This is a genomic window from Paenibacillus sp. M-152 (genome assembly GCF_003856555.1).
Lineage (GTDB): Bacteria > Bacillota > Bacilli > Paenibacillales > Paenibacillaceae > Paenibacillus > Paenibacillus polymyxa_C.
In genome coordinates, this window is record NZ_CP034141.1 from 4,507,501 (window position 1) to 4,852,500 (window position 345,000).

318 protein-coding genes, 17 tRNA genes, 1 rRNA gene, 3 pseudogenes, 5 riboswitches and 2 other annotated features (2 of these 346 cut by a window edge) are annotated in these 345,000 nt (G+C 46.3%); of the genes and pseudogenes, 97 read left to right on the top strand and 242 right to left on the bottom strand.

Translation table 11 applies throughout. The features are described 5' to 3' along the window. From ilvE to EGM68_RS19845, 44 genes are all read right to left on the bottom strand, one after another. Nucleotides 1–829 carry the 5' portion of a branched-chain-amino-acid transaminase gene (ilvE, locus tag EGM68_RS19630; protein WP_040103050.1) on the bottom strand. The gene continues 56 nt to the left of window position 1, outside the view, so 829 of the gene's 885 nt are visible here — the first part of the coding sequence; the start codon lies at nucleotides 827–829; its stop codon lies off the left edge, out of view. Between the two features lie 17 nt (nucleotides 830–846). Continuing rightward, nucleotides 847–1,746, bottom strand: coding sequence for a prephenate dehydratase (gene pheA / locus EGM68_RS19635; protein ID WP_129549860.1), 900 nt, complete (start codon nucleotides 1,744–1,746; stop codon nucleotides 847–849). Further along, entirely contained in the window at nucleotides 1,743–2,711 is a 969-nt protein-coding gene (gene thrB, locus EGM68_RS19640; RefSeq protein ID WP_013372657.1) for a homoserine kinase, read from the bottom strand. The genes pheA and thrB overlap by 4 nt, the downstream gene beginning before the upstream one ends. Before the next feature lie 27 nt (nucleotides 2,712–2,738). Continuing rightward, the gene (locus EGM68_RS19645) at nucleotides 2,739–4,025 is read right to left on the bottom strand and encodes a homoserine dehydrogenase (protein ID WP_025678439.1); all 1,287 of its coding nucleotides are present in this window, start codon (nucleotides 4,023–4,025) and stop codon (nucleotides 2,739–2,741) included. A 43-nt stretch (nucleotides 4,026–4,068) separates the two neighbouring features. After that, nucleotides 4,069–4,506 (bottom strand): ACT domain-containing protein, encoded by a 438-nt coding sequence (locus EGM68_RS19650; RefSeq protein WP_013372659.1) that lies wholly within the window; start codon nucleotides 4,504–4,506, stop codon nucleotides 4,069–4,071. Between the two features lie 157 nt (nucleotides 4,507–4,663). Continuing rightward, nucleotides 4,664–5,974, bottom strand: a complete 1,311-nt coding sequence (gene obgE, locus EGM68_RS19655) for a GTPase ObgE (RefSeq protein WP_025678440.1) — start codon at nucleotides 5,972–5,974, stop codon at nucleotides 4,664–4,666. Nucleotides 5,975–5,987: 13 nt separating this feature from the next. Then, nucleotides 5,988–6,725 (bottom strand): Spo0B domain-containing protein, encoded by a 738-nt coding sequence (locus tag EGM68_RS19660; protein WP_040103049.1) that lies wholly within the window; start codon nucleotides 6,723–6,725, stop codon nucleotides 5,988–5,990. Nucleotides 6,726–6,871: 146 nt separating this feature from the next. After that, nucleotides 6,872–7,189 (bottom strand): 50S ribosomal protein L27, encoded by a 318-nt coding sequence (rpmA, locus tag EGM68_RS19665; protein WP_013311590.1) that lies wholly within the window; start codon nucleotides 7,187–7,189, stop codon nucleotides 6,872–6,874. A gap of 5 nt (nucleotides 7,190–7,194) precedes the next feature. Next, nucleotides 7,195–7,533: a ribosomal-processing cysteine protease Prp gene (locus tag EGM68_RS19670; protein ID WP_040103048.1), complete on the bottom strand. Its 339-nt coding sequence runs from the start codon at nucleotides 7,531–7,533 to the stop codon at nucleotides 7,195–7,197. Between the two features lie 13 nt (nucleotides 7,534–7,546). After that, on the bottom strand, nucleotides 7,547–7,858 hold the full coding sequence (gene rplU, locus EGM68_RS19675; RefSeq protein ID WP_013372663.1) for a 50S ribosomal protein L21: 312 nt from the start codon (nucleotides 7,856–7,858) through the stop codon (nucleotides 7,547–7,549). A gap of 13 nt (nucleotides 7,859–7,871) precedes the next feature. After that, nucleotides 7,872–7,958: a sequence feature (ribosomal protein L21 leader region), on the bottom strand. A 96-nt stretch (nucleotides 7,959–8,054) separates the two neighbouring features. Continuing rightward, nucleotides 8,055–9,239, bottom strand: a complete 1,185-nt coding sequence (locus EGM68_RS19680) for an Rne/Rng family ribonuclease (protein ID WP_040103047.1) — start codon at nucleotides 9,237–9,239, stop codon at nucleotides 8,055–8,057. Nucleotides 9,240–9,286: 47 nt separating this feature from the next. Then, on the bottom strand, nucleotides 9,287–10,165 hold the full coding sequence (locus tag EGM68_RS19685; protein ID WP_013372666.1) for a M50 family metallopeptidase: 879 nt from the start codon (nucleotides 10,163–10,165) through the stop codon (nucleotides 9,287–9,289). After that, a complete protein-coding gene (locus EGM68_RS19690; protein WP_013372667.1) occupies nucleotides 10,158–11,003 on the bottom strand; it encodes a peptidoglycan DD-metalloendopeptidase family protein in 846 nt (281 codons plus the stop codon). Before EGM68_RS19690 ends, EGM68_RS19685 begins: the two co-directional genes overlap by 8 nt. Nucleotides 11,004–11,342: 339 nt before the next feature. Next, on the bottom strand, nucleotides 11,343–12,140 hold the full coding sequence (gene minD / locus EGM68_RS19695; RefSeq protein ID WP_129549861.1) for a septum site-determining protein MinD: 798 nt from the start codon (nucleotides 12,138–12,140) through the stop codon (nucleotides 11,343–11,345). Between the two features lie 3 nt (nucleotides 12,141–12,143). Next, a complete protein-coding gene (minC, locus tag EGM68_RS19700; RefSeq protein ID WP_013372669.1) occupies nucleotides 12,144–12,806 on the bottom strand; it encodes a septum site-determining protein MinC in 663 nt (220 codons plus the stop codon). An 82-nt stretch (nucleotides 12,807–12,888) separates the two neighbouring features. After that, nucleotides 12,889–13,419 (bottom strand): rod shape-determining protein MreD, encoded by a 531-nt coding sequence (mreD, locus tag EGM68_RS19705; RefSeq protein WP_013372670.1) that lies wholly within the window; start codon nucleotides 13,417–13,419, stop codon nucleotides 12,889–12,891. Next, entirely contained in the window at nucleotides 13,419–14,240 is an 822-nt protein-coding gene (gene mreC / locus EGM68_RS19710) for a rod shape-determining protein MreC (protein ID WP_013372671.1), read from the bottom strand. The genes mreD and mreC overlap by 1 nt, the downstream gene beginning before the upstream one ends. A 55-nt stretch (nucleotides 14,241–14,295) precedes the next feature. After that, nucleotides 14,296–15,330, bottom strand: coding sequence for a rod shape-determining protein (locus EGM68_RS19715; RefSeq protein WP_013311600.1), 1,035 nt, complete (start codon nucleotides 15,328–15,330; stop codon nucleotides 14,296–14,298). Between the two features lie 106 nt (nucleotides 15,331–15,436). Continuing rightward, nucleotides 15,437–16,129, bottom strand: coding sequence for a RadC family protein (radC, locus tag EGM68_RS19720; protein ID WP_013372672.1), 693 nt, complete (start codon nucleotides 16,127–16,129; stop codon nucleotides 15,437–15,439). A 14-nt stretch (nucleotides 16,130–16,143) separates the two neighbouring features. After that, nucleotides 16,144–16,752, bottom strand: a complete 609-nt coding sequence (locus tag EGM68_RS19725) for a Maf family protein (protein ID WP_129549862.1) — start codon at nucleotides 16,750–16,752, stop codon at nucleotides 16,144–16,146. A gap of 22 nt (nucleotides 16,753–16,774) precedes the next feature. Beyond that, nucleotides 16,775–17,017: a DUF4321 domain-containing protein gene (locus tag EGM68_RS19730; RefSeq protein WP_013372674.1), complete on the bottom strand. Its 243-nt coding sequence runs from the start codon at nucleotides 17,015–17,017 to the stop codon at nucleotides 16,775–16,777. Between the two features lie 121 nt (nucleotides 17,018–17,138). After that, nucleotides 17,139–18,416 (bottom strand): SPOR domain-containing protein, encoded by a 1,278-nt coding sequence (locus tag EGM68_RS19735; protein ID WP_129549863.1) that lies wholly within the window; start codon nucleotides 18,414–18,416, stop codon nucleotides 17,139–17,141. A 165-nt stretch (nucleotides 18,417–18,581) separates the two neighbouring features. Continuing rightward, on the bottom strand, nucleotides 18,582–19,961 hold the full coding sequence (gene murC / locus EGM68_RS19740; RefSeq protein ID WP_129550350.1) for a UDP-N-acetylmuramate--L-alanine ligase: 1,380 nt from the start codon (nucleotides 19,959–19,961) through the stop codon (nucleotides 18,582–18,584). Nucleotides 19,962–19,967: 6 nt separating this feature from the next. Beyond that, nucleotides 19,968–21,344, bottom strand: coding sequence for a bifunctional folylpolyglutamate synthase/dihydrofolate synthase (locus tag EGM68_RS19745; RefSeq protein ID WP_058830518.1), 1,377 nt, complete (start codon nucleotides 21,342–21,344; stop codon nucleotides 19,968–19,970). A gap of 36 nt (nucleotides 21,345–21,380) precedes the next feature. Next, nucleotides 21,381–24,047: a valine--tRNA ligase gene (locus tag EGM68_RS19750; RefSeq protein WP_013372679.1), complete on the bottom strand. Its 2,667-nt coding sequence runs from the start codon at nucleotides 24,045–24,047 to the stop codon at nucleotides 21,381–21,383. Nucleotides 24,048–24,482: 435 nt separating this feature from the next. Further along, nucleotides 24,483–25,814 carry a LysM peptidoglycan-binding domain-containing protein gene (locus EGM68_RS19755; RefSeq protein WP_129549864.1) on the bottom strand — a complete coding sequence of 444 codons (1,332 nt, stop codon included), beginning with the start codon at nucleotides 25,812–25,814 and terminating at the stop codon, nucleotides 24,483–24,485. 125 nt (nucleotides 25,815–25,939) lie between these two features. Then, entirely contained in the window at nucleotides 25,940–26,851 is a 912-nt protein-coding gene (locus EGM68_RS19760; protein ID WP_025678453.1) for an RluA family pseudouridine synthase, read from the bottom strand. Then, the gene (gene hemL / locus EGM68_RS19765; RefSeq protein WP_058712267.1) at nucleotides 26,848–28,152 is read right to left on the bottom strand and encodes a glutamate-1-semialdehyde 2,1-aminomutase; all 1,305 of its coding nucleotides are present in this window, start codon (nucleotides 28,150–28,152) and stop codon (nucleotides 26,848–26,850) included. Before hemL ends, EGM68_RS19760 begins: the two co-directional genes overlap by 4 nt. 31 nt (nucleotides 28,153–28,183) lie before the next feature. Continuing rightward, complete coding sequence (gene hemB, locus EGM68_RS19770; RefSeq protein ID WP_013372683.1) at nucleotides 28,184–29,182, bottom strand: porphobilinogen synthase; 999 nt, start codon at nucleotides 29,180–29,182, stop codon at nucleotides 28,184–28,186. Between the two features lie 49 nt (nucleotides 29,183–29,231). Next, nucleotides 29,232–30,788 (bottom strand): uroporphyrinogen-III C-methyltransferase, encoded by a 1,557-nt coding sequence (gene cobA / locus EGM68_RS19775; RefSeq protein ID WP_025678459.1) that lies wholly within the window; start codon nucleotides 30,786–30,788, stop codon nucleotides 29,232–29,234. 4 nt (nucleotides 30,789–30,792) lie between these two features. Continuing rightward, nucleotides 30,793–31,719: a hydroxymethylbilane synthase gene (gene hemC, locus EGM68_RS19780; protein WP_025678460.1), complete on the bottom strand. Its 927-nt coding sequence runs from the start codon at nucleotides 31,717–31,719 to the stop codon at nucleotides 30,793–30,795. Nucleotide 31,720: 1 nt separating this feature from the next. Then, entirely contained in the window at nucleotides 31,721–32,368 is a 648-nt protein-coding gene (locus tag EGM68_RS19785) for a precorrin-2 dehydrogenase/sirohydrochlorin ferrochelatase family protein (RefSeq protein WP_129549865.1), read from the bottom strand. 8 nt (nucleotides 32,369–32,376) lie between these two features. After that, nucleotides 32,377–33,204, bottom strand: a complete 828-nt coding sequence (ccsA, locus tag EGM68_RS19790; protein ID WP_013372687.1) for a cytochrome c biogenesis protein CcsA — start codon at nucleotides 33,202–33,204, stop codon at nucleotides 32,377–32,379. 16 nt (nucleotides 33,205–33,220) lie between these two features. Further along, on the bottom strand, nucleotides 33,221–34,615 hold the full coding sequence (hemA, locus tag EGM68_RS19795; protein WP_058712263.1) for a glutamyl-tRNA reductase: 1,395 nt from the start codon (nucleotides 34,613–34,615) through the stop codon (nucleotides 33,221–33,223). A gap of 249 nt (nucleotides 34,616–34,864) precedes the next feature. Beyond that, the gene (gene speD / locus EGM68_RS19800; protein WP_025678464.1) at nucleotides 34,865–35,263 is read right to left on the bottom strand and encodes an adenosylmethionine decarboxylase; all 399 of its coding nucleotides are present in this window, start codon (nucleotides 35,261–35,263) and stop codon (nucleotides 34,865–34,867) included. Between the two features lie 265 nt (nucleotides 35,264–35,528). Continuing rightward, the gene (locus EGM68_RS19805) at nucleotides 35,529–36,116 is read right to left on the bottom strand and encodes a hypothetical protein (RefSeq protein WP_013372690.1); all 588 of its coding nucleotides are present in this window, start codon (nucleotides 36,114–36,116) and stop codon (nucleotides 35,529–35,531) included. Between the two features lie 285 nt (nucleotides 36,117–36,401). Continuing rightward, the gene (gene yihA / locus EGM68_RS19810; protein ID WP_013372691.1) at nucleotides 36,402–37,013 is read right to left on the bottom strand and encodes a ribosome biogenesis GTP-binding protein YihA/YsxC; all 612 of its coding nucleotides are present in this window, start codon (nucleotides 37,011–37,013) and stop codon (nucleotides 36,402–36,404) included. 18 nt (nucleotides 37,014–37,031) lie between these two features. Beyond that, a complete protein-coding gene (lon, locus tag EGM68_RS19815; protein WP_129549866.1) occupies nucleotides 37,032–39,368 on the bottom strand; it encodes an endopeptidase La in 2,337 nt (778 codons plus the stop codon). Between the two features lie 110 nt (nucleotides 39,369–39,478). Continuing rightward, nucleotides 39,479–41,206, bottom strand: a complete 1,728-nt coding sequence (gene lonB, locus EGM68_RS19820) for an ATP-dependent protease LonB (protein ID WP_016324658.1) — start codon at nucleotides 41,204–41,206, stop codon at nucleotides 39,479–39,481. A gap of 217 nt (nucleotides 41,207–41,423) precedes the next feature. Further along, on the bottom strand, nucleotides 41,424–42,542 hold the full coding sequence (gene ispG, locus EGM68_RS19825) for a flavodoxin-dependent (E)-4-hydroxy-3-methylbut-2-enyl-diphosphate synthase (RefSeq protein WP_013372694.1): 1,119 nt from the start codon (nucleotides 42,540–42,542) through the stop codon (nucleotides 41,424–41,426). 110 nt (nucleotides 42,543–42,652) lie between these two features. Then, nucleotides 42,653–43,909: an ATP-dependent protease ATP-binding subunit ClpX gene (clpX, locus tag EGM68_RS19830; protein WP_013372695.1), complete on the bottom strand. Its 1,257-nt coding sequence runs from the start codon at nucleotides 43,907–43,909 to the stop codon at nucleotides 42,653–42,655. Nucleotides 43,910–43,921: 12 nt separating this feature from the next. Next, entirely contained in the window at nucleotides 43,922–44,512 is a 591-nt protein-coding gene (clpP, locus tag EGM68_RS19835; protein ID WP_016324659.1) for an ATP-dependent Clp endopeptidase proteolytic subunit ClpP, read from the bottom strand. Nucleotides 44,513–44,919: 407 nt separating this feature from the next. After that, nucleotides 44,920–46,233: a trigger factor gene (gene tig / locus EGM68_RS19840; protein ID WP_013372696.1), complete on the bottom strand. Its 1,314-nt coding sequence runs from the start codon at nucleotides 46,231–46,233 to the stop codon at nucleotides 44,920–44,922. A 143-nt stretch (nucleotides 46,234–46,376) separates the two neighbouring features. Next, nucleotides 46,377–47,309, bottom strand: a complete 933-nt coding sequence (locus tag EGM68_RS19845) for a hypothetical protein (protein ID WP_129549867.1) — start codon at nucleotides 47,307–47,309, stop codon at nucleotides 46,377–46,379. 238 nt (nucleotides 47,310–47,547) lie between these two features. On the opposite strand from EGM68_RS19845, the gene EGM68_RS19850 reads away from it, so the two are divergent. Together EGM68_RS19850 and EGM68_RS19855 are read left to right on the top strand one after the other, a co-directional pair. Continuing rightward, a tRNA-Arg gene (locus EGM68_RS19850) sits at nucleotides 47,548–47,621 on the top strand. 214 nt (nucleotides 47,622–47,835) lie between these two features. Further along, entirely contained in the window at nucleotides 47,836–48,600 is a 765-nt protein-coding gene (locus EGM68_RS19855; RefSeq protein ID WP_025678474.1) for an exodeoxyribonuclease III, read from the top strand. 112 nt (nucleotides 48,601–48,712) lie between these two features. Here the strand turns inward: EGM68_RS19855 and EGM68_RS19860 are convergent, their stop codons facing one another. Continuing rightward, nucleotides 48,713–50,059: a GH1 family beta-glucosidase gene (locus EGM68_RS19860; protein ID WP_129549868.1), complete on the bottom strand. Its 1,347-nt coding sequence runs from the start codon at nucleotides 50,057–50,059 to the stop codon at nucleotides 48,713–48,715. 364 nt (nucleotides 50,060–50,423) lie between these two features. Between EGM68_RS19860 and EGM68_RS19865 the strand changes: the two genes are divergently transcribed. After that, on the top strand, nucleotides 50,424–51,464 hold the full coding sequence (locus EGM68_RS19865) for a LacI family DNA-binding transcriptional regulator (protein WP_129549869.1): 1,041 nt from the start codon (nucleotides 50,424–50,426) through the stop codon (nucleotides 51,462–51,464). 86 nt (nucleotides 51,465–51,550) lie between these two features. Here EGM68_RS19865 and glpK (EGM68_RS19870) read toward each other — a convergent pair whose 3' ends face one another. After that, on the bottom strand, nucleotides 51,551–53,044 hold the full coding sequence (gene glpK, locus EGM68_RS19870; RefSeq protein ID WP_058830507.1) for a glycerol kinase GlpK: 1,494 nt from the start codon (nucleotides 53,042–53,044) through the stop codon (nucleotides 51,551–51,553). Nucleotides 53,045–53,075: 31 nt separating this feature from the next. Continuing rightward, nucleotides 53,076–53,900: an MIP/aquaporin family protein gene (locus tag EGM68_RS19875; protein ID WP_129549870.1), complete on the bottom strand. Its 825-nt coding sequence runs from the start codon at nucleotides 53,898–53,900 to the stop codon at nucleotides 53,076–53,078. 316 nt (nucleotides 53,901–54,216) lie between these two features. On the opposite strand from EGM68_RS19875, the gene EGM68_RS19880 reads away from it, so the two are divergent. From EGM68_RS19880 to EGM68_RS19900, 5 genes are all read left to right on the top strand, one after another. Next, the gene (locus EGM68_RS19880) at nucleotides 54,217–55,698 is read left to right on the top strand and encodes a PTS transporter subunit EIIC (protein ID WP_129549871.1); all 1,482 of its coding nucleotides are present in this window, start codon (nucleotides 54,217–54,219) and stop codon (nucleotides 55,696–55,698) included. A gap of 197 nt (nucleotides 55,699–55,895) precedes the next feature. After that, nucleotides 55,896–57,179 carry an ABC transporter substrate-binding protein gene (locus EGM68_RS19885; RefSeq protein WP_129549872.1) on the top strand — a complete coding sequence of 428 codons (1,284 nt, stop codon included), beginning with the start codon at nucleotides 55,896–55,898 and terminating at the stop codon, nucleotides 57,177–57,179. Between the two features lie 32 nt (nucleotides 57,180–57,211). Continuing rightward, a complete protein-coding gene (locus tag EGM68_RS19890; protein WP_013372705.1) occupies nucleotides 57,212–58,087 on the top strand; it encodes a carbohydrate ABC transporter permease in 876 nt (291 codons plus the stop codon). A gap of 21 nt (nucleotides 58,088–58,108) precedes the next feature. Then, the gene (locus EGM68_RS19895; protein ID WP_040103042.1) at nucleotides 58,109–58,936 is read left to right on the top strand and encodes a carbohydrate ABC transporter permease; all 828 of its coding nucleotides are present in this window, start codon (nucleotides 58,109–58,111) and stop codon (nucleotides 58,934–58,936) included. Nucleotides 58,937–59,083: 147 nt separating this feature from the next. Beyond that, nucleotides 59,084–60,256, top strand: coding sequence for an iron-containing alcohol dehydrogenase (locus EGM68_RS19900; RefSeq protein ID WP_058830501.1), 1,173 nt, complete (start codon nucleotides 59,084–59,086; stop codon nucleotides 60,254–60,256). Nucleotides 60,257–60,313: 57 nt separating this feature from the next. Here EGM68_RS19900 and EGM68_RS19905 read toward each other — a convergent pair whose 3' ends face one another. Both EGM68_RS19905 and EGM68_RS19910 read right to left on the bottom strand, forming a co-directional pair. Then, nucleotides 60,314–61,732 (bottom strand): alanine/glycine:cation symporter family protein, encoded by a 1,419-nt coding sequence (locus EGM68_RS19905; protein WP_016324662.1) that lies wholly within the window; start codon nucleotides 61,730–61,732, stop codon nucleotides 60,314–60,316. Nucleotides 61,733–61,877: 145 nt separating this feature from the next. Continuing rightward, a riboswitch (glycine riboswitch) is annotated at nucleotides 61,878–61,973 on the bottom strand. 11 nt (nucleotides 61,974–61,984) lie between these two features. After that, nucleotides 61,985–62,069, bottom strand: a riboswitch (glycine riboswitch). A 168-nt stretch (nucleotides 62,070–62,237) separates the two neighbouring features. Continuing rightward, the gene (locus tag EGM68_RS19910; protein WP_129549874.1) at nucleotides 62,238–63,695 is read right to left on the bottom strand and encodes a glycoside hydrolase family 1 protein; all 1,458 of its coding nucleotides are present in this window, start codon (nucleotides 63,693–63,695) and stop codon (nucleotides 62,238–62,240) included. 91 nt (nucleotides 63,696–63,786) lie between these two features. On the opposite strand from EGM68_RS19910, the pseudogene EGM68_RS19915 reads away from it, so the two are divergent. From EGM68_RS19915 to EGM68_RS19935, 5 genes and pseudogenes are all read left to right on the top strand, one after another. Next, a pseudogene (locus EGM68_RS19915) lies at nucleotides 63,787–64,550 on the top strand (IS5 family transposase). Nucleotides 64,551–64,737: 187 nt separating this feature from the next. Next, nucleotides 64,738–65,709 carry a LacI family DNA-binding transcriptional regulator gene (locus EGM68_RS19920; protein ID WP_129549875.1) on the top strand — a complete coding sequence of 324 codons (972 nt, stop codon included), beginning with the start codon at nucleotides 64,738–64,740 and terminating at the stop codon, nucleotides 65,707–65,709. 234 nt (nucleotides 65,710–65,943) lie between these two features. Continuing rightward, nucleotides 65,944–66,792, top strand: a complete 849-nt coding sequence (licT, locus tag EGM68_RS19925) for a BglG family transcription antiterminator LicT (protein WP_013372719.1) — start codon at nucleotides 65,944–65,946, stop codon at nucleotides 66,790–66,792. A 225-nt stretch (nucleotides 66,793–67,017) separates the two neighbouring features. Further along, on the top strand, nucleotides 67,018–68,874 hold the full coding sequence (locus tag EGM68_RS19930) for a beta-glucoside-specific PTS transporter subunit IIABC (protein ID WP_013372720.1): 1,857 nt from the start codon (nucleotides 67,018–67,020) through the stop codon (nucleotides 68,872–68,874). Nucleotides 68,875–69,008: 134 nt separating this feature from the next. Further along, the gene (locus tag EGM68_RS19935; protein ID WP_013372721.1) at nucleotides 69,009–69,521 is read left to right on the top strand and encodes a thioredoxin family protein; all 513 of its coding nucleotides are present in this window, start codon (nucleotides 69,009–69,011) and stop codon (nucleotides 69,519–69,521) included. Nucleotides 69,522–69,720: 199 nt separating this feature from the next. Here EGM68_RS19935 and EGM68_RS19940 read toward each other — a convergent pair whose 3' ends face one another. After that, complete coding sequence (locus EGM68_RS19940) at nucleotides 69,721–71,076, bottom strand: sugar phosphate nucleotidyltransferase (protein WP_013372722.1); 1,356 nt, start codon at nucleotides 71,074–71,076, stop codon at nucleotides 69,721–69,723. A 161-nt stretch (nucleotides 71,077–71,237) separates the two neighbouring features. Between EGM68_RS19940 and EGM68_RS19945 the strand changes: the two genes are divergently transcribed. Further along, nucleotides 71,238–71,933, top strand: coding sequence for a response regulator transcription factor (locus EGM68_RS19945; RefSeq protein WP_013372723.1), 696 nt, complete (start codon nucleotides 71,238–71,240; stop codon nucleotides 71,931–71,933). 41 nt (nucleotides 71,934–71,974) lie between these two features. Here the strand turns inward: EGM68_RS19945 and EGM68_RS19950 are convergent, their stop codons facing one another. The 3 genes from EGM68_RS19950 to EGM68_RS19960 are packed head-to-tail and all read right to left on the bottom strand — an operon-like array spanning nucleotide 71,975 to nucleotide 78,629. Beyond that, nucleotides 71,975–76,402 (bottom strand): hypothetical protein, encoded by a 4,428-nt coding sequence (locus EGM68_RS19950; RefSeq protein ID WP_129549876.1) that lies wholly within the window; start codon nucleotides 76,400–76,402, stop codon nucleotides 71,975–71,977. 50 nt (nucleotides 76,403–76,452) lie between these two features. Then, entirely contained in the window at nucleotides 76,453–78,186 is a 1,734-nt protein-coding gene (locus tag EGM68_RS19955) for an ATP-binding protein (RefSeq protein WP_129549877.1), read from the bottom strand. After that, complete coding sequence (locus EGM68_RS19960) at nucleotides 78,183–78,629, bottom strand: hypothetical protein (RefSeq protein WP_013372726.1); 447 nt, start codon at nucleotides 78,627–78,629, stop codon at nucleotides 78,183–78,185. Before EGM68_RS19960 ends, EGM68_RS19955 begins: the two co-directional genes overlap by 4 nt. A gap of 45 nt (nucleotides 78,630–78,674) precedes the next feature. Between EGM68_RS19960 and EGM68_RS19965 the strand changes: the two genes are divergently transcribed. Then, complete coding sequence (locus EGM68_RS19965) at nucleotides 78,675–79,379, top strand: response regulator (RefSeq protein WP_013372727.1); 705 nt, start codon at nucleotides 78,675–78,677, stop codon at nucleotides 79,377–79,379. On the opposite strand, the gene EGM68_RS19970 is transcribed toward EGM68_RS19965, so the two are convergent. The 4 genes from EGM68_RS19970 to EGM68_RS19985 are packed head-to-tail and all read right to left on the bottom strand — an operon-like array spanning nucleotide 79,347 to nucleotide 83,819. After that, nucleotides 79,347–80,258, bottom strand: coding sequence for a glycosyltransferase family A protein (locus EGM68_RS19970; protein WP_129549878.1), 912 nt, complete (start codon nucleotides 80,256–80,258; stop codon nucleotides 79,347–79,349). The genes EGM68_RS19965 and EGM68_RS19970 overlap by 33 nt on opposite strands. Continuing rightward, entirely contained in the window at nucleotides 80,218–81,444 is a 1,227-nt protein-coding gene (locus EGM68_RS19975) for a glycosyltransferase family 4 protein (protein ID WP_129549879.1), read from the bottom strand. The genes EGM68_RS19970 and EGM68_RS19975 overlap by 41 nt, the downstream gene beginning before the upstream one ends. Beyond that, nucleotides 81,428–82,693, bottom strand: coding sequence for a polysaccharide biosynthesis protein (locus tag EGM68_RS19980; protein WP_129549880.1), 1,266 nt, complete (start codon nucleotides 82,691–82,693; stop codon nucleotides 81,428–81,430). The genes EGM68_RS19975 and EGM68_RS19980 overlap by 17 nt, the downstream gene beginning before the upstream one ends. A 4-nt stretch (nucleotides 82,694–82,697) precedes the next feature. Continuing rightward, nucleotides 82,698–83,819: a glycosyltransferase gene (locus EGM68_RS19985; RefSeq protein ID WP_013372731.1), complete on the bottom strand. Its 1,122-nt coding sequence runs from the start codon at nucleotides 83,817–83,819 to the stop codon at nucleotides 82,698–82,700. Between the two features lie 397 nt (nucleotides 83,820–84,216). On the opposite strand from EGM68_RS19985, the gene EGM68_RS19990 reads away from it, so the two are divergent. The 5 genes from EGM68_RS19990 (at nucleotide 84,217) to thiE (ending at nucleotide 89,317) form a co-directional block, all read left to right on the top strand. Next, nucleotides 84,217–85,944: an NAD-dependent malic enzyme gene (locus EGM68_RS19990; protein WP_129549881.1), complete on the top strand. Its 1,728-nt coding sequence runs from the start codon at nucleotides 84,217–84,219 to the stop codon at nucleotides 85,942–85,944. Between the two features lie 63 nt (nucleotides 85,945–86,007). Further along, nucleotides 86,008–86,109, top strand: a riboswitch (TPP riboswitch). A 134-nt stretch (nucleotides 86,110–86,243) separates the two neighbouring features. Further along, nucleotides 86,244–86,933 (top strand): thiaminase II, encoded by a 690-nt coding sequence (tenA, locus tag EGM68_RS19995; protein ID WP_040103031.1) that lies wholly within the window; start codon nucleotides 86,244–86,246, stop codon nucleotides 86,931–86,933. Between the two features lie 25 nt (nucleotides 86,934–86,958). Next, nucleotides 86,959–87,804, top strand: a complete 846-nt coding sequence (gene thiM, locus EGM68_RS20000; RefSeq protein ID WP_013372734.1) for a hydroxyethylthiazole kinase — start codon at nucleotides 86,959–86,961, stop codon at nucleotides 87,802–87,804. Beyond that, nucleotides 87,801–88,631 (top strand): bifunctional hydroxymethylpyrimidine kinase/phosphomethylpyrimidine kinase, encoded by an 831-nt coding sequence (gene thiD / locus EGM68_RS20005; RefSeq protein ID WP_129549882.1) that lies wholly within the window; start codon nucleotides 87,801–87,803, stop codon nucleotides 88,629–88,631. The genes thiM and thiD overlap by 4 nt, the downstream gene beginning before the upstream one ends. Next, complete coding sequence (gene thiE, locus EGM68_RS20010; protein ID WP_129549883.1) at nucleotides 88,628–89,317, top strand: thiamine phosphate synthase; 690 nt, start codon at nucleotides 88,628–88,630, stop codon at nucleotides 89,315–89,317. Before thiD ends, thiE begins: the two co-directional genes overlap by 4 nt. Nucleotides 89,318–89,731: 414 nt before the next feature. On the opposite strand, the gene EGM68_RS20015 is transcribed toward thiE, so the two are convergent. After that, nucleotides 89,732–90,073: a winged helix-turn-helix transcriptional regulator gene (locus tag EGM68_RS20015; protein ID WP_013372737.1), complete on the bottom strand. Its 342-nt coding sequence runs from the start codon at nucleotides 90,071–90,073 to the stop codon at nucleotides 89,732–89,734. Between the two features lie 104 nt (nucleotides 90,074–90,177). On the opposite strand from EGM68_RS20015, the gene EGM68_RS20020 reads away from it, so the two are divergent. Continuing rightward, entirely contained in the window at nucleotides 90,178–91,089 is a 912-nt protein-coding gene (locus EGM68_RS20020; RefSeq protein ID WP_129549884.1) for an arginase family protein, read from the top strand. Nucleotides 91,090–91,279: 190 nt separating this feature from the next. Here EGM68_RS20020 and EGM68_RS20025 read toward each other — a convergent pair whose 3' ends face one another. Continuing rightward, nucleotides 91,280–92,248 carry a LacI family DNA-binding transcriptional regulator gene (locus tag EGM68_RS20025; protein ID WP_040103028.1) on the bottom strand — a complete coding sequence of 323 codons (969 nt, stop codon included), beginning with the start codon at nucleotides 92,246–92,248 and terminating at the stop codon, nucleotides 91,280–91,282. A 187-nt stretch (nucleotides 92,249–92,435) separates the two neighbouring features. On the opposite strand from EGM68_RS20025, the gene EGM68_RS20030 reads away from it, so the two are divergent. Beyond that, a complete protein-coding gene (locus tag EGM68_RS20030) occupies nucleotides 92,436–93,779 on the top strand; it encodes a 6-phospho-beta-glucosidase (protein ID WP_058830489.1) in 1,344 nt (447 codons plus the stop codon). A gap of 206 nt (nucleotides 93,780–93,985) precedes the next feature. Here the strand turns inward: EGM68_RS20030 and EGM68_RS20035 are convergent. Further along, nucleotides 93,986–94,059 (bottom strand) — tRNA-Arg (locus EGM68_RS20035). A 174-nt stretch (nucleotides 94,060–94,233) separates the two neighbouring features. On the opposite strand from EGM68_RS20035, the gene EGM68_RS20040 reads away from it, so the two are divergent. Beyond that, nucleotides 94,234–94,527, top strand: a complete 294-nt coding sequence (locus EGM68_RS20040) for a magnetosome magnetite crystal formation protein family (protein ID WP_016324668.1) — start codon at nucleotides 94,234–94,236, stop codon at nucleotides 94,525–94,527. A gap of 309 nt (nucleotides 94,528–94,836) precedes the next feature. Here EGM68_RS20040 and EGM68_RS20045 read toward each other — a convergent pair whose 3' ends face one another. After that, entirely contained in the window at nucleotides 94,837–95,196 is a 360-nt protein-coding gene (locus tag EGM68_RS20045) for a hypothetical protein (protein ID WP_058710323.1), read from the bottom strand. Nucleotides 95,197–95,359: 163 nt separating this feature from the next. Here EGM68_RS20045 and asnB point away from each other — a divergent pair, with 163 nt between their 5' ends. Continuing rightward, entirely contained in the window at nucleotides 95,360–97,204 is a 1,845-nt protein-coding gene (asnB, locus tag EGM68_RS20050) for an asparagine synthase (glutamine-hydrolyzing) (RefSeq protein ID WP_129549885.1), read from the top strand. A gap of 167 nt (nucleotides 97,205–97,371) precedes the next feature. Here asnB and EGM68_RS20055 read toward each other — a convergent pair whose 3' ends face one another. The 3 genes from EGM68_RS20055 to EGM68_RS20065 all read right to left on the bottom strand — a co-directional run bounded on the left by EGM68_RS20055 (nucleotide 97,372) and on the right by EGM68_RS20065 (nucleotide 99,917). Beyond that, entirely contained in the window at nucleotides 97,372–98,004 is a 633-nt protein-coding gene (locus EGM68_RS20055) for an XTP/dITP diphosphatase (protein ID WP_013372746.1), read from the bottom strand. Next, nucleotides 98,004–98,765, bottom strand: coding sequence for a ribonuclease PH (rph, locus tag EGM68_RS20060; RefSeq protein ID WP_013372747.1), 762 nt, complete (start codon nucleotides 98,763–98,765; stop codon nucleotides 98,004–98,006). Before rph ends, EGM68_RS20055 begins: the two co-directional genes overlap by 1 nt. Before the next feature lie 93 nt (nucleotides 98,766–98,858). Further along, complete coding sequence (locus EGM68_RS20065; protein ID WP_013372748.1) at nucleotides 98,859–99,917, bottom strand: GerMN domain-containing protein; 1,059 nt, start codon at nucleotides 99,915–99,917, stop codon at nucleotides 98,859–98,861. Between the two features lie 153 nt (nucleotides 99,918–100,070). On the opposite strand from EGM68_RS20065, the gene EGM68_RS20070 reads away from it, so the two are divergent. Together EGM68_RS20070 and EGM68_RS20075 are read left to right on the top strand one after the other, a co-directional pair. Continuing rightward, nucleotides 100,071–100,628, top strand: a complete 558-nt coding sequence (locus EGM68_RS20070) for a phosphatidylglycerophosphatase A family protein (protein WP_013372749.1) — start codon at nucleotides 100,071–100,073, stop codon at nucleotides 100,626–100,628. A 75-nt stretch (nucleotides 100,629–100,703) separates the two neighbouring features. Further along, nucleotides 100,704–101,141, top strand: a complete 438-nt coding sequence (locus EGM68_RS20075) for a GNAT family N-acetyltransferase (protein WP_019688451.1) — start codon at nucleotides 100,704–100,706, stop codon at nucleotides 101,139–101,141. Nucleotides 101,142–101,297: 156 nt separating this feature from the next. On the opposite strand, the gene EGM68_RS20080 is transcribed toward EGM68_RS20075, so the two are convergent. From EGM68_RS20080 to EGM68_RS20100, 5 genes are all read right to left on the bottom strand, one after another. Then, the gene (locus EGM68_RS20080; protein WP_013372751.1) at nucleotides 101,298–102,083 is read right to left on the bottom strand and encodes an SDR family NAD(P)-dependent oxidoreductase; all 786 of its coding nucleotides are present in this window, start codon (nucleotides 102,081–102,083) and stop codon (nucleotides 101,298–101,300) included. A 103-nt stretch (nucleotides 102,084–102,186) separates the two neighbouring features. Continuing rightward, on the bottom strand, nucleotides 102,187–102,825 hold the full coding sequence (locus EGM68_RS20085; protein WP_129550351.1) for a TetR/AcrR family transcriptional regulator: 639 nt from the start codon (nucleotides 102,823–102,825) through the stop codon (nucleotides 102,187–102,189). Nucleotides 102,826–102,992: 167 nt separating this feature from the next. After that, nucleotides 102,993–103,628 (bottom strand): NAD(P)-dependent oxidoreductase, encoded by a 636-nt coding sequence (locus EGM68_RS20090; RefSeq protein ID WP_129549886.1) that lies wholly within the window; start codon nucleotides 103,626–103,628, stop codon nucleotides 102,993–102,995. A gap of 90 nt (nucleotides 103,629–103,718) precedes the next feature. Next, nucleotides 103,719–104,729 carry an MBL fold metallo-hydrolase gene (locus EGM68_RS20095; RefSeq protein ID WP_129549887.1) on the bottom strand — a complete coding sequence of 337 codons (1,011 nt, stop codon included), beginning with the start codon at nucleotides 104,727–104,729 and terminating at the stop codon, nucleotides 103,719–103,721. 23 nt (nucleotides 104,730–104,752) lie between these two features. Then, a complete protein-coding gene (locus EGM68_RS20100; RefSeq protein WP_058710318.1) occupies nucleotides 104,753–105,538 on the bottom strand; it encodes a class I SAM-dependent methyltransferase in 786 nt (261 codons plus the stop codon). Nucleotides 105,539–105,802: 264 nt separating this feature from the next. Here EGM68_RS20100 and EGM68_RS20105 point away from each other — a divergent pair, with 264 nt between their 5' ends. Then, nucleotides 105,803–106,681: a DUF72 domain-containing protein gene (locus EGM68_RS20105; RefSeq protein WP_058710317.1), complete on the top strand. Its 879-nt coding sequence runs from the start codon at nucleotides 105,803–105,805 to the stop codon at nucleotides 106,679–106,681. Here the strand turns inward: EGM68_RS20105 and EGM68_RS20110 are convergent. From EGM68_RS20110 to EGM68_RS20130, 5 genes are read right to left on the bottom strand one after another with little or no spacing between them, the layout of a single operon-like run. Continuing rightward, nucleotides 106,673–107,788, bottom strand: a complete 1,116-nt coding sequence (locus EGM68_RS20110; protein WP_040103008.1) for a glycosyltransferase family 2 protein — start codon at nucleotides 107,786–107,788, stop codon at nucleotides 106,673–106,675. The two genes, EGM68_RS20105 and EGM68_RS20110, sit on opposite strands and share 9 nt — an antisense overlap. Next, nucleotides 107,785–108,660 (bottom strand): class I SAM-dependent methyltransferase, encoded by an 876-nt coding sequence (locus tag EGM68_RS20115; protein ID WP_129549888.1) that lies wholly within the window; start codon nucleotides 108,658–108,660, stop codon nucleotides 107,785–107,787. Before EGM68_RS20115 ends, EGM68_RS20110 begins: the two co-directional genes overlap by 4 nt. Continuing rightward, nucleotides 108,653–110,002 (bottom strand): nucleotide sugar dehydrogenase, encoded by a 1,350-nt coding sequence (locus EGM68_RS20120; protein WP_013372759.1) that lies wholly within the window; start codon nucleotides 110,000–110,002, stop codon nucleotides 108,653–108,655. Before EGM68_RS20120 ends, EGM68_RS20115 begins: the two co-directional genes overlap by 8 nt. A 2-nt stretch (nucleotides 110,003–110,004) precedes the next feature. Further along, entirely contained in the window at nucleotides 110,005–110,985 is a 981-nt protein-coding gene (locus EGM68_RS20125; RefSeq protein WP_064963390.1) for a polysaccharide biosynthesis protein, read from the bottom strand. Between the two features lie 19 nt (nucleotides 110,986–111,004). Then, entirely contained in the window at nucleotides 111,005–111,712 is a 708-nt protein-coding gene (locus EGM68_RS20130; RefSeq protein WP_013372761.1) for a glycosyltransferase, read from the bottom strand. Between the two features lie 215 nt (nucleotides 111,713–111,927). Between EGM68_RS20130 and EGM68_RS20135 the strand changes: the two genes are divergently transcribed. Beyond that, a complete protein-coding gene (locus EGM68_RS20135; RefSeq protein ID WP_129549889.1) occupies nucleotides 111,928–112,641 on the top strand; it encodes a GT-D fold domain-containing glycosyltransferase in 714 nt (237 codons plus the stop codon). Nucleotides 112,642–112,894: 253 nt separating this feature from the next. After that, nucleotides 112,895–114,022 carry an SGNH/GDSL hydrolase family protein gene (locus tag EGM68_RS20140; protein WP_129549890.1) on the top strand — a complete coding sequence of 376 codons (1,128 nt, stop codon included), beginning with the start codon at nucleotides 112,895–112,897 and terminating at the stop codon, nucleotides 114,020–114,022. A gap of 221 nt (nucleotides 114,023–114,243) precedes the next feature. Here the strand turns inward: EGM68_RS20140 and EGM68_RS20145 are convergent, their stop codons facing one another. After that, on the bottom strand, nucleotides 114,244–114,660 hold the full coding sequence (locus EGM68_RS20145; RefSeq protein ID WP_129549891.1) for a hypothetical protein: 417 nt from the start codon (nucleotides 114,658–114,660) through the stop codon (nucleotides 114,244–114,246). A gap of 164 nt (nucleotides 114,661–114,824) precedes the next feature. Between EGM68_RS20145 and EGM68_RS20150 the strand changes: the two genes are divergently transcribed. From EGM68_RS20150 to EGM68_RS20165, 4 genes are all read left to right on the top strand, one after another. Next, nucleotides 114,825–116,804 carry a methyl-accepting chemotaxis protein gene (locus tag EGM68_RS20150; RefSeq protein WP_129549892.1) on the top strand — a complete coding sequence of 660 codons (1,980 nt, stop codon included), beginning with the start codon at nucleotides 114,825–114,827 and terminating at the stop codon, nucleotides 116,802–116,804. A gap of 57 nt (nucleotides 116,805–116,861) precedes the next feature. Next, nucleotides 116,862–117,038: a YjfB family protein gene (locus EGM68_RS20155; protein ID WP_129549893.1), complete on the top strand. Its 177-nt coding sequence runs from the start codon at nucleotides 116,862–116,864 to the stop codon at nucleotides 117,036–117,038. A 188-nt stretch (nucleotides 117,039–117,226) separates the two neighbouring features. Continuing rightward, nucleotides 117,227–118,582, top strand: a complete 1,356-nt coding sequence (locus EGM68_RS20160; protein WP_129549894.1) for a dipeptidase — start codon at nucleotides 117,227–117,229, stop codon at nucleotides 118,580–118,582. A 220-nt stretch (nucleotides 118,583–118,802) separates the two neighbouring features. After that, on the top strand, nucleotides 118,803–119,690 hold the full coding sequence (locus EGM68_RS20165) for a putative RNA methyltransferase (RefSeq protein ID WP_129549895.1): 888 nt from the start codon (nucleotides 118,803–118,805) through the stop codon (nucleotides 119,688–119,690). Nucleotides 119,691–119,761: 71 nt separating this feature from the next. On the opposite strand, the gene EGM68_RS20170 is transcribed toward EGM68_RS20165, so the two are convergent. The 4 genes from EGM68_RS20170 to EGM68_RS20185 all read right to left on the bottom strand — a co-directional run bounded on the left by EGM68_RS20170 (nucleotide 119,762) and on the right by EGM68_RS20185 (nucleotide 122,062). Next, complete coding sequence (locus tag EGM68_RS20170) at nucleotides 119,762–120,148, bottom strand: hypothetical protein (protein ID WP_240664085.1); 387 nt, start codon at nucleotides 120,146–120,148, stop codon at nucleotides 119,762–119,764. A gap of 128 nt (nucleotides 120,149–120,276) precedes the next feature. Then, nucleotides 120,277–120,768, bottom strand: a complete 492-nt coding sequence (locus EGM68_RS20175) for a hypothetical protein (protein ID WP_013372771.1) — start codon at nucleotides 120,766–120,768, stop codon at nucleotides 120,277–120,279. A gap of 165 nt (nucleotides 120,769–120,933) precedes the next feature. Beyond that, nucleotides 120,934–121,416, bottom strand: coding sequence for a hypothetical protein (locus tag EGM68_RS20180; RefSeq protein ID WP_025678785.1), 483 nt, complete (start codon nucleotides 121,414–121,416; stop codon nucleotides 120,934–120,936). Between the two features lie 418 nt (nucleotides 121,417–121,834). Continuing rightward, nucleotides 121,835–122,062, bottom strand: coding sequence for a helix-turn-helix domain-containing protein (locus tag EGM68_RS20185; RefSeq protein ID WP_013372773.1), 228 nt, complete (start codon nucleotides 122,060–122,062; stop codon nucleotides 121,835–121,837). Nucleotides 122,063–122,370: 308 nt separating this feature from the next. Here EGM68_RS20185 and efeO point away from each other — a divergent pair, with 308 nt between their 5' ends. Genes efeO through EGM68_RS20200 form a run of 3 tightly spaced genes read left to right on the top strand, consistent with a single transcriptional unit; the run spans nucleotide 122,371 to nucleotide 126,472 of the window. Then, nucleotides 122,371–123,249, top strand: coding sequence for an iron uptake system protein EfeO (efeO, locus tag EGM68_RS20190; RefSeq protein ID WP_044787347.1), 879 nt, complete (start codon nucleotides 122,371–122,373; stop codon nucleotides 123,247–123,249). A gap of 4 nt (nucleotides 123,250–123,253) precedes the next feature. Continuing rightward, nucleotides 123,254–124,618, top strand: coding sequence for an iron uptake transporter deferrochelatase/peroxidase subunit (efeB, locus tag EGM68_RS20195; protein WP_129549896.1), 1,365 nt, complete (start codon nucleotides 123,254–123,256; stop codon nucleotides 124,616–124,618). 24 nt (nucleotides 124,619–124,642) lie between these two features. Then, nucleotides 124,643–126,472, top strand: a complete 1,830-nt coding sequence (locus tag EGM68_RS20200) for an FTR1 family iron permease (RefSeq protein WP_025678789.1) — start codon at nucleotides 124,643–124,645, stop codon at nucleotides 126,470–126,472. An 87-nt stretch (nucleotides 126,473–126,559) separates the two neighbouring features. Here EGM68_RS20200 and EGM68_RS20205 read toward each other — a convergent pair whose 3' ends face one another. The 12 genes from EGM68_RS20205 to EGM68_RS20260 form a co-directional block, all read right to left on the bottom strand. Further along, nucleotides 126,560–127,837, bottom strand: coding sequence for a type III PLP-dependent enzyme (locus EGM68_RS20205; RefSeq protein ID WP_129549897.1), 1,278 nt, complete (start codon nucleotides 127,835–127,837; stop codon nucleotides 126,560–126,562). 83 nt (nucleotides 127,838–127,920) lie between these two features. Next, the gene (locus EGM68_RS20210) at nucleotides 127,921–129,009 is read right to left on the bottom strand and encodes a Gfo/Idh/MocA family protein (RefSeq protein WP_129549898.1); all 1,089 of its coding nucleotides are present in this window, start codon (nucleotides 129,007–129,009) and stop codon (nucleotides 127,921–127,923) included. Beyond that, nucleotides 129,006–130,157 carry a UDP-glucuronosyltransferase gene (locus tag EGM68_RS20215; RefSeq protein WP_129549899.1) on the bottom strand — a complete coding sequence of 384 codons (1,152 nt, stop codon included), beginning with the start codon at nucleotides 130,155–130,157 and terminating at the stop codon, nucleotides 129,006–129,008. Before EGM68_RS20215 ends, EGM68_RS20210 begins: the two co-directional genes overlap by 4 nt. Before the next feature lie 17 nt (nucleotides 130,158–130,174). Then, on the bottom strand, nucleotides 130,175–131,707 hold the full coding sequence (locus EGM68_RS20220; RefSeq protein ID WP_129549900.1) for a hypothetical protein: 1,533 nt from the start codon (nucleotides 131,705–131,707) through the stop codon (nucleotides 130,175–130,177). A 49-nt stretch (nucleotides 131,708–131,756) separates the two neighbouring features. Then, nucleotides 131,757–132,569, bottom strand: a complete 813-nt coding sequence (locus EGM68_RS20225; protein ID WP_129549901.1) for an ABC transporter permease — start codon at nucleotides 132,567–132,569, stop codon at nucleotides 131,757–131,759. Nucleotide 132,570: 1 nt separating this feature from the next. Further along, the gene (locus EGM68_RS20230; protein ID WP_025678798.1) at nucleotides 132,571–133,377 is read right to left on the bottom strand and encodes an ABC transporter permease; all 807 of its coding nucleotides are present in this window, start codon (nucleotides 133,375–133,377) and stop codon (nucleotides 132,571–132,573) included. Beyond that, entirely contained in the window at nucleotides 133,367–134,359 is a 993-nt protein-coding gene (locus tag EGM68_RS20235) for an ABC transporter ATP-binding protein (RefSeq protein WP_040102991.1), read from the bottom strand. The genes EGM68_RS20230 and EGM68_RS20235 overlap by 11 nt, the downstream gene beginning before the upstream one ends. A 71-nt stretch (nucleotides 134,360–134,430) precedes the next feature. Further along, nucleotides 134,431–135,507 (bottom strand): hypothetical protein, encoded by a 1,077-nt coding sequence (locus tag EGM68_RS20240; RefSeq protein ID WP_206099035.1) that lies wholly within the window; start codon nucleotides 135,505–135,507, stop codon nucleotides 134,431–134,433. Continuing rightward, a complete protein-coding gene (locus EGM68_RS20245) occupies nucleotides 135,500–135,745 on the bottom strand; it encodes an acyl carrier protein (RefSeq protein ID WP_040102989.1) in 246 nt (81 codons plus the stop codon). The genes EGM68_RS20240 and EGM68_RS20245 overlap by 8 nt, the downstream gene beginning before the upstream one ends. A 17-nt stretch (nucleotides 135,746–135,762) precedes the next feature. Next, nucleotides 135,763–137,139 (bottom strand): preATP grasp domain-containing protein, encoded by a 1,377-nt coding sequence (locus tag EGM68_RS20250; protein WP_040102988.1) that lies wholly within the window; start codon nucleotides 137,137–137,139, stop codon nucleotides 135,763–135,765. A gap of 67 nt (nucleotides 137,140–137,206) precedes the next feature. Then, on the bottom strand, nucleotides 137,207–138,400 hold the full coding sequence (locus EGM68_RS20255) for a radical SAM/SPASM domain-containing protein (RefSeq protein ID WP_013372787.1): 1,194 nt from the start codon (nucleotides 138,398–138,400) through the stop codon (nucleotides 137,207–137,209). 46 nt (nucleotides 138,401–138,446) lie between these two features. Further along, on the bottom strand, nucleotides 138,447–138,725 hold the full coding sequence (locus tag EGM68_RS20260; RefSeq protein ID WP_013372788.1) for an acyl carrier protein: 279 nt from the start codon (nucleotides 138,723–138,725) through the stop codon (nucleotides 138,447–138,449). Between the two features lie 363 nt (nucleotides 138,726–139,088). Between EGM68_RS20260 and EGM68_RS20265 the strand changes: the two genes are divergently transcribed. From EGM68_RS20265 to nagA, 3 genes are read left to right on the top strand one after another with little or no spacing between them, the layout of a single operon-like run. Further along, nucleotides 139,089–139,955: a MurR/RpiR family transcriptional regulator gene (locus tag EGM68_RS20265; RefSeq protein WP_058712477.1), complete on the top strand. Its 867-nt coding sequence runs from the start codon at nucleotides 139,089–139,091 to the stop codon at nucleotides 139,953–139,955. Between the two features lie 2 nt (nucleotides 139,956–139,957). Then, nucleotides 139,958–140,686 (top strand): glucosamine-6-phosphate deaminase, encoded by a 729-nt coding sequence (gene nagB, locus EGM68_RS20270; protein ID WP_129549902.1) that lies wholly within the window; start codon nucleotides 139,958–139,960, stop codon nucleotides 140,684–140,686. Next, entirely contained in the window at nucleotides 140,683–141,909 is a 1,227-nt protein-coding gene (gene nagA, locus EGM68_RS20275) for an N-acetylglucosamine-6-phosphate deacetylase (protein ID WP_129549903.1), read from the top strand. The genes nagB and nagA overlap by 4 nt, the downstream gene beginning before the upstream one ends. A 95-nt stretch (nucleotides 141,910–142,004) precedes the next feature. Here the strand turns inward: nagA and EGM68_RS20280 are convergent, their stop codons facing one another. After that, nucleotides 142,005–142,988 (bottom strand): YhcN/YlaJ family sporulation lipoprotein, encoded by a 984-nt coding sequence (locus EGM68_RS20280; RefSeq protein ID WP_058830468.1) that lies wholly within the window; start codon nucleotides 142,986–142,988, stop codon nucleotides 142,005–142,007. 194 nt (nucleotides 142,989–143,182) lie between these two features. On the opposite strand from EGM68_RS20280, the gene EGM68_RS20285 reads away from it, so the two are divergent. Continuing rightward, nucleotides 143,183–144,763, top strand: a complete 1,581-nt coding sequence (locus EGM68_RS20285; protein WP_013372793.1) for an esterase/lipase family protein — start codon at nucleotides 143,183–143,185, stop codon at nucleotides 144,761–144,763. 115 nt (nucleotides 144,764–144,878) lie between these two features. Here EGM68_RS20285 and EGM68_RS20290 read toward each other — a convergent pair whose 3' ends face one another. The 3 genes from EGM68_RS20290 to EGM68_RS20300 form a co-directional block, all read right to left on the bottom strand. Next, nucleotides 144,879–145,544, bottom strand: coding sequence for a hypothetical protein (locus tag EGM68_RS20290; protein WP_129549904.1), 666 nt, complete (start codon nucleotides 145,542–145,544; stop codon nucleotides 144,879–144,881). Nucleotides 145,545–145,615: 71 nt separating this feature from the next. After that, nucleotides 145,616–145,756 (bottom strand): hypothetical protein, encoded by a 141-nt coding sequence (locus tag EGM68_RS26235; protein ID WP_230493740.1) that lies wholly within the window; start codon nucleotides 145,754–145,756, stop codon nucleotides 145,616–145,618. Nucleotides 145,757–145,779: 23 nt separating this feature from the next. Then, nucleotides 145,780–146,142 carry a hypothetical protein gene (locus tag EGM68_RS20300; RefSeq protein ID WP_040102982.1) on the bottom strand — a complete coding sequence of 121 codons (363 nt, stop codon included), beginning with the start codon at nucleotides 146,140–146,142 and terminating at the stop codon, nucleotides 145,780–145,782. 187 nt (nucleotides 146,143–146,329) lie between these two features. Between EGM68_RS20300 and EGM68_RS20305 the strand changes: the two genes are divergently transcribed. Then, nucleotides 146,330–146,533, top strand: coding sequence for a hypothetical protein (locus tag EGM68_RS20305; RefSeq protein WP_013372797.1), 204 nt, complete (start codon nucleotides 146,330–146,332; stop codon nucleotides 146,531–146,533). A 74-nt stretch (nucleotides 146,534–146,607) separates the two neighbouring features. Here EGM68_RS20305 and EGM68_RS20310 read toward each other — a convergent pair whose 3' ends face one another. Genes EGM68_RS20310 through EGM68_RS20325 form a run of 4 tightly spaced genes read right to left on the bottom strand, consistent with a single transcriptional unit; the run spans nucleotide 146,608 to nucleotide 150,771 of the window. Further along, a complete protein-coding gene (locus tag EGM68_RS20310; RefSeq protein ID WP_129549905.1) occupies nucleotides 146,608–147,546 on the bottom strand; it encodes a DUF4340 domain-containing protein in 939 nt (312 codons plus the stop codon). Then, nucleotides 147,543–148,934, bottom strand: a complete 1,392-nt coding sequence (locus EGM68_RS20315) for a GldG family protein (RefSeq protein ID WP_129549906.1) — start codon at nucleotides 148,932–148,934, stop codon at nucleotides 147,543–147,545. The genes EGM68_RS20310 and EGM68_RS20315 overlap by 4 nt, the downstream gene beginning before the upstream one ends. A gap of 5 nt (nucleotides 148,935–148,939) precedes the next feature. After that, nucleotides 148,940–149,662 carry an ABC transporter permease gene (locus EGM68_RS20320; RefSeq protein WP_013372800.1) on the bottom strand — a complete coding sequence of 241 codons (723 nt, stop codon included), beginning with the start codon at nucleotides 149,660–149,662 and terminating at the stop codon, nucleotides 148,940–148,942. Next, entirely contained in the window at nucleotides 149,659–150,771 is a 1,113-nt protein-coding gene (locus EGM68_RS20325) for an ABC transporter ATP-binding protein (protein WP_129549907.1), read from the bottom strand. The genes EGM68_RS20320 and EGM68_RS20325 overlap by 4 nt, the downstream gene beginning before the upstream one ends. Nucleotides 150,772–150,864: 93 nt before the next feature. Here EGM68_RS20325 and EGM68_RS26425 point away from each other — a divergent pair, with 93 nt between their 5' ends. Further along, on the top strand, nucleotides 150,865–150,987 hold the full coding sequence (locus EGM68_RS26425) for a hypothetical protein (RefSeq protein ID WP_276311660.1): 123 nt from the start codon (nucleotides 150,865–150,867) through the stop codon (nucleotides 150,985–150,987). 612 nt (nucleotides 150,988–151,599) lie between these two features. Then, nucleotides 151,600–152,694 (top strand): glycosyltransferase family 4 protein, encoded by a 1,095-nt coding sequence (locus EGM68_RS20335; protein ID WP_129549908.1) that lies wholly within the window; start codon nucleotides 151,600–151,602, stop codon nucleotides 152,692–152,694. A 125-nt stretch (nucleotides 152,695–152,819) separates the two neighbouring features. Here the strand turns inward: EGM68_RS20335 and EGM68_RS20340 are convergent, their stop codons facing one another. Together EGM68_RS20340 and EGM68_RS20345 are read right to left on the bottom strand one after the other, a co-directional pair. Further along, a complete protein-coding gene (locus EGM68_RS20340; protein ID WP_129550353.1) occupies nucleotides 152,820–154,673 on the bottom strand; it encodes a beta-glucoside-specific PTS transporter subunit IIABC in 1,854 nt (617 codons plus the stop codon). 75 nt (nucleotides 154,674–154,748) lie between these two features. Then, nucleotides 154,749–156,029: a glycoside hydrolase family 140 protein gene (locus tag EGM68_RS20345; protein WP_129549909.1), complete on the bottom strand. Its 1,281-nt coding sequence runs from the start codon at nucleotides 156,027–156,029 to the stop codon at nucleotides 154,749–154,751. 215 nt (nucleotides 156,030–156,244) lie between these two features. Between EGM68_RS20345 and EGM68_RS20350 the strand changes: the two genes are divergently transcribed. Beyond that, the gene (locus EGM68_RS20350) at nucleotides 156,245–157,276 is read left to right on the top strand and encodes a LacI family DNA-binding transcriptional regulator (protein ID WP_129550354.1); all 1,032 of its coding nucleotides are present in this window, start codon (nucleotides 156,245–156,247) and stop codon (nucleotides 157,274–157,276) included. A gap of 74 nt (nucleotides 157,277–157,350) precedes the next feature. On the opposite strand, the gene EGM68_RS20355 is transcribed toward EGM68_RS20350, so the two are convergent. Further along, nucleotides 157,351–158,259 (bottom strand): NAD(P)/FAD-dependent oxidoreductase, encoded by a 909-nt coding sequence (locus EGM68_RS20355; RefSeq protein ID WP_129549910.1) that lies wholly within the window; start codon nucleotides 158,257–158,259, stop codon nucleotides 157,351–157,353. A 111-nt stretch (nucleotides 158,260–158,370) separates the two neighbouring features. Then, entirely contained in the window at nucleotides 158,371–158,769 is a 399-nt protein-coding gene (locus tag EGM68_RS20360) for an Rrf2 family transcriptional regulator (protein ID WP_129549911.1), read from the bottom strand. A gap of 158 nt (nucleotides 158,770–158,927) precedes the next feature. Here EGM68_RS20360 and EGM68_RS20365 point away from each other — a divergent pair, with 158 nt between their 5' ends. The 5 genes from EGM68_RS20365 to EGM68_RS20385 all read left to right on the top strand — a co-directional run bounded on the left by EGM68_RS20365 (nucleotide 158,928) and on the right by EGM68_RS20385 (nucleotide 164,600). Then, a complete protein-coding gene (locus EGM68_RS20365; protein ID WP_129549912.1) occupies nucleotides 158,928–160,853 on the top strand; it encodes a BglG family transcription antiterminator in 1,926 nt (641 codons plus the stop codon). Between the two features lie 200 nt (nucleotides 160,854–161,053). After that, a complete protein-coding gene (locus tag EGM68_RS20370; protein ID WP_013372812.1) occupies nucleotides 161,054–161,422 on the top strand; it encodes a PTS lactose/cellobiose transporter subunit IIA in 369 nt (122 codons plus the stop codon). Between the two features lie 16 nt (nucleotides 161,423–161,438). Continuing rightward, nucleotides 161,439–162,734, top strand: coding sequence for a PTS sugar transporter subunit IIC (locus EGM68_RS20375; protein ID WP_129549913.1), 1,296 nt, complete (start codon nucleotides 161,439–161,441; stop codon nucleotides 162,732–162,734). A 72-nt stretch (nucleotides 162,735–162,806) separates the two neighbouring features. Next, nucleotides 162,807–164,243 (top strand): glycoside hydrolase family 1 protein, encoded by a 1,437-nt coding sequence (locus tag EGM68_RS20380; protein ID WP_129549914.1) that lies wholly within the window; start codon nucleotides 162,807–162,809, stop codon nucleotides 164,241–164,243. Nucleotides 164,244–164,273: 30 nt separating this feature from the next. Then, nucleotides 164,274–164,600 (top strand): PTS sugar transporter subunit IIB, encoded by a 327-nt coding sequence (locus EGM68_RS20385; RefSeq protein ID WP_013372815.1) that lies wholly within the window; start codon nucleotides 164,274–164,276, stop codon nucleotides 164,598–164,600. A gap of 69 nt (nucleotides 164,601–164,669) precedes the next feature. Here EGM68_RS20385 and EGM68_RS20390 read toward each other — a convergent pair whose 3' ends face one another. Continuing rightward, nucleotides 164,670–165,599 carry an NAD-dependent epimerase/dehydratase family protein gene (locus EGM68_RS20390; protein WP_129550355.1) on the bottom strand — a complete coding sequence of 310 codons (930 nt, stop codon included), beginning with the start codon at nucleotides 165,597–165,599 and terminating at the stop codon, nucleotides 164,670–164,672. Between the two features lie 362 nt (nucleotides 165,600–165,961). Between EGM68_RS20390 and EGM68_RS20395 the strand changes: the two genes are divergently transcribed. The 4 genes from EGM68_RS20395 (at nucleotide 165,962) to EGM68_RS20410 (ending at nucleotide 170,103) form a co-directional block, all read left to right on the top strand. Then, nucleotides 165,962–167,164 (top strand): glycosyltransferase family 4 protein, encoded by a 1,203-nt coding sequence (locus tag EGM68_RS20395; RefSeq protein WP_165264059.1) that lies wholly within the window; start codon nucleotides 165,962–165,964, stop codon nucleotides 167,162–167,164. A 211-nt stretch (nucleotides 167,165–167,375) separates the two neighbouring features. Further along, on the top strand, nucleotides 167,376–168,092 hold the full coding sequence (locus tag EGM68_RS20400; protein WP_013372818.1) for a glycosyltransferase family 2 protein: 717 nt from the start codon (nucleotides 167,376–167,378) through the stop codon (nucleotides 168,090–168,092). 12 nt (nucleotides 168,093–168,104) lie between these two features. After that, the gene (locus EGM68_RS20405; protein ID WP_129549915.1) at nucleotides 168,105–169,499 is read left to right on the top strand and encodes a glycosyltransferase family 2 protein; all 1,395 of its coding nucleotides are present in this window, start codon (nucleotides 168,105–168,107) and stop codon (nucleotides 169,497–169,499) included. Nucleotides 169,500–169,710: 211 nt separating this feature from the next. Further along, nucleotides 169,711–170,103, top strand: coding sequence for a hypothetical protein (locus tag EGM68_RS20410; protein WP_129549916.1), 393 nt, complete (start codon nucleotides 169,711–169,713; stop codon nucleotides 170,101–170,103). A 151-nt stretch (nucleotides 170,104–170,254) separates the two neighbouring features. Here the strand turns inward: EGM68_RS20410 and EGM68_RS20415 are convergent, their stop codons facing one another. The 17 genes from EGM68_RS20415 to EGM68_RS20495 form a co-directional block, all read right to left on the bottom strand. Then, on the bottom strand, nucleotides 170,255–170,974 hold the full coding sequence (locus tag EGM68_RS20415) for a glycosyltransferase (protein WP_129549917.1): 720 nt from the start codon (nucleotides 170,972–170,974) through the stop codon (nucleotides 170,255–170,257). Then, nucleotides 170,971–171,999 carry an NAD-dependent epimerase/dehydratase family protein gene (locus tag EGM68_RS20420; protein ID WP_129549918.1) on the bottom strand — a complete coding sequence of 343 codons (1,029 nt, stop codon included), beginning with the start codon at nucleotides 171,997–171,999 and terminating at the stop codon, nucleotides 170,971–170,973. The genes EGM68_RS20415 and EGM68_RS20420 overlap by 4 nt, the downstream gene beginning before the upstream one ends. Further along, nucleotides 171,960–172,814, bottom strand: a complete 855-nt coding sequence (locus EGM68_RS20425) for a dTDP-4-dehydrorhamnose reductase family protein (RefSeq protein ID WP_129549919.1) — start codon at nucleotides 172,812–172,814, stop codon at nucleotides 171,960–171,962. Before EGM68_RS20425 ends, EGM68_RS20420 begins: the two co-directional genes overlap by 40 nt. Further along, nucleotides 172,811–173,797 carry a polysaccharide biosynthesis protein gene (locus tag EGM68_RS20430; RefSeq protein WP_013372825.1) on the bottom strand — a complete coding sequence of 329 codons (987 nt, stop codon included), beginning with the start codon at nucleotides 173,795–173,797 and terminating at the stop codon, nucleotides 172,811–172,813. The genes EGM68_RS20425 and EGM68_RS20430 overlap by 4 nt, the downstream gene beginning before the upstream one ends. Further along, nucleotides 173,790–174,881, bottom strand: a complete 1,092-nt coding sequence (gene wecB / locus EGM68_RS20435) for a non-hydrolyzing UDP-N-acetylglucosamine 2-epimerase (RefSeq protein ID WP_129549920.1) — start codon at nucleotides 174,879–174,881, stop codon at nucleotides 173,790–173,792. Before wecB ends, EGM68_RS20430 begins: the two co-directional genes overlap by 8 nt. Nucleotides 174,882–175,026: 145 nt before the next feature. Continuing rightward, complete coding sequence (locus EGM68_RS20440; protein ID WP_129549921.1) at nucleotides 175,027–176,652, bottom strand: glycosyltransferase; 1,626 nt, start codon at nucleotides 176,650–176,652, stop codon at nucleotides 175,027–175,029. 56 nt (nucleotides 176,653–176,708) lie between these two features. Continuing rightward, nucleotides 176,709–177,842 carry a CgeB family protein gene (locus tag EGM68_RS20445; protein ID WP_040102962.1) on the bottom strand — a complete coding sequence of 378 codons (1,134 nt, stop codon included), beginning with the start codon at nucleotides 177,840–177,842 and terminating at the stop codon, nucleotides 176,709–176,711. Nucleotides 177,843–177,875: 33 nt separating this feature from the next. Continuing rightward, nucleotides 177,876–178,967 (bottom strand): CgeB family protein, encoded by a 1,092-nt coding sequence (locus tag EGM68_RS20450; protein ID WP_129549922.1) that lies wholly within the window; start codon nucleotides 178,965–178,967, stop codon nucleotides 177,876–177,878. Nucleotides 178,968–179,149: 182 nt separating this feature from the next. After that, complete coding sequence (locus tag EGM68_RS20455) at nucleotides 179,150–179,509, bottom strand: FliH/SctL family protein (RefSeq protein WP_155617182.1); 360 nt, start codon at nucleotides 179,507–179,509, stop codon at nucleotides 179,150–179,152. Beyond that, the gene (locus EGM68_RS20460; protein WP_129549923.1) at nucleotides 179,457–179,807 is read right to left on the bottom strand and encodes a hypothetical protein; all 351 of its coding nucleotides are present in this window, start codon (nucleotides 179,805–179,807) and stop codon (nucleotides 179,457–179,459) included. The genes EGM68_RS20455 and EGM68_RS20460 overlap by 53 nt, the downstream gene beginning before the upstream one ends. Continuing rightward, nucleotides 179,807–180,139: an alpha-helical endospore appendage domain-containing protein gene (locus EGM68_RS20465; protein WP_013372833.1), complete on the bottom strand. Its 333-nt coding sequence runs from the start codon at nucleotides 180,137–180,139 to the stop codon at nucleotides 179,807–179,809. Before EGM68_RS20465 ends, EGM68_RS20460 begins: the two co-directional genes overlap by 1 nt. A gap of 29 nt (nucleotides 180,140–180,168) precedes the next feature. Continuing rightward, nucleotides 180,169–180,456, bottom strand: coding sequence for a hypothetical protein (locus tag EGM68_RS20470; RefSeq protein ID WP_013372834.1), 288 nt, complete (start codon nucleotides 180,454–180,456; stop codon nucleotides 180,169–180,171). A 118-nt stretch (nucleotides 180,457–180,574) separates the two neighbouring features. Further along, entirely contained in the window at nucleotides 180,575–182,038 is a 1,464-nt protein-coding gene (locus EGM68_RS20475; protein WP_129549924.1) for a glycosyltransferase family 2 protein, read from the bottom strand. A gap of 72 nt (nucleotides 182,039–182,110) precedes the next feature. Beyond that, nucleotides 182,111–182,842: a sugar phosphate nucleotidyltransferase gene (locus EGM68_RS20480; RefSeq protein ID WP_090738364.1), complete on the bottom strand. Its 732-nt coding sequence runs from the start codon at nucleotides 182,840–182,842 to the stop codon at nucleotides 182,111–182,113. Continuing rightward, a complete protein-coding gene (locus EGM68_RS20485; RefSeq protein ID WP_013372837.1) occupies nucleotides 182,839–183,639 on the bottom strand; it encodes a glycosyltransferase family 2 protein in 801 nt (266 codons plus the stop codon). The genes EGM68_RS20480 and EGM68_RS20485 overlap by 4 nt, the downstream gene beginning before the upstream one ends. Next, a complete protein-coding gene (locus EGM68_RS20490; RefSeq protein ID WP_025675930.1) occupies nucleotides 183,636–184,571 on the bottom strand; it encodes a glycosyltransferase family 2 protein in 936 nt (311 codons plus the stop codon). Before EGM68_RS20490 ends, EGM68_RS20485 begins: the two co-directional genes overlap by 4 nt. After that, entirely contained in the window at nucleotides 184,568–185,506 is a 939-nt protein-coding gene (locus EGM68_RS20495) for a glycosyltransferase family 2 protein (RefSeq protein WP_016324685.1), read from the bottom strand. Before EGM68_RS20495 ends, EGM68_RS20490 begins: the two co-directional genes overlap by 4 nt. 556 nt (nucleotides 185,507–186,062) lie before the next feature. On the opposite strand from EGM68_RS20495, the gene EGM68_RS20500 reads away from it, so the two are divergent. Beyond that, the gene (locus tag EGM68_RS20500; protein ID WP_025675931.1) at nucleotides 186,063–187,841 is read left to right on the top strand and encodes a M4 family metallopeptidase; all 1,779 of its coding nucleotides are present in this window, start codon (nucleotides 186,063–186,065) and stop codon (nucleotides 187,839–187,841) included. Nucleotides 187,842–188,006: 165 nt separating this feature from the next. Here the strand turns inward: EGM68_RS20500 and EGM68_RS20505 are convergent, their stop codons facing one another. The 4 genes from EGM68_RS20505 to EGM68_RS20520 all read right to left on the bottom strand — a co-directional run bounded on the left by EGM68_RS20505 (nucleotide 188,007) and on the right by EGM68_RS20520 (nucleotide 192,790). Beyond that, entirely contained in the window at nucleotides 188,007–189,797 is a 1,791-nt protein-coding gene (locus tag EGM68_RS20505) for a helix-turn-helix transcriptional regulator (protein ID WP_025675932.1), read from the bottom strand. Between the two features lie 4 nt (nucleotides 189,798–189,801). Further along, nucleotides 189,802–190,392, bottom strand: coding sequence for a sensor domain-containing protein (locus EGM68_RS20510; protein ID WP_025675933.1), 591 nt, complete (start codon nucleotides 190,390–190,392; stop codon nucleotides 189,802–189,804). Between the two features lie 337 nt (nucleotides 190,393–190,729). Beyond that, a complete protein-coding gene (locus EGM68_RS20515) occupies nucleotides 190,730–191,512 on the bottom strand; it encodes a WIAG-tail domain (RefSeq protein ID WP_025675934.1) in 783 nt (260 codons plus the stop codon). Nucleotides 191,513–191,626: 114 nt separating this feature from the next. Continuing rightward, the gene (locus tag EGM68_RS20520; RefSeq protein ID WP_040102954.1) at nucleotides 191,627–192,790 is read right to left on the bottom strand and encodes a glycosyltransferase family 4 protein; all 1,164 of its coding nucleotides are present in this window, start codon (nucleotides 192,788–192,790) and stop codon (nucleotides 191,627–191,629) included. Between the two features lie 206 nt (nucleotides 192,791–192,996). Here EGM68_RS20520 and EGM68_RS20525 point away from each other — a divergent pair, with 206 nt between their 5' ends. Then, complete coding sequence (locus EGM68_RS20525; protein WP_090738357.1) at nucleotides 192,997–194,124, top strand: YheC/YheD family endospore coat-associated protein; 1,128 nt, start codon at nucleotides 192,997–192,999, stop codon at nucleotides 194,122–194,124. A gap of 88 nt (nucleotides 194,125–194,212) precedes the next feature. Then, the gene (asd, locus tag EGM68_RS20530) at nucleotides 194,213–195,010 is read left to right on the top strand and encodes an archaetidylserine decarboxylase (RefSeq protein ID WP_025679164.1); all 798 of its coding nucleotides are present in this window, start codon (nucleotides 194,213–194,215) and stop codon (nucleotides 195,008–195,010) included. Between the two features lie 141 nt (nucleotides 195,011–195,151). Here asd and EGM68_RS20535 read toward each other — a convergent pair whose 3' ends face one another. Next, a complete protein-coding gene (locus tag EGM68_RS20535) occupies nucleotides 195,152–195,937 on the bottom strand; it encodes a helix-turn-helix domain-containing protein (protein WP_016820055.1) in 786 nt (261 codons plus the stop codon). A gap of 180 nt (nucleotides 195,938–196,117) precedes the next feature. On the opposite strand from EGM68_RS20535, the gene EGM68_RS20540 reads away from it, so the two are divergent. Further along, the gene (locus tag EGM68_RS20540; RefSeq protein WP_025674060.1) at nucleotides 196,118–197,416 is read left to right on the top strand and encodes an aminotransferase class I/II-fold pyridoxal phosphate-dependent enzyme; all 1,299 of its coding nucleotides are present in this window, start codon (nucleotides 196,118–196,120) and stop codon (nucleotides 197,414–197,416) included. A 104-nt stretch (nucleotides 197,417–197,520) separates the two neighbouring features. Here EGM68_RS20540 and EGM68_RS20545 read toward each other — a convergent pair whose 3' ends face one another. Then, the gene (locus EGM68_RS20545) at nucleotides 197,521–198,798 is read right to left on the bottom strand and encodes an ATP-binding protein (RefSeq protein WP_129549925.1); all 1,278 of its coding nucleotides are present in this window, start codon (nucleotides 198,796–198,798) and stop codon (nucleotides 197,521–197,523) included. A gap of 206 nt (nucleotides 198,799–199,004) precedes the next feature. Here EGM68_RS20545 and EGM68_RS26240 point away from each other — a divergent pair, with 206 nt between their 5' ends. Further along, nucleotides 199,005–199,121, top strand: a complete 117-nt coding sequence (locus EGM68_RS26240; protein ID WP_013372853.1) for a hypothetical protein — start codon at nucleotides 199,005–199,007, stop codon at nucleotides 199,119–199,121. 122 nt (nucleotides 199,122–199,243) lie between these two features. On the opposite strand, the gene EGM68_RS20550 is transcribed toward EGM68_RS26240, so the two are convergent. The 5 genes from EGM68_RS20550 to EGM68_RS20570 all read right to left on the bottom strand — a co-directional run bounded on the left by EGM68_RS20550 (nucleotide 199,244) and on the right by EGM68_RS20570 (nucleotide 204,025). Further along, nucleotides 199,244–200,467 carry an ABC transporter permease gene (locus EGM68_RS20550; protein WP_129549926.1) on the bottom strand — a complete coding sequence of 408 codons (1,224 nt, stop codon included), beginning with the start codon at nucleotides 200,465–200,467 and terminating at the stop codon, nucleotides 199,244–199,246. Nucleotides 200,468–200,469: 2 nt separating this feature from the next. Next, nucleotides 200,470–201,216, bottom strand: a complete 747-nt coding sequence (locus tag EGM68_RS20555; RefSeq protein ID WP_013372855.1) for an ABC transporter ATP-binding protein — start codon at nucleotides 201,214–201,216, stop codon at nucleotides 200,470–200,472. Between the two features lie 18 nt (nucleotides 201,217–201,234). Continuing rightward, nucleotides 201,235–202,626, bottom strand: coding sequence for a DEAD/DEAH box helicase (locus EGM68_RS20560; RefSeq protein WP_040102951.1), 1,392 nt, complete (start codon nucleotides 202,624–202,626; stop codon nucleotides 201,235–201,237). A 121-nt stretch (nucleotides 202,627–202,747) separates the two neighbouring features. Further along, nucleotides 202,748–203,527 (bottom strand): SDR family NAD(P)-dependent oxidoreductase, encoded by a 780-nt coding sequence (locus EGM68_RS20565; RefSeq protein ID WP_040102950.1) that lies wholly within the window; start codon nucleotides 203,525–203,527, stop codon nucleotides 202,748–202,750. A 39-nt stretch (nucleotides 203,528–203,566) separates the two neighbouring features. Next, a complete protein-coding gene (locus tag EGM68_RS20570; RefSeq protein WP_025365744.1) occupies nucleotides 203,567–204,025 on the bottom strand; it encodes a chemotaxis protein CheX in 459 nt (152 codons plus the stop codon). A gap of 424 nt (nucleotides 204,026–204,449) precedes the next feature. Here EGM68_RS20570 and EGM68_RS20575 point away from each other — a divergent pair, with 424 nt between their 5' ends. The 3 genes from EGM68_RS20575 to EGM68_RS20585 all read left to right on the top strand — a co-directional run bounded on the left by EGM68_RS20575 (nucleotide 204,450) and on the right by EGM68_RS20585 (nucleotide 207,153). Continuing rightward, nucleotides 204,450–205,352 carry a LysR family transcriptional regulator gene (locus tag EGM68_RS20575; RefSeq protein WP_013372859.1) on the top strand — a complete coding sequence of 301 codons (903 nt, stop codon included), beginning with the start codon at nucleotides 204,450–204,452 and terminating at the stop codon, nucleotides 205,350–205,352. Between the two features lie 60 nt (nucleotides 205,353–205,412). Further along, nucleotides 205,413–206,222: a histidinol-phosphatase gene (locus EGM68_RS20580; protein WP_129549927.1), complete on the top strand. Its 810-nt coding sequence runs from the start codon at nucleotides 205,413–205,415 to the stop codon at nucleotides 206,220–206,222. 190 nt (nucleotides 206,223–206,412) lie between these two features. Continuing rightward, nucleotides 206,413–207,153, top strand: a complete 741-nt coding sequence (locus tag EGM68_RS20585; protein WP_013372861.1) for a GTP pyrophosphokinase — start codon at nucleotides 206,413–206,415, stop codon at nucleotides 207,151–207,153. 6 nt (nucleotides 207,154–207,159) lie between these two features. On the opposite strand, the gene EGM68_RS20590 is transcribed toward EGM68_RS20585, so the two are convergent. The 9 genes from EGM68_RS20590 to EGM68_RS20635 form a co-directional block, all read right to left on the bottom strand. Beyond that, the gene (locus EGM68_RS20590) at nucleotides 207,160–207,576 is read right to left on the bottom strand and encodes an alpha/beta fold hydrolase (protein ID WP_129549928.1); all 417 of its coding nucleotides are present in this window, start codon (nucleotides 207,574–207,576) and stop codon (nucleotides 207,160–207,162) included. A gap of 233 nt (nucleotides 207,577–207,809) precedes the next feature. Continuing rightward, nucleotides 207,810–208,085: an MFS transporter gene (locus EGM68_RS20600; protein WP_058830431.1), complete on the bottom strand. Its 276-nt coding sequence runs from the start codon at nucleotides 208,083–208,085 to the stop codon at nucleotides 207,810–207,812. 296 nt (nucleotides 208,086–208,381) lie between these two features. After that, on the bottom strand, nucleotides 208,382–208,990 hold the full coding sequence (locus tag EGM68_RS20605) for a GNAT family N-acetyltransferase (protein WP_058830430.1): 609 nt from the start codon (nucleotides 208,988–208,990) through the stop codon (nucleotides 208,382–208,384). A 52-nt stretch (nucleotides 208,991–209,042) separates the two neighbouring features. Continuing rightward, nucleotides 209,043–209,783, bottom strand: a complete 741-nt coding sequence (locus tag EGM68_RS20610; protein WP_129549929.1) for a metallophosphoesterase family protein — start codon at nucleotides 209,781–209,783, stop codon at nucleotides 209,043–209,045. 105 nt (nucleotides 209,784–209,888) lie between these two features. Continuing rightward, nucleotides 209,889–210,833, bottom strand: coding sequence for a metallophosphoesterase (locus tag EGM68_RS20615; RefSeq protein WP_129549930.1), 945 nt, complete (start codon nucleotides 210,831–210,833; stop codon nucleotides 209,889–209,891). 68 nt (nucleotides 210,834–210,901) lie between these two features. After that, entirely contained in the window at nucleotides 210,902–211,711 is an 810-nt protein-coding gene (locus EGM68_RS20620) for an AAC(3) family N-acetyltransferase (protein WP_013372868.1), read from the bottom strand. Between the two features lie 169 nt (nucleotides 211,712–211,880). Beyond that, a complete protein-coding gene (sdhB, locus tag EGM68_RS20625) occupies nucleotides 211,881–212,648 on the bottom strand; it encodes a succinate dehydrogenase iron-sulfur subunit (RefSeq protein WP_013372870.1) in 768 nt (255 codons plus the stop codon). 19 nt (nucleotides 212,649–212,667) lie between these two features. Beyond that, entirely contained in the window at nucleotides 212,668–214,413 is a 1,746-nt protein-coding gene (sdhA, locus tag EGM68_RS20630; protein ID WP_129549931.1) for a succinate dehydrogenase flavoprotein subunit, read from the bottom strand. Nucleotides 214,414–214,506: 93 nt separating this feature from the next. After that, entirely contained in the window at nucleotides 214,507–215,181 is a 675-nt protein-coding gene (locus tag EGM68_RS20635) for a succinate dehydrogenase cytochrome b558 subunit (RefSeq protein WP_025674087.1), read from the bottom strand. Nucleotides 215,182–215,407: 226 nt separating this feature from the next. On the opposite strand from EGM68_RS20635, the gene EGM68_RS20640 reads away from it, so the two are divergent. Then, nucleotides 215,408–216,313 (top strand): LysR family transcriptional regulator, encoded by a 906-nt coding sequence (locus EGM68_RS20640; RefSeq protein ID WP_058711984.1) that lies wholly within the window; start codon nucleotides 215,408–215,410, stop codon nucleotides 216,311–216,313. Between the two features lie 5 nt (nucleotides 216,314–216,318). Here EGM68_RS20640 and EGM68_RS20645 read toward each other — a convergent pair whose 3' ends face one another. After that, entirely contained in the window at nucleotides 216,319–216,996 is a 678-nt protein-coding gene (locus tag EGM68_RS20645) for a potassium channel family protein (protein WP_129549932.1), read from the bottom strand. Between the two features lie 18 nt (nucleotides 216,997–217,014). Next, nucleotides 217,015–218,355 carry a TrkH family potassium uptake protein gene (locus EGM68_RS20650; protein ID WP_013372876.1) on the bottom strand — a complete coding sequence of 447 codons (1,341 nt, stop codon included), beginning with the start codon at nucleotides 218,353–218,355 and terminating at the stop codon, nucleotides 217,015–217,017. A gap of 408 nt (nucleotides 218,356–218,763) precedes the next feature. Further along, nucleotides 218,764–218,916: riboswitch (cyclic di-AMP (ydaO/yuaA leader) on the bottom strand. A 261-nt stretch (nucleotides 218,917–219,177) separates the two neighbouring features. Between EGM68_RS20650 and EGM68_RS20660 the strand changes: the two genes are divergently transcribed. After that, complete coding sequence (locus EGM68_RS20660) at nucleotides 219,178–220,908, top strand: CPBP family intramembrane glutamic endopeptidase (protein WP_129549933.1); 1,731 nt, start codon at nucleotides 219,178–219,180, stop codon at nucleotides 220,906–220,908. Here EGM68_RS20660 and uvrC read toward each other — a convergent pair. From uvrC to EGM68_RS20680, 4 genes are all read right to left on the bottom strand, one after another. Further along, nucleotides 220,877–222,961, bottom strand: a complete 2,085-nt coding sequence (uvrC, locus tag EGM68_RS20665; protein WP_058711981.1) for an excinuclease ABC subunit UvrC — start codon at nucleotides 222,959–222,961, stop codon at nucleotides 220,877–220,879. The genes EGM68_RS20660 and uvrC overlap by 32 nt on opposite strands. A 159-nt stretch (nucleotides 222,962–223,120) precedes the next feature. Further along, the gene (gene trxA / locus EGM68_RS20670; RefSeq protein ID WP_010347861.1) at nucleotides 223,121–223,438 is read right to left on the bottom strand and encodes a thioredoxin; all 318 of its coding nucleotides are present in this window, start codon (nucleotides 223,436–223,438) and stop codon (nucleotides 223,121–223,123) included. A gap of 125 nt (nucleotides 223,439–223,563) precedes the next feature. Then, entirely contained in the window at nucleotides 223,564–224,511 is a 948-nt protein-coding gene (dnaI, locus tag EGM68_RS20675; RefSeq protein ID WP_129549934.1) for a primosomal protein DnaI, read from the bottom strand. A 98-nt stretch (nucleotides 224,512–224,609) separates the two neighbouring features. Then, nucleotides 224,610–226,127 carry a replication initiation and membrane attachment family protein gene (locus tag EGM68_RS20680; protein WP_129549935.1) on the bottom strand — a complete coding sequence of 506 codons (1,518 nt, stop codon included), beginning with the start codon at nucleotides 226,125–226,127 and terminating at the stop codon, nucleotides 224,610–224,612. Nucleotides 226,128–226,471: 344 nt separating this feature from the next. On the opposite strand from EGM68_RS20680, the gene hemQ reads away from it, so the two are divergent. Beyond that, nucleotides 226,472–227,251: a hydrogen peroxide-dependent heme synthase gene (hemQ, locus tag EGM68_RS20685; protein WP_013372883.1), complete on the top strand. Its 780-nt coding sequence runs from the start codon at nucleotides 226,472–226,474 to the stop codon at nucleotides 227,249–227,251. Nucleotides 227,252–227,370: 119 nt separating this feature from the next. Here hemQ and EGM68_RS20690 read toward each other — a convergent pair whose 3' ends face one another. Next, complete coding sequence (locus tag EGM68_RS20690; protein ID WP_058711979.1) at nucleotides 227,371–228,561, bottom strand: NAD(P)/FAD-dependent oxidoreductase; 1,191 nt, start codon at nucleotides 228,559–228,561, stop codon at nucleotides 227,371–227,373. 236 nt (nucleotides 228,562–228,797) lie between these two features. Between EGM68_RS20690 and EGM68_RS20695 the strand changes: the two genes are divergently transcribed. Next, entirely contained in the window at nucleotides 228,798–229,802 is a 1,005-nt protein-coding gene (locus EGM68_RS20695; RefSeq protein WP_013372889.1) for an NAD(P)/FAD-dependent oxidoreductase, read from the top strand. Nucleotides 229,803–229,961: 159 nt separating this feature from the next. Here EGM68_RS20695 and sda read toward each other — a convergent pair whose 3' ends face one another. Beyond that, a complete protein-coding gene (gene sda, locus EGM68_RS20700) occupies nucleotides 229,962–230,105 on the bottom strand; it encodes a sporulation histidine kinase inhibitor Sda (protein WP_007431918.1) in 144 nt (47 codons plus the stop codon). 282 nt (nucleotides 230,106–230,387) lie between these two features. Continuing rightward, entirely contained in the window at nucleotides 230,388–231,044 is a 657-nt protein-coding gene (locus EGM68_RS20705) for a YheC/YheD family protein (protein ID WP_129549936.1), read from the bottom strand. A 220-nt stretch (nucleotides 231,045–231,264) separates the two neighbouring features. Between EGM68_RS20705 and EGM68_RS20710 the strand changes: the two genes are divergently transcribed. After that, nucleotides 231,265–232,800, top strand: coding sequence for a Ppx/GppA phosphatase family protein (locus EGM68_RS20710; protein WP_129549937.1), 1,536 nt, complete (start codon nucleotides 231,265–231,267; stop codon nucleotides 232,798–232,800). Here EGM68_RS20710 and ppk1 read toward each other — a convergent pair. Further along, nucleotides 232,760–234,868 carry a polyphosphate kinase 1 gene (ppk1, locus tag EGM68_RS20715; RefSeq protein WP_129549938.1) on the bottom strand — a complete coding sequence of 703 codons (2,109 nt, stop codon included), beginning with the start codon at nucleotides 234,866–234,868 and terminating at the stop codon, nucleotides 232,760–232,762. The two genes, EGM68_RS20710 and ppk1, sit on opposite strands and share 41 nt — an antisense overlap. A gap of 297 nt (nucleotides 234,869–235,165) precedes the next feature. On the opposite strand from ppk1, the gene EGM68_RS20720 reads away from it, so the two are divergent. From EGM68_RS20720 to EGM68_RS20730, 3 genes are all read left to right on the top strand, one after another. Next, on the top strand, nucleotides 235,166–235,411 hold the full coding sequence (locus tag EGM68_RS20720) for a hypothetical protein (RefSeq protein ID WP_025674119.1): 246 nt from the start codon (nucleotides 235,166–235,168) through the stop codon (nucleotides 235,409–235,411). Between the two features lie 203 nt (nucleotides 235,412–235,614). Continuing rightward, nucleotides 235,615–236,274, top strand: a complete 660-nt coding sequence (locus EGM68_RS20725; protein WP_129550357.1) for a futalosine hydrolase — start codon at nucleotides 235,615–235,617, stop codon at nucleotides 236,272–236,274. Next, nucleotides 236,275–237,132, top strand: a complete 858-nt coding sequence (locus tag EGM68_RS20730; protein ID WP_129549939.1) for a 1,4-dihydroxy-6-naphtoate synthase — start codon at nucleotides 236,275–236,277, stop codon at nucleotides 237,130–237,132. 161 nt (nucleotides 237,133–237,293) lie between these two features. On the opposite strand, the gene EGM68_RS20735 is transcribed toward EGM68_RS20730, so the two are convergent. The 5 genes from EGM68_RS20735 to EGM68_RS20755 all read right to left on the bottom strand — a co-directional run bounded on the left by EGM68_RS20735 (nucleotide 237,294) and on the right by EGM68_RS20755 (nucleotide 240,274). Next, the gene (locus EGM68_RS20735; protein WP_013372898.1) at nucleotides 237,294–237,614 is read right to left on the bottom strand and encodes a hypothetical protein; all 321 of its coding nucleotides are present in this window, start codon (nucleotides 237,612–237,614) and stop codon (nucleotides 237,294–237,296) included. A 313-nt stretch (nucleotides 237,615–237,927) separates the two neighbouring features. Further along, complete coding sequence (locus EGM68_RS20740) at nucleotides 237,928–238,218, bottom strand: hypothetical protein (protein WP_013372899.1); 291 nt, start codon at nucleotides 238,216–238,218, stop codon at nucleotides 237,928–237,930. A gap of 18 nt (nucleotides 238,219–238,236) precedes the next feature. After that, nucleotides 238,237–238,563 (bottom strand): hypothetical protein, encoded by a 327-nt coding sequence (locus EGM68_RS20745; RefSeq protein ID WP_013372900.1) that lies wholly within the window; start codon nucleotides 238,561–238,563, stop codon nucleotides 238,237–238,239. An 81-nt stretch (nucleotides 238,564–238,644) separates the two neighbouring features. Next, nucleotides 238,645–239,259 carry a hypothetical protein gene (locus tag EGM68_RS20750; RefSeq protein ID WP_129549940.1) on the bottom strand — a complete coding sequence of 205 codons (615 nt, stop codon included), beginning with the start codon at nucleotides 239,257–239,259 and terminating at the stop codon, nucleotides 238,645–238,647. Nucleotides 239,260–239,344: 85 nt separating this feature from the next. After that, the gene (locus tag EGM68_RS20755) at nucleotides 239,345–240,274 is read right to left on the bottom strand and encodes a DMT family transporter (protein WP_129549941.1); all 930 of its coding nucleotides are present in this window, start codon (nucleotides 240,272–240,274) and stop codon (nucleotides 239,345–239,347) included. Between the two features lie 146 nt (nucleotides 240,275–240,420). Here EGM68_RS20755 and EGM68_RS20760 point away from each other — a divergent pair, with 146 nt between their 5' ends. Together EGM68_RS20760 and EGM68_RS20765 are read left to right on the top strand one after the other, a co-directional pair. Continuing rightward, the gene (locus EGM68_RS20760; protein WP_013372903.1) at nucleotides 240,421–241,299 is read left to right on the top strand and encodes a LysR family transcriptional regulator; all 879 of its coding nucleotides are present in this window, start codon (nucleotides 240,421–240,423) and stop codon (nucleotides 241,297–241,299) included. Between the two features lie 82 nt (nucleotides 241,300–241,381). After that, nucleotides 241,382–241,747, top strand: coding sequence for a nuclear transport factor 2 family protein (locus EGM68_RS20765; RefSeq protein ID WP_013372904.1), 366 nt, complete (start codon nucleotides 241,382–241,384; stop codon nucleotides 241,745–241,747). Between the two features lie 154 nt (nucleotides 241,748–241,901). Here EGM68_RS20765 and EGM68_RS20770 read toward each other — a convergent pair whose 3' ends face one another. Beyond that, nucleotides 241,902–242,669 carry an S-layer homology domain-containing protein gene (locus tag EGM68_RS20770; protein ID WP_025674131.1) on the bottom strand — a complete coding sequence of 256 codons (768 nt, stop codon included), beginning with the start codon at nucleotides 242,667–242,669 and terminating at the stop codon, nucleotides 241,902–241,904. A gap of 194 nt (nucleotides 242,670–242,863) precedes the next feature. Next, nucleotides 242,864–243,223, bottom strand: a complete 360-nt coding sequence (locus tag EGM68_RS20775; RefSeq protein ID WP_013372906.1) for a HesB/IscA family protein — start codon at nucleotides 243,221–243,223, stop codon at nucleotides 242,864–242,866. Nucleotides 243,224–243,595: 372 nt separating this feature from the next. Between EGM68_RS20775 and mqnE the strand changes: the two genes are divergently transcribed. Together mqnE and EGM68_RS20785 are read left to right on the top strand one after the other, a co-directional pair. After that, the gene (mqnE, locus tag EGM68_RS20780) at nucleotides 243,596–244,702 is read left to right on the top strand and encodes an aminofutalosine synthase MqnE (protein ID WP_013372907.1); all 1,107 of its coding nucleotides are present in this window, start codon (nucleotides 243,596–243,598) and stop codon (nucleotides 244,700–244,702) included. A gap of 205 nt (nucleotides 244,703–244,907) precedes the next feature. Further along, nucleotides 244,908–245,975, top strand: a complete 1,068-nt coding sequence (locus tag EGM68_RS20785; RefSeq protein ID WP_013372908.1) for an NAD(P)/FAD-dependent oxidoreductase — start codon at nucleotides 244,908–244,910, stop codon at nucleotides 245,973–245,975. A 112-nt stretch (nucleotides 245,976–246,087) separates the two neighbouring features. Here the strand turns inward: EGM68_RS20785 and EGM68_RS20790 are convergent, their stop codons facing one another. Further along, nucleotides 246,088–246,345 carry a YuzB family protein gene (locus tag EGM68_RS20790; RefSeq protein ID WP_013372909.1) on the bottom strand — a complete coding sequence of 86 codons (258 nt, stop codon included), beginning with the start codon at nucleotides 246,343–246,345 and terminating at the stop codon, nucleotides 246,088–246,090. A gap of 88 nt (nucleotides 246,346–246,433) precedes the next feature. Here EGM68_RS20790 and EGM68_RS20795 point away from each other — a divergent pair, with 88 nt between their 5' ends. Then, nucleotides 246,434–246,679 carry a NifU family protein gene (locus tag EGM68_RS20795; protein ID WP_013372910.1) on the top strand — a complete coding sequence of 82 codons (246 nt, stop codon included), beginning with the start codon at nucleotides 246,434–246,436 and terminating at the stop codon, nucleotides 246,677–246,679. A gap of 90 nt (nucleotides 246,680–246,769) precedes the next feature. Here EGM68_RS20795 and EGM68_RS20800 read toward each other — a convergent pair whose 3' ends face one another. From EGM68_RS20800 to EGM68_RS20835, 8 genes are all read right to left on the bottom strand, one after another. Then, the gene (locus tag EGM68_RS20800; protein ID WP_013372911.1) at nucleotides 246,770–247,534 is read right to left on the bottom strand and encodes an SDR family oxidoreductase; all 765 of its coding nucleotides are present in this window, start codon (nucleotides 247,532–247,534) and stop codon (nucleotides 246,770–246,772) included. 143 nt (nucleotides 247,535–247,677) lie between these two features. Beyond that, entirely contained in the window at nucleotides 247,678–248,520 is an 843-nt protein-coding gene (locus EGM68_RS20805) for a MetQ/NlpA family ABC transporter substrate-binding protein (protein WP_013372912.1), read from the bottom strand. 74 nt (nucleotides 248,521–248,594) lie between these two features. Continuing rightward, a complete protein-coding gene (locus tag EGM68_RS20810; RefSeq protein ID WP_058830398.1) occupies nucleotides 248,595–249,263 on the bottom strand; it encodes a methionine ABC transporter permease in 669 nt (222 codons plus the stop codon). After that, nucleotides 249,250–250,281 carry a methionine ABC transporter ATP-binding protein gene (locus tag EGM68_RS20815; protein WP_129549942.1) on the bottom strand — a complete coding sequence of 344 codons (1,032 nt, stop codon included), beginning with the start codon at nucleotides 250,279–250,281 and terminating at the stop codon, nucleotides 249,250–249,252. Before EGM68_RS20815 ends, EGM68_RS20810 begins: the two co-directional genes overlap by 14 nt. Before the next feature lie 136 nt (nucleotides 250,282–250,417). Then, a riboswitch (SAM riboswitch) is annotated at nucleotides 250,418–250,556 on the bottom strand. Nucleotides 250,557–250,685: 129 nt separating this feature from the next. Beyond that, nucleotides 250,686–251,405, bottom strand: a complete 720-nt coding sequence (locus tag EGM68_RS20820) for a Cthe_2314 family HEPN domain-containing protein (RefSeq protein WP_058830397.1) — start codon at nucleotides 251,403–251,405, stop codon at nucleotides 250,686–250,688. 56 nt (nucleotides 251,406–251,461) lie between these two features. Beyond that, nucleotides 251,462–253,228 carry a UbiD family decarboxylase gene (locus EGM68_RS20825; protein ID WP_025674143.1) on the bottom strand — a complete coding sequence of 589 codons (1,767 nt, stop codon included), beginning with the start codon at nucleotides 253,226–253,228 and terminating at the stop codon, nucleotides 251,462–251,464. A 130-nt stretch (nucleotides 253,229–253,358) separates the two neighbouring features. Then, on the bottom strand, nucleotides 253,359–254,291 hold the full coding sequence (locus EGM68_RS20830; protein ID WP_129549943.1) for a COX15/CtaA family protein: 933 nt from the start codon (nucleotides 254,289–254,291) through the stop codon (nucleotides 253,359–253,361). A gap of 215 nt (nucleotides 254,292–254,506) precedes the next feature. Further along, complete coding sequence (locus EGM68_RS20835) at nucleotides 254,507–254,851, bottom strand: thioredoxin family protein (protein ID WP_013372917.1); 345 nt, start codon at nucleotides 254,849–254,851, stop codon at nucleotides 254,507–254,509. Between the two features lie 235 nt (nucleotides 254,852–255,086). On the opposite strand from EGM68_RS20835, the gene EGM68_RS20840 reads away from it, so the two are divergent. Beyond that, the gene (locus EGM68_RS20840; protein WP_129549944.1) at nucleotides 255,087–256,376 is read left to right on the top strand and encodes a DUF2515 family protein; all 1,290 of its coding nucleotides are present in this window, start codon (nucleotides 255,087–255,089) and stop codon (nucleotides 256,374–256,376) included. An 18-nt stretch (nucleotides 256,377–256,394) separates the two neighbouring features. On the opposite strand, the gene EGM68_RS20845 is transcribed toward EGM68_RS20840, so the two are convergent. From EGM68_RS20845 to EGM68_RS20875, 7 genes are all read right to left on the bottom strand, one after another. After that, nucleotides 256,395–258,029 carry a putative polysaccharide biosynthesis protein gene (locus EGM68_RS20845; RefSeq protein ID WP_013372919.1) on the bottom strand — a complete coding sequence of 545 codons (1,635 nt, stop codon included), beginning with the start codon at nucleotides 258,027–258,029 and terminating at the stop codon, nucleotides 256,395–256,397. A 133-nt stretch (nucleotides 258,030–258,162) separates the two neighbouring features. Continuing rightward, complete coding sequence (locus EGM68_RS20850) at nucleotides 258,163–258,642, bottom strand: DUF456 domain-containing protein (RefSeq protein WP_129549945.1); 480 nt, start codon at nucleotides 258,640–258,642, stop codon at nucleotides 258,163–258,165. Between the two features lie 50 nt (nucleotides 258,643–258,692). Then, nucleotides 258,693–259,442, bottom strand: a complete 750-nt coding sequence (locus EGM68_RS20855; RefSeq protein ID WP_013372921.1) for a Cof-type HAD-IIB family hydrolase — start codon at nucleotides 259,440–259,442, stop codon at nucleotides 258,693–258,695. A gap of 81 nt (nucleotides 259,443–259,523) precedes the next feature. Then, entirely contained in the window at nucleotides 259,524–261,602 is a 2,079-nt protein-coding gene (locus EGM68_RS20860) for a peptidoglycan D,D-transpeptidase FtsI family protein (RefSeq protein ID WP_129549946.1), read from the bottom strand. 184 nt (nucleotides 261,603–261,786) lie between these two features. Continuing rightward, nucleotides 261,787–263,868, bottom strand: a complete 2,082-nt coding sequence (locus EGM68_RS20865) for a peptidoglycan D,D-transpeptidase FtsI family protein (protein ID WP_129549947.1) — start codon at nucleotides 263,866–263,868, stop codon at nucleotides 261,787–261,789. Nucleotides 263,869–263,888: 20 nt separating this feature from the next. Beyond that, a complete protein-coding gene (locus EGM68_RS20870; protein WP_129549948.1) occupies nucleotides 263,889–265,040 on the bottom strand; it encodes a transglutaminase domain-containing protein in 1,152 nt (383 codons plus the stop codon). Nucleotides 265,041–265,056: 16 nt separating this feature from the next. Then, nucleotides 265,057–265,539, bottom strand: a complete 483-nt coding sequence (locus EGM68_RS20875; protein WP_013372925.1) for a hypothetical protein — start codon at nucleotides 265,537–265,539, stop codon at nucleotides 265,057–265,059. A gap of 222 nt (nucleotides 265,540–265,761) precedes the next feature. Here EGM68_RS20875 and EGM68_RS20880 point away from each other — a divergent pair, with 222 nt between their 5' ends. Next, on the top strand, nucleotides 265,762–266,931 hold the full coding sequence (locus EGM68_RS20880) for an MFS transporter (protein WP_129549949.1): 1,170 nt from the start codon (nucleotides 265,762–265,764) through the stop codon (nucleotides 266,929–266,931). A gap of 415 nt (nucleotides 266,932–267,346) precedes the next feature. Next, nucleotides 267,347–267,688, top strand: coding sequence for a toprim domain-containing protein (locus EGM68_RS20885; RefSeq protein ID WP_040102932.1), 342 nt, complete (start codon nucleotides 267,347–267,349; stop codon nucleotides 267,686–267,688). A gap of 89 nt (nucleotides 267,689–267,777) precedes the next feature. Here EGM68_RS20885 and cyoE read toward each other — a convergent pair whose 3' ends face one another. Then, the gene (gene cyoE / locus EGM68_RS20890) at nucleotides 267,778–268,722 is read right to left on the bottom strand and encodes a heme o synthase (protein ID WP_013372928.1); all 945 of its coding nucleotides are present in this window, start codon (nucleotides 268,720–268,722) and stop codon (nucleotides 267,778–267,780) included. A 203-nt stretch (nucleotides 268,723–268,925) separates the two neighbouring features. Between cyoE and EGM68_RS20895 the strand changes: the two genes are divergently transcribed. After that, complete coding sequence (locus tag EGM68_RS20895; protein ID WP_013372929.1) at nucleotides 268,926–269,909, top strand: metal-dependent hydrolase; 984 nt, start codon at nucleotides 268,926–268,928, stop codon at nucleotides 269,907–269,909. 250 nt (nucleotides 269,910–270,159) lie between these two features. Here the strand turns inward: EGM68_RS20895 and EGM68_RS20900 are convergent, their stop codons facing one another. Next, the gene (locus EGM68_RS20900; protein WP_013311857.1) at nucleotides 270,160–270,381 is read right to left on the bottom strand and encodes an alpha/beta-type small acid-soluble spore protein; all 222 of its coding nucleotides are present in this window, start codon (nucleotides 270,379–270,381) and stop codon (nucleotides 270,160–270,162) included. A gap of 120 nt (nucleotides 270,382–270,501) precedes the next feature. On the opposite strand from EGM68_RS20900, the gene EGM68_RS25815 reads away from it, so the two are divergent. Next, on the top strand, nucleotides 270,502–270,669 hold the full coding sequence (locus EGM68_RS25815; protein WP_016324694.1) for a hypothetical protein: 168 nt from the start codon (nucleotides 270,502–270,504) through the stop codon (nucleotides 270,667–270,669). A gap of 43 nt (nucleotides 270,670–270,712) precedes the next feature. On the opposite strand, the gene trpS is transcribed toward EGM68_RS25815, so the two are convergent. Next, a complete protein-coding gene (gene trpS / locus EGM68_RS20905; RefSeq protein ID WP_013372932.1) occupies nucleotides 270,713–271,702 on the bottom strand; it encodes a tryptophan--tRNA ligase in 990 nt (329 codons plus the stop codon). Between the two features lie 55 nt (nucleotides 271,703–271,757). Continuing rightward, nucleotides 271,758–272,015: a binding site (T-box leader), on the bottom strand. A 141-nt stretch (nucleotides 272,016–272,156) separates the two neighbouring features. Here trpS and EGM68_RS20910 point away from each other — a divergent pair. Next, nucleotides 272,157–273,122, top strand: coding sequence for an aldose 1-epimerase (locus tag EGM68_RS20910; protein ID WP_016324695.1), 966 nt, complete (start codon nucleotides 272,157–272,159; stop codon nucleotides 273,120–273,122). A gap of 90 nt (nucleotides 273,123–273,212) precedes the next feature. After that, nucleotides 273,213–273,449, top strand: a complete 237-nt coding sequence (locus tag EGM68_RS20915) for an alpha/beta-type small acid-soluble spore protein (RefSeq protein ID WP_013372934.1) — start codon at nucleotides 273,213–273,215, stop codon at nucleotides 273,447–273,449. A 124-nt stretch (nucleotides 273,450–273,573) separates the two neighbouring features. Here the strand turns inward: EGM68_RS20915 and EGM68_RS20920 are convergent, their stop codons facing one another. Next, on the bottom strand, nucleotides 273,574–273,975 hold the full coding sequence (locus EGM68_RS20920; protein ID WP_013372935.1) for a hypothetical protein: 402 nt from the start codon (nucleotides 273,973–273,975) through the stop codon (nucleotides 273,574–273,576). Between the two features lie 258 nt (nucleotides 273,976–274,233). Beyond that, on the bottom strand, nucleotides 274,234–276,021 hold the full coding sequence (locus EGM68_RS20925; RefSeq protein WP_129549950.1) for a M3 family oligoendopeptidase: 1,788 nt from the start codon (nucleotides 276,019–276,021) through the stop codon (nucleotides 274,234–274,236). A 98-nt stretch (nucleotides 276,022–276,119) separates the two neighbouring features. Here EGM68_RS20925 and EGM68_RS20930 point away from each other — a divergent pair, with 98 nt between their 5' ends. Both EGM68_RS20930 and EGM68_RS20935 read left to right on the top strand, forming a co-directional pair. Continuing rightward, on the top strand, nucleotides 276,120–276,290 hold the full coding sequence (locus tag EGM68_RS20930) for a YycC family protein (RefSeq protein ID WP_013372937.1): 171 nt from the start codon (nucleotides 276,120–276,122) through the stop codon (nucleotides 276,288–276,290). After that, nucleotides 276,287–276,523 (top strand): hypothetical protein, encoded by a 237-nt coding sequence (locus EGM68_RS20935; RefSeq protein WP_013372938.1) that lies wholly within the window; start codon nucleotides 276,287–276,289, stop codon nucleotides 276,521–276,523. Before EGM68_RS20930 ends, EGM68_RS20935 begins: the two co-directional genes overlap by 4 nt. Nucleotides 276,524–276,615: 92 nt before the next feature. On the opposite strand, the gene EGM68_RS20940 is transcribed toward EGM68_RS20935, so the two are convergent. After that, on the bottom strand, nucleotides 276,616–277,326 hold the full coding sequence (locus tag EGM68_RS20940; protein WP_017427265.1) for a DUF2225 domain-containing protein: 711 nt from the start codon (nucleotides 277,324–277,326) through the stop codon (nucleotides 276,616–276,618). Nucleotides 277,327–277,368: 42 nt separating this feature from the next. Beyond that, nucleotides 277,369–277,746, bottom strand: a complete 378-nt coding sequence (locus EGM68_RS20945) for a globin domain-containing protein (RefSeq protein WP_013372940.1) — start codon at nucleotides 277,744–277,746, stop codon at nucleotides 277,369–277,371. A gap of 411 nt (nucleotides 277,747–278,157) precedes the next feature. Between EGM68_RS20945 and ylbJ the strand changes: the two genes are divergently transcribed. Together ylbJ and EGM68_RS20955 are read left to right on the top strand one after the other, a co-directional pair. Further along, the gene (gene ylbJ, locus EGM68_RS20950; protein ID WP_090738322.1) at nucleotides 278,158–279,456 is read left to right on the top strand and encodes a sporulation integral membrane protein YlbJ; all 1,299 of its coding nucleotides are present in this window, start codon (nucleotides 278,158–278,160) and stop codon (nucleotides 279,454–279,456) included. A gap of 66 nt (nucleotides 279,457–279,522) precedes the next feature. Then, nucleotides 279,523–280,326, top strand: a complete 804-nt coding sequence (locus EGM68_RS20955) for an NAD kinase (protein WP_013372943.1) — start codon at nucleotides 279,523–279,525, stop codon at nucleotides 280,324–280,326. 133 nt (nucleotides 280,327–280,459) lie between these two features. On the opposite strand, the gene EGM68_RS20960 is transcribed toward EGM68_RS20955, so the two are convergent. Together EGM68_RS20960 and lipA are read right to left on the bottom strand one after the other, a co-directional pair. Further along, entirely contained in the window at nucleotides 280,460–281,323 is an 864-nt protein-coding gene (locus EGM68_RS20960; RefSeq protein ID WP_058710781.1) for a YutD family protein, read from the bottom strand. A 24-nt stretch (nucleotides 281,324–281,347) separates the two neighbouring features. Next, nucleotides 281,348–282,250 carry a lipoyl synthase gene (lipA, locus tag EGM68_RS20965; protein ID WP_016324696.1) on the bottom strand — a complete coding sequence of 301 codons (903 nt, stop codon included), beginning with the start codon at nucleotides 282,248–282,250 and terminating at the stop codon, nucleotides 281,348–281,350. A 243-nt stretch (nucleotides 282,251–282,493) separates the two neighbouring features. On the opposite strand from lipA, the gene EGM68_RS20970 reads away from it, so the two are divergent. Then, complete coding sequence (locus EGM68_RS20970) at nucleotides 282,494–283,600, top strand: M23 family metallopeptidase (protein WP_013372946.1); 1,107 nt, start codon at nucleotides 282,494–282,496, stop codon at nucleotides 283,598–283,600. Between the two features lie 46 nt (nucleotides 283,601–283,646). On the opposite strand, the gene yunB is transcribed toward EGM68_RS20970, so the two are convergent. The 16 genes from yunB to EGM68_RS21050 form a co-directional block, all read right to left on the bottom strand. Beyond that, a complete protein-coding gene (gene yunB / locus EGM68_RS20975) occupies nucleotides 283,647–284,396 on the bottom strand; it encodes a sporulation protein YunB (protein WP_013372947.1) in 750 nt (249 codons plus the stop codon). 196 nt (nucleotides 284,397–284,592) lie between these two features. After that, nucleotides 284,593–285,525 carry an aldo/keto reductase gene (locus EGM68_RS20980; RefSeq protein WP_013372948.1) on the bottom strand — a complete coding sequence of 311 codons (933 nt, stop codon included), beginning with the start codon at nucleotides 285,523–285,525 and terminating at the stop codon, nucleotides 284,593–284,595. 83 nt (nucleotides 285,526–285,608) lie between these two features. Next, on the bottom strand, nucleotides 285,609–286,445 hold the full coding sequence (locus EGM68_RS20985) for a carbohydrate ABC transporter permease (protein ID WP_129549951.1): 837 nt from the start codon (nucleotides 286,443–286,445) through the stop codon (nucleotides 285,609–285,611). Nucleotides 286,446–286,447: 2 nt separating this feature from the next. Beyond that, a complete protein-coding gene (locus tag EGM68_RS20990) occupies nucleotides 286,448–287,350 on the bottom strand; it encodes a carbohydrate ABC transporter permease (protein ID WP_013372950.1) in 903 nt (300 codons plus the stop codon). A 32-nt stretch (nucleotides 287,351–287,382) separates the two neighbouring features. Next, nucleotides 287,383–288,744, bottom strand: a complete 1,362-nt coding sequence (locus tag EGM68_RS20995; protein ID WP_058710777.1) for an ABC transporter substrate-binding protein — start codon at nucleotides 288,742–288,744, stop codon at nucleotides 287,383–287,385. 98 nt (nucleotides 288,745–288,842) lie between these two features. Next, nucleotides 288,843–290,699 carry a sensor histidine kinase gene (locus EGM68_RS21000; RefSeq protein ID WP_129549952.1) on the bottom strand — a complete coding sequence of 619 codons (1,857 nt, stop codon included), beginning with the start codon at nucleotides 290,697–290,699 and terminating at the stop codon, nucleotides 288,843–288,845. A gap of 23 nt (nucleotides 290,700–290,722) precedes the next feature. Beyond that, nucleotides 290,723–292,318 (bottom strand): response regulator transcription factor, encoded by a 1,596-nt coding sequence (locus EGM68_RS21005; protein ID WP_129549953.1) that lies wholly within the window; start codon nucleotides 292,316–292,318, stop codon nucleotides 290,723–290,725. Nucleotides 292,319–292,388: 70 nt separating this feature from the next. Then, nucleotides 292,389–293,078, bottom strand: coding sequence for a DNA alkylation repair protein (locus tag EGM68_RS21010; RefSeq protein WP_129549954.1), 690 nt, complete (start codon nucleotides 293,076–293,078; stop codon nucleotides 292,389–292,391). Nucleotides 293,079–293,097: 19 nt separating this feature from the next. Further along, nucleotides 293,098–293,715: a DNA-3-methyladenine glycosylase family protein gene (locus EGM68_RS21015; RefSeq protein ID WP_129549955.1), complete on the bottom strand. Its 618-nt coding sequence runs from the start codon at nucleotides 293,713–293,715 to the stop codon at nucleotides 293,098–293,100. A gap of 62 nt (nucleotides 293,716–293,777) precedes the next feature. After that, nucleotides 293,778–294,593, bottom strand: a complete 816-nt coding sequence (locus EGM68_RS21020; protein ID WP_013372956.1) for an SPL family radical SAM protein — start codon at nucleotides 294,591–294,593, stop codon at nucleotides 293,778–293,780. A 14-nt stretch (nucleotides 294,594–294,607) separates the two neighbouring features. Further along, complete coding sequence (locus tag EGM68_RS21025) at nucleotides 294,608–295,141, bottom strand: methylated-DNA--[protein]-cysteine S-methyltransferase (RefSeq protein WP_013372957.1); 534 nt, start codon at nucleotides 295,139–295,141, stop codon at nucleotides 294,608–294,610. Further along, complete coding sequence (locus EGM68_RS21030) at nucleotides 295,122–295,727, bottom strand: bifunctional transcriptional activator/DNA repair enzyme AdaA (protein ID WP_129549956.1); 606 nt, start codon at nucleotides 295,725–295,727, stop codon at nucleotides 295,122–295,124. The genes EGM68_RS21025 and EGM68_RS21030 overlap by 20 nt, the downstream gene beginning before the upstream one ends. A gap of 153 nt (nucleotides 295,728–295,880) precedes the next feature. Next, nucleotides 295,881–297,371, bottom strand: a complete 1,491-nt coding sequence (locus tag EGM68_RS21035) for an alanine/glycine:cation symporter family protein (RefSeq protein ID WP_013372959.1) — start codon at nucleotides 297,369–297,371, stop codon at nucleotides 295,881–295,883. Between the two features lie 221 nt (nucleotides 297,372–297,592). Continuing rightward, nucleotides 297,593–299,482 (bottom strand): beta-glucoside-specific PTS transporter subunit IIABC, encoded by a 1,890-nt coding sequence (locus tag EGM68_RS21040; protein WP_013372960.1) that lies wholly within the window; start codon nucleotides 299,480–299,482, stop codon nucleotides 297,593–297,595. Between the two features lie 250 nt (nucleotides 299,483–299,732). Next, nucleotides 299,733–300,563, bottom strand: coding sequence for a BglG family transcription antiterminator LicT (gene licT / locus EGM68_RS21045; RefSeq protein WP_013372961.1), 831 nt, complete (start codon nucleotides 300,561–300,563; stop codon nucleotides 299,733–299,735). Between the two features lie 275 nt (nucleotides 300,564–300,838). After that, nucleotides 300,839–302,278: a 6-phospho-beta-glucosidase gene (locus EGM68_RS21050; RefSeq protein ID WP_025674191.1), complete on the bottom strand. Its 1,440-nt coding sequence runs from the start codon at nucleotides 302,276–302,278 to the stop codon at nucleotides 300,839–300,841. Between the two features lie 426 nt (nucleotides 302,279–302,704). Between EGM68_RS21050 and EGM68_RS21055 the strand changes: the two genes are divergently transcribed. The 9 genes and pseudogenes from EGM68_RS21055 (at nucleotide 302,705) to EGM68_RS21095 (ending at nucleotide 313,261) form a co-directional block, all read left to right on the top strand. Next, nucleotides 302,705–304,165, top strand: a complete 1,461-nt coding sequence (locus EGM68_RS21055; RefSeq protein ID WP_058830369.1) for an L-fucose/L-arabinose isomerase family protein — start codon at nucleotides 302,705–302,707, stop codon at nucleotides 304,163–304,165. Between the two features lie 23 nt (nucleotides 304,166–304,188). Next, nucleotides 304,189–305,034, top strand: a complete 846-nt coding sequence (locus EGM68_RS21060; RefSeq protein WP_013372964.1) for a transketolase — start codon at nucleotides 304,189–304,191, stop codon at nucleotides 305,032–305,034. A gap of 3 nt (nucleotides 305,035–305,037) precedes the next feature. Then, nucleotides 305,038–305,973 (top strand): transketolase family protein, encoded by a 936-nt coding sequence (locus EGM68_RS21065; RefSeq protein ID WP_013372965.1) that lies wholly within the window; start codon nucleotides 305,038–305,040, stop codon nucleotides 305,971–305,973. Between the two features lie 15 nt (nucleotides 305,974–305,988). After that, a complete protein-coding gene (glpK, locus tag EGM68_RS21070) occupies nucleotides 305,989–307,530 on the top strand; it encodes a glycerol kinase GlpK (protein ID WP_129549957.1) in 1,542 nt (513 codons plus the stop codon). A 131-nt stretch (nucleotides 307,531–307,661) separates the two neighbouring features. Further along, entirely contained in the window at nucleotides 307,662–309,608 is a 1,947-nt protein-coding gene (locus EGM68_RS21075; RefSeq protein WP_129549958.1) for a BglG family transcription antiterminator, read from the top strand. Between the two features lie 188 nt (nucleotides 309,609–309,796). After that, nucleotides 309,797–310,153, top strand: a complete 357-nt coding sequence (locus EGM68_RS21080; RefSeq protein WP_064963492.1) for a PTS sugar transporter subunit IIA — start codon at nucleotides 309,797–309,799, stop codon at nucleotides 310,151–310,153. Then, nucleotides 310,150–310,449, top strand: a complete 300-nt coding sequence (locus EGM68_RS21085) for a PTS sugar transporter subunit IIB (protein ID WP_129549959.1) — start codon at nucleotides 310,150–310,152, stop codon at nucleotides 310,447–310,449. Before EGM68_RS21080 ends, EGM68_RS21085 begins: the two co-directional genes overlap by 4 nt. A 155-nt stretch (nucleotides 310,450–310,604) precedes the next feature. Then, on the top strand, nucleotides 310,605–311,906 hold the full coding sequence (locus EGM68_RS21090; RefSeq protein ID WP_025674200.1) for a PTS sugar transporter subunit IIC: 1,302 nt from the start codon (nucleotides 310,605–310,607) through the stop codon (nucleotides 311,904–311,906). Nucleotides 311,907–311,981: 75 nt separating this feature from the next. Beyond that, nucleotides 311,982–313,261 (top strand): annotated as a pseudogene (locus EGM68_RS21095) (glycoside hydrolase family 140 protein). 133 nt (nucleotides 313,262–313,394) lie between these two features. On the opposite strand, the gene EGM68_RS21100 reads toward EGM68_RS21095, so the two are convergent. From EGM68_RS21100 to EGM68_RS21175, 15 genes and pseudogenes are all read right to left on the bottom strand, one after another. Then, complete coding sequence (locus EGM68_RS21100; RefSeq protein WP_013372974.1) at nucleotides 313,395–313,871, bottom strand: RNA polymerase sigma factor; 477 nt, start codon at nucleotides 313,869–313,871, stop codon at nucleotides 313,395–313,397. A gap of 39 nt (nucleotides 313,872–313,910) precedes the next feature. Next, nucleotides 313,911–314,285 (bottom strand): annotated as a pseudogene (locus tag EGM68_RS21105) (polysaccharide deacetylase family protein); the annotation flags it as partial. Between the two features lie 142 nt (nucleotides 314,286–314,427). Continuing rightward, on the bottom strand, nucleotides 314,428–315,642 hold the full coding sequence (locus EGM68_RS21110; RefSeq protein ID WP_129549960.1) for an ABC transporter permease: 1,215 nt from the start codon (nucleotides 315,640–315,642) through the stop codon (nucleotides 314,428–314,430). Next, a complete protein-coding gene (locus EGM68_RS21115; RefSeq protein WP_090738285.1) occupies nucleotides 315,639–316,376 on the bottom strand; it encodes an ABC transporter ATP-binding protein in 738 nt (245 codons plus the stop codon). Before EGM68_RS21115 ends, EGM68_RS21110 begins: the two co-directional genes overlap by 4 nt. Next, entirely contained in the window at nucleotides 316,373–317,833 is a 1,461-nt protein-coding gene (locus tag EGM68_RS21120; RefSeq protein ID WP_090738283.1) for an efflux RND transporter periplasmic adaptor subunit, read from the bottom strand. Before EGM68_RS21120 ends, EGM68_RS21115 begins: the two co-directional genes overlap by 4 nt. Nucleotides 317,834–317,868: 35 nt before the next feature. Next, the gene (locus EGM68_RS21125) at nucleotides 317,869–318,978 is read right to left on the bottom strand and encodes a TolC family protein (protein WP_090738281.1); all 1,110 of its coding nucleotides are present in this window, start codon (nucleotides 318,976–318,978) and stop codon (nucleotides 317,869–317,871) included. A 182-nt stretch (nucleotides 318,979–319,160) separates the two neighbouring features. Continuing rightward, nucleotides 319,161–321,173, bottom strand: a complete 2,013-nt coding sequence (locus EGM68_RS21130; protein ID WP_090738279.1) for an ABC transporter permease — start codon at nucleotides 321,171–321,173, stop codon at nucleotides 319,161–319,163. Further along, nucleotides 321,139–321,918 (bottom strand): ABC transporter ATP-binding protein, encoded by a 780-nt coding sequence (locus EGM68_RS21135; protein WP_013372981.1) that lies wholly within the window; start codon nucleotides 321,916–321,918, stop codon nucleotides 321,139–321,141. Before EGM68_RS21135 ends, EGM68_RS21130 begins: the two co-directional genes overlap by 35 nt. A 101-nt stretch (nucleotides 321,919–322,019) precedes the next feature. Next, the gene (locus EGM68_RS21140) at nucleotides 322,020–323,006 is read right to left on the bottom strand and encodes a sensor histidine kinase (RefSeq protein ID WP_058830357.1); all 987 of its coding nucleotides are present in this window, start codon (nucleotides 323,004–323,006) and stop codon (nucleotides 322,020–322,022) included. Next, the gene (locus EGM68_RS21145; protein WP_013372983.1) at nucleotides 323,003–323,704 is read right to left on the bottom strand and encodes a response regulator transcription factor; all 702 of its coding nucleotides are present in this window, start codon (nucleotides 323,702–323,704) and stop codon (nucleotides 323,003–323,005) included. The genes EGM68_RS21140 and EGM68_RS21145 overlap by 4 nt, the downstream gene beginning before the upstream one ends. Nucleotides 323,705–324,814: 1,110 nt before the next feature. Then, on the bottom strand, nucleotides 324,815–325,039 hold the full coding sequence (locus EGM68_RS21155; RefSeq protein ID WP_481854695.1) for a helix-turn-helix domain-containing protein: 225 nt from the start codon (nucleotides 325,037–325,039) through the stop codon (nucleotides 324,815–324,817). A 107-nt stretch (nucleotides 325,040–325,146) separates the two neighbouring features. Further along, nucleotides 325,147–326,217 (bottom strand): hypothetical protein, encoded by a 1,071-nt coding sequence (locus EGM68_RS21160; protein WP_129549961.1) that lies wholly within the window; start codon nucleotides 326,215–326,217, stop codon nucleotides 325,147–325,149. Continuing rightward, the gene (locus EGM68_RS21165; RefSeq protein WP_013372986.1) at nucleotides 326,207–326,782 is read right to left on the bottom strand and encodes a sigma-70 family RNA polymerase sigma factor; all 576 of its coding nucleotides are present in this window, start codon (nucleotides 326,780–326,782) and stop codon (nucleotides 326,207–326,209) included. The genes EGM68_RS21160 and EGM68_RS21165 overlap by 11 nt, the downstream gene beginning before the upstream one ends. Nucleotides 326,783–327,605: 823 nt before the next feature. Further along, nucleotides 327,606–328,394, bottom strand: a complete 789-nt coding sequence (locus EGM68_RS21170) for a TrmH family RNA methyltransferase (RefSeq protein ID WP_025675775.1) — start codon at nucleotides 328,392–328,394, stop codon at nucleotides 327,606–327,608. Nucleotides 328,395–328,471: 77 nt separating this feature from the next. Next, the gene (locus tag EGM68_RS21175) at nucleotides 328,472–329,134 is read right to left on the bottom strand and encodes a potassium channel family protein (RefSeq protein ID WP_013372989.1); all 663 of its coding nucleotides are present in this window, start codon (nucleotides 329,132–329,134) and stop codon (nucleotides 328,472–328,474) included. Nucleotides 329,135–329,296: 162 nt separating this feature from the next. Here EGM68_RS21175 and EGM68_RS21180 point away from each other — a divergent pair, with 162 nt between their 5' ends. After that, complete coding sequence (locus tag EGM68_RS21180; protein ID WP_013372990.1) at nucleotides 329,297–329,530, top strand: small acid-soluble spore protein SspI; 234 nt, start codon at nucleotides 329,297–329,299, stop codon at nucleotides 329,528–329,530. 152 nt (nucleotides 329,531–329,682) lie between these two features. Here the strand turns inward: EGM68_RS21180 and EGM68_RS21185 are convergent, their stop codons facing one another. The 3 genes from EGM68_RS21185 to EGM68_RS21195 form a co-directional block, all read right to left on the bottom strand. Then, on the bottom strand, nucleotides 329,683–331,263 hold the full coding sequence (locus EGM68_RS21185) for a peptide chain release factor 3 (protein ID WP_013372991.1): 1,581 nt from the start codon (nucleotides 331,261–331,263) through the stop codon (nucleotides 329,683–329,685). Between the two features lie 298 nt (nucleotides 331,264–331,561). After that, complete coding sequence (zwf, locus tag EGM68_RS21190; protein ID WP_013372992.1) at nucleotides 331,562–333,118, bottom strand: glucose-6-phosphate dehydrogenase; 1,557 nt, start codon at nucleotides 333,116–333,118, stop codon at nucleotides 331,562–331,564. Between the two features lie 187 nt (nucleotides 333,119–333,305). Next, nucleotides 333,306–334,070 (bottom strand): YwmB family TATA-box binding protein, encoded by a 765-nt coding sequence (locus EGM68_RS21195; protein ID WP_058830353.1) that lies wholly within the window; start codon nucleotides 334,068–334,070, stop codon nucleotides 333,306–333,308. A 245-nt stretch (nucleotides 334,071–334,315) separates the two neighbouring features. Here EGM68_RS21195 and EGM68_RS21200 point away from each other — a divergent pair, with 245 nt between their 5' ends. Beyond that, nucleotides 334,316–334,774, top strand: coding sequence for a hypothetical protein (locus tag EGM68_RS21200; RefSeq protein ID WP_058830352.1), 459 nt, complete (start codon nucleotides 334,316–334,318; stop codon nucleotides 334,772–334,774). 76 nt (nucleotides 334,775–334,850) lie between these two features. Here the strand turns inward: EGM68_RS21200 and EGM68_RS21205 are convergent, their stop codons facing one another. The 25 genes from EGM68_RS21205 to EGM68_RS21325 form a co-directional block, all read right to left on the bottom strand. Next, on the bottom strand, nucleotides 334,851–335,501 hold the full coding sequence (locus EGM68_RS21205) for a response regulator (protein ID WP_013372995.1): 651 nt from the start codon (nucleotides 335,499–335,501) through the stop codon (nucleotides 334,851–334,853). Continuing rightward, a complete protein-coding gene (locus tag EGM68_RS21210; protein ID WP_013372996.1) occupies nucleotides 335,479–336,558 on the bottom strand; it encodes a sensor histidine kinase in 1,080 nt (359 codons plus the stop codon). Before EGM68_RS21210 ends, EGM68_RS21205 begins: the two co-directional genes overlap by 23 nt. A gap of 16 nt (nucleotides 336,559–336,574) precedes the next feature. Further along, nucleotides 336,575–337,222, bottom strand: coding sequence for a cell wall-active antibiotics response protein LiaF (gene liaF, locus EGM68_RS21215; protein ID WP_016819934.1), 648 nt, complete (start codon nucleotides 337,220–337,222; stop codon nucleotides 336,575–336,577). A 147-nt stretch (nucleotides 337,223–337,369) separates the two neighbouring features. Next, on the bottom strand, nucleotides 337,370–338,074 hold the full coding sequence (locus tag EGM68_RS21220) for a PspA/IM30 family protein (RefSeq protein ID WP_013372998.1): 705 nt from the start codon (nucleotides 338,072–338,074) through the stop codon (nucleotides 337,370–337,372). Then, complete coding sequence (locus tag EGM68_RS21225) at nucleotides 338,074–338,559, bottom strand: PspC domain-containing protein (RefSeq protein WP_129549962.1); 486 nt, start codon at nucleotides 338,557–338,559, stop codon at nucleotides 338,074–338,076. Before EGM68_RS21225 ends, EGM68_RS21220 begins: the two co-directional genes overlap by 1 nt. A gap of 7 nt (nucleotides 338,560–338,566) precedes the next feature. Further along, on the bottom strand, nucleotides 338,567–339,235 hold the full coding sequence (locus EGM68_RS21230) for a PspA/IM30 family protein (protein ID WP_058712545.1): 669 nt from the start codon (nucleotides 339,233–339,235) through the stop codon (nucleotides 338,567–338,569). An 88-nt stretch (nucleotides 339,236–339,323) separates the two neighbouring features. Further along, complete coding sequence (locus EGM68_RS21235; RefSeq protein ID WP_016324716.1) at nucleotides 339,324–339,635, bottom strand: LiaF transmembrane domain-containing protein; 312 nt, start codon at nucleotides 339,633–339,635, stop codon at nucleotides 339,324–339,326. Nucleotides 339,636–339,762: 127 nt separating this feature from the next. Next, entirely contained in the window at nucleotides 339,763–340,989 is a 1,227-nt protein-coding gene (locus EGM68_RS21240; RefSeq protein ID WP_013373002.1) for an MFS transporter, read from the bottom strand. A gap of 144 nt (nucleotides 340,990–341,133) precedes the next feature. After that, the gene (locus EGM68_RS21245) at nucleotides 341,134–341,691 is read right to left on the bottom strand and encodes a TetR/AcrR family transcriptional regulator (RefSeq protein WP_129549963.1); all 558 of its coding nucleotides are present in this window, start codon (nucleotides 341,689–341,691) and stop codon (nucleotides 341,134–341,136) included. Between the two features lie 232 nt (nucleotides 341,692–341,923). Beyond that, nucleotides 341,924–342,002 (bottom strand) — tRNA-Leu (locus tag EGM68_RS21250). Nucleotides 342,003–342,013: 11 nt separating this feature from the next. Then, nucleotides 342,014–342,088: transfer RNA gene (locus EGM68_RS21255), tRNA-Cys, on the bottom strand. Between the two features lie 11 nt (nucleotides 342,089–342,099). Beyond that, nucleotides 342,100–342,171, bottom strand: a tRNA-Gly gene (locus EGM68_RS21260). 6 nt (nucleotides 342,172–342,177) lie between these two features. Further along, nucleotides 342,178–342,252: transfer RNA gene (locus tag EGM68_RS21265), tRNA-Gln, on the bottom strand. A 9-nt stretch (nucleotides 342,253–342,261) separates the two neighbouring features. After that, a tRNA-His gene (locus EGM68_RS21270) sits at nucleotides 342,262–342,334 on the bottom strand. Between the two features lie 18 nt (nucleotides 342,335–342,352). Continuing rightward, nucleotides 342,353–342,426: transfer RNA gene (locus tag EGM68_RS21275), tRNA-Trp, on the bottom strand. 7 nt (nucleotides 342,427–342,433) lie between these two features. Further along, nucleotides 342,434–342,519 (bottom strand) — tRNA-Tyr (locus EGM68_RS21280). Nucleotides 342,520–342,523: 4 nt separating this feature from the next. Continuing rightward, nucleotides 342,524–342,599, bottom strand: a tRNA-Thr gene (locus EGM68_RS21285). 22 nt (nucleotides 342,600–342,621) lie between these two features. Next, nucleotides 342,622–342,694, bottom strand: a tRNA-Phe gene (locus EGM68_RS21290). A gap of 37 nt (nucleotides 342,695–342,731) precedes the next feature. After that, nucleotides 342,732–342,808 (bottom strand) — tRNA-Asp (locus EGM68_RS21295). Nucleotides 342,809–342,823: 15 nt separating this feature from the next. Further along, nucleotides 342,824–342,900: transfer RNA gene (locus tag EGM68_RS21300), tRNA-Met, on the bottom strand. Nucleotides 342,901–342,925: 25 nt separating this feature from the next. Continuing rightward, a tRNA-Val gene (locus EGM68_RS21305) sits at nucleotides 342,926–343,001 on the bottom strand. Between the two features lie 68 nt (nucleotides 343,002–343,069). Next, nucleotides 343,070–343,141 (bottom strand) — tRNA-Glu (locus tag EGM68_RS21310). Between the two features lie 17 nt (nucleotides 343,142–343,158). After that, nucleotides 343,159–343,250, bottom strand: a tRNA-Ser gene (locus EGM68_RS21315). 3 nt (nucleotides 343,251–343,253) lie between these two features. Continuing rightward, nucleotides 343,254–343,329: transfer RNA gene (locus EGM68_RS21320), tRNA-Asn, on the bottom strand. Between the two features lie 64 nt (nucleotides 343,330–343,393). Next, nucleotides 343,394–345,000, bottom strand: a 23S ribosomal RNA gene (locus EGM68_RS21325) (it continues 1,323 nt past the right edge of the window).

The window sequence follows — 345,000 nt, forward strand, 5'->3', positions numbered from 1 at the left end:
GGAGCTCTAAAGTCACTGGACCAGCAACACCGGAGCCGATCGTACGACCATCTACTTCATAAGCTGCAATCACTTCTGCAGCGGTTCCCGTAAAAAACACCTCATCCGCCACATATACATCATGCAATGTAAAAGGTTGCTCCTTAAGCGAATATCCAAGCTTGGCACACAAATCGATGATAGCATTACGTGTAATCCCCTCAAGCGCTCCCAAATAACAAGGCGGTGTATATAACACTCCATTTTTGACAATGAAAATGTTATCAGCAGAACCTTCCGTCACATATCCTTGGGAATTGAGCATAATAGCCTCACCTACACCAGCATAATTAGACTGGATCTTCACCAGGATATTGTTGAGGTAGTTCAATGATTTTATCTTTGGATTCAAAGCATCCGGGATGTTGCGACGTTGAGAAACAGAAATTGTCTTCAGACCTGTCAAATAAGCTTCTTCCGGATAAATGGTGAGCTGCTCGACAATAATGATGACACTCGCCTTTGCACAACGAAGGGGATCCAAACCTAGATTTCCAGCACCCCGGGATACAACCAATCGGATATATCCATTGCGCATTTCGTTAAGACGAATCGTTTCAGCCATTGCTTCCAACATTTCATCAGGAGACAACGGAATGTTCAACTGAATAGATTTCGCAGAATCATACAGCCGCTCTAAATGCTCCTTACATTTAAAAATATTGCCGTTATAAATACGAATACCCTCAAATATACCGTCTCCGTACAGGAAACCATGATCATATACAGAAACCTTTGCGTTCTCCTTAGTCACATGCTGTCCATCCAGATAGATCCATTGTTCTGCCATTACAACCACACCTCCGATTAATGTTCCTTCAAAATAGGTTCGATCGCTGCTTCAACATACTTGTAGCTTGGATAAGAGCCAAGAATACGTACATGGCACCCCAAAGCCTCGATCTCTGCAAAGGCTGCCGGAAGCAAAACGGAATGCAGAGATTCCAGAACTTCAATGTAAAAATAATAATTCCCCAATTGCTTTTTGGTCGGACGCGATTCAATACGAGACAGATTTAACCTGCGCCATGCAAATGCGGATAAAACCTGATGTAGCGCTCCTGGGAAATCCTGCGGCGGCGTAACCAGAATACTGGTTCGCTGGCCTTCAGGCGTACGCGGGAACCTTACAGGTTGATGTCCAATCAAGACAAAGCGGGTGAAATTGTTATCATGATCCGTCACTTTGCTGGCCAAAATATCTAACCCGTGTTTGGCAGCCGCAAGCTTGGTTCCAAGAGCGGTCCAACCTTTACCTGGGTTATGTTTAACAATTTCGACGGCCTCTGCCGTACTTCCTGCACTCTCCAGCTCGGCTTGAGGAGCGAAAGTTTGTATGAATTCTTTACATTGGGGAAGCGCTACAGGATGGGACATAATTTTGACCACTTTGCTCAAATCAAGCTTGTCCTGATCCCCGAGAAATTCACTACGATGTCCAATAAGATTTTGAATTGAAGGATATACCCATTCCGCCTGCATTGGAATGTCTACCTCATGCACAAGCCAGTCCATATGCAAACTTACAGAGCCATCAATCGTATTTTCTATAGGAATTACACTATAGTCTGCCTGTCCCTTGTCTATTGCCTGAAATACGTCTGCTATATGCTTGTAAAACAGTAGTTCACAGGGTGTATCTCCTAACAAATATTTAATTGCTTCATGAGAAACAGTCCCCTCAGGAAGAAGTGCAATTCGCATCATATCGTAAGTTCCCCTTTAATCATATCCATAAAAGGGTGTGTATTCCCTTCCGTATATACTTTAGCTCCTTCAATCTCCGGGCGCAAATTTAAAACAGACGCCGTGATCCCTTCTTTGTTCATTGTCTCCGTTAAATACTGTTCAAGCTCCGCTTTACGATTTTCCCGTTGATCCGTCAATGCCAGCAATGTCGGTCCAGCACCGCTAAGGGCCACACCTAATGCACCATAATGGTACGCATTCTGTAGGATCTCTGTCATACCCGGTACAAGTGCCGCGCGGTAAGGCTGATGAAGCTGATCACGCATCGCTTCGGCGATTAGATCTGTTCGGCCCGATGCCAATGCCGCTACCAGCATTGAAGCATGGCTTATATTGTATACAGCATCCTTCAAGGATACATGGGTAGGCAGGACCTCTCTGGCCTTCGACGTGGACAGTTGAAAATCTGGAATAACTACCATTACCTCTAGATTAGCATCCGGTTCAATCCGTAAGTGCTTGGCATGTTTGCCATCCCACACGGCAGTAATAATACCGCCAAACAAAGAGGCCCCGACATTGTCCGGATGCTTTTCAATAGCGCTTGCCATATCAAATAGCTTGGAATCCGACAGGGGCGAGCCAATCAGCGTATTAGCAGCCACCAAGGCACCTACAATAGCGGAAGCGCTACTGCCCAAACCACGGGTAAGCGGAATATCCGAGTACATCGAAATTTCCAGCTCAGGAACAGATACACCTGCTTCACGAAAAACCATTTGTGCTACCTTGTAAATCAAATTGGTTTTATCTTGGGGAACGCCATTCATTTGATCCCCGTATAGATGGAAAGCTGTCTGCTCGGCCTCTTTTAATTCAATCCATGCGTATAGAGACAACGCCATGCCCAATGTATCAAAGCCAGGTCCTAGGTTAGCCGTACTCGCAGGCACGCGCACTCTTGCTGTTTTCAAAACGGTCATACAGATGATTCCTCCTGCTTTTATTAACTATCCCTCTACCCGATATACACTCTTGATGCGGCGAATCACGTCCAAAGTTTCAAAATGCTCCAACACCTTTTTCATACTTGCTTTACTAGCTAAATGAGTCACGATAATAATCTCAGCATCGGGATTAGTCTCATTCGGCTGCTGCACGACAGATGCCAAACTGACATTGAATTCAGCAAATACCTGCGTAATCTGTGCCAATACCCCTGCTTTATCATCAACGTGTAAAAGCACGAAATTTTTGAAATACACGTCTTCGTCATTGCAAATTTTTTTAGGATTGTAGGGTACGATTGCTTTTAGCCCATTTACGCCAAGTTTGAGGTTTTTCACTACAGCTACCAGGTCAGCCACTACTGATGTAGCTGTTGGCATTTCGCCTGCACCTGCACCATAAAACATGGTTTCTCCCACTGCTTCACCATGTACATAAACTGCGTTGAATACCCCGTTCACCGATGCCAATGGATGCTGCTTGCGCACCATAGTCGGCTGAACATTAATCGTAAATTCATCACCTTGGCGTTCTGCAATACCAAGCAACTTCATTTCATATCCTAGTTTTTTAGCAAAGGCAATATCTTCACTGGTTACCTTTGAAATACCGCTCACGCTTACATCCTTGAGCTCTACATTAGAGCGGAAACCGAGGGTTCCCAGTATTGCCATCTTGCGCGCCGCATCCAATCCTTCGACATCTGAGGTCGGATCAGATTCTGCGTATCCAAGTTCTTGAGCTTCCTTAAGAACCTCCTCGTACGAGGCTCCTTCCTGACTCATTTTAGTTAAAATAAAGTTTGTTGTACCGTTCACAATCCCCATAATGCGCGTAATACGGTCAGAGGAGAACCCTTCAATGAGTGTACGAATGATCGGGATACCGCCTGCCACACTAGCCTCATAAAAAATATCACATTGTTTTTCCTGTGCTTTTGCCAATACTTCAGAACCGTGCAATGCCATTAAGTCCTTGTTGGCTGTTACAATGTGTTTGCCTCTCTCTAACGCTTCTAGAATGTACTCCTTCGTCTGATCAATCCCACCCATGACTTCGATAATCACATCAATTTCAGGGTCTCGAATGACTTCCCACGGGTCCTCAGTAAGTTTGGCGGTGTCTACTTCTATGGAACGATACTTATCTATGTTTTTTACAGCTATTTTTTCAATGATGATCGGTGAACCTACTTGTCTGCTCAAGTCTTCCTGATTGCCCTCAACGATTCGAACGACTCCCGTACCTACAGTCCCTAAGCCTAACAATCCTACTTTGACCGGTTTCATCCATTCCCCTCCTGCTAACTTTTATCTAACGAACTGTATCGCCTCAGCCTTGCCCAATCAGGCGGACCCGCTTGACTCCAGAAATGCTTTCCAAGCCCTCCAGCAGAACACCCAATTCATCACTAAGCCTGGACATTTCGACTGAGATAACTACATTGGCTCTACCTTGCAGTGGAATACTTTGCTGGATCGTCAGCACATTACCTCCGTAATCCGCCACTCTGCCGAGCACCCTGGACAGCATGCCGGATTGATGCTCTAGATCGATAGAGATATTGACAATTCGCTCACGCTCTAACTGGTTAACCAAATGTATGCCATCTTTATATTTATAAAAGGCGCTTCGGCTTAGCCCAACTTGCTCCACAGCATCATGTACGGTTTTAACATCTCCCGAAGCCAGCAGCAGTTTTACCTGTATGGTCTTAACAATAGCTTCAGGCAAAATATCTTCCCGTACCAAGTAATAGCGCTCTTTCAAGAACGTCCTCTCCTCAAAGACTTATGTTTTTGTATAGAGGACATTATATCTAAACTCATGAAAATCGGCAAGCTCACAATACAAAAAAACGGCTACTGACTTCTATAGAATTCCCTATAGTGCAGTAACCGTTCAGGTTTTAAAGCTTTATTTAATTTTAGTAGTAGCTGCTGCCTTCTACGAATTCGAACTCGAAATCAGCGATGCGTACAGATGTACCATCTGTGGCACCACGTTTGCGTAGCTCAGCATCCACACCCATATGACGCAACGTTCTTGCTAATTTCAAGATGGCATCATGCGAATTCATCTGCATGCGCTTCATCATGCGCTCAATTTTGGGGCTGTGCACCACGAATGTGTCGTTTTCACGCACAATCGTAAAGCCCTCGTCTTCGGTCGTATCCAACTTAAATACCTTGCGTTCATTAACTTCTGCTACTTCCTCAACAACCGGCTCGTCCGGTATTTGATCCAACAGATCAGCAGCCCGATAGAGCAGTTCCTTTACACCCTGACGTGTCAGAGAGGAAATAGGCATGATTTCAAGGTCAGGACGTATCGTAGCAATCTGCTCTTTGAAGTGAGCAAGATTTTCTTCAGCTTCCGGCATATCCATTTTATTGGCCGCCACAATTTGTGGACGCTCAGCCAGAGCTGCATTATATTGCTTCAATTCGTCGTTTATTTTGGTCCAGTCTTCGAACGGGTCACGTCCTTCAGAGCCGGCCATATCCACAACATGGATAATAATTCGCGTCCGCTCAATGTGCCGCAGGAATTCATGGCCCAGTCCAGTGCCTTCATGGGCTCCTTCAATCAAACCAGGCAAATCGGCCATCACAAAGTTCCGCTGATCCCCCACATCCACGACACCCAGATTTGGGGTAATCGTTGTAAAGTGGTATGCGCCAATTTTGGGTTTTGCAGAAGATACAACTGACAACAAGGTAGACTTTCCTACACTAGGAAATCCGACCAAGCCTACGTCAGCCATCACTTTTAACTCAAGCGTAATATAACGCTCTTGCCCCTCCGCACCGTTTTCAGCCAATTCAGGCGCTGGATTACTCGGTGTTGCAAAACGAATATTGCCGCGTCCTCCGCGTCCTCCTTTAGCTACAACGACCTGTTGGCCATGACGAGTCATATCTGCCAATACTTCACCTGTGTCATCATCCATGATAACTGTTCCCGGTGGTATACGGACAATCATGTGCTCAGCGTTGGCTCCGTGTTGGCTTTTGTTGCGACCTTTTACCCCACGCTGGGCTTTAAAATGCCGTTGGTACCGAAAATCCATCAAGGTACGCAAACCCTCATCTACACGAAAAATTACATCTCCACCGTTCCCTCCGTCACCACCAGCTGGGCCGCCATTAGGAACATATTTCTCACGGCGAAACGCAATTAATCCGTCTCCACCGTCACCGCCTTTAACAAAAATCTTCGCTTTATCTACAAACATGGTTACACCTTCCTTATGTCTGGCACTGCATTCGAATTTGAAGCATATCGCCCGTAGGGAGCTTCTCTGTTCGAAGGCGTTCACTTCCAAGTACGGATCTGACGTGCTTTAGTATATTTAAATCGGCAGGTATGTCACTTCCTTCAAACCGGACGATAACATCATTCTGATCCATACCGAAATAAAGTGTCAATCTGCGCACTTCTCCCCAGGACGACCGGCCCCCGCCATATTGATACGCACGCACCGTTTGTATGACGGCCGAGGCAAGCGACTCGCCGTCTTCGGGAGACATGACAGCGTCTAACTTTAAATCCTCCTCAACCTGTACCGACAATTGTAAATTTCCGGCGTTCACGCGAAAAGACTGCAAATAAAACACCAGCGAGGGAATACCCAGCTTAGATATTTTACTGTCTTCCGACACCCGCCCCTTTATTATTTCCACATAAGCAGCTGATTTATCATGCTTATTCATACGAATATAGCCATAAAGCACCTGTAAATCATTCATCCAGTCATGCCGATGATGGTTAAGCGTTGCTATCGCTGTACGCTCAAAAGAACGCAAAGCAGCTTTCCGCTCATGTTCAACCTGTCTATGTGTATACCACATACCAAAACAAGCAGCAGCTACAGCCCACACAGCTAGTATGATAATCGTTAATGCTTTGGGATAGAGCAGTGAAAAAACCAAAGGAATCAGAATGGAACCCAACGCCAGATAAGGCGCTCTTATCCGCTGGAACATGGCTTCTCTCCGTTCTGCGATAATTAAATGGACTAGTCAACAACCTTTATCCAGTATAGCACAGACTAACTTTCCAGTTCATTACCATCATGCAAAAAAGCCTCCGACAAAAGTGCCGGAGGCTTTTCAGCGTGTCTAAGCCGCTATTAAGCTTCTACAGTAGCTGCTACTGGAGCAACGTCGATCGGGTAGATGCTCACCTTTTTGCGATCACGGCCCCAACGTTCGAACTTCACAACGCCATCCACTTTCGCGAACAGAGTGTCGTCCTTACCGATGCCCACGTTCGTGCCCGGGTGAATTTTCGTTCCGCGTTGACGAACCAAGATGCTACCGCCGGTAACTGCTTGACCGTCAGCACGTTTCACTCCAAGACGTTTCGATCTGCTGTCACGTCCGTTTTTTGTGGAACCTACACCTTTTTTCGATGCGAATAACTGAAGATCCAATGTCAATTTCAACATGATGTCTACCTCCTTCTTTGTTTATTTTCTATTTGAATATACTTACCGTATGATTCAGCAATGCTTGTCAGCATAATCACCATGGACTCCAACAACAGTTGAACCTGTGCGTTCGTATCATGATAACTTTCAGGAGAAAGATACGCGCTTAAAAAGCCGTTTTCCATTTCCGTTTCCATTTCAACGTCCGTAAGAGCTACAATCGAATTGACAGTTCCTACCGTTACCGCTGAAACCCCAGCACATACGATATCCTCGCCAGATTTAGCAAAATTCGCATGGCCTTTAACAGAAAACCCCTGTATGCTGCCATCCTCCAGCCGTATAATACGCACGATAATCAATTATCGCACCCTCTTACGCTTGGATTTTTTCAATCGTCACTTTCGTGTACGGTTGACGATGACCTTGCTTCACATGGTAGTTCTTTTTAGGTTTGTATTTGTATACAACGACCTTTTGACCTTGACCATGCTTCTCAACTTTAGCTGTTACAGAAGCTCCAGAAAGAAGCGGTGTACCTGCTGTCAAGCCATTGTCGCCGGACACTGCCAGAACACGATCGAACGTTACAGTTTCACCATCATTAGCTTCCAACTTCTCGATGAACAATACATCGCCCTCTTGAACTTTGTATTGCTTACCACCAGTTTCGATAATTGCGTACATTTGCTTGCACCTCCTTATGTCTCAGACTCGCCTAATTGCAGGTGACAGTTTCCTTAGGATACTGCACTTCAGTACCTGATTGGAGCGGTTACAGCATGTGCAGCCAATCTTACGCATCACACATACTAAATAATTGTAGCATAAGCTTCGTACACATTCAACCTTTAGTTTTGAAATAATTTTGATTACGCACGTTCTACACGAGAGTCTTTTCTTCACGCACTTTTTTGCGGGTCATTTCCAGTAAACCTAACCGCGTCCAACCGACAACATATGATTTAGTCCGGTCCTTTTTTAATCTTGCCTCCAGCACAGAAGATACTTCCCTACGATTCTCCTCTTGTTCCATATCGATGAAATCAATGATGATAATACCTCCAATATCACGTACACGTACCAGGCGGGCAATCTCTTCTGCTGCTTCAATGTTAGTCTGGGTCACCGTCTCTTCCAAATTACTGCCGCCCGTAAACTTCCCAGTGTTCACATCCACGACGGTCAATGCCTCCGTATGATCAATGACAATGTATCCGCCACCCTGAAGCCATACCTTTCGTGCAAAATCGCGTTCCAGCTGCTCATGAATGCCATAAGCTTTGAAAATCGTTTCTTCTGCACTGCGAAATATACTTACATGAGCTTTCGCAGAACCAATCTGTTGCAGCATTACTTCTGCATCCTTTGCTTGCTCCTCGCTGTCAATGACCAGTTCATCCTGCTCAGGTGTAAACACATCGCGAATTAAACGCTGAACGATACTCAGATCTCGGTGCAATTCACACGGTGCGGAGTGTTCACCCGCTTTGCGCTGAATAGCCACCCATTGCTTACGTAGTTGATTCAGATCATTTTCAATCGCCTCTATACTCATTTCCTCTGAAACCGTACGAATGATGAGCCCTTCCTCACCCGTGCGTAGCTGCTCTCCCATGGCTTTCAAACGGGCACGTTCTCCCTCACGCTCAATCTTCTTGGATACGGCCACATAATCAGCCCGGGGCATGTATACAATCCAGCGGCCCGGAAGTGAAAAATGAGTGGTCACCCTGGCTCCTTTGCTACCAACCGCCTCTTTTAATACTTGTACTACAATTTCCTGCCCCACCTTTAACAGTTCAGAAATGGACGGCTTTACCTCTGGCTGCTTGTCCAAATGAGCATGAAGTACGTCATCCACATACAAAAAGGCATTCTTGCGCTGTCCAATGTCAACAAAGGCGGCTTGCATTCCTGGTAGCACATTGACCACCCTCGCTTTGAAAAAAGAACCTAGAATTCCCCGTTTTCGCGGTAGTTCAGCCGCATATTCAACCAATCGTCCCTCTTCCAACAGTGCCATTTGGGTCATCTGCTGTTGGCATTGTACAATCATTTGCTTCATGGTTTTTCAACCTCTCTGAATACAGCCTCTTCCTTATTTCATAAACATTATTTGGGTTTGGATTCTCCACCATTTGGCGGGCGTGCCGCAAAATAAGAACGTATAAGTCGTTGTTCCGGCAATACAGCTACAATCCGTCCCTGTTCATTCATAACGTAAACCATATGATATCGATCTCTTCTGAAAAGACGCAAAACAGGCTCCAAATGTTTCACGGGCAGGGATACAATAGGTAAGGCAATGCTTCCTTTAGCCGCTTCGCGGTAAAAAAGCTCGTCCCTCCCCAGCAAAAAACGTATAAAACGGTAAGGGATATTCCGATAATCCACAATATTAGAATAAAGCAAAAAAATCCCTACCGCCAGCAGATTTAAATGTAAAGGCTCATCTTGCCTTAATAACGGCGAAATACCATACAGGCAAAATAGCAGACTTGTTATGATACTGGCTCTAAAAGTCCATACTAATGTGCGGTGATAAGAGAAGAATAAGCTAATCAGCGACTGCAATATTTTTCCACCATCAAGCGGTAAAATTGGCAACAAATTAAACAATGCAATAACAGCATTTCCCTGAATTATATAATTTACATAATCATGCTCCAACCCACTCACATTCCTAAGCCACAAAAGAATGATGATCATGATTCCGTTTTGCAGGGGGCCTGCTAGAGCAATGACAATCTCCTTCCACGCATTGAGCTTCCCTTGATCCTCAATGACAGCCACTCCTCCAAAGGGTAACATCTGTATGGAAAGTAACCGCGCCCCCAACAACGAAGCAGCTGTCGCATGACCTAGCTCATGTATAAACACCAGTGTAAATAAGGTCATGATCTCGATGAAATGTCCAGTTAATACAGAGGTCAGCATAACCAGTACAAACAGTGGATGCAGTGATAAGGTCACCCCTCGGACATTAATCAAGGGCTACCACTTCCGACGGGTCAATGTATTGATCCCCTCTTTGAATTGCCAAAAATAAAGTCGCCGCCTCGCTACCGCCGTGACTTGCTGGCAATACACCGATCTCTTCACCCTCCTGAACCCAATCGTTCACTTTTAAGGTAGAGCGTGAGAGCCTTCCGTAAGTTGCTGTGATACCGCCAGTGTGACGAATTGTAACTGAAATCCCACTTTTGGGATGGTTTAATACGTCTAATACACGTCCTGCATCTATACTTTTAACAGCGATTGCCCCGTTATCGGCAACATTCGGCGTAATTTCTACTCCTTTAAGACTCAGTACAAACGGCTGTGTTATATTGCCTTCAATCGGTGGAGAGCCCTTTCGACTTGCGTCTACCTGTTTCGTTTCATGCTCCTCGCCAAAAATCGGTAAGAAGGAAGGAGCTCCGTCAAAATAAGTTTTATACCATTGTCCGGCGGCTGCAAAATCCATGTCCTTATTCAAGGCATCCGCGACAAACATTCTCAAATTTACTGCATAGGGGATATCCCAGCGAAATAAGCCCCACACCACTCCAAATAACACTGCTGCTATGACAGTTCTACGCCAAAAGGAACTCCAAAAAGACGGACCACGATTTGCCCCAAAAGATTGCTGCCAACGTTGTCGATCATTTTTCCACTCGGTTTCTGGGTCTCTGGGCGAGTTGGCACTGACTACAGGCATCGATTTCATTTCTCTGTACCCGTACCTGTTCTGATCTATGCCTGAGGAATACGCCTCCGCTTTGTTTCCCTCGATTAGCTGCTGTATACGTTCTTTTCTGCGCTGCTTGATTCCGGAATTTTTGTCCATCCTGTTCAGCCCCCTCAGCGAGGTAAGTTTATTACATCTTATGAGGACGGGCTTCAACTTATGTTGTCCGGTTGGGGATTACATACCCTAAAAATCAAAAAAACCGGCGCTAGCGCACCGGATATGTTTTGCATTTATAACATTTATGTAATGATCTAAATTTACGAACCAGAATTATAGAAATTTAAAAAAGCAAACCAAAAACACTTAAATAAGTGGTGACTTATTTAAGTGTCTAGTATTACAAATGAATGCTACTGTAACACTTCCCTTAGAAATCAGTGAAAATATCTCACTAGAAAAGGCCAAGCAACCACCAGCAATAACTTCCTGTTTTCCTTATCCACCCATACCAAAAAACTTCTTAAAGCGTGTCATCACACTCTTCTTCTGGTCCAGCTGCATAAGAGGCACAGTATCGCCCAAGATTCGTCTCGCAATGTTCCGATAGGCAATCGCTGCCTGTGCATCCGGATTCATAACAGTAGGCTCTCCTGTATTAGCTGCTTTAATTACCATTTCATCATCCGGTACAATCCCAATAAGGTCTATGCTAAGCACTTGTAAAATTCCGTCAATATCTAACATATCTCCGGATTTAACCATACTATTGCGAATGCGGTTAACCACCAACTTAGGTGATATCACGTGCGAACTTTCCAGTAAACCAATTACCCGATCTGCATCGCGTACAGCAGCATTTTCTGGAGTAGTCACAACAATGGCCTGATCCGCACCGGCAATGGCATTTTTAAAGCCTTGCTCAATACCCGCAGGGCAGTCGATCAATATATATTCAAAATCCTTTTTAAGCTCCAAAATAATATCCTTAACCTGCTTCGGCGTAACAGCACTCTTGTCCTTGGTTTGAGCAGCTGGTAGCATATACAGCTCCTCAAAACGCTTGTCCTTAACCAGTGCCTGATTTAGACGGCAACGACCTTCCGCTACATCAACAAGGTCATAAATAATCCGGTTTTCCAGACCCATCACAACGTCTAGATTACGCAAACCGATATCCGTATCCACCAAACACACCTTTTTGCCGAGCAGTGCAAGCGCTGTTCCTATATTGGCTGACGTCGTCGTTTTGCCGACGCCGCCTTTTCCTGAAGTGACGACGATAGCCTCTCCCATGTGCTACACCCCTTTGAACACGTTAAAATCGCGGCCCAGACGCACAATATTGCTCATTTTATCTATTTGCATAGCGCCATCCTTGAGATACGCAAATTCCATGCCGGATTCACGTGTCTCCCATTCATCTGGTGGACGGCTAATCATTTCGGAAATTCGCAGCTGTGTTGGTGCAAAATAGGAGGCCGCGATAATCGCTTCACTATTTCCCTCCATCCCTGCATGCGCCATACCCCGCAGAGCGCCAAGGACATAGATATCACCGGTACAAGTTATAATTCCACCCGGGTTAACATCTCCCAAAAAGAGTAAGTTTCCATCGTGATGAAGCACTTGTCCTGAACGGATAATCCCTGTCACCGTGTGAATGGGGGGCTTGCCCTGCACTACCACAGGCAATCCGGGTGATTCTACAGACCTGATGAGCAGATTCCCCTTCTGCTTCAAAATCTCCAGAATACTTTCCTTTTGCTCCTCAGTTACTTCCCGACTTCCCAGTTTAATATCCACATGAATGATCGGACCAGTTAAAATATTTTGATGACTGTGCTCCAGCTTAAAACGCAGCTCACCCAGCAAATCCTCAAATTCGCATTGATCGTCCAGCAGGAATACCAGGCCATCTTTGATGCCTTTAATCGTGACATGATTCGATTTCACCGCCATTAGCCTGTCCCTCCTATCTCAATCATTTCGTCCCCGGGACGTCAAATCCCTGCTAACCCGGACAAAATGTGTGTAAAAAGACCTAGACAGTCTCTTCCTTTTTCACACGGGTACCCAAACGCTGCAATTGCTTGCGAACTGGGACATAAATGATGAGGGCGAACAGAAAATGGATAAACAAATCAGGAATCATATACTGAGCAAGTGCCCAATTGAAAGTCTGATGATTCAGTTGAAACAGCTGATCAATGGCAAAAAGCATAGAATCCAGCAGGAAACTACCAATCAATACGGCCGCCATCATAATGGGCATCGGTGCACGTCTAGCAGTAAACACAAGCCCTAATAAGTATGCAGACAACCCCATTGCAAAAGAATAAGGGCCAATGATAAACCCGTAGTACACTACATCATGAATAAGTCCAAAAACAATACCTAGCACCAACGCTGTATGACGGCTGTAATACACAGATACAAACAAAATTACGACATACACAAAATTTGGAACCATTCTTGAATGCCAACTATCCGGGAGAAGCCACGGAAGAATCGTTCCTTCAGCTATAAACAGGACAAACAGCAGCAGTATCAGAACCTGACCGCGCATCTTCATTATTCCGGTACCTCAGGAGTGTAGAGGACGAGCAGTTCTTTCCAATCCACAAAGCTGGCTGCCGGTTTAATAATCGCTGTCCGTGTTTTGCCGAACTCTCCAACCTGAATTTTCTCCACCGTTCCAATCATTAGGTTTTTGCGGAACTTCCCGCCTGCACCAGACGTAATAATCTGATCACCCTTTGCGATTGGATCTTTTTCTTCAATGCGAGTCATTTGAAATGTGTTCGTACCCGGATCATAGCTTTCAATCATACCAAACGATTGATTTTCCTTACCCAAGACTGTCGCTGCAATGGCATAAGAATTCGGATTTTTAGGATCCAATGTAGTCAACAGCGTAACGGTAGACGTAAAATTCCCCGTGCGGCTAATGACCCCAACAAACCCTTCAAGTGAACTGACCTCCTGACCGACCTTGGCTCCGTCCTTCTCACCAATATCAATCACGAGTGTTTTGGAATCATTGCTAACACTGTTCACTTGTGCAACACGATAATCATAATTATTTTTCGCCTTTTGCGTTTGGGTGAACTTCAGTTCATTCTGCAATCTAGCATTTGTTTCAACATAATTATGAGTCTGAATCTGGTCACGAGTCAGCTTGGCCACGGCTATTTTTAAGCGCTCATTTTCTTCGTAAATACTACGCATATTACCGATATCTTCAAAGAAGCCCGCTATTGCTGAAGCGGGCCTGTAAAAGATACCTTGCACAAAGCCAATTGAATCTCTGGCAAACTTCTCGGGCCAGGTTAAGGAATTTCTCTGTCCAAGTGTAATCCCCATAAGGGCAATAAACAGAACGATTCCGATCAATAGAACAAATAGTCTTTTATTGCCAAACAGCTTAAACAGTTCCTACACCCCCGATTCAACGTTTGGAACGGACGGCAGAACTGCTGCGCGATTTGAACAAATGGATATTTTCCAGTGCTCTACCCGTACCGATTGCCACACAATCCAGAGGATTTTCCGCTACGATCACCGGCATTCCGGTCTCACCTGCCAACAGCTTATCCAGGTTGCGCAGTAGTGCTCCACCACCAGTCAGTACAATTCCTCTATCCATGATGTCCGCTGCCAGCTCGGGAGGGCATTTTTCCAATGTTACTTTAACTGCATCCACGATCGCATTAACGGTATCCGATAATGCTTCGCTAATTTCATCGGAGGTAATCGTAATTGTCTTCGGCAAGCCTGTTACCAGATCGCGTCCGCGGATTTCCGATGTTTCCACTTGCTCTAATGGCATAGCTGAACCAACTTCCATTTTCAGCTGCTCAGAAGTCCGTTCACCAATCATCAGGTTGTATTGACGTTTCACGTATTGAATGATGGACTCGTCCATTTCATCGCCAGCTACACGTACAGAACGACTTGTTACGATCCCTCCCAAGGAAATGACCGCAACTTCGGTTGTACCTCCACCGATATCGACAACCATACTGCCTGTAGGCTCCCATACCGGCAGATCAGCGCCAATTGCCGCTGCAAACGGCTCTTCAATCGTGTACGCCTCTCTTGCGCCTGCTTGCTTGGTCGCATCTTCAACAGCACGCTGTTCCACTGCAGTAATGCCCGAAGGCACGCAAACCATCACGTTCGGATGGCGCGGAAACAATGAACGTTGTGCTTGCGCCTGACGGATGAAATATTTGATCATCGTTGCAGTCGTATCAAAATCAGCAATGACACCATCCTTCATTGGACGAATTGCACGGATATTTCCCGGTGTGCGACCGATCATTTTTTTCGCAGATTCCCCAACAGCCTCAATGGTTTTTGTATCTGTACGCAAAGCAACTACAGATGGTTCACGAACCACGATTCCCTTACCTCTTACGTATACAAGCGTGTTTGCCGTTCCTAAGTCAATTCCCAAATCTTTTGTAAAGCCACCCAGCATGATGTTAATCTCCTTTTCTCTTCCCTGAAATCTGTTATCCCTGTATAAACGGTTTATTCAGGCCGGTTTATCCGGTCATGTTTAAATGTTTGATTTAAATATTATATTATATCAGACCTTGTTCCTTCAAACTTACAAAGGTCCCGTCCCCGATCACAATATGATCAAGCACGTCGATGCCCACGATGTTGCCCGCTTCCATCAGGCGGCGAGTCAACTGGACATCTTCCGGGCTTGGCTTCGGATCACCGCTCGGATGGTTATGAGCGCAAATAATCGAAGCACTGCTACACTTGATTGCAGCCCGAAATACTTCACGAGGATGCACGATGGCGGAATTCAGGCTGCCCATAGATAGCGTTTCCTGAGCAATGACATGGTTTTTGGTATTTAAAAACAGGCAAACAAAATGCTCTTTCTGCAAATAGCGAAGCTGTTCAAACAGCAGATCTGCCACATCCCGTGGGCAACTAATCACCGGGGTCTCCAAGTGGCGTGACAATGCTAATCGACGCCCGAGTTCGATCCCCGCTTTTAGCTGTATCGCTTTAGCATTTCCAATGCCCTTAATCTGGGTCAACTCGCTCAGACTCATATCCACCAGTTGACGCAAATTCCCTGCTTGCTGCAAAATACGCTGCGCTAAATGCAGAGATGATTCACTTTGTGTTCCTGTACGCAGTAGTATTGCTAGCAACTCCGCGTTGCTCAAGGCATCCGCCCCATATGTCATCATGCGCTCTCTTGGTCGTTCTTCATGGGGGAGGTCGCGAAGCATCAGTATTGGCGACTCCAGCATATGTTTATCCCCTTTTATGGACGCAGCACATTCACTCCAAAATCGGACAGCATGTCCGACAGCAAAGAAAGCGGCAATCCTACGACGTTAAAATAACAACCCTGAATAGATTCCACCAACGTAGCACCCATGCCTTGAATGCCATACGATCCTGCTTTGTCAGACGGTTCACCAGTATTTACGTATGCCACAATTTGCTCTTGGTTCAGAGGCTTCATTGTGACCTCCGTTTGGCGATGTCTAACAAGCATCTTACCGGTTCCGGTATGTATGCAGGCTACCCCAGTGTACACACGGTGTGTTCTTCCCTGCAATGCAGTCAACATACGAACCGCGTCCGCATGGTTAGCAGGCTTGCCCAATACCGAATCCTCCAGCACGACAATCGTATCACTGCCAATCACCAATCCAGCTTCCTCGGACTGTGCGGCAGTGCGCACGACCGCTTCGGCTTTGCGGGCCGCAAGGGTCTCCACGATTTGCTGAGGCGTCCAGCTCTCAGGCGTGCTTTCATCCGCATGACTCGGCACCACCTCAAAGGGGAGTCTCAAATATGCGAGTAATTCCTTCCTTCTTGGTGAAGTCGATGCCAGAATAATGCGGGGCGTAATTTTCCCGTCCATAAGGGAAGCTCCTTTTCATCAGTTAGAGCCTGCGATACAGCCAGAATGCGGCGATGATGCCGATCAGACTAAGCAGGCTCAATTCAAAATTTATCGTTATGTTGTAGCTGATAATATCCAAATCCGCTCTCGGCGACCAGGATATCGTAGTGGGGTGGGTCAGAAAGGAAAGGACTTTGACCGATTGAAGGGCCTTAGCAATCCAGGCACCCAAAAGCCAACCGAGCAACAAAAACAGTATAAGCATTCCTACATTTTTTTTCATCCTGATCTTCCCTCGCCATTTTTTGACACCTTCATTATTATACGGTGATTTGTACTGCAATACAAACAGAAATCCGGCATGGGGAACTATTTCCAGTTCCTTGCCGGAAAGTATGGTTAGTCTACTGTTTTATGAATTGGATAAATTCCTTCTCACGCAAAACATATTCCATCATGGAGGACTGAATCTCCCAAATGTGTTCCTTGGCTGTGTTCTTGTTATATTCTCCAAGTGCAGAGACTGCGCTGTTCATCGCCTTTTCAAGCGAAGTTGCGGTGGTAGCCGCTTCCTTCGGAAGACCAGTGGGAATTGCAGCGATATTTTGTGTCCACTGCTGATGCAGGTCGTTCAGCTCGCTCATGTCGGAGGCTGGCACCGTATTTGGGCCTTCTTCTCTGAGCAAAGTTGAGGAAAGTCCGCTCAGCTTGCCCACTAATGAGTTGCTTAACTGAAAAAAGGTAGTGAGTTTATCACCATTACCTCCGTAAGCCGCTTTTTCGAATCCGGGTAATTCGAGCTCGCGGACATACAATTCCACTCCTTGTGTCTTCAATTGATTACTAAGCAACTTGGCTTGCTCCCTATCCGACGATATTCCTGCATATACTCGGTTTTGATCCTCGCTATCCCCTCCTGCTGCAATGCCTGCCTTCAACAGTTCTTCCTTTGCCTGTAAAGCCCTCTCTGGAGTGCTGAAAACCCCGTATTGCAGCAAGTAATAGGTTTGTGGAGGCACTTGAGTTGCTACGATGGTGACAGGGGCAGCATTCTCTTTTGCAGACGTTGTATCGACATCAACAGATTCTTTGAAAACGGCTACAGCCTCATTATCCAAAGAATCAGATCCCGGGACCATACTACCTCCGTTAAACAGTAACAACATAATATATCCGAACATGCCCCCAGTCACCAACGCACTGGCTACAGAACCGATCAACCTCCATCTGGAAGGGTGTGGTGGACGCTTTCTATACTCTTGACCGGAATAATAGGCCTCCTCAACCTCAACATCATCCTCTTCTGGACTTTCCGGTAGAACGTCCGCATCTGACCAGGAAGCTGCCGAACGACCAAAAGGGTCGTCCCATCCCTCTTGTACCCTCAATGTTGGAGTAAAGCGCCGAGTTGCAGTGCGTTTATTCGTCTCCACAGGTTTGCCGAGCTCTGAATGTTGTGTAGTTCGAGTATGTTTCTCCATACTACTAGTCCGTTCCATTCCTTTACGCTGGTTATCAGTTTGATAAAGCTCATCATCGTGGTGTAACTCCGTATCTCTAATCATGTCACGCTGTCCGTTCGTAAACGACTCATTTTTGTTCGGAAGCACCTGTAGCTTAGCCTCCCGGCTTGTTTCCGGCAACTGTTGATCGAACCGGAATGTCATCTTGGCCTTGTTCATGGATGCATTCCCTCCTTGTCCCATACTTCCTCATAGTCTGTTGTATGAGTCAAGCTGAGGAAATATGCCACAGCATTACAAAAAAGGGTATCCCGAAACACTTTCTGCTCGGAATACCCTTCAAAGCTATAATTCATTGGCGTAACAGCCCATGTTTATACGTAATTACACTTGTTGCCCGCGAAGATGGCGTGCTAATGCGTCGCCAGCTTTCCAGATATCCCCTGCTCCCATTGTCAGCACAAGATCGCCCGGCTGTAACCGATCTTTCAACTCTTCGATCACGGCTTCTTTGGTCGGTAAATAGACTGCATTCGCGTTGCTGTTTTGGACGATTAAATCCACCAGTTTGGAAGAATGCACACCTGCAATCTGTTTTTCTCCCGCTGGTGAATAAATATCGGTAATGATCACTTCATTAGCCTCGCTAAACGCACGGCTGAACGCATCCAACAGGAAAAAGGTACGGCTGTAGCGTTGTGGCTGGAACACGGCAATAATACGCTTCCCAGTCGCTCTCGCTGCACTGATCGTAGCCTCAATCTCTGTTGGGTGATGCGCATAGTCATCAATAATCAAAATGTCATTGCCTTCACCTAGCACTTGAAAACGACGTTTTGCTCCGTGAAATTCCACAATAGTTGCAGCAATTTGATCAAATGGAATCCCTGCTTCCAAACATGAAATCACGGTAGCCATCGCATTATACATGTTATGTTTACCCGGTACAGACAATTCAATCGTTCCGAGTGCTGTTCCCTTACGACTCATCGTAAAGCTTAATCGGCGGTCACCTAGTTGGATATCTGTCGCCATGTAATCCGCTTCATGCTCTACCCCATAAGTAATGACCCGAGTTTGGAGCTGAGGCAACATCTCTCGGATGTTCTGATCATCTGCGCATACAATAGCTGCTCCATCCGGCCGAATTTGACTCAAAAACTGTACGTAAGCACTTTTCAGCCGATTAAAATCGCCATCGTAATTTTCCAAATGATCCGCTTCAATATTGGTTACGATACCCTGCCAAGGATGATATTGCAGGAAAGAACCATCGCTCTCATCCGCCTCGGCAACGACAAACTCGCTTTTACCCGCTTTGGCGTTCGTTCCCAAATTCGTGATTTCGCCGCCAATAATATACGTTGGATCAACGTTACATCTCTCCATAACCAGAGCGATCATGGAAGAGGTTGTCGTTTTCCCATGCGCACCCGCAACCGCTATTCCCTTACGTTCGTTAAGCAAGCGAGCCAGCATCTGCGAACGGTGCAGTGTTGGAATATTCAATTCTTCCGCTGCCACCCGCTCTACATTGTCACGTGACAATGCTGTTGAATAGACAACAATATCTGCGCCTGCAATATGTTCAGGCGTGTGTCCAATATATATTTTTGCGCCTTTTGCCGCCAGTTTTTCTGTCAGCTCCTGTGATGCCACATCTGAGCCAGTCACGGTATATCCCATCTCCAGCATGACCCGAGCAATCGCGCTCATCCCGTAGCCGCCGATACCGATAAAATGAACATGTTCCGAAGTAATCAACAAATTTCACCAACCTTTTTCCGAATCGGTTTGATACATAAGGGTAGCCCGTACATCCGCAATAAGATACAGCGTGCCGGACACCACCCCCAGATCTTCCGCTTCCGTATGTGACTGAAACAGGCTTAAAGCCTTTTTCCAGTCACCTTCTACAATAATTTTTAAATCCGTTTTGGCATAAGACGGCCGCAGCTTCTCCACGAGATGAGCCAAATCAGCGGCATTCATTTTGCGGCGAAAATCGGGCTCGGTCAGGATAAGCGTATCCACTAGTGGCAGTATATGCTGCAAGTATGCCTCATGATGCTTGTTTGACAGCATTCCCATCATTAAAACCAATTTTTTGTACGAATACACTTGTGGGAGACTCTTGGCCAGCGTCTGCGCCCCTTCTGGATTATGAGCCCCATCAAGGACAATTCTCGGCGAGGTACTGACTTGTTCGAGACGCCCTGCCCAGGCAGCTTGCCTAAAGCCCTTCAGCAGATCCGCATCATCCAACACAAAAGCCATATACTGACGTAGGACTTCAAGTGCCATCATAGCTCCTGCCGCATTAGAACATTGATGCTCGCCTAACAACGTGATGTCGATTTCCATATGCCGGAAGGGTCCAGCGAATGAAAAGGTCTGACCTGTTTCATTCCCATTTAACCGTTCATACGTAAATTGTTCTCCTGCCAGGTACAAGGTAGCTCCTTGCTTGGCCGCCGTTTCACGTATGACCTGAATAGCCTCGGGCTGGGAAACACAACTGACGACAGGTACACCCGGCTTGATGATCCCAGCCTTTTCTCTTGCAATCTGTTCCAGTGTATCTCCCAAAATGTCCGTATGGTCATAGCCGACATTCGTAATAACCGAGACGATAGGACTCACGATATTAGTTACATCCATCCTTCCCCCGAGACCTGTCTCCCATACCACAACATCTGGAAAAGATACCGTAGCATAGTACAAAATAGCCAACGCTGTGGACACCTCAAACATCGTAGGTGATCCCAACTCACTATCTGCGATTTCTTTCACCAACGGATACAAGCGATTGGCGAGTGAAACCAGCGTTTCATCTGGAATATCGGTCCCATTGAATTGAAAACGGTTCGTAAATCGGGTGATGTACGGAGAAGTAAAGGTCCCAACATCGTATCCACATTTCAGAAGCACAGAGGTTAGAAAGGCACAAGTTGAGCCCTTACCGTTGGTTCCCGCAATATGAATAAATTTCAGATGTCGTTGGGGATCACCCAGTCTACTCATCAGCTGTTCGATTCGTTCCAGTCCGGGTCTAATGCCAAACGGAATCAACCCGTTAATCCATTCCACTGCTTCATCATAACTTTGTAAAGGGGCTATGTCGCCGCCCCTGATCGTATCTGACATCCTCTTCACCTTCAGGTCATTTTATTGTGAGTGAAATTATCCCTTGAGTTCTTCAATACGTGCGATAACTTTAGCGCGCTTATCTGAGTAATCGGCTTGCTTGGCCTTCTCTTCCTCAATGACTTTGGCTGGTGCCTTTGCCACGAAGCCTTGGTTGGAAAGCTTTTTCTCCACGCGCTCCACTTCACTGTTCAAATGCTGAAGTTCTTTTTCGAGTCTGCTAATTTCCTGGGCAATATCTAGCAGTCCGGCTAACGGCAGGTATAGCTCTGCGCCGCTAACAATAGATGTCATGGCTTTATCTGGAGCGGTGAACTCTAATCCCGCGTCGAATTCAGACGTATTACAGAATCGACGTACATACTCCCCATTGCGGTTAATGATATCAAGAACGGCTTGATCGCCGGGTTTTATGAGCAATTCAATTTTTTTACTCATCGGCACGTTGACTTCAGCGCGGATATTGCGCACAGCACGAATCACGTCGATCAGCAAATTCATTTCAGCGACCGCATCCTTATCCTCGAAAGCAGGATCGTAAGCAGGCCAAGCAGCTAGTGTGATCGTTTCTCCCTCATGCGGAAGATGCTGCCATATTTCCTCGGAGATAAAAGGCATGAACGGATGAATCATGCGCAGTGTCCGATCCAAAACATAAGCAAGGACGGATTGTGTTTTCTTTTTCGCCTCTGCATTATCGCCATATAGGGAAAGCTTCGCAAACTCAATGTACCAGTCGCACAAATCATCCCAAATAAAGTTGTACAGAAGGCGGCCTGTCTCGCCAAATTCATAAGCATCTATTAGACGCGTGATGTCGCGTGAAGTTTCGTTTAGACGGTGCAGAATCCAACGATCAACGGTGCTCAAGTCACCGGTAATGTCTATATCTGCCGCAGTGACGCCTTCCAGATTCATCAGCGCAAAGCGTGATGCATTCCAGATTTTATTGGCAAAGTTACGCGCCTGCTCCACACGTTCCCAGCGGAAACGAAGGTCTTGTCCAGGCGTGCTGCTGGTGGAGATCATATAACGCATAGCATCGGTACCATATTGTTCGATCACGTCGAGCGGATCAACACCATTGCCCAGGGATTTGGACATTTTTCTTCCGTCCGCGTCACGAACCAGACCGTGCATAAGTACGTCCTTGAACGGAATCTCTTCCGTAAATTCCAGCGCGGTAAAAATCATACGCGATACCCAGAAATAAATAATGTCGTAGCCTGTAACTAGAACATTAGTCGGATAATAGCGTTTGAGATCCTCTGTCTGCTCAGGCCAACCCAGGGTCGAAAACGGCCACAAAGCAGAGCTGAACCAAGTATCGAGTACATCCTCATCCTGTTTGAGCTTTCTACCGGCATATTCAGGCAAAGTGGTAGGGTCCTCCGCCGATACAATCACTTCTCCGGTTTCTTCATCATACCAAGCCGGAATACGGTGTCCCCACCATAATTGACGGGAAATACACCAATCTCGCACATTTTCAATCCAATGCAGATAAGTACGCTCAAAGCGATCCGGCACAAAGTTTACACCGTTGCCAGCCTTCTGTGCTTCAATCGCCTTAGCTGCCAGAGGCTTCATTTCCACGAACCATTGCGTGGACAGATAAGGTTCTACAACTACACCTGAACGCTCACTATGGCCTACTTGGTGTACATGCTCTTCAATACGAATTAGTACACCCTGCTCTTTCAAATCAGCGACGATTTGCTTACGGCAATCGCTGCGATCCAGTCCCTGATATTTGCCTGCTTCAGCATTCATGGTTCCCGTCTCGTCCATCACCGTAATTTGTGGCAACTGGTGACGTTGTCCCATTTCAAAGTCATTCGGATCGTGAGCCGGTGTGATTTTAACAGCGCCGCTACCGAAATCTTTATCCACATAGTCATCCGCAATGACCGGAATTTCACGCCCGATGATTGGAAGCACAAGCGTTTTGCCGATCATTTGCTTGTAGCGTTCATCTTCCGGATGTACAGCTACAGCCGTATCGCCCAGCATCGTTTCAGGACGTGTGGTGGCTACAGTAATAAATCCGCTACCGTCTTTCAGTGGGTATTGCAGGTGATATAGATTTCCATTCACCTCTTTGTATTCCACCTCAATATCCGACAACGCAGTACGTGCAGCAGGGTCCCAGTTAATGATGCGTTTACCGCGATAAATCAGGCCCTTTTTGTACAGTTTAACGAATACTTCGCGTACCGCTTTGGACAGTCCCTCATCCAATGTAAAACGTTCACGGGAATAATCGAGAGAAAAGCCCATTTTTTCCCATTGATTGTGGATATTGTCCAGATAAAGATCCTTCCACTCCCACACTTTTTCCAAAAACTTCTCACGGCCCAAATCATAGCGAGTCAGGCCTTCTTCACGCAGCTTCTGCTCTACTTTTGTTTGAGTAGCAATACCTGCATGGTCTGCCCCTGGCAGCCACAAGGCATCATAACCCTGCATCCGCTTGGCGCGGATAATAATATCCTGCAAAGTAAAGTCAAGAGCATGTCCAATATGCAACATACCCGTAACATTGGGTGGTGGAATAACGATTGTAAAAGGCTCTGCCTCTGGATGTTGCCCGGCGCGGAAATAGCCCTTCTCCATCCACGTTTTGTACCATTTTTGTTCTGCTGATTTGGGATCATACGTTGTTGGCATTTCCAAGGTTGTCTTGTTGTCTTGTTCTGACATATCAGGATACCTCCATGATTTTTCAATTGGCAAATAAAAAAAGCCCTTCATCCTCAAAGGACGAAAGGCTGTTCTCTCGCGGTACCACCTTTGTTTCACCCCTAGTGTATGTATCCACTGATCCATTACACATGGTGTGACACTTTATGCAGATAACGGTTGCGGACCGGCCTTATTCTACCGTGAACCTCTTACCTTCCGAAGGAATGAAATGAGGAACCGTTCAAACAGGCGACTCCCGGGTGACTTCGGCCAGTAGCTTCCTGCGGAACCTCACAGCGCTGCAATTCCACTCTCTGAAGGGCTTGCTGCCTACTCTTCCCGATCTCAGTCTTTCAATAACTATACCACATCATACATTTCCCATTGACTATAGTCAACACCCATTTCTCATTGACTATAGTCAGCACTTCGTCGCATGTTTCAGCAACCGAATCAAGGGATGTACAATACTTGCCCTTCTTCTACATGATGCTCTGCCAATCTGTTATACAATTGAAGCTCCCGTGTGCTGAGTTGATAACGGTCTGCTATCGTTTCCAGTGTATCCTCGCGCTGTACAATGCATAACCTTACCTTGCGGAAAGGCGTTTCATCCTGTGTATGGAAAAAAAGATTTTTCCACTTGGCATCCTCACGCTCTTCGTCGACTTTCTGATCCTGACCTTGCGGTTCATGTTCCAGTTGCTGCTGGTGTTCCGCTTCTTTTACCGAACGGCTGGATTGAAGCAATGATGAGTAGACAACCGGGTCCGGCTCGTCTGCTCCTTCATCCTTTTTACTGTTAAAAGCCACGCGCATCTCTGGCTTTTCCTCAGTAAAGGTATCATGAACTTCATGGTTTACCTGTTCTGACGCCTCAGGCCTGAAGTCAAAGTCATTCCCCTGACTTGCTTCCAACTGCGGCTCCAAATAAATCTCCGACTCTGTGTCAGAATGCGGCTCCGACAGCAAAGAGTCGTATGCTACATTGGGAGATGTAGAAGATACTTTAGGCTCATCTCCTATCGTCCCTACTGCCTCTTGCTGAATTCCCCACACTTCCGGTGACTCCTGCTCATGCTTCACTTCGGAAGAACTGTCTTCAATTGCTTTTCCCGTCCATGGCTCATAATATCGATTCGGATCTACTATCGGGTCATAAGTCTGCTGCTCCAATGATGACTTCTGTTCAAGTTGATCCTCTGACGACTGTTCCCAGTAAGCTGACTCCTGTTGCGCTGCTACTGTGTATGAAGTTTCCGAGTCTGTATAGTTGTTGAATGCCGAGTCTTGGGTAGAATAGGCCTCTTCGTGACGATGCTCCCCATCGCCGGAAAGAGATGGAGCCGGATGCTCAGGCGCATGCACTACAGTAAACTCCTCATCCAGCCAAACCGCTGTCTCCTCTGCATGAGAGCTTTCCACCCCATGCAAAGAAAGAACCCCTGTAATGTTTAGACTGCGTAAAGAGAGCAGGTCCACATCAAAATTTTCAATCTCCACGGAGATATCTTCCAATCTTCCTACCCGATTTAGCGGAATGGTAATTTCCACAGGGATCAAATGATGAAGCTCGCTCGTGATCTGTTCAGGTGTGCGGTACACGCCCTCCAGCAGCAAATGCCCTCGCAAAGCGGCATGGTCGCCGTGGGTTACAACCTGAATGCGTGGCAGAAGCTCAATTTCCTCCAACTCGGCAATCCCGGCAGCTTCCTCCGTCAAATGAATGCGTTCATAAATATCAAAACGCAAGCCTTGCGGCTGATCATTCTGTTGTTTATTCAAGGATGGCATCCTCCTTTGGGCAGCCTCCGCACATCCTCTGACTCGTGTCAGACGCACGGAAACTCCATATTGCAAACCGTTTCTAGGTTCAAGTATATGCGCCAAAATAGAAGGCATGCCATCTTTTATAGCTGTTTGTGCAGCTTTTGAAAATCATCCGGCCAAGCATCCTCCACGGTTATCGTTTCGCCGCTCAGCGGATGACAGAAGGTAAGGCGCTCTCCGTGAAGGGCCTGCCTACCAAAATCAACAGCACGACCGCCGTATAATACGTCCCCAAGCAAAGGATAGCCAGCATGACTAAGATGTACGCGAATCTGGTGCGTCCGACCCGTCTCCAGCGTCAGATACACGAGACTGACCGCACTCGGACCACTCCCCCATACTTCACCAACTTCCACATGGGTAACCGCCTTCTGCCCGGTTGGGGATACACGGCGGCGCTGTTTATGATGCCTATCCTTGCCAATCGGCCAATCCAACGTCCGCAGCGATGGAGGTACTTTCCCTCGTACCAAAGCTACATAACGACGACCGATGTCCTTAGCTCGCATTTGTTCGTCCAGCTTGAGCAACGCAAATTCATTTTTGGCATATAGCACCGGGCCTGTCGTGTCCACATCCAGACGATGTACATGCCGTACTGCTGTATGAATGTCGTTAATTTCATAATAGGATGCGACAGCATGATCCAACGTCAGCGGACCATCCTTTACACCACCGTCTGGATGGACCGCCATACCCGCTGGTTTGTGTACGACCAAGCAAAAATCATCCTCGTATAGTATCTTCAAATCATACCAACGTGGGATGACGCCGAGGTCCACTACAGGAAAAAGGGCCAGCCGCAGCCGGTCCCCTGTAAGTTCAATCCCTTTTTCATGCCGTAGCCTGCGCCACAGCTTGTCTGGTAATCCCAGACGGTTCAACAACCAGCGGTCCACAGCTTCAGCGCGATTTTCATCAGTTGCAATTTCTCGCCCCGGTGTGACTTCCAGCCACGGTCCTCTTCTCTTCCAGGTGCCTTTCCAACTCATAGACGTTTGAGCGCGCGATAGTTCGCTTCAATGGTAGCATCAATATCCTCAACTGTATGCACACCTGATACGAACATGCCCTCAAATTGAGATGGAGCTACACTAACGCCCTCATTCACCATTTCAGTAAAGTAACGGCGGAAGTGGTCCTGATTACTCGTTTTAGCAGTGTCAAAATTGACAACCTTCTCGTCTGTGAAGAACGGACACACCATAGAACCTACACGGTTGATCGTGACAGGAATCCCCAGCTCTCGCGCGTTACGTTCGAATCCGGCCTGAAGTCGTGCTGCCCGCTCTTCCAAGCGATCATATACTTCTGGTGTCAGCAATTTAAGCGTCGAATAACCTGCTGCCATAGCCAGCGGATTTCCGCTAAGCGTACCCGCTTGATAGATGGGGCCAGATGGCGCGATTTGCTCTAGAATGTCGCGACGACCGCCATATGCACCTACAGGTAAGCCACCACCAATCACTTTGCCTAGACACGTAAGATCCGGCGTCACACCAAAGCGCCCTTGAGCGGAATGAAGTCCCACCCGGAATCCAGTCATCACTTCATCAAAAATTAGTAGACTTCCGTGCTGCTGGGTTACCTCACGCAAACCTTCCAAAAATCCAGGCTGTGGTGGTACAACACCCATATTGCCAGCTACCGGCTCGACAATAATAGCAGCAATCTCTTCACCAAATTTCTCAAAAGCCAGCTTCACCGATGCCAAATCATTATAAGGGACGGTGATTGTATGTGTGGCCACGACTTCAGGTACACCCGGACTATCAGGTAGACCTAAGGTCGCAACACCAGAGCCCGCTTTAATCAGCAAGCTGTCCGCATGACCGTGATAAGAGCCTTCAAATTTAAGAATTTTGCTACGTTTTGTAAATCCACGCGCGAGTCGTATCGCACTCATCGTCGCCTCGGTTCCCGAGTTGACCATGCGAACAATGTCCATAGAAGGAACACGCTCACATACGAGCTTCGCCATTTCCGTTTCCGCCAACGTTGGGGCTCCGAAGCTGGTTCCTTTTACAACAGCAGCCTGTAAAGCTTTAACCACTTCGGGATGCGCATGGCCCATAATAAGTGGTCCCCATGAACATACATAGTCTAGATAGGATTGACCATCGATATCATATACACGCGATCCTTCTCCACGATCGATATATACCGGTGTTATACCTACGGATTTAAAAGCTCGAACCGGACTGTTCACGCCACCCGGAATATACTGTTTTGCCTCATCAAAAGCTGCTTTGGAACGCGTATCCTTGCGTACTGTTCGTTGTTCGTCGATCATTCTAATCACTCCTGTCTTCTAAAAAATACACTTATTGCTTCAACCATCTTGCCGCATCCTTGGCAGAATAGGTAATAATCATATCCGCACCGGCACGCTTCATGCTTGTCAGAATCTCCAGTACCATCGCTTTTTCATCAATCCAGCCTTGGAGGGCTGCCGCTTTGACCATTGCATATTCACCACTGACGTTGTAAGCCACCATAGGCAAATCAAATTGGTCCTTAATGGTGCGCATTACATCCAGATAAGAAAGAGAAGGCTTCACCATCAGCATGTCCGCACCCTCCATCACGTCAGACTCCGCTTCCCGCAACGCCTCACGTGCATTGGCAGGGTCCATCTGATAGGATTTGCGGTCACCGAACTGCGGCGCAGAATCAGCAGCTTCCCGAAAAGGACCATAAAAGGCAGACGCATATTTAACGGAATACGACATAATCGGAATATGTGAAAAACCTTCCAGATCTAGTCCTTGCCGAATCGCCTGTACAAAACCGTCCATCATATTAGAAGGAGCGATAATATCTGCACCGGCTCTCGCCTGAGAAACGGCTGTACGTACCAGCACCTCCAGAGATTCATCATTCAATACTTCACCGCATACCTCACCATCATGCTCATGCATGTGCACCATACCGCAGTGTCCATGGTCCGTAAACTCACACAAGCAAGTGTCTGCCACGACCAGCAGTTCGGGATAACGTGACTTGATCAAACGAGTAGCTTCCTGAACAATACCGTTGTCCACAAAAGCTGAAGTCCCTACACTGTCTTTGGTTTCTGGTATGCCAAACAGGAGCACAGCAGGAATGCCAAGCTCACTAATTTCTTTCAGCTCTTCTTCCAGCCGATCCAAAGAAAAACGGTATACGCCTGGCATGGAGCTAATCTCCTGTTTCACTCCAGTACCAAATGTTACGTAGATCGGTTGGATAAAGTCAGCCGGATTCAATACCGTTTCACGCACCATGCTGCGAATGGCAGCCGACTGGCGCAAACGACGATGTCTAGTAAAAGGGACACTCATAGTTACAAACCTCCATTTTTTTATACATTCATTTAATAAAAATTAAAATTTATAATGTCATAACCGTACTTGATTGTTTCCAGTCACATAGCGATTGAATTAGACTTTCAATGGTCGCCTTCTCTGACATCAAACTGACAGTCAAGCCAGCTTGGGTTGCTGTCTCACCAGTCAAGGGACCGATCACAGCGATCGTAACTCCCTCCAGCAGGGAGACTGGATCACTGATCCCCATTTGTCTGAGGGCTTCCAGGAAAAAGGTTACGGTTGAGGAACTGGTAAAAGTAATCGCATGAATGGCACGCTCCTCCAGCAGCTTGAGCAGTTCATCATCCTGTGTGTTGGCCGCCAGCACCGTTTGATACAAATCAGCCTCGGTCACACGAAGTCCCATTTCCCTCAGCTGATCTGGCAGCCAGGAGCGAGCGAGATCACCTCTTGGAAGAAATACGTTTTGCCCTGCTTGCAAATCTTGCTCAAACGCTTCAAGCAAACCCTCTGCCTGAAAAGGACCTTCGATCTGTTCTGCTACAATTCCGTGCGCCCGAAGCGCGTCTGCTGTAGCTGGTCCGACCGCGGCAATACGTGCTTTGTATAGCGCACGTACATCCTTGCCCTGTTCCTTTAAGTGAGTGAAAAAGTACTCCACTCCGTTAACGCTGGTAAAAAACACCCAGTCATATTCAGGAAGCCGCGCAAACGCCTCTTTGATTTTCTGTTTTGCCTGCTCGTCCGAAGGGACGACGGTCTGGATAACTGGGAACTCATAAGGTTCGCCTCCAAGCTCCTCAATCCGGTGAACCAGACTACTGGCCTGCGCGCGTGCGCGAGTAACCAAAATTCGCTTCCCGAACAAAGGCATATCCTCTGCCCATTTTAACTGTTCACGCTGATTGACCACTTCACCGACAACAATAACAGCCGGCGGTTGAAAATTCGCTGCCTTCACCTTGGCTTCAATATCCGCCAGCGTGCCCACTAGCGTATCTTGCTCGGCGCGGGTCCCCCAACGGATCAATGCAACTGGAGTATCGGACGGCTTACCGTGCTTTATCAGCTGATCACTGATATAGCCGATCTTCGCTACACCCATCATAAAGATCAGTGTCCCCGTTGCGTTCGTTACTTTATCCCAATGAATACTTTTATCGAGTTTATCCGGACTTTCATGACCTGTAATAATAGACAGCGACGAAGCCATATCCCGATGTGTAACGGGAATGCCTGCATAGGCAGGCACGCTGATAGCTGATGTGATGCCAGGTATGATTTCATAGGAAATGCCGTGTTTACGCAGCAGCCCGGCTTCCTCGCCGACTCGACCAAAAATGGTGGGGTCTCCCCCTTTGAGCCGGACGACTGTCTTTCCTTCCAAAGCTAAATCCACCAGCAGCTGATTAATTTCCTCTTGCTTCATGGTGTGACGATCTGGCAGCTTGCCGACATATATTTTTTGGGCCCCTGGCTTCATCAGCCCCAAGAGGCGAGGGCTTGCCAGTCTGTCATACACAATGACATCGCCCAGTTGAATGCACTCCCAACCCTTAACCGTAATTAATCTTGCATCTCCGGGTCCTGCACCTACTAAATATACCTTTCCCACCATTCCATTATCCCCTCACCTGCGCCAGAATCTGTTCCGCTCCTTTGGCTATCAAACTGGCCGCCACCGCTTCTCCCAGCTTCTGCGGATCATTTCCCTGGAGCGTTTCCTTCAAAATAACCTCGCCATCTGGCGAGCCTACCATCCCTGTGAGACTGATTTCTTGACCAGCCCAGACTGCATGAGCGCCGATTGGCACTTGGCATCCCCCATTTAACACACCCAGAAAAGTTCGTTCTGCCTCAACCGTAGCCGAGGTATCCTGGTGGTTGTAGAGACGCAGCAATGCCAACAGCTCTTCATCGCTCGCACGGCATTCAATACCGAGCGCTCCCTGTCCCACTGCCGGCAAACATGCCTCCTCTGGTATATAGGACGTAATTCGGTCTTTCCAGCCCATCCGGTGCAAGCCTGCTGCTGCCAAAATGATGGCGTCAAAACCTTCCGTCTCCAGCTTTTTCAGACGGGAATCAATATTGCCACGTACTGGCTCCAATTGTAGATCAGGACGCATGGACTTGATTTGACTGGCTCTGCGCAAGCTGCTTGTGCCCACCTTGGCTCCTGGAGGCAAATCCTCCAGACTCTTAGCGCCCAATGTGATTAGGCAATCGCGTGGGTCCTCACGGCGCGGTACAGCGCCATTGACAAGACCCTCCGGCAATTCGGACGGCATATCCTTCATACTATGTACTGCCATATCAATTTCACCAGCCAGCATGGCCTGTTCAATCTCTTTGACAAAAAGCCCTTTGCCACCCACTTTGGACAAGGTTACATCCAATATCCGATCACCCTTGGTCAGGATTTTTTTGATGACAAATTGCAAATCCAATCCATGCTCCGCGCACAGCGCATTCAAATCCTCAATGACATGCCCGGTTTGAGTTAACGCCAGAGCGCTCTGTCTGCTGCCTACCACAATTGTTCGCATGTTATTCCTCCTGATTTTGCGCAATCCATAGATCTATTTCTTTTTCGGTCCAAGCCATAAATTCATGACGTCGTATTTGTTCCAAAATTCCGCTACTCGCCAAGCGTCTTAATAGTTTGGTCCTTTGCTGTGGGGAACTTATCTTGCGTTTGATGATCTGCCGCATATCGTGCATGAAATCCAGATAAGGCTCATATTCGCTACCGAACAACGTATTCAAGGCTGATGTAATATCAGCGGTCACAGCGGGGCCTGCCCCTTCTGTGGAAATACTAATCGTCAGTCTCCCTCGTCGGATGATACCCGGCGTTATGAAATCTCCCTCTTCCGAGCGATCCGCCACATTTACCAGTATACCCCTTTGTCTGGCCTCATGCGCAACCTTATTATTCACTTCTCTCTGGTTCGTAGCGGCATATACAAGAAAGGCTCCCTGGAGGTCACCCTCGCGATACACGCGATTTACCCAGTGGAGCTGCTTGTGATCGGCCAGGACCTGTAAATCCGGCGTTATATTCGGGCTAATGACGGTAATGGACGCCCCACTTTCCATCATCCCCTTAACCTTTCGTTCCGCAATCCTGCCGCCGCCTACAACACAACAGAGCTTATTGTTACAATTCAACGAAATCGGGACAAAATGCTGCAAGTGGCTTTTCACTCTCCCGTCCACTGATGAAATACAGACCAGGAATTCAGCAAAAAATTAAGAATTAGTAGCGTGTAGCCAACCAAAGACCACTTTGCCATGACAAGGCCTGAACGCTGGTTCAATCTTTTGCTCACTAAAAATACAATATACACGCATAAGGCAATCGCTGTCATCAGCACTTTGGTATCTAGTAAAAGACGCCAGCGTTCCTCGGCAATAATAGAAATGACAGCCACGACAATAGAAACTCCCAGCAGAGGAGTACCAATTAACAGCGCCATATGTGTATACCGATCCATCATTTCCAGACTCGGCAGGCGCTTGATCGTGTCATTCCATTTCTTGACTTTCAATTTACGATGCAAAAACAGATACAAGCCCGAAAATACAGCCGCTACCGTCATCGCGACAAAGCCAAGATTAGCCAGCGCAATATGAATCAGAAGCAGCCCATGTACGGTATGCCAATTTCCAAGCGGGTTGTCGATCGGCTCCATCCATATATTGTTGAGCACAAGAACAGCAAAGCTAATGATATTAAGCAGCAATACCGCAAATTCCGATCGCTGATAACGTGACAGAAACAAAGAAATCAGCACCAGAATAAATGAGAACAGAAACAGAAAGTCGTAGGTCACGAAAATGGGAAGATGCCCTTCATTCCAGGTTCTCATTCCCATAAAAACAAGCTGGAGCACTACAACGACAAGAAGAAGCCCTGTACCTGTCCGTTTAGCATTCGCATTGCGACGAATTCCATCCGAAAATACAAACAGAAGGCTCAGGGCAAAAACATAAATCATTGAATCATATATAAGCATGCCTGAGGCCATGTCTGTTCACCCACCTTTACAGGCTGGCCGGCGCAAACGACGCTGGCAAAGCCTGAGCCTGACCGGTTTTTCCATGAACACCAGCCTCCGGTTTTATCAACGCAGATGCATCGCTTTTATCTACTTTCTGAGCAGCGTCCTCCAAACGATCCTCCAGAGCAAAAATGTGGCTAAACATGTCTAACGCCTCATTTCCCTGCTTTTGGACAGCCAGTTCCTTAACCCGATTGATAGGATCATGCATCATCTGATTCAGCATACTTTTTGTCAAGCGGCTTATCACTTTACGCTGCCGTTCATCCAGCTCGGGAAGCTTGTTATACAAGCTTTCCAGCGTATCCTGATGTATAGACTCCGCTTTTTCCTGTAATGCACGAATCACCGGACGCACTCCCATCGTTTTCAACCATTGATAAAACTCGCTAAGCTCATCTTCGATCATATGCTCGATTTTTGCAGCTTCAGTACGACGCATTTCCAGGTTGCTCTCCACGATCCCTTCCAGATCATCAATATCATATAGGAAAACATTCTGCAATTCGCCAATAGCCGGATCCAAATCGCGCGGAACCGCGATATCAATCATAAACAAAGGACGAGACTGACGACGTTTCATACTGGCTTCGACACGGTTGCGATCCAGAATATACCCCTGAGCACCAGTCGAGCTAATCACAATATCCACATCCGACAACCGATTCATGCCTTCCTCCATCGTAACTGGTGTTCCATTAAACTTGGAGGCCAGATCCTCGGCGCGGGACAAAGTTCGATTTGCTACAATAACCTCGGCAGCTCCGCCGCTGTACAAATGCTTAACGGTAAGCTCACTCATTTTACCAGCACCGAGGATTAATACCTTTTTATCCGTAAACATCCCGAAAATCCGTTTGCCCAGCTCAACGGCTGCATAGCTAACAGATACGGCACTTTCTCCAATAGACGTCTCCGAATGGGCACGCTTGCCCAATGTGACGGCCTGCTTAAATAGCATATTAAACCACGTTGCTGTAATTTTCTGAGATTGAGCCTGGAGAAAAGCATTCTTTACCTGACCCAAAATTTGTGTTTCTCCGATGACCATGGAATCCAGACCACAAGTCACACGGAACAAATGCCGAATTGCCTGCTCGTCTTCATATATATATAAATGTTGTGTAAACTGATCACGAGGAATACCAAACCATTGCTCCATAAAACTGCGTATAAAATAACCGCACATGTGAAGGCGGTCGACCACAACATATATTTCAGTCCGATTGCAGGTTGCGACAACTACGCCCTCCAACACACTTTTGGTAAGTTTGAGTTGCTCCAGCGCTTTTGGCAAATCCTGTTCTGCAAATGTAAACCGTTCTCTGACTTCCACAGGCGCCGTACGATAATTCAACCCAACAACGACGATGTGCATTGTAAAATTCACCTGCCTAAACTGTAATAAGAATACTCATTGTTATCATAAACTATGTTAATTATATCACAGAAGTCCGAATCCCCTTCGGCTGTTTTATGAATTGTTTATGAAAATTGGATAGCTTTCATAAACATCCAGCACGTTCTGTATGTTTTAGTTTAGTTTGAACTACTTTTAAAACAAATAACCATGGAATTGTTCCATGGTTATAATATAGGACGCACAAAAGGCTCCATAAAAAAAGATTTATACCAACTCAGCTAACTTGCACTTCGGTGATTCCACCTGAAGTTCTCCCAAGCCGCGAATTAGCTTCTTCGCATATGTTTTTTTCGGTTTTAGAACGGATACCAGGTAATCAATAGCCAGCTGCGGATCAACAGTCTCACCGCAAGTATAACAATCAATAGCGGCAAACCCTCTCTCAGGATACGTATGAATAGAGAGATGACTCTCCGACAACAGTACAAGCACGGTAGCTCCCTGTGGTTCGAATTGCTTGGATTGAACGGACATCACCGTTGCTCCGCAAGCTTCAGCAGCTTCAACTAATTGAGCCTCCAGAAACTGCGCATCATTCAGTAATTCAAACTCAACACCCCAAGTATCTACGGCAACGTGTCTTCCGAAAGTTGAGTATTCCAATTCCATCTTTCGGTTCCCCCTTCCTAGGAATAAAATGTTTGAAAAAAATTTCATCCGCTAGGACCTACGTCATTCACTTCCCGAGGGATAACCTCTCGCAACATTCAATGTCCTGAGTGAATCCTGGTTCCTATATTCATTTTCAACGAGATTAAAAATAACATCTATGTGCAGCAAATGCAATCATTTTTTTGGAATAAAAAAGCCCCTTTCGGCAAAGAAAGGGACTACACTGTATAACAATTCATTCCATATATTCAGCCTTTTAAGCTTCCAGTGCAAATAATTTGGAGCAACTCATCCGAAGCTTATGGTCAATCTGTTCCAGCTCAGAGAAAGTACGCGCCAAATTCCGCTCGTCAAGTAACGAATTAATGAGGTTGTATATATCTGCTATTTCATTTTCGACGTTCTGATGTTGAAAAAGCTGTTGCAGTTCTTGCACTGTATTTCTATATTCAAACACCAGCCTAGAGCCTTCCGCATTCTTTTCCATAATTTTGCGGACCGCACCTTCATTATAAAAATACACCATAGTGAATCCTTGATACATGCGGTAAACAATACCTTCACCCTTAAAGCGAACAAATAGTTGGCGTATAAACAGAGTTAGCTGTGGATGAACTAAGCGGCAAGTTAATTCACAAACAAACGCTCCCTCTTTGGCTTCAAAAAATAAATGAACTTCCTCACCCGCAATATGCTCTAGAACGATTTCCTGTCTTCCGTTATCCAGAACTTTAATGCGGTAATGCACCTGGGGATCATCCACTGCCTGCAAAAATTCGTCCATTTGGGTTTCTGACAAGGTCAAAGTGGTTTTTACATACTCTGTGGCTAACCGCTGTGCCATACCAATCTCCTCAATTCTTTCCTGAACCTTTAGTGTAAGCTTTATACTTTATTATACATCAGACCTGTTGCGCTTTCTTGCGTATCAAATCATAAATATCCGCCATTCATCGAAGATAAACGGAAAATACCGGAATCGCAGCTGTATTATCCTCCATATGCTCACTTTTATGCTTAAATCCCACGATTTCCTTTGTTTATTATATATTATTCCTACCTTTTTAGTGAGTTTAATGTTTTGAATCCAACTTCATAAAAAAAGGCGCCCTTAAGGACGCCCCTAACCTTACAATTCCGTCTGCTCTTCGTCGTCATTCTCGATATAACTGGAGATGACCGACCACAGCTCTTCCTTGCCCATGCCTTCTTCGGATGAAAAGGGGATAAACAAACCCCCGGGAAGTATTCCAAGTTCCTGCTTGATTACCTTATAGTGCTTTTCTCGACGTGTTTTAGGGATTTTATCTGCTTTTGTACCTACAACACAGACAGGAAGCCCGTTATGACGCAGCCAGTCGTACATCATGATATCATCCTTGGACGGTGGGTGGCGCAAATCTACCATTTGTAGCACCAGCTTGAGCGGCTCACGTTCCAGCAAATAAGACTCAATCATTTGTCCCCAAGCCTTACGTGACGTTTTGGATACCTTAGCATAACCGTAACCGGGAAAATCGACAAAATAAAGCTCATCATTAATCCGGTAATAATTGAGTTGCTGAGTTTTACCCGGCGTAGAACTGGTACGCGCCAAATTTTTACGGTTAATCATCCGATTAATCAGTGATGATTTTCCAACATTGGAGCGCCCCGCCAGAGCAATCTCTGGCAAAGCGTCCACAGGAAACTGATCCGGACCAACCGCACTTATTATAAATTCTGCTTTTGTTACTTTCATTGTGTCTTTAATTCCTCTCTAATGTACCCTTGCCTGCTCAACCAAAGCATGCTTTAACACCTGATCCATATGGGCAACGGGGACAAATTCAACATCCTGCCGGATACTGTCGGGAATATCCTTCAAATCCCGTTCATTATCTTTGGGAAGCAGAATTTTTTTGTAACCTGCCCGATGGGCAGCCAGCGATTTTTCTTTCAAACCACCAATCGGCAATACGCGACCGCGCAGGGTAATTTCGCCCGTCATCGCTACATCCTTGGATACATGACGGTTGGTCAAAGCCGAAATTAATGCGGTAGCAATCGTGATTCCGGCAGATGGGCCATCCTTCGGAATTGCTCCCTCAGGAATATGAATATGGATATCATTTTTCTCATAGAAATCCAATTCGATGCCCAGATCGACTGCTTTGGAACGAGTGTAGCTGAATGCCGCCTGCGCGGATTCTTTCATGACGTCTCCTAGTTTACCCGTAAGAATCAGTTTCCCGCTCCCAGGCACGACCGTCACTTCAATCATCAGTGTTTCACCACCGACCTCTGTCCACGCCAAGCCTGTAACCGTACCGATCTGATCCTCCAGTTCTGCTACACCGTAACGGAATTTGGCGATACCCAAATAATCTTTCAAATTATCCGGTGTGATTTCAATCGGCCCTTCGCCACCGGATACAACTGACTTCGCCGCCTTGCGGCATAGAGAAGCCATTTGCTGTTCAAGATTACGCACACCAGATTCACGGGTATATTCACGAATGACACGCAGCAGCGTATCCTCCCCAATAACCAACTGTTCCTCTCCCAAGCCATGCTCCCTCTTCTGCTTGGGCAGGAGATACCGATTGGCGATTTCCAACTTCTCCAGTTCGGTGTAGCCGGGAATATAGAGCGTCTCCATACGATCCATCAGCGGACGCGGGATATTATGTGCAGCATTGGCTGTCGTTACAAACATCACGTTGGACAGATCAAACGGCAACTCAACAAAATGGTCACTGAACGTGTTGTTTTGTTCAGGATCGAGCACTTCGAGCAATGCCGCCGATGGATCGCCCCGGAAGTCGGAGGCCATTTTATCAATCTCATCCAGCAAAAAGACTGGATTAGATGTTCCTGCGGTCTTCATTCCCTGAATAATCCGACCAGGCATCGCGCCAACATAAGTCCGGCGGTGACCACGGATTTCCGCTTCATCCCGCACACCTCCGAGAGAGATGCGGACAAATTCCCGACCCATGGATTTGGCAATCGAGCGAGCCAGCGAGGTCTTGCCGACTCCTGGCGGACCTACGAGACACAGAATGGGTCCCTTAATGGTCTTCACCAGTTTGCGCACAGCCAAATACTCCAACACCCGCTCCTTGGGCTTATCCAGCCCGTAATGGTCGTTATCGAGTATTTCTTCTGCTTTGATAATATCAAGATCATCATCGGTGAACTTGTTCCACGGCAAGCTTAACAGCCAATCGACGTAATTGCGGATGACACCACCCTCGGCAGAGCTTGCCGGCATTTTTTCCAGACGGTCAATTTCCTTTTCGACCTTCTCCTTCACCGGAACCGGCAACTCTCGTTCACTTAGCTGGTTGCGTAGTTCTTCAACTTCTCCTGCGCGACCTTCCTTCTCACCAAGTTCCTTCTGAATCGCCTTCATTTGTTCACGCAGATAATACTCCTTCTGCGTCTTTTCCATCTGCTTCTTCACACGCTGGTTGATTTTACGTTCCAGCTCCAGCACTTCACGCTCATTGTTTAAAATATCTAGAAGCTTCTCCAGACGCTGAGTTACGTCGATCGTCTCCAATATATCCTGCTTTTCCTTAATTTTGAGCGTCAAATGGCTTGTGATCACATCAGCCAGGCGTCCTGGCTCCTCAATATCAGATACCGCAGCGAGAGTCTCCGGTGTTACCTTTTTGGACAAATTGATATAATGCTCGAACTGAGTTAATACAGTGCGCATAAGCGCATCCGTTTCAGGCTGCACATTTTCTGCCTCGTGCAGTTCCTTCGCCATTACCTCGTAATATTCTTCATTGTCCGTATATTGAATAATCTCAGCACGTTCCAGCCCTTCCACCAATACTCGAATGGTTCCGTTGGGAAGCTTGAGCATTTGGCGTACTTTGGCTACCGTGCCGACTCGAAAAATATCCTCTTGTGTGGGTTCTTCAATATTAACTTCTGATTGAGAACACAGGAGAATCAAATTGTCTTCAACCATCGCTTTTTCCAAAGCCTTGACCGATTTTTCCCGGCCCACATCGAGATGCAGAACCATGCTCGGGTAAACCAGAAGTCCTCTTAAAGGCAGCAAAGGAAAACGACGACCTTTTGTCTTGGTGGGTCCCATCGCTTTCGCACCTCCAGTGATTCTCAGGTTCCGGATTTTACAATCCTCACGTTGCTATCTTTCATATTTTATCAAATGTTTTATAAAAAAACCAATGAAAGACTAGTTCATTAGCAAGATCCTGTATCTGAAATCGTCCCATTATGCGTTCCATCCGCCTGTAACAAGGAGGACTGGGATGGGCGAAAAGTCTCAATTGGCGCATGTACAGGCGCATCCGTCGTCATCTCTTCTCCGAACACATGACGGAACACTTCGGTCACCGACTGTACAGGGATGACTTTTAGGCCTTCAATGCTATCAAAAAGAGCTTGCCAGTTGTCCTGCGGAATGATCACTTTTTTGGCTCCAGCCTGAAAAGCAGCTTCGACCTTGGCTAATACGCCGCCAATCGGCTTGACTCGGCCATGGATGCTAATCTCGCCAGTCATGGCAATTTCATGATCCACCGGAATTCCCCGCATTGCAGAGGCAATAGCTGTTGCCATTGCAATCCCTGCCGACGGACCATCTACTGGCGTCCCCCCAGGAAAATTGATATGCAGATCGTAATTGGAGGGGGATAAACCGAGCGTACGCAAAACAGTCAGAACATTTTCTACAGAGCCTTTAGCCATGCTCTTACGACGCAGTGTTCGGGAGTTACCTCCGATCTCTTCTTCATCCACAACACCCGTAATATTATAGCTTCCCTTTCCTTCGGGAACCGGAACCGCAGTAACTTCAATTTCCAGCAGCATCCCCATGTTCGGACCGTATACGGCTAATCCGTTAACGAATCCGATTTGCGGCAAGCCCGGTATTTTCCGATCAGGACGGGGTTGAATTTGGCTGCTACCCGCTACCCATTCCACGTCCGAAGCATCGAGTCGTTCCCTTTTCTCGGTAAGTGCCAAACCAGCAGCAAGCTGGATCATATTGACTGCCTCCCGGCCGTTGGTCGCGTAACGCTGTACAACCTCTACTGCCTCTGGACAAGGGCCAAAGCCTAGCTTGTGTACAGCATCTTCAGCAATACGAGCAATCTCCTGCGGCTGCAGGGCACGGAAATAAATTTCCATACACCGGGATCGAATAGCAGGTGGCAGCTCGTGCGGCGAACGGGTCGTCGCACCTACCAAACGGAAATCCGCTGGCAAACCGTTTTGGAAAATATCGTGAATGTAAGCAGGCGTATGCGAATCTTCTGAATTGTAATATGCACTTTCCAAAAATACCTTTCGGTCCTCCAGCACTTTCAACAGCTTATTCATCTGCGTTGGATGCAGCTCGCCAATCTCATCAATAAACAGCATCCCTCCATGAGCCTTCGTTACAGCTCCGGGTTTAGGTTGAGGGATACCTGCTACACCCATCGCTCCTGCCCCTTGGTAGATTGGATCATGTACTGAACCAATTAACGGGTCCGCAATACCACGCTCGTCAAAACGGGCCGTTGTGGCATCAATTTCCGTGAATTTAGCATCACCTTTGAATGGGGAGGACTGATTCTTCTTGGCCTCTTCCAGCACCACACGTGCGGCAGCCGTTTTCCCTACACCAGGGGGGCCATAAATAATGACATGCTGCGGATTCGCACTGCATAACGCCGCCTTGAGCGCACGTAGCCCGTCCTTCTGACCGACGATATCCTGTAACGTGGCAGGACGTGTGCGTTCAGCTAGCGGCTTAGTAAGTGAAATAGAGCGCAATTTGCGCAACTTATCCAATTCCTTCCGAGATTCCCGATCCACCGCACTACGGTTCGTTTTCTGGCTCCGTAGAAGGTTCCAGAAATACAGACCAATAACAATCCCGAAAAACATTTGCACCAATAACAATATCATAGTCAAGTCCATCGTATTCCCTCCGTTTCTCATCTCAGCAATTTGAAAATGCTGTTCTATGAAAGACAGTATTTCCTTTTCCACGAGAGCTAAACGGCTGTCTTTCAAAAGATCAGAGAGAAATACAAAAACACCGCGAAGAACAGTTCTGTAGCAGAGCTGCTCTCCACGGTGTTTAAACAATGACAATAGTTTATGATTATACCTATTTTAAAATAACCGCTTATGCCTACACTTTCTCGGCAGTGTGACGCTCTTCACGTCCGGGTATTTTACCTGTTTCCTCATAAGCTTTGACGATGATATCAATTTCTTTTTTCAATTCGTCAACCATTTCAGCCTCAGGGACTTTGCGAATCATCTTTCCATAACGGAACAATAGACCTTCTCCGCGTGCTCCGGCAATTCCGATATCAGCTTCCTTCGCTTCACCCGGGCCGTTAACTGCACAACCTAGTACAGATACTTTAATCGGCACCTTGAGTTTTGCAATGTAATCCTCTACCTCGTTCGCAATAGAGAACAGATCAATATCCAGACGCCCACAAGTCGGACAAGAAATCAATGTAGCTGCGTTCGTGATCAACCCAAACGTTTTGAGCAACTCCCGTGCTACCTTCACTTCTTCTACCGGATCGGCACTTAGCGAAATACGCATGGTGGACCCGATACCTGCTGCCAACAGAGCTCCCATACCTGCCGCGCTTTTAACCGTTCCAGTAAAGAGTGTACCGGCTTCGGTGATGCCCAAATGGAGGGGATACTTAATAATTTCAGCTGCCTTGGTGTAAGCGGCAATCGCCATTGGAACGTCAGAAGCCTTCAGTGATACGATAATATCATGGAAATCAAGCTCTTCCAGTATCCCGATATGGTACAGTGCACTTTCTACCATCGCTTCTGGCGTAGGGTAGCCATACTTATCCAGTAAATGCTGTTCCAATGATCCGGCGTTTACACCAATCCGAATCGGAATCCCCTTTTCTTTACATGCCTTAACGACAGCTTCCACTTTTTCACGTCGTCCAATGTTGCCTGGGTTAATGCGAACCTTGTCAATCCCATTTTCAATTGCCAGTAGAGCCAGCTTGTGATTAAAGTGAATATCTGCAACCAGCGGAATATGAATCCGCTTCTTAATTTCTTTAATAGCTGCGGCAGCTTCCTCATTGTTGACGGTAACCCGCACTATCTGACATCCGGCTTCTTCCAAACGAAGAATCTCGGCTACTGTAGCTTCCACATCTGCCGTCTTGGTTGTGCACATGCTTTGGATGATGACTTCATTGCTGCCGCCAATCGTCAGATTCCCGACTTGAACGGGACGTGTGTCTTGTCTTAAGAACATATACTTTTCTCTCCCATTAACGCCAAACCTCCACCCCATAAAACCTCATACAGGTTTCGTGAAGTGGAGATCTGGCTTCTCATGTTGTAGAGATCGCGAAGTATCAATCCTTAGGCGCTCTCTTCTTGTTTTTTATCCTTATCTGTACCACCGAGTTCCGGTGCAATTTTGTCTTTTACTACCTGCTCGTTGATGACGCAAGTCGTCACATCATCACGGGAAGGAACTTCGTACATAACGTCAAGCATAATACCTTCAATAATTGCGCGAAGGCCACGAGCACCCGTGTTACGCTTGATCGCCTCACGAGCAATGGCTTCCAGAGCATCTTGTTTAAACTCCAGCTGCACATTGTCCAGTTCCAGCATCTTCTGGTATTGCTTGGTCAACGCATTTTTCGGTTCAGACAAAATACGAACCAATGTCTTCTCATCAAGTGGCTCCAGCGTCGAAATGACTGGCAAACGTCCTACGAATTCCGGAATCAGACCGAACTTCAACAGATCCTCAGGCAATACCATGGAGGTATATTCGCCTGGTTTCAGATCTTTTTGTTCACTAGTCGCGTTAAAGCCGATGACCTTCTTACCGATACGACGTTTGATCATTTGCTCCAGACCATCAAAGGCACCGCCACAAATGAACAGGATATTCGTAGTATCAATTTGAATGAATTCTTGATGTGGATGCTTGCGACCGCCTTGCGGAGGTACAGAAGCAACCGTGCCTTCCAAAATCTTAAGCAATGCTTGCTGTACACCTTCACCCGATACGTCACGCGTAATGGACGGGTTTTCAGATTTACGAGCTACTTTATCAATTTCGTCAATGTAGATAATGCCGCGTTCTGCTTTTTCTACATCATAATCGGCAGCTTGAATCAATTTCAGCAAAATGTTTTCAACGTCTTCACCCACATAACCCGCTTCCGTAAGGGAAGTGGCATCTGCGATAGCAAATGGGACGTTCAAAATTTTAGCCATGGTTTGCGCAAGCAACGTTTTACCCGAACCTGTAGGTCCAAGCATCAAAATGTTACTTTTTTGCAGTTCCACATCATCAATTTTGTTTTGTGTATTAATACGTTTGTAGTGATTATATACCGCAACAGACAATGATTTTTTCGCTTGATCCTGACCAATAACATATTGGTCCAGAATTTCACGGATTTGCATTGGTTTTGGAATATCTTTCAGATCTACTTCTTCTTCATGACCCAATTCTTCCTCCACAATTTCCGTGCACAACTCGATGCATTCATCACATATATATACGCCCGGTCCGGCAACAAGCTTGCGAACCTGATCCTGAGATTTACCGCAGAAAGAACATTTTAATTGTCCTTTTTCATCATTAAATTTAAACATAGAGCCACCCCTTTACAGATTAATCGGTTTAGACAGCACCTGGTCAATGATACCGTATGCTTTTGCCTCTTCCGCTTCCATGAAGAAATCCCGGTCAGTATCACGTTCGATTTTTTCGAGGGGCTGACCTGTACGCTCCACATAGATTTGATTCAGCTTGGCACGTGTTTTGATAATCCAGTCCGCATGAATCAGCATGTCGGAGGCTTGCCCCTGAATGCCGCCGAGCGGCTGGTGGATCATAACTTCACTATTGGTAAGTGCATATCTTTTGCCTGGTGCACCAGCTGTGAGCAATAAAGAACCCATACTAGCAGCCATACCTACACAAATCGTCGATACATCCGGCTTAATGAATTGCATTGTATCATATATACCCATGCCTGCAGTAACAGAACCGCCTGGCGAGTTAATGTACAAATTAATGTCCTTCTCCGGGTCTTCCGCAGAAAGGAACAATAGCTGTGCAATGACGAGATTGGCGACATCGTCATCAATCGGGCCACTTAGGAAAATGATGCGATCCTTAAGCAACCGCGAGTAAATATCGTAAGATCGTTCTCCTCGATTCGTTTGTTCCACAACCATAGGGACGAGACTCATCACGACCAACCTCTTTTCTTTATTAAAATGAACACCTGTATTCATCCGCTTCCTTTTGTCCCATTAAAACGGAAGCGGCAATCATGAAACGTGAACACCTTACAAAATATTTTAACATGTTCAGAGTCTCGTGTCATATTTGCCTGCTCATATATGAAGTGCAGGCTATTTACAGACACCCTGCCGAGACCTTCTCATATTTAACCATGTTTCGTATGTATGTGCAAATGTACGGTAGTGACTTATGTAAAACAGAAAACACCATTCACAGCGCTTTCCATAAACGACTAAAATTTGGGTTGTCTAAGGTAAAAATAAGGCACGTAACTTTCACTACGTGCCTTATCCTTATCTAATTACTACGTTGCAGCCTGTTATAGCCTACACCGTATATTTTATCGTTTAAATTACTCAGCAGCTGCAGCTGGCGCTTCAACTTCTTTGCTGTTTTCCACCAGCAAAGCGATTGTTTTGCGCAGGGAGATCTCTTCTTTCAAGTTAGCGAACGAGCCGTTACTTTCCAGAATGCTGCGGATCTCTTCTACAGAACGTTTGTAAGTGTCAGCCATGTTTTGCAGTTCTTCATTAATTTCCGCTTCGGAAACTTCGATGTTTTCTGCTTTAGCCACTTGCTCCAGCACGAGGTTGTTGCGTACGCGCTTCTCAGCATCTGCTTTCATTTGCTCTTCCAGGTCTTCTTTGCTTTGACCGGAGAAGCCGAGGAACATTTCAAGGTTCATGCCTTGGCTGCGCAGACGGTTGTCGAAATCGCGAACCATGTTTTGCACTTCACTCTTGACCATTGCTTCAGGAATGTCGATTGTTGCATTTTCAGCAACTTTCTCCACTACAGCGCCCTCACGAGCTGCTTTAGCTTCGTTTTCTTTGCGCTCCAGCAATTGCTTTTTCAAGTCTTCCTTGAATTCAGCAAGTGTGTCAAATTCACTTACATCTTTAGCAAATTCATCGTCCAATTCAGGAAGAACTTTGCGTTTCAGTTCATGAACTTTCACTTTGAATACAGCTTGTTTACCAGCGAGGTCAGCAGAATGGTAGTTCTCAGGGAACGTTACTTCAACGTCCTTGGAATCACCAGTGTGCAAACCAATCACTTGGTCTTCAAAGCCAGGGATGAAGGTATTGGAACCCAGTTCCAGAGAATACTTCTCAGCTTGTCCACCTTCGAATTGTACGCCGTCTACGGAACCGTCGAAGTCAATGATAGCTGTATCGCCGGATTGAGCAGCATCTTCATCAACAACAACCAATTCAGCATGACGTTGTTGCAGGCGCTCCAGCTCTTGAGCCAGTTCTTCGTCGCTTACTTCGTTTTTGCTTACAGGCACTTCTACGCCTTTGTAATCGCCCAAAGTTACTTCAGGTTTAACCGTAACTTTTGCTTTGAATTTGAAAGATTCGCCTTTAGCAAATTGATCAATTTCAACATCAGGGCTATCTACTGGGAAGATGTCTGTTTGCTCTACAGCTTGGCTGTATGCTTCTGGCAACAGGAAGTCAATTGCATCCTGGTACAGACTTTCAATACCATAACGTTTTTCAAAGATAGGACGTGGTACTTTACCTTTACGGAATCCTGGTACACTTACTTGTTTAACCACTTTATTAAAAGCTTTGTCGAGTGCAGCGGCTACACGATCCGCGTCTACCTCAACTTCAAGAACCCCAAGGTTCTTCTCTATTTTCTCCCAAGTTGCTTTCATTTTATGCTTTCCCCTCCAACAAAATCTTCACTTAGTTTTCATTACAATCAACGCACACAAAATAACCACTATAGTATATCTAACATTACTGTCTTTTTCAAGGGCAGCCCTTGAATGCTTTAACAGGTAAACGTTTCCGGTCATTAAGGAGTGTTCATTCCCGCCGCGACGAATAATCGCATCGACCGATACGCTTGCTCAAAACGGAAGCGTAGTGCATCTGTAATGCCATATATAGCGCGGGTTTCTTCCTCATTATTGTTCCCGTTCAAACTTTCCGAAACGGTCTGATGGAGTGCTGCTGCCCAAATATCCGGCATCCCGTCCTCTTCCACCAACATTGATCTATAATCTTTCGTACCGTACACTGCCATCACAAACTGTGACCATAGCTCCTGTGCAAAATAGAATAGTGTAGGCTCATGCACTTCAGTCTGGTCAGCAACCCGTTCCAAAATACGCATAATCGCCTCTGGAAACTCATCGGGCTGTAACGGAACCGTTTCAATATCGATTTCCGTCTTTTCATCACCCCGTCTGATTTCTATCGTCCCTTCCATTCCACGGCGTCTCATTGTCTGTAGAACACGGAATTGGAGAAGAGGATGGATTTCCCGTTCAGTAATCCAGCGAAGCAAGGCATCGTCGATCTCCGGCAGTTCCAAGTAGGATAGCTGTTCCAAAGCTAGAATCGTCTGTTCGGATAACGGTTGATCCATAGCCATCTGCAAAAGCTTGTTACCGTAGCCTGCATCCTGTTCCTGCTTAAAGCGTGCATGACGGCGAGCCAACTCAACTTCACTGACTTCGTCTTCTTCCACATTGTCCGTTGCCGCCCCGCTGTCAGCGTACTGTGGAAATGCAGCTTCCAGCCATTGTAACAGAGCGTTCCATTCATCGTATTGTTTCTGCTCCTGTCCCTGACACTGCATCAAAAAACGCAGCATCCCCATCGCCTCTCCGTAACGTTCGTTCTCAAGCATCACCGTAAGTTGAATTTGATAGTAGTCCAGTGTCTTCGGAAACAATACGATATTATTTTCTTTTGTCGTCACCTTGGAGTCCTTTATTTTCAAGGCACCCCCTCTCCTCCGCAAGCTAAAGTATTTGTAGATTATATGAGAAACAGCAGCCGAAGTTCAACCACTCGTCTTCAACATATTCACCTGTATTCTAACATACCCTTTTATAAGGCAAAAAAAACGATGTGTATTCTGAATTTATGTGGTGTAGAGCCCAAATAAGCGATATATGCAAAATAAGACTTGTATCTTTTTCATCCATATGATATATTAATATTCGCTTGAATTTTATGTCCCAGTAGCTCAGCTGGATAGAGCAACGGCCTTCTAAGCCGTCGGTCGGGGGTTCGAATCCCTCCTGGGACGTATAGCCGAAGCTTCCTATTTAGGAAGCTTTTTTTATTTTCCAGCGAAATAGGACCCACTGTGGATGTTGAAGCCTAGCATCGTATTACAACCTATTTTAATGTAGAAAAGGCTGTTTCCGCAGCGCTGTTTGAGCGCTTGTCTGGGACAGCCTTTTATCGAGGGTATACCATTACACCGCTTGACTGCGTAGAGTAGTAAGGAGTTTAATCAAATGAAATTAATATCTTGGAATGTAAATGGCTTAAGAGCCTGTGTAACCAAAGGATTTTATACTTATCTAAAAGAAACGAATGCTGATATTTTTTGCGTACAGGAAACGAAGCTTCAAGAAGGACAAATCCTCATGGAGAACATGGAGGAATACGCTCAATACTGGAATTACGCTGAGAAAAAAGGGTACTCCGGCACAGCTATTTTCACCAAAATCAAGCCGCTCTCTGTGCATTATGGACTTGAAGAAAATGAAGAGCCAGAGGGTCGAACTATTACACTAGAATTCGAAAAATTTTACCTCGTCAATGTGTACACACCAAATACGAAACGAGACTTATCGCGATTGCCATATAGACTGGAATGGGAAGACCGTTTTCGCAGCTATCTGCAACAACTAGACGCTCAGAAGCCTGTCATCATTTGCGGAGACTTGAACGTGGCTCATCAGGAGATTGACCTTAAAAATGCCAAAGCCAACTACGGTAATGCTGGCTTCACACCCGAGGAACGAGACCGCATGTCACAGCTCCTCAACGCCGGATTTATAGATACCTTCAGATATTTTTATCCTGATCGGACAGATGTTTATTCCTGGTGGTCCTACATGCCAAAGGTGAGGGAACGGAATATCGGCTGGCGGATTGATTACTTCCTCGTCTCAGAGAGGCTTCGTCCGCTATTAATGGATGCGAGTATTGATTGCCATATTACAGGCAGTGACCACTGCCCTGTTATATTGGATTTGCAAGATATTTCTGCATAGATCCCCTACCTGACGCAAGGATTTATAAAATTAAAAAGCCGTCATGCTCTGTTTTACAGCATGACGGCCTACATAAATTGAAGCTATTGCTAACTTGCACCTGGTTTTCTGTTTAAAACCCGTTCTTCTCCATCATTTGCTTGAACCACAGCGCACTTTGTTTGGGGGTCCGTTCCTGCGTCTCGTAATTGACATGTACAATACCAAAACGCTTGCTATATCCCCAGGCCCATTCAAAGTTATCAAAGAAAGACCAGACAAAATAGCCCTTGAGCTGACCTCCCTCCCGGATAAAGCGATGACACGCCTTTAAATGCTCTTCAATATAGCACTGACGCCCGGTATCTTCAATCTGTCCATTCACCAGTTCATCCTTCATCGCTGCTCCATTTTCCGTAATCAGAATGGGTAAGCCCTTGCTAAAATCCTTTTCAATCCGCGTCAGCAGCTTATAAAAGGATTCAGGGTGAATCTCCCATCCCATGTCTGTTACTGGCTCCTCCATGTGAATCTGCTCCACTTGCAGTAGCGAAGAGTCGTTAGTTGCTCGAATGACGCTGCGGGTATAATAGTTAATGCCTACAAAATCTCCCGGTTGCTGAATCAGCTCCAGATCACCAGGCTGTACAAAATCCAATCCATTCAGATACGTTCCGTACCATTCCACCATATCTTCAGGATACTTTCCGTTAAACAATGGCTCAGCAAACCAACGATTAATAAAGCCATCCCTTCTGGCAGCAGCAGCTATGTCCTCGGGTCGCTCGGAAGCGGCATCCACATGTTCCATGTTTAGCGTAATGCCAATTTTACCTGTTAATCCTTTTTCCTTATGCAAATTGATCGCAATCCCATGACACATCAAAATATGATGGGCAGCAGTAAAGGCTTCGCTCCAGTTCTCATGACCAGGAGCATGCTCCCCTGTACCATATCCCAAAATAGAGGCGCAATAAGGCTCGTTTATCGTATTCCACCAGTTTATTCGCTCGCCAAATCGGTCCATGATCACAGAGGCATACGTTTTAAAATGTTGGATAATCTCTCGCTGCGTCCATCCACCTTCGTCCTCAATCCACTGCGGTAAATCCCAGTGATACAGAGTCAGCATTGGAATTAGCCCGGCCGACTCAAGCTCATCCAGCAGATGCTCATAGAAGAGCAGCCCTTGTTCGTTGACCACGCCGGGCGCGGGCATAATGCGCGGCCAAGCTACAGAAAAACGATAATGTAAAAAACCAAGCTGTTTCATTAATTGCACGTCTTCTTTAAAGCGGTGAAAATGGTCACAAGCCACTTCTCCACAGTCCCCTTCGATCACCTTCCCGGGTATTTGACAGAAAGTATCCCAAATGGAGGGCGTTCTGCCGCCCTCATTTGTGCCACCTTCAATTTGATAGGAAGAGGTTGAAGTTCCCCACATAAACGTATCAGGAAATACAAAGATATTCTCGCTCATACTCGGTACCTTCCTTTCAGAAATAAAGACTTCACAGCTCCGGCCATTGCACCGCCGACAATAAAGCGCTGGAGGAAAATATGCAAAATAACCAGCGGTAAATGCATTCACTTTTACGAAAGCGGTTTAGTTAATTACAGCTACTATTATGTATCGAATAACCTGTATTTGTAAATAGAGAATTATGAAATATCAAAAAAATATAATAACCGTTAAATTATCGTTGTTACTCCTTAAAATATTAGGATAAATCCTTTATTAACTCTGTTGACTCCCATCTATGAGGTAGCATAGAATACGAGTAATCATTGAATTTGAAATACAAAGTCAATTCAACTAAATCAGTTTAGTTGCGGAGGATTCCATGAATATAAAAACAATAGCTAGTATGGCAGGCGTTTCAGTAGCGACGGTTTCGAAAATCATAAACAATTACACAGATATCAGTGAGGAAACCCGGCAGCGAGTACTTAAAATTATGGAGGAAACAGGCTATAGACCTTCCTCCTCGGCTAAAACACTTGCTACCAAAAAATCCAATCTGGTAGGCGTTATATTCGCTGGCAAGCTGAATGTCGATTTTAGTCATCCTTTTTTTGTGGACATCATTAATGTTTTCAAAAAGCAGATTGGCTTGCTCGGTTATGACCTGCTGTTTTTTTCAAATGAAAAATTTCTAGATAATGGAGAGGACTATTGGGCTCGCTCGAAATATTTTTCAGTGGACGGGTGCATTATTATTGCTGGGGACGAAGTGGAGAAAAGTGTTTTCGATCTCGACGCCAGTCCTATCCCCTGCATCGGTGTCGATATTGAGCTAACCGGAGCCAGTTCCTGCTACATTATGTCCGACAATCAAAAGATCTCAATGAAGGTTGTTGAGCACTTTTACATGAATGGATACCGCGAGATGGGTTTTATAGGCATTGAACGCCCCTCCTTGGTTATTAAAGAGAGAGAGGAAGCGTTTATCGCTTCACTAAAGCGGTTTAGCCTTGATTTCAGACCTGAATGGATCGTGTATGGTAAGGACTATGCGGCAGAGGATGGATACCAGATCGCGAAGGCGTGGATACAGCAAGGAGATTTACCAAGAGCTGTTTTTGCGGCTACCGACCTGCTTGCCTTTGGTGCCATCCGTGCTTTTAAGGAAAGCGGCTTGAGGGTACCCGAGGATATTGCTGTAGTAGGCTGTGATGATATTGAAGCCTGTCGTTATACCGATCCTCCATTGACGACTGTAAAACAAGACAAGCAAAAAATAGGTCGTCTAGCCGCCATGGTGCTGTTTGACCTGATGAATAAACAAATGGATACGAAATGTATTAAAGTAGAGCCCGAACTAGTCATTCGTACCTCTTGCGGAGCCCGGCAAAATTGGAACCATACGAGGATCAAGGGATAGCATATACCTTAAAAAGGGTGACTCCTGTTGAATTCAGAAGTCACCTTTTTACAGTTTAAATATATAGAGCCTCTTCGTTTAAGCTATTACTTATAGGCCATCGTTGCATTCACGGCCTTTTTCCAGCCTTCATACAGGCTGTCACGTGTTGCTTCATCCATCGTAGGGGTAAAGGAAGTTTCCACCCTCACTCGCTTACGAAGTTCATCTGTACTCTTCCAGTATCCAACCGCCAAGCCTGCCAGACATGCGGCACCCAGCGCTGTTGTCTCATGGATGACCGGCCGTTCCACCGTCGCATCCAGAATATCGCTCTGGAATTGCATCAGAAAATTGTTCAACACAGCTCCACCATCCACTCGCAACATCTTCACCGTAATACCTGAGTCAATCTCCATAGCTGTAAGCACATCCTTGGTCTGATAAGCGAGCGACTCCAAGGTGGCGCGGATAAAATGCTCTTTTGTGGTTCCCCGCGTCAGACCGAACATCGCTCCACGCACCTCGCTATCCCAGTAGGGGCTGCCTAGTCCGACAAAAGCGGGTACAAGATACACCCCTTCTGTAGAGGAAACACGGGCCGCATAAGGCTCACTGTCCTTCGCCTCACGGAACATGCGCAGCCCGTCTCGCAGCCACTGGATCGCCGAGCCCGCAACAAACACACTCCCCTCAAGTGCGTATTGCACTTTGCCTTCCTCCAGTCCCCAAGCGATGGTCGTGATCAGACCGTGCTTGGATTCAACAGGCTGATCCCCCGTATTCATCAGCATAAAGCAGCCTGTGCCGTAAGTGTTTTTGATCATTCCTTTTTCATAACAAGCCTGACCGAACAAGGCTGCCTGCTGGTCACCTGCTGCACCAGCGATCGGTACATTCTGACCAAAAAAATGATAATCCACGGTGTGCGCATATACCTCGGAAGAGGGCCTTACCTCAGGCAGCATGATTTTTGGAACACCCAGAATGTCCAGCAGCTCTTCATCCCACTTGAGCTCATAAATATTGTACATCAGCGTTCTGGCCGCATTGGAGTAGTCTGTTACATGAGCCTTTCCACCGGATAGTTTCCAGATTAGCCACGAGTCAATCGTACCGAATAACAAGTCACCTCGTTCCGCCTTTTCGCGCGCGCCTTCTACATGATCCAGTATCCACTTTACTTTAGTGCCTGAAAAATACGGGTCGATCAATAACCCTGTTTTGCTGTGAAACAACTCCTCATGCCCTTGCCGCTTCAATTCTTCGCAAATATCCGAGGTTTGGCGTGATTGCCATACGAGTACGTTATACACGGGTAATCCTGTATTTTTGTCCCACACGACCACCGATTCACGCTGATTGGTAATGCCGATGGCAGCAATTTGGTTTGCTTTTACACCCGATTCGGAAAGACAGGAGGCAATAACGCCCAGAATAGAGCTCCAGATTTCATTCGCATTCTGCTCTACCCAGCCGGGGTGAGGAAAATATTGCGGAAATTCCCGCTGGGCTGAGTACACCACATCTCCTTCGCTATTGAACAAAATCGCTCTTGAACTTGTCGTTCCCTGGTCTAGTGACAAAATATATTTTCCCATGTTCATCTCTCCCCGTGTAAATCCATCGTTTTTACGCTGTTAGCTTATGATTCATTTTATGATTTTTATAAGTACGACTGATACGGAAGGTAATCAAAAGTACCACCGCGATGACCCCTAATAAAATCCAGAAAGCCGAAGTTACACTCCCCTTAAAAATGGCCTGATAAAATGGCCCTGCGAAAGATCCCCCCAATAGCGGTCCTACAATGGGCACCCATGCATATTTCCAGTTGGATGCTCCCTTGCCGGGAATCGGTAGCAAATAATGCATCAGACGCGGTCCAAAATCCCTCACTGGATTGATGGCATAACCCGTTGTACCTCCAAGGGATAAACCGATACTGACAACCAAAAAACCAACAATCAGCGGTTTCAGGCCGTCTGTAAATGAATTGGCACCAAACGACAGTAAGGCAAGGACAAAGATAAAAGTACCTATCATTTCACTAAGCACGTTGGCAAACGGATGATCAATAGCTGGTCCTGTCGCAAATACACTGAGTTTGGTTGCTGCGTCCTCCGTCTCTTTCCAGTGGGGCCAATAATGCAAAATGACGATCACTGCACCCGCCATGGCCCCAAAAAGCTGGGCCACAATATAGCCGGGAACATCCTGCCATGGAAAACTACCCTGAAATGCCAACGCGAGTGTAACTGCCGGATTCAAATGCGCTCCGCTGATTTGACCCACCGCATACACCGCAATAGCTACCGCGAGCCCCCACCCCATTCCGATCACAATCCAGCCGGAAGCGTGAGCAAATGACTTTTTCAGGGACACCCCTGCGCACACTCCGCCACCTAGGGCAATAAGAATCATTGTCCCTATGAATTCGGCTGCGTATGGCGACATACAACCAACCTCCTCAATAGATCCTCCGATTTTGATCGTTTTCATCGCGCAAAAAAAGAAAAGCCATCACAAACCAACCCTGTGCTGTACATGGGATGTCTGCGTGGCTCTCTCGTCTCCGTCACGATTATTAACTTAAATTTGATATTATATAAGCATGTAAGCGATGTCAACTACGGATTTACGTCTTTTAGTATTCTAAAATAATCGTTGACCATGTTAGATTGCGCGATTTATGATGTAAAAAAATGGCTGGACGTAAGGATTTCAGGATGAATACGACACTCCCAAACTTGATGAAGAAGGGAAGAATGTTATGCTGAAATTTCTACAAAAAATCGGCAAGTCGTTAATGCTTCCAGTAGCTACTTTACCCGCCGCAGGGATTTTGCAAGGGCTAGCTCTCATTAATTATGAAACAGACATTCCGCTTGGTCCTGGAATGGGTGGATTTCTCAATCATTATGTCACTCCTTTTCTGAACGAAGGGGCGGGTGCTATCTTCGGCAACCTGGCGCTCATTTTCTCGATCGGTGTTGCCATTGGCCTGGCAGGCGACGCAGTAGCCGCACTTTCAGCAGTCATTGCTTACTTGGTGCTGACCCGTATTTTGGCGGCCGTACCGGGTATATTTGCGTATATTCCAGACGACGTCAAGCTGGACATGGGCGTATTGGGTGGTATTTTTATCGGCGGATGGTCTGCTTACCTGTTCAAAAAATATCACAATATTCAGCTTCCAGATTGGCTTGGCTTTTTTTCGGGCAAACGTTTTGTCCCCATGATTACCGCCTTCACGACCATGATTCTAGCCATTCTGCTCGGCATGGTCTGGAGTCCGATACAAGATGGAATTGCAGCCTTCGGCAACTGGATTGTCGGCTTTGGCGGAATCGGGTCAATGGTGTTTATGATTGCCAATCGGCTGCTGATCCCGCTCGGTTTGCATCATGTGTTGAACTCGATCGCATGGTTTCAAATTGGTGACTATACCAATGCTGCAGGTGAAGTTGTTCATGGTGATCTGACGCGTTTTTTTGCAGGTGATACATCGGCAGGTATGTTCATGTCCGGCTTCTTCCCCATTATGATGTTCGCTCTGCCGGCGGCGGCTCTCGCATTCATCCATACGGCCAAACCGGAAAAACGTAAAGCTGTCGCTTCCATCTTTATTGGTTCTGCGCTAGCGTCGTTCCTGACCGGAATTACTGAGCCCCTCGAATTTTCGTTTATGTTCATTGCACCATTGCTTTACGGCGTTCATGCTCTGCTGACAGGGCTGAGCGGTCTGGTCGTATACCTATTGGATGTCAAACTCGGCTTTTCTTTTTCAGCAGGTCTCATTGACTATCTGGTCAATATGAAGCTCTCTACCCATCCATTGCGAATGATCCCGATCGGGCTTGTCTTCGCCTTCGTGTATTATTTTCTATTCCGCTTCATCATTCTCAAATTCAACCTAAAGACTCCCGGGCGTGAAGACGATGCAGATGACAATCTCCTATCTGAGGCTAACGAATCCATACCCCACGGAAAGGCAAGCACCCTATCCGACATTCAGTCCAGTCATGCAGACAAGGTCCTAACCTATCTCGGCGGTTCAGACAACATCCAAAGCATTGATGCCTGTATCACACGGCTACGCCTTGTCGTCAAAGACGACAAAGCGGTTAACGATCAAGCTCTTAAGCAGCTCGGAGCGTCAGGAATTATCAGGCTTGGGAACGGTACCCTGCAGGTTATTTTCGGTACTCGGTCCGAAACTCTGAAAGATGAGATACAACGATTGATGTCATGAAGCTAATCTCCTGACTTAAACACGTGCGATCTTCCTATAACAGACGCACGTGCTTTTTTTTATGGATAAACGTTTCAAATTTTTTGTTTTTGGTTAAGGCAATGCACATAAATGGGTAACAGCTTCATATGATGGAGCTAAACCATTTACAACTTGTTCAGTAGGCAGATTATTCAGACAGCAAGGAGGGAAATGATGTGAAGACAGTACAATGGCTGATATTATGTCTTGCTTTTCTCACTATGATTAGTGGTTGTAGTGGGTCCCTGTCCTCTGAAGGCCAATCATCTGAAACTAATTTGTCAAACGAAAAAAAGATAACGCTTACATTATGGTATTGGAATCGTTCTATTGATGATGAATTGCTCGCCCAGGCGGAAAAACAGTTCCCCGACATTGAATTAAAAACTCAAAAAATAGGCGGTGACTTTAAAGCCAAACTGAAGACAACGCTCGCAGCTCGTTCCGGTGAACCAGACATCGTAGCTCTGAACGACTGGATGGTGGAGCTGTTCCCCAGTGCGGATCGTTTTTATGATTTAAGGGAACTCGGAGCAGACCGCCTGAAGGATCAATATTTGGAATGGAAATGGAATCAGGGGATCACTCCTGATGGTAAAATGATTGCATTTCCTATGGACACTGGGCCCACCGCCCTCTTCTATCGTAGCGACCTATTTGAACAGGCGGGCTTACCTAGTGATCCTGAACAGGTCAGTTCCTCTATCCGTACATGGGATGATTACATGGCAGCCGGAGAACAACTTCGTCAGAAATTCGGAAGTCGTTCGTTTTTGGCTGATAATATTGTAAACGTTTACAATCAAGTGCTTGCTCAGCATACGACCCTATACTTCAAGCCGGACGGAAGTTATGTCGGCAATCAATCTCCTGACATCCGCCTAGGCTGGAAAACCGCTGTGGATTTCCATAGGAAGCATCTGCTCGCCAATGCGGATGGCTGGACTCCCGAATGGAACGCTTCGGTCAATAACGGTAAAATCGCCTCGTTCGTAGGGGCAATCTGGATGAAGCAAGTTCTCACAGAGGCTGCACCGGATACAGCAGGCAAATGGAGAGTCGCTCGGGCTCCTGGAGGAGACGGCAATCTGGGAGGTTCTTTCATCTCTATCCTCAAATCCAGCCAACACCCCAAAGAAGCCTTTGAAGTCCTGACCTGGCTGCAAAACCCGGAACACCAACTGGAAGCCTACCACAAAATCGGGCTGTTCCCATCCACTCCCGGCGTCTATGACGATCCAGTCATGGAGACACCCGAGCCTTTCTTTGGTGGTCAGGCCACTGGTCTCATTTTTGCCGCCTCCGCGCGTCATGTGAAAAGCAGCTATTTCGGCGAGCGCTATCCTGTCATCCATGGCATAGTGACCCGCCGCCTTTCCAATGTGGCCAAACAAGATGCCGATCCCGACGCATTATGGTCGGAAACGATGCAACGAATTGAACGGGAATTACAGCGGTAAAAAACAAAATCCAAAAAAGGCGTGTGGACAATATGCTGAGAGAAATCTGGAAGCACCGGGCCGTATATGCTGCGATCTCGCCATTTTATCTGCTGTTTGCCATCTTTGGCTTGTTTCCGATTGGCTTTTCATTGTACCTGGCGTTTCACAAATGGGACGGGATCGGAGACATGACCTATAACGGTTGGGGTAACTTTCGTTACCTTGTGACAGACACCGAATTTTGGCAGGCTGTAGGCAATACGTTTGTGATCTGGGTGTATGCCACGATTCCAATGCTACTTCTAGCCCTTATTGTTGCCTTTCTGCTTTATGCCCCTTTTGTGAAATTGCGCACCTTATGGCGAGTTGGATTCTTCCTGCCCAATGTGACGTCTATTGTTGCTGTTGCCATCATCTTCGGCGCCTTATTTGCCAACAATTTTGGATTTCTCAACTATCTTCTGCAGCTTTTGGGGCTACCTATGATCCAATGGCTCAATGTGCCGTGGGGTATCCAAATCGCCATTTCTTCCATGGTCGTCTGGAGATGGATGGGCTACAACGCCATCATCTATCTGGCTGGACTCCAGAGTATTCCGCATGTGCTGTATGAGGCCGCCAAAATAGACGGCGCAACCGGAGCACAGGCTTTTTTCCGCATCACCATTCCCATGTTGCGTCCAGTCATTTTGTTTACGGTCATTACGTCCACCATCGGCGGTATGCAGCTCTTCACTGAGCCACAGGTTCTGGTCGGTAATGACGGCGGTTCCGGGGCAAGTGGCATGACCATCGTTTTATACCTGTACCGCGAGTCGTTCATCAACAACTATTTTGGATATGGTGCTGCCGTCGGATGGGGTATGTTTCTCATCATTGCCGTATTCTCCATCATCAATTGGAAACTCGTTCAAGGTAAAAAATAACGATGGAAGGAGCGTCACAACATGATGCAGACACGTGCAAAATCCATTGTTCTATATGCCGGGCTGTTGGTGGGGATCATCCTGTCGATGTTTCCGTTTTACTGGCTGATCGTCATGGCGACCCGTACAACCTCAGACATCTATCGTTTTCCGCCACAATTGTGGTTCGGTAGCCACTTCCTGGATAACATAACGAGAGTATTGCAGCAGATTGATTTTGCTGGAGCTTTTTTTAATACCCTTTTTGTAGCCAGTTCTGTTACCCTATTGGTGCTGTTTTTTGATTCACTGGCTGGTTTTGCATTCGCCAAGTTTGATTTTCCGGGCAAAAAGGGGCTATTCGTCATACTGCTTGCAACAATGATGGTCCCTTCACAACTTTCGCTCGTCCCCTCCTTTGTCATGATGGCTTCCTTTGGATGGGTAGGTACGTTCAAAGCGCTCATCATCCCGGGTATGGTAAATGCTTTCGGGATTTTTTGGATTCGCCAGTATGCAGAAGAATCCATTCCCAAAGAGTTGCTGGATGCGGGGCGTATGGACGGGTGCAGCTTTTTCCGGCTGTACTGGAATGTAGCACTGCCGATTTTAAGACCTGCGTTCGCTTTTCTCGGCGCATTTACCTTTATAGGAGCTTGGAATGATTACTTATGGCCGTTAATCGTTTTAACGGATGAGCGCAAATTTACGCTCCAGATTGCATTGTCCCAGTTGAACGGGATTTACAATACGGACTATGCGATGGTCATTGCTGGCACCCTGCTGGCTGTACTCCCTCTTATTATTTTGTTTCTTTTTATCAGCCGCCAGTTTATTTCCGATCTTGCCGCTGGAGCGATCAAAGATTAGCTTCACTTGATTCCCCTTATTCTTTTCATATATAATTGTTAATCGTCATTTCAAATATCTTACATGGCCAAGTCAGATATTAACGAGCTAGTCAAGATAAGAGATTACAATTTGAACATGAACTATGAACCGAGGGGAACCTTCCAGATGAACAAATTCACATATTATAATCCCACCAAATTAATTTTTGGAGACAATCAAATTGAACAATTGCAGCAAGAGCTGTTGAATTACGGCAAAAACATTTTGCTGGTATATGGAGGCGGAAGTGTCAAGCGAAATGGTTTGTATGACCAGGTATTAAACGCGTTAGAGCCTCTGCACCTCTACATTCATGAATTGTCGGGCGTTGAACCCAATCCGCGCTTGTCTACCGTTAAGAGGGGCATCGAGATTTGCCGAAATGAAAAGATAGACTTCCTGCTTGCAGTTGGCGGCGGAAGCGTTATTGATTGCACCAAAGCCATCGCAGCAGGGGCTGAATATGACGGCGATGTGTGGGATATTATCAACAAAAAACATATGCCAATCCAGGCTTTGCCCTTCGGTACCATCCTTACACTCGCCGCCACGGGTTCGGAAATGAATCCGGATTCTGTCATCACCAGCTGGGAAACGAACGAAAAATACGTGTGGGGCAGCGCGGTGACGCATCCTAAATTCTCCATCTTGGACCCGAAAAACACCTTTTCTGTGCCACGTGATCAGACGGTTTATGGCATGGTGGATATGATGAGCCACGTCTTTGAACAGTACTTTCACAATGTTAAAAATACACCGCTGCAAGATCGTATGTGCTTTTCTGTGCTGCAAACCGTGATTGAAACGGCACCTAAGCTGCTGGAGGATTTGCACAACTATGAGCATCGCGAAACGATATTATATGCTGGGACGATTGCCCTGAACGGTACGCTGCAAATGGGCTACTTCGGGGATTGGGCTTCGCATACCATTGAACATGCACTATCTGCTGTATATGATATTCCTCATGCTGGCGGTCTAGCGATTCTGTTTCCCAACTGGATGAGACATACAGTGGATCAGGACGCTGCACGCATGAAGCGGCTGATGCTCAGTATGTTCGACTTGAACACTGTAGGTAAAACTGACAGAGAAATTGCCTTGGAAGGTATTGACCGTCTAAGTGCGTTCTGGACAAGTCTTGGTGCCCCTTCTACCCTGGCCGATTACAACATTAATGATGAACAATTGGAAAACATCGCAAGCATTGCGGCCCGTGAAATGGAGCACGGAGGTTTCGGTAATTATCAAAAGCTGAAACAGGAAGATATTTTAGCTATTTTGCGTGCATCGTTATAACAATTAAAAGGGAGTGTCCTCAAGCCTGTGATGGCTGAGAGCACTCCCTTTTATTATTTATGAATTGATCGTTTGTCCTTTTTCTTCTACTTGGATAGCCGCCCCTACATTGGCACCTGCAAGAATGCCCTTTTTCTTATTAGGGTACAAAGAGTTCATATAGGTTCGGGTTTCTGCAACGACAATGCCTGACAAGCCGAGCAGTGCAATCAGGTTCGGAAAAGCCATCATTGCGTTAAAAATATCTGCCAGCAGCCAGATGGCATCGAGCTTGATGAACGCGCCTCCGGCAACCAGTATGATGAACAGATAACGGTATGGTTTAATCCACTTGACCCCAAGCAAATATTCAACACAGCGTTCCCCGTAGTAGTTCCAGCCAAGTATCGTTGTGAACGCAAATAAAATAAGGCTAATCGTCACGAGCTCTGCTCCAGCCGGAAAGGCACTGGAAAACGCATGTTGAGTCATCAGACCTCCATCATCATTTCCACTCCATATTCCCGTAACCAGCAATGTAAATCCTGTCAAATTACAAATAATCATCGTATCGATAAAAACGCCCGTCATGGATATTAGTCCTTGTTCTGCGGGCCATTTCGTCTTAGCTGCTGCTGCTGCGATTGGCGCACTTCCCAAACCAGCTTCATTTGCAAAGATCCCTCTGGCAACTCCGCTTCGCATCGCCAGCATAATCGTGGCTCCGGCAAATCCACCCGTCGCAGATGTTGTCGAGAAAGCCCCTTGTAATACTAGTGCGATCGCATGAGGAAGCTCTCCTGCAAACTTAATGAGTACGATTAAACAAACCACGATATAGAGCCCCGACATGAATGGAACAATCTTTGTGGATACCTTGGCGATACTTTTGAGTCCTCCAATCGTAACAACAGCCGTCAACACGGAAATAATGATTGCTGTAACTACTGTTGGCACGCCAAAACTACTTTCCGTAGAAGAAACGATAGCCTTTACTTGCGGAAAAGTACCGATTCCAAATAGTGCTACAAGAATACCAGAAAAGGCAAACAACATCGCCAGCGGCTTGAAACGGCGGCCAAGCCCGTTTTCAATATAATACATCGGTCCACCCGAAAATTGTCCGTTCCGGTCTTTAACACGGTATTTAACGGATAATAACCCTTCCGCATATTTGGTTGCCATCCCGAAAAAAGCTGCAACCAGCATCCAGAATAATGAACCGGGCCCACCCAGTTTGATCGCTGTTGCGACACCGACGATACTTCCCGTACCTACAGTAGCTGCGAGTGCCGTACTCAATGCTCCAAAGCTACTGACATCCCCGCTGCCTTCGTCCGGCGCTTTACCAATTAGCTTGAGCGCTAAGGGCAATCGAATAATCTGAAGCATCTTCAGACGGATCGTTAGCCACAACCCAGTGCCCATGACGAGAATTAGAAGCGGCGCTCCCCACATCCAACTGTCAATTGTTTCTAATAAATGTACCAAATTCATTTCAACCCGCTCCTCCAGCATATTAAAAAACAAAAAAGAGTCAAATCCGTTGATTCGACTCCTGGAGAGGTTAAAGGCACGAAAAACAAACCAATTTGTACAGGATTTTATCTCTAAAAGCGTAGAGTATTCCCTGTCACAGGTTATTCGCGTCTCTGTCCTTTTGCCTGAGAGTTTAAGCAGATAATAATCTGCGGTGCACCTTCGGCGCCCAATTAAGGGTCTCTCCAGAGTTCTGTCCGTTTACGGTCCCTGCTTGTTGCTGTAAATCAGCTTAAGCACCTGAGAGTTTTGCCCCTTCGGTCGGAACTTTCGTTCCATCTCCCGCAAACATCAACCAGACATATGAAATTTTTATTTATTATACAGAAAACTTTCAGCGTATTACAAGTGAAAAATTTGTGAAGCCCTCTGACAAATTAATAGGGTGTCTATACAAAAAGCGGGTACAGCAGATTGCATCCTAAGGATTTTCTCTGCTGTACCCGCCCAAAACGATATAGAATTACAATTCTTCACCATTGGTTGCTATCACATTTTTATACCAGTTAAATGAGTCCTTTTTGGAGCGTTGGAGCGTTCCGTTACCGTCATCATCCAAATCAACGTAAATAAATCCGTAGCGCTTGGACATTTCGGAAGTAGACATGCTCACAAGGTCGATAGGACCCCAGCTGGTGTAACCAATCAGATCAACACCGTCAGCAATGGCTTCCTTCATTTGGGCAATATGCTGACGCAAGTAATCAATGCGATACGTGTCATGCACAGAGCCGTCCTCTTCTACCTTATCGTACGCACCCAGGCCATTTTCCACGATGAACAGCGGCTTTTGGTAACGGTCATAAAACGTATTTAGTGTAACACGCAGGCCGATCGGATCAATCTGCCATCCCCAATCGGAGGACTGCAAATACGGATTTTTCACACCGCCAATCAGGTTCCCTGCTGCCTTTTCTCCTTCTGGACCTACCGATACGGTCAAGGTCATGTAGTAGCTAAATGAGATAAAATCAACCGTATTATTTTTCAAAATTTCAGCATCGCCGGGTTCTGTCTGGATCACAATATTATTTTCTACAAAATAGCGGTTCATATAGTTGGGATACTCCCCACGAGCATGCACATCCGTAAAGAACAGATTCATTTGATTTTCATGCTGTGCTTTCAGAATATCCTCTGGGTTACACGTATGTGGGTAGCTTTCAATGCGAGCCAGCATACAGCCGATCTGAGCATCCGGAATGATCTCATGTCCCCGTTTGGTCGCCAGTGCACTTGCTACAAATTGATGGTGCAATGCTTGATATATCGCTTGTTGCTTGTTTCCTACACGGTCAATAACCACACCGCCGCCAGTAAACGGACTCATAGTCATGACATTGATTTCGTTAAAGGTCAGCCAGTATTTTACTTTATCCTTATAGCGTGTAAATACCGTTTCGGCATATTTTACGTAATGATCTACGACTTCGCGTCCCAACCAGCCATTATACTTCTGTGTCAGACCTAGCGGTGTTTCATAATGTGACAATGTTACCAACGGCTCAATACCATACTTGCGCAGCTCATCGAATACATTGTCGTAAAATTGCAATCCTGCTTCATTCGGCTCGGCATCATATCCATTCGGGAAAATCCGCGACCAGTGGATGGACATCCGGAATACTTTAAAGCCCATTTCTGCAAACAAAGCAATATCTTCTTTGTAGCGGTGGTAGAAGTCCACTCCTTCACGCTTTGGAAAACGGGCGTTTACCTTCCCTGCCAAGATGTCCTCCAGTCGTTCAGACGAAATTTCTATAGCATGATCGTTTTTACGTTCTGCCTTAGGTACATAGGCTATCATGTCTGCGCTGGACAGGCCTTTTCCATCTACGTCAAAAGCACCTTCCAATTGGTTGGCTGCAGTTGCCCCGCCCCATAGGAAGTTTTGCGGGAATCCTTTTAGCGTCTTCGTCATGGTATAAAAACCTCTTTTCTTATCTAATGTTTTCACTCTAGGGTGTGTCTTCAAACTGTTTAACAAAGCTTAAATAGGTTAAATAAAGTAGATGAGTACACGATACGAAATCCAAGATCAACAATGGCGGCTAATTCAAAAGCTGTTTCCACCCGAACGTAAACCACAAGGAGGACGTCCTACTGTGGACAATCGATGGATGTTAAATGCCATGCTTTGGGTCGCTCGTTCGGGTGCCCCATGGCGGGATCTACCAGACACCTTTCCCCATTGGAAATCGGTATATACTCGCTTTCGGCGCTGGCAGAAAGCAGGGATTTGGGATAAGGTTCTAGAGCATGTTTCGCTTGATCTCGACGAAGAAAGCATAATGATTGATGCCACGATCGTGCGGGTCCATCAGCATGGATCAGGCGCAAAAGGGGGCAAGACAAGCAAGCAATCGGACGATCCCGAGGGGGACTAAGCACGAAAATTCATGCCGTGGTTGATGCGTTGGGAAATCCACTTCGTTTCGAATTGACGGGAGGACAGGCCCATGATTCTGTCCAGGGATACAAAATACTCCAAACCATTGAACTAACCATGAAGCAAGTCTTAGCTGACCGGGCGTATGACACCAACGCTATCCGATCTCTTTTGAAAGAGCATGAAGCGATCCCGGTGATCCCAGGGAAGAAAAATCGGCGGGTGAAACCGAAATACGACCACGATCTCTACAAAGAGCGTCATTTGGTGGAATGCTTTTTTAACAAGGTGAAAAAATATCGTCGACTTGCTACTCGCTATGATAAATTAGCCTGCACTTTCCAGGCTTTTTTAACGCTGGCTTCCATTCTCGTATGGCTTGCTTAGGTTTGAAGACACGCCCTAGTCAATAACCCATCAGGTGCTGCAATGCGAATCAATAACTAACGGTGACCGTTATCCTTTGAAATGCACCGATAGATGCTTTAAAATAGACGTAATGCCCTCATAAGCATCCTAATTGTTGTAACGCGTTTCATGTCAAGTATTTTTTTCTTAGGTGAGGAGAAGCATCATGTCGAATCTTGATCAAATTGCAAAACTGGCGGGCTTTTCCAAAGCTACGGTATCCAGAGTGTTAAATCAGTCCCCCCATGTAAGCCACGAAACCAGAACTAAAATTTTAAAAATCATGCAGGAATTAGATTATGTTCCTAATCGGAATGCGATTTCTTTATCCAAGGGCCAAACGCTTCAGATTGGTATCATCACATCAACTATTAATGAAATTGTTCTGGCATTTCTGGACAGCTTTGTAGAAATCGCAGGACAATATGAATTTCAAACCATTATTTATACTTCGGGAGAAGACAAAAAGAAAGAGCTTCAAGCTTTCGAGGATTTAAAAAGAAAAAGAGTCGATGCGCTGGTCATCATTTCCTGCGTGAATGACACTGATTTTTTGAGTACTTATTGCAAATATGGACCGATCGTGGCATGGCAACGAATGGAGCATACCGGTATTCGCTCCGTCGCAATGGATCAGTATGAAGGATATATGTTAGCGCTCAAACATTTGATACAAAAAGGTTATACACGTATAGCCAATGCTTTTGGTCGTCCGAGCAGCATCAATACTCACAGCAGACAACGTGCTTATGAGCAGATCATGAGTGAACACAATCTGCCAGTGTTGCAGCACTGGAACTATTCTTCTATTTATAACATTCGTGACGGCGAACAGGTTGTGCGCAATTTATTACAGCATCGTGAGGAATTTCCGGAGGCTATTTTGTGTGCAAACGATTATGTAGCAGTGGGCATTCTCTGCGAAGCGCGCAGACAATTGCTGAAGGTACCAGAAGATCTGGCGATTATTGGGTTTGATAACACGGAGCTGGCGCACACGATGGGAATTACAACGGTTCAAAATCCCATAATGGCTCAGGCACAAAATGCTTTTTTCATGCTTTCTCCTCAGCTGATTGGACGCCAGATGGAGCTTCATTCACTGGAGTACAGCCTCATTGAGCGTACAACCACTTAAGAGCACAGTTGGCTCGCAAACTAGGCAAATGGGCCTTAATATAAAATATTTTTTGTCGAAAGAGAATAAAATATGTTGAAATCGCTTTTTTTTGTGCTACAATAGCACTATATCGAAGGATTGTGACCGGTGATGCGGGCAATGCCTGAGTTCAATTGAGTGCTATTGCTAACAATAGTATTGAATTGTGCTTGGGCATTTTTTATTGGTAAAGGATGGGAGGGGGGAACTTCAATGATTATTGAGAAGGTGCTCAATAACAACGTCCTGTTGACTAAAAACGATAAAGGCAAAGAGGTCATCGTCATGGGAAGAGGTATTTCCTTCAAAAAGGTGGCTGGCGACCCAGTCGATGATCATAAAATAGATAAGATTTTCATGTTAAATGAAAACGAGTTCACGGCCAGACTAACTGAGCTGCTGAACGATATTCCCGTGTCTCATCTGGAGGTCGTGAATGAAATCGTGACCCATGCAGCAGAAGTGCTGGATACGGAGTTAAGTGATAACATTTATTTAACATTGACCGACCATATTCATTTTGCCATACAGCGGGAAGAAAAAGGATTAGCACTCAAAAACGCGATGCTGTATGAAATTAAACGCTTTTACAAAAAAGAATTTGCAGTTGGACTGGATGCTCTGCAAAAAATAGAAAATACGCTCGGTGTAAAATTGGGCGAAGACGAAGCGGGATTTATTGCATTGCATATGGTGAATGCACGGATCGACGGTAACGAGATGAAGGCTACACTGAAAATGACCGAGATTGTCCAACACATATTGAACATTATTACGTATCATTATGGGATTGTGCTGGATGAGTCTTCTTTTAGCTATTCGAGATTTTTGACCCATTTGCAATATTTTGCAATGCGAGTGATTCGCAAAGAGGTTATTCACAGTGGTGAAGAATTTTTGTACAACCAGGTAAAGCAAACCTATACCGAAGCTTTTGCTTGTACCCAAAAAATTAATGAATATCTAGAAAAAACATATGATCAATATTTAAGCAAAGATGAATATGTATATCTAACGATTCACATTCATCGGGTAACTGAGCGTAATAACATATCAGGCTAAAAATTTCATATCCTCATCGTTCATGGATTGTGACTGGTAAGGCAGGCAAAACCTAAACTGATGGTGAAATCAACGTTCCCTCATAGAAGGAGTGCGTCGTTTTCACCACGAGTTTAGGTTTTTCTTGTTTACAAGGTTATAAAGATGCACGCCGGCGCATCTTAGCAACAGCTGTAAACGGTAAATCCTATCAGTAGCAAGAATAACACTTAAGGAGTTCTGAACATGAGTGATAAAGAGCTATCCAAAAAAATAGTGACTCTCGTTGGCGGCGAAGAGAATGTCAATTCGGTATTTCATTGCGCTACACGCTTGAGATTTAAATTAAAGGATCGCACAAAAGCGGACAAAGCTGCACTGGAAGCTACGCCTGGTGTCATTACAGTGGTGGAAAGCAGCGGACAGTTCCAAGTGGTCATCGGTAACAATGTAGGCCAAGTCTTTGAGCATATGATGGCAGAAACAAATCTGCAGGATGCGGATAATCCAAATGCGAAAAAAGAAGAATCTTCCGAAAAAACGAATTTTCTCGGCAAAGCGGTCGATATCATTTCCAGCATTTTCTCCCCTCTCTTGGGTGCTCTTGCCGGAGCAGGTTTGCTCAAAGGGATTATGGCCTTAATTGCGTCGCTCCATTGGATTGATACTGCAAGCGGTACGTATCTCATTCTGAATGCCGCTTCGGACAGCGTATTTTATTTCTTGCCTATATTCCTAGCTATTACATCGTCCCGTAAATTTAAGACCAATGCCTTTGTATCAGTCGCAGTTGCTGGAGCACTCGTGTACCCGGATGTTATTGCAGCGGTGGACAATCCGGCAAAACTGGCTTTTCTCGGGATTCCAATCATTCTGATAAAATACAGTTCCAGTGTAATCCCAATTATTCTCGCGGTATGGGTACAATCCTATGTGGAACGCTGGTTTAATTCCTTTGTTCATCAATCAGTTAAAAACATTATCGTACCTATGCTATCACTGCTGGTCGTTGTTCCATTGACGTTTTTGGCCTTTGGTCCAGTCGGTAACCTGATTAGTCAAGGCTTGGCGAACGGTTTTACATGGGTATACAATTTAAGCCCATTGATTGCCGGGGCTGTTGCCGGGGCGTTCTGGCAAGTATTTGTTATTTTCGGCGTACACTGGGGCTTCGTTCCTATTATGCTGTCCAATATTCAAACATTGGGTTATGACACGATGCTTCCAATGCTTACAGCAGCCGTACTTTCTCAAGCTGGTGCAACACTGGGGGTATTCCTGAAATCACGAAATACTCAAATGAAGGCTTTGGCTGGTTCCTCTACACTGGCAGCTGTATTCGGGATTACTGAACCTACGATTTATGGTGTAACTTTGAAATTGAAAAAGCCGTTCATTTATGCTTGTATTTCTGGTGGTATTGGGGGCGCGATTATCGCTTCCGGTGGAGCGACTGCAAAATCCTTCTCCCTGCCTAGTTTACTGGCGCTTCCAACTTATTTTGGAGCTGGATTCTTGTGGGTTGTCCTCGGCTTACTTGTTGCCTTTGTACTCGCAGTTGTATTGGTTATGATTTTGGGCTTTGATGATCCAAAAGAAGAAGCTGTAAAAACAGAAACAGCACCCGTAAAAAAAGAAGTAACAATCGAAAAGGAAATCCTCGTAAGTCCGTTGCAAGGTAAAGTGCTGCCATTGGAACAATCTTCTGATGTTGCTTTTGCTTCAGGCGCTATGGGGAAAGGAATCTTGATCGATCCTACAGAGGGTGTGCTGACATCTCCGGTTAACGGAACGATTACGACCGTATTCCCGACCGGACATGCCATCGGTATTACTTCCAATGACGGAGCAGAAATTCTGATTCACGTTGGTGTTAATACGGTGAAGCTGAAAGGACAATTCTTTGACAAGCGCGTCAAAGAGGGTGATGTGGTGAAGCAAGGGCAGTTGTTGCTTGAATTTGATATCGAACAAATTAAGGCGGCAGGCTATACAACGACTACGCCGATCATCGTAACCAATTCCGCTCAATACCTGGATGTACTGAACACCATGGAAACTGAAGTGAAACGTGAGGATTACTTATTGACTGTTGTAGTCTAACGTTTAACTTTCAGACTAAAAGAAGCTTTCCTAATGGAAAGCTTCTTTTTTATACATCATGAGACAAGTGTTACAGCGAAAAATGGAAATATCATATATTGTAAGTTTGAGATTGTAAAAAAAGGAGGATTTCTGTGAAAAAAGGATATATCGCCGGGTTAAGTGTCATTGTGTTGCTTATCATTGGTATCGCTATTTCAGCTGTAGTTAAATTTCAAGACCTAGAGCAGGTAGTTCAGCAGAAAGATAAAGAGATCCAAGCGAGCAAAAGCAATTACCCCGAAATATATGACCACTTGAATGCGGTTACAATTGATGGTTTTAAACAATTCATTCAGCAGGATCAAAGTGTATTTGTTTATGTTGGCAGACCCAGTTGTGGCGACTGCAACCGATTTGAGCCTAACTTTAACAAGATGATCGAACAGTATGATCTGGGCTCCAAAATTACGTTTTTGAACGTTCACAAAATTCATAAGGACAAAGCCCAATGGAATAAATTCAAAGCAGATTACAACGTAAAATACACCCCCACGATTGCAGAATTCAGAAACGGCAAGCTGGTGGATAAAATAGAATGGATGCCGAAAAGAGACCTCAGTACAGATGCCGTAAAAGAGTGGCTAACCTTCAAAAAACTCATTTAATAAGCCTCTTTCCTATCCAATTCATTAAGAACAATACGAGTTGTTCATGCAAAAAAGGTATTCAAGCGAACAACGCATGAATACCTTTTTATTGAGCATTTCCAGCCATCAAGCTTGATTAAAAAATAGTTCCTAGCGCTCTTCACTGGCTTCAGATGAACCTCGTTCTTACCCGTTCGTTCCTATATTACAGGCACCTTTATACAGTACGAGCATCAATCCAATCGGGAAATTCATATCGGATAATATCCGTTTCGGATACGATATGTCCGATTTGTGACTCAATGAATTCCAAATCTCCCTCTACGGCTCCTATAAAATGCTTGGTACCAGGTTCTACAACGATGACCATACCGGGGCTGACGGTCTGTGTCATCCCATTGATACAGACGCTTCCGGTTCCTGAAACGATGGTCCAAACCTCTTTTCGAAACTGATGCTCATGATAGCTGATAAATCTCCCCTTCGAAATGACAACCCGTTTGGTGACCGTTTGTAACCCGCTTGCTGCTTGTTGATGGGATAAGACCGTTTGCTTACCCCAAAAGCGCTCCTCAAAACGCGGCCCAATTTCAATTTCTGCCACCATATCCTTAATTCCTGTTGATGATTGTCGATCCGTAACCAACACGCCATCCGGTCCAGCAACGACAATAATGTCTGGGACATTCCAGATGCTGACCGGAATCTCCAGTTCATTGATGATATGCGAGTCATGTGATGCTTCTGAAATATATCCGGGACCGCTCAGCTTTGAACTCACTTCCCGCACCAACGAATCCCATGTTCCTAAATCTCTCCATTCTCCATGATATGGGAGCACGGAGAGCTTACGAGTGTGTTCTACTACCGCAATATCAAAGCTGGTTTTAGGCAAGTCTGCGTAATTTGTCGAAAGTGTTTCATAATCGGCTGGTAAACCCATTTGCGTCAGCACATCCAATAAAAATCCGATTCTAAAAGCAAACACTCCGCAATTCCATAACGCTCCTTCACGGATCAATACTTCGGAGCGAATCAGATCAGGCTTTTCTACAAATGAACTCACTCTATAGTATTCCTGGTCAGACAAAGGAGATGAAGGCACAATATATCCATATTTGTCCGAGGGCTCAGTTGGAACAGCCCCCATCAATGCGATATGGCTTCCTGATTGCTCTAATATCGAAGGAAGCCTGCGCAGATGCTCGAAAAATTCATCCCCCGCATAGCCATCCACCGGCATGACCCCTACGATTTCGTCGCGTGATGCGCCTGCAACATCATGCAAGTAAGCCGTAGCCAGGGAAATAGCCGGAAAGGTATCCCGCTGAGTCGGCTCCTCAATCACCACAGCGTCTCCGCCAATTTGCCCCTGAATCAGTTCGATCTGAGTTCCACTCGTAGAAAAATAAGCTTGATCTGCCAAATCAGCTTCATCTAACTGTCTCCATATCCGTTGCAGCATACTTTCCGGTCGCTCGTCATGACGTAGGATGGAAAGAAACTGCTTGGGGCGGTTCACATTGGATAAGGGCCATAGTCGTTTACCCGAACCTCCGGATAATAAAATCATTCGCAAAGATGCAACCTTCTTCCTTTAAATTCATATTTTCCTTACATTATAGGACTGTTTGCTTTTCGTGCTTTTGCCGAATACATAAGTATGTAACATCGTAGAACATACATAGTTATGCAATGTTAATTGTATCTTTGTCCGTACAGGAGATGTCTGTCATGCCTACAAAAATACTCATCATTGAAGGTCAAAAAAGTTTGGCTGATATGATTGCTCTTCATCTTCAAGAGGAAGGCTATCATACCGAACTAATCTATGATTGTAAACTCGCAATTCCTACATTAATGCACTTTAAGCCGGACATTATTGTGACCGCGCTAATGTTTTCCGGTAAAGTCGAATGTGAGCTGATCAGCCACATCCGCCAATTTACTACGGTTCCTGTGCTCGTCATCTCTAATAACACCCTGCTGAACACAAGAATAAAGGCTCTAGACGACGGAGCGGATGACTTTTTATGCAAGCCCTTCAGTCTGAGAGAGTTAAACGCCCGCATCAAAGCCTTGCTGCGCCGCAGTGGCAGCAACATGCTCACTGAGACACCAACGATAACCCAAAAGCTTAAAAAGGTAAGAGTCTGGGTGAATGATTACCGTCATAGCCTGTTGGTCGATGACCAGGAAATCGAAGTTACTCACATCGAATTTTCTATTATAAAAGAGATGTCCTGCAATCCAGGGAAAGTTTTTACCCGTAGCGAATTGATGGATCGGGTCAAAGGCGGCGATGGCGCTTATCTGGATCGTACCATCGACGTACATATCTCCAGCCTCCGCAAAAAAATTGAACGTGACCCTAAAAATCCTCAGCATATCCGTACCGTTTGGGGCAGAGGCTACAAATACGAGATGTAGCCGTATAGTAACGGTCTGGTTCCCTCTGGGCAGCTTGCTTCTTATGGAAGCTTCCGCTTTGTCCATCGCCGATAAGGAAGAAAACAAGCTGCTCCACCCAATATCCCTATGACAAACAATACCCAGCCAAAACGGTAGGCTGAAGCCAGAATAATGACAACCTTACCGTTTCCGCTGCCATTCGTTATGAATCCGGTCGTTACTCCATTCACAGACAGACGTGCTCGCTGATTTTCGCTACCCAGCCTGAACTCCCATAATGGATTGGGTGATTCTGTCTCCCGGATCAGCACCTGCTGATGCATTGGATTATATAGTGTAAAGCTGCGTTCCATGGAATTTTCACGAGTAGCCTGAATGCTTTCCGAAGCGTGTGGTGCCATAAAAAAGGTTTCCATATCCGTTCCCTCAAACAGCGTAAATTGATCCACTGTAATCATCGCTTGATAAGGGATGATGGAATATTGCCTCATTTGAAATAAGCCTGATTGCTTCTTGTGCGCATGCGCCAATATCTGAAACTGCATCAAGACGGTTCCTGCTGGAGCCTTCACTATTTGATCATAATGATTCCATTGCTCCTTATCTCTCTCCTCTACCTCATCAATATAGGAGGTTTGAAGAATCTGGGACGCTTTATTTAAGAAAATGACCTTCATGTGCCGACTTCCAATTTGTTCTGATCGCGCATCCAACTGCACCACGTACTCTTGCAGCGGCTCTGCCTTCATTTTTTTGGACGCATAAATATTCCAGTCACAGGAATAGCTAGGTGCGTAACGAATAGACAGTTCTTTGTCCTGGATGGACAGATTCGTCTGACCAGGCCGAATATCTGCTACACATCCAACATCCGAGCCCAATGATTCCTTCGTGTCCTGCCCAGGCATTACCGTCACTTCCTGCCCGTCCATTCGATGAATATCTGCAAAATGGCTCAATGACGGCACCTGACTGTCCAGGGCAAGGGTTAAGCGATATTTTCCCTTGGTTAAGAATAAATTTTTGAACTCTACTCGGCCATAGTCGTTCAGCAGATCGGGAATTTGTATGATTTTCTTGGCAAAACCATCCTGATTGGGCACCGTTTCAATAACCTGCTTTTCGGATAATGAGGTAGCGGATAACCGCTTATATGACTCACCCGTACGAATTGTTCTGGTCAGCACCTCTCCAGTCTCTTCATTCTTCCATTTCATTGCTAATGATCCTTCGTATCCGGCAGGTAGATTAGCCAAAATTGCTGTGCCATAGGTTCCCGTTTTGGTGACTTCCACCTCTCTGCTTAACGTCCCTTTTTGGTAACTGATTCCCCGTCCCATACTAAGTCTTGGTAACGCACGTTCCGTCTGCACATTCCCTTGGGCATTAAAATCGCTCTCTGCCTCCAAGGTGAAAAAGAGCTTGCCCCGCTTTAATGCCTGCTCCACCGGAAAAGATAACTGATCCAGTTGATCCACAGGAACAATCGCAAATTGATTGACCGCATTAAAGCCTTGCAGGTTATTAACCGTGACTGGGTTATCTCCTTTTGGAAAAACATGTTCTCCCAGATCGACCCATTGGAATTGGTTTAATCCCTCATCATGGGTCTTGATGTTAGTCACTCCATCCGGCAGTGTGACTTGCAATTTCCCGCCTGCCTTATTCATGAACACTCTAGCATATACATGTGAGGTTTGAGGCTGGTCCATCTTTTTATGCATCGTAAACGTGTTAGGCTTACTGTATTGCCCCAAATCACGCAGCTGAATATCGTGAATCCACCAGTAATTTTTTTGCTGCGGACGCTGGAGGGTTAACAAATCCATTCGCATCCAATAGCTACCAGGTGGTGAAACGTATTCCCCGTAAAATTTTACACTGTCAAAATTATAGCCCTCTGAAGGTGCCACAACATAGCTGACCCCCAGCTCACGCATTTGCTTATCATAAAACCTCATTTTTACATGCATTTTGTTCGTCCCACGGCCAGAAACGGTGATGTGGAACTGATATGGATTATTTTCCTTGGCTTCTAGCAATCCAGATCTGGCGACCTGCCATATATTACTCGGATCTCCCTTCATAATCTCGCCATGCAGAGTCGGCACATCGTTTGATTCCTCTCGGGGGTTAGCCTGCACACTGAACAACTGCGGATTATCAGGCTTGAAAAAGGTTTCCGTTCTCAGCATAGAGTCAAAATCCAGCACCGTATTCCCTTCAATGCTGCTCATCTGATACGGTGCTACATCCAGCTTCTTACTGGCAAAGGTGACTGCAATCCCTGCATCCATCTCCATATCAAACGGGAAGTTCCGTATATTTTGGGAGGATAAATACCACAACCAATCGTTGGTTGATGCAAAAGTTTTGGACCATTTCAAAAAAGCATTGCCATCCTCAATCGCATCAAAAGGCCGCAAGTAATTCTCTGCCGGGAGCTGTGACAACAGCAAGTCATTGAAGGAGACTGCCTCCACATAATCCCCTTTGTTGACCGTCTGAATGGTGTTTAGCTCAGGCTTCAACGCGCTGAACAGCACTCCAAAACGGCTGAAATCAAAACCAGGCAAATGACTATAGCTCTCCAGCCGGCTAAATCCGTAAGGTGTCACAATTTTACTTGCAAGGATATTCATATAGGGCGGTGCCTGATCAAGATTGAATATGGAAAATAAGTCGTTCTTATACGTACGTTTCAACCCGGTCTGACCTTCCAGCTGAGACAGGTGGAAATCCTGCCGCTTCTCCTGTCCCTCATATTCGTCATGGTAGACCAACTGGTTGACCCCAAAAGTAGAGAATAGCCAGCCTAATCGCGAGCTTAATCCGTTGTCCATAACATACTGCAGAAAATTCATATAGTATGTAATACCGGGATCATTGCCTTCATGATGAAAGATCGTATTTTTAGGAGAAGAGTATACCTGAAAATCTCCAGTCGCCTTCTCGGTTGCCGTCTTTCCTTTATTCCATTTGGGCGTCGCTACTCCGTTATAGCTTTGAATCATATTATCAGCAATTGGAAAATACAGTGCCTTGCTGTCAAAACGATCTGAGTCAGTCAGCTTTTCAGCCATTTGACTATAATCCTCCGGCACTTGTACCGGCTTGTAATACCCCTCAATGAACTGCGTACGCAAGGGAGCCAAATACACGCCCAGGCACAAAACGACGATAACAACCGCCAGCTTTTTATACCCACGCTGTAGCGGTGATGATCCAAACCATTCCATACATTGAATGACGCCAAAGGTCAGCAACACTCCGAAATTAAGGGAGAGCAGTCCAATAAATTTGTTAGGATCACGGAAAACCGAACCAATCACAGGGGTTTTCGTAACCAGAATGACAAACCACTTGGCAATGGACGGAAATGTCGTTCCAGTCGCTGCAACCATAAATAACAGCGTAAGGAGCGAGAAGATCAGAATGATCGGATTTTTATGTGAACGTGTCACCATCGCGTACCCGATCAATAGCAACAAGAATCCCCCACCTACATAAAACATCGCAGGCAGCGAGGAAAACGAGAACATGGGCCACCAATAGCTCAGTAAATAACCCACATTATATAAACTGCTGTTACGGCTGAATAGAGACAACGTATCCACGACGTTGATATTATGCTGAGACGCTTGAGCGTCCATCAACATGCTGCCTACATACAGGGACAACCAATAAAAACTGAGCAGACCGAAAAACACGCCAAAAATCATACCTTTACGCAAAAAATTACCGTATAAGGGCTGTAAATAGGCGCGCCCTGCCTTACGATGGGTCCAGGTCAGTTTGAGCAGGAGCAACATGGTGAACAATCCCAAATAAATCATCCCAAAGAAAAAATAATGAATGGCCGCAGCACTCACGGTGAATACTGCAGCCAGCAGGAACAGGTCAATCCAGTTCCGCTGATACAATTTATGGGGATGATAGTTTTTAATTTGTTGAATTTGAAACTTGGGGTCCACCGCACTGAAAAAAAATCGCAGCATTAACGGAAACAAACTATAGCCACAAAGCAAATAAATATGCTGGATGCGAAAAATAACCCACGGATTCAGTGCATAAAACAACGAACCCACCACAATGGCAAAAATACGGGTTTTCGTAAAGCTTGGTGAATAATACACGCTGACCAGTCGCTTGGCAAAGGCATACATCGAAAAAGCCGAAACAAATAACAAGCCTGTGATAAACGACTTGAGCAAGACCGGACCGCTTTCGTCAAATAATAATGAAAGTCCATAGAAAGGCAAGATGTACAGAATGCGTGGAGCGTTAAACAGGGTCGAGGTAGACCATCGTTCGTTCCATACCCCGGTTATTTCCTCCAGATACCGATGAGAGGTGGCTCCAAAGGCAATGTCACTGAACACGATTTGTCCAGGTCCATAGATGGGGGCAAGATACGCAACGATCGAAACCAGCATCCATATGATTGCCGCCATATCGTAGCGATAGCGAAATATCCACTTTTTCATGCTTGTCCCCCTCTCTTGAACTTCTTGTGTATCTGTTGGTTATCTAGGACCTATCTTCTCAAATGAACGATGGCCTGCAATCCCTGATCGGTATTACGCAGCTTTAAGCGACCACCTATAGTCTTCAGATATGCATCCATATGATACAGACTGAACGTATGCTCCTGCGCATTTTGGGAATAATCCGGCTGGAAATAGCTCCAACGCATCTTATCATCAATCCCGCCGCCTGTGTCTTCAATGATAATCATAATTTCAGCTTCCTCCAAGCGTGAGCTAACCTTAAGCATAAGAGATTGCCGCTTGGACCGCAGACCCGTTCGGCCCCGTTCCTGACCCTCTAGCTGCTCTCCATCTCGGTTCATGGCCTCTACTGCATTTTCCAGCAACCCCTGAATCGTTTTGTACAGCATAGGTGCTTGTGCTGCAATGGATGGAACTGGCTCTTGCCGCGTGATCACTTGAATGTGCTTCATATTCAGCGAACGGTTCGCCCATTTCAGTGATTCGGACAATACCTCGTTCATATCCGTGAAGCTAATTCCACTATTATCATGCATTTTCTCTTCCAGCTCATCACGTAAGCTACGGACACCTGTCAGTAACTCTCCAAGTGAGGATTCCTGTCTGAGACGGCCCTGGATGAAATTTTCATTCAGCTCGCGGAAATACTCCAGTTCCTCATGAGATGCTCCTTTTCCCTGACTGGAAGCCACTTCAAAGCGGTTGGCTAGATCTTGGTAAAATCCCAACAGCTTTAAATCATCGCCGCCCGTGAGACGGCTAGTCTGTTCTTGCAGCTCTTGCAGCTGCTGCTCAATCGTCTGCATTAACGGCAAATAATACGTGTCCTGCTGCTGTCGCATATCTTCATCCCGCCGCTGGTCACGCACTTGATTGTTCACGATGGCATCTTTCACAATCCGTTTGCGGAACTGGATGAGCATGGCCCACAGAATCATGAGTATTAGAGCCATCACCATCCACAACTGTTTGCGAAAGGAGCTAATTCGCTGGGCAGTGTCCTGACTAATATCCTTAACCGATATGTAAAGGGCCTCTTCCCCAATGCGGCTGAATCCTATTCCGTATTTCTCTCCACGATCTTCAACGATACCCGTATTGCCCTCCAGCAGCTTACGGGTTACACCCGTGATGTCCGTCCGGTTGATATCCGGAGTATTTCGGGAAGCTACGATCTTGAATTGACCGTTATAAAATAAAGTATCATGCTGATTCACCGGCTTACTTTTAATAATTCCACTAAGCATCTCAGCGTCAACCGTACGCACCATAAAACCGCCCGTCTGCGCCCCTTGAATCCTGCACGCTATGTACTGGGCAGGCTGATGATCCTCAGTCACAAAAGAGCTTACCGCACAACCATTTTGCAGCCACTTAATCTGCTGGACTGCACTCTTCATCTCACGATTGCCACGTCCGGCCATCACATGATACTGTTCATCCAGCACATAAAAAGACCCGCTTTCACGCTTAAACCCCTCAGCATACTGGCGTGTTCCCTGATTCAGTATCTCTCTGCCCAGACTGGACGACAGCTCTTTCAGTTCAGCCTGCCATGCGGCATAACGCTCCGTTATGCTGCCAGACAGTTCCTGTACCTCGTACTGGAGCTGCTCATTCTGAATCTCCGCCAACTGACCGCTGAATTGCCGCATGACAAACCATTGTAGCACAGCGGCCAAGAACACGGTCACACACAGGACGATCAGGTACAGGATCAGCTTTTGCCAGCTTGGTCTCAACAAAGCCCATTGCTTCATGCCCTGTCCCCTCCATTTTGTTCAAGACGGCTCAAAATTGCTTGCATCAGGCATTCCAGCTCGTAGCTGACCAGCGGTAGACGCGCGCATAGCAACCGGGGAGTGCGACGCTGGAGTGCGGCAAACCTCGCAGCGGTTTCCGTTGCCCCGTCCGTCAGCAGAATCAACTCGCATGTTTTTGCGATATACAGGCGATCCAAATCTTCCTCGCTGTATGCTCGCAAATCAACAACGTAAATATCATGACGGTCGTCCATATGCTGAAGTGCGCTGGAGACAGCCAAGGTCACCCCTGTATGTCGCGCAGCATGATATTCGTGAAGAAGACGCATCCCTTTTTCCCAGAGCGCATGTTCAGCCGAATCAAATCGTTCACAAAAAAGACGCAACGCCCGTTCTGTACTGACATCTTTCAAAAATGCCAAAACGCTGATATTATACATGTAGTTCCTCATTTCTTACTTCCTGATTGGAGTTGCGCAGTTCTTATGACACCCCAAAACATTCTATTTGTTGACGACAGTCCAATGGTTCTGTCCCTGCTTGAACGGACATTGATGCAAGAAACATTCACCTTACATACCGCTCACACGCCTAAAGAAGCCCTGCAAGTGCTGGAAAAGTATCCGATTGATGTAGTCGTTTCCGATCTGCTTATGCCTGGTTTGGACGGAATTACGTTCCTTCGTATGATTAAGAAGGATTATCCGCATATCGTACGCATCATTTTATCTGGTCACCTGCATACGCAGTCTATTTTATCGGCCATTAATCAAGTCGGCGTGTTCCGTTTTCTAACGAAACCGCTCGAGCTGGATGATGATACGCTAAAAAAGATACTGTATGAGGCGCTTGATCAGGCTAGGCTCAATCGAAACAGCCTCTATGCAAACCAGAACGTCGCATCTGACCTATCGGTATTTATAAACAGCATTTTGAATGCTCCGTACCGACCGTATGTACTGCTGAATGATCAAGATATCGTAACTGCCGTACACATTGCACTTGCTGAGCTGTATCCTGTCGGCTGCTCACTGCGTCATCCTGACGGTGAAGGTATTCAGTTAACTCCGCATTCATTATATATACCGTATGAGGAGCCGGAATCTTCCGATCCCGACTTGTACTCGCTGGATACGCTGACCCTCGGTCATTCATCGTTACGCCTTATCCGCCTTAGCGAGATCGCCTGAGTGACGGGTGCCGCCCTTTAACATGGCGGCTACCCCAATCACAGTCAGGCAGGTATACATCCACAACATCCCCGCCGTCAGCAGCGGATGGCGGATGTAGTTTTTCACATTCCTCCATGTATACAACACCGGACGGAAGAAGTACCAACGTTCCAACGCCTTTCGCAATCCGCCCTCTTCAGATGACATTGTACGATCCATTACCGAGAAGTAGTAGGCTTTTTTACGTAATACATCCTGCAGATATACCTGTTTTTCGTCATGATATACCCGTGTAAAAACCGCCCGGCGAATGACTCCGCCAGACTCTATATAGCGCAAGGTCGGCTGTATTTCTTCAAAAGCAATCTGCTCCGCATTAAATCCGCCTGTCGATTCGTAAGCGCTCATTCGCCAGAAGCGTGCTGCTTCAATGGAGCGTTTTCCCAAGGTCTCTCCCGCGTTGTTAATGACATTTCGCTCGAAAACTTTCACTTTGGAAAAAAAATTATTTGCTTCCGAATATGCCTCCTCCGGAACAACCAAGGCGCCAATATCTTGATGATTGTCAAAAAAGTCGATGCTCTGCTGAATCAGATGTTCGGCTAAAATCATATCGGAATCCAATACAAATATGTATTCAGCCCCCAAGTGTTTCGCTTCCTCAACCGCCCTGACCCTCGCAACTCCCCGCTCTCCATGAGGAAGCTCTAGTATCGTTACGGGTACCGAACTTCCTGCTGACAGCATACGAATCGTCTCAACCGTCCGGTCATTGGAGCCATCATCAGCAACTACAATATGCAGATCCTTGTAATTTTGCCCTAAACAGCTTCGCAAACAAGGCTCTATCGTACGTTCATTGTTGTACGTGGAGAAGAGAATGACCACTTTGTCCACTCTGTTCCGCCTCCTCTGTCCAATTCTCCATCAACTGCTCAAACGCGGCAGCTGTATGATCAAAATGGAATCTTAGCGCATATTGATACGCTCGCTCACGGATGGCCATGTAATCTTCGCCACCCTTTGCTGCTCTTTCCATTTGTTCAGATAATCCCCGAATATCGCCGTGAAAGCATAAATATCCGCTTTTTCCGAAATCCGTCGCATCCACCAGACCGGGTGAATTGCTGACAATACTGGGCGTTCCAACGGCTGCCGCTTCCGTAATCGTTAACCCCCAGCCTTCACGCAGGGAGGGAAACACAAGCGCATGGGCACGACTCATCAGCTCCAGCTTATGCTCTGCTGAAACAAATCCGTAAAAGGTAATATCTGCTTGGGATTGTCCTTGTTCATCCGGTTCTCCGTATGTCAATTCATACCGCTCTATAATCGGTAATAATTGTTCTGTCACATAGGTTTTATCGGTTTTTCCAGCAATCCATAACATAGCCTGGGGGAACTTTTCCTTGAGCTGCCCAAAGGCTTCAACGACCAGATCAATGCCTTTATATTTAACGAAGCGTCCGGCATACATAAAGGTCGGGTTAGACTCCTTTATTAAAAATTGTTCACGCGGCCAATGATCAAACTCAATGCCTTCCGGTAAAAGGTGAACACGATCCGGGTGAAAGCCCAGCTTAAGCAGATCATACCGGGTAGACGGGGATACGGTGAGCGTCCGATCCTTCCGAGCCAGCTTAAGCATCAGGGGCTCCATATGAAATCCAATCATATTTAGCGGAAATCGAGCATTTTCATACCATATTTCCCTTGTTAGCTGGTGTATGAAAAAGATCCGCTTGGAGGCCTCCACCCAAAATCGGGTAAAGAACTGATGCGTATTCGCCTGATTAATTACATAGTCAATCTGCTGCCGATGAAGACGGTAATAGCGCATCGCATAATAAATAACACTGTATATGTTTCCTTTTCGAATATACGTAATACCGTCAATGACTTCATGCTCAGGCATCCCCTCAAATTGGGGTGAGAAATGAATGAACTGAAAACGGCCTTGCTGTGTGCGTTTCAGCATTTCATGGGTGAAAATTTCTGCTCCCCCGCTTTTCGGAGAACGAATGTCACGCCAGGAAAGCAATAGAACGACGGTTTTACCGTTCTGTTCAAGTATGGTATTCATGGGGTGAATCCCCCCTTATCTTTATTTTGAATAAATATATATAGGCATCTATCACAAAATAGAGAGACATTGCCCCATAAACAATGAACTCTGACAGCAAAAAATCTACTGGGTCTGTGTGAGACATATGAAAGGCTGCTACTAAAACAGCTGCTCCTGCTACCAGACTAAATATAAATTTGCGTCTGCCCACCAATACGTGCACATGCACAAAAAACATCACGATGGAAAATAGCCAGTACACCCAACCCCCCCATGGAATATAGACCTCAGCTAACTGGTAAGAAGCTCCGAATAATATGGGAATAGACGTTGGGAACACAAAGGTCGTGCCCACATATACACACAGCGCAGCAACAGCCATTAACCCAGCATAGATGGCAATTAACTTGCCCAAAGCCTGGCGGTCATGCCCCTGCGCACCGATCTTGGGAATAAAGGCCGCGATCAGGCTGTAGGAAACGTAATAGACCAATTGGCTGTACTTCAGCGCAATGGCATAGCTGCTGGCTTGCTCGGGAAAGTAATGCTGTACATACAACATGTCGATGGAGATACAAAATAGAATGAATAAATTCGTCATAAGGCTATCGGTAAAATCCTGACCTAGCGACTTCCATAACCCAGAAGGGATACGTTCTCCACTGTGTGTAGATAAGGATAAGCCACGAGCCGAAACGATCCAGCCGTGAAGCAGCGACAGCAACATTCCTCCGCAACTTGCCAACAGTAGCGCTTCTAGCTTTAAACCTAGTGCGGCCAGGACAAAAAACAGGCTCAGTTTCCCTAATACCTCAGTGTAATAATTCACATTGAGCGCTAGCATGCGTTCCCTACCCTGTAAATCTCCGCGACATGAACTCACGAGAATATGCAATCCGATCAAGGCATACAGCATGAACAGTGGGCCAGACTCAACACCCAATAGCGAGCGCAGCAACGGATGAACGGAAAGTAAAATGATCATGGCAAGCACAGTTAGCACTAGAGGTGCTTTTAGTAATAGAGAACCGAGCGGTAAGCTGCGTAGCGGAAGCTTCTTGTCACCCTTGGATACCAGCTTGGCGGTTAATAGCTGGATGGATAAGCCCAAAACGGACAGCAGTGCAAAGAGGGCCAGCAGCGCGTTCGCCTGACCATAGGCTTGTCCGGTAAGATACCAGCTCGCTGCAATGTGGAAGAAAAAATTAAATCCGTTAAGCAGCACATTAAAGAGGGGAAACATCAACGAACGCAGTCGGTTGTTCACGTGGTTATCTCACCCGCCGATCCAGTCGCCAAATCTCAATGATAGAGCGCAAAAAACGAATGGAATCTTTCCAGACATGAATGTGCGAGCCATCTCGGTCAATGCATTTGACGGGTAATTGCAGCACACGGAGCTGAAGTCGCTTGGCAATAAACATCATCTCCAGATCCAGCGCCAGTCCGAGTTGTTCCTTCAAATGTGGAAACATCCGCTTCACGGCAACCGAACTCATCACTTTAAGACCCGTCTGGGAATCTACCACACCTGTTGGTAAAAAGGGGCGAGAAACGACCCTTTTGCCAAAGCTGACGATAGATCGCAATAAAGAGCGATTCTCGGCGGTCATATCTTTGGTTCCAATCACAACATCATAGTAGCCCTGCTGAACAACATTAATCATTCTGGCAATGTCCTCAATAAAAAAGGAATCGTCCGCGTCCACAAATACGTAGTAATCCGCACCGATGGTCCGCATTCCTTCGAGATACGTCCCTGCCTTGCGCGTATTGCGTCCCAATTCCCTTGTTTGAAGCAGCGGACTCAGGTTCTGGTTAATCCGGTTTACGGACAAGTCAGTTGCCGCCTCCAGCGCTTTAATCAAGGCATTCGTGCCATCGTGACTACCATCATCAATGAGATAAATCGAACCCTCTATAATATGGCTGCGGATAAAGGTTTGCAGTCGCTCAGCAAAGGTTTTGACATGAACAAAACGTTTCTCTTCGTTATATACAGATAAGATGAATGCAACATGTTGGCTTTTGGTCGAATACTCGGGATAGAGCAAGCTTTGTATTTCAGAAATGATTTCTTCGGTATCATTGGCTTGCCAAAATAGCAGACGCAATCGGCCTACTCCGATAATTTGCACCATATGCTGATCACTGAACGGAAAGGTTACATCCGTCACCAATAGCAATGGCATTTGCGGAAATTGGCTACGGATCTGATTAGCTTTCCGCACGGCTTGCCCCGGCTCCCTATAATCAATCAGGCAGCAACATGCATCCTCGTAGACTGAAGCGGTCTCCGTGTCCTCGCACTGTATATATTGGTAAAAACAAATCACATTGGGATAATCAATAGCCCTGTTGTTATCGCTAAAAATGGCTATAGGTCCCTGCACACAAACCTCTCCTTTTCCTCCGAATAATTCTATTTTGTTGAAAAAGAATTAAAAATGTTTGCTTAGCAAGATTAAATTAATGTCCAAATACTTCATATTTTCTTAACAAAATAGCTCACATCCCTTGATATATAAACATTTAAGAGAAGAAAAATCTATTTTCATATTTGATAAAAACAGAGTATTTGGACCTGATTCATTAGGACTATAAACGTGCGAATTACAAGATGAATCCGAAACTGAAATTAGTTCTATAAGATTAATAAGAAGATATATATATGGTCTTTTTGTCATAGATAAATAGAAGAATAAAACCAATTTGCATGTCCATACTATGGATAACATGTCATCTTTCATCATGAATAATTATCAAAATACAGGGAAAGAAGGTCTTTTTATGGAAGCATTCCATGTCAATCGTGATGGGTCATTATCTACTCCCTTACGAGGAAAGGACGTGCTAGCAAACCCTCTTTTGAACAAAGGAGTGGCATTTACAGAAGAAGAACGCAAAGAACTGGGCCTGGAAGGAATTCTTCCTCCCACTGTCCTTTCATTGGAGAAACAGAGCGTTCGGGCATATCAGCAATTCTTGGCACAACCCACCATGCTGCGTAAAAATGCCTCACTTAACGACCTTCACAATCGAAATATCGTACTCTACTATCGACTGCTAACCGACCATTTGAGTGAAATGCTGCCCGTAGTCTACACACCGACTGTAGGAACCGCCATTCAAGAATACAGCCATGAGTACAACCGCCCTGGGGGCGTATATTTATCGATAGATAATCCGAACGGTATTGGACAGGCGTTTTATAATACCGGTTTGAGTAGTGAGGATGTTGACCTGATCGTCGTGACGGATTCGGAAAGTATTTTGGGGATTGGTGACTGGGGTGTCGGGGGAATTAACATTGCTATTGGCAAACTCGCTGTATATACAGCTGCGGCAGGCATTCACCCCGGGCGGGTGCTGCCCATTGTACTGGATGTCGGCACGAATAACGAGAAGCTGCTGAATGATCCCCTGTACATCGGAAACCGCCATAAACGAGTTCGCGGGGAAGCCTATAATCAATTTATTGGTACCTTTATCAGCAAAACGTTAACACAATTCCCGAAGGCGCTTTTGCATTGGGAGGATGTGGGTAGCGTGAACGCACGACACATTATAGGGAAGTACGGTCAAAACATTCTCACCTTCAATGATGATATCCAGGGCACAGGAGCAGTGACATTAGCTGCGATTGTTTCGGCGGTAGGTGTCACTAAAACTCCGCTACGTGAACAAAAAATACTTGTCTTTGGTCCAGGGGCAGCAGGAATCGGTAACGCCGACCAAATACGGGGTGCAATGATCGAGGACGGGCTTCCTGAAGAAGATTCATTCAAGGCATTTTGGGCCTTTGATTATCGCGGACTGTTAACAGACGATATGGAAGATGTACTGGATTATCAGAAACCATATGTGCGTAAAAAGGAAGAAATCAGCTCATGGGCCCGATCGGAAGATGATAAAATACCGTTGCTGGAGGTCATCCGTCAGGTAAAACCCACAATCTTAATTGGAACTTCCGGTGTAGCGGGTGCCTTTTCTGAAGAGATTATCAAGGAAATGGCAAAGCATGTGGAACGACCGATCATTATGCCCATGTCTAATCCTACCAACCTTGCTGAAGCGGTACCCGAAGATTTGATACGATGGACTGATGGCAAAGCATTGATTGCTACCGGAAGTCCCTTTGAGCCCGTCACCTATAACGGTACGAAGTTTGAAATTGGACAGGCGAATAATGCCTTTGTCTTCCCGGGGCTAGGTCTGGGCGCAATTGTGGTCAAGGCCAAAAGAATCACCCCTTCCATGTTTACCGCAGCAGCTGATTCCGTTGCCAACGCCGTAGATTCGAATGAACTTGGCGGTGCACTGCTGCCTCATATCCAAAAATTACGTGATGTTTCGTTCGCGGTTGCGGTTGCGGTAGCGAAGGCTGCAATTCAGGATCAGGTAGCTCAGGCACACATTTCAGATATTGAACAAGCCATTCGGGATGCGATGTGGAAACCGGAATATGTAAGGGTCAAAGCCGTGGAAAGTGTAATCCAGCACCCTCATAATCCTTGACTGGAATCAAAGCAGTTTGACATAACCTAGGAACGAATGTACAGTATTAGTCAAAAGAATAGGAAAGTCCACTAGGGGAGCCATTATGGCTGAGACAAGAATGAACTTGGACCCTTTGAACCTGATCTAGTTCGTACTAGCGTAGGAAAGTGGAGCCTTCGTATATAAGGTTTCAAGCGTTTTCTGCGCATTGAACCTATGTTGAAGCCGCTCCAGTTTTCGGGGCGGCTTTTTGGCGTTGTTCCGAGAATTGTATCTTACGGGACTTCTTGTTCTCCATTTTTATTGGAGGTGGGGAAATGAGTTTTTCGCAAGAACTTCGTCGGCAGGCGGATGGCATTTTTCAAGCCATTTATGAGCATCCCTTTGTGAGAGGTATTGCTGAAGGAAATTTAACAAAGGAGCAGCTGATTCACTATGTAAAACAAGACTTTGAATATTTGAACGCCTACATGCGGATTTACGGCATCGCGATCTCCAAAAGCACAAGCCGGGAGGATATGGCTGTATTTAACGAACAGATCTCTTTTATTCTCAACAGCGAGGTTCATCCGCATCAAAACTTTTGTGCTATCGCAGGTGTCACCTATGAAGAGATGCAGGGATATCCACTCGCTCCGTCCGCTCATCATTATATCCGCCATATGCTGACAGTCGCACATGAAGGTAGTCTTGGAGAAATCATGGCCGTGCTGCTGCCATGTCCATGGACATATCTTGAGATTGGACGCAGGCTAATGGATGAGGTAAGACCGGACGAGTCTCATCCATTCTATGAGTGGATTTGTTTCTATGGAAACCAGATTGAAGATGTAACATCCAAATATCGCGAGCGTGTGGATGCTTGGGCGAATGTCGCCACGGCTGCCGAGCAAGAGCGGATGATTGAGCATTTTATGCTAAGCTGCCAGCTGGAATATATGTTCTGGGATATGGCTTATAAGCAGGAACAATGGCCCGTCCAGATGCGCGCTACGGTCTTGGAATAATCAGTAGAGATGAGAGAGGATAAACATGATGAGTATATGGGAACAAAGTTATTCGGATCTCCTGACAAAGGTACAAAATAGCAACCCCCTCGTTCATAATATAACCAATGTGGTGGTCACCAACTTTACAGCCAACGGCCTGTATGCGCTGGGCGCTTCCCCGGTGATGGCTTATGCACCCGAGGAAGTAGCAGATATGGCAAAAATAGCGGGCGCCGTCGTGTTAAATATCGGTACGCTGAACCGCGAGCTGGTAGATGCCATGATCATTGCTGGACAATCAGCGAATGCTCATGGTGTTCCAGTTCTGCTGGATCCGGTTGGTGCGGGAGCGACGAGCTTTAGAACCGAGTCAGCACTGCGGATCCTAAAAGAAGTAAAAATCTCACTAGTGCGAGGCAATGCAGCCGAAGTCGCCCATCTAATCGGAGAAGTCCGAGAGATTAAAGGGGTAGATGCAGGCAACAGTGCTGACAGCAGTAATGTCGATCTGGCAGTTCGGGCTGCACAAACGCTCCATACCATGGTTGTCATCACTGGAAAAGAGGACGTCATCACCGATGGGGTCGAAGTACGATTGATTAGTGGCGGAGACGCGCTGCTTACGAAGGTAACCGGAACAGGCTGCCTGCTGACCTCTGTGTTGGGTGCGTTTGCAGCAATTGAACCCAACCTGCTGCTCGCAGGTACAGCAGGTTTGGCATTTTACGGTGCAGCAGCTTCCCGAGCCGCAGCACATACCGCAAAACTGGGGCCAGGCAGCTTCCAGATAGCCTTTCTCGACGAGCTTGCCAAACTACATACTGGTTCGCTGGAGGGGCATGTCACGATCCGTGAAGCTGGAACAAGTACAACAGGTGGTGCGCGATGAGAGACGTGCATGTACCGAGAGCGCTGACGATTGCCGGTTCAGACAGCGGCGGCGGAGCTGGAATTCAAGCCGATCTCAAAACCTTTCAGGAGCTTGGCGTATACGGCATGTCGGCTATTACAGCCATTACGGTACAAAATACCTTGGGAGTTCACGGTGTATATCCGTTGCCACAGGAAGCAACAGCGCAGCAAATCGAAGCTGTAGGATCAGATCTTGGAGTCGATGCCCTGAAGACTGGCATGCTGTTTGACGCGGGCATCATCCGCCTTGTGGCCGAGCAAATTCGAAAGTTCGGCTGGGAAAAGGTTGTCGTCGATCCTGTAATGATTGCCAAAGGGGGCGCAAAGCTGTTGCAACCGGAAGCGGTGCAGGCGTTGAACGACGACCTGCTCCCCTTGGCCTTGGTCGTCACACCAAATATCCCGGAAGCGGAAGCCTTAACCGGGATAAGCATTCGTACGATGAAGGATCGCCGCGAAGCTGCGAGACATATTAGCAGCCTAGGACCCAAGTTCGTTGTGATCAAAGGCGGCCATGATGAGGAGAGCGAAAACAGCGGCCAAGTTGTTGACCTGCTCTTTGACGGAACAGCCTTCACCGAGCTGGGCGGCAAGCGGGTGCGAACTGTCCACACACACGGAACAGGATGTACGTTCTCAGCAGCGATTACCGCTGAATTAGGGAAAGGTGTGTCTGTACCGGAAGCTATAGTGAATGGAAGAGCCTTCATTCAGGCGGCGATTGAGGATACGTTGTATCTGGGCCAGGGACACGGTCCAACCAATCATTGGGCCTACCGCCGTCGTCAGGAGATACCCCAATGAGCGGCCGAATATTACCTGAGATCATGCGGCGGCATTTACAGATGTATCTGGTTGTTGGAAGCGTGAACTGCCTCGCGGAACCAAGTCGGGTTGTGCAGGAGGCTCTTGCTGGCGGTACCACCATGATCCAGTTCCGGGAAAAGGGCCGTAGCGCGTTAACAGGGGTTCCTATGCTCGAACTAGCGCGTCAGCTACAAGATCTGTGCCACTATGCTGGTATCCCTTTTATCGTCAATGACGATGTGGAGCTGGCTCTTGAGCTCAACGCCGACGGTGTTCACATCGGTCAGGACGATGAATCGGCTGATTCTGTGCGCGCCCGAATCGGAAACCGAATCCTTGGCGTCTCCGCCCATACGATTGAGGAAGCACGCCGGGCCATCCTGCATGGTGCGGACTATCTCGGCGTCGGCCCCATCTATCCCACCATCTCAAAGGATGATGCTCATGCGGTGCAGGGTCCAGCCATTTTGCATGAGATGCGCAAATCAGGAATTGATCTGCCCATCGTCGGGATCGGTGGCATTACGGTAGACCGTGTGGGGGAAGTAGTAGGTGCGGGTGCCGATGGTGTAGCGGTGATTTCGGCCGTGACGCAGGCAGAACAGATTCGAGTTGCTGCAGAGGTATTAAAGAAAAAGGTAGTGCTAAGCATCAAACATCCGGGGATGTCCCAAAAGCTATAAAATGCTATGTCCCTTCCTTCACCCCATTATGTCACTTTTATTGTTTACGCAAGAGCCTCATTTCCACTAATAAAGTAGAAATGAGGCTCTATGTTGTCATAAAATTAATCTTTTACAACTTGATTTCTTGTGTTCTTTTTCTCAGCAATAAGTAATCCTAGCAAAATGTACCCCCTGTACAATATTCCCATGAGCAGAACAATACCAACGATTGAAACAAGAATAAGTAGAATATTCGCTACAAATAAAATAATTGCCATAGTCAAAATATCATATCCCCCAAATGATACTGATTTTTAAGCGTTCCTATCCCCAGTGCACTTGAGCTCGTTGAATACCTGATTAACTATAAATATATGTCAATCGTCTTTTCTAATATTCGTATAGCATTCGAGAACAATTAGAAAACGATATTTAATTATATTGGTTTTTGGTTCCCCACTCACATAACCCTTCCAAAACAGGCAATAGTGTTTCCGCTTTTTCTGTGAGACTGTACTCGACTTTAGGCGGAACTTGAGGATACTCTTTCCGGTTCACCAATCCATCCGCTTCCAATTCCTTTAGCTGTGAACTCAATGTTTTGTATGTAATAGCTCCGATTTGTCTTTTCAGATCATTAAAGCGAACCACTTGGTTTTCGGCCAGAAGATAAATAATAACCATTTTCCATTTACCACCAATGACTGACACTGTATAACCAAAAGGTGTATCTTCAATATTTTTAACTTTACCTTTAAATTCAGCCATACTCATATTCACACTATCCTTTCGGGTAGTACCTATCAAATTAGTGCGTACTACGTTTTTATTTGCGTTCAGTTTATACTAACCGTAATTTGAAGTAAAGGAGAGAAAATATGACTAAAACAATACGCCTCTTAATGCCGCAATGGCAAGGAGGAAACAATCCTAACTACTCTTTTGGAGCTGAACTGCTGGCTTGGCTAGCCCCAGACAATGATCAACCCCTTATTCATGTTCCAGTTCAAGCTTATGATGGAACTCCGCTTGCCAACGAGAACGGTATGTATGGGAGAAAACAGCTACTTGAACAATTAGAGGCTGCTCAACATATCATTGACGCTCATAAGCCAGATCGCATTGTAATGTTTGGTGGTGACTGCTTAGTCGAACAAGCCCCGTTTGCCTATTTGAACGAACGATACGGTGGAGAATTAGGGCTAATTTGGATCGATGCTCACAGTGATTTAGTTAGATATGTGGGCTATGATAACGGACATACATTACCGCTTGGAAATCTATTAGGAGAAGGAGATGAGGAGTTCGCAAAACATGTGAAAGTTCCTCTTAAGCCTGAAAATGTCTTTATCGCTGGATTAGCGGCTCCTACAGAAGAAGAGACAAAAGCATTTTCAGAAACATTTCAAAAACTAGGTGTTACTACTATAGAAACAGATGCTGAAGTAATTCAAAGATTAGGGATTCGAACTGCTGGAACCAAAGAGTTGACGATCAGTACCGAATCAATAAAAGAGTGGATTACAGAAAGCGGCATCAAGCACCTGGCGATTCACCTTGATTTAGACGTACTTGATCCAAAAGCATTTCGTTCTTTATTATTCGCCAACCCTGAAGCTCCCTATAATCTTTCTCCTGCAGGAACCATGCAAATATCTCAACTACTTCATCTGATTAAAGAACTATCTGAAGAAACTGATGTAGTTGGGTTAGGTATAACCGAACATATGCCGTGGGATTCCATTAACTTGAAAAATCTGCTTGAGGAAATACCTATTTTAAATAATTAATTCTACTTACGAACTGTGTATGTATTTTGACGTTAATTTTCGTAATGGAATTATGAGAAATTCGTTTGAATTAGAGTATTGTGTAAAGAAAGGACTCCTCGGGGAATTATGCTGTTATGGAGTCCTTTTTTATTTTTATTTACTAATCCCTGAATAGCACACCGATAAGCGAAAAAGAATAACCAGGATATTAGGTGGTCGCTCGCTCTACTAATTTGAATTCCAAAGGATGTAATTCTTCATGAAGCCCCTCTAGGGCATTTCGAATCATGATGAATGCATTTTCCGCTTGTTTGTCAATCGGGTAATGAATGGTGGTTAAATCAAGCAAATGCGAAATTTCGATGTTATCAAAGCCCACCACTGCAACATCACTTGGTACAGAAACACCGAGCCTACGTGCTTCAGTCAAAAGCCCTGCAGCCAAATAATCGGTAGAACAAGCGAAGGCATCAGGCTTATTGGGCTGTTCGCTCCACCAGTGAGCAATTTGTTCACCCGCTTCGATTGAATTTAAATCATAAAAATGCGGGAAGGCATCAGCGTTCAAATCATATTTTTTGCAAAAATCATGATAAGCCCGTATGCGCTCCTTCGTATTCAGTCCCCTCATATTCCCGTATACATTCACAATGCTGCGGTAGCCTCTGGCATACAGATGCTCCAGCGCAAGCATGTACCCCTGATACTGATCCATAAATACAGATGGGATTGCATCAATGTTTACACGCTGCCACGTCACAATTGGACCATATTTGGTATAGTGTTCAATCACGCTCCATTCATTGACGCGAATCATACAGACCAAGGCGTCCAGTTGCTTTCTCCGCAGCATTTCCAGTGCTTCAAGCTCCCGCTCCTTCTCTCCATTCGTAATAAATAGTGCCATATTAAAACCATGCTCCTGAGCATAGGTTGTAAATCCACGCACAAATGAACCCAATGAATCATTAAAAGAAATTGAAATAATTCCTATGAGCTTGGTCATGCCCTTTTTTAATGAAACCGCATTCAAATTAGGTACATAATCCAGTCGGTCTATGACCTCCTGTACACGCTGCCTTGTCGGTTCACTTACGTACGGATGGTTATTAATGACACGGGACACCGTTGCCGAGGATACGCCCGCCAGCTTTGCAATTTCATGAATATTTGCCACATTTCTCACCTCGTTCTTTCTATTTTAGCATGTTCGTGTTTAGCATGTTCGTGGTCCCGTCCCTACAATTGTCACCTTCCCCAAATAAGTTTTTTAAAAGCGCTTGACCTGTAATGCATTACAGGGATTACAGTGAATTTGAGCTTAAGAAAGCGGTTTTAAAAAACATACTCAGGAGGCACTAACCATGAAAAAAGGCATAAAGATCGCAACCATTGGCGGAGGCTCCAGCTATACACCAGAATTAGTAGAAGGCTTTATCAAACGCTATGCAGAGCTTCCCATTCGGGAATTATGGCTGGTAGATATTGAGGCAGGACGCGAAAAGCTGGAGATCGTGGGGGCCATGGCCCAACGGATGGTGAAGGCCGCAGGCATTGATTGTGAAGTACATTTGACACTGGATCGTCGGGAAGCCTTGAAGGATGCCGATTTTGTCACAACACAATTTCGGGTAGGCTTGCTGGAAGCCCGGATTAAGGACGAAAGTATTCCGTTAAAACACGGCATGATCGGTCAAGAAACTAATGGGGCTGGCGGGATGTTCAAAGCTTTTCGTACCATCCCCGTTATCCTCAGTATCGTTGAAGATATGAAAGAACTGTGTCCGAATGCATGGTTGATTAACTTCACCAACCCTGCGGGTATGGTCACCGAAGCGGTACTTCGTTATGGTAAGTGGGATAAAGTCATCGGATTATGTAATGTTCCAATCGGCGCGATCAAGAGTGCATCGGCTGTACTGGACAAATCGGAAGAAGAGCTGTTCTTTAAATTTGCAGGAATTAACCACCTTCATTGGCACAAAGTTTATGACAAAACCGGAGAAGAATTAACAGAGCAAGTCATCGAAGGATTGTACGCACCTGGTGCAAAACCGGAGAAGGTTGTTGAAAATATTAAGAACATGCGCTTCCTGTATGATCAGGTTCGTCAATTGAAAATGCTGCCTTGTCCTTACCATCGGTATTACTACATGACCGACAACATGCTCAAGGAAGAATTAGAGGAGGCCAAAAACGAAGGAACTCGGGGCCAAGTCGTCAAACGTCTGGAAGAAAGTTTGTTTGAATTGTACAAAGACCCGAATCTGGATTACAAACCAGAGGAATTATCCAAACGCGGCGGTGCACATTACAGCGATGCTGCCTGTGAAATCATTAATTCCATTTATAACAACAAAGGCACATTGATGGTGGTTAGTACACGTAACAATGGTGCGATTGATGATGTCCCTTATGATAGCGCCATCGAAGTAACCAGTGTCATTCGCGCGCATGGTGCAGAGCCTGTAAACTTTGGCAAATTCCCACCAGCACAGCGGGGCCTGCTGCAAGTCATGAAGGCGATGGAAGAGCTGACCATTGAAGCGGCGGTCACTGGTGACTATGCGACAGCACTGCAAGCCTTCACCCTGAATCCGCTCGTTCCAAGCGGGGATATCGCCCAAACCGTGCTGGATGAATTGCTGGAAGCACACAAAGAACATTTGCCGCAATTCTTTGCTCATAAGGAAAAGGCGACAGTATAAACCAGAATCAATCATGCTGCCGGGATACAAAAAAGCTTCCTACATGTAGGAAGCTTTTGCTATACGTCCCAGGAGGGATACTCTCCCTACGGTCGAGACTGCGAAGTTTATGCTAACGATGCTTAGCTCCGACGTCCCCCCAAGGGGTTCTCATCCCACTGGAACACAAAAAATCTTCCTAATATTGAATTAGGAAGATTTTGCTACGTCCCAGGAGGGATTCGAACCCCCGACCGACGGCTTAGAAGGCCGTTGCTCTATCCAGCTGAGCTACTGGGACAAGATGACAATCAATAAAACCTTATGTATTCAGTGCATTAATTATTATATCACATTTTGACCAACTGTCAAAAGCATTTTTTCATTATACAGGAAAGCAGGCTGCAAAAGGAATCATTTGGACGCTAATGGGGTATTATGTACAAAGAACGATGCCAAAAAGGAGGGGTGATCCGTGAGGGGCCTTTTGTCTTCACTTTGTTATTTCAGCATTTTTTTCGCACCTTTTCTGGTGCCGGTCATTGTGTGGATCGCAGTCCGGGATGAATATGTTCAGGGACACGCGAAAAAAGCCATTTTATCGCACATTTTCCCCATTATTGCGGCGATTCCGCTAGTGTATTTTATTATCACTGCCAATCATGCAGGTTCAGTTATCGGGTTTGTACTGCTATTTGTAGTGGTCTATCTCGGCGTTTTTGTTTATAACATCTACAAAGGGATCATGACGCTGCGTGAAGCGGCCTAATTCTAAAAGAAGCCTCCCATATTCGCAAATTTGACGAATACGGAGGCTTCTTTGGGATCAACTTTGATGAGTTGCTTTAGTTCACTGGTAGCTTATTTATTCCCAAAGCGTTTAGGACTTCTGCGTACTTCATGTCTTACGTTTTTCTCCAGCACTTCTTCCGCGAACTCATTGTTATGAATATAACTGCTGCCTTTGTTTTTCTTATACTTCGCTTTGCCGTCTATGATTTCCCCCTCCTTTCACGCTGATCCGGCGATGGCGCCGGTGCCCAAATCAACAAAAGCCGAGGTATAGTACACCATATTCTCATGTCCCGAACTCCTTGGCAAACTCTGTACTAAGCTGCCCATAGGAAAGCAATTCCCTTTTGAATTTTTCCCGTTCCTCACCAGCGGTAATGTGCGTAGAGTCAGTAAAAGCCTTGTCGGTCACTTCCTCAAATGCCGAATGCAGATTATTGTCATACCAATCCAGCTCCAGATCGGCATCATTGCGGATGATCCTTACCATGTCATAGCCAGGCTGACCATCCTTCTGATTCGAGGCTGTGATATAAACCAGCAGTTCCGGGTCATCTGCGGCACCGGGACGCACTTCTACCTCAGCGCAGCGCACTCCGTCAAGTTCAGTGAAGCGGCGTATTTTGGCATCCTTGATGTAGTACATTGTCTCCCTCCTTCCTCACGAGTAAACGGGTTGCCCCATCTGTAGTTTTCGGAACGGACAGACATTTTATGCTTCTTTTCGGCATATATACTGATGAACTGGGGATTTAGTTTTTGATTCATTCCAACACTGGATGAACACGACAAAGAGAGGATGAATAGACATGTGCGGAATTACAGGTTTCATACAGTGGAACGGAGACTTGATGCATCAATCTGAGTTGCTGCTAAATATGACGCAAACGCTCTCCGATCGCGGACCGGATGCTGCGGGTACCTGGATATCCAACCCGTGTGCCTTCGGACACCGAAGACTAAGCGTAATGGACCCGGAAAACGGCGCTCAGCCTATGATCCGGCAGCTTGAGGATATCACTTATACGATTGTATATAACGGGGAAATATATAACGCGCCTGAGCTGAAAAAAGAGCTGCAACAGCGCGGGCATTTTTTCCGTACACAATGCGACACAGAGGTACTGCTCGAATCCTATATCGAATGGGGCCCGGATTGTGTAGATCGGTTGAACGGCATCTTTGCGTTTGCGGTCTGGGATAGTGAGCGGGAGCAGGTATTTCTGGCACGAGATCGCCTGGGAGTGAAGCCGTTATTTTATAGCCAAACCGAAGATGTATTCGTATTTGGCTCCGAACCCAAAGCACTACTCCAGCATCCAGCCGTGGAGGCCGCCGTAGACGCCGAGGGACTAGCAGAAATTTTTATCATTGGGCCTGCACGCACTCCCGGACACGGCGTCTATTCATCGATGAAGGAGCTGCGTCCCGGACATACCCTAACCTACAGCCGTGACGGCGTACGCATCCAAGCCTACTGGAAGCTCGAAAGCATTGCACATGAGGATAACACCGAAGAAACGGCACTCAAGGTACGAGAGCTGTTGATGGATACCGTGGAGCGGCAGCTTATTTCGGATGTACCGGTATGTACCTTATTGTCTGGCGGGCTGGATTCAAGCGCCCTGTCCGCATTAGCCGTCGATTATTACAAACGTACCGGGCAGGGACAAGTTCATACGTATTCGGTCGATTATGTGGACAACGACAAGCATTTTAAAGCCCATGCGTTTCAGCCCGGAGCTGATGCCCCCTGGATACAGCGAATGGTCGATGAATTAGGGACAAATCATCACTGGATTGAATTCGATACACCAGAAGTTGTAGCAGCTCTGAACAACTCCACGCTAACGCGGGATTTACCCGGAATGGCGGACGTGGATTCGTCACTGTATCTCTTTTGCCGGGAGATTAAAAAGGGCGCTACGGTTGCTATTTCTGGTGAAGCAGCAGATGAAGTGTTTGGCGGATATCCATGGTTCCATCGGGAGGATATGCTGAACTCAGGCACATTTCCGTGGGCAGTTGCTCCCGATATGAGAGCGAGTCTGCTATCCCCAGAAGTGCGGGACTGGATCAAACCGCTGGAGTATTTGAACGACCGCTACTCAGAAGCAGTCGGAGAAGTACCAAAGCTACCGGGTGAAACAGGAAAAGCTGCGCAAATGCGCGTCATGTCTTATTTGAACATCACCCGCTTTATGCCTACCCTACTGGATCGCAAGGATCGGATGAGTATGGGGGTGGGACTCGAAGTACGGGTGCCGTATTGCGATCATCGGCTGGTGCAATATGTATGGAACATTCCGTGGAGCATCAAAATTACAGGCGGACGTGAAAAAGGTATTTTACGCAAGGCGCTGGAGGGTGTATTGCCGGATGATGTGCTGTATCGCAAAAAAAGCCCGTATCCCAAAACGCATAATCCCTCCTATCTTGCCGCTGTGAAAAAGCAGGCGCTGCAACTGCTGGACGATTCCTCTTCCCCACTGCTCAAGCTGATCGATGCGCAAAAGGTACGGGATATTGCCGCCTCACCGGAGGCATCCACCAATCTACCTTGGTTTGGCCAGCTGATGTCGGGTCCGCAGTTATTTGCTTACTTGACGCAAGTGGATAATTGGCTTCGCACCTACAAGGTGGCAATTCGATAAAATGTGCTAACTGCCTAAGCCGTAAAGTACGAGGTGGCAACCGCCCATCTTTCTTGATGCATACGATACGTGGAACAGAAAATACCAAAAAGGCTATCCGCAGCCTATGACTGACGGATAGCCTTTTTTTCGTATATGACAGGTATATTATTCGCCCTGCTACCAAACTATGCCTGCGGATTTCCTAGCTTTGTTGCCAAATTACGCAGGGCTATGCCCCGATGACTGATAGCCTGCTTTTGTTCCAACGTCAGCTCTGCCATTGTCTTTTCAAACTCTGGCAAATAGAACAGCGGATCATACCCAAACCCACCGCTGCCCGCGGTTTCAGTCGTAATCCAGCCCTCCACGGAGCCCGTCGATTCCAACGTCTCCCCAGTCTGTGGATTATACAGAATCAAGGTACAGACAAATTGAGCCGGGCTTAGCAAAGGCTGTCCGGTATCATCACCAAGCTGCTTCGATTCCAGAACGTCGAGTAGCTTGATATTGTTTTCGTGATCGCTGGCACCTTCTCCAGCATAACGAGCCGAATATACGCCCGGCGCACCATCCAGCAAGTCCACGCACAGACCGGAATCATCGGCCAGCACAGGCAATCCGAGCACATCTCCCACCGCTTTGGCTTTTTTTAACGCATTTTCGGCAAAGGTTGTGCCATCCTCAACGACATCAGGAATGTCGGGATAATCGTACATACTTCTGACTTCCTTGCCAAACGGCGCAAAAGCATGTGCAAATTCCCGCACCTTCCCTTTATTCTTCGTAGCGACAATGACAACCGGACCATCCAGTCGCATTAGGCCCCAGCTCCTGTACGTCCAGCACCAATCTTATCAGCAATCGGTCCGAGCACTTCTTTTTGGCGCTCAATCATTTGCAGAATCCCTTGTTCGCCCAAGCTAAGCAGCTGATCCAGTTCCTGACGGTCGAATGGACTTTCTTCCCCTGTACCTTGCAGCTCAACGTACTTTCCACTGCCAGTCATGACGAGATTCATGTCCACCTTGGCCTTGGAATCCTCTTCATAATTCAGATCCAGCAGCGCCTTGTCACCAACAACCCCTACGCTGACAGAAGCTAGGAAATCCGTAATAGGGAAAACAGGCAACTTGTGCTGGATCGCAATTTTATTTACTGCAATCGCCAATGCTACGAAAGAACCGGTAATGGAGGTTGTACGTGTCCCGCCGTCCGCCTGAATGACGTCACAGTCCAACGTAATCGTCCGTTCACCAAGCGCCTGCAAATTGACAACCGAACGCAACGCTCTTCCGATCAGACGCTGAATTTCCATAGTACGGCCTGTCAACTTGCCGCGCGCAGCTTCACGCTGATTGCGGCTATGTGTCGCCCGCGGAAGCATGGAATATTCGGCGGTCACCCAGCCTTTTCCTTGGCCCTTCATAAAGGGAGGAACGCGTTCTTCCACTGTAGCCGTACAGATGACTTTCGTCTCGCCAACCTCTATAAAAACAGAGCCCTCCGCGTATTTATTTACTCCTGCTGTCAATTTCATCGGGCGCAGCTCATCACCGTTTCGTCCGTTAGATCTACTCATGCTTTTTCCTCCTACGTCGTATGCAACCTGTTCTTATATGTTTATTTTACCAAAGTGTGCAGGCAAAAGCACCCCAAGGACGATTCCCTGTCCTTAAAGAGGAATTTCGTTAATGTGCTGCGGCTTGGCTACAGGCTCTCCATAATTTTGATTATTTTGTCCAATCACGCTTTTCTCACCATTCAGTTCAATCCGAATCTTCGTTTTGACCGCATCATCCGAATTGTCCGCCGCTGTCAGTACGACCGATTCCAAAAATTCAGCAGGTACGGCCTCTCCTTTGGCAAACATATCATCCGAGAGTGATACCGTAATGACGTTATCTTTGGAGCGTTCTACCGATTTCAGCGCCGTCTCCCCTGTCATCACTTCCTGCAATCCATCCTTGGTCTGTGGCCCTTGAATTAATTGATGCAGAGCTGACTGGACACGATCTTTTTCCGGACTGACCAGTCGTGTTACAGGTACATAATATTGTACCCCAGCAGGAGAAGATGAAGAGAAATACACGGTGACTGGACTGGAATCCAGGGGGGTCACGCCATGACCGACCTCCAAATTAATCCCTACTGCGCGCGTCAGCGGATGGTCGAGCGGTGTGCCGCCAACAGGCATTTCGTTCAGCTTTTTACCATCCACCCAAATCTGTACGCTCTTAATATCGGGACGATCGGTCAGGGTCCAGGTCAAGCTTTCCATTAATTTGCGTTCTTCCTGTGGCTTATAGTTGGCGAAAGATTTGTTAAATTCGACAACTGCCAGCTTGTTATTCTTGTCCACTGTCACACTTTTCACTTCTGTACCCTGAGGCAGTACACCTTTAAATCCTTCTGGTAATAATCCGGCATAAGGCCCGCCCTCAACCAGTGTTTCCAGCGCCGACTTGGCATCTGCCTGTACATCGCCTGAAGCAATCGGTAAAGATACAGGGGCCAGCAAGCCGTTATGATCTTGCAAAAAGACAGCCCTCAACTGCCCGGTCGTGGCAGGTGCTTTTCCAGTTACAGCCTTAATCATGGACTGCTCTGTCGTGGACGGCGGAGGGTCAATGGACGCGGCTTCGTTGCCGAAAAGGCTGCATCCGGACAACAACAGGGGCAGGGATAGCAGCCCGGCTACAGAGGTCATACGCCATGGGTGTTTTATGTTCATAAATGAAGTTCCTCCCTAACAATTTTGTACAGATTGTACTAATATGTATACGAGCCCCGCGTAAAAAATAACTATTTTTTTAGCAGACTGGACACACTGGTCATAATTGCAGTAGAAAATTAGGATCTACACGAGGAGGGTAACTTCAACTTTATGGACAAGAAAAAAGTACCTTACAGCCTGAATAGTAAAAAGGTAGCCGATGCCACCCGTGAGTGGCTGCACAAGCGTGGTGTAAGTATGACTGAAATCGCAGAACTGGTTATGCTTCTACAGAAAAAATATTACCCGAACCTAACGATGGAAGAATGTTTAGAGAATGTGGACAAGGTGTTGATGAAGCGCGAGGTTCAAAATGCCGTGCTTACGGGCATCCAGCTAGATATTCTTGCGGAACAGGGTGCTCTTCTTCCCCCATTGCAGGATATGATTGAGCATGATGAGGGATTATACGGAGTGGATGAAATTCTAGCCTTCTCCATCGTTAATGTGTACGGCAGTATTGGATTTACCAATTACGGTTATGTCGATAAGCTCAAACCGGGTGTGCTGGAACGCCTGAACGATAAAAGCCTTGGACCGATTAACACGTTTCTGGACGATATTGTGGGTGCAATCGCAGCCTCGGCCAGCAGTCGTATCGCCCATCGCAAGCAGGCAGAGCGCGAACAGGAGCTTGGAGAAGAAAGCGCACCGAATACAACACGGTAAACAATGACACGCTAATTGCAAACAATGCGTTGGCGTACAATAGATATATACAAGGGTAAGAGGAGAACTAGAGACATGGCAAGCGTAACTGATGGATATACATTCCGTACGATGCAGGCTGACGATTATGATCAAGCTATTGCACTATGGAATGGCTTAGACGGGTTAGGATTGAGTGAGGCCGACTCACCGGAGCGGATTGCACGATTTTTGCAGCGAAATGAAGGCCTTAGCTTTGTCTGTGAGTACGCTGGAAACATCATAGGCACGATTTTAGCAGGCCATGATAGTCGCAGAGGGTTTCTGTATCATCTGGGTGTAGCCACAGAACATCGTGGTCATGGGATTGCGCCCAGACTGGTAGATAAAGCGTTATCCGCTTTACTCAAGGAAGGCATTGATAAATGTCATCTGTTTGTGATGGAGCATAATATAGGAGGTCAACGCTTCTGGTCAGCTAACGGCTGGGAGAAGCGAGATGGGATTTTATTATATTCGCGAGATCTGGGATAGCATCTGAACGCTTGATCTATGTAAATAGGAACGCCGGGCCTGATTTCTTCTAGTTCAATTGAGCTGGAAGAAATCAGACCCGGCGTATAAAATTTCAGCTTATTGAGCGGTAATTCTGACGATTAAGGATAGGCTATCTTGATTCATGAATTGCAATCAATTTTGAGGTCGTAGCGTACGTTCTACAATGTTAAGTGTGGATTGACGAGAGAAAAATCGGGATACTTGAGCTACCCAATAGTTCTGTCGACCAGATATCATATGACTGCGCCCTTTTTCAAATGCTTTCAAGGCATTATGGACGACAGTCTGGGGTGTTTCTCTGGAACCCACAGAGGCTTCACTGGAGCCTACTACATCAAAAAATGAGGTTTCGGTTGCACCTGGACAGAGGGCGAGCACTTTGAGTCCCCGTTTTCGATTTTCGGCCCACAGCGCTTCGCTAAAAGAAAGTACGAATGCTTTGGTTGCTCCATATACGGCCATATAGGGATCGGGCTGAAATGCAGCGGTGGATGAAACATTGATGAGTCCACCATCTCGGTTACGCAATAAATCAGGCATAAATGCATGTGTGATATCGACTAAAGCAGCCACATTGAGCATCACTTCCTCATGCTGTCTTTCTCCTGAAACCTGCTCAAAGTACCCGTAGGTGGCAAAACCGGCGTTGTTAATCAGAAGATCTACCTTGAGTTGTTGGTACTGAACCTCTTGATGCAATGTTTGAGGAGCTCCTGGTGAGGATAAATCCAGCGCAATCACCGTAGCTTTTACGTTATATTTAGCGGAGAGTTCTTTCGCCAGTGCTTTTAATTTGGTTTCATTGCGCGCTACCAAAATGAGATTACATTTCTTAGCCGCGAGCGAATAGGCAAATGCCTCGCCAATTCCGGATGAAGCCCCTGTGATGAGTGCTGTTTTGTTTGCATACATAAACATGATGATGACCTCCATAGTATCGTCGTTTTATTTTGGAAACATTGTTACCACTACTATATAATGAACTGAAGCCATCACGAAGACGACCTCAGCCACTTCATATTTACGCTGGAGATGACGAGGGTTTACATACATCGAGCGTATTCCTCAGTGTAAATGCATATACCTCTTGTGCCATGTCCACAGTCAAAAAATGACCTGCAAATTGTAGATGTATCACCCCGTGTAAAGCTGACCATAGCATTCGGACAACCAGCAGCGGGTCCTGCTCTTTCAGTGCTCCCAGCTCCATAGCGTGTATGACGGTTTGCAGGATTCGCGATAATGCCGTTGTGGTGCCCTCCAAACTCTGTTCATCTGGCTTAAAATCAGATAATGCCCCGCCAAACATCATTTTGTAATAGGCTGAATGAAGCCGCGCAAATTCCCAATATGCCCAGCATAATGCTTCCAGATCAGCGAGTACATTTTGGGTAACAGGTACTTGTTGAAAGGTTTCGGCCAATAGCCGGCATCCATCCAGATACATCTCATTGGCAAGACCATCCTTACTGCCAAAAATACTGTAAATGATCTTGGTGGAACAGCTTAATTTCTGTGCAACTCGCCGTACAGTCACAGCCTCAGGCCCTTCTTCTGCAAGAAGGATGCATGCGGCATCAATCACATTTTTACGGAGCAATTGCTGTTGCTGTAACTTCACCTCAGAATAGGTTCTATAAGGTTGCGATGGCTCAGACATCATTCAATGCACTTCCTTTGCTTATCTCAGAAACACTGTTTCCTTATAGAACCATAGTACTCAATCCCGGAATGTTTGTCAAACAAAAAAGAGCGCAACATAAGTAGATACACTTACTGCGCTCTGGTTGGATGCTTATCAATAAAGCTATGTTTTGCGTTCCACGATCAATAGGCAATACCCACCCTTGTACGGATAAAATCGCAACTCTTCCATTGACGATAGGTAAAATCAGCTGTATCCGCAGTGGTAATTTGTGAGCCGTCTTCGGGTAGAAAGTCTTTTTCCACGCGATATACACCTGTACGTCCGCCATCTGGCAGATAGGTCGGACATACGATTGTCCAGTCTAGTGCCGATTCACGCAGCAATTCGTACACCCGCCGATGCTCCTCGGCCGCACGGGTGCTGCGTCGCCGGGTATCGGAGGACTCGTACCGATACAAGCTCGGTTCGGTCCGGCTTTGCAAAATCCCTGCCGTTCCTACCGTTATGAGCCGGTGAATGGACTGCTCCTGCATCAGTCGAATCAGCAGACCTGTGCTAACGGATAAGGTGGTGGTTCCATCTGTATTCAGCGCACTGATCACAACTGCTGGCCCGCCCTTCAGCGCTTGTGCTATATCCTTCGCGTTGGTGGCATCACCCTGTACGATTTGCAGCTGTGTCCCGCATTGGGATGCGAAATCCTCCAACTTGTCCGGTGAACGAACTAGGGCAGTTACGGTATGACCATCCGTTAACGCATAATCTAATATAAAACGGCCCACACGTCCGGTAGCTCCCAGCAGCAGCAAATTCATAAAAGCCTCTTCCCCGGCATGCATGCCGCTTTGTCATGTTGTTCTGTCATGTTGCTTTGTCATATCGCTATATTCATTAACTTTCCGCCATTATGGACGGCAAAAGGAATGAAAGCTCGCGATGGGATTCTCCTCGCTCATAGAGGCCCGTTCACGGCGCACCAGCTCCACCAGATGGGCCAGCGTCTCGGACATGGCAAACCTTAGCTGGTGAATCCCCAGCTTGTCGCCGAACACGGCAATGCACAGCTCATAGGCTGTGCTGCCTTCCGGTTGGATCAGCTGCCAGAATTTCTCCAGCCGTTCTTCATGATGCGCCAGCAATGTTTGTGTCCGTTCGCGAAAATACCCAAACGGATTGCGATGCCCGGGATATGCCCAGGCGACCTCTAGCTCACCTAGGCGCTGCAAGCCGTCTATATAAGACTTCAGCGGCTGGGCATCGCTGCCCGGCAGCAGACTGATATTAGGAGAAATCTGCGGCAACACCGCGTCACCGCACAGAATAACGCCGCTATTCGGCTCATATAAGGACACATGCCCAGGCGCATGCCCTCCTGTCTCAACGGGCAGCCAGAACTGTCCGCCTAATTCCAGACGAGCGTCTATTCCGGTAGGAATGAAGGTAATCTCAGGCTGCGGATTCACTTGCAAATAAGCCTGCTGCATATGTGATTCCAAGGCTGATACCTGTTCCAAAGGAAAGCCATGCTGGACAAAAAAGCTAGGCAGTCGTTTCTCCATAGCGGTCGTCAATTCTGGAGCGTCCCACATCATCATCGCTTCCTTATGGCTGCGAGCTGACATATGTACGCGAGCCCGACCTTGCTGCTGCATCCACCCCGCCAATCCATAATGATCGGGGTGATGATGCGTCACCACAATGTCCGAAATATCCCCAAAGGACATACCCAGCTGTTGAAACACAAATGCCCATTCTGCCTCTGTATCCAGATTGCGCGGACCCGGGTCTACAATTGTAAAACCATGCTGTCCCTTGATCACATAGCTATTCACCCAGCGCAGCGGAAAAGACATGGATATTTTGACCTGAAAGCCTCCGTCTATTCGCTCACACGGCGTAAGCTCTGGCAATTTCATGGCTTCCCATCCGCCCTTCTGTTTCAAGCCCGCACACCGACAAAAATCATTCGGGGCGAAGCATCTTCTATATATTGATCTTCATCATAACTTCCGTGCACCTGCTCTACGGATAGCCCGGCTTGTTCTAGCAAATCACGGAACTTTTCATACGGATATAGCTTTACTCGCTCATAGTACACACGCACGGGTTCTGCGTCAGCGTGAGTGGTACCCAGCTCTGAGGCTGCTTCTGTAGTCGTCACAGATGCGGCTGACCGAATGGCAATTTGCTTTTTCACAAATCCATCTTCAATGACCCGGTGCTCCTCAATCCAATTTCCTTCATCCTCCCGGGACGAATGCGGTACCAAATGAGCAGCTACGTAGGAAGGGTTCAAATAATCTATAATAAAACGGCCTCCCGGTTTCAATAGACGATAAATTTCCTTTAATACTTTAAGCTGCTCCTCATCCTTTTCAAAATAACCGAAGGAGGTGAACAAATTCATCACTGCGTCATAACTTTCATCCAGCGGCACCTCTCTCATATCCCCTTGATGCCAACTTACCCGCCCTTCGGAATCAGCTGCACGAGCCTCTCTCAGTAGCACATTGGAAAGGTCCACACCTGTCACCTTATAACCTGCATCTGCGAGCGCAAGCGAATGACGTCCCATCCCACAGCATAAATCCAATACGCTGGAGCCTTGCGGTAATTTGAGCCAGGAGATCATTTTTTGCACTTCCTGATAGGCTCCCTGAAAGTCGCGATGCTTGTATACCAATAAATAATCTTCCCCAAAGCTTTGCTCGTACCATTCTGCCATATCGTTTCTCCTCCATGAACTCATTTCGCTCTATTACATACTATATTAGCTTTTTCAAACTGGAAACTCAAAAACATTACGAATAAGCATTTTTTAAAAGCACAAAGCTTCCTGTCATGAGAGCATGTTACAATAACCGTATTTGAGCTTAAATAATCATAGGAACTTCATACCAACTTCATGTGATTTACCCCATTTTATCATTAAAATGAATCATGGGAACGCCTTTATAGAGGTTTCATGCAGGAAAGGAGCGGCAAAGTTATGATTCAAATTGGACTGACGGGTTGGGGCGATCACGATGACTTATATCCAACGGGCACTAAAGCTAACCAAAAACTAAGTGTCTATGGAAGCCATTTTCCGATAGTAGAGATGGATAGTTCTTTTTATGCAGTACAGCCTACGGATCGTATGGCGCGCTGGGCGGCGGAAACTCCAGACTCCTTTTCATTTCTCGTCAAGGCCTATCAAGGCATGACCGGACACACCCGCGGCAAACAGCCTTACTTCAAAACGATAGATGCCATGTACGAAGCACTGCATGCATCCATACTACCTCTTCGCGAAGCGGGCAAGCTTAAAGCCGTGCTGTTTCAGTACCCGCCCTGGTTTGACTGCACACGTGAGAATGTCGCCATACTGCGAGACACGAAAAATAGGATGGGAGAGGTCCCATCCGTACTTGAGTTTAGACATCAAAGCTGGTTCACAGCAGATTTTCGGAAGCAAACGCTGGCATTTATGCGTGAGGAAGGCTGGATACATAGCGTATGCGACGAGCCGCAGGCAGGTCCTGGGTCAGTTCCCATTGTGCCGCAGGCTACAGACAGCAACCTGACCATCGTACGTCTCCACGGACGTAACGTATCAGGCTGGAATCAAAGCTCTGCGCCTAATTGGCGGGAGGTTCGTTATCTGTATCGGTACAATGAACAGGAATTGACCGAATGGAAAGACAGATTGCTGGAACTGGAGCAGCAAAGCCGTGAGGTATGCGTGATATTCAACAACAACTCAGGTGGAGACGCTGCTGCCAACGCCAAGCAACTCATGACCATGCTGGGCATGGAGCCTAAGCCTTTTCCACCTCGCAAGCCGCCTGATGCGGATCACGGGCCAGAACAGCTTGAATTATTTTGAGGACCGGGCTGTGGATGAATGATTGGGGATTACCTTCCTGAGCTTGCGTTCGTTATCCAGCAAATGCGGATCATCAGGCAAATAACGTAAAGCGGCTTGGTTGTGCTCATACGAAGCTTCCAGCTTACCCATATGTGCAAAGCAATGACTGAGCCGCACATGAGGTAACCAAGAGTAGCATGGCAGTGGGACAGGTCGCATACCAGGAAGGTGATGCTGTTGCTCCGTTGCTCTTTCATACCAATATGCGGCAGTATTCCATTCGTTTCTTGTGAAAAACCAGTCCCCGATCATGCAACACAAGTCTGCTTGCGGCACCCCGTATCGAAAAGAACGTAGCAGACGATCCAGCTGTTGCTCGGGCTTCCCGAGATGGAGATAGCATTCAGCCGATCGCGCACAAGCAGTAATCCGATCCTCCCGGTAGCCGCTCGGCTCCTCCAGCAGATGGTCGAAGGCTTCTGCTGCCTCGGCATATTCCTTGCGGTCAAAGCATTCATTGGCGTGAAAATACAGTAAACGCCCTTCCAGCTTGCCGCTTTCGCTGATCCACCGGGCGAGAATACGTTGGTTACGGAGCGTATGGTCTTGCATTCGGCGATGTGTCACTGCCACATCCGAATGTACGATTTGCCCCTGAGGTATCACCAGATCCTCATGCAGGCGCCCTTCCCAGCGGTATTGTTGATCCCGCTTCACAAGGCGTATACGGCGTGAGGTGAACAACAGTTCACCCTGCTCACCCTCTGCCAAGTGAAGTGGCATCACCACCGCGTCGATATGCTTAGACAATCGCTGCTTTAAGGAACGCAGACGTTCACGATCGGGTTCCAATAGCACATCATCCGCATCCAGCCACATGATATAGGAACACGTTGCCTTGTCAAACGATTCATTACGAGCGGCGGCAAAATCATCCATCCATTCAAACGTATATATCCGATCCGTATAGCGGGCTGCTATCGTCTTTGTCTGATCCGTCGATCCCGTGTCCACGATGATGATTTCATCCATCAGGTCTGCGACCGAATCCAGACACCGGGCCAGTGTCTGCTCCTCATTTTTTACAATCATACACAAGCTGATGGTCATTAGATGCTCAGTCATGACTTCACGTCATCCCCTTTACCGTTGGCTGATTCTTCCGTTGTTTTTCCGGTAGACTTGCCATCAGTATATGCACCTCTCCTCTCATCCTGCGTCTTGTCTATCTGTTCGACACGCGTAACCCTCTCCAATGAAAATAGTTGTTGCTCCATATACCGGATTCGCTGTACCGCCTTGTCGAGTGCAGCCTTTCGCTGATTCATTTTGCGAACATGCTGCTGCTCTACCCGTCGAAACTGCTCCTCATCCAGTTTCATCCACTCATTCAGTTGCTCTGCTCCTGGCATAGCCTCACGCAGCTCTTTTGGCTTCTTGTGACCTGCAAAGCACAAATATTTATGATGTACCTCCAGCGCTTGTTCTTTAAAGTAAGGATACAGCACACGGGAGAGACTTCCGGCATAGTAAGTCCGTTTGTGATCGTGAAATGGATGATATCCATAAGGTACAGACAGGACGAGCGTCCCCTTTTTATTCAACAAGCGGTAAGCATGGGCCAGCAGGGTGTCGGGATGCGCAAAATGTTCCAAAATCTCTCCTAAAATAATAGTGTCAAAACCACCGGGAGGACGTTCAAATTGTGAAATGTCCTTTAACTGAAAATGGACTCGTCCCCTGACGGGTGCAGATTCCTGACGAAGTTCTTTTTTCGCATAAGAAATGCTCTCTTCTTCCAAATCAATCGCCGTTACCTCAAAACCTTCCCGCGCAAGCAAAATGGACGTTATCCCCTGACTGCATCCAACATCCAGCACGGTACGACCCTGTACATGGCGACAAATCCAATGAATTCTATTGCGGGTGGCTTCATGAGATTCCTCTGAATTAATCTGTCCGTAATAACGTTCGTTTACCTGATCACGGTTAGCCAACAGCGGCGCCCCCTCCGTCACCAGGATGCCCCAAAATCACGACATGTCCACCTGTGCAATGTGCAGTCGCATTACGTGTATCGAAGACCAGCCGAGCATGGTCAACCAACTGTTGGTAGTTCACCACAGAATGGTCTGTCGTGATGACCACAATATCTGCACTTTCCCACAGCTGGGCATTTGCCGTCCGAGATGGGATTTCTTCACCGTTCAGCTTAAAACTCGATACATACGGGTCGGTGAAGCTAACCGAAGCACCCATTTTTGTTAGATGCTCGAACAGGACAAGAGCCGGGGATTCCCGAACATCATCAATGTCCTTTTTGTAGGCTACACCCGCCAGAATGATGTTGGCCTTGTTTATGGCTTTCCCTTCCTGAGCTAGCATGGATTCGATTCGCTCCGCGATATACAGTGGCATACGCCGATTCATGCGGTCTGCCAGATCCACGAATTCCAGCGGAAAACCGTGCTGCTCCGATTTCCACGACAGGTATAGAGGATCAACCGGGATACAGTGTCCCCCAATGCCTGGTCCCGGATAAAAAGGCATGTAGCCGAACGGCTTGGTTGCGGCTGCATCCAGTACCTCCCATATATTGATGCCAATTTTCTCACAGGCCGCTGTCAGCTCATTGACCATTCCAATGTTGACACTGCGAAACGTATTCTCAAACAGCTTGGCGGCTTCAGCCACGGTTGTTGAGCTAACCGGAACAATCTGATCCAAAAAAGACCCGTAAAAACCTGCTCCCGCTGCCAGACAATCCGGTGTGCAACCGCCGATCACCTTAGGGGTGTTGCGAATGTTAAAATGGACGCTGCCCGGATCGACACGTTCCGGTGAAAAGCACACATAAAAATCCTTACCCACTGTCCATCCCCTGCGCTGCTCTATCACTGGCCGAATCAGTTCTTCGGTCGTTCCAGGATAGGTGGTACTTTCCAGAATCAACAGCGTTTGTCTACGCAAATGAGGTATGGCCTGATCAATAGCCGTCTCAATATAGGACGTATCCGGTTGATGTCCATCCGTCAGCGGCGTAGGCACACAAATCACGACGATATCCGCATGCTCCAGCACCTTGATATCCGTAACTGGATGCAATTGCTGTCCGATCAGACCTTCCAATGCATCATCGCCAATGTCTATGATGTACGACTTTCCTTGAAGCAGCTTGGCTACTTTGACAGGATCGGAATCCACACCATATACGTCATAACCAGCCTGTGCCATTTCCACTGCCATGGGCAGCCCTACATAACCGAGGCCGATCACAGCCACCTTTACAGTTCCTTTTGTGATTTTTCCCATAAGCTGCAAAATACCCACCTCTTTCATCGTTACTCCATACCTTGCAGTAACTCAGCAATTCCAGCGCGATCCATTAACTCATCGTCCGAGCGATATTGTTCGAAGCTCACCCGCTCCAATCCACCATATTGACTCAACAAACGCTTGTCTGCTTGCTGGGGAAGAATAACAAAATAACGATCATCATAGCGATACGTGTGCGGCACCTCATAGGGCGAAATCAGCACCTCATGCAGCTTCTCTCCACCACGTATACCAATTTCTTTCACTTTTAACTTAGGCTGTCCCGCCTGTTCTTTCATCACCTCTGCCAAATCCGCAATATTGCAACCCTTCATTTTCATGACTAGCGTCTCTCCACCAATCGCCGTAACAGAAGCCTTTAGCAGCAAGCCAATTGCCTCTCCGAGCGTGAGGAAGAAACGTGTCATATCTGGGCTCGTCAGCGTTAAATTCTGACCTTCCGCGATCTGGCGTTTGAACAGGGGCACGACACTTCCACTTGTCCCTAGCACATTGCCGCCGCGAATACACACAAAGCGAGTACGCTCACTTAAGGCGTTGGCGCGGATCATCAATCTTTCGCCAATCGCCTTCGTCATCCCATATACATTCACCGGGTCCACCGCCTTGTCTGTAGAAACATCAATGACCTTGGCGACTCCCTGCTCTATGCTGGCCCGAATCACATTTTCCGTACCATGTACGTTCGTCTTGAAAGCCTCTTCCGGCTGTTTCTCACACACAGGGACATGCTTTAATGCCGCCAAATGGAACACATAATCTACCCCGTGACAAGCCTCCTGCAATGCCTGAAGGTCCCTGATATCTCCAATCATGAAATTCAATCGGGGATCAGACTGAAATTGCCGCTGCATGGCAATCTGTGCAAATTCGCCGCGTGAGAAAATACGAATTTCCGTCGGTCCCTCCTTCAGCAATTCAGCCGTTAGGCGTTGCCCCCAAGACCCCGTTCCTCCGGTCACCAGCAGTTTTTTTCCTTTGAACAATATAATCTCCTCCTGACCGTTACGAATTGGCAATGCCTGTGCCCAAAAATTCAGCCAGCACCGCGTTCATTTCATTTTCTGAGAGTCGATCCTTTGCCGGCACCTTTTTCACCGAAGTATTGGCGGCATGAATGACATTCACATAGTTGCGAAGTGGAATCACCTCATGTGGCAGCTCCGTTACATATCCGTGTGTGCCTTTCCCAGGAATAACGACACGGTAATCATTCAGAAATTCCTCTACTTGATAGCGAAACACATAAAAGGAAGGCGAGCGGTGAAACACCGGTGCCATCTGTCCCTCAACCGCATCCCATAAGTACCCCATTTGATTTACCAGTGCAACTGTATCCGGTTGAAACTTGTAATCATGCAACTGCTGTACAAATGACTGGTGGTACAAATCGTCGGAATCAATTCTAGCAATGAGCAGTTCGTCCGCGCCTTCGATATACGCATTGATACGACGTTTACTTTCAATGCTCGTACCAAAACGGATGTGCTCGGGAATGGGTTCACGTTGGGCCAGTTCCTCTTCCACAATGTCGCTGCATCCACCCGCCAACTTGACGACAGATAAAAAATCCGCATTCGTCTGATTGAGCAGACTCCGCAGTGTAAAGGTTCTGAATATATCCAATCGCTCGCTAATCCACTCACGTGTCAGGCGGTTGGGATTCATCCCATAGTTATTAAAGTTAATTTCAATCACAATCTTGCGATTCATTGAACTTCCTCCCTTTCATCCGTCTTCTCTCAAGTTATGAAGACGCTCCTGAAACGGCACGTACAGATGCAACAACTCTTGCAAAAATAGGTAGAATCGAAAAAGAATAGCCGTTCATACAAAAACCTTTTTACTTTCGACATATGATAGAATACGAAGTTTTTTGCTCTATTTGAAAAGTCGAACAAGCAGGACTGACAGGGAGGAAACAAGATATGACGGATCCAAAATATCTGGAGATTGACGAGGTATTGAAACGTTTGAAGCTAGCACTCGATCAGCACCAGCCCTTCTCACTCATACGTATTGGAGATGGCGAAAATTTGGTATTGGCTCAAGACACCGTCTGGCCGATGGAAAAGGTGTTACAGGAACGCTGGGCGGTCAAAGCCAATCTCGGCCAAAAGGGACTATTTCTGCCCAATACGGAACTACGAGACGCAGTGGCAGAGGCAGTGAGCAAAGCCAGCATAGCTGGCATTTTGCCTTATGATGACGAATCTATTAAAGCACCATCCTATATGAAGCGGGAGCTGACCGATCAGGTCTTTGCTCACTATGATCTTTCTCCCGCGCTGACTTGCCATGCCTGCCTGAATCGATATTTGGCGGATACACCCGCTTTCTGGAACATCCTGAAAAATCGACGCATTCTACTGGTAACCCGGACAGCCGCTGAAGTAAAGCCTGTTCTTGAAGCCGAGCCGTACGGGCTGCATATCGCGCACACGATCGCATTTCATCAATATGAACAGATGCCGGAAACACTCGGGTGGATCGCAGCACACAAAGATGACTTTGATATTGCGCTGTTCTCTTGTGGTGTCAACGCAGTGGTATTGGCGCAAAAAACAGCAGAATTAACTGGCAAAGTAGGTATAGACTTCGGCAAGGCGATTAATATCGTCATGTTCGGCAAAGCTAATTAAAGAATGAAAGTAATATCTGAAAAAAAATCAAATTCGGTAACTGTGCTCTGAATATCAAAAAAGCATCAGCAAAATGAAACCTGCTGGTGCTTTTTGCTATCCATTGCTGCCATAAAGTTCGTATTTGCTCAAAATCATTCATATAAAGCCTTAAACCCTGACTTCTTAAAATAGAATTTGAGATTCCCTGTCACTTCTTTTACAATATTACAGAAAATAGCATTCATTCGAAATCATGAGGAGGATGTTGAGTATGTCGCATAACAAGAGATTGAAGACATATCCACTTGCAAAAGCAAAGCAAGTAAAGGTTCATGGCCGAACTACGCCAACACTTACACCTCTCACTCTATTTTGGACAGGCAGCGGCATTGAATTGAATATGAAAGGCTCAGAGCTATGGATTGAAATCGAAGCCGATTATCAGATCTATGAGTCTTGGATCAGTATTGTCGTCAATGGTGTCCCGATGAGTCGCCTGATGGTGACCGCTGGTCGGCATTGGATCTGTCTTTTGAGAGGTTCGAACTCTGACACGATCAAAAATGTTCGTATCGTCAAGGATGTCCAGCCTATGAGTTCGGACTCACGCTGCTTGTTGCAAATTCATGCCCTGAAGGTTGACGGAGAATTGCTGCCGGTCCCGGATAAACCTCTTAAGATAGAATTTATCGGTGACAGCATTACTTCAGGAGAAGGAACAATTGGAGCAAAGGAAGAGACAGACTGGGTTCCTATGCTGTTCACGGCCCTACGCAATTATACAGCCATAACAGCCGAGGCACTGAATGCGGATTACCGAGTGTTCTCACAAAGCGGATGGGGTGTGCTAACAAGCTGGGATAACAATCCACATGGGAATATACCGGCATATTATGAGCAGATATGTGGTGTACTCACCGGCGAGAGAAATGAAGCATTAGGGGCCTTTGCCGATCATGATTTTACCTCTTGGCAGCCGGACGTGGTCGTAGTGAATTTGGCGACTAATGACGGTGGGGCCTTTTATTCTCCAGCATGGACAGACCCGGTAAGTGGGAAAGTGTATAAGCAACGTTTGAATGAGGATGGCACGTTCAATGAAGAAGATTTACAAGCTTTTGAAAACGCTACCGAAGATTTCCTTGTCAAGCTTCGGAGCTGCAATCCTACTGCCCATATTGTGTGGGCTTATGGAATGCTTGGTACCCCAATGATGCCAGCGATCTACCGGGCGGTAGACGCGTACAAGAAAAGAACGAAGGATCGGAAGATGTCGGTATTCCAACTGCCTAACACGACAGAAGAAACGATAGGGTCTCGCAGCCATCCCGGACTGTCCGCCCATACTAAAGCAGCAGAAGAGTTGGCTGGGTATTTGCAAGAAATTTTAAAGAATTAAAAACCGGGAAACACAATCAAACTTTATAGAATACACTCCGAGGGAAATCACAACAACCAGATCATTTGTGTTCTGAGTGTTGTGGTTAAAGATCATAGCCATAGCCTGCGGCAAATATCTGCCCCAGGCTGTGGCTGGTAGGCTTGAAGCGCAGCCGCCTAATCCAGGAAAACCATGAATAGGTAGCAAACCTGAACCAAGGAATACTTGTCTGATATATTTTACAAAAACGGAGTTGAAGCGATGCCCGTGAATACCTCAGGACCATTACGAACAGTGGTCGATACACCCGAAATATAAGAAGAATATACCGTTTGTATTGCCCAAGGAGCGGACAAATCCTGTGCATTAAAAGCTTGCGTTTCATTTGATCCTGTCACGCCCAGCACCCCCTCGGCGCGGTAGACTACCTTGCTCGGATCATAGTCGGCTCCACGCACGATTTCAACCGCATACGTATCACCAAGCTCACCGATCAGACCAATCGAACCACTAAAAGACACAATCGGATTCGGCACAAGAAAGGTTCGTAGCGTAATCATACCGAATCGCTCTGGTACAGGACCCAATTGAATATCGGGACCCTCCCCTGTTTTTGATGAATTGGTGGAGCTTCTCATATCTAGAAAAAAACCCATACCTTATCCCTCCAATTGCAAGATACTCCATGCTATGCAAGCAATTTCTTAGACGTATTGGACAAATTAGCAATAAATCTATCAATTCAGCTCGAAAAAACCGATAGTAAATACATATGGTGTAAGCTTTTGAAATGAATATATAGATAGAAAGCAGGGGTTTGATGAAACAACTGAAACGACTGAAAACATTAACACTACGCAAGAAATTGACAGCAGCATTCCTGCTGGTCATGCTTGTTCCTAGTATTATTGTGGGCTCTTTCTCTTATCAGGCAGCATATAACCAGACTGATCGCCAATTACAGGACAGTGCGACATCTAGCGTTACCGCATCTGATCGTGCAGTTACTCAAACGATTCAAGCCAAACTCGCCGATCTGGAATATTACTCTACAACGTTGACGGCTAGTGATGACAGCGCTGAGGCAGATGATGCCATTCTAAAAAGATTACAAGTGTATTTGAAAATGCATACGGAAGTTGTTGATATGTTTGTAGGAACTCCCGAAGGTAAACTTATCATTGGCAAAGCCGTAGGCTCCACAAACGATCCTCGAGAGCGTCCGTGGTATAAACAGGCCATGGAGAAACCCGGTCAAACCGTAATCAGCCCTGTCGGGCTCAATACGGCCAAGGTCCCCGTTGTGTACATTTCACGTACACTTCCCGACAACAGCGGTGTTCTCGGTCTTTCTCTGAATTTGAATAATTTAAAAGAAATCACAAAGCTAAGAATCGGACAAAATGGATATATTGTGATATTTGATAGTACCAAACGTATCGTTACCCACCCGACAGAAGTCAGTGGGAGTACCGAAATGGGAGAAAAAACACCTGAATTGTTTGCCTCCAAGGAAGGCAGCTTCGATCACAATGATGCTGGCGTAGCTAGACATCTGATCTTCAAAACCAATGAGCTGACAGGCTGGAAAATTGCCGGAACGATGGACAAATCAGAAACCCGTGCCTCCGCCCAACCGATTCTTCTCACGACAATCGTAGTGTTGGTCATTGCAGCCATCATCATTGGTGTGCTCGCAATGTGGCTAATCAGCAGCATACTTAAACCTATCCATAGATTGCGTAACTCTATGGATGCCATCAGCCAAGGTAATCTATCGATTAACGTGGCTACGAACAGCACAGATGAAATTGGTGAACTATCGAGATACTTCCAGCAAATGGTGGATAATCTGCGTAACATCATTAGAGAAATTCAGGCAATGACAGGCAATTTGTCAGCATCCTCGCAAGAGCTTGCCGCAGGTGCAGAACAAACGACCCGTGCCATCGAGCATGTGACCATAGCCATTCAGGATGTCGCTGCCGGCAGCGAACGTCAGGTGGACAGTGCTAAAGATAATCAGGAACGAGTTAGCGGCATGTCTGCTGACATTACAGCTATGACCGACACCATGGCAGAAATGACCACTTATTCCGCACAAGCTATTCAGGCATCGGATGCAGGCAGTGAGCATATCGGCAATAGTGTCATCTCCATCGATGGTATTCGCACTACCGTGGAAGAGCTCGATACGATTATCAGCGCTTTGAGTGACCGGTCCGGACGAATCGGAACGATTGTCACCGTCATTACGGAAATTGCTAGCCAGACTAATCTGCTCGCACTGAACGCTTCTATTGAAGCAGCACGCGCAGGGGAGCATGGCAAAGGTTTTGCTGTCGTAGCAACAGAGGTTCGCAAGCTGGCTGAAAACTCAGCTTATTCCGCACAGCAAATTCGTGAACAAATTCAAGGGATACAGAGCGGTGTATCTGAAGCTCTAATCGCTATGGAATCTGCCAAGGAACGTGTAACTGAAGGCATCAATTCCATTGATCTATCCGGTCGCTCCTTCTCGCGCATCCGTAGGGCGGTAGCCAAATCAGCGAAGCAACTCGATAACGTGGCCGCTTCTACCGCCGGAGTCGCCAATGGAACGAGTGCAGTCGTTAGCAGCATGGAGGAAATTACACGCATCGCTGAAGAAGCAGCCTCTCATACAGAGACTGTGTCCGCAGCCGCAGAGGAACAGCTCGCCTCCATGGAAGAGATCGGCTCGTCTGCCGCAGATTTGACCCGTCTGGCAGAGCAGCTTCAAGATTTGCTGACACAATTCCAATTGGATGAAACAAAATAACCATTCCTACCGATAAATACAGAGAAAGCGAATTATCAAAATGAAGGAGGATGGGACATGGATATCGCAGCATTATCCATAGGTATGAGTCAGGCCAGCTTGGCTCAAGCCGTAAGTGTGAAGGTATTGGGTATGGCTAAGGATCAGGGTAGTGAACAAGGACAAGCTTTGGTACAGATGATGGAAAAAAGCGTACAACCACATCTTGGGGGTCAACTGGACATCCGGGCATAAGTACATCCTATTCATGATGAAAGACGATTCTACTCAGGTCTGTACAGACCCGGGCAGAATCGTTTTTTTATCTCCCTATTTTTCGTTCAGCATAAAACGTAGTAAACTAGACATATCGTCCACGACCTCGGTTCGGAGGATAGCGCAATATAAACACAATTTACATTTAAAAGGAGGATACATAGTTTATGAGTTATACTGAATATTTTGAAAAAGCCAGAGAACAACAACTGGGCGAACTACAGGAATGGCTATCCATTCCCAGTATCTCCGCATTATCGGAGCACAAAAAAGACATTAACCAAGCAGCCGAATGGCTAGCAGCCAAACTGACTGCTGCAGGCTTGGAAAACGTTGAAATTATTCCGACCAAAGGCCACCCGCTGGTGTACGCCGACCATTTGCATGCACCTGGCAAGCCAACCATCCTCGTGTATGGACACTATGATGTACAACCTGTAGACCCGCTTCACCTGTGGGAAACACCACCATTTGATCCATCCATTCGCGATGGAAAATTGTATGCGCGCGGAGCGACAGACGATAAGGGGCAAGTTTTCTTGCACATTAAGGCAGTTGAGGCCATTTTGAAGCAGGAAGGCAAATTGCCGCTGAACATCAAATTCTGCATTGAAGGCGAGGAGGAAGTGTCCAGTCCGAACCTGCTTGAGTTTTTGCACACCGGTGCTGAACGTCTGGCAGCCGATGCTGTACTGGTGTCTGACACCTCTCTAATCGAAAAAGGGAAGCCTGCGATTTGCACTGGTTTGCGTGGACTGTGCTCACTGGAAGTCGCCATTCACACGGCGAACACGGATCTGCATTCCGGCTCCTTCGGTGGCGGTGTGCCGAATGCCCTGCATGCTCTGGTGTCCCTGCTGGCAACCCTGCATGACGATAAAGGCCGCGTTAGCGTCGAAGGATTCTACGACGATGTTGCTCCATTATCGGCAGACATGAAAGAAGAATTCGTGAAGCAAGGCTTCAATGAGAGCAAACTGCAACAAGATCTTGCACTTGATTCCCTCTATGGCGAAGAAGGATTCAGCTTCGTCGAGCGTGTTGGGGCTCGTCCTACACTGGAGCTGAACGGCGTATATGGCGGCTTCCAGGGTGAAGGTACGAAAACCGTCATTCCGAAGGAAGCTCATGCTAAGATCACCTGTCGCCTGGTAGCTAACCAGAATCCACAAGATATTCTGGACAAAATCGAGCGCCATTTACGCGCCCACGTTCAGGCAGGAGCTACTCTGGATATTCAACAAGGTGAGAAAGCGAACGCCTTTAACATCGACCCGTCACATGCGTTTTTACAAGCAGCAGCGGATGCCTTTGAGAAGGTATACGGTGTACGTGCCCTATTTACCAAGGATGGAGGCTCCATTCCGATCGTGGAAACCTTCTCCCGTGTACTGAGTGCTCCAGTTGTATTGATGGGCTTCGGCTTGCCGGATGAAAACCTGCATGCACCAAACGAGCATTTTAATTTGGAGAATTTCGATAAGGGTATGCTGACGATTGTGGAGTTTTTGAAATCTGTGTAAGCATATGACAACTTCTAATAGCTAAGTTACAATAGAGAGGGCGAAAGCCCTTTCTATTTTTTTAGAGGAGCGCTGCACAATATGATTATTCAGTTCATTCGTTTACGGTAATGTGAGGTACAGTTCATGAAAACTCAACCATTTTTTTCGAGGATGGGTTGGGTTTATTTGGCTGTGCCTTTTTTCATTCACCCAATACGAATGAACGAGGTGCTTTTCTATGTCCAAATGGAATAAACACGAGATGAAGGCCAGCCTGATCGGGAAGCATCAACATCTTTTTAGTTGTCCTGTATGCTCTCAACCCATGTGTATGGTGGAAGGCAAAAGCCTCCTATGTACGAATCAGCATTGCTATGATCTTTCAAAACACGGGTATTTACATTTATCCGCCCGATCCCATAAAACCAAGTATGATAAACAACTATTTAACTCCAGAAGAATGATGTGCAATAACGGATTTTTCGATCCTTTAAATGAAGCCATAAGCTGCACGATGATGAAGTTGATGAAGCCACTGTTCGATCAAAAATCACATCTGTACTTGCTGGATGCAGGTTGCGGGGAAGGCTCCCATTCAACCCACATTCAGGACAAGCTTATCGGGAAGGGAATCACCGAGCTTACAAGCGTAGGTATGGATTTGTCTAAAGAAGGTATTGTGGCCGCAGCCAAAGCATATCCTCATACTCTTTGGTGTGTTGCCGATCTGGCTCATTGCCCATTTGCAAATCAACAATTTGACAGTATACTCAATATTCTGTCCCCTTCTAATTATGCTGAATTTAAAAGGATTCTTTCGGAGGATGGCTGCATCCTAAAGGTCATTCCCGAACAATATTACCTTCAGGAATTGAGATGCTTGTATGAACAGAAAAAGCCAGCTTATTCAAATGACAATATAGTAAGCCGATTTAAAGATCAATTTAATCTTCTATCCGCCGAACGAGTAACCTATCGCTTTATGCTAAATGCCGACCTCGTGGAGCCTTTGCTCCATATGACTCCCTTATCGTGGAGAGCTACGAAAGCAGACTGGCAGCGAATGCAGGCAATAGATTTACCGTATGTCACAGTAGATTTGCTCATCTTATGCGGTAAAAAATAACATACTAAAAAGCATTCACGGCATGTGATTATACATGCTTCGTGAATGCTTTTTTCCGTTAATGCTGTCGCTTAAGAAAAACGAGTGTAGCGCAACAGGTGAACCAGCCGATTTAACCGTTCTATCTCCCGATCCAACTCATGCAGCGGCTGTCCCGCCAAAGCAGCGTTCGCTCTCTGATCACGTAGCGGGTTTATTTTCCGACCCATGAGTTTCAGCACCGTGGCCTTTCCCATGTTATTGACCACCACATATTGCGTTAGCGGATCAAGCTCAAGCCACAATACATGATGCTCTTGAAAAAATGACAGTAATTGCTTTTTTAACTTCTCCAGCTCAAGAGGCTCACCTACAATATGTGGATGATGATGAAAAGCCACATAGCCCAGCACGCGCAGGTCACTTATGATTTGTTCCAAATGAAGCGTTTCGTTTATGTACACATGGTTCGTGCTCACGCGATTTCTTACACCATTCGTATGATGTTCCCGGATGATATTCACCACCTGACTATCGTTTATATTATGACTTATCTTTCCCCTTGTTCACTATAGCGCAATCGGCTTTGAACAAAAAAACAACCGGCTTATACGCCAGTTGTTTCCCGTTCCACAAAATACTTATTGGTCATATAATGAGCCTTGCCTCTGGAAGTATCAACCATTCCCTTTTTATTGTCGAGAAAAACAATCTCCCGGCATTTGGTACAGTACCACTTGGTCCGCTTAAAGGGGGATTCTGTTACATACGATGTACCACATTTGCAATCTACTTTAATTAAGGTTTCTGTTGATTTGTAAGCTTGAGACAGCTCTCTTAAGCCAGTATCCGGCTGTTGAATCGGGATAATGACCTCCTGATAGCTTGAATACTGATTGTGCACTTTAAAGTCAGCCACCAGTTCCGCATGCAGTCCAAAGTACTCTTTGCCAATCTCGGTTACAAATTTCTTACCGATTCTGTAACACTCAAGCCATTCCTGTATCTGTTGATTAGACAAAGGCACCGTGCCCTTGATACCACTATTTAATGTGTAAGTCATGATGTATAAAGTATCATCTTGTCTATGTCCGTACATGAGAAGCCTCCTTATAATACACTTGATAATGTACTACAAAGCGTACAAAACATCAATTTTATTATTTGGCAAAAGATATAGTAGCATTTCCAGGTATGGATTTAATATATCGTGAAATGCACCAAAGACGCGTGCGAGTCTGTTAGAAAAGCAACTGACAATCCGTCAGTTGCTTTGTCTTTCTACATAGTATTTGTTGGTCATGTACCAGGCCTTACCTGTATTCGTATCCACCATGCCCTTTTTACGATCCAGGAACACAATATTGTTGCATTCCTTGCATGACCACTTGGTTCTCTTATGAGGTGATTCTTCTATATAGGAAGCACCACATTTACATTCTACCTGAATTAATGTTTTATACTGACTATACGCTTCTACCAGTGGGTCCAGATCTACAGCTTTGTGTTCCATTACAGGCTGTATCATGGATATGTGCTCTCTCTGCTCCGAGTATTCATTATGTACCTTGAAATCTGCTACCAACTCAGGGTTTAAACCAAAATATTGTTTGCCCACAACCGTTACAAATTTGCTGCCAATTCGATATGCTTTAATCCATTCCTGCACCTGTTTACTGGTCAGGTCGACAGTCCCCTTTATACCGCTGTTCAGCGTATAAGTCATCAAGTGTTGGTTGGGTGTCATGTGTCTTATTGTTCACCTCCGATCAAGAATATACCACAGGTAGCTCTAGGCAAAAACCTGATTCATCTTCCATCCTGTCGCCATGCTGAGTACTGCTTTTGTAGGGATTTATATCCTTAGACTATCACTAGATGCATTTCTATCTAAACATAACTTTGTGGTACAGCTTTCCACCTCAATTAATCATATAATTTATTGGCAAACACATGGTATTTTCTTCCTTATCTATATAGTACACCACTTACACACAAATTCCCATATATTTCAGCGGTTTAATCGTTTTTTTCGTTATATATTCACCTTTGCTAGTTTAGATATATTGTGTCAGCTAACTTATCACAAAACAAAAGCCTTCCCGACCATCCTTCATTGTTGAAGGATCATTGAGAAGACTTTGTACCCCGCAAGGAACGAGAGGTCAGATTTTTAATTCGCCAAGCCTGATTAATTCTACGACCGCCTGTGAACGACCTTTTACGTTCAGTTTCTGCATTACGTTGGAAATATGGTTACGCACCGTCTTCTCACTAATAAATAGTTGTCCGGCGATGTCACGCGTCGTTTTGTCCTGCACGAGCAGTTCAAATACTTCACGTTCACGGTGAGTTAACAAAAACTTGTTTTTCTGGTCGTTACCCTTCGTCAATTTCACCCCTCCTTGCTCGGGTTTTGTGTGGTGTAACAAGGTTAAGGGATACAGTCAACACATTTTATGTCATGTGCTCAGGTATGGTTCAATGTGCGGATAAAAATGGGCATAGGCACCTTACTTGTAGCTTTAATGACGAGTTGGACTTTGTGTCTAAAATATGTATTGACAGGCATATAGGGCAGCCTTATGATAAGGAAAAATGCGACTGATAATCATTATCAAAAAAATGATAATTCGATATAGAGATCGCGCTATAGACTATGGTTCAGGGCCAGTTTGGCCAGAAAGGGTGTTCATTGATTATGAAACTACGTTATGCCGTGCCGGCCGGAGTGCTGGTCTCTTCTATTCTATTTGCAGGTTGCGGACAAGCCGGAACTGCGGATCAGCAGCCCGCCGCAACACCCAAAGATACAGGAGCAACAACACAGACCACGACTCCTGCGGCGACTGCTCCCAATTTTGATCAAGCGGTTGCGGCTTATCGTACCTATGCAACTGAGCAGTGCGATACGTTTGTGAAAAAGACAGAAGAATTCACTAACGCAGTCAAAGCTGGCGAGCTGGACAAAGCCAAGGCTTTGTATGCTCCAGCACGTATGTACTATGAACGAATTGAACCGATAGCGGAAGCACTAGGCGATCTGGACCCGAATATTGACGCTCGTGACGGTGATGTGGAGGCAGCGGATTGGCGCGGCTTTCACCGTATTGAGAAAACATTATGGGAAGAAAACACCACCAAAGGGTTGGACGAGTTTTCCGACCGCCTGCTGAGTGATGCCAAGCTGCTGCGTGCCAAAGTAGAAACAGTTAACATTGATGCCAGCTTGATGGTAACAGGTGCAGTCGAGTTGCTGAATGAAGTATCTACCTCAAAGGTAACGGGTGAAGAGGAGCGTTATTCTCATACAGACTTGTACGACTTTGCGGCCAATGTAGAAGGTGCTCAAAAGATTTATGACATTTTGAAAACAGATCTGAACCAAAAAGACGCGGCGTTGGAAAAACAAATTGGTGAGCGCTTTACAGCCTTACAGCAGGAGCTGGCTCCTTTCAAAGACGGCGAAGGCTATGTATCGTATACCAAACTGAAACCGGAAGAAATTAAAAAACTGAGCCAGAACCTCGATGCTTTGGCAGAACCGTTGTCCCAAATGGGAAAATTGTTAGGAGTGTAATGATATGAAAGGCTTTAAGCGGCAAAAAGGACAAGAAAAGCCGCAGTATGCGGAATCCCGTAATGAAGAGTCTGATCTGACAGAAAAGGATGCTCAGTCCGCGGATGATGAGCGATCAGGAAAAAGTAAATCCGTATCACGTCGTGATCTATTGAAGCTGGCTGGGGTAGGTGGATTAGGTCTACTGCTTGGCGGCGGTGGCGTGGGCGCTGTGCTGTCAGCCAGTCAACGCCTCGAAAGCATGATGACGGAGGCAGATACCAAGGATGTGGTTCCTTTTTACGGCAAACATCAGGCGGGTATTGTAACTCCAGCACAAGATTTTATCTGTTTCGCTGCTTTCGATCTAACGACTCGCGACAAGGAACAGGTGCGAAATCTCTTCAAGGCCTGGACGGAAGCAAGCGCTACAATGACTTCTGGTGTGCTGCTTGGCACTGATAATGAAAATCTCAACCTCCCTCCTTCCGATACGGGCGAAGCAGCAGGATTGTCTCCGTCCCGGACGACGATCACCTTTGGTGTGGGTCCATCCTTTTTTGATGGACGGTACGGCCTGGCAAGTCTCAAGCCTGCCGGGTTCAGTGAGCTGCCTCGTTTTCAAGGTGACGCCCTGGATGAGCAATGGTGCGGCGGTGATATCGGAGTACAGGTATGTGCCAATGACTTGCAGGTAGCTTTCCATGCCCTGCGTAATTTGGCGCGTATCGCCAGAGGAACAGCGGTACTTCGTTGGACGCAGGAAGGCTTCCAGCGGACGGCACAAGCTGATCCTGCGGGAAGCACCCCGCGCAATTTGCTTGGCTTCAAGGACGGCACGGGAAACCCGGACACGTCCAAGGCAGACGAAATGAACCGGTTGGTGTGGACACAGACCAATGACGGACCGGCATGGATGGGCAACGGTAGCTATATGGCTGTACGCCGTATTCGTATGCGGGTAGAGGTATGGGATCGTTCAACATTAGGTGACCAGGAGGATACCTTTGGACGCCATCGCAGCAGCGGTGCCCCACTGGGCAAAAGCAAAGAGTTTGACAAGCTGGATCTGGCGGCTACAAGTCCGGAAGGCAAGCCGCTTACGCCCCCTACCTCTCATGTGGCATTGGCTCATGGGAACGGGAGTATTAATATTTTGCGGAGGTCTTATTCCTATTCAAGCGGATTAGACAAGCAAACAGGACAGCTCGATGCCGGACTGCTGTTCATCAGCTACCAGCGTGATCTGTTCAAGCAGTTCGTCCACATTCAGGAGAAGCTTGCACGCAATGACAAGCTGAACGAATATATTGTTCACAAAGGCAGTGCGGTGTTCGCCTGCTTCCCAGGTGTATCGCAAGGCGGATATATCGGGGATACGTTATTTTAGCAGCAGGCAAGGAAGGGGATTTATATGAATCGGCGCAATAAAAGCTTGGGGTGGATGTTTGTACTGGTAGCAGCTCTGCTGCTGACAGTAACTCCCTTCATATCCGGCTCCGGGTCGGCCGCTTTCGCACAATCAAATGCTAAAGCTGTCTCTAATGATCAGCTAATGCCTGTGGTCGGCGGAGCACTGGTAGAGGCGGGACAAGACCAATGGACGGAAGCCTCCAAGGACCTAAAGGAATTCCGTGGTTTGTGGGAAGCCGCCAAAGCAAACGGCGGGGATTCAGCCCATATCGCGGCCGTAGATCAAGCTCTGACCGATGCGGAAAAGGCTCTTTCCCATGGCGGCGGAGATTCAGCGAAAGCTGCGTTATCTGTGCTGGCGCGCTCGGTCAATGAGTACGTGACTGCTGCCGAAGGAGATAAACCGGCTCCAGCCGGAGCCAAAGCAGCAGAAAAACTGCTTCCTATGGCGAAGGGCAGTCTGACTGCCATGCAAAAAGGCGATTGGGCTGCTGCGCGGGTGGATTACGACCGAATCGTTAAAGCATGGTATCAGGTGGAGACACCGATTCGTCTGGATCATTTTTCAGTATACAGTTCGCTTGAAACGAAAATCAGCCTCATCCGCATCTCTATGCAAGCAGAGCCCATACGTCAAGCACAGGCTCTCAAGGAAATGCAGGAGTTAACGACACTGCTGTCTGATTATAGTCAGGGCAAACTTAAGAACACAGATCAAGGAGCAGATGCAGGCAATGCCGCTGCCGGAGCGGCGAATGGTTCAACAGCTTCCCTGGGCGATGCAGTCACCCTGCTTGAATCCGCACGCCAAGATGTTGTAGCTAATCAGCCAGAGCAGGCCGCAGACAAGGTAGGGCAGTTTATCGCTCTATGGCCTTCCGTCGAAGGACATGTACAAATTTCCGATCCGGCGTCTTACACTGCAATTGAAAATCAAATGACAGAGACTTCCGGATATCTGCTGTCTTCTCCACCGAATACGGATAAAGCCCTGCAGACTCTTGATCAGATGCTGGACAGGCTCCGTCCGTTGACAGAAGAACGTTCTTATACTGCATGGGATGCCGCACTGATTTTGCTGCGTGAGGGCCTGGAGGCCATTCTCGTGCTCGCAGCTCTGCTGGCGTATGCCAAAAAAAGCGGCGAAGCCGTGGCTGGACGCTGGATATGGGCAGGAGCTGGTACAGGACTGGTGCTAAGCGGAATACTGGCGGTGCTGTTCACCTCGCTGGTGGCAGCTGCTGCATCGGGCAGCATGCGTGAGCTGCTGGAAGGTGTCACCGGGCTGGTGGCTGTTGTGCTGATGCTAACTGTCGGTAACTGGCTGCATAGCAAATCCAATGCTGCTGCGTGGAACCGCTTTGTGGAAAACAGCGTAGGCAATGCGCTGGCACGGGGTAGCCTATGGTCGCTCTTTGCGGTTTCTGCGCTCGCGATTCTACGTGAAGGGGCCGAGACAGCTATCTTTTATATCGGTATGGCTCCAGCCATCGAAACCTCGCAATTGCTGATCGGCATTGGCTCGGCAACGGTTATACTGGTCGTTCTTGCATTTGCAATCATCAAGTTCAGTGTACGGTTACCAATTCGCGCCTTTTTCCTGACCGCCACTGTACTGATTTACTATCTCGTATTTCGTTTTCTGGGTGAAAGTATTCATTCGCTTCAGGTGGCTGGCAAGCTTCCGGGACACACCGCGTCCTCGCTTCCATCCATTAGCTGGTTGGGAATGTATCCAACCTGGGAAACATTTACCCCACAAGCCCTTGTGCTGATCTTTATGGTATGGCAGCTTGTTCGTCAGGAGATACGCAGTTCCAAATCACGTTAAATCGATACTACAATACTGAAAATGAAAAAACGCCAAATCACAGGTCCGTTTGATACCGGATCCCATGATTTTGGCGTTTTTTCATACTTACATTACATCCTCAGGCAACGCAATCATACGCTGATGATGCAGAAGGTCCGTGCGATCACCGTGTTCACGAATGATATGCACTTTCCCGCGATAATCGAGCAGTTCCGCCGGAGTAGCATGTCCCAAAAAATATAATGGGCTGTAGCTCAATCCATAGGCTCCTGCATTCGGAAAAGCAATATAATCGCCCTCTTGAATCGGGGGCAACTCCGCTTTTTTCACTATACAATCCTCGGGTGTACACAGCGGACCAACAATGCTTACCGTCTCCAGCTCCGTAGAAACCTCTGCTGATTGTCTGCGCATAATTCGCACAGGGTAATTGTCCCTTAAACGGCGTCCCCGAAAGGTAGCTGCGACATAGTGGTTCATGCCGCCATCAGCTACGACAAACTTCTCTCCCTTGGATTTCTTGGTATACAACGCCCGGCAGACATACATGCCTGATTGAGCGACCAGATACCTGCCGCTTTCGATGATCAGCCTAACCCCCGGCATGCGGGATCGGGTCTGCTCCGCGAGTGCATTAAGTCCATCAATGACGTGATCCATATCAAGCGGCTGCTCATGGGCAAAATAAGGTACACCAAACCCGCCGCCCAAATTGATCGTATGCATCGCCACACTATACTGAGCCTGCACCCGTTCTGCCAACTGCAAGGTATTCGCAAATGAAGCTAAAATCTGATCCGCTTTCAGCATTTGCGTACCTGTATATACTTGAATGCCTTGAAAATATACGTGCGGGCAATCTTCCAGCACCTTAAAAAAGTGATCCAGTTGCCCTTCATCGACTCCAAAAGGGCGCGGAACACCGCCCATTTTAATCGTTGCGCCCGACAGGTCATTATCGGGATTGATTCGAACCGCAGCCCTGACAAACACGCCCGTTTGGGCGGCAATGTCCTCCAGTAGACGCAGCTCTCTCACCGATTCGACATGAATGCAGCCGATCCCACAGGTTATCGCCTCACGCAGCTCAGCTATTGTTTTCCCCGGTCCAGCGTACAGTACGTCCTCCGCAGCATACCCGGCCTCCATGGCGACGAACATTTCTCCAGCCGAAGCAATCTCGACACCGCAACCTAACGAGCGCAGCAACCCAGCCAAGGCCACGTTACCATTAGCCTTGAGCGCGTAATGTACACGCACGGCCGGGTGTAGCCGGGCCAGCAACGAGCTGACGTGAGCATGCAGCGCGTCTCCATCATAATAATAAAAGGGTGTCGGATGCTCGCCGAATCGCTCCAGTAAAACTTCGTCCTTTTGATCCATCTGCTGAATCCCCTCCTCTCTTTGCTTGAATATTCCGTATTTTGCATTATTCGAATCTCACCGATTGAAAACCACGACCATACTTATACTGCATAGATCGCCTCGCCTGAGCGCGCTGCTTTATGAATAGCTGCCAGCAGTCTGACGCGTTCAGCAGCCTCATGAAATGGAATAGGCTCCGTTTCACCCCGGATGATGCTGCAGAAGGCATCCAACTGATTGACATAATAGTTCATAGGCTCAAAAACTGTTTTAGTAGGCAAGGATGACTGTGATAGCGCAGACCGTGCTTCCACATCCGATATATTCAACGCGATATCCTTCTTTATTTCCGTCTTGAGTGTCATTTTATAGAAACCCAAATTCGCTCGAAAGCAATCCTTTAAGGTGACTACTGCCGAATCAAAGGTCAGTACATGAGCACAGCGATAAGGACGCTCAAATGAGAAGAGGGCAGATGCCTCTAGTCCGCTCGGGTAACGGGCTTGCGCATGAAATGTCCAGTCACAACCATGAGGGCCAGCGAAATCCGATTGACTGTGGAATTCCGCCTGCTCCAATCCAACAACGGCCTGAAGAAACTGGAGCCAGTACACACCCAAATCCCAAAAGCATCCCCCACCCTGCTCCGGACGGGATCGGTAATTGTCCGCATGCCCTTCTTTTGCCGGAATGCATAGACTCGTTTCTATGGAGCATAAGCGACCATAACGACCTGATTCTATGATTCTTCGCAGTTCACGCTGCCAAGGGTGATGCTGCACCATGACTCCCTCCAGCAGATAAGCGTTGCTCTGTTCGACGATAGCCGCCAAGGGAGCCAGATCAGCTGTATTCAGGCATAACGGTTTTTCCACCAGCACGTGCTTGTGAGCTTGTAAGGCTCTGCCGATCCACTCAGCATGTAAATCGTTGCTGAGCGCAATATATACAGCGTCGATGTCCGGGTCTTTAAGCATATCCTCAGCATGACCATAAACGACATTGACTTCATAACGCTCTGCCATTTCTTGGGCCTTGGTAACCGTACGATTCGCAAGCGCGGTCACGCGTGCTCCTGCAACATGTCGGATCGGTTCCAGCAACGCACGAGGGGCAATGGCAGAACAACCAATGATCCCGAAGCGAATATCTTGCATCGCAGGTTCTTGCGCAGCCGCGGCAGCGTTCATGATCCCTGCTCCATTCCTGATGGCACTTGAATGCTCTTCATATAGGATTCTATATAACGTGGCGTCCGACTGCGCAGCTCTACGATTCTCCGATGCATTTCCTCCAGGATCTGGGCACTGCCGCCATAGGTTTCTATCCATGTCTCGTAGCGCATGCCTAACCCCAGACGTTCCCATAGATCCGCATTATGCTTCTCATGCACGCCAAACGGTTCCAGCATAATCAGCGGAGTAGCTGTAGCGAACGAATCGGTCAGGCTGCCGCCACCGGGCTTGCTGACAATGGCCTGGGCATGACATGCTCGGTCCAGCATGCAATGGTAATCCGGTCCGACCTGATACACCGTTTCATCACCTATTTTCACCTCTCCGAAAGGTGGAAATGTATGCTCCCCGGCTTCATTTCGCTGCCATGTTCTCCACTGCGGGTCCATCCGAAAATAGCGTATACTGTCCCGCTCTTCATCTGGTTGATCCTGATCATACAACAACAGATCCAGTTCCCAGCCCGCTTCTTCTAACCGTCCAACCTTCTCACGGTAGGTACCCATCCCCCAACCGCCGCCATGTACGAATAAACGGGCTTGCCGTGCTTCAAAAGGGATATGCTCCACTGCCGGGATGTCAATATAGTGGCTGACTCTATTTTTATCATTTTCAAACAGGGTCGTTTCTCCACAGCCATCAGCAAAATGCGGGTTATGCTTGGCTAGATTTTTCCAGGAAGGAGAAGGTGTCGAATCCATATACACAATGTCCACATGCACCGACTCCGACTCTCTGCGCTTGCGATACTCCTCCAGTACATACATCCAATGACCGGATAAGCATATAAAATACTGCCGATCCTCTTCTATCCATTGGTTCAGCAGTACTTCCATCGCTGCAGGGTCCAGTGAATTACGCATATCCTGCGGAACCTTCTGCGACATTAAGGCCACTGCAAAATTGTCATGGTAAGCTTTCCGGCTTTTGTCGACCTTGAGTCGGGCCGATTCCGGCAGTACATTTTCAAATACATGGATCGCCGTATCCATGCCCAGCCTGCGAAGACCCGCTTGCAGCAGCAAGCCAGGGGTATAAAAGCCCAATCCGAAACCGGAACACAAAATCGTTACCTTCATAAGCTTCTCCGTACTCTTACGCATGCTTATACGCCTCCCGTTTAATTCAGCACTGTAAAATGTCGCTCTGCCAAAAAACGCTCCAGCTTTGTAGTCAATCGCATTTTTTCCTCATCACTCGCAGCAACCAGTTCCAAATAAAGCCGGCCTTTGCCTCGTGCCCGTTCATTTCCATCAGCTTCTTTTGTACCACTCAAGTCAGGCTGACCCATGCCGTTCCCTTCTGATCCGCCATCGCCGGCTCCAATCCCACTTATACGAACCTGCTTGGCAGATGATCTGCCTCCGCGCCCGGTTGCATTTCTGCTTGGCACAGGGGTATGGCCTACAATCCTGTTCTCACCGTCACGTCCACCTGTGTTTACATATAACGTATTGGCTCCCAGAGGCATGACACCTTCCTCACGTTCACCTGTAAACAGCAATCCCTCGCCTTCTAGCCCTAACAGCAGTTCTTCATAAGATAGACTGCCATCATGGGAAAGCGAATAATTCGTCAACGTGCCACGCATATTTTTCCCGGCCAGATAGGTATCAAGCTGATGCTTAATCAAACTCATCGACTTTCTGGCATTAATTTCGATAATGGGCTCCAGCTTTCCACCACGAAGTGTCATGGAGTCTATGCATACATCGCCGTAATATCCATCCCGATACAATTGCTGTCCCACATCCTGCATTAAGCTAAAATAGCCGTCACGCTCCAGACGCTCCATAAAAGCCCTGTCCGGCGATAGGGATTCCCGATAGGCGAATTGAGTATTGGCCAGCCATTGCACAGATACGATGTCGACACGCCCATCATCGCCAATCGTAAATTGGCATGAAAAATCCTGCTCTTTCTCCAGAAAAGGCTCCAGCAAGAACAGTACCCGTTTGCCTTTGCGCTCCTGTCCACGCAAATACGATACGACCCGATCCAGCATTTGTGTCGAAGTAATGTGCAGATTGCCTTTGCCCGATACGCCAAAATCATCCTTGATTAAAAAGCTTCCATCCCGCAGCAGTTTACGCCCTGCTTCAGCGACATCCGCAAACGAAGTCACAATATGACCAGGGTTGCGCAGACCAAGACTGCGTTTCAGCTCAGAGGAATAGGTTTTGGCATTTACCTTGCGAATCGTTTCCAGCGGCGGCTGATGCAATGTAATTCCCCAAGCACGTGCAGCCTCCTCCACATGCGGCAACCCCGCAAACGGACTGAGCACGCAGCCTTCCAGTTGAGGAAAACCTCCCCCGGCATCCGTCTTGCGACTGCTCAGCAGCTCAAAAACAGAAGCGGCCGCCACATTGCCCGCCTGTTCCATTCCGTCAGTCAAATCCCGTTCGTTTACAGCCGGATGAAAGCCCAACTGCGCGATATACTGACGATGTACGGGCGAAATGGCGTAACGTGTCAATAGAGCGTCTCCCGGTTGGCAAAAGCTAAATAGCAATTCATCCATAGCTGCTACAATGGCAGAAGAAGCCCGGTCAGGCAGGGCGGGCAGGGAAGCTAGCTCGCTATCTCGCCAGTAAGCCTCCGCTTCGAACGTTCCCATATATAAATGACGCTGGTTAGGTATCGCATTCATATGATTCGCTTCCTTTCCTGCTTCATTATGAACCTAGTACAGGGTAGCGCTACTGGCTCGCGCTCGTATAATCACGTAGAGCAAACTGCCATATCAAGCGAATAATCGCCAGCAGCCAGAGAGGTGCGAGAAATGCCCATAGCATCAAACCGGGTTCCATTTTGCCGAGAATGAACATGGGCGGAAAATTACAGATGACAAACACCGGAAGCACAAACAAGCCAATACGCTGAATCAGGTTACTGTACACGGCCATTGGCACATAGTTTGTCTCGAAAATGCTGTTGGATAGCTCTGTAACACCGTTCGTGCGAATAATCCAGAAGGCCAGCAGTTGGGGCAGCAAAAATACGGAGTATGCCGTAAGCACTCCGCATCCGAGCAGCACGGAGAACCCTCCTACGGTTTCCAAATTAAACGGCAATCCGAGTCGATGCCAGCCGACCCCCGTCATAATTCCGCCGCCAATTACATTCGGTAAGGTATAGCCCAGCTCAAATTGACGCAGTGTCACCATAAATTGCAGGGATACGGGTTTGGTCATGAGCACGTCCAGTGAGCCAGTCCGGATTTTTTCAGGCAGGCTTGTAAAATTACTGTAAAATAATCCACTGTAAAATCCGCTCATCATCGTAAACACGCCAATATATAAAAGTATGGCGTCAGGAGACCAGCCGTTAATGTCCGTCCCTGCCCGGTATGGAACCGAGGCGTACAGCAGCTTGATCAGCAAATAAGCCGTTTCAACTAGAAAGGCTGTTATAAAATTAATGCGATATTCCATCTGCGACATGACGGAAAACTGGACGAACTTCCAGTACAATCTGAGGTAACGTCCAACGTTTCGAAAAACATGTTTCATGTTAACCCCCCACCGAGACAAAGCGTTTGACTCCGGCTTGCCACACCCAGCGTGATACGGCCGCCAGCACTGCAATCCAGATCCATTGCACGCCAATGCCTTCGGCGGCTTCCAGTACAGTCAGCTTGCCCGTCAACGCATTCACCGGAAAAAATACGGTGTAGCTGAACGGCAGCAAACTGAACAGACGGGCCAAAGCATCTCCAAAAATCGTCAGCGGAAACACGGTACCGCTAGCTACATAAATAACCAGCGACAGCGTGTAAAATAGTCCTGCCGATTCCGTCACCCAAAAGGCTATGCCGCTGAGCGCGTAATAGACCACAAAATTAAGCACAAGCGCTCCCGGCAATGCCAATATGTAAAGCAGGATATGCGACAGCCCGAAGCTGATTTGTCCTTCCAGGCTAAGACATAACAACAAAATAGCAGCCGCCAGCAGCACGACTGCAGACTGTATGACTTTGCCTCCGATAAACCGGCAAAAACGGTAAGCAAAATAATGCACAGGCTGTACCATGAATTTTGCCAGTCCGCCTTCCTTGATGTCTGTAGCAATTTCGTATTCAAAGCCCGTGGCAATCAGTTTTCCAGTTACCCCTGCCATAACTACATACACCAGCATTTCCGACAGAGAGTAACCCAGCACACTTGCTTGTCCCGAAGAACCGAATACCGCAAGCCAGAGAAATATTTGTGTCATGATCGGCAACATAAACCCAGCCATTTGAAGCCAATAATTGGCCCGATACTCCATTTCGTTTTGCATGCCAAGCTGGAGTACCTTCACATATTTGTTATTTCGCATCGGCCAGCCTGCCCCCATCGTACAAATTGGCTATCCCCTCTTCCAGCGGGACGTCCTCAATCGTAAAATCAACGACAGGCAGTGCGTCCAAAATCTTTTTGGACCAAGCCAACGTATCTTCTGCATCCAGCTCAAATACCGCCTCCAGCTCCGAGTTGGAGCGAAGTTTGCCGAGGCTCGCCAATGTTAGGTTGGATACGGGGTTCTCCAGTCGAACCTTAAGTAATTTACGGGCACCGATGACCTCATTCACCTTGTGTAAGTCTCCGTCATACACCAGTCTGCCCCCACTGATAATGATGGACCTAGTGCATAGATCCTCAATGTCCTTCATATAGTGGCTTGTCAGCAAAATGGTCGTCCGGTGGGTGCGGTTATAGGCTTTGAAAAACTCTCGAATTCGCCGCTGAGAAACAAGGTCCAGTCCAATGGTCGGCTCATCCAGTAAAATGACCCGTGGACGATGCAGCAGCGCGGCGATCAGTTCCATTTTCATACGCTCGCCGAGCGATAGCCGCCGAACCTGCACATGAAGCTGCTCCTCCACCCCAAGCAAAGTGACCAGTTCATCCAGCGCCTCTTTATAACGATTATCATCGATTTCGTAGATAAGCTTGTTCAGCTCGAACGACTCGCTTGCAGGCAAATCCCACCAAAGCTGGTTTTTCTGTCCCATCACGATGGAAAACTGACGTTTAAACTCTTTTTGTCGCTTCCAGGGAGTAAAGCCGAGTACCGATGCCTCCCCGTCCGTGGGATGGAGAATGCCGGACAGCATTTTGAGCGTTGTTGTTTTGCCCGCCCCGTTGGGACCAAGAAATCCGACAATTTCTCCTTCCTCAATGCTAAAGCTAACATCCTGTACAGCCTTCTTGGTCAGCTGTTCACGCTTAAACAAATTTTGTAGCGATTTGCGCACGCCCGGCTCCTTTTTGTAGTACGTAAACGTTTTCGACAATTGGTTTAATGTAATGGACGGCAATGAATTCCCCTCCTCTTTCCTCTATGCGTGATACCTGGATGAACGCGTCTGATACAACTGAAGGCTTTTGACTACTCGGCTGCTTGCTCTGTCAAAATCATCAGTTCTTCCAGCATATGACGCTGTCTTTCAATCAAATGCAGAGCCCGTTCTGTAATCTCAGGCATCCGATGCTTGCGCAATTGGAGTCCTGTTTTGTAAATATGCAGATTAAGCTTGTGCCAATCCGCGTACAACGCCTGTGCCAATTCAATGATATGCTGTGCTTGCGGCCCCAGCGTAGCTTGATGCAGCAGGCAATAATCAGCTGTATAATCCGCCAAATGAAGAGCGCTGCCCAAGCGCAGATTGTAATAAATTTCATGGCAGAACGTCCGAAACTCCTGATCCTCCATGTCTTCTAACAGATGGAAGTCACCGACAAATGCCCGGTAACCCGCATCTCCCCGCTTGACATGCTGGTCTGTTGTAACTTTTTCACCCGTCACATACTGACGAATATGGTAAGCACACGCAGCATGCATCTCCCTTGGCGAAAGCGGGACAGGCTGCTCCACCAGCCATGCATACTCAATAATGCCCTGCATGAGGTCGTCGAGCCGGGCTGAGCCCACATAAGTCATCGCTTGTCCCGAGGAATCGAGCAGGAAGCTATCATTCACCTGTACCATCCGTTCTTGCAAGTCCAGTCCGTACAACTCAATCACATGACCCCTTGGGTAATTTTTCACATATACATCGTGATAGGTTAAAGCGGTGCTCGATGTGTGCAGCATCGTACCATAACCAGATGTGAGCACCCGCAACAGATCGGTTTCATTGCTGACTCCTTCGACCCACGGTTCTACTCGAATAACCGGTCCGCCACTGGCGGCCATTTCTTGAAGCTGCTCCGGATATTTCTCCGGTCCGAAGCGCTTCAAATCTCCACCATACTCCGCGCACATACTCCCACACAGCATGAACAGCTCGGCTTCGGCCATGTTCACCCCATACCTCTGCAATGAAGTACGCAGGGAAGAATATACACAATGCTTTCCTGGGAGAGCATTTGCGATTTCCTCTGCACTATGATCAACAATGGAATTATGACGGGTCACCATATCGGACTGCAGCATAGGTCTTGTCTGTTCAGCGCCCTTATGCATATTTGCCCAGCAGACGCTCAATGCCTTGCAGTGTAGATAAATGCTCCAGCACCAAATCGTCGTCCTCCATCGTAATATCAAGCTCATTTTCCAATTCAACAATTAATTCAACAGCGGATAAGGAATTCAGGCCCAAGGTTCGCAGGTCCTGATCCGAAGTCAACTGTTCCAGCTCGCCGGGAGCCAGCTTCAAAACCTTTTCCAGCAAAGGTACTACATGGTATACGTCTGTTTTCATTCTCAATTTCCTCCTATTTATGAGCATCCTAATCCAGCAATGATACCTTCCAATTTGTGTGCATAAGCATCCGCTTCCTGCCAACTGTCTGCCAAAATAAGTGTGAAAATCCGGTTCACATAGCCCCGCTTTACAGGAATGCCAGACAAGGTACCCGCCGTATAAACAAATACCCCTTCAGGCCGTTCGGGTGTATAGAGCAAGCCTTCCTCCGCCAGCAACCCGCACAAACGGCTGTAGGTGAGAGGTGTAGCGGTCACGTTGCGGTAATAACGGGACAAGGTCTTATGCCGTTCTCCCAAGACAGAGGACAGGAACGAGATGTAAGTAGACAGGGTAAATCTGCCATTAATCTCGATCACCGGAATCAGCAAACCATCTTCGTCAACAAAACCGTCAATGGAAGCCATTCCCGTATACCCGATGGAATAGAGATACGTTCCCAACTGATAAGCACATCGTCTCACTTCTTCCTCCAGCGTCTCGCCAATATCAGCGGGAACCTGGGAGCCGATATAGACTGTACCGTCTACGTTTTGCCTTTTTAGCGAAAACATCGTCACACCGCCGCCCTCGTCAATGCAGAGCTGGTAGTTCAGATCCATTTGCTTATTGTGCCAGCGCTCCACCAGCCAGCCGCCAGAAGACGATGACGAACCGCCAAAGCGTCTCATCACACTCAGCAGCGTGTCCAGCTTGGACAGCTCGTCCAGCATATACATACCTTGTCCCGAGGCCCCGTGTGGCTGCTTGATAATCAGCTTCACAGGCTCGTCCGATAAGCCAGCCAGTCTCTCACATTCTCTGCGAATTGCCGCTTCGTCTGCACATACAGCGCCCTCGCTGACAGCAAAACCAAGCTTTTGTGCGGTCAGACGGCTAAATATTTTATCATTCACCTGGGCGCATACCGCAGATGGAGCACCGATCAACTCCAGCCCACAACGCTCCGCAATCGCTTCCTCCTGCGGTGTGACCGCATAGGGTACGAGCCACGCTTTGGCTCCGCCGCTGCTATGGCCTGCATCCGCAACCGCACGTAGTCGTGCCAAAAGTGCGTCATCCGCCAGTACTAACTCTGAAATCGGCGTTAGCGGATCAGAAGGCTCTGGCACCTCAATACGCGGCAGGCTGAAACCTAACCGCTGAAGCATGTCCAGAAATGCCTCATCCGGCTGTTCACGGAGTACAATGACATCCTGACTTCGGCATAGCAGGAGATTCATTTCCTCCATCCGGTTTACGACCTGCTGTTCATCCCGGTCTACCATGCCCCCCTTCCGGGGGGATGGATGCCACACTTGCTCTGCGCCGATATTAAACAGCCAAATCAGGACCCCATGATCCCGTTCATGAGCAAGTGCTTCCACAAGGTTAATCGTTTTAGTCGTCACGTCTTGTCATCATCCCTCTCTCTTCCATCTAGTAGCAAACAATATTCCATAGGAGATTCATAGGAAACTAAATGTATTTCAGAGAGCCTGCCCCATGCAGATACAGCACACTGCATTTGGAGCACACCGGCGTCAATCCTTCATGATTAATCTTTTGACGGGTTTTTTCATACGCATCCGAATTCCATATTTCCTTCAGACTGTGCTCACGCAAACTTCCAATCGTGAACTCACTGAAAAATTTACAAGGCATAACCTTTCCGTCTGGTAAAATATCTGTTCTGGAGGTGAGCGCCAAACAATGATTGGAACAACGGCTGACCATTTCCTCGCCATGTATAAATTTATCAATTTCCTCATAATCCAAGCCGGGCTGATAACGCACGCGAATGTTCCATACCCGCTCATTGATCCGCTGTAATTCCTGCATCAGAGGGTCGATGTTAGCCGGGTTGATTTTATATTTAAAAGCATGCCAGCTACTAATATTTTTTTCTTCAAGTTGTCGGAGCCAGGAGAAATTACGTGTAAAATATTCATCCATTTTAAAGGAGGTTTCTTTGGAAATGTACCAGGGGAACGTTAGCAGCACCAGATCCAGCCTCTTATCCTCCAGCATTTGCAGAAATTCGTACATCCGTCCGATCATGTTATCGTTAATGACCGCATGGACAGTTACCCGTCCCTTGTACAATCCCTGATCGCGAAGTTCAATCAGCTTATCCATCTGCCGCATTGTTTTCTGAAAGGTGCCTTTACCGCGTATTAAATCGTGTTCTTTTTCAAAACCCTCAATCGCTATTAACAACTCCAGATTTTCGGACAAATCCAAAATCCGGTCCAAATATTTATCAATGAGTAGTCCATTTGTACAAAAGGTCATTTCACGCCGATCTTCCGCCAGCACGTCCAAAATTTCATCAAAGCGCCGGTGAAACATCGGTTCACCACCCCACATGTACAGTCTGGACTTCACTTCCTTCGTTTCGCTCAAAATCTGCCGAAGCATATCCGGGGCAAGATCCATATTCTGTTCTTCTTTATCCATTTGGTGATGATAGCCTTCCTCGTTCCATTCAAAGCAGTGCGTACATCTTAAGTTGCAACGGTTAGTCAGCTTAATACCGATCGTCTGGGGCATGTCCGTTTTGAAAGCCGGATCCTGTGTTGCGTTACGATAAGACACGGAAGCGTTTTTCAGGTTACGCTTGATGAGCTTGAAAGCCTTCTCATCAATCAGCACATTGCTTTTGGGCTGCATGCTAACACCTCGTTTAATGGATTTTCAGGCAAAGTCTACCCTGCGTTCAGACTGTCTCCATACCTTCCGGGTGCGACACTTGCTCCGCATCGCTAATTCCTTGAATGTAACTGCAAAACGCATCTACTGAACGGAGATGTTCCAACTCAAAGGAATCAAAATCAATCTCCACATCAAATGCATCCTCCACTTGCAGCATGAAATGAACCAACTGCAATGAATCCAGTCCCGCATCATGAATAATGTCCGAATGTCCATTCAGCTTAGCGACCAATTCAGGATCCTCCTTGACCGCGCTGATCATTTCAATCACTTGGCTTTGCATAGCAAACTCCTCCTTGTGAATGAGATCCTACTCTTCCGTCCAACGATGCCCTTTGAAAAGCTCCTAGTAAAATTCCTTGATTGGAACTATATTCAATTATACTCCTCCATTGAAGAGACAAGTCAATAGGTTGTTTTGTAAGTAAAAGTCGCAAAATGTAAATTAATGTATGATAACTTCTACAAATTTTTCTGCATTTATTATTCATTTATAGAAGCTACACTTGAAAGTGATCAGCCTCTTCCCTCTTGTATGAAGTGCGTAATTATTTTACAATATACACGAAAATATTTTTCTTAATTTCATTTAATTAAATGATACTTTTTTTCACAAAAGCATTATATAGCTAAAGGAGCACAGCTCATGTCCCCCATTCTTCATACATTATCCCATCGACTGGAGCAGTTGCCTGTACAAGAGCGTAAGCTGGCGGAATCTATCCTGCAAGCCCCGGAGGATGTGCTGCATCTGGGTATTCGGGAACTGTCAGAGCGTTGCGGTGTGAGTGCTGCAACCGTTACACGGTTTTGCAAATCACTACATTTTAAAGGGTATCCCGATTTCAAAATGAAGCTGGCCGCCGAGTTGTCCCATTCCAACCTTACAGGTGAAGAATCCTATCAGGACATTGTGGCTGGAAATTCACTTTCCCGTATCGTGCAGGCTATTCAGGCAAACCATACGGCCTCCATTGCAGACACCACCCGGTTGCTGGATTTGGGCAAGCTGGAGCAGGCCATTGCATGGCTGTCAGCCACAAGCCGTATTGATCTCTATGGGATGGCAACATCCTCGATTGTGGCACAGGATTTTTACCAGAAGCTGATCCGTATTGGCAAGAATAGCACTGCCTTCGCAGATTCTCACATGCAGATTACCTCTGCCTCCTCGCTCGGAGCGGAGGATGTGGCCTTTGCCGTCTCTTATTCAGGAGAAACCCAGGAGACCATTGCGGCTCTACGCTGTGCAAAGGAACAGGGTGCCAAAACTTTATCCCTGACCTCCTTCGGAAACAATACGCTGGCAAGCCTTGCGGATATTGCGCTATTTTCCTCCTCATTGGAGGAAGGAATGCGACGTGGAGACATGGCCTCCCGCATCGCCCAGCTTCATATTATAGATATCCTGTTTACAGGTATGGTGAGCGCGAATTTTGACAAATATATTCCGAGATTGGAAGGTTCATATCAACAAGTGAGTAAGCTTAAAAAACAACCAGGGGGGCACTAAAGATGAACATTCGCATTTTGAACAGCCGTGAAAACCTGAACGCTACTGCTGCCACTGTGATCGCCAGCTTGCTGCTGTCCAAACCACAAGCTATGCTGGGCTTGGCCACCGGTAGTACGCCGATTGGCATTTACCGACATCTTGCGGATATGTACTGCAAGGGACAGGTGAGCTTTGCTCGCGCCTACTCCGTGAATCTTGATGAATATGTTGGTCTCTCCCCAGAACATCCGCAGAGCTACCGAAGCTTTATGAATGAGCACTTGTTTCAGCATATCGACATTCCCATATCTCATACACGCGTCCCTAACGGGAATGCCCTAAATCTCACAGCAGAATGTGCAGCGCACGAGCAGGCCATTCTGGATCATGGACCTGTGGATCTCCAATTGCTTGGCATTGGTCATAACGGCCATATCGGCTTTAACGAACCCGGTCACAGCTTGACCGGAGCCACACATGTTGTAGATTTGAAAGAAAGAACGCGCTCAGCGAACGCCCGATTTTTTGGCGATATCAATGCAGTGCCCAGACAAGCAGTGACGATGGGGGTTGGCACCATTCTTAAGGCGAAGCAAATTATGCTGGTGGCCTTTGGCGCAGAGAAGGCCGACATTATAAGGCAGGCTTTAACTGGACCCGTCACAACAGAGTGTCCGGCTTCCCTGCTGCAATGTCACCCCAACGTGCTTATTTTACTGGATCAGGAAGCAGGAGGATGGCTCAAATGAAGTCAGATGAAATGAACGGTAACATACCGCAGCTATTGTATGGTCAAGTCGTCGTTGGGAATGACATCATTCCCAACGGAGTTGTCATCATTGAGGGGCAATCCATTGTATACGCTGGTTCAGAGGAGGATATGCCCGTGGACTGGACCTCATTGGTCTTAGGCAATCCTGAAGAAGTTGCCACACAAGCGGCGAATGTTGTTCGTCAGGAGGAGGGGTACCTGCTGCCAGGCTTTATTGATATTCATGTTCACGGCGGTAACGGTGAGGACTTTATGGACTCTGATCCGAGGGTGCTGGATGCAATCACCTCTTTTCACAGTTCGCAAGGAACGACGGCTATGCTGGCTACTACTATGACCGCGCCCAAGGAACGAATTGAACGGGTATTAAAAGAAGTTCACACATACATGGCATATCCCATGCCCCATGCGCAGTTGGAGGGGGTGCATCTGGAAGGACCTTTCATTAGTCCGAACTGGGCAGGAGCACAAAACCCGGAACATATCGTGCCTCCGAACCTCGCTTGGATGGCAGAATGGGAGCAGCGCTATCCGGGCCTTGTTCGCCAGGTCACACTTGCGCCTGAACAAAATGGTGCCCTTGAACTCATCGCATGGCTGCGTAGCCACGGCATTACTGCGGCACTCGGTCATACGGATGCTACGTATGAAGAGGTTGAACAGGCAGCATCGTCGGGCCTGAACCATGCCGTTCACACCTTTAATGCCATGACTCCACTGCATCACCGCAAGCCAGGAGCTGCGGGAGCCGTACTCGCTGATCCGCGCATTGAAGCAGAAATCATCGCAGATGGCATTCATGTGCATCCTGCTGCTATTTCCCTGCTTGCCAAGTTAAAGCAGGACCATAATCTCATCCTCATCACCGATGCCATGTCAGCCACCGGGCTGGAAGATGGTCATTATAAACTCGGTGATTTGCCAGTGATTGTACAGGACGGTGTTGCACGACTGGAGGATGGCGTCACTTTGGCAGGAAGCACACTAACGATGATTGAGGGCTTCCGTTATCTAGTTCAACATGTAGGCTTGAGTATCCCCGAGGCATCACAAATGGCTAGCCTGAATCCAGCTCGATCCCTGAACATAGCTGATCGAACAGGTTCACTTGAAGCAGGTAAACAAGCAGACGTCTTGTTGCTGAATGCCGACTTAAATCTGCAAGGTGTATGGATTAAAGGAGTGCGCAAATCGTTATAGTTATATAATCCCCGCAAAAGAAAGAGCTATTCCATCAGCGTAACTCGCCGAGATGGGATAGCTCTTTTTGGGATATTCTCAATTAAGGGTTTGAATTAGCGATGATTCATCGGTGCGGGCGTATTATTTTGTGGACGTGTTGGTGTTGTATTTTCCATTGGACGGTTTGTATCAGCCGCCGAAGTCGGGAATACACGTTCAATCACATCCACCATTTCATTGCTCAAGCCTCTGATCGGATGACCATTTTGTACACTGCGTGTAAAGTCAGAGGTTTGTCTAACAAAGTCCGGGTTAGCCGATACATGCACCTGTTCAATGGAAGGTGCAAATTGCTTAATCTTGTTAGCAATACGGCTCTTGACTGCATCAGTTGGTTCATATGCAGTTCTTGCTCCCTCGATGGTGTTGTTGCCGTTATCTGTGCGATTGTTGTTGTCCGTTAAGCCACGCAACATACCGTACGAGCCTGTACCCATCGTACCGAACAAACCGTCATCACGACGTGCAGGTGTTCCATTCCCGGTAACTCCATTGTCTGTCATTCCAGGCGTTGTAGTACCTGTAGTTCGGTTTCCTCTGGTGCCATTAACGCCATTCACACTCGGTACATTCCCGTTACGCCCAGTATTATTAGCACTCGGAGTACCGTCAATGCTTGGAGCACCGACACCCGTTCCGTTAGCTTGGTCTTTCAAGGAAACGGCTACATAGGCATGTCGTTCACCAACCAATACTGTCGCAGACTTTACATCCGGCATCTCGGATATACGTTTGGACAAGTTGCGATCGACTTGCAGATTACGGATTGGATGTCCGGTTCTGTTGCCATTTTCATTCAATGACATCCCGTCCATACCGTTGGATTTAACCCCATAACGATTCACACCATCCATACGGTTTACACCATCTAAACCATAACGGTTCACACCATCCATATGCTGTGTGCTTTGCGCGTTATAGCGTGTACTGTTCGTACGAACGTTATGATCAGCATTTCCACACCCGGTTAAAGCAGCCATGCTGGCAAGTAAAGCAGCTGAAATCGTAAAACTGATGACTTTTTTAGTTCCTGGCATGAACTCATCCTCCATACATATAAAATGTGTGACGAGATTAGCATGCGCCATCAATCTTAGGGATATCCTGACTAAAAAATGACTGAAAAAATAAAATTTTAATGTAAATATGAAATAGAATTGATGATTTACCACAAGATGGCATGTATAATAAGTTTGAAATACTTAATTTTACAAAAAGGAGGATTTACAGTTTGAAGAAGCTCACCGTTTTGATGCTCATTTTTTTGTTATCCGTCACTCTTATCCCCGCCGGTGCTTTTGCAGGCTCCACTACACCTGAAGCACCGAAAGCTCCCGCCGGAAGCTGGACAGAAGGCCCACCACCTAATCGCGTTGATCCTACCAAACCCGCACTATTGTTTGTACATGGTTTGAACAGTAGCGCCGAAGTGTGGACCAAGAATAATAATGATATGCTTCAGCAAGCACGTGACGCTGGGTACCAGACGGCCACCATTAATTTGTACGATGCGAATGGCACATCCCAAGATATGTGGGACAATGGCAAGCTTCTAGCCGACAAAATCAAAGTCATTAGTAATCATTTCGGAAAAAAACTCATCATCATCGCCCACAGCAAAGGTGGAGTGGATACTCAAACCGCTCTCGTGTATAACGGAGCAGCTCCTTATGTACAACGTGTCATCACCCTCAGCAGTCCCCATCATGGTTCACAACTTGCAGATCTCGCCTACAGCAGCTGGGCCGGATGGCTGGCAGATATCGTCGGCTCACAAAATCCCGGCACCTCTACGTTACAAACATCTTATATGAAGTATTTCCGAACCAAAACGGATGCACTCAGTAACGCGACTACAATTCCATTCTTCACGTTTGCAGGTGATAACTGGTCTGGCGGCACTGCTTCCTACATACTGGGTGGAATGTATCTCTCATCCTTCGGCAAAAATGATGGAGTGGTCACAGTCGACAATGCTAAGCTTCCCGGCGGACGTGTAGTTAAAATCGGTTCCTGGGATCATGCCAAGGTTCGTACCGGTTCTTACGTCTTTTCCCTGATCCTACCTTACCTCCAAGCGAACACTCCAGCATTGAATCAGGAAACTGAGGCATTTTCAGCAGCGTCTTCCCTGACTGCTTCTGCTGTACAATCCACCTATAACGAGATCGATAATTCATATTTTATTCGAGGCGGCGATTATAATGGAAAAGCCTCCGAAACCCTCACGGTTGAAAATGGTGTCCAATCCATTGATCTGGACTGGATCAGCGATAAACGTGTAAGTCAGCTTGAGCTGACCAAACCTGACGGTACTAGCGAATTGCTTAATGTGAAAGCAGGTCGTGATGAAGAAATCTTTGCTGGTGCCTGGCATCATAGTGCAGTAGTTACCAATCCCCAACCAGGCATCTATAAGTTGAACGCCGTAATTCCTGATCATGGTGCATATCTCCTGATTGCACGCTATCATGCCGCTCAGGTCCCTGAGCTCAAATACAATCTAAATGCAGTGGGCCCGAGACTAAATCTGAAGTCCCAGGATTCCCCAACCAGCGTTACACAAGTCACTTACCAAGTTCAATACTATGGTGATCCGCAACAAGGAATGACTACAGCGTTCAAAGGTCTGACATTGCAGCAAAAAACCGTTACTCCTACTGGGCAAATTGAGCTTTCCAAAGCGGACAAGCCAGGCATCTATTCCGTAACCTATGAAATTAACGGCACCACAGCAGCAGGATATCCTTACCGCCGTACAGCAGTTCAATCCATTTATATTGACGCTGACGGCAACAAGTATGTTGACTAAATAAATACAACCTAAAAAGCCTGCAAACACCTATCATAGTGTAGGCGTTCGCAGGCTTATTTATTATTCCAAACATCTTTTATAGAGAAATTACAGTGTAATCCATGTATTGTGTTCAATCCGTTGTCTGATTCTTCAGTTTATGAAGCCAATAATAGCGGTGCAGCTCCATAATAAAATGAAAAAGAACAAATGCAAGCATGGAGTATACACACATCAATACTGTAGCAACGAATTGTTGTGTAGCAAATCCGAGGGAAAGATTGGCTATCAAATAACCAGCCCCGGTAAATGTGGTCATTGTTACTACAGCTTCTCGCTTGTGTTTTTTCTTCACTTTTGGTTCTTTCTTATAATTTGAAGGATTTTTGAATTTCGCCAGATGATATTTGATATAGCAGTACAAGGCGATTCCATAAGCGGCAAAAGAACTTATAAAATACCATGGAGTATCCAGACCCAACATACCATAAGCAAACTTTTGTGTCATAATCATGAAGCCAATAGAGCATACCAAACCAAATACACCACGGAATAAAACATAATTCAACTGCAATTTGCGTGGCATTATGACCAGTACAAGCGCCCAAATATTAATCAGAACAATCGGTGGCATCAGCACATAAACATAAACTGCAATGTAGGGATTTCCTATTAAGGGAATAGTCAAAAACAGATCTAACAGCAATAAAACAAGAATGATAACATTGGAGCGAATACTATTAACTGGATACAACTTCATATTTTTTTCGAATAAAGCCCTGCTATCACTCATAAACATATAAGCCCTCCGTCACATAAGTTAAACCTACCGATAAGGATAGACAAGGCTACATCCATTGTCCACTTTTTCTATATCTCTGTCTTCAGCTCTTGACGTAGTTCTTCAATAAAATCAACCACGATACTTTGAACAGCATCTTCACGGGACATACGTATATACCGACTCGTCCTCTGAATGTCTTCCTCGAACAAATACAGTATCCTGCTCATGGCCTCCTGATCCCCACTTTGTGCTAATTTGAGCCATTGGACGAACTCAGCATCCGAAATAACTCTTTGAGCATTTTCTTTTTCCATTTATTCACCGCCTGTTGGGATAGCTTTAACTCTTTTGCAATCTGTGCTTCGGTTTTGTCTAGTATGTAAAGGTCAAAGATGATCATTTTTCCGATCTCAGAAGATAGAGAGTTGATAAGCTGTAGTGTGTACATATTGGAGTTTGCAGATTCTGTAAAAGATGGAGCGATGACAGTTTCGTTCTTTTCCATTACAAATTCATGATTGGTTTGTACCCGAGCACGATACTGGATTCTCCAAGCAATGCGGTACAACTTCTTTCGGTATTGTTCGACCAATGTTAGCTGAGATTTTTCCAATATAAATCACCCTTTCTCTTTGGATTTGACTTTTTCTAAATCCTCATATTATAGGGTAATTTGCAATTCTATTTTACAACCAAAACAGAACACTTGTTCTTATTTATTATACTATTTTTACAATCAGTTGTATATGGTTCTTTTAATTTACCTTCCTTTATATATGGCTAAAAAGGAGGGAAATACATTGCAGATGGATGATGCTCTTTCTTTGGTTACCAACGTAGGCTTTCCGGCTGGACTTTGTTTTATTTTATTGCGGCACATCCTGCACACGATGGAGGAAAAGTTGGATAAGCTGGATCTCTCACTTCATGAGCTGATTCAGGTCATCCAAGATTTAAACGACAATAACAGCCCTTCTTCCAAAAGCAGCAAGCCTGATGAATAACGAACACAAAGAAGCTCCACACGACGATTATTCGCCGTTGGAGCCTCTTTGTTCAGCTATTATAAATGTAATGATTATTGGCTAGCCTTAGCCTGGTCATGACCACTCTGTTCAGCACGGTTCACATCAGAAGCGGACAGGCCATAAGCCCAGTTGCTTTGTGGCGGTACAACCCACACGGTATCTGGATCATCGTTAAGTGTCCAGCCCTGATAGACCAGCTGGGAATCTTCCTTGCCCAGCGATATGCTCAGCGTAAAGCGGTGAACAGGCTTGTTCAGCTCGGAGGCTTTGCGCAAGGCCTGATTGCTAGCCAGGTTCTTGATTTGCTGTGAGAGGGAAGTTGCCGTATCACCGGCTACTGACTTGCCGTTTAGCGTCCAAGATGCGGAAGCACTATCTCCAGTTCCACTGTTACCGGAGGATCGGAGCATCCATGAGGCATTCTGGCCTTCCCACTCTATTCCGCTCAGCTTGGTATCATCCCAATCAAACGGCGTTGTATCTGTAAAATCATCAGCACCCAGCAGCAAACCCGAAAGTGTATCTATAGGTACGGAAGCTATCTCTTTTTGGTCTGATAGTACATAGACAGCATCTCCGGAAGGCAGCGTTTCACCGAAGGCAAAGGTACGAACGTCACCCTTCTTGGTCTTAATCTCAATCTGGTCATTGGTAGCGCTAATTCCATATTTGGCTACGTCTGTGGGGGATGATTCCACGACACCACCCATCTTTACATTTTGAATCGCAGCTAGCCAATTGTCTATTGTATATTGATTTAACGGGTAAGATCGTGGCTTACTCATGCTCCATTTGCCATCACGTTGATTAAGTTCCACTGACTTGCCGTCCTTTCCAGTGATCGCAAAAGACGTAATATCTCCTTGCGTAAGCTGAACGAGCTGGCGAGCCGCCGGGGCTTGTTCACGAAAGAAGTTTTGGCTCTTGGCATAGATTATACCCGCTCCCAATACAACTAGCAGCAGCACTGTGGGTATCCATTTTCTCATGCACTTTTTCGCCTCCACCATAATAAGATTCCGATCACCGCGAACAGCAGCGGCAATCCGACGACAGATATGGCCAATACCGTTTTCGCTTGTGCAGCAGTTAAATAAGCTACCTTAAAATCCTGCTCCTGACGAGGACGAATAGTGAGTCCATCAGAGTGTTCCTGCACATAATTCAAGCTATTCAGCACAAAGTCTCGATTCCCTCCTGTGCTGATCTCCGTGTCGCTTAGAAGGGCTGACGTTCCGAGAATAACCGCTTTGGGCTTGCCGTCTTTCCCTTCTACCGCGTAACCGAGATCAAGCGGACCCTGTGGGTCCTTGTCATCCTTCTGCGTTTCATTGTTCAGCAGTCCCTGGATATTCGTTTCGCCATAGCTTGCTGCAGAAGATTTCATCAATAGCGTCGTCTTCCAATCCTTCTGCTCTCCTGCCTGCAAAGCAATAGACAGCGAAAGAACAGGATATAGATTAGAGGCCGCCAGTTTATCAGTAATCGCATGACTGCCAAAGGTAGGAACCGTCCATAGAGGGCCCAGCGTATTCGTCTGTTCCTGATCCACCACGATAGCATGAGTATCTTTCACTCCATAATCAGTCGCTAATGCGTCAAGATTTTTCCAGTTGGACCCCATGTTCGGGTGAAATCCTAACGCCATAAAAAGCTTTCCACCATCATTCAGATACGTACGAATACTTTTCAATTCCGTCGCGCTAATATCCCGCTCTGGTCCAACAATAGCCAGTACAGACGCATCTTTGGGCACACTACCCGCTTGATTAAGCTGAACTTCCTCTGTTTTCACATTATCTTGCGCCAATGAGCTGCTTAATTCGGTCATTTGGGACAAAGGAATTTCCTCATGCCCTGTCAGAAAAACCATTTTTCCTTGACGGGTAGATGACAATGCCAGCAGTCCACTAGTCAGCTTTTCTTCCCCTGTAAATTGGTATGCCCCTTCACCACTCCCCTGGGCTTGCGTAAATAGGCTTCCAATATCTATAACCCGCTTTTTCTCTCCCTGCACCAGCACAATGGAGGCTGCAGTAACACTATACTGCTTAGCCAGTATCGGTTCCTGATTCAAATCGTATTGCTCGACTTTGAGCTTCTTGTTACGCTTGGCATATTCATTCAGCATATCCGTAACATCCCGGTTCAGCTTCTGATTCTGCGAAGTGGATACGGTAAAGGCAATTAATCGTACGTCTTCCTTTACACCCTGAATGGTCGTCAACGTCTGATCAGACAGCGTATACTGCTTGCCTGCCGTCAAATCCAGTTGAAAGCCTCCCAGCGAGCGCAGAAATAACGTCAATAGAATAAAAATACCTACAGCAGCAATTGATAGTACCATACTATTGGTATGACCCAGCCATTTTTTCATATTCATTACCTCCACCGTTTCCGTTCAACCACTTGGATGCTAAATAGCAAAAAGAGCGCCGCCACCGTCACGTAGTACAATACATCGGCTCCATTCAGCAATCCTTTGGTGAAACTATCAAACCGTGCAGTTAGTGAAAAAGGTTCCAGCCACTGCTGCAGCGCCGCAGATGCGCCCGTTTGTCCACCAAACGAATCCAGCATCCAGAAAACGAGTAAAAGAATAAAACTGACGACCGCTGACATCATCTGATGCTGTGAAAGCGTTGATGCGAATAAGCCGATTGCCATCATGGCTGCGCCAAGCATAAACAGGCCGATCACGGATGTAAATACCAGCGTCCAATCCAGCGTCCCATAAAAGGACATCACGACCGGATACGCCAGGCTGCACAGTACCAGTATGAGCAACATGCCTAGCGATGCCAAAAATTTACCCATCATGATTTCCGTTACACTCACAGGTGAGGTAAGCAGCAGTTCATCCGTACCCTGCCTGAATTCCTCTGCAACCAGCCGCATCGTGAGTAATGGGACAACAAACACCAGCATGGACAATGTATCACCGAGTACCAGCCGATAGTCCAAAATACTAGGCTGATACATCACAAAGTTCGTGTAAAATAGTAACCCCGTCAGCAGCATGTACACCGCAAGCGCAAAATACGTCGTTGGGGTCCATAGATAGGCTTGCAGCTCCTTTTGACAGACTGCGAACAAACGCCTCATGACCGATTACCTCCTGTATCCTTGTCTTCTTCAACCTTGTTATCGCTGGCCGAGGCTTCTCCATGATCCGCCGTGATGACCGTTGCTTCATTCTTAGAGGTATGTAGATCATGAACCGCTGGATCGCCGCCCTGACCTTCTTCCGTCTCGCGAGTCGTTAACTGCTGGAAGATATTTTCCAAGCTTAGGTTTTCTTTTTTCATTTCCAAAATCGGAAGCTTCGCATCCGACAGCACAAAAAACAGCTCTTCGCGAAAATCCTTATCGGAAGCTCCTGTAAGCAACAATTCGGTCAAATCCTGCTCTGTGGCAGTCAGCTTCGTATTCACTGATGGCAGAGTAGGCGCCAAAGATTCAACTTGTACTTTTCCCCAAGCTCGTATAACATCCATTACCTGCTCACGCTTGCCTTTGACCTCCAGTTTCACCTTGAATCCATCTTCCATCGAACCGCCGAGCGCGTCAGGACGCCCGTCCATGACCAGTTTCCCTTCGTGAATGATCAGCACCCGATTGCACAAAGCATCCACCTCGGGCAAAATATGCGTGCTGAGCAATACTGTATGATTTTCACCAATCTCCTGAATGAGCTGACGAATCTCTAAAATCTGATTGGGGTCTAAACCCGAGGTCGGTTCATCCAACACTAATAAATCCGGATTATGAATAATTGCACCTGCCAGCCCCAGACGCTGTTTGTACCCTTTGGACAAGCTACGGACCAATTGTTTTTCACGTCCATTCAGGCCCAGCCGGGAAATCATCTCCGAAATACGCAGCTTCTGCTCTCTCACAGGCACGTCCCGAATACTAGCTACAAACTTTAAGTAGGACCTTACAGACATATCCCCATACAAAGGGGGCGTCTCCGGCAGATAACCGATTTTGGAACGAGCCTGTCTCCCTTTATCCTGAATCGGGATACCATCAATCGTAATTACTCCCTCGTTTGGCTGAAGATATCCTGTAATCATGCGCATCGTGGTCGTTTTACCCGCACCATTTGGCCCCAAGAAACCAACAATTTCACCGCGCTGCATTTCAAAATCCAACTTATGTACGCCCCGGTTGCCCTCATACCACTTGCTCACCTGCTGCACTTTGAGCACATGTTTCACCCTTTCTTTGTTCGTAATCTTCTCCCTGCTGTTCCTCTCCCCCAAAATGTTGCATGAGAAGCAGTCAGTAGCGAAGCGAGAGATTTGAAGCTGGAGAAGCGCCAGCGTTCGCGGAACGGTCTCATTCCCGCTGCTCCCCTCCCCCAAAATGTTGCATGGGAAGCAGGCAGTAGCGAAGCGGAGGATTTGAAGCTAGAGAAGCGATAGCGTTCGCCTTTGCTGTAGGATTCTTACCTATAAATATCTCATCTAATCCAAAAAGAATCCTACAGCAACAGCGATCGGAAGCTCAAACCCTTCGCGAAGCGGTCTCCTCGCACTTCATGCTACACTTTTAATTTCTAATGATAATCCCCCACATATAGCTTCAGCTTAACATCACTTAAATAGAAGCTTAAAATAATGTGTCTAAAATGTGAACATAAAATGCTACATCTAATATCATTACGTCTACCGTTGGGTACGCCCGGTTCATAAGGTATTGAATATATTGTGGAAGGTGAAGAACACAGCATCCGATTAGACCAGCTCCGCTTGTATCATGCCCGTTGGGACGAGTGCATCGCTACGATGCAACAGCATCTTGCCATGCCGCAGGCGCGCTGGGCCGATAAACGCAGTGCACTATATGATCTTGAAGCCCTCGCTTGCTACGAGTTGGGTCTAATGCACAAAGCATGTGAGTTTGCGAAAGAAGCAACAGAGCGCTCCCCGGAAGATTCTCGCCTCAGCCATAATTATGCGCTGATTCGAGCCAGGCTTCCGTAGAAACCCACACCCCGTCCTGTAGGTTGAATAACTTGGTATAAGAGCTTGTGGTTGGCAAAGGAGGTTTTTGATATCAAAGTTCTATTTACTTTTTATATACCGAGCGGTGGCGTGGAAACCTTGAACCGTCAACGCTGTAGAGCGCTCATTCAGGACGGGATTGAATGTCATCTTCTCTATTATCGGCAGGGTACAGGGATGCAAAACCTGCACGGCGATATTCCGGTGTTCATGACTTCCTCTGAAGAAGAAATTCGAAATCTGGTGGAATCTCATCGGTACGATGCAATTATTATCTCTTCGGACTATCCTATGCTCCCTAGACTGCGAATGTTGGGCTACCAAGGGATACTAATCTATGAATCACAGGGCTTTGGCACTCACGAAGAAGCAGCAAGGGTTGTCGCAGATGCCGTTCCGTATCTTCATAACCATGCAAATGCGGTACTTCTACCGGAAACAACTCACCTCGTACAGCTATTTTCCAGCATATGTCCATGGCTTAATCGTTTTGTATTCCCAAATGTTCTGGATACTAACGTATTTAATTATGTACCTAACACTCCCCCGGCTAATCCGGTCATTGCATGGGTTGGGCGATTGGAGCCCAATAAAAATTGGAGGCATTTTGTCGACATCTCTTACTGGATGCTAAAAAATCGTGCCGATCTTCGGATTTGGATGTTCTATGATGACACCTTGTCTCAGCCGGAGGATAAAATACAATTCGAGGACATGCTTGCTCAGCTTGGTATGTCCACGATTATCGAGCGTCTTAAAAGCGTACCTCATGCTAAAATGCCTTTGTATTATTCCATGATTGGCGACTCAGGCGGGTATCTGCTCTCGACTTCGCTGGTGGAAGGATTCGGCTATGCGGTAGCTGAGGCGATGGCCTGTCGTTGTCCGGTGTTAAGCTCTGATTCAGACGGGGTACGAGCATTCATTAATCACAATGAAACTGGTAAATTTTATCAGCAGGGAGACATTTTACAGGCGGTACTGCAAGGACTGGAACTGATGAACAACGTACCTCATCGCGAATCTATCCGCCAGAAGGGGCGTACACGGATCGTTAACCTGTTGGCGCCGGATAAATATGTGCGCTCCTTCCGACAGATGATGAACTCGTTGGGGGTATGGTAACCTGTTATTGTAGTACATGCTGCAAAATCTGTTTCCATATTAAAAAAAAAGCTGACGACAACCCTATTTTTACACAGGGTTATCGTCAGCTTGATGAGTTATCTCTCTATTATTGTATTGGGATTCTATCTGATCCTCAATAAGCGACCTCCTACATGAATATCCTTAGATTCTTCAGCTAAGATATCTGTGTACACCGCAGTATTGGTTACAATAACAGAGGTGGTGAGATCATATCCTTCATTCACTATAGCTTTTGGATCAAATTCAACCAGCTTGTCCCCTGTTCGAATCGTATCTCCTTCAGACACAAAAGAAGTGAAATGTTTTCCTTTCAAGCTGACCGTATTAATTCCAATGTGAATGAGCAGTTCAACTCCATCCTCAGAGATCAGTCCAATCGCATGTTTTGTTTTGAAAACGGTAACAACAGTTCCGTTAAAAGGTGCGTAAGCTACTCCTTCTAGGGGGATAATCGCGGCTCCCTGACCCATCGAACCACTGGAGAAAGCCTCATCTTTCACTGCGGTCAAACGAATCAATTCACCGTTTAAAGGACTGAATACCGTTTTTTCTTCCTCTTTGCTTTCATTTGCAATTTTAATATCAGGCGAAGGTTTTGCATTTTTATAGCCGAAAAGATAGGTCAGTATAAATCCGACTACAAAAGCTACAACCAAAGATATGATAAAGCCTATGAAGCCTGTATCTATCCCCTTTGGATTAATGAATAAAGGTATACCAAAAATCCCGCCTGAAGCAAATCCATATGCTGTTGAGCCGAGTAAGCCCGCTACAGCTCCTCCTATACCCCCAGCGATCGAGGCTAAAATAAACGGTTTTTTGGTAGGTAGCGTAACTCCGTAAATAGCTGGTTCCGTAACCCCCATCAAACCCGCGATTGTGGCAGAAGTGGCAATGGGTTTTAATTTAGGGTCCCGTGATTTCAAAGCAATGGCAAAAGCCGCACCTGTTTGCGCAAACGTAGTACAGAACAGCATACCGTTAATCGGATCAAACCCGTTCGTAACTACATTATTCAGGAGAATCGGAATGAACGCCCAATGCAAGCCGAAGATAATAATGCCCTGCCAGAACCCGGCCAGAATGAGACCAGCTATAGCCGGACTTAACTGGTAAATCCACATGGAGCCTTTGGCTAACCCATCGCTGATTATAGTTGCTATCGGCCCGACAACCAGAAAAACAATCGGTGATATAATGACCAAGGTCAGAAAAGGCACAATGAACATTTTAATGGAAGCAGGTGCATACTTACTTATAAATTTTTCAACCTTAGCTGCCAAGAACGCCCCAATAATGATAGGTATAACAGAAGAAGTATAATTAATCAGAACGACAGGTATGGTCAAAAACGACAGTGCCGTTTTATCCGTAAAGGCGGAAGTCATGGTTGGGTACACCAAGGCGGCCCCTAAAACAGCAGACAGATACGGGTTTCCTCCGAATTTTTTACCTGCTGAAAACCCTAGAATAACCGGAAAGAAATAAAACATAGCGTCTGCTGTGGCATATAAAATTTTATACGTACCCATCTGATCAGTCATCCAGCCCAGTGATGTGCATAAGGCCAACAGTCCCTTTAAAATCCCGACAGCGGCGAGCACACCAACAACGGGCATAAACACACCTGAGATTACATCGACAAATCGGCTGAACAGGCTCCCTTTTTCATTCTTTTGATCGTCTTCAACCGCCTGGTCTCCAGGCTTTACTCCCATCGTATCCAAAAGAGCCTCGTATACTTTGGGAACCTCATTCCCGATCACCACCTGGAATTGGCCGCCACTTTCCACGACGGTAATAACACCGTCAATCTGTTTGATTTTTTCTTTATCTGGCAATTGATTATCCTTCAGTTTAAATCTCAAACGAGTGACACAGTGAATGACACTGTTCACATTGTCGTTTCCCCCCACCGATCTAAGCACTTCTTTGGCTGTCTTTTGGTAATCCATCATGATCACTCCTACTTGGATGCGTTATCTACTTTTCTACTCCACCTGTTGCCTTACTCCTATTCTTCTCCTGTTTTATTTCGTTCCGATGATCACAACATCACTTTCAAAACCATGCATATCAATGACAGATTGATCAGCCTGGGCATCTACCTCCGTTTGGGCAAATCGTCTCTCCGCTAAATCAATGGTTATAAACTTGTAGTCCTGTAAATTCATACTTAGCCGCACCTTCGTGTTAACCGGGATATACAAGACGATGGTATTCTCGTTCCCCGCAGCTCTGATCTCCTCTGTCTTGTTTAAAACAATATCCAGCGGCTTTATGCCGATCAGATTGTACATTTCAAATAAATATTTAATAAAGGAATAATCCCATGCGCCCTCAAAACGCAGTGCCGTTCTCCAATCATAGGGACTATCAAAGCCCTCTCCTTCTACAATTCCGAACTTCTTGCCTTTTTTATGCCAGCTCCAAATGCCATGCGCTCCATAGGTAATTCCCGCTCCCCCGCCTGCGAGTAGACTTTGCCATGCTGCTTTTCTAGCATCCAGTGCGGTGTATCTACCATACACATTGCGGCTGTAACTGATCTGTTCATAGCAAGGTTCTCCATTGATGACGGGACGGATCTCCGGCTTGTGGTAAAAATGCTGGGCAATCTCGTGGGCGACATGCTGAAACTGAGAATTATGTCCTGATTGATACATATAAAATCCAAGACCCTTGTGTTGCTCAAAAGCTTCAGGAATTTCCCTCAATCTTCCTTGGATATGCAGTGCAGTTAGGCTTGCCGGGCTTAATTGCTGTACCGTTTCCAGCGCCTTCAAATAGTATGCATTAGCACGTTCTGTAGGAAAATCAGTATCCCCGCTGATCAAATAAACAGGCTCGAAGCGGGAATAGCGGTTTACAACATAAGTTACATAGCTTTCAACGCAATCCAGCGGCATTTTATTGCCCTTCTGGAACATTTCAGCCCATGTATCCGGTACATAATTACACCACAGAAGTACCAAGGCTGGAATAAAGCCGCGCTCTACAGCCATCTGGATCATGACTTCTGCCCGGTCAAAATAGGCTACGCTTAATGTGTGATAGTCGAAATCTCCATTTTCCAGTAATGCAAACGGTTGTAGATTCAGGTCTGATTCGCTGGCATCCCATTGCCGGAGCATGTTGATTTGCAAAACGTTGAATCCCTGCATCTTTCGATAGTCCAGGTAATCGCTCCACTCTTCAATCGTGGCGTTGGTAAATACGCTCCAGACGGTATCTGCCAAGTAAAAGAAAGGCTTGTCCTTTTCCACAAAACTTCTTTGATTTTTAGCAATACTTAAACTCAAACAAATCACCCTTTCGCTCATAAACATAACTAAACTAATGTATAATTTTATACGATATTGAATAAAATAAACTAAATAAAGCGTTCACAATTGAATATTAACACTATGTATCTGAAAAGGTCAACTCATTTTGTGCGACATTTGTTTAGTTTAATTTATAAACTAAACTTTATTATATAATCATGATATAATTTATATAGTTTAGTCCAATGGGAGGTTCCATGTTGAAAATAGATGATATTGCAAAGCTTGCCGGTGTTTCAAAATCAGCCGTCTCTTTAGCATTTAATAACAAACCCGGTGTTAGCGAAGAAACCAAAGAGCATATTTTAAGAATTGCCCACGAGCATGGATATAGACCACGTACCATGAAGTCAAATAAGGAATTTACGAAGAGTCACCATGTCATTCGTTTTGTTGCATGCAAAAATACAGGCATCGTGACCGAGCAATATGAATCACTTCCATTTTTCAATGAATTGATCCATCATATTACCAATCAAGTGAGAGAACATGGCAATACTTTGATTTTTTCATCATTTGATAGCCATAGCCTGGAGGCAGAGTTGTCTGCTCTGGAAAAGGACCAGCCTTCTTCAGGTATACTTCTGCTGGGCACCAATCTAACTGCCGAGATTATTCATTCCTTACAATCTATTCATTCCAATATCGTAGTTTTGGATACCTGCTTTGAACACGTTGATGCCAGTTTTGTATCTATTAATAACTATCTTGGAGGGTACCAGGCAGGCCAATATTTAATCCAGTCCGGTCACAGAAATATAGGATACGTACAATCCAGTACCAGAATTCTTAACTTTACAAAACGAAAAGAGGGGTTCATGGCTGCTTTAGAGGAGCACAATCTTGCCATAGATCACGGGCTTACATTCAATATGCATCCGATGCTTGTAATGTCACAGGAATCATTTAAAACAGCTATTCATGAACTGAATGAGCTGCCTTCAGCCCTATTTTGTGAGAATGATTATATGGCAATCAGTGCTATTAAAACGTTTCAGGAAATGAACATTCGAGTGCCTGAACAAATTTCTGTCATGGGGTTTGATAATATTCATGAAGCCAAGGTCATTAGCCCGGAACTCACAACCATTCATGTGAAAAAGGATATTTTGGCCCGAACGGCTGTAAATTTGCTGATGGAAAGACTTAATCACAATCAGGAGCATCATACTCAGGTTCTCGTGAATACAGAGGTTATTGAAAGAAGGTCTTGTATAGACGCAGAATTATAATCAAGTGAATAGAAAAAGGCCGCCTATATGGCGGCCTTTTCCAGCATCCGATTCACATCGAACATTTCAAATGCTCAACACTCGTTGAAATCTTCCTCTGTCAAATCCAGATTTACGCTCGCAGCAGTTCGACTGCCGTCGGCCGCAGCAAAAATCAACTGAGAAGGCATGAAGTACGAAGAATCCCCGGCAGCATATACACCAGGTATGGAGGTTCTCCCCGCTCCATCCGTTTGGATCCCGCCCGACTCTGTCCTTTCACAGCCCAAATCTCCTCCAAACGGTGTACTTTGTACAAATTGGGGGGTCACAAAGCCGCCGACTCTCGGGACTTGAGTGCCGTCCGTAAAGGACGCATACTCCAGCTGCCCGTGGTGACCGATGAACGCTGCAACAGGCTGCTCCATGACCACGACTCCTTTAGATTGAAGTCGTTCTTTTTGCTCGTCCGACAAGAATGCCTGACCGTTCGTGCAGACAAGCAAATCCTTACTCCAGTTCAGGAGCAGTTTGGCTGTATGATATATAGCTGGCGACTCAGAGACGAGGACAAGCGGTTGATCCCGTAGCTCCCAGCCATCGCAATAAGGGCAATTAAACAAACTTTTCCCGTAGAACGTATAAAAACCTTCGATCTCAGGGAATACCTCCTTTACGCCCGTCGCCAGTATCAATTTTCGCGCTTGAACACGAAGGCCTGAAGAATCAAACACCTCGAATATGGATTCTTTTTTCGTAACCGAAATAACCTCGGTTGGCAGATGATGGACAGACGGATAACGTAGTACTTCCTCATAAGCTACACGGCGGAACTCGGCCGGCGTTACGCCGTCTCTCGTAATGAAACCGTGCGACGCATGCGTAACCGCATTTCTGGGTCGGTTATTATCGATCAAAGCCACACTTCTCCTTGCCCTGCCAAGCACAAGGGCTGCATTCAATCCAGCGGGACCTCCCCCAATAATAGCGCAATCGTACAGCATAACACTCAGCTCCTTTTCCAAAAGATATTAAAGACTCTTTATATCTATAATAAAAACAAAAAAACTTCACATCACTAGCGACCACCTTCTCTCTTTATATAGTCGCTACCCTTATATTTGCGCTTGCTGTTGGGCTAAATCGACCAATTTCGTACTTTTAAGATGGCTCTCCATTTTCTCCTCCGCTTCCCTCATTACAGCTTGAATCAGACATTCTGATCCATGGACAAAATCACATTCAAACAAAGAATTCGTCCCTTCAATCGCATGGATAATATCCAAAAAGGTAATATCGTCTTTATTGCGGGATAAGCGATAACCTCCATTGGCTCCAGAGACCGATTCGATCATCCCCGCTTTCACAAGCCTCGTCAAAATTTTTGAAAGATACGTAGGTGAGACATTTTGGGACTCGGCCAATTGCTGAACACCTACGGGCTTCACCGAAGAATCCGTAACGAGCATGAGCATCGTGTGCAGTGCATAATTGGTTGCTTTGGTAAATTTCATAACTACACCTCAATCACAGACTTATTGTATCTATAATATCTTTGAATATACTGGGGTGTCAAGATCATAGGTGATTTGCGCTGTGGTTAGTTCTTCTTTTGGTTACGCTCTAAGCATTGTATACTGTTCATCAGAACAGCTCAGGAAGGGGGTTCGTTTTGCGTATTTTTGATATTCTGCGTATATTGGTTGCTGAACAGATGATCAAGGGTGAACATTTGGCGAATGCATTGAAGGTATCTTCTCGAACCATACGAACAGATGTAAAGGAATTGAATGCACTGTTGTCACGGCATGGAGCAGCTGTCAAACCCCTTAAAGGAACAGGCTACAAGCTAGAGATTCAGGACGAACAAGCATTTCATCATCTGCTGAAGCAATTAAAGGACTATGAAAACAATGTGCCCCATCAATTAGCGAGTTCTTCTGAAGCCAGACATCGTTTTTTAATAAAAAAACTGCTGCTTACTCATGCATACGTCAAACTTGATGATTTAGCTGAGATGCTGTACGTTAGCCGATCTACTTTACAGAATGACCTCAAAGAAGTGCGCAAATTACTGTCAACTTATGGACTATCGCTGGAGAACAGACCCTATCATGGTATTCGAATTAAGGGGAATGAGGCCAAGCTGCGTTATTGCATTTCCGACTATATATTTAACAGGACAGATCAAATAGGCGGGCAACAGATGCCCCACCCTTCTTTGATCTCTAACGAAGAGCTGGAATTCATAAGAGAAGTGATTCTGGAGCGGATTGAGTATCATGATATTCAGTTGTCAGACATTGCCCTGAACAATCTGGTCATTCATATCGCTATAGCATGTAAGCGTATTCGTGAAGAGAGGTATGTATCGTATTATCCTCAAGAGATGAAAAAAATCGAAGCGCAAAAAGAGTTTAGGGTCGCGACTGAGATCGTATCTGCTCTGGAACAGAACATGAAACACTCCTTTCCACTTGTTGAAATTGCGTACATTGCTGTGCACTTGCTGGGTGTAAGGACCGTTGTCAGGGTCCATATGGATGAAGTAGAGATTAAAAAAATTATTGATAAAAATATTTACGAACTGACGATCGAAATATTAGACCGAATCGATCAGCAGTTGAACATGAACATTCAAAACGATCAAGAATTGCTGATTGCATTTTGCCTTCATCTCAAACCAGTCCTGAATCGTTATCAATACGGAATGAATTTGCGCAACCCCATGCTGGATGAAATCAAAGCCCACTACCCGCTAGCTTTTGAAGCAGGCATCATTGCTGCGGAAGTTATCAAACAGCGACTTCATATCCACATCGAGGACAATGAAATTGGGTATTTAGCCATTCATATCGGAGTCGCAATGGAGAGAAAGAAAGTGGAGGGCACACCCAAAAGATGTATGATCGTATGTGCATCTGGACTCGGCAGCGCAAAGCTGCTGTACTACAAGCTTCAATCCGTTTTCGGTTCCAGGCTGGAGATCGTAGGAACCACTGAATTTTATAAGCTGAGGCAAATGCCGTTGGATGCATTGGACTTTATTATTAGCACGATCCCCATATCAGAACCGCTTTCTATCCCCATGATCCATGTGAATACATTTTTGGGCAGTTCGGATATTACTAAAATTGAACAAGCCATCTCAGAGTCAAAACTTCCTGCTGTACAGTATATTCGAAAAAAATTGATCTTTCTTCAGCAGAAGTTGGATAACAAACGGCAGGCACTTGAATTCATAGCCGAAAAGATACAAGAAGCAGGTCTTGTAAAAGGTCCTTTGTTGCAATCTGTGATAGAGCGTGAAGCTGTTTCCCCCACTTCATTTGGCAACTTTGTCGCGATTCCGCATCCGCTGGAACCTTTTGCTGATTCCACGTTTTGGGCCATTTGTACATTACAAAAAGCTATCGACTGGGATGGCAAGCCCGTACAGTTTATTTGCATGCTCTGCATACAGCGCACCAAATCAGAAGATTTACAAAGTATGTATCATATTTTGCTTAACATTTTAAATCATGAAAAGCTAGTCCAGCAGCTTATTCGCTGCAAAACATACACGGAATTCGTAGAGGTGCTGCATAAAAATAGTTGAAAATTAGCAGGATGCAAGTAAAGGAGAAATCAGAAGCCTATATGGCAGGGATTTCTCTCTTTTTATGTTTAGTAGGAGAGATATCAACTAGAAAGACCGATTGATTTCCGTTAAGAAGAGGAAATAATATGCGTTATGTTGAAAGCGATTCCAAATTATAATGGCGATACGAGCAAATGAATGAAAGGAGTCAAGAACATATGAATAATGATGAATCAGTAGAACACGCTGTGAACATGGAGGACATGGATGATACAGAGATCGTATTCCAAATTATATTATACGCTGGGAATGCGCGCAGCTCGGCGATGGAAGCGATTGAGCTTGCAAAGGCGGGCAAATTTCGGGAATCCAAAGAAGAACTGGCCTCAGCTAAAAAAGAACTGGTGTCTTCCCACAAAATTCAAACCAGAATCATTCGTAAGGAAGCAGCCGGTGAAAAAACAGAGATGTCGGTCATGATGGTGCATGCCCAAGATCATTTGATGAATGCCATCACCATTCACGATATGGCCTCGGAGTTTATAGACCTGTATGAACGCATTGATCAGCTCGGATTAAAATCGTAGAGGGAGGGCGCTAGCCATGGCTTTCAAAGACAAACTGGTCGATGGCCTCACATCGGTGGCAAATGCAATCAACAATTTTAAATATATAATAGCAATCAAATCAGCTTTTATCACCTTAATGCCTGTTATTATTGTGGGTGCTTTTGCTGTACTGATCTCCAATATGGTTATGGACCCAGTCAATGGTCTGGCCCATTTTAAGCCATTCTCATTCCTGGCAGAGTACAAACCGATTTTCTCAAGCATTAACTATGCCAGCTTGAATATCCTCACCATTCTAGCTATTTTTATGATTGGCCTGGAGCTAGGAAAAATTAATGGAGAGAAAAATCTTTTTCCTGGTTTACTTGCCCTCATCTGTTTTATCTCTGTGACCCCAACCACAATCGAGCTGATGGTTAACGGAGAAATGCAAAAAGTAACGGACGTCATCGCCCGTCAATTCACAGACACCAAAAGCTTGTTTTTGGGTATTTTCATAAGTATCCTATCCGTTGAGCTATACAACAAACTGGGCAAGTCCGATAAGCTAAAGATTAAAATGCCTGAAAGTGTTCCTAGCAATGTAGCCGTTTCTTTCTCCGCACTCATCCCTTCCATTATTACGGTAACTGTTTTCTCGATGCTTGGATTCTTTTTCCATAAATTTACGGGGCTCTACCTGTACGATGCTGTCTATAATGTGGTGCAACAACCTCTGGAGACCATAGTCCAAGGGCTGCCAGGTATACTGGTACTCATGCTGGTTGCGCAAACCTTCTGGGTGATCGGTATTCACGGAAACCAAATGGTAAAGCCCATCCGTGAACCTCTGCTGCTTGGAGCGATTACGGTCAACATGACTGCATATGATCAAGGGCTCCCCATTCCGAACATTATTACGATGCCTTTCTGGGATGTATACATGAGTATTGGAGGTTCAGGAGTTACGCTGGCCCTTTTAATCAGTATTATGATTGCTTCCAAGCGTGAGGATATGAAGGAAATTACCAAGCTTTCACTTGGGCCAGGTCTGTTTAATATTAATGAGCCTGTCATTTTCGGACTTCCGATTATGCTGAATCCATTGATGGCGATTCCTTTCATTATAACTCCACTCATCACAGGAACAATTGGTTACTTCTCGACGTTGCTTGGATTCGCAGGTAAAGCTGTCGTTATGGTTCCGTGGACTACTCCGCCTATTATTAATGCCTACCTGTCTACAGGTGGAAGCATTGGCGCCGTCGTAACGCAGATTATTTGTATTATGGTAGCCATTATCATCTATTTTCCGTTCGTCAAAATTGCCAACAAGCGAACGACTGAATAATGCGCTACTGTAGAGATACACCCGTAGAGGATCGCCTTGGGGAATCTATAGAATGAAAAGGAGAAGCATGTCATGGCTAAACACACAATACAAATTCCGCCGAATTTTATTATGGGGGCAGCGGCTTCCGCCTGGCAGACAGAGGGATGGAGCGGTAAACAGGAAGGTCAAGACTCGTATCTGGACTTATGGTACAAAAATGACCGCTATGTCTGGCACAATGGATATGGACCCGCAGGTGCAACCGATTTTTATAATCGTTATGCCGAGGATATTGCCCTGATGAAGCAGATTGGGCTAACTCATTATCGCACTTCTATTAATTGGTCCCGCTTCTTAACGGATTATGAGAATATTGTGGTGGATGAAACCTATGCGGATTATATGGGCAGGGTCATTGACGAGTTGATTGCAAGCGGAGTCGAGCCGATGATTTGTCTGGAACACTATGAATTACCTGCTTATTTGCTCGACAAATATGAGGGCTGGTCTTCCAAGCATGTGGTAGAGCTGTTTGTGAAATATGCGGAAAAGGTGTTTGAACGGTACGGGGATCGAGTCAAGCACTGGTTTACGTTTAATGAGCCCATTGTTGTACAGACTCGCGTCTATCTGGATGCCCTTCGCTATCCCTATGAACAAAATACGCGGAAGTGGATGCAATGGAACTATAACAAAACGCTGGCTACCGCGAAGTGTGTACAGCTTTTCAAAGCCAAAAATTATAGTGAGAACGGGGCTAAAATAGGAGTTATTCTGAATCCCGAAGTGACCTATGCCCGATCCAGTGCCCCTCATGACCAGTATGCAGCACATGTGTATGATCTATTTTACAATCGAGTATTTCTGGACCCGCTTATTAAAGGCGAATACCCGCAAGAATTGTTCGAGCTCATGAGCAAGCATGATATTGCCTTTGAAGCTACGGCGGAGGAACTGGCCTTGATTAAGGAAAATACCGTTGACATCGTTGGAATCAATCTCTATTATCCCCACCGGGTCAAAGCGCAGAGTAAAGCGTGGAACGAGAACATTCCTTTTCACCCCTCTTACTACTACGAGCATTTCGACCTTCCGGGTAAAAGAATGAACAAGTCACGGGGCTGGGAAATTTATCCTGAAATCGTTTACGATATGGGAATGCGTATCAAGAACGAATATAACAATATCGAGTGGTTTGTTGCGGAAAATGGCATGGGGATTGAAAATGAAGCTGTTTTTAAAAATGAGGAACACATCATTCAGGACGACTATCGCATTGACTTTATAACTGAGCATTTATACTACACGTTACAAGCCGTAGCAGCAGGCTCCAACTGTACAGGTTATATGCTGTGGGCCTTCACAGACAATGTTTCTCCTATGAATGCTTTTAAAAATCGCTATGGACTGGTGGAAATTAACCTGGAAAATGATCGAAGTCGCCATTTGAAGAAATCCGGCTACTGGTATCAATCTGTTATCAAGGAACGCTTGTTTGTTGCTAATCTGGATGAAGAGTATAAATAGTTAAAATAAATTTCTGGAGGCGCTCTTGATATGAAAAAAATCATTCTGGCATGCTCTGCGGGGATGTCGACATCCATTCTGGTTTCCAAGATGAAAAAAGAAGCCGCAGCAAGATCCATAGAATTGAACATCGAAGCGATCCCCGAAAGCACTATTAAGGAAGAGCTGGAAGGCATGACAGAGCCAGTGATTGCTATTTTACTCGGACCTCAGGTGCGAATGCGTAAAAAGCCAGTAACTGAAATTGCAGCTCCCTATGGCATCCCTGTAGATGTTATTGACACGTTGGCTTACGGTAGAGGAAACGGTGCGGCTGTCCTCGATCAAGCCTTCAAGCTGGCTGGCGAGAACCTATAATTTCTGTTCAAACTGAAAAGAGGCTGAGAGTTCCCTCAGTCTCTTTTTTGATCCTCGCGCTCGTTAGCCCTAGATGCCTTCTTTGTCCGTGCCCATACTGCTCACATACGTTTCCTTTAGACCGGCAGAGATGCCAAATAGCGGTTCCCAATGAAGCCAATGTCTGGCGACTGCGTTGCTAAGACAGCTATGATGAATGTCTCCCGCCCGCGCCGGTGAATACACAGGCCGCACAGACGAACCGTGCAGCTTTAGTAAATCGTAGGCCAGCCGATTGATGGACGTCGTTCGTCCCGTACTTACATGCACTGTGCGTTGATCCGCTGCATGTATAGCCGCCATATTGGCTCGGACTACATCCTTGACGTACACAAAGTCACGGGTTTGCGTCCCGTCGCCGTGAATGAGCAAGGGGCTGCCTTTTTTCAGCCGGTCCATAAAAATAGCGACTACACCGCCCTCTCCCTTCGCGGCCTGGCCGGGGCCATACACATTTCCGTAACGCAAAATCGTGTAGTTTAAGCCATACAAGCGATAAAAAAGCCGAATATACGATTCTGCGGTCAGCTTGGACAGCCCGTAGCCTGAAATAGGCTCCACGGGATCGTCTTCCTGAATACATTGCTTTTGCAGCTCTCCGTATACGCCGGATGTGGAGGCAAATATGATTTTCGATACACCCGCTTCACGACAAGCCTGCAACAAATGGATCGTCCCCAGCACATTCACATCCGCATCCTCATCAGGATGATGAATGGAATGCTGCACATCAGCCTGTGCAGCCAAATGAAACACAATGTCCGGGCTTTCCCGAATCAGCAGCGTCCTGGCTTCAGAGCTGCGAATATCTGCAATATGCATGACCGCGCGCGGATCTACATTTGCAGCATTCCCGGTCGTCAGATTATCCAGCACATGTACTCTGATGCCCGAGTCAGCAAGCGCACGTACCAGCTGGGAACCAATAAACCCTGCTCCCCCGGTGACCAAAGCCTTCACTAGTGCCCCTCCTTTCAAACCTGAACGGGTCGGCGCTTGGGCCTTACCAGCAACTACGGAGACAGATGCATCCCTCACGTTGTTATGACAGCATGACAGGCCCATATGTGCTCCCCTCTTCGCATTATTTTATGCGTTGCTCCATAGCTTGGCGCAGGCGCAAGCACACACAGGCACCGAAAACGATCATTTCACACGCATGAGTGCTCACATAAAAATTCAAACTGTTATATATGACTACCTTGCAATGAATAATACATGGGTGAATGGTCGTGTCGACAGATAGACATTGCTCATATAGTAAATTACCTATCCAAAGGAGGTGACAATCATACCCGAGAAGTGCATAGGGTATGTAGCCCGTGAGCGTAAAGTCTAAGGTTATGTTATTCTCACATATTTGCCATCCGGCTCGAATGTCGGGTGCCGAGAAATGGCTACTTTTTTTAGCTAAAACCCTTAGCGAGCAGTATGAGGTTGTGCTGGTTGTTCCCTGTTGCGGCATGCTGTCAATAGAAGCAGAAACTAAGGGGATACGTATAGCCATTCAAGATTCTCCACTGCTATGGTCTTTGTATGAATCATCGCCAGCTATGCATCAGGAATTTGCAAAACAAGAATCTTCTAATTACTACCAATCCCTATTAACACTTCTGCACGTTCACAGGCCGGATTGGGTGATGGTTAACACATCGGTTAATGCATTGCCTGCGGCTGCGGCAAAAAAAGCAGGCATTCCCGTTGTTTGGATAATAGACGAAATCTTGTATCCAGGTGCACATCAGATTGATGCAGTACGGATGGTAAATCATTATGCAGATTGGATTATCGGTATATCAGAAGCAGTACTTGCACCTTTTAAGGGTTCAATAGTTAATAATAAAAATAGGCTTATATATCCTTCCTGGAATGATGCTGAATTGCACCCTGAAAGATGGGAGGAAAATCGTCGTTGTCTGAGGGGAGCCCATAATATCGGCGACCACGAAACGCTAATAGGACTCATAAGCGGAATGATCTCCGTCCATAAAGGAATTGATCAATTTATCTATATGGCCGATATGCTAATGTCACACTTTCCTCAAGTGAAATTTCTTATTGCCGGAAGTCCAGAAATAACAGAATACTTCAATAAGTGCAAAGTATTGGCGTATTCAACATTAGATCCATCTCGCATTATATTTCATTCGTTCGAAAGCCACATTGAACAATTATACCCTGCGCTTGATATCGTAGTCGTACCTAGCATGATTGATGAAGGCTTTGGAATGACTGCTCTTGAAGGGATGATATTCGGCAAACCAGTAGTTGCTTATGACTCAGCAGGACTTGGTGAGCTACTCAAAAATACGGGGAATGAGAAGTTTTTAGTGCCTAAAGGTGATGTGGGCGGACTTTGGCAAATAGTTGTTGACCTCCTTCAAAATAAAGAGCGCATGTTGGAAATAGGAGCTAAAAATCGCGAGGCATCCATAGAATCTTTCGGCATAGATAAATTCCAAAACCGGTTTAATAACTTGCTTCAGGAAATTGACGCTGTCGTTTATGGTTTGAACCAGCAATAAAAAGTTCAATCACCAATTAGATCATAACGTACATCTGAGCACTCTAATCTAAAAAAGGGGCAGTTACATTAATGAGATGTAAATTGCCTCTTTTTCCTTTAAATAAACTCCCCAAAATGAAGTACCACGGGCAATCGTCCACAATTATGAATTCGTTTTAACATACCGTATGGTGGGGAGAAAGCACATGAAGATTGCGGGGTGAGGAAACGTGGAATCGTTGCCGAAAGTGAGTGTCATCATTCCGTTTTTCAACTGTCCGTACGTAGATCAGGCTGTAGCCAGCGTCTTAAATCAAACTTATCCGAATATCGAAATTATTGTTGTAGATGATGGGTCAACTATGCACCAGGAACGTTTGATCCCTTATATGGATCGCATTTATTATCTAGGAAAGATGAACGGCGGCACGGCAACCGCGCTCAATTATGGTATACAAATGTCCACCGGAAAGTATACTGTTTGGCTTAGTTCAGACGATATGTTTTATTCGACCAAAATTGAACGTCAAGTGAATTTTATGGAGCAACATCAAGCTGAGGTCAGTTTCACCGATTATCATGTCATTAACAAAGCAAACGAGGTAATATGTCGCAATGCAACTGCCAAATTCACAACAGTACGTTCCTTTATTGAGGCATTTTCTTCCTACTGCCCGTTAAATGGCTGTACGGTGATGATGAAAAAGGATTATGTTCGTAACATTGGATACTTCAATGAGAAGCTGTTATACACTCATGATTATGATTTTTGGATTCGTGTAGTATTGAACCATACAGAATTTCACTATTTAGATGAGCCTCTCACTGCCTACCGTCGTCATGAACAAATGGGTACGGTCCAGCATTACCAAGCTATTGTACAGGAATTAGAAACCATCAGACAGACATATCAGAACCAATTACAAGTGGTTCTGAATACTCTTTAAGGAGAGAATTTTATGCTGGTCAGTATCGTTATCCTTACGTTAAACAACTGGAAACTAACAGAACGGTGTCTGGATAGCATCGTGCGCTATACTACCATTCCTTACGAATTGATCTGTATTGACAATGGATCGACAGACGGTACTCAACATCAACTACGTCGTCGGGAGAATGTACGTTTAATTGAGAATGAAACTAACCGTGGATTTGCAGCAGCTTGTAATCAAGGTATTAAGGCATCTATAGGGGATACTATTCTCCTGCTCAATAATGACACGATGGTATCTCACCATTGGCTGGAAAATTTAATTCATGCACTTTTTAGCTCAGCGGATATTGGCATTGTCGGTCCTGTGTCCAATATGGTGATGCCAATGCAACGCCTTCCCATGTCCTATTCAACCACAGAGACATATCATGAATTCAGCAAAAATTTTAATGTCACTAATCCCTCACTTTGGCGGGATGCAACGGCTTTAAGCGGATTTTGTATGTTGTTCCGTCGTCAATTGATAAGTCAGATCGGGTATTTAGACGAAGCATTCCCGGGAGGTGGCTATGAAGATATTGATTTCGGGTATCGGACACTAAAAAAGGGATTAAGGCTCCTCATCGCAGGAGACAGTCATGTCCATCATGAGGGTAACGCAAGTTTTACACATAATTCAATCGATATAGTTGAATGGGGACAGAGAAATCGCCGAATATTTCTAAGAAAATGGAATTTCAACCCTGAACGCCTCATTTATACATTAGATGAATACTTTTTCCCCGGACAGTTTGCTGCGGGGCATCCGCACCATCGACCTAAGGATTCTTCCTTACCTAATGGAATACTCATTCGAGATTCCAAAGGAAATATTTATCAAATCGAGAAAGGACTGAAGCGGCCTGTCGAGTCGCTTGATACTTTTCATGCTCTTCATTTTCGTCTTGATCGGGTAATCCAGCTGTCGGATAGCACGGTGACCAGCATCCCCGACGGCAAGCCGTTACTGCATAATGGCCAACTTCGAGAGCATTTCCCAGCGGTTTACATCGCCAGAGATCCCATGAACGGTATGCACCTGATCAGCCATGGTCTGCGCTATCCCTTCCGCGATTTCGAATCGTTCCGTTTGCTGGGCTATGAGGTCAACGAATCGATTCCTCTTTCATTCGCGCAACTGGAGACTTTCCCTATTGGTCCACCTATTGATACCAATGTTTTCGAAGAGCATGAGCTGATCGATTACCGGTTGTATATGGGCCCGGATCACGGACTATATTATGCAGAGGGCGGATGGTTGCGACCCATTCCCAGTAAAAGAGAGCTCCATGTGTTCAGATGGCATACACAGCCTCCTATTCCCCTTCCGACGGATGTATTTAACCGAAGCCCACAAGGTCCAATGATCGTGGCTTTATGATGATTAAACTACAGGCTGGTTCTTTATAGAACCAGCCTGTAGTTTAATCATCTTTTCGCGACATACAGCGGTAATAAAAGTCGATGGGCAATGTTAATTGCGGGTACTGGACAAGCCGGGATTCCTTAATTTGTACTAAACACCTCTATATATTAACACACTCTATTACTACTCTTTCTTCATATATTGGTATTACAAGGAGGTGAAAATTATGGCTGTTTTTTCGATAGGAGCAATTGAAAATCTTAATCCAGATGGTAGTTTCCATTCGAGTTCTGTTACACTACGTATCACTAATACAACAGCTGTTCCACTCATTCCCATCGTTGTTACTGCTTATAGCGCACCTGGTAGTGCACCAACAGGTACAGTGGCAGTACCGTATTTTACAACCACATTTGCCTTAGGTGCACCAAGGGCAGTAGTCACACTTACGATTCCTACTGTAGTGCCAGCATATCAGATCAACGTTTCATCTCCAGCCTTAGCCCCCGCAATTATCAGTGATATCTCGATTGCGGCCCAAGGAAGAGACGCTGCTGGGAATTTCGTACCAGAGCATGCCTTCCCGTTCGGCGATTGGGCAGTTATTGCTACTGTATAACGGATTGAATCATGATAAAGTTATTGTTTTCTAACTAACATGGTCTCTCTCCCTATCATCATTAGTAATTTGTAATTGGCCTGTGAATCTGCGTGCTCTACACAGGCACTGCAGATCACAGGCTGAAAATTTTTCAATATTTTGATTTGTACTACATAGCTGCAAATCTGTTCAGCAGCTCAGTTAAGCTGGTTCTGTAGCGTGCCTGGGTAATTAAGTATTCCTGTTCAATGACGTGTCGATGCTTTTTCGTTCCCATCTCATCATGCCAGCGGTAGTTTACCAGCAGTTCGTTTAAAAAAGGAAACTCGTATCCTGCCAGTATAACTCTGTACCACATATCCAAATCATGGGTATACGTCAACAGCTCATTGAACAACCCTATCTGCGTAAACAGTTCTTTTTTGAACATAACCGTGCATCCGTTTACCGGGTTACCTTTCAGAAAAAAACGGTAAAATTCCTGTATCGACGGAAGTACCGGTCCCGCCTGGTATCTTGTGATTTGGCTGTATTCATTGATTGTGTTGAAGTTGGTGTGAGAAATATGTGCACCTTGCTCCAGCATAAAGGAAACCTGATTGTTAATTTTATCCTTGTGGAAGGTATCATCCGAGCTGAGCCACGCAATGTATTCACCGTTGGCATGTCGGATGCCGTGATTAAGTGCACTGGCCGTCCCACCGTTTAATTTACCTAAATAATAGATATATTTACGGTAAGGATGAAGCATTTCAGTATGTGTGGTTGAACCATCATCGACGACAATGATTTCAAGCGGGCCGTAGGTTTGCTCCAGTGCGCTTTGCACTGCCTGATCGACGTACCTGCAGTTATAAAACGGAATTACGATCGTTACACTCGGTCTCATCTCGTTTCTTCCTTTCTGGCTCGACTGTAGCCAATCATATCCTTCAGTGATTGCCCTAACGGAATGGTTGGCATCCAGCCCAGTTCCTCTAGTCCCTTTGCCTGATATACATCCGTGGTCGCCTCTTCTGCCACATCTCCCCATTGTATGGCAACAGGGATGTCTGCCAACGCAATCATGCGTTCTGCGATGTCCCCCAACTGCATCATCTTGCCTGAGCAAACAGGGTATACACGCCCCGGAACACCTCGCTCCAGTAGCACGCTATACGCTCGGACAGCATCGCGCACGTCCAGAAAATCTCGCAGCGCATGCCGTGAAGAAACCTGAAACGGAGTCGGTGCAGAAACAGAAGTGTGGGCAGGGGGCTCTACATCCTGCACGTCTCGCACGCTCTGCTCGGTGCGTGCGATATAGCCTGCCAACAGTGCACAGAAACCGGTGGAGGGACCCGGGCCGATCAGATTGCAAGGCTCCGCCAGCATGACGGATTGATCGAACAGCGCACCCCACGAAAGCGCGACTGCCTCTTGAAGGCTTTTGCTGAGGCTGTACGGGTGCGGAGGATAATACGGTGCCTGCAAAGCCGTCTTTAGGCGAGAACCCGCCACTACAATTCGGACTTTGGGGAAAGAGCGCAGTACATCCAGCAGATACAATGTGGACAGTACATTGGATTCCATGTACAGTAGTGGACTTTGCCATGATTCAGGCACCGAATTTTTACCACCCAGATGAAGCACATAATCCGGTGCAATTTGGCGGATTACTTCGCCAAGACGTTTCTTATCAAGCAAATCACATACATAAGGCGTGATACAGACGTGAGTGCCGACATCCGGACTAGGATACTCATCCTCTCCAGCCAGTGAGGTCAGCTTTGATGCGGAAGCGGCAGTGCGAGTCAGCGCCGCCACCTCCCAGCCGAGCTTTGCAAAATAGAGGCAGGCGTGCATCCCGGTATAGCCTGCCGCTCCGGTAATGACTATGACAGGCCGACGTTGTTCCGCTGTGCTTCTGTCCATTCCAGCAGCTCCTTCAGCATGATGCTGTAGTGAGGAACATCGTAGAGCAGATCGGCCCGGGTAGAACGAAGCGTCCGATCTTGCACCGGCTCATCTTTCGGCACGATCCGAATATCCTCCCTCTTCCAGATGTCTTTGAACAGCAGTAGCAAATCATGTTTACTGATCGGTTCGGGGTGAACCAGATGAATGAGTCCGTCTAGCGGCTCATTCATAAGCACCTGTATCGCTTTAGCCAATTCCAGTGTCGTGACTCCGTTCCAAAAGACACGGCGATATCCGTCAACATCTCCGCTCTGCTGCAAAAACCAGTGCAGCAGACCAATGCCTTCCCTCCGAATTTCCGGACCGATAATAGAGGTACGAATAGTCAGATGCCTTGCCGCCTTTACTTCTCCGAGTATTTTCGTCACAGCATAGGCGCTTGTCCCGTCAGGTTGATCCGTCTCCTTGTACAAACCAGGAGCACGCTTTCCCTCGAATACGCAATCCGTGCTGATATGAATGAGTCGGGCACCGATGCTGTCCGCCGTCCGCCGGAGAAGATGCGGCAACAGTCCATTGATTTGGTATGCTGTAATCTGATCCCTCCCGGCATACTGATTCAGCACACCCACCGCGTTGATGATGACGTCTGGCCGCACACTGCGAACCAACTGCTCTACCATAAAGCTGTCTCTTACATCCAGCAGCAGACCGCCTTTATTTTCGGGATCACGGGTGGTATAGAAGACGTTATGCCCGCCCTGATTTTGAAAATAATCGACCAGGACATGGCCCGCCATGCCGTTACCACCCAAAATAAGCAGCTTCATTTAATGAACCCCCCGCTCCGGAGGATAGTTCGAATTTCCTCTTTTGACATCAGATTAAACTCCGAGCTAAAGCTGCTGAATGATACCGGAGGACACTGACTATAACGGTCTCTTAATTGGGGGATGTTCAGCGTTGGGAGAATGACCAAATATTGCTCGTCATACACAACCGTTGTCAGGCTTTCAAAGTTACTCATCAAAATCTCATGAATTTTTTCGCCGGGACGGACACCTTGCTCTACAATTTCTACGTTTTCCACGCCCGAATCTTCAATGAGCACCTCAGCCAAATCCAAAATGCGACAGGTTGGCATGGTCATGATAAAAATTTCCCCGCCGACACTTTCCACCGAAGCTTTGAACAGAAGACTGATCGCATCACGCAGGGTCAGGAAAAAACGGGTCATTTTCATATCCGTAATAGAAACCTTCCCCTTTTGGCGAATCTGGTTTTGAAACAGATGCACCACGCTTCCGTTTGTGCCCAATACATTACCGCCTCGCACCGTCACGAACCGTGTATCACTATTCAGCAGATTGGCGTAGACAATCAATTTTTCTCCAATCGCCTTGGTCATACCGTAAAAATTGGACGGATTCGCGGCTTTGTCAGTCGATATATATATAACTTTCTTTACCTGATTGGCGACAGCGGCCTCAATCACGTTTTGGGTGCCTACGACATTGGTTTTGAGTGCTTCATAGGGCTGATCCTCACAGACAGGTACGTGCTTGAGAGCCGCCAAATGAAACACATAGTCCACACCCTGACAAGCGGTAACCAGCGCGTCCTTATCCCGGATATCTCCAATACAGAAGCTGAGCCGTTCATCCTCAAACTGCCTGTTCATGGCAACCTGACTCGATTCTCCACGTGAATAGATAATGACCTCTTTGGGGTTACGCGGCAGTAACTGGGTAACCAGCTCATGCCCCCAAGAGCCGGTACCGCCGGTAACCAAGATACGTTGGTTTTCAAACATGCCGTTTCCCTCCAAGCAAAAATTTGACTACCTTATCCGATACATCTTCCGCCAGATAGCCTGCGGGACACTGCCACTTATGGTTCATCCCGGTCATTATAGCTACCGCGGTTGCTATAACCTCGCCATCAAGACCGGACACGATATTGCTGCCGCAATCTACCGTTTCCGGCCGTTCGGTCGTACGACGCATCGTGACGGTCGGCACCCCCATGACACAGCATTCTTCCTGTACGGTGCCGCTGTCCGTCAAAGCGCAGCGGGCATGCCGCTCCAGCAGAACGAAGTCAAAAAAGCCGAACGGCTCGTGAAATTCTACCAGCGGATCAAGCTGGATCGGCGGGTGGCTTGCGATCCGAGCGGCGGTGCGGGGATGGATACTGCAAATGACCCGCTGCCCGAACTGCCGGGCTACCCGGTTAAGACCATCCAAAATAGCCAGCAAATGTGGCGGATGGTCGACATTTTCAGCTCTGTGGGCAGTGACCAAGAAATATTTCCCCGGCGACAATCCTAATTTTTTCAAAATTTCGCTTCCAGATATCTCTTTCTCATAGTGCTGCATTACTTCATAGATCGGATTTCCAGTCAATATAATTCGTTGGCTTGGAAAGCCTTCGCGCAGTAGGTGCTGCTTGCTTTGCTCTGTATACGGCATATTAATGGTAGAAATCGCGTCGATGACGCGCCGGTTCTTCTCCTCTGGCACATCCAGATCATAACAGCGGTTCCCTGCCTCCATATGCACAACTGGGTAACCCATACGTTCCGCAAGCAGGGCACATAAGGCGCTGTTCGTATCACCGAGCAATAGTACATGATCTGGGCGTTCCTTATTTAAAATGTCCTCCATCTGCGAGTACATGGCAGACAGTTGTTTGCCCAGCGTTCCCGCTTTCTCCTGAAGCACATAATCCGGGGCGCGCAAACCCAGATCGCGGAAGAATTGTCCGCTCAGGCTTTCCGTATAATTTTGGCCCGTATGCACAAGCACATGTTCATCTGCATAGTGGTCCAGCTTCGGAATAATCAGGCTGAGCCGTATAATCTCCGGTCTTGTGCCGAGCACGGTCAATATTTTCATGGTTTTGGAACCCACCTTTGCTGTCGTTGTTTCATTGAATTGTGGAGTTCAATGAATAATAGCCATCCAGCAGACTGGCTGTGCTCCGACTTATCGTTCATCTCAAGCGGTCCGGCGTATTTCACCCGGACCGTTGTTTGGAATGCTATCTGGCCTTGAGTGTGACTCGCTTCTGCTTGTGCGCTTTCGATCGCCTTGACTGGAGCTTGAATTTCCGCTTGAGCTTCTGTCTGGACTTGGATCTTCGATATAATGGGGACCCGTGAATTTTCTTGAGACGGCTTCTGCCAGCGCTTCTCTTGTACCTGCGACTCCGCAGTTTGGTATGCTTGTGGCCCTTTGGGCATCTTGCCCGAATACTAGGTTTGCGGCGAGGCAACTCAGATGTTGGCTCAGGCAAAGGGGGGACTGGTTGTGGCAGACCCTGAATGGCTGCATATTCGATTGGCGGCAGACCCAGCACCGGTAGTTGATTAACGACCGATTCGGGAAATTCTCGAACGGTGTTGAGATAAGCCTCCGGTATTGCAGTGACCTGACGCAGGCCTTCGCCTTCCCTCGTCCATACCGGACCACCCGGCTGCTGAATCAACGGGAACCAATGCGGATGATGACATACCCATTGACTGACCATGACGTGCAGACTGCTTCGGTAGGAATCAGGTCCGTAGACACGCGTAGCCGCACTGTTGTTACGCACACCAATTCGTTCCGCTTCCTCGGAATGATCGAGCAGATAGCCTACTTTTTGCGCCAGCATATCGCTGTTGCCTGGCTCTACCAAAAAATCTGCATTTCCGGTCGCCTCCATTAATTCCACAAGTCCGCCCTGCGCAAAGGCTACTACGGGCTTGCCGTACACCAGACCCTCCAGAGCCGTCATACCAAAGCCTTCCTCCACCATACTAGGGATCACCACAATATCCATTGCGCTATAGGCTGTTGAAACAGATTCCTCGAATGAACTAAATTGGAAGCGGCGGCTATAACGAGACTGGCGAATCAAAGAGACACATTTTACGTAATACTCGGAATCCACTGAGCTACCGATGATCCAGAAACGGCACCGTGAATTGGTTTCACACAGCTTTAGAGCCATGTGGACAAAAGGCAATAGCCCTTTGGCTTCGTAGATAAAGGAAGAAATATAACCAATGCAGATATGAAAATCTCGCAGTCCCAGCTTTTCACGTTTCCTTCTCCGCTCCAGCACATACTCTTTGGGAGACGGCATATTCATATCCCGGCAAGGAGGCAACATCGTATGCGGACGTGTCAATCCCCCGCCATGCAAAGGGCGCATAACAGCCTGCGAAATGCCAATGACCCACTGGCTATAACGCTCGATAATCGAAACAGAAATCGGCGTATGCGCATTCTGGTTAATGACCTCGGTTATTTTCCAGATGACCGGGATATTAAGCTCTTGGGCAACCATTGCGGGCATGACGTTCACACAGGTATTGACCAGCACCACATCAGGTCGAGCATGCCGAAGCATCTGGTGCAGTGGTGCATACGCCACATGGTTCCGCAAATTCTCCGCATCCTGCGCCAATCCCTCATAGGGGGTATACATGCCATGCAGCATGAACAAATTCTGAGTCTGTACAGCTATCCCGCGCTTGCGGGCCATTGAGGTCAGCCGCCCTTCACCAGGCGTTACGAGAATGCAATCGAAATACGTACGCATGTCTAGACAAAAATGCAGTAGCAGCTTTTCCGCCCCTGTAATGCTGCGGACGTTGCTGACATGGCTGAATAGCATCATTTTCGGCTTGATCGGAGTTCACCTCCTTTAAAATAGCAACCATCGTCATGTGTATCTTATGGGAAGATGATCGATAGCATTTGGTCAATCCGGTGACCATACGTGTGCTCCCGCAGGGTTCGTTCCAGAGCACGCAGAGCAATCTCACGGCGCTCCTTTTCATGCGTCAAATAAAACTCAACCTTCTCCAGCAGTTCCTGCTGAGAACTGTAAGTTTCAATCTCTTCCCCTGGCTTGTAAAAACGAGCCAGATCGTCTCTTGTATCCGTCAGTTGCAACGTTCCGCTGGCGGAAATTTCAAACGTGCGGGGATTTGGCGAAATCCCCGGAATTTTCAGTGAGTTGTTGTTCACCGAATCATCCTGATGGGAACGATGAAGATTAATTACGATTTTGCTACCGTTATACGTATCATTGGTCTCGCCCGGAGACATCCAGCGGCCCAGCTCAATTTTGTCACCATACGACTGATAATCCGGAAGACGATCCCACCAGATTCCATTGATTTTAATGTTGCGGGCCATAAGCTGCGGCATAATCGGATTGAAGAAATAGATGCGATTCCAGTAGGCTGAGCCTGTAAATCCAATCTCACGTCGCACTGAAGCAGGCGAGCTGAGTGGAAAATAGTGAGTCAAAAATGCCCCGAATGGCAAGTAGTGCACCGACGTGCAGCCCAACTGACGATACAGTTCTATACAGTTCATTTCTAAGGTGAACACATAATCATAATTCGTCACCATTTTGGTCGTCGTATCGGTGTAATAGGGATCGTCCGTCAGCCAGATGGCAGTGGGAATGCCCAACTGGCGTACTGCAGCAACCTGCTCTAACGGTAGATCCATCCCATCCAGTGCCAGCATCAGATTCGGACGAAGCTGAGCAGCAATATCTCCTACCGGCTGGCGCGGGTCTGTTACGGTAACCTGAGCCGTCATACTCTGCAATGTGGTAATGACCGCCTCATCCAGCGGAGAATACGGAAGGCCTTTGCCCGAGACGACATACAGTACATGGATCTGTCGAAAAGGGAACGTTACTTTTGTTCGCGAGACAATCGCGTTAGCGCGTCCGCGCAGGTATCCCTCGTCGTATCCGTCATGGATCCCCGCAGCTCTCCCCTTCTCCCAGGAGGCCGCCGCCGTCTGGTGAACAGCTGGGTCATACGGTCCTGTCGTAGATATCGTCATCACTTTCACTCCTCACTGTTTATGGTGTTTACTTTAGGCCATCGCCTTGTCCAGCAATTCTTCCATACGATTCGAGTACCTATGCTTTTGCATGGTGGTGTGCAGTGCGCGCCAAGCTATGCGTTCGCGTTCCCAGTCATGCTTGAGATAATAGTCCAGCTTCACTTTCAGTTCCTCTGCTCCCGTGAAGGTCTCAATGTCATAGCCTGGTTGGTAATAACGGCTCAGATCCTTCCGCACATCCGTCATTTGAAGCGTCCCGCAAGCAGAAATTTCGTATGTCCGAGGATTGATGGACTCCGCTGACAACTGGTGTGTATTCCGATTATCCAGTCCGGGGTCTGTCGGGCGGTGCATATTGATGACAATTTTGGAACCGTTATAATATCGAGCGGTCTCTTCCGGCTCCATAAAACCCGGACGGATAAAGCGTTCCAGCACATCCCGCCGGGTCAGCCGATCCCAGTGCCCACCTACGATCAGCACTCTTTTATCCGCCAAGAAGGGAGCAAGGTAGTCAAACAGCTTCACACGGTTCCAGAAGGCATTTCCTATGAAGCAAATATCATGCTGATGCTCACGTTCTACCCGCCGGGGATAAAAGATACGGGCTGACACAGCAAGCGGCATATAGTGGACCATCGTTACTCCCTGATCACGATAAAACGGCAGACAAGAATTTTCATGCGTAAAAACGACATCGTAGGATTGACAGATCAACGCCGTATCCTCCGTAAAGTAGGGATCATCTACAAACCATATGGCCGTCCGAATGCCCATGGCTCGTATTTGTTGTACCTGCTCCAGATGATCGTCCGGAAACACATGCAGCCCATTCATGACCAGTACGAGATCTGGACGGTGAGCCTTAGCGTCAGCCAGCATCGTGGCAGGAGTACCGACGGCGCATGAGCTGCATACTTGACTTAATGCCTCTTGCACACCTGTGTCTATAGCTGCGAAACCTTGCGGAATATACAACACTTTCAACTGGCGAACAGCAGGTTGTATTGCCACGACCTGTGACAGAGCAGCCGTGCAACCGCCCATTCTGCGTCCTTCCCGATAGCCACATCGGTATGCTTCGCGTTCATTTCCGCTTCGTTGATCATTCACATCCTTCACCCTGTCCTGTTGTAGGATAAACTTCTGTCACTCCTAAACTATATGCACAGGGGTCAAACGCATCATGGACGACTGCCACTGCCCGGACAAAATTGGCGTTTGCCCGTCCAACTGCCCAAACGCAAATAACCCCGAAGCTGCTAGGCTTCGGGGGGTTAACCGTAATAGATGATTTTCATAGTTTACTGTGCCTTGTAAGCGACCTGGTGGCCATCTTCATAACCTTTGGCAAAGCCTGAATTGAAACCCTCATTGTAAGCAGCATCATATCCCTGCTGGAATGCCTGCGGGTCATGCTCTAATGCAACAGGAACGGGCTGTGGGTTCTCCGCAGAAGGAGCTGCGGCCGGGTTAGCTTGAGGTTTTTTCCGCCGCCGCAGAAGAGAACGTCTTCTACGTACTGAATTAAGCCCCCTTTTACGGCGTCTAAGAGCAAGCAGACGTCTTCTTCTCCGTTTTAATCTACGAATGCTAGAACGCCGGGCATCTTTACGTCTTTTGCGGGCTTTGTCTCGAGCTGTGCGTTCCCACCTTGTACTCATTTTCACTCCTCCTTTGCTTTCTCGTCTTGGTTTCATTTTTTTGAACAGGCACATGGAGCCATGGCTTCGTTGGTTTCCCATATACCTGTCTTCTCAAAGGAATACCCGCCAACATTTTCGTGATTTCTCCCTGGTAGTTGCTGAGTATACGGATGGTCTCTTCCAGACGGGGAGCCGACATATCCGCATGGGGCGTCAAGTCCGCAAGACTGGTCAGCATCCGGGCAACGGCGTGCTGGCTGGCAGCAATAGACTCCATCATATCCAGCTTAATCTCACGTTCACGCCTCATGCTCATTAGTTCATATCCCCCGAGCCCATGCCTCCCATCATCCCTTCCATTCCGCCACCCTGCTGCTCATCCTGGTCCAGCAATGCTTTGAGATTACTGCATAGTCCAGTCTGAAGCCGGGTTAATCCCTCCAGCATTTCCACCATCTGCTCGTGAATTTCCAAAGGCCGTCCCAACTGCTCTTCATCGGTGTCAAATGCGTGAGGCGCCAGATGGTTCAGCGTCCAATTACGCATTTTTTCTGCTTCGACCGCCTTGGCCTCCAGAATCATAGACACATTCCGCTGCATCTTGGAGGCTGCGTCCAGCATGTGAATCATTGCTTTTTCCCTACTCATGTGTTCACTCCCTACCCTCGATTGTTACACTACTCCTCTTCCGGGTATGCCGTCTCCTTCACGACACGAACGAGCATTTCAGCCATTGCTTCCTGAAGGTCGGCAATACCGTTCAAATAGGCAACAATGCTTTTGTTTACTTGTCCCGAGCTATCAATAATGCCCGGAATTCCATCAAAACGCGGCTCCTCATCCGGCAGTTCATGTATGATCTGTGCCATGCGCACGACCACCTGCCGTTCCGCATCCAGCAGCCTCGACATCTGCTGCTGCGAGTGCGAAATATGGATCAGCAAATCATCTAACTCGTTATGCATAAGCCCCTCCTTTATGTGTTCCGCCGTGCGGAACGCACGAAATACCTACGGGCTTTCCGCTACTACAGCGTATGCCGCAGCGAGTAGTCGGTTCCGCCTAAAAAAGCCTATTCGATCATCACAAATGCCCTCGTAGCACTGGTGGAGCAATAATAGGCTGCTTCTCCGTCAATGCCGACAATTCTTCGGAGGACAAAAACTGAATTGGATAGTCCTCAGCCCGCCAGCTCATCACAGCGTAGAGGGTCAGAAACGGTCTTTTCCAACCGTTGCCGATTTGGTACAGTTGCCCACCTTCAGCATACAGTAACTCGATCCATCGCTTGCGTTGAGCCGGGATATGAAGTGTGGGCAACATGGACATGTTTCCCAGCTCAGGAGCCGCCAGCACAGGCAAGGGTTCCTCATGCGCCACAGCTACAGGGGGGACATCAGCGGCGCCGGACACCATCGCCTCCGGCTCATCTGCCAAGGGAAGCGCCAATAAATCAAGCTGAGACACTCTAACGGGACGCACGTATTTACCTCTCGCAGCACTGGCTCCATGCAGCAGCAGCCTACTTCCCGGCTCTATCCGAAATACTGCACCGGACGGTCCCTCAACAAGCGCTCCGACGGGATAAAAGCTTGCTGCTGATAAGTGTGCTTCCTTACTTGATAATCCTTGGCCGTCTGGCTCTGCTGTTCCAAATTCCGGGTGGTGGAACAGCTTATCCGCGTCCCCCCACTTTTGGACAAAAAAGGATCGGTTCCGGCTTCCTTCCTCCGTTGAACCGATTCTTTCGGTCGTTTGAGGAAAACCATAAACCGTATCCCGATCACTTTCTACAAAATGGATAAACGCATCTCCGGCAATTGTCATACGTATCCCCAACAAGCGTACGCGCAGCAACCAATCTGCATGGGCTTCCTCAATACTGTGGCACCCTTCGTCCCAGTATCCCGTCTTTACCAAAGTTTCTCTACGTAGTAGTAGACAAAATGCGGCCAGGCTTTCAGTCTCTCGCCATGCATCCGGGTTGGGAATATTATGGGCCATGGCAAATGGACGTACTTCATTTTTATTCATATCAGGAACCTCAACCTGCTGTTCTCCGAATGGACCATTCGTTACAGGACCGACAACTCCCATACGCGAATCGCTGTATAAACAGCTCATCAACCGGTCCAGCCAGCCAGGAGTCACCATCGAGTTTGGGTCCAGTACGACAATAGTTGTACCTTTTGCCATCATCAGTCCCTGATTCAGACTGCCGATCATCTGAACATCCTTTGTTAACAGCGCATAGCGTACAGCGATGCTTTTACGGAGCAAATAGGTAGGTGTCCCGTCCGTCGAGCCGCAGTCTACCACAATAATTTCGTGAGGATGGCTCGTATTCTCCTCAATATGGTGAATGCAAGCACGGAGCTGTTGAAGCTGATTACAGGACGGAATGATAATACTTACGCCTTCAAAAATCTTGCCGAACGAAGCCTGCCCCAACTTCCTGCCTTGCTCCTGGCCCCTGTTATATCCTGACCAATAGCCCTTCTTTCCGAGCCGTTTGCTGTGTTTCCTTTGCGTACTCAGGCGTTTCATGCCGTTCACTCCTCCGGGTGGCATTATGCCTATACTATATGCCTGGCCCGGCTGGATGGTGTTTCATTGAAATCAAGGTAGAAGTCCCTTCATTTTCACTCCAGCTTCCTGAAGGGAATCGAAGGTTCCTGCGTCGCTCCAGTAGCGCCGTAAAATGTCATATTCCAGCTTACCTTCAGCAGCATAACAGTTGTTAACATCGGTGATCTCAAGCTCACCACGTGCCGAAGGCGCTATTTCCCGGATCTTATCGAATACGGCAGTATCGTACATATAGATACCCGTAACGCAATATTTGGATTGGGGATGCTGCGGCTTTTCTTCAATCCGCGTAATACTCTCCGGGCGCTCGGGATCAAACACGGGCACCCCGTAACGACGGGCATCTGCCACCTTTTTCAGCAAGACCCTGGCGCTCCCCGGTGGCTGTTGTTTGAAGCGTTCGATGACAGGTCCCAAGTCTTCCTTGAACAAATTATCACCTAGCAAAACAGTGAACTTCTCTTCTGACTGCATGTAGCTTCTTGCCAATTCGAGAGCTTGCGCAATGCCGCCCGCTTTTTCTTGAATCCGGTATGTCAATTGGACACCATAATCACTGCCGCTGCCTAAAAAATCAGTGTACAGTCCGGCCGATTGTTTACCAATAATAATGAGCATATCGGTAATCCCCGCTTGCCGTAGCCTTTCGATACCATATACGATCATGGGATACTTGCCGACTGGGAGCAGATGCTTGTTGAGTAATGTAGTCAACGGATGAAGACGCGACCCGGTTCCTCCTGCGAGAATAATCCCTTTCATATCTTCCTTCCTCCTTCGACAGCATGTTCAGTGCATGGGATCGCAGCGTTCCCAGTTTCAATGAACATTCTGGGATCTATGCTCCATTTTTCTATAAATAATCGATAGTTCCGCTCGATCAGCTCTTCGAGCCAAGAAGTTTCCGAGCGCGAGAAACTCGCATTTCCCTGGTGATAGACAAAACAGTCGTTGCACATGAGCAGCTTATAGCCATGTACGCGTGCACGCAGACAATAATCGTCATCCTCATAATGTCCGGGGCTGAATCGTTCATCCAGCCATCCAATCCGTTCCAGCAGCTCACGCCGGAACAACAGACAAAACCCGACTAGCCGCTTGACCTCTTGCCATCTGGAGGGATTGCTTACATTATTCTGCTCCGCATACCTCAGACAGCTGGCGAAATCTCCTTCTATTCCATGAATCTGCTGAATACCGCTAATGTAATTCGTCACCGGTCCCACCAGTCCCACTGTGCTTTCACTGTGCAAAGCAGCCAACATATTCGATAGCCATCCCCGTGTAACCGTCACATCATTGTTTAAAATGACGAATTGATCGCCCGAAGCCAGACGGAGCCCCATATTACAAGCTGCCGGAAAGCCCCTGTTTTCAGGAAGACGTATGCTGATTAGCCGCTCGGATGCACAAAAATCATCCGTCCCGTCATTCGAAGCGTTGTCCACAACAATAATTTCATACGGTGCATCTATCGTATGTGTTCGAATCGCCTCGATACACGGCTTTAATAAATGAAGGCCATTATAAGTCGGAATAATGATGCTCGTCAGACTCATCGTGCATTCCTCCCTTTGGCAACGTCTACCCGTGTTGGAACAGGCCCGAGCAGAGAATACCCGGCTACCTGAAACACTGCCGTCAGCGCCTCTGCATGATCGCCGATGATTAACTGCTCCATAGCGTTCCCTTTCCCGACATTGAAGGTCCGCTTGCGGTTTGTTTTAATCACATCGACAGCATGTACTGCTGCCACGATCATGCCATGCAGAATCGCCATCGCGTGGGCCTTCGGCGGTACCGCAAGCACGGCTGGCCCAAGTTGATTCAGCACACGCCGTGATAATGCATGCGGCACAGCGGTCAATGAGCTTGCTCCAAGATCCGACCTGCGCAATACTCGGTTCAGAAACCCTTTGCACCGTGTTACGCTGTCCTGCTGGGTATAAGGAGGCAAATGTCTGCCCAGATCATTAAGCGCCACATCCGTTCCCTGATCGACCGCTTGAAGAAAAGGCAGCAAATCAGACGCTGGAATCGGCAAATCTCCGTCCACGAACAACACAATATCAGCCTGCGTCAGACGTGCGCCTATCGCACGGCCAACATCATGCCCCAGGCGATCCGGTACGTCAACGAGAGTCGCACCAGGATGACGTTTGGCTACGGCGGAGCGCGTACCATCCGTACAGCCGTTCAATACAACAATGATATCCGCAAGCGGAAGTTTCTCCAGCTCGCCCAGTACCCGGTCAATCGTAGCCTCCTCATTACAGACGCTGACCACGGCTGCTGCAGTCCCCTGCAATACTATATCACTGGGGGCTTCACGTTCCTCGGTCAGATTGACTTCGGGTATTTCTTGCGCCCGAGGGGTGGGTTTTCTCACCCGGCGGCTATGCATCGAAGCCGTCGTTTCTCGTTTTCGCTGTACACGTCTTAGCCCCCAGCCCGGGTCTTCACGCTTTCTTCTGCGATACGCTCTAGTCACGTTTTCACCTCATCTCTGATCCGTTTGCGCTCCAAATCCGTATATCCCGCACGTGCTCCCAGACGTGATGTAAGCCAGGCAATGGCATCCAGGTGATCCTGGACAATTACACCTGCCAGCGGGTCCTTGCCGTTCTGTTTTTTACGTGTTGCGTTCATTCTACCGACAGCTATTCCATGTACAGTCACCACTCGCAACCCGGAGACGATGGACATCACTTGAAATAGCGGAGGTTTTTCCAAGGACTTTAGACCTATTTCCTTTAAAGCCTTTTGACTTATGGCATGTGGAATACCAGTCATAGAGGCTCCCCCTAAATCAGCACGATTCGACAAGATATTCAATACATGCTTTGCCTCAACTACAGGATGTATGGGCGTGCGATTCACAGGTCCATGGTAATCATTCAGCACCACATCCGCTCCTGCACATACGGCCTGTATAAATGGCCGAAGTCTGACGCAGGGAATGACGATATCACCATCCAGAAAAAGCAGGATCTGTCCGGATGCCGCCTCCGCTCCAATACGACGGCCAACATCATGTCCGAGCGGTTCCGGGAAGGAAAGTACACGAGCCCCCGCCGCCGCAGCTACCTTCGCCGTTCTATCGTGTGATCCATTCTCAACAACGATAACCTCTGTTTGTGGATGGACATGGCGCGCTTCGCGAATCACAGCTCCGATTGTTCTTTGCTCATTCATGGCCGGAATAATGACAGATACGAGAACCTTTCCCACTGATGGCGGTTCAGATGGCCGCGCTCCGCCGATCTGTGTCCCTCTCTCCGTATCGAGAACCTCGCTCTTATCAGGGGTTATCGGCTTCTTATCCATGTTCGGCATTCGGAATGGCAGCCACATCTTAGAATGATAGTAAGCCCTGGAATGCCTCCTCCGATTGATCTTGAATCCAGCTCTTCCACGCTTTTTCATGCTCCCGTCTCACCCCCCTTGCTGCTGTATAGATGAACAGCATGATTAGGACAGTTCAACATAACCTATGCGGTCCAAACGCCGTGTGTAACGGCAAGCGTGGAGTCTTTTCGACACAGCAATTTTCGACTTTATTTTACAAAACTTATTATTCCTATTAAATAAATGAGTTTTTAGGGTCTAAAGAATCATTTTGGATAAATTTGTTACATAGATCTTCTCGTCCGTCATTCTCTGTGCTAATATCAGAGCCAGATGATGGGAGTTCGAAAAATCAACTTTTGTTTTTTTTGCATAAGGCAACTTTTTTCCATTATCCGCTTTTATTCCACTATCTTTGTATACGACAGGAAGGGAGGAGTTTGTTACCTTTTTAGGCTACTTGCTTCAAATGCAGTACCCTCTTTTCACGCACGCTTCATGAATAACACTTCGGTATTTCTCTTCATGTTCCATTCTTCTACCCCAGACGACAACACGACCTACATAAATGGCGTAATGCCTTATTCAAAACAGGATAATTCATCCTGACATTAATCGAGGAGAGTGAATTTTAATGAAAAAAGTATGGGTTTCGCTTCTTGGAGGAGCTATGTTATTAGGGTCTGTCGCGTCTGGTGCATCTGCGGAGAGTTCCGTTTCGGGGCCAGCTCAGCTTACACCGACCTTCCACGCTGAGCAATGGAAAGCACCTACCTCGGTATCGGGGGATGACATTGTATGGAGCTATTTAAATCGACAAAAGAAATCGTTGCTGGGTGTGGATAGCTCCAGTGTACGTGAACAATTCCGAATCGTTGATCGCACAAGCGACAAATCCGGTGTAAGCCATTATCGACTGAAGCAGTATGTAAACGGAATTCCCGTGTATGGAGCTGAACAAACTATTCATGTGGGCAAATCTGGTGAGGTCACCTCTTACTTAGGAGCGGTGGTTAATGAGGATCAGCAGGCAGAAGCTACGCAAGGTACAACTCCAAAAATCAGCGCTTCTGAAGCGGTCTACACCGCATATAAAGAAGCAGCTGCACGGATTGAAGCCCTCCCTACCTCCGACGATACTATTTCTAAAGACGCTGAGGAGCCAAGCAGTGTAAGTAAAGATACTTACGCCGAAGCAGCTAACAACGACAAAACGCTTTCTGTTGATAAGGACGAGCTGAGTCTTGATCAGGCATCTGTCCTGAAAGATAGCAAAATTGAAGCAGTGGAACCAGAAAAAAGTTCCATTGCCAAAATCGCTAATCTGCAGCCTGAAGTAGATCCTAAAGCAGAACTCTACTACTACCCTAAGGGGGATGACCTGCTGCTGGTTTATGTAACAGAAGTTAATGTTTTAGAACCTGCCCCACTGCGTACCCGCTACATTATTGATGCCAATGACGGCAGCATCGTATTCCAGTATGACATCATTAATGAAGCGACAGGCACAGGTAAAGGTGTGCTTGGTGATTCCAAATCGTTCACTACTACCGCTTCCGGCAGTAGCTACCAGTTAAAAGATACAACACGCGGTAACGGAATCGTGACTTACACGGCCTCCAACCGTCAAAGCATCCCAGGTACCATTTTGACAGATGCTGATAATGTATGGAATGATCCAGCTGGTGTGGACGCCCATGCGTATGCTGCCAAAACCTATGATTACTATAAAGCCAAATTTGGACGCAACAGCATTGACGGACGCGGTCTGCAACTCCGTTCGACGGTCCATTACGGTAGTCGCTACAACAATGCCTTCTGGAACGGCTCCCAAATGACTTATGGAGATGGAGACGGTAGCACATTTATCGCCTTCAGCGGGGACCCCGATGTAGTAGGACATGAACTTACGCATGGTGTCACAGAGTATACTTCGAATTTGGAATATTACGGAGAGTCCGGCGCATTGAATGAAGCTTTCTCAGACGTTATCGGTAATGATATTCAGCGCAAAAACTGGCTTGTAGGCGATGATATTTACACGCCAAACATTGCAGGCGATGCCCTTCGCTCAATGTCCAATCCAACCCTGTACGATCAACCAGATCACTATTCCAACCTGTACAGAGGCAGCTCCGATAACGGCGGTGTTCACACCAACAGCGGTATTATCAATAAAGCTTACTACTTGTTAGCACAAGGTGGTAATTTCCATGGCGTAACTGTAAATGGAATTGGCCGTGATGCAGCGGTGCAAATTTACTACAGTGCCTTTACGAACTACCTGACTTCTTCCTCTGACTTCTCCAACGCACGTGCTGCTGTGATCCAAGCCGCAAAAGATCTGTACGGGGCGAACTCAGCAGAAGCAACTGCAGCTGCCAAGTCTTTTGACGCTGTAGGCGTAAACTAAATCATATCCATCCTCTTCACGATTCTCGTCCATAGACCTTTGCCGTTGTGCAACTGTTACTTGGCCCTGCCCATACCATGGACGAAAAATAGGGGTGCAGTGTACAAGTCTGCACCCCTTCCCCCCCTTATTTAGGGCGCCCCCTCAAGGGGGCGCCCTTTTCTCTTACAAAAGTAATCCTGTATCTCTTGCTTTTTGCACGGCTTCTTCTCGATTGTTGACTCCCAGCTTGTCATAGAGAGTGGAGGCGTAATTTCTTACTGTGCCGTTGGATAGGTAAAGTTTCTCAGAAATTGTTTTATAACGGTTTCCTTGAGATAAAAGATTCAAAACCTCTAGCTCACGTTTCGTTAAGCCATACTCTTCTCCATCTGACCTCGGTCCGACTGACTCTTCTTCATCATTTCCGTCCCACATTCTATGGAACAAATCTTGGTTAATTACCGTGCCTCCCCGATAGACGAGGCGAATCGTTTCAGCCAGTTCACGCGACTCTATGGATTTCAGCAAATACCCGTCAGCACCGCTTCGCATGATTTCCTTCGCCCTCTCTGTATCCTGAAACGTTGACAGGATGAGGACACGAATGTCAGGCCATGTTTCCTTGATTATTTTGGTCGCACGAATCCCATCCTGATTGGGCATCTCCAAATCCATTAATATCAAATCTGGATTCAGGCTTCTGCACAATTCCACTGCTTGTTCTCCATCTTCAGCCACCCCCACTACCTGTAAGTCCTCCTGTCCGTCCAAGATGGTATGGAGACTGTCTCGGATAAACGAATGATCATCGACGATACACAAGCGGATTCGTTCATCGGACAATTGTATCAGTCTGGGTAACACACATGAGATGAACGTCCCTTCGCCCTTTTCGGAGTATACAGTGACTCTCCCTTGTAACTGTGTCGCACGTTCTTTCATTGCAGTTAATCCGAAGCCATCCTTCCACTCCTCCACTCCGCGACCATTATCCTGTACATCCAATCTTGTTTGTTGTGGCTCAAAATGCAGTGACACAATGATTTCGGTGGATTGTCCGTGGCGCACAGCATTAGTCAGCGATTCCTGCAAGCACCGATAGAGCGTCATTTTTGCTTGTTTGGAGACTATGTACTCTTCCCCTATTATTCGAGTGCGTACATTTACTTTTGCATGTTTCTGGAACTCCTCTGCTAATTGTTGCAAAGTAACAGTCAAGGGAAGCGATTCTTGTGGTGAATCTATTTGATGCAAATAGGCTCTCACTTCCTCCATACTGTTACGGGCTAATTGCAATAATGAGTCGATTTTCTGCTCTCCATCTTTTGTTGCTAATTCCGTACGCAATATTTCCAACCCCATAATGATAGAGGTATAGGAATGCCCCATCGTATCATGCAAATCTTTGGAAAGTCTGTCGCGCTCCTCTAACAAAGTAATCTGCTCAATCTGAGATAGGTACTGTTCCAGCACAAGCTTCTGATTGCGTATAATTTCATTTTGGCGGTAATTAGAAACTAGTAAGTGGAAGGAAAATCCTATCGCAAAAGCCAGACCGATTTGTGGGATAATCGCCCATAGATCTGTTCCTGGGGAAAATATTGCAACGAGCAATGGAAACAAAACAACCGTGATAGAACTCGACCAACGGAATGATTTATGAGCACTATTTGCCGCGATCATGAAAGTTGGCATTAAAAATGCAAGATATGCCGCCGGAAATAATAAGGTTAAGTAAAAGCACACTCCGCCAAACAAAACCATCTCAGTAAGCAGATAGTAGCGATAACTGAACATTAAACAAATCCAAGGTATTGAAAATGCGGCAATTTCCCAAAGAACGATGATCCAAAGGGGCACAGTTAAATGGTCTTGGTGTTGGATAGTAGTTATCATCAATGAAAACCAGATGACAAAACGTATACAAAGCAATAACCAGTCATACCAGAGCCATTGTTTCCAGGTTGTAAACAAATTATCACCTCTTAATAGCTTTAAACATGGAATGCGTGTACATTCCGACTATTTGAACTAAGCTGTTTCCAATGCGAGTATTGATCCAGACGAGAATACACCCAGCGAGCATGACACATATAGCCTTTTCCCATGAATCTACAGCGAATCCCCATAAGTATATATCAAGATGTTGAAAAAGTATCGGTGTAACGATAAATACGATCGGAGCTATGTACAGTATAACGGCACATATAAGGCTGATCACCCCAATAAAAAATTTCTGCATAAGCCAAAAAACCGCCCTCCAATTGCTACTATTAAGAATGGCTTCTCTCGCTTTCATCCATTTATCCCTTCCACTGTTTGTCCTTGTCAGGATTGGCTCTATCGATATATCCGTATAAACCTTCGTCTGAATGCGTTCAAATTGGACAAACGTGTGAGTTGTTCGCAACACACACGCCAACAAGGGAATACCCACGAAGATAACCGCCATCCCCAACGCAAATGTAATGCTGACCAAATAGAAGCAAAAATAAAACAGTCCCGATCCGAAGGTAAACAACAAAAAGTAGAAATCTTGCAACCTTTTGCGAGCTGATTCTTTCGTCATTTGATTCTCTCCTACTCTTTATTTTATTTGCTAATACGTTATGAATTGCCCTTCGAATCTAACTTGTTATCTGTCACATACGGTAGTGTCAAAGTGTCATATTTGTAGGTCATGACTATAAAACAAGCTGTACTAAGCTCTTTTTTATGTCATGCATTAGCTCCTTTACCTTCGCTCGATTTAGCTTTTGGCTATTATGCTCTGCCAATTAAAAAGAAGTAAAAAAACGCCATTCTTTCCTTATAATCATAGGAAAGAATGGCGTTTTTTCATTCCTGTTTCAGTGTCTGAGGTTGTTCTAACATTACCATAAACAAAAGCTGTGTATATTTATTATCTATGATGTCCCCATCGCAATCCAGAGAATCCATCCCTCACATATCTGACCCGGTTGTCTGCGTTCCACTGTAAGCACTGCCGAATGCCTCTGTCGTTGTGTGATGGACACTATCACTCCCGGTACGCTCGCATTGGCGGTGATTGCATATTGCGTGTCTATAAAAGGCTTATCAAACACAACGTTCACTTTGCTTGTAACTTCTTGTGCAGAAAGATAAAAAGAAGTGCCACCAAATTGAGGTAAAGTCACTTCACTGTCAGTAGTCCCGTCATCGGTCACTGAGCCAACATGAATGGCATTCCGACCTAATTCTTTTTCAGTCTGAGAAACTAGATGGGTATCTTGCTCTGGCAAGCGCATTCGCTGCTTTGGACGCTGTCTTCCTTCCGCAATATGAATACTGGTTATAGAGCAATCCAATAACGAATCTTGCTCGGTCTGACCTTCCGTCTTCATAGACGCCATGTCGTGATCCGTTCCGTATTCGGTATCTGAGTCAGGCACAGACAGCAGCAGCACAGATGCTCGATTCATTTGCATCGCTTCCTCCAGCGTTTTGGGAAGCTTATGCTTTTTCCATGCTGCTTCCTCTATAGCTTGCACCGGGGTATCCTTCTCTACGGGAACAGGTACCCTTGCCGTTCCACGCTGAGTGGGTCTGGGACTGCCAGCAGGCGAAGCCGTTTTTTCCTTGTTTACACGGGGAGAGGGGACTGTATTGGAAAGGTTACGCCGTGCTATTTTTTTATCCTTAGGGCTATGGTTCGTGCGATGGTTCATGATGACCGCTCCTTTGACACAGGAGTGAACCAGCGGTCGCTCCGCTTCATTCACCCAGGTGGGAATCATGGCCTAATGCCTATGAGATAGCCTATGCACGTAACCGCGACCACGTCACTCAGTTGCGCAGTCTGTTATAAATTGAGCCCAGCGTTGGGCGGAGTGCTGCCATAAAAATCGCCTCCGTACCTCGTCCAGCCCGGCTTCTCCCATTTGTCGCCGTAAGTCGTGCTGCTGGAGCAACCTGGTGATGGCGTCGGCCATTTCCTGCTCGCCGCGTGACGGATAAACAAGCCAGCCTGTCTTGCCGTGTTGTATAACCTCCGGAATACCACCGATTCGTGATGCTACCACAGGTACTCCTGCCGCCATGGCTTCCAGATTGACCAGCCCGAAGGCTTCAGCTTCAATAGAAGGAACAACGGCTACATCGGCTAACTGATATAACGAGGCCAATGCCGGATGCGGCACATAGCCGAGGAAGTGCACATGCCTCGCCAACCTTAGTTTACGGATCTGCCGATGCAATGCTGCGGTGTACGGCGTGAGGCGGTCGTGACCGTAATAGGCACTCCCTGCTATGAGCAGCAGCACGTCTGGACAGGTATGGGCGATACGCCGCAGAGCCTTTAGCAGCCGATGAACTCCCTTTCCTGGCATCAGTCTGCCTGCATATAACACGATTCGGCGGCCTGACCAGCCGAAATCGTCCAATCGTGCCGACCTGATCGCTTCTGCTGCAGGAGTCCACCGTGGCAGGAAATCGCCAGGATGAATACCCAACTTGTTGATGACGATGCGTTCTCTGACCGCATCGGGACTGTCAGAGGCCACGATTGCCCCCAAATACGCACTGTTCACAATAATACGATCCATCGACAACAGCAGCCTACCCATGTCCTTCCGTTTGAGGTGAGGCTCCCGGATGAACGTGGTGGAATGCAAAGTCAGCACAATTTTGCTATCGGGCAAAGCCTCGCGAATGGCATACGCAACTGTGGGGCGATTGTGTACATCTATTACCGCAGGTAACCATCTCTTCAAATCAGCGATTACCTCGGGAATATAACCTGCCCCCCGCGTATAGCGCCTACAAGGAATTCCGTCAACATCGCCGTGATCCGGTGTTTCTGCTCCTCTTATGCCATAGATCTGTGCCTGAAGCTTATGGCTAGCCAGCGGTACCATACGAGCAATTACCCGCTCCACTGAACTGCTGCGGGGCGAAGGTATAACAAAAGATCCCGGTGTAATGACTGCTACCTTCAGCCTCTGCATCACCTCACCTACTTTCCTTACCTTATTCCCTCACCCTTCAACACTCATCTTGTATCATATCGTTTCTTGCTCTGAAAGGTGCTTGGCTTATTACTTTGGGCATATCGCAAGGCTAGCGTCCATGCCTGGCCGATCTTTGATACATATGATGGACTAGAATCACAATATGGTCAGTTGGATTGACGATAAGGAGGGCGGACATACTCATGTTGCATGTCGGCGTCATGCTCAACCCGGCAACTTACCGGGGCATTCCCGTCATGAGGACGCGTTATGAATCTATCGCCAATTACGAGGAAGCCGGGTTAAGCTACGAGCTAATCCCTTGCTTTCTTCGTCTGGAAGATATTCATATGTCGACCGGAACATGCCGGGCTTTTGTTAAAAACGGTAACGAGTATCGGCAGATGACTCTTCCGTTGCCGCCAGTCATCCACAATCGGACTCTCTATCGGCAAAATGAAAATGCCCGCGATATCAACAGGCTGGTACACAAGGGATTCTATATTTTTAATGAACAAAACCGTTTCGGCAAAGACCATATACATGCAATTCTACAGGAAGATCCTCTGCTACATCCCCACCTTCCCAAAACATTGCAAGGCAACCTGTCTTCCATCCGTACCTTGATGGAGCAAACCGGGGATGTTGTAATTAAACCCAGTAGCAGTAGCATAGGTAGAGGAATTATGCGGCTGAGGCATTCCAGCGGAAGCTGGACATTGCAATGTGCTCATCCAACTATACCTGAACGTTGGTCCACAATACGGTTGAAGGTCGGAGAGCTCCCTTTATTTCTGCATAAGCGACTGATGCATGTTCCTCATATCGTTCAGGAAACCATTCCGCTTGCTTTGTGCGACAATCGTCCATTTGATATCCGTGTGACCGTTCAGCGCGGATATGGCGGAATCTGGGGGGTGACAGGCATGTTTGCCAAAATTGCTCCATCCCACACTTTCGTCTCGAATGTAGCCCAAGGCGGTACGGCTTGTTCCCTACCAGAGGTGTTATCACGAACAGAGACTGTGCAGAACTCAAACATAGCCCGGCTGATGAATGAGCTAGAGAGACTCTCATTGCAAATCGTCCACCGATTGGCACAACACCTGCCCCGTCTGGCCGATGTCGGACTGGATCTGGGAATTACCCATGAAGGCAAGATTGTTTTTATCGAATGCAATGGTCGTGATCAGCGCTATGGCTTTAGCCAGGCAGGCATGAGTAATGTCTGGAAAGAAACGTACGCTCAGCCAATGGCTTACGCACGTTGGCTTCTCGAACGAATGTCTTCGTCAGGCACTGAACGTTCACCAGGCCGTCCCCTGTATTGATTTACGTCACATTCTGTGTCAATATAGTTCAGAGCGGCCGGACAGGTTCCGGCCAAGACGGCTCGGAAATGAACAAGGGGGATCTGTAATGGCAAAACAGTGGCTGCGGCTTATGACGGAGCTATCATCGCGCAAGTGGGTGTGCCGGATTGTGGGCTCCTTCGCGCAAAGCGGTGCAAGCCGACTTTTTATCCCCACCTTTATACGTACGTACCAGATCCAGACGCATGAGGCGGAACAGGATTGGAAAGAATATCGCTCCCTGAACGCCTATTTTACACGCAAATTAAAAGCGGGCATGCGCCCGATTGATACGAACGCCGAGGTGATGACCAGTCCGGTGGATGCACGGATTACTTTTACCGGCCCAATTACGTCTGGCACTCTTTTGAATGTCAAGGGGCAAGACTATACGCTGGAAGAGCTTCTTAATCGCTCTCCGCGTCTTGAGAAGTACACACACGGCTATGCTTTTGTGCTCTATCTCAGCCCGTCAAATTATCATCGCATTCATGCACCGGTATCCGGTACACTGGTAGAAAAGGAGCATCTGCGCGGTAAAGTATACCCAGTGAATGACTTCGGCTTGCAGCATATGAGGGGAGTTCTTAGCCGCAATGAACGACAGATTACGTACATGGCCCACGAATATGGTGAGGTGGCAGTCGTCAAGGTTGGCGCAATGAATGTGAGCAGCATCAAATATACGGATGAACAAGCGACTTCATGGACAAAAGGTGACGATCTCGCCTATTTTGAATTTGGCTCAACCGTCGTTTTGCTAACTGAAAACGGCACATTTGAGCCAGACCCCGCATTGAAGCTGGGGGATGTGGTGAAAATGGGACAACGTCTTGGTAGCTTTCGACACGATCCTAAAGCATAAATGAAGGATTGTAACAAAAAAATAGCTGCACATTTGAGCATTGGGATCGAATGATTCAAATGGCTCATATGAAAAAGGACCCAGCGTAACTGCTTCGGTCCTTTTTGATTTATCCTTTATATTCGTCATGCGGTAATAGCCTTATCGAATCTCAGACGGACTTTTTCCTGTATACTGCTTGAATTGGCGGCTGAAGAAAAAGATGTCGCGGTATCCCAAAGCCTCCGCCACCTCAGTCACATTCATTCCGGCATGTAGCAGTAGGTGCTGTGCGCGCTCAATCCGCATGCTGATAATATGAGATTGCACAGAAACACCTAGCAGCTCCTTGAATTTTATCGAAAAATAACGCGGTGACAGCCCTGCACGTGCTGCCAAATCCTCGACTCGATGAGGAAGTCCCGGATGCTGCCGCACGTAGTTAGCCGTTTCTCGAATGACCTCGGTGAGCTGGTTACTGGCCTGTTGCTCCTGCGGTTCCTTCCGGTCTGCACGCAGCAGATGAATCATCAGTTGCTTTAGGATCAGCCTGCCCTCCTCATCAGCCCCATAGGCACGCTCCAGACGCAGACGGACATATCTGGCAAGCATATGCTCCACCTCGAACGTTTCCTCCAGCATACGGTAGCTGGCTGGTATTTGCTTGGGTTGTTCGGTGAGATCAAAATGAATATAAGTAAGTATGAGCGGCTTTTGCGGATTATGTGTGGCGCGGGTATCGTCTCCCGGTTTGAACAGAAAGCAGCTGCCCTTGCTCACCGGATAGGCTTCCCCATTTAATACAACCGTCCCTTCTCCGCTCCATACATAAAATAAATCATAGTTTGGCATCGGCTTCTCGCGTACCTGCCATTTCCAGCCCGGCTCGCACACAATTTTGGCAAAGGCCGGCAGCAGGATAAACGATGACGCAGATGTATCCAGCAAAATCTGCACCTCCTTTTGTTCATCTCTGGTTGTCCTGTTATCCCGTTATTTTATAATATAAGCGCAGCGCCACGATTAAGCAAAAAATACGCTCTTATGCCCCCTAATGCTTGTGCGTGACGCTTACCGTGTGTAATGCTATAATATGTAATCAAAATGACTTGGAAGGATGAAACGGGAATGAATCCACTGGCAGCGCAGTTAAATCAAAACATTCAGACAGGCAACGAGCATGTATATCAAATGCTTTCTCTTTTAGGTAAAGAGATTTATTTTCCAAAAGAAGGGATCTTGAGTCAATCTGCCGAGGCAGGGAAACTTGCTAAAAAATATAATGCTACGATCGGGATTGCTACTGAAGGCAATGGCCCTATGCATTTGGAGGTAATTCAGGAGAAGCTGTCCGCTTATAGTCCTAAGGATTTATATCCTTACGCTCCCCCTGCGGGCAAACCTGAACTTCGTAGCGTATGGCGTGACAAAATGCTGAAAGAAAATCCTTCGTTGGCTGGAAAAGGCTACGGCCTTCCTGTAGTTACGAACGCGCTGACCCACGGTTTGAGCATCGTTGCCGACCTGTTTACGGATGAAGGAGATGCTGTCATTTATCCAGATAAAAACTGGGAGAACTATGAACTGACTTTCGGTATTCGCCGTCATGGACGTTTGGTGAATTTTCCGTTGTTCACAGAGGATCACCGTTTTAATAGTGAGGGTTTACGCGAGGCGCTACTAGCGCAGAAAGAATACGGCAAAGCGATCGTTGTACTGAACTTCCCGAACAACCCGACAGGCTATACACCGGGCATTGAAGAGGGTAAAGCTATTGTCGCTGCCATTCAGGAAGCGGCGGAAGCAGGCATCAATGTCGTAGTTGTGACAGATGACGCTTATTTTGGCCTGTTCTTCGAGGACTCCCTGCATGAATCATTATTCGGTCAGCTAGCCGGACTTCATCCGAGAATTTTACCAGTCAAAATTGACGGAGCTACCAAAGAAGAATTCGTTTGGGGCTTCCGTGTCGGATTCATTACCTTTGCTTCGGAGCATCAGGATGTACTGAGTGCGCTGGAACAAAAAACACTAGGGATTATCCGGGCAACGATTTCGAGCGGGCCTCACCCATCTCAAACCTTCGTACTGGATGCCCTCAAATCACCCGATTTTGAGCAACAGAAGAATGAAAAGTTCCAAATTATGAAGGGGCGGGCTAATAAAGTCAAAGCGTTGCTCGATAGCGGAAAATACGGGGATGTATGGAGCTACTATCCTTTCAATTCAGGCTATTTTATGTGTCTCAAGCTGAACGGCTTGTCTGCTGAACGACTGCGCACTCATTTGCTGGAGCAATATGGGGTAGGCACGATTGCATTGGGTGAATACGATCTCCGTATTGCGTTCTCATGCATCGAAGAAGAGTATCTGGAAGACCTATATGACATTGTTTATCGTGGCGCACAAGATTTGTTAAACGCCTAATCTGTCTGTATCAGGTTAAATATATAGCATAACTAGCGGTATGCCAGATATTAGGGCATACCGCTTTTGATTGGCTGACTATTGTCCATCACACGTCCGCACAATTATCCTTCCGCAGCGAGCAGAGATTCCTGTGCCAGTGGTAGGAGGATGACGACCTCCGTTCCGACTCCGGGCTCACTTTCATAGCGTATACTCCCGTTCATGGCTTCAATAATTCGAAAGGAAACGACCGTTCCCAGTCCTGTTCCTACCTCTTTGGTTGAAAAAAACAATGTACCCACTCGTTCGAGATGCTCCTGGCTCATGCCTTTTCCAGTATCCCTAATACTTAGACATGCCTGCTCTTCCTGAACCGTCAGCTTTATGTATACCCTGCCTCCATCTTCCGCAGCTTCAATCGCATTTTTCGTCACATGTATTAACGCCTGTAGCAGCTGGTTACGATCTGTATGTATGTAAATTTCATTCCTTAGCTCTGTATACAGCCTTACGCCTTGCTTGTTCGCCATTGGCTTCAGAAGCAAAACGATCTGTTGAACCATGCCAGACAGATCCATCCGTTCTGTGTTTCCAATCTGCGGTCTGGATAAGTTCAGATAATCGCTAATAATTCTTTCAGCCCGATCCACTTCTGCCAGTGCCAAAGCAACATATCTGCGATTTTTCCCTTCTAATTCTGACTGGACCATTTGCAGGAACCCTTTTACGACGGTTAAAGGATTCCGTACTTCATGGGCCATAGAGGCTGCCAGTTCACCCAACGTATTCAGACGCTCGGCATATTTAATTTTTCTTCTCATTTCTTCTCGCTCCAAACTAAACTCCATCCAGAAAGAAGAAGCTCCAATACTTAGGAATTGAATCACACCGAACCAGAGTATTGAACGGATCAGCTCAATCTCATCCTCATCCAGTCTGCCATTGATCCAAGAATGTATTAAAAGAAAAATCAGCATGACCCCAGTAATCCATATACTCATTACCATATTCATGCCCACTCGAAGCACCATGCTTTTGAGCTGCATAAATTTGTTTCTTACCAAGAGAGGTCCCAAATAACACAACATCATGCTCGGAAGCCCCACCACCATAGACTCAGGGCCTACATACATGCGAGCCATTACCATTAGCGTCACATTCATTAGACCTGCCGTAGGACCAAAATATAAAACAGAAAGGATCAAAGGAACATAGCGAAGATCCCAATATAATCCGTACCAAATGTACGAAAACATAAGGCAAAGCACAGAAGAAACACCCAGCACCCCTCCCATAAGCAGCGGGGTATGCTTCCTATGCCGATGATCCGACAAAGCGCTATATACGAGTAACGGTACAAACACAAGAAATATGTTCACGAGCAGCTTATCTACCAGCATCTCGTCTTTCCCACTTTCCAAGTGATAATGATTACATACTTCTTCTATTCTCGATAATACGTACCTTTTCCTCTCTCATCTCCTGCATCTGATGAAAAATATAGGGCGATTCGGCAACACACCAGAACATTGGCCCACGCAATCCAAAAACCCAATTCATAAGATACGATGTATCCTTTATCACAATGACCGAGAGGAGAATGAGCATGGGAGCAGAAGAAACAAGAGGCGGTTACGGTGGTTATGGCGCATTCACAAGCACAGGAACAATTTTGGTGCTGTTCATTTTGTTAGTTATCATCAGCAAAACGATCTTCGTTTAAGCAGACGGATATCTGCACCCACGACTACCATAGCAGCGAATGTACAAAAAAAGGCTAATCCGCAGGCAGCTCAGCTTTTGCTGCTTGCGAATTAGCCTTTACTTTATTCACACAGATATAGGTCACACTTCTTCCTCATCCTGTCCATCCAAACGCCATTTTTTGGCTTGAGTACCACGGAGCAGGAACACAACAAGGACTCCCCCAACCAATATAAGCACTGTAGACAGTAGATCCTCCGTTCCTTTTGCCAGAAAAGGAAGCCACAGCACCACCGCAGCCGGCAACGTCAACCGAACAACAAAGTCAAGAAAAGACGCACGGCGACTATGCGCAGGAATCGGATATAACTGAAGCCACAACGAATCCCTGTGATACTGTCTTAAAGAAGTGATCTGAACACCTATGAGGAATATAAAAAATAAATATACGGCAATACCAATCCAGCTAGCATGGGTGATATATATAATTAACAGACCCAGAATACCTAACCGAATGACAATGCCTGCTGGCTCTGTACGCAAGAACGTCTTAAACAGCAGGTAACGATACGCTCCCCTTCTGTTCCAAGGTATGTTACCACCCAGCCAGGACAGCCAGCGGCGCGGCGTCACTCTCTGCGTAAGGGCAGGCACATCGACAAACCAGCCCAACGTACGCATCACGCGAGCAGCCTGCATGCCCTCTGTGCGGATCAGTTTTTCCCAAGCCACTAGCAGTTTGACCGGTAAACGCAGAACAAGCACGTACACCACGCTAACCAACACGATAAATGGCAAGCTGTGTAGCGGAGGCTGCCATAGCCATGCGGCTATCATCAGCACAGCCAGCACCCACCGCAGGAGACGATAGCCTACACTCCCGCCAACCGATACCATGCGAAGCTCCTGCCAGCCGCCGTAGCTAAATAGCAGCTTCAGCAGCACGAACAGCAGCAGAGTCAGTAGCAGCGGCTTAGGCGCAGCATCACTGCGAATATACAGCGGCCACAAAATAATGGACAGCAGCAGCAAACCGAATATTTTATATACCACGCCTCGAATCCGGCTGGCCTTGAAATACTGGGGCATCGCGTGCTCCTGGGGACGAAGGAAGACAATATCTGCCTCATTCAAATACGTTCGAAAGCTCGCATGCGCAATTGGAATAGCTACAATAAGCATGATCCAGCGGATGGGCAAATCCGGCGGAATATGCATCAGCAAGGACGTGTACCATGCGGCAAAGGCAATCAGCGCAAAGCCGAAGACCACTGCAAGGCCGCTCTGAATGACATAGCCCAGATAAGGCAGCACCTGTCCCCAAAACGCTAGACGTCTTTCTTTATGCAAACGTTGCAAATCCATGCTCATTCCCTGCCCTGTACCAGCTCATAAAATGCATCTTCCAGCGGCATGCCCGGCTTACCCGCCTGTGCTGTCACTTCGTCCAGCGTACCCTGAGCGATGATGGCACCCTGATGAAGCACAATGAAACGATCGCAATAATTTTCAATCGTGGACAAAATATGAGAACTGAGCAAAATAGACGAACCCGAACGCTTCATCTCCAACATAAAGTCAAGCAGGGAACGAATGCCGAGCGGGTCCAAACCCAAAAAAGGCTCATCTATGACATACAACGGCGGCCCCGCTAAAAATGCGCACATAATCATCACTTTCTGGCGCATCCCTTTGGAGAGATGCATCGACATACTTCCGCTTTTATCCCGCATACGGAACAAGTCCAGCATTTGATCGCTGCGCGTCCGGAAATCTGCTTCGCTGACTCCGTATGCTCTAGCCGTAAACTCCATATGCTCCATCACTGTCATTTCAGGATACAGCTCTGGAGCTTCGGGTACAAAAGCAATAGCTCCCTGATACGCTTCGGGATTCTCATCCTGCTTATGCCCCTGTACGCGAATTTCTCCGGCCTGCGGTGTCATCAGTCCCAAAATATGCTTCATGGTCGTGCTTTTCCCGGCCCCGTTCAGACCGATCAGTCCCACCATTTCTCCCGGCTTCACATCGAGCGAAATCTGATGTAGTACCGGGCGTTTGGCGCTGTATCCACCGGTCAGTCCGTTAATTTGCAACACAGGCTGTTGTTCCATGGCTCCCCCTCTTCTCCCTTACTCGTTCGGTTTTGATCCTTTTTCCTTCAGCCATCTTGGCGCACCCTTGTTTTTACGATCACGCTCGCGCTGTGCCTTTCCTGCTTTGGATAAGGCTGCTCCTTTGCTCTTGCCTGGAGCTGAACCGTTCACGGAATTCCTGCCTGGACGCCCTGCTTCAGTCCGAACAGGTGTCTTGCGGTTTTCCGTCACTGTTCCATTGGAAATGGATCTAGTCTCAGATGGCCTTACAGGGGCACGCTTGGCATCCGCCGGGCGCGGCACTACAACTCGACCTCCGTACAACGCACGCTCTGCAATATCGATTCCCAGCTCACGAGAAAACTTACGCATGATGAACGTTTCGCGGTCGGTCACCACCGACACCACCAGTCCTTTGCGTCCCATACGTCCTGTCCGCCCTGCGCGGTGAACATAAGCTTGACTATCCGTAGCCGGGTCAAAATGAATGACCATTTCAAGCCCCTCAATATCCAGACCACGGGCTGCCACATCCGAAGCGACTAGCACTTTGAGCTTGTCCTCGCGGAACCGAGCCAACACGTTGCTGCGCGTGACTTTATCTGCATCTCCATACAAGGATGCCGTAGTTAGGCCCATGTGCTTGAGCTTGGCTTCAATTTCCCCGATGGCATTGGTCGTATTTACGAACACCAGCGCTTTTCTCGGATTAAAATGCCGTACCAGACGGCGCAGCATATCCACCTTATCCCGTTCTTCGGATACAAAGTAGTAATGTTCCAGTCCACTGGCCGTCTTCTGATCAGGATCAATCCCGATTTCTACGTAATCAGGCATCTCCCGTTGTGCCAATGACTGAATTTCATTATTCAGCGTTGCGGACAGGAATACCAATTGACGATCACGCTGAGCAGAGCCCAGTATATGGGTCACATCGCCGGCTCCGCCGAGCTGGAACATCTGATCCACCTCATCAATGACAATTGTTGTAATATTGTGCATCTTCAGCTTTTTCGAAGCAATGAGTTCCCGTACACGTCCTGGTGTGCCTACCACAAGCTGTGGATGATCCTTTAGCTTTTCGATTTGGCGCTTGATTGCCGCCCCACCAATCAAACCTAGTACACGGATTCCACGATGCTCTCCGTAGCGCTGACCCTCACGTACAATTTGCATGGCCAATTCCTGGCTTGGAGCCAGTATCAGCTTTTGTGTAGCCTTTTTCTGTGGGTCAATGGCTTGTAGCAGCGGTAGCAAATAAGCCAGTGTTTTGCCTGTACCGGTTTGTGAGCGCGCCAATACATGCTTTCCCTTCATTATTTCCGGTATAGCCTCTGCCTGAACTGGCGAAGGCTGTGTAATTTCATGCTCGGTCAGTTTGTCTAACAGATCTTGTTCAACGCCGAGCGCTTCAAAATTCAATGTCATGAAAAGGTCCAACCCCTATACGTAAATTCGTTACTCTCCATTATATGCGAAAATAGCCCTGTTACCAAATCACAAAAATAAAAGATGTCCCTCACCACACCTAATGGCTACGGGACATCTATTATTTCTTATTCATCACACCATGCCCCAGCCTGTCGATCAGTCTGGGAGCTAATTGATACAGCTTGAGAAAAGGAGATACCCAATGCGGCAGATTAACCTCCTCCTTGCGGAGCTCCATCGCCCTTACGATATGCTGTGCTACCTTATCAGGTTTTAGCATAAACCAGCCAACATTCCGCACATAACCCCCTGAAGGATCTGCCAGCTCAAAAAACGGTGTATCAATCGGCCCGGGGTTAATCGTCGTTACAGTCACTCCACTTCCGCGCAGTTCTTGCCGGAGCGCATTGCTGAAACCGAGCAACGCATGTTTTGTGGCCGTATAAGAAGCCGATTTGGCTGTCCCGATTTTCCCAGCCATCGATGCTACATTCACAATCTGCCCATCGTTCCGCTCTGTCATTTGCGGCAGAAACGCCTTGATGCAGCGAACAACCCCCATATAGTTCACGTCCATCATTTGTTCAAACTCTGTCAGGTCGGTTTCATTAAAATACTCAAACTTTCCGTAACCTGCATTGTTGAGCAATATATCAACCCGTCCGTACTTTTCCAATACTCGTGCAGAAACAGCCTCTACCTGCTCCTGGCAGGTAACGTCCAATGGGATCAGCTCATGCCTGCCGCTGATTCCCGCAGATACTTGCTTCAATCGCTCCTGCGAACGTGCTGTTAAAATAGGAATCGCGCCCTTTGCGCTTAACAACTGAGCACAAAGGGCGCCAATCCCACTGGATGCACCTGTAATCACAATTACCTTATCCTGCAATGTACTCATGGTCATCCCTCCACATTAAAGAAACTTACTCCTTTAATATTAAGAGATCATCACCTGAATATCCAGCTCACCGATTCCTTCCACCGAAAGCGGAATACAAAGGGCGCGCTGGGGCACAAAAGTGGTCAAGTTTTCTGATTTCATGACCTGCGGAGGGGTGATATCCACGACAATTCCCTGACTGGACAAAATTGTACTGGCATTGCCACTAATCATATTGCCCAATTCCGAAATTGCGCTTTTTCCCATCTCATCAATTTCAGTCAACACAAATCCGCCCATCATCGCCGATACCATACGTAGCGCCACCTGTTCATTCAGGCCGAACACAATATTTCCGCTAAGCTGTCCGGTCATCCCGATCATAATCCAGATATGGTCGTCCACCAACTCGACATTTTTCACACCGAGATTTCCGGGTAAAGGAGAAACTTGGATCAATTGTTCAATGACCCGTCTCGCCGACTCCAAAAAAGGATTTATCACTTCTGCCTTCACGATCATTGCGCCCCTTTACGATGGGCTTTTAGACACACAACAAAAGTCCCATTTAAATTTGAATTTTTATTTAAATAATGCTGGATAACGACTCAACCTGCAATAAAATACTCTCTCTATCACTTATCGACAGCAGTCCGGCAATTTTTTATAGCTAAAGCACAAAAAATGTGAATAATGTCCTATATCTTTACTACAAGCCGAATCTAGACTGGTTATTTTTAAAGTATATCAGGACTTTAGTCTTTATTCCCCAATATACCACACTTTACGGTGTACTGCTTCGATTCATTGCCCTTCCTGCTCGAATAACCTATAATCTAATGAAATAAAGCATAACGATGGTTTTACATATAAACAAGTAGATTGGCTAAACTCAGTTTATACAGCTGCGACAAGCTAAAGAAAAGAGAGGAGGAACTTCATGAACATCAGTCAACTTGAAACCCTTATCATGATTTCCAAAACGATGAGCTTCCGTAAAGCCGGAGAACTTCTCAATTTGACGCAGCCGGCGGTGTCCGCCCAAATCAAAAGTCTAGAGGATGAGTTCAAAACCATTCTGATTGACCGCAACCAGCCCGTCACCCTGACCGACCGGGGAGTTGTTTTTTTGGAACACGCCGAGCGCATATTGGAGGTTGTTGAGGAATTAAGACAGAGATTGTATGACTTGAACGAAACACCGCAGGGTCACATTGCGCTGGGTACCACAACATCCATCGCCATTCAAATTTTACCGCGTGTGCTCTCCTACTTTCAGGATCAGTTCCCTCTCATCAAAACCTCCATTCAATCCATGGCCTCCTCGATGATCTATCAGCAGGTGGAGAACGGACTTATTGATGTTGGTATCGGTTATCTGATCGAACGTAATCCCAATCTAAGCACTTCAGTCCTGTATTATGATTCTTTTGAGCTTGTCGTATCTCCTACACATCCGCTGGCCTCGCAACCACACGCTACTATTGAAGCCCTTCGGGAAATTCCGCTCATTCTGCTCTCTCCCGATACGGTAGGACGGAAATTCGTGGACGATGTTTTTAAAAAGCACCAAATTGTGCCCCATGTCGTGATTGAGTTGTCCAGCAGTGAGGAAGTCAAACGGATGGTCGAAATCAATCTCGGAGCTGCCATAATTTCCAGACTGTCAGTCACTTCTGAGCTGCGTACAGGCACATTAAAAATGATCCATATTCCCGAGCTGGAAGTTAGTCATCCGGTAGGGGTGATTTATAAGTCCGGCCGTTATCTAAACTCAGCAATGCAGCAATTTTTGAGCGATCTGAAGGGGATGCCGGAGACGAATTTCACCAATTCTGAATAACGTAATTCGCTATGAACAACATACACAATATAAACCTTGGTTACGAAAGGAAGACAGTCCATGAAATTTGATCTGCACACCCATCATTTCCGCTGCGGTCATGCAGACGGCAACATTCGGGATTACATCGAAGCAGGTATTCAATCAGGCTTACAAGCTATTGGTATTTCCGACCATTCCCCCTTCCTATGTAGCGAAAAGGATCAGGCTTTTCCTAAAATTTATATGGCCAAGTCACAGCTTGCTGAATATGTAAAAGAAGTACAGGAGCTTAAGCAGGAATACGAGGGCCGTATTGACGTGCTCCTTGGATTGGAAACGGATTATTTCCCTGATTTTGCTGAATTGTATCGTTCCACTTTGGCTCCTTATCCATTTGATTACCTTATCGGGTCGATTCACAATGTCGAAGGGGATAGCATTTTTAACCGCAACCGTTGGAAAAAATTAAGTGACGCTCGTAAAGTCGAGGTCAAACAAGCCTACTATGCGCTCATTCAGCAATCTGCGCGAAGCGGCATGTTTCAGATTTTAGGTCATATTGACGCAATGAAAGGGAATTTCCCTGCCTTTTCAGACATTCCTGCCGATGAAGCCATTGACGAAACCTTGCGAGTGATTGCGGAATCCAATGTGGCGATTGAAATTAATACTTCGGGTAAAACCAAGCTGAGTGGCGGATGGTACCCCTCTGCTTCTATTTTAGAAAGAGCACACCATTTTGGTGTGGAGGTCACTTTTGGTTCGGATGCCCATAAGCCTTCACGGGTAGGCGACGATTGGGAAGACGTAAAAGCGATGCTGAAGGATATCGGCTTCCAGGAATGGGTTTATTTTAAAGAAAAACGTAAAATTCCTGTGGCGCTTTAAAATATATTAAGGGTGGGAATCGCTGTTGCAATGGGATTCTTGAGAAATCCTTATATGGGGTAACAATCCCATTGCAAAGGCGAACACTACGCTTCTCCAGATTCAAATCCTCGCTCTGCTACCAATCGCCTTAAACCGTACAACTCCATTATTTTAAATAAACAACATCTTTGTGTGAGGAGAATTACATATGCAATTGGAAGATCCTATGGACAAGCTCAAAAAGCTAAAGCATGATATCACGCGATTTATGCTCATCTATAAGTTTGCACTCGACGAAATGGAAACCAAGATTGAAATATTAAAGCAGGAATTTCAAGCATTGCACGATTACAGCCCAATTGAGCATACCAAATCACGCCTTAAATCTCCTGAGAGCATCATGAACAAAATGCTTCGTAAAAATAGCGAATTATCGCTGGATGCTATCAAAGATTCTATCAAGGATATCGCGGGCTTACGTATTACTTGTTCTTTTATTTCTGACATTTATGATGTCAGTAACATGCTTCAGAGACAGAGTGACCTCAAGGTGCTGGAAATCAAGGATTACATCAAGAATCCCAAGCCGAACGGTTATCAGAGTCTGCATTTGCTGGTTCAAGTTCCTGTATTCATGTCGGATTGTGAGGAACTAGTCTGCGTAGAGGTGCAGATTCGAACCATTGCGATGGATTTTTGGGCAAGCCTGGAGCATAAAATCTTTTATAAATACAACCAGTCTGTTCCCGAGAGTCTGACACGTGAATTAAAGAACGCAGCGGATTCCGCTAATGCGCTGGATCTGCAAATGGAACGTCTGCATCGTGAAATCAAGGAGATTAAAGATGCCAGAGGTGAAGAAGACTCTATGGAAGAGCTTCGAAAGATTATGATTAATAATCAGCAAATTACGGTGCCAGCCAATTTTTTGAAGCTTCTAGGGGAATAATTTTAATCAACCAATAGCATGTTTATTCAAAAATTGAAGAATAGAATCATTGATTAAAATGGGCTGTTCTCTAAGCATGTGCGGTCGATGACTACAACCCGGAGCAACTAGATAACGTGAATCTTGGACCCATGAGCATAATTCCTGAAGCTGCTCTTCTGTGGCAAAGTCGTCATGTTCACCAGCAATAAATAATGCAAGGCACGTAATGCGGCTTAACTCATTACGTGTCAATTGCGGATATTGGCGCCAATCCTGAGCGCTCTGATGCATAAATTCCTGCCAATTACCTTGATGCGCTTCCTCATGGCGTTCCATCATTTGATGGATCATTTCATAACATTCGTTTTGGATGAGCCACTCCGGCTCAAACTCATCTGCCCCCTCAGGACATGCGACTCCACTACAGCCAATAACTAGCACATGTCTCCATTCGGTATTACACAATCGTGGTACATGGATACGTCCAAAGCCCAGTCAGAGGGATACTCCTTTCTCTCCCTAAATGAATGGCTTCCAGAGCTGGTAACCAGCCTGAACCGTACCTATGAATTATAAAAAAAGAGGACCCGAAGCTTCGGGTCCCAGCAATTTATATGATTCAAAGGGGGGTCATATCTATGTTGTACCCAGTCTATATTAAAGTAGTTTTGCAGTTATATTTCATTTTTGTAACAAAATGAAATACAAATGAGCGCAGCCAAGGCAAGAAGGCCACTCACCGCCACAGAAATAATGAATGCCCTGATATAATCGGACAGATTAGCATCTGAAAGCGTGTGATTGAGCGAGGATAAGAACAAGATACCGATCAAAGCGACACCCAACGAATTAGCCAAGTACATAAAGGTCGTAAACAAGCCTGAACCCGTTCCTGCCTCTTCAGCCGATACAGCACCAAGGGCGACATGGGCCAGTGGCGTTGTGGTCATCCCGAGACCTAGACCCTATACACCTAGTAGCATGATATTTTGAATATGACATAAATGGATTGTATCTAGATGTAACGATCCCTTCCCTTACCCAAATGAGGCGGAATCGTGAGTTAGCCCTTCTTTCCTGATTGGTTCTAACTATAGGATAACAAAAAAAAAAGAGGACCCGAATGATCGGGTCCCAGCAACATATATTATTCAAAAGGGGGTCATGTCTGTATTGTACCCGTACTGTGTTAGAGTTGTTTTGCAGTTATATTTCATCTTTGTAACAAAATATTCCAATGTTATTTCTATGCATAATCCCCTTGGGTCAGCGAAAATACCAATACACTCGGCACCTCTCCTGAGGGATCATAGGCACCAATGGTGCGCAGCAGGCGCATCTTATTTTTCATAAGCACACGCATAGAAGCCTGGTTATTCTCTTGGCAACGGCTTTCGATCCGCTTGAGCTTCAAAGACTCGAAACCAAATTTCAGCATTTCTCCTACGACTTCTGTAGCCAGTCCCTGTCCCCAAAAAGGCCGATCCAGAATATAGCCCAGTTGTGCCTCACCCGTTCTTTCATTCCATTGCTGAAAAGAAACAATACCGAGCAACGGTGAGGAGGACCGTTCGTTGAATTCATCATGCAGATTGCTCTCTCCTGTATTTCTCCGATGCCATTCCACCGCAAAATGTAGGGAGTCCAGTGAGTCAGCTGATATTTTAATTTGCGCAATCAGACGTCTCATTCTTGCATAGACTGGCTTGCGAATTCGATTCACATATTGGATTACCAATGGATCGGATAAGATCCGCTCCAGCGCAGGATAATCCTCCGCTTTTAGCTGGCGCAATCGGACTCGGCGAGTGTAAAGCTCCGGCAATCCGAGACGAAGCATTTCTCTGGTCAGCACAATGTTCCCTCCTGCGGATGGATTCTGCTTTTAGCAATGCATATTTCCATACTTAATCCAGGTCCTGAATTCCCCGGTAAATTCCGGTACGCAGCTCTCGAATATAATATGCCAAAGAAGGCACATCTGCCTCCTCTGCTTGTTTTACTGCCAATTCTATATCATAGGGTACGCGTACAAAATGAATGGAAAAAGGCGTGAGCTGCTCCTCTCCCCATCGCCCCTCTAAAATGCAGTAGGAAGCCTGGGTAATATCCAACGGATTCCCGACACTCCCAACGTTAAAAAGTGTTTTTCCCTGAAAATGCTGGATAAAGGCATTATGCACATCCCCATATCCCACAACCTCTGGAGCAAAAGGTACTTTTCCACTTTCTTCAGCTAGCGGATCGAACATGGCAAGCCTTTTGGCTGGCTCATTCCATGGCTGTACGCGGTGATACACACTTTGCGGCGAGGCATGCACCAAGCGGATACGACGTCCGCTCATTCTGAAATCATAATGAAACGGCAACTGTGCCAAATACTGCACTCGCTCTGCACCCAAACGTTCGGCTTGCCAGCTAAAATTGAGATCATCCGTTATGCTAACCAGTTCATCCCAATTGCCCCGAACGACGACTTCACAATGTTGGCGGATAGCATCCAGAACCTCGCACGGGCTAGGCCCTTTGCCGATCAGATCCCCCAAACAAAACACACGGCTAATGCCTCGGGAAGCAATATCCTCCAGCACCGCCTCACAAGCAGGCCAATTGCCATGAATATCTGAAATGACAGCAATACGATCCATCTGAATCTCACTCCTTTGTCCGAAACGGCTACATCTCTACACTACATTCAAGCCAACATTATGTAGTTCCAACATATATGATGAAGATGAAAAAAAGATCATGACCTATTGGCCAGATTTTAACGTAATAACACTAAGCTCCGGTCTGCACAGCACCCGTATTGGCAAATGTGTCATACCAATGCCTCGGCTGACATACAGTGGCATTCTATCCGTTCCCACATGAAATAATCCCTGAATGTACTTGCGTCCACCAGGGGGCGGCATCGGTGCTCCAATGACAGGCAAACGTACCTGTCCCCCATGTGTATGTCCTGACAATTGAAGATCAAAGGACATTTGTGCCGCCACATCTGCATAGTCCGGCTCATGCATCAGTAGCAGCTTGCACATCTCATCAGGCAGTCCGTGGATTGCACGCTGCGGATTGGGCTTGCCCATGATGTTATCCTCCAAGCCGACAATGGCCACACGTTGTCCCGCGCGCTCTACAACCGCATGCTCATTTCTCAGCAGTGTAAATCCGGTTTTTGGATATAGCTCCTGAACGCCGGCGGGTAAGCCTCTATAATCATGATTGCCCAGAATAGCAAACTTACCAAGGGTAGCGTGCATGGAAGCCATAACTGGAACAGCAGCCTTCATCGATACGGAATAATCATCTACAATATCGCCTGTAAAACAGAGCAAATCCGGCTCCAGACCTGCTATTCGGTCCGCAAGCTCGCTCAGATCTTGCTCATCCATGTGAAACCCCAAGTGCACATCGCTGAAATGCACCACCTTAATTCCGTCAAATGCAGACGGAAGACGAGGAAGGGACAAGTTGAAGCGTGTAATCTCCATATGATTAGGCTCCCATAAGGAGGCATATCCTCCAGCCAATAGTGCAGTTCCTGCTGTGGCTAAAGCCGCTTTTTTCAAAAAACGGCGGCGGGAAGGATTGGCTGGCTCATTTGATAAGGAACGCCGCGAAGAACCGGGAGGGATAGTGGCCTCCTGATGTGGGCCATCCTGACTCTCGCGGCGGATTTGCGACGTCTTCTTCATTATGCGTTCCCCCCTTGCGTTCTGTCCTTTCTATCTCATTTCTCAGCATTTCCTACTGTCCAGAAGCTTTAGCGATGAGTGGACAACCACTGCTCTGCATAGTCAACCAAATCCCGTTGCCTTGCGAAAAAACATGAAGCCTCTCCAATGTTCACCCGCATAAAGGATGTGGGACATTCCCGTTCAAAATCAAGTCCCAACTGCTCAAAATCATCCGAGGTAATATTATAATCCTGAAAAGACACCCACGTTTTGGTCCCATCCACCATCATAGGGGCTTGATGCGTGACAACTTCACGTCCATTGTAGGCTGTTCGATATTCTGCCAAATGTAAGGAGGTGTTGCTGTCATGTCCGCAGCCCAGCAGCAGTACATAGGCATCTGCCTCATACAGCTTTGCCAAGGGCGAATGCTCACCCAGCCCAAAATCAAGCTCATGCGCTTCCAGTAAGCCTATAGCAGCAGGTCCACATGCCGCCAGAGAAACGTGCGGATGTCCGCTGCGCACTGTTCCCGGCAGGCCACGGAACGTTTCTACAATGACGCCCATCCCTCCGGTCAGCGTCCAGGCCGGATCATAAGCAGGCATTTCCTCACGTACCAGTTCCCACCATGACTCATCCAGAGGCGGGTTCATCCAGGTGGACGGATCTGTCAAGTCGTGTGACTGTGTTGGCATCACCAGCGTCCCTTCCCGGCCAATCGCTTCGGTTAATGCGGCAAGAATGGTGGAGGCCCCGCCTGGAACAAAGCGCCCAAAGCTGCGCATCGACGAGTGAACAAGCAATGTCATGCCGCTCTGAACTCCCAGCTCCTTTAATCCTTTCATTACATCCGACCTCGTGACAGGTCGATTCGTTATCGGTTGCACAGTCACCTGTCCAGCCTCCTTTTCTCCAAAACGATACACAATATTATAATTATACCATAAGTGCTGTCCCTCGCTCCTTCCTCCATGTTACCCTCCATCATTCCTGAGCGCAAAAAAACAGGCTTTCTCCGGTTGGGAAGAAGCCTGTTTGAGTACAACCTATGGGCTGGCTCTGCTACACAGTCAGCCAGCGCTTAAACATATGCTTAGTCGTTTGCTTGTTCATTTCGGCAATAGAAGTTGTCAACGGAATGCCTTTCGGGCAAGAGCGTACGCAGTTTTGCGAATTACCACAGCCTTCTAGCCCGTCGTCCGTCATCAATGCATCCAGGCGCTCTTCCTGATTCATTTCCCCTGTCGGATGGCTGTTAAACAGGCGAACCTGAGATATCGCCGCAGGACCGATGAACGTCGTCTTCTCATTGACGTTCGGGCATGCTTCCAGACAGACACCACAGGTCATGCATTTGGACAGCTCATACGCCCACTGACGCTTTTTCTCTGCCATTCTAGGACCCGGTCCCAGATCGTAGGTACCGTCAATCGGAATCCACGCTTTGACCTTCTTGAGCGCGTTAAACATCCGGCTGCGGTCAATGACCAAATCCCGTACTACCGGGAATGTACTCATGGGCGCAATCGTAATCGGCTGCTCCAGCTTATCGACGAGCGCTGCGCATGCCTGACGTGGCTTGCCGTTAATCACCATAGAACAAGCTCCACATACTTCCTCCAGGCAGTTTGACTCCCAGCACACCGGAGCCGTCTCTTTACCTTGGCTGTCTACCGGGTTACGCTGAATTTCCATCAGCGCGCTGATCACGTTCATTCCCGGTCTGTAGGCCAATTCGAATTCTTCCGTATAGGAACTGGCATTAGGCTCATCCTGACGAGTAACCACGAACTTCACTGTTTTATTCGACTTCACTGCTTGCTCCGACATCTAAATACACTCCCTTCTGTTATTTGCTCTTGGAATAATCTCGAACACGCGGCTTGATCAGTGAAACATCAACCTCTTCATACGAAATTTGTGGTCCTTCCGGTGTCCAATCTGCAATCGTCGTTTTCAGATAATCTTCATCGTTGCGATCCGGGAAGTCCGGCTTGTAATGGGCCCCGCGGCTTTCGTTGCGCAGTAGCGCCCCTTTGGTCATCGCTTCAGCCAGTTCCATCATATTCCACAACTGCCGTGTAAACGCCGCACCCGCATTATTCCAGCGCGAAGCGTCATTAATGTTAATGTTCGAGTAACGTTCCTTCAGCTCCTTGATCTTGTGAATCGTAGCTTCCAGCTTGTCATTATAACGAACCACGGTCATATTGTTCGTCATCCACTCACCCAGCTCTTTGTGAAGAACATAGGCATTTTCTTTTCCGTCCATATGCAAAATGCGCTCATACTTCTTCGTCTGCTGATTGACTGCCGCATCAAATACCGAAGAAGCTACATCCTGTGCAGACTTTTTCAAGCCCTTGATATATTCCACAGCCTTTGGCCCAGCCACCATCCCACCATAAATAGCCGACAGCAACGAGTTTGCACCCAAGCGGTTCGCTCCGTGATACTGGAATTCACACTCACCAGCTGCGAACAGACCCGGTATATTTGTCATTTGGTTATAATCGACCCACATGCCGCCCATTGAATAATGAACAGCCGGGAATATTTTCATTGGGATTTTACGCGGATCGTCGCCGACAAATTTTTCATAAATCTCAATAATGCCGCCCAGTTTTACATCCAGCTCTTTCGGGTCCTTGTGAGACAGATCCAGATAGACCATGTTCTCGCCGTTAATACCCAGTCCATCATCAACGCATACGCTGAATATTTCACGTGTCGCAATGTCGCGAGGGACCAGATTTCCATAAGCCGGATATTTTTCTTCAAGGAAATACCATGGCTTTCCGTCTTTATACGTCCAAATGCGACCACCCTCTCCCCGTGCCGACTCGGACATGAGACGCAGCTTGTCGTCACCAGGTATAGCCGTTGGATGAATCTGTATAAACTCACCGTTCGCATAGCGAACGCCTTGCTGATACACTGCACCGGCAGCCGTGCCGGTATTAATGACGGAATTTGTGGTTTTACCGAAAATAATCCCGGGACCACCAGATGCCAGAATAACGGCATCCGCTGCAAAAGTCTTCACTTCCATCGTACGCAAATCTTGCCCGCAAATCCCTCGACAGATGCCTTCATCATCCAGTACAGCCTGTAAAAACTCCCAGTTCTCGTACTTGGTCACCAAACCCGCAGATTCCCAGCGTCGTACCTGCTCATCGAGAGCATACAGGAGCTGCTGTCCTGTCGTCGCACCAGCAAAGGCTGTGCGATGATGCTGGGTACCGCCAAAACGGCGGAAATCCAGCAGTCCTTCTGGTGTCCGATTGAACATAACACCCATACGGTCCATGAGATGGATGATTCCCGGAGCCGCTTCGCACATCGCTTTTACCGGCGGCTGGTTTGCCAGAAAGTCACCGCCATAGACTGAATCGTCAAAGTGAATCCAGGGTGAGTCTCCCTCACCTTTGGTATTTACCGCACCGTTAATGCCACCTTGCGCACAAACGGAGTGGGATCTTTTGACCGGAACCAAAGAAAATAAATGAACGTGGACTCCCGCCTCTGCCGCCTTGATCGTAGCCATTAGACCTGCCAGACCGCCGCCCACGACAATAATATTGGATGCTGCCATTTCTGCTCACTCCTTCTTTTCAGGATTTGTACTAAATCCCCTTTTACCATTCAGAATAGAATCTCAACACAATGTATAATTTAAATAACTCGTTTACAGTAGCTGTTTAAAAGCGCTGCAATGCACCAAGGCTGTTGCCGTTTCCTGGAATTCCGCGCTGCGGAATGCAAGCAGGGAAGCAACGAAGCCGATCGACACCACCACGAACAGGGTCATACAGATATAGGAAGATACTTTTTGGGCACGTGGTCCCACAGTAATCCCCCAACTGACCATAAATGCCCACAGTCCATTAGCAAAGTGAAATGATGCCGAAACGACACTGATTAAATACAAAATAAAATAGACCGGGTTCGTCACTATGCCATGCATTACGCCGCCTAGCTCCTCATGAGTGACATTACCCAGGGCTACCTGAAAGCGTGTGTCGTATACGTGCCATATAATAAATACAAACGTAATGACGCCGGAAATACGCTGGAACAAAAAGCGCCAGTTACGCGAATAGCCAAACCTTTTAACATTCGGATCAGCCTGATAAGCGATATACAAGCCATAGATTCCGTGGAACAGTAATGGCAAGTAGATGAATAACGTTTCTAACACAATAACCAGCGGCAAACCATTCAGGAAGGCCACGCTGCGATTAAAACCTTCCTTACCGCCCTCCACCGCTGTGAAGTTCGTCACCAAATGCTCAACAAAAAATAGAGCCAACGGAATGACGCCAAGAAGTGAATGCAGCTTTCTGGAATAGAATCCTCTCATCTAGGTCATGCTCCCTTCTCCCAATAATAGCGTTTTCAATAGTAATATAACATATAAAATGACAGTTCCCGACAGGGAATGTTCAACAAGGTGTCCCTTATAAGGAAAAACAAAAGTGTGAACATCTTGTGTCGCTTTCATGTTACTCCTTTTCGGCTTATAATGGAATTGCAATATACGTATTAATTATTATGTCTTTTTTGCATATAGAGAGGAAGTGGAAGATTTGTTTGAGGATTTGAACGCTTTTGCCGTCGTTGTCGAGCAGTCCAGCTTGAATAAAGCCTCCAAACTGCTGAATTTGTCCCAACCCGCCCTGTCTCGCAAAATTGCCAAGCTGGAGGAAGAGCTGGGTGTCCATCTCTTTGATCGTCGGGGCAAACGGCTCGAAATTACATCGACTGGCCGATTTGTATATACTTTCGCGCTGGAGCAACGGCAACGTCAGCTTCGCTTCTTACAAAAGCTGTCACAGCACAAAAATGAAGCCCAGAGCATGCTTACTCTGGGCGCAAGTCTTACGACACTCCAAACGACGTTGCCTACCCTCGTCGAGGCTTTCATGAGCAAGCATCCTCAGACTGAGCTAAAGCTGCTCACCGGCAAAACGCATGAAATCGTCGCCTTTGTACGCGACAAAAAAGCAGACGCCGGCGTGGTCGGGTCTGCCATTCATGAAGCTGGATTACGCTGCATTCCGTTATTTGACGATCATTTGGAGCTAGTCGTCCCCATCGGGCATGAATTAACTGTCAAGACAGGAACGGCTTCAATGAAGGACCTGCAAGGATTGCCGATGATCATTTTCTCCAAAGGAACCTGGTACCGCAGCCTGACGGATGACTTGTTCCAGCGCAGCGGCATTATGCCGGATATCCGCATGGAAATCGACTCCTTCGAGGCGATTGTACGTCTGCTTCCAACCTGCAAGGCATCCGCTTTGCTGCCCAAATCCTACTTGCGCAGCGAACTGCTGCGAGATAATGGACTTACTGCATTGTACTTGCCTGATTTGAAGGAGACACGCCGAACGACCTCCCTCATATACTCAGAAACGGCCGATCTCGGCCCGACAGCACGACGCTGGATTAGCGAGACACGTGCATCGTTTGCAGGCTACCGTATGGTGTAGAGAATTTAACCCTCTTCATTGATATTAACGACCTCATCCTCAAAGCGGCCGATATTGTCATTGGAGCCGATAATGACCATAATATCGTCTGCTTTCAGCCGATCCATAGCTGTCGGCGCGATCAAGATACCATTCGCCGTATGAAGTGCCACGATGCTGCAACCAAAGCGGGTACGAGCATTTAATTCTGCTAACGTTTTGCCATTCAGACATGCAGGCACATTGAGTTCCACAATGCTGTATTCCTTGGACAGCTCCAAATAATCGAGCAGATTAGGCGTGACCAGCTGATGCGCTACCCGAATACCCATATCTCGTTCCGGATAAATGACTCGGTCCACCCCAAGCTTCTCTAACGCACGCCCATGCAGTACAGATATAGCTTTGGCTACGACTTTTCTCACACCCAGCTCCTTCAGCAAAATGGCGGTCAGGATGCTTACCTGAATATCATCACCAATTGCAACAATGCCGCAATCGAAATTACGGATGCCCAGTGACCGCAACGCATCCTCATCTGTAGCGTCCGCCACGACAGTATGTGTCAGGATCTCACTCATACTGTCTACAACATCCTCATTCCGATCAATGCCCAGCACCTCGCACCCCATATCCACCAATTGCAAAGCCAGGCTTGAGCCAAACCGTCCCAAGCCAATGACTACAAACTGCTGCGTTTTCATATCTACTCGAAAACTCCCTTACCCTATAATTATTTTACCTTCTGGATGACGATACAATTCCTTACCCTTTTTCGGTCCCAGTGCATAAGCTAGCGTGAGTGGACCCAGCCTGCCTGCAAACATCGTCAGAGTAATCACCAGCTTGCCTACAACTGACAAATCAGGTGTAAGCCCCATAGACAGCCCTACTGTACCAAATGCAGACACTGTCTCGAACAAGATCATTAGAAAATGATGATCTTCGGTTGCGGACAGAATCATCGTCACCCCAATCACGAACAGCAGCCCCAGCAAGGTAATGGTCAAAGCCTTATAAATTCGTGCCTGCGCAAGTCGGTACCGGAACAACACAATATCTTCCCGTCCCCGCAGCATCGAAAACACCGCTCCAATGAGCAGGGCAAATGTAGTGGTCTTAATCCCGCCCCCAGTGGAGCCAGGCGAAGCTCCAATAAACATGAGTATGATGATAAAAAACTGCGTAGCCTGCCGCAAGCCTGCAATGTCCAGCGTGTTGGCACCTGCGGTACGTGGAGTAACGGACTGGAATAAAGAACCCAGCAGTTTACCACCCCAATCAAGCGAGCCAAGCGTCTTTGGATTCGTAAACTCAAATACAAAAATGACGAGCGTCCCGACGACAATCAGAGCAGCTGTCATGCTGAGTACCACCTTGGTATGTAAGGATAATCTCTTACGCTTACGATAATCTGCCAGGTCTGACATCACTACAAAACCAATACCACCCGAAATAATGAGAAACATGGCTGTAAAATTAACAATCGGATCATATACATAACCTGTCAGGCTGCGAAATTCACCGAATAAATCAAAACCAGCATTATTAAACATGGAAATGGCATGCCAAATTCCAAAATAAATCGCCCTGCCGACAGGCATATCAAATGACCAGCGAATCGAAAAAATAGCTGCACATACGCCCTCAATCATCAGCGAGTACCATAGCACCTTGCGGATCAATCCAACAATTCCTTCGACAGAGGTCTGATTCATCGCTTCTTGCAAAATAAGGCGCTCCCGCAAGGAAATGCGACGTTTGAACACCAGCGCGATCAAGGTAGCCATGGTCATAAAGCCAAGACCACCGATCTGGATCAGCGCAACGATAACGATTTGACCAAAGGTTGTAAAAAAGAGCCCTGTATCCTTAACGACAAGTCCGGTTACACAGGTCGCGGATGCGGCAGTAAACAAAGCGTCTATAAACGCAAGTGGTTTTCCTGTTGTATTAGAGATGGGCAGCATTAACAATAAACTACCTATTAGAATGATAATGGCAAAGCCTGCAACGAATATCTGCGGTGGAGAAAGCCGAAGCCAGCGTGCATTGGGATTCATCTATTCATCACTTCTCTCCTAATCCTTAAAACTATAAAAACAGTGACTTAATACGGTGTAAGCCCGCTACGCGTTCCATTTATCTTCCGATCGTCGTTGCCCCTGATTTTTTTGATTTTCCAAACCTTAAGTAGCTATAATTAGCATTCCCTGAATACAGGAAGAATGCATGTCAAACACTACTCGGCTCCCTGTGCTATTGGCGAGCAGCAGCGAAGGGGGCAGAATTGTTCTGAAGAAGCGAAGCGTTTGCCTTTATCTCCGGATTTTAACCATTAAAGGGTTTATACAATCAAAAAAATCCGGGGATAACAGCAATCGAAGGAATAATCTGAACCCGCAGCGGTCTAACCAATCCAAACACTTTTATACACACAAAAAAAGACACCGGAAAACCGAGTGCCTGACTTGGTTCCTGTCCACAGCCTACGAGGTTAGCTGACGGATTCGGACAGCACAGTATGCCCTATTTACACTTCCGGTCCATCAGGATCGGCTGTAAAATTCACCCCAGTAACATGGTTCCCCCGTTTTCTCATAGAAATTCGGCTTAAATGTATATCATTACCCATATATTTCATAGGCATTGCCTCAAGATTATAATCCTTCTCTATCCAGATCACAAAACCGATTTCGCCGAAAAAACGTGAAATTGGCTTTAATTCGCGAATAGACATCGGTTAATCACAGCTTATCTAATTTTATTAAAACTTTAAAGTGCTTTCACTCTGTTTTCATGAATATCGCTGGTCTGTTGGCGGGAACCTGTGCAGTATGATATCTTTAATGGATGTTCTTATTTACAGATTAAGGAGGAAACTCATGAATCCTATCGGGAAACCGGTCGTGCTCACGGCCAACTTCAAAAAATTAGGCTTGCTGGGCGGGGTTGGCCTGATTTGCTTTTTTATCTTTCAATTGCTTATTCCCTCGCTTAGCAATCCAAGTCCGGAATCATTGATGAATGCAAAGGTCATCAGCAAACAAGAAGCGGTCATACACGCCCTGGACTTCGCCCGTTCCGAGCTGGGCTATACGGAATCACAGCCAGAGAAGCCCGTCGTAACCTATCAGGCTGAAACAGATTTGTACGGTTATTTATCCAGAGAAAAATTGGTTCAAGAGTACGATCGTACATGGAAAAAAAATTATCCATATGAAACCTTTCGGGTTGATTTGCCTGACTCCTCAGCGAAGGGCAAGCTGCAAATTCATGTGGATTTATCCACTGGGAAGGTCGTTAGCTTTAAACGGATCACCTCCAGCACCAATTACACACAGGCTGATGTTTCTACAGATGAACAAGCACAAAGCAGACTTGTACGTGTAGCTGAGGGTGACATGACGCTCGAAGCCAAGGAACAGGCTGCAGCAATATGGATCAAACGCTTTGGCTTTAAGCCATCTGAATTGAAGCTCGCGACCACTGAGGGGGAAGGTGGATTAAAATATACCGTGGACGGAAAGAAAATCGGCGCCTCGGTACTTACGCTGGCTTTTACTTTTGAAGACGGGGTTGTTCGCTCGTTTACCCAAAGCTTTTCGGCCCCTTCGTCCTATACCGACTATGTTAAAAAGCAAACATACTGGGCGAATTGGATGACTTATGCGGGTTATGCCCTATTTAGCTTTGTCCTAGGCGTACTTGCCATTGTGTATGCGTCACTCACCCGACGACATACTTCATTTGTGCGCGGTATTATTCTGTCCATTGTATACTTTATTGCTAGTATAGCTGGGACAATGAACATGCTACCTTTATTGCAAGCTGAAGCAGGCAGTAAGGGCATGCTTATATTTCTTATGGTATTCCAGGTTGGTGTTACCTTCTTCATGGCTGTAGCTATCTATTTCTCCTTGGTAGGCGGTGACGGGCTTATGCGTCAGGTTGGACTAAATGCATGGCCACGGGCCAAAGAGCCAGGCTACGGACTGTATGTGCTTCGCAGTATGTATGTTGGTTACTTGTGGGCCTTCATTTTACTGGGCGTACAATCCATTTTGTTCTTTGTATTGGAGCGCACATTTAATACGTTCTCCACTACAGACGCCACGCAGTCCCCTTACAATATGGCTTATCCATGGCTATTGCCGATTATGGCTTGGATGGCAGGTATTGGAGAAGAAACTGTTTACCGTCTATTTGGTATTCCGATGGTAAAAAAAATAGTCAAGAATACGTTTGTTGCTTGTCTGATCACTACGCTTATTTGGGCACTGGGACATACGCTTTATCCGATCTATCCGGTGATTTCCAGACCTATTGAACTGACTTTTCTTGGTTTGCTGTTTAGTTTCGTGTTCCTGCGTTACGGCTTTATCGCTGCCATGTTCAGCCACGTTATTTTTGACAGCATATTAATGGGGCTTAGTGTGATAAGTTTGGGAGACACCGTGAATGTGAGCGCCGGTCTATTCTGGATCTTACTTCCGGCTATTGTAGGCTACATCATTTACTGGTTTAGTCCCAAAAAGCCTAATCGAATCATGTTTGAACCCATGAAAAAAGAGGAGCCGTATTCTACGACTCCTCCTCCCGAAGGGCAGCTATAATCTGACGAGCAAGCTTATCCCCAATAGAGAGAGGCCGGAAGTCTTCGACGCTGGCCTCTCTTATTTTTTTGAGCGATCCAAAATGCTTAAGCAGCAACTTACGCCGTTTCTCGCCGATGCCTGGAATGGAGTCCAACTGGGAAGTTACCATAGATTTGCCGCGCTGCTCGCGGTGGAACGTAATGGCAAAACGGTGAACCTCGTCCTGGATCCGTTGCAGCAGATAAAATTCCTCGCTATTGCGTGCAAGTGTCACGGCCTCAAATGTTTCTCCCATCAGTAGTTGGGAAGTTCTGTGTTTGGCATCTTTCACCAAACCACACACAGGTATAAACAAACCCAACTCATTTTCCAATACATCGGTTGCCGCTTTAATTTGTCCACGCCCACCATCGACAATGATCAAGTCGGGACGTTCAAGATTTTCCTTCAGCACACGTTCATATCGACGCCGAATAACCTCACGCATCGTCTCATAATCATCTGGTCCCTGCACAGAACGGATCTTGTATTTTCGATACTCCTTCTTGGCAGGCTTGCCATCAATAAAGACGATCATGGCCGAGACTGGATCAGAACCCTGAATGTTGGAATTATCGAACGCCTCTACCCGATGCAGACTATCCAGCCCAATGGCACGTCCCAGATTGCTTGCAGCTTTGGATGTCCGTTCCTCATCCCGCTCGATCAGCTTAAACTTCTCATCCAGAGCAACACGTGCATTTTCCGTCGCCATACCCGTCATTTGCTTTTTCAGCCCACGCTGTGGCACAAGTACTTTTATATCCAACCATTCAGCCAGAGCGAGAGCTGCCGTAGATGGGTCCTCCAGTCCACCGGATAGTTGAGTTTCTGTTTCTGTTTCCCCGGTTTCTTGGTCACCAACTTGAGCTTGATTCGTTCCTTCTGCATAAGCTGCTCGTGCTTCGGCTACCCGCAGTGGGTCAGCAGAACGGTCTGACTCCGTTTGTACTGCTTCCTCATCTGTAATCCCGGTAGTCTCAGCTGTAGTTGCACTGTAAAGCTCAGTTTCTGTTGCAATCGGTTGATCAACATCAGCCGATTTTGCTTTCATCAGCTTAGGAGAATCCGGCAACAATATCTCCTGCGGCACTGCCGGGTTGTCACTGTAATATTGCGTCACATAGGACATAAAATCACTGTAAGCTTCACCGTAGAAAGGGAAAGTCGACATATGGCGCTCGATCATTTTACCCTTACGGACATATAGAATCTGCACACACATCCAGCCCTTATCTACCGAAAAGCCGAATACATCCCGGTCCTTCGCATCAGATGTGGTGATTTTCTGCTTTTCCATCATCGCGTCGATGCTAATAATCTGATCCCGCAGCTCCTTGGCACGCTCAAAGTACAATTCCTCTGCGGCCTCCTGCATTTTACGTTGGAGATCCTTTTTAATTTCCTCATGTCCTCCACTCAAAAAGGAACCAATCTCCTGACTGATCTGGTCATATGTTTCCTTCTCAACCTCTTTCACACAAGGTCCCAAGCACTGATGCATGTGATAATACAGACACACTTCTTTTGGCATCACACCGCACTTGCGCAGCGGATACATACGATCCAGCAGCTTTTTCGTCTGATGTGCCGCGTAGGAATTAGGGTACGGTCCAAAATATTTCGCTTTATCTTTCAGAACGCGACGGGTTACCTCCAGCTTGGGGTGTGCCTCGTTCGTAATTTTCAAGTACGGAAAGGTTTTATCATCCTTCAACAGCACGTTATAACGCGGCTGGTGCTTTTTAATAAGGTTGCACTCCAGAATGAGCGCCTCCATATTGCTGCCTGTAACGATATATTCAAAATCACGAATATCGGCAACCAGTCGTTGCGTCTTGCCGTTATGGCTACCTGTAAAATAGGAACGGACCCGGTTTTTCAACACTTTGGCCTTGCCGACATAAATGATGGTGCCTTCGCTGTTCTTCATCAGGTAACAGCCTGATGCATCCGGCAGCAATGCTAATTTGTGCCGTATATTCTCCAGCGCCTTCTCCTGGTTCTGCAAGTCCTCCGCATAGGATTTCATTCGCCCGGTTCCTCCTTCCATTCTTAATGACTGCTCAACTAACTACTTATATTATATAGGAATAATGCACAAAAACGCCCCCGGTATATATAACCGGAGGCATTGACTGTTCATGGCGCTCCACCAAGCCCCCGCAGGAGCATGGGTCACATTCCATGATTATTGGTGTTTAGTAAGCATGCTTTTCAATGCTTCTTTAGAGTTCAAGCCTACCACTTTATCAACAGGCTGTCCGTCTTTGAAGACGATCAGGGTAGGAATACTCATCACGCCGAAACGGGAAGCAGACTCTGGATTTTCATCCACGTTCACCTTCGCGATTTTGACACTATCGCCAACTTCTGTGGACAGATCCTCCAGAATTGGAGCGATCATTTTGCAAGGACCGCACCATGGCGCCCAAAAATCAACCAAAACGGTTCCTGTGCCTTCGACTTCTGCGTTGAAGGATTGATCGGACACGTTAACAATTGCCATTGTATGTTCCTCCTTTATAGAAAAGTCAACATTATTATAACCTGTAATGTCTGTTTCGACACCCTTTAATTATATCACAATAGTCTTTTAATTGTAAGATATCAAAAGAGCAGGCAGATAACCGCTTATCCTCGCTGATTTTTCCCCTTGACGGTAATGACATCTACAAAAGGACGAATCCGGTCCATCAAGCGTTGTCCCTTGTACATTTCCTCTCCGTCTTTGCTTGTAAAGCTAAGATGCTTCTCTAGCCCTTGCAGCGAGTAATTGGAAGTATAAAAGGTCGGTTTGCGGTTCATTCGGTAATTCAAAATGGAGCCCATTACATGGTCCCGTACCCATGGACTCAAATTTTCAGCACCAATATCGTCAAATACAAGTAGATCACAATTTTTAAGCATTTCAGTCGTTTCTTTGAGCTTCTGTCCATCCTGAATCATGGATTTTAAGTCCTCCACAAAATCAGGCATGTACACAATCACACCGTTGAAACCCGACAGAGCCAACTCGTGCAACAGATAGCCCATCAAAAAGGTTTTTCCCGTACCAAACGTACCTTCCAGGTACAGCCCTTTTTTTAATAAACCCTGACTTTTGGTTTCCTCAATATAGCGGAATACCTGATTTACTGCAGGCACGCGTTGCAAATCCTTGCGCGCAATTTCAACGGCATTATAGCCTTCCAACAGCGCGCGCTCATCTACATAAAAGCTTTTAATTCGCTCGCGCACCCGTTGTTCATGCTGAGAAGCAACCAGCTTGGCGCACGGGGTCCGAATGTCCACCATTTCCGCTGTTCCATTTGGGTACTCCACGCCCAGCTTGCAAAAGTGACCCTGAAAATCGTTAGGACACCGTTCCAATCCCGGACAGTTGTCGCAATTTCGACGATCCCGGGTATACTGAAAGAGCATACTCATATTAAGTCGCAATTGCGTTTCGTCCACATCAGGATGGGTAGCACAAAATTCCTTCACCAGCGGATCATTTAGAACCTGATCGGCTACGCTGCGAGTGCGTTGGCGAAACGAGGGGTTCTGCATCTGCTGTAGCAAATCACCGAGTGATTCCAAGGACACTCCTCCTTTCTAAAATGTGCAGAGTTATCGAGCGGGAGAGACGCTTCGCTACCGACCGCCATAAAGTCGACACATTATTGAATTGGCTTCCACTATACCTTTTTTTGCTTGCCGGATTGCAATCGTTCGGCCAGGCGGAGCAGTTCATCCAGTTCTTCCTCGGATACGGATTCCTCGGAAGGTTGATCTTGTACGATCGGAATAGACGGCTTGGCAGGCGCATTGTTTTTGGCATACGTGCGGGATCTGCCTCCCGAAGAAGAAGCAGTAGACTGTTTTCCTTTTACCTTGGCTTGATCCCTTATATATTGAACGGCCTTTTCGTAAGTGTTTACCTGCTTTAGCAGCATGTTGGAGGCAACGGCCTCGACAAAGTTGCGGTTAATCCGTTGATCGCTCCCCGATACGAGCAGTGACATTAAATAATGGATCAGCACATTGATGACTTCACCAGGCAGCTTATAGCTGATATCTATCTTCTCGAATATATCCAGCAGGTTACCGGGAACCGTGCCGGGGAAAAAAGTTTGCAGCAAACGGCGATAAGGCTCGTTGCGCAGCATCATATTATATTGGTGAATGTCACACTTGGCTGTGAATTGTGGTGGTACCTCTACATAAAACTCCATTTCCACAGCCTGCTCTGCAGGCGGCTCTTCAGGTGTGGAAGTTTCCCTCTGGCGCAAGGCAACCACCTTGGCGACCTGCACCTGCTGTTCCTCCTGACGCTTCCGTTCCTGCCTGGAGTGCTGGCTAGCCCGAAGCTGAAGCTCGTCGAGCAATAAGTCACCTGCTTCGGTAAAAATGCCATCCTCATCCAGCAAGCGGCTAATATCCTGTACAGAGAGATCAAATTTACGTACCACGTAATTGACCATACCTAATTGCTCGTGTTCAAATCGAAGACGCTCCACGTGCTTGCGATTGGCGGATTCACGCGGAAAACGAAGAATAATATCGGCATAGTTCAATGCTTCCTCCGATTTGGACGCTAATGCTCCAGTCTGACGGCTCGTGGACACCTCGGACAGCGCCTGTTCCAGCTCATAATCGATAACATGGGTGTTCAGCTCAAACAGCTCATAAAACGGAACCGAAATATTCTCTTTATTATGGGAAGATTGCGACCATTCGCTAGATTCCCTGCTCCACAACGATTCTCTCAGAGAAAGCACTGCAAACTTACCGATTTTGTCTCTCAACAAAAGGGTGAGGTGCTGCGTTCTGAAAAATTCAGCAGGTGCGAGCGGTGGCTGCATCTCATATTCATACATATAATCGTCCGTTTCAGGCGCATACAGCCTGGACGTCTGCAACAGACCGACAGCCTCCAGCTTGGAGGTCTGTTCAATCAAATACTTGCGTCCCTTCTCACTTGGCTCCAGTCCCAGTGTCAGAAAAAGTCGACGTTGCTGTTCCAACGGCGAATAACCGATCTGTCCGACTGGCACATGCTGGAACAACAGTCGATATAGACTGACCGCAAATGCGCCTACCATCGGCTGATAGACACTTCCCAGCATCAATTCATCCAGTGCGCTCAAGCCAAATTCCCGATAAACGCAGTAGCGGTGGTTCTCAGTATAGTGCAGCAGGTTTTTCATCCGCATTCCGACATTCTTCCTTTCCTGACATAACGTTCTCCAAGATGTTTTACTATTCTATCATACTTGCCCTCGGGTGGGACCAACAAAATAAGGGCAATTGTCCTCCTTTTTGGCAGCCGTATTCGTCCGAGTTCTTCTTTTTTCGAGAATACTAACTATTTTATGACTTTTGTGACCTGCATCATGGAAAAATAATATTCTTCACACTTCTTTCATTGGTGAAAAGCTCCAAATTGAGCTACAATATAATGGTTAAACATCACGTATTGGATACAGGAACGATATACGGAAGTACACATATTTCGGCTAAGCCGATTACATTTACAGATCGTAAAGGAGTGTAGATCGTGAATCAACATCAACCTCAACAAACCCCAGCAACACCCAACGAAGTAACCTCCACACTGGAAGGCTGGTATGCGCTTCACGATTTCCGGTCCATCAACTGGACGGCTTGGAAAACCGCAGACGATGAAGAGCGCGCGGGAGCACTGGACGAGCTTCAAGAGTTTATGAAGGAATGGAGCGTTACCGAGGAAGCAGGCCTGGGCAGCTCGGCTGTCTATACTATAGTCGGACAAAAGGCTGATTTTGTTATGCTGCACCTGCGTGAAACGCTGGAAGACCTCAATAAATTGGAAAATGAATTCAACAAAACAACCTTCGCCAAATATACGACCAAAACTTATTCTTATGTAAGTGTGGTCGAACTGAGTAATTATTTGAGCAAGGAAGAAGATCCAATGCAAAATCCACAAATTGTCGCACGCCTGAAACCTGTATTAAACAAGGCTCGTTATATTTGTTTCTATCCAATGAACAAGAAACGTGATCTGGATGACAACTGGTACATGCTTTCGATGGACGAACGTCGCACCTTGATGCGTAGCCACGGTTTAATTGGGCGCAGCTATGCTGGCAAAGTAAAGCAAATCATCTCAGGTTCCATCGGCTTCGATGATTGGGAATGGGGCGTAACCCTGTTCTCCGACGACGCACTTCAATTCAAGAAGCTAATTTATGAAATGCGTTTTGATGAAGTAAGTGCCCGTTACGGTGAATTTGGTTCCTTCTATGTCGGCAGCGTGTTGAACGAAGAAACATTTGAAGACATGCTGAAGCTGTAGGACTCTAATATATAGAAAAAAAAAGCAATAGAAAAAAGGTTTCCAGGCTCTGGTAGGAGTCGTGGAAACCTTTTTCTGTTCTTATTGTTTTTAGGTGCATCTTGACTACTTGGCTGAGATTAGAAAAATCGCCCTTTTTTCAATACCAGTGGAATGCCGCCAATGATGAACAGATAGCGTAGATCTACGATCTTTTTCAACTGTGCGGCCACCCAGCCTTTGATTTTGCGTTTACCTACTACGGCGACGGCTTCGCCCTTTCCAAGAGATGCAACTGTACCCTTATTGGAGAATACGAACTTGTGCAGCTCCTTTTTGCGGAGCGTAGCGGCCAGATTCTTGGCACAAAGCACTCCTTGCTGCATTGCAATTTGGGCAGTCGGTGGATAAGGGCGGCCTTCGGGATTAAACATCAGAGAACTGTCCCCGATAATGAAAATATCATCGTGACCCGGTGCACGCAGAAAATCGTCGACTTTCACCCTTCCACGCATCACTTCGAATCCGGCTTTCTCGATCAAACCGTTCCCACGGATCCCACCCGTCCAGACGACCGTGCAGGCTTCAATTTTCTCACCCTCACCAACGATTACACCATCCTGCAGGCATTCCTTAATCGGAACTCCAATACGGAAGTTAACCCCTTTACGTTTGAGGACATCCATCGCATACTCCACCAGTTCAGGATCAAACCCTGGTAATGCTGTAGGAGCTGCCTCAACGTTAATGATTTGAATTCGATTAAAATCGATGTCGTAAGCTTTAGCCAGCTGTGGCAGACGATCCGCCAACTCCGCTACAAACTCAATGCCACTAAAACCAGCGCCCCCTACGACGAAATTTAGGCGACCTGGTTTACCATCATTTTTATATAGGGCCAACTGATATTCAATATGCTCTCGAATCAGGCGCACAGAGTTAATACTGCGAATCGTCAGCGCGAATTGATCCATCCCTGGAATACCGAATGTTTCCGGCTCCCCACCTAGTCCGATAACCAAATAATCGTAGGATAGCGAGCCATCCTCCAGCACGATTTTTTTCTCCGTTGGTATGATTTCCTTAACTGTTCCTTTGACTAAATCCACCTTGAACTCATCGATGAGCTGCGCAATCGGAATCCTCGAATGCTCAATCGTATCCGTGCCTGCCGCAGGCATGTGAAGATGAGTCGTAATATAGTGGTAATCATGACGGTTGATTAGCGTGACAGTTGCCTCATTGTGCTTGAGCTCCTTTTGCAATTGCTGAGCCGTCAATATTCCGCCATATCCAGCGCCCACAATGACAATTTTGGGAATACTGCTCATGCTTCTACCCCTTCCGATATACATAATCATTCAATATTCACAACTTTTCTCTCAACACGGTTAATTTATACTCACAGGAAAGTCTTCATCAAATATTAATCGCTTTAACTTTGCAAGAGGAACCCAGCAGTTTATAATGATAAGCAGTGAATCATACGTTCGGCGGCTATCTGAACCTCTATGCGGCTGATTCAATATCTACAATTCATACTATCCCTTTCGGAGGTGTTTTTAGAGTGACAGCTCAATCCACAGGTGCGGAGATCCGCGATCTGATCATAATCGGAGGCGGTCCAGCCGGTATTTTCGCCGCTTTTTACGGAGGAATGCGTCAGGCATCCGTCACCTTAATTGAAAGTATGCCCCAACTGGGCGGCCAGCTTGCAGCCCTTTATCCTGAAAAATATATTTATGACGTTGCTGGCTTTCCTAAAGTGACTGCACAGGAACTGGTCAACAATTTGGTTCAACAAATGAACCATTTTAATCCAGAGGTGCAGCTAGAAGAGAAAGTTGTATCGTTAGAGAAGAAAGAAGAACGCCACTTCATCGTCAAAACAGACAAAGGTGGCGAGTATCATGGTAAAGCGGTTATCATTACCGCTGGCGTGGGTGCTTTCGAGCCGCGCAGACTGGAGCTTCCAGGTGCCGATCGTTTTGAAAAAACGAACCTGCATTACTTTGTCAGCGACCTGAGCAAATTTGCAGGCCGTAAGGTGCTAATCAGTGGCGGTGGTGACTCTGCTGTAGACTGGGCCCTTATGCTGGAACCGATTGCAGAACAGGTTACATTGATTCACCGCCGTGACAAATTCCGCGCGCATGAACACAGTGTCGAAAACCTCCTCGCTTCCAAAGTAAACGTTATTACACCAACGGAAATTGCAGAATTGCATGGGGAAGATACGATTACGAAGGTCACTCTTGCTCATGTAAAAACCAAAGAAACTCAGGAAATCGAAGTGGACGATGTCATCGTTAACTTTGGATTTGTATCCACACTTGGCCCGATTGCTGAATGGGGAATTGAAATCGAAAGTAACTCCATCGTGGTCGATTCTCGTCAGGAGACGAATATTCCTGGCATTTTCGCTGCAGGAGACATCACCACCTATCCAGGCAAGCTCAAGCTGATCGCGGTTGGCTTTGGTGAAGCCCCTACGGCAGTCAACAACGCCAAGGTCTATGTAGATCCAGACGCCAAGTTGTCTCCCGGTCACAGCAGTAACATGAAAATGTAGTTAATTTAGACTATGACAAAAAAGGGTATTTTACTCCAGGTTTGAATCTCTGGAGTGAAATACCCTTTTTTACGGTGTGCCTATTCGTTGCAGTGATTGTCCGTAAAGTCATCCGAACCCTGAATGACTTTACAGTCGCAGTACGAGAGCTTGTCCGGTCTAATGAAGGACTACGGCTGTATTCATCTCTAGATTTCTTTTGTGAATTTCAGCCAGCAACAGTGCAATGAAGTCACATTCAAGTTTAAGCTCGATTGCCATCTGATAGGAATCCAAAAGCATTTCATCCGTCAGCATAGCCATCCTCGACACAACCTTTCCTTTTATTTCAAAATCTATTCTATCAAAATACCAAAAACGGAACAAGCGTTCTGTTATCCACAGTCAATTGTGGAAATCCTGTGTATAAATTGTTGGTAAGTGTCGTTAACCCTTATATGTGACAGGGGATAATGTGGACAATATTTATACACAGAATTTTGGCGATTAAACGCAAAAAAAAATTTTTTTATGTTTATACAAATATATTATATTTAGCATCTTGTTAATAGATTATAATGGTAACTTTTTGAAAAAAACATGAATTTATTGAGGTCTTGTGTTTACCTCTAAAATCCATATCCGTCCATTCCAATCAAGCCCGTAATCAAATCCCAGTTGTCCGATCCCGGGAAATCTCCTTTCGAGTATAGGAATACAGTGCTGTGTAAGTTCAACGATCTCCCGCCGCTTTCGTATAGCTAGCCGTCGCGGATATATTATCCGAAGTGCCTCTGTTCCCTTCAACAAAGTTCCTCCTTTGCACAGATTCGTTATGACCAGTCCGGGACGAGCATGACGCGCCACCACTGCACGAAACTCCCATTTTCCCCCTTCCTTTACGACTTTGACTCGATAGTCAACAGGTCTACCTTGGATACTTGCTAGTTGAATACCTTGCTGAATGAGATACGGACGTTGGATTCGGAGCTTATCGATTCCGACTACAAGCGCACTAAAATGGCTAAACCGATGTGTTTGTTCCATACGCGTACAGGTATAGCCCCTCCCCTCCTTTGTCACGCGCATGACTCCGACCCCTCCGCCTCCTTTTACGGGTTTTATAAATACAAAAGCATGCCGCCGCAGCATCATGCGCAATTGTTCTTCACTATATAGACAGGTTTCCGGTATATAAACGGCGGTATGTGGATGATGGAGGAGGGCCTTCGTCTTTAGCCATTTGCTTGCAAGTTGTCTCATCTAATTCTCTCCTTTCGCCGTCAGGTATACTTATACATACTCAATAGGGGTGTGCTATTCTTGGATGTTTGTCAGGATCATGTGTCTATTTCGACAAGATCATGGTGAACGGTAGCATGCACCGGACAACACTGGTACAATGACAATAATCTGAATACCATTTAGAACGGAGCAGTTGAATTTGCTGGCAAATGGTTTCTTTCAACAAGGAGGTCAACTCATGAATAGCAAAATTGGCATCATGGACATTGGCTCAAACTCTATACGTCTCGTGATCTATGAAATGACAGAGACAGGAGCTTATCGAATTGTGCAGGAATGCAAAGAAGCTGCTCGGCTGAGCGAAAAGGTTGGGGCCAACGGTCGTATGGAACGAGAAGCAATACGCAGCATCGCTCCATTGTTACGCCAATTTATGGAAGTGTGCCGTATGCACGGGGTTGTCCGAATGCGTGCAGCAGCAACAGCGGCCATCCGCAATGCGGCGAATTCGGACGAAATCGTTCAATGGATTGCGGAAGAGACAGATCTAACATTGGAAATACTGAGCGGGGAGCAAGAGGGCTATGCCGGTTTTCTGGGCGTAGTGAATACAATGAATGTGAGTGACGGAATTATTATTGACATCGGGGGCGGCAGTACCGAAATTACGCTGTTCCGTGATCGGACACGACTGCATACAGTTTCATTTCCCTTTGGCGCAGTCAATATGAATTGGCGCTTTGGACGTGAGGTCAAGAATGGCGAATGGTCTCCTGGACAGATTGAGGAAATGGAGAGCTTTGTCCGTTCTTCACTGCAAAACCATGATTGGATCTTCTCCAATCCGGGTCTGCCGTTTATCGGGTTGGGTGGAACTCTCCGTACTTTGGCTAAAATCAATCAGAAACGTCGGGATTACTCGCTTCCTGTGACACACCATTACGAAATGACAATAGAAGATGTCGATTATTTCTATAGTAGTCTGCCTCATCTGCCCTATGAAAAACGCAAAAAAACAGCCGGCCTGTCCAAAGACAGAGCCGACATTATCGTACCGGGGCTCATTATATTGAAAACGATCTTTGAAGCTGCTCAAGGCTCCGCGTATTTGGTCAGTGGAGCGGGTCTGCGAGACGGCCTGTTTCATGAGCTAGTCAACGCTGAGCAACCTGTGGTGGCTAACCCGCTCATCACGTCGATTCGCAATATCCTGTCGTTTGCTGTCCCGGTTAGCGAAGCGCATGTCAAGCGGGTTAACGAGTACGCCGTCCGGCTCTATGACACTTTAGCTGAGGGAACCTCAATCGCTATGGACAAACGCTTGTTACTAACTGCAGCAACTCTTTACAAAACAGGCGCAGCCTTGAATTACTATCATTTCCGCCAGCATTCCGTGTTCTGGATCTTGCACGCAGGCATTGGCGGTTTATCTCACCGGGAAACGGTGCTAGCCGCGCTGATCGCTGATTACCACCCCAAAAATCGGACCCCCCGCTTGCTGCGTACACATGCAGATATTTTGGAGCCTTCCGACGAAGAACGTGTACATCGGCTCGGCTCGCTGCTCCAGCTAGCAATCGGCATGGATCGTAGCGAATCCGGCATCATCACCAGCATCCATCCCACGACAGGAGACGATGCGCTGCATATTCGTCTGGAAAGCAGGAGTGAACCGATTCTGGAACAACGAGATCTGGTGGCTGTCGCAAAAGATTTTCAAAAGGCCTGGAATCTTACGTTGTCGTGGTCCATTCTTCCTTCTTCCAGTTTTTAACCTTCATCGCTTCGAATTGGCTCCTAATGGGAGCCTCTTCGTTGTTTCTTGCTACAAATTGATAGCTACCATTAGGTAAAAGCTGGCGCGCCTTTACATTATCTTTCAAGGATAAACGTAAAATATCCACCAGCATTTCTTTGATTCGGTCGTCATAAATCGGGCACATCAGCTCAATCCGGCGAGTCAGATTGCGAGTCATCCAATCGGCGCTGGACAAGAATAGCTCCGAATGATCTGCATTTTCAAAGTAGAACAGTCTGGAATGCTCCAAGAAACGGTCGACAATGCTGATAACCCGAATGTTCTCGCTAAAGCCCTCCACGCCAGGGCGTAAACAGCAGACCCCTCGAATGATTAAATCAATCTTTACACCTGCTTGAGAAGCCGCATATAGTTCATCAATCATTTCCTGATTGGATAAAGAATTAATTTTGGCAATAATACGCGCTGGCTTGCCTGCAAGTGCGTGCTCCGCTTCCCTGCGGATCAGCTCAAACAGCTTATTTTTCATTCCCGTCGGGGCTACGGTGAAAGCTTGCGGAGTCTTGAGCGCCGAGAAACCCGTGATTTCATTAAACAGCTCAGAGGCATCCTCACCCAGCACCGGATCCGCAGTGAATAACCCGATATCCGTATATACACGAGCTGTGCTTTCATTGTAGTTACCAGTTCCCACATGCACGTATCGTTTGAGCACATTACGTTCATGGCGTACTATTAGAATAATTTTGGCGTGCGTCTTCAAGCCGACCAACCCGTAGACTACATGACAGCCAGCTTTTTCAAGCGTACGCGCCCAAGCAATATTACGTTCTTCGTCAAAACGTGCCTTCAGCTCGACCACTACCGTCACCTGCTTACCCGATTCGGCTGCACGTGCCAGAGCCGGAATGAGCTTCGATTCTCCATTGACACGATACAGGGTCATCTTAATGGCCATTACATCCGGGTCCTCTGATGCCTCAATGATAAAATCAGTTACCGCATCGAATGATTCATACGGATGGTACACGAGCACGTCCCGTTTGCGAAGTACGTTAAAGATATCCTCTTGCGGAGGCAGTTCTTCCGGATACAATGGTTTGATTGCCGGAAACTTCAGATGCGAATACCCCTCCAAATGATCGGCAAAAGACGATAAAAACGTCAGATCTAACGGCCCGTCGATCTCAAATACATGATCGAACAGCTTGAATTCGCGTTGAAGCTCCATCAGAGCAAACGGGTTAATCCCTTTCTCCACTTCCAGTCTGACCGGTGCTCCCCGCCGTCTTCGACGCAGCTCTTTTTCAATCTCTTCGAGCAAATCTTCGATCTCTTCTTCATTAATGGACAAATCAGAGTTACGCGTAACCCGAAAGGCATGAACCGCCTCGGGTATATATCCGGAGAACAGCGTTTGTATATGATGCTTAATCAGTTCCTCAATTAAAATAAATGATTTCTTCTTGCTATTGGAACGTAACGGCACCGAAACAACACGCGGAATATTGGAAGGCACCTGCACAATGGCAAAAAGCGGCTTATCCTCCTCCGTATCTCCCGGACGTTTCAAGACAACTGCTAAATATACGTATTTATTGTGAACTAGTGGAAAAGGACGGCTCTGATCGACCGCCATCGGTGTGAGCACCGGAAATATAATTTCATGAAAATATGCATCCAGCGACTTGCGCTGTGTCGTATTTAAGTCATTATATTCAAGTAGCAAAAGACCTTTTTTCGTCAATAGGCGAGAAATATCACGATAGGTTCGATATTGCTCGGATACCATCGAGACGGTACGCTTGATCAGCCGCTTGTACAAACCGGAGGGGGTATATCCCGTAAAATCCTTTTGCATAAAACCAGCCTTGATCTTCTCGCGCGTCTCTGCAACACGAACAGCCATAAACTCATCCAAATTACTGGACACAATTGCTAAGAATTTGGCTCTCTCCAGCAACGGTGTATCTGCATCTTGAGCCTCCTGGAGCACACGGCGATTAAATTCAATCCAGCTTAAATCTCGGTTAAAGTAACGTTCTGACCCGGCTTTATCCTTCTTCTGACTCTCTATCAACATATGGCCTCCATCAATTTCATGCAGTATAGTTACCCTTTATTGTACTATTAGATGAAACGCACTAGCATCACAGAAGTGTAAACGCAATGTAAAATGTGTGTAAACACATAATGGATGTCGAAAAGGTCAAACGGATGCTTTACAAAAATAGCATTAAGCGGTACAGTGTTTACGTCTGTTTCATAGAGTAGAATACCTTTTTCAGTTGTTTAAGTTCATTATGATGTCTAATAGCCACTTAGTAGCCACGTTCAATTGCTGATTTTCAAATGGCATGATATAGGGAGGATTTACGTTATGGAACCCAAGAAAACGCCACGTGTACTGCAAAAAAACATCGAATTTTTTACCGCGGCGCTGTCTCAACACCTCGTTTCGGTCTGGCAAGAAGACCCTGCAGGCGTGTACTGTGAGATAGGCTGTGGTTATATCGAATTGTTCAGCAGCGAGATGATTCGGGTGCGCAATCAGAATGGGACCCCAAGCCATTATGACCGCAATATCACAATGTTTCAGCTAATCACGAAGGATCAGCCGATATAATTATTATATGCTATGTCTGCGCTGTTCTTCCAGATTAGAATGGTTATATGTTTAAACTACCAATTTTCATATCTATTGAACCTTGCAGGTTTCTCCGAAAAAGCGCCATAGAGCGCTTTTTTTGTCGACTTTTTTTTGAACATCGTTTGGAAAAGCAGTATGATAAGAAAGCATATTACCTAAATTTAAAGGGGAATCAACCCATGGAGCATACAACATCAGATGGGCGCATCCTGGTCATGACCGCGGTTGAAGGCGAACGGGAGGCTGTGCTGCGCGGCCTGAAAGGCGACACTCGCTTTGTGGTCGAACTGGCTGGTGTAGGCGCTCCGTCCGCAGCGGCTTCAACCGCGCTGGCACTAGCTACAGGCGATTACCGTCTAGTCATTAGCGCCGGAATTGGGGGTGGCTTCGTGGAGGTCGCTGCACTGGAGAGCGTCGTCGTTGCTGACGCGATTATTGCCGCCGACCTGGGGGCAGAGACGGCAGAGGGTTTCAGCAGCGTGGACGAGCTGGGTTTTGGCTCCAGCCGCATTGCCGTGAACGCTGCCACCACGCAGCGATTCGTTCAGGTGCTGCGTGATGCTGGCCAGACGGTCGTCGCCGGACCGATCCTGACCGTCTCGACGGCCACCGGCACGGCGGTAACAGCGGAACGCCTAGCCAAACGCATTCCCGGAGCTGCTGCCGAAGCGATGGAAGGTTACGGCGTTGCCGTGGCGGCCAACAGGTTCGAGCTGCCGATGATGGAGATTCGCACGATTTCCAATGCTGTTGGTCCACGTGACCGTGCAGCCTGGCGAATCAAAGAGGCTTTGCAAGCGTTGGAAGCCGCATTTTCTACATTAACGGAGGTTATATAGATGCAAATTGCTTTTTCACCTTGTCCTAACGACACTTTTGTCTTCCATGCCTTGGCTCATGGATTAATTCCGGGCGCACCCGCGCTGGACATTACATTCGCCGATATCGACATCACCAACAATCTGGCGATCACACCAGATGGACTTGATATCATGAAAATTTCGTACGCTGCACTTCCTTGGGTGCTGGATGAATACGCCCTGTTGCCTTGTGGCGGCGCACTGGGCCGGGGTTGTGGGCCGCTCGTGCTGACTAAGGAAGGTTCCACCGTCGAAGGTCCGGAAGCCCTGTCCGGCAAGCGTGTAGCTGTTCCAAGTGAACGCTCCACTGCTTATCTGCTGTTCCGCCTATGGGCGGCCAAGCATGTGCCTGGGGGTGTCGGCGAGATTGTCGTGATGCCGTTCGACCAAATTATGCCTGCTGTCCGTGACGGACATATAGATGCTGGATTGGTGATTCATGAAGCACGCTTCACATATCCGTCCTATGGACTTAGCAAGCAAGTTGATCTGGGGAACTGGTGGGAAGAAGATACAGGACTGCCAATCCCTCTCGGAGCTATTATTGCCCGTCGTACGCTGGATCTGGATGCGATCACCAACTGGATACGTGCCTCTGTCGAATATGCTTGGAAACATCCCGAAGCTTCGCGTGAATATGTATTGTCTCATGCGCAAGAGCTATCACCCGATGTTGCCCAATCGCATATTGACCTGTATGTGAACGATTTTACCGCTAATCTGGGCGATAGCGGTTATGCCGCCATCGAAGCCTTGCTCGGTCGCGCCGCACAGGAAGGGCTGGTGCCTTCGTTTGATTTAGCCAAACTGCGCCTTACGTCCACAACAACACGTTAAAAGGCGCAGACATGCCATGCATGTTATCTCCTGAATAAAGCAGCTTAAACATATAAAACCTCCCGAACGAGCACATTGCCTAGCCATGCGCCCCATTCGGGAGGTTTTATGATTTCAATTCATGATGCAAATCTTCATGAGATCTCGCTTGATCCTTATTCTTAGCTCTGTTCTTGCTCCACGACCTCGGTCTTAAACACGTTATCCAGTTTGGTACCCAATCGTTTGACCAGCGGCACCTTGATATCCCGACTCAGCTCCTTGAAAAAAGCGTCCATGTCACAATTAATCTTATCCAACACGACCTTTACGGTGCCCTCTTCCAAAATCTGCTCATTCAGATCCTCAGGTACCGTAACCGAGATATCATACTTCTTGCATAACGTTTTAATGTAGCGGCTAAAGATTTCGATAAGCTCCTCATTGTTGAACTTCTCAACTGCAACTTGCCCTTTGTTCGTAAATTTCAAATTCACTCTCACGTTAGCATTTCCCCTTTTCCTTTTGACCATTTATTTTGGATAAACGTTGAACCCTTCAGAGGCTCTTCAAAGAAAGGGCCTTACCGGTCGTTTTAGACTCTTGTCCTTTGATATACTAAGTATAACACATTAAGTCCGTTTTCATTTCCCAACTTGTCGTTTTATGATAAAAAATGATACATTTTGCGCATTTTCAGCATAATTTCTTTCTTTTCATGCCAATCATTAGGAATAGTTTATACACAAATACACAAGAAAACGCCTATCTGGCAAAAGAAAGACGTCTCCACGTTGATGCTTAAGCAGTATGCATTTATAGAGGTTTCGTACATTCCCAACCGTGTGAACGATACTCACGCACAGCATCTCGTATATCCTCAATATCATCTGTATGCAGCAAAATGGCAGGTAGAATTACCCAGTACTCATTCTCCGCTAGATCAATAAATACGTCCTCGACATCATAATATTGCATATCGCCAAATGCCGTATCCCTGATTTTCTGTCCAACTAAAGGTGTAAAAGGGGAATCAAATGTTTTGGTCACCTTCGTATATTCCTTCACACCCGTTGCCGAGATTTGCTGTGAAACAATGACGCTCAATGGTGTTACCTCCCTGACCTAATAATGCTCATTATAACCTTCTCTCAGACCTTCTACAAAACCTTGCGCGAAAAAAATCATAAAAATCAACAGGCCAATGCCAATGGCGACGGAGCTGATGACGATAATCAGGATGCCCTGCGTGTTTCTTTGTTCCATCTTTCTAGTCAAAATTCCGAAAACAAGGCCGATAAGCCCAAGTAAGCCTCCAATGACAAAAAAACTAAATACGAACCCCAAACCAGAAAAAATCCAGCCAAATAGAGCGAGCACCCAGCCTTGCGGCTGCGGCTCACTCTGTTTCATCTGCCAGCGTTCCCTCGCTGTAGGTGTGTATCTGTCCATTTCTTAGCTCCCCCGCTCAATTTACATTCCATAAGGCAAAGATCTGTAATGCCCAGCATCGGATTAACGTTAAGTTCCTTCCTATTGCTGACCAGTGAGCTTAAAAATGCCGCCTTCCCGCTTACCAAGCGGATAATTTTGAACCGTCATTTCCACCTTCGTATTCTTATCCCATACCGGAAGCTTGTCAGATGTATTGTACTCTTTCATAGCTATGTTGATGACTTCCTCTGCCTTCTTCGTCAATGCAGCAGAAGACATATTATATTTGCCATAACCTTGATAAGCACCGCCAAAACCGAGATTAGGTTGGTTGTTCACATTCAGTAGCACACCCTTCAACTTGCCATCCTCTGCCACATTAAAAGTCACTTTTTCCAATACAAAATCATCAGTAACGACAGATGTCTGCTCTAACAGATGCGTTATGGATGACAGGTTGGCTGCTAATTTAACTTTTCCCAGTAGCGCCTCTGTATCATTTTGTTGCTTGGTTAAGACTTGCGTTGTCTGTTTTAGCGATGCATTCGCTATAGTTAAAGAATTGACCTTTGTATTCAGATTATAGTTCCATACCGCCAAGGCTATACAGCCTAGTACAGCTACTCCTGAAATGACCGTTGCCACAACTGCCAGCTTACGAATAGACTGTGGTTGCGACTCCATAGTCTGAGTATGACCGCTTAACTCTCCCATACCAAACTTCCTCTCTATTTATATAGTCACATTTTACTATTCTCCCCTCTGATATTCTAGTATATTTTTCCTAATTCTATATTTTCTAAGCATTTGTACAGGAATTCGTTTTATCAGCTTTCGAGCTTTGATTCGCTCTTTTCCCAGGAGAAGCTGTATTTACCAGATATACACTACCTGCAATCAGCACCAACCCTACTACAAATGTCAAAGTGAGGGATTCTCTGAGCATGACCATACTAAAGACCGTGGACAGTACCGGAATCATAAACGTATATGAGCCGACGGTTCCCGCATCTCCGTTGTCGATCAGTTTAAAATAAATCAGCCAGCCCATCGCAATCACGAATATCGAAATAAACAATAGAATCGCGATAAAGGAGGCTGTCCAGTGGATATCGCCCCATTTCTCGGTCGTAAACCCAATCCCGTTGAGTAGGACCCCTCCCAGAATGAGTTGCATCGTCACCGCCCAAATGGAGTCCAGTTGTTTGCTTTTTTTCTTCATATAAATCGTTCCGAGCGCCCAGCACAGTCCTGAGGCTAGCCCCAACACAATGCCCAGCACAGACAAATGACCTGCCATTCCACCTGAGCTAATCACGATTACTCCGCCAAAACCCAGTACCAGTCCAATGACTTTCAGGGGAAACATACACTCTCCTAACCACAACCAGGAGAATAATCCCAACAAGATCGGCTGAAGGAATACTAAAGTGGAGAACAACCCAGCAGGCAGATAACGCAGCCCTACCGTCTGCAAGCCATAGTAGCCTGCAATATTAAATATAGCCAGCACAAGATAAGTCCACGCATTTTGTCTAAGTCGTAAGGTTTTCCGGTTACGCATAGCGAACAACAGCAGAATCACACCACCCAGCAGCGTGCGGATTCCCGAAAAAAATATCGGCGGCGTATCTGGCAAAGCCAGCTTGGTCAACGGCCAGTTGATCCCCCATACCATCACTAATATCAAGACAAGCCACAACGTAGCTTTAGGCGTTAATTTTTTCATAGATGTCTCTCTCCTTAAAATTTCATTGCGCATTGCTTACGACTAAAATCTGAATAGCCGTTTGCAAAGTTTTGCTTTACTAGCTTATACTGTGGTCACTAATAAATAAAATGAATGTTTTCAATAAGGGAGATAACTTTTCACTTATGACTATAACTCAGATTATGATCTTTGTTCGCGTAGCTGAAACACTAAACTTTACTCAAACTGCCCATGAGCTGCATATGACGCAACCTGCGGTCAGCCATGCCATCGCTAGTATCGAGAACGAGCTTGATGTCCAGCTATTGCTGCGCGATCGAAAAAGAGGCGTGCTCCTGACAGAAATCGGACAAAAGGTGCTGCTGCAATTCCGCATGGTGCTGCAAAGCATGGAAAAAGTACAGCAGCAGGTGGCCGCTGAAAAAGGCTTGGACGTAGGTACAATCACGATTGGTGCCTTTCCTTCTGCCTCAGCCTATTTTCTGCCCCCCATTATTCATCATATCCGTCAGCACTATCCGAACCTTGTTTTCGATTTACATGAAGGCTCTACCAATGAGGTCAAGGAGTGGGTGCATACCAGAGAAATTGAAGCGGGAATCATCTTGTTGCCAGACCCTGAGGTAGATGTAATTCCTTTATGTCAGGATGACATGATTATTCTCTTGCCTGACGGTCATCCTTTTCAATCGCACGACAAAATCGCCATCCGAGACTTGAATCAACAGGAGATGATCTTTTGTAAAGGTGGACATGAAGTCGCCATTATGGAGGGGTTTGAACGCGAACAAAGTCAGTTGCAAGCACAATTTATTACTCACAATATCAGCACGCTGGTCAGCATGGTCCGACAAGGACTAGGTATGGGCATTGTCTCTTCACTCGCCTTATCTACGTTCCCCCATGATCTGACCGTCAAGGAAACCACGCCTCTGATCACGCGTCAAATTGGTATCGCTATCCCCTCTCTACACAATGCTTCACTTGCTGTACAGTTATTTGTGCGAACCGCGCAGGAGCTGTTTACGGATTTGAAGCAATAGAGCATTGGTCACGGGATTTCGGTAGGTGTATAATATTTCCTAAATATGACTTGAAACATTATTATAAGAGGTGTCTATTCATATGCAGAATAATCAAATCATCGAATACGAGGAAAAACTGCGTAAGGCGATGCTGGCCAGTGATGTGCAGATCTTGAACGAGCTAATTCATGACGATCTTATATTTGTGAATCACTTTGGACAAGTAATAAACAAAGAAGCAGATCTGGAAGCCCACCGTTCGGGTGTTTTACATTTTACGGATATTCAAGTTCTTAATCAATCAGTAATTCCGCTGGATGATACTGTCGTTACGGTGACCCGCGTTTCTTTACGAGGAACGGTAGGCAATGATCCCATTGAAGATGAAATGTGCTATACACGCGTTTGGCACAATATAGATGGTGCGTTGAAGATCATCTCAGGGCATTGTAGCACGGTAAAATAAGATTAGTCGCGAATCCGCCATGGATGCTAAATCTGACTAAGACAGGTGAGCAGCTACGGCAAGAATCTTCGTAATTAAATCAATGGCACGGTGTAAGCACAAGAGCACTAACCATTTTAGGGATAGCGCTCTTCATTTTTACAGTCTTGTTAAGTCACTTGGTTGTAGCATCATACAAACGCTGTAAAAGGGTAACAGCTTCAGCACGTGTGACCTGTGCCTTTGGGCGAAGGTATCCATTGTCAGCGGTAAGGACGCCCATCTTGGTAAGGGTGTAGAATGCTTCTGCCTTTTGATCCTGGAAATCTCCATCATAGGAGTACTCTTCTCCCGTTGTGTCGATGTACAGTACCGGATAGTAGGCTGAGAATTTGTCATTGTAATTTGCCTGACGAACTTTCATATCGTTGTACTGTGCAGCTGAGGAAATTACTTCGGCAATCTCAGGATGAAGCGTCTGATTGGTATAATCCGTTCGAACAGAAGCAATCATCATCATATCCCAACGGGTCAGCGGTTTGTCAGGATTTACATAGAATTGATAGTTTGGATATTTGCCCCCTACACTTTCAGCAAACGGCCACACATAATCCCCGTTGAATATAGCTGCAAAATCTTGATTCGCCCAGTGCTTGCGTGCATCTACAAACTCTGAAGATTTACCCGCTGAATAATTGACTTCTGGAAAAAGTTTATGAAACATATGTACAAATTCTGCTTTTGTTATGGTTTTGCCTGGCTTGAAGGTCCCATCCGTATAGCCGCTGACAACACCTTTGTCGACCATCGAATGAATGGATTCGGCAGCCCATTCATATTTTGTACCATTCACATCAGGAAACGTAACTGCCGCCATTGCGGATTGACTGAACAACAGTGCCACCGCAACCACAGGGGTAATCAGCCATTTCTTTTTCAACATCTTGTTCCACTTCCTTCAGGTAAATTTACGTAGAAAATAGTTCTCCAGACTCAATGTTATATCGGTATTTCCTATGCAAAAGATGAACCTAAACACAAAAACGACCTTCGCAACGAGTAAAATTCGTTACAAAGGCCGTTATCCGTAACCTAAACGTGTATCTTTAGGAATAATTCAGACCACCATTCGAAAAATTAACAAGGCTCTTCGTTTGGTTTCCCTGCATCTGTAGCTGTACGGAAGCTTGAACCGCACCCACACGTAGCCACAGCATTTGGATTATGAATTGTAAAGCCGCCGGACATACCGGACTCTTCAAAGTCGATTTCCAGACCGTCCAGATAGCGGATACTATCCTTTTCCACGACTACTTTCATATCCTGTACATTCATATATATATCTTGATCCGTCTCGTTGTCGTCAAAGCCCATGGCGTACGAAAATCCGGTACAACCACCTGGCGTAACACCCAGACGTAAAAACATATTCGGCGTTTCCTGCTGCTCCAGCATTTCTTTCAGGCGTTCAGCAGCGGAATCGGTGATGTTAATCATAGCTCCATCCTCCTCTTTTACTTCATTCTCCCCTTCAGTATACTCTCTTATTTGCAGGTGCTCAAGTCATGGAATGTCCTTCCGTTACAGGCTTAAACACCTCTTTTTCTACTCGTTTGTATTGAACACCAGTGGTGTGAGGTTTATAATAGGTGAAGAGTGTGTTAAAGAAACTGTCGGAAATTTGTCATTTCAAAGGCGAAATTAAGAGACATTCGTCATTGTAGCCTGGCATTGTAACATTTTTCACATATCGTATATCCGCGCTGCCGGATTCTTACCGACGGAACGGGACATCCTGTGCGCATCAAGCGCTTGTGCCGCTAATTTGGCGGGCAGCCTCGCACAGAGCAACTTGAAGGAGGAATAGGCATGTCCACATTAGTTACACCTTTTACAGACCGCAGAATGGCGGAAATTGTAGAAAAGGTACAAAACGGGATTCGTTTGAACCTCGAAGATGGTATATATTTGTATGAAACTGACGATATTCTCACATTGGGCCAGTTGGCTAACGAAGCTAATTTACGCAAGAACGGAAAAAAGGTTTATTTTATTGAAAATATGAGCCTGTACTTCACCAATGTATGCGAAGCGCGCTGCGCGTTCTGCAATTTCCGCAAGGATCAGGGGGAGGAAGGCTCTTATACGTTGTCCGGACAGGAAATGATTGATTATGTAGAGCAACATATCCATCCAGGCGTAAGAGAATTCCATATCGTCGGCGGTCATAATAATCATGTACCTTTCCAATACTATGTAGATTCATTGAAGGCACTGAATGAAAAGTATCCCAACGTTACACTGAAAGCATACACTGCAGCGGAAATTGACTTTTTCACACGCATAAGCGGCTTGAGTATTAAAGAAGTTCTTCAAGAGCTGCAAAAGGCAGGACTTCAATCTTTGACTGGTGGTGGCGCGGAAATCTTATCCGATGAATATCGGAAGAAGATGCGTGTTACCAAAGCCAATGTGGACCGCTATCTTGAAGTACATCGTACGGCCCACAATCTCGGTATGAAAACTCATACGACGATGCTGTACGGTTCAGTCGAAACTTATCAGGATCGTATTGAGCACATGCTGCAAATTCGTGAATTGCAGGATGAAACAAATGGATTTATGGTATTTATCCCACTGTCCATGCAGCCGAAAAGCAAAAACGCCAACATCATGCGCCGCAACTCTGCTTACGAGGATCTCAAAACCATTGCGATCAGCCGCTTGATGCTGGACAATATCGATCATGTTAAAGCTTACTTCATTAATATTGGTCCACAATTGACGCAGGTCGCTCTTACCTTTGGCGCATCAGATGTCCATGGCACGATTGTGCGCGAGCAGATCAGCCATGCTGCAGGTGCGTTAACCCCTTCCGGATTGACACGTAAAGAGCTAATCTGGCTAGTCAAAGGTGCTGGACGCATACCTGTAGAACGTGACACCTTCTATAACGAAATCGAAGTTTTCGAATAAGTGTAACATCGGATTCAGATTTCCCGCGTGCATTTTATCCCCATTACTCACACCATGCAGCCTCATGCTGCCCCGGAACATACCGGTCTGTCTGCCAAAGGCAGGCCCGCTTTTCCGGGTTTTACAACAACAAAAACTTGTGGCTAGATCGACAAGACACCAGACCATTGCCGGGGACACGGTAACGAAAGGACGGCGGATTTTGATGAAAAATTTCGTTATTCTGGGGGGCGGCTATGGCGGCCTTACCATTGCCAAAGAATTGCTGGATAAACACATTCCCGACAATATTCAAGTTATTTTAGTGGATCGGATGCCCTTTCAGGGCTTGAAAACAGAATACTATGCCCTTGCGGCAGGTACCGTATCTGATTTTGATTTGCGGGTACATTTTCCCGATGAACAACGCCTTATTCGCAAATATGGAGAAGTCACATCCATGGATCTTGAGAATAAAATGGTCCATTTTCAAGACGGTGAGCCTTTACCCTATGACCAGCTTGTCATTGCACTAGGTTGTACCGACCGCTTTCATAATACACCGGGGGCAGAAGAATACAGCTGTACAATCCAGTCCTTTAATCATACTCGCCAAACGTATCTGCGCTTGAATGAAATCAAGCCTTATGGACATGTCCATATTGTAGGTGGCGGCCTAAGTGGTGTCGAGATTGCTGCGGAGTTACGTGAAAGCCGCGCGGATTTGAATATTACGATTATGGATCGGGGCGAGCGGGTGCTATCAGCATTTCCGCAACGTTTGTCTGCGTATGTACATGCCTGGTTCAAGGAGCATCATGTGAATGCGCTAAATCATGTTGCGGTTTCCCGTATTGAGCCAGGAGCTATTTACAACCGTGACGAGCAAATTATGACCGATGCGGTTGTATGGACAGCTGGGATTCAGCCCGTTAAAATTGTACAGGATTTAGCAGTTCCTAAAGACCCTCAGGGTCGCATCGTGCTAAATGAATATTATCAAATACCGGATCATCCTGAAGTGTACGTCGTCGGAGACTGTGCGAGCCTTCCTTACTCTCCAAGCGCTCAGGCGGCAGAGGTTCAAGGAGAGCAGATTGCCCACATTGTACGCGACCTGTGGAAAGGCCAAACGCCTCACCCGCATCCTCTAAAGCTACGCGGTACATTAGGTGCGCTGGGCAAGAAGGCCGGATTCGGTTATGGCTTTATGGGCAGTACCTCATTGCGTGGACGAGTGCCACGTCTGCTGAAAAGCGGTGTGCTCTGGAAGTCCAAACGCCATTTTGGCTAATTGGATACTCAACAAACAAAGAAGACCTGCTTTCAGGTCTTCTTTGTTGTTGCATCTATGAATAATATATATTTTCTACAAGAGAAGGCTGGCCCTGCGGAGACTTCTATTTTCAATCCAAATCCAGGTTGTCCCATGCTTCGGCTTCTTTAATTTTGTTTAGAATCACTTCGTACAGAAGCTCTGCTGAATCTGCGGATACAATTTCACCGTTAACCATCGCATAAGGCTCAGCGTTACACTGACCGCAATTGCTTAGGCAGCCGTATTCAATCACATCATAATCTGGATTCTGTTCCAGTTTAGCCATAATCTCATCGGTACCAAAATGCATGTTACTGGTGCAAAATTCAATAATAGGTCTTAACATTTTTTTCACCTGCTTTGGATGACGGGCATTTTAATTTGGCCCGCTTTGTAATATAATAAACAAGGTATAGGAAAGGAGTTGAATTCTAATGAGCGAAGCACAAAGCGTTCAGATGTATGATGAAGTAGCAGACGTACTGGATAAGCTCCGTCCGTTCCTGCAACGCGATGGCGGTGACGTTGAGCTGGTTGACGTTGAAGACGGCATCGTTAAGCTGAAGCTGGTAGGTGCTTGCGGCAGTTGCCCAAGTTCTACAATTACGCTGAAAGCAGGGATTGAACGCGCTCTTCTCGAAGAAGTTGAAGGCGTCCAAGAAGTGGTACAAGTATTCTAATGCTAGATGCATAATGATCAGAGAGTCTTGAGTTCGGTAACGAAGCTCAAGACTCTTTTTTGTATTACAGCGTCTGAAGCTCTCTCAAACTTATATGGTTGGCCGAATGGGGTCCAATCCTCCGGACACATCCATAATATTGCCTGTTATAAAATCTGAATGCTCCTCACACAAATAGGCGATCACTCGCGCAATGTCCTCTCCGCTTCCTGGACGCCCACGCGGTGTCTCTTTATCCTGCATGCCGATGACATCGGCAATCGACTTTTCCTTGTTCGCTCCTCGGATATCCCCTGGACAGATCATATTGACCGTGATGCCATAGGGAGCTTCCTCTACAGCTAGTGACTTCGTAAAAGACACCAGCCCCACCTTGGCAGCTGCGTAGACAGCCCGATGCGGCCAAGCCCTTGCTTCTCCAGCATGACCAAAGCCAAAATGAATAATACGTCCCCATTGCTGGCTACGCATGTGCGGCAATACCAAATGATCCAGCAACATGGTACCGACCAAATTTCCCTGTATCATGGCATGAATCTCAGCTACACTGTAGTCCGCAAAAAGACGGCGTTCCCGGATGAAGGGTCCGGCATTATTCACCATAATATCAACCCCGCCCAGACGATCCTGCACTTCACCGATCAGCCTGGTGATATCTTCCTGAACAGAGATATCTGCTTGTAAAGACAGACAGCGTACTCCCTTAGATTCAATTACCTGTTTAAGCGCTTCGGCTTCAACCTGGCTATGGACATAATTTAGTGCAATGTCACAACCTTCATCAGCCAAACGCAGAGCGGTCATTTTACCTAAACCTTTGGCACTGCCCGTTATGAGTGCGACTTTGTCTCTCAACAGTTTTCCTCCTCTTCACAGAGAACGGTCACCCCCAAGTATAAAATATTTAAGCAATCCCTACAACTCCAGCCAAGAAGAAACCCCAGTCCTCTTGTTCAAGAGAATCTGGGGTTTACGTTCAGCGGTTTCTTATTTTCTGCTTAAAATGCAGGGATAATTGCGCCTTGATATTTGTCTTCAATGAATTTTTTAGTTTCTGGAGATTGCAAAGCTTTAAACAATTTTTGGATCGCTTCGGAATCTTTATTGTCAGGACGTGCTACCAGTACATTAGCATATGGAGAATCTTTGTCTTCCAGTGCCAATGCATCCTTGGTCGGGTTCAGCTTTGCTTCCAAAGCGTAGTTTGTATTGATTAACGCAATATCTACTTCAGGCAACTGACGTGGCAGCATAGCTGCTTCCAGCTCTTTGAATTTCAGGTTTTTCTTATTTTCAGTAATATCTTTTACGGTAGCTTCAATGTTGCTTGCATCCTTCAGCTTGATCAGACCTTGTTTCTCCAACAGTAGCAATGCACGGCCTCCATTGGTTGCATCGTTCGGAATCGCTACTGTTGCACCGTCTGGAAGTTCATCAAGCTTTTTATATTTTTGGGAGTAGATACCGAATGGCTCCAGATGAACCGCGCCAATAGATACCAGATCCATTTTACGCTCTTTATTCATCACATTCAGGTAAGGTACATGTTGATAAAAGTTAGCATCCAGTTGCTTGTCGAACAATTGCACGTTCGGCTGTACATAGTCGTTAAACTGAACGACTTGAAGGCGAACTCCTTCTTTTTCCAACTGAGGCTTGATCGCTTCCAAAATTTCCGCATGTGGCACAGGAGAAGCTCCAACTTTCAGTTCGACTTCACGTGGTGATCCGCCTGTATTTTCGGCCGCATTGTTTGTATCCGATGTTGTGCTCTTTGTACCGCAAGCAGCCAGTACCGCAATTAATGTCAAGCTCAATACAGCCAATACCCATTTCTTCATGTTGTTACCCCTCCAATAATTTGTAATATTCAGGATCAGACGTCCTGATCAATAAGGATATCTATATGTTTTCCCTATTTCCGAGTATAATGCCGCACAAGGCGATCTCCTGCCATTTGCAGCAATTGTACCAATACGACCATCAGTACGACTGCAACGATCATTACTGCCGTTTCGTAACGATAATAGCCGTAGTTGATTGCCAGCGTACCCAGCCCACCGCCCCCGATCATACCGGACATTGCCGTGTACGATACGAGTGTAACGACGGTAATGGTTAATGCGGCAAGCAGGCCCGGAAGTGCCTCACGCAACAGCACACGCCGAATAATTTGTCCTGTCGAGGCTCCCATCGCTTGTGCAGCCTCAATGACACCTTTGTCCACTTCACGCAGAGACGTTTCGACAAGACGTGCAAAGAAAGGGGCAGCCCCGATAACCAATGGCGGAATGGTTCCCAGCACTCCGGTCGAGGTACCTACCAACGATCGTGTAAAAGGAATAAGTGCAACGATCAAAATGATAAATGGTACGGAACGCAAAATATTAACGATGAAGGATAATACAATGTACATCACCTTCATCAGAGTCAACGAGGAGCGGCTCGCCAGAAACAACAATATACCGAGCGGCAAACCAATAACGAGGGTGAACAATGCAGATGCCCCGAGCATCTGAAGGGTTTCTAGAGTAGAATTCCCCAGCTCTTCCCAACTCACTTGCGAAAAATCAAGTTCGCTCATTGTCAATCACCTCCACATCAAGTCCTTGTCCAGATACTTCGCGCAGCGTATGCTCTATATCTGAATGGTTTCCTTCAAAACGAACGATCAGCTGTCCATACGGTACATTTTTAATTGTAGAGATGGTTCCCTGCAAGATTGCAAAATCAACACCCGTACTTCGAGCCGTACGCGACAGAATCGCATCATAAGTTTTGCTGCCTAAGAAGGAGATACGTACCACCTGTGTCGATTCCCCGCTACCTGCAGCTGCAATCGCTGCTTGTAACTCCTCGGGATGTTCTGCCTCCCGCTGGATAAAGTCCTTAGTTACCTGATGCTGTGGCTTCAAAAATACTTCCGCCACCGGACCTTGCTCCACGATATCGCCCTGATGAATGACGCCAACTCGATCACAAATGCTTTGAATGACATGCATCTCATGAGTAATCAATACGATGGTCAAATTAAAACGTTGATTAATATCCAACAGCAATTTCAGGATAGACCCTGTCGTCTGCGGATCAAGCGCAGACGTCGCTTCGTCACACAGCAACACATGCGGATCACTAGCCAGTGCCCGTGCAATTCCTACCCGCTGCTTCTGTCCACCTGAGAGCTGTGACGGATATTTTCCACTGTGTTCTTCCAGCCCCACTAGTTCCAGCAGCTCACGAACTTTCTTGTCCATCTCCTGCTTAGGGGTATTTACCAGACGCAATGGAAACGCAATGTTGTCATACACTGTCGCCGAAGACAACAAATTAAAATGTTGAAAAATCATTCCGATTTTTCGGCGTTGCTTCTGTAACTGGGATTGACTCACAGTGGCAAGATTAACCCCATCTACCCATACTTCGCCTGAAGTAGGGCGCTCCAATAAATTAATACAGCGGATCAACGTACTTTTGCCCGCCCCGGAATGACCAATCACCCCGAATATTTCTCCACGCTTTATAGAAAGATTCAACCCGGACAACGCATTAACGCGTCGGTTGCCTTTACCATAATGCTTGGTTAATTGCTTAAGCTCTATCAACGTGCTGCGACCCCCTTCACTTCTTCCTTACCCTTTTAACCAGTTGTCATCTCTCAGGATTGTATAAAATCGCTATTTATTTATACAAAAAAGAGCCCCTTTCACAGAATGAAAAGGGCCCCACCTTGCGAACCTTTTCTCATCTGCCAAAATCGCTATAACTCTAGCGGTTTTGTAGGAATTAGCACCATATGTTCCCTCCCGGTGCATTACACCGGGAAAGAACGGGTTGCCGGGCTTCATCGGGCCAGTCCCTCCACCTCTCTGGATAAGAAAAATATGTTAAACTCCAGCTTTAGCTGTCCGTTTAGTTTATATAAAAAAATAATTCAAGCATTTTTCTGAAACTAGGTTTCAGTATAGATAGTTTACATTGCTTTGTCAAAGGATATTTTCTGTCATAATTATGGGCGCACTGCCCGGTTCTCCCATTGTTTCGCAGTATAAGAAAATGCGTTTGATAGCGACCGGCATACCATTTCCAAGCCCTGCTGCAAATCTTCCAGATGGTGATCGAGGTCCTCCAGTTGGATTTTGCCATATAAAGCACGGTGACGTTGCCAGAGATCATCCTGCATTTCCGTGTTCATATAGTGTATCTCCGTATTTCGCCGCTTACGCAGGCGATTGATCGCATCGTTGTATGTGTCCTTGATATCAATTAGATTATCGGTCAATACAGGATGCATTTTGAGATACTTCAGCTGTCGCAACACGGTAAAATAAGAATAGTGCGCCTTATACTGCCCTGTTTTCAAATCATACAGGTCATTCATCCAGTTACCCAACTTATCCAAAATAGAGAATACCCGCACAAACCCATCCTTATAAAAGAATACGTACAGGGCATAATCGGATTTTTCATCCTTGCTCATATCTTCAGCGTATCCGGCTTTTACTTTCATACGAAAAAAGGCGGCAGCATGATGACTCTGCTCCAGTTCATCCAAAGAAGACATCAGACCACGCGTCAAAATATCCGCCTTCCGAAAGTCATGAGTCGGATCACCACTGGCCTGGATTTGTCGTTCCAGCAAATGTAACATGTCTGACATGCTATTCATGGCATCCAGCAGGAAACCATTATTTACACGCGGGGGCTCGCCCAACAGCTTGCGTATCATGCTTCACGCCTCCTTCATATCTGTAAAATCCGGCTGTTAAGATGCTTTAATAGGCGTCAAGCGAAATAACTCGTCCATCGTTGATCTACAAGCCTAACAATATCTTCACGCGGCAGTACCTCATCAGGGTAGCCCGGCTTCATACGTGCATCCACCACAATCGGCAGCTTATAGTTCAGGTGATGCAAACGCACTTCGCTGTCAGCGTACATATCTGTAGCCGGGTTAAAGCGTGTGAATACCGTCCACAGGAACGAAGCTTGGGAGCGAACAACTTCTTTGGCATCGTCCACGATAAAGACAAGTGGCCACTCTTGCTCACCCGCAGCTAATCGCTCCAATACACGCGCAGCGAGTTCAGGCTCCTGCTCAAAGGACGAGCCGGATACAACGAGGCATCCTCCGCAATAGGGTTCGATGTCACGAATTCCCGGCAGATCGCCCCCTTCATAAACGCGAGGCAATTCACGCACAGGCTCGCCTACTCCCATCAGAATCGCCTTACTGCCATGATTCAGCTTACGGCCCGTGTAATCGAGTGTATCGTGAGACGTATGGTTGAAAATAAACAAATCTCTGGCTGGATTAAATCGTTCCAAAATGGTTTCGAGCAGCAGGTTAAAGTCGGATAAATCGATTACCCGATCCGTCAGCATCAGGAATTTGGTCAACGACAATTGGCCTTGACCCAGAATGGTAAAGCCGGATACCAGCGCTTCACGGGAGTAGCTTTCACGTACGACTGCCGCTGCCAGCGCATGTACACCTGTTTCCGCATATGCCCATAACGACTTGACGGAAGGCATTACAAGCGGATAGGCGGGCGACAACAGACGTTGCAAAAACTCGCCGAGATAGTAGTCTTCCTGCCGCGGCTTACCTACAATGGTTGCCGGATAAATGGCATCTTTACGGTGATGCATATGTTTGACATGAAACACAGGGAAATCATGTTGTAATGAGTAATAGCCAAAATGATCGCCAAACGGTCCTTCCGGGCGGCGTTCATGAGGCGGCACATAGCCGCTGATCGCAAATTCGGCTTCTGCCGGAATCCGGTGACCTCCGAGCGGGTCTTCTGTCATGGGCAGCTTGCCCCCCATAATAAGGGAAGCCAGCAATAGCTCAGGCAAATTTTCCGGGGCAGGAGCAATCGCAGACGCAATCAGAGCAGGCGGGCCACCGATGATGATCGTCGTAGGCAACGGCTCATTACGCAGCTCTGCTTCATGATAATGGAAGCCGCCGCCTTTATGGATCTGCCAGTGGATCCCAGTCGTCTGATCATCATAAATCTGGATGCGATACATCCCCAAATTATGATCCTTGGACTGACCTGGCTTTTCGGTATACACGAGCGGAAGCGTAATGAACGGTCCTCCATCCTCGTGCCAGCTGGTCACTCTAGGCAGTGGAGCCAGCGGAGCATCAGTACGGCGAACGCCCAATACAGGAGCTTCGTTATGAGATACTGTTTTTAGACCTACTTTTAGCATGTCCTTAATCAGCCCACGTTCATTCCACAACGCTTTGGGGGTAGGTGGAAGCAACGTTTTGGTCGCACCTACAATTGCATCCATCAGTTGCTCTGGACGAGGGCCAAAAGCCATGTCCACACGGCGATTCGTACCGAACAAATTACTGGCTACAGGAAACGGGGTTCCTTTGACATTTGTGAACAGCAGCGCCGGGCCTTCTTCCTCAATGACTCTTCGGTGGATCTCGGCCAGCTCCAAATAAGGATCGACAGGTGCTTCTATAATTTTAAGATCATTTTCTTTACGCAGCGCTTCAATAAATTGGCGCAAATTCTGATAGATCAACTGGATGATTCCTCCTAAGCAAATCAAGCCCTCGAGAAACTCGTGGGCCTGGTTTGTTTCTTATGATGTTATTATACGTGTTCCAACGCCTCTTGGGCAAAAATACGCTTCATTATAATCTACAAAATGCTTAGGTACGCTGTGCTTGGGTCGGAACAAGCTTGCGGTCCGGTGACAATTGCCATACACGATAGCTCAAATAAGCCAAAATGGAGAACAACGATGCAATCACCAGCATATGTCCCAGCACGATAAACATGTAAATTTCAGGTCTGTTGACGTACAGCAAGATAATGCCAATCACCACTTGAAGAATAATCAATACGACCGATACGACACCCAGGGTACGAATATCCCGGTGATGCGGGTGATAACGGTATGAGTAGTGACCCACAGCCAAAATAATGACAAACAGCAGACCGGCTGAAATTTGATGAAGCAGCAGTGGAGATATGAAACCCCCAATATTTACAACCTTCTGGATGACCGAATGACTAAGTAACGCTCCTGAATAGACAGCAATATAGGTATAAATCGTTGATAGCCATATAAAGTTACGATAGCTCCGACTGACACGCCCAGGAATCAGACGCGGAGTGTAGCGTGAATCCGCATGCTCCTGCCAGGCCCCCAGCGTCATCATGGTCGCACTGGCAAAAGCAATAAGCGCAAAGCCAAAATGCAGCCCCATGACTGCAGCCGATTGGGAGAAGATGACAGCCAATGCCCCCATCGCACCTTGTATGATAACAAACAATAGCGTGAGTAAGGAGAATAGCTGTAAATCCTTCCGATGCTTCATAAACAGCAAAAAGCCGACAAACGAGGCGATAGAAAGAATTCCGGCCATGGCACTGACGGAGCGATGAGAGAACTCAATAAGGGATGCGATGGTATGCGCCGGAACCAGCTTACCATTACAAAGTGGGAATTCTCTTCCACAGCCGAGACCCGAATCCGTTCGCGTCACGACACCTCCACCGAAGGTAGCCAAAAACATGACAATACATGTTACGAGTGCCAGCCATTTTAATATTCTGATTTTGTTATTCAATGAATTCACCCGTATCCTTCCAAATATAATATTTATTCACTTTATATGTTGTGAAATGATCACTTAAAGTAATTATAACTGATATATCGTTCCTTGACATACGAGCTTTGTTGACAAAATGTGAACGTGTCCGTAAGAAAGCCGCCTCCTTCGGAAGGAAGCGGCTTTCTGAATATCCTGATGATTAAGGTTCCCTGCGGAGCCCTCATACATACTATTATCCGTTATTTTGCCAAGTTAGCATGGACTTCTACAGCCCGGTCCAAAAACTGCTCGATTTCCTCGCGGGATTTACGCAATCTGTTCACCAGACGTACTAGTTCTCGCCCTTCACTGTAAGCGATAAAGCTAGGAATCCCTAGAACATTTTGCTCTTGGCTGACACTTTCGGCCTGTTCTACATCAATCTCAATTAATGTAAGCTTGTCTGCATATTGTTGCTCTACATCAGGCATGAATGGATCAATAAAATGACAATCCCCGCACCAGTCCGCCTTGAACACAGCTACCGTTACACCTGGAGTGGATATTGCCTTATTAAAGTCTTCATGAGAGACGATTTTTTGCATACATAATTCCTCCTTAAACTTCTTTTGTGCAGGAGATCCTGTACTTTCTATTGTAACGCCAAGTGAAGCTTTTGCACACTCCCCTATTATGCTCACATGCCGATTGGAAGCCCTCTCATTGAGACATACTATAGATATACTTAAGAATCCACATAGGCGACGACATCCCAATAGCATACCCAACATACTTGGTGGAATACGGGGATGCCTGCATTTGAAAGGAGGTTATTTAAACATGTCTCTCACCGAATGGCTCCATGTCGCATCTCGACAGCTTCAGGGGGGGCTTAAGTTACTGGGTTCCGTTCCGCGTGTTGCGGAGGAGGCATGGGAGGGCAAACGTGCGGCCTGGACCGAATCCCGTAAATTACGCTATCCCTTGCGTGATCTGCCGTGGGACTATCATTCGGCACAGGCCGCCATGAATGAAGCTGAAGCATTAATGTTGGTGAACGGACCCGCTACGCGTCCCTCTTCTCTAAATATGCCCTTATGCGAAACAGACTGTGAGCTGCTGGAGCGGATCAAAAACGATACAGCACAGGAGAATCGCAGCAACATCACGCGAACTGCCGCTTATCTTGAATGCTATCGTGGCTACCCGGAATTACACTGGGCATTACTGGCCCATCTGGTTTCTCGTAATGGCGGCTATAATATGACTGATCTGAAGGGGGAGCTCATTGGAAACCTGTTCGGCGAACAGGAAAAGGAGTGGCTGTATCGGCTACTTGAGCGCTGTAACGCTCTTATTTTTCAAGACGCTTATCCACAGTTGCAGCTTTACATGCACAGCCGTCATTTGGGACGGAGTTGCTTCCATTTGTTGCCTCATTTTCACGTTTCGCCATTCATGAAGCCCTTTTGGGAACGTTTCTGGGCTTGGCGGGATAGTTCTCTTTTGACGGTGGCGCTCATTATTAATGAACAAAACTATATTGAAGGACGGGTTGTGAAAGATCCGTACTTTCAAAAATTTGTGACACATAAGCCAGGCTTTTATTTGCATGACTGGCTTCAGCTCAATCAGGTTATATTTCCGCTTGGGCTAAACGGTGGACTTGCCGGACTTGTCATGGAGCGTTTTGGCCATCTGGATGAGCGGATCGGTTTTGGTAAAAGTCTTTACGCTATGTTATTTGGCCATCAGCAGGTACTGGATCAGGTATCCGCATTTGCTGCCAGCGTGCCGCATACCGGGTCTCGCAGCGACTATTGGCCCGGACTATTCACACCAAATGTACAAAAAGCGCTGCGCTCTCCAGAAGAGAGTGCAACGCTTTTAGCACATGAATGGCTCCCGCCAAGTCAACGTCTGTACAGCCCGGAGCTGAACGCCGTCTGGTCAGATACAGCCTATGATCCGATTCCCCGTTATGACTGGTTTCAGGACGGTTCTACACTTGGGCATATCAGTGAACCAAGACGGCCTCTGTTATTTGCCATGCGCCATGAGCATCGCCATGGCATTCAAAAAACAGCAATGGCCCATGATGCTCATAACAGCTTAAGGTCCTTTCACTGAACAGATGAGAGGGCTTTTTTAGCCTCGTTGTCCAGTGGACTCACGCTGTAGGCGCATTAACGGACGCAATACCTTCTGCAACACGCGCGGATAGTTACCCAGCTCGTCCCTGCGCAATACGCGCAATACAACCAGCAATACCAAGTAGCATACCAGTACAACCGCTCCGGCAATGCAGCACGCAATCAAGAAGGCTACACGCGCAGGCATCAGGTGTACCAGCAAAATGCAGGCTTCATTTACTCCGTACCCGATAGCTCCCGAGACAACGACTGCGGTTAGGAAGCCTGCCCAGCGACGGCCCATGATTGAGAAGGAAACAATACCTTTCAGCACACGCAAATTCAGCAACGTAATGACGAGAAAACATAATCCGGTTGCGGCAATAATTCCGTAAATCCCTAGCCAACCAGCCAGCAGCCAGCTCGCTGCCAACTTCACGACGATCCCAACCATCACATTGACCATTGAAATACGCGGCTTGCCCATACCAATCAATATCGAATTAGAGGTCATCATCGTAATCTGAAAGATCGTTCCGAGTGTCAGAACAGCGATAATCCCGCTGCCTCCAAGCGAGCTGAACAGCAGACCATTAATAGAATAGGCAGTTACACATAAAGCCAGCACAATCGGCATTCCAGTCAGAATAGAGATGCGCAAGGCCAGCGTCATCTGATTTTGTAAATGCTGTTCATCCTTACGGGCAAAAGCCGCTGAAATGATCGGAATGAGCGATTGACTGAGTGCAATGGCCAAAATCGGAGGGATACCTGCCACACTCTGTGCCCTAGAGCCTAGATAACCCAACTGAGTAGTCGCCTGATCCAATCCCACTTGTCCAGACAGCAGTCTAACTACAATCGACGTATCAATAAAATTAACCGCCGGAACCGTCAGAGACGACAATACGATAGGAATAGAGAGCTTGAAAATATCTTTGTAAATGCGCATCATTGGTAGCGCGGAGCTTTCCTCTTGGAATTGCTCTTGACGATCTTGGCGATCCTGACGACGCAATTTCACCGTGTAGTACAGCATCACCCCCAGAGCGCCAAGACTTCCCATGACACCCCCAAAGGAGGCCCCCGCCGCTACCTCACGATCTCCATAGCCAAGCTTCAAAATAATAAAAGCGAGCAGAATTGCGGTGGCTACCCGTGCGACCTGCTCCACAATCTGTGAAATACCGCCTGCGGTCATATTACCGCGTCCCTGGAAGTATCCGCGCATCATCGCAATGGCAGGAAACAACAGCAAAGCGGGTGCCAAAGCCTGAATAGCCAAAGCAGACTGCGGAACCCCTGCTACATGCTCGGCAAAATAAGGCGCTCCAAAATACAGCAGCGCCGTAATGATAACACCGGCCACGGCCGCGAATATCAAAGCCGCACGATACACACGTCGCGCTTCCGCAGGCCGATCCAGTGCGTAGCGTTCCGAAACCATTTTGCTCAGTGTGCTGGGAATACCGGCCGTAGCGACCGTGAGCAGCATCAAATAAGCGTTGTTCGCAATGGTAAACGAGGCGTTCCCGACGGAGCCGAGCAAATGCTCCAATGGAACGCGCTGTACCAGACCAAGCACTCTGGCCACCAAAGCGGCAGCGGCTAAAATAAGCGTACCTTTAAGGAATGTTTCTTTATTGGACAAAATGCGTTCCCTTCTTTCTTGCTGTTCACATGCATGCAAAAGCCCCGCAACAAACAGTCATGGCCTGAGCCATCACCGGTGCGGAGCCGCATGTCGATTCTGTCTCTGCAAATCATAATAAACGAATCTCTGGTTAAAACACCCAAATCAAGAATACAATAATCATGGCAAGCTGCAAAATTACTTTCATCACGGTGCTAGTAAATAGGCCCAAGACGGAGCCAAAGCCCACTTTTATAGCTCGATCCAGCGGGGCTTTGCCAATCAGCTCACCCAGCACAGCACCGATAAATGGTCCCAAAATCAAACCGAATGCTGGAATAACAAAGGGGCCAATTATGATTCCCACAGTACTAAGGATCGCTGACAAACGCGAGCCGCCAAATCGCTTGATTCCCCACGCATTCACAGCATAATCCGCAATAAAAAGGGCAACGACGATTAGTGTTTGTATAATCCAAAACAAAGCATTGTATGGAGCAAACGAGAAAAACCAGCCGTATACAAAAAATGCAAAATAAATGGCGAGCGCCCCCGGCAATACGGGATACACCGCTCCCGCCATGCCCACAATGAACAGTACAATGACAACAATCCAACCTACAACGTCCATGGGCCTCCTCCTTCTCGTCTATTCATCTTGCTTGTGCACTATTCATTTTATTACACAAGCACATAATCTCGAATCACTTCTACAATGCCGTCCTCATTATTCGAAGCCACAACCACATTAGCGGCTTCTTTTACCGTATCCTGAGCATTCCCCATCGCTACGCCCAGTCCAGCCGCTTGAATCACAGCCAGGTCATTCAAACTGTCGCCAACGGCAACCACCTGCTCCATGGTAATGCCGAGCAGGTCGCACACTTCAGCGATGCCACTGGCTTTGGATATACCGGCCGGATTAATTTCCAGATTCGTCATCGAAGAATTGGAAATTTCAAGTCCTCCCATCTCCTGAAGCTTGAGCAAAATTTGATGGCGAATTTCGTCATTTTCCGTATTAAAACCGAATTTGAGCCATTCCTGTGTGTCCAATGTGTCCGGCCAACGATCTCTGTTGTATAACTCCTCGGTTGAGTAAGCCCAGAACCAAGAGCCTGTTTCTACGGCAATCTGGTGCATCTTGCGAATAAGCTCCTTATCAAGTAAATAGCGGCGCCACAATTCGTGAGGTGATTTCCATACTTCACTGCCGTTTACAGTTACCATTGGCGTCTCCAGGCCGAGTTGCTGACCGTAAGGTAAAGCATGCATCGCTGCACGTCCGGTGGACAAGCATACATGAATCCCTTCCTGAATCGCCTTATTAATCCAGTTAATCGTTTCCAAGCTTATTTCATGATTATCATTCAGTAAAGTTCCATCCATGTCGAGCGCAAGCAGTTTGTATTTATATTGGTTTTCTCCCATGGTCTCTCTTCCTCCTGTTGTCCCTTATGTCCAACGACATTTTACCATGAAAAAGAGAAGCCCACAAAAGTATTCAAGTCCTTATTTCGCTACCAGAGGCTTTTTAGGATTACCATCAAGCCCGTATACTTCGTCATACGCATCAAATATTTTACGCGCAACCGGTCCCGCACTCGTCGCACCAAAGCCCCCTTCAGGAATGATAACCGCTACAGCCAGCTTCGGATTTTGGAGTGGAGCAAAAGCGATGAACACCCCGTTATCTTTAACCGTACGTCCCACCACCTGCTGAGAAGTCCCCGTTTTGCGGGCATAATCATAGGGAAATCCGTTAAAGGCTTTAACATCGGTAGCCATGCCGCGAATCACAGTATTCCAATACGTATCTGAAAAAGCGACCTCATTCAGCACCTTCGGCTTAAACTCACGTACGAGATTCCCCTGGTCATCCACAATTTTACTGACTAGATGAGGCTGCATTCGCTTGCCCTTGGTTGCCAGCACAGTCGTATACTGGGCCAGCTGCATCGCTGTATATTTCCCTTGCTGACCAAAGGATGCCTGTACCAAACGTGTCAGCGCACTTTCATGCTTGCTCGTATACTCAAGTCTGCCTGCCCACTCGCCCGGCAGATCTACTTCAGTCGGAACGCCTAATCCAAATTCCTTCATATACTTGTCCCATATATCAATTCCCTGATGTAGCCCTGCATTGCTGCCGTATTTAGCATATAGCGGCTTGCCCACCATATCGACCATGAATGTATTCGATGAGAACTCAATTGCCTTGCTAGGTGTCAGAGGACCATACACATGTCCGCCTGAATTCCCAACCCGACTGGAACGATTTTTGCCATAGTACGCACTCCCCGTATCCTGATAAGTTTGTCCAGGCGAAAATAGATTTTCCTTCAACCCAATCAGCACGGTTAGCGGCTTGATGGTTGAACCCAGCAGGACCGAGGATTCCGGGTGCGGGCCCACTTTTCCACTAGGTACGGATTTAATTGTTCCATTTCCCATTTTGTGCTGAATTTCGTCATATACCGAAGGTGAGGTACTTCCACTTTTCCATACATTAGAGTCATAATCCGGCATACTGGCCATTGCCACGATATTTCCGGTCTCTACCTCCATCGCTACAGCGAAGCCAGTGGTTGCGTCTTGATGAAGCTTCCCCGATACGGCATGAGTATGAAGCCAGCGAAGCTGATCCATAATGGCCTGTTCGGTTTTCTGCTGAATTTCCTTGTTGATGGTGGAGTATAGATGATGTCCTTTTTCAGGAGGAGTAATGGATTCAATGCCCTCCGGTATGCTACGCGGATTGACCTCTACCGTTTTATATCCGTTTTTTCCTCTCAGCTCGTCCTGGTACTGAAGCTCCAAGCCATCATATCCGACCGTTTCACTTTCCGAATACACCTGTGCCGGTTTTAAAACCTCCGAATTCGCTTCATAGAGCTCTTTATATTTGGGCCGGTTCGTTCGAGCTCCTTTGAACTTGTACATATATCCAATCGTTTGTACCGCCACCCGATCCGGGTCATAATGGCGTACACTTTCTTCTACAACCTCTACACCAGGAAACTCTGTCCGATGTTCCAGAAAATAAGCGATTTCCTCCCGACTCAAGTCGGATTTGACCAAACGTGGGGTAAATCCCCTATATTGATTATAGTCCGGGTCCAGTCGCTTTTTTATTTCCTCTGCATTAAGCTGCTCTCCTTCGGTACGACCCAGTTCGTTTAATTTGGCAGCAAGCTTGGCAGCAAAAGCATTGAGCTCAGGGAGCAGCTTTTCCCCCGGCTTGCGATCTTTCTCCGTACGTTTGCTATAATCCTTAGGCAAAGTTACGTACAGGGACTGCACCGAGGTGGAATATGCCAGTCTAACCTTACCTGTGGAGTCATAAATCGTACCGCGACTCGGGGTTAGCGGGACATTTTTGGTATTTATCGATTGCTGCTGGCCCTTTAGCTCCTCTGATTGTATAAACTGCAATACAGCTAGTCTGGTAATGATCAGGGCAAACAGCACAAAAGCACTAAAAAACAGTAGGTTGGTTCGTAAAACCGTCCGTTTTTTTCGTGACTCTTCATTCTCTTCAACATTTTTCTTTTTAAATGAAAACTTTTTATCCAAACTTCCTCTGTCCATATTAGCTGGTCATTACTCCTTTCAGTTAGGTTTTTATATTCCTGATCCTACCATATCCAAAGCAATAAACGATGAATTCCCAGATGACAATTTTGTAAGAAAACGTAGAAAAAATACAAAAAAAGCTTCCCTTAGCCCAATGGCTAAGGGAAGCTTACCTAAAATAGTATCTGTATAAAAATAATTATGGCTGTTTGGCTGCCTTGGAATCGGCTGTCGCTGCATCCTTTTTCTTAGGAACACCGTCCAGACCGTACACTTCGTCGTAAGCATCAAAGATTTTACGCGCCACAGGTCCGGCGCTCCAAGCTCCGAAGCCCCCTTCAGGAATGACAACTGCTACTGCAAGTTTAGGATTCTGACGTGGTGCAAAGGCGATAAATACCCCGTTATCTTTTAGTTCTCTGCCTACACTCTGCTGAGATGTCCCCGTTTTGCGAGCAAAGTCATAAGGGAAACCTTTAAATGCGCTGACATCTGTTGCCATCCCGCGTATGACTTCATTCCAGTAGGCATCCGGAAATTTCACTTCATTTAGCACCTTCGGTTTAATTGTTTGAACTACATTACCGTTGGTATCTTTAATTTGACTGACCAAATGCGGCTCCATCCGTTTGCCCTTTGTTGCAATCATCGTTGTATACTGGGCAAGTTGCATAGGTGTATATTTACCTTGTTGACCAAAGGAAGCATACGCTAGTCTAGAAAGTACCGACTCGGATTTATTCGTATACTCTCGCCAACCCCGGAACTCACCAGGCAAGTCTACTCCAGTGGAAACGCCTAATCCAAACTCCTTCATATAACGGTCCCATACATTTATCCCCTGGTCTTCTGTAGCATTATTTCTGTATTTGTTATATAGGCGCTTGCCAACCATATCGACCATGAAAGCATTAGAGGAATGACGTATAGCGGTAGCCGGGTCCATTGAACCGTACACATGACCAGACGAGTTCCGCACCCGTGCGGAATTATTACGTCCGAAATAAGCAGCTCCTGTGTCTTGATAGTACGTATTTGTCGTAAATAGTCCTTCTTCCAATCCAATAAGAACAGACAGCGGTTTAATAGTTGATCCGAGAAGCACGGTAGAATCTGGGTGCTGTCCAGATTGGCCTGAGCCAACGTTCTTAATTGTAGCGTTTTGATACACATGTTTTATCTCTTCATATTTGTCTTTTGAAATCGTACCCGTTTGCCAATAATTCGCATCATAATCCGGCATACTAGCCATCGCGACTACATTCCCTGTATCCACTTCCATGGCTACAGCAAAGCCTGTTTTCGCATAAGGATGAGTCCTGCCAGATACAGCGTGTGTATGGAGCCATCTCAATTGATCCATAATGGCATTTTCAGTCTTCACCTGAATTTCTTTGTTAATAGTGGAATAGACATTATCCCCTTTTTGCGGAGGAGTAACAGAATCTACACCTTCCGGCATATTGCGTGGATCAATGGGTACTGTTTTATAGCCATTTTTCCCCCGTAATTGTTCCTGATATTGATATTCCAGCCCGTCAAAGCCCACAGATTCGTTATCCATATAAATGAGGCCCGGATCATTTTCAGCTGACATGGATTTTTGAATATTCTTATATTTATCCAACGTTTCACGTGCACTTTTATAACTTTTAATATAACCAACCGTTTGAACAGCTACCGTGTCAGGATCGTAATGGCGTACCGTTTCTTCAACGACATCTACGCCTGGAAACTCACTTTTATGCTCCATAAAATAAGCGACTTCTTCTGGAGTAAGATTGGTTTTAATCAGACGAGGCGTAAAACCGCTAAATCGTTGATAGTTCCGGTCCATGGCGTCCATAATTTGTTCTGGCGTCATTTTAGGCTCATCTTTATTGCCATATTCAGCAAATCGATTCGCCAGCTTCTGTGTCATTTTCTCCAGCTCAGGCAATAGCTTTTTGTCATTATCACGCTTTTCTTCCATACCATCACTGTAGTTCTTGGAGAGCGTGATATACAGCGATTGTACAGGTGTCGAATACGCCAGTCTGTTCTGTCCGGTGGAATCATAGATCGTCCCGCGAATCGGCGTAAGTGGTACATTTTTGGTAACATTACTGGCCTCCTGCTGTTTGAGCTGAGGCCCATCTACAAATTGAAGTATCGCCAATCTTACAATAATGACTGTAAATATAATGAACGAGCTGAAAAAGAACAGATTGATCCGGAAGCTAAATCTTTTTCGGTCGGATGTCTCATTGTCTTTTCCTTGCTCGTTGTCCATCTTTCTCATGTGCCCTTTTCCACTCCTTCTTAAATCACTTTATCCTTGATATGTGTTTGGGCAAAACCTGGCGGGTTAAACCAGTCTCCACTTTGTGCCCAGGTCGGGTCCAGCGGTACCCACTGATCCTGTCCGCTCAAATATACTTCGTTCCAGGCATGGGACCCGTATCCTCCCTGTCCGTTGTATCCAAGGCCTGTTACAACCTTGACCTGTAGTCCCTGCGAACGAGCCATCATTGAGTAAAGGCGGGCATAATCAATGCACACTCCTTTACGTGTATCAAACGTATCTCTGGGAGTCTGTTCATGCCAGTCACCACGTTGCTCATAGGCTTCCACCTTACTGTAATCATAGCTAATACGGGTGCCTACCCATTCATACAACGCTCTGGCTTTTTGCTCGTCACCGCTAGCCCCTTCTGTAATCTTGGCCGCTGCCTGAACGATATCGCTTGGAATGTCCCGGTCGATTATTTCATATTTGCGCTGCATGATACCATTCAATTCCTTGGTAACAGCCTGCGTAAATACGGGCAGCTTATCCTTAATCAGAGTCCCGGACAACGGTTCAATGACCGATTGCGCACCTTGCTTATAAATCGGTGAAGCTTGTACGTAGCTGCTAAACCCGCTGTCTGGGTACAGACTAACGCCTATGAACAGCAGGGCTATGATCATCATGGCGCGAGCTCCACCAATAAGAGTACCTATTCCGGCCCCTGCCACCCTGCTGAAAAAGCCCGATTTTTTTGGATGCTCATGGAGGGAGGAATCTGATTTGCCACCTACCATCAACACATAAATGGCACGCAGTATAAACTGGGCAATAGCATAACTGAGCATGAACAATACGGCGAATCGCAGCAGCGGAAAACCCTCTATCCCCGCCACAAGCGTATAATAAAATTGCTCAATCCCACTTAGTTTTCGCTGTGGCAAATGCTCCATGTAAGCTGCCAGCCATTGTTGCACCTTCGGTGAAAGCCACATGGCTAACCCGAGCGAGCACAAAATGCCCGCCACAGTGAGTATGCCATCCACAATGAGACTAAACAGCGCACCTACAGATCTGGAGGCCCCTCGCCTCCACCCCTGTATCAACGACAATGCTACGATGGCGATCAGAAACACCGTCACGCCATTCCAATGAAGAATAGACTCCAGCCAGGATGGGTTCATTGTGTTCCTCCTGTCTCTACGGCGACTGTGGCTGCTGTACAGCAGCCAAGTCTTTCGCGCTTTCGATATATTTCTTGACTGTGTCACTCATACTCCATTCGCCCAGCGACATTCCCTGAAACCATACCTTGACCTTGTCCCCCTCAAACGGACCCTTTACTTCCAGGTTGGAACTGGTCACTGTAAATGTACCATCTCCGTTGGAGGTGTATTTGGCGTTTTGCCCCTCTTTTATCATCATGTTCAAAGCCTCGCTCTGAACCTTGTTAATTGCATCATCCTTTGCCTGAGTCACGACCTTGCCAACCTGTTCAAAGGAAATACCACTGTAGACTAGCAAGCCTGCAATCACAACAATGACGATCAGCCATTTTACGAGAGTTCTTACAATCTTCAATATGACTAACAATAGGACAAGCCCAATCACTATATACAGCCAGTTATCCTGAACGATCTGCCAATTATGTTCCAAAAACTCTGACCAGACGTTCTTATCCATTCGCTACACTCCCGTTTCCAACTACATGATTCAAATTGCAAAATTGTCTCTGTAATTATACATGATTACGCAATGTCCTGTCAGCTTAGGTCTTATACATACCTTGTCATTCAATTCTTGTCCATACAAAGTGGTCTATGTTCGTCCATTCTGGCGTACAACTTAGGAAGGGCCATTACGAAGTAAGATGGAAGTTTACATTAAGGAAAGGGGGTCATTCACATGAAAACAGCCCTCTGGCTGTATCTCTTCTTGTTCATTGCCTTTTTTGATCTGCATGCACAATATCCTATTTTGACACCATTCGCAATCTCTCTGGGGGCAGCCCCTACCTTTATCGGTTGGATGATGGGGATTTACTCTCTAACTCACCTGCCTGGTAACTTGATGGCAGGTCCCAAAGTCGACAAACACGGCAGTCGCCGATATATTATGTTCAGCCTGACAGCTGCAGGCCTGATCCTGATCATTCAATCGTACATCCATACACCGTGGGAATTACTTTTTCTGCGTGCGATTAGTGGCTATGTGTTGGCCTTTTTATCTCCAGCCTGTCTGGCCATGCTGGCGCAACTGTCTGATCATCCGGTTACCCAGGGCAAATATATGTCGGGACATGGTGTCGTCCACACGTTGGCCTCTGTTCTATCTCCAGCCGCAGGCGCATTTATCGTTGCCAGCTTTGGCTTTAGCGAGACATTTAGTTCCCTTGGTATCATTCTCGTAATCACGGGGCTTATGGCTTATTTCACCTTACCCAAAAAAGCACCCGCTCCGCAGGCCCAATTATCTGATGGTCATACGACACCTGCTCCACTCTCGGCAGCACAGACGCGGTTACCATTCAATTGGCGTTACCTGCTTCTACCTTTTGTTTTGGCGTGCGCACAAGGCATTTTATTTTACGAGATCCCATTACGAAATAACGGTTCTGCGTCCATGATGTCCACCGGATTGCTCTTTTCCATCATCAGTTTGGGAGCACTCTGTACGCTCAGTTTGCTTTTTCTGAACAAATATTCACCGATGGTAAGGCTACTTTGCGGCATTATTCTGATGTCTTTAAGCTTCTACGCACTCGCCACTACGCCCGAGGCGATAATAGGCATTATCCTGTTTATTTTGGGAACAGCCAAAGGCATCATTTTTCCAGCGCTGGCCTCTCTCTTCATACAGATTGGAGGTGCTCGATTGGGCAAAACCTTTGCCCTGCAATCCATTGCAACGTCTATCGGCTCCTTTGCCGGGCCTGTACTGGCGGGTCAGCTTCCGGATCACATATCTCCTTTTTTTATCGCATTTCTGATTCTGATGACTGGCCTGCTATTCGTTCCCATTCAGCGATTATCTCCTACACCACCACTATCTGCCTCGGGCCCTTACCATTCCTAGTTACAACTAAGGGGGCATGCTGAGATACTACCTTTAAAGCCCAAAATACGTTCTAGAGGGCATACGCACAGTACCTAATACCCTACTTAACATAGACTAATTTGACTGAACAATTCATTTACAAAGGGAGGTGCAGCCCGTGAGCCACTGTCATCCTGTAAGCCCTTGCCCTGTTTTCGGCACTTCAACTGGTACCATTCTTGTTCTTTATGTTCTGCTCGTCATCATTCTTCGTACTTGCTGGATCTGATGTCTGATATGCCCTAATATGCTGACTATGTACCTATGCCTGCCACTTCTGGCAGGCTGTTTTGTTGTTTTTTGCATGGGAACCCCTTTTAGAGCTAAACTATACACATATTCTTTCATTTCCCGGGGAATTTCGAGCACAGGCATCAAGCAAGGGGTGAGCAAAATGGCGATAACCGTGATCGTCGAAGGAAAAAATGACCGCAGTAAACTCCGCCGATTACTCGATCCGGAGGTCAACATTTTATGCACCTTCGGTACACTAAACTCTATAAAATTGGAATCCCTCCGCCAGCGGACTAAGCATGACGAAATATATTTATTTATGGACAACGACAGCTCAGGAAAAAAAATAAGAGGGGTGCTTGCAGACGCTTTTCCAGATGCACTTCATATGTATACACGCAAAGGCTATGCTGGTGTAGAAGGTACTCCGGATGAATATGTGATTGCCCAGTTGGAAAAAGCAGGGCTTGAGGAATACATTATATACCCTCCTGTTCTTTAGTCCTGTAAATAAAAAAGCTGTCCTCAGGTCAATTTCATGCCTGTTGGACAGCTTTATAGTGCACCATCACCAACCCTCTAAGATTGGTATTAGAACTTATGAACCGTATCAACAATCATCAGCAAGAAGCTGAGTGTCAAATGGTTAATGGAAAAGAAAAATACTTTTTTTGCCCAGGAATCCGTTTCTTCTTCCTTAATCGTAAAGCCTTTGAAGGCATAAAACGCCCAAAGCACGGACAATAACACGGACACGATCATAAAAATCATACCGGCATATCCATAAGCATACATAAGGATGGGTACCGGAATCAGCAGCACAATATAAGGAATCATCTGAATCTTAGTCCGATGGATACCTTTCACGACTGGCAACAATGGAAATCCTGCTGCGCGATATTCCTCGACTCTGCGAATGGCAAGTGCCCAGAAGTGAGGCGGTTGCCATAAGAACAGTAGTGCGAATAAGAGCCAAGCGCCCATATCAATACGGCCCGATGCGGCCACATAACCAATTACCGGAGGCATAGCCCCAGAAATACCGCCGATGGATGTACTCCATGTAGACGAACGTTTCAACCAGAGCGTATAAATGCCAACGTAGACAATCATACCTAATATGCCCAGTAGCCCTGCCTTCACACCAGAGAAGGAGAATAAAACAGCCAATCCGACGATGCCCAAAATAATAGCGTATGACAGCACCGTTGTGGGGGTCAGACGCCCAGTCGGCAGTGAGCGATTACGTGTCCGCTCCATCTTCAAATCCAACTCACGGTCAAAGTAGTTGTTAAAAACACAAGAAGATGCCATAACCAACATTGTACCTAGAAGTGTAAGAATTAACTTTATATAGTCAACGTCCCATTGCGATGCTAACCAAAAACCACCGAAGGCTGCAACCAGATTAGTACGAAGGATGCCTGGCTTGGTAACTGTAATAAAATCTTTCCAAGTGCCCGCCTTGCCGGGTGGTTTAGATTTTACAGAATAGGTAGCCGCATCCGAAGAAGTCTTATAACTAATATTATCCATTGTGAGTAACTCCCCCTTAGAGATGTATGAATTCGGGAGTAAGTTGAACTCCGATATAAATTTTATCATATACCTACCCCAAAAAGTTTGACAGAAAACGCACAAAACGTTCACAATTCAGATGGCAAATCACCCCTGCTGATCGTTTACAGTAAATTTGGGTAGTAATAAGTACAGGAAACAATACAAAAGGAGCGACAGATATGGATACAGCCACACACTTTGTCATGGGAGTCGGGTTGGCCGGGCTGGCCTATACTGATCCTGTCGTCGCCGGAGATCCCAAGCTAGCAGCAGTCATACTGCTCGCTACAGTCGTAGGGTCACAAGCTCCGGATTTCGATACCTTGCTTCGATTGAAAAATAATGCAGCCTATATTCGCAATCACCGTGGACTGTCGCATTCTATCCCCTTCTGGTTGATATGGATCTTGTCCATAACGGGACTGATTTGCCTGATCTTCAGGGATGTGCCCCCGGGTCATGTAGCATTATGGGTAACGATTGCCGTCTGCCTGCATGTATTCACAGATTTATTCAATACGTACGGAACCCAGGCATTTCGGCCGTTCACGAATAAGTGGATATCTTGGAATATCATCCATATTTTTGACCCCTTTATTTTCGGCACTCATGTTGCTGCGATAATGCTATGGGTCACCGGATTGGTTCCGCCCGCTCCCTTATTTATTACGCTGTACGTCATTATTGGCCTCTATTACATTTGGCGAACCTGGAGTCATTTTATTACCAGAAAAGCGGTACGTGATATGGACAACAAGCGTCAGGAAGGCGACACCTATTATATCATTCCCACAGTATCATGGAACCGGTGGCATGTGGTAAAAGCTCATCAGAATGGAAGCTATGACATTGGTGGATTAAATGGTAAGCATTTATTTTGGACGAAACACGCAACTCCATCCACACACCCAGCCGTAGAAGCCTCCACATCCTATCGCGATGTGCAAGCATTTCGCTATTTTTCCTCCTTTGCCGTCGCCGAGGTGGAAGAACTGGAGTGGGGTTATATTGTGCGATGGGGGGACGTCAGGTATCGACACCGGAGGCAGTATCCATTCGTGGCGGTGGTCGCGATGGATAAGCAATTCGGACTGATCAGCAGTTATATCGGATGGCTCAGTGACGAAAAAATGCAAAAACGTCTTTCCCTGCATACGAATTAAAAATATTTACAAGCTAACAATAAGCCGCAGTGAATTACAGACAGCAAGTCTCCCTTAAACGGGAGCTTGCTGTTTTTTTGACCATTCCCGTAAAAAAGCATCTCATGTAAGCGCCCTCTTGACGAAGCAGACTGACGTGATTCACAATGGTCATAAGCATGCGCAAAAAAATCCGGAGCATGATCGCTCCGGATTTCCTTCATCACAGCTGCTCATAATACAGCTTCCAAGATGGGAGTGTTTATGTGTATTACTGCAAGCGGCTGCTGCCCGACAAGGATTGTTCTGCTTGTTGGACCAGCTTTTTCGTGATGTATCCCCCAAGAGAACCTGTTTCGCGGGAAACGACATTACCGAAGTAACCGTCCTGAGGGATGGTGATGCCCAGTTCTTGAGCTGCCTCATATTTTAATTGTTGTAAAGCGGCGTTGGCCTGCGGTACTTGCAGGTTGTTTGAACGACGTCTGCTCATATTTGAATCTCCTTTCAGTTCTTTGTGAGTGAGGTTCATTGCAAGCTTGCAAGATTATTATGGCTCACTTACATCTACTTATTCCTGAAATTCAACATTCGAAGGCTGGAGGTTTTTACCATGAGCAAAGGTCTATCCCTATGGTTCGCCGTTTCATCCATTGTCCTGCTGACAGCAGCCGCTATATCCATCAGCTATTCTGCATGGCTTGCTATATTACTGGGGCTTTTATCTGTCGGCAATATCGGCTGGGGCTTCGTAATCAAGGCCCGACAACGTCGCTCTTAAGTCAATTTGTAGAAAACCCCAACTGCCTTGTCTTCAATGGGCTCTAGCGTACACGTGGCAAAAAGCCCATACGCTCTTTAACCGCAGACAGCGTGACTTCAGCAGCTTCTTGAGCACGCTCTGCGGATTGGGCCAAAATATGTCCAATTTCACCGGATTCCCGGATATCGCGATAGCGCTGCTGAATCGGTTCAAGCATAGCTACAACCGTCTCTGCCAGTTCTTTTTTAAATGTCCCGTACATTTGGCCTTCATAACGATCCTGCACTTCTTGGAGCGACAAACCGGAACACTGGCTGTAAATGCTCATTAGATTACTAATTTCCGGTTTATTGGCCGGATCATATTTAACTTCACTGCCCGAATCGGTAGTGGCGCGGCTGATTTTTTTGCGTATAACTTTCGGATCGTCCAGCAGCGCAATAAAACTGCCTGCATTCGGATTACTCTTGCTCATTTTTTTGGATGCATCATCCAGGGACATAATTCTCGCCCCTACTTCAGGAATATACGGCTCGGGAACAGTAAAATAATCTCCATAACGGTGATTAAAGCGGCCCGCCAAATCCCGTGTCAGCTCCAGATGCTGTTTCTGGTCATCACCTACTGGGACAAGATCCGCATTGTAGAGCAAAATGTCGGCTGCCATTAACGACGGATATACGAACAGCCCTGCTCCTACGGAATCCTTGCCAGCAGACTTGTCCTTAAACTGAGTCATACGTTCGAGCTCGCCCATATTCGTCAGTGTCGTCATCAACCATCCCAGCTCAGCGTGCTGAGGAACATGGGATTGTAAAAAGACGTTGGATTTCTCTGGGTTAATACCCGCTGCGATAAATAATGCCGCCACCGCCTCCGACTGCTCGCGTAATTGAGCTGGTTCCTGCGGTACGGTAATCGCATGAAGATCTGGAACCATAAAGTAACATTGGTGATCCTCTTGCAATTTAACAAAGTTTTTCATTGCGCCGATGTAATTACCCAAAGTAAGTTGTCCACTAGGCTGAATACCTGAAAGTACGATTTTCATATTCTTCCTCCTCCGTTTATTTCAATATTTTAGAACGCAAAAAGGCCCCACATCCTCAAGGGACGCGAGACCGTGGTACCACCCTTATTCATTGCCGTCAGCCTATTAGTTGTCGGAGCTATCCCCCGTGGCCGCTGCAATCTTAAAGCTCCGTTAACGGGGAGCAATCGGCCGTCATACTGAGGAAAGCAAAATCCTGTTCTGTGCGGCACTCCAAGGTCCATTCAGCAGTGCTGGCTCACCGGTTCTCATCCACCACCGGCTTTCTGAAGAGCTTATGCAAAAGCTTACTTGTCCTCATCATCGTGTTATCCATGTCATTTCTTTCTAAGCTACATTAATGATAATTCCGCTTACTGTTATTGTCAAATGACGATTGTGCCATATGACCAAAAATCTGTTATCATAATGACACGAAGCTTCAACCGATTATAGTGGACAAAGGAGCATGAATATGAAACAAGTGACCAAAGAACACTGGAACGGTTACGACACGTATGTTTTACATAGTGGTGAATTGGAAGTTACAATGATCCCTCGTCTCGGGAATAATATTATTTCCGTGCGTGATCTGAAGCTGAACCGGGATATCGTACGTCGACCTGGCGAGGAAGAATTGGCATTTTATTTACAAAAGCCATATCATTTTGGCTTACCTATTTTGATTCCTCCTGGCCGAATTCGCAAAGGACAATTTGAGTTTGACGGCGTCCCATATCAGTTTGACCGTAATACAGCCAACGACAATCATATACACGGTCTGCATCGCAATCAATCCTGGCGTTGCAGCGATATTGAAGAGGATGAAGATGGTTGCAGCGTAACAACCGAGCTTCTGACAGAAAGTGATCCGCACTGGATGGAACAATACCCCATTCCTTTGCGGCTGGAAATGACGTATCGTTTGCAGGGCACCGTATTAAGTCAAACGCTGCGCGTCACAAATCTAGGTGAAAAAACAGCCCCATTCGGCTTGGGATACCACACTTGGTTTATGGTGGATGGAGAACCTGAGCGCTGGCGCCTGAAGCTACCGGTGAATGGAGTATACGAACAGGATATTGAGCAGCTGCCTACAGGTGTCATTACTTCTTTAGATCATTTGGAACAGCTCTCCTCAGGTCTATCTCTGAAAGGAACAAATTTGGATACTGTGCTGCGAGCAACGGAAGGCCCTGCTGAAGCTGTTTTGACTCGTGATGATGGCTATCAAATCCGCTACACAGCAGATGAGCAATACTTTAAATATTGGGTGCTATATACCAAAGGGGAATGCGATCAGTATCTTTGCATTGAGCCTTATACCTGGCTATCTGATGCTCCCAATTTCCCAGACCCAGTCGGAGATGGTGGGTTGATCCGTCTGGAGCCTCAACAATCCATCGACCTCAAAACTCAGATTCATATCATATATCCGTAATTTCCCTATAGTCACTTTCCTTCCTTCGGCGCATATTTTCATAACTCTGTCGCATACTAACCTCATCACAGCCGAAGGAGGTGACTACACATGTATGAAGCCAATCAAGGCAGAGGACGTCGTAGCAATACTCTAGTCGTTCCTCAAGCCAACAACGCATTGCAACAATTGAAATATGAAGCTGCGCAAGAACTGGGCATCACCATTCCGGCAGACGGTTACTATGGTGATATGCCGTCCCGTGAAGCTGGGTCTCTGGGAGGCTATATCACTAAACGCTTAGTACAGCTGGCCGAACAGCAATTATCCGGTCGTTCAGGTCAATAAGCGTCATTATTCCACATGAGCATTCCGTTATCGTAATTTACCAAAATACGTTATAACGGGTATATAACAAAGGCGGTCTTCATAAGAAGACCGCTCTTTACTTTGCTCTTTTTAATGTCGATGATTATTCAGATTTAGCCGCGCGATATGTAGGCTTGTTATAGCGGATCATGAGATTCGCCATGTTGTAGTTGGATTCTAAGGTTGCATCTACCAAGATTGTTCCTTGTCTGATGGCAAAATCGAAAGCAATCTCACCATGAGTCCAGCTACGCTTGTGATTTAGCGTTTCCAGAGCCATACGCCGAAAATGATCCCGATGCTGTACAGATAAGCCTGGTTCTACTGCTGCAAATGTGCCTCCTTTGCCTGCAATTGGATTATGCCGAATCCCAAATTTACCAACTACATTATTCCGTATTTGTACAAATACGATGCCTGACGATAAACCCGCCAGTTCATTATCCAATTCTTTAAAAACGATATCCATCTGCCTCGCCAACGACAATTGACCTACTTCATCCATTAAAAAAACCCTCCTATATACCTTGTATTAAAATATTTAATAGGTCTTACGACTCAATTATATGCGAAGGTTTTTAAGCTTACAATCAAATTCAACATAATTGGGTATTTATAACTATTTTCTAAGTATATCCATCATTTTAAATTTCGCTAACAGGTAGTGTCAATTACACTTCGACATTTTGCGACTTTATTCATCATCCTCTGCAAAAATCACAAAAAAGGCCCCCCTTACGGGAGACCTTCTAAAATAACTCGGTTATTTTGTCATTTGCAAAAATTGCTCAATATCCTGAACAGTAACTTGTGCGGCGTTACGCCAGAAGTCAGCCTGTGTTAAATCGGTACCCAAGTGCTTGGAGGCCAGTTCTTCTACTGTCATGCGACCTGTATCACGCAGCAAAGCATCATATTGGTCGGCAAAGCCATCCGAATTTTCCTTCGCAAAAGCGTAAATCCCTGCACTGAACATATACCCGAATGTGTATGGGAAGTTGTAGAAAGGAGTTTCCGTAATATAGAAGTGCAACTTGGAAGCCCAAAAATGAGGATGAGCCTCATCCAGAACATCACAAAACGCTTCACGCTGCGCTTCTTCCATCAACTCACTTAATTGCTGTGCTCCTACAACACCTTTTTTCCGCAGTTCGTAAAAACGGGTTTCAAATAGGAAACGGGCATGAATATTCATGAAGAAGGCTACACCACGCTGAATTTTATCCTCCAGCAAAGCTACCTTCTCCTGACCCTCAGCAGCTTCCAGCAAAGCATCTGATACAATCAGTTCTGCCAGCGTCGATGCCGTTTCAGCCACGTTCATAGCATAATTTTGATTCAATGGATGCAATTCATTCATCACATGCTGATGATAACCGTGTCCGAGCTCGTGGGCCAGTGTCGAAACGTTCGATGGTGATCCGGCATAGGTCATAAAAATACGGGTTTCTTTGCTTAGACGCAAAGATGTACAAAACCCGCCTGGACGTTTGCCTGGACGATCCTCTGCTTCGATCCAGCTTTTCTCAAAAGCCATCTGGGCAAAGTCAGCCATTCTCGAACTAAATTTACCAAATTGCTCAACAATCGTTGCGGCTGCATCGTCGTAAGGGATTTTAGTGGTTGATGTTCCCAGCGGAGCTTCAATGTCATGCCAGGACAGTTTTTCTAAGCCTAGAAGCTTGGCTTTCCGCTCCAGGTATTTAACTACAATAGGCTTGGTTTCATTAATCACTTGCCACATCGTGTCCAACGTTTGGGCTGACATACGGCTGATTTCCAGCGGTTCCTTGAGCACGTCTGTCCAGCCTCGGTTTTCATATAGCTTGAGGCGGAAACCTGCCAGATGATTCAGTGTATCGGCGCAATAGTCCTCAACCTGAGTCCATGCCTCTTCCCAACGTGCAAATACGTCTTTACGTACGCTGCGATCTGCTTCATCCAGCTTATTAGCTGCCTGACCCACAGACAAGTTTACAATCTCACCATTTTCAGGCACAGGGATCGTCATATTTTTGACAATGGTATCATAAAAGTCACCCCAGCCATGGTAACCATCCACTGCCAAATCCAATGCAAGGCTCTCCAGCTCAGGAGCCATTTTTTCACGCGCTTCGTTCCGGTATTCAGTCAGGACAAAAGAAATCGGCTTGATCGCTTCGCGCTCCATCCACTTCTGCCAAATGTCTTCACTGGTTTGTGCCAGCAAGTTCTGAAAAGCGACTAAAGCACTTTTCCCTTGGGCATATAATGAATTGACACGCGCCCCCAGTTGAACAGCCAGCTTGTCATGCTGATTTTGAGCAGTTAAACAAGATACAAAAGAACCTGCCTGCGATGCTCCATTAAACAGCTCCTGTATGCTATTCAGAACACTATCCAGACGCTCAGTATCCAACACCGTTTGTGGCACTTTGGCTACTTTAAGCTGGGATTGCAGCTGTTGGACCTTGCTCTCCAGTTCTTCCAAAAATGCATGAAATGAGGCAGAGGAAGAGCCTCCGCTAAAAATAGATTCCAGATCCCAAGTTTGCTTTAACGGTGTTTTCATAATAGTTCCACCTTTCTTTTTTGGCGAATTCATGTGGTTTCATATACAATAAAGCTACATCGTGATGATACAATCACTACAATTAGGAGGAAAACAGGATGAGACCCTTACAAATTTCGCCGGAAACGGCTGTGAAATTATCCGAAAAACTCGGCATTCCGCTGGAACACCTTATGCATACACCCCAGCACATTTTGATGCAAAAGCTGGCCGAACTGGCTAAAGAAGACACCGCTGGCTCGAACGGCGGAGAATCGGACAAATCATGATTCCTTTTGATAAAACCTGGCCTTATGACATTGTCATGGGAGATGTTTATGTACAGTCTTGTCCGTTTTGCAATCATGATAACGTCTTGCTACCCCTGAAGCCCAAAGAGCTTAAGCTCATTCATGAAGGCATGAAAAAGCTGCTTGTGTTTCCATGCTGCCATAACAAGGTTACTTTGGTGGATTGTGACGACGATTATTTGCTGTCAGATACCACGTTGCGCCATCATTAACTTATGAGGCAGTTGCAAGATAAGATAACTCGTTTTACAAACAAGGTGTGAACTATGAGCCTAGATCGGTCATAGTTCACACCTTTATTTCTTCAAGAGGAGCTTGCGTTCTGCATTTCCTCAGGTAGCTGGAAGTTTTTTGCCAGCATTTGTTCACGCAGGACAGACCACTGTTCACGAGAAGCTCTAATCATTGCTGCATCCATAATTTTCTTGTCATTAATGACACGCGAAAACCAGCGTACTGCTTCGTTAAAGTTACCCGTACGTCGATGCAGTTCACCAATCAGATAAAGCAGTTTGGCATTATTCGCACCGACGCCCTCCAGCTCATAGACTCGAACATAGGAATCCAAACTAAATTTGAGAAAGCGAAGCTCCTGCTCCTCATTCCCCTGGTATCTGTACATCCATGCAATATGCTGCAATAAACTGGCTACTACGCGTTCCTTTTCTCCGATGACCTGTGCACAGAGTAAACCCAATTTGTACGTTTCTAATGCCTCTTCCCAGCTACGATGCCCGCCATATTCGCGAGGCTGCCAGCGATTACCAATTTTATCCTTAAATAGCTTGGTTTGCTGATCGCTTAACTGAACGGTAGAGTGCTCTGTCGAAGTAAATCCACAATGAGGACAGACCCGTACGACATAAAAATCCGGATTTTCGTTCTTATAATAAGCGCAAAAATCTGAATCGGTACGAATAGCCTTCTTTAGGCTTGGTCTGACACGGGATGTCTGAAATTCTTGTTCGCACTGTGGGCAGACGATTTTGATCTGATATAACGGTTCAAGTTCCAATGTTTTTACAACCCTCTCCAAAATTCGGCAATCCCCGAAAGCTTACGGGGTATTTACAAAATGATGCGCAGGACCGGACAAACGACTAAGTATGATGGAACGAAGCGGCTCCTCAATTCCCGTATCCGTTAACGCATCTGCCATACAAGACAACCATGCCTCTGCTCGCTCCTCCGTCACGGGGAACTTCATATGTCTGGCACGTAACATCGGATGACCATATGCATCAGAAAAGAGGGACGGCCCTCCAAAAAACTGGCTCAGGAACATAAACTGCTTTTCCTTTACCGGCTCCATGTCTTTAGGAAACAGGGGACTTAACAACGGATCTTTATAAACTCTCGGGTAGAAGGCCTCAATAATAGCACGAATACCTTCTGCACCCCCAAGGTTGTCATAAATGCTCAGGCTAGGATTCACTTTTCCTCCAACTTTCTGTGCTATGGTAATAAATATACACTCGTATTATAACAAAAAACAAAAAATGACGCTAAAAATAAGCGTCATTTTATCAATTTAACATATGAAGAGGTTTGCTTCGCTGCACATCGCTTCGTCATTCCATGAATACCACTAATAGCTCCGCCAATCCTCTTCACCGGGATGGACGAGAGAGGCACGAATTACATACACAAAAGCACATACAAACAGACCGGCAACGATACTCATCCTGATCACTCCATCCTTAAGGTTATGGAATCGTTGTTTTTTTATTTTAACATACTCTTTACAAAAAAACAGCATTCCATGTAATCGTTTTCTTTACTTTTTTGTACTCTTTGTCCATCCCCGACATAGGTATAATAGTACAACTCCAAAGGAGGGGCCTCTATGTCGCTGTACCACCGTTTCTCGCTTCCTTTGCTCATCCTTATGCTGTTATTCCTATTCATACTGATGGCCGTGTATCCGCAATCTTCTCTGAATGCCGGGCTTCGCGGTCTTGCCATCTGGTGGGATGTGCTATTCCCGTCCTTATTCCCATTTTTCGTTATTTCCGAGCTTCTTCTCGGCTTTGGAATTGTTCATTTCATAGGTGCGCTACTGGACCCACTGATGCAACCTCTATTCCGTGTACCTGGCTGCGGGGGTTTTGTCGCTGCGGTCAGCTGTGCATCCGGCTACCCTATAGGGGCCAAATTAACCGCAAAGCTGTGGGAGCAAAAATGGATCACACGCATTGAAGGTGAACGTTTGGTCGCGTTTACGACTTCCTCTGATCCGATATTTCTGATCGGTGCAGTTTCGGTTGGCTTCTTCCATCAACCCGAAATTGCACTCGTACTGGGAGCGGCCCATTACGGTGGTGTTCTCATCATCGGACTACTCATGCGTTTTCATGGTTCCCGTTCAGAAAAAAACGATATTCGCAGCGAACGTTCTCAGCCTCCTCAAAAAACCTGGTCGAAGTCTGCTAACACAATAACAACAGGTCGCAATAAGCAGCCTGGACCACTGCGCCAAGCGTTATATGCTATGCATACAGCACGTTTGGAAGACGGACGTCCATTGGGTGAGTTGCTTCGTCAGGCGATTGCTTCCTCCCTACGCCTTATTATTGTCGTAGGAGGGCTGGTTGTATTCTTCTGCGTCATTTTAGAAGCTTTGACGAACTCTGGCTTAATGAGCGGGCTACATCTGCTTACGGCTAGCCTATTGTCTGCCTGTGGTCTTCCTCCTGCATTAACAGAGTCCATCGTAGGTGGTATTTTTGAAGTCACTTTAGGTGCGCAAGCTGCAGGTGGAGCCGCAGCAGCGGCATTACCGTTCAAGGTAGCTGCAGCAGCTTTTGTTCTCTCCTGGGGCGGGCTATCGGTCCATGCACAGGTTGCAAGTATTTTAAATATGACGAATCTCCGCTATATGCCATTTTTGCTGGCCCGGGCTGCGCATGGGATCATCTCCGCACTGCTAGCTCTCGTGTTATGGCGCCCGTTAATGGGACAGGGAAGCTCTCCGGTCTTTTCTCCGGTACATGATATCGCATGGTCCCCTGGCTTCTCGTCCGCTATGCTACTGCAAAGTCTGCTGCTTCTTGCTTGTATACTGACTGGAATGCTGGCTCTCTCCTGGTTAAGCGTGGGTACAAATCGCTTATTCGTACGATTGAGAGGAATACACCGGCAATGAACGATTGTGTTCTTGCTCATAATTGATTATGATCGGTATATACCCATGACAAAGGAGCTTTTCATCTTGAGATATTATGTTCTGGATCGCGGGGATCAGCACTCCATGGACTTGAGTCAGCAATTTCACCGTCTTGCCCAAGAAAAGAATTTCAAGCTGGATGCCGAATCGCCGGAAATCGTCGTGTCTATAGGAGGCGATGGTACGATGCTTCATGCGTTTCATACCTTCATTGACCGCATTCCGGATATAGCCTTTGTTGGTGTACATACCGGTCATCTGGGCTTTTACGCGGATTGGCGTGCGGACGAGCTGGAGGAGCTAATCCACCTGATGAGCCAAAGCGGATCTGAGGGACCGCTTAACCCGAGAATCGTTAAGTATCCACTGATTGAGTTGGAAATTCATAAGAAATCAGGCAATGCTTCTTTTATTGCCCTGAATGAGTTTACGTTAAAAGGGGTAGATGGCACGGTCGTTGCCCAAGTAGATATTAACGATATCACCTTTGAAATGTTCCGTGGTGACGGAATATGTGTTTCTACACCTTCAGGAACGACCGCCTATAATAAGGCACTTGGCGGAGCTATGGTTCACCCTACCATCGAAGCATTGCAATTAACTGAGATCGCTTCCATTAATAACCGTGTGTACCGGACACTGGGATCACCACTGCTACTGCCAAAACATCATCATTGTGATATTTTTTCACGGAAAGATCAGCGTCTTCTACTGACAGTAGATCACCTGAACTTTCCTGTGGATGACTTAATCTCTGTTCGATGTCAGGTTGCAAGTCAGAAGATCAGCTTCGCTCGTTACCGTCCTTTCCCATTTTGGGATCGGGTACGTAACGCTTTTCTCAATTAGAACTTGTAAAAGAGCCGACTCCGGCTCTTTTTTTAATTGATCAGGAGGGCATATCCCCACTTTAAATAGGCAAAAAGTTGGTCATAACTTGGCAGCCTTGGAGGAACTTACAAACAAAACGGCTCCTGAAAATTCAGGAACCGTTTTGTTGTGAAGATGTGAATGTTTTATTTTTTTGACGCTGGCCCTCGGGTTCACGCGAGACACGAACTTGCCGTCCCTCCCGATTTTCCTTGGGCTGGCGATCATAGCGTGGCCCACGCGATTCTTTTTTATCGAAATTTCCTTGCGGATTGCGCTGCCTACGTGGTTCACGGGCTTGCTGCCCTTCCCCCGAACTTCGCCCATCTTTTGCTTCACGCGGTTCTCTTGGCTGGCGCGAATCACGTGCTTCACGCTGCCGATTTCCTTCACGTCCTTCTCTGGATGGCCGACTTTCGCGAGCTTCACGTGGCTGTCGTTCACGCACTTCCTGAGCATCCTTCGGTTCCCTACGTTGCAACTCGCGTGGTTCACGGGCTTCTGAAGGCTGTTCCACTCGTGACTCCTCTGTAGCTGCGGAATCCTGCTGTGGTTGCGGCCATTCCGTTTGTCCAGCTGAAGGCTGCGATACCTCTTGGCGCTCTTCGGAATCTAACGTTCCCGCTTGTTCCCTTTGAGCATCTACCAACTGCTGGATGTCGGGAGGAACGAAGTCATCACTGGTGCCGTTCTTATTTTCAACTTCACGGCTTTTTTGCAGCACAAAATAGGCACAGCCAAAATTGCAGTATTCATTAATATAATCGTCCAATACCACAATGGATGTATCCTTATTGGCTTTGGGGTGCCCCTCTCGATAAAACCCCTTCAGGCGAAGCTGATTGTAACCCCAATCGCCAATAATGTAATCATAGCGATCCAACACTTCACTATAGCGATCACGAAAGGCTTCGGGATTCCACCCGTTCTTGTGATCCTGCAACACTTCATAGTTTTTACCACCGATTTGAAACAAGCTATTCTGACCGCCTTTCCCGGATCAAACCTGCGAAAGGGCGCTTTCTTCCTTATGCTGAGCGGCCGACTTCACCTGCTCATGCGCTTGGTAGGAGCTGCGGACCATCGGACCGGATTCGACGTGGCTGAATCCTCGCTGTAATCCCTCTTCCTTTAACTTCGCAAAATCTTCCGGTGGATAATATTTTTGCACATATAAATGTTTCTCGGACGGCTGCAAGTATTGACCAATTGTCATAATGTCACAATCGACTTTGCGCAGATCATCCATGGTTTGTATGATCTCGTCCCACTCTTCTCCGACACCTAACATGATGCTTGATTTCGTTGGGATCGCCGGATTTAATTGTTTTGCACGTTGAAGCAGCTCCAGAGAGCGATGGTATTTCGCTTTAGCCCGAACCTTGTCGGACATGCGTTCCACTGTTTCAATATTATGATTGAGAATATCTGGCTTGGCATCCATGACAATTCGCAGCGACTCAATATCGCCCATAAAATCGGGAATCAATACTTCTACACTGCAAAAAGGCAATCGGCGACGAATCGCACGAACCGTTTCTGCAAATATTGTAGCGCCCCCATCTTTTAAATCATCACGTGCCACACTGGTTACGACACAGTGCTTTAGATTCATGTTCTCAGCCGCTTCCGCGACGCGTTCAGGCTCCTGCAAGTCCAGTTCCGTAGGCATTCCCGTATTTACTGCGCAAAAACGACACGCACGCGTACAAATATCACCCAAAATCATAAATGTAGCTGTCCTGTTGGCCCAGCATTCATATATATTAGGGCACCGTGCCTCCTCACATACGGTATGTAATGTCTTGGAACGCATCATGCTCTTGATTTCCTGATAGTTATCGCCTGTCGTAAGTTTAATACGAATCCAGTCGGGCTTAGCTTCCTTCACTTTTTTAGACAATGGCATAGACCTTCTTTCTGATGTGCTTTAGCTGTCATTGCCATACATTATAGCATGAAAGCCATGGAAAAACCTCCATTCATTGTTCCCTTTTTGATATGACATTGATGCCGGAAAAAGTAAACTCTTGAGATGGATAAAAGCGGCGGATATGGCTCAATCTAATCAAAAGCGCCCTATTTACGCGAATACGGGCCAAGAATTTACTGGGCGGTTAAGCCCTTTTATAGGAGGTCGGTTCACGTGCCTTACCCTACGCGGGCAGTCCGCGCTGTTCGTCTGTTATCGCTGCTGTTGTGCGCTACTACACTGACAACGGCTTGTCCGCTTCCTGCTCATGCCTCTGCAGAGCACACAAAGTCCTCGTCAGCCGGAAATAACCTGACAGCAAATATCGATGCTTCACACGCTTCGTCTTCATTGTATACGTCCAGACTTGCTTTATATCACTCCATCGAAGCCCTGACAGGAGTCCCTTGGTACAGACTGGCTGCCATCGACCAGTACGAACGCACACTTACGGTGGCCCATCCCAAGGATCGCAAGCATGCGGAACGGATCATAGGTATTTTTGTGACAGGACCAGTATGGTCCGGTCTGTTGAACCCTGATTCCGAGGATCAAAATCCACGTTCCATTGAACTATTTTCCGGGCTGGGACAAGACGGCTCAGGCGATGGAATCGCTGACCGCAATAATGACAAGGATTTGCTGTTCAGCATCGCTTCTTATCTCGGAAAGTATGGAAATAGCGAGGATGAATTTGGTATTGCCGTGTGGGAATATTACCATAACAGCCGCTCGGTTCAAAGAGTTCAGCAGTTTGCCAAGCTGTATCAGACGTATGGCAAGCTTGATCTGGTCAGTCAAGCTTTTCCGCTGCCTCTAGGCAGCATTTATAGCTACCGCAGCACTTGGGGAAGCCGTCGCAGCTGGGGCGGCTACCGTATACACGAAGGGACTGACCTGTTTGCAGGCTACGGAGTTCCGGTTCGCAGCACCTGCTACGGTGTGGTTGAAATGAAAGGCTGGAATCCCTTCGGAGGCTGGCGAATCGGTATTCGTGATCTCAACAACCGCTATCACTACTATGCACACCTTTCCGGCTTTGATAAAACCGTTCATAACGGAGACATCGTCAAGCCTGGTCAGACGGTTGGCTGGGTCGGAAGCTCGGGCTATGGAAAACCGGGTACCCAAGGCAAGTTTCCACCACATCTGCACTATGGTATATACCGGGACAATGGCTGGACAGACTGGTCCTTTGACCCATATCCGTTATTGAGACAGTGGGAGCAGAGCGAACGTAAAGCGCTAAAATCAGGAAAAACCAAAGGGACCTCCTCATAGGTCCCTTTGGTTTTTCCTGAGTATCTCACACCAATCCCCTCTTTGTTTATGGCGTTGGAGACTGCCTGAGGGAATTGGGTTCTTCCTGTATCTCTGGAACACTTTCTATGCTGGAATCTACAGCGCCGCTACTCTCTATAGAATGGGAAGGCAGTGCCAACTGCGGAGCGGTTGCACCATTTTTGCCGACAGGTTTACCCTGATTGTCATAGTAGTACATCGGGACGTTGCCCACCACCAACAGATAAGAAACCGGGATTTCCGTCTCCACAATCTGAGGTTGCATCTCAAACGGTATAACCACAGACACTTCCGTTGTAATTCGAATGTACACTTCCACCAAGATCATGTTTATGCCCGCATCCTGCTGACGTGTATTTAAATCCACCTTGATTGCTCCATGCGGCTCCACCTTTAGAGGGACCTTGGGTCCATAAGCTGCCAGGAGCGGACTCCCCAATGCCTGACCAATCGGAACGCTCTCGTCAAAATGACTCATACTGTCCATCGTTGCCTTGACTGCTTTGAGTGTGTCTGACGTAATTCTCATATGCTCCGCATAATTTAGAACAAATCCAGAGGTTCTCCCTTGTGTATCCGTTCTCCATTCGATCAAATTATCAGCAGTCTTCCCCTGCTCTACCTGCGCAGTAATTGCTGAATTAATTGCCTCCGTCGCCATTTGTTTGACCCGCACTTTAGCCAGATGCATCATGGGCGGCTTCAAATGCTGTTCCACATAAGCGGCCACCTGTACGATTCCTACCAGCAGCGCCAATGCCACAATGAGCCACATTCTGCGCCTGCCGCGTCGCCGTCTGCTCGGTCTGCTGTGCCATTGCGGTTTTCTATTCATTCTGATCCCCCCGCAGCGATGAGCTTACTTTAGAAGGATATGCCGCAAATAAACGAAAAAGAAGCCGCCCGTCCGGCAGCTCCTCCTGGTGTTAAACATATATGATTTCAAATCCGATTCAGTTCAACTCAACTTATTATTTGAAAATGTGGTCAATCTTTTCGATATCCGCCTGACTCAGTTGGACATTCAGCGTTTTCAGATTCGCCAGAACCTGCTCCGGTCCCTTCGCGCCTGGAATGAGGGCATCAATCGAATCGCGGGTCAAATACCATGCAAGCACCACATGAGCAACCTCTGCATTCAACGCATTGGCAATCTCACGTACCTGCTCCACTTTGTCCAAATTACGGGCAAATGCATCTCCCTGAAACAATGGATCTTTCGCTCTGATGTCCGTGAAGGTCATGTCTTTCGTATACTTACCACCTAGCAGTCCAGAAGCTAGCGGGAAATACGGCACAAACGAAATGCCATTTTCCTTAGTATAAGGCAGCAGATCCTTCTCAGCTTCCCGTTGCAACAGATTATAATGGGATTGAAGCACATCTACATAGCCGTCACTATTCGCATCTTTAAGTTGTTCAATGGTAAAGTTAGATACACCGATAGCCTTAATTTTACCTTCGTCTTTGAGCTTCTTCAGTTCTCCGACTGCTTCTGCCTTCGGTGTAGCTTCATCTGGGAAATGAATATAGAACAGATCAATATAATCTGTTTGCAATCTTTTCAGACTGGATTCGACGGATTCACGTAAAAAAGCAGGCGAGTTGTCAAAAACAACCTCTCCGTTTACAAACTTATGTGCTCCCTTGGTCGCTATGACAGCTTCCTCACGTTTGCCGCGCTCTTTAAGTACCTCACCGATCAACCGCTCTGAGTGCTCAGGCCCATAAATAAAAGCTGTATCCAGGAAGTTGATGCCGTTATCCAAAGCTGTGCGAACGACTTCTTTGCCCGTTTCATTGTTCAAACCGGAAAAAAGATTATGTCCTCCTACCTTATTCGCACCCAAACCGATTGGTTTTACATATAAATCTGTTTTGCCAATACGCACTTGCTCTGCCAATTCACGTCATCTCCTTTTCGAAAGTTACTTCCATTTTATTATTAAATTCCAAAAAAAGCAAAGTGCGTACCTGGCTGCTGCTCTTATCCCTTGATCCCCGTTAAGGCAATGCCTTCCATAAAATACTTCTGTCCTATGGCAAAAAGAATGATAGCTGGCAACACGACAATTAAAGAAGCGGCCATCAGAACACCCCATTGCGCCGAATATATTCCCTGAAACTGCTGTAGCCCAATCGCCAACGTAAATTTGCTTTCATCATTAAGATAAACGAGCGGTCCCATAAAATCATTCCATGTGTTCAAAAATGTAAACAATCCGATGACCAAAATCGCTGACCGGGACAAAGGTAAAATAATGCGAGTAAAGATCGTAAAATGGTTGCCCCCATCCACAAATACAGCTTCATCCAGCTCTCGCGGAAGAGTCATGTAAAATTGTCTAAGCAAAAAGATATTAAAAACACCTCCACCAAAAAACGAAGGTAATACCAATGGAACGTAGGAATTAACCATGCCTAATGCCTGCCAACCAATAAAAGACGGAATTAGCGTGACCGCAAACGGCAGCATCATACTACTTAATAACACGGCAAAAACCTTATCTCTTCCTTTCCATCTCATTCGCGCAAAGCTATAGGCAGAAAGGGTACTCGACAGAAGTACACCCGCTAAAGTACCTGCTACGACGATAAATGTGTTCACAAAATAGCGCCCAAACGATAACTCTTCAAACGGCTGTAAAAAATTTTCGAATACAAAAGGCTCGGGAATCCATTTCGGCGGGATCAGAAAAATCTGACTTAAATCCATCATGGAGCTTCTCACCAGCCAGTAAAAAGGAAACACGCAAAAAAGTGACCCCACAATGAGCACTGTGTAGAGAAAAACTCTGCTCCAACGCAAGCCATGTTTTTTCATCCTCATGCCCCCCCGCCTTCGTAATACACCCATTTTCGGGCCGTCTTGAACAGAAAGGCAGTGAATGTTAAAACTACAATAAAGAGCACCCAAGCAATCGCACAGGCATAACCCATATTCGAAAAAGTAAATGCCTCGCGGAACAAATAAAATGTATAAAATAAGCTGGAATTGTTAGGTCCACCCTGAGTCATGACGTAAGGCTGGACAAACACCTGAAATCCACCGATGAAGCCCATAATCGTATTAAAGAAAATCGTAGGCGATGTCAATGGAATTGTGATATAGATAAGCTTATGAAGAGCGCTCCCACCGTCAATTTCAATGGCTTCATAATAATGCCTAGGTATATCCTGCAAGCCAGCCAGAAAAATAATCATCGTCCCCCCAACGGTCCACAAACTCATTAAAACCAGTGTAGGAACTACCGACCCTTCACTATAAATCCATTGACTTTCGGGCAAATGCAGCGCACGCAACACCACATTCAGCAAGCCAAGGTCCGGATCAAACAGCCACATCCAGATCATAGACGATGCTATGAGTGGGACAATCGTGGGCAGATAAAAAACGGTCCTGAAAAAAGCCAAACCTTTTACCTTTTGATTGAGCAATATGGCCAGAAAGAAAGCCACTATAATTTGCAGGGGCACACTCAAAAACACATAATAAAAAGTAACCGCAAGGGATTTGTAAAAAAATTGATCCGTACCATCAAATAAGTGTACATAATTATCCAGACCAATAAAACGGGCCTGTGAAGCAACCTTGTAATCGGTAAGACTGAACCAGAGACTAGCGATCATCGGTCCCAGAACAAAAATGACAAAGCCCAGAATAGCAGGGGCGGCAAAAAGCCACCCCAACCCATTTTCCTTCTTACGAATAGAAGATAACGATTGCATTCTATCCCTCTCTTTCTGTCAAGACCCTCACCTTATTCTTTCGGATATGTTCCCTTAAATTCAGCGTTCGCCTTGGCGGAAACCTCCTTAAATGCTTGCTCCACCGTTTTCTTGCCCAGCCATACCTGATCTAGCGCCGGGTTAATAATCGCATTGATTTTTTCCGAGTTTTTCAGATAGTAGTCGTAAGAATTGACACCGTTATGCAACGTTTGGTTCATGACTGCATCACGATATCCCTCCGCATGGCCTGGCTTGACATCTGCCCATTTGCTAATCAAGTCTGGTTCGGTGTACCACTTTTTCATGACAGGCATCCACAATCCGCTGGAATGCATGTCAAGTCCGCTTTCAGCATCCAGCAAGAATTTATAAAACATCCATGCTTCTTTCGGATGTTTGGTTTTGGCAGAAATCACTTCCGGTTCACCAAACAGGATTGTTTTACTGCTTTTCAGTTTGGGTAACACGCCTACACCAAAATTCACCTTCGATTCTCCAAGATCCAATTGGACCCACTGCCCATCCAGATCCATCGCTACACGTTTGCTTTGCAATGCTACGGCCGGAGAAGGAATATTTTTGGACTGCGTCGGCGACGGTGCCACATGATACACGTTGATCAGATCCGCCATCTTTTGCACGGCTTCAATCACATCAGGGTTTTCAAGGTTAAGCGAGTCCCCTTTGTCGGAAATCACACTTGCGTTATTGGAAGGAACCAGCAGGTGCCACATCCATGTGTCAAACCGAACTCCATACTGTTTGATGTTACTTGCATCAAAATTGGGGCTGAGCGCATTATTTCCCGCTTTATCAATGGTGAGCTTTTGTGCTGTCTCTAAGAATTGTTCCCATGTCCAAGCCTCTTCAGCTTTGACTGGCGGCAAGGCAACACCAGCCTCATCAAACAAATCCTTGTTGTAATAAAGCGCAAAGGCTTCCTCCGTCACCTTGACCCCTGCCACTTTATCCTTATCCCAATAGATAACTGAATTAGGAATGAGGCTTTCCTTCGTTAGCTCCTTATCCTCCTTCAAAAATTCATTTAAATTATATAGTTTGCCTTGTTCAGCCCATTGCAGAGCCTGTGCTTTATAAATAGGAAATACATCTGGTGCCTGGTTGGCGGCAAACATCGTCGTTAATTTAGTTACGTAATCCCCGGGGATGTGCATATAGTTGATTTTGATCCACGGATATTTCTCTGTGAATTTTTTGGCAATCTCCTGTTGAACCTTCTTTTCATTGGTGCTCCCCCAGCTGGCATAGGTCAGTGTCACTTGCTCGTGCCCCTGCAAATCTACTGGCTTGCTGCTCTCATTTGAACTACAGGCTGACATAAGTCCAACGATCAAGCACATGCAGACGATCCATAACTTTCGTTTTAACATGAGTAGCGCCCCCAAACCGTTTATTTTTTATCTTTTCGTTTGTTGCTTCGTCACTAAATCCATTCTAGCAAACGCTTACATTTTGAAAAGTCGTACTCTCATTGGATTGGTGTCATTTGATTAGATCTATGCGTTTCTCCGATTCGGATCAGGACAAATGTCCCCTTACCTTCTGGCGAGTGGAGCGCAATCCCATATTCCATCCCATATAACAGCCGCACTCTTCTGTCTACATTTTTAATGCCTGTTGACCGGATTTCTCCAGCTTGAATTCGGCATATATGATCTTCTTGAATTCCTAATCCATTATCCTCGACTTTAAAACACACCAATTGCGTTTCGATCCAGGCTGTGATCTTAATCTGACCGCCTGATTCCATTTCGGCGAAACCGTGAATAATTGAATTCTCCACAAAAGGCTGCAAGAAGAGTTTGGGAACCTCCATCTGAAGCAAAATGGGATCAATATCATATTCCACCGTGAACTTGTTCTCAAAGCGATTTTGCATAATGTAAATGTATTTTTCCAGCCAATTCAGATCGGTTTCCAGGCTCCATGTATCATTTTTGTTTCGAGTCGTAATTTGCAGCATTTCCGCCAGACTAATGATCAATTGGCCCAGTTCCTGTTGTTTATGCTCTAGTGCGATCCAATACATTGTCGTTAAGGTGTTATACAAAAAATGGGGATTAAGCTGTAAATTAAGTGCCATTAACTCCGACTCTTTGGCTCGCAGACGTGATTTGTAATTTTCTTCGATCAAATCTTTAATTTTCTCATTCATTTGATTAAATCGGATCACCAGGTCCCCCAATTCATCATAGCCACGTTCAGGAATTCGAATATCAAAATCTCCCTTCTCCATTACCTTCATCGCCTGTTTCATATCTGTAATGGGCTTACTGATGTATACAGACAGCAAATAAGCAAGGATAACAGCAATGAGCATCATAATGCCTAAAAAAAACAAGGTGTAGGTACGAATCGTTGACAGATGTCCCAGTACATCTTCCATGGGAATGGCTATATACGATACCCAGCCCGTCGTCTTCATCGCTTCGTAAACCAGTAATATGCTTTGACCCTTAACGTTTACCATTTTCGTCCCTTGTTCCGAAGTAATGGCCTTCTTCAGCCAATCTGCCACCGGCTCCCCCGCTTGTTGCTGTCGATCTGAACTCATGACTATCCCATTGTTATCGTGAATCATACCGTAGGATAGATGTGCAAATCCGCTGCGGGCTGCATAATCTTCAAAACCGACCTTTAACAAATCAGGCCGGAAATTCAATATAAGTATAGGCTTTTCCTTGCCTTCAGGAAGCGTATGAAAGGTTCCAGCATCATCTAATGCAGTCAAATGAAGCTGCTTAACCACAGCAAATAAAGAACTAAAATCATAGGAACCTTGTTTTAAATCCTGCTGATGAAAGGTGTCGGCATACGAATAGGCAGGAATCCACTTGGTAGCCCCCTCTGCTTGCACCGCTGTTGTCGCCAAGGGAGAAGAATAAAACGGCTGAACGGGAATATACATCCGCTCTGTACTTCCGTATGCATACTTTTGCGTCATAATTTGAGAAGCGTATACTTCCTCCATATTGCCAAAGTATCTGTACAAAATTTTCGTAATACTGCGATCAGTTCGTAAAAGCGATGAAGAATCCGTAGTATCCACGTCTGTAATGGTCTGTAGAAGGTCATGATCAATTGGAATCATATCTACGGTTTTTTGAATAGCTGTCAGCTTGTTATCCAGCAGCTGGTTATTACTTCGAAGTACACTTGTAACACTATCTGTTACGTTTGCAGTAATATTCCGCGCACTAGTTTCGAAGTAGACAAAGCCCAGGATCAAAACGATAAAACCAGACAACAAAAAATAGGACAGCATCAACTTCGTACGAAAGCTACTGTCCAAAAATTTTTGATATATATATTTGACTTGGCGCATTGTACCTTCCTTTCACCTAACGATTAATTGAATTTTCTGCGAAATTCTTCAGGTGTGTGCTTTACGTTTTTTTTGAACACTTTAAAGAAGTATTTGATATCTTTATAACCAACCTGTCTACTAATTTCTGCGACCTTGGCGTCTGTATGCAGCAGTAAGTGCCGAGCCTTTTGCATTCTGAGCTTCACCATATATTCCGTGAACGAGACCCCAAAATAATTTTTGAACAGAATGCTAAAATAGGACGCATTATAGTGAAAGCGCCGGGCCACAATCTCCAGACTTAGGTCTTCATGTAGATGTGTATCCAGAAATTCCTTGCATTTTTTCATGATAGGTTCACCTTTGGAGCTGCCGTCAAGCTCAAGAATCAGCTCTTTTAACCATGCTGCAATACGATCCTCAAGATTCTGAAGACATGTGGCCTCTTCGACAGCTCGGTTCAACTGTTCCGAGTAACGTGAGTAGGCTTCCTCACTCCACCCTATATTTAACCGTGGTAAACTAACTAGGAGAAGGTGTATTAATTTAGCTTTAAGCGCATCAGGTGGAGGGTACCCTTGCGTCATTCGTCCAATGAAATGTTGTACCCATTCCAATAACTGATCGGGCTTTCCATTGGAGATAGCGCTTTCAACGAATTTTAGAAAGGCTATTTGTTCATGAGTGCTCAATTCCTGTACCGGCTGGTCATTATCTGAAGCGACAAGGTTCAAACATCTGATGTGAGGTGTATAAAAACGCATGGAGATCAGGCGAACAGCCCTTTCGTGAGATGGGCTTATTTGCATTTCATCAAAATCAAAAGGCTGACCCCAAGCAAACCAAATGGAGATAGCTTGCTGCTGCTCCACCTTTTTCAGACCAGCTTGAAGTGCACCTTTGGCCTCCTTGCCTTCAGTCCTGTCTCTCCAATTCACCACGGCGACCATATGGTCTTTATGGACTTCAAGTGGGAACACGACAGAAGACGCCCAAGGCCGCAATATTTCAACAACCGTGTTTCGCAGCTTAGAATCCCACGTATATATATCCTCTGGGCGGGATGCAGATGCTCCCAATGCGAGAACTTCACCTACCCCCTGCCACCCAAAGTGACTTTTTAATAGGCTTTTCTCGTTCGACTGCAACTTGTCTGTCACGCATCTGCTAAACAAATGCTCCACAAATGCAGGCATGCTCTGCTCGATCTGATTTAACGCTGTTCGATTTTCACCGAGTACTTCCTGCTCCTCTACAATGATCTTCTCCATGTGTTGAATCACTTCAATAAGCTGCTGTGATTGCACCGGTTTTACCAAATAATCATTCGCTCCGTATCGTACCGCCTGCTGTGCATAGCTAAATTCCTGGTAGACTGTCACTAAAATAACTTTGGTCTCATGCTGACCCGATGTCCTCAATTGTTGAAGATATTCAATCCCGTTCATAATCGGCATTTGAATATCTGTAAAAACGATCTGGATCGGTTGGGATAATGAAATGTTTAAAGCATCTTTCCCGTTCTTGGCTTCCCAAACCTCGTATTCTGGACGTAAATCCCGGACCATGGCAGCCAACCCACGACGCTGCCTAGTTTCATCATCTACAACCAGCACTCCCAGCGGGATCGAATTCACTGACTCCCCTCCTGTCGATCTTATACACGTATGTTTTTTTCAGTATAACACTTACAGGCGGGGACCCATCCTATTTTCTTTTTCGTTTCATACTACGAATGGTCGTTTTCGTTGCCTGATCCACCCGGTATGATTCTGTGATTTTTTGCAGAGCCTTGTTGAAAGTAAAATTGTCTAATGCATTATGACTTAAATACGCCATCGTTACCTCAGGCAGCTTGATATAACAGATTGATATCGCCCATGCTACCGCCATTTGTACATAATAATCTTCTCGATGGGTCTGATCTAGCAAAGTAAGCACCCGGCTAATATACTGTTCTTCAATATAAAAATTCAGCAGCATAACCACCCCAAACCGAATTTCATATTCTTTCTTAGAGAACAGATAGAGCTGAATAAAATCCCATACTCTTTCTTTATGTTGTTTCGTGATTTTCAATCCGGCACAGAAACTATCACATACGGACCAATTATCAATTTTAGGAACAAACTTGGCGGTATAACTCAAAACTTCCTCAATATCTGTTTTTACAGAACCAATCACCATACCTTGCAGCATCACTTCTTCAAAGTGCTCACTTTCGGCGGTCTCCAGATAAAGTCGCCAATCTCCTTTGGCAATATCTTGAGCCAGCTTACGCAGCACCGGCAGACGCACACCCAGCACATTATTAATCGTTGGCAGCAATGCAGCCGTAAATTTCTGAAAATCCGTATCCACTTGTGACAGTATCTGCTCTCTGATGGTCTTCTCCATATTTTCCACTCCCTGTTTGTTAACGAAATGAAATGCTCCACAAATAAATGGAAGCCACTGAACCATAAGGTGAATACACTCGGCGATACTCCTCAAATTGCTGCTTGGTCAGTGTATCTAAATGGTACAACTTCATCATTCCCCGCCGAATAGCCATATCGCCCCAACTGACGACGTCCGGACGTTCCATGCAATTAATCAGCATCATTTCAGCTGTCCAAGGGCCTATCCCTTGTAGCGAGGATAATTTCTGGATCACCTGTGTATCAGAAAGCTCATATAATTCCTGTAAATCCAACAATCCCTGCTCGATCGTTTGGGCTATATTCAGGATACATGCTGCTTTTTTCATGGTTATGCCACAGCTTTGAATTTCCTGAGCCGTCTGAACGGCTATATTTTGCGGAGTGATCGCGCCTAATTTCTCCTGCATCCTTGTCCATATGGTCTGAACCGCCTTGGCCGAAATAAGCTGCCCCACAATCGCATGAACAAGCGCTGCAAACAGGTCGGGAATGATTACGCGTTCTACCTTGCCCATTTGCGTTATAGCGGCACCAAGTACGGTATCTACCGTTTTCAGGTAGTTGACTTCCTTTTCTCCATAGTCAAAGTTTTTGGTCATGACCGTTTCCATTCGTTCTCCCGCTCCCCTTGTATGGTACACTCTTCATTTTAATTGCATAGGCTGCTTTCATATCAGGGCTCAAATCCTTCTTTGCTCACATAGAGCTGTTCTTCGGGAAAAACATGAAGAAAACGCTCATAAACCGCCTTATAGGCGGCAGGGTGATACCATTCTTCCAGCCCCAATGACTCGTACAGCGCACCAATGTTCAAGCTGCGCGTCCGCCTTCCCCCGCTGCCGTCTCCCATAAAATAATCATCAATACAGACACGGTTGACCAGAGGCACAAGCTTGTCTGCAAAATGCTCACTGCTTGGCAGCATCGGAGCAATAGTAGCTTGCGTCGGCACACCTGCCTCTTTTAAAAGTTGCAGCGTTTGGAGACGAGCCTGGATGGGAGGAGCTTCCGGAGTGAAATGTTTGCGTATATCCTCACGGTCTGTTTCTACCGTGATACTCACACGTACACGTTCCTTCAATTGGAGCAATAAATCAACATCTCGTCGTACAAGCGGACTACGCGTCTGTACAAAGAGAAAATCTGGCGGATCTTCCACCATCACTTCCAGCAGAGATCGGGTCACCTCTTCCTTGTACTCGGCCGGCTGATAAGGGTCAGTGCTTGACGACATAAAAATCGTGACTTTCCCTCTAGATTGGGCCCTGCGAAGCTCCTTGCGAAGAATATCTGCCGCCTCTTTTTTAATATCAACCCATGTTCCCCAGGCTTCCCTCCGAAACGTAGAGACTGGCAATTGGCGTACATAACAATACGAGCAACCAAAGGTACAGCCGGTATACGGGTTCAACGAGTGTGTATACCCTGACAAGAAGCCGGTTCCTTTATTCAATAGAGTCTTGGGAGATTTGTAATACTCATTTTTCATACCTAACCTCACTACTATATTGATTTGTGTGTGCGATTTTTTTCAAGCTGCAAAAGCTTCACCTTCATGTCCAGCCCCCCACGATACCCGGTCAAAGCTCCATTCTTACCAATGACCCGGTGACAAGGGATGGTGACCAAAATCGGATTAGCACCGATGGCAGAACCTACCGCACGAACAGAGTTCGGCTTTTGAATAGCGTTGGCAATATCTGAATAGGATTGTGTCTCCCCATACGGAATATTACACAGCGCGTTCCATACAGCCATTTGAAATGCAGTTCCATGAAAGTCAAAAGGGAATGTAAAATGTGTGCGCTCCCCTTGGAAATATTCAATCAACTCCTTGGCATAGAGCTGTAAAACGATATCCTCTTCAACTAAAGGACTGTCGGGAAATCGACTTCCTGCCCATGTTATCAATTCCTCTACAGGTTGATTAAGCGAACCGACATAACATAATCCTTCCGATGTAGCTGCAATATATAAATTCCAATCCTCGTGCGTCAATAATGACCAATAGATCGTTTTATTCATTTGATGTACCATGCTGTGTACCTCCTTTTTGAGTTGCTTTGGATTCGAGTTGGCGATACTGCAACGGGGCGTAACCTGTATTCTTTTTAAACAACGTAATAAAGTAAGGGATATTGGACAGACCTACGTTCTCCCCCACTTCCGCAACAGATTGATGTGAGCAAATAAGCAGCTTCTTCGCTTGTTTCAACCTAGTACGCTGTATATATTCCATCGGAGTGACATGCATGATTCGCTTGAAGGTACGATGTAAATGATACGGGCTTCCATGACTTATCTCTGCCAGGACGTGCAATGTTAAGTCCTTCATATAGTTCGAATCTACGTATTCTGCAACTCCTGCGATCCAGTCGTGATCAGGCAATCGTTGTCCTGTCGGTTTACATCTTTTACACGGACGAAAATGCTCAGCCAAAGCCTGCTCTGCTGATGTAAATAAACGGATGTGCTCTCTTTTAGGAGGTCGGGATTTGCAGGAGGGGCGACAAAATATTTTCGTTGTCTTCACAGCATACAAAAATACCCCGTCATAAGACTTGTCATTTTCTACAATAGCTCTCCACTTTTCGTCTGTTATGGATAAATCGGATGTGCTCATGTTAATCCCCTCTCTTGTGCAATGTCCCCTTCCTCATATCCAAATTATAAACTAAATAGTGAACATATGTACCCCTCCTGGAATGTAAAAGCAAGATAACGAAAAAAAGTGACTCCGCGCGGAGCCACCTTTGATTTTAGTTCTCTATCTTATTTAGGCTTGCAGCTTACCGGGTTCAACCGTAATCTTCGTCTCATCTGAAGGATGCTGATATGCCTGTGACCAATAATCTGCATTTGAAATTCCCGCCTGCTTCGGGTCAAATACCGGGTCTAGCCCTTGGCGCCGTTGCCGCTCGTAATCCTTAAGCACGAGAAGCGCAGGCTTGGCCAAAAGGATCATAGCAATCAGATTCACCCACATCATAATACCGACCCCCATATCCCCCAGTGTCCACGCCAACGCAGATTCCTTGACGACCGTTCCATAAAAGGTCGAACCCAGAATAACCAACTTTAACAGGAACATAGGCCATCTGGCTTTACGGTCGGCAACCAGGTAGGCCATATTGGTTTCAGCGATGTAATAATAGGCGATAATGGTGGTAAAGGCGAAAAAGAACAAGGTTATGGACAAGAGGCTTGATCCGAAACCCGGGAATACCGATTCAATAGCAGCCTGTGTATATTGTGTTCCTTCTTCAACACCCGGGAGATGCTGCACAATATAACCCCCACCCGGTCCCTTCACGTTGTACATCCCTGTAAACAAGACCATGAAAGCCGTGGACGTACAGACTAAAAAAGTATCTACATACACGGAAAATGCTTGAACCAGCCCCTGTTTTGCTGGATGGGACACTTCTGCGGCTGCTGCCGGATGCGCACCAGAACCTTGTCCCGCTTCATTCGAATAAATGCCTCGTTTTACCCCCCAGGCAATGGCTGTCCCTGCTATACCACCGAACACTGAATCGATACCGAAGGCACTGCGAAAAATAAGAGTAAATACATCGGGAAGCGCAGTAATGTTCGTCACCATAATATAGAAAGAGACAAGGATGTAGCCAAGTGCCATGAAGGGTATGACTACCTGTGCCACATTGGCAATTCTTTTTACACCACCAAATATGATAAGCGCCAGCAACACGACAACTACTATCCCGGAAACCTTCATATCCATACCAAACGAATTATGAAAAGCTACCGCAATCGAATTCGATTGAGTTCCCGGCAACAGTAAACACATAGCGACCAACGCTACAACTGCGAAAATAACCGCAAACCATTTTAAGCCTGTCCCTTTTTCAATATAAAAGGCCGGGCCGCCTCGATACTGACCATCACGCTTTACCTTATAGATCTGAGCCAGTGTAGATTCAACAAACGCAGTGGCCGATCCGATAAAAGCCATGACCCACATCCAAAATATTGCCCCGGGTCCCCCCATACCGACTGCCAGTGCAATCCCAGCAATATTCCCCGTTCCTACACGTCCTGATAACGCCATCGTAAAGGCCTGAAATGAGGATACACCTGCCTCAGAACTTTTCCCTTTAAATACAAGGCGAATCATCTCTTTGAAATGTCTGATTTGCAGAAATCGAGTCATAATTGAAAATAATAGCCCCACGCTCAAACAGACATATACCACAGGATTGCTCCAAATGACGCCATTTACTGCCTCTGCCCACTTCTCTAACATTCCTTGCATTTCCCCCTGATCCATCAATTCATATTCAGTTAATGTTTTCAGAAATTTTTTTCATATTTACAAGAAATTATAGATTAGTTTTTACAACCGTACAAGCTAATTTAATTGACATATTGTCAATTACAAATCGACTTATCTGCTACCTGAAAGGACGACAAAAAAGCTCTGAGGACCCAAAAAAGTGGATCGTCAGAGCTTGGTCTTTAAGAAATTCAGGCGATATCTTCTTGCACATTTGGAGCACTAGATAGTTTCAACAGCGGTGCCTGCTCAGCTATCTGCCCTTGAGAGATTGGGAGAATTTCCGTATATTCAGAAGAATTTGTGATGATAACCGGCGTAATCGTAGGATAACCCTCTGCCTTGATTTGCTCAACATCAAATTCGAGCAGCAGATCTCCCGCTTTAACTTGATCGCCTTCTTTAATATAGGAAGTAAAATGTTTACCGTCCAGCTTAACCGTATCTACTCCGACGTGAATTAGAACTTCTGCGCCCTGATGCGAAACCACTGCCAACGCATGCTTTTTCTTGAACGCCACCGTAATGGTTCCATCGAACGGGGCTACGACTCTGCCTGTTGTCGGCTGGATGGCGATACCTTTACCCATAGCTTCTGAAGCAAACGCAGGATCGGGAACTTCCGTTAGAGCGACCACAGTTCCTTCAATCGGGCTTAATACCTCCTCATTAGAAACGACAACTGTAGAAGTCGACTCTTTAGTCGAATTGTCAGTGGTTTCTTCCTCTTCAACTGGATCTTCGAAGCCTAAAATATAAGTCAAGATAGCTGAGATCAAAAATGAAACAGTAATCCCTAAAATCAATCCCGGGAAACCTTGTCCGCCAGGACCGTAAAAGATCGGCAAGGTCAGCAATCCAGGTGCGCCAGAGGCAAATGCCTGCGTCCCAGCTTGGCCGATAATGGCACCACCGACAGCACCGCCGATAATACCTGCAATAAACGGACGTTTCAGCGGTAGCGTAACCCCATAGACCGCTGGCTCTGTGATACCGAACAACGCTGTAAGCGTAGCGGAACCTGCTAGCGTTTTCAGCTTTTTATTTTTCGTTTTCAGCATAACCCCAAACGCTGCACCGGTTTGAGCAAAGATAGAAGCCGCAGCAGAAGGCTTAATACCGTCTCTGCCGTTAACAGCAATGTTATTAATAAATACAGGTACAAGACCCCAGTGAACCCCGAAAATAACGAGCAACTGCCAGCAAGCACCAAGAATTGCTCCAGCCAGCAGCGGACTAAAGCTGAACGCAGCAACGAGCGCGGTAGCGATTGCGTTGCCCACATACACCCCGACTGGACCAAAAACCATCAGGGTCAGAGGAAGCATAATTACAAGTAGAATTAAAGGTGTAATAAAGTTTTTGACGCTCTCATGGATCACGCGATTGCACCATTTTTCCAGCTTACTCATGACGATCACGGCTAAAATAATCGGAATAACGGTAGATGAATAACTCATCATCACAATAGGAATACCGAAAAAGTCTGTTGCTGTACCTTCTGTTTTCAGCGTGACAATCGTCGGGTAAAGCAGCCCTCCGGCGATGGTCAGAGCAACGAAGATATTACCTCCGAATTTCCGTGCCGTTGTAACCGCTAACAAGAGCGGCAGGAAATAAAACAAGCTGTCGGCCGCAGCATACAAAATCATATAGGTAGTGTCTTTCGGAACCAGCCAGCCAAGGTTGCTCGCAATCAGCAGCAGACCTTTCAAAATACCGGACCCCGCCATAACTCCGAGCAACGGTGCAAAAATGCTGGAAATTACGTCGATTACAGCGCCAAACCCTTTCTTGCCTTTAGCTGAATTCTCTTCTTTTCCAGTTTCATTCAAAATGTTGGATACTTGGCCGATGGCATTATATACTTCTGGTACTTTGTTACCGACCACAACCTGGAACTGGCCACCGCTCTGCTTGACCGTAATAATTCCATCGGTTTTTTCCAGCTTTGCCTTGTCTGCTTTTGCCTCATCTTTTAGCACAAAACGCAGGCGTGTGGCGCAGTGTACGAGCGATACTACATTTTTTTCGCCGCCTACCAGGTGCACAATTTCTTTAGCCAGTTTTTCATAACTCATGATGGACACCTCCATGTTCTAAGGGGCTTTTTACCATATTTAGGCACACAAAAAACCTAAGCCTTGAAAAATGGTGGGCACTTGAGTCCCGCAATTTTTCATGACTTAGGTTTTGCCTGCATAACCAGTAACAATCCCAGTTAAAACTTATTAAATTCCTGTTACTCACATAATATAATTAAACTACCATATTTGTCAACAAAAACATTTAACCTTTTATTTTGATCCTTTTTCGAATAAAAGGTTTAACTTATCTATTCACCACTCGTTCAATATGCACAGTCAAATACAGCTTTTCTTCGTTCGTCAATTCGTGACCGTATTCTTTTTTTACAAAGGTTCCGATTTTCTCCGTACAAGCGGCTGCTTCCTTGTGCTTTTCCTTAATCATGTCATATAAATGATCATAGTTATTTTCATAGTGATTTCCCTTAAATACACGCTGGGCGAAAAATTTCAGATGCGTAATAAAGCGGAAATAACTCAAAGAATCCTCGTCAAAATCCACCTTAAAATGGTACTTGGCGATATTGATAATTTGCTGGATGAACTTCGTAATACTCATGGTCGTAATGACTTCCTCGTTCATTTCAGCATTCACGATGTGAAGGGCAATATAAGCCGCTTCATCCACAGGCAGTTCAATACCGAGCTTTTGTTTGATTTGTTCCAGCGTTCTCAGACCAATAGCGAATTCTTCTTTGTACAGCTGCTTGATTTCCCACAATAACGCGTTTTTGATTTCCAGTCCTTCCCGGTACCTTTCAATAGCAAAATTGATATGGTCGGTCAGAGAAACATAAATATTTTCGTTTAGCTTTCTGTTCAGATTATGCTTGGCGTCATTAATGACTTCCTCCACAATCACGATCAAATCCATCGGTACCTCGCGCAGCAGCATTTTGAAGTTATCGGATGTCTGCTTGTTTTTCAGCGCAAATACCTTCTGAATCCTGGTTTCGTCTACTTTGTCTCCTGGCTTTTTCTTAAAAGCAATCCCTCGACCCATGACCACGAGTTCTGTACCGTCTGTCTGGTAGACACTAATTACATTGTTGTTGATGACCTTTGCTATATTCATCTCGATCCCCCGTTCCCTATGCCAGCAAGAGCCACTCATGCTCCATCCACTTTATTGCAAACAAAAAAAACCGAAGCACGCCAAATAAACTAGACTGTAAAATCCGCTTATTCGTGGCTTAGGTTTTGCCTGCTATGCAGTAACAATCCTAAAAATGATGGAATTGCGTCAAGTATAGCCCGAAAAGGAACGATTGTCAACGCTTTCAATCAAGTAACGAGGATCGGAAATCCCCGTTGATTCAGGACGTCCGATCCTATTTCCTTATGGTACGATTATTCGCCGAGATTTTCACCGTCGGAATGAATTACGTTTTTGTACCAGTGGAAACTTTTCTTTTTAATACGCTTCAACGAACCGTTGCCTTCGTTATCACGGTCTACATAAATATAACCATAGCGTTTTTTCATCTCTCCGGAGGATGCGCTGACAATGTCAATCGGTCCCCAGCTAGTGTAACCGATAATTTCGACCCCGTCTTGAAGAGCCTCGCCCATTTCGGCAATATGCCGCTTGAGATAGTCGATTCGGTAATCGTCATTCACTTCTCCTTCAGGCGAAACCACATCATTGGCCCCAAAACCGTTTTCCACTACGAATAAAGGCTTTTGGTAGCGGTCATGCAGTTGGTTGGCTGTGATGCGGAATCCTTTTGGATCGATCGTCCAGCCCCATTCTGACTTGTCCAAATATGGGTTGGCCACGGAGCCGAATACATTCCCGCTGGTCATGTTTTTGACAACTTCCGGGTCTGTGCTGGTTGTCCGGCTCGAGTAATAGCTAAATCCGATGTAGTCGACGGTATGATCTTTCAAAATGGCTGCGTCGCCGGATTCCATCTCGATGTTTAGTCCATGATCCTTGAAGAAGCGTTTCGCATAACCAGGATATTCGCCGCGTGACTGTACATCAATGAAGAAGTAGGACTCGCGGTCTTTTTCCATCCCCTGATACACATCTTCGGGATTACATGTATACGGATAGAAGCTACCAGCAGCAAGCATACAGCCAATCTTTGCATCTGGAATGATCTCGTGACATGCTTTCACCGCCAGCGCACTTGCCACAAGCTGATGATGTGCAGCCTGGTACTGAATTTGTTTAACGTTTTCACCTTCTTGAAATACAAGCCCTGCACCGAGAAACGGCAAATGAAGCAGCATGTTAATCTCATTAAACGTCATCCAGTATTTGACTTTATCCTTGTAACGAGTGAATACAGTTTTGGCATAGGTTTCAAACAAACCTACCAGTTTCCGGCTGCGCCAGCTTCCATATTTTTCGATCAGAGCTACTGGTACGTCAAAATGAGCAAGGGTCACAACCGGCTGAATACCGTGTTTATGCAATTCGTCAAATAAATCATCGTAAAATTGCAGCCCCGCTTCATTGGGAACAGCATCTTCTCCAGTTGGAAAAATACGAGCCCAGGCAATGGAAACACGCAGTGCCTTGAATCCCATTTCCGCAAATAGTGCAATATCCTCGCGATAGTGATGATAGAAGTCAATGGCTTCGTGGGAAGGATAGAATTCGCTTTCAAGTGGAGTCAACGAAGGAACATTCCCTTTCATTATGCTTCTTCTCTTCTCTCCGGTAGGCAGCAGATCCACCAGACTCAACCCTTTACCGTCTTCTAAATAAGCCCCCTCAGCCTGGTTGGCAGCAAGAGCACCACCCCATAAAAAGTCTTTAGGAAAAACATAACTGGACATAAACGTTCTCCTTCCAAATGTGTAATAAAAGGGATACAGAAAGGGTGATGAGTAATAAAAAAACCCAAACCAGCCTGATTACACTTGCAGTGTAAACAAGCCAGTTCAGGTTATGCCCTATCGGTAACATCCCATGAAAAGGTTATTCATATTTGATTGAAACTCTAACAAAGATTTAGGAGCCTGTCAAATTTAATAGATATGATACATACGTTATTCACTCTAAATTAAATGCATTTGTTTAGTTTATTTTCGAAAAATAACTAAACTAAACACCTAAATTTTTATAAACAGACTAATTGACAGCGGTTTATAGAGATGATACGATGACTTCGAAAATAAAACTTTATATAATTTGTACACCATAGTTTAGTTTTGTTTAGTGTGATTTCAATTTGTTTACTTCTAGTACAAGGAGAGTTATTCATGAAAAAGCTGAAACTGGGGTATGCGCCTACTCGACGATTCACCTTCAGTGCTGAGGATGCATTCCGCTACAAAGTTGCCATTCGCAAACAAATCGAGAGCTTCGGAATGAACATGGACATCGTGGATTTGGAAGGACTTAATGAAGAAGGTTTGCTGTATGACGATCATATTAACGCTGACTTGATTATCAAACGTTTCAAGGAAGAGGAAGTGGACGCTGTTTTCTTCCCCCACTGCAATTTTGGTACCGAGGATACGGTTGCCCGTGTGGGCAAGGCGATTGGCAAGCCGGTTCTATTGTGGGGTCCACGTGATGAGGCTCCTCTAGCCGACGGGATGAGATTGCGGGATACCCAGTGTGGATTGTTCGCCAGCGGAAAAGTGCTTCGCCGCTTTAATGTCCCTTTTACCTATATCACAAACAGTCGTGTAGCTGATCCGGTATTTGAACGAGGCTTTAACAACTTTATCTCGGCTGCCAATGTAGTACGACAGTTCAAGAGTTTACGGATTCTTCAGATAGGCCCTCGTCCTGCTTCCTTTTGGACCATGATTTGCAATGAAGGGGAACTGTTGGAGCGATTCGGTATTGAAATTCATCCAATCACACTAGTAGATATTCAGCTCCGTTCAAAGAAAATTGCCTCCGGAAGCAGTGCTGAGCTTTCAGAAGCGATTGATTATATCAAAGAAAAGCTGGACTACAGTGAAGTCACCGAAGAAGATATCAGACGTATCGCTGCACTTAAAGTAGCCATGAAATCCTACGCTATCGAAACGGGAAGTACAGCTATCGCCATCCAATGCTGGTCCTCCCTCCAGGAAGCTATGGGAATTATGCCTTGTCTGGCAAATGCTATTTTGACAGATGAACAAATTCCGGTCACCTGCGAAACCGATATTCACGGAGCTATTACTTCGGTTATGGTGCAAGCGGCTGCGATGAACGAACTGCCAACCTTTTTTGCTGATATTACAGTACGTCACCCTGAGAATGACAATGGAGAACTTTTATTCCACTGCGGGAACTTTCCAGTCTCCATGTCTATTGAGAACAAACCCAAACTGCGCAAGCACTTCCTGTTCGATGATCACGCACCAGGCACACATGAAGGACAAATCAAAGGCGGCGGCATGACCATCGCTCGTTTTGATGGTGATCATGGAGATTATTCCATTTTCCTCGGCAAAGCTAAAGGAATTGAGGGACCTTATACCCGCGGCTCGTATGTCTGGGTAGAAGTCAACGACTGGCCGTTATGGGAAGAAAAGCTCGTCAAAGGTCCTTACGTCCATCACTCTGTTGGCATTCACGCTAACGTCATCCCAGCTCTGTACGAGGCCTGCAATTACCTTCCAGGCGTTAAGGCAGATCCGGTAGATCCTACCGAACAGGAAATCCAACGCTGGTTGCGCGGTTCCGATCTCGCTGTCACCAAGTCGGGTATTCTGGTTTAACTATATTTTTTCAGGAGGACACTATGGAAATCCTAGACTTGAAAATCAAAGCCGCACAAATCCGTAAGGACCTGCTCACCATTATTCATCGTGCCAAAACAGGACATACAGGAGGCTCACTGAGCAATACGGATATACTCACCGCCCTATACTACGAAATCATGAATATTGATATCGCTAATCCTAAATGGGAAGAACGCGACCGCTTTATTGCCAGCAAAGGACATTCCGTCGAATCTTTATGGTGTATTCTGGCAGACCTTGGTTTCTTCCCTAAAGAAGAACTGGAAACCTATAGCCAATTCGGTACCCGTCTGATTGGGCATCCGAACAATAAGGTTCCCGGTGTTGAGATGAATACAGGCGCATTGGGCCATGGCCTCCCCATCTCCGTCGGCATGGCACTGGCTGCCAAGCGTGACGGGCGATCCTACCGTGTATTCTGTCTAATGGGTGACGGAGAGCAAGCTGAAGGCTCCAATTGGGAAGCCGCTATGGCAGGTGCCCATTACAAACTGGATAATCTTGTCGGCATCATTGACCGCAACGGCCTGCAAATCAGCGGTACAACCGAGGAGGTTATGGGACTTGAGCCGCTGGAGGAGAAGTGGGCCGCCTTCGGCTGGAATGTTATCTCCATTGATGGCAACAGCATGGAGGAATTGATCCATACATTCCGCAATGTCCCCGAAATTGAAGGCAAACCAACGTTGGTGCTGGCAAACACGATCAAGGGAAAAGGAGTATCCTTTGCCGAGGGTGTTCCAGGCTGGCACCATCGTATTCCAAGTGATGATGAACTTGAACGCGCACTGGCGGAACTAACGCAAGAAATAGACGAATTATCCGGGGAAGGACAGGTGAGATAAACAATGAACAAAATCCCTAATCGTCAGGTCATCTGTGAAACGTTGCTTAGTCTTGCCAAAGAGGATCGGGATATTATGGTGTTGGCTAGTGATTCTCGCGGCTCTGCTGCTATGGCCCCCTTTGCCGATGCCTATCCGGAACAATTTGTGGAAGTAGGCATTGCCGAGCAAAATATCGTCGGTATGTCTGCCGGACTCGCACACAGCGGTAAAAAGCCGTTCGTCACCTCTCCTGCCTGCTTCCTGAGTATGCGTAGTATTGAGCAAATCAAGGTAGATGTAGCTTATTCCGGAACCAATGTAAAACTGATTGGGATAAGCGGTGGTGTTAGCTACGGCGCACTGGGGATGTCTCATCACTCTGTCCAAGATATTGCTGTGGCCAGAGCGATTCCTGGTTTGATGGTTTTACTCCCCGCCGATCGTCATGAAACCAAGAAAATGACCGAAGCGCTGGTTCAGCATGAAGGAGGCGCATATGTACGGATCGGACGTAATGCTGTTGAGGATATCTATCCGTCCGATGATTATCCATTTGAGATTGGAAAAGCTGTCACCTTGCGAGAAGGATCAGACATTACTCTGATTGGCGCTGGTGAGACCGTCCGTATCATTCTGGATGCGGCTGAGTTGCTCCAGCAGATGGGTGTGAAAGCTCGTGTTCTCAATATGCACACCATCAAGCCACTTGATGAGGAAGCGATCATCGCCGCAGCCCGGGAAACGAGAGGTATTGTCACCGTGGAGGAGCATAGTGTATTCGGAGGCTTGGGTGCTGCCGTAGCAGAAGTGGTGGTTCAACATCAACCGGTTCCTATGAAAGTGCTGGGCATACCGGATGAACCGGCGATTGCCGGCAAAACAGCTGAAGTCTTTGAACATTATGGACTTACCTCTGACAATATCAGCAAGATTGTGCTCGAATTGATGAACAAGTAAGGAGCTGTAGCTGTAATGAATATCGAGACCTATATTCTGGCGATCGATCAAAGCACTTCTGGAACCAAAACTCTGCTGGTCAATCAGCAGGGCGATGTGATTACCCGTTATTTTTTGGAGCACAAACCATATTACCCACAGCCGGGCTGGGTTGAACATGACCCGCTTGAGATATATCACAATGTGCTTATTGCTGCGAAAGGCGTACTGGAGAAAGCCGGACTTTCTCCCTCCTCGCTGGCCGCAGTAACGATTACGAATCAGCGAGAAACGGCTCTGATCTGGGACCGTTCTACTGGCTTGCCTATCTATAATGCCATTGTATGGCAGTGCCAGCGAACGGCAGAGGTCTGCACACGCTTGAAGAATACTGGCTATGAAGATGTTATACGCTCCAAGACAGGTCTAATGCTCGATCCTTATTTCTCTGCCGCCAAGTTCAATTGGATTTTGGAACATGTACCTCATGCCTCCCAATTGCTTGCTGAAGGTAAACTACTTGCGGGGACCATTGACAGCTGGCTGCTATGGAAACTTACAGGCGGTCAAATACATGCAACCGATTACAGCAACGCCAGCCGTACTTCCCTTTTTAACATTCACACGCTGGCTTGGGATATGGATTTGTGCAGTATATTTGGTGTGCCTTCCTCCATACTCCCTGAGGTAAAAGCATCCGATGCCTTGTATGGCTATACACAGGAAGCGGAATTATGGGCCGAACAAGTAGCTATATCAGGCATAATCGGAGATTCACAGGGTGCACTGTACGGACACCGTTGCTTCGAGACTGGCGACGCCAAAGCGACATATGGGACTGGAACATCTGTACTTATGAATATTGGTTCGCAACCCGTGCAGGGCGGTGACGGCCTGGTCACAACGATTGCCTGGGGGGCTTCAGGAAAGATTACTTATGCATTGGAAGCCGTTATACGTACGACCGGAGACAGTATAAAATGGACAAGGGATAATTTAGGATTATTCTCGTCATTTGAGGAAATGCAATCCATGATCACCGAATTGCAGGACAATGAGGGCGTATATCTGATCCCTGCTTTTGTTGGTTTAGGTGCTCCCTACTGGAATCCCTCTGCACGTGCTGCAATTGTGGGTATGACCCGTGGAAACGGCAAAGCACATATTGTGCGCGCAGCGCTGGAGAGTATCGGGTATCAAGTGAGAGATGCGGTAGAATTTATACGTGAACAATCCGGTGTACCCCTTACTAGTTTACGTACAGATGGCGGGGCCTCATCTAACAGCTGGCTCATGCAGTTTCAGGCAGATATTTTGGGTACCCATGTTACCCGCTCTACCTGTGCCGAGCTGTCTGCAATGGGCTCTGTGTATCTGGGCGGTCTTGGAGTCGGATACTGGTCAGATTCTAAAAGCATCGTCACGGGAAACACCTCTGATCAGAATCTATATGAGCACTATACTCCTAGTATGGATGAAGTCAGGCGCCAGCGGCTTTATACAGGTTGGCAAAATGCTGTGCAGATGGTAATACGTTCAGACCAACCGCTTACACCATCTTCTTCCGCTAACTGTTGATTGAATCTTCCTCATTTACTTTTGAGCTTACTACAAGCTTCCGGTTATTTTACAGGTGTTACACTTGGATAATCGGAGGTTTTTTATGTACACTGCTTGTATTCCATTTTACAGAAAGGGGGAAACCTTGAATGAATGCACGCATGGTTTCAATTCTTCAGCACTTGCTGGCTGCCGATGCTCCTGTCAAAAGTGATTATCTCGCCAAATTGATTCAGGTTACTTCACGTACCATCCGCAGCGATATCCGGGAACTGGATGAATTTCTATCCAAGCACGGGGCAGCAATTGAACCTGTTCGTTCAAGGGGATATGAACTAAAAATTACGGATCATCGTAGCTTTCGTGTGCTGCTACAACAGTTGTTCCTGTCCGGCGAGCCCGATGATCCAGGTTCTCCCGGCTACCGGCAATTGTATTTAATCAAGCGTCTCCTGCTCGCTGATCATTATGTGAAGCTGGAAGACCTCGCAGATGAGCTATATATAAGCAAGTCTACGGTGCAGAATGATTTCAAAGAGGTCAAACAAACCCTACAAGGCTACGGAATCACCATTGACAAACGGCCAAATTACGGTGTCAAACTGAAGGGTGATGAAGTTCAGCTTCGGTTTTGCTTGTCCGAGTTTATTGTAAGTCGTTCCGAAGAACAAGGCGGAACACTTCATGCAGCGCTGCGCATCGTCACCCCGCACGAAATGACGCTGATTTGCGGAATCGTTCTGGAACAAACTCAGAAATATGAAGTAACGCTCTCCGATATCGCGTTCAGCAATTTATCTATTCATATTGCAATCGCCTGCAAGCGTATTCGTGACGGAAACCAGGTAGCTATGCTCTCGACGGAAATAGGAGATCTGCGGGGCACCGACGAATTTCGGGCTGCCGAGCATATTGTCGGGCTGATCGAAAAGGAATTGCAGTTGTCTTTTCCCGAAGATGAAATCGCCTACATTGCCATGCATCTTGCCGGAAACAAGTGGTTTGTCGGAATTGAAGGACAACAAATAGAGGACATGGGACCCGAGAAGCTGCTGGACTGGAACATCTATGAATTGGGCAAGGAAATGCTCGCCGAGATCGACAGGGATTTGAATCTGAACATCAGCCGTGATACGGAACTGCTCATAGGCATCTGCCTTCATCTGAAGCCGGCGCTGAACCGGGTAAAGTATGGGATGAACATCCGAAACCCCATGCTGGAGCATGTCAAGAGCAACTACTCTCTGGCTTTTCAAGCGGGAGTCATTGGTGCCAAGCTGGTCGAGAGCAAGCTGAATATTGCGATCCCGGAAGCGGAGATGGGCTATCTCGCCATTCACATCGGAGCAGCCATCGAACGACAGCGTATGAACACCCGGCCAAAACGCTGTCTGGTCGTCTGCACTTCAGGAGTTGGAAGCGCCCGGCTGCTCAAGTACAAACTGCAAAGCACTTTTGGCAGCTCGCTTGAAGTGGCGGGTACAACGGAATATTACAAGCTTCAGCAGGTCCCCCTCCATGACATTGACTTTGTGGTGAGCACCATTCCCATTCAGCTGCCATTATCGGTTCCGGTCGTGGTCGTGCAGACACTTCTTGGCGGCAGCGATATGGATAAAATTGGGGGTTTGCTGGCTGGTGAAGCCGAGTTTGATTTTCACTACATTCGGGAGGAACTCGTATTTCTGAGACAAAATTTTACCACCAAGGAAGAGGTCATCTCTTTTCTGGGCCAAAAAATATATGCTGAAGGGCTGATCCGCTCTGCAGAAGGTTTTATAGGACTCGTTCTGGAACGAGAACAGGCTGCACCCACGGCTTACGGAAATTTGGTAGCCGTTCCTCACCCTATCATTCCGCAAAGCAATCAAACCGTATGGGCGGTCTGTACCCTTCAACAACCTATCGAGTGGGGCGACAAACCAGTGCAGTTCATCTGTCTCCTCAGCATTGAAAGAAACGGTAAAGAGCCACCGTCTAAAATGTATAACCATCTCATGGAACTGGTCGACAATTCTGATATCGTCCAGCAGATGTTAAAATGCGAAACGTACGAGGAATTCTCCAGGATTATCGTTAAATATAAGCTGTATTGAACCAAGCTTCGCAGTGCATCTAGCTGATATTCACAGAGCGGGTGCTGCTTCGGAGCTTTTTAAAATGAAAGCGTAGTAGCAATGAATGAATTTCCGTTACTGGCGGAAAAGACTTGGGTTTAGATCTCGGCAGCAAACCTATACACTGAATCTGTAAGTTAAAGAGAAAAAAGCATGAGGTGAACGAGATGGAGGAGTATCAAGAAATCATTATGGGAATTATCACCAACTCAGGTGTTGCCAAGAGTAAAGCGATGGACGCGATCGCTCTTGCTCAAAAAGGTAACACACAGTTGGCGGCAAAGCGGCTTGAAGAAAGCAAAGCCGAGTTGGTTAAAGCGCATAAATCACAAACGAGGCTGATTCAACAGGAAGCTGGCGGAACCGTCCACGAAGTCACACTGCTTATGGTACATGCTCAAGATCATCTTATGTCAGCCATCACAACTAAAGATCTGGCTGGACATATGATTGAGCTTTACAACAGATTGAATCGCTATGAAGAAATCACAAATCACACTTCCAACGGAGGGAACAACGGATGAAACAAATTACACTGGTATGTGCTGCAGGAATGTCTACAAGTATGTTGGTACAGAAAATGCAAAAGGCCGCACAAGCGCAAAACCTTGAGGTTGAAATCAGGGCTACTTCCGAAAGTTCGTTTAAAGAATATGCCGACAAGACGGATGTACTGCTGATCGGACCACAAGTCGGTTACCTGGAGGATGATTTCAAGGCAAAATATGAACCTAAAGGCATTAAGGTAAGTGTTATCAATATAGTAGACTACGGTATGATGAACGGCGAAAAAGTGCTAGGAGACGCGCTTAAACGGTAAAGCTCAGAGTCAGGTGCTCATCACCAGCCCGAACAAGGAGGTTGATCAAATCGGGCAACGATATATGATAATCCTGCATGTTGTTTCATTAAATGAAAGCGTTATCTAAGTTATTATATAGGCGGATGAAAGTCTATAGTAGGAGTTGAATAAATATGGCTAGCCAACAAAAATTCTCTTATAAGCTCCAAAAAGTGGCGGGTACAATTCAGCAAAACCGTTACATGAGCGCAATTTCAAACGGGCTAATGTCCACCCTTCCTTTTCTGATTATCGGAGCATTTGCAACTCTCTTCTCTGCACTTGCTTGGGAACCTTACCAGAATCTTATTGCGCCCGTGAAGGCCATAATCGGGTTGGCATCAACGATGACCACCGGCATCATTGCTCTGTATGCGGTATTTTTTATAGCCTACAGACTGGCGCAAGCTTTTGACAAGGACCCCCTTGTTCCGGCGGCAACCGCCCTTCTCTCTTTTCTTATCGTTACACCGATCCAGACCTTTGATAAAGTCCGTGCTTTGCCACTTCAATGGCTCGGCGCGCAGGGATTGTTCGTTGCCATGATCGTCGGTTTGATTGCCGCACGGTTGTATATTTGGATTGTCGACCGCAATTGGACGATTAAAATGCCTGACGGGGTCCCGCCTACCGTTGTCAAAACCTTCTCAGGCTTGATCCCGGCCGTCTTGGTAGCCCTTGTGTTTGTTATCGTTGCTGGTTTGTTCATGCAGACTTCATTTGGTACAGTCCACGATTTTATCTATACTTATCTCCAAATACCACTGGAAGGGTTGGGCGGATCACTCGGCGCTTTGATTATCGCGCTGATCATTATGCAGGCTCTGTGGATGTTCGGAATTCACGGTGCAATTGTTATACTCGCTATCGTGAAGCCCATCTGGATGAGCCTGGATCTAGCCAACCTTGACGCTTTCCAGGCAGGCGCTCCACTTCCAAACATTATCGGGCTGGCCTTCTGGTCCATCTTCTGCAACTATGCACCAATGCTCGGATTTGCCCTGCTATTGGTTTTCCTGGCCAAGAGCAAACAGCTTCGCACGATCGGCAAACTCGGTCTTCCGGGTACCTTTTTCTCAATTCACGAGCCGTTGATCTTCGGAATTCCAATGGTATTGAACCCGTTGCTAGCCATTCCGTTTATCGTTGCCCCCATCATTTGTGCGGTGCTCGGCTATATTGCCACCAACATCGGCTTGTTGCCCGCACCAATCGGGATTTACCCGCCTTTCGGCACCCCTATCTTTGCTCTGGGCTTCATCGAGGGCAGTTGGAAACTAGCCGCCGCACAACTGGTACTCATCCCGATCAGTATGCTGATCTACTATCCGTTCTTTAGAGCGCTGGACAAGCAGGCTCTGAAGAAGGAACACGAAGCGCAAGAGCAATTGGAAAAGCAAGCAAGTGAAACCACAGCAAGTCCCGCTATCCTATAATAGAAAAAAGGCAGAAGCGGCGGACGGATACACGGTCACCGTTTCTGTCATGACAATCGTTAGGAGAGGAAGCTTTTGATTCAACTGAGTATAGCTGAGAACAAACGATATTTCATGAATGAGGGTAACCCTTTTTTTATTTGGCCGATACGGTTTGGAGCGCATTTACCAACATCACGCTGGAGGAATGGGCCTATTATCTGGATTACCGGAAAAGTCAGGGCTTCAATGTCCTGCAAATCAATATGCTGCGCCAATGGGATGCAAGTGGCAGCGATTTGAACTATGAGCCTTTCGCATATGCCGAGGATGGCAGCTACAATTTCTATACGTTGAACGAAGAATATTTTACCAGAGCCGAGACGATGATCGAAATGGCTGTAAACAGAGGTTTTGTTCCTGCACTGGTCCTATTATGGTGTAATTATATCCCGGATACCTGGGCTGCCAAGCTTCGTGAGGAGAAAAAAATGCCGCTTGGGGCAGTGGAACCTTATGTGCGTTATGTTGCCGATCGGTTCTCCAAATTCTACCCCATATATATTATAAGTGGTGACACCGATTTCCCCTCCGAGCGTGCCAACCAATATTACCGACTTGCTCTCCATACCATCAAACAGCACAGCCCACAGTGCCTGACCACTCTGCATATTCAAGGAAGATTAGCTTCACTGCCAGAGGAATCTATTAATGACCCCCATTTGGATTTTTACATGTACCAGTCAGGACATAATTCACAATTTCAACCAACAGCGTATACACTCGCACTGGACTTCTGTAATAAGCCTGTCACCCGACCGGTGCTCAACTCAGAGCCCTGTTATGAACAGATGGGCTACAGTCGAAAAGTCTATGGCCGCTTCAGCCGCGCCGATGTTCGTAAGGCAGCTTGGCAAAGTCTTCTGTCCGGGGCGTCTGCTGGCATAACCTATGGAGCCCACGGTATTTGGAGCTGGCATCGGAAAGGCAAAAAGTTCGGTGTAACTGGGGAGGGATTCGACAGTCCATATGATTGGCAGTCTGCACTTAAGTTTGAAGGGCCATGGGATTATGGATTGGCCAAATGGCTCTTCGAGATATATGGAATTACGGATATGCAGCCTTGGAACATAGTGCTTAAAAATACGGAAGAAATCCGTGCGGCTGTAAGCGCCGATTACATCAAGGTCGCCATCTACGTTCCAATCAACACTGTGCTGAAGCTAAACGTGGATTTAAGTGAATATGACTTCACGGTCATTGACCTGGAGAATCGTCGTTTTGGCACAGCTTCAATCTCTGTGCAAGAGCAAATCACGATCATTGGTATGCATGATTTTGAAGCTGATGTCTTGCTGATTGGCATAAGAAAATAACCGTGATTACCTACCGCCTTTTTCACCATTTCACCTACTATGTACAACATACAAACAGCCCCGCAATCAAGAACTTTCTCATCGGGACTGTTTGTCTTACTTCTTGTTTTAAAAAGCAAGCACTCCATAGTGTTCAGGAAATATATTTCAATTTAATACGTTGGGAAGCTCTGTGAAGCGAAGACTTCACTGCATTTTCACTCTTGTTTAAGATTCTAGCCGTTTCCTTTATGGAGTATCCTTGGACTAATCGCAATTCAAGTACCGTTCTTTGCTCTGTATTACTAGCCAGCAAAAGAATTCGATTGACCTCTTCCTGAATTTCAAAATCGAAGGTATCCCAGTGGTAGTAGAGCATTTCCTTACGCAAAGTATATTCATCCATTTTTTTTCGTTTTCTCATTAAATCTATAGCTAAATTTTTGGCAATTCTCAAAAGATAGAATCGAATACGATCTTCGGGCAAATCAGGAGAAGCTCTTATGAACCGAATAAAGCATTCCTGCAACAAATCTTCGGCATCCTGCTTGTTATGCAACATCCTCAATAGATAACCAAAGAGATCTGATTTGCAAGATACATATAGATCCTCCAGGTCTTTAATATCCATATTATTGCTTATCCCTTCTGTTTTGATTGAATCGGTACGTTACTTGATAGTTTTAAATTCATATCCCTGCTTTTTTAAATATCTTATGATTTCAGGCAAGGCTTTGGCTGTTTCTTCCTTCCCGTAAGTGTCATGCATGAGTACCACTGCTTTTTCTCTATTCCCCATATTCCTCATGAATTCGCTAATTAATTGCTCAGCATTCTTAGGTGCACCTTCTGCATCTTTAGGTAACACATTCCAGTCAATCTGATGATAATCCTTATCATGTAGAGCTTTGTCCAGTACTCCCATACCATCGGGGTCGTTTTTCTGCCATGTCATATGACCGCCTGGAAATCGAATCACTCTTGTCGAAAAACTCTGCCTCAGTATTTGTTTTAAAATTTGATTTGTTTTTTCAATGTCGCTCATAAAAATGCTCGAATTCTTCTTCTATTTCTCTTTATCCGATGAGCCCTGGTTCTATTTTGCGCATAGCTTTTTTCCATAGTATTTGTTCCTCCAAAATCTAGAAGCAGTTCACGTTTTATGTTGCGACCATATGCCCATTCAATTATTCGTATCTCAATGCATCTATTGGTTTTAATCTTGCTGCTTTATAAGCCGGGTATACCCCAAATAGAATGCCTGTGCCTGCGGAGCTAAGAAACGAGTATAGGATCGGCGAGATTGTAAATTCAATGGTCATGTGTGCTGTTGCTTCGATTATTTTGGAGGCGCCTATGCCTGTAACCACCCCGAGCATCCCCCCCAGCAGACCAAAAATGACGGCTTCGGACAGGAATTGAATCATAATATCTCTTGGCTTGGCACCGATGGCTTTTCGAATCCCAATTTCTTTCGTACGCTCTATAACCGATACCATCATAATATTCATAATTCCGATTCCCCCTACCACGAGCGAGATCGCAGCTACACCTCCCAGCAAGCTGGTCATGATATTATCTACACCAGATGCTGCACCTGCTGCTTCGGACAGACTCATTACTTGAAATTGATCCGGTTCCGAAGGTTTTAGCTGATGCGTCACACGCAAGCTTTCCAATATGTCTGATTGAGCCTGGTTCATCAAGCCCGGTGACTTGGCGGATACCTCCAGACCAGTAATGTTTTTCTCCCCCAGACGGTTCATCATGGTTGTAGCAGGGATGTAGATTTGATCATTGGTACTGTAGCTTAAATTCGTAACAGGCTGGGTATTTAATACTCCGATTACTTTGAAAGGGATCTGTTTGATTTGAATCGCTCGTCCCAACACATTTTGGGTATCCCCACCAAAAAGACGCACAACCGCTTGGCTTTCCAAAATGGCAACATTCCTACGTTTATCCATCTCATCGTTGGTAAATGTTCTGCCCTCGGCAAAGGAAAACTTTTTGGCCTTATAAAATGAAGCAGATGTCCCTACAATGGTTGCATTATAGTTATATCGCCCCCATGCAGCTTTTGAACTGCTTGAAATGCGGGGCATCATTGCAGCGATCGAACTCTTTTGTTCCAATGCCTCGACATCTGTCCACGTAAATGAGGGCAAGGTGTCCTGATTTATTTCTTCCTCAGTCATTGGCATGGCGGGAGCAACCATAAGCACGTTATTCCCTAACTTATTGATTTCCTCCTTAATACTGGCCTTTGAGCCATTCCCGATGGCCATAATGGCAATCACCGCTGCCACCCCGATAATAATACCGAGTATCGTTAAAAAGGAGCGCATCTTGTTGGTAGTTAAGCTATTCATCGATACACGGATCGTTTCCATCAAATTCATAGACTTACCACCCTTGATGAAATTCGTCTATTCTTAATCGGCTCATCTCGCTCAATGTTACCATCCCGAAAGCTGATCAATCGTTTGGCATATTCAGCTATTTCCAGTTCATGAGTAACCAGAACAATGGTTTTTCCCTGTTCATTCAAACCTTGGAACAGCTCCATAATCTCGATGCTTGTCTTCGTGTCCAGTGCGCCCGTAGGCTCATCCGCCAGTAGAATGACTGGATTATTCACCAATGCCCGGGCGATGGAAACCCGCTGCTGCTGGCCGCCAGAAAGCTCATTAGGCTTGTTATACATCCGTTCTGCAAGACCCACCATCCGAAGCGCCTCTATAGCTCTTTCCCGACGCTCCTTGCCAGGAACACCTGCATACATCATAGGTAGCTCCACATTTGCTAAAGCTGTAGTACGAGGAAGCAGATAGAATTTCTGAAACACAAAACCTAGCTTCTGATTTCTAATCTCTGAAAGTTCGTTTTCACGAGCATCCAATATGGAATATCCATCCAAATAGTATTTACCCGTATCCGGATGATCCAGGCAACCAATGACATTCATCATGGTAGACTTGCCTGAACCAGAGGGCCCCATGATAGCAACAAACTCCCCTTCGTTAATAGATAAGTTCACACTGCGTAGAGCCTGAATCTCCTGACCGCCTACTTCATACCTTTTTTTCAGCTCTTTAATTTCAATAACGGTGTTATTGGATTGAGTTTCACTCATTGTGTCTGCCCCCCTCCACTGCCATTCGGGTCAGCACTGCTGTTCTGAGGAGGAATAACAATGGTTTCACCTTCCTTGACACCGGACTTGATTTCGGCCTGATCCGCTGTATAGATACCCAGTTTCACGGGTCTAAACTCATAATCCGCCGGATTCGCCGCGTTCTTCGCCACATATACTCCATCTACACCGCCTTCAGATCTCAAGGCAAACAATGGCACAGACAGCGCATTTTTGTGTTCAGCTAACAGTAGAGATACATCCATATTCATCCCCGGTTGCAGCCTTATGTTTTGGCTATCCAAAGACAATTCAATTTTGTATGTAGTCACATTGGCTTCCGTCACCGGCTCTGGAGAAACAAAGCGTACTTCGCCTTTAAATTGTTTGTCCGGGAATGAATTCGAGTGCATTGTCGCCTGAAGTCCGGTCTTTAATTTAGCAATATCACTTTCGTTCACCTTGGCAAGAACCTTCATAACCCCTGTGTTGGAGTTATTCATGACAATAAAAGGTGCAGTAGGACTAGTGCCCACATCGCCGTTGACCTTCAAAATGATCCCGTCCCACGGCGCCGTAACCTGTAATTTACTTAGAACACTTTTCTTCTGCTCTAATGCCGTTTCAGCCTGCAATAAAGAAGCTTGTGCAGATTGGATGTTGGAAGCTTCAGGTGGGGACTGTGCAGCCTTTAATTGTATTAATGCTGTTTTATAGCCCATTTCCGCCTCTTCGATCGCCTCAGTTTGCTTGGTCTGTGCCTTCTTGTACTGCAGCTCTGCATTGCTCATATCCAGTTTTGCCTTATCCAGATTTTGCTTGGCTGTCGCCAGGTCACTTTCTGCTGCCGCATCATTCTGAACCAGATAAGCCTGGTCATCATAATCCTTCTGGGCTTTATCCAAAGTCATCTTGGCTGCCTCCTTTTGCGCAGCAGCTTCCTCTAATTCCATCCCGTTCTTGGCTGTTTTAATCGCCATCTGTGCCTTTAAGACATTTGCTTTCTGTAGCTCGATATCATTCGTTTTGGGTCCGCGCTTGGCTTCGTCCAGTTTGGCCCTTGCAATTGCGACATTGGATTCGGCATCCTTAATTTGCAGCCTGGCATCTGAATCATCTAGTCGTGCTAGCACCTGACCTGCCTTGACGCTATCTCCTGCTTTGACATTGACAGCGACGAGCTTGGCACCCTCGACATTTGTAAAATTAATATTTACTTCCTTGGAAGCCTGAACGGTTCCAGTAACGCTAAGCGACTCGGTTATGTTAGCTTTCTGTACCTGTACGACCTGATTCGCCGGAGCCTCCACAGGCTTTTCCTGGCCCCTTTTCATGTAGAGCGTACCGCCAATTCCCGCTATAATGAGCAAGATCAGAATACCTATGCTCCTTTTCACTCTTCTTTTTTTTCTTAATACTTGTAATGAATCTTTATCTTTCTTTTCTGTTTCCGACAATGTTATATCCCCTTAAATTGTATTTTTGCTAAATCCTATACACTCCACGGCTTGTTTAAAGCATGTTGCAGCAGCGTCATTTGAACAATGAGTTCATCCATATTCCGTTCGATTTGCTTTACTTTCAACTGATTCGTGGCGACCTCCGTACCTGTTGCAAATCCACGTGCCTTTCTTTTGCGAGAAATGTCCAACACTTTATTAAGGTTCTGTAGATTACTTCGCATTTGCTCGTATTGTTCTTCATTTTGCTGTAAGTTAAAGTACATACTCTTCAGTGTTTCTGCCAGTTGATCCTTGGTATTTTCCAGTCCGCCTTGTGCTGAATCTACATCTATCTGTTTAATTTCATAGTCATCCGTCCCCGAGTTCCACGTGTAATATTTAATTTCCATTTTTGCTAGTTTGACTGCCTCCTCCTGTCTCCATACCGAAGGACTCGCTGAGATGGCACGCGACACCAGTGTATCCAGATTCGTGTTATCCATTTTCCGGTAAACGGGTCTGTCCACCAGTTCATATAAATTTCCTTGTGACTGTCCCATTTGTGTATTAAGCGAATCTAGCGCTTTTTGCAGCGCAGCTTTTGCAATGTCTACATTTTTTTGAGCCTCTATACGAGTCTGAATAATCGTACTTCGATCACCTGGAGAAATTTTTCCACGGTTAGCCTTCGCTTCAGCAGCTTTTTCCTCCAATTGCGCGAGCAAAAGTGCATCCTCACTACTCTTGACTTTGTTATCAGCCAGAAGTACGTCATAATAGTTTTTCATGGCAGCGTAGTCTGTCTGATCTTGGGCAAGTTCGATTTGCTTTTTGGATTCCAAATAAGAAACTGTCGATGAAGCATACCCCTTCCATGCTGAACTACTAGCCGCATCTTCTTCACCGTTGCCTTGACCTGCCGGAATGAAATCCAGATTCTTGCCTGCATTTTTCAGCATAATCCGGTTGCGATCTATCGTTTGCTGGGCTTCCTTCAAGCTAAAACTATTGGATCGTGCCCACTGCTGGGCTTGACTCAATGTTAATTTCACACTTGCTTTGGTAACCTGCTGCTGCGCCTTCTCTGCTTGAACAAAGGACTCTGATAAAGAACTGGCCGACAAGGCGAGCAGCAATAAGATGAACATACGTTTTTTCATAGATATCCCCACTTTAAAAATATGGTATCGATTTAAATATAGTTTATAATTACGTTGTTATACGAATTATGTGTTTTCTTCTGTATCCCACTTGAGACCTTACCTTCTATTCGGTGCACATTCCAGAAAGGAGGAACACCGTCCTGCCCTTCTGCAACTTTTTACACACAACGTACCGTTCCTTATAGTATCTTTAAATCTAATTGACGAAGATACAGAGAACGTACAATAAGAAAGGAAAGAAATTGGATGGCCCAGAAGCACAGCATAATCTGAATCAGTGTAAGATGAACGGGTACTCCATATATTACAGATGGTTCTGACATCACTAAACAAAGCACCATTCCCATAGACGATACGACTAATGGCAGAAGAAACAGGAATGCAATTTGTCTGGAAGCCGATTGTCTCATTTCCCTTGAGTTTAGTCCAATTTTCGATAAAGCTCGGTATATTTCTTCATCTCGCTGAAGATCTACATATAGTCTGAAATACAGCAGGCTTACTGTACTTGCCAACATAATAATGGCGATAAATCCGCCAATAAATTCACTAATAACCAGATCCATCTCCGATGTCAAATAGTCTACGGCCCTAGAGTTAAGCACCCCTTTATTCACCTTATTGGCCAACACAGAATACAACCATACCTCTTGTTGAGTTTCAGAAGTTTCTAAGGAAAGCTGGCCATTCTTCCATTTTGGCACAAAATAATAAGTAGATTTAAATGCCAACGGATCATTGAAATACCGATGTTCAATTAAATAGTCGTAAGTTCGATCAGAAACAACAAGTAGCCTTCCAAGTTCAGAGACGATATTTCCATCAAACTTCAGGTTATGATCTATCGTCTTAGTATCCATAATCTCAAGATTCATCATATGAGATTTCCCTTGCTTGTAAGTTAGCTTTTTTTCAAAAAGGGTTTTCTTTTCTTCGAGAGGCATCTCGTTTGGATCGATAATGAAAAAACCTTGATTCTCCCGAAGCGTAGGTACCTGTTTTAGCTTCTTAAACTTGGAAGCAAGTGCCTCATAGTTGGATTGTTTCATCACTGGCGCAATCTGTTCCCGAAAAGGGAAGACTAATACTTCACCTTTCCCATAATCCACTCCAGCCGTATACAGATTTTGGTCAATCTCTTTTTCAAGCTCGTTAGAACTTACAACATCCGAAGTAAATGCAAATGAATAAGATTGCTCCCTAAGAAATCTTTTTTGCTGTTGCATGGAGTCAAAAGTTGATGCGGCTCCTACACAGGAAATGATAGAAATGAGGGTAATTAATGAAAAAAGCCCGGCATTATTCCTCATTTTATATGTGATCTCAGATAACCATAACAAACGCGATCCGCTCCAAGACCATTTCCTGTTAGCTCTAAGCAATTGAATGAATAGTACACATGATTGAGTATAAAATAAGTAAATACCCAGAGATCCCATTATAATTGTATATTTAAAGGTGTCTCCAACCGAATAGTGCAATATATAAAAGGAAAGGGTCCCTAAACGATAAGGTGCCAGATAAATGTAGGGTGAAAAATCAAGCTTCATTAAATATACAGCCGCTCCGATTAATACTATGGCAAGAATGGACAGACTCCATGAAGCTTTAGGCTCTTTGTTGAGCTGAGGAGCCTTGCTAAAAAGCTGCTGTAGTTTAAAACGTCGGATAAAGAAAACAGACACAAGTGAGATCAATATAAACAAAAACATAAATCCAATTCCTGTAAAGGCAAGTGCTTTCCAGGGAAAATAAAATCTTAAATACATTCCTATGACATTGGAACCCATCAGCAGGAAAAACTTCGCTGAAACAAATCCTCCGATCATCCCGGTCACCAATGATAAAAAGCCTATAATTAGATTTTCAAAAGCTACCAAAAAATAAATTTGCCTATGACTTGCTCCTAAAATGGTGAGTATACCAAATTCTTTCTTACGTGCAGCAACAAAGATATTATTTGTGTATAATACGAAAAAAAAGGAAAATATAAAAATCAATAGATCCGCAACCTGTAATCCCTTTTTTACATTAGCTGCTGTGATTACATTCGAGACATCCGGGTGAAAAATAAATACCGCATATACGAAAAAAATCGTAATCATCAAGGAGCTGCTTAAATAATAAGGAACGTAAGCACGCGCATTGCGTTTGAGATTATTCCATGCTAACAGACGAAAGCTCATGTGCATGTCTACTTCCCCCCAAAAAGGAGAGCATATCTATGATTTCCTGAAAAAATATTTGCTGACTATGACTACGACGGATTTCATTATATAACTCACCATCTTTAATAAAAATTACCCGGTCGCAATAGCTGGCTTCCAAGGCGCCGTGTGTTACCAGCACAATTGTAGAATAGTCTACACGGTGGACAAGGCTCAGCATTTCCATTACAACACGCGAAGACTTGGAATCGAGATTTCCGGTTGGTTCATCTGCAAGCAGGAGCGAAGGAGAGTGAATCATAGCTCTGCCTATGGCTGCACGTTGTTTTTGTCCCCCTGACACCTCATAAGGCCGTTTGTCCAAAACATCTGTAATATCCAGTTTTTTCGCTACTTCTTCCAGTTTGTGCTCCATTTCCTTTAACCCTTTTTTATTCAGCATCAGAGGAAACAGTATGTTCTCTCCCAAAGTGAGGGTTTCCAACAAATTATAATCTTGAAATACAAGCCCCAGTTCTTTGCGGCGAAATAAAGCCAGCTTATCCTTCTTGAGCAGATGTGGATTTTCCCCTTTAATGCTAACCTCGCCAGAAGTCGGCATATCAATAGTCGAAATCATATTTAATAATGTTGTCTTCCCACTACCAGACGGACCCATAATGCCAACAAACTCACCTGGTTGAATCGTTAAATGGATATTGTTGAGAGCTCGGTGTGGAACCTTACCATAGTATATTTTGGTGACTTGATCCATTCGTACAATCTCCATCGTTCATTCCTTTCTTTTTCCTATGTCATGATCATAATCCATCCGGAACAGAGCGTCGATCGATTAACATTACAAAAACCTTAAATGTGTTGTAAGGTTTCTTATGGGTGTATTGGAAACAGAATTTCAACAGTCGTTCCTTCACCTACCGTCGATGTGAGTTGAATGTCATGATTCAACCTTTTGCAGATTTCTGCCACCAAATAGAGCCCCATCCCCGTAGATTCACTATACTTCCGTCCATTTTCACCTGTGTAATAAGCCTCAAATACCCGCTCTATATCTTTTTTAGGGATGCCAATCCCTTCATCCTGTACTTTCAACACAATCACATGATCTCTTACGTCAGATATCAATTTCAGGCTGTGGGCATAACCTGAAGAATACTTTATCGCATTAGTCACCAATTGATTAATGATAAATCTTAACCATTTGGCATCGGTAATCACACTCAACTGCTCGTCCACTTCATTGGAAGGATAAATTTCGTTGCGGATCAATAACCTTTTGTTATCGTAAATCACTTCACTAACCAGCTTTCGTAATACAACAGGCTCTACATGAAAGTCTGGTTCAAAGGATTCCAATCGTGACATATACAAAATCATGTCCAGTCCTTTTCCCATTCGATCAATCTCATCGTGAATCTGATCCGACTCGGGATCTATTTTTCCTTTGAGAATTAAATGAATCACAGCTAGGGGCGTTTTCATCTGGTGAACCCACTGGTTAATGAATGTGATGTGATCACGCTGCTGATGCTCCAATTGATGAATCCGAGACTGGTACAACTGGTAGAACTGCAAAAGCAAATGCTGTAAAGAAGAGGCTAACGGATTAAGTACCTTCATCTGAATAAGCTCATCTAAATCTCTAATGTTAGCAGTGGATAATATTCGATATAAACCAGAATACATGACGTACCGAAATAGCAAATAGACCAGCAAAAGGATAAACCCAAAAAAGACCGAATACAAGGCGGTCGACAAGTTACGATAACCATCCATCCAGTAAATACTCAACACAAGAAAAAGTTGGATAATATTAAAAATGATCATGGAAAAATGATCACGCCAAAACAGCTTCACTGTTCTTCCTCCTCAGTCAAGTGCAGCCGGTATCCAGCTCCTCTAACCGTTTCTATAATATCCTCCAACCCCAGTTCGCTCAGCTTTTTACGGACACGGGTAACATAAACGTTCAGCGTATTTTCTCCTACATATTGGTAATCATCCCATAACGCTTCTAAGAGATGAACTCTCCCTACAACCTGCTTGGGATATGTCATCAGTAGCTCCAGTAGTGCAGCTTCTTTATGGCTCATTTCTACTTGCTTGTCATGAAACACCAGCTCCATAGTATCAGGATATAAAGTTAAGCCTGACACTGTTATGGTGCGTGATTTTTGGGCAACTGCATATAAACCATAGGCACGTCGCAGATTGCTTTCTACCTTGGCTAACAGTACTTCGGGATGAAACGGTTTGGTAATGTAATCATCTGCTCCGTTTTGCAAAGCAATGACCTGATCCATTTTATCATCACGCGCGGACACAAACAGGATGGGACAAGTAGATTGAGTACGAATTTGCCTGCACCAATAAAATCCATCAAAACGAGGTAAATTCACATCCAGTATGACCAAATCAGGCTTTACCTTCTGGAAAACACCTAAGACTTGATCAAAATTTGAAACGACAACTCCTTGATAACCATATTTCTCAAGATAGGATTGGAGTAAGGAGCTAATTTGAGGGTCATCCTCTACGATTAATATTTTATGCATCGTGTTTTCTACCTTCTTAGTGCTTGAATTTTAAATCACATGATTTTCTCTATATAATGCCTTTATTTGATCGTCCAAGCAATAACAACAACCGAATTCCTTTTATTTGTAGCTTAGGAGAGTCTCATGGTGTAAATTGAATCCCGAATGATATGCATGGTGCCAAACACCAGAGTGATTAACATGACAATTATAATGGCGATAACTATTACTGTAATCATGATCTCTTTATAGTTTTTTAACGTTTCATTACAACATAATTTCGACTTAAATACCTCTTTAATTTTATGCTTTGAATATTTCATACTTTGCTCACTTCTCTCCTCGGCTCGCTATTTTCCATACTAATTAGCTTCTATCTAAGGAACAACAGCCAAAGCTTACAAAAACATTACTTTGTTGTAAGGTATAAAGAATTCAGATCATCAGAAGCGTGTGTCTTTATAAAAAAATGAGTCGGGTTCTATGACCCGACTCATTTTCCGTATTTCTACTAATCCCCATAGGAATGTCCCGCGCTTATGCCTCTTAATTTTGACTTGATGCACTTCTCTCTTGAAGTGATCTACACTTCAAACTTATTTAGATAAAGAAACTGTACCTCTGTTTGTCGTATCCCCTTGTTGTTCCGCTAGTGATATACCTAGCTTCAACTCAGAAAGAATGCTCTCAAAATCACGGATCGTACTTTCAATGGAAATTGTGAAACTTCACATATTTATGCAGTCCAGTTCGCGAGTTGTTTGTTTAGTGTCAACAAAAGTTCTTCCTTCAATTAGTTCAGATTTAAACTCTGCGATACGTAATGGAGCAAGATTCCCCCTATACCACCTGACGTCCGCAAAGTTGTTCCGGAAAATATCTTCTTGTAATCGGAGCTGAGGAATGTTAAAAGCCCTCAATTTTTGTCATAAAGATACAACTTCCTTCCTATTAATGTCACTCATTTCTTAACTTTCACAAAATCAATCTCAAACCAAAAAGTTAAGCTTAAGGTATTCGCTTGATACAATGCCATGCTTAAGGAATCTATAGTTGTAGTCAAAGAATAGCAAGACTTATAGTATAAACTCTTTTTAAAAAATTTCTTTACCAAGTTTAGTGTCCTTATTATCTCTTATTAAGAATTCTATATTTTTGCGGAGATATTCCCTCCCAGTCCACAAACCACCCTGTAAACGACGATGAATTCTCTAATCGCAATTCTTCACTAATATCAGACATGGACCACTCTGTTGACTTGAATACATGTTTCGCCTCTTTCAATCGAAGTTCAGATATGTGTACTGTTGGGACTGACCCCATAACGTGAGACAAATCATAGTGAGCTGACAAATGAAAAGAAAGCTTCAGACCGGATGAATCAGTCTGAAGCTTTCTTTGTTTCGTTTATCGCGTTTTACTTAACTATATCAAACACCATACACTCTGTATTGCTCTCCCTACCAAGGCGTTTCCGTTTTGTGTTCAATCACTTTCAATACTTTGGGTTCAAGAATCCGTTTCATTAGTTCCAGCGTACGATCGTCAACAGTAGCTCCACCATGCGGATCGGCTTGGATTTGTTTTTTAGCCTGCGTACTTGCGATAACGTCCATGACTTGTTGTTTGGAAATCTTTTTAGATGCTGCGATCTCGACGACAGATGCCCCCTTTGCCAATTCTTCTTTCAAGTCTGCTGGACTCATGTGAAGTAAAGAAAAGAGCTCTTCATCGTTTAAAAAGGCATCTGCAGTATAGTCAGGCTTGCCGTTAGTCATGAAAAAGCCTTCCACGGATGGAGCAGGGCCGCCTCCGATCAGAGAAACGCTGATCGTATTCCCTTGAACGAATGCCTGATAAAACGGCGTTGTTGATCCCTTTTCGGTGTAGTTCAATATAAATGTTTTTTGGTCCGGTGTCTGCATCGGCTCCATGTTACATTCGTACTTACTGGAGCTGCCGTACAGTTTGTTAATGAGGTCATCTACTTTCGATTTGATTTCTTGATCGGATAAGGAGATGACCGGCTTCTCCTGAGGCTCCCAATTCTCTTGGTTCACTTGTTCGATTTCACCCGTGATACCGTTCAAATCAAGTCGGACCTTTTTGCCGTGAGCTCCCTTTTCCTGCAGCACGATGCTTGTTTGAATGGCTTTCCCCTGACTTGTATTCGCGGGGTCTCCTCCAATCTGGCTGGCGTCGATAATTTCAAACGACTTGGTTTCCGGATAAGAGCGATACAACTTTTCAAGCGCTGCTTGGCCAACCGCATCCATCTTGACTTGTTTGGCTGTCATCGGTGTTCTCGTAATCATTTCAATCAGGGGAGGGGCCGCGAATGCCGCGGTTGGAATCATAATTACTGCAGCGATGATGCCGCCGATCAATCGTTTTTTCATCGTTTTTTTGCTCCTTTGCCGTTGTACGTATTGAGAATAGGATTGTTCGACTCGTTTGGAAACAGCCGGGGGGCATTCCATGGTCTCTGCTTCTTGGTGCAGGTACTCGCTGATTTGGCTTTCAATAGGCATTGTTCTTTTCCATCCTTTCCAAGGAGAGATTTCCCAAGTGTTTTCGAAGCGACTGCAGGCCGGCATGATATCTAGACTTAACTGTACCCAGCGGAATATCGAGTAATGTCGCAATCTCCTCCAGCCTATAGTCGTGGTAAAAGCGGAGTATGATCACCGTTCGCTGTTTATCGGTCAGCTTGTGCATGGCCTTTGATATTTCAGGGTCTGTCCCATCCGTCCTCACCGTGGTCTGATCCCAATGACGCTCTTCCCGAGAAAAGACACGGATGCGTTCGAAAATTCGGAATCTCCTCCAGCTTTTCACCCGGAATCTTTGCACTTGTCGGATGACCAAGCCGTGCAGCCAGAAGTGGAAAGGACGATTCGGATCGTAGTTGGGAAGCGAGGTCCACATTTGCATGTAGATCTCATTCATAATATCTTCGCGATCCTGCGGATGATCCACCAGAAAAGAGACAGTCCGATAGACATCCTTATAGGTGGCATCATACAACGTGTGAAACGCCTGCTGATCTCCTTCAATCATTTTTGTGAGCACGTGGTACATAGATTCACTTTGCATTCAGAGGGCCCTCCTAAGTAAGCAGCTTACACCCTATATTGTCGCTCGATGGAAAAAAGGTTCGGTTTTTATGTTCTCGGTTGGGAGTCTATGGATTGCGGGAAGGCGAGCAGTGGCATGAAAGCGTGGAAGACATCTTGTTTTTTCCGTCAGATTGAACGGTGAGCTCAAAGAATTGGGCCTGCTGTCGGACGATTATAACAAGGTCTGGAGATGTAAAAATGGCCTTCATGCAGCAGGTTATATTTCTACTAAAATCAGAGACAATAATTTGTTAGGTCAAATTGAATATGGCTACCAATACCCCCAATTTGCAAGAGACGAAGCCAACAAAACGCAACACTGGCTGCTATGCAGCTTAAGTTTCCAACTATGTCTACAATTGTGAAGGCCCCTGTTGCTTAACGACGTAGCTAATCCCAAAACGTGAGACACATCAAAACATCTTCAAGAGAATCAAGCCATGTCGTAAGATATGGAGATAACCTTGTAGGTGTTTTTACGTCTGAGATTAATCTGGGCTCAAGCTCATCAACTTGTACGCTGAAAAAACCTATGCTTCTATTAATGCTCCTTGTGATACCCCAATGATCTGTGAGAATTCAGTTTGATTATGTTGTTCCTCATTAGCCCTCCTTCTGTCTAAAAATTAAAAAACAGCCCCAAAAATAATTTTATTTATCGGGACTGTCAAGTTATCTAAGCTATTAAGTTATTATTCTTATGAAGAGGTTTATCTTACAACATCATATATAAAATACCCTGTCCATTTTCACTATAAAAACATGAAAACTCGAATCAGTGAATAATAAACACTCAGGTATTAGCTTCGCTGTCTCATCGCCTCGAATAATAACACCGTAGAGGCCATGGCTGCATTCAGTGATTCCGCTTGTCCCTGCATTGGAATGAATACTGATTCATCCACCATACTTGCGGTAGCAGCAGAAATACCCTGGCCCTCGTTGCCAATCACGAGCCAAGTGGATACACGCAAATCTATGGTATAGCATGATAAGCTTGCATCGAGCGAGGTGCTGAGCAAGCGGGCACCTTTGCTTTTGGCCTGCGGCAAAAGCTCTTCCAGACTGCCTTCGATCACCGGCAGATGAAACAATGATCCCATCGTGGAGCGGATCGTTTTGGGATTATATAGGTCGGCGCAACCATGACCCAATATAACGCCTGCGGCTCCAGCAGCGTCCGCACTGCGAATGATAGTGCCTACATTGCCGGGGTCCTGTACACCGTCCAGCACCATCACCAGCGCATCTGGTTGCTCCAGCAATGCTGCGAATGCGCTACGCTCCTCCTTACGCACGATGGCAAAGACAGACTGCGGCGTCTTGGTATCGGTGCATTTGGCAATGACCGCCGCCGACACGGGAATCCATTCCACCGGCTGATCGGCTGAATCCAGACCATTCAGCTCGGCAGGAATCCCCTTGTCCAAATCATAGGCGACGCTTTCAACAGCCGCGTTCGAACGCAGCGCTTCCTGCACTAGATGAATACCCTCGACAATATATTTATGCTGCCGTGTGCGATGCTTTTTTTCGAGGAGTTGCGACCATTCTTTTACACGTGCATTATTCGGTGAAATGATTTCCATTGGTTTAACCTTCCGTTTCTAGGTCTGTTTCTTTAAAAATAAATGATGCATCACTTGTACTTGAACATCAAACCTCTCTAAGCTGCAAAAGCCAGCTCCAGCTTGGTTAGATCGTCCTTGTGACCCACAATGATCAGCACATCACCCGCTTCCAGACGATCCTCGGCATACGGTGAAATGTTCATCTCCTGGTTTCTGCGGATCGCCATTACATTGCAGCCGAAGCGTGCCCGTATGTCTAGCTCCTTCAAATTTTTGCCGATCATGGAATCAGCGGCTCGCATCTCCAAAATACTGTAGTCCTTGGACAGCTCAATATAATCCAAAATATTAGGAGACGTTAAATGGTGGGCTACTCTCAGTCCCATATCCCGTTCAGGATAAACCACTTTATCCGCACCTATTTTTTGCAGCACTTTTCCGTGCAGTTCATTTTGTGCTTTGACCACAAGAGCAGGCACACCCATGTCCTTGAGAATCAATGTCGTTAGAATGCTGGCTTGTATATCTTCTCCAATTGCGACTACAATTACGTCAAAATTGCGGATACCCAGTGCTCGCAGTGCTTCCTCATCGGTCGAATCGGCAGACACCGCATGCGTCACAATATTCGACATTTCCTGTGTACGCTGCTCGTCCGAATCGATAGCCAGCACATCAAACCCCATCTCACTCAGCGCGCTGGCAACACTGGAACCAAAGCGCCCCATGCCAATGACCGCATACTGTTTTTTTGCCATCCTTCTTTACCTCCCGCTCACCATACTGTCCGTCATAGTATAGCATATCATGCTACAAACATAAATTTTGACATCCTTATTCCAAATGCTTCTCCATGTATACTGGGCCACAGCCCAAGCCATAATACATTCGATCACTATTACAACATACGGGAGGTACACATGCCCATTACAATGGATTTACGACAAGCGATTGTTCACAAAGTTCACGGCAAATCAGAGGCTGATCTTACGGATATGATTATTGGATCAGTGGATGGACCGGAAGCCGCTTTGCCTGGATTAGGTGTCATTCTTGAAATCGCATGGAAGCATATGAGTCCAAACCAGCAGCAGGATTTCGTCCATTTGGCACATGAACAAATCGATAAAATCAAACCCGTGCCCTTAACCTAACCCTAGCTATTCAACTTCTTGTTATGCTTTAATTGTGCTCATTATTTTTACCCGTATTCGAAAATAAGAATAGTCCACTCGCATTCATGTCGAGTGGACTATTCGTGGTATATATCAAATGACTGAGATCAGATTGCTCTGCATATAAAATTTTATGGAGCCATTTCCAAAAACTTAGCGGTTGGATTTTTTTCTATAGCCGTACGCATGGCATACTCATTTTCGAACAAGGCTACATAATTGCCTTTCTTATCTTTTACCAGCGTAGAGTTGATACGGAACTTGCTCGGATCAATCTGCTCATCCACAATCCAACGTGCAAATTGGAACGGCATACGTTGAAGCTGTACATCTACCCCATATTCACCCTTCATGCGGTATTCAAATACTTCAAATTGCAGTTGGCCGACTACACCTAGTAGCGTATCATCAAAGCTTACCGTACGGAACACCTGAATCATACCTTCTTCGGTCAACTGGTCGATACCTTTCAGATACTGCTTGTGCTTCAAAGCATTTTTCACAGTAACCTTCGCAAAAATTTCAGGTGAGAAGGTCGGCAGTTCATCAAATACAACCTCGCTGCCTTGACTGAGTGAATCGCCAATACGGAAAATACCCGGATCAAACAAACCAATAATATCTCCAGGAAATGCCTCCTCGACAATATCACGGTCCTGTGCCAAGAACTGCTGTGGTTGGGACAGCTTAATTTCCTTGCCCATCCGAACATGCTTAACACTCATCCCACGTTGAAACTTACCGGACACGATACGCAAAAATGCGATACGGTCACGGTGAGCCGGGTTCATATTGGCCTGAATTTTAAATACATAGCCAGTAAACTTCTCGTTCGTTGGCTGAATTTCCCCAACTGTACTGTGGCGCGGTTCCGGCTTAGGAGCAAGCTGAAGGAAGTTTTCCAAAAATGTTTGCACACCAAAATTATTAATAGCACTTCCAAAGAAAATAGGCGTTAATTCTCCACGCTGTACTTTTTCCATATCAAAAGGGTCACCTGCGACATCAAGCAACTCTAAATCTTGGCATAATTGGTCGTGCAAATATTCGCCCGCCATCTCGCGAATAATCGGATCATTGTAACCTTCCACTTTTTGTACTTTGATCGTGGAATGGTCATCTCCCTGAAACAACTCAACCTGATTTTTGACACGGTCATAAACACCGCACAGATCACGCCCTGTACCAATCGGCCAGTTCATAGGCACTGAACGGATACCAAGAACCTGTTCCAGCTCCTCCATCAGATCAAAGGGACTGCGTCCTTCACGGTCCAGCTTATTAATGAAGGTGAAAATCGGTATTCCGCGCTTCGCACAAACCTGAAACAGCTTGATCGTTTGCGCTTCCACACCTTTTGCTACGTCAATCAGCATGACCGCACTATCTGCGGCTGTTAATGTGCGATACGTGTCTTCACTGAAGTCCTGGTGACCCGGGGTATCCAGGATATTAACGCGATGCCCATTATAATCAAATTGCATCACTGAGGATGTTACCGAAATCCCCCGCTGTTTTTCAATCTCCATCCAGTCACTCGTCGCATGCTTGCTGGCTTTGCGAGCTTTGACTGTACCTGCAAGACGAATAGCGCCCCCGAACAGCAGCAACTTTTCCGTCAGTGTCGTTTTACCCGCATCCGGGTGAGAAATAATCGCAAACGTACGCCGTTTGTCGACTTCCTGTTGAAGTATATCTGTTGTTTTACTCATTTCACATATCCCTTCATGATCAAATCCATTGCATTTCTGCTCAAGCTATTCATAAAAAGGCCATGATGCACGCCTATGTTCATAAGTTCATCGGCTCATTGCCGTTAGCTCCAGTATTCGGCATACTCCGTCACCATATTCATGATAAATACGATCTATTTACATGTTTTAGCCTGCCTTTAACATATAATCAGTTGCAAACTGAAAACCTGAGACTAAGCTATTATAGCATACTCCGAACGCAAAGCATCCCCTTACATCCTAAACAGGACATAGGGGGATGCATGACAAATCGGGATTACTGAGTGCCGCCTACTCGCCAGATGACATTATCTTCATCCTGACCGCTAACCGGCCACCACTTATAGCCATCCTGCTCTAACAGCTTGTGAGCACCATCAGGTCCCCATGAGCCTGCAGCATAGGTTTCCAGTGTATCCGGGGTCTGCTGCCATGCTTTGGCGATTCTATCAACGAATCCCCACGCTGTAGCAACCTCATCCCACCGCGTGAAGTACGTCGAATCACCCTCGATCGCATCCATCAGCAACCGTTCATACGCCTCCGGTGAGTTGATCCCCACCATACAGCTTTGGCAAAAATCCATAGCCAGCGGCTCAATATCTGATTCCGAACCGGGTTTCTTGGCATTAATTTTAATGTAAATGCCCTCCATTGGATTGACCCGAATGACGAGCAAGTTTGGTTCCAGCTTATGCTTTTGACCGAGATATACATTGGTTGGCATGCTCTTAAATTCCACAACGATCTCCGTAGTTTTTACAGGGAGACGTTTGCCTGTACGAATGTAGAACGGTACACCAGCCCAACGGAAATTATCTACAAACACACGTGAAGCAAAATAAGTCTCTGTATTCGATTGTGGATCAACCTTGTCTTCTTGACGATACCCTGGCAACTGCTGACCGCGGTAACTGCCTTCAGTATATTGACCACGTACCACGTTGGTCTTCACATCCTCAGACGATTCAAAAGGTCGTAGTGAACGCAACACTTTCACCTTTTCATCACGGATATCCTCTGGTAACAGACGACTAGGCGGTTCCATCGCGATCATCGTAAGCATTTGCAGCATATGGTTCTGTCCCATATCGCGCAAAGCGCCAGAATGATCATAGTAACCTCCGCGTTCCTCCACCCCTACCGTTTCACTCAGCGTAATTTGCACATTGGCAATATGCTTGTTATTCCATAGTGGTTCAAAAAAGGCGTTAGCGAAGCGAATCACCTCGATATTTTGAACCATTTCCTTACCAAGATAGTGATCAATCCGATAAATTTCTTCTTCGGCAAATACTTCACGTATTTCGATGTTCAACTCTTGTGCAGACTCGAGGTTGTAACCGAAAGGCTTCTCTATAACTAGACGATTCCAGCCCTTGCCGTCCAACATGCCGCCCTCTTTCAAGCTCTTCGACACACTTCCGAATAATTCAGGCGCCAAGGCCAAATAAAACAACCGATTTCCCGGTATGTTAAACTTACCTTCTATAGCCTCCGTTTGCTGTCTCAGCTCATGAAACCCATCAACATTGTTGATATCCAGCGATTTATATTCAAAATGCTCGGCAAATGCCTGCCATTCTTGATCATTTTCTGCTTTGTAGCGACTAAACTCCTGTATGGAAGCGTACAGGTCATTACGGAATTCTGCTTCTGTGCGGGGACGTCTTGCTACACCAATAACAGCAAAATCTTCAGCAAGCTTGCCTTCGCGGTACAAGCTGTAGATAGCAGGAAATAACTTGCGGCGAGCCAAATCGCCCGTAGCACCAAAAATAAACAGAACTGCACCTTGTGTCACAAGAGATTCTTTAACAGGTATGTCAGCCATGAAGTACCTCATTCTTCCCATGTCAAGATTCCGCAATCCACAATCCTCGAAATCCGCATGTAGTATTGTGTATATTTATACAAGATCATACTTGATTTTCGAAAAACATGGAACTAAAGATTTGATGACATTTTAACATATTCTACATGGATAAGCTATCCGATGAATCATAAATTTACCTTATAAGTCAGTATTCAATTGTGATAATCGGAAAACCGAGTGTTATACGTTTATTTTGCTGCGCTCTATTTTCATGTACCGCCATCTGCATCTGAACTTGATGCTCACCGCTTTGCACGATTAATGGCAGTTCTGGAGCTTCATAAGATACAGCTACAGTGGTTGCATCTGTGTATCTTTCTTTAGCCTGCATGGAGATATCCCCTGCTAAGCTTGCTTCTGTCCGTTTCATCAGTTGATCCACGCTTTCCTTTGCTTGCAGCGAACGCTGAACGGAGGTGTTCCACTGCGCTTGAACCCCTATAGAATGTAATTGCTCGGCACAAAGCTTATGAAGCTGAATCAACTGCTCACGTCCTGTGTCGCTGCTTTCCAGTTGAACGACTACATACCATTGTCCAGCTTGACGTTCCATCACATTTAAACGAATTTTTAAATCCTCACGATCACGAACAGAACGATATAGTGTGTGCCCATTTTCTACGAGTTTGCTTGCTGTGGGTATATTCAGTTGCTCAGCTATCTGTGCCACTATATCTGCCGGATCTCCATGATTAGGAATCCAATCGCCTTGCCATTTTACAACCAGCTTATCCAGTGTACCCGGGGTTTGATCCGAGAGAATTAACAACGAGCGTAAAGCCGCTTCTGCCTCACGGGAATCATTTCCGTTGGTCTGAAGAGTTCCGTAACGCCAGCCAGCCAGTACCAACACCGTTCCTAATACCAAAATTGCAATAACTCCCTTTTTAATCGTTTCTACTTTTAACATGGCCGTTCTTCCCCCTCCATAACCATTCATTCTCCGCATACACACAATGGAATTCTTTTTTCGGCTCGATTGAAATCTATGAATCTATCAATAGCATGCCCGTTGCCAGAGGTTTTATACGCAGAGGGAGTCAGCACAACCTTTCAGAAATATTCATTCGCCTACTGGGTGTTCGACCATACACCGTAGGCACGATAAGAATAGACTATAATCACAACGCATCTTACACCAAAAGAGGTGAAATCATGTTTCCCATTTATCCAGTAAATGAAGCCAATGTGGCACCTCATGGCGGACGGATGGTCTGTGCCGTTATGCGTGATGGTACACGACACATTGGTATCTTAAGTGGGTGTAGCAAAGGCAAGCTGATGTTGAACGGATATCCATCCTCCTTTCCTGGTAGTCTCTATGCCGGAAGCTACAGTAACAAAGGAAAACAAAAAGCTAAAAAAATCTCCTCTAAAAAGCAAAAAAAGAACTTTAAAAACAAAGCTCCTCGTTCTTCTGCCAAGCTAAATTCCTTTAATAGACCGCCGGACGAACTTCTAAATCCATACTTTCCTTATAACGTAGGCGCATTTGATTCAAATGGAAATAGGGGTTATGGAAACGGCAGAGCAGGCTATCGTGGTAGATATGGATACGGGGCAGGACTTGCACTAGATCTGGCTTTAATCGCCTTTCTATTCCTCCTTATCTAAACACCGTGTCACAGAACACAAAAAAACCGGAGGACCATTCATCGTCTCCGGTTCTTTGTATTCGTCGTTTTACAATTTACTCTGCTAAGCCGTTTTTATAAGCATAGATTGCCGCCTGTGTGCGGTCTTCCACTCCTAATTTGGCGAGAAGGTTCGTGACATGGAATTTTACCGTCTTAATCCCGATAATCAGTTCATCTGCGATATCCTGGTTGGACTTCCCTTGTGCCAATAAGCGAAGAACCTCCATCTCACGATCTGTTAGCTCCGTATGTGCGGGCGCTTCAGCCTGTGGCTGGCGAAACCGATTCATCATCTTAGAGGCCACCTGCGACTCTAGTACGGACTGTCCACGTGCTGCTGCACGGATCGCATCCGCGATCTCGGAAGCACGAGACGTTTTAAGCAAATAGCTGAATGCCCCTGCCTCAATGACCGGATACATTTTCTCATCATCCAAATAACTCGTCAGTACAATCACCTTTGTCTCTGGAAGCAGGCGTGTCACTTGGCGTGTCGTTTCGATACCATCCATGCCATCCATGACCAAATCCATTAAAATCACATTTGGCTTGTACTCTGATGCTAAGCGTATGCCTTCTTCTCCGCTTCCGGCCTCGCCGACCACTTCAATCCCTTCTTCTGTCCCCAGCACCGCCGCAAGCCCGATCCGCACCATTTCATGGTCGTCTACCAGCAGTACGCTAATCGGTAATTCCGTTTCCATGATCATCGTTCCTTCCGCTTTCATCATAAATAACTGGCACAGACACCTCGATCCGTGTCCCTTTTCCCGGAGCCGTTATATACTGAATAGCTCCCCCAATTTCACTGACCCGCTCCTGCATGGTGGATAATCCATATGATGTCTGCTTTTTCTCATCCATTTCAAAACCAATACCATTATCCCGAATCGTCAACCTAATGGAATCCGGGCGTTGCACAATACGAATTTCCATACGAGTTGCTTTGGCGTGACGCAATGTATTAGACATCGCTTCCTGAACAATGCGAAACAAGTGATTCTCAATGCCCTTAACCAACTGTACTCCGCTTTCCATCTCAAAATCAATCTCCATCGGTACCTTTGCCTGTAATTCCTGTACCAAATCACGCAAACCCTGCTCAAGCCGTTTTCCTTCCAGATAGACAGGCCGTAGATGAAGTAGTAACGCCCGCATTTCGGATTGTGCCACGGAGGACATTTCTTCAATTAATGCAACTTGACGCTGCGCTTTATCAAAATCCTTGTCCAGCGTCCTACCCACAGCCGTCGCTGTCATTGAAATAGCAAACAATTGCTGCGATACTGCGTCATGTAACTCTCTGGCCAGCCGCTGCCGTTCCTCCACAATCGCAGTCATCCGTGCCTGTTCTGCTAACTGAGCATTATCCGTAGATAAGCGTTGTAAAGACGTTACTTGTTCCTGCCATTTACGCCCGATTCGTTCCAACTGCTCTCCTAGTCTGCCAAGCTCATCATGCCCTAGAGGTGGCAACTCACGTGCAGGGGTTCCCTTTTCCCACATCAGCAATGTCTCTCTCAACATTTCCAGTCTGCTTTTAAAGCGATAACTTTCATAAAATCCGTACATTGCCCCTGTACCAATCAACACCAGTATAACGGCTCCTGCTACTTTCAGTATCATTCCCCAGGTTGGGAACGACTTCACATATCCATATGTATACAGCATATAAAAGACAACTACGCCCACAACAACACACAGGAGGATACCTTCACCCATACTGCGGGTTACCATGTTGGACGTTTTTTTGTGATTCATCCCGGTTCCTCCTGGTTCAATAAAATCGAATACGGACATCGCCCGCCAAGTACGAAACGACAAACTTCACTTTATATTCACTCTGCTCAAAATGAGGAGACTTCCACACCAGTCGATTGAGCATCCCCGCCTCATGATCCCGGTCGAACTGAATCTGACCGAACAATACGAACATCTCCACCTCTACACCGTAATTATCCGGCAGCGTGATGTCAATGTCACCGAAGATCCCCTGTAAAAATATGACGGGCTCACGTTCCTCTGGAAGAGCCAGCGTCAAATCGGCATCCACATCACCAACCACATGCCATATGCTTGTGCTGCGCAAGCTCCACGGCACTTCATCCCATTTATGATTGGATATGAAATTGTGTTTGAATATGGAGCTTTGACCTTTATGCAGCTTCCTGGAACGTGAATAGAACACAGCCAGCGAAGCCAATGTGATCACTACAAACAAGAACAAATGATCCAGCACCAGCAGACCGGCACCGATGGCAAGCATCGTATAGCCCTTTTTGATTTTGGAATTGCGAATCTTATATATTCCGGCCAACATTAGGATCAGTGCAAACACGGAGAGGAACCCAATCCACTGACCGAATAAAATGATAATCCCGATGCCAATCCCTGCCAGTGCCAAGGCTGATTTTCTTCTCTCCATGTTGCACCCCCTTTTTTGTTTATACCGGAAGGAAAAGCCATAGTGGCGAAATATATCGCCATATGGCTTCCGAACCATACAGATTGAGCACTGTTATTGGTCAGTGTCCATCTATACAGCATATCATAATGTTTGGGTTCCGAGTAGTTAGTCCTTCTTCATATCTACAGGTTTAGCACCTGCCTGAATTTTGGACTTCAATTGTTGAAGCTGCTCATCCACTTTAAATTGTTTTTCAGCTTCTGCGGGATTAACATATGCCTCTCCCGGTGCTTGACGATAAGGGGCACGCAGTACGTCAGCTTCTGCCTCCATTTGCATGATTTTTTCCTCCATGCGGTGGAAGCCCAGCGAAGCAGACCCGCTTTCAATCGTGTGCAAACTATTGATTTGCGACATTTGCTTTTTGGCTTTTGCCATTTGAGCACGGGATACCAGCTCATTACGCTTATTGCGCATTTTGTAGAATTCATCCTTCATTCCATGAAGCTGCTGTACCAGTTCTTTGGCTTGGAGCTCGGCTTGAGTGTGCAAGTCACGGTATTCATCCTGCTTTTGCACAAAATAAACCTTCTCGCCCAGTAGCTTGCGTGCTACTTCTTCCTGTCCATTTCGCAATGCAGATTCGGCCTGCTTTTCGCGCTCATTGGATACACGCACAGCCTCCTCCAAACGCTGTTTCATACGACGCTCATTTGCCATTTGCTTGGCGACCGTTACCTCGGCCTCGTGAATTTCTGCCTCCATATCGCGCAAGTACTGATTTAACATGATAATCGGATCTTCAACTTTATCCAACATTTCATTCACCGATGCTCTTGTCATATCCTTCATTCTTTTAAAAATTCCCATTATTTACGTTCTCCCTTCTCGAATTGCTCTACTTTTTTACGTAACTCTTCCAGTTCCTTTTTCATTGCTTTTTTCTCGATATCTTCCATCATGGAATCCAGATCACTTTTGTGCCCTGTATTAAATTTGGATGAATAGCGGGCATCCTGACCAAACGGGTTCGAGTTGCCGTATGCTCCGCCTTGATTGTAACCAGTTCCTTGTCCATACTGCGTTCTAGTACTACTACCGCCATAATAGCGTGGATCTTGATGGGTATAGGGACCACTATCTGGACCAAATCCTCCGTCGTAAGGAGATCTTGGTTCCTTGGAAATAACCAACGCTGCAATCACATAAATCATAAATGTGGTGCCTGCTGTAATAAAGAAACTGATCACAACCAAAATACGTATCCAAGTTGAGTCCATTCCTGTTGCGTCAGAAAGACCGCCACATACTCCAGTTAATACTCTATCCCGGTTTGATCGGTAAATTCGGGTCATAATTTACTTACTCCTTCCCGCTGTTGTTCAGCTTGCTTTTCAGTCTCGCCCACTCTTGTTCGAGCAGCGATCCACCGCTGTGAGCATCCCTTGTATACTCCTCACCCCGGCGCAATTCACGCAAACTCATCGTTTCTGCTTCCATATCAGCTACCCGGTCTTCCAAGCGGTTGAACATTCGGGGAACATTTCGTCCGCCGTATGTACCTGCCCGTTCGTTCATTTGCTGCTGGAGTCTCAACGTTTGTACACGTGCAGCGTAATACTGACGCTTACTGTGTACCGTCTGGTATTCTGTTTTTAATGTATCCAGCTGTTGCTCCAATTCACGTAATGATTCACGGCTCTGTTCCCACAGTTCTCTATACTGCTCTTCTTTTTCTGCATACAGCATTTTTTCCTGAAGGGCTAGCTTTGCGACGTGTTCTTCATCTGCTTTCAAAGCCAGAAGGGCCTGTTCCTCCCGTTTGGCCTGCATGGACAATGCATGATCCAACTGCTGCTTCATTTGTCTTGTATGCACTGCATACTGCTGTTGAAGCTTTTCCGCTTCAGCGATTTCCTGACGGGTATTATATAGGAACTGGTCAATGAGTTGTACCGGATCTTGGCTTTGTTCCAAATGCTCATTGAAGGTTGCTACCGTAATATCACGCATTCTTCGAAAAACACTCATTGGCGTCTACTCCTTTCACAATTTCGTATTTTCATCATTTCTTGCTCTTTGCTTTCGTACATTATTCTTCATCCTCAAACTGTCACATTCAGTAGCGACTTCTACGGTCACTCAGCATGGATACACCAAATATGATTAACCCGATTGCCAGCAGTGGTCCAATTAGCCAGGATAGCTTGCCCAGTAAAATCAGTACCCCGAGCACAAGCACGATCCAGCCGAAGAGTGCATTTCCTCTTTTCACACCGTAGTACCCCAGCATAACCATGGCTATCGGAATTAAGTAACCAATCAGATGTCCTACAAAGTGACCGAAAAACGGAGTAAACTTACCGAGCAGCATAATCGAACCCAACACGATCAGTACAATGGCTAACCCATTCCCTTTGTTAACTCTCATCATCTCTCACCGCCTTTCACTGTGTCTTGCTTATGTCCTTATTGTACGCTGACCTAGCGTTTGACAAAACGGACCCCAGACGGTTTTTGAACCTAGACCTAAGTCGGGGATGGATATAGACCTGCGGCTATCCTCCTCTATGCTGCTCTGCTGCAAGGGATGTTGAGTGCCGCTTTCCTGCATGCTTAGCGCGTAGTGAAAGGACGAGACAAGCAAATAAGGCTACCGCTGCAACCATATAAGGCATATTAATATGAACATCAAACAGCAGTCCCGCAATTAACGGTCCAATTACATTCCCCAAGCTGGTATAGGACGAGTTCATACCCGCTACAAACCCTTGCTCATCCCCAGCCTGCCGCGATAGAGAAGTGCTTACTGCCGGGCGAAGGATATCCATAGCCAGAAAAATGATAAAAGTCGTCAGCATAATCATCACGTACTGCTCAGCAAATAAAGTTAGGAAAATAAACAGTCCTCCAATAGCCAAGCAAAGGTGAATTACTTTTTTCTCACCAAAACGATTAATGATCCAACCAAATATAGTTGCTTGCACAACTGCTCCCAAAATAGAGCCTGTCGTTATAATGATGGCAATATCCATTGGTGTAAAACCATATTTATGGTCAACAAACAGTCCAAATACCGTTTCAAAATTTGCCAATCCAAAAGCAACGACAAATACAATGAGCAAGCCCATGAAATACGGAGATTGATAGGACTTCGCAAATTGCTGTAAAAGGTTTTCTTTTTCACGCGGAAGCTCTCTATTGTACTGTTGCTTTTCCTTGCTCAAAGACTCCGGCAACACGAGCAGAGACAAAATAGCCGCTATCCCTGCAGCACCTGCCGCCGCAAAGAAGGGAATACGTATTCCATAGGCAGCAAGCAAACCGCCAATCCCTGGTCCGATTATGAAGCCTGTGTTAATCGCTGCATTAATCATCCCCATACCCTTGCCTCTTTCTTCAAACGAGGTCACATCAGCGACGTAGGCCATAATAGAAGGAGTAAGCAACGCTGCCCCTACCCCGCCCATGATTCGTGCAACAAACAAGGTAGGGACGGAACTCGCCAGTCCAAAAACAAGCTCTGACAGCATAAAAATGAACATTCCAGAAACAATCAACTTTTTACGTCCATAACGGTCAGACAATTTTCCTGACAGCGGTGATAATAAAAGCTGTGTCAACGCAAAAGCTGCAACCATCAGCCCCATGGAAGAACCGTTCATCCCTAGCTCGCTTATAAATTTAGGTAAAACAGGTACAACTAATCCAATCCCCATGAATGCTAAAAAAATGTTAAGCATCAATAACAGCATTGCTCCCCGATTTCTTGTCAGTATAGACATATTTCCACCCTTCCTTTTCAGAACCCCTTTTATTTATCAATAGTTAAATTCAGTATCCCAACTTCAAAAAACAAAAAAACTCTAATTGTTTTATTAGTTTTCACATAAAAAAATAGCCTCTTTTAATATGCACATATTATTAGGCTATTTTTGTTTTTCGACTAACCCAAATAACAATATATCTACAATGGAATAAGTTGCTTCCTCTACCGTCACACTGTTATCCAGAAAGAAACGCTGATCAAGCGTTAAATTTACTGTATCAATAATAAGCTTCATGATCAGAGCTTCATTTTTGTTCACAATAACTCCTTCTCGGATACCTTCCTGAATTAATGTTCTAATCGGCGACCAATCATTTAAATCAGCATGTACTCTTTTCCATTGCTCAGGATAATACTTTTTCATCTGGTCTAATATTCTTAAATCATAAAACTTATAATACAGCGGCATAACCCTAATCGACTGTTTAATCTTTTCTAACAAAGTTAATTCATTGTTTTGGATAATTTCTTCTGTCTTTTGAATCATATCATCATTTGTACGCTCAATCAGTGTCTCTAAAATAAGCGTCTTAGATGAGAAATTCTCGTACAATGTACGCTTACTGATGGCAAGTCTTTTCGCAAGATCGTCCATAGTAAATTTCAAACCATTCTCATGAACTTCCTCTACAAAAGCTTCCAAAATTCTTTCCTGCATATGCATTCCTCATTTCTCTTACACTTAATAAACTATAAATGTTTTTTCAGTACCATCATCCTACTACAACTTCACAGTCCCAGTCAAATATAAACCTAATTAAAAAGGATCTCTGCAAAGTTCTTATCTTCCACTCATCTGGATCCAAGTTAATCTTGTTGCCAAAGTTAAGAATACGAATAATAAAAAGGATGATAAAATGCATTAAAGCATTTTATCATCCTTCTATATATACCGGCGAGAGGACTCGAACCTCCACGGTTTCCCACTCGATTTTGAGTCGAGCGCGTCTGCCATTCCGCCACGCCGGCATATTAAGTTATGGAGGCGCCACCCAGATTTGAACTGGGGAATAAAGCTTTTGCAGAGCTTTGCCTTACCACTTGGCTATGGCGCCAGAGTATAAAAAGCGGACGACGGGAATCGAACCCGCGACCCTCGCCTTGGCAAGGCGATGCTCTACCGCTGAGCCACGTCCGCATAAGATGGCTGGGGATATAGGATTTGAACCTATGCATGACGGAGTCAAAGTCCGTTGCCTTACCGCTTGGCTAATCCCCAATAAGAAAGGGCGGCCGATGGGGCTTGAACCCACGAATGCCGGAGTCACAGTCCGGTGCGTTAACCACTTCGCCACGACCGCCACAGGAAAAGAAGTAATTGGCAGGGGCAGCAGGAATTGAACCCACACCAACGGTTTTGGAGACCGTTGTTCTACCTTTAAACTATGCCCCTATAAAACTGGTGGAGGATGATGGATTCGAACCACCGAACCCGTAAGGGAGCAGATTTACAGTCTGATGCGTTTGGCCACTTCGCTAATCCTCCAAAATGGTGCCGGCGAGAGGACTTGAACCCCCAACCTACTGATTACAAGTCAGTTGCTCTACCAATTGAGCTACACCGGCACAAAAACTATTCAATTAAAAGTGGCTCGGGACGGAATCGAACCGCCGACACGAGGATTTTCAGTCCTCTGCTCTACCGACTGAGCTACCGAGCCTTACAATAAGACCCTTTATCAATTAATACATTAATAATGGCGGAACTGACGGGATTCGAACCCGCGATCTCCTGCGTGACAGGCAGGCATGTTAGGCCTCTACACCACAGTTCCATAATAGATTTAAATTGGTTGCGGGGGCAGGATTTGAACCTGCGACCTTCGGGTTATGAGCCCGACGAGCTACCGAACTGCTCCACCCCGCGACAGTAATAAGTATTTATTTTAAAATGGTGGAGGCTGAGGGGATCGAACCCCCGACCCTCTGCTTGTAAGGCAGATGCTCTCCCAGCTGAGCTAAGCCTCCCCAACGGAACACTTCTCGTATTATACCATAACAAACTTTTTAATGCAACTTTTTTTTTTTTTTTTTTATGACCCGTAGGGGATTCGAACCCCTGTTACCTCCGTGAAAGGGAGGTGTCTTAACCCCTTGACCAACGGGCCATGCTATAGAATAATTCTGGCGGAGAGAGAGGGATTCGAACCCTCGAGACGCTTTTGGCGCCTACACGATTTCCAATCGTGCTCCTTCGGCCAACTCGGACACCTCTCCATATGGCTCCCCGAACAGGACTCGAACCTGTGACAACTCGATTAACAGTCGAGTGCTCTACCAACTGAGCTATCAGGGAATATTAACACTTGTTTCAAGGTTACACCTTGAAAACTGGATCCGAAACTTATTGCGTCTTATCTTAGGATAAGCCCTCGACCGATTAGTATTGGTCAGCTCCATGCATTACTGCACTTCCACCCCCAACCTATCTACCTCGTCGTCTTCAAGGGGTCTTACATACTGGGAAATCTCATCTTGAGGGGGGCTTCACGCTTAGATGCTTTCAGCGCTTATCCCTTCCGTACATAGCTACCCAGCGGTGCTCCTGGCGGAACAACTGGTACACCAGCGGTACGTCCATCCCGGTCCTCTCGTACTAAGGACAGCTCCTCTCAAATTTCCTACGCCCACGACAGATAGGGACCGAACTGTCTCACGACGTTCTGAACCCAGCTCGCGTACCGCTTTAATGGGCGAACAGCCCAACCCTTGGGACCTACTTCAGCCCCAGGATGCGATGAGCCGACATCGAGGTGCCAAACCTCCCCGTCGATGTGGACTCTTGGGGGAGATAAGCCTGTTATCCCCAGGGTAGCTTTTATCCGTTGAGCGATGGCCCTTCCATGCGGTACCACCGGATCACTAAGCCCGACTTTCGTCCCTGCTCGACTTGTAGGTCTCGCAGTCAAGCTCCCTTCTGCCTTTGCACTCTTCGAATGATTTCCAACCATTCTGAGGGAACCTTGGGGCGCCTCCGTTACTCTTTAGGAGGCGACCGCCCCAGTCAAACTGCCCACCTGACACTGTCCTCGTACCGGATCACGGTACCAAGTTAGAACCTAGATACGATCAGGGTGGTATCCCAAGGATGCCTCCCTTCAAGCTGGCGCTCAAAGTTCTACGGCTCCCACCTATCCTGTACAGATCGTACCCAAATTCAATATCAAGCTGCAGTAAAGCTCCATGGGGTCTTTCCGTCTTGTCGCGGGTAACCTGCATCTTCACAGGTATTAAAATTTCACCGGATCTCTCGTTGAGACAGCGCCCAAGTCGTTACGCCATTCGTGCGGGTCAGAATTTACCTGACAAGGAATTTCGCTACCTTAGGACCGTTATAGTTACGGCCGCCGTTTACTGGGGCTTCGGTTCATAGCTTCGCTCTTGCGAGCTTACCACTCCCCTTAACCTTCCAGCACCGGGCAGGCGTCAGCCCGTATACTTCGCCTTGCGGCTTCGCACAGACCTGTGTTTTTGCTAAACAGTCGCTTGGGCCTTTTCACTGCGGCCCCCTCGGGCTATTCACCCTACCGAGGCACCCCTTCTCCCGAAGTTACGGGGTCATTTTGCCGAGTTCCTTAACGAGAGTTCTTCCGCGCGCCTTAGAATTCTCTTCTCGCCTACCTGTGTCGGTTTGCGGTACGGGCACCTTCTCCTGGCTAGAGGCTTTTCTTGGCAGTCTGAGATCATGACCTTCGCTACTATAATTTTCGCTCCCCATCACAGCCCAGCCTTCACGATGTGCGGATTTGCCTACACATCAGCCTCACTGCTTAGACGGACATCCATCAGTCCGCGTCACTACCCTACTGCGTCACCCCATTGCTCATAACGGATTACGGTGGTACAGGAATTTCTACCTGTTGTCCTTCGACTACGCCTATCGGCCTCGCCTTAGGTCCCGACTTACCCTGAGCGGACGAACCTTCCTCAGGAACCCTTAGGCTTTCGGCGGATCTGATTCTCACAG

Bases quoted from the DNA above. Each gene is read 5' to 3' on its own strand.
- licT (WP_013372961.1), bottom strand. From the start codon at position 300,563: ATGAATATAGCAAAGGTCATCAACAACAATGTAATTAGTGTCTACCAG.
- EGM68_RS20340 (WP_129550353.1), bottom strand. From the start codon at position 154,673: ATGGATTACCAAAAGACAGCCAAAGAAGTGCTTAGATCGGTGGGGGGA.
- EGM68_RS20610 (WP_129549929.1), bottom strand. From the start codon at position 209,783: ATGGATCGTATTGCTGTCATTTCAGATATTCATGGCAATTGGCCTGCT.
- EGM68_RS21125 (WP_090738281.1), bottom strand. From the start codon at position 318,978: ATGAAAAAACGTATGTTCATCTTATTGCTGCTCGCCTTGTCGGCCAGT.
- EGM68_RS20380 (WP_129549914.1), top strand. From the start codon at position 162,807: ATGGCTAAACACACAATACAAATTCCGCCGAATTTTATTATGGGGGCA.
- EGM68_RS19865 (WP_129549869.1), top strand. From the start codon at position 50,424: ATGAATATAAAAACAATAGCTAGTATGGCAGGCGTTTCAGTAGCGACG.
- EGM68_RS20460 (WP_129549923.1), bottom strand. From the start codon at position 179,807: ATGAGCATGAGGCGTGAACGTGAGATTAAGCTGGATATGATGGAGTCT.
- EGM68_RS20835 (WP_013372917.1), bottom strand. From the start codon at position 254,851: ATGCAAAAAATCGTCTCTCATGAAGACTTTAATAAGGCAATATCCACT.
- EGM68_RS20680 (WP_129549935.1), bottom strand. From the start codon at position 226,127: ATGCGGATGAAAAACCTGCTGCACTATACTGAGAACCACCGCTACTGC.
- EGM68_RS20220 (WP_129549900.1), bottom strand. From the start codon at position 131,707: ATGAATGCGATACCTAACCAGCGTCATTTATATATGGGAACGTTCGAA.
- thrB (WP_013372657.1), bottom strand. From the start codon at position 2,711: ATGACCGTTTTGAAAACAGCAAGAGTGCGCGTGCCTGCGAGTACGGCT.
- EGM68_RS20900 (WP_013311857.1), bottom strand. From the start codon at position 270,381: ATGAGCAGACGTCGTTCAAACAACCTGCAAGTACCGCAGGCCAACGCC.
- EGM68_RS20310 (WP_129549905.1), bottom strand. From the start codon at position 147,546: ATGAGAAAATGGATACCCACAGTGCTGCTGCTAGTTGTATTGGGAGCG.
- zwf (WP_013372992.1), bottom strand. From the start codon at position 333,118: ATGGCTGACATACCTGTTAAAGAATCTCTTGTGACACAAGGTGCAGTT.
- EGM68_RS19965 (WP_013372727.1), top strand. From the start codon at position 78,675: ATGACACCCCAAAACATTCTATTTGTTGACGACAGTCCAATGGTTCTG.
- EGM68_RS26235 (WP_230493740.1), bottom strand. From the start codon at position 145,756: ATGAGCAGGATACTGTATTTGTTCGAGGAAGACATTCAGAGGACGAGT.
- glpK (WP_058830507.1), bottom strand. From the start codon at position 53,044: ATGGGAAAATATATTTTGTCACTAGACCAGGGAACGACAAGTTCAAGA.
- EGM68_RS20375 (WP_129549913.1), top strand. From the start codon at position 161,439: ATGGCTTTCAAAGACAAACTGGTCGATGGCCTCACATCGGTGGCAAAT.
- EGM68_RS20175 (WP_013372771.1), bottom strand. From the start codon at position 120,768: ATGTACGGACATAGACAAGATGATACTTTATACATCATGACTTACACA.
- EGM68_RS19750 (WP_013372679.1), bottom strand. From the start codon at position 24,047: ATGTCAGAACAAGACAACAAGACAACCTTGGAAATGCCAACAACGTAT.
- EGM68_RS21110 (WP_129549960.1), bottom strand. From the start codon at position 315,642: ATGAATTTGATGGAAACGATCCGTGTATCGATGAATAGCTTAACTACC.
- EGM68_RS20145 (WP_129549891.1), bottom strand. From the start codon at position 114,660: ATGGGTTTTTTTCTAGATATGAGAAGCTCCACCAATTCATCAAAAACA.
- EGM68_RS20245 (WP_040102989.1), bottom strand. From the start codon at position 135,745: ATGAAAACAGACGTATACCATGTAGTACCTTTGCTGGAAAAGGTTTTG.
- EGM68_RS21220 (WP_013372998.1), bottom strand. From the start codon at position 338,074: ATGGGAATTTTTAAAAGAATGAAGGATATGACAAGAGCATCGGTGAAT.
- EGM68_RS19745 (WP_058830518.1), bottom strand. From the start codon at position 21,344: ATGTCAGATACGATCAGGGGCGGCGACATAGCCCCTTTACAAAGTTAT.
- EGM68_RS20210 (WP_129549898.1), bottom strand. From the start codon at position 129,009: ATGAACGCTGCCGCGGCTGCGCAAGAACCTGCGATGCAAGATATTCGC.
- ccsA (WP_013372687.1), bottom strand. From the start codon at position 33,204: ATGGCCTCAGGCATGCTTATATATGATTCAATGATTTATGTTTTTGCC.
- EGM68_RS19855 (WP_025678474.1), top strand. From the start codon at position 47,836: ATGAAATTAATATCTTGGAATGTAAATGGCTTAAGAGCCTGTGTAACC.
- obgE (WP_025678440.1), bottom strand. From the start codon at position 5,974: ATGTTTGTAGATAAAGCGAAGATTTTTGTTAAAGGCGGTGACGGTGGA.
- thiE (WP_129549883.1), top strand. From the start codon at position 88,628: ATGAGCGGCCGAATATTACCTGAGATCATGCGGCGGCATTTACAGATG.
- EGM68_RS20645 (WP_129549932.1), bottom strand. From the start codon at position 216,996: ATGAAAACGCAGCAGTTTGTAGTCATTGGCTTGGGACGGTTTGGCTCA.
- EGM68_RS19990 (WP_129549881.1), top strand. From the start codon at position 84,217: ATGGAAGCATTCCATGTCAATCGTGATGGGTCATTATCTACTCCCTTA.
- EGM68_RS20775 (WP_013372906.1), bottom strand. From the start codon at position 243,223: ATGATTAACATCACCGATTCCGCTGCTGAACGCCTGAAAGAAATGCTG.
- rph (WP_013372747.1), bottom strand. From the start codon at position 98,765: ATGAGTAGATCTAACGGACGAAACGGTGATGAGCTGCGCCCGATGAAA.
- EGM68_RS19715 (WP_013311600.1), bottom strand. From the start codon at position 15,330: ATGCTGGGTGGCTTTACAAAAGATTTGGGAATTGACTTAGGAACGGCA.
- sdhA (WP_129549931.1), bottom strand. From the start codon at position 214,413: ATGGCAGCATCCAATATTATTGTCGTGGGCGGCGGTCTGGCAGGTCTA.
- EGM68_RS20565 (WP_040102950.1), bottom strand. From the start codon at position 203,527: ATGAGTACATTGCAGGATAAGGTAATTGTGATTACAGGTGCATCCAGT.
- EGM68_RS20635 (WP_025674087.1), bottom strand. From the start codon at position 215,181: ATGAGAGGATTCTATTCCAGAAAGCTGCATTCACTTCTTGGCGTCATT.
- EGM68_RS19910 (WP_129549874.1), bottom strand. From the start codon at position 63,695: ATGACGAAGACGCTAAAAGGATTCCCGCAAAACTTCCTATGGGGCGGG.
- EGM68_RS20120 (WP_013372759.1), bottom strand. From the start codon at position 110,002: ATGAAAGAGGTGGGTATTTTGCAGCTTATGGGAAAAATCACAAAAGGA.
- hemL (WP_058712267.1), bottom strand. From the start codon at position 28,152: ATGATCGACGAACAACGAACAGTACGCAAGGATACGCGTTCCAAAGCA.
- EGM68_RS19725 (WP_129549862.1), bottom strand. From the start codon at position 16,752: ATGGACGGGAAAATTACGCCCCGCATTATTCTGGCATCGACTTCACCA.
- EGM68_RS21075 (WP_129549958.1), top strand. From the start codon at position 307,662: ATGAATGCACGCATGGTTTCAATTCTTCAGCACTTGCTGGCTGCCGAT.
- mqnE (WP_013372907.1), top strand. From the start codon at position 243,596: ATGTCCACATTAGTTACACCTTTTACAGACCGCAGAATGGCGGAAATT.
- EGM68_RS19920 (WP_129549875.1), top strand. From the start codon at position 64,738: ATGTCGAATCTTGATCAAATTGCAAAACTGGCGGGCTTTTCCAAAGCT.
- yihA (WP_013372691.1), bottom strand. From the start codon at position 37,013: ATGAAAGTAACAAAAGCAGAATTTATAATAAGTGCGGTTGGTCCGGAT.
- asnB (WP_129549885.1), top strand. From the start codon at position 95,360: ATGTGCGGAATTACAGGTTTCATACAGTGGAACGGAGACTTGATGCAT.
- EGM68_RS20085 (WP_129550351.1), bottom strand. From the start codon at position 102,825: ATGTCTGAGCCATCGCAACCTTATAGAACCTATTCTGAGGTGAAGTTA.
- EGM68_RS20425 (WP_129549919.1), bottom strand. From the start codon at position 172,814: ATGAAGCTGCTTATTTTGGGTGGTAACGGCATGGCGGGCCATGTCCTG.
- uvrC (WP_058711981.1), bottom strand. From the start codon at position 222,961: ATGAAATCCTATGCGGAGGACTTGCAGAACCAGGAGAAGGCGCTGGAG.
- thiD (WP_129549882.1), top strand. From the start codon at position 87,801: ATGAGAGACGTGCATGTACCGAGAGCGCTGACGATTGCCGGTTCAGAC.
- EGM68_RS20810 (WP_058830398.1), bottom strand. From the start codon at position 249,263: ATGAGCGAACTTGATTTTTCGCAAGTGAGTTGGGAAGAGCTGGGGAAT.
- EGM68_RS20575 (WP_013372859.1), top strand. From the start codon at position 204,450: ATGAACATCAGTCAACTTGAAACCCTTATCATGATTTCCAAAACGATG.
- EGM68_RS20555 (WP_013372855.1), bottom strand. From the start codon at position 201,216: ATGGAACAACAGCCTGTGTTGCAAATTAACGGACTGACCGGTGGATAC.
- EGM68_RS20140 (WP_129549890.1), top strand. From the start codon at position 112,895: ATGTCGCATAACAAGAGATTGAAGACATATCCACTTGCAAAAGCAAAG.
- EGM68_RS20130 (WP_013372761.1), bottom strand. From the start codon at position 111,712: ATGAATCGCAAGATTGTGATTGAAATTAACTTTAATAACTATGGGATG.
- EGM68_RS20440 (WP_129549921.1), bottom strand. From the start codon at position 176,652: ATGATGCTATTCAGCCATGTCAGCAACGTCCGCAGCATTACAGGGGCG.
- EGM68_RS20315 (WP_129549906.1), bottom strand. From the start codon at position 148,934: ATGAAAAAATGGCTGGGTCATACCAATAGTATGGTACTATCAATTGCT.
- EGM68_RS20230 (WP_025678798.1), bottom strand. From the start codon at position 133,377: ATGCGAAATAACAAATATGTGAAGGTACTCCAGCTTGGCATGCAAAAC.
- EGM68_RS20985 (WP_129549951.1), bottom strand. From the start codon at position 286,445: ATGAAAAAACATGGCTTGCGTTGGAGCAGAGTTTTTCTCTACACAGTG.
- EGM68_RS20820 (WP_058830397.1), bottom strand. From the start codon at position 251,405: ATGATACGCAAGCTGTTGGGCGAGCCCCCGCGTGTAAATAATGGTTTC.
- EGM68_RS21240 (WP_013373002.1), bottom strand. From the start codon at position 340,989: ATGTCTATACTGACAAGAAATCGGGGAGCAATGCTGTTATTGATGCTT.
- EGM68_RS20455 (WP_155617182.1), bottom strand. From the start codon at position 179,509: ATGAGTACAAGGTGGGAACGCACAGCTCGAGACAAAGCCCGCAAAAGA.
- EGM68_RS26240 (WP_013372853.1), top strand. From the start codon at position 199,005: ATGGGAGCAGAAGAAACAAGAGGCGGTTACGGTGGTTATGGCGCATTC.
- cobA (WP_025678459.1), bottom strand. From the start codon at position 30,788: ATGGTGGGAAAGGTATATTTAGTAGGTGCAGGACCCGGAGATGCAAGA.
- glpK (WP_129549957.1), top strand. From the start codon at position 305,989: ATGAATATCGAGACCTATATTCTGGCGATCGATCAAAGCACTTCTGGA.
- EGM68_RS20020 (WP_129549884.1), top strand. From the start codon at position 90,178: ATGACTAAAACAATACGCCTCTTAATGCCGCAATGGCAAGGAGGAAAC.
- EGM68_RS20420 (WP_129549918.1), bottom strand. From the start codon at position 171,999: ATGGACAGAAGCACAGCGGAACAACGTCGGCCTGTCATAGTCATTACC.
- yunB (WP_013372947.1), bottom strand. From the start codon at position 284,396: ATGTGGCTCATTGTGGCATTGGCGCTGCTGGTAGGAATCGTACAGGTG.
- EGM68_RS19880 (WP_129549871.1), top strand. From the start codon at position 54,217: ATGCTGAAATTTCTACAAAAAATCGGCAAGTCGTTAATGCTTCCAGTA.
- EGM68_RS20215 (WP_129549899.1), bottom strand. From the start codon at position 130,157: ATGCGTAAGAGTACGGAGAAGCTTATGAAGGTAACGATTTTGTGTTCC.
- EGM68_RS20585 (WP_013372861.1), top strand. From the start codon at position 206,413: ATGCAATTGGAAGATCCTATGGACAAGCTCAAAAAGCTAAAGCATGAT.
- EGM68_RS19955 (WP_129549877.1), bottom strand. From the start codon at position 78,186: ATGAAGCAATGGGCTTTGTTGAGACCAAGCTGGCAAAAGCTGATCCTG.
- lonB (WP_016324658.1), bottom strand. From the start codon at position 41,206: ATGGACTTGACTATGATATTGTTATTGGTGCAAATGTTTTTCGGGATT.
- sdhB (WP_013372870.1), bottom strand. From the start codon at position 212,648: ATGTCGGAGCAAGCAGTGAAGTCGAATAAAACAGTGAAGTTCGTGGTT.
- EGM68_RS20580 (WP_129549927.1), top strand. From the start codon at position 205,413: ATGAAATTTGATCTGCACACCCATCATTTCCGCTGCGGTCATGCAGAC.
- EGM68_RS19805 (WP_013372690.1), bottom strand. From the start codon at position 36,116: ATGGCACAGCGGTTAGCCACAGAGTATGTAAAAACCACTTTGACCTTG.
- EGM68_RS20560 (WP_040102951.1), bottom strand. From the start codon at position 202,626: ATGACATTGAATTTTGAAGCGCTCGGCGTTGAACAAGATCTGTTAGAC.
- efeO (WP_044787347.1), top strand. From the start codon at position 122,371: ATGAAACTACGTTATGCCGTGCCGGCCGGAGTGCTGGTCTCTTCTATT.
- EGM68_RS21085 (WP_129549959.1), top strand. From the start codon at position 310,150: ATGAAACAAATTACACTGGTATGTGCTGCAGGAATGTCTACAAGTATG.
- EGM68_RS21035 (WP_013372959.1), bottom strand. From the start codon at position 297,371: ATGTTAGAGAAGTGGGCAGAGGCAGTAAATGGCGTCATTTGGAGCAAT.
- EGM68_RS20160 (WP_129549894.1), top strand. From the start codon at position 117,227: ATGAGTTATACTGAATATTTTGAAAAAGCCAGAGAACAACAACTGGGC.
- EGM68_RS20930 (WP_013372937.1), top strand. From the start codon at position 276,120: ATGAGACCCTTACAAATTTCGCCGGAAACGGCTGTGAAATTATCCGAA.
- EGM68_RS20385 (WP_013372815.1), top strand. From the start codon at position 164,274: ATGAAAAAAATCATTCTGGCATGCTCTGCGGGGATGTCGACATCCATT.
- EGM68_RS20240 (WP_206099035.1), bottom strand. From the start codon at position 135,507: ATGCATAAGGGCGCTGAACAGACAAGACCTATGCTGCAGTCCGATATG.
- EGM68_RS20880 (WP_129549949.1), top strand. From the start codon at position 265,762: ATGAAAACAGCCCTCTGGCTGTATCTCTTCTTGTTCATTGCCTTTTTT.
- hemB (WP_013372683.1), bottom strand. From the start codon at position 29,182: ATGAGTGTCCCTTTTACTAGACATCGTCGTTTGCGCCAGTCGGCTGCC.
- EGM68_RS20260 (WP_013372788.1), bottom strand. From the start codon at position 138,725: ATGCAAAGCCAAGTGATTGAAATGATCAGCGCGGTCAAGGAGGATCCT.
- EGM68_RS20205 (WP_129549897.1), bottom strand. From the start codon at position 127,837: ATGGATCAAAAGGACGAAGTTTTACTGGAGCGATTCGGCGAGCATCCG.
- EGM68_RS19875 (WP_129549870.1), bottom strand. From the start codon at position 53,900: ATGTCGCCATACGCAGCCGAATTCATAGGGACAATGATTCTTATTGCC.
- EGM68_RS21135 (WP_013372981.1), bottom strand. From the start codon at position 321,918: ATGGAGATTGTACGAATGGATCAAGTCACCAAAATATACTATGGTAAG.
- EGM68_RS20615 (WP_129549930.1), bottom strand. From the start codon at position 210,833: ATGAAGAAGACGTCGCAAATCCGCCGCGAGAGTCAGGATGGCCCACAT.
- cyoE (WP_013372928.1), bottom strand. From the start codon at position 268,722: ATGGATAATATTAGTTATAAGACTTCTTCGGATGCGGCTACCTATTCT.
- EGM68_RS21245 (WP_129549963.1), bottom strand. From the start codon at position 341,691: ATGCAGGAAAGAATTTTGGAAGCTTTTGTAGAGGAAGTTCATGAGAAT.
- EGM68_RS20255 (WP_013372787.1), bottom strand. From the start codon at position 138,400: ATGCAGCCCAAAAGCAATGTGCTGATTGATGAGAAGGCTTTCAAGCTC.
- EGM68_RS19660 (WP_040103049.1), bottom strand. From the start codon at position 6,725: ATGTTCCAGCGGATAAGAGCGCCTTATCTGGCGTTGGGTTCCATTCTG.
- EGM68_RS20770 (WP_025674131.1), bottom strand. From the start codon at position 242,669: ATGTTGAAAAAGAAATGGCTGATTACCCCTGTGGTTGCGGTGGCACTG.
- EGM68_RS21060 (WP_013372964.1), top strand. From the start codon at position 304,189: ATGGAAATCCTAGACTTGAAAATCAAAGCCGCACAAATCCGTAAGGAC.
- liaF (WP_016819934.1), bottom strand. From the start codon at position 337,222: ATGGAGAGAAGAAAATCAGCCTTGGCACTGGCAGGGATTGGCATCGGG.
- EGM68_RS20225 (WP_129549901.1), bottom strand. From the start codon at position 132,569: ATGAAACATGTTTTTCGAAACGTTGGACGTTACCTCAGATTGTACTGG.
- sda (WP_007431918.1), bottom strand. From the start codon at position 230,105: ATGGCTATGCTGACGGATGAAATGCTTTTGGATTCCTATCAGATGGCA.
- EGM68_RS20475 (WP_129549924.1), bottom strand. From the start codon at position 182,038: ATGAAACGCCTGAGTACGCAAAGGAAACACAGCAAACGGCTCGGAAAG.
- EGM68_RS20070 (WP_013372749.1), top strand. From the start codon at position 100,071: ATGGACAAGAAAAAAGTACCTTACAGCCTGAATAGTAAAAAGGTAGCC.
- pheA (WP_129549860.1), bottom strand. From the start codon at position 1,746: ATGATGCGAATTGCACTTCTTCCTGAGGGGACTGTTTCTCATGAAGCA.
- EGM68_RS19860 (WP_129549868.1), bottom strand. From the start codon at position 50,059: ATGAGCGAGAATATCTTTGTATTTCCTGATACGTTTATGTGGGGAACT.
- ylbJ (WP_090738322.1), top strand. From the start codon at position 278,158: ATGTCGCTGTACCACCGTTTCTCGCTTCCTTTGCTCATCCTTATGCTG.
- EGM68_RS19760 (WP_025678453.1), bottom strand. From the start codon at position 26,851: ATGAGTTGGAAAGGCACCTGGAAGAGAAGAGGACCGTGGCTGGAAGTC.
- EGM68_RS20410 (WP_129549916.1), top strand. From the start codon at position 169,711: ATGGCTGTTTTTTCGATAGGAGCAATTGAAAATCTTAATCCAGATGGT.
- EGM68_RS20165 (WP_129549895.1), top strand. From the start codon at position 118,803: ATGTCCAAATGGAATAAACACGAGATGAAGGCCAGCCTGATCGGGAAG.
- EGM68_RS20370 (WP_013372812.1), top strand. From the start codon at position 161,054: ATGAATAATGATGAATCAGTAGAACACGCTGTGAACATGGAGGACATG.
- EGM68_RS20495 (WP_016324685.1), bottom strand. From the start codon at position 185,506: ATGAAAAAGCGTGGAAGAGCTGGATTCAAGATCAATCGGAGGAGGCAT.
- EGM68_RS20755 (WP_129549941.1), bottom strand. From the start codon at position 240,274: ATGAAAAAATTAACGCCTAAAGCTACGTTGTGGCTTGTCTTGATATTA.
- EGM68_RS21175 (WP_013372989.1), bottom strand. From the start codon at position 329,134: ATGGCAAAAAAACAGTATGCGGTCATTGGCATGGGGCGCTTTGGTTCC.
- EGM68_RS20510 (WP_025675933.1), bottom strand. From the start codon at position 190,392: ATGACGAAAGAATCAGCTCGCAAAAGGTTGCAAGATTTCTACTTTTTG.
- EGM68_RS20290 (WP_129549904.1), bottom strand. From the start codon at position 145,544: ATGTTTATGAGTGATAGCAGGGCTTTATTCGAAAAAAATATGAAGTTG.
- EGM68_RS20155 (WP_129549893.1), top strand. From the start codon at position 116,862: ATGGATATCGCAGCATTATCCATAGGTATGAGTCAGGCCAGCTTGGCT.
- asd (WP_025679164.1), top strand. From the start codon at position 194,213: ATGGCAAAACAGTGGCTGCGGCTTATGACGGAGCTATCATCGCGCAAG.
- EGM68_RS21015 (WP_129549955.1), bottom strand. From the start codon at position 293,715: ATGGAAACGGTCATGACCAAAAACTTTGACTATGGAGAAAAGGAAGTC.
- EGM68_RS20730 (WP_129549939.1), top strand. From the start codon at position 236,275: ATGCAAATTGCTTTTTCACCTTGTCCTAACGACACTTTTGTCTTCCAT.
- ppk1 (WP_129549938.1), bottom strand. From the start codon at position 234,868: ATGTTGATAGAGAGTCAGAAGAAGGATAAAGCCGGGTCAGAACGTTAC.
- EGM68_RS20765 (WP_013372904.1), top strand. From the start codon at position 241,382: ATGCAGAATAATCAAATCATCGAATACGAGGAAAAACTGCGTAAGGCG.
- EGM68_RS20725 (WP_129550357.1), top strand. From the start codon at position 235,615: ATGGAGCATACAACATCAGATGGGCGCATCCTGGTCATGACCGCGGTT.
- EGM68_RS21210 (WP_013372996.1), bottom strand. From the start codon at position 336,558: ATGAATCACAAAAAAACGTCCAACATGGTAACCCGCAGTATGGGTGAA.
- radC (WP_013372672.1), bottom strand. From the start codon at position 16,129: ATGCTGGAGTCGCCAATACTGATGCTTCGCGACCTCCCCCATGAAGAA.
- wecB (WP_129549920.1), bottom strand. From the start codon at position 174,881: ATGAAAATATTGACCGTGCTCGGCACAAGACCGGAGATTATACGGCTC.
- EGM68_RS20660 (WP_129549933.1), top strand. From the start codon at position 219,178: ATGAATCCTATCGGGAAACCGGTCGTGCTCACGGCCAACTTCAAAAAA.
- EGM68_RS19930 (WP_013372720.1), top strand. From the start codon at position 67,018: ATGAGTGATAAAGAGCTATCCAAAAAAATAGTGACTCTCGTTGGCGGC.
- thiM (WP_013372734.1), top strand. From the start codon at position 86,959: ATGATGAGTATATGGGAACAAAGTTATTCGGATCTCCTGACAAAGGTA.
- EGM68_RS19730 (WP_013372674.1), bottom strand. From the start codon at position 17,017: ATGAAAAAAAATGTAGGAATGCTTATACTGTTTTTGTTGCTCGGTTGG.
- EGM68_RS20910 (WP_016324695.1), top strand. From the start codon at position 272,157: ATGAAACAAGTGACCAAAGAACACTGGAACGGTTACGACACGTATGTT.
- hemA (WP_058712263.1), bottom strand. From the start codon at position 34,615: ATGCACATCGTCGTTGTTGGGTTGAATTATCGTACGGCGCCTGTGGAA.
- EGM68_RS19890 (WP_013372705.1), top strand. From the start codon at position 57,212: ATGCTGAGAGAAATCTGGAAGCACCGGGCCGTATATGCTGCGATCTCG.
- EGM68_RS21145 (WP_013372983.1), bottom strand. From the start codon at position 323,704: ATGCATAAAATATTAATCGTAGAGGATGACCCTCAAATTAGCTCCTTA.
- EGM68_RS20705 (WP_129549936.1), bottom strand. From the start codon at position 231,044: ATGAGACAACTTGCAAGCAAATGGCTAAAGACGAAGGCCCTCCTCCAT.
- minC (WP_013372669.1), bottom strand. From the start codon at position 12,806: ATGGCGGTGAAATCGAATCATGTCACGATTAAAGGCATCAAAGATGGC.
- EGM68_RS20045 (WP_058710323.1), bottom strand. From the start codon at position 95,196: ATGTACTACATCAAGGATGCCAAAATACGCCGCTTCACTGAACTTGAC.
- hemC (WP_025678460.1), bottom strand. From the start codon at position 31,719: ATGCGAACAATTGTGGTAGGCAGCAGACAGAGCGCTCTGGCGTTAACT.
- EGM68_RS20075 (WP_019688451.1), top strand. From the start codon at position 100,704: ATGGCAAGCGTAACTGATGGATATACATTCCGTACGATGCAGGCTGAC.
- EGM68_RS21030 (WP_129549956.1), bottom strand. From the start codon at position 295,727: ATGAGCACATCCGATTTATCCATAACAGACGAAAAGTGGAGAGCTATT.
- EGM68_RS20180 (WP_025678785.1), bottom strand. From the start codon at position 121,416: ATGACACCCAACCAACACTTGATGACTTATACGCTGAACAGCGGTATA.
- EGM68_RS20925 (WP_129549950.1), bottom strand. From the start codon at position 276,021: ATGAAAACACCGTTAAAGCAAACTTGGGATCTGGAATCTATTTTTAGC.
- licT (WP_013372719.1), top strand. From the start codon at position 65,944: ATGATTATTGAGAAGGTGCTCAATAACAACGTCCTGTTGACTAAAAAC.
- EGM68_RS20710 (WP_129549937.1), top strand. From the start codon at position 231,265: ATGAATAGCAAAATTGGCATCATGGACATTGGCTCAAACTCTATACGT.
- EGM68_RS20430 (WP_013372825.1), bottom strand. From the start codon at position 173,797: ATGTTTGAAAACCAACGTATCTTGGTTACCGGCGGTACCGGCTCTTGG.
- EGM68_RS20885 (WP_040102932.1), top strand. From the start codon at position 267,347: ATGGCGATAACCGTGATCGTCGAAGGAAAAAATGACCGCAGTAAACTC.
- lon (WP_129549866.1), bottom strand. From the start codon at position 39,368: ATGGGACCCACCAAGACAAAAGGTCGTCGTTTTCCTTTGCTGCCTTTA.
- EGM68_RS21010 (WP_129549954.1), bottom strand. From the start codon at position 293,078: ATGGAGAAGACCATCAGAGAGCAGATACTGTCACAAGTGGATACGGAT.
- trxA (WP_010347861.1), bottom strand. From the start codon at position 223,438: ATGGCAATTGTTAACGTGTCCGATCAATCCTTCAACGCAGAAGTCGAA.
- EGM68_RS20515 (WP_025675934.1), bottom strand. From the start codon at position 191,512: ATGAACCATCGCACGAACCATAGCCCTAAGGATAAAAAAATAGCACGG.
- EGM68_RS20855 (WP_013372921.1), bottom strand. From the start codon at position 259,442: ATGGGAGAAAACCAATATAAATACAAACTGCTTGCGCTCGACATGGAT.
- EGM68_RS19900 (WP_058830501.1), top strand. From the start codon at position 59,084: ATGAACAAATTCACATATTATAATCCCACCAAATTAATTTTTGGAGAC.
- EGM68_RS20920 (WP_013372935.1), bottom strand. From the start codon at position 273,975: ATGGATGAAGTAGGTCAATTGTCGTTGGCGAGGCAGATGGATATCGTT.
- EGM68_RS20150 (WP_129549892.1), top strand. From the start codon at position 114,825: ATGAAACAACTGAAACGACTGAAAACATTAACACTACGCAAGAAATTG.
- EGM68_RS20480 (WP_090738364.1), bottom strand. From the start codon at position 182,842: ATGAAAGGGATTATTCTCGCAGGAGGAACCGGGTCGCGTCTTCATCCG.
- EGM68_RS20785 (WP_013372908.1), top strand. From the start codon at position 244,908: ATGAAAAATTTCGTTATTCTGGGGGGCGGCTATGGCGGCCTTACCATT.
- EGM68_RS20360 (WP_129549911.1), bottom strand. From the start codon at position 158,769: ATGAAATTTACCAAAGCAACCAATTATGCACTGCACACGATGCTCATG.
- nagB (WP_129549902.1), top strand. From the start codon at position 139,958: ATGAACATTCGCATTTTGAACAGCCGTGAAAACCTGAACGCTACTGCT.
- EGM68_RS20600 (WP_058830431.1), bottom strand. From the start codon at position 208,085: ATGACCACAACGCCACTGGCCCATGTCGCCCTTGGTGCTGTATCGGCT.
- EGM68_RS20895 (WP_013372929.1), top strand. From the start codon at position 268,926: ATGGATACAGCCACACACTTTGTCATGGGAGTCGGGTTGGCCGGGCTG.
- EGM68_RS20080 (WP_013372751.1), bottom strand. From the start codon at position 102,083: ATGTTTATGTATGCAAACAAAACAGCACTCATCACAGGGGCTTCATCC.
- EGM68_RS25815 (WP_016324694.1), top strand. From the start codon at position 270,502: ATGAGCAAAGGTCTATCCCTATGGTTCGCCGTTTCATCCATTGTCCTG.
- EGM68_RS20110 (WP_040103008.1), bottom strand. From the start codon at position 107,788: ATGACTGAGCATCTAATGACCATCAGCTTGTGTATGATTGTAAAAAAT.
- EGM68_RS20545 (WP_129549925.1), bottom strand. From the start codon at position 198,798: ATGCTGGTAGATAAGCTGCTCGTGAACATATTTCTTGTGTTTGTACCG.
- EGM68_RS19940 (WP_013372722.1), bottom strand. From the start codon at position 71,076: ATGATTTTATTATCCGGAGGTTCGGGTAAACGACTATGGCCCTTATCC.
- EGM68_RS21040 (WP_013372960.1), bottom strand. From the start codon at position 299,482: ATGAGTTATGAAAAACTGGCTAAAGAAATTGTGCACCTGGTAGGCGGC.
- EGM68_RS20445 (WP_040102962.1), bottom strand. From the start codon at position 177,842: ATGACGATATCTACGACAGGACCGTATGACCCAGCTGTTCACCAGACG.
- EGM68_RS20265 (WP_058712477.1), top strand. From the start codon at position 139,089: ATGTCCCCCATTCTTCATACATTATCCCATCGACTGGAGCAGTTGCCT.
- EGM68_RS20415 (WP_129549917.1), bottom strand. From the start codon at position 170,974: ATGAGACCGAGTGTAACGATCGTAATTCCGTTTTATAACTGCAGGTAC.
- EGM68_RS20280 (WP_058830468.1), bottom strand. From the start codon at position 142,988: ATGCCAGGAACTAAAAAAGTCATCAGTTTTACGATTTCAGCTGCTTTA.
- EGM68_RS19690 (WP_013372667.1), bottom strand. From the start codon at position 11,003: ATGGACAAAAATTCCGGAATCAAGCAGCGCAGAAAAGAACGTATACAG.
- mreD (WP_013372670.1), bottom strand. From the start codon at position 13,419: ATGAAGATGCGCGGTCAGGTTCTGATACTGCTGCTGTTTGTCCTGTTT.
- EGM68_RS20015 (WP_013372737.1), bottom strand. From the start codon at position 90,073: ATGAGTATGGCTGAATTTAAAGGTAAAGTTAAAAATATTGAAGATACA.
- EGM68_RS20805 (WP_013372912.1), bottom strand. From the start codon at position 248,520: ATGAAGAAATGGGTATTGGCTGTATTGAGCTTGACATTAATTGCGGTA.
- EGM68_RS21080 (WP_064963492.1), top strand. From the start codon at position 309,797: ATGGAGGAGTATCAAGAAATCATTATGGGAATTATCACCAACTCAGGT.
- EGM68_RS20750 (WP_129549940.1), bottom strand. From the start codon at position 239,259: ATGGGAGAGTTAAGCGGTCATACTCAGACTATGGAGTCGCAACCACAG.
- EGM68_RS21225 (WP_129549962.1), bottom strand. From the start codon at position 338,559: ATGACCCGAATTTACCGATCAAACCGGGATAGAGTATTAACTGGAGTA.
- EGM68_RS20540 (WP_025674060.1), top strand. From the start codon at position 196,118: ATGAATCCACTGGCAGCGCAGTTAAATCAAAACATTCAGACAGGCAAC.
- EGM68_RS21050 (WP_025674191.1), bottom strand. From the start codon at position 302,278: ATGTCCAGTTATGTTTTTCCTAAAGACTTTTTATGGGGTGGTGCTCTT.
- EGM68_RS21115 (WP_090738285.1), bottom strand. From the start codon at position 316,376: ATGAGTGAAACTCAATCCAATAACACCGTTATTGAAATTAAAGAGCTG.
- clpX (WP_013372695.1), bottom strand. From the start codon at position 43,909: ATGTTTAAATTTAATGATGAAAAAGGACAATTAAAATGTTCTTTCTGC.
- clpP (WP_016324659.1), bottom strand. From the start codon at position 44,512: ATGAGTCTCGTCCCTATGGTTGTGGAACAAACGAATCGAGGAGAACGA.
- nagA (WP_129549903.1), top strand. From the start codon at position 140,683: ATGAAGTCAGATGAAATGAACGGTAACATACCGCAGCTATTGTATGGT.
- EGM68_RS21055 (WP_058830369.1), top strand. From the start codon at position 302,705: ATGAAAAAGCTGAAACTGGGGTATGCGCCTACTCGACGATTCACCTTC.
- EGM68_RS19950 (WP_129549876.1), bottom strand. From the start codon at position 76,402: ATGAAAAAGTGGATATTTCGCTATCGCTACGATATGGCGGCAATCATA.
- minD (WP_129549861.1), bottom strand. From the start codon at position 12,140: ATGGGAGAGGCTATCGTCGTCACTTCAGGAAAAGGCGGCGTCGGCAAA.
- EGM68_RS20470 (WP_013372834.1), bottom strand. From the start codon at position 180,456: ATGCATAACGAGTTAGATGATTTGCTGATCCATATTTCGCACTCGCAG.
- EGM68_RS19735 (WP_129549863.1), bottom strand. From the start codon at position 18,416: ATGAACAAGGCCAAGATGACATTCCGGTTCGATCAACAGTTGCCGGAA.
- EGM68_RS21180 (WP_013372990.1), top strand. From the start codon at position 329,297: ATGCCCATTACAATGGATTTACGACAAGCGATTGTTCACAAAGTTCAC.
- EGM68_RS20055 (WP_013372746.1), bottom strand. From the start codon at position 98,004: ATGCGACTGGATGGTCCGGTTGTCATTGTCGCTACGAAGAATAAAGGG.
- EGM68_RS20065 (WP_013372748.1), bottom strand. From the start codon at position 99,917: ATGAACATAAAACACCCATGGCGTATGACCTCTGTAGCCGGGCTGCTA.
- EGM68_RS21185 (WP_013372991.1), bottom strand. From the start codon at position 331,263: ATGAGTAAAACAACAGATATACTTCAACAGGAAGTCGACAAACGGCGT.
- EGM68_RS21090 (WP_025674200.1), top strand. From the start codon at position 310,605: ATGGCTAGCCAACAAAAATTCTCTTATAAGCTCCAAAAAGTGGCGGGT.
- EGM68_RS20860 (WP_129549946.1), bottom strand. From the start codon at position 261,602: ATGGACAGAGGAAGTTTGGATAAAAAGTTTTCATTTAAAAAGAAAAAT.
- EGM68_RS20915 (WP_013372934.1), top strand. From the start codon at position 273,213: ATGTATGAAGCCAATCAAGGCAGAGGACGTCGTAGCAATACTCTAGTC.
- EGM68_RS20500 (WP_025675931.1), top strand. From the start codon at position 186,063: ATGAAAAAAGTATGGGTTTCGCTTCTTGGAGGAGCTATGTTATTAGGG.
- EGM68_RS21020 (WP_013372956.1), bottom strand. From the start codon at position 294,593: ATGAAAAATGAGTATTACAAATCTCCCAAGACTCTATTGAATAAAGGA.
- EGM68_RS20090 (WP_129549886.1), bottom strand. From the start codon at position 103,628: ATGAATTTGCTGCTGCTGGGAGCTACCGGACGTGTGGGCCGTTTTATA.
- EGM68_RS19975 (WP_129549879.1), bottom strand. From the start codon at position 81,444: ATGAATACCATACTTGAACAGAACGGTAAAACCGTCGTTCTATTGCTT.
- EGM68_RS20650 (WP_013372876.1), bottom strand. From the start codon at position 218,355: ATGAATCCCAATGCACGCTGGCTTCGGCTTTCTCCACCGCAGATATTC.
- EGM68_RS20790 (WP_013372909.1), bottom strand. From the start codon at position 246,345: ATGTTAAGACCTATTATTGAATTTTGCACCAGTAACATGCATTTTGGT.
- EGM68_RS20525 (WP_090738357.1), top strand. From the start codon at position 192,997: ATGTTGCATGTCGGCGTCATGCTCAACCCGGCAACTTACCGGGGCATT.
- rplU (WP_013372663.1), bottom strand. From the start codon at position 7,858: ATGTACGCAATTATCGAAACTGGTGGTAAGCAATACAAAGTTCAAGAG.
- EGM68_RS20405 (WP_129549915.1), top strand. From the start codon at position 168,105: ATGCTGGTCAGTATCGTTATCCTTACGTTAAACAACTGGAAACTAACA.
- EGM68_RS20720 (WP_025674119.1), top strand. From the start codon at position 235,166: ATGGAACCCAAGAAAACGCCACGTGTACTGCAAAAAAACATCGAATTT.
- EGM68_RS20550 (WP_129549926.1), bottom strand. From the start codon at position 200,467: ATGGATTTGCAACGTTTGCATAAAGAAAGACGTCTAGCGTTTTGGGGA.
- EGM68_RS21200 (WP_058830352.1), top strand. From the start codon at position 334,316: ATGTTTCCCATTTATCCAGTAAATGAAGCCAATGTGGCACCTCATGGC.
- EGM68_RS19905 (WP_016324662.1), bottom strand. From the start codon at position 61,732: ATGAATTTGGTACATTTATTAGAAACAATTGACAGTTGGATGTGGGGA.
- EGM68_RS21205 (WP_013372995.1), bottom strand. From the start codon at position 335,501: ATGGAAACGGAATTACCGATTAGCGTACTGCTGGTAGACGACCATGAA.
- EGM68_RS19680 (WP_040103047.1), bottom strand. From the start codon at position 9,239: ATGAAGCAAATGATTGTACAATGCCAACAGCAGATGACCCAAATGGCA.
- EGM68_RS20200 (WP_025678789.1), top strand. From the start codon at position 124,643: ATGAATCGGCGCAATAAAAGCTTGGGGTGGATGTTTGTACTGGTAGCA.
- efeB (WP_129549896.1), top strand. From the start codon at position 123,254: ATGAAAGGCTTTAAGCGGCAAAAAGGACAAGAAAAGCCGCAGTATGCG.
- EGM68_RS19945 (WP_013372723.1), top strand. From the start codon at position 71,238: ATGCCTACAAAAATACTCATCATTGAAGGTCAAAAAAGTTTGGCTGAT.
- EGM68_RS21195 (WP_058830353.1), bottom strand. From the start codon at position 334,070: ATGTTAAAAGTAGAAACGATTAAAAAGGGAGTTATTGCAATTTTGGTA.
- EGM68_RS20995 (WP_058710777.1), bottom strand. From the start codon at position 288,744: ATGTTAAAACGAAAGTTATGGATCGTCTGCATGTGCTTGATCGTTGGA.
- EGM68_RS20795 (WP_013372910.1), top strand. From the start codon at position 246,434: ATGAGCGAAGCACAAAGCGTTCAGATGTATGATGAAGTAGCAGACGTA.
- trpS (WP_013372932.1), bottom strand. From the start codon at position 271,702: ATGAAAATCGTACTTTCAGGTATTCAGCCTAGTGGACAACTTACTTTG.
- tenA (WP_040103031.1), top strand. From the start codon at position 86,244: ATGAGTTTTTCGCAAGAACTTCGTCGGCAGGCGGATGGCATTTTTCAA.
- EGM68_RS20935 (WP_013372938.1), top strand. From the start codon at position 276,287: ATGATTCCTTTTGATAAAACCTGGCCTTATGACATTGTCATGGGAGAT.
- EGM68_RS19645 (WP_025678439.1), bottom strand. From the start codon at position 4,025: ATGAAACCGGTCAAAGTAGGATTGTTAGGCTTAGGGACTGTAGGTACG.
- EGM68_RS19895 (WP_040103042.1), top strand. From the start codon at position 58,109: ATGATGCAGACACGTGCAAAATCCATTGTTCTATATGCCGGGCTGTTG.
- EGM68_RS21165 (WP_013372986.1), bottom strand. From the start codon at position 326,782: ATGCAAAGTGAATCTATGTACCACGTGCTCACAAAAATGATTGAAGGA.
- EGM68_RS20690 (WP_058711979.1), bottom strand. From the start codon at position 228,561: ATGAGCAGTATTCCCAAAATTGTCATTGTGGGCGCTGGATATGGCGGA.
- EGM68_RS20095 (WP_129549887.1), bottom strand. From the start codon at position 104,729: ATGAAATTGCCAGAGCTTACGCCGTGTGAGCGAATAGACGGAGGCTTT.
- EGM68_RS20990 (WP_013372950.1), bottom strand. From the start codon at position 287,350: ATGCAATCGTTATCTTCTATTCGTAAGAAGGAAAATGGGTTGGGGTGG.
- EGM68_RS19960 (WP_013372726.1), bottom strand. From the start codon at position 78,629: ATGTATAATATCAGCGTTTTGGCATTTTTGAAAGATGTCAGTACAGAA.
- tig (WP_013372696.1), bottom strand. From the start codon at position 46,233: ATGAAAGCAACTTGGGAGAAAATAGAGAAGAACCTTGGGGTTCTTGAA.
- rpmA (WP_013311590.1), bottom strand. From the start codon at position 7,189: ATGTTGAAATTGACATTGGATCTTCAGTTATTCGCATCGAAAAAAGGT.
- EGM68_RS20840 (WP_129549944.1), top strand. From the start codon at position 255,087: ATGTCTCTCACCGAATGGCTCCATGTCGCATCTCGACAGCTTCAGGGG.
- EGM68_RS21000 (WP_129549952.1), bottom strand. From the start codon at position 290,699: ATGCGCCAAGTCAAATATATATATCAAAAATTTTTGGACAGTAGCTTT.
- EGM68_RS21065 (WP_013372965.1), top strand. From the start codon at position 305,038: ATGAACAAAATCCCTAATCGTCAGGTCATCTGTGAAACGTTGCTTAGT.
- EGM68_RS21025 (WP_013372957.1), bottom strand. From the start codon at position 295,141: ATGGTACATCAAATGAATAAAACGATCTATTGGTCATTATTGACGCAC.
- EGM68_RS20355 (WP_129549910.1), bottom strand. From the start codon at position 158,259: ATGCTGTACGATTGCGCTATTATTGGGGGAGGTCCCGCTGGATTGAAT.
- EGM68_RS21160 (WP_129549961.1), bottom strand. From the start codon at position 326,217: ATGCCTATTGAAAGCCAAATCAGCGAGTACCTGCACCAAGAAGCAGAG.
- EGM68_RS20875 (WP_013372925.1), bottom strand. From the start codon at position 265,539: ATGGATAAGAACGTCTGGTCAGAGTTTTTGGAACATAATTGGCAGATC.
- EGM68_RS20745 (WP_013372900.1), bottom strand. From the start codon at position 238,563: ATGGACAGATACACACCTACAGCGAGGGAACGCTGGCAGATGAAACAG.
- EGM68_RS21130 (WP_090738279.1), bottom strand. From the start codon at position 321,173: ATGCACATGAGCTTTCGTCTGTTAGCATGGAATAATCTCAAACGCAAT.
- EGM68_RS20100 (WP_058710318.1), bottom strand. From the start codon at position 105,538: ATGGCAGAATGGTACGAGCAAAGCTTTGGGGAAGATTATTTATTGGTA.
- EGM68_RS20870 (WP_129549948.1), bottom strand. From the start codon at position 265,040: ATGAACCCATCCTGGCTGGAGTCTATTCTTCATTGGAATGGCGTGACG.
- EGM68_RS20520 (WP_040102954.1), bottom strand. From the start codon at position 192,790: ATGCAGAGGCTGAAGGTAGCAGTCATTACACCGGGATCTTTTGTTATA.
- ispG (WP_013372694.1), bottom strand. From the start codon at position 42,542: ATGTTCTTAAGACAAGACACACGTCCCGTTCAAGTCGGGAATCTGACG.
- EGM68_RS21170 (WP_025675775.1), bottom strand. From the start codon at position 328,394: ATGGAAATCATTTCACCGAATAATGCACGTGTAAAAGAATGGTCGCAA.
- EGM68_RS20105 (WP_058710317.1), top strand. From the start codon at position 105,803: ATGATTCAAATTGGACTGACGGGTTGGGGCGATCACGATGACTTATAT.
- EGM68_RS20865 (WP_129549947.1), bottom strand. From the start codon at position 263,868: ATGAGAAAGATGGACAACGAGCAAGGAAAAGACAATGAGACATCCGAC.
- EGM68_RS20850 (WP_129549945.1), bottom strand. From the start codon at position 258,642: ATGGACGTTGTAGGTTGGATTGTTGTCATTGTACTGTTCATTGTGGGC.
- EGM68_RS20135 (WP_129549889.1), top strand. From the start codon at position 111,928: ATGACGGATCCAAAATATCTGGAGATTGACGAGGTATTGAAACGTTTG.
- EGM68_RS20465 (WP_013372833.1), bottom strand. From the start codon at position 180,139: ATGAGTAGGGAAAAAGCAATGATTCACATGCTGGACGCAGCCTCCAAG.
- EGM68_RS21230 (WP_058712545.1), bottom strand. From the start codon at position 339,235: ATGAGTGTTTTTCGAAGAATGCGTGATATTACGGTAGCAACCTTCAAT.
- EGM68_RS21100 (WP_013372974.1), bottom strand. From the start codon at position 313,871: ATGGATATTAAAGACCTGGAGGATCTATATGTATCTTGCAAATCAGAT.
- EGM68_RS21235 (WP_016324716.1), bottom strand. From the start codon at position 339,635: ATGAGAGTTAACAAAGGGAATGGGTTAGCCATTGTACTGATCGTGTTG.
- EGM68_RS20030 (WP_058830489.1), top strand. From the start codon at position 92,436: ATGAAAAAAGGCATAAAGATCGCAACCATTGGCGGAGGCTCCAGCTAT.
- EGM68_RS20485 (WP_013372837.1), bottom strand. From the start codon at position 183,639: ATGAGTCTGACGAGCATCATTATTCCGACTTATAATGGCCTTCATTTA.
- EGM68_RS20760 (WP_013372903.1), top strand. From the start codon at position 240,421: ATGACTATAACTCAGATTATGATCTTTGTTCGCGTAGCTGAAACACTA.
- EGM68_RS20320 (WP_013372800.1), bottom strand. From the start codon at position 149,662: ATGAGGCGTTTGTTCGCAGTCTGTCAAAAGGAGCTGCAAGCCTATCTA.